Source organism: Jannaschia halovivens (assembly GCF_046452375.1).
Taxonomy (GTDB): domain Bacteria; phylum Pseudomonadota; class Alphaproteobacteria; order Rhodobacterales; family Rhodobacteraceae; genus Jannaschia; species Jannaschia halovivens.
In genome coordinates, this window is sequence record NZ_JBKFDJ010000001.1 from 1,878,900 (window position 1) to 2,323,094 (window position 444,195).

The window sequence follows — 444,195 nt, forward strand, 5'->3', positions numbered from 1 at the left end:
GGGTCCGTCGGCCCAGCGCACGCCGTCCGGCCCGTCGGTATAGGCCACCGCGCCCGGCAGCCGCGCTGCCGCATCCGCCAGCGCCCGATCGAGCGCGTCGATCCCGGTGAAGTCCCGCAGGCCCGGCGCGCTGAAGACGACATGCGACGCTTGCGCGGCCAGCGGCGCGGGCGTGTATTTCTCGCCGTCGAGCACGCCCGGTCGCCCCGCCGCCCGCGCGGCGGCAAGCACCGTCTCCGCCGCTTCGGGCCAACGGCAATCGGCGAGGACCGCGTCGAAATCCGGCAGGGGCGGCGGCTCGGTCGGCAGATGCGCACCGGGAAAGTTGACGATCATCCGTTCGCCCGACGCGTCCACCATCACCGACGACAGCGGCGTCCGCCCGCCCCGCGCCAGCATCGGCGTCACGCCCTGACCGTCCAGAAGCGCCGCCAGTTCGTCGCCTGCCCCGTCCTGACCCGCGCGCGACAGGAGCGTGACACGCGCACCCAGCCGGGCCGCACCCACCGCCGCGTTCGCAGCACAGCCGCCGCCGATCCGCTGGAAGCTGTGGGAGCGGTGCTTGCCCTCGCCCTCGGGCAGCGCGTCCATCCGGTGGACGTAATCCATCACGGCGATGCCGCAGACCAGAAGCCGCGTCATCGCGCCACGTCGCCGCCGGGGAAAAATCTTCGGGAAGATTTTTCCCCATTTTCTGCGGTGAGAAAATGACCGCGCATCAGTCGACCGGCAGTCCGCTGGGAACCGTGTCGGGTCGTCCCAGCCGCCCGTGCCGACTTGCCCCGCCCTCCAGCGCGCCGAGGAACGCGACCAGATCCGCAATGTCGCCGTCGCCGAGTTCGACCGGCACGATATCGACCCGCGCCGCCATCCGCGCCATCTCGCGGCGGTCGTCCCGGATCGCGAAATCGACCGCGGCCAGCCACGGGGCATCAGGCAGCTTGGCGAGGTCAGGTGTCCAGGCGGCCAGCGCGCCAAGCGGATCGGCGTGATGCCGGATGATCCCCTCGAGCGTCGGATATGCGCCGTTATGACCGTAAGGCGCGGTCAGTGTCACGTTGCGCAGGGACGGCGTGCGGAAGCGATAGGCGTCGTCCAGGTCGTCGGTCTCGGCCATGCGTCCGGTATCGCGCGGCAGGGGATCGAAGCGGCGGGTGCGACCGGGGCCGAAGGGCGGCAGTGCCAGCGCGTGAAAATCGTGATCGGTGAAGAGCGGCCCCGAATGGCACGACGCGCAATTCGCCGCTCCGAAGAACAGCGCACGGCCCCGCTCCTCGGCCGGGGCGAGCGGGGTGCCGTCGAGATAGGCGTCCCAGGGCGCATCCAGCGAGCGCCATTCCGAACCCATGAAGTCCGCCAGCGCGATCGCGATATGGGTGATCGTCACGTCCTCGGCGGCGGTCACGTCGTCGAAGGCGGCGATGAAGGCGTCGCCATAGGCCGGGATCGTGCGGACCCGCTTGGCGAGGATCGGCCAGCCGAGATCGATGCGGTCGCCGACGGCGCCCGTCACCTCGTTCTCGCCCACGTTGCCCGCCATCTCGAACTGCGCCGTCATCGGGAACAGCGCCTGCACCGCCAGAAGCGTCGGAAGGCCGTCGGGCAGCCATTCCTCGGCGGGCGTGTCGTAGCCGTTGTCATAGGCCTCCGAGAGCGAGACCCGCCCGTCATGGAAGAACCGCTCGAACTCGGTCGCGCCGACGTTCCAGAGTGCGGGCGCATGGCGCGGCACGCGCTTGCGGATCGCCGCGGCCCCCGCCCCTGCGGTGCGCTTCGGCCCCAGCCCCTCGCCCCCCTCGCCGATGCCCAGCGACAGCCCATCGCCCGAGAACGTCTCGTGGTGGTGGCATGTCCCGCAGGAGATGTTGCGGTTCCCCGACAGGATGGGGTCGTAGAACAGGAGCCGCCCGATCTCGGCCCGCGCGGGATCGAAGGGATGGAAGGTCACCTCTTCCGCCAGGGCGGGCGCCGCCGCTAGGGTCAGCGCGAGGAGAAGACGATGAACTGCCATGTCGCGATCTTGGCCACCCTGCTGGTGGTGTCCAGCCCCGCCCGCGCCGATATCGAGGACGCGCGCGACCTGATGGAGGCGGGCCGCTTCGCCGAGGCCCGCGCCGCGCTCTGGCCGGCCGCGCGGTCCGGCAACGCCGATGCCGAGGAGCTGATCGGCGTCATGTACGCGCTGGGCCTCGGGGTCGAGCGCGACCCGGTCCGCGCCTTCGACTGGTATCTCCGCTCGGCGATGAAGGGCCATCCCGGCGCGCAATCGGGCGTCGGCTGGTACTACGAGGTCGGCCTCGGCATGCCCGCGCCGGACCTCGTCCGCGCCTATCTGTGGTACGTGCTTTCGGCCATCGGCGGCGATCCCGATGCCGCCATCAGCCAAGAGGAGGTCGTCAAGAAGATGACCCCCGAGCAGATCGCCCACGCCCTCGTGCTGGTCGAGGATTACAAGGTCTGGATGTATCCGTTCCGGTGAGGGTGCGCCCGACCGCCTCCCACGGTCGGGCGCGCGGCCCCGGTCAGTCGAGCATGTCCGGGGCGTCCTGCGCCAGTTGGTTCCAGATGGTCTGGAAATGCAGCCAACCGATATAGTCCGAGCCGACATGCTCGCGCGAGTAGCGGGCCCGGTCCTCGGGGATGCGGATCGGGTCGATGCCGGTCGCCGCCAGCGCGAGCTGCTGCTGGCAGCACCGCTCCAGCGCGATGAACCAGAAGGCCGCCGAATCGATCGAGTGACGCGACGCCGTCAGCAGCCCGTGGTTCTGGTGCAGCGCCGCCTTTACGCCCTTGAACGCTACCGCCACGTCCGAACCCGCATGGTTCTCGACGGCGACCGCGCCCGCCTGGTCGCCGATCACCACGTGATCCTCGAAGAACGCACAGGCATCCTGCGTCACCGGGTCGATCGGGCGTCCCGTCGCGCACCACGCGGTGCCGTAGGTCGTGTGCGCGTGGCACATCGCGATGATGTCGGGATGCGCCTCGTGGACATTGGCATGGAGCACGAAGCCCGCGCGGTTCACCGCATGGGTGCCCTCGATCACCGTGCCCTCGTGATCGACGAGGATCAGGTTCGACATCTTCACCTTGTCGAAATGAACGCACATCGGGTTCGTCCAGTAGAGCTCCGGACGCTCGGGATCGCGGACGGTCAAATGGCCCGCGAAGCCGTAGTCGAAGCCCTCGGCGGCGAAGGCGCGGCAGGCGGCGACCAGACGTTCCTTGCGATGACGCCGCTCCTCGTCGACGCTGTCGAAATGGGGCTCGTAGGGAAATTCGAGGCCGGTCTGTTCCGGCTGGTAGATCGAGACGCGGTTGCCGAGGTCGAGCATCGTGGGTCCTCCGGGCGCGCGGGCGCCGCATGGGGTGACGGATTGGGTGGCCGGAGGATGCCGCGCGGCGCCGCGTCGCGCAACGCCGCGGCGGTGATGACACTTATGGTGCACGCGTGAAGGACGACCGACTCCTCCAGATGCGGGTCTTCGTGGCCGTGGTCGAAGCGGGGGGCTTCACCGCCGCCGCGCATCGGCTGGGCACCGGGCAACCCTTCGTCTCGCAATCGGTGCGGCGGCTGGAAGACCGGCTCGGGACGAAACTCCTGCATCGAACCACGCGTGAGGTCCGCCCCACGGACGAGGGCCTGCGCTACGCCGAAGGCGCGCGCGTGGCCCTCGACGCCGTCGAGCGGGCCGAGGGCGAGACCCGCGACGGCGCGGCGCGCATCGCAGGCACCCTGCGCGTCTCGGCCCCGCTGGCCTTCGGGCTCGACCGGATCGCGCCGCTCCTGCCCGGCTTCCTCGACAGCCACCCCGCGCTCGACCTGTCGCTGGTGCTGACCGATGATAGCGTCGACCTAGTGGCCGACGGGATCGACGTGGCCATCCGCATGGGTCGCCTGCCCGATAGCGGCCTGACGCTGCGCCGCCTCTGCGATCTGCGCCGCGTCGTGGTCGCGGCACCCGCCTTCCTGGCCCGCCACCCCGTGCCCGAAACGCCGCGCGACCTCGACGCGCTTCCGGTTCTCGCATGGGCGGGCGCGCGCGAGCACCTGAACGCCTGGCCCTTCTCGATCGACGGCGAGCGCTGGACGTTCCAGGCGCGCGGGCGGTTCCGCTCGAACGAGGGGCTGTCGCTGGTGCAGATGTGCGAGGCGGGGTTCGGGATCATGCGCTGCGCCGAGCATCTGGCACGTCCCGCCATTCGCGAGGGTCGCCTCGTCCCCCTGCTCGAAGCGTATACCGAGGCCGATGACGGCGCGGTCCACGCGGTCTTCCTGCCCGACCGCATGCTCCCCGCCCGTGTGCGCGCCTTCGTCGATCACATCGCCGCGGCCCTGCGCGCGCCGGACTGGTAGCGCTGGAGTCGAACCGAAACGGGGCGGCCCGAAAGCCGCCCCGGTCGTCACACCCGTCCGGGTGCGATCACTGCATGTCCATGTCGCGGCGGGCGCCGACACTTTCCTCGGCGGTCGCGATGGCCGCGCGGAAGTTGGCCAGCATCTCCTCGCCGCCGTCCACGTTCGACGCGAACCAGTCATAGACCGGCGCCGCGGCGTCCTGGAATGCCTGCTTCTCGTCGGGCGTCAGCACGTAGAGATCGCCACCCCCGGCCACGAACTCCTCGTAGGCCTGGATCGACTTGCGCTTCGGCGAGGCGAAGGTCGCCTGCTGCAGCGCCGAGAACCCGTCGACGATGACGCGCTTCATGGCGTCGTCCATCTCCTGGAACTTGGCGTTGTTCATCACCCAAATGGCGGCCATGTAGGCGTGCCCGTCCAGCGTGACGTATTGCAGGCCGGCATCGGGGAACTTCATGCCCATGATGTCGGTGATGCCGTTCTTCGAGCCTTCGACCACGCCCGTCTGGAACGAGGTGAAGAGCTCGGGCCACGGGATCGGCGTCGGCGAGGCACCCAGCGCGCGCACCAGCTCCTGCGGGAGGTCGGCGACCACGGTGCGGATCTTCAGGCCCTCCATGTCGGCGGGCGCGGCCACGCGGCGCTGCGTGTTGGCGAAGTTGCGCCAGCCGCCGGTGTTGCCCACGGTCATGATGCGGATCGCGTCACCGGAATCCTCCAGCGCCTTCGAGCGGAGCTGGCTGACGAGGTCGGTGTTCGTCAGCACCTCCTCGGCGATGCGGTCATCGGCCATCAGGTAGGGCAGGTCGAAGATCTGCACGTAGGGGAAGATGCCCGCGGCGCCACCCGAGGTGGTCACGAAGATGTCGATCGACCCGTCGGCCACGCCCTGCAGGCACTCGGCCCCGTTCGAGCAGAGCTGCGTGCCGATGAAGAGCTCGACCGTAATCGCGCCGTTGGACGCGTTCTCGACGTAGTTCTTGAAGACCACGAGCCCGTCGTAATCCTCGTCGTTCTCGTTCGAGTTCGCGGTGGCGCGGATGTTGATGGCGTGGCCGTCCGCCCAGGCCGCGACGCCTGGAAGCGTCACGAGCGCGGCCAGCGCACCGGCCTTCAGCATGGATGCGAATTTCATTTCTGTCCTCCCTGTCGGGGCCTCATGTGCGTGCCCCCGTTCTCTTGCCGGTCGCAGGCGATCCCTCCTCCCGGCATCGATCTCCGCCGCCGGGGCCGAGGGTCTCGGCGCCGATGACGGGCGATGGGGGCATCTGACGGGATGACGCGGCCTTAGTCCACCACCAGATTCGCAAAGCCGGGCGTCAGGGCGCGGGCGCGATCTCCAGCGTGACGGCGGCATACCAGTCGGCATAGGCACGGATTTCGGCGTCGGTCAGGTCGGCCGCGATGTCGGTCATGATCTCGTGAGTGCGCTTGCCCGTGCGGAACGCCTTCAGCTGGGTGTCAATGTAGATGTTCACCTCGCCCGCGAGGTTCGGCGCGTCGGGCACCAGCGACAGGCCGTCCGCGCCGTGACAGGCGACGCAATCCTCGGGCGCGTCCTCGGCCGCGACCCCCTCGGGCAGCGTCGCGGTGACCTCGTGGGCGGCGTACCACGCCGAGACATCCGCGATCTGCGTCTCCGACAGGCCGCGGGCGACGATGGACATCATCTCGTGCTCGCGCGTGCCGTCCTTGAATGCCGTGAGCTGCGCTTCGAGGTAGTCGAGCGGCTCGCCCCCGATATGGGGCGCGATGGGGATCTGCGCGTAGCCGTCGAGCCCGTGGCACGTCCGGCACATGTTCGCGACCTGCCTCCCGGCGGCGGGGTCGGCGGCGAAGGCGGGCGAGCCCCCGGCGAGCATGAGCCCGCCGAGAGCCAGAAGGCAAAGGTGCCTCATTCGGTCGAGGGCACGTGGGCGATGCGCCAGATCGCCCCGGCGAAGTCGTCCGAGACCAGCATCGAGCCGTCCCGCAGGAACGCGATGTCCATCGGCCGTCCGCGATACTCGCCCGTCGCCTCGTCGAGCCAGCCATCGGCGAAGACTTCGGCGCCCGCAGCGTTCCCTTCCTCGTCGAGCGCGGTGAACATCACCCGCGCGCCCACCGGCGTGGTGCGGTTCCACGACCCGTGCTGCGCCCAGAAGATGCCGCCCTGATACTGGTCGGGGAAGCTGTCACCTCGATAGAAGCTCATGCCCAGGTCGGCGGCATGGGCGGTCAGTTCCAGCTGCGGCTCGACGAAGGACACGCCCTCGGGACGCGGGACGCCCTGATATTCGGGGATCTCGACCCGGCTGTTCGTCCACGGGAAGCCGAAATGCTGACCGGCCTCGGTCTGGCGGTTCAACTCGCCCGGCGGGATGTCGTCCCCCATGCCGTCGACCTGGTTGTCGGTCCACCAGAGCTCGCCCGTCTCGGGGTTGAAGTCATGACCTACCGAATTGCGAACGCCGCGGGTATAGACCTCGCGGTCCGAGCCATCGGTATTCATCCGCACGATGCCGCCGATGCCGATCTCGTCGTACATCTCCAGCTTCTCGACCGGCTGCACGTTGAAGGGCTGGCCGAGCGAGACGTAGAGCTTGCCGTCCGGCCCGATGCGGCAGACGCGCGCGGTGTGGTTGAAGCTTTCCTCCTCGGGCGGGATCAGCTCGCCCTGGTCCACGACCACGCCGACCGCCGGGTCCGGGCCCTCGAAGAAGAACTCGGCCGCCGGGAATTGCAGGATGCGGTTGCGCTCGGCAATGTAGAGGAACCCGTCGGGCGAGAAGCACGGCCCGTTCGGGATGTCGAAGGTGATGGACGGCGCGAAGTCGAAGACCTGGTCGGCGACGCGGTTTCGGTCGCGGTCGACGATCGACCAGACCTTGTCCTTGCGCGTTCCCGCGAAGACCACCGTGCCCTGGGGTGCGACGGCCATCGAACGGGCGTCCGGCACGACCGCGTAGAGACTGACCTCGAACCCGTCCGGCACGTTGATGTGCTGGAGGATGTCGCGCAGCGCATCGGCCCGTTCGCCGTCCTGCGCGATCTCCGTATGGGTGGCCCCGGTGGCCTGCATGTTGCCGAGTTTCTCGAGGTTGGACTGGGCCAGCGCGGGGCCGGCCAGGATGGTCGTCGCGATCAGCGCGACGAGGATCTTCGCGGTAGTCATGAGTCTCTCTCCCTGTGAACCGGCCGCCCACCGCAGCCCTCCCAGACAAGGTGGAGACCGGACCCCCGATGATTTACGTGACGTAAACGTCTGTCAATCGCGCTGAAATCAAAGGCGCTTTGCCGCCGATGGTCAGAGGAAGCCGAAGAAGCGCGGCACCGCGAGCGAGATGGCGGGGATGTAGGTGATGAGGAAGATCACCAGAACCTCGACCGCGAGGAAGGGCAGGATGGCGCGCGCGATGGATTCCACCCGTTCGCCCGACACCGAGGACGCCACGAAGAGCACGAGCCCCATCGGCGGCGTCGCGAGGCCCACGGTCAGGTTCACCGACATGATGATCGCGAAATGCACCGGGTCGACGCCCAGATCGGTGAAGATGGGCCCGAGGATCGGGCCGAGGATGATGATCGCCGGGCCCGCATCGAGGAACATCCCGATGATGAACAGCAGAAGGTTGATCAGCAGCAGCAGGATCAGGGGGTTCTGCGACAGCGACAGGATGAAGTCGGCCAGCGCCTCGGGGGCGTGGCTCAGCGCGACGACCGTCTTGAACGCCATCGCCGCGCCCACCAGCAGCAGCACGACCGACGAGATCAGCGCCGCCTTGCCCAGCACGTCCGGCAGGTCGCGCCACGTCATTTCGCGCAGGATGAAGAGCGACACGATCACCGCGTAGCCAACGGCGACGGCGCTGGCCTCGGTCGGTGTGAACGCCCCGCCGAGGATGCCGCCCAGGATGATGACGGGGGTCAGGAGCGGGAAGAACGCCTTGAGCGACGCGCGCCCCTTCTCGGGCCATGTCGCTCGTCGCTTGAGGGCGGGCATCGCGGCGGGGTCGCGCCGCGCGATCAGGTTGGTGACCAGCATCAGGCCGATCCCGACCATCGCGCCGGGCACGATCCCCGCGAGGAACAGCGCTGCGACCGACTGTTCCATGACGTAGGCGTAGATGATCATGATCCCCGAGGGCGGGATGATCGGCCCGATTACTGACGAGGCGGCGGTCACGGCGGCGGCGAACTTGCGGGTATAGCCTTCCTTCTCCATCGCCGGGATCAGCATCGAGCCCAGCGCCGAAGTGTCGGCCACAGCCGAGCCTGATAGCCCCGCGAAGAGCATGGACGACAGGATGTTCACCTGCGCGAGACCGGCGCGGAAATGCCCGACCAGCGCCTGCGCGAACTCGACCAGGCGGAGCGTGATGCCGCCGCGGTTCATCATCTCGCCGGCGAGCATGAAGAACGGGATCGCCATCAGCGGGAAGCTGTCCATCCCGTTGTAGGTGTTGCGGTAGAGCAGGACGAGGTCCTTGGTGTCGCCGTTGAGCCAGAGCATCACGCCCGGCGCCGCGAGCAGCGCGAAGAACACCGGCAGCCCGACCATCAGGAGGAGCAGGAAGAGCGGCAGGAACCAGACGAGCATCTATTCCGCCCCCACCGTATCGGTCTCGGGAATGACGGGCAGGCGATCCGCCGCCCCGCCCAGCGCCGCGATCTGCCGCAGAATCAGCTCGACCATGACCGAGACCATCATCACGAGGCCCACGACCAGCGATGCCATCATCCAGCTGCGCGGCATCTTCTCCCAGCCCTCGCCGGTCGGGTAGTACAGCGCAGACGTCTTGAAGCGCCCCGAGAAGCCCGTGACCTCATCCCAGCCGATCTTGGCGGCCACGACGAGCACCAGAAGCGAGAGGAGCGACAGCACCAGCATCAGAAGGCCGCCGACCAGGCGCGGCAGCACGAGCTGGATCATGTCGATCGCCACGAACCCGCCCCGGCGCAGCGCCGTCGGCGCGACCACCATCAGCCACAACATGAGAAAGCGCGCCGCCTCTTCGGGCCAGGGGAGCGGGTTCGAGAGGATGTAGCGCCAGAAAACCTGGATCAGGATGAAGCCGACCATCAGCGCCATGCAGATTACGCCGACCCAGCGGCCCACGGCCAGCGCGCCCGCGTTGATGGTGCCCAGCGCCCTGACGGCTGCGACGATCCCTCCCATACGCCCTCCCCGGCGATGCGTGGGGCGATGAACGCAGCCAAGGCGTGTTCCGTCAACCGCGATGATCCCGAAACGACACTCCGCGGCAATCCCGGGATGCCGGGCGATCGGGGGTTGCTCCATCGGACCGCAGCAGTCAGACCGGGACAAAGTGTTAACAGATCGTTAATTTTTCCAGGGAAGCCGCCGGACATGTCGCTCAAGCATCTCGTCGCCGGGCTCGTCATCGCACTCACCGCCATCGGTCCCGCGACCGCGCAGGATTGGTCGGGGCGGACGATCGGCCTGCAACTGGGCCATGTGTCGGGGTCGCCCGCGCATACCCGCGTCATTCCCGCGGGTCGCCAGGGGCACGAGGTCTCGGCCGACGGGATCACCTTCGGTCTGTCCTACGGTCACACCTGGCAACGTGGCCGGTTGGTCTTCGGGATCGACGGTGATCTCGCCGTGTCGGATGCCGCGGGCCGCACGGTGCGCCGGGGCGGCGGGAACGCGCCCTGTGGCCGGGGACGCGGCGGCTGCGACCACGCGGTGAACGCGCTCGCCACGGTGCAGGGACGGCTCGGCTTCGCGCTCGAGAACGGCATCCTGCCCTACGTGACGGGCGGGCTTGCGGTGGCCGACGTGTCGGCGACGGCCAGCATCGGGCGCTGCGGCGCCACGCCCTGCACGGTCGACGGCATCGAGACGGGCTATACCGTCGGCTTCGGCATCGAGGTGCCGGTGCCCGACCGCTGGTCGCTCCGCTCCGAGGTGTCGCGCGTCGATCTCGGAACCGTGCGGTTCGACCGCTCGACCAACCCGGCGGGCAATCGGTTCATCGAGACGGACCTGAGCTACACCCACGTCTCGATCGGCTTCCACCGCCGCTTCTGAGCGCGGTCAGCGCAACCGCGCGCCGCTGCCCGCATCGAACAGCATCAGCCGCGCCGGATCGATCGAAAGCCCGACCCGGTCGCCCTCCGACGACCGCACGTCGCCGCGCTCCTCGACGATCAGCCGTTCGCCGTCGCTGGCCGTCAGATACGCGTAGCTGACGCCGCCCAGCGCCTCGGTCAGCTCCACGCCCAGCACGTCGCCGGGTCCGATCTCCAGATGCTCCGGCCGCAGGCCCACGACCACCTCCGTCCCGTCCGGCGGCAGCGCGACCGGCGGGGTCAGCGTCAGCCCGACGCTCGGCATCTCGACCGCGCCGCCCCGCACCGTGCCCGTCACGAAGTTCATCGAAGGCGAGCCGATGAACCCGGCCACGAAGCGGTTGTCGGGATCGCGATACAGCTCCAGCGGCGCACCCACCTGCTCGATCCGGCCGTCGCGCAGCACGACGATCTTGTCGGCCATGGTCATCGCCTCGACCTGGTCATGGGTGACGTAGATCATCGTCGCCCCGATCTCCTTGTGGAGCCGCGCGATCTCGACCCGCATCTCGACCCTGAGCTCGGCATCGAGGTTCGACAGCGGCTCGTCGAAGAGGAAGACCTCCGGCCCGCGCACGATGGCCCGCCCGATGGCGACGCGCTGCCGCTGACCACCGGACAGGGCAGCGGGCTTGCGCTTGAGATAGGGGTCGAGCTTCAGAACCCGGCTCGCCTCGCCGACCTTGGCGTCGATCTCGGATTTCGGGTGGCCGTTCATCTTCAGGCCGAACCCCATGTTCTCGCCCACCGTCATATGCGGGTAGAGCGCGTAGGTCTGGAACACCATCGCGACGCCGCGCTGCGCGGGATCCTCGCGGGTGACGTCGCGCGCGCCGATCTCGATCTTGCCGGCCGTCGTCTCCTCCAGCCCGGCGATCATCCGCAGGAGCGTGGACTTGCCGCAGCCCGACGGCCCGACGAAGACGCAGAACTCGCCCTCCTCGATCCCGAGATCCACGCCATGGATCACCTGCGTCTCGCCGTAGCGCTTGATCACGTCCGTCAGTTGCACGCCTGCCATGGGTCAGCCCTCCCTCTGATCGGGGAAGCGCCAGTCGCGCAGGGCCCCTGAAATCCGTTCGACCGCCGCGGCGAGCGCCGGGCGATGCGCCAAGAGGCGCGTCTTGTCCAACCCCTGGCCGGTCACCGACACCGCGCCCTGCACCCGCCCGCCCGGCGACAGGACCGGCATCGCGATGCAGGCGATGCCCGGCTCGTGCTCCTCGCGGTCGAAGGCATGGCCGGCGGCCCGGATGGCGGCCAGCTCGGCGCGCATCGCGTCGGCGTCGGTGATGGTCGAGGGCGTGAAGCGGTGCCAGGACTGGCGGTCCAGCGCAGCGGCCAGCTCCGGCTCGGGCAGATGCGCCAGCATCGCCTTGCCGACCCCCGTGCAATAGGCCGGTCCAACCTTGCCCGCCTCGGAATACATCGGCACGGCGCGGGCCGGGCCACGCTTGTCGAGATAGAGCACCTGCCCGCTGTCGAGCTGCGCCAAGTGCACCGTCTGCCCGATCTCGGCGGCCAGCGCCTCGAGATGCGGACGGGCGATCGGGGCGAGGTTCGATTGCGACCACGCCGCATGGGCCAGCCGCACCAGCCGCAGGCCCGGCGTGTAGGTCCCCGTCTCGGGATCGAGCGACAGCATCCCTTGGCTCACCAGCGTCTGGAGCAGGCGGTAGAGCGTGGCCTTCGGATGGGGCGACGTCTCGAGCAGCTCCGAGAACCGCACCGGCCGCCCGACCGACGCGACATGGTCGAGCACGCCCAGCGCCTTGCCCACAGTCCCGTCGCCGCTCTCATGTCGAATGTTCACGCGGCCTCCCCCGGTGGATGCTTGACAGGCTAGCCGGAACATCCGACAGTTTTCAACATAAGAAACCGCGTTTCACTATTTGGAACCGCGGGAGCTTCAAGGACAATGCGACCGCACAATCTGGGAGGATATCATGCGATCCATTCTGACGGCCCTGGCCGCCACCACCATGCTCACCGGGACCGCCTTCGCCGACGCCCACGCGCTGTCGGGCGACCTGCGGATCATCTCCGACATGTCCAACCCGGCGCCCCGCGCGGTGATGGAAGGCCTCGTCGCCGAGTTCGGCGAGATGCATCCCGATCTCAACATCGAGCTGGAGGTCATCGACCGCGAGGCCTGGAAGTCCCAGATCCGCAACGTGCTGTCGGCGAACCCGCCCGACGTCGTGAACTGGTACGCCGCCAACCGCATGATGCCCTACGTGAACGCGGGCCTCTTCGAGGACGTCTCCGACGTCTGGGGCGAGATCGAGGGCCTCGACAGCGTCAAGGGCGCGCTGACCATCGACGGCAAGCAATACGGCGTCCCCTACACCTACTACCAGTGGGGCGTGTATTACCGCGAAGACATCTTCAACGAGCTTGGCCTGACCGAGCCCACGACCTGGGAAGAAGAGCTCGCCAATTGCCAGGCGATCCTCGATTCGGGCCGCAAGTGCTATACGATCGGCACCAAGTTCCTGTGGACCGCCGGCGGCTGGTTCGACTACCTCAACATGCGGACCAACGGGTTCGACTTCCACATGCAGCTGGCCCAGGGCGAAATCCCGTGGACCGACGATCGCGTGCGCCAGACCTTCGCCAACTGGCGGCAGCTGATCGACATGGGCGCCTATATCGACGACCACCAGAACTACTCCTGGCAGGAGGCGCTGCCCCTGATGGTCAACGGCGAGGCCACGGCCTACCTGATGGGCAACTTCGCCGTCGCACCGATGCGCGAGGCGGGTCTGACGGACGACCAGATCGACTTCTACCAGTTCCCGGCGATCAACCCCGATGTCGAGATGGGCGAGGACGCTCCGACGGACACGTTCCACATCGCTTCGGGCGCCCAGAACAAGGAAGCCGCGCGCGAATTCCTGAAGTTCGTGGTCTCGGCCGACGTGCAGACGGACATCAACTCGGGCGCCAAGCTGGGCCAGCTTCCGGTCAATGCCGGGTCCAGCGTCGACGATGACGAGTTCCTGAACCAGGGCTTCGAGATGCTGTCCGAGAACGCCACCGGCGGCATCGCGCAGTTCTTCGACCGGGACTTCCCGGCCGAGATGGCCGCGCTTGGGATGGAGGGCCTGCAGGAATTCATGGTCTTCCCCGACAATCTCGAGGACATCCTCCAGCGCCTCGAGCAGGCCCGCGAGCGCATCTACGCCAACTGATCCGGTGCGGGGCGGAGGCATCCTCCGCCCCCGCCCAGATGACCCCGGCCATCCGCGGCCGGGGTCCGCCATCCCGACCCATCCGCATGGCCCCGCCATCCGAATGTGCCGGAACGGGAGACCGACCATGATCCGCATCGCGATCGTACTCGCCCTTCTCGCCAGCCCCGCCGCCGCGCAGACCGTGACCGGTGCCTGTACCGACGGCAGCATCTGGACGGGCAGCCCCGGCGATGCCGGGCTCGGGCCCTGCGAGAGCCCCGGCGAGGGGTTCTTCCGGCTCCGCTGCGACGCCGGGTCGGTCGTGATGAACGTCGAGAGCCCCTATCCCATCGCCGAGGACCAGCGCGGCACGGTCGATCTGACCGTGGACGGCACCGTCTGGCGTCTGGAAGGCGTCGGGCGCACCTTCGACCGGACCGACACGCGCGGCCTCGCCGCCGTCGCGGTGCCCACCGAGGCGCTCGACGCGCTGGCCGCGGGCAGCACCGCGCGGCTCGACATGCCGACCGAGACGCGACCCTTCCACCTGACCGGCTCGGGTGCGGCGCTCGCCGCGCTGCGCGACGCCTGCTGAGGAGCGATCATGTCCACCACCGCCCCCGCCGTTCCGCCGACCGACGCCCCGCCCCGCCGCGGCTGGTACGCGCGCAACCAGATCGCGGTGACCCCGTGGCTCTTCCTCTTGCCGGGCCTGCTGTTCTTCGCCGTCTACGTCATCCTGCCGATCTTCCAGTCCTTCCAGGTCAGCCTCTACCGCTGGGACGGCTTGGGCGAATTGTCCGAAACGGGCACCTTCATCGGTCTCGGCAACTACCGCGAACTCGCGACCGACCGGGCCTTCGACATCTCGCTCTGGAACAACTTCCGCTGGCTCCTGCTCTATCTGCTGGCCATCCCCATGGGCCTCGGGATCGCTCTCTTCCTCAACCAGACCGTGACCGGCATCCGGCTCTACAAGTCGCTCTTCTTCTTTCCCTTCGTCATCAGCCAGGTCGTCGTGGGCCTCGTCTTCTCGTGGTTCTACCTCCCGAAGGAGGGCCTGCTGAACGCGGCGCTGGCGCTCTTCGGGCTGGGGCCGATCAACATCCTGGGCGACCCCGACCTCGCCACCTACGGTATCATCGCGGCCGGTCTCTGGCCGCAGACGGCCTATTGCATGATCCTCTACCTGACGGGCCTGAACGCCGTGGACCCCGAGCAGGTCGAGGCCGCGCGGCTCGACGGCGCGAAGGGCTGGAAGATGCTCTGGTACGTCATCATCCCGCAACTCAAGCCCGCGACCTTCATCGCCTTCGTCGTCACGATCATCGGCGCGCTCAGATCCTTCGACCTGATCTCGATCATGACCAACGGCGGGCCGTTCGGTTCGACGCGGGTGCTGTCCTTCTACATGTTCGAGAAGGCGTTGGCCGAGTTCGGCTTCCGCATGGGCTACGGCGCGGCCATCGCGGTCGTCCTCTTCCTCATCATGCTCTGCTTCATCGCCTATTTCCTGTGGTCGATGTGGCGCGACGAAAGGTCCCCAAGATGAAGCCTCTTCTCGCCACATTGTCCGCGTTCCTAGTCGTGACGAGCGCCGCATTTCCACAAGTCGTGATCGACGAAGGCATTGAGCCGTCCGGTTGGTCCGAAGGACCGCGCCCGGTTGCGCTGAGGTGCGCCGGGCTGCTCGGCATTATTGCTAAGCAGGCAAGTTCCATGGAGGCGCTGAACGCTCAGATGATCCTCCTGCGCGAAGCGGTGCGTCTTTCCGATGGCGATCCACCCTTCGGAGACGTGGCGGCAGAGTCTGAAGAGTACGCCGAAGCCTATCTGGGCTTGCCGCAGACCGACGAGACCGGCGCGATGATCGCCTCGGACATGCAAAGCTGCACCACGCTCATTAGCGTAGTGCAAAAAGCGTCTGAATGACCCGCGCCGAGTTCGACGCCCTTTGCGCCCCGCATCCCGGCGCGGTCCTCTCCGGCCCCGGAGAGCTCGACGCCTGGAAGGTCGGCGGCAAGATGTTCGCCTGCTTCGGCCATGTCGACACCCGCGCCACCAACGACGACCACGTCGTGGTCCGCTGCGCCGATGCCGACATGGCGCGGATGCTGATCGAGACCGGGGCCGCCGGGAAGCCCGCCTATTTCCGCGGTGCCTGGGTCCGGCTGGACCTGCCCGGACTCGACCCGGACGAGGCCGCCCACCGCGTCGCCGTCAGCTACGACACCATCCGCGCGGGGCTGACGAAGAAGGCCCAGGCCGCCCTGCCCCTACGGGAGTCCGACTGATGTTCCCCACCCCCATCGCCAAGACCTCCCGCGCGTGGCAGCTCACCTACCAGTCGCTCCTGCCCGTGGCCCTCGTCGTGTGGCTCCTGCCGCTGATCGCGGTGATGCTGTTCTCGATCAAGCCGGACACCGATTTCACGACCGGCAACTACTGGGGCTGGCCCTCGTCCTTCGAAGGCTTCGCCAACTACGGCCGCGTCTTCTTCGAGAGCGACATGCCCCGCTATCTGCTGAACTCGGTGCTGATCACCGTCCCCACGGTCGTCGGCGTCCTGATCCTGTCCTGCATGACGGGCTTCGCGCTTGGCATCTACCGCTTCAAGGGCAACCTTCTGATCTTCTTCATGTTCATCGCGGGCAACTTCGTGCCCTTCCAGATCCTGATGGTCCCCGTCCGCGACCTGACGATCGACATGAACCTCTACGACACCAAGACGGGCCTCGTTCTCTTCCACATCGCCTTCCAGACCGGCTTCTGCACGCTCTTCATGCGCAACTTCATCCGCGCGCTGCCCTTCCCGCTGATCGAGGCGGCGCGGGTCGAAGGCGTCGCCGAATGGCGCATCTTCTGGTACGTCGTCATCCCGTTGATGAAGCCCGCCATGGCCGCGCTCGCCGTGTTGATCTTCACCTTCATCTGGAACGATTACTTCTGGGCCATCGTCCTGACCCAGGGTGCCGACAGCCAGCCGGTCACCGCGGGCATTACGTCCTTCAACGCCCAGTACCGTGCGGCCTATCACCTGATGAGCGCGGGCAGCATCGTTGCCGCGCTGCCCCCGGTGCTGATGTTCTTCCTGATGCAGCGTCACTTCATCGCGGGGCTGACCCTCGGCGCGGTCAAGTGACCTCGGCGCGATGAAGGACACCGCAACCGTGACGACGCGCACCTGGCGCCTCGACGACACCGCGCCCGGCACCGGCACGCGCCAGACCATGGTGCTCGCCGCCGAGCATGACCGCCTGCCGCAGGTGGTCTATTGGGGGGCGCCCCTGCCGCCCGAAGCCGATCTCGCGACGCTCGCCGCGGCCCACGCGATCGACGTGACCGGCGGGATGCTCGACGCCAATCCCGACCTGTCGCTCTGCCCCGAGGCGGTGCGCTCCTTTCCCGGCCAGCCCGGCCTCATCCTGCGCGGCGAGGACGGCACGCCGCTTCTGCCCAAGTTCCACTACGCCTCCGAGGACGGCAGCGACGGGCTCGCCCTCACCTACACGGATCCGGAGAACGGCCTCGCCCTCACCTTCCGCCTGACGCCCGACCCCTCGACCCGGATCGTCCAGCTCAAGACCATCCTCACCTCCGAGCGGCCCGTCCATCTCCACTGGCTCGCCGCGCCCGTGCTGCCCGCGCCGCAGCACTCCTCCGAGATGATCGACGTCGCCGGGCGCTGGACGGGCGAGTTCCAGCTCAACCGCACGCCCTGGTCCGCCGGCATCCGCTACCGCGAGAACCGGACCGGCCGCACCGGGCACGAACATTTCCCCGGCCTGATCGTCCCGGCCACCGGCGCCACGAACACGCAGGGCGAGGCCTGGGGCTTCCACTACGGCTGGTCCGGCGGACATCGCATGATCGCCGAAGAGCTGCCCGACGGACGCCGCCAGATCCAGTTCGGCCATGCCGCCCGGATGGAAACGAAGCCCGCCACCCGGTTCGAGAGCGCGACGCTCTACGTCACCTATTCGCCCTACGGCCTAAACGGCTGCGCCGTCGCCTTCCAGCGCCACGCCCGCGACCGCATCGTCACCTGGCCCGACGACGCCCGCTCCCGGCCGGTGCATTACAATTGCTGGGAGGCCGTCTATTTCGACCACAAGCTCCCGGTCCTGACCGATATCGCCAGCCGCGCCGCCGCCCTCGGGGCCGAGCGCTTCGTGCTCGACGACGGCTGGTTCGGCCAGCGCGACGACGACACCCGCTCGCTCTCGGACTGGACGGTGGACGCGCGCAAGTATCCCGACGGGCTGGGCCCGCTGATTTCGCATGTCCACGGGTTGGGTATGACATTCGGCATCTGGTTCGAACCCGAGATGATCAATCCCGACAGCGACATCCACCGCGCCCATCCCGATTGGGCGCTTGGCGGCGACGACCAGACGCTGGGCCGCCAGCAGAAGGCGCTGAACATGGCGCTGCCGGAGGTGCGGGACTTCATCTACGACCGGATGGCCGCGATCCTGTCGGCGCACGACATCGACTACGTCAAATGGGACCACAACCGCGTCCTGCCCATGCCCGACGCCGACCAGACCCGCGGCTCCTACGCGCTGATCGACCGGCTCCGCGCGGCCTTTCCGCAGGTCGAGATCGAGAGCTGCGCCTCCGGCGGCGGGCGCATCGATTTCGGCATCCTCAAGCGGACCCAGCGCGTCTGGCTCTCGGATTCGAACGACGCGCTCGAACGGCTTCGCATCCAGCATGACGCGGCGCTCTTCCTGCCGCTCGCCGTCACCGGCTCCCATGTCGGGCCGCGCCGGTGCCACACGTCGGGGCGTATCCTCGACATCTCGTTCCGCGCCTGGGTCGCGGCCCAGCGGCATATGGGGTTCGAGATGGACCCCCGCGAACTCGACGAGCACGAGGCGCGTGTCCTGACCGAGGTGACCGCCTGGTGGAAGGCGAACCGCGACTGGATGACGCTGGCCGACATCCACCGTCTCGACGCGCCCGACCCCGCGATCCTCGCCGAACAGCAGCAGCACCGGACCGGCGACCGCTTCGTCGTCTTCGCGGGGAAGGCGGCGACCTCGACCCAGATCGCGCCGCGCCCGCTGCGCCTGACCGCGCTCGAACCCGATGCCACCTACCAGATCGAGCTCATCAACCGCGCCTCTGCACCCGCCCTGTCGCGCGGCAACCCGATCCTCAAGGACGGCCCGATCGATGTTTCGGGCACTTGGCTCATGCATCACGGCATTACCCTGCCTTGGCATTTCCCCGAGACGATGTGGGTTCTGGAAGGGACGCGCCTGTGACCCGACCTTCAGCTCGCATTAAGGTTAACGCGACCGCCCCTTTCCTCTGGCCGGAAATACCTCGGGCGGGCGCCGCAGGCGCGGGGGCAGCGCCCCCTCCGGACGCGCAACGCAGCACGCCGGCGGCCCGGTCCGCGCCCATGACACCCACCCGACCGAGATTCCCCGTGGCGCGCCCACGACCCATCCGAGGCTCCCGATGACCGACATGCCCACCTATCCCGACCTCGACGGCGCCTCCGTCTTCATCACCGGCGGCGGCTCCGGCATCGGCGCGGGCCTGACCGAAGGCTTCCTGCGCCAAGGCGCGCGCGTCGCCTTCATCGGCCGTTCGGATGCCTCGGCCTTCGTGTCGGAGATGTCCGAGGCGACGGGCAACACGCCGCTCTTCATCCAGGGCGACATCACCGACATCGCCGGTCTGCGCGCCGCGATGGATCGGGCCGCGGAGGCCCACGGCCCCGTCACCCGTCTCGTCAACAATGCCGCCAACGATCAGCGCCATGACAGCCTCGATGTCGACGAGGACTTCTACCGCTGGTCCACCGACATCAACTTCAAGTCGTATTTCTTCGCCTGCCAGCACGCGGTCGCGGGGATGCGGGCGGGCGGATACGGCCACATCGTCAACTTCTCCTCGATCTCATACATGATGGGGAATGCGGGCTACGCGCTCTACACCGCGTCGAATGCCGCGATCACCGGCATGACCCGGTCGATGGCGCGCGAGTTCGGGCCCGACGGCATCCGCATCAACGCTCTCGCCCCCGGCTGGGTGCTGACCCGGAAGCAACTCGACAAATGGGCGACGCCGGACGGGCTCGCCGCCCATCTCGACCGCCAGTGCCTCAAGACCCATCTCGCGCCCGACGACATCGTGGCCCCGACGCTGTTCCTCTCCAGCACCGCCTCGCGGATGATGACCGGACAGCTCATGGCGGTCGATGGCGGCGTGGTCGTCACCGGATGACGGGCTGGATCGCCCTCGACTGGGGCACCACGGCCCTGCGCGCCACGCGGATGGACGGCACCGACCCGCAGGAGACGCGGCAGAACGAGGCGGGCATGGCCGGGCTCGCGGGGGACGCGTTCGAACCCGCGCTCCTCGATCTCGTGGGCGACTGGATCGACGATGCGCCGCTGGTGATCGCCTGCGGCATGGTCGGCTCGCGGCAGGGCTGGCACGAGGCGCCCTACGCCGCCGTTCCCTGCGCGCCGCTTGGTGCCGGGCTGGTCGAGGTGCCGACCGCCGATCCGCGCCTCCGCGTCCGCATCGTGCCCGGCCTGTCGCAGCAGAAGCCGCATCAGGACGTGATGCGCGGCGAGGAGACGCAGATCGCGGGCATCCTCGCGCACCTCCCCGAGTTCGACGGCATCGCCTGCCTGCCGGGCACCCATACAAAGTGGGCGCATCTGAGCGCGGGCGAGGTCGTCAGCTTCCGCACGATCATGACCGGCGAGGTCTTCGCCACCCTCGGCCGCGACACGATCCTGCGCCATTCGCTGGGTGGCGATGGCTGGTCAGAGGCGGCGTTTCTCGAGGCCGTGTCCGACGCGCTCTCGCGGCCCGAGACCCTGACCGCCCGCCTCTTCGAGCTGCGCGCCACCGACCTTCTCCACGGGCAGGATTCCACCACCGCCCGCTCGATCCTGTCGGGGCTCTTGATCGGGGCCGAACTGGCCGCCACCAAGCCGTGGTGGATGGGCCGCGACGTCGTCGTTACCGGCTCGGACACGACGACCCGCGCCTATGCCGCCGCCTTGCGCGCGCAGGGCCTCGACCCGACCATCCTCGCCGCCGACGCCATGACGTGGGCCGGTCTCGCCGCCGCCAGGAGCCTGCCATGATCCGACCGCTGATCGCCATCCTGCGCGGCCTGTCGCCCGACGATGCCGTGCCCGCCTGCGAGGCGCTGATCGCCGCCGGGATCACCGTGATCGAGGTGCCGCTGAACTCGCCCGAGCCGCTGCGCTCCATCGCCGCGATGGCCGGGGCCGCGGGCGAACGCGCGATCATCGGGGCGGGCACTGTCCTTTCGGCCTCCGAGGTCGAGGCCGTGGCCGAGGCGGGTGGCCGCCTGATCGTGTCGCCCAATGCCGATGCCGAAGTGATCGCCCGCACCCGCGAACTGGGCCTCGAAAGCTGGCCCGGTATCTTCACCCCGACCGAGGCCTTCGCCGCCATCAAAGCGGGCGCGACGGGGCTGAAGCTCTTTCCCGGCTCCATGGCAGGACCCGGCGGCCTCAAGGCGATGAAGGCGGTCCTGCCCTGCACGCACCCCGTCTATGCCGTCGGCGGTGCGGGCCCCGAGAACTTCGCCGCGTGGCTGGCGGCGGGGGCGGACGGCTTCGGCCTCGGCACGGCGCTCTACACGCCCGGCCTCGCCCCGGACGAGATCGCCGCCCGCGCCCGCCGCATCGTCGCGGCCTATGACGCGGCCACCGGCGCGGGACACGTGGTATGACCCAGGCCCGGATCTGGGACGACCGCGTCTGCGGCTTGGGCGAAGGCGCGCTCTGGCATCCCGGACGCGGCCAGCTCTTCTGGTTCGACATCCTCGCCGGCACGCTCCACAGCCGCGACGGCGACACCCAGCTCTCCTGGACGTTCCCCGAGCCGGTCAGCGCCGCGGGCTGGATCGACCGTGACACGCTGATGGTCGCGGGGGCCACGGGGTTCTGGCGTTTTGACATCCCTACGGGCGGGATCGCGCGCCTCGGCGATCTCGAAGCCGACCGGCCCGACACCCGCTCGAACGACGGGCGCGCGGACCCGGTCGGCGGCTTCTGGATCGGCACGATGGGGCTCGGGGCGGAGCCGGGCGCCGGTGCGATCTACCGCTATTTCCGGGGCGAGGTGCGCCGCATCGTGACCGATATCACCATCCCCAATGCGATCTGCTTCTCGCCCCATGGGGATTTCGCCTATTACGCCGACACGCGCGCGGAGATCATCTGGAAGCAGCGGATCGACCGCGCGGGCTGGCCCTCGGGCAAGCGCGAGGTCTTCGCGGACTTCTCGGGCGTCGGCCTCGCGCCCGACGGGGCGGTCTGCGACGCGGACGGCAATGTGTGGGTCGCGCAATGGGGGGCCTGGCGCGTCGCCTGCCACGGCCCCGACGGGCGCTTCCTGCAGGCGCTGGCCTGCGGTGCCGCGCATACCACCTGCCCGGCCTTCGGCGGCCCGGACCTCGCCACGATGTTCGTGACCTCCGCCACACAGGGCCTCAACGACGGCGCGCTCGACCATCAGCCGGGCGGCGGGCGCACCTGGGCCGCCGAGATGCCGGTGCGGGGTCTCGCCGAACACAAGGTCGTCCTGTGACGCGCACGCTGGGGACCTGCTGGTATCCCGAACACTGGCCCGAGGCGATGTGGGCTGGCGACGCCGCGCGCATGGCCGATCTCGGCCTGACCTGGGTCAGGATCGGCGAGTTCGCATGGTCGAAGCTGGAACCCCAGCCGGGGCGCTTCGACTGGGGCTGGCTCGACCGCGCCGTGGACATACTGACGGCGGCGGGCCTGCGGGTCGTGATGGGCACACCCTCGGCCACGCCACCGCGCTGGATGCTCGATCGCCATCCCGACATGCTCGCCGTCGATGCCGAAGGCCGCCCGCGCGGCTTCGGCTCCCGCCGCCATTACTGCTTCAGCCACGCAGGCTATCGCGAGGAGGCCGCGCGCATGGCCGGCCACATGGCCAAGCGCTACGGCGACCGGGTCGCGGCGTGGCAGACCGACAACGAGTACGGCTGCCACGACACCGTGCTCAGCTATTCCGACGCCGCGCGCGACGCGTTCCGCGACTGGCTGCGCCACCGCTACCAGACACCCGAGGCGCTGAACGCGGCCTGGGGCAACGTCTTCTGGTCGATGGACTACGCCGACTGGACCGAAATCGACCTGCCCCACCTCACCGTGACCGAGCCGAACCCGTCCCACGCCCTCGCCTTCCGGCGCTTCTCCAGCGACCAGGTGATCCGCTGGAACGCGGCACAGGTCGAGGCCATCCGGGCCCATTCCGATGCGCCGATCTCGCATAATTACATGGGCCGCGTGACCGAGTTCGACCACCACGCCCTCGGGCGCCAGATGGAGATCGCGACATGGGACAGCTACCCTCTGGGCTTCCTCCTGGACCGGGTGCCCGGCGGCGACCGCGCGGCCTATCTCCGGCAGGGCGATCCCGACTTCCAAGCGTTCCACCACGACCTCTATCGCGGCGTCTCGCCCCGCTGGTGGGTGATGGAGCAGCAGCCCGGCCCGGTGAACTGGGCGCCGTGGAACCCCGCGCCCCTGCCCGGCATGGTCCGGCTCTGGACGTGGGAGGCCTTCGCCCATGGCGCCGAATGCGTCAGCTGGTTCCGCTGGCGGCAATTCCCACATGCGCAGGAGCAGCAGCATGCGGGCCTTCGCCGACCCGATGACGGCCCCGGTCATGGCTGGGCCGAGGCCGAGCAGGTCGCCGCCGAACTGCACGACGCGCCGGACGTCTCGCCCGTGCAGGCCCCCGTCGCGCTGATCTTCGACTACGCCTCGCAATGGGCGTGGGAGGTACAGCCGCAGGGCGCGGGCTTCGACCATTTCGCGCTCGCCTTCGACCTCTACCGCGCGCTCCGGTCGCTGGGGCTCAGCATCGACATCCTGCCTCCGGATACCGCGAATCTCGACGGCTACGCGCTCGTGCTCGTGCCCGGGCTCCTCTCTCTGGCGGACCCGCTTCGCGCGGCCATCGGCGCCGCGCCGGGAGTTGTCCTCACCGGGCCGCGCACCGACCTGAAGACCCGCGATCTGGGCATCCCGCAGGCCCTCGGCCCCGACCTTCCCGGCCTCGATGCGACCAGCGTGATGGAGGAGACGTTTCCGCCCGACGCCGCCCGTCCGCTGAGGACCGGCGGCCACGCGACGCTTTGGCTGGAGCATCTCGAGACCGGGGCCGAAATCGTCGAAGCCACGGCCGACGGGACCCCCGCCCTGATCCGCGCCGGGAACCGCGCCCATTTCGCGACCTGGCCCGACCCGCTGGCCGCGCGCCGTATCCTGCGCGACCTGGCGCAGGACGCCGGGCTCGTGACGCACGACCTGCCCAAGGGCCTGCGCCTCCGCGACACGGGCACGGAACGCTTCGTGTTCAACTACGCCGCCGAGGCGCGGGCCTTCGACGGCGAGGACGTGCCTCCCGCGGGTGTCCTCAGGCGACCTCGCCCATCCTGAGCCCCAAATCGAGCATCCGGTTCGCGAAGCCCCATTCGTTGTCGTACCAGCCGAAGACCCGCATCAGCCCGCCCGTCGCGGCACGGGTCTCGGGCAGCGCCATGATCACGCTCTCGGCGCGGCCCCTCAGGTCCGAGCTGACCAGCGGCCCGGTCTCGGTCCCGATCACCCCGCCCGCCGCCGCAAGCGCGGCGTTCACGGCTTCCACATCCGTCTCCGTCGCGGGCAGGAACGTCAGGTCGACCGCCGAGACGCTTGCCACCGGCACGCGCACCGACTGGCACGGAACGCGCCCCGCCAGATGCGGCAGCACCTGGTCGACCAACCGCCCCGCGCTGGTCGTCGTCGGCACCATGGACAGCGCCGCCGCCCGGCTCCGTCCGAGGTCCGATCCGCCCCGCGCCATGTCCACGGTCGGCTGGCTGCCGGTGTAGCAGTGGATCGTCGTCATCGAGCCCGACGCCACGCCGAACGCCGCATCCAGCACCGCCAACAGGGGCGCCACGGCATTCGTCGTGCAGGACGCGTTCGAGACGATGCGATGGGCCGGGTCCAGCACCTCGTCATTCGCGCCCAGCACCACGGTCGCGTCCGCCACGTCGGACGGCCCCGACATCAGCACCTTTCCCGCCCCGGCCAGAAGCCCCCGCTCGACCTCGGCGCGGGTGCCGGCATGGCCCGTGCATTCCATCACCAGATCCACGCCCGAGAGCGTCAGCGTCCGAAGGTCGGGCGTCCGGTGGAACGGGATCGCGCGCCCGTCCACCACCAGCGCGTCCTCGGCGGTCTCGATCGTCCCCGGCCACGGGCCGAAGACGCTGTCGTAGCGGAAGAGATAGGCGCAGGCCTCCAGCGCGGCGATATCGTTGATCCCGACGATCTCGATCCCCGCGCCGGCCCCGCCCAGATGCGCGCGCAGGATCGACCGCCCGATCCGCCCGAACCCGTTGATGAACACCCGCATGGCACGCCTCCCGTCCCTTCATAGGAGAGCGACCGCGACACAGGTCAACGCCGAAGGCGTATCGCTACAATGCGCGTCTTTGCTCGGAAAACATGCCGTGGGTTTGGGGGCTGGCCCCCATCGCACCAAAGGGAATGCGGCGTCAGCCGTACCGCTTCGACGGTCAGACGTCCCACTCGTCATCGGCGCGGACCTCGCCGATGGCGGTCCAGTCGGCGCGGATGCGGGCGACGCGGGTGTCGCCCCAGGTGCGGAAGATCATGTCGAACGCCTCCTCGGTGACGTTGCCATGGGTCAGGTCGGCCCGCTGGTTGGTCCGCTCATCGATATCGAACATCGCCAGCGCGGTCAGGATGACGGGAATGGTCTTGAAGGGCTCGTCATACGCGATGCGGACCCGTGCCTCGCGCGGACCGCGACCCGTCCACATCTCGCCGCCATCCTCGAAATCCGAGAACATGACATGGCTGCCCTGCTGGACGCCGATGAGATGGTTGCGCAGCTTCCGCATGTCGGATCCGTACCCGTGGCCCCGTCTGATGCGGGGTCCGACGCCCAACCTATCCGAAAATCTGGCGAAAACAGGCCCCAAACGCGAAGGCTCCGGGAAAATCATCCCCGGAGCCCTCGGCGCCGTCCGCAGATCCCGCCGGGATCAGAGGTTGGGCTGGTTCGAATTGAGGCCGATCTCGCCGCCCATCGCGACCATGTCGGCCAGAAGCTTGACCGCCGCGTCGACCGCGTCGTCGCCCGCCTCGTCACGGGCGGTGCGCGCCTGGTCGACCCAGTCGTCGAAGGTCTCCTGCGTGACGTCGTCCACCGGCAGCGCCCGCTCGGCCAGGACGGTGACGCCCGAGCCGATCTCGGCGAAGCCGCCGGTGACCGCGAATTTCTGCGCGCCGCCGGGGGCCTCGACCGTCAGGATACCGGGCCGCAGGGTCGTGATGGTCGGCGCGTGGTCGGCCATCGCGGTCATGTCCCCGTCCGCGCCGGGGATGCGCACGGCATCGGCGTCGTCCATGGACGCCAGCCGCCGCTCGGGAGAGACGAGTTCGAACTGCATCAGGCCGCCTCGGCCGCCATCTTCTCGGCCTTGGCCTTCACCTCGTCGATGCCGCCGACCATGTAGAAGGCGCCTTCGGGCAGGTGATCGTACTCGCCAGCGACCACGGCCTTGAAGGACGCGACCGTCTCGGCCAGCGGAACCTGCTTGCCGTCGGCGCCGGTGAAGACCTTGGCCACGTCGAAGGGCTGGCTGAGGAAGCGCTGGATCTTCCGGGCGCGGGCCACGGTCAGCTTGTCCTCTTCCGAGAGCTCGTCCATCCCGAGGATCGCGATGATGTCCTGCAGCGACTTGTAGCGCTGGAGGATGCCCTGCACGTCACGCGCGACGGCGTAATGTTCCTCGCCGATGACGGCGGGGTCGAGCAGGCGCGAGGTCGAGTCGAGCGGGTCCACGGCCGGGTAGATGCCCAGCTCGGAGATGGCGCGCGACAGAACGGTCGTGGCGTCGAGGTGGGCAAACGACGTGGCGGGCGCGGGGTCGGTCAGGTCGTCGGCGGGCACGTAGACGGCCTGCACCGAGGTGATCGAGCCCTGCTTGGTCGAGGTGATCCGCTCCTGCATCTGGCCCATGTCGGTGGCCAGCGTCGGCTGGTAGCCCACGGCGGAGGGAATACGGCCCAAAAGCGCCGACACCTCGGAGCCCGCCTGCGTGAAGCGGAAGATGTTGTCGACGAAGAACAAAACGTCCGTGCCCGACTGGTCGCGGAACTGCTCGGCCAGCGTCAGGCCGGTCAGGGCCACGCGCATGCGCGCACCGGGAGGCTCGTTCATCTGGCCGTAGACCAGCGACACCTTCGACTGCGACAGGTCGTCGGGGACGATGACGCCGGATTCGATCATCTCGTGATAGAGGTCGTTGCCCTCGCGCGTCCGCTCGCCCACGCCGGCGAAGACCGAGAAGCCCGAGTGGACCTTGGCGATGTTGTTGATCAGCTCCATGATCAGGACCGTCTTGCCGACGCCCGCACCACCAAAGAGGCCGATCTTGCCGCCCTTGGCATAGGGCGCCAGCAGGTCGATGACCTTGATGCCGGTCTCGAGCACGGCGCTCTCGGTCGACTGGGCCTGGAACTCGGGCGCGTCGGCGTGGATCGAGCGATGCTCGTCGGCCTCGACGGGCGCGCCCTCGTCGACGGGCTCGCCCACGACGTTCAGGATGCGGCCCAGCGTGGCGTTGCCCACGGGGATTGTGATCGGGCCGCCCGTGTCCTTGACCTCCTGGCCGCGGACCAGACCCTCGGTGGCGTCCATCGCGATCGCGCGGACGGTATTCTCGCCGAGATGCTGGGCGACTTCGAGGACGAGGCGGTTGCCGTGGTTGTCCGTCTCGAGCGCGTTGAGGATCTCGGGCAGGGCATCGTCGAACTGAACGTCGACGACGGCGCCGATGACCTGGGTAATCTTGCCGACTGCGTTTGCCATGTCGTGTGTCTCCGGTTCGGTCAGAGCGCCTCGGCGCCCGAAATGATTTCGATCAGCTCGTTGGTGATGACGGCCTGCCGCGAGCGGTTGTACTCGATGGTCAGCTTGTCGATCATCTCGCCCGCGTTGCGGGTCGCGTTGTCCATCGCCGACATCCGCGCGCCCTGTTCGGAGGCCGCGTTCTCGAGCAGGGCCGAGAAGATCGCCGTCGCCACGCCGCGCGGCAGAAGGTCGGCGAGGATCGCCTCCTCGTTCGGCTCGTAGTCATAGAGCGATCCCGTCTCGGCATCCTCGGGGACGTCGAAGGGAATGACCTGCTGCGCGGTCGGATCCTGCGAGATCACCGAGTTGAACTTGGCGTAGAACAGCGTCGCCACGTCGAACTCGCCCGCGTCGAACCGCTTGAGCACGTCCGCCGCGATGCCCGCGGCATCGGCATACCCGATGCGCTTCACCTCGGTCAGGTCGATATGCCCGACATTGTACTGGCCGTATTCACGCTTGAGCGACTCGCGGCCCTTCTTGCCGACGGTCAGGATCTTGACGGTCTTGCCCGCGCCCAGAAGCTTCTGGGCATGGGCCTTCGCCAGCTTGGCGATATTCGCGTTGAAGCCACCGCAGAGCCCGCGCTCGGCGGTCAGCACGATCAGCAGATGCGTCTCGTCCGAGCCCGTCCCCGACAGAAGCTTCGGGGCCGTGTCGCTGTCGCCGGCACCGGCGGCCAGCGACGACAGCACCGCGTTGAACCGCTCCGTGTAGGGGCGGCTCGCCTCGGCGGCGTCCTGGGCACGACGGAGCTTGGCCGCCGCGACCATCTGCATGGCCTTGGTGATCTTGCGGGTCGACTTGACCGTCGCGATCCGGTTCTTGAGGTCCTTGAGATTGGGCATCGTCCGGCCTTACGCGAAGGTCTTGGCGTATGCGTCGATCTCGGCCTTCAGCTTGTCCTCGGCGTCGCCCTTGATCTTGGGGTCGTCCTTGGTGATCCAGTCGAGCACGTCCTTGCCCGCGCCGCGCATGTGGCTCAGCAGGCCCGCCTCCCAGCGGCCGACATCCTTGACCGGCACCTTGTCGAGGTAACCCTTGGTGCCCGCATAGATGACGGCCACGATCTCGGCATTGGTCAGCGGCGAATATTGCGGCTGCTTCATCAGCTCGGTCAGGCGCGCGCCGCGGGCCAGAAGCTGCTGCGTCGAGGCGTCGAGATCCGAGCCGAACTGCGCGAAGGCCGCCATCTCGCGATACTGCGCGAGCGAAAGCTTCACGGGACCGGCGACCGACTTCATCGAGTCCGTCTGGGCCGACGAGCCGACGCGCGACACCGAGAGGCCGGTGTTCACGGCGGGGCGGATGCCCTGGAAGAACAGCTCCGTCTCGAGGAAGATCTGGCCGTCGGTGATCGAGATCACGTTGGTCGGGATGAACGCCGACACGTCGCCGCCCTGCGTCTCGATGATCGGCAGCGCCGTCAGCGAGCCGTTCCCGGCCTCGTCGCCCAGCTTGCACGACCGCTCCAGCAGGCGCGAGTGGAGGTAGAACACGTCGCCCGGATAGGCTTCGCGGCCGGGCGGGCGGCGCAGCAGGAGCGACATCTGGCGGTAGGACACGGCCTGCTTCGAGAGGTCGTCGTAGACAATCAGCGCATGGCGGCCGTTGTCGCGGAAATACTCGGCCATCGCGGTCGCGGCGTAGGGCGCGAGGAACTGCATCGGCGCGGGCTCGGAGGCGGTCGCGGCGACGACGATGGAATAGTCGATGGCGCCCGATTCCTCGAGGCGCTTCACGAGCTGCGCCACGGTCGAGCGCTTCTGGCCGATCGCGACGTAGACGCAGTAGAGCTTCTTCGACTCATCGTCGCCGGCGGCCTTGTTGTAGCTCGCCTGGTTCAGGATCGCGTCGAGCGCCACGGCGGTCTTGCCGGTCTGGCGGTCGCCGATGATCAGCTCGCGCTGGCCACGGCCGATCGGGATCATGGCGTCGACGGACTTCAGGCCCGTGGCCATCGGCTCGTGAACGGATTTGCGCGGGATGATACCCGGCGCCTTGACGTCGGCCACGCGGCGCTCGGTGGCCTTGATCGGGCCCTTGCCGTCCAGCGGGTTGCCGAGGCCGTCCACGACACGGCCCAGCAGCGCGTCGCCCGCGGGCACGTCCACGATCGAGTTCGTGCGCTTGACGGTGTCGCCTTCCTTGATGTCCCGGTCCGAGCCGAAGATCACGACGCCCACGTTGTCGGCTTCGAGGTTCAGGGCCATGCCCTGGATGCCGCCCGGAAACTCGACCATCTCGCCGGCCTGGACGTTGTCGAGGCCGTAGACGCGCGCGATGCCGTCGCCGACCGACAGGACGCGACCGACCTCGGCGACCTCGGCCTCTTGGCCGAAGTTCTTGATCTGATCCTTCAGGATCGCGGAAATCTCGGCTGCCTGAATGGCCATCAGCGGACCTCTTTCATCGTATTCTGGAGTGCGTTGAGCTTCGCGCGGATCGAGGTGTCGATCATGCGCGAGCCGATCTTGACCACGAGACCGCCGATCAGCGCGTCGTCCACGGTCACATCTAGGTTGACGTCCTTGCCCGTCGACGCCTTGAGCGTCGAGGCGAGCTTGTCGGACTGGGCCTTCGACAGGGCCTTGGCCGTGCGGACCTCGGCGGTCACCTCGCCCTTTTCGTCCGACAGCATGTCCTTGAGGGCCTTGACCATCTGCGGCACCACGAAGAGCCGCCGCTTCGACGCCATCAGCGCCAGCACGTTCGAGACGGTGTCGGTCAGACCCATCTTCGCGGCGAGGGCGGCCAGCGCGTTGCCCTGATCGGTGCGCGAGACCACCGGCGAGGTTAGAACCTCGCGCAGCTCAGGCGAGGCCGCGATGGCATCGTCGAGGGCGGTGACATCCGACTCCAGCTTCTTGAGGTCGCCGGCATCGCGGCTGAGGTCGAAGACGGCTTGCGCGTAGCGCGCGGCAATCCCCATCGAGATCGAAGCTGGTTCGGACACGTCCACCCTTTCGATAATCGGTCGAACTGTCCCCGATCCCCCGGTGGCAGCCCATTTCAGATCGGTCCCGAGGGGTCCGATCACGATTTCGCGCTCCCTCTAGCAGAGGGGTTTGGCTGCTGCAACCAGCGTCCAGCATGCGGTTTCGTCGCAGCCAACACCCCTGCGCCGCAACCTCGGACACGCCGTCATGCCGCACTGCCGCATGGGCGATCGCGGCACCCAGCCCCGACCCGCGCGCAACCCGGAGAATCACGTTCGGGGTCGGGTTTCCCCCACTCTCCCGCCGCCGCGCCTGCCGCTAGGTCAGGGGGCAGCCCGGTCGATCACCGCCGGGCCCGCAGGCCACGCTGAAGGAGACCGGAATGCAGATAGAACTCGCCGGCGTGCCCGTCCTCCAACTGCTCGGCCTCGCCGGCGCCGCCTGCTACATCGTCAACTACACCCTCGTGACGTCCCGCTGGCTCAGCACCGATCGCGTCACCTATTTCGTCCTCAACCTCCTCGCCGCCGGGATGGTGATGGCCAGCCTCGGGCACGCCTTCAACATCGCCTCGCTGGTGATCCAGGTCTTCTTCATCGCCGTCAGCTTCGTCGGGATCGCCACACGGATGCGCCGATCCTGCCGTCGCCCCCGATCAGAGCCGTCGCAGGTAGGTCACCTTGTCGATCCCGTCGCCGTAATAGCCCGGTATGGTGGCGACGCGGTCGAACCTGAGGCTGGCATAGAGCGCCCGCGCGGCGGCCTGATCCTCGACCGACGCCGTGTCGATCAGGAGCATCCGGCCCCCGGCGGCACGGGCATGGGCCTCGGCCTCGGTCACGAGCGCGCGGCCGATCCCGGCGCGCTGCGCGGACGGATCTACCGCGAGGAACAAGAGGTTCCAGACCGCGTCGGACATCGCCTCGGGGGCCAGCATAGCGGCCCCGTGGCCGTCGCCATCTACGAAGAGGACGGTTCCGGCGGCCGTCTCGCGCAGGCTCTCGCCGAAGGCTGCGGCGTCGTCTGCGTCGAACAGGCCGGATCGGACGGCGATGTCGACGATCGTCGGGTGGTCCGCCGGTCGGGCGGTGCGGATCATGGTCATGGATTGGTGCTTTCGATCAGAACGGACGACCCCGCGGCATGCGCGGGGGGACTGCGGCGGCCCGCAGATCGAAACGCCGCCACTCTGGGCGCCGCCCCCGCCCCGGTCAACCCGTGCGACCGGCCGCCGTCGGCTCGGGCACGCCCTCGAGAACGCGCAGCGGGCGCCTGACCCGCTCGGCCAGGCCGGGCCGCGGACGCGCGGGCACCTGCTTGGACACTTCGAGGAAGATCACGCCGCCGCCGCCCGACCGGCTGAGCCGCTGGCCCATCCGCTCCACCACGCCGCCCGCGCGCAGCCAGAAATTGCTGGCCGAGGGCGGCGCGAAAAGGGCCGCCGCGTGGCGCTCCGGAACGAGGCCCGCTCGCTTGACCTGTGCCTCGAGCTGGCCCAGCGAATAGGGCCGCCCGAAGCCGAAGGGCGTCCGGTCCCGCCGCGCCCAGAGGCCCGAGCGGTTCGGCACGATGAAGACCGCGCGCCCGCCCGGCCCCAGCACGCGGGCGCATTCGTCCAGAAGGGCCGTCGGGTTCTCGGACGTATCCAGCCCGTGCAGCAGCACTAGCTTGTCCACCGCGCCCGTCTCGATCGGCCAGAGCGTCTCCTCGACCAGCACCGAGACGTTCTTCATACCCGCGGGCCAGTGCATCACCCCCTGCGGCGCGGGCATCAGCCCGATCACGCGCCGCGCATCCGCAAGATACGGCCGCAGCAGCGGCACCGCGAAGCCGAACCCCGCGACGGTCTGGCCCTTGGCCTCGGGCCAGAGCGCGGTCAGCCGGTCGCGCACGGCCTTCTGCGCCGCGCGGCCCAGCCGCGTGCGATAGTAGAACTGCCGCAGGTCCAGCACATCCAGATGCATCGGTTTCGCATTGCCCCGTCGTCGCGTCGCGCCATGCTTACCCCGACACCGGGAGAAAGCCATGACCATCCGCGATAGCCTGACCACGATCCCCTGCCTGTCGGACAATTACGCCTTCCTCTTCGAGAGCGGCGACCGCCGTGCCGTGGTCGACGTCCCCGAGGCGGGGCCGATCCTCGCGGCGCTGGACGGGCGGCCGCTGACGGACATCCTGCTGACGCATCACCACTGGGACCATGTCGACGGGGTGGCCGACCTCGTGGCGGCGACGGGGGCGAAGGTCTGGGGGGCGGCCGCCGACGCCCACCGCCTGCCGCCGCTCGATCACGCGCTCGCCCCCGGCGACGTGATCGAGATCGGCACCGCGCGCGCGGGCATCATCGACGTCTCGGGGCATACGATCGGACATATCGCGTTCCTCTTCGACGACGTGGCCTTCACCGGCGACAGCCTGATGGCCGCGGGCTGCGGACGCCTCTTCGAAGGTACGCCCGAGCAGATGCACGCGAGCCTCGCGCAATTCGCCGACCTTCCCGACGACATGCTGATCGCGTCGGGTCACGAGTACACGACCTCGAACCTCGCCTTCGCGCGCAGCCTTGAACCGGGCAACCCGGCGCTTATTTCTAGACAGACCGAGACGGAGCGACTGCGGTCGGAGGGTGAGCCTTCCGTCCCCTCCACACTCGGGCTTGAGCGTCACACCAACCCGTTCCTGCGTGCCCACGACCCCGCTCTGAAGGCCGCGACCGGAACCATCGAACAATCGGACACCGACACCTTTGCCGCCGCCCGGCGTGCGAAGGATGCCTTCTGATGCAACGTCCCCGCCGACAAATCGGTCACCTTCGGGTGAAACGAGGTCGCACCGGCCACGAAAAGGCTTGAAGCGAGGCGGGCGACAACCAAAACTTAAAGGAACGCGGTCTATACCCCCGTGGACCGCAGACAGGCTGAGGAGAACATCATGCCGTCGTTCTCGAATACCCTCGAGCAAGCCATCCATGCGGCTCTGGCCCAGGCCAATGCCCGGCGCCACGAACTCGCCACCCTCGAACATCTCCTGCTGGTCCTCATCGACGAGCCGGATGCCGCCCGCGTCATGCAGGCCTGCGGCGTCGACCTCGACGAGCTGCGACAGACGGTCGAAGCCTTCATCGAGGACGATCTCTCCACCCTCGTCACCGATGTCGAGGGCTCCGAAGCCGTGCCCACCGCCGCCTTCCAGCGCGTGATCCAGCGCGCCGCGATCCATGTCCAGTCCTCCGGCCGGACCGAGGTGACTGGCGCCAACGTCCTCGTCGCGATCTTCGCCGAGCGGGAATCGAATGCCGCCTATTTCCTGCAGGAGCAGGACATGACCCGCTACGACGCGGTCAACTTCATCGCCCACGGCGTCGCCAAGGACCCCGATTTCGGCGAGGCGCGTCCGCTGCAGGGTTCCGACGAGGAAGACGAGGGCTTCGGCGGCGGCGGCGAGGGTGGGCCCAACCCGTCCGAGAACCGCGAAAGCGCGCTGGCCAAGTACACGGTCGATCTCAACAAGAAGTCCTCGGACGGCGATATCGACCCGCTGATCGGGCGCGAGCACGAGGTCGAGCGGTCGATCCAGGTGCTCTGCCGCCGACGCAAGAACAACCCGCTCCTAGTGGGCGATCCGGGCGTCGGCAAGACCGCCATCGCCGAGGGCCTGGCCCTCAAGATCGTCAAGGGCGAGGTGCCCGAGGTTCTGTCGGGTGCCACGATCTATTCGCTCGACATGGGCGCGCTCCTGGCGGGCACGCGCTATCGCGGCGATTTCGAGGAACGCCTCAAGGCCGTCGTCACCGAGCTCGAGGAGCATCCCGACGCCGTCCTCTTCATCGACGAGATCCATACCGTGATCGGCGCCGGCGCCACGTCCGGCGGCGCGATGGACGCGTCCAACCTCCTCAAGCCCGCGCTTGCGGGCGGCAAGCTGCGGACCATGGGCTCCACAACCTACAAGGAGTTCCGGCAGCATTTCGAGAAGGACCGCGCCCTGTCGCGCCGGTTCCAGAAGATCGACGTCAACGAGCCGACGGTCGAGGACACCGTCAAGATCCTCAAGGGTCTCAAGTCGCGCTTCGAGGATCACCATTCGATCAAGTACACGGCCGATGCCATCAAGTCGGCGGTCGAGCTGTCGGCGCGCTACGTCAACGACCGCAAGCTGCCCGACAAGGCGATCGACGTGATCGACGAGGCGGGCGCGGCCCAGGCGCTGGTGACCGAGTCGAAGCGGCGCAAGACCATCGGCGTCAAGGAGATCGAGGCCGTCGTGGCCAAGATCGCCCGCATCCCGCCCAAGACCGTCTCGAAGGACGACCAGGAGGTGCTGCGCGACCTCGAAGGCTCGCTCAAGCGCGTCGTCTTCGGTCAGGACCCGGCGATCGAGGCGCTGGCCTCGGCCATCAAGCTGGCCCGCGCGGGTCTGCGCGAGCCCGAGAAGCCGATCGGCAACTACCTCTTCGCGGGGCCCACGGGCGTCGGCAAGACCGAGGTGGCCAAGCAGCTCGCCGATACGCTCGGCGTCGAGATGCTGCGCTTCGACATGTCGGAATACATGGAGAAGCACGCCGTCTCGCGCCTGATCGGTGCACCGCCGGGCTATGTCGGCTTCGACCAGGGCGGCCTTCTGACCGATGGCGTCGACCAGCACCCGCATTGCGTGCTGCTGCTCGACGAGATCGAGAAGGCCCATCCGGACGTGTTCAACATCCTCCTGCAGGTGATGGATCACGGCAGGCTGACCGACCATAACGGCCGGGCGGTGGACTTCCGGAACGTCGTCCTGATCATGACGTCGAACGCCGGCGCCTCGGATGCCGCGCGGGAGCCTCTGGGCTTCGGCCGCTCCAAGCGCGAGGGCGAGGACACCGCCGCCATCGAGCGGACGTTCACGCCCGAGTTCCGCAACCGCCTCGACGCGATCATCAGCTTCGGCGCCCTGCCGAAGGAGACGATCCTGCAGGTGGTCGAGAAGTTCGTCCTCCAGCTCGAGGCGCAGCTTCTGGATCGCGGCGTCACGATCGAGCTGACCCGTGCGGCGGCGGAATGGATCGCCGACAAGGGCTATGACGACAAGATGGGCGCCCGCCCGTTGGCCCGCGTCATCCAGGAGCATGTCAAGAAGCCGCTCGCCGAGGAGCTGCTCTTCGGCAAGCTCGCCAAGGGCGGCCTTGTGAAGGTCGGCATCAAGAACGGCGAACTCGATCTCCGGATCGAGGAGCCGGGCGCGCCGAAGATCGCCAACAAGAAGCCGCCGCTCCTGACGGCGGAGTGACCCGGCCCGACACATACGCCCCCGCCGCAGCGATGCGGCGGGGGCTTTTCGTGCGCGCAGTGGGGGCGTTGCGGGCGATCGCATGTCGGACCGCTCCTCCGTCGCCCACGCTGACCGAACGCGCCCGCCCCGATGACGCGATGTGCTTCGCAGGCCCATCGGCCCGCGTCGCGTATCCGCGCGAAAGCGCGGCGCTGTCCCACCTCGATCCGAGTTCTGCGCAGGAGCAGCCTCCCGACTGGCCGCTTGCGCGTCTGCATCCTCCGCTTCGCCCCGTGAGCGAGACGAGGGCGCAGGGCGACGATGCGAGGCCCCGCCCCCGCGCGCCAGTTCACGGCACTCCGACCCGCGGCAATCGCATAGTCCGGGACCTACGCGCGACGACATCCACCGCCGGATGGCGCGTCGCCGCCATCGCGCTCGCCGCGTTCGTGGCCCCGCCCGCCGCCGCGCAGGAGTTCCGGCTGGCCCTCCCGCTCGATTGCACGCTTGGCGAGACCTGCGACATCCAGCAATATGTCGACGCCGATCCCGGTCCCGGCGCGCGGGATTATACCGGGGGATTCCAGGCCTATGACGGCCATCAGGGCACCGATTTCCGCGTCCCCGATCTCGAGGCGATGGCGGCGGGCGTACCCATTCTCGCGCCCGCGCCGGGGACCGTCGCGGGCATCCGCAACACCGTTCCCGACGGCACCTTCCCCGAGGGGCAGGATTGCGGCAACGGCCTGCGGATCGACCATGGCGGCGGCTGGTCGACGCAGCTGTGCCACTTCGCGCAGGGCTCCGTCACCGTGACCCCCGGCGACCGCGTCCAGACCGGCGATGTCCTGGGCCGGATGGGCATGACCGGGCGCACCCAGTTCCCCCATGTCCACATCACCGTCCGGCGCGGCGACACCGTCGTCGATCCCTTCGTCGAGGGGCTCTGGTCCGATCCGCCCGACTACGCACCCGGCGGCCTGCTCTCGGCGGGGTTCTCGGACGCGATCCCGGAATTCGACGCGATCCGGGCCGGGACGGCCGATGCCGCCGAGCTGCCGGTGACCGCCCCCGCGCTGGTCCTCTGGGGACAGGTCTTCGGCGGACAGGCGGGCGATGTCGTCCGGCTGTCGATCACCGGCCCGGGCGGCCGCGACGTCTTCGCGACCGAGCAGGTGCTGGAGCGGACGCAGGCGCTTCTCTTCCGGGCGGGCGGACGACGGTTGCGCGAGGCGCGCTGGCGCGGCGGCGACTATGTCGGGCGGGTCGAGCTGGACCGGAACGGCACGGTGATCGACGCGATCGAGACGCGGATCGCGCTGCGCTAGCCCTGCGGCGCGTCGGTCTTCGGCGCCGGGATCTCGACCGGGGCCGCGGCCTCGACCCAGGCCTCCATCCCGCCATCCAGATGCGCGACCTCGAAGCCCATATCGGTGAGGGTCGCCGCGGCCAGCGCCGACCGCCAGCCCATCGCGCAATGCAGCACGTACGGCCCCGGCCCGGCGAACACCTCGCGGTGATAGGGCGAGGTCGGATCCCACCAGAATTCCAGCATCCCGCGCGGCGCGTGAACCGAGCCCGGGATGCGTCCCTTGGCCCGCTCGCGCACGTCGCGGATATCGACGATCACGGCCTCGGGCGTGGCCCGCAGCCGCGCCACGTCCCATTCCTCGATCTTCGTGCGGGCCTCGGCCACAAGCTGTTCGACGGTCTTCATGGGGACACGTTGACGCGGAGGCGGACCGGGTTCAAGCATCTCCGGCAACAGGGAGGATCGCCATGGACCGCATCGCATTGATCACCGGGGGCGCGCAGGGCATCGGCCGCGCCTGCGCCGAGGCGCTGGCCGAGGATGGCTGCCGCGTCGTGCTGGCCGACATCAAGGAGAGTGTCCACGACAGCGCGAAGGCCTTGGGCGGCACGGGCTATGTCTGCGACATGGGCGACCCGGCCGCGGTGGCGAAGCTCTTCGACGACATGGAGCGCGATGTCGGGCCGGCCTCGATCCTCGTGAACAATGCCGGCATCGCCATCGCGGGGGACTTCCTGACGATGTCCGAGGCCGATTTCCGCCGCGTCCTCGACGTCAACCTCGTGGGCGTATTCCTCGCCACCCAGCGCGCCGCGACCGCGATGATCGACAACGGGATCTCGGGCGCGGTGGTCAACATGTCCTCGATCAACGCACAGGTCGCGATCCCGGCCATCGCGGGATATTGTGCGTCGAAGGGCGGCGTGATGCAGCTGACCAAGGTGGCGTCGCTCGCGCTGGCCCCGCACGGCATCCGCGTCAATGCGGTGGGGCCGGGCAGCATCGATACCGAGATGATGGCTGCGGTGAACGCCGACCCCGCTGCCTTCGACCGCGCGATGTCGCGCACGCCCCTGAAGCGGCCCGGCACCGCGCGCGAGATCGGCGATGTCGTGGCGTTCCTCGCCTCCGACAAGGCCAGCTACGTAACGGGCGAAACCATCTATGTCGACGGCGGACGCCTCGGCCTCAACTACACGGTGTGACCATGTTGGAACGAAAGCATACGACCGACCGGATGAGCCAGATCGTGACCCATGGCGACACGATCTATCTGGCGGGGCAGGTGGGCGAAGGCGCCACCGTGACCGAACAGACCCGCGACATGTTGGCCAAGGTCGACGCCCTCCTGAAGGAGGCCGGGTCGAGCCGCGAGCACATGCTGCAGGCGATCATCTGGCTGGCCGACATGGCCGATTTCGCCGAGATGAACGCGGTCTGGGACGACTGGGTGCCGAAGGGCCATGCACCCGCCCGCGCCGCGGGCGAGGCCGCGCTGGCGACGCCGGATTTCCGGGTCGAGGTCATCGTCACGGCGGCCAAGGCCGGCTGGCGCTAGGGCTCAGCGCCCGTGCGGATGCGCGCGGGCGTAGGTCTCCATCAGGTGCGCGGCATCGACGCCCGTATAGGCCTGCGTGGTGCTGAGCGAGGCATGGCCCAGAAGCTCCTGGATGGTGCGCAGGTCGCCGCCGGCTTCGAGCAGGTGGGTCGCGAAGCTGTGCCGGAGCGCATGGGGCGTGGCGGTCGCGGGCAGGCCGAGCTGCATTCGCGCCCGCGCCATCACGCCCGACACGAGGCGCGGCGACAGCGGCCCGCCCCGCGCGCCCCGGAAGAGGGGTGATACGGCGTCGAGATCGTGGGGACAGGCGCGCCGGTAGGCCTCCACCGCCGTCCGCGCGGCCGGGAGCACGGGGACCAGCCGGTCCTTGCCGCCCTTGCCCCGGATGCGCAACATATCGGGCAGGGGCGCATCCGCGCCGGTGAGGCCCAACCCCTCCGAGATGCGCAGCCCGCAGCCGTAGAGCACCGTCACCACGGCCACGTCACGCGCGGCGATCCAGGGCGTCGCGTGCTGCAAGCCAACGGTTGCGATCAGGTCCTTAGCCGCGTCCTGCGGCAAGGGGCGCGGCAGCGGCGTCTTGAAGCGCGGCGCGCGGGTCGAGAGGATGGCGGTCGGGTCGAAGCCCTCGCGCTCGCAGAGCCAGCGGATGAAGGATTTCACTGCCGAGAGGCGTCGCGCCACGGACCGGGCGGCGGTGCCGCGCACCCGCTCGGACGCCATCCAGGCACGCATGTCGGTCGACCCCAGCCCAGCCACCTGCCCCAGACCCATCGGCCCACCCCGATGGCCCGCCTGGAACGCCATGAACTGCGCGACGTCCGCGCCGTAGGCCGTCAGCGTCGCGGGCGAGGCCCCGTCGAGGGCCCGCAGATGCGCCAGCCACGCGTCCAGCGCATCGCGCAAGGCGGGGCTGAGTTCGAGGCTCACCCGAGGTGGCGGCGCAGCACCCGCTCGAACGCGCCGGTGAAGAAGGCCAGAAGCTCGGTGCCCTGGTTGGCGCGGAACTGGTGCGGATCCTCGGCGCCCATCGCCAGCATCCCCGGCAGCCGCCCCTCACCGAGGTCGAGCTGCATCAGCGCCTCGGACCGGATCCATTCGGCGGCGTCACCGAAGACGCGGTCCGACGCCGTATCGCACTGCCGAAGGGTGATCTGGCGGACCGGGACTTCGCGCCCCTGGGTCACGTAGGTCGTCACGAAGCCGTCCTTGACCGGTGCGATGGCCGGATGCGGCGCGGCCTGCGGCTCGGCGCTCTCCAGCACGAGCGACACGCGGTCCACCCGCAGGATGTCCGCGAGATCCGCGGTCAGCAGGTCCAGCATCGCCGACAGGTCGTCGCAATCCAGAAGCCGCAGCACGCAGCGATGTATCTGGTTGGTGCCCGCGAGGTTCTCGTAGGCGGCGGCGATGACGCTGCGATGCGTATCCTCCAGCCGGTCGAGCCGCGTCTCCAGCCGGTCCATCGCGATGCCGCGCAGGTCGACGATGTTCTGACCCATCTGGCTTTCGTTGGCCGAGATGAGGGCGCGCATCAGGTCGCGGTCCTCAAGGATCATGTCGGGGTCGGTCAGCACGCGGTCACGCCAATCGTGACCGCTGCTCCGCGCGGTGTTGTCTGCCATCTGCCTCTCGCTCCGGTCTATGCCGATTGCGGTCTGGCTAGCACGGGTGTCCCGCCCCGGTCACGCGCCGCGACGGGCGCGGCGCGGATTTCTCCACAGGGTGTGGCGCGCGTCTTACAGGATCGACTGGCCGGTCTTGGCCCAGTCCGCGAGGAACGCGTCGAGTCCCTTGTCGGTCAGCACGTGGTTGGCCATCGCCTTGATGACGCCCGGCGGCGCGGTGGCCACGTCGGCGCCGATCAGCGCCGCGTCCTTCATGTGGTTCGCGCTGCGGATCGATGCGGCGAGGATCTGCGTCTTGAAATCGTAGTTGTCGTAGATCGTGCGGATATCCTGGATCAGGTCCATCCCGTCCATGTTGAGGTCGTCCAGCCGACCGATGAAGGGCGAGATGAACGTCGCCCCGGCCTTGGCCGCGATCAGCGCCTGGTTGGCGCTGAAGCACAGGGTGACGTTGACCTGCGTGCCCTCGTCCGAGAGCGTCTTGCAGGTCTTCAAGCCCGCCCAGGTCAGCGGAACCTTGACGCAGATATTCGGCGCGATCTTCGCGAGGTGGCGGCCCTCGGCGATCATGTCGTCATACTCGGTCGCGACGACTTCCGCCGAGACGGGGCCGTCGACCATATCGGCGATTTCCTTGGTGACCTCCTGGATGTCGCGCCCCGCCTTCATGATGAGCGACGGGTTTGTGGTCACGCCGTCGACCATGCCCAGATCGTTCAGCTCGCGGATGGAATCGATATCGGCGGTGTCGACGAAGAATTTCATGGTGGCCTCGGTTCAGGTGGGGTTTCGTGGGCGACATACCCCATTCGCCCCGGAGAGACCATCATGGACCCGACCCTCTGGCTGACCTTCGTCGCCGCCTCCGCCGCCCTGCTGGCCATTCCCGGCCCGACGATCCTTCTGGTGCTGAGCTATGCGCTCGCCCAGGGACGCCGGGTCGCGGTCGCCTCGGCGGCGGGCGTGGCACTGGGCGACCTGATCGCGATGACGGCCTCGCTGGCGGGGCTGGGCGCACTGGTTCTGGCGTCGGCGACACTGTTCACGGTGCTGAAATGGCTGGGCGCGGCCTATCTCGTGTGGATGGGGATCAAGCTCTGGCGCTCGGCGGGGACGGCCAGGCTCGGCGACGTGACGACCGGCACGGTGACCCCCCGCGCCGTGTTCGGCCACGCGGCGCTGGTGACCGCGCTCAACCCGAAATCCATCGTCTTCTTCATCGCCTTCGTGCCGCAATTCCTTCGCCCGGCCGAACCGCTGATCCCGCAATTCGCCATCCTGATCGCGACCTTCGTGACGCTCGCGACGCTGAACGCGCTGCTCTACGCGCTCCTGGCCGACCGGATGCGCGCAGGGCTCCGCCGCCCGGCCGTCCTGCGCGCGCTGACCCGCGCGGGCGGCGGCGCGCTGATCGCCATGGGCGCCGTCACCGCCCTGACCCGCCGCGCGGCCTGAGGCCTTTCACCGACCGTTAACCGCACAGGTCCAGAACCCCTCCCGTCGACACTTGGATACGACGGGTCCAATCCGCCCGCCGGCCAGACGCCGGGGCCTGACACGCCCCGGCCAGGATCGCGCGGGCCCTCAACCCGTGCGTATGACCCGTCCGCCCCAAGAGCGGGGCGCGGCGCTGGTTCTTCCTCCCCCAAGGCTCCGATCGGGGCCGCCCGAGTGTCCCGTCCCATGATCCATGGCCCCGCGACACGCGACGGGGCAGGCCGTGACGCCTCCGCCCCCACCCATCCCGGTGCGGGGCCCGGCGGCGTCGCCCTTCCATCCCCCGGCCGCAGCGCCGATATGGGGCCGATGGACCGCTTCCACCCCGCCGACACCCCCGTCGCCGTCCTGACGACGCAGCCGCTGGACCGCGCGCTCGACTACCGCGCCCCGGCGGGCGGTGTCACCGACGGCGCCTTCGTCGAGGTGCCGCTCGGCCCGCGCCGCGTCATGGGCGTCGTCTGGGGGCCGGCGCAGGGCGACTGGCCGGTCGAGAAGCTGCGCGCGATCGCCCGCGTGCTCGACGTGCCCGCCATGACGCCCGGCATGCGCGACTTCCTCGAACGCGCGGCGGCCTACACGCTGACGCCGATGGCCGCGATGCTGCGGTTGGCGCTGCGCATTCCGGGCCTCGGCGAGGCGCCGGGCAAGCGCACGTTCTACGGTCAGGGCACGGGCCAGCCGGACCGGATGACGGACGCGCGCGCCAAGGTTCTGGCCGTGCTCGATGAGCGCGCGGGGGACCTCTTCGGCGCGACCGAGCTGGCCGACCTCGCGGGCGTGTCCGCGGGCGTCGTCAAGGGGATGGTCGCATCCGGCGCAGTCCTCCAGACGACGCAGGCGCGCGACGGCGACTTCCCCCCGCTCGACCCCGCGCGGCCCGGCAAGCCGCTCGCCCCCGACCAGGCCGAGGCGGCGGACGCGCTCCGGGCCGACATGGCGCAGGGCGGCTACGGCACGACGCTCCTGAAGGGCGTGACCGGGTCGGGCAAGACCGAGGTCTATCTCGAGGCGGTGGCCGAATGCCTGGCGCGCGGGCGACAGGCGCTGGTGCTTCTGCCCGAAATCGCGCTGACGGCGGAGTTCCTGACGCGGGTCGAGGCGCGGTTCGGCGCGCGCCCCGCCGAATGGCATTCCGGCGTCACCCAAGCCGAACGCCGGCGCGCCTGGAAGAAGGTCGCCGAGGGGCAGGCCCGGCTGGTCGTCGGCGCGCGCTCGTCGCTCTTCCTGCCCTTCCGAGACCTCGGCCTCGTGATCGTCGACGAGGAACACGACACCTCCTACAAGCAGGAGGACGGCGTCCTCTATTCGGCCCGCGATATGGCCGTGCTGCGCGCGAGTTGCGAGGGCGCGCAGGTCGTCCTCGCCTCGGCCACGCCGTCGCTGGAAAGCTGGGCCAATGTCGAGAGCGGGAAGTATCGCCGCCTCGACCTCACCTCGCGCTTCGGCACCGCCGTGATGCCCGAGCTCGCCGCCATCGACATGCGCGACGAGACGCTGCCTGCCGGGCGCTGGATCTCGCCGAAACTGGCCGCCGAGATGCAGGCGCGGCTGGAGCGCAGCGAGCAGTCGCTCGTGTTCCTCAACCGCCGGGGCTACGCGCCGGTGACGCTCTGCCGGGCTTGCGGCCAGCAGGTCGCCTGCCACCAATGCGACGCGCGCATGGTCGAGCACCGCTTCCAGAAGCGCCTGATGTGCCACCAATGCGGCGAGACGGCACCGATGCCCGAGGCCTGCCCCTCCTGCGGGGTCGCGGGCAAGATGGCCGCCGTGGGCCCCGGCGTCGAGCGCATGGCCGAGGAGGTCGCGGGCCTCTTCCCCGAGGCGCGGGTCGCTGTCCTGTCCTCGGACCTCTTCGGTTCGGCCCGCAGCCTCAAGGCCCGCGTCGAGGAGATCGCGGCGGGCGGCGCGGACATCGTCGTCGGCACGCAGCTGGTCGCGAAGGGCCACAACTTTCCGAAGCTGACCCTCGTCGGCGTGATCGACGCCGATCTCGGGTTGCAGGGCTCGGACCTGCGCGCCGCCGAGCGGACGTTCCAGCTGATGCGGCAGGTCTCGGGTCGGGCGGGTCGCGCCGAGGCGCCGGGCGTCGCGCTGCTGCAGACCTACCAGACCGAGCACCCGGTCATCCGTGCCATCATCGCGGGCGACGAGGAGGCGTTCTGGGCCGAGGAGGCCGCCCAGCGCCGCGCCGCGGGCGTGCCGCCCTACGGGCGCATGGCGGGCATCGTGATCTCGGACCCCGACGCGCGCACGGCGTTTGACCTGGGCAATGCGCTGGCGCGACGGACCGATGCGCTGGAACTGATCGGGGCGGAGGTCTTCGGCCCCGCCCCCGCCCCCATCGCGCGCATCCGGGGCCGCCACCGCGTGCGGCTGCTGGTCAAGGCCCCGCGCCAGGCCCCGATCCAGGCGGCGCTGGCGCAATGGGTCGGATCGGTCGAGGTGCCGCGATCGTCCCGGCTGAGCATCGATATCGACCCGCAGAGCTTCCTCTGAGCCGGGCGCCGGGGGCGCTGCCCCCTGGACCCCCGGCATATTTGCGGAACATCGAACGGCGCGTGGCCTGCCGTTTCCGCCGGCCCGGGCGCCGCGGGATTGCCGCCCCCCGGCGCGGGGCCTAGAACGGCGCTGACCGATCCTGGAGACGCCGACCCGATGACCAGCGCACCGCAGCCCCAGCCGGGGATCATGGAGATCGAACTCTACCAGGGGGGCGCGTCGAAGGTCGCGGGCGTCGAGGACGTGCTGAAGCTCAGCTCGAACGAGAACCCCCATGGTGCTTCGCCCGCCGCGATGGAGGCCGCGCGCGACGCCGCCGGGGCGATGCATCTCTACCCGTCGACCGACCATGCCGGCTTGCGCGCCGCCATCGCCGAAATCCACGACCTCGATCCCGAGCGGATCATCTGCGGCGCGGGCTCTGACGAAATCATCCACATGCTCTGCCAGGCCTTCGTCGGACCCGGCGACGAGGTGCTGCACACCGAACACGGGTTCCTGATGTACCCGATCAGCGCGCGCGCCGCCGGGGCGACCCCCATCGCCGCGCCCGAGACCGACCGCACCGTCGACGTGGAAGCGCTGCTCGCGGCCGTCACCGACGCGACCCGGCTGGTCTTCATCGCCAACCCCGCCAACCCGACGGGCACGCTTCTGGGCGGACAGGCGGTGACGCGGCTGGCCGACGGGCTGCCCGAGGGCTGCCTTCTGGTGCTGGACGGAGCCTATGCGGAGTTTGCCGAGGAGGACGGGCTGGGCCTCGCACAGCGGCGCGACAACGTGTTCGTCACGCGGACCTTCTCCAAGATGTACGGCCTCGGCGGGATGCGCGTCGGCTGGGGCTTCGGTGCGCGCGCGGTGATCGACGTGCTCAACCGGATCCGGGGCCCGTTCAACCTCTCGAACGTGGCGCTGGCGGCGGCCGAGGCGGCGATGCGCGACCGGGCGTTCGTGGACGCATGCCGGGCCGACAACGCGGCCCAGCGCGGCCGCCTCGTAGCGGGGCTGCGCGATCTCGGGCTCGGCTGCGACGAGAGCCACGCGAATTTCGTGCTGGCGCGGTTTGCGGATCGCGATGCCGCCGAAGCCTGCGACGCGGCGCTGAAGGCCAGCGGCGTGATCGTGCGGCATCCGGTCGGCTACGGGCTGGGCGACTGCCTCAGGATCACGGTGGGCGACGCGGCGGGGGTGGACCGCGTGCTGGACGGGATCGCGGCATGGGTGGCGCGATGATCTACGAGCGGATCGCCCTGATCGGGCTGGGCCTCATCGCGGGGTCGATGGGACTGCGCATCAAGCGCGACGGGCTCGCGGGCGAAGTGGTCGGCCATGCCCGGACCGAAGCCACGCGTCAGACGGCGATGGCGCGTGGTCTGGTCGACCGGGTCTGCACCACGGCGGCCGAGGCGGTCGCGGGCGCCGATCTCGTCGTGCTCTGCGTGCCCGTGGGGGCGATGGCCGAGGTCGCGGCCGAGATCGGCCCGCATCTCGCCCCCGGGGCGACGGTCAGCGATGTCGGATCGGTCAAGCGCGCGGTGATCGAGGCCGTCGCACCGCACCTGCCCCAAGGCGTGCATTTCGTGCCCGCGCACCCGCTGGCGGGGACCGAGCATTCCGGCCCCGACTCGGGCTTTCCGCAGCTCTTCGAGAACCGCTGGTGCCTGCTGACCCCCGAGGACGCTGATCCGGACGCGGTCGACCGGCTGACCCGGCTCTGGCGCGCGCTCGGCAGCGACGTCGAGGCGCTGGACGTCGATCACCACGATCTCGCCGTCGCGGTCACCAGCCATGCGCCGCACCTGATCGCCTACACGATGGTCGGCGTGGCGGACGACCTGCGCCGCGTCACCGACGGCGAGGTCATCAAATATTCCGCAGGGGGCTTCCGCGACTTCACCCGCATCGCGGCGTCCGACCCGACGATGTGGCGCGACGTGTTCCTCAACAACCGCGAGGCGACGCTCGAGATCCTCGGGCGCTTCACCGAGGAGCTCTTCGCGCTGCAACGCGCCATCCGGACCGGGGACGGCGCGCTGCTCCACGACTACTTTACCCGCACCCGCGCGATCCGGCGCGGCATCATCGAGGCCGGGCAGGACACCGCCGCCCCCGACTTCGGACGCGGGCCGAAGGGAGATGACGCATGATCCGGTTCCTGGCCCTTCTTGCGATGACCGTGCCCGCGCTGGCCGAGCCGCGCCCCGTGCCCCGGCCCGCGCCCGAGATCGTCGTGATGTCGAGCCGCGGGGCCGTCGCCGTCGCCCCCGAGGTGCAGGCCCCCGATGCGTCGGTGCGGCCGGTGACGCGGCTGGACGACGCGGTGCGGGACGCGCGCGCGGGTGATGCGGCGCGGCGGATGGCGCTGCCGCTGGTCGACGTGGCGGGACTGGTCCGGCAGGCGTTCCGGCCGATCCAGCGCGACGACGAGCTGATCCTCGCCATGTCGCGCCAGCCGCGGCGCGAGAGTGCGGCCGGCGGCGGGATCTGCGGGCGCGGTTCGATCCAGGGCACCGCCATTCCGGCCGTGCCCGGCCCCGGCGCCTGCGGCATCCCGAACGCGGTGCGGATCACCTCGGTCTCGGGGCTGGCGCTGTCGCGGCCGACGCGAATGGATTGCGGCACGGCGCAGGCGCTGGACCAATGGGTCCGGGCGGGCGTGCTGCCCGAAGTGGGTCGAACGGGCGGCGGCGCGGTCGCGCTGCAGGTCGCGGCGGGCTATGCCTGCCGGACGCGGAACAACCAATCCGGCGCGAAGATCAGCGAGCATGGCCGGGGCCGCGCCATCGACATCAGCGCGATCCGTTTGGCCGATGGCAGCCAGATCAGCGTACTCGACCATTGGGGCGGCGGAGAGCGGGGGCGCATCCTCAGGGCGCTCTGGCGCGCGGCCTGTGGCCCCTTCGGAACGGTGCTGGGGCCGGAATCGGACCGCTTCCATCGCGACCATTTCCACTTCGACACCGCGCGGTATCGCAGCGGGTCCTACTGCCGCTAGCGCTCGGTCAGCTTCAGCTCGATTCGGCGGTTGCGGGCGCGCGCCTCGGGCGTCGGCGCGGGATCGACGGGGCGGAACTCGCCGAAGCCCGTCGCGGCCAGCCGGTCGGGCGGAACGCCCAGCTCGTCGGTCATGAAGCGCACCACCGAGAGCGCGCGGCCCTGGCTCAGCTCCCAGTTGTCGGCGTATTTCCCGAGGCCGGACAGGGGCACGTCATCGGTATGCCCGTCGACGCGAAGCACCCAGTCGATGCCCTCGGGGATCTGGTCGGCCACGTCGAGGATCACGCCCGCGACCTGCGCGATCTGGGCACGGCCCTCGGGCTGGAGCCCGACTTCGCCCGCGTCGAACAGGACCTCGGAGGAGAAGACGAAGCGGTCGCCCGCGATCTCGACGCCCTCGCGGTCGCCCAGCACGTCACGGAGCTGGCCGAAGAACTCCGACCGGAAGCGTTCGAGCTGGACGGCCTCCTCCTCCAGACGGCGGCGCTCGGCTTCTTCCAGATCGGCACGGGCGCGCTGTTCGGCAGCGGCACGGGCAAGGGCTGCGTTGAGCTGGTTGCCGAGACTGTCGAGCTGCACGCGCGCGGCCTCGTCGCTTTCGCGCGCGGCATCGAGCAGGCCCTGAAGCCCGCGAAGCTGGTTGTTCAGCTCGGAAATCTGCTGGTTCAGGAGGGCGACCTCACGCTGGGCGGCGATGCGGTCGGCATCGACTTCGGCCAGCGTCGTCTCGGCCTGGGCCAGAAGCCGATCCAGCCGTTCGCGCTCGGTCAGGGCCGCCTGCGCCTCGCCCTCGATCTCGGTACGCGCGGCGAGCGCGGCGGCGAGCCGGGCCTGCAGGTCGCGCTCGGACAGGGCGGTGGCCTCGCGGGCCTCCAACGCGGCAGCGAGGCGATCGGACAGGGCCGCGATCTGCGCCTCGGCGTCGGCGACATCCGCGCCCTCGGCCTCCAGCGCGGCTTCCAGTTCGGCGACCCGCGCCCGAAGATCGGCCTCGCTGCCCTCGACCGCGCCCAGCGTCGCCAGCGCGGCGGCCAGCCGGTCCTCGGAGCTCTCCGCGCGTGTTTCCTCGGTCGCGAGATCCGCGAGCGCCTGCGTCAGCCGGGCGGTCAGGTCGGCCCGCGCCGCATCCGCCGCCGCCAGCAGGGTCAGCGTCTCCTCGGCCTCGCGGCGCTCTTCTTCGAGGGCCAGCGTCATCGCGGTCAGCTCGGTATCGGCGTCCCGCAGCCGCTCCCGCAGCGCCTCCGCCGCAGCCGCCTCGGCCAGCCGCGCGCGCTCTTCCTCCGAGAGTTCCGCCTCGACCCCGGCAAGCCGTTCGCGCAAGGCCGCCGCGGCCGCCGCCTCGGCCAACCGGGCGGCCTCCTCGTCCGAGAGCGCTGCCGCCGTCGCGTCGAGATCGGCGCGCAGATCGGCGGCCTCGGCCTCCTGCGCGGTGAGATTGGCGAGCGTCTGGGCCAGCGTCGCCTCGCGCGTCTCGGCCTCGGCCCTCAGATCGGCCAGGAGCGCCTCGACCGCGTCGGTCTGGGCGGCGGCCAGCCGGGCCGCCTCGGCCTCGGCGTCGATCTCGTCGCGCGCCGCCGCCAACGCCAGTTGCAGCGCCTCGCGCTCGTCGATGATCCGCGCGACCTCGCCCTGGGTCGTCTCGAGCTGGGCGGCCAGCGCCGAACGCGCATCCTCGGTCTCGGACAGCGATCCGGCCAAGCGGTTCCGGTCGGCGATCAGCGACGCGACCTGCTCCTCGAAGCTGGTGACCCGCTGGGTCAGCTCGTCGCGTTGGGCGTTCAGCGTCGCGATGAGGACGGATTGGGCGTCGCGCTCGGCACCGAGATCGTCGAGCTGCCCCTCGAGATCGGTGGTGCGCTGCGTCTCGAGGCCCAGCGCCTCGGCCAGCGAGGCGACTTGCGCGCCCAGCGAGTCGAGCTCCTGATCCTGCACGTCGATCTGTTCGGAAAGGACGAACTGCACGATCATGAAGATCGAGAGCACGAACATCAGCACCAGCAGAAGCGCCGTCATCGCGTCCACGAAGCCGGGCCACACGTTGGCCGTGAAACGCTGACCCGAGCGGCGCGCGAGCGCCATGTCAGCCGTCCCCTTGGTCGGGTGGCGCATTCGCGGCCGCGACCTGCCGGTTGAGCTGCCGCAGCGTCCGCGTCAGCGCCCCGAGATCGCCACGCAGGTCGTCCACCGCGGCCTGACGCCCCTGCTGCAATTCCTCGAACACCTTCAGAAGCTGCACGTCGATCGAGCGGATGCGCATCCGGCTTTCGGCGTCGAGCCCGTCGCCGCCGCCCGACGAACCGCGCAGCACCTCGACGATATGCTCCTGCCCCTCGGCCACGCGGTTGAGTGCGGCGGACGTGCCGCCCCCGCTTTCGACGCGATTGGCCATCTGGGTCACCGCCTCGCTCAGCGACGCCATCTTGGCATCGGCCGCCAGCCGCCCGGCCTCGGCCTTGGCGAACATGTCCTGCAGGCTTTCCATCTGGTAGTTCATGTGGTCGAGCACGGCGGCCAGCGAATACTGATCGATCGTCTCCTCGCCCGAGTCGCCCACGAGGCCGACGCGGGTGATCGAGGAGAGCCAATCCTCCATCTCGCGGTAGAAGCGGTTCTGCCCGTGGCCCGCGAACAGCTCCAGCAGGCCCACCACGAGGCTTCCGGCGAGGCCCAGCAGCGACGAGGCGAAGGCCGTGCCCATGCCCGCGAGCTGCGATTCCAGCCCGCCGATCAGGCGCCCGAACACCGCGACGCCGCCCTCGCCATTGTCGGGATTGAGATTGCGGATCGTGTCGACCACCGCGGGCACGGTCGTCGCCAGCCCCCAGAACGTCCCGAGAAGCCCGAGGAAGATCAGCGTGTTGACGATGTAGCGCGTGATGTCCCGCGCCTCTTCCATCCGGGCGCCGACGCTGTCGAGGATGGAGCGTGACGACGTGGCCGAGACCTGGCTCCGGGCCGAGCGGGAGCGCAAGAGCGCCGCGAGCGGGGCCAGAAGGCCCGGCGGGCGGGCGATGTCGTGGCCGGGGCGGTCCTCGACGAAGCCCTCGATCCACGAGACGGATGAGAAGAGTTGCAGCACCTGCGCGAAGCAGGCGATCACGCCCAGGACGAAGACCGCGATGATCGTGCCGTTGAGCCACGGATTCGCGGCGAAGATCGGGGCGACTTGCGGGTAGGCGAGGAACACGCCGACACCCACGAGGACCAGAACGAACAGCATCTGGACGATCTGGCGGATCGGTTGCGAGAACTGCGTCTCGTGGGTGAGGTCTGCGCGTGCCATGGTCGCCCCTGGGACGCGCCTCGGCGCCCTGTAGTCGTTGACCCGGACGTTACGCGCGCCCCGGTCCTGCCACAAGCGCGGGCGGGCCCGGCGTCAGGCCGCGTCGCGGACCTGTTGCACGCGCGCGACCAACCGGTCGAGATCGGGATCGGCCATCCCCGCCTCGCGCAGGCCGTCGGCGGTGCGCATCAGGTATTCGTGGTTCGGGCCGCGGTCGCCGCGCGCCCGCGCGATGATCTCCGCCTGTTGGTCAAGGCTGAGGTCGGGGACGTATTGGCGATGCGCGGTGTCGACGACGTAGCCGATGGCATCGAGCGTGCCGCCTTCGGCCTGCCGGAGCGTGAGCGTCCGCTCGTGATAGGCCGAGGAGACCAGCTCGCGGGCGCGCAGGGCCTGAAGGGCGGGCACGGGATCGGCGGCGCGGAAGGCCATGCCCTCGCAGGTGCCGCCTTCATGCGGTTCGAGCGCCAGGACGAGGCCCGGCTCGTCCTCGGAGCCGCGATGGTGGATCGACCACATGCAGAAACGGCGGCGGAAGCCGTGCAGCGTGGCGCGCCGCGCCTCGGCGACTTCCATCTCGGGGTCGAAGATCAGCGAGCCATAGCCGAACACCCAGAGTTCATCGGACTTGGCCATCGTCGGTCCTTTCGCAGATCGCTCGGCCCCGATAGACGCATTCGGGGACGAGGGACAGGAGATAGCGATGGCCAAGTGGTTGACCATCCTCGCGATCGCAGCGGCGCTTCTGTGGTCGGGCTGGTGGGTCATGGGATCGCAGGCCGTGTCGCGCGGGGCCGAGGCCGGAATCGCGGCAGCGCGGGCCGCAGGCTGGCGGGTCGAGTACGACGATCTGTCGGTCTCGGGCTTTCCCAACCGCTTCGACACGACCGTCGACGCGCCCGAGATTCTTGCGCCGTCGGGTTGGGGCGTCACGGCGCCGTTCCTGCAGGTCTTCGCGCTGAGCTACCGGCCCAACGAGGTCATCGCCGTCGCGCCGGGGCAGTTGACCGTGGCGACGCCCGCGGGGCCGGTCGAGGTGACCTCGGACGACCTGCGCGCCTCGGCCACGGTGACGCCGTCGACCACGCCGGAACTGGAGCGCGCGACCGTCGTGGCCGAGGGCGTGACCGTCACCGCGCGGGCGGGCGGGCTGGCGCTGGCACGGGGTCAGCTGGCCAGCCGGGCGGTCGGTTCGCCGCTGCGGCACGACGTGGCGCTGTCGCTGTCCGATCTCGCGCCGGATCGCTTCGCGCTGTCGCTGATCGATCCCGAGGGGCGCCTGCCCGCCGCGATCGAAAGCGTCGAACTGGACGGCACGGTGGAGTTGGACCGCCCGCTCGCCGCCGGGGCCGAGCCGCGCCTGCGCGCGCTGGACCTGCGGCGGGGCGATTTGCGCTGGGGCGAGGTGGCGCTGGATTTCGCGGGACGGCTGGACGTGGATGGCGGCGGATTGCCGTCCGGCGTGCTGACGCTCGAGGCGGAGGGCTGGGATGTCCTGCTGGATCTCGCCGTGGGCGCGGGGGTGCTGCCCGCCGACCGCCTGCCTCTGGTGGCCGCCGTGCTAGGCGCGATGGCCGAGAACGGGCGGATCGCGGTCGAGCTTAGCCTGCGCGAAGGTGCGGCGTTCCTCGGCCCGATCCCGCTGGGGCCCCTGCCCCGCCTGCCCGCGCCGATGCTCTGACCGCGGCGCGCGGCCTAGACCGTGCCGCCGAGCGAGCCTTCGAGCGTCGCGAGCTCCTGCCCGCCGGCCATCATGTCCTGCAATTCCTCGGGCGTGATGTCGCCCTTCATCGCCGTCCCCAGCGTCTGGCCGCGATTGAGCACCGTGAAGCGGTCGCCCACGGCCATCGCGTGGCGAACGTTGTGGGTGATGAAGACGACCGCGATGCCCTTGCGGCGGACCTTGTCGATGGTGGCCAGCACGTTCGAGGTCTGGCGCACGCCGAGGGCGCTGGTCGGCTCGTCGAGGATCAGGACCTTGGCCCCGAAATGCACCGCGCGGGCGATGGCCACCGTCTGGCGCTCGCCCCCCGAAAGGGTGCCGACGGCCTGGTCGGGACCCCGCAGGTTGATGCCCATCTGGCCCATCTCCTCCATCGTCACGCGGTTGGCGTAATCGTGGTCGAAGAACGGCAGACCGGCGATGCGGCGCAACGGCTCGTTGCCCATGAAGAAGTTTCGGCTGACCGACATCAGCGGGATCATCGCGAGGTCCTGGTAGACGGTCGCGATGCCCGCGGCGATGGCGTCGCGCGGATCGGCAAAGGACATCGGACGCCCCTCGAATAGGATCTCGCCCGAGGTCGGCTTGTGGACGCCGGACATCGTCTTGATGAAGGTCGACTTGCCCGCGCCGTTGTCGCCCAGAAGGCAGTGGCATTCGCCGGGAAAGACATCGACGGAGACGCCGTTGAGCGCGATGACGCTGCCGAAATGCTTGGCGATCTCGCGCATTCTGACGATGGGCTCCATGCTCAGCGCTCCCCGGTGATGATGCGGCGGATATAGGTGTTCAGGATCACCGCCAGCAGCAGGATCACCCCGAGGAACACCCGGAAGAGCGAGGATTCGACGTTGGCGAAGAAGAGGCCCTGCTGGACGACCCCGAAGATCAGTGCGCCGAGTGCGGCCCCGATCACCGAGCCGTAGCCCCCGGTCAGGAGCGCGCCGCCGATGACGACGGCGATGATCGCCTCGAACTCCTTCAGGAGGCCGCGATCCGCGCCCGCCGAGCCGAATTCCATCACCTGGCAAACGGCGAAGACCGTGGCGCAGAAGGCGGTGAAAACGAACATCGTGATCTTGACGCGGTCCACGGGCACACCGGCATAACGCGCCGCCTGCGCGTCGCCGCCGGCAGCATAGATCCAGTTGCCGAAGCGCGTGCGCGTCAGGAGGATGTGACCGAAGACGATCAGCGCGATGGCCCAGACGATCAACATCGGGATGCCGTCGACCACGGGCTGGCCCGCGCGGTTGCCGCGGTCGAACACGGCGATGATGCCCGCGTCGCCCATCCACTGGAACAGGCCCTGGCCGATCTTGCCGCCGAAGAACGGGGCGAGCCAGTCGCCCTCGGCCGCCTCGCGGATGCCGCCGATGATGGTCTTCCGTTCGACGGTCTGGGGAATGAAGATCGTGAAGCCGCGCAGGATGAAGAGCGTGGCCAGCGTGACGATGAAGCTGGGCAGGCCCGTGCGCACGACGATGAAGCCGTTGAGCGCGCCGAAGGCCATGCAGATCGCGAAGGTGATGAGGATCGTCAGCCACATCGGGACGGCCAGCGTGACCCCGAAGATGGCCACCATCATGCCCGCGAAGCCGATCATCGAGCCGACGCTGAGGTCGAATTCGCCCGCGATCATCAGGAGGCAGGCGCCGACCGCGATGATCATGAACTGCGCCGAGACGGTGGACCAGTTCATGATCCCCTGGGCGTTGAACATGCCGCTGTCGGCGGCCAGCAGAAGGAAGAACACGAACACGGCGACCGTGCCGATGATGCCGCCCAGCTCGGGCCGGATCAGGGCGCGGCGCAGCGGCGAGATCTCCTTGACGCGTTCGTCGATCACCACCTGCGGCGTATCCGTCATGACCTTGTCCCCCCGGTCGGTCGTGGCGGGCCGGGCGCGAACGCCCGGCCCGGTTGTGTCAGCGGTACTCGCCCGCGAATTCCTCGACCTTGCCCAGCGCATCCGCCGTGACGAAGCCGGGGCCCGAGTTGATGTTGTTGCCCGGAAGCACGCCGTAGCGGTCGTAATTCGCCAGCACGACGACCGGCAGGTAGGCCTGCAGGAACGGCTGCTGGTCGATGCCCCAGTTGATCGTGCCATCCTTGATCGCGTTCACAATCTCGGTGCCCAGATCGAAGGTGCCGAAGTAGATGTCGCCATCGAGGCCCATCTCCTTGACCGCGAGGATCGTCGGGTCGGCGGAGGTCGGCCCGAGCGTCAGGATCGCGTCCGTTTCGGGATTGGCAGTCAGGTAGGCGGTGACGCGGTTCTTGATCTCGGCCGGGTCCTGCCCGCTGTCGATCATGCTGTCGCCCAGCTCGACCCCGAGGCCGTCGGCGAAGCCGCGGCAACGCTCGCCCACGACGGTGTTCGAGATGACGTGGTTGACGCAGACGAAGCTCTCGACGCCATCCGAGGCGGCGCGCTGACCGGCGGCGAGACCCGCGTCGTATTCCGGCTGGCCGACGAACATCAGGCCACCGACGTCGCGGACCTGCTCGGGCGTGCCGGAATTCATGATGATGACATCGATGCCCTGATCGACGGCGGCGCGGATCGGACCGGACAGCACGTCGAAATCGGCCAGCGTCGTGATGATGCCGTCGGGCTGGCTAGCGGCGGCCTGCTCGATGATGCGGGCCATGTCGGCCAGGTCGCCGGTGGGCGGGTTGCGATACTCGACCGTGACGTCGAGCTGATCGCCGGCCAGCGCGATGCCGTTCTTGATCGTGTTCCACCAGCTGTCGCTGTCGGGCGCATGGCTGACGAGGATATAGGTCAGGTCGTCACCGTGACCGTCCGCCTGGGCCATGAACGGCGCGGTCAGCGCCGTCGCGGCGAGCGCGAGCGTCTTGAAAATCTTCATGAGGTCCTCCCATTGGTCCGTGCGGGACGGACCGCCTGTCGCGGCCTCCTCCATCCCGTCACCATGGAAGAAAGCACGAATCGGCTAACCTTGCAACCGGTTGCAAGATTGGCGGGGTCCGATAGGATCGAAGGAAAGGAACGCCATGCCCGTCACCCTCAAGGACGTCGCCCTGCGCGCCGGTGTCAGCCGGTCCGCCGTCTCGCGCAGCTTCACGCCCGGCGCGTCGGTCAGCCCGGCCACCCGCGCCAAGGTCGAGGCGGCGGCCGCGGCCCTTGGATACGCGCCGTCGGCGCTGGCCTCCGCGCTGTCGACGGGCCGGACGAAGCTGATCGGCATCGTCGTGTCGAACTTCCACAACCCGATCTTTCTGGAGGTGTTCGACCGCTTTACGCGCGGCCTGCAGGATCGCGGGCTGCGTCCCCTGCTGGTCAACCTGACGGGTGAGACCGATCCCAAGGCGTCGCTTCGGATGCTGCGGCAATATTCGGTCGACGGGGTGATCGTCGCCAGCTCGACCCTGCCGCCGAGCTTCGCGCGCGCCTTCCGGGTCGCGGGCCTGCCGGTGGTGCACAGCTTCGGGCGCTGGACCAGCGCGCCCGACACCCATGTCGTCGGGATCGACAACGTCGAATGCGGGCGGATGGCGGCACGGACCTTGGCGGCGCGCGGCTACCGCCGGGTCGCCTTCCTCGGGGGGCCGGACAGCGCCACCTCGACCGAGGACCGGCTGCGCGGCTTTCTTGAAGGCATCGAGGGGTCGGCGATGATCGGCGTCACGACCAGCTTCGCGACGGAGTACACCTTCGAGGCAGGCCGCACCGAGATGCGCCGCCTGCTTGCCGAGGGCCCGCCCGCCGAGGCCTATTTCTGCGCCGACGACGTGCTCTCCATCGGCGCGCTGTCCGCGCTCGAGGATGCGGGGCTCGACGTGCCGGGCGACGTGGGCGTGATCGGCCTGAATGACATGGAAATCGCGGGCTGGGACAATATCGCGCTGACCACCATCCGGCAGCCGATGGGCGCGATCATCGACGCCTCGATCGAGCTGGCCATCGGGACGATCGACGACCCCGACCGCTTGCCGGAGGCGCGGCTGTTTCCGTGCCGCATCGTCGAGCGGGACACGCTGCGGCCCCTGCCCGAGGGCGACGACGCGCCGGGTTAGCGGAACATCGGCGGGCGCGCGTCGATCCAGGCCCCGTCCGCCTTGCCCGAGGCCGCGACCGCATGCACCGCCGCCATCGAGCGCAGCCCGTCCTCGGCGCGGGGATAGAGATCGGCGGCCGGGTCCATGGCGCGCCCGTCGCGGCGCGCGCGAATCGCTTCGGCGAGGTCGGAATAGATGTTCGCGAAGGCCAGCGGCATCCCTTCGGCGTGCCCCACCGTGACGCGGCTGGACCGGTCGGCCTCGGGCGAGAGCCCGCATTCGCCCCGCTCGATCACCTGCAAACGCTGACCCAGCGGCATGTAATAGAGCTGGTTTGGTTGCTCCTGCGCCCAGCGCAGGCCGCCGGTTTCGCCGAAGACCTGGATCGTGAGGCCGTGCTGGCGCCCGATGGCCACCGAGGAGGTCCAGAGCCGCCCGACCGCGCCGTCCGACATCCGGAAATTGACCATCGCGTCGTCTTCCAGGACCCGACCCGGCAACGCCGAGACGATATCGGCCGAGAGCCGCTCGACCTCCTGGCCGGTGACGAAGCTGGCCATGTGCATCGCGTGGATGCCGCAATCGGCGAACTGCGCGGACACGCCCGCCTGGGCCGGGTCGTAGCGCCAGCGGACGCGCGGGTTTTCGGCATCGGCGGCATCGGCGTGGTGGCCATGGGCGAACTCGGCCACGACGACGCGGGTGCGGCCCAGATCGCCGCGCGCGATCATCGCCCGCATGTGCCGCACGAGGCTGTAGCCGGTATAGCCGTAATTGACCGCGCAGATGCGCCCCGTCTCGCGGGCGAGGCCGACGATCGCCTCGCCCTCCTCGACGGTCATGGTCATCGGCTTTTCGCAGAGCACGTGGAAGCCGCCTTCGAGGAAGGCGCGCGTGATCTCGTAATGGGTGGCGTTGGGCGTGGCGACGGTGACGAGGTCGATGCGGTCGTCGCGCGCGGCCTCGCCTTCGAGCATCTCGCGCCAGTCGCCATAGGCCCGGTCGCCCAGACCCAGCCGACGGCCGTAGTCGCGCCCGGCCTCGGCCCGGTGGTCGAGCGCGCCCGCCACGAAGTCGAACGCCCCGTCGAGACCAGCGCCCAGACGGTGCGCCGGCCCGATCTGGCTGCCTTCGCCGCCGCCGATCATGCCCCAGTTCAGTCGCATGGCGTCCCCCTCAGAAGCCGATGGATTCGAGATAGGCGCGGTTGGCGCGCGCGTCCCCCAGCGTGTCGGGGTCGAGCGTCGGATCGCAATCCTGCTCGACCGTGCACCAGCCCGCGAAACCCGCGTCCAGCAGCACGCGCCGCACCGCTTCGAAATCGACGTCGCCGGTGCCCAGGTTGCAGAAGATGCCCTGCCCGCAGGCGTCGTAGAAGCCGGTCCGCTCGGCCACGGCACGGGCTTTCACCTCGGGGTCGATATCCTTGAAGTGCATGTAGGAGATGCGGCCGATATGCCGCTCCATGAAGGCGACGGGATCGTAGCCGGCATAGGAATGGTGGCCGGTGTCGAAGCAGATCTTGAGGATGTCCTCGGGCACCTCGTCGAGAAGGCGCTCCAGCTCGGGCTCGAAGTCGATGAAGCCCGCGGCGTGGGCGTGCATCCCGACGGTCAGCCCCGCATCCGTGCCCATGCGCGCGACCTCGGCGATGCGGTCGCGGAAGGCGGCCCATTCGGCGGCATCCATCTGCTCGGCTTCCGCGGCGCGGCCCGCGGTGGGCGCGCGGCGGGGCGAGATCGAGTCGATCAGCACGAGATGCGTGGCCCCGTGGGCGGTCAGCGCGGCGATGGTGCGCCGCGCGCCGTCGAGCACGTCGTCCCAGGCGGCGGGATCGTGGAAGGGCCGGAAAACGACGCCACCGATCAGCGACAGACCGTTCGCGGCGAGCCCGTCGGACAGTTCGGCCGGGTCCTCGGGCATGAATCCCACGGGGCCGAGTTCGATGCCCGTGTACCCGGCCTCGGCGCATTCGCGCAGCACGTGGCACCAGTCTGGGTTGCGCGGATCCCCCGCGAATTCGACGCCCCAGGAGCAGGGCGCGTTGCCGATGCGGATGGTCATGTGTCCCTCGTAAGCGTGATGCGGCGATGTTCGTCCGAAGAGGTCCAGGCGGCCTCGACCACCCGTTGCACATCGAGCCCGTCGCGGAAGGTGGGGAAACGGGACGCACCCACCTCGATCGCGGCGAGGAAGTCGCGCGCCTCGATGATGATCTGGTCCTGATAGCCGGTGCCGTGACCGGGGCCCTGGCAGAACGCGCCATAGGGCGGATGGGCCGGGCCGGTCAGGATCTTGGTGAAGCCGCGCCCCGCCTCGGGCCCCTCGGCGCGGTAGAGGTGGAGCGCGTTCTGATCCTCCTGATCGAAGCGGATCGACCCGGCCGTGCCGTGGATCTCGTAGGCGTATCCCATCTTGCGGCCGGTCGCGACGCGGCTGGAATGGAGATGGCCCATCGCGCCGTTCGCGAAGCGCAGGATCATCTGGGCCTGGTCGTCGTTCGTGACGTCCTCGGGGCCGTTCGGGCCGGGGCGGGTGGCGTGGACCGTCTCGATCTCGGCCAGCACGCTCTCGATCGGGCCCATCAGTGCCAGGGCGCAATTGATCGGATGCGCCGCGAGGTCGCCCATCGTGCCGTTGGCGCGGCCCCGCGTGCGCCAGTTGGCGGGCGTTTCGGGATCGGCGAGGAAATCCTCGGTATGCTCGCCCCGGAACCACGTGACGCGTCCGATGGCACCCGAGCGGACGAGGCGGATCGCCTCCTGCGTGGCGGGGGTGCGGACGTAGTTGAACCCGGTCATCGCGACGACGCCGGCGGACTCGGCGGCCTCGGTCATGGCGGCGGCGTCCTCGACCGTCTCGCCCAGAGGCTTTTCGCAGAAGACCGGCTTCCCACGCGCGATGGCGGCGAGCGCGACCTGCCGGTGCAGGGCTTGGGGTGCGGCGATGACGACGGCATTGACGCGGGGATCGTCCACCAGCATGCGCCAGTCGGAGGTCGCGCGCGCGAAGCCGTAGGCCGCGCGATACTGTTCGGCGCGCGCGTCGGTCGTGGCGCAGACCATTTCCAGCCGGGGGCGCAGGACCGTCTCGAACACCGCGCCGACGGCGGAATGGGCGACCGCATGAGCCTTTCCCATGTAGCCGCCGCCGACGATCCCGATGCCGATCTCGCGCATGTCCCCTCCGTCGTTCTTTGGTTGCAACCGGTTGCAAGATCGGTAGTCTGGGAGCCGGAGCCGTGCAAGTCATTTCGCACGGATGGGAGGACTGCCATGTCGACGATCCGCCTGACGGTGGCGCAGGCCATCCTGCGCTGGCTGGATGCGCAGTTCATCGAGATCGACGGCGTCGAAACACGCATCTGCGGCGGCGGGTTCGGCATCTTCGGTCACGGCAATGTCCCCTGTCTGGGCGAGGCGATCTATCCGCTGCGCGACACGCTCCCGCTCTACCGCGGACAGAACGAGATGGGCATGGGATTCGCCGCGGCGGGCTATGCCAAGTACCACCTGCGGCGGCGGTTCATGTATTGCACGGCATCCGCCGGGCCGGGGACGGCGAACCTTCTGACGGCGGCGGCACTGGCCCATGCGAACCGCCTGCCGATGCTGATGCTTTGCGGCGATACGTTCCTGACCCGACTGCCCGATCCGGTGCTGCAACAGCTTGAGCATTTCGGCGATCCGACGCTGGGCGTGAACGACGCGTTCAAGGCGGTCACCCGGTTCTGGGATCGCATCACCCATCCCGCGCAGGTCGTGCAATCGCTGCCCGCCGCGCTGGCCACGATGCTCGACCCCGCCGATTGCGGACCAGCATTCATCGGCCTGCCGCAGGACGTGCAGGGCTGGGCCTGGGACTACCCTGAGGAGTTCTTCACACGGCAAGTGCATCGCATTCGACGGCAAGCGCCCGACGCGGATGAGGTGGCCGATGCCGTGGCCCTGCTGCGGGCGGCCGAGCGACCGCTGATCGTCGCGGGCGGCGGCGTGCAGTATTCCGGTGCGGTCGAGGCGCTGACCGCCTTCGCCCATGACCACGGCATCCCGGTGGTCGAGACCATCGCCGGGCGTGCCAACCTCCTGGACGACGACGCGATGAACGCCGGGCCGGTGGGGGTGACGGGCTCCGATTCAGGGAACTGGGCCGCCGCGCGGGCCGACCTGGTCTTCGCGGTCGGCACCCGCCTGCAGGATTTCACGACCGGGTCCTGGACGGCCTTCGCGCCGGACGCCCGGCTCCTCCATCTCAATGTCGGGCGCCACGACGCGGCCAAACACCGGGCCGCGACCGTCGTGGGCGATGCGAAGCTGGGGCTTGCCGCGATTTCGGATGCGCTGGGCGATCACGCGGCGCCCGAGGGCTGGGTCGCGGACGTGCAGGCCGAGCGCGCACGCTGGAACGACACCCGGGCCGAGACGGTGCGCCCCGGCAACGGGCCCAGCAGCTACGCGCAGGCGATCGGGGTGGTGAACGGGTTGATGGCCCCGGAGGATCGCGTCGTGGCCGCTGCCGGGGGGCTGCCCGCCGAGGTGACCGCAAACTGGCGCACGCTGCGGCCCGGCAGCGTCGACGTCGAGTTCGGCTTCTCCTGCATGGGCTACGAGATCGCGGGCGGCTGGGGCGCGCGCATCGCGCAGGCCGAACGCGAGCCCGAGGCCGAGACCGTCGTGCTGACCGGCGACGGCTCGTACCTGATGCTGAACTCGGACCTCTATTCGGCGGTGCTGACCGAGAAGAAGCTGATCGTGCTGGTGCTCGACAATGGCGGCTTCGCGGTCATCAACAAGCTGCAGAGCAACACCGGGCAGGAGAGCTTCAACAACCTCATCGCGGACACGCCGACGGCGACCGCGCAGACCCGCGTCGATTTCGAGGCCCATGCCCGCGCGCTGGGCTGCCACGCGGAAACGGTGGATACGCCCGCCGCCCTGGGCGATGCCTTCGCCCGCGCCAAGGACCGGGCCGAGACCTCGGTGATCGTGATACAGGTCGATGCTTACGAGGGCTGGACGACCGGCGGGCACGCCTGGTGGGAGATCGGCACGCCCGAGGTGACGGAGACCCCATCGGTCCGCACGGCCCGCGAGACGGTCGAGGCCAGCCGCGCCCGCCAGCGGAAGGGGATCTGAGATGCTCAGCTTTCACGCCGCTGACGTGGATCCCGAGGCCATCGCGGCTGAGTTGCTCGATGGCGACGGCGCGGTGATGCTGAAGGGGCTGTTCACGCCGGACGAGATCGCCGAGGCGCGCCGGATCATCCTGGCGCATTCCGATGCCGAGGCCGCGAAGGTCACCCATTTCCAGGGCGCCGCCGGGGACCGGATGGACCTGCAACGGCGGGTCTGGAACCTCTTGGCGAAGGGGCCGGTCTTCTCGCGGATGGCGACGCATCCGGTGCTGATGACGATCCTGCGGCACTTCCTCGGGACCGGGTTCATCATGGGCTCCATCGCGGCCAACCGCATCCTGCCCGGCGGGCCGGGACAGGAGCCGCATGTCGACTACCCCTACTGGGATTTCCACGCGCCCGAGACGCATCCGACCCGGCTCAACGCAAGCTTTCCGATGAACGCGCAGGTGACCGTAGTGCTCGACCCGTTCACCGAGGAATCCGGCGCGACCGCCTATGTGCCGGGCACGCAGACGGCGCTGCGCTATCCCGGCCCCGAGGATGACTTTCACGGCCGCGCCGTGCGCATGATCGCCGAACCGGGGGACACGGTCCTGTTCTTCGGCGCGGCATGGCATTGCGCGATGCCCAACCGGTCGGATCATGAGCGCTGCGCGGTGCTGGTGAACTACCTGCCGAAATGGGTGAAGCCGCTGGAGGACATGCCGGGCGCCCTGCCCGCCGCATTCCTCGACGGCGCCTCGTCCGAACTGCGCCAGCTTCTGGGCTTCGACTATCCCTACCCGGACGTCCTCGATCGGGCCGACGCGGTCAACGCGGAAGGACGGGCATGAAGCTTTCGGGCACCGATTTCCTGATCGTCGGACGGGCCGGGATGGACTTCTATCCCGACCCGCCCGGCACCCGGACCGAGGAGGCCGGGCGCTTCGTTTCCTGCCTCGGCGGGTCGAGCGCCAATATCGGCGTGGCGCTGGTCCGGCAGGGCTGCAGCGCCGATCTCGTCACCTGCGTCAGCGACGACGCCATCGGACGGTTCGCGCTCAACCAGCTCGACCATTACGGCATCGGGCGCGCCCATGTCCGGTCGGTCGGCGGCGAGGCGCGCAACTCGCTTGCCGTGGTCGAGACGCGGGTCGAGGATCACCAGTCGGTCATCTACCGCAACGGCGCCGCCGATTTCGAGATGACGATCGCCGATGTCGAAGCCGCGACCTATGCGGGTCGCGCGGCGCTGGTGACCACGGGCACCGTCTTCGCCGCCGAGCCGTCGCGCGGGGCGGCGTTCCGGGCGTTCGAGCTGGCCCGGGCGGCGGGCATCCCGATCGTGTTCGACGTCGATTACCGCCCCTACTCGTGGCCCTCGCCCGAGGTCGCCTCCGAGGTGCTGACCCGCGCCTGCGAGATGGCGGATTGCATCGTGGGCAACGACGTGGAGTTCGGCTTCGTCGCGGGGGATTACGACCGCGGCCTCGACGCGGCCCGCCGCCTCGCCGCGGATCGGCTCGTGATCTACAAGATGGGCGAGCACGGCGCGCGGACCTTCCACGAAGGCCAGGAGATCCGCACCGGCATCTACCGCACCGAGGCGCTCAAGCCGACCGGTGCGGGCGACAGTTTCATGGGCGGCTTCCTCGCCGCGCTGGCCGCTGGGCGCGACCTGCGCGACGCGGTGCTGCGCGGCTCGGCCAGTGCCGCGATGGTCGTAGCCCGCGTCGGATGCGCCCCTGCCATGCCCACGACCGACGACCTCGAGGCCTTCATGGCCGACCACCCCGGACCCACGGAGTAAGGCCCATGCACATCCCGCCCCATGACAACGGCAACGCGCCCATCGTCGATGTCGACGACGCGACCGTCCCGCTGAACTACTTCAACATCGTCAAGCTGACCGAGGGGCAGAGCTTCGACTACCGCGTGCCCGGCTACGAGACCTGCATCGTGCCTGCCACCGGCACCGTCACGGTCGAGACCGGGGGCGAGACCTATGACGATATCGGCACCCGGCGGGTCGACGTGTTCGAGGGCGACCCCGAGGGCGTCTACGTGCCGACCGATACCGGCGCGCGGATCACCTGCCGCAGCGAGGCGGCGGAGGTCTTCGTCGCGGGGGCGAAATTCGCCGACACGCTCAAGCCCTTCGCGGTGCGCACGGCCGATCTCGACAAGGTCCAGTACGGCAGCGACGACACCAAGACCCATCGCCGCATCGCCCATATCCTCGGGGCGCAATATCACGACCGAGTTGGACGCCTTCTGGTCTCGGAGCTGTTCACCGTGGGTGCGGGCGGCTGGTCCGGCTTTCCGAGCCACAAGCACGACACCGACCGATCCGAGAACGGCGAGATGATCGAGACGCGCCACGACGAGACCTACAACTTCCGCTTCAAGCCGAAATACGGCTCGGGCGTTCAGATGCTCCAGCGCGAGGACAACAAGCCCGGCGACGCCTATCACATCATGGACGGGTCCACGATCTGCCTCGACCGGGGGTATCACCCCTGCGCCGTACTGCCCGGCTACGAGATGTACTATTTCACCATCCTCGGCGGGCTGAGCCAACGCTCGCTCAAGCAGTATTTCCAGCCGACCCATGCCGAGCAGCTGCACACCATCCCCGGCATCATGGACATGGTCGCCAAGTTCAAATGACGCGCGCGACGCTTTCAGAGGTGCTGATTCCGGCGCGAGCCGAAGGGCGGGCCGTGGCGGGTCTCGTCTGCCTCGGGTGGGAAGATGCGCGCGCCTACCGCGACGCGGCCCAGGCGTTGGGCGTGCCGGTGATCCTGCAGGCTGGACCGGGATGCCGCGCGCATACGCCGATCCCGGTGCTGGCGGCGATGTTCCGAACGCTGGCCGAAGACTGCGACGTGCCCGTGGTGGCGCATCTCGACCACGGCTATGCGGCGGATGAGTGTCGCGCGGCCATCGCGGCGGGTTTCACCTCGGTGATGTTCGACGGCTCGTCCCTGCCGCTGGACGAGAATATCACGCGGACCGCCGAAATCGCGGCGATGGCCCATGACGCGGGCATCTCTTGCGAAGGCGAGATCGGCTTCGTGGGCTATGCCGCGGGCGCCGAAAGCCGGGGCACCGATCCCGACGAGGCCGCGCGCTTCGCCGCCGAAACGGGCGTCGACGCCATGGCGGTGTCGGTCGGAAACCTGCACCTGCGGACCGAGGCGGGACCCGGTCTCGACGAGGATCGCATCGCGGCCATCGCGGCGGTGACTGACGTGCCGCTGGTGATCCATGGCGGATCGGGCGTGCCCCATGCCCAGCGCGCGCGGCTGGCCCGAGAGACGGCGATCTGCAAGTTCAACATCGGCACCGAGCTGCGGCAGAGCTTCGGCATGGCGCTGCGACAGGTGCTCGCCGACGACCCGCAGGCGTTCGACCGCGCCGCCATCCTGTCCGCCGTCGAGCCGTCACTGCGCGATGCGGCGACGGCGGCCCTGCGCTCCCTGGAGGCCCCATGCTGAACATCGCCCTTCTCGGCTGCGGCCGGATCGGACAGGTCCATGCCCGCTCGCTCGCGCGGATCGAGGGCGCGCGCGTCGCCGCCGTCTGCGATGCCCTCCCCGAGGCCGCCGCCGCCCTCGCCGCCGCGACGGGCGCCGAGGCGAGGGACCCGGACGCGATCTTCGGACGACCCGGCCTCGACGCCGTGGTAATCGGGACGCCGACGGATACGCATTTCGACCTGATCCACGCGGCCGCCGCCGCAGGGCTCGCCATCTTCTGCGAAAAGCCCGTCGATCTCGACGCCGCCCGCATCCGGGCCTGCGCCCGCGCCGTGGCCGACGCAGGCGTCCCGTTCCTGACGGCCTTTAACCGCCGCTTCGATCCGAGCTTCGCGGATCTGCGCGCACGGCTGCACGGGGGCGAGATCGGCGACCCAGAGATCGTCACCATCACCAGCCGCGATCCGTCGCCGCCGCCGCTGAGCTACATCGCGGGTTCGGGCGGGCTCTTCCGGGACATGATGATCCACGACCTCGACATGGCGCGGTGGCTTCTGGACGAGGAGCCCGTTCGCGTGCAGGCGACGGGTGCCGCCCTGATCGACCCGGAGATCGGCGCGGCCGGGGATGTCGACACGGCCGCGGTGATGCTGACCACGGCGTCGGGGCGGATCGCGCAGATCGGGTGCTCGCGCCGCGCGACCTACGGCTACGACCAGCGGATCGAGGTGCATGGCAGCCTCGGGATGCTGCGGGCGGGCAACCGACTGGAGACGACGGTCGAGGCCGCCGGTCCCGCGGGGTTCCGGCGCGCGCCGGCGCAGCATTTCTTCCTCGAGCGCTATGCCGACGGGTACCTTGCCGAGATGCGGGCTTTCGTCGACGCGCTTCGGACCGGCACGCCGCCGACGCCGTCGATCGCGGACGGGTTGCGGGCGCAGGTTCTGGCCGATGCCGCCGACACGGCCTGCCGCGAGGGGCGGGTCGTGGTCCTGGACGACGGTTGAGCGTCAGAGGCCCCAGGGCAGCACGAAGACCGCGCGTCGCGTGCCCGCGCAATCGGGCGGGTCGGCCCGGAGCGCCGCCATCTCGGCCCGGATGACGTCCGCTGCGCAATCCGCGGCATCCGGCGCGAGCGCGCCGCCCTGGTCGAGCGCGGCACCCGCCCCCAGCCGTTCGAGGTCGATCAGCACGGTCTTGCGCGTCCCGCCGGGCGACAGACGGATCAGCGCGGTCACCGCCTGCCCGGCACAGCGGCCCCGGCAGACGCGGGCGAGATCGGGGAGATGGCGGATGTTCCCGGGTCGGCGCAGGAGCACCGCTTCGACCAGCGCGGCATCGGGGATGTCGGCGCGGGGCAGGTCGGCCAGCCGGGCCGCGACCTCGGCCACGCCGTCGCCGCTGAGATGCAGGACGGCGGAGCGTGGGGCGGTGGCGAAAAGGGCGGCGGCCACGGCGACCGCGAGGAGGGCCACCGCGATCGCGCCCTTCGGGCCGGGACCCAGACGTCGCGGCGGAGGTCGCGACTCGGACGGCAGGCCCGGCGGGGCGGGCGTCATGCCGCGTCGGGCCGGGTGCAGGTGCGCGATGGCCGGGGCACGGGCACGCAGGCCCGCATATTTGGCGAGCATAGACGCGGGCGCGGGTCAGCCATCCACGCGGATACGCACGTTGGTCGGATCGTAGGGGCTGTCCTCGGTGACCTCGGCGTCCCACAGTTCGCGCTGCATCCGCACGTGCAGTTTCGTGCCGGGTTCGGCGAGGTCGGGGCGGACATAACCCATCCCGATCGACTTGCCGAATGCCACCGAATAACCGCCCGAAGTCAGGCGACCGATGCGGGTGCCGTCGGTCGTATAGAGCGCCTCGCGACCCCACGGGTCCGCGTCGGAGGGGCCGTCGATCAGCAGTGTGACGCATTTCGAGCGGATGCCGGTCTCCTCCATCGCGGCCTTGCCGTGAAACTCCTTCGAAAGGTCCACGAAGCGGTCGAGCCCGGCTTCCAGCGGCGTGGCGTCGCGGCCAAGTTCGGTGCCGAAGGCGCGATAGGACTTCTCCTGCCGGAGCCAGTTCTGGGCCCGGGCGCCGACGAGCGTGAGGCCATGGCCCTCGCCCGCCTCCATCAGCCGGTCGAAGAGGTAGTTCTGCATCTCCATCGGGTGATGCAGCTCCCACCCCAGCTCGCCGGTATAGGCGACGCGAATGGCGTTGACCGGGCACATCATCAGCTCGATCCGGCGGGCCGACAGCCACGGGAAGCGCTTGTTGGACAGGACGGTCTCGGGATCGGCGTCGCGCACGATCTTGTTCAGGATGGCCCGTGAATTCGGCCCCGCGATGGCGAAGACGCCGGACTGGCCGGTCACGTCGGTCAGGCTCATATGCCCGAATTCGTCCGTCTTGTCGGCGATGGCCTTGGCGAGGAAGTCGTGATCGTAAGCCTGCCACGCGCCCGCCGAGACGAGGTAATAGGCGTCCTCGGCGAGGCGCACGATGGTGTATTCGGTGCGCGTCGTGCCCGCCCCGGTCAGCGCGTAGGTCAGGTTGATGCGGCCCACCTTCGGCAGCTTGTTGGTGGTGAACCAGTCGAGGAAGGCCGTCGCCCCCGGTCCGCGCAGCATGTGCTTGGTGAAGGCGGTTGCGTCGATCAGGCCCGCCGTTTCGCGGAGCGCCGTCGCTTCGGCCTTGGCATGCTCCCACCACGCGCCGCGCCGGAAGCTGCGGGAGGTGAGGTCGAAATCCGCCTCGGCGCCCGGCTTGAAGTAATTCGGACGCTCCCACCCGTTGACGCAGCCGAACTGCGCGCCCGCGGCGTTCATGCGGTCGTAGCAGGGCGCGGTCTTCAGGGGACGCGCGGCGGGCCGCTCCTCGTCGGGATGGTGGAGGACGTAGACGTGGTCATAAGCCTCCTCGTTCTTCCGGCAGGCGTATTCGGTCGTGACCCAGTCGCCGAAGCGCTTGGGATCGAGGGAGGCCATGTCGATCTCGGCCTCGCCCTCGACCATCATCTGCGCGAGGTAGTGCCCGGTGCCGCCGGCCGCCGTGATCCCGAAGCTGAAGCCCTCGGCCAGCCACATGTTCCTGAGGCCCGGCGCGGGGCCGACCAGCGGGTTGCCGTCGGGCGTGTAGCAGATCGGGCCGTTGAAATCGTCCTTCAGACCCGCGGTCTCGGAGGTCGGGATGCGGTGGATGAAGGACATGTACTCCTCCTCGATCCGCTCGAGGTCGAGGGGGAAGAGATCGGCGCGGAAGCTGTCGGGCACGCCGTAGGGGAAGCGCGCGGGGGCATTCTGCTCGTAGGGTCCGAGGATCCAGCCGCCCCGCTCCTCGCGGACGTACCACTTGGCGTCGGCGTCGCGGATGACGGGGTGCTGTTCGTTGGTCTTGCGCCATTCGACCAGCGCGGGGTCGGGCTCGGTGACGATATACTGATGCTCGACCACGATGGCGGGGTTCTTGATGCCGAGGAGCCTGGCGGTGCGGGGCGCGTGGTTGCCGGTGGCGGTGACGACATGCTCGGCGGCGATCACCGCGGTCTCGTCCGAGGCGACGAGATTGCCGCCTTTCTCGACCATCTTGGTGACGGTCACGTCCCAATGGTCGCCGGCCCATTCGTAGCCGTCGACCTGCCAGCGACGTTCGATGGCGGCCCCATGCTGGCGCGCGCCCTTGGCCATGGCCATCGTGACGTCGGCCGGGTTGATGTAGCCGTCGGTCGGGTGAAGGATTGCGCCCTTCAGGTCGTCGGTGCGGATCAGGGGATAGCGTTCGGCGATCTGGGCGGGGGTCAGCCATTCATGCGGGATGCCCACGGTCTCGGCGGTCGCGGCATAGAGCGCGTACTCGTCCATCCGGTCGTCGGTCTGGGCCATCCGCAGGTTGCCCACCACCGAGAAGCCGGGGTTGAGGCCGGTCTCGGCCTCCAGCGTCTTATAGAACTTGACCGAGTAGTCGTGGATGTGGCTCGTCGCGTAGCCCATGTTGAAGAGCGGCAGGAGCCCGGCGGCGTGCCAGGTCGAGCCGGAGGTCAGCTCGTCCCGCTCCAGCAGCATGGTGTCCCAGCCGGCCTTCGCGAGGTGATACGCGATTCCCGTCCCGACCGCGCCGCCGCCGACGACGAGTGCTTTCACCTGGGTCTTCATGGCCGTGCCCTCCGCGAACCTGAGGCCCTTTCTGCCCGACCGGGCCGATGCCGGTCCATCGCGGGCGACCCAAGGCGACTTGATAACGACAGGGCGGCGACGGACGGGGTCGTCGCCGCGTGGTCGCACGGGGTGTGCCGGAGGGCGCGAGCTGCGGCGCGGCGCGGCTTTCCTACGGGCTGGAGGGCGATACGGCCGGGCCGCCCCCGCGAGCGACAGGCGTGGCATTCGGTTCGTCCGGACCATGCGCGCCGGGTGGATCGGGGCCGGTCGACGCGATTGCAAGGCGGGGGTGCGCCAGGATTATTCCTACGAATAGTCCTGGCGGTGGTTCGGACGTTCTCGGTCCCGGGCCGGAGGCGGGGCGGGCATCAAGGGCGAATGGCCGGAGGCGCAGCGCGGGAATGCGGCGGTTGGGAGCGGCGGCCTGCGACGTCGTAGGCGTTCAGAGCACGCCGATCTCGGCCAGCGCGACCGAGAGCTTCGGCGGCAGCGGCGTGTCGTCGCGGCGGGCAGGGTCGAGATCGACCGGCGCGTCCTCGGGGGCGAGATACCGCCAGCCCTGGAACGGGCGGCGGGCCGTGGGCGCGACGGGGATCAGGCCGGGCTTCAGGACGATGCCGCAGCGCGGGATGCCATCGGCGCGGCGCACCTCGTCGAGCCGCAGGATCGGCTGGCGGCAAAGCAGCACGCCCTTCACCACCCAGTAAATCGAACCGCCGTCCAGCAGTTCGGCCTCGCGCTTGGGCCACATCCGGGTGACGTGGCGCGGGTTGCCATCGGGCCCCTTGGCGCGCGCATTCGTCTGCCACTTGGTCAGTTCGGCCATGTCGTGGGTGCCGACGCTGAGCTTGATGAGGTTGATGGCCATTGGTGAGTCCCCCGAGACAGGGTATATCTAGACCCCCTGCCCCCGGGCGCAACCATCCCTAGACCGAGGCCTCAGCCCCATGTCCGCCTTCGCCGCCCCCATCGCCGAACAGATCTGGGACATGAAATACCGCCTGAAGGACGCGGACGGGATGCCGCTCGACGCCACGCTGGATGACACTTGGGACCGCATCGCGGGGGCCTTGGCGGCGCCCGAGACCGATCCGTCGGCGTGGACACCCAGCTTCCGCGCGGCGCTTCAGGACTTCCGCTTCCTGCCGGCGGGACGGATCGTCGCGGGCGCGGGCACGGACCGCAGCGTGACGCTCTTCAACTGCTTCGTGATGGGCACCATCGAGGACAGCATGTCGGGCATCTTCGCGGCGCTGCGCGAAGCCGCGCTGACGCTGCAACAGGGCGGCGGGATCGGCTACGATTTTTCGACCATCCGGCCGAAGGGCGCGGGCGTCCACGGCGTCGCGGCCGACGCGTCGGGGCCGCTGAGCTTCATGGATGTCTGGGACGCGATGTGCCGGACGATCATGTCGGCGGGATCGCGGCGGGGCGCGATGATGGCGACGCTGCGCTGCGACCACCCGGACGTGCTGGATTTCGTGGCGGCCAAGTCGGACCCGGCGCGGCTGCGGATGTTCAACCTCTCGGTCCTCGTGACCGACCCGTTCATGGAGGCGGTCGCCGCCGATGCGGACTGGCCGCTTGTCTTCGGCGGCGTGATCCACAAGACGCTCAGGGCGCGCGAGCTTTGGGACGCGATCATGCGCGCGACCTACGATTATGCCGAGCCGGGGGTGATCTTCATCGACCGGATCAATGCTGCGAACAACCTGAGCTATGTCGAGACCATCGCCGCGACGAACCCCTGCGGCGAGCAGCCCCTGCCGCCCTATGGCGCCTGCCTGCTGGGGTCGCTGAACCTCGCGCGGCTGGTCGAGGGGCCGTTCACCGACGCCGCCGCGATCCCGGACGGGGCACTGGACGAGCTGACGGCGACCGCTATCCGCATGATGGACAACGTGGTCGATGCGTCGCGCTTCCCGCTGGAGGCGCAGGCCGAGGAGGCGCGGGCCAAGCGCCGCATCGGGCTGGGCGTGACCGGGGTGGCCGACGCGCTGGCGATGTGCGGCCTGACCTACGGCAGGCCCGAGGCGGCGACGGCGATGGCCGGCTGGCTGGAGCGGATCGCGAACGCGTCCTACGCGACCTCGGCGCGGCTGGCCGAAGAGAAGGGCGCATTCCCGCTCTGTGACGTGGACGCGGTGATGGCCGCGCCGATGGTCGGACGGCTCTCGGCCGAAACGCAAGCGCTGGTCCGCGAACATGGGCTGCGCAACGCGCTCCTGACCTCGATCGCGCCGACGGGCACGATCAGCCTTCTGGCGGGGAACGTGTCTTCGGGCATCGAGCCGATCTTCGCGCAGGAATACACGCGCAAGGTGCTGCAACCGGACGGCAGCCGGACCGAGGAGGTCGTCCGCGATTACGCCGTGGCGCTCTGGCGCGAGCTGCGGGGCGATGCCCCCCTGCCCGACGCCTTCGTGACGGTCGCCGACCTGACGCCCGCCGATCACGTGCGGATGCAGGCCGCGGCACAGGACTGGATCGACAGTTCGATCTCGAAGACGATCAACGTCCCCGAGGATATCGGGTTCGAGAGCTTCAAGGACGTCTACCTCGAGGCGTGGCAGACGGGCTGCAAGGGCTGCACAACCTACCGGCCAAACGCCGTGACGGGGAGCGTGCTCAGCGCCGAGCCAAAGGCCGACATGCCGAGTGCGGGGGCCGAGGTCGTCCGTCTCTTCGACCCGCTCGACCGGCCCCAGCAGCTGACGGGCGAGACCTACAAGATCAAGTGGCCGGCCTCCGAGCACGCGCTCTACATCACGATCAACGATATCGAGCTGGACGGGCAGCGGCGGCCCTTCGAGATCTTCGTGAACTCGAAGAACATGGAGCATTTCGCGTGGACGGTCGCGCTGACGCGGATGATCTCGGCGGTGTTCCGGCGCGGCGGCGACGTGAGCTTCGTGGTCGAAGAGCTGAAGGCCGTGTTCGACCCGAGGGGCGGCGCATGGGTGCAGGGGAAATACGTCCCCTCGATCCTCGCGGCGATCGGCGGCGTGATCGAGCGGCACATGATCGCGACGGGGTTCCTGTCGGGCGAAGGGCTGGGTCTCAAGACCGACCCGGCCGACACGCGGACCGGCGGGCGGGCCGTCGGCGCAACCTGCCCCAATTGCGGCAGCCCCGACATCCACATGGCCGAGGGCTGCGCGACCTGCGGCAATTGCGGCTTCTCGAAATGCGGCTGACCTGAAACGGAACCGGCCGGAGCCCCCTGACGGGACCCCGGCCGGCACCAACCGGTGATGCGCTCACTCCTCCTTGAAGGCGCGCGCGATCTGGTCGGTGATCGGCTTGACGAGGTAGTTCGCCGCCGTCTGTTCCTCGGTCGCGACGTAGATCTCGACGGGCATGCCGGGCATCAGCTTGAGATCGCCCAGCTTCTCCATCTCGCCCGCGTCGAGATCGACATAGCCGATATAGCCCGGCTCGCCGGTGGCCGGATCGACCGTGGTCGCGGGCGAGACGTAGCGCACCTTGGCCGTGAGTTCGGGCGTGGTCCGGTGGTTGAAGGACGAGAAGCGCACGCGCGCGGCCTGATCGACATAGACCTGGTCGATGGCGGTCAGCGGCAGGCGCATCTCGATCTTGAGGTCGGCATTAGCGGGCACGATCGTGGCCAACACCTCGGCGGGCGTGATGACGCCGCCGATCGTGGTGACGCTCAGCTCGTTGATGCGTCCCGAGAGCGGCGCCCGGATATCGGTGCGCGACAGGCGATCCTCGACGGCGACGATGCGGTCGCGCAACTCGGAAACGCGGGTCTCGACCACGGCCAGCTCGCGCTGGGCCTCGGTCCGGGCCAGGTCGTCGACGGCAAGGATGCGCATTTCCATCTCGGAGATGCGCGAGCGCGAGCGGGCGATGTTGGCGGCCAGCTCGCCCAGCTTGCCGCGCAGCTGGACGCGGTCGCGGGCCGAGGCGTCAAGCCGCGGCGATTCCATCAGGCCGCGTGCGACGAGATCCTCGAGCCGGGCATGGCTCTCCTCGACGAGAAGGAGCTCATCCTCGAGCGCACCGCGCTGGGCGTGCAGACCCTCGATCTCCTCGTCGATCTGCACGATGCCGACTTCCATCTGCTGGCGCTGGTTGCTGCGGTTCTGGAGGTTGCCACGATGCAACCGAACCTCGCCCGCGACCAGCTCGGCCAGCGCAGGATCGGTCAGGAAGCGGTCGGGAAACACGATCTCCTCGAGGCCGTCGCGATCCGCGAGAAGCCGCGCGCGCCGGGCCATCGCCTCGTCGCGTTGCACCAGCAGGATCGAGAGCTCGGCGGCCGATTGCGCGTCGTCGAGCCGGAACATCACGTCCCCGGCCGCGATCTCGTCGCCCTCGCGCACGAGGATCTCCGAGACGATGCCGCCGTCGCGATGCTGGATCTGCTTGATCTCCTCGTCGACCTTGACGGTCCCCATGGAGATCACGGCCCCGGTCAGCTTGGCGGTCATCGCCCAGCCGCCGACGCCGCCGAACAAGCCGACGGCCAGGACCGCGCCCATGATGATGCGGCCGCGAAGCTTGTCGAATGCCGGACGCGGGGTGGCGATGCCGGACGGTGCTTTGTCGATATTCATGTCCATATCCTCCTACGGCGCCCGGTCAGACCTGATCCAGGTTGAGCGAATGCTCACCCTGAAGCGTCACGGTCAGGTCGGTCGTGTCGTCACGGTCGAAGTCGATCTCGATGACGGTGCGCCGGTAATCTTCGGTCAAGTCATGGCGGTAACGGATGTCGGGATCGGCATTGGTCATGCCGGCCGCGTAGGCGGCAAAGGCCCCTTCCGCGCCCTCGGTCATCTCGCCGTTGCGCACCAGGTAGGTGCCCCCCGGACCCGCGACCGAGATCACGTCGCCTTCGTCGAAATCCTCGATGTCGAAGGCCGAATGGACCCGGCCGACATGGTCGCCCGCCCGGAACTCGTAGCTGTCGTCGCCGCCATTGCCGCGCAGGGACGCGAAGCCCCCGTCGGCGATGAACCGGTCGTTCCCGGCACTGCCGACGAAGGCTTCGAAGCCCTCGAAGCTGTCCGCGCCGATCGACTGCCCTTCGGCCATGCGCGCCGCGAAGTCGAACGTGACCCCGGCGCTGGCGCCGGAATAGTCGAGCACATCGACGTCGTCGCCCCCGGCAAACACGTCGTCGGCGCCGTCATCGCTGGCGATGACGTGATCCGCACCGGACCCGCCCTGGACCTCGTCCGCATCGGCGCCGTCGATCAGGATGTCGTCGCCCTCGCCGCCCAGCAGCAGGTCGGACCCCGCCCCGCCGTCGAGCGAGTCGTTGCCTTCCTCGCCCTTCAGCCGGTCGTCGCCCTCATGGCCCAGCAGGACGTCGTCGCCCTCCTCGCCGTCGAGCAGGTCGTTGCCGCCGTCGCCCCAGAGGATGTCCTCGTCGTCGCCGCCGCGCAGGAAGTCGTTGCCCTCCCCGCCCTGAAGCCAGTCGGCCCCGGCCTGGCCCGAGAGCCAGTCGTCGCCCGCGCCGCCGATCACCTCGTCGGCACCGTCGCCGCCATCCAGCGAGTCGTCGCCGAGGCCGCCGTCCAGCGTGTCCGCGCCGAGGCCGCCGTCGAGCGTGTCGGCCCCCTCGTCGCCCGCGAGCATGTCGTCGCCCTCGCCGCCGAGCAGGTTGTCGTTGCCCGCGCCGCCGGACAGGTCGTCCTGTCCCGCGCCGCCGGTCAGTTCGTCATCGCCGGCATCGCCCGCGATGGTGTCGTCGCCATCGGCGCCCAGCAGCGTATCCGCGCCGTCGCCGCCCGAGATGGCATCGGCCCCGGCGCCGCCGTCGAGGCTGTCCGCCCCGGCATCGCCGTCCATCACGTCGTCCCCGGCACCGCCGGAGGCCACGTCATCACCCGAGCCCGCGCGCATCAGGTCGTTGCCCGCGCCGCCGTCCATCACGTCGTCGCCGGCCCCGCCGAGCATCAGGTCGACGCCGTCGTCGCCCGACATCACGTCGTTGCCGTCATCGCCTTCGAGACGGTCTTCGCCGGCACCGCCGGTCATCACGTCGTCGCCGGTGCCGCCCGAGAGCGCGTCCACCCCGGCGCCGCCGTCGAGCGCATCCGCGCCCGAGCCGCCCGACAGGATATCGTCGCCGTCGCCGCCATCGAGCTGGTCGTCGCCCGTGCCACCGAAGAGCTGATCGTCGCCCGCGTCGCCGTCGAGGACATCCGCCCCGACGCCGCCATCGAGCTCGTCGTCGCCGTCGCCGCCGGACATGCTGTCATTGCCTTCGCCACCGGCGAGCGCGTCGTCGCCCTCTTCGCCGAAGAGCAGGTCGTTGCCCCCGTCACCGGCCAGGACGTCGTTGTCTCCGCCCCCGACGAGGTAATCCGCCCCGGCACCGCCGGAGAGCTCGTCGGCCCCGGCATCGCCCTCGAGGCGGTCGTTGCCCGCATCGCCCGCAAGCCGGTCGTTGCCCGCACCACCGTAGAGCACGTCATTGCCCTCGCCGCCCGAAAGGTCGTCGAGACCCGCATCGCCCGACAACTGGTCGTTGCCCTCGCTTCCGAAGATGATGTCGTCATCGGCGCCGCCCGAGAGCATGTCGTTGCCCTCGCCGCCGTCTAGCATGTCGAAGCCGGTGCCGCCGGTGATGATGTCGTCGCCTTCGCCGCCCGACAGGATGTCGTCGCCGCTGCCGCCGTCGATCAGGTCGTCGCCGGCACCGCCTTCGATATCGTCGTCATCGGCCTCGCCATAGAGCGCGTCGTCGCCCTCCAGCCCGAGGATGGTGTCGTTGCCGGCACCGCCCGCGATGATGTCGTGGCCCGTGCCGCCGACGAGGTAGTCGTCGCCGTCGCCGCCGATGATGCGGTCGTCGCCGGCGCCGCCATAGACGACGTCGTTTCCGGCGAGCGCGACGATGTCGTCGTTGCCCTCGTGGCCGTCGATCCGGTCGATCCCGGCCGAGCCGCGCAGCAGCTCGCCCGAGGCGGTACCGTCGATCTCGTTGCGCAGGATGTCGAAGGTCGCGAATTGCGAGATGGCGTTGTAGCCGTCGCCGATCGAGTAATCGATCCGCACCTCGCCCAGGGTCTCGCCATCGGCGATGAAGACCCAGCCATCATCGGTCGCGCGCAGCTCGCCGCCCTCGACGCGGTCGATCACGACGACCATGCGGTCGCCTTCGGGATCGACGGTCTGGCCCAGGAGATGCGCCAGCCCGATCGCGAGCATCGCGCCGCTGCCGACATCGGCCAGCCGCACGGAGGTCAGGTTGCGGGGCGCGCGGTTCTGCACGCCGTCCGCGCCGCCATCCTCGTCCCCGTCCATGCCGTCGTCGAGCGACAGCTCGGACCGGAAGCCTTCGGGGATCTGCCAGCCGTCGCTGAAGGTGGCGCCATCGCTGGTCACCTGCATCGAGCGGAAGGGCGGCAGTTGCGAGTTCGCACCGAATTCGGTCTCGAAGCTCGGCAGGAAATCGTTCGACCGACCGGGCGCAAGCGCCCCGCCGAGCGGCCCGAAGATGAAGTCGGCGAGGGACGCGCCCTCCTCCGCTTCGGTCTCCTCGGGATCCTCCTCGGGGGTCTTTTGGTCGGCGGCGCCCGGCACGAGCCGTAGAGCGTGGGCGATTGGGGCGCCGCCGCCATTGCCGTCCTCCGCGGGCCCGACCGGTTCCGGGGTGACCGGCTGGGATTGGGCTGCGGAAGCAGGCAAGAACGATTTCAGGTAAAGGGCGAGCGAGATGAAGCCGAGGACGACGGCGCCGATTGGGCCGTTGCCGGTCTTCTCGGCCGGTCGCAGGGTGAGCGGGTCATCCTTGACGGGCGCCGGCCCGGTGGATTGCTTGTGCGCTTTGACATCGATCACGACTTGGCACCTCCCGCTGCTTTCTTGGCCACGAGACGGCGTGTCTCGGCGGCGACTTTAGGCGAGGACCCTTGGGCCCCCTTGGCCTTGGCCCCGGCCGCGGTGGTCGCGGCGGGCTGCATGTCCGGCGTGCCGGGCTGCGCATCGGGCGCGGCCTTGGGCGCCAGGATCTCTTCCTTCGGACCGAAGGCCGAGAGCTTGCCCTGCTGGACGATGCCCACGAGGTTGCAGGCCTGCAGCGCGCTGGGCCGGTGCGCGATCACGATCGCGATGCCGCCGCGGGCGCGGACGCCCTCGATGGCCTTGGTCAGCGCCTGCTCGCCCTCGGGGTCGAGGTTGGCGTTCGGCTCGTCAAGGACGACGAGGAACGGGTCGCCGTAGAGCGCGCGGGCAAGGCCGATGCGCTGTCGCTGGCCGCCCGAGATGGACGTGCCCATCGGCCCGAGCTCCGTGCGGTAGCCGTCGGGCAGGCGCACGATCATCTCGTGGACCGCGGCGGCCTGTGCAGCGGCGACGATGGCCGCGGCGTCGGGCTCCTCCTCGAGACGGGAGATGTTCTCCTCGACCGTGGCATCCAGAAGCGAGACGTCCTGCGGCAGGTAGCCGACATGGGCGCCGCGCTCCTCGTCGCTCCACTGCGCCAGCTCGGCGCCGTCGAGGCGGATCGCACCGCGCAGCGGCGGCCAGATCCCGACCAGCGCGCGGGCGAGGCTGGACTTGCCGCCGCCCGAGGGGCCGATGATGCCGACGGCGTCGCCGGCCCGGACCTCGCAGCTAACATCGCTGAGGATGACGCGGCCGGTGGCGGGGGCCGCGACGGTCACGCCCTCGAGCTTGAGGGTCATGGTGGGCTTGGGCAGCTGCATCGGCTGCGGCAGCGCGGCCATCACCTCGACGGTGTCGCGGACGCGGCCCCAAGCGCCGCGGGCGGCGACGATGTGCTTCCAGTTGCCGATCGCGAGGTCGATGGGCGCCATGGCCCGCGACGCGGCGATCGTGCTGGCGATGATGGCACCGGCCGACAGCTCGCCCATGATCGTCAGGAACGCGGCGAGGCCGAGCACCGCCGATTGCAGCAGCATCCGCAGGACGCGCGACAGGGCGCCGAAGCTGCCGGTGATGTCGCTGGTCTTGGTCTGCAGTTCGAGGTGACGCTCGTTGGCGCGGGTGAAGCGCTTCACCGCGCGGCCGACGAAGCCCATCGCCTTGAGAACTTCGGCGTTGCGGGCGTTCGAGTCGGCGATCTGGTTGCGCTCGACGGTCGAGTTCTGGGTGTCGGCGCTGAAGCGGCGGGTCAGAAGCTCGGTGATGACGGCCAGCGTCACGAGGACGAAGGCGCCCGCGATCGTCAGCGCGCCCAGCGTCGGATGCAGCATGTAGACGAAGGCGAGGAACAACGGCATCCACGGCAGGTCGAAGATGGCGACCGGCCCTTGCGAGCCCGCGAAGGTGCGCAGCGTATCGACGTCGCGCCCCCGCTCGAGTGCCTCGGAGGTGGAGTAGCCGAGGCGAGGCATGTCGACGACGACCTGGTGCGCCACCGGCGCCAGGCGGCGGTCGAGCCGCGCGCCGATCCGCACCAGCATCTGGGCGCGGATGATGTCGAAGAAACCCTGGAAGACGTAGAGCCCGATCGCGAGGGCCGAGAGGGCGACCAGCGTCGGAACGCTGCCGCTGACCAGGGCCCGGTCGTAGATCTGGAGCATGTAGAAGGAGCCGGTCAGCGCCAGGACGCTGATGACACCCGAAATGATGAAGAGAAATGCTGAAAGCCCTTTCAGACTTCCGACGACTTTCGCCGCTGCACCGCGAACTTTCTTGGACTTGCCAGCCATGTCGATCCCCCCGGATACGATACGCTTGAGAAAAATCCGGGCGGCCCGGAGGCCGCCCGGAGGCACTGGTTAATCAGAGCATGAAGTCATCCGACGACAGGTCATGCCGCCCCTTGATGTTGATCGAGAACTCCGACCCGTTGTCCCCTTCGAGGTTGCCCTGGACGACCGTGTAGTCGCCGTCCGCGCGCGTCTCGTGGGAGACCATGACCTCGCCGATGCCCGTGAAGGCATCCGAGACCAGGGCCAGGGTGCCATCCGACATCCCCGTCAGGTCGATCCGGTCGCCCGGCTCGAACCCGGTGATGATGTCACCGTCGGCATCCTCGGCCGAGAGGAAGCGGTAGGTGTCAGCACCCGCGCCGCCGTCCATCTCGTTGACGCCCTTGCCCGCGGTGACAACGTCGTCGCCCGAGCCGCCGAGGAAGTTCTCGACGTTCCAGAGGACATCGTTGCCCGAGTCCGCGCTCTGTGCGCTGCCCCGGCCGTTGGTGCCGGAGCCGAGATCGGCCGTGATGTTCGACATGATGGCCGACATATCCAGCGTGTCCGTGCCGGTCCCGCCTTCGATGGCGTCGCCGTAGTAGACATCGCTGCCGTCGCCGACGCTGGCGAGGAACATGTCGTCCCCCTCGCCGCCGACCACGAAGTCGTTGCCGGCCCCGGCGTCGATGAAGTCGTCGCCTTCGTCACCGAACATCCGGTCGTTGCCGGCATCACCGAACATCATGTCGTTCCCGGCGCCCGCGATCATGTTGTCGGAGCCTTCGCCGCCGAACATCATGTCGTTGCCGCCCAGACCGAGCATGTTGTCGCTGCCGTCGGTGCCGAACAGGGCCTCGCCGATCTCGGAGCCGACGATGGCGTCGCCGACCGCGGGCGACTGATCGTCGTTCCCGTCATCGTCGCCGTTGTCGTCGTCGTCGCCGTTATCGGCACCCCCGTCGTCACCGGCATCGTCTCCGTCGTTGGTGGAGTCGAAGATGGTGTTGTCGAGGCCCTCGATCCCGCTGTTGCGGTCCACGATCGAGGCGAAGGTCGTGTCCTCACCGAACTGCTGGTAGAAGTCGAAGTTGTCGAACTGATCGATGTAGTAGAACCGATCACCTTCCTGCAGACGGTCGAGCTGCTCGTGGATGACGACCCAGAATGTCTGACCGACCATGCCGCCGTTGACGTGCTTCTCGGCCAGGCCACCGACCCAGAGGTCGACGCGGTCGATGCCCTTGACGATCTTCGCACCGTTCTCGCCATCCAGGAGCGTGAGCCCCGGGTTGACCGCGACGAAGGCGTCGATCTCTTCCTGCGTGGACAGGACGAGGTCGGGATAGGCCTCCATCAGCTGCGCGATGACTTCGTTGCTCAGGCCGTTGCGGGCCTGGAAGTCACCCCAATCGGCATAGGGCGAGAGGTCACCGGCCAGGCCGACGGCTTCCGCGATATGGCGGTTGGTGGAGGCAGCCAGATCGGCGCGGACCTGGTTCAGCGTGCCGAGGCCGATGTCCCAGCCGCGGGCGACGTTGAAGGAGAACAGGTCGGCATTGACGCGGACGAGATCGTTCCGGACCGCATCGACGATGTTGAAGTCGACCTCCTCGGCCTCCTGCGTGGTGGCACCCTCGAGGATCGCCTTGGTTCCCAGCTGGGTGTAGCCCGGCTGCGGCACGTAGCCTTGCGGCAGCGGTCCGTTGAAGGCTTCGGCTTCGTTGGTCGGGTTCAGGAAGGCGTCGAAGAGCGACACCTGGATCGGATTTCCATCCGCTCCCATGACCTGGACCGTCTCGCTGATCATCGAGTGGCCGAAGCGGTAGACCGCAGCCGCGAACTCGTGGCTGATCCGGGCATCGACGGTGTCGTCGTAGCCTTCCCAGCCATGATCGCCCGTGCCGCCGTCCGGATCCCGCATCCCGCCAAGCAGCATGTCCGCGAAGTCCTCGTAGACGACCCGCTGGTACTCGGCGACGTTCAGCAGCTTGGCCGCCTGGAACACCTCCTCGGGGCTGCCTTCGAAGCCGGAGGCCACCAGGTTCTCGACGTGGAAGTTATGGTTCCGCGCCCAGATCGTGTGGACCGAGGTCAGAGCGACGTTCTCGTTGGCCCGTCCGTCACCGGCAATGCGGTGATCGAGCAGGTTGAGATACGGGTTGGTGTCGATCAGCAGCGCATGGGTGGAGCCCATGAAGTCCGATGCCATCGTCTTCACCATCTCGCCGTCGATGGCCCCGGTGGTCTCGTCGACCAGACCCGGGAACGCCTCGCGGAAGCTCTGCGCGCCGTTCGGCAGGGACGGATCGGTGAAGATCGTGTCCGCAGCCCAATGGTGCTCGATGAGATCGCGCAGCGTCGGGATCAGGTTGAACTCCGGATCCGACGGATCGGGCTCACCCGAGAGCAGCCGCATGCCGAGGCCTTGGTTCCCGTCGCTTTCGCGGAGGAACTGACCGACCAGCTCGTGGCTTCCGTAAGCCTGGTTCTGATCGACGAAGGGCGACGTCTTGTTGACGTGCTGCGGGTTGCCGTCCGCGTCGAACCCGACGACCTGGGCCCGGGTCAGATCGGCCGGGTTGTCCGAGGTCGGGCTACGCTCGGAGCCTTCGCCACCGATGGCGATGGTCCCGTTCGCGGAGTCCTTGGCGATGAACGTCAGGCCGTGGTCGAAGTACTGACCGAAGGCCGTGAACAGGGCGTTGGCGTTCTTGGCGCTGGTCGCCAGGTCCACCTCCTGATCACCGAGGACATTCGAGATCGTCCGCGGGTCCAGCCCGTCGAAGATCGGATTGACCTCGCGGTTCCCGGCGTCGTCGGCATCGCCGTAGCGCGCCTCGGTCAGCCGGATGAACGGCTCGTCGGCGGCCCCGAACTCGGGGTTGGCGACGTTGTTGCCCTCACCGCTCAGGGTGCGGATTCCGGCGGCATGTGCGCCGTCATCGCTGCCCTCGAAGGGCGCGAGCCCCTTGACCAGGTTGGACAGGCCGTCGAGATCGCGCTGGGTCAGGCCGAAGCTGCCATCCGCGACATCGTCGTCCCCGTTCTGCACGACGGTGTTCACGAAGCCCGGCATACCGGCCGGTGCGTGGAACATCACCGAGCCGTTGGGACCGGACACCGTGGTCATGCCGGACGCGTCGGTCGTGGTCGTGGTCGGCCCGCCGAGCGGCCCCACCTCGATCACGTCCTGCGGCCGCAGGGTGCCGACGATGGTGTCGTTGCCCCCTTCGCCCTTGAACACGATGCGGTGTGCGGAGTTCAGCCCCGTGATGTCCACCTCATCATCGCCGGTCGAGCCGTTGATGGTGATCGTGTTGAAGTTCAGGCTCGTCGCGGTGAAGTCGCCCAGGACGACGATGGTGTCGCCTCCGACGGCTCCGCCGCCCGCGGTGAGCGGGTTCGAGTTGACGATGATCTCCTCGATGGCGTCGATCTCGGCGATGACGTTCGCGTCGTTGATCGTACCGCGGGTGATCACGATCTCGGCGTCCGAGACGATGCCGAACCCGGCAGCCGCAGCGGAGGTCATGATCGTGAACTGCTCGGCCGTCGCGTCGCCCGTCAGGACGAACGTGTCGGTGTCGAGGCCGCCATCGATCAGATCGCGACCACCGGCACCGGCGGCAAAGTCGACGACGAGCGTGTCGTTGCCCGCGCCGCCATCGACCCGGTCGGTGCCGACGCCGCCCTCGAGAAGGTCGTCGCCGCCGTTGCCGGCCAGCCGGTTGTCCGCGGCGTCACCCAGGGCGATGTCGTCACCCTCGGTGCCGTCGAACCGCTCCTCGTCGAGCGTGGCCATCCAGTCGTCACCGACCGGCGCCGTCTCGGCGGATGCCACGGTCTGGAGAACACCCATCCCGTCGAGGAACGTGGCGACCGCGCGGAGCGGACGTCCGACCTGGATGCCATCCGTGTCCGGAGCCTCGTCATTCGGCGTGAAGGTCAGATTGGTCGCACCGGGGATATCGACCCAATCGACGCCGTCGAAGGACTGCCACTGGATGTCGATCGGCCCGTCGATCCCGGCGTCACCGCCCAGCATCGATGTATCGAGCGCGATGGCCTGGCCTTCGGTCGGGGTCATGTCGGTGAGGATCAGCGAACCGGTGATGTTCAGATCGCCGAAGGCGACATCGCCGTCGCGGAAGCGCAGGACTTCGACGTTGCGGATGATGTCCGACCCGTCGTCGATCAGCACATCCGTGGTGCCGAAGCCCGTGTGCTCCACCTGGACCGTGTTGTCGTCCAGATAGGTCAGCGTGTACTGGGTCCGATCGTCGTTGAAGATCGCCACGTCGACACTGTCCGTGTCGCCGCTGTCGATGATCTCGCGGACGATGTGCATCTGGCCCGGCGCGATGGTGCGCGACACCAGGAGCTCGAAGAGGCTCTGGCCGACCCAGGCCGCATCCACGCCGTCTTCGGCGGTGAACACGTGGGTCAGGGTATCGACCGTCGCGATCTCGTTGCCCTGCTCGTTGGCATCGGCGCCGTCACCCGTGATCCGGATGCGGACGTTCAGCCAGCGATCGCCATCGAGGATGTCGTCGCCCGCATTGCCCTGCATCACGTCGCTGCCGGCACCGCCGAGGAGGATGTTGCCTTCCTCCCAGAAGGTCTCGCCATCGGCGATGGACACGATGTCCGACAGGCCCGCGATGCGGTCGATGCCGGCCTGGTCCAGACCGTCACGCTCGAACACGCCTTCCGCCGCCGCACCGGGCTCGATTTCGGCCGGGTCGATGGTGTCGGGCGCCACGCGGTTGTCACCGATCAGCGTGTCGTTGTGATCCCAGCCCGAGAGCGCTTCGGTCTTGTCGAAGCGGTTGCGCAGGATGTCTTCCTGGTCGGTCGTGAAGATCTTGATCCGCATGTCGGCATAGCCGTCGACGGGCACACCTTTGAAGATCGCCCAGTCGAAGCCCCACATGCCCTCGTTGCGCATGACGCTTTCGCCCTGGACCATGATGTCGTCGCCGGATTCGGCGTCGAAATCATGCTCGTCCTCACCGGCGAACATCACGTCGTGACCGATGATCGAGGAGTTGAAGAACAGCTCCGAGTTATCACCGGCCGTGGTGTCGAAGCCGTTGCCGGCCTCCATCCAGTCGTCCCCCTCGTTGCCGAGCAGGAAGTCGGCACCGTCGCCGCCGAGGATGAAGTCGTCACCCGAACCGCCGAAGACTTCCGAGGCATCGGCCCCGAGGAAGACCACGTCCTTGCCCGAGCCGCCCATCAGGACGTCGAGGCCGTTGGAGGTCGCCATGATGTCGTCGCCGGCTTCACCTTTCAGGAAGTCGCCTTCGTCACCGGCATCGAGGATGATGTCGGAGCCGCCGCCGCCGAGGACCTGGTCCACGCCGAAGCCGGATTCGATGTAGTCGTCACCCGCATCGCCCCAGATGGCGTCGTCGCCATCCCCGGTGATGATGGTGTCGTTGTCGTTGGTGCCGCCGACCACGACGTGCTCGCCACCCGAGAAGCGGAGGTAGTTGGTCTCCACCTCGGTGGTGGTGGGATCGTCACGAACGACCTTGCCCATGCCGAGCGCCTCGAGGATCGGATCGTTGCCGGTCGGATCGTCGATCAGCTGGTTGGCCTGGTTCACCTCGAGGACGAAGTCGTAGAGGCCGAACGCATCCGCACCGATGTGGTGGCGCACGATGTCGTCGTCCGTGCCGCGGATGCCGTCGGCACCGGGGTCGCTGAGGTTCGTGTTGGCCAGGATCATCTTCGCGAAGGAGTTCTCCTCCAGCGCGTTGAGCAGGTTCTGACCCTGGGTCCGGGACAGGTAGTAGAACCGGTCGCCGAATTGCAGCGCCTCCATCTGCGCTTCGAAGATGGCGGTGAAGGTCGAACCCAGCATGCCGCCGAAGGGCATGGTGCGCTCGGCCAGGCCGCCGACCCAGAGGTCAATGTTGTTCAGACCGCTGGTCTCGGCGTCCTGAAGCAGGAAGGCATAGCGCTCTTCGTCGCTGACGGCACCGCCGCCCATGACGAGGTCGAACGCGGCATCGCGCTTGCCCTCGAGCGTATCGGCCGAGGTGATCGAGACATGCGTGCCGTAGGCGGCGATCAGGTTGATGATCGTCGTCGGCGTGGACAGGTTGTTGGCCAGCTCGACCCAGTTCTCATAGGGCTTCAGCCACGTGGACCCGGTCTGCGAATAGAGCTCGGCCCGTGCGTCGTTGAAGCTCGGGATGCCGGTGTCGCGACCGCGGGCGATGTTGATCGCCGGAAGGTCGAGCGGCAGGCCCAGGAGGTTGTTGCGCAGCGAGTCGACGACGAATTCGTCGATTTGGCTGCCGCGCTCGGTGGACATGCCGCGGACGATCGCCGCCGCCGCCTCGTCGGCGCTCATCGCGCCGTCGTTGTCGTAGGCCACCGGGTTCAGGAAGGCCGCGATCAGGCCCATGTCATCGGTGCTGAGCTCGCCCGTGGTCTCGTCGACCATGACGCGCGGCATCGCCTCCGTGAGCATCGAGTGACCGAAGCGGTACACGGTGTTCGCGAATTCGGCGAAGATGGCCGGGTTGATGTCGGTCACCGCGTTGAAGACGAACGGATCGATATTCGGGTGAATCTTGCGACCGAATTCCTCGAACACGAGGTGCTGGTACTGCATCTCGGTTGCGAAGCGGCTGGCCTGGAAGAGGCGCTCGCCATCCCACACCAGACCTTCAGGGCTGGTCGGAACCTCGGTGACGTCCTCGAGCAGCCACTCGTTGATGAAGTCGAGATCGCCGGTTTCCAGCACGGTCAGCTTCTGGGCATCGACCTGGCGGTTATGCTCGGAGTGGAAGACGTGGTGGACGGCGGTCAGGCCGATATTCTCGTTGCCGCGGCCGTCGCCGGTGATGAAGTGACGGTCCAGCAGCTCGTTGTCATAGGTGCCGGTCTCGCTCAGGCCGATCTCGCTGTCGCTATCGGCCGCCTTGATGCCACCGGTCATGCTGTCGAACGGATTGGCGGCGTGGGCGATGTCGTCGAGGAAGGCATGGCCGATGCGGATCGCGCCGGCGTCGAAGGTGTTGACCGGAGTGGTCAGGTTGCCTTCGACGGTCACGTCATCCGCAGTGTTCGGGATGCCGTCGGGGCCGAGGCCGACCACGATCTGCGGCAGGCCGTTGGGCCCGCGCACGAACTCGCCGTAGTCGTCGGTCCGCAGGAGCGGGATGTTCAGCACATCGCCGTCGGTGAGCTCGATGCCGAGCATGTCGCGGGCCTGCGCCTTCACTTCGGCCCAGGTGGCGAGACCGCCGTTGGCGCCGTCGAGCAGGTGCCCCGTGGCCACCGGATTCCCGCTGGTGTCGAACTCGTACTCGCGGGTGAAGACCTGGTGCGATGCGTGCGACGTGTAGGTCTGGTTCTGGTCGACGAAGGGCGTCGTGGTGTTCTGCCCTTCATGCGTGGTGTCGTCGGCCGTGCCCATGATGCCGTCGGCACCGGGTCCGTCGACCGGAGTCGAACGGGTGACGGCCATGAAGCGCAGGTGGTTCGGCAGATCGTCCGCCGTGCCCGCGATGCCGTCCTCGCCCAGGACGAGCGGATCGTCGGCCTGCAGCGGGATGAAGATCGTGCCGTTGTCGCCCTTGGTGATCAGGTCGAGGCCGTGATCGAAGAACTGGCCGAAGAAGGTCATCCAGGCGTTGAAAGGCGCCGAGATGCCATCATCGGGCGCGATGTTCGGCAGCGACTGGAGGTCTTCGTTGGTGATCTCGATCTGCGTGCCGCTGGTCGCGGTGAGACTGACATCGTCGATCAGGATCTGGCCACCGGAGATGCGCCCGATCTCCACGCGGATGGTCTCGCCGACATGGTCAGCGAGGTCTGCGCCGCTGGCGGAGATGCTGACGTCGCCCCAGGCCAAGTTGTCGAGAGCCGGCGTGGGTGTCTCGGAAATCACCGTCGTAGAGCCGTCATCCGCGACGGCAACCAGACGCACGAACCCGGTCGCCGCGGCACCGCCTTCGCGATCGCCGATCCGGAGATTCAGTTCATAGTTGGAGTTGGCAGTGATGACACCCGCATCCTGCGAGATGATGCCGCCGAACCCGACCCATGCCACGGCTTCGCCCGAGAACCCGGTCGAATCGGTATGCGTGGCGGCCGGATCCCAGACGCCCCCCCGTCCTTCGAGATCCCAGCCGATCGGCGCGGTCCGGGTGTAGGCACCGGACGCGGGGTTAAACACGCCGGGCGTGCCGGGCGTGAGATCGTCCAGCTCGAAGCCGGTGTTCAGCAGGCCGACATCGGCGGGCGGCGGGCCTTCGCCGGGACGGACCGGAATCGCATCTTCGCCGTACTTCTCGTGGAAGGCGGCGAGGGCGGCGTCGCTGGCGAACCAAGCTTCGACGGCGGCCGGATTGTCGGTGCTCAGCGAATTGACGAGGTTCGAGATGATGCGCGGATCGGCATCGGCGACGTTGCCGGAATGGCCGCCATTGACGAAGGGCGAGCCCGTCGGGGCGCCTTCGACGCCGTAATCGGTGTTGGTGACTTCAAGGCCCGAGCCGGGCGCGCCGAGCGGCATGACGTCGCCATCGGCCTCGTCGCGGAAATCGGCGCTCAGCATGCGCGGCATGGCCTGGTCGGCGGCGCCCCATTCCTCGCGGCCTTCCACGAGGTTGTTCAGCGTCCCGTCGACCGTGCGCAGGCCGTACGGCACCAGCGGATCGGAAATGGCGAGGACGGCACCCTCGGTGCCCTCGGGCACGACGTTGCCGTCGGCGTCGACATAGATTTCGGTCAGAGGCGTGCCAGCGGCGTGGGCCTCGGAAATTTTGATCTGACGCAGAACAAATGCCAGATCGGCGGCGTTGAGCTTAAGAGCCATGACAGACTTCTCCCTAGAAGATGGAAGAAGTGTCTCACCGCCCTAGGTTAACCGTTAGGTGCTTAGGACTCGTTAACCTCCTACCCGATGGGATCACCCATCCATGGTTCCTTCGTCGGGACGGGTATCAGACCAAGGTCCCGATTCGGTTTGGGCCTAGGTCGGGGTCGCGCGGGCCTTCAAATCCGGACTGCCTCGAAATCGCCTTGTTTCATTGGCAATTCGGGTGTTCGGTGCATCGAACGGCCGCAACGCCGTTCCGATGTCGTGATAGGTAAAGATCGCGGCCGAATTAGGGCCGCGGACAGGGTGAGCAGGGCTGTGATCGTTAACGAAGACGGTGCCATCGACCGATTCTCCCCCCCGTCCGAATCGTCTGGATTGCGCCTGCCGCGCCCGCTTCTCGTCTCCATCCTCACCGGTCTGATGGTCATGGGATCGATGCTCTGGCTGGGCCTCTTCATCACCAATTCCTACCGCGATCTTCAACTCCGGGCCTTGGCCGATGCGGGCGGCAACTACGTCGACGGGCTCCTCGCGCCGATGGTCGTGACCGCCGCCGGCGGAGGGGACGCCGCGACGGATCCCGCCGATCTCGGTGAACGCCTGACGGACCTGTCGCGATCCTTGCCCCAAGGCGAGACGCTGGGCGTCCTGCGCGTCTGGAGTCCGGACGGCCAACTGGTCTTCGGCAGCCTCGAGGGCGACACGGCCGGCACGCATGACGTCGACGAGATCGTCGAGGTGGCCGAGGGCGGCATCATGTGGGAGCTGGTGCTCGACGAGGAGGAGGCCGAAGGCGCGCCGATCGCGGCCCCCTTCCTCGAGATCTACGTCCCGATCCGCGACGAGGTCTCGGGTCGCACGATCGCCGTGGGCGAGGTTTACCGCGACGCCACGGCCCTCGTCCGCGAACGGCAGCGTGTCGAGGCGGCGGTCTGGGGTGGCATCGGGCTGGCGACGCTTGGTCTTCTCCTGGTGCTCGGGCTGACGGCCCGTCAGAGCGCGAAGCTCCGGGCGAACCTGGAGCGCGAACGGGTCGTGACCGCCCAGAACGCGCGGCTTCGGGCCGAAGCCGAGAACGCGCGCACCGAGGTGACGCTGGCCAACGAGATGGTGCTGAACGTCGTCGGGGCCGAGCTGCATGACGGACCGATCCAGACGCTCGCGCTCGGTGCCTTGCTGAGCGGGACCGATCAGCGGCCACTGCCGGACGGAACCAGCGCGCTGGGCCTGATCGGGTCCGCGCTGCGGCAGCTGCGCTCGATCTCGGACGGTCTGATCCTGCCGGAACTCGCGGACCTCACGGTGACGGAGATCGTCAAGATCGCCGCGCGGCGCCACCAGGATTCGACCGGACGCTCGGTCGCGCTGGACCTGAAGCTTCCGTCCGAGGCGCTCGACACGCCCCGCCGGACCTGCCTGTTCCGCGTCGTGCAGGAGGGGCTCCGCAACGCGCAGCGCCACGCTGATGGCGACGGTCAGGAGATCCGGTGCTGGACCGAGAACGACGCGATCCGCATCGTCATCCGCAACGACGTGGATCCGTCGCGCGTGCCGGCGAAATCGCCCGGCGGCGGTCTGGGCCTTCGGGGCATGCGCCGCCGGCTGGACGTATTCGGTGGAACGCTCGACTTCGACGTCGAGAACGGCCGCGCGACGCTGGACGCCACGCTGCCGCTCGGGGCGTCGCGCCGGTTCTGATCAGTTAAGGGCGGCGGCCCTCGGGGCCTCGACCTGCTGCTGCGGCAGCGATTGCGCGGCCAGCACCACCTCGAGGCGGTTCCGGACGTTCAGCTTCTGCATCAGGATCGACATGTAGTGCTTCACCGTCTTCTCGCTGATCTCCAGCGCGTCGGCGATTTCCTTGTTCGTCTGCCCCGTCAGCAGAAGCCGCAGGACCTGGTCCTCGCGCGGGCTGAACGCGATGCGCTTGTGCGTTTCCTTGCGACGGGCCTTTTCGCGCAGGCCGGTGACGACCTTCATCGCGAAGGAGGGCGTGATGTAATTCTCTCCCTTGTTCACCTGCCGGATCGCGTCGGTCAGATCATCGAGCGAGCTGCCCTTGAGCGCGAAGCCCGTGGCACCAGCCTCGAGGATTGCGATGGCCTTCTCGATGGAACAGGTGGCCGAGAAGGCGAGGATGCGGGTGTCCGGAAAATCGCGACCGGTCTTGGCGATCGCCTCGAGCACGTTTCCGGGCATGGAGAAATCGGCGACCAGGACATCGGGGTGATGGGCCTCCACGATGTCGTGAATCGCATCTGCGTCGCATCCCGTCCCGACGACTTTGAACTCGTCGTTCCCGGACATCAGGTGACACAGGCCCGACAGAAGGATCGGATGGTCGTCGATGAACGCTACGGTAATCATGAACCCAACCTCAGCACAGCGCGCCGAACACAAGGCGCAGGGAAAAATTCGCCCAAAAAACAAGGGCGTTACACGTCGTCAAAATCGCAAAACTCGGTCTGACCTTCATTTTAGTCGATGCCGTAGGCAAAGCAACGCTGATCGCTGACTCTGCGGCAACTCGTTGTATGCGTTGGTATTCAATGGCTTAGAGCGTAACCGTCTGAAATTTAAGCAGGCGGAACAGATTGTTCTCGGCGAGGAGGCGCCCAAAACCGCCGCTTCGATTAACGGATTGGTAACGATTTTTCGGAGCCGCGATTCGGCGATTCGTTCTCGTCCCGGCCGCAGTCCGGCTTCGGGTGCCCTGATTGGTTCCGATCCGGTGGCCTTCGCGGACCAACGACCTCTCCACGGACGCGTCTGCGCATCTTGCAGGCAGGATTCCTAACATGAATTCCGATATGTAGATGTGTCCGGACGACACATGTTGGCAGCCACGCCGTTCAGATCGCGGTGCTGTGGCGGCCGGTCGGTACGGGCTCGGCATCCATCGCGAGCGCGACCATACGGGCCAGGTGGAGCGCCTCGTCGCGGATGCGAAGGGCGCCCGTTCGGGTGCGGATCACCGCCTCGGGCCAGTGCAGAGCGGCGCGGGCGGTCAATTCGGCGACTGATCGCCGATCCGCGAAGGCCGCGGGGTCGACGGCGAAGTCGCAGAGCAGGCGTTCGATGACCTCCCCGACAAGGCGGTCGCGGGTGGTCAGCGCGTAGCCCCGCGCGACGGCGGGACGCCCACGCTGCACCCGCGCCTTCCAGTCGCCGGTGCGCGCCGCGTTCTGAAGATAGCCCTGCGGGAGCCGCGAGATAGAGGACGCGCCGAGCCCGATCAGGATCTCGGCCGTGTCGGTCGTGTAGCCCTGGAAATTGCGGCGAAGCGTCCCCGCACGGGCGGCGACGGCCATCGGATCGGCCGGCCGCGCGAAATGGTCGATCCCGACCGCCGCGTAGCCCGCCTCGCGCATCCGGTCGGCCGCCCGATGCGCCAGTCCGAGCCGGGCATGGGCATCGGGCAACGCGTCGGCCTCGATCATGACCTGCCGCTTCGAGGCCCAGGGGACATGCGCGTAGCCATAGAGCGCCACGCGATCCGGAATCAGCGACAGCGCCTGACCCAGCGTGCGGTCGATGGTCGCCGCGGTCTGGTGCGGCAGCCCGTAGAGAAGGTCGAGATTGATCGCCGAGATGCCCCGCGCCCGCAGGCCGTTCACGGCGGCGGCGGTCTGGGCGAAGCTTTGCGGGCGGCCGATGGCGGCCTGCACGGCGGGATCGAAATCCTGTACCCCGAGGCTCGCGCGCGTCAGGCCGGCCGCGGCCAGCGCGTCGAGGCGTGCGGCGTCGAGTTCGGTCGGGTCGACCTCGACCGAAACCTCGGCCCCGGGCGCGCGGGGAAAGCGTGCCTCGAGCATTTCGAAGAGACGCGCCATCGCCGCGGCGGGCAGTAGCGTCGGCGTGCCACCCCCGAGGTGGAGATGCGAGACTGTCACGTCTGGCGGCAGGGCATCGGCGATCAGCGCGATCTCATCTTCGAGTGCATCGAGATAGGAGAGGAGCGGGGCGGTGCTTCGCGTCCCCTGGGTGCGACAGGCGCAGAACCAGCAGAGGCGGCGGCAGAAGGGGATATGCACGTAGAGCGAGATCCGCGATCCGGGGGGCACGGCGCCGAGCCAGTCCACCGCCGCGTCGGCGCCGACCCCGTCATGGAAGCGCGTCGCCGGCGGATAGCTGGTATAGCGCGGGGCGCGGGCCTCGACCGCGCGGGCATCGAGCGTCTGGAGTGTCATGGCCTCGACTTGCCCGATGCGGCATGATGAAACCTTGATTTGCATCAACCTCCCCTTCAGGAGCCGGGACATGTCCAAGCTCGATCTGACACTCGCGACCGAAGGCTGCGCCGCCTGCCCGATCCGGCACCGCGCGGTCTGCGCGTCCTGCGAGGGCGAGGAGCTCGACCGGCTGGCGGCGATGAAATCCTACCGGTCGTGGCGCGCGGGCGAGACGATCGTGATGGAGGGCGAGGCGCTGTCCTTCGTCGGGTCGGTCGTGTCGGGCTGCGCGACGCTGACACGATCGCTGGAAGACGGCCGGATGCAGATGGTCGGCCTCCTGATGCCGTCGGATTTCGTGGGCCGTCCGGGGCGCGCGACCGCCCCCTACGAGGTGGTGGCCGCGACCGACGTGACGCTCTGCTGCTTCCGGCGGTCCGAGTTCGAGACGATGATCGACGACACGCCGCATGTGGCGAACCGCCTGCTGGAGATGTCGCTCGACGAGCTCGACGCCGCGCGCGATTGGATGCTGGTGCTGGGCCGCAAGACCGCGCGCGAGAAGGTCGCGACGCTTCTGGCGATCGTGCTGCGCCGCTCTGCGGTGTCCGGTGGGCCGCTCCGGGCCGAGCTGCCGCTGACCCGCGAGGCGATGGCGACTTATCTGGGCCTGACCATCGAGACCGTCAGCCGCCAGATGACTGCGCTCCGCAAGGCCGGGATCATCCGGCTGGAAGGCAAGCGCGGCGTCATCTGCGACGATCTCGCGGTGCTCCTGATGGAAGCCGGCGACGACGAGGATGGCATGAACCTCGCCTGAGGCGACATCGACGCGCGACCGCTTGACCTGAATCAAGGCCCCGCGCCCCGACCCACGTCTATCCCACCCTCGGACGGGCCCCCCTCATGGGCTCCGGAGGAAGGGAACGACCGGATGGACTACCTCAAGATCGGACTTCTCGGACTGGTGGCGCTGTTTGCCGCCATCGCCGCGAACTATGCCCATGACGCGGCCTACATGCTGCACGCGCTGATCATCATGGCCGTCGCCGTGGGCATGCTCATCTGGACGCTGCGCGGCATGGAAGAGGCGCCCCGCCCGGTCGAGGCCGAGCTGGGCTATATGGACGGACCGGTCCGCTTCGGGGTTCTGGCCACGTCCTTCTGGGGCGTCGTGGGGATGCTGGCAGGCGTGTTCATCGCCTTCCAGCTGGCCTTTCCGGCGCTGAACTTCGACTGGGGCCAGCCCTATACCAATTTCGGCCGCCTGCGCCCGCTGCACACCAGCGCGGTGATCTTCGCCTTCGGCGGCAACGCCCTGATCGCGACCTCGTTCTACATCGTCCAGCGGACGTCGGCCGCGCGGCTCTGGGGCGGGAACCTCGCGTGGTTCGTGTTCTGGGGCTACAACCTCTTCATCGTTCTGGCGGCGACCGGCTACCTCCTGGGGGCCACCCAGTCGAAGGAATACGCCGAGCCCGAATGGTACGTGGATATCTGGCTGACCATCGTCTGGGTCGCCTATCTCGCGGTGTTCCTCGGCACGATCATCAAGCGGAAGGAACGCCACATCTACGTGGCCAACTGGTTCTTCCTCGCCTTCATCGTGACCGTCGCGATGCTGCACATCGTCAACAACCTGAGCGTCCCGGTCAGCATCTTCGGCTCGAAGTCGGTGCAGGTCTTCTCGGGCGTACAGGACGCGATGACGCAGTGGTGGTACGGCCACAACGCGGTCGGCTTCTTCCTGACGGCGGGCTTCCTGGGGATGATGTACTACTTCGTCCCCAAGCAGGCGGGCCGCCCGGTCTACTCCTACAAGCTCTCGATCATCCACTTCTGGGCGTTGATCTTCCTCTACATCTGGGCGGGTCCGCACCACCTGCACTACACCGCGCTGCCCGACTGGGCCTCGACCCTGGGGATGGTGTTCTCGATCGTGCTCTGGATGCCCAGCTGGGGCGGCATGATCAACGGCCTGATGACGCTGGAAGGCGCCTGGGACAAGATCCGCACCGACCCGATCATCCGCATGATGGTGGCCAGCCTCGCCTTCTACGGCATGTCGACCTTTGAGGGTCCGATGATGTCGATCCGGGCGGTGAACTCGCTGTCGCATTACACCGACTGGACCATCGGGCACGTGCATTCGGGTGCGCTCGGCTGGAACGGCCTCATCACCTTCGCCGCGATCTACTTCCTCGTGCCGAAGCTCTGGGGCCGCGCGCGGATGCACTCGATGGCGGCGATCAACCTGCACTTCTGGCTCGCGACCGTGGGGATCGTCCTCTACGCGGCCTCGATGTGGGTCACCGGGATCATGGAGGGCCTGATGTGGCGCGAGGTCGATGCGAACGGCTTCCTCGTCAATGCTTTCGCCGACACCGTCGACGCCAAGTTCCCGATGTACGTGGTGCGGGCGCTGGGCGGGGTGCTCTACCTCTCGGGCGCGCTGGTGATGTCCTGGAACATGTGGATGACGATCCGGGCCCCCCGGACATCCGCAATCGCAACCCCGGCGGAGTGACCCGACATGAGCACCGATCCCAGAGACCCGAACTACGACCCCAAGGACGACCCGAAGGTGGTCACCGCCGCCGAGGGCGCGTCCGAAGGTAAGGTCCCCAACGAGCTTCCGCCCGAGACGGAGACGATCACCTTCCACCAGCGCTTCGAGCGGAACGCGACGCTTCTCCTGGTGGGCAGCCTCGTGGTGGTCGCCATCGGCGGCATCGTCGAGATCGCGCCGCTCTTCTGGTTGGAAAACACCATCGAGGAGGTCGAGGGGATGCGCCCCTACACCCCGCTGGAGTTGGCCGGGCGCGACATCTACATCCGCGAGGGCTGCTATGTCTGCCACTCCCAGATGATCCGTCCGATGCGCGACGAGGTGGAGCGCTACGGGCATTACTCGCTGGCCGCCGAGAGCATGTACGACCACCCGTTCCAATGGGGCTCCAAGCGGACGGGGCCGGACCTCGCACGCGTCGGCCTGCGCTACTCGGACGAATGGCATGTGGACCACCTGATGGACCCGCAATCGGTCGTCCCCGAAAGCATCATGCCGAAATACGCCTTCCTCGCCGACAGCCGGCTGGAGACCGGGCAGACGGAGGCACTGGTCGCGACCCACGCGCTGGTCGGCGTGCCCTATACCGACGAGATGATCGAGATGGCCGCCGCCGATATCCGCGTGCAGGCCGATCCCGATGCCGACTGGGACGGGCTTCTGGAGCGCTATCCCAGCGCCCAGGTCCGCAACTTCGACGGGCTGCCCGCGCTGACCGAGATGGATGCGCTCGTGGCCTACCTGCAGATGATGGGGACGCTGGTGGATTTCTCCACCTTCGAGCCCGACGCCAGCCGCTGAGGAGACGCGACATGGACCTCTATTCCCTCCTGCGCGAGATCGCCGACAGCTGGGGCCTTCTCGCCCTCTTCGCCTTCTTCGTGTTCTGCGCCGTCTGGGTGTTCCGCCCCGGCTCGCGCCCGATCCACGACGACGCGGCCCGGGTGCCGTTCCGCGAGACCGAGCCGATGGCCTGTCCGAACGCCTGTCCCGCCTGCACCTGCGCCCACATGACCGGGGATGCGAAATGAGCGACAAGAAAATCGACGACGCCACCGGGACCGAGACCACGGGTCACGTCTGGGACGGCATCGAGGAGTTGAACACGCCCCTGCCCCGCTGGTGGCTCTGGACCTTCTACGCGACCATAGTCTGGGGCGTGATCTACACGATCCTATTCCCGGCCTGGCCGCTGATCTCGGGCGCGACGGCAGGCGTTCTGGGCTATTCGACCCGCGCCGAGGTGGCCGCCGAGATCGACCGCGTCGCGCTGTCGAACGCGGATCTGACCGAGAGCCTCGTGGCGACCGACCTCGCCGTGCTCCCCGCCAACGAGGAGCTTCTGCGCTTCGCCGTCTCGGCGGGCGAGAGCGTCTTCGCCAACAACTGCTCGCAATGCCACGGGCGGGGGGCCGCGGGCGTGCAGGCGGCGGGCTATCCCAACCTGCTCGACGACGACTGGCTCTGGGGCGGCACGCTGGACGAGATCGCCTTCACGGTTCGCCACGGCATCCGCAACGAGACCGACCCGGATGCCCGCTGGTCCGAGATGCCCGCCTTCGGCGAGATCCTCGAGGATGGCGAGATCGCGGCGCTGACGGCCCATGTCCGGAACCTCGGGGGACTGGCAGAGGCCGATGCCGCCGGGGCCGAGCTCTATCTCGACAATTGCGCGTCCTGCCACGGCGACGCGGGCCTGGGCGACCGCGAGCTGGGCGCGCCCAACCTGACGGACGCGATCTGGCTCTATGGCGGCGACGCGGCGGCGGTCGAATACTCGATCCGCAACGCGCGCTTCGGCGTGATGCCGCCTTGGGCGGACCGGCTGGGCGAGGCACAGGTCCGCGCGGTCGCGGCCTATGTCCACGGCCTCGGCGGCGGCGAGGCCCAGATCGCCGAATGATCCCGATCCCGGCGCGCCGATCTACAAGGCGCGCGGGACCCGGTCCGGCTTGAGGGAGCCGGATCCGCGCCCCCGCCGTCCGCCACGGCGGGGGCGGTGTCTCTTCTGATCGATCGCCCGCCCCGCTTTCGAGGTCAGGTTGACATATCCGGCAGGGAGGCACACCGAGATGAAAGACCGCGGACTGATCGCGATCCTGGAGCGCAGCGCGGTCGTCCGGCTGGCCGATATCGCCTTGAAGCGGGCAATCTTCGCGGCGGTGGCCGTATGGGTCGCGGAGTTCGACGACCGTGCCGCCGCTCGCGAAGACGCGCGGCGCGAGCGCATCAAGTCCGCCTTCATGCTCCTCGCGCAGCAGACCTTTCTCCAGATCGGCGGCCCCATTCCCGCGCTCGCGCTTCAGGACCTCGCGGATGAGAGTATTTCCGTGCGCGGCCGCGAATTGACAGGTGGCATCTATGAGGACGTTACCCTCGACGGCACGGTGCTGTCCGAGGGCGAATTCTACGATCTGACCTCTGAGAACGCGTCCTTGAAATACGTCCGCTTCGACAATTCCGTCTTCGCGGAGACGGTCACGTTCCGGTCCGTCGATCTGACGGGCGCCTCGTTCGTGGGCGTCGATCTGGACGATGCGGTGTACGAGGATGTCACCGGCCTCCGGCCCAAGATGTTCGACGGCGCGAAAAAACGCGCCGACGCGATCTTTCCGGACCGGTTCGGTGCGTCCGCTATCGCGACATACCCCGTTCCCGGCCCAGATCAGACGGCGGCGAAGACCACGATCATGGCGAGTACGTAGATTAGGATGCCGCCGCCGATCAGCAGGTAGTGGAAGTTGCCCATCGCCTGCGCCTTCAGGATCGAGCGCATCTGGCCCAGCATCTCGGGCCAAGTGTAGCTGACGAAATCGCCTTGGGTGAACACCGCCTTGATGCGGCCCTCGTCATCGACCACGGGCAGGCGCCGGAAGCGCTCGTTCGACATGATCCGCAGCCAGTCGACCATGTCGTCCGTCTCGCGCGCGAGCCGGGGCTCGGCGGTCATGATCTCCGAAAGGGGCGTCGTCTTGGCGTCGAGGCCGCGCCCGACGATCTTGTTCATGATGTCGCGCTCGGTCACGACGCCGATCACCCGGTCGTCGGGGTCGGTCACAATGACGCAGCCGTAGTTCTTGTCGGACATCGCGGCCACGGCCTCGGACACCATGGCCTCGGGCGGGCGCGTCAGGGGGCGGGGCTTGGCGCGGTATTCCGCCCGATCCATCAAACGGTTACCGCCGCGCGTGTCATCCGCCATGATCGTCCCTCCTCGGGTTTATCTCCATTCACCTAAGGGGCGCGGGCGCGAGGTCAAAACACGGACCGTTGACCTGGATCAAGGCCGCCGGCCCGGCAGGTGGGGCATCAGCGGGCTGTCCCGCTTTCCCTCAAGGCGATCATGAGCAAGTCCACACCCCTCTTCGCGGCCCAGGTGCCGATCTTCCCCCGCAAGGTCGCGGGCACGTTCCGACGCCTGAAATGGGTCGTGATGCTGGTGACGCTGGGCGTCTACTACGTGACGCCCTGGATCCGCTGGGATCGCGGACCGAACCTGCCCGACCAGGCGGTGCTGGTCGATCTGGCGGGGCGGCGCTTCTACTTCTTCTGGATCGAGATCTGGCCGCACGAATTCTATTTCGTCGCGGGCCTTCTGATCATGGCGGGGCTGGGGCTCTTCCTCTTCACGTCGGCGCTGGGACGCGTCTGGTGCGGCTACACCTGCCCGCAGACCGTCTGGACCGACCTCTTCATCGCGACCGAACGCTGGATCGAGGGCGACCGCAACGCGCGCATCCGCCTCTGGAAGGGCAAGTGGGACGCGCGCAAATGGCGTCTGCGGCTGTCGAAATGGGTGGTGTGGGCCTTCATCGGGCTGGCGACGGGCGGGGCCTGGGTCTTCTACTTCGCCGATGCGCCGACGCTGGCGCGCGACCTCGTCACCGGGACGGCCCATCCGGTGGCCTATGCGACGATGGCCGTCCTGACCTTCACGACGGTCCTTCTGGGCGGCTTCGCGCGCGAGCAGGTCTGCATCTACATGTGCCCCTGGCCCCGCATCCAGGGCGCGATGATGGACGAGGGCACGCTGACCGTCGGCTATCGCGACTGGCGGGGCGAGCCGCGCGGCAAGAAGCACGAGAACCGGACCGGCGACTGCATCGATTGCATGGCCTGCGTGAATGTCTGCCCCATGGGCATCGACATCCGCGAGGGCCAGCAGATGGCCTGCATCACCTGCGCGCTGTGTATCGACGCCTGCGACGACGTGATGGACAAGATCGGCAAGCCGCGCGGCCTGATCGACTATCTCGCGCTGTCGGACCGCCCGCCCGAGACGCTGGCCGAGAGGCTGGCCGTGAACCCCATCGGAACGCAAGCCACCGGCGATGCCGTCACAACCGCCGCCCCCGGCGCGCCTGCCCCCGCGCCCCATGCCGCACCTGCACCGATCGTCACCCGCGCCGACATCAAGGGCTGGGCGCCGCAGCCGGTGTGGAAGCATATCCTGCGGCCCCGCACGATCCTCTACACGATCGCCTGGGCGGGAATCGGCATCGCGCTGGTCGTCGCGCTCTTCGTGCGTCCGGACATCGACATGACCGTCGCCGCCGTGCGCAACCCGACCTTCGTGACACTCTCGGACGGGACGATCCGCAACGCCTATGACGTGCGTCTGCGAAACAAGCACGGCGAGGACCGCGCCTTCCATCTGTCGCTCGCCTCCGACGACCTGCTCCGGATCGAGCTGGAGGGACGCGACGACCTCACCACCATCGTCCCCGCCAACGAGACCAAGCTGCAGCGGGTCTACGTCTCCGCCCGTCCCGACGATGCCGCCGCCCGGGCCGCGCGCACCGACCTGCGCTTCTGGGTCGAGGACCTCGTCTCGGCCGAACGGGCCTGGGGCGACACGCATTTCTTCGGACAAGGAGAGCTTCGATGACCGCGACACTGACGGGCCGGAAGGTCCTCGGCATCTTCGTTCTGGGCTTCGGCACGATCGTCGCCGCCAACATGACGCTGGCCGTGAACGCCGTCCGCACCTTCCCCGGCCTCGAGACGAAGAACAGCTATGTCGCGTCGCAACGTTTCGATGCCGACCGCGCCGCGCAGGAGGCGCTGGCCTGGACCGCCGCCGCGACGCTGACCGGGACCGAGGTCGTGCTCGACCTGCACGACGCGACCGGCGTGCCGGTGGCCGACGCGACGCTCACCGCGACGCTGGGCCGCGCGACCAACGTGTCGCAGGACGTCACGCCGCGCTTCGTCTTCGACGGAACGGTCTGGCGCGCGCCGGTCGACCTGCCGCCCGGCAACTGGGACCTGCGGCTGGCCGCGACCGCCGCCGACGGCACGCCCTATCGCCGCCGCCTGAAGCTGCGGGTCGCGCCATGACTGCGCTGGCCGACGGGCATCTCGCCGCGCCCGCCACCCCGCAGACCGTGATCCTGTCGGTTCCGGACATGCGATGCGCAGGCTGCATCGCGGGGGTCGAGGGCGCATTGACCGACCTGCCCGGTATCGACGCGGCCCGCGTCAACCTGGGCCAGAAGCAGGTGCGCGTCACGGGCGCGCGCGCCACGGCACCTCGCCTCATCGCCGCGCTGTCGGACGCGGGCTTCGCCGCCGCCGAGATGGACGATTCCGCCTTGACCCCTGCCGCCGATACCAAGGGTCGCGCCCTCATGATGCGGATCGGCGTCGCGGGCTTCGCGATGATGAACGTCATGATCCTCTCGGTCGCGGTGTGGTCGGGCGCGGGCGAGGCGACGCGCGACCTCTTCCACTGGATCAGCGCGGCCATCTCGTTGCCCGCGCTCGTCTATGCCGCTCGCCCCTTCGTTGCCTCGGCGGCCACGGCGCTGGCCGCCCGGCGGATGAACATGGACGTGCCCATCTCGCTGGCCATCATCCTCGCGGCGGGCGTGTCGCTGCACGAGACGTGGATCGGCGGGGCGGAGGCGTGGTTCGACGCAGCGCTGTCGCTGACCCTGTTCCTTCTGATCGGGCGCTATCTCGATCACCGGACGCGCCGCACCGCGCGCTCGGCCGCCGCGGCGCTGACCGCGCTGGAGGTGCCGCGCGCCACGCTGGACACCGGCGAGGTGGTGCGCACCGCCGACCTTCGAGTAGGCGACCGCGTCCGGGTCGCGGCGGGTGCGCGCATCCCCGTCGACGCGCGGGTCACCGAGGGCCGCGCCGATCTCGACCGCTCGCTCCTGACGGGGGAGAGCCTGCCCGTCCGCGCCACACCCGGCACCCTGGTGGCAGCGGGCGAGACGGTGCTCGACGGGCACCTGGTCCTGACGGCCACCGCCGTGGGTGAGGATACGGGCCTCCGCCGCATGGCCCGCGCCGTCGCCGTGGCCGAGGGCGCGCGGGGTGCCCATGTCGCGCTCGCCGACCGGGCCGCGAAGATCTATGCGCCGGCCGTCCACGGACTGGCCTTCGCGGGCTTCCTCGGCTGGGTGCTGGCGACAGGCGACGTGCACCGCGCGATCCTCGTGGCGGTCGCGACGCTCATCATCACCTGCCCCTGCGCGCTGGGCCTCGCCGTGCCCGCCGTTTCGGTGACCGCCGCGCGCCGCCTCTTCGAGGAGGGGCTGCTCCTGAAATCCGCGACCGCGCTCGAACGCTTGGCACAGGTCGATGCGATCGTCCTCGACAAGACGGGTACGCTGACCACGGGCACCGCCGAGCTGTCGCACCTGCCCCCGGAGGCCGCCGCCGTCGCGCGCGCGCTGGCGCTGGCCTCCGACCACCCGGTCGCGCGCGCCGTCGCCGCGGCCCTGCCCCACATAGCACCCGCCGCGCTGACCGATCTCGCCGAGGTGCCGGGCGACGGCGTCACCGCACGCTGGAACGGCACGCCCGTCAGATTGGGGCGCGGGGCGGCTGGGACGGTGCTGGAACTCTCGGGCGAGAGCTTCGACGTCACCCCGCGCGAAACCCTGCGCCCCGGCGCGGCCCGGCTGGTGGCGCGCGCGCAATCGGCGGGCCTGCCGGTAACGCTCCTCTCGGGGGACCGGACCGAGCCCGTGCGCGCCGTTGCCGCCGAGCTCGGGATCGCCGACTGGCACGCCCGCGCCACTGCCGAGGAAAAGCTCGATCTGCTGCGCGCCCGCGCCGCCGCCGGGCAGCGGGTGCTGATGGTGGGCGACGGTCTGAACGACGCGGGCGCGCTGGCTGTGGCCCATGTCTCGCTGGCCCCCGCCACCGCGCTGGATGCGGCGCGGGCAGCGTCGGACGTGGTCTTGCTGGGCGGCGATCTGGCGGCGGTGCCCGCGGCCCTCGAGCTGGCGCGGACGGCGCGACGCCGGATGCTCCAGAATTTCGCGCTCGCGGCGATCTACAATGCCGTCTCGATCCCGCTGGCGCTCTCGGGGCTGGCGACGCCGCTGATGGCGGCCATCGCGATGTCGTCCTCGTCGATCCTCGTCGTGCTCAACGCGCTCAGGCTGAAGGTGCGGTCGTGAACGTCCTCATCCTCCTGATCCCGGTGTCGCTGGCGTTGGGCGCGGGCGGGCTGGCGGCGTTTCTCTGGACGCTGCGGCATCGGCAATACGAGGATCTCGAGGGAGAGGCGGCGCGCATCCTGCTTCAGGACCGCGCGCCCGACGCCTCTTCGTCGCGGAGAAGCAGTCCCAGCGCCACGAGCGTCAGCGCCAGCCCCGCCAGCACGCCCGCGGGCGGCGGCGCGCGGCCCAGCGCCAATTCCCAGACCGTAACCCAGGCCGGCACGAGATAGGTGTAGGCCATCACCTTCGACGCCGGCAGCCGTAGCGACGCGTATTGCAGGAGCGTGAAGGTCGCGGCCGAGGCGAAGACCGCCGTGTAGCCGATCGCGATCCAGACGCGGGCGGGCAGCGCGCCCCAATCGGTGGCGGCGATCGCGCTGGACCCGGCGATCCCGATCAGGACCGCGCCCGCCACGAGCGTGCCGAAGGTGAAGACCAGCGCGCTCTCGCCGCGGTTCAGGCGGCGCACCAGCGGGGTGTAGATCGCGTGCGCGACGCAGCCCCAGAAATAGATCCATTCGCCGCGTCCGACCGCGAAGGCCCGGAGCGTCGCCCAGTCGGCGTCGAAGATCACCCAGAGCGCGCCCGCCGCCCCCAGCGCCAGGGCCGCGGCGATGCGCGGCGTCGTGATCTGGCGCAGCAGGAGCCAGCCGAACACGGCGGCGAGGATCGGGGTCAGCGTGAAGACGGCCGCCGCCGAGACCGGGGCGGCCGTCTTCAGACCCTCGAACATCAGCACGAAATAGAGACCGAAGACCCCGCCCAGGACCCCGTAGCGCCACGGCGCCGACAGGGCCGCGCGGGGCACGCCGCCCCGCGCCGCGACCGCGATCCCGATGATGCCGGCGGCCAGCGCGAAGCGGACGGCGTTGAGTGCGGCGGGCGCGATGTCGTTGGCTGCCGCCGCCCCCAGAGGAAACGACCCGGCGACCAGCGCCGAGAAGAGGAGCATCGCCGCGTGGCCGCGGCCCGCCTCGGTCACCGGGGGCTCAGATCTGCGGCCAGCGCGTCGCCCAGTCCTTGAGGAAGGCGAGGAAGGTCTGGACCTTGGCCGTGCGGTGGAGGTCCACGTGGGTCACGAGCCAGAGCTGGCTGTTCCACTCCTCGCGCGGGCCGAACACCATCTCGACATCGTTCTCGTTGGCCTCGGCCCAGAGCGTCGAGAAGCCGATCCCGAGCCCCGCCTTCACGGCAGGGCGCGTCGCGGTGATCTGGTTGACTTGGTAGCCGATATTCTCGGGCGGAATATGCTTCTTGAGCCACGCGAAGAACGGCGCACGCGGGACGTCGTCGGCCGAGCCGATGAAGATATGGTCGCCGGGCTCCTCGAGGCTCTCGGGCCGGCCGTGCCGGGCGATGTAGTCTTTGGACGCATAAAGCGCGAAGCCCTGGTGATAGAACTTCTGGACGACGTTGTCGGGCTGGTCGGGCGGGTTGCCCGCGCGGATCGCGACATGCGCCTCGCCGTATTCCAGCCGGAAAAGACGCTCGTCGGTCAGGAACTTGATGGTCAGCTCGGGATGCTCTTCGCGGAACGCGGCGAGCGCGGGCGACAAGAGCGGTGCGAGCACGGCCAGCGACGTGATGATCAGCTCGCCCGTCATCTCGTTGCCCCGCCCCGAGATGCGGTTGGCAAGCTGCGCGAGCTGGTCGTCGGTCGATTGCGCGACCTTCAGGAGGTCCTGACCCGCCTCGGTCGGGGTGTAGCCCCGCGCATGGCGCTGAAAGAGCTTCGCCCCCAGCTTGCCCTCGAGGCTGTCGACATGCCGGATCACCGTCGCATGATGCACGCCCAGCACCTGCGCCGCGCCCGACACCGTGCCCAGACGCGCCACCTGAAAGGCGGTCCGGACCTCGTCCCAATCGTTGAATGCCATCGCCGTCCTCCGGTTGGCCGAACTATCGCCGCGGCCATCGACCAAGGCAAGGTTCCCTGCACTCACGCACAGCCGATAGGCGACGGGCGCAAATTGCGTTCGACCGCGCAGGGATCATCTTGAGGCGAGACCCACCGTCCCGCCCTCGAACCCAAGGACCTCGATCATGACCATTCTCCGCATCGACGCCTCCGCCAAGCCCTCCGGATCCAACACCCACGCCATTCTCGATGCCATCGAGTCCCGCATCGGCCGCGCCGACATCCGCCGCGATCTCGGGGCCGAGGCGGTGCCGCAGATCGACGGCACCTGGGTGGCCTCGAACTTCACGCCCGCGGGCGAGCGGACCGACGTCCAGAAGGCCACGCTGGCGCTCTCGGACGAGCTGGTGGGCGAACTGATGGAGGCCGACACTCTGCTGATCGCGCTGCCGATCTACAACTTCACCGTGCCCGGCAGCCTCAAGGCCTGGATCGACCTCGTCTGCCGCGCGGGCGTGACGTTCAAATATACCGAGAGCGGGCCCGTCGGCCTCCTCGAAGGCAAACGCGCCATCGTGGCCGTGGCCTCCGGCGGCACTCCGGTCGGCTCGGAGATCGATTTCGCCACGCCCTACATGCGCCATGTCCTGAAGTTCATCGGCATCACCGATGTGACCTTCGTGGCCGCCGACCGCCTGAACATGAAGGACGGCGATGCGGTGAGCCTGGTCGAGGACCAGATCGCGGCGCTCGCCGCCTGACGCATTGCGGCGGTGCGGCGGAATTGCGCCGCACCGCCGCATCGGTCGGGAACACACCCTCCGGGGGTCCGCGTTCCACGGACACATCAACCCCAGAGGTGCCCCATGACCCCCGACATGACCCGAAACGCCGCCCTGATCGTCGCCAGCCAGGCCCGGATGGTGGAACTGACCAGCCGGTTCTGGTCCGAGATGGCGCTGGGCTGGCGCGCGCTCCTGCCCGCCGCGCCACAGATGAACCGACCCGCCTTTGACCCGTCCCGTGCCGAAGCCGGCGACCTCGACGCGGCGGACGCCGTGGCCCTGCGCCCGATCGACGGCACGCTGACGGCGGCCGACGATCTTGCGGCTCGGCCGGATCCCGTGGCTTTGGCGGCCAAGGACATCACGCCGCCCGCGGGCTGATCGGCGCCGCCCCGGCGGCGCGTTTCCGCCCTGAACGACCCGCCGGGGCGCGACAGTCCCGCCCCGGCGGCCTCAATGTTTCCCCAACCTTTCCCCGGTTTCGCACGACCCGCGCCACGCGCGCCGCGCAGCTTTCTTCGCGACCCCACCGCGAAGGAGAGGATCATGCGCCATATCTATACCGCCCGGCCCCGCCGCCGCCTGTTGGACCGTCTCGCCCTCTGGTCGGCCGTTGTGCTCGGCGCGACCGTGACCGTGGACCTGCTGGTCTACAAGGACATCGCCGGGTTCGACCGCGGCAGCATCGACAACGTCGTGCAGACCTCCGCCGCCGCCGACTGACGCCGCCCCCGCGGCTTGACAGCCGCGCCCCGCGCGCGTAGCCCGCGCCCCACATCCGGATGCTCCACGCCTCCGGTCCCGGCACCACGTTCGGGATCGCCCTCCGTCAGCGCGTCGCGCCCACGGGGGCGTTTGTGCATTCGCCTGCGGGTTCCCACATCGGGGTCACGCAACATGGGAAAGGGACGCGAGATGTTCGAGAGCCTGTCAGACCGCCTTGGCGGCGTCTTCGATCGCCTGACGAAGCAGGGCGCCCTGTCCGAGGACGACGTCCGCACCGCCATGCGCGAGGTTCGCGTCGCCCTGCTGGAGGCGGATGTCTCGCTCTCGGTGGCCCGCGACTTCGTCAAGCGCGTCACCCAGAAGGCCACCGGCGCCGCCGTCACCAAGTCGATCACGCCGGGCCAGCAGGTCATCAAGATTGTGCATGACGAGTTGCGCGCCGTCCTCGCGGGCGATGAGGGCATCCCGCCGCTCAAGATCGACAACCCGCCCGCGCCGATCCTGATGGTCGGCCTTCAGGGCTCGGGCAAGACGACGACGACGGGCAAGCTGGCCAAGCGCCTGAAGGATCGCGACGGCAAGCGGGTGCTGATGGCCTCGCTCGACGTGAACCGCCCGGCGGCGATGGAACAGCTCCAGATCCTCGGCGCGCAGATCGGGGTCGACACCCTGCCGATCGTCGCGGGTCAGAGCCCCGTCGACATCGCCAAGCGCGCCAAGACGCAGGCTTCGCTGGGCGGCTACGACGTCTACATGCTCGACACCGCGGGCCGGTTGCAGATCGACCAGGTGCTGATGGACGAGGTGGCGCAGGTTCATGCCGCCGTCTCCCCGCGCGAGACGCTTCTGGTGGTCGACGGCCTGACCGGCCAGGTCGCCGTCGAGGTGGCCGAGGAGTTCGACGCCAAGGTCGGCGTGACCGGCGTCGTGCTGACGCGGATGGATGGCGACGGGCGCGGCGGCGCGGCCCTTTCCATGCGCGCCGTGACCGGCAAGCCGATCCGCTTCGTCGGCCTGGGCGAGAAGATGGACGCGCTGGAGACCTTCGAGCCCGACCGCATCGCGGGCCGCATCCTCGGGATGGGCGACATCGTCGCGCTGGTCGAGAAGGCACAGGAGGTCGCGGACGTCGAGGCCCAGGAGCGCATGATGAAGCGCTTCCAGAAGGGTCTGTTCAACATGAACGACCTCAAGGGTCAGCTGATCCAGATGCAGAAGATGGGCGGCATGGAAGGGCTGATGGGCATGATGCCGGGGATGGGCAAGATGGCCAAGCAGATGGACAAGGCCGGATTGGACGACTCGATCCTCAAGCGCCAGATGGCCCTGATCGACTCGATGACCAAGAAGGAGCGCGCCAACCCCGCCCTCCTGCAGGCCAGCCGCAAGAAGCGGATCGCCAAGGGTGCGGGCCTCGAGGTCAGCGAACTGAACCAGCTTCTCAAGATGCATCGCCAGATGGCGGACATGATGAAGAAGATGGGCAAGGGCGGCATGCTCAAGAAGGCCATGGGCATGATGACCGGCAAGGGCGGCGGCATGCCCGATCCCAGCCAGATGGACCCCGCCGCGCTCGAGGCGGCGTCAAAGCAGCTCGGCCAGATGGGCGGCATGGGCCGGATGCCCGGCATGCCCGGTGGCGTGACCCTGCCCGCGGGCCTCGGGGGCATGAAGAAGAAGTGACCGGTCCCGCCTTCCATGACCTGAACGCCATCGCCCCGCTCGAGACCGAGCGGCTGGTGCTGCGCGTGCCCGTGGAAACCGACTGGCCCGCCCATCTCGCGTTCGGCCTGTCGGACCGGATGCGCTTCACCGGCGGTCCGACGGATCGTTGGGGGACGTGGCGCTCGTTCACGTCGATGCTCGGCCATTGGCTGCTGCGCGGCTACGGCTTCTGGCAGGTGCTGGAAAAGGGGACGGGCACGCGGGTCGGCAAGGCGGGCGTGCTCTTCCACGACGGCTGGCCCGAGCCGGAGCTGGCCTGGCACCTCTACGAGGGCGGCACGGGGAAGGGCTACGCGACCGAAGCTGGCCGCGCCGCGCGGGCGGATGCATGGACGCGGCTGGGCCTCGGCCCGCTGATGAGCCCGATCGACCCCGAGAACCACGCCTCGCGCGCGGTGGCCGAGCGGCTGGGCGCGCGCTTGGAACGCACCGGCGCCCTTCTGGGCGAGACGGCCGAGATCTGGCGCCATCCCGCTCCGGAGGCCGCCGCATGATTACCTGCACCGTCCGCCATGAGCTCGACCCCGATCAGCTCGAGGCCTTCGAGGTCTATGCGAAGTTCTGGCTCTGGAAGATCCCCGAGATGGGCGGCACCCATCACGGCTACCACATGCCGTTCGAGGGTCCGAACGACATCGCCTATTGCCACTTCTCCTTCCCGTCGCTGGCCGCCTACGAGGACTATCGCGACCTGATGCGCGCCGATCCCGAGTGCCAGCGCGCCTATGCCCATGCGCAGGCGACGAAGTGCATCCGCCGCTACGACCGCAGCTTCACGCGCCCCGTGATGGATGGCGCCTCGGCCGACGCGCTGGGACTGTGACCGACACGGTGCTGCATATCCCGACGCTCGTGACCGAGCGCCTGACGCTCCGTGCACCGCGCGCGGCGGACATGGACGCCTATGCCGCGTTTCGCGCCAGCGACCAGATGCGCCATCTCGGCGGCCCCGCCAGCCGCGCGGCCGCGTGGGAGCATCTTTCCGGGGTCGCGGGCCAGTGGCTCCTTCGCGGCTACGGGCGCTGGATCGTGACGATGACCGGCGACGACGCGCCGCTGGGCGTGGTCGGCATCTACCACCCCGAGGACTGGCCCGAACCCGAGATCGGCTGGTCCGTGACCGCCGCCGCCGAAGGTCGGGGCATCGCGCGCGAAGCGGCGCTGGCGACCCGTGGTTATGCCTACCGCGTGCTGGGCTGGCCCACGATCGCGAGCTTCATCGCCGCCGGGAACACCCGGTCCGAGGCCTTGGCGCAGCGGCTCGACTGCACCCCCGACGGCGTGTTCCCGCATGCGGAATACGGCGACATGACCATCTGGCGGCATCCCGCCCCGGAGGTCGCATCATGATCGCCCCCGTCACCATCCCCGTGGTGCCCGCCGCCGCCCGCACGGCTGCAGCGCTGGAGGCGGTCGTGCCCGTCCTGCGCACCCCCCGCACCGTCCTGCGCGCGCCGCGCCTAGGCGATTACGACGCGCTCCATTCGATCACCGGCAGCGCGCGGGGCGTCTTCGAGGGCGGGCCCTCGACCGAGGCCGAAAGCTGGGCCGATTTCTGTGGCATGACCGCGACCTGGCTGCTGCGCGGGCACGGCATGTGGACGGTCGAGACCCGCGCGGGCGCGGTTGCGGGCTTCGTGCTGATCGGGACCGAGCCGGGCGATGCCGAGCACGAGCTGGGTTGGCTGATGACCGATGCGTTCGAGGGCCGCGGCCTTGCGACCGAGGCCGCCATCGCCGCGCGCGATCACGCCTGGTCCGTCCTGCGCCTGCCCTCGCTCGTCAGCTACATCGCCCCGGGCAACACCCGGTCCGAAGCCGTCGCGCGCCGCCTCGGGGCCGCGCCCGACGGCACGATGCTGGACGGTCAGATCGATGTCTGGCGCCACCCCCGGCCCGAGGGCGCGGCATGATCCCGACGCTCTCCACCGAGCGGCTGACGCTGCGTGCGCCCGAGCTGGGCGACCACCCGGCCTGTGCCGCGTTCTATACGACCGAGCGGTCGCATATCGTCGGCGGCCCGCTCGACGAGGTCGGCGCGTGGAAGATCCTGACGAACGATGTGGGCCATTGGCATCTGCGCGGCTACGGCTGGTGGGCGGTCGATGCGTCCAAGGATGGCGGCGACGCCTGTGTCGGATCCTGCGGCTTCCACCTGCCCGCCGGGCGCCCGGACGTGGAACTTGGCTGGTCGCTCTATTCGGGCACCGGGCGGGGCTACGCCACCGAGGCCGCGCGCGCGGCGCTCGACTGGGCCCGCCGGACGGGCCATGCCGCCCGCTGGGGCCGCATCGTCAGCCATATCGACCGGGGTAACACGGCGTCGCAGCGCGTCGCCACGCGCCTCGGCGCAATCGATACCGGAGAGCCCGCGGCCCACGACACGGCCTGCACGATCTGGGAGCATGCGACATGAGCGCCGACATCCCCGTGCTGACCACCCGTCGACTCGAACTCCGCGCGCCCGAGCCGCAGGACTACCCCGACTTCAAGGCGACCTTCTCGTCCTACCGGTCGCGCTTCATGGGCGGCCCGCTCAATCCCTACGAGGCATGGATGCTCTATGCCGCCGAGATCGGCCATTGGCAGATCCGCGGCTTCGGCATGTGGATGATCCACGCGCGGGACGATGACCGCACCCTCGGGATGGCGGGCGGATGGCAGCCCGCCGGCTGGCCCGAGCGCGAACTGGCCTGGATCATCTGGCCGCAGGCGTCGGGCAACGGCTTCGCGCTGGAGGCGACGGATGCGGTCCGCCGCCATCTCTACGGCGCGGGCTGGACCGGCGCGGTCAGCTATGTCGACCCGAAGAACCTCGACTCGATCCGGCTCTGCGAGCGACTGGGCGCGCGGCGCGCCGACGACGCGACCACGATCGACGGCAACGATGTCGTCTATCGCCACCCCGCGCCCTCGGCCCTTGCGGACACGCGCCTCTCCTGGGCGATCGCCCGCGAGATCGAGCATTACGCCGATCCGCGCCTGACCCCCGAGGGGATGCCCGTTGACTGATCGCCCCACCCCCGAGGAGGCCCCGATGACCGATGCCGCCACCCGCGCCGCCGCCCTTCTGGGCGAGCATCGCGCCTCGATCGACCGCCTCGACGCGGTCCTCGTCTACACGCTCGCCGAACGCTTCGCCCACACCCAGGCGGTGGGGCGGCTCAAGGCCGAACACGATTTGCCCCCGTCCGACCCGGACCGGGAGGCCACCCAGATCGCCAGGCTCGAAGCCATGGCGGTGGAGGCCGGGCTCGACCCCGGCTTCGCCAAGAAATTCCTCGGGTTCATCATCGAGGAAGTCATCCGACATCATCGGCAACATCAATCCTAAGACACTGACCAAAGGACCAAACCCATGGCCATGAAGATCCGACTCGCCCGCGGCGGCTCCAAGAAGCGCCCGCATTACTCCATCGTCGCCGCCGACAGCCGCATGGCCCGCGACGGCCGCTTCATCGAGAAGCTGGGCACCTACAACCCGCTCCTGCCCAAGGACAGCGAGGAGCGCGTGAAGATGAACATGGAGCGCGTGCAGTACTGGCTCGGCGAGGGCGCTCAGCCGACCGATCGCGTCGCCCGCTTCCTCGAGGCCGCCGACGTGCAGCCCAAGAAGGTCCGCGCCAACATGAAGAAGGCCGAGCCCGGCAAGAAGGCCGTCGAGCGCGCCAAGGAAAAGGGCGAGAAGGCCGCCGCCGCGGTCGCCGCCGCCGCCGAAGCCGCCGCCTCGACGGCCGCCGAAGCCGCTGACACCGCGACCGACGCGGCCGCCGACGCCGCCGGGACCGCGACCGATGTGGCCGCCGCCGCCGCCGGTGCCGTGGCCGGGGCCGCCGCGTCGGCCGTCGAAGCCGTCGTCGATGCCGCGGCCGATGCCGTCGAGGCCGTGACCGGCAACGACGACGACAAGAAGACCGACGAGTGATCGTCACCCCGGGGGCGGCGTCATTGCCGCCCCCGGATCGCGCCGCCACCGGATCGAAGGTCGCCACCATGAAGGATCACGTCTGCCTCGGGGCCGTCATGGGCAGCTATGGCGTGCGCGGCGAGGTCCGCCTCAAGAGTTTCTGCGCCGACCCTTCGGCGGTCGGCGATTACGGCCTGCTCGTCTCGGATGGCGGCACCGCCTATGCCGTCACCGTGCTGCGCCCGATCAAGGGCGGCTACGCCGTCCGCCTGTCGGGCGTCCCCCACAAGGAGGCCGCGGACGCACTCAAGGGCCAACGCCTCTGGGCTCCGCGCGACGCGCTGCCCGCCCTCCCCGATGACGAGTTCTACCATTCCGACCTGATCGGCCTCGTGGCCGTCGACACCGGCGGCGCCGATCTCGGACGGGTCCACGCGGTCCACGACCACGGCGCGGGCGACCTGCTGGAGGTACGTCCCGCCGGGGGCGCGTCGGTGCTCGTGCCCTTCACGCAGGCGATCGTGCCGACCGTCAATCTCAGGGCGCGGCGGATCGTCATCGACCCGCCGTCGGGTCTCTTCGACGACGGCGCGGATGACGCGCCACCCGAATGACCGATCCCGCCCGCTCCCACGGCTCGAAGTCGATCCGCGCCTCGGCCGCGCCCCGCGACCTGATGGGCCCCGCGCCCCGACCCGGCGCCTGGGCCGCGTCGGTCGCCACGCTGTTCCCCGAAGCATTCCCCGGCGTGCTCGGCCATTCGCTCACGGGCACGGCGCTGAAGGACGGGCTCTGGTCGCTCGACGTGACCGACCTGCGCCGCTTCGGCGAGGGGCGGCACCGCAAGGTCGACGACCGGCCCGCGGGCGGGGGCGCGGGGCTGGTGCTGCGCGCGGATATCGTCGGCGCGGCGCTGGAGGCCGCGCGCGGGCCGGGGCCGATGATCTATCTCAGCCCGCGGGGCCGCCCCTTCGACCAGGCCCGCGCCCGCGCGCTCGCCGCCGGGCCGGGCGTCACGCTTCTCTGCGGCCGGTTCGAGGGCGTCGATCAGCGGGTGCTCGACGAATACGAGATGGAGGAGGTCAGCCTCGGCGATTTCGTCCTGACCGGCGGCGAGATCGCGGCGCAGGCCCTGCTCGACGCCACGATCCGCCTTTTGCCGGGCGTCATCGGCAACCAGGCCTCGACCGAGGAGGAGAGCTTCTCCGACGGGCTTCTGGAACACCCGCACTTCACCAAGCCCGCCGAGTGGCAGGGCCGCACGATCCCGGAGGTTCTGACTTCCGGCGACCACGCCAAGGTCGCGGCCTGGCGGCGCGTCCAGTCCGAGGCCCTGACCCGCTCAAGGCGTCCCGATCTCTGGGCGCGATACCTGGACACCAAACGTTAACCACCGCGCCCCGTTTCGATGTTCCGCAAATATGCCGGGGTCCGGGGCAGCGCCCCGGCGCTCGCCACTTGCGCCGCGCCGCCGCGCGATATACGACGCCGCATCACGTATCGCCCCGGTCTGCCGGGACGCTCTGCGTGACCGCAAAGAACAGCCGTCCGGAGCCAACCGGACAGGACATCATCCGGGGGCAAACCTCGTCGCAACCATAGGAGGGTCCGATGGACCTGATCGCTCAGATCGAGGCGGAGCATATCGCCGCGCTCGATAAGACCATTCCCGATTTCAAGGCTGGCGATACCATTCGCGTCGGCTTCAAGGTGACCGAGGGCACGCGCACGCGGGTCCAGAACTACGAAGGCGTCTGCATCAGCCGCAAGAACGGCTCGGGCATCGCCGGCGCGTTCACGGTCCGCAAGATCAGCTTCGGCGAAGGCGTCGAGCGGGTCTTCCCGCTGCATTCCACGAATATCGATTCGATCGAGGTCGTGCGCCGGGGCCGCGTTCGCCGCTCCAAGCTGTATTACCTGCGGTCGCGCCGCGGCAAGTCGGCCCGGATCGCCGAACAGACCAACTACCGTGCCCCGAAGGCCAAGGAGACCGTGTGATGAAAAAGGATCTGCACCCCGAATACCACACGATCAACGTCAAGCTGGTCGACGGCACCGTGGTCGAGATGCGCTCGACCTGGGGCGAGGAGGGCTCGCAGCTTTCGCTCGACATCGACCCCTCGGTGCACCCGGCCTGGACCGGCGGCACCTCGCGGCTGATGGACACCGGTGGCCGCGTGTCGAAGTTCAAGAACAAGTATGCCGGCCTCGGCTTCTGAGCCACGCCGCATCGGACGACGCGAACGCCGCCCCCCCGGGGCGGCGTTCTGCGTTTGGAGCCCGACGTGCCGCGGTTCGACGGAAATAAGGGTTAACGCGCGCGGGGACGCTTAACCTTCCGCCAGCCGCGCCCTATGGTCCCGACGGGAACGTGTGGGGGCACGACAATGGCGCATATCATCGTCTTCGGGAACGAGAAGGGCGGGTCGGGCAAGTCCACGACCTGCATGCACACCGCGACGGCGCTCGCCCGGTCCGGCGCGCGGGTGGGCACGCTCGATCTCGACCTGCGCCAGCAGACCTTCACGCGCTATCTCGAGAACCGGCTGGAATACGGCAAACGGCACGGCGTCGAGCTGCCGACACCGATGGTGTCGGGCCTGCCGAAGGTGGATCGCGATGCCCTCCGCGAGGGCGAGAATCCGTTCGACAAATCCCTCAGCCTCGCCGTGGCCGAGCTGGAGAAGACCTGCGATTTCATCGTGATCGACTGCCCCGGCTCGCATACGCGGCTGAGCCAGGTGGCGCACAGTCTCGCCGATACGCTGGTCACGCCGCTCAATGACAGTTTCGTCGATTTCGACCTTCTGGCAAAGATCGACCCGGATTCGGGAAAGATCCTCGGGCCGTCGGTCTATTCCGAGATGGTGTGGCACGCACGGCAGCTTCGGGCGAAGGCGGGGCTTCAGCCGATCGACTGGATCGTGCTGCGCAACCGTCTCGGCGCGCAGGAGATGCACAACAAGCGCAAGATGGGCCAGGCGCTGGAAGATCTGTCGAAGCGGATCGGCTTCCGCGTGGCCCCCGGCTTCACCGAGCGGGTGATCTTCCGCGAGTTGTTCCCGCGCGGCATGACGCTGCTCGACCTCAAGGATATCGGGATCGCCAACCTGAACCTGTCGAACGTCGCCGCCCGGCAGGAGCTGCGCGACCTGATCAAGGCGCTGAACCTGCCATCGGTCGAATTGGCGTTCTGAGGGCCCGCGCCCTCAGTAGTAGCGCAGCGCCTTCGTCTTCCCCCGGAAGATCCAGTAGGCGAGGATCGTGTAGGCGAAGATCGTCGGCATCACGACCGCCGCCCCGATCAGGATAATCGCCAGCGCGTCCGGCGACGACGCCGCCTCCCAGATCGTGAGCTGTTCGGGCACCACGTAGGGATAGAAGCTGTAGGCCAACCCGAGGAAAGCCAGCGTGAAGAGCGCCAGCGCGGTCACGAAGGGCACCCAGGCCCAGCGGTCATTCTCGCCCGGCAGGTGGTGGAAGGACCGCCAGAGCAGCCACAGCCCCGCCAGCGACAGGATCGGCAGCGGCGAGAGATAGAGCATCGACGGCAGCGAGAACCACTTCTCCCAGATGCGGTCCGACACGAGCGGCGACGCGAGCGAGATCGCCCCGATGCCGACGACGAGGCCCCAGATGCAGTTCTTGGCCCAGCGGATCGCGTTGACCTGCAACTCGGCCTCGCCCTTGAGGATGAGCCAGGTCGCGCCGATGAACGCATATCCAACGGTCAGCGCCAGCGCGCAGAGCGTCGCGAAGAGGACCGTCCCCCAGGTCAGGTCGAGGCCCATGACGTAGAGGCCCAGCATGAAGCCCTGCGCCAGCGTCGCCATCAGCGAGCCTGTGAAGAAGAGCGCGTTCCAGAGGCCCTTGTACTTGGCGCGGGCCTTCACGCGAAACTCGAAGCTGACACCCCGGAGGATCAGCCCGACCAGCAGGATGAAGACCGGCAGGTAGAGCGTCGTCAGGATCAGACCATGCGCCGCCGGGAAGGCCACGAGGAGGAGGCCGACGGCGAGAACGAGCCAAGTCTCGTTGGCGTCCCAGAAGGGTCCGATCGAGGCGACCATCATGTCCTTCTGCGCGTCGTCATCGGCCAGCGGCGTCAGGATGCCGACGCCGAGGTCGTAGCCGTCGAGAACGACGTAGAGCAGGATCGAGAACCCCATCAGGCCCGCGAAGACGAAGGGCAGCCAGATGTCGGGCGCGTATCCGAAAAGCTCCATTCCCGTCACTCCGCCGGGGCCATGCCGCGATCCTCGCGGGTGATGGCGTCCACGACCGCCTCGCCCGAGGCGGGGGTCATGGATTCCAGCGGCTCGTCATGGGCGGCCTTGACCGCGAGATAGGCGATCACGCCGACATAGGCGAAGAGGAGCGCCGCGTAGATCACGAGGTAGCCGATCAGGGTCGAAAGGACCATTCCGGCGGGCACCTGGGCCACCGCCTCGGCCGTCGTCATGACCCCGTTTACCAACCAGGGCTGGCGACCCATCTCGGTCGTGTACCAGCCGGCCAGCGTCGCGACCCAGCCCGAGAAGGCCATCGGGACCAGCGCCCAGAGAAGCGGCTTCGGCAGATGCCGGACGAGGAAGCGGCGATCCGTCCCGGTCTCGGCGCAGGGCTTCCGCCGCCAGAGGAACGCGAGCGAGCCCCAAGAGATCAGGAGCATCGCCATGCCGGTTCCGACCATCGTTCGGAACGACCAGAAGACCTTGTCGACTGGCGGGTGCAGGATGGTCCCGTCCTCGGTCACGAATTCGTCCAGCGCGGGAATCGCGCCATCGGCCGAATGGGTCAGGATGATCGACGCCATATTCGGGATCGCGATCTCGAAATCGTTCGAGCGCGTCTCCTCGTTCGGGAAACCGAACAGGATCAGCGGCGTGTTCCCGTCAGTGTCGGACCAGTTGCCCTCCATCGCCGCGACCTTGGCGGGCTGGTATTCCATGGTGTTGAGACCGTGCAGGTCGCCCGTGAAGATCTGGATCGGGATCAGCAGCGCGCCGAAGGTGATGCCGACCCGGATCTGGGTGCGCACCGTCTCCTTCCGGTCGCCGCGGATGTAGCGGAAGGCCGCGACGCCCGCGATCACGAAGGCCACCGTCAAACCGCTCGCCAGCAGCATATGAGCCAGCCGGTAGGGCATGGACGGGTTGAAGACGATCGCCCACCAGTCGGTCGCGTGCGCCACGCCGTCGATCATCTCGAAGCCCTGCGGCGTGTGCATCCACGAGTTCAGGACGATGATCCAGAAGGTCGACATCGTGGTGCCGAACGCCACGAGGAAGGTCGCCAGCGTATGCAGCCAGCCCGGCACGCGGGAGAAGCCGAAGAGCATGATCCCGATGAACACCGCCTCAAGGAAGAAGGCGGTCATCACCTCGTAAGCCAGAAGCGGCCCGGCGATGTTGCCGACCTTTTCCATGAAGCCCGGCCAGTTGGTGCCGAACTGGAACGACATCGTGATGCCCGAGACGACGCCCATCGCGAAGCTGAGCGCGAAGACCTTCACCCAGAAGCGGTAAGCCTCCATCCACTTGAGGTCGCCGGTCCACTGGAAGCGCAGCTTAAAGAACAGAAGGAACCAGCCCAGCGCGATTGTGATCGTCGGGAACAGGATGTGGAACGAGATATTGGCCGCAAACTGGATGCGGCTGAGGATGAGGGTGTCCATCATGCCGTCTTCCTCCGGAAGGGGTTGAGATTCGGTGCACGTTCGAGAAGTCCGCCCAACCGGCGGCCCATCGTCATGAGCTGGACGAGGCGTTCCGTCTCCATGCGGTCCATCTCGTCGTGGAAGGTGGTCATCATCTCGATCAACTCGCGCAGTTCGGCGATCCGCGCCTCGGCGTAAGGGTCGCCCTGCGGCCCCGCCATCTCGAGCTCGCGCAGCTTGGTCAGGGTGGGGTCGATCTCGCGCTTGCGACGCTGCGCCACGAGGGTGCGCACGATCTCCCAGAGATCGTCGGGCGTGGTGAAGTAATCGCGGCGGTCGCCCTGAACATGACGCAGGCGCACGAGGTCCCAGGCCTGCAACTCCTTGAGACCCATCGACACGTTCGACCGACTGACGCCAAGCCCATCGGTGATCTGCTCGGCATTGAGCGGGGTCTCGGAGATGAAGAGGAGCGCGTAGATCTGGCCGACCGTGCGGGCGATGCCCCACCGGCTGCCCATTTCGCCGAAATGCAGGATGAAGTCGCGCTGGAGCGGTGTCAGGGCCATGAGATCGCCGTTTCAGAAATTTCTGAAATGCATGTAAACCGCGCTCCGACGGCGGCTAGGGGGTGTGACAATCTATCCCCGACGGGCCGGATCCCCCATCCGCCGCTCTAGTCGCCGCAATCCTAGCGACAGCAGGATCGTCATGGTCAGGTAGAGCAGGGCGACGATGTTATACGTCTCGAAATACCGAAAGTTCCCCGCCGCCGTCAGTTTGCCGAGCTGGGCGATGTCCATGACACCGACCACGCTGACGAGCGAAGAATCCTTGACCATGGCGACGAAGTCGTTGCCCAGCGGCGGCAGGATCGTGCGGATCGCCTGCGGCATGACGATGTGGCGGAACCGGTGCCAGCGCTTGAGGCCCAGCGCCTTGGCCGCCTCGATCTGGCCGGGATCAATGGATTGCAGACCGGCGCGGAAGACCTCGGCGATGAAGGCGGAATAGGCGATCACGAGGGCGAGGACCGCCCGCCAGAGCAGCGGGAAGTCGCGGGTACGCGCCTCGGGCAGGCCGATCCAGTTCCAGAACGCGACGAGGCCGGGTGCGAGTACGAAGGCCACGTAGAGCAGCAGCACGAGGATCGGGATGCCGCGCACGATCTCGACGTAGAAGCGCGCGACCTGCCGGACGATCACGCTGCCCGAGAGCGACATGAGCGCGAGGCCGAGGCCCACGAGCGAGGCGGCCGTGAAGCCGGTCACGGTGACGAGGATCGTGATCCAGACACCCCTCCGCAGGGTCGACAGCACCTGTCGCGTGCCGTCGTCGGTCAGGACCATGACGTAGGCCGTCCCGAGAAGGACGGCCACGGCCAGGAGCCACCACGGAAACTCGCGGTCGGGATCGGAGCGCGGGGTCAAACTCTTGCTTAAGAGTTTGATCGAGCGTCCTCGGCGAAAACGCTCATCCCCCGATCTGGTACTCGACGAACCATTTCTGGTTCAGCGCTTCGATCGTGCCGTCGGCGGCCATGTCGGCGATGGCGGCGTTCATCGCCTCGACGAGCTCCGAACCCTTGGGGAAGATGAAGCCGAAATCCTCGGTCCCGAGCGCTTCGCCCACGATCTTGAGCCCGCCATCGGACGCGTTCACATAGCCCTGCGCGGCCGTCGAGTCGGACAGCGCGAGGTCGACGTCCCCCGCCCGGAGCGCCTGCACACCCGCCCCGAAGGTCTCGAAGAGTTTGATGCGCGGATTCGCCTCGTCCCCGTCGAGCACGTCGTAGACGGTGACGTAGAACGGCGTGGTGCCCGGCTGAGCCGCGGCCAGCAGGTCGTCATCGGCGGCGAAGCCCGCGGCGTCCGTGAAGCGGTCCTCGTCGCCGCGCACGATCATCTTCATCTCGGAGGTCATGTACTTGTCCGAGAAATCGACCATCTCCATCCGGTCCTCGCGGATGGTGATGCCCGTCATGCCCATGTCCATCTGGCCCTCGGAGACGGCGGGGATCATCGCGTCCCAGCTGATCTTGACGTAGTCGGGGGTGATGTTGATGCGCTCGGCGATCTCGGCCATCGCGTCGTATTCCCAGCCGATCGCGTCCCCGCTTGCGGGGTCCTTGAACTGGAGTGGCGGATAGGCGTCCTCGGTGGCGATGGTGACCGTGCGACCGCCCAGATCGGGCAGGTGGCCATCGGCGAAGGCGGGGGCCGCGAGCAGCGTCGCGGCCATGAGGGCGAGGGTTTTCATCTGGGGGATCCTCCTGTTGACCCGAAGGATCATGGCGGAACCCCGGCGGGGCGCAAGGGCGTCAGATATCGCCGCAGACCGGACAATCGGCGCGGCGCTGCACGGTGATGCGCCGTGCCTCGGAATCGAGCCCGTCCCAGATGAGCATCGCCCCCCGGAGCGTCGTCCCGGCCCCCGTGATCTCCTTGATCGCCTCAAGCGCCATCATCGAGCCCACCACGCCGGGCAGCGCGCCGATCACGCCCGCCTCGGCGCAGGATGGGGCAAGCCCGGCGGCAGGGGCCTCGCGGAAGAGGCACGCCATGCAGGGCGCGCCGCCCGCCGGGTCGTATATCGTGAGCTGCCCCTCCCACTGCGTGATCGCGCCCGCGACGACCGCGCGCCCCGTGGCGACGGCGGCGGCATTGACCACGGCGCGGGTCTCGAAGCTGTCGGTGCCGTCGACGATCAGGTCGTACTCCTCGAAGAGTTCGGGGGCGATCTCGGGGGTGAGGCGACGGTTGTAGGTCCGGATTTCGATATGCGGGTTCAGTGCCGCGACCGCGTCCCGCGCCGAGGCGACCTTGGGCATCCCGAGGCGCTCGTCGGCATGGACGATCTGGCGCTGCAAGTTCGACAGGTCGACCGCATCGTCGTCGATCACGCCGATCCGGCCGACCCCCGCCGCCCCGAGATAGAGAAGGACCGGCGCGCCGAGCCCCCCTGCCCCGACGACCAGGACCTTTGCGTCCTTCAGCCGCCGCTGCCCCGGCCCGCCGACCTCGCGCAGGGCGATATGGCGGGCGTAGCGGGTGAGTTCGGTCTCGGAAAAGGCGCCGGGCGCCGCCGGCGAGCCCTCGCGCGCGGCCTCGACGGCCTCGGCGCGGGCACGAACGCGACCCAGCCCCGCGCGGTAGACGAGGATCGCGGCGACGAGGCCACCGAGCACGAGCCATTGCCCCGGCCCACCGCCCAGCTGCACCCGGATCGGGTGCCCCTCCGGCAATGCGAACATCGCGAAAAGCACCGCGACATAGAGCAGCCCGATCATGTAGAGCCGCGCCTGAACCGGGGTCTTCAGCCACATGCCCAGCGCCCAGAGAGCGGCGGCAATGATGAGGACGAGCGTCATCGCCCGGTCGAGCCGAACCCGCCGGTACCCCGCGCCGTCAGCCCAAGCTCCTCGACCTCGACCCAGTTGGCCCGGACCACCGGCGCGATCACCGCCTGCGCGATCCGCATCCCGTGGGTGACCTCGAACGGCTCGGAGCCGTGATTGATCAGGATCACGCCGAGCGGGCCGCGATAGTCCGCGTCGATGGTGCCGGGACTGTTGAGCAGCGTGATCCCGTGCCTCAGGGCCAGACCCGAGCGCGGCCGAAGCTGCATCTCGTAGCCCAGCGGAAGCGCCACGCGCAGGCCCGTCGCGATCAGGGCCCGGCCTCCGGGCGGCAGGGTAATCGCTTCGCCGCCGGTATCGGCGTGGAGATCGGCGCCCGCCGCGCCCTGCGTGGCATAGGTCGGAAGCGGCAGGTCGGGATCGCCATCCGGATCGCGGGTGACGTCGACGGAAAGCGGCGTCATGCGAGGGCCTCGGCGATGCGCTGCGCCAGCCGCCGCGCGGTTTCGGTCTTCGACAGGCGGGGCCACGGCTCGACCCCGGCCTCGGTGATCAGGGTCACGGCGTTCTCGGTGCCGCCCATGATGCCGGTTGCGGGCGAGACGTCGTTGGCCACGATCCAGTCGCATCCCTTCCGCGCGCGCTTGGCCGTCGCGTGGGTCACGACATCGCCCGCCGCGTCGCCCGTCTCGGCGGCGAAGCCCACGACGAGCGCGGGGCGCCGGTCGCCTTTCGACACGGTGGCGAGGATATCGGGGTTCTCGGCGAATTCGAGGACCGGCAGGCCCTTGCCATCCTTCTTCATCTTCGCGGCGCTCGCGTTCTCGACCCGCCAATCGGCGACCGCGGCGGCCATGATCGCCACATCGGCGGGCAGCGCGGCCTCGACGGCGTAGCGCATCTCCTCGGCGGTCTGGACGCGGATCACGTCGACCCCGTCCGGCGGGGCGACATCGGCGGGGCCGGTGACGAAGCTGACCCGCCCCCCAAGATCGCGGAGCGCCGCCGCGATCGCGGTGCCCTGCGCGCCCGATGAGCGGTTGGCGATGTAGCGCACGGGGTCGATGGGCTCGTGGGTCGGGCCGGAGGTCACGAGGACGTGGCGCCCGGCCAACGGTCCATCGGCGAAATGTGCCTCGATCGCGGCCAGCACGTCCGGGATCTCGGCCAACCGACCGGGGCCGAACTCGCCGCAGGCCATGGGCCCCTCGTCCGGCCCGACCACCTTGATCCCGTCTCCCCGAAGGGTCGCGAGATTGCGCTGCGTGGCGGGATGCTCCCACATGCGCACGTTCATCGCGGGCACGATCATCACCGGCTTGTCCGTCGCCATCAGCAGTGTCGTCGCGAGGTCGTCGGCCAGCCCCGCGGCCATCCGGCCCATCAGGTTGGCCGTGGCCGGGCAGACGACCACGAGATCGGCGGCCCGGCTGAGCTCGATATGGCCCATCTCGGCCTCGTCGGTCAGGTCGAAGAGATCGCGGTACACCTTCGACGCCGCCAGGGCGCTGGCCGAAAGCGGGGTGACGAATTCCTCGGCGGCTCGGGTCAGGACAGGGGTCACGGTGGCGCCCCGCTCGCGCAGGCGGCGGATGAGGTCGAGCGATTTGAAGGCCGCGATGCCGCCCCCGATCACCAGCAGGATTCGTCTGTCGGTCAGCATGGACGGGCCACCTCCTGCCGAAGGTCTAGGCCAGCGGCGGCGTCAGCGGAAGGCGTCGCAGGGATCGGGCCGCTCGGGGGCGGGCGCGTCGAAGACGACGTCGCCGCCGGGCGGGACGCGTCCGTCCTCGCCCTGCACGACCACCGTGATGGCAAGATCGGGCCGGACGCGCGCGATAGCGGCGGGCACGCCCCAGTCGCGGCGTGCGTGGCCATTGCCGGTGATCAGGACGACCGGCGCACCATGGGCGTCGAGCGCGGCGAGCGTGCGTGCAGCGAACTGCGCATCGATGGCGCGCTGGCGGTCGACGAATTGCGGCAAGAGGTGCGCGGGCAGCGCGTCGCAATGGACGGCGGCCTGCAATGCCTCGCGTTCGGCCTGCTGTTCGTCGGGCAGCGGCGCCCCAAGGTCATATTCGGAGAGGTCGCCGGGCGCCCCCGCCGCTCCGATGATTGCCGCATCGGACGCGGCCATGATCGGGGCGTAGAACGCGATGTCGGGCCAGCCGCTCTCGGCCCAGTCGAGCATTGGTCCCAGCGTCTCGGCGGTGCGGGGGGTGTCTGGGCCGATGCGGTCGGCCTGTTCGTCGCTCAATTGCTCGAAAATCACGGCCTTGGGTGCGAGCAGGGCTACGAACTCGGCCTGACGGCGGTGATGCTCGGGATTGCCGTGGATTTCGCCGATCACGTAGATCGTCGCATCCGGCAGGTCGGCGGCAGAGACCGCGCCGGTCCAGAGGATCAGCGCGGCGGCGATGGCAGGAGCTGGGTTCAAACGAGGAAGCCCAGAACCTCGCGAGACTGCTTCTCGAGCGACTTGCGCATCTTGGCGAAGGCCGCCGCCTCGAGCTGACGCACCCGCTCCTTCGAAAGCGACAGCTCGTTGCCGAGGCTCTCCAGCGTGCGGGGGTCTTCGCGCAGCTTGCGCTCGCGGACGATGAAGCGCTCGCGGTCGTTCAGCGCCGAGAGCGCGGACAGCAGCCATTCGCGCAGCATCGCGGTGTCGTGCTTCAACTCGACGTTCTGATCGGCCTGGTCGGCATCGTCCTCGAGCGTGTCGATCCACTCGCGCCCGTCCTCGTCCGAGGATTGCGTTGCGTTGAGGCTGAAATCCGAGCCCGAGAGCCGGCCTTCCATCATCTCGACGTCATGCAGCGGCACGCCGACTTCCTTCGAGATCGCCTCGCGCATCGTCTGGCGGTCGAGGATCACGCCGTCGGCCAGCGCCTCGCGCTCCAGCCTGGCCTGAACGCGGCGCAGGTTGAAGAAGAGCGACTTCTGGCTGCTGGTCGAACCGGTGCGGACCATCGACCAGTTGCGCATCACGTAGTCCTGGATCGACGCCTTGATCCACCAGACCGCGTAGGTCGAGAACCGGACGCCGCGATCGGGATCGAACTTCTCGGCCGCCTTCATCAGGCCCAGCCCGGCCTCCTGGATGAGGTCGTTCATCGGGGCGCCGTAGCGCTTGAACTTGGCGGCCATCGAAATCGCGAGGCGCATGTAGGCGGTGATCAGGCGGTGGAGGCTTTCCTCGCAGCGGTCGTCGCGCCAGGCGTAGGCGAGGCGCAGCTCGGTCTCGGCGTCGAGTAATTCAGCCTTCATGGCCTTGCGGGACAGAGAGGTGTCGCGATTGAAATCCAGTGCCATGTCTTGCCCCCCGAGGGTCGATGCGATGGTGAGGCTGGTCAGGCCACCGAAAGATCGTTCAGATGGGGAAGACTCCCCCGCGCGGAAAAGTTCCGAAGAAATGTCCCTCAATTGCAAGTTGACTCTCGTGCTCGGCCATGCCGCCTCGGGAAAGAGCCGGTTCGCGGAAAAGCATGCAATAGCATACGGCTACGTGCGGACCTATGTCGCGACGGCCCGTATCCTCGATAAAGAGATGCAATCCAAGGTTGTAGCGCACCGCGCCGACCGGGGCGCGGACTGGGCGCTGGTGGAATGCGACCGCGATCTGGCGCGGGTATGTTCACAAGCCCGTGATCGCGAGGTCTGGCTGATCGATTGCGCCACGATGTGGCTGACGAACCTGATGATGGACGAGGCCGAGTGGCGCCAGGCTGCCGAGGCGTGGATCGCGGCGATGGCGGCGTCGCCGGGCCGCTTCGTGGTCGTCTCGAACGATGTCGGCGGCGGAGTGACACCGGACAACGCGCTGGCCCGGCGCTTCCAGAGGGAGCAAGGCGCACTCAACCAGATGCTGGCCGAGGCGGCCGACGGCGTGGCGCTGGTGACCGCGGGCTTGCCGCAATGGCTGAAGTGACGCGGCTCTGGCTCGTCCGGCACGGGCCGACCCACGCCAAGCGGATGATCGGCTGGACCGATCTGCCCGCCGACCTGACGGACACGGCTGCGCTCGACCGGCTGCGCGCGGTGCTGCCGGAGGCACCCGTCATCAGCAGCGACCTCGTCCGTGCCACCGCCACGGCAGATGCCATCGCCGAGGCGCGACCGCGCCTGCCGCATGACCCCGATCTGCGCGAGTTCCACTACGGCGCGTGGGAGGACCAGGCCTTCGACGAAATCGACAGTCCCGCGCTCCGCCGCTATTTCGACGAACCCGGCCCGCATCGCGCGCCCGGCGGCGAGAGCTGGAACGACGTGGCGGCCCGGGTCGGGCGCGCGTTGGCCCGCCACGCACAGGGCCCGGATCTGATCGTCGTCGCCCATATGGGCGTGATCCTGACCCAATGGGCGCGAGCGACGGGGTTGAAGCCGTTCGACGCCTTGGCGCAGAAGATCGACAACCTCAGCCTGACCCGCATCGACCTGCACCAAGGCGCGATGGTGCCGGTCTCCGCCAACCGACTCTGACCCGCGAAGGACGTCCGCCATGACCCACCAGATTCTGATCGGCGACCGCGCCTATTCATCCTGGAGCCTGCGCGGCTGGCTCCTGTTCCACGCGTTCGGCCTGCCGGTCGAGGAGCACCGCACGCAGATGTATTCGGATGACTTCGCGCGCGACCTCGAAGCCTGGGCCCCGGCGCGGACGGTGCCGACGGTGCGCACACCCGAGGGGGGCATCCTGTCCGACAGCCTCGCCATCGCCGAGTATCTTGCCGAAACCTACCCCGAGGCCGGCCACTGGCCCCGCGAGGCGAAGGCCCGCGCGCTCGCCCGCTCGATCGCCGCCGAGATGCATTCGGGCTTCACCGCGCTGCGCGGCGCCTGCCCGATGAACCTGCGCGTGAAATGGGAGGGGTTCGAGGCGAGCGAGGCGGTCGCGGCGGATCTCGCGCGGCTCTCCCGGCTCTGGACGCTGGCGCGCGGGATGGCGGGCGATGGCCCGTGGCTCTTCGGGGCCTATGGCGCGGTCGACGCCTTCATGGCGCCCGTGGCGATGCGCATCGCGGGCTACGGCCTCGCCACCGACGACGTGATGGCGCCATATATCGACGCGCATCTGAACCACCTGCCGCTCCGGCGCTGGCGGGCGATGGGCGAGGCGCGGAACCGCACGCTCCACGAATACGACATGGACCTCGCGACCGGCCGCTTCCCGATGCCCCGCCCGATCGCGGCCGAAGCGGTCGCGATCGGCCCTTCGGTCAACGCGACCTGTCCCTATTCCGGCCTGCCGGTGACGGATTTCCTGAAGGTGGACGGGCGCATCTGGGGGTTCTGCAATACGTTCTGCCGGGACAAGACGATACACGACCCCGAGGCCTGGCCGGCCTTCATGGCCCTTATCGACGGACCGGCCTGAGGGCCTGCACGGCGGGCGGCATTAACCCTATCCTAACCCTGTGCGAGCGACATACGGGGTGACAGGGAAGGGCTCCGCATGCTGGCACATACCACGACGGTGGCGTTCGAGGGTCTCGAAGCCCGCGCCGTGGACGTGCAATGCGCGGTTTCGCCCGGCCTGCCCGGCTTCTCGATCGTCGGCCTGCCCGACAAGGCGGTGTCCGAGGCGCGCGACCGCATCCGCACCGCGCTGGCCGAGCAGGGCATCGCGCTTCCATCGAAGAAGGTCACGGTTAACCTCTCGCCCGCCGATCTGCCGAAAGAGGGCGCGCATTTCGACCTTCCGATCGCGCTGTCGCTGCTGGCGGCGCTGGAGTTGGTGCCGTCCGAGGCCGTCTCCCGCGCGGTCAGCATCGGCGAGATGTCCCTCGACGGCAGCCTCGTCGCGGTTGCGGGGGCCTTGCCCGCGGCGGTGACGGCGGGATCGCTCGACGCGGACCTCCTTTGCCCCGAAGCCTGCGGCCCCGAAGCGGCGTGGGTCGGGGCGACGCCGGTCTATGCGGCCCGCTCGATCAAGGCGCTGATCGACCACCTGACGGGCAACGCCCCGCTCGACCGGGCCGCGAAGGGTCGCCTGCCCGACCCGGTCGCCGGGCCCTGCCTGCGGGACGTGCGGGGGCAGGAGCGCGCCAAGCGCGCCCTCGAGATCGCGGCGGCCGGTCGCCACCATCTCTTCATGTCCGGGCCCCCCGGCGCGGGGAAGTCCATGCTGGCCGCGCGGCTGCCGGGCCTCCTGCCACCGCTCTCGGCGATGGAATCGCTCGAGACCTCGATGATTCATTCGCTCGCCGGCACGCTGGACGAGGGCGGCATCCTGCAGGCGCGCCCCTTTCAGGAACCGCACCATACCGCGTCGAAGGCGGCCATCGTCGGCGGCGGCAAGCGCGCGGGGCCAGGGCAGATCAGCCTCGCCCATAACGGCGTGCTCTTCATGGACGAGTTCCCGGAGTTCCAGCGCGAGGTGCTCGAATCCCTCCGCCAGCCCATCGAGACGGGCGAGGTGACGATCGCACGCGCCAATGCCCATGTTCGCTATCCCTGCCGCTTCCTTCTGGTGGCCGCCGCCAATCCCTGCCGCTGCGGGATGCTGTTCGATGCCGATGCCGCCTGTTCGCGCGCGCCGGTCTGCGGCGAGGACTACATGAAGAAGATCTCCGGGCCCCTGATGGATCGGTTCGACCTGCGCCTCGAAGTGCCCGCGGTCGAGATCGCGGACCTGGCCCTGCCGCAATCGGGCGACGGCTCGGCCGAGGTGGCGACCCGCGTGGCTGCCGCCCGCGCCATCCAGGCGGCGCGCTTCGCGGACGATCCGGCGGTGACCGTGAATGCAGACGTCGCGGCGGACGCGCTGGCCGAGGTGGCGACGCCGGATGCGGACGGGCAGGATATGCTCCGGAAGGCCGCCGACCGGTTCCGCCTCTCGGCGCGAGGCTATCACCGGGTGCTCAAGGTCGCGCGCACCGTCGCCGATCTCGACGCCAGCGACGTCGTCCGCCGCCCCCACGTGGCCGAGGCGCTGTCCTACCGGTTGGTGACGCAGCCCTAGGCGCGACGGCGCTCGATCGCGTCCCAGATCAGGGCGGCGGCATCGGTACCGTCGAAACGGCGCAGCTCCTGCAGGCCGGTGGGCGAGGTGATGTTGATCTCGGTCAGCCAGTCGCCGATCACGTCGATCCCGACGAAGATCTGGCCCGCCTCGCGCAGGCGCGGGCCGATCGCGGCACAGATTTCACGGTCGCGCGCGGTCAGGTCGACCTTCTCGGGGCGGCCGCCGACATGCATGTTCGACCGGGTCTCGCCCGCGGCGGGGACGCGGTTGATCGCGCCCACCGGCTCGCCATCAACGAGGATCACCCGCTTGTCGCCCTTCGAGACGGCGGGCAGGAACTTCTGCATGATCAGCGGCTCGCGGTTGATCGCGCTGAACATCTCGTGGAGCGAGTTGAGGTTGCGGTCTTCGGGCGTCAGGCGGAACACGCCCGCGCCGCCATTGCCGTAAAGGGGCTTGAGGACGACGTCGTCATGTCTGGCCTTGAAGTCCTTCAGCGTGTCGAGGTCGCGCGCGATGGCGGTGGGCGGTGTGAGATCGGGGAAGTCGAGCACCATCAGCTTCTCGGGCCAGCCCCGCACCCAGGTCGGGTCGTTGACCACGAGCGTGTCGGGGTGGATGCGGTCGAGGAGATGGGTGGTCGTGATGTAGGACATGTCAAAGGGCGGGTCCTGCCGCAGCCAGATGACGTCCATCTCGGCGAGGTCGAGCGTCTCGAGCGGGCCGAGATCGACATGGTTCCCGACCTCGCGGCGCAGCGTCATGGCCTGCCCCTTGGCGACGATGCGGCCTTCGACATAGGCGAGGCGCTCGGGCGTGTAGTAATGGATCTCGTGTCCGCGCGCCTGCGCGGCAATCGCCAGCTCGAACGAGCTGTCGGCGTCGATGTTCACCTCTTCGATCGGGTCCATCTGGAAGGCGACGCGAAGCGGTGCGGCGGACGGGGTATCGGACATCGGGGCCTCCAGCCTGGCATGTCCGTTCTAGATGGCGCAGCCGCGACGGGGAGGCAACGTGCCCCGCGCGGGGGCGCCCCTGCGCAAGCGCGCAGTCGGGCATTCAGCCGGTATAGAGCGCGTTCTCGATGATCTCGATGCGGCCGGTGGCATCCACCAGGGCGACATCGAAGCGGACGCAGCTGTTCAGCCCGTCGGGAAGCTCGGCCATGTATTCACCCGCGCAGTCGAACATGCGCTTCGTCTGGCGCGCGGTGATGCGCTGGGCCGCGGCGGCGTGGGTGTCGCTCTTCTTGACCTCGACGAAGACCGTCTCCTCGCCGTCGGAGACGATCACGTCGATCTCGCCGCCCTGGCCGCGCCAGCGCTTGGCCAGCACGGGGCAACCGGCACGAGCATAGAGCCGGGCCACGCCGTCTTCCGCCGCGAGGCCGGCATGGTAGGAGATCGATCCGCTCATCCGTCGTCCTTCATTCGAAGCGCCAGGTCGTAGATCAGTTTACGCGACACACCGGTCCGTTCGGAAACGTCTTTTACAGCCGATTTTACCGATCCGCCCTCCATCGCCGCCGCCAGCGCCGCGCGCAGCGAGGCCTCGTCGGCCTCGGCGGGGGCGGCGCGGTCGATCACGACGACGATCTCGCCGCGCGGGGTCTCGGTCGCGTAGGCCTCCGAGAGCGCGACGAGATCAGCCGTCCGCACCTCCTCGAACTTCTTCGTCAACTCCCGACAGATCGCGGCGCGGCGGGGCCCGAGGGTCGCGGCAGCGTCCCGCAGGAACGCCGCGAGCCGCTTGGGCGACTCGTAGAGGACCAGCGTGGCCTGCACGTGGCCCAGCTCGGCCAGGGCCGCCTTCCGCGCCGCGGATTTCGGCGGCAGGAAGCCCCCGAAGAGGAACCGGTCGGTCGGCAGGCCCGCGACGCAGAGTGCGGCCAGAATCGCGCTGGCCCCCGGTGCGGCGCGCACCGCGATGCCCGCCTCGCGCGCCTCGACCCCCAACTGGAACCCCGGATCGGCCACCAGCGGCGTGCCCGCCTCGGACATGTAGGCGACCGACTTGCCGTCCCGCAGCGCCGCCATCAGCCGAGGCCGCGCGGCGGGGCCGTTGTGATCGTGATAGGGCAGCAGCGGCCGATCCCCGAGGGCGATGCCGTGGATCTCCATCAGGCGGCGGAGCGAGCGCGTGTCCTCGGCCGCCAGCACGTCCGCCCCGCCCAGAAGATCGAGCGCCCGCAGCGTGATGTCGCGCGCCGCCCCGATGGGCACTGCCACGAGGTGGAGCCCCGGTTCGATCGTGCCGCTTCCCGCCATTTCGCTCCCTCGCCCCATTCGTCGTTTACGCGCCCCGGAGCGCGCACTAGCTTGACCGCGAACAAGATATGCCCGGACACGGGCGAGTTCCGGGGAGCACACCACAATGTCCATCACGTCCGTCCGATCGCTATGGGTCTCACTGGCAGGGCGCGCGCGCAAGGCGGCGGGGCTCGCCCTCCTGTCCGGCGCACTCGCCGCCTGTAACGTCGCGCTGCCCGGCGGCGGCTCGGGCGGGGCCGGGGTCAGCGGCTCCGGCGCGACCGAAGTGGCGCTCCTGGTGCCTTACGGCTCCAGCCGGGGCACCGATGCGGGCGTCGCACGCAGCCTCGAGAACGCGGCCCGGCTAGCGGCTGCGGATCTGGGCGCGGGCGCGGTCAACCTGACGGTCTATCCGACGCAGGGCACCCCCGGCGGCGCAGCCGGCGCAGCGTCGCAGGCCGTCGCCGCGGGCGCGCAGGTGATCCTCGGCCCGCTTTATGCGGACAACGCTGCGGCCGCCGGGGTCGCGGCGGCGGGCTCGAACGTGCCGGTGCTGAGCTTCTCGAACAACACGTCGATCGCGGGCGGCAATGTCTGGGTCCTCGGCAACACCTTCGAGAACACGGCCGAGCGCCTGCTGACCTATGCCGCGCGGCAGGGTCGCAACCGCGTGCTGGTCACCCATAACGACCAGACCGCCGGCCAGATCGCGCAGGCCGCTATCGTGCGCGCCGCCCAGGGATCGGGCGCGCAGGTGACCGGATCGGTCGCCTACGACCTCAGCCAGCAGGGCATCGTCTCGGCCGTCCCGACCATCGCGGCACAGGCGCGGGCCACGAACTCCAACGCGGTCTTCCTGACGGGCAACACGTCCGGCGACCTGCCGGTGATGGCGCAGCTCCTGACAGAGGCCGGGATCGGCGGCGAGGAGTTCCGCTTCCTCGGGCTGACCCGCTGGGACATCCCCGCCGAGGCGGTCCAGCTTCCGGGCCTTCAGGGCGGCTATTTCGCACTGCCCGACCCCGCGCCGGGCCAGCAATTCGCCGCCCGCTACGCCGCGGCCAATGGCGACAACCCGCATCCGCTGGCCGGCCTCGCCTATGACGGGATGGCCGCAATCGGCGCCATCGCGCGCAACGGCGGCACGGTGGGGCGCTCGACGCTGACGAACCGCGCTGGCTTCGCGGGCACGAACGGGGTATTCCGCCTGCGCGCAGACGGCACGATCCAGCGTGCGCTGGCCGTCGCGCAGATCGTGAACCGTCAGATACAGGTGGTCAGCCCTGCCCCCAACAGCCTCGCCGGTTCGTAACGCACCGGCCGCCCTCGACCTCGCCCTGCCCCCCGCCCCCGCCGCGCCCCTGATCGCGGCGGAGGCGGAGATCTTCGATGAGCGCGCCGTCGCGGAGGCACTGGCGGCGGCGGCGATCTCGGAAGATCCGCGTCGCGAGACGGTGGCGATCCTCGGGGCCGCGCAGGAGTGGGGCCGTGCGGCCATCGCGGCGGGCTTCGCCGACGACCCGACCCGCGCGCGCCGCGTCACCCACTCCTACGCCTTCCTGACCGACCGCCTGGTGCAATGCGTCTGGGCCATGGCCACGGGCGTCCTCCATCCCTGCCCTACCCCGACCGAGGGCGAGCGGTTCGCCGTGCTCGGCGTCGGCGGCTATGGCCGGGGCGAGATGGCGCCCTTCTCGGACGTGGACCTCCTGTTCCTGACGCCGTGGAAGGTCACGCCCTGGGTGGAGAGCGTCGTGGAATCGATGCTCTACATGCTCTGGGACCTGAAGCTGAAGGTCGGGCATTCGACGCGCACGGTGAAGGATTGCATCCGGCTGGGGCGCGAGGATTTCACCATCCGCACCGCGCTTCTGGAACAGCGGCCCATCTGCGGCGACGCGGATCTCGCGGGCGAGTTGCAGGGGCGGCTCTGGTCCGATCTCTTCGCGGACACGGCCCCCGAATTCATCGAGGCCAAGCTGGCCGAACGCGCCGAGCGGCACCGCAAGCAGGGTGGCCAGCGCTACATCCTCGAGCCGAACGTCAAGGAGGCGAAGGGCGGCCTGCGCGATCTCCAGACGCTCTACTGGATCGCCAAGTATCGCTACCACGTCGACACCACGGCAGCGCTCGTCGATCTGGGTGTCTTCACCGCCGAGGAGTTCGCCGCCTTCGAGGCGGCCGAGCGATTCCTATGGTGCGTGCGCTGCCACCTGCACCTGATCGCGGGGCGCGGCGCCGACATCCTGTCCTTCGACATGCAGGTCGATGTTGCCGCGCGCATGGGCTATTCCGACCATGCCGGACGACGCGCAGTCGAGCACTTCATGCAGGCTTATTTCCGCCACGCCACCCGCGTGGGCGAGCTGACGCGGATCGTCCTCGTCGCACTCGAAGCCGACAACGTGAAATCCGAGCCGGGGCTCCTCGCGCTCTTCAAGCGCCGCCGCCGGGTCCGCGCACCCTATGTCGAGCGGCAGGGCCGGCTCGACGTGGCCGACGAGGCGGCCTTCCTCGGGACCAAGCTGAACCTCCTGGGCATCTTCGAGGAGGCGCTGCGCACCGCGCTCCTCCTGCATCCGCACGCGATGCGCCTCTTGGCGGCGAACCGGCACCTGATCGATCAGCAGATGCGCGAGGACCCGGAGGCGGCGAAGCTGTTCCTCGGGCTCCTCCTCAAGCACGGCAATCCCGAACGCGCGCTGCGGCGGATGAACGAGCTGGAGATCCTCTCGGCCTTCATCCCCGAATTTGCGCCCATCGTCGCGATGATGCAGTTCAACATGTATCACAGCTACACGGTCGACGAGCACACGATCCAGGTGATCTCGAACCTTGCGCAGATCGAGCGGGGCGAGCGGATCGAGAGCCTGCCGCTCTGCTCGGGCATCCTCGAGAAGGGCGTGAACCGGCGCGTGCTCTACGTTGCTCTCCTCCTCCATGACATTGGCAAGGGACGGCCCGAGGATCACTCGATCCTCGGCGCGCGGATCGCCCGCACGGTCGCACCCCGGCTGGGGTTGAAGCCGAAGGAATGCGAAACGGTCGAATGGCTGGTGCGCCACCATCTCCTGATGAGCGACATGAGCCAGAAGCGCGACATCTCGGACCCGCGCACCGTCCGCGACTTCGCCAAGGCGGTGAAGACCCGCGAGCGGTTGGACCTGCTTACGGTGGTGACGGTCTGCGACATCCGTGGCGTGGGCCCGAACGTCTGGAACAACTGGAAGGCGCAGATGATCCGCGCGCTTCACCGGGCGACGGCGGCGGCGCTGGAGAACGGGCTCGAGGACGTCAACCGCGAGACGCGCGAGGCCAAGGCCAAGTCCCTCTTCCGCGCGGCGCTGCCCGACTGGCCCGAGGCCGACAAGCGCGCCGAGATCGGACGCCATTACGGCCCCTATTGGCAGGGTATCCCGACGGCGGCGCAGGTGCGCTTCGCCACGCTCCTGCGCGACCTGCCCGACGGCGAGGTCCGGGTCGAGCTGGAGGCCGACGAGGAGCGTGACGCGACCCGCGTCCTGATGGCCTGCCAGGACCATCCCGGCATCTTCTCGCGCCTGGCCGGCGCGCTCAGCCTCGTGGGCGCGAATATCGTGGACGCGCGGACCTACACCTCGAAGGACGGCTTCGCGACCAGCGTGTTCTGGCTCCAGGACGGCGACGGTCATCCCTACGAGCCGTCGCGCCTGCCGCGCCTGCGCGCCATGATCGAGAAGATCCTCAAGGGCGAAGTTGCCACCCGCGCCGCCCTCGAAGGCCGCGAGATCAAGAAGCGCGAGCGCAAGTTCCAGGTGAAGACCAACATCGATTTCGACAACGAAGGCTCGGAGATCTACACGATCATCGAAGTCGACACCCGCGACCGCCCCGGCCTCCTCTACGACCTGACGCAGGTACTGGCGCAGTCCAACATCACCATCGCCCAAGCTGTCATCGCCACCTACGGCGCGCAGGTCGTGGACGCGTTCTACGTCAAGGACCTGTTCGGGCTGAAGCTCTGGTCGAAGGACAAGCAGGCCGCGCTCGAGAAGAAGCTGAGGGCCGCCATCGACCGCGCGGCGGAGCGGGCGGGGGCGTGAGGGGGATGGCGACCCTCGGGTTGCGCCTCCGCTCTCACTACTCGTCGTAGAGGCGATTCTTCTCGTTGTTTTGGGTCAGTCGCTCGATCTCCTCCAGGGGTGTTTCGAGCGATCCGTGGGCCTTCAAAGCAAATCCGTAGGTCGGCAGGCCGTCGGTCGACACGGCCTTCTCCGGCTCCCATAGCCCGGATCGGATCACGGCCTTGCCGCAATGATAGAAGGCTTCCGCCACATGGACGATGACCACGAAGTCCGGGACCTTCCCCTCGACGGCCAGTTGGGATCGAAGGTCTTCATCCCGGACGATCTGCGCGGTCCCGTTCACGCGGACCACTTCCCGTCGATTGGGCACCATGAACATCAGGCCGATATGTCCGGTTTCCAGGATGTTGAGAAAACTGTCGAAGCGGTGATTGCCGGGCCGGTCCGGGATGGCCAGCGTCTGGCGGTCGAGCACCTTCACGAATCCCGCCGGGTCGCCCTTCGGGGACACGTCGACAGCCCCGTCGGCGGAGACCGTTGCCATCGTCAGGAACGGAGATCGCTCGATCCAGACGCGGACGTTGTCGTCGACGTGGTCGATGACCTTGTGGACCTGCCGCTCGAAGGTTCCCGGAATGACGGTCCGGATCTCGGATTCCGAGGTGACGATATGCTTGGGTTCATACATGGCTTCCGGCCTTCCTGATGACAGACAGTTCGGCGACACCTGCCCCAGTGTAGGAGCAACCTCGCGGCCCTGTCCAACTGCCGGACCGGCGAGAGGGAGACCCGGGGATGCCAGAACCGCCCATCTAATTGTGCCTTCGCCCTATTTTCGATCCGTCCAGACGGATGCGTCGGTGCCATAGAAGCCGGTACAGCCTATGGAAGCCTCGGCCATCTCCGGTCCCAACGGAGACGGAATGTATCAGCGCCCTGTCCCCCCAAGTCGCCACCCGATAGACCGCTTGCAATGCATCGCCGCCAAGGACCCCGCCCATGGCCCCCCGCCTGATCAAAGGCTTCCTCACCGTCGGGGGCTGGACCCTGCTCAGCCGCGTGCTGGGCTTCGTGCGGGATATCCTGATCGCGCGGTTCCTTGGGACGGGCGCGGTGGCGGAGGCGTTCTTCGTGGCGTTCAGCCTGCCGAACATGTTCCGTCGCTTCTTCGCTGAGGGGGCGTTCAACATGGCGTTCGTGCCGCTCTACGCCAAGAAGCTGGAGGCCGACGGGGAGGAGGCCGACGCTTTCGCGCGGGACGCGGTGGCGGGGATGGTGGTGATCCTGACACTGTTCTCGGTCGCGGGGATCGTCTTCATGCCGGCGCTCGTGCTCGCCATGGCGAGCGGGTTCGCGGACGATTTGCGCTTCGAGCTCGCCGTGACCTATGGACGGATCGCGTTTCCCTATATCCTGTTGATCTCGCTCGCGGCGCTGGTGTCAGGGGTGCTCAATTCCTCGGGGCGCTTTCTGGCGGCCGCGGCGGCGCCCGCGCTTCTGAACGTCGTCTTCGTTGCCGCCCTGGCGGTGACATGGTTCGCGCCGCACCTCTTGCCGCCGCTAGCCTCGCCCATCCCCGAGCTTTTGCCGGGACGGTCGCTGATCTGGGCGGTGCCGCTGGGCGGGGCGGTGCAACTGGGCCTCGTCTGGTGGGCGGCGGCGCGGGCCGGGCACCGGCTGCTGCCGCGCCGCCTGCCGCGCCTGACGCCCGACCTGAAGCGCCTTCTGATCATCGCGGCCCCCGCCGCGCTGGCGGGCGGCGTGGTGCAGGTGAACCTTCTGGTGGGGCGGCAGGTGGCCAGTTATTTCGAGGGCGCGGTGGCGTGGCTGAACTACGCGGACCGCCTCTACCAGCTGCCGCTGGGCGTGGTCGGCATCGCGATCGGCGTGGTCCTTTTACCGGATCTCAGCCGCCGGGTGCGCGCCGCGGACACCGACGGCCAGCGCGCCGCCTACAGCCGCGCCTTCGAGTTCTCGTGGCTTCTGACGATCCCGTCCGCCGTCGCCCTCCTCGTGGTGCCGCTGCCGCTGGTCTCGGTCCTGTTCGAGCGGGGCGCGTTCGGGTCTGACGACACGGCGGCGACGGCGGTCGCGCTGATGATCTACGCGCTGGGCCTGCCGGCTTTCGTGCTCCAGAAGGTGCTGCAACCGCTCTATTTCGCGCGCGAGGACACGCGGCGGCCGCTCAACTACGCGGTGGCCTCGCTGATCGTGAACGCGGTCGTGGCGATCGGGCTGGCGCCGGTGATCGGCTTCGCCGCTGCCGCCTTCGGCACGACGCTCGCCGCCTGGGCGATGGTGGCTCTGCTTTGGCGTGGAGCGCGCGACATGGGCGAAGTGGCACGGCTGGACGCCCGCGCGCGAACGCGGGCCTGGCGCATCCCGCTGGCGGCGGTGGCGATGGGCGTGGTGCTCTGGGTCACGATGGTGGTGCTGGGACCGATGTTCGGCACGGCGTGGCGCGCCTTGGCGCTGGCCGTGCTGGTGGGGATCGGGATGCTGTCCTATTTCGGCTTCGCGCAGGCCTTCGGCGCGGTGAAGCTGTCGGAACTGCGCGGCGCGCTGCGCCGTCAGCGGTGACGCATCCGGTCCCGGAGCGTCGCCATGCCGCCGGGAAAGAGCAGGATCGCCAGCCCGTAGCCCGCCGCCGCCCCGGCCATGTCGGCGATCCAGTCCGGCAGCCATGCGAAGCCCGCGCCCGAGGCCAGACCGAAGATCGGCTGGATCGCCAGAAGGAAGCCGATCAGGAGGAACGCCTTCGACGGGTCGGCGGGCGTCAGGCCCCGCTGGGTCAGGTAGGTGAAGGCGCCGATCAGGCCGTAGGCGCCGGGATAGCCGCCAAAGAGCGGTGCATTCGCGTCGAAGAGGACGACATAGGCGAGCCCGCCCGCGATGGCCGAACCGAAGAACAGCGCCGCCACGCGCCAGCCGCGGTAGAAGGGCGAGATCACGTTGCCCAACGCCAGCACGAACACCACGACGAAGGCCGCATGGGTGAAGCCGCCATGGATCAACGGATAGGCGAGCCAGCGCAGGAGCTCGGCCGGCAGGATCGTCCCGTTCTCCCACATCCATTGCCAGACGGCATCGGCGACGCCCCAATCCCGGATCGCGTCGAGCCGCCAGCCGACCGCTTCGCGCCCGCCGACGAGGCCCAGCGTGCCGAGCTGGAACAGGATCTCGATCCCGGCGATGACGACGGCGATGGCCGTGACCACCGGGGGCAGCGCGTGGAACGGGTTCTGGTTGCGCGGATCGTGGGGCGCTGACATGGGCGTGGGCCTCGCGTTGACGGGCGTCGGCCCGGTGGCTAAGCGATGCCGCACCGCAACGCCAGTCCGACGGAGGCCCCGATGGCCCAGTTCACTCCCCGCGTCTTCTCCGGCATCCAGCCCTCGGGCGGGCTGACGCTGGGCAACTACCTGGGTGCGATCACGAAATTCGTCGATTGGCAGGCGCGCGGCACGCACGAGACGGTCTATTGCATGGTCGATCTCCACGCCATCACCGTGCCGCAGGACCCGGCCGCGCTGCGCCACAACACGCGCGAGCTTTGCGCGGGGTTCCTCGCGTCGGGCATCGATCCCGAGCGATCCATCCTCATCAACCAAAGCCAGGTGCCCGAGCATGCGCAGCTCGGCTGGATCTTCAGCTGCGTCGCCCGGATGGGCTGGATGGAGCGGATGACCCAGTGGAAGGACAAGGCCGGCGCCAATGCCGAGCGCGCGTCGCTGGGCCTCTTCGGCTATCCCGCGCTGATGGCGGCGGACATCCTGATTTACCACGCGACCCACGTGCCCGTGGGGGACGACCAGAAGCAGCATCTGGAGCTGACGCGCGACATCGCGGCCAAGTTCAACCATGACTACGGGGTCGAGTTCTTCCCGATGACCGAGCCCGTGATCGAGGGGGCGGCGACGCGGGTCATGAGCCTCAAGGACGGCACCAAGAAGATGTCCAAGTCCGATCCGGTGGACGCGAGCCGCATCAACCTGACCGACGACGCCGACGCGATCGCGAAGAAGTTCAAGAAGGCCAAGACCGATCCCGACCCGTTGCCGGGCGACGTGGACGGGCTGGCAGGACGGCCCGATGTGGCGAACCTTCTGAACATCTACGCGGCGCTCGACGGGCGGTCGGTGGACGAGGTGCTGGCCGAGAAGGCGGGCGGACAGCTTGGGTATTTCAAGGCGGATCTGGCCGATCTGGCGGTGGCGAAGCTGTCCCCGATCTCGACCGAGATGGCGCGGCTGATGGACGACACCGCCGAGATCGACCGCATCCTCGCGCGCGGGGCCGAGCGGGCACGCGAAATCACGGTCCCGATCCTCGAGCGGACCTACGAGATCGTGGGCATGGTGCGCTGATCCGGCGGCTGTCGGTCGCGCTGGGGGGCCTTGGCGCCGTTCTGCTTGCTGCCGGGTTCGCGGGCGACCTGCACCGGGCGGGGGATGCGATGGGACTTCTGCGGCCCGTGGCAATCGTGCTCTGCCTGCTGGGGCTGGCGGCCGGGCCGTGGCCCTTGCGCCTGGCCTTCGGGGCTGTGGCGCTGGCCGGGGCGGCGACGATCCTGGCGCACCTCATGACGCAGGCGCCGGGTGGTGACCTGCGCATCTACTCGAAGAACGTATGGTTCCTGAACGAGGAGATCGACGCGCTGGCCGCCGACATCCTCGCGGCCGAGGTCGACGCGGTGTTCCTGCAGGAGGTGTCGGCCGACCAAGCGGGGCTGCCGGAGGCGCTGGCCGCCGCGTTCCCGCACCAGCACCGCTGCCAGCCGTCGCGCTGGAGCGGGATCGTCGTCGCCTCGAAGTATCCGTTCGACGGCACGCCGCGCTGTTCGGAGGCGCGCGGGGTGGCCGCGGCCCCGATCCGGATCGGCGGCCAACGGATCTGGCTGGCCGCGATCCACCTGCCTTGGCCCTGGCCCCATGACAGCGCGGCCAACGATGCGGCGGCACTGGACCTGCTCGGGTCGCTGGACGGGCCGGTCGTGCTGGGCGGCGACTTCAACATCTTTCCGTGGACCGGGCGCGTGGCGCGGATCGCAGACCTGACGGACACGCGGGTGGCGGGGCCGATGCGGGCGACGTTCTCGCTTCTCGGCCTGCCCCTGCCGATCGACATCGTGCTCGCCCCCGGCGGCGGCAGCGTCGCGGCACGGCCCTGGCTGGGATCGGACCATCGCGGCATCGTGGCGGACGTGGCGCTCGCCCCGGATCGCTAGGCGCGCCAGCTGGGCGGCATCGCGGCGATCATCCCGGCGATGTTCTCGGAGCAGTAGCGCAGGAAGGCGGCGGTGTGGGGCGCGGCCTCGGCTTCGCGGGTCCAGACCAGCCAATGGGTCTCGTGGATGCCCGGCTCGGTGAAACAGAAGGTCAGGCCCGGCTCCCGGTCGCCGACCGCGACGGGAAGAAGGCCCGGTCCCTCGCCTTCGAGGAGAAGACCCAGCATCACCTCGACCGAGGTGACGCTGAAATGGCCGCAGGCCCCATCGAGCCGGGACTGCGCGCGGGTGATCGCCGCGACGCGCCTGGCGACCTCGGGGGTGTAGACGACGACGTGATGCCCGGCGAGGTCGCCGAACCCCTGCGGGACGCCGTTCCGGGCGATCCAGGCGTCGGAGGCGTAGAAGGCCCAGGGATGGTCGATGATCTTGCGGGCGATCAGGCTGTCGCCTTCGAGGCGCTGGCCGCTGCGGACTGCGATATCGGCCTCGCCCGCTTCGAGCGAGACGACGGTTTCGGTGGTGTCGATGTCGAACCGGATGCCCGGATGACCGTCCTGAAAGCCACGCAGAAGGCCCGCGATGTGCCGGGGCACGCCGGTCGTGGTGGTGATGCGGATCGTGCCGCTGAGGCTGCGCTGGCGTTCGGCGGCGCGGGCGGCGATCGCGGCGGCGCTGGCCTCCATCGCTTCCGCGTCGGACATGAGCGCGCGCGCATTGGCCGTGGGACGCGCGCCTTGCGGGCCGGGTTCGAACAGCGTCAGCCCCGTCGCCCGTTCGAGCCGCGCGATCCGACGGCTGACAGTCGTCTGGTTGGTGGCGAGCGCGCGCGCCGCCGCGGCGGCGGAGCCGTGCCGCATGACGGCGAGGAAGCTGCGGATGTCGGACCAGTCGAACATGGGTGTCATGTAGGCGATGCGCCGCGCGAATACCCCCTGCGTTTTCGCAGATCAGGTCGGCGGGATGCGCAATTCCGCAGAGCGAGGCGCGTGACTAGCTCGTGGGAAGGCCCGGAGAACCGGGCGCTTGCCCAGGAGATAGAACAATGACCCGCATCGCCACACTCGCCCTCACCGCCGCCCTTCTGTTGGGCGCCCCCGCCAGCGCCATGGGCGTTCCGCTCGGCGACCTGACGCCCCGGCTGGACTTCCCCGAGCCCGTGACCGTGCCGCTGTCGACGAAGGGGGCGGCCGCGCAGGCCGATTGACGTCTAGAGCGTCATGTGACGCGCCCGCGCCCCGCGTTCGATCGCGGCGGCGTGGAGCGGGTCGATATCGAACTCGTAGCGGATCTCGCGCAGGAGCTGCAGCTCGGATTGCAGGAGGCTGCCATCGGCGGCGGCGACGTCGCAGGCCAGCGCATAGGCCGTCTCGCCATGGGTCATCGGCAGCGCCTCGCGCACGAGACCGAAGATCGCGTCGAGCCCGTCCTCCTCCTCGAGCAGGTCGAAGACGGTCTGGGCGATCGTTTCGAGCCGGTCCTCGTCGTAGCCCGCGAAGATCGGCAGGTGGTTCACGACCGATTGGATCGTCAGCAGTTCGGACGTGCGGATCGTCGCGTCGGAGGCCGACACGGTAATCATCACGGCAATGAGCGCGTCCTGCGCGGAGAAGCTGGCATCGGTCATGGGGGGGATTTATTGACGGCGCAGGTGGGCCGCAATAGGGGTGCGGCCTTCTAGCAGAGGACACCCCCATGAGCACGCTGCGCGACGCCGCACTGACATCGAAGGCCTGGCCGTTCGAGGAGGCGCGCAAGCTCTTGAAACGGGTCGAGGGCGCGGGCAAGGACCACGTCCTGTTCGAGACGGGCTACGGCCCGTCGGGCCTGCCGCATATCGGAACCTTCGGCGAGGTGGCGCGCACGACGATGGTGCGGCGCGCCTTCGAGGTGATCTCGGACATTCCGACGCGGCTGGTGTGCTTTTCGGACGATCTCGACGGGATGCGGAAGGTGCCGGGCAACGTGCCGGGCGCGGACGCGTTGGCCGAACACCTCCAAAAGCCCCTGACCTCCGTGCCCGATCCGTTCGGCACGCATGAGAGCTTCGGGCATCACAACAACGCGATGCTGCGCCGGTTCCTCGACACGTTCGGGTTCGAGTACGAGTTCATCTCGGCGACGGAATTCTACGGCTCCGGTCGGTTCGACGAAGTGCTGCGGCGCGCGGCCGAGCGCTATGACGACGTGATGGCGATCATGCTGAAATCGTTGCGCGACGAGCGGCGCGAGACCTATTCGATCTTCCTGCCGATCCACCCCGAGACGGGACGGGTCCTCTATGTGCCGATGAAGCATGTGGACGCGGCCGCGGGGACGGTGACGTTCGACGATCCCGATGGGCGGGAATGGACGCTGCCGGTGACAGGCGGACATGTGAAGCTGCAATGGAAGCCGGATTTCGGGGCGCGCTGGGCCGCGTTGGGCGTCGATTTCGAAATGTATGGCAAAGACCATTCGACCAACACGCCGATCTATGACGGCATCTGCCGGGTGTTGGGCGGTCGGGCGCCGGAGCATTTCACCTACGAGCTGTTCCTCGACGCCGAGGGGCACAAGATCTCGAAATCCTCGGGCAACGGCATCTCGATCGACGAGTGGCTGACCTATGCGGCGACCGAGAGCCTGTCGTATTTCATGTATCAGAAGCCGAAGACCGCCAAGCGGATGCATTTCGACGTGATCCCGAAGGCGCTGGACGAATATCACCAGCAGTTGCGCGCCTATCCCGATCAGGATGCGAAGGGGCAGGCGAACAATCCCGTCTTCCATATCCACGGGGGCGACGTGCCGGCCTCGGACATGGTGGTGCCGTTCTCCATGCTCTTGAACATCGCGAGCGTGTCGGGGGCGGAAAGCAAGGATGTGTTATGGGGGTTCATCAATCGTTATGCCCCCGATGCCTCGCCCGACGCCAATCCGCAGATGGACGCGGCCGCCGCGGGGGCCGTTCGATATTACAACGATTTCGTTAAGCCGGTTAAGGTTTACCGTTTGCCCACAGAAGCCGAGCGCGAGGCGCTGGAGGCGCTGCGCGACGGGTTGCGGAGCTGGAACGGCGAGGCCAGCGACGAGGCGTTGCAAGGCCTGGTCTACGATATCGGGCGCGCGCGGTTCGACCCGATGCGCAATTGGTTCAAGGCGCTCTACCAAGTGCTGCTGGGCGCCGATCAGGGGCCGCGCTTCGGCGGGTTCATCGCACTCTTCGGGGTGGCCGAGACGGCGGACCTGATCGACCGGGCGCTGGCGGGCGAGCTGGCCGGGGTGGCCGCGGGGTAACACCCGCCCTAGGTTCTTCGCGGAACGGAGGGCGTGTCGATGAAACGGTATATCCTTGCAGCGATGCTGGCGGCGGCCGGGGCCGCACAGGCGGACGAGGGCGCGATCCGCGGCGTGATCGGCGCGCAGATCGACGCCTTCCGGGCCGACGACTTCGCGGGGGCGTTCGACTACGCCGCGCCCAACATCAAGGGCATCTTCGGGACGCCGGACCGGTTCGGCGCGATGGTGCGGCAGGGTTACCCGATGGTCTGGCGCCCGGCCGAGGTCGAGTATCTCTCGGCCGAGGAGCGGGGCGCCACTTGGCAGCAGGACGTGCTGGTGACCGACGGGGCCGGACGACTGCACACGCTGATCTACACGATGGTCGAGACGCCCGAGGGCTGGCGGATCGCGGGCGTCGAGCTGGTCACGCAAGGCCAGATCGGGGTCTGACCCGCCCCTGCCGCGCCCGTTAACCGACCGTTAGGGGCTCGGGCTCAGCTTTTCGGATATCGGCGGGAATCGTCCCGCCTTCCAGATTTCGAGGACCGCCCGGCTGCAGGCCGCCTGGGCGGTCCTTTTCGTTTGCGACGGCTTGCGGAGGCGACAGGCATGAACAAGGCGATCACCGACGGACTGGTGCTCTCACCCCCGGCATTCGGGCCCGACCTGACGGTCTGGTCGCGGCAGGATGGCCTGCCCGGATCGGACAGCTACGCGTCTTCGGGGAACGTGGTTTTCGTGCCAGCGGATCAGGATTTCGGCGGCTGCCTCGAGATGCAGAAGACCGAAACCACCCAGACGCTGCGCTGGATGGGGGCCACGCCGATCGTGCCGGGGTGCTACCTCCGGGTGACGCTGCGGGTGAAGGCGATCGCGGGGAACCTTCCGACGGTGCGGGTCGCGGCGACGCCGGTCCTGTCGAACGGCGCGGTGGCCACCGGCGTCGCGACGACCGGCCCCGCCGTGACGCTGGGCGCCTATGGCCGCGTCGAGGAGATCACGGCCATCATCGGCACCGGCGCGCGGGGCGGCGTCGACATGGCGTGGTCGAGCGCGGTGGCGCATGCCCATGTCGGGCTCGACCTGACGGGATCGTCGGGCGGGATCGTCCGTATCGAGGACATCGTCGTCGAGGACGTCACGGGCGCCTTCCTGCGCAGCATGATGGACTGGGTCGATGTCAGGGATTTCGGCGCGGTCGGTGATGGCGTGGCCGACGACACGGCGGCCTTCGCGGCCGCCGACGCCGCCGCAGAGGGCGGCGCGGTCCTGGTATCCGAAGGGGTCTATCGCCTGACGGATCATGTCACGTTCGACGCGCCGGTCCGATTCGTGGGTCGGATCGAGATGCCCGTCGACAAGCGCCTGAGCCTGATCCAGAACTTCGAGCTCAACAGCTATATCGACGCGTTCGGCGACGAGGAGACGGGCTTCAAGAAGGCCATCCAGGCGCTGTTCAACTTCACCGATCACGACGTGCTGGACATGATGGGGCGGCGGGTCGAGCTGACCGCGCCGCTCGACGTGCAGGCGGCGGTCAACGACAAGACGACCTATGCCAACCAGCGCGCGATCAAGAACGGGCAGGTGCAGATCGCGGACGGGCCGGCCTTCGACACGGATGTCGTGACGCAGGCCTGCGACTTCGACACGGGCGACACGCGGCTTCTGTCCAACGTGACCAACGTGGCGAATATCGCGGTCGGATCGCTGGTGACGGCGCCGACCGGGGTGGGCCGCGAGGTCTATGTCGCGGCCCGCGACATCCCCAACCAGACGCTGACGCTGAGCGCGCCGCTCTACGGGGCGCCTCCGCAACAGACCTACACGTTCGAGCGGTTCAAGTATGCGCTGGATTTCTCGGGGTTCGCGAACCTTCAGCGCTTCGTCCTCGAGGATATCGAGATCCTGATGGCGGGGAAGGCTTCGGGCATCCTGCTCCCGGCGAACGGGCTGATCTTCCACGTGAAGGACTGTTTCTTCACCGGCCCGAAGGATCGCGGCCTGACGAGCCACGCCACCGGCTGCCAGGGGATGCTGATCGACCGGTGCCAGTTCCTGTCGGTCGAGAATCAGGTCGACGTGCCCGACCGCAAGACGATCGGCTTCAACGTCAACAAGAACGACACCAAGATCCGCAACAACCGCGCCAACAAGTTCCGGCATTTCGCGGTGATCTCGGGCTCGGGGCACATCATCACGGGCAATCATTTCTTCCAGGGCGACAACACCACGCTGGGCCAGCGAACGGCCGGAATGGTGCTGGCCGAGGCGCAGTCGAAAACGGTCTTCGTCGGCAACTATGTCGACAATTGCTATCTGGAATGGACCAACGAGCATGACGGCGCGCCGGCCTTCAATTCGGAGCTGAGCTTCGGGGGCCTGCAGATCATCGGCAACATCATGTTCTCGTCCAACGTGCCGCGAAGCTATGCGTCGATCCACATCAAGCCCTACGGGCCGGGACATTTCATCAATGGCCTCACGATCACGGGCAACAACTTCAAGACGATCAAGGGGCAGGCGCTGGACCGGGCCGAGTATGTCGACGACAGCTTCGCGCCGCTCGACACGTCGCGGTTCACCGACGTGAACGTGCATTCCAACACGTTCCACGCCGTCCAGATGCAGTTCCAGAACCCGATCACCGTGCCGCTGGTCGAGAACACGGCGCAAACGACATGGGAGGTGGACCTGGCCGACTACCTGCCCTTCGGGGGCGAGGCGCGGGTCGTGTCGGCGATCTGCCCCGAGGGACGCATCCGCGACGTGGGCAACGGGACCGTTTGGACCATGCCCTACGGCTTCGCGGGGTTCGGGACGACGGGGCAATCGGTTCGGGTCAACTGGTCCGAGCCCGCGCGGGGCAAGGTCTTCGTCACCGCCCGCTGCGACGCGCCGACCTGATCGCGCGCGCCGCCGAAAGGGGCGCGGCGAGCGCCTCGCGCAGGATGGAGCGCGCCGTTCCCAGGGGCGGCGCGGTCGCCCGCGGCCCGGAGGTCGCGACGCGGCGGCCCATCAGCCGGGCGATCAGCGCCGCGCGCGGCAGGTGCCAGCGGTTCGATACCAGAAGGATGCGGGCATCGGCGGGGGCCAGCGCGAGGGCGTTGACGATGTTCTGGTGGGTCGTGCGGGAGGTCCGCTCGATCCGGATGGCCGCGTCGGGCACGCCCAGCGCGCGCAGCCGGTGGGCCGCGACCTCGCCTTCGGGCGGGCCGTGCGCGCCGGTGCCGCCCGTGGTGCAGAGCAGGTCGGCGTGCCCTTCGCGATGCAACATCGCCGCGTGGGCGCAGCGCAGATCGAGCGTGGGCGAGGGTGTGCCGTCGGGGCGGACGGCGGCCCCGAGGACGATGGCGAAGACGGTCACGGCAGGTCTGACGGCGCGAGGCGGCTGGCGCGGCCGAACCCACCGTTCAGGAGCGCGTCGGACGGCTCGAGGACCATCAGCCGAAAATCAGTGAAATCGTAGTAGAGCCTGGCCTTCGGGCGCGCGGCGAGCCACGTCTCGCGCCATGCGGCCTTGTCCCGCGCATCGACCGTGCCGCGAACCGTCAGGCGCGGATGGGTCAGCGGGTCGCCCTTCTCGTCCGGCTCGCCCAGAAGAATCGCGGCCTTCGGGTCCTGCGAGAGCGCCCGCGCATGGTCCGAAAGATCCGAGACCAGCAGACCCATCCCCTCGCCCGCCAGCCACAGACAGCCCACCCGCGTCACCAGCGGTGCCCCGTCCAGCGAGGTGGCGAGCGCGCCGTGGCTCGTCCCCACGAGGCGCGCCGCGAGGGCGCGGATCTCGGGATCGGGCGGGTGATGGGTCTCGGGCATGGGTCGTTCTCCCCCGCGCGGTGTCGCGGCTCAAGCCTCGGCTGGACGCTGGGCGGAGGCGGCCCTACCCTCCGCCCGGTCCGGGGGAGGCGCGCGATGGCATTCGGCAGCAATATCAGAACATGGTTCGACGGCACCTGGCACGATGGCGACGTGCCGATCATGCGGGCCGCGGATCACGGCATGTGGCAGGGATCGAGCGTGTTCGACGGGGCGCGGCGCTTCGAGGGCGTCACACCCGATCTCGACCGCCACTGCGCCCGCGTGAACCGCTCGGCCAAGGCGCTGATGCTGACGCCGACGATGACGCCCGAGCGGATGGTCGAGCTGGTCCACGAGGGGCTGGAGGGCTTCGAGCCGGACGCGGCGATCTACATTAGACCGATGTATTGGGGCATCCATGGCAGCGAGCTGGGCCTCGTGCCGTCGGGCGAGGAAACGGGCTTCGCGATCTGCCTCGAGGAGGTGCCGATGTTCGCGCCCGACAAGTCGACGACGCTGACGACGACGCGCTTTCGACGGCCGGTGCAGGAAGACAATGTCTGCGATGCCAAAGCCGGCTGTCTCTATCCCAACAACGCGCGCATGCTGGCCGAGGCGCAGGCCAAGGGGTTCGGCAACGCGCTGGTGGCCGACGCGATGGGCAACGTGGCCGAAAGCGCGACATCCAACGTCTTCATGGTCAAGGATGGCGAGGTCTTCACCCCGATCGCCAACGGCACCTTTCTGTCGGGCATCACGCGGGCGCGGCATATATCGAACCTCGCGCGGGACGGGCAGGCCGTGCACGAGACGGTGCTGACCTTCGACGATTTCCGCGATGCCGACGAGGTGTTCCTGTCGGGGAACCTGACCAAGGTGACGCCGGTGACCGGGTTCGACGACCGCACCTACCAGGTAGGGCCGGTGACGCGGCGGGTGCGCGACATGTATTGGGATTGGGCGCTTTCGGCCTGAGAAAAGCTGTGTTGCGCGGGACGATATGCTAGCGTGATCCGCAACGGGCCGCGTCAGACGGCCTTCGCGGAGGCGCGGGCATGGCAGTTCTATTCTCGGTGATCCGGGGTTTCGCGGGCGTGGCTCCCTTTGCGGCGACCTGCGCGGTGGCGCTCTGGGCGCTGTCGACCAACCCGCTCTCGGCCCCTCTGATCGAGCGTACGGGCGAGGATCTCGTCCTGTCGCTGGAGCGGTCGGTTCGGATCGCGGCGACGGAGGACTGGGTCGCGACGTCGCTGGAGGCGGCGGTGGCGGACGGGGATGCAGAACGGGCGGAGATGCTGCTGGGTCTGGCGGACGATCTCGGACATGACGTGGACCGTGCGCCCGCCGCGGCGTTGATCGCTGAGGCGGAGGGATGGACGGCCAGCGCGTCTGCCTGCGTCGCTTGCATGGCGGATGCCATGTCTTGCCCGTCCGTCGCGATGCTCGGCGCCTGCGCGGTGCCCTTCGAGATGTCGCCCCTGGGAGATGTGAACGCGCTTCGTCGGCAGGCGATGAACTGGGCCACGGATGCCGAGGTGGATGAGGTCGAGGCAGGCCTCGCGGCGCTTGGGCTGGCGGCAACGGCGGGCATCCTCGTGTCCGGCGGCAGCAGCGTGACGGTGAAGGCGGGGGCCAGCCTGTTGCGGCTCGGGCGGCGGATCGGCGCGGTCACGCCCGAGCTTGCGCGGATGCTGCGCGTCCCGGTGCAGTGGGACGGGGTTCCGGGCGTCGTGACGGGCCGAATCGGGATCGGCGAGATCACGGACACCGCCAAGCTGGCGGGCCTCGGCGCGGTGGCGAGCGACCTGCAACGCGTGCGCCGCGCGACCTCGACCGGCGAGGCGCTGCGCCTGACCCGGCTGATCGACGGCCCGGAGGATGCGCGCCATGTCGCCCGCATCGCCGAGGCCATGGGGCCGCGCACGACCCGCACCTTCGCCGTCCTCGGCAAGTCGCGCACGCTGCGGGCCGGGATGCGCGTCAGCCGGATGGCGGTCGCGGCGATGGTGGCCGTCTGGCTGGCCGTGCTGCAACTGGCGCTGGTGGTCGCGACCCGCGTCGGCACGGCGTCCATGCGCGCAGGCCTGCGCCTCTTCAGCCCGCCCCCGCCCCGCCGCGAACCGGTTCTGTCGCGCACCGCCTGAGCGCTTGCCAGACCGGTGCGCCAGCGCCATGCTGTGCGCTGCCGAAACCACGCCCGAGGCCCCAGATGCGCAAGTTCCTCGTCGTCCTAGACGACAGCCGCGAATGCCTGAACGCCATGCGCTTCGCCTCGCTCCGGGCCGAGCACACGCGCGCCGGCGTCGAGGTGCTGTCGGTGATCCCACCCGACGAGTTCAACCACTGGATCGGGGTCGGCGACATCATGCGCGAGGAGGCCCGCGAGCGCATCGTGGCGCATTTCGAGGTCTTTGCGAAATGGATGCGAGACAAGCACGGGCTGGAGCCGCATTTGGTGATCCGCGAGGGCGAGCCGGTGGACGAGATCCTGGCCCAGGTGCGCGAGGATCCCGAGATCGGCGTGCTGGTGCTGGGCGCCGCCGTCGAGGGCAAGGGGCCAGGCCCGCTGGTCACCGCGCTGACCAAGTCCGCAGGCGCGCTGCCGGTGCCGATGACAATCGTTCCGGGCAACCTCACGAAGGAGCAGCTCGAGGGTATCGCCTGAGACTGCGCGCTGGACGGACGCCCCTTCACCACTAGCCTATTGGGTTCAACCGCTTGCCGGAGACCCGCACCATGTTTCGCTTTGCCCTCGCCCTCATCCTGACATTGACGCTGGCGGGGGCTGCGGCGGCGCAGCAGGCGATCCGCATCAACGGGCCGTTCGATCCGGGTCGGCTGACCTCGTCGGAGAAGCGGCTGGTGCAGGCCGCGCTGGCCCATGCGGGCACCTATGACGCGCTTCTGGACGGTGCATGGGGTCGCGGCAGCCAGGGGGCGCTCGATCAATATGTCCGCGAGACGACGGGCAGCCGGACGCCGACATGGCGGGACGTTCGCAGCCTGATGCGCGGGTTCGAGGCCGAGCGGCAGGGGAGCGGCTGGGTGCCGGTCTGGCATCCCGACTGGCAGGTCTACCACCTGCGGCCCGACGGCATCCTCCAGGTCCAGAACGTCGGCGCGGACACGCGCTACTACACGCCCGATGCGTCGTTCCTTCTGATCGCGCAGCCGACGAACCGGCGGCCCGACGACCTGCATGCGACCTTCCTCGCCGATGCGCGGACCGATCGCGATCCCTACACGCTGCGGACAGATTCGCGGATGATAACGGCCGCACAGCTCCGCGGCGGGCGTCACACCTACCTGCGCTCGGACCGGCAGGACGGGCGCTGGATGACCCACACGCTGGTGGCAGACGATGCCAACCAGGCGCGGCTGCAGCTCGTCGCGGCCAGCTTCGCGCGCCGCAACATGGGCGATATCGCACCGGGCACGGGCGGCGTGATCGCGGCGCTGCTCGGCGGGTCGGGCCCCGCCCGTCCCGAGCCGGACCGTCCCGCGACGGACGATGGTCGCGGTGACGTGTCGCTGGAGGATGCGCTTGAAGGCGCGCTGATCGGGGCGATCACGGGGCTTCTCAACCGCGACCGCGACGACCGCGCGCCGGTCGCCACGCCTGTACCCGCCCCCCTGCCCGATCCCGATCGCGGCCGGCGCATCGCCACGGGGACCTTCGTGAACACGACCGACATCGTCACGACGACCCGGCTCGACCGGGTCTGTGACGGCGTTCGTATCGCGGGGGGTGCTGCGCTTGTGCGCGTAGATGTCGACCGGGACGCGGGCGTCGCGGTCTATGCCGCGCCGGGGCGCAGCGATGGCTGGGTTCCGCTCGACGACGGCACGCCGCGCCGGGGCGACGGGCTGGCCCTCCTGACCCGTGTGGGACGCGATGGCGACGCGCGCACGACGCGGGGCCGCATTCTGCGAGAGATCACGGGTGACGGGATCTTCCTCGTCGAGGCTGCTCCCGAGGCGCGGGGTGCTGCCGGCGCGCCAGTCCTGTCGTCGGAGGGCACGCTCGTGGGGCTCTGGCTCGAGGATCGCGCGGGCGACGGCTTGGGCGAGACGGTCACGCCCGACCGGCTGGCCCGCGCGCTGGACGGAATGGGCGTGCCGTTCCGCCGCGGCGGCGACCGGCGCGGCATCGGCGCGGATGCGCGATCCGCCGTCGTGGCGCTGCGCTGCGACCGCCGCTGAGTGCAGTTTAGAACGGTTCCAAAACCTTGACCCCCGGCGGCCGAAGGCGCACATAGAAGACCGACCCCGGAGGTGCCCCCCATGTTCATTCAGACCGAGACGACCCCGAACCCCGCGACGCTGAAGTTCCTGCCCGGCCAGACGGTGCTCGATACCGGCACGGCCGATTTTCCCGATTCCGCCAGTGCCGCGCCCAGCCCGCTCGCGACGCGCCTGTTCGCAATCGAGGGCGTCACGGGCGTGTTCCTCGGCCATGATTTCGTGACGGTCACCAAGAATGACGGCACCCAGTGGGATCACGTGAAGCCCGCGATCCTCGGCGGCATCATGGAGCATTTCCAGTCGGGCGCGCCCGTCATGGAAGGCGAGACGCAGGCCGCCCACGGCGCCAATCACGACGAGGCCGACAGCGCCGTTGTCGGCCAGATCACCGAACTTCTGGACACACGCGTCCGTCCGGCCGTGGCGCAGGATGGCGGCGACATCACGTTCCACGGCTACGAGCGGGGCGTCGTCTATCTCCAGATGAAGGGCGCCTGCGCGGGCTGCCCCTCCTCGACGATGACGCTGAAGATGGGGATCGAGAACCTCCTGCGGCACTACATCCCCGAAGTCCTCGAAGTCCGGCCCGTCGGGGTCTGACCCTTGGCCGATCCGGTCGTCACGGGGCGCTGCTATTGCGGCGCCTCGCGTCTTTCGGCGGATGCCGCGGCGCTGACTGTCGCCTGGTGTCATTGCTGCGACTGCCGCCGCTGGACCGGTGCGCCGCAGCCCGCCTTCGCCGCCTTCGCGCCCGAGACGCTGCACTTGGCTCCGGATACGCTCCGGCCGTTCGAGGCGGTCGCCGGTGTCGCGCGCTGGACCTGCCCGACCTGCGGCTCGCCGCTGGCGGCGCGGTTCGACTATCTGCCGGGCCAGGTCTGGGTCCCGCTCGGGGTGCTCGACCAAGCCGAGACCCTCGTGCCCGCCTCCCATTCCCATGCCGACGCCGCCCTCCCGTGGCTGCATCTCGACGACGGGTTGCCCCGCTCGGGGGGTAGTGGCCGGGATCGGTTGAACGCCGAGTTGGATCCCGATGGCTGAGCGCCTGATCCTCGCCTTCGACACCTCCGGTCCCCATTGCGCCGCAGCACTCCTCCGGGGGGGCGAGGTCGTCGCCGCGCGCGAAGAGCCGATGACACGCGGACAGGCGGAACGGCTGATGCCGATCCTCGAAGCGCTGCTCTCCGAGGGGCGAACGGCCTGGGCCGACCTCGACGCGATCGGCGTCGGGGTCGGGCCGGGCAACTTCACCGGCACGCGCATCGCGGTCGCCGCCGCGCGGGGGCTGGCGCTGGGGCTGGGCATCCCGGCCGAGGGCGTCGGTACGGTCGAGGCGCTGGCCGCCGGGCGCAACGTCACAGTCTGCCTGCCGGCGCCGCGCGGCCAGGTGCATCTGGGCTGGCGCGACACGATCCGGACGGTCGAGCCGGGCACGCCGTGGCCCGACGGATGGCCCGCGACGCCGACCGGACCGGCGGCGGGCGTGGCGGCGCCGGGGGTCGAACCCGCCGCATCGGAGCCGGTGGCCGTCGCCATCTCGCGCATCGCCGCCGCCCGCGCCGCTCCCGGACGCGCGCGCCCCGCGCCGATCTACCTGCGGCCTGCGGATGCCGCGCCGCCCTCCGATCCGCCACCGGTCGTCATCTGAGGCTGGGCCGACGCGCCCGTGCCGCTATAGTCCTTCCCGGAAGGGGAGACCGGCCCCATGAAAATCGACCGAATGGCCGCGCTGCACGCGGCCTGCTTCCACGGACCTGCACGATGGTCGGACGCGGCGTTTGCCGCGGCCGTCAGCGATCCGCTCTGCTTCGTACTGGCCGAGAAGGAGACGGGGTTCCTGCTGGGCCGGACGGTGGCCGAGGAGGCGGAGCTTCTGACGCTTGCGGTCGACCCGGATCACCGGCGCGCCGGGCTCGGCCAGTCGCTGCTGGCCCGGTTCGAAGACACGGCCCGCACGCGCGGCGCCTACGCCGCCTTCCTCGAGGTCGCGGCGGACAACGCCGCCGCCCGCGCGCTCTATGACGGGGCTGGCTGGCACCTCGCCGGTCAGCGAACCGGCTATTATGGAGGCGTCGACGCCCTGACGCTCCGCAAGACCCTCTGACGGGGGGTCAACGGGCGAATCCGGTTGATCTTCGCGCCCCCCTGCGGCCTTATCCCTTGCATCAAACGCGGCGCGGGGGTCTGCCACGACCATGAACCCGCGCCCACCAACGGGAGCGATACATGACCTTCACCAAGCAACTGATGGGCGCCGCGGCGACCCTCGCCCTGACCGCCGGCATGGGCTTCGCCCAGGATGCCGAGCCGGGCCTGATCATCGACCTGGGCGGCAAGTTCGACAAGTCGTTCAACGAGAGCGCGTTCAACGGCGCCCAGCGCTGGGTCGAGGAGACGGGCGGCGAGTATGCCGAGACGGAGCTCGCCAACGAAGCGCAGCGCGAGCAGACCATGCGCCGCATGGCCGAGCGGGGCGCGAACCCGGTCGTCGTCCTCGGCTTCGCCAACGCCTCGACGCTGGAAGTGGTCGCCCCCGACTACCCGGAGACCGACTTCGTGATCGTGGACATGGTCGTCGACCAGCCCAACGTGAAGTCGATCGTCTTCTCCGAGCACGAGGGCAGCTACCTCGTCGGCATGATGGCCGCGATGGCCTCCGAGACGGGCACCGTGTCCTTCGTCGGCGGCATGGACGTTCCGCTCATCTCCAAGTTCGCCTGCGGCTATGCCCAGGGCGCCAAGGCGGTGAACCCGGACATGAACGTCATCGTCAACATGACCGGCACGACGCCCAGCGCATGGAACGACCCGGTGAAGGGTGCCGAGCTGACGCGCAGCCAGATCAGCCAGGGCTCTGACGTGGTCTTCGCGGCCGCGGGCGGCACCGGGATCGGCGTCCTGCAAGCCGCTGCGGACGAAGGCATCAAGGCGATCGGCGTCGACTCGAACCAGAACTACCTGCACCCGGGCTCGATCCTGACCTCGATGGTCAAACGCGTGGACAACGCCGTCTATGACAGCTTCACCCAGGCCGCCGCGGGCGAGCTGGAAGCGGGTATTTCGGTCATGGGCCTCGGGAACGAGGGCGTCGGCTACGCCATGGACGAGAACAACGCCGATCTCGTGACCGCCGAGATGCAGGCCGCCGTGGACGAGGCCAAGGCCCAGATCATCGCGGGCGACATCATGGTCCACGACTACCTGTCGGATAACAGCTGCCCGGCCTTCTGAGCGCCGAACGGCAGGATGATCCCGGACGGGGCCCCCGCGGCCCCGTCCCCACCCTGACGACCCTGTGCCGCATGACCGGCCTACTGGAGCGTGCATGACCCCGCAGACCCAGTCCCAGAGCCAGACGTACGAGCCGCCCCTCGCGATCGAGCTGCGCGGCATCTCGAAGGCATTCGGTCCCGTGCAGGCCAACAAGGACATCTCAATCCAGGTCAAGCGCGGCTCGATTCACGGAATCATCGGCGAAAACGGCGCGGGAAAATCGACGCTGATGTCGATCCTCTACGGCTTCTACAAGGCGGATGCGGGCGAGGTCTTCATCGGCGGCAAGAAGACCGAGATCCCCGACAGCCAGGCCGCGATCGACGCGGGCATCGGCATGGTCTTCCAGCATTTCAAACTGGTCGAGAACTTCACCGTGCTCGAGAACGTCATCCTCGGCGCCGAGGATGGCGGCCTTCTGAAGCCGTCGCTGGCCAAAGCGCGCAAGCTTCTCAAGCAGCTCGCCGACGATTACGAGATGGATGTCGACCCCGACGCCATCATCGAGGAGCTGGGCGTGGGCCAGCAGCAGCGCGTCGAGATCCTGAAGGCGCTCTACCGCGAGGCGGACATCCTGATCCTCGACGAGCCGACCGGCGTGCTGACCCCCGCCGAGGCCGACCACCTCTTCCGCATCCTCAAGGGGCTGCGCGACGAGGGGAAGACGATCATCCTGATCACCCACAAGCTGCGCGAGATCATGGAGGTGACGGACACCGTCAGCGTGATGCGGCGCGGCGAGATGACCGCCACCGTCAAGACCGCCGAGACCTCGCCCGAGGCGCTGGCCGAGCTGATGGTGGGGCGGAAGGTCCTGCTCCGCGTCGACAAGGCGCCCGCGACGCCGGGCGAGGTCGTGCTCGAGGTCGAGGGCCTGCGCGTGGTCGATGCCCTGGGCGTCGAGCGGCTGCGCGGCATCGACCTGCAACTGCGGCGCGGCGAGGTGCTGGGCATCGCGGGCGTTGCGGGCAACGGCCAGTCGGAACTGCTCGAGGTTCTGGGCGGCTACGCTAACGGCACCGGCACGATCCGCATGAACGGCCAGGTGCTCGACATCACCGGCAACGCGTCGGACGCGCGCACCCGGCGCGATCGCGGCATCGCCCATGTCCCCGAGGACCGCCAGCGCGAGGGTCTCATCATGGATTACCGCGCCTGGGAGAACGTGGGCTTCGGCTATCAGCACGACCCGCGTTTCAGCGGCGGCATGTTCATGGACAACGCCGCCATGCGCGCCGACTGCGAGGAGAAGATGGAGCGGTTCGACGTCCGCCCGCCGGACCCAACGCTGGCGGCCAAGAACTTCTCGGGCGGCAACCAGCAGAAGATCGTCCTCGCCCGCGAAATCGAACGGAACCCCGACCTCCTCCTGATCGGCCAGCCCACGCGCGGCGTCGATATCGGGGCCATCGAGTTCATCCACCAACAGATCATCGCGCTGCGTGACCAGGGCAAGGCGATCCTTCTGGTCTCGGTCGAGCTCGACGAGATCATGGCGCTCTCGGACCGCATCGCGGTGATGTTCGACGGCCGCATCATGGGCGAGCGCCTGCCGTCGGAGACCGACCAGGGCGAGCTGGGCCTCCTAATGGCGGGCATGGAAGGACGCGCGGCATGAACGACACGCTTCCCAAGTGGGTCGACATCCTGTTGATCCCGCTGATCAACCTCCTCCTGGCGCTGATCGTGTCGGGCCTCGTGGTGGCGCTGATCGGGAAGGACCCGTTCGAGGCGCTCTACATCCTCGTGAACGGCTCCGTCGGGTCGGCCTATGGCTGGGGCTACACGCTCTTCTACACGACGAATTTCATCTTCACCGGCCTCGGCGTCGCGGTCGCGTTCCATGCGCGGCTCTTCAATATCGGTGGCGAGGGGCAAGCGGCGCTGGGCGGACTCGGGACGGCGCTTGTCCTGCTGGCTGTGCCGTGGCCGCACTGGACGATCGGGCTCGTGGCGGCCTGCATCGGCGCGGCGGTGTTCGGCGCGGCATGGGCCGCGATCCCGGCCTATCTGCAGGCCAAGCGCGGCAGCCACATCGTCATCACGACGATCATGTTCAACTTCATCGCCTCGGCGCTGATGGTCTACCTTCTGTCGAACGTCCTCCTCGTGCCTGGCGCGGGCGGCTCGCCCGAGACGGCGCGCTTCGCCGAGGCGGTGCGCCTGCCCAACGCCTATGACGTGGCGCCGTGGCTGGGCTTCTCGCGCTCGACCCCGCTCAATGTCAGCTTCTTCCTCGCCATCGCGGCCTGCGTGTTCGTCTGGGCGCTGATCTGGCGGACGCGACTGGGCTACGAGATCCGGGCCTTCGGCCATTCGGAGCCGGCGGCGGTCTATGCGGGCATCTCGCCCGTGCGGATCACGATGATCGCCATGCTGATCTCGGGCGGGCTAATCGGGCTGATGGCGATCAACTCGGTCATGGGCGAGGCCGAGCGCCTCGTGATCGACCCGGTGCAGGGCGCGGGCTTCGTGGGCATTGCGGTGGCGCTGATGGGCCGATCGCACCCGGCGGGCGTGTTCATCGCGGCCCTTCTCTTCGGGGCGCTCTACCAGGGCGGCGGCGAGCTGACCTTCGAGATGAACGGCATGACGCGCGAGATCATCCTCGTGATCCAGGCGCTGGTGATCCTGTTCACCGGCGCGCTCGATAACATGGTCCGCCTGCCGATGGAGCGCATGTTCCACGCCGCGCGCCGCAGCCCCGAGCCCCCCGCCCCGACCACCCCCCTGGAGGCGGGCGGGCATCCCGAACGCGGGAAGGCCGAACCATGAGCTTCCTCGAACTGATCCAGATCCTCGACTCGTCGCTCCGCCTCGCGACGCCGCTGCTCTTGGCATGTCTGGCCGGCCTCTTTTCCGAGCGGGCGGGCATCTTCGACATCGGGCTCGAGGGCAAGATGCTGGCCTCGGCCTTCATGTCCGCCGCCTTCGCCTACTACACCGGCAACGTCTGGATGGGCCTTCTGGCGGGCATCGCGGCGTCGATGGTGCTGTCGCTGATCCACGGGCTGGCCTCGATCACGTTCCGGGGCAACCAGCTCATCTCGGGGGTGGCGATCAACTTCCTCGCCTCGGGCCTCACGGTCGTGATCGGCGAGGCGTGGTTCGCGCTGGGCGGGCGCACGCCACAGCTCGAAGGCGCGGCCCGCTTCCGCGAAATCACGCTGCCCTTCGCCGACGCGGTCCGCGACGTGCCGATCCTCGGGCCTCTCTATTCCGAACTCCTCTCGGGGCATTCGGCGCTGGTCTATGTCGCCCTCCTGATCGTGCCGCTGACCTGGTGGGTGCTCTTCCGCACCCGCTTCGGCCTGCGCCTGCGCGCGGTGGGCGAGAACCCGGCGGCGGTCGACACGGCGGGCGTCAGCGTGGTCGGTCTGCGCTATGCCGCGGTGATGATCTGCGGCGTGCTCTGCGGCATCGCTGGCGCGTATCTGGCGACCGCGCTTTCGGCCGGGTTCGTCAAGGAGATGTCGGCGGGCCGCGGCTTCATCGCGCTGGCCGCGCTGATCTTCGCCAAATGGCGGCCGTGGTACGCGCTCTGGGCGTGCCTCCTCTTCGGCTTCCTCCAGACGCTGGGCTTCCGGGGCGACCTGATCGAGGGCATCGTCGGCATCGACATTCCCTCGGCCCTCTTGGACGCGATCCCCTACATCCTGACGGTGGTGATCCTTGCAGGCTTCGTCGGCCGCGCGATCCCGCCGCGCGCCGGAGGTGAGCCCTATGTCAAGGAACGCTGACCTCCTCGCGCTCATCCGCGACTGCGCCGGATCGGAGGCGCCGCGCTACGGGCTGATCCTCGGCTCGGGCCTGGGGCATCTCGCGGACCGAGTCGAGGGCGTAGCTATCGACTATGCCGACCTGCCGGGCTTTCCCCATGCGGGCGTCAGCGGGCACAATCCGAAGCTGGTGATCGGCCGGCTCGGCGGCACCCGCGTCGCCGTGTTCGGCGGGCGGTCGCATTATTACGAGAGCGGGCGCGCCGACGCGATGCGCGTGCCCCTGGAGGTGCTCGCCGATCTGGGCGCCGAGGGCGTGATCGCTACCAACGCCGCCGGAAGCCTGCGCACCGACATGCCGACCGGATCCCTGATGCTCCTGTCGGACCATATAAACTTCTCGGGGCTGAACCCGTTGATCGGTGAGCCGACGGATGCGCGCTTCGTGCCGATGGGCGACGCGCACGACCCGGCCTTGCGTGCGGGTTTGCGCGACGCGGCCGCCGCCGAGGATGTCGAACTGCACGATGGCGTCTACGCCTGGTATTCCGGCCCCTCCTTCGAGACCCCGGCCGAAATCTGCGCGATTCGGACATTGGGTGCGGACGCGGTGGGCATGTCGACGGTGCCCGAGGTGATCCTGGCGCGGTTCCTTGGGCTGAAGGCGGCGGCCATCTCCACGATCACCAATATGGCGGCGGGTCTCTCGGACGAGGCGATCAGCCACGACCACACCAAGGCCATGGCGCCGCTCGGGGCCGCGAAGCTCGAAAAGGTGCTGACGCGGTTCCTGGCCTGACCGGCTGTTAGGGCGCGCGGGGACCGCGCGACGGCGATACGCGCGCGCTCCAGACCCGGCGTTACGCGGCCTCCGCGATCCTCCGGGCGATACGCTCGGCCATCATGATGACCGGCGCGTTGGTGTTGCCGCCGACGATCGTCGGCATCAGCGAGGCGTCGACCACGCGCAACCCCCCGACCCCCGCGACGCGCCCGTCGCCATCGGTCACGTCGCCCATCGCCGCGGTGCCGACCGGGTGATAGATCGATTCCGCCCGCGTGCGGATCTCGGTCTCCCACCCGGCATCGGTGTCGGGCGGATCGGACGGGCGGTGCCATCCGACGCGGATGTCGTCGAAGGCGGGTTGCGACAGGATCGTCGTGGCCATCCGCGCGCCCGCCACCAATACGGCGAGGTCGCGCTCGTCCGAGAGGTAGTTCGGGTCGATCACGGGTTTCGCCGCCGGATCGGCCGAGGCGAGCCGCAGCCGCCCGCGCGAGCGTGGATAGAGCGCGCAGGCATGGAGCGAGACACCCGTCCGGCCCCAGTTCCGGGTTTGGCCGTGGTTCTCGCCCAGCGCAGGGAGGAAGTGGAACTGGATGTCCGGCTTCTCCAATCCTTCGCGCGAGCGGGCGAACCCGTTCCCCTCGGCGAGATTCGACGCCAGGAGGCCGGTGCGGCCGCGCAGCCAGTCATAAGGCGCGCGCAGCGCCTGCCCCAGCGTGCCGGGCGCGTAACCGATCGCGCTGCCCGGCCGGGTCAGCAGCATGCAGGTGATATCGAGATGGTCCTGGAGGTTGCCGCCCACCCCCGGCGCATCGTGGACGAGGCCGATGCCATGCTCGGCCAGGTCCGCCGCGGGGCCGATCCCCGAGAGCATCAGGAGCTGCGGCGAGCCGATCGCGCCGGCCGACAGGATCACCTCGCACCGGGCCTCGAAGGTGTCCGAGCCGGTCTCGACCGCGACGGCGCGGTGGCCGTCGAACCCCACGCGCCGGACCTGTTGGCCCGTGCGGATGGTGAGGTTCGGCCGCGCGCGCACCGCGTCCGGCAGGTAGGCGCGCGCCGCCGAGCAGCGCAGGCCGCGATGGGTCGTCGTGTCGAAGCGCCCGACGCCGTCGCGCACAGGTGCTACGAAATCCTCGACCCGCGCATGCCCGGCCTGTTCGCCCGCCTCAAGGTATCGCCGCGTGGCGGGATGCGACCAATCCGGGCGGGTCACCCGCAGCGGCCCGGAATCGCCGTGCCATTGCGAGATGCCTTCGGAATGGGTTTCGGATGCCTTGAAGAGGTGCAGCGCCTCGGCCCCGGACCAGCCCTGTCCCCAATCGTCGTAGTCGCTCAGATCGCCGCGCGCGTAGCACATCGCGTTGATCCCCGACGAGCCGCCCAGCACCCGGCCCCGCGGCCAGCGAAGGCGGCGATTGTCGAGACCTGGCTGTGGCACGGTCGCGAAGTCCCAATCGGCGACCTTGTGGCCCAGCGCCTCGGCCAGGCCGGCGGGCAGATGGAGCAGCGGGTTGCGCGCCTCGCCCCCCGCTTCGAGCAGGAGCACCGAGACCGCCGGATCCTCCGAAAGCCGCGCGGCCATCACGCACCCGGCCGATCCGCCGCCCACGATCACGTAATCCACCTGCATGCCCGCACCTCCTGCGGTCACCGTCCTCCCGGAGCGCATCGAGGGCAAGGCGAACCCGGCCTCCGGTCCCGGTCGCGCTCCGCAATGCCGGTCACGATCCGTGTCGAAGCCTTGCGATCCGGACGCACCGCGTGAGCGCGCGGCCTGCGGGGGTTTGATATCGGGCGACGCTGCGCCTATGGAAGCGCATACATCCGGGAGCCGCCCGTGCAGATCTACCTCCCCATCGCCGAAGTGTCGGTCAACGCCTTCCTGCTTCTGGGGCTGGGCGGGATGGTCGGTGTTCTCTCGGGGATGTTCGGGGTGGGCGGCGGATTCCTGATGACGCCGCTTCTCTTCATGGTCGGCATCCCGCCCGCCGTCGCGGTCGCGACCGAAGCCAATATCATCGTCGCCTCCAGTTTCTCGGGCGTGCTGGCGCATGTGCGCCGCAAGACGGTCGATTTCCGAATGGGCACCGTTCTGCTGATCGGCGGCCTCGTGGGGGCGGCCATCGGTGTGCAGGTCTTCGCGATCTTGCGCGAGCAGGGTCAGGTCGATCTGCTGGTTAAGCTCTGCTACGTCGTGTTCCTCGGCGTCATCGGCGGGCTGATGTTCATCGAGAGCCTGAACGCCATCCGCAAGGCGCGCGCCAAGGGCCCGGCGCCCCGGACCGTGCGCCGCCAGCGCGGCTGGATCCACGCGCTGCCTCTGAAGATGAAGTTCCGCACCAGCGGTCTCTATATCTCGGTGCTGCCGCCCCTGCTCGTCGGGCTCTTCGTCGGCGTCCTGGCCGCGATCATGGGCGTCGGCGGCGGGTTCATCATGGTGCCCGCGATGATCTACCTGCTGGGCATGCCCACCAAGGTCGTGGTCGGCACCTCGCTCTTCCAGATCATCTTCGTCACGGGCTTCGCCACCCTCCTGCACGCGACGACGAACTACACCGTCGACATGGTCCTCGCCGTGCTGCTGCTGGTCGGCGGCGTGGTCGGGGCGCAGGTAGGCACGCGCATCGGCACCAAGCTCAAGGCCGAGCAGTTGCGCATCCTCCTGGCCGGAATGGTCCTTCTGGTCTGTGCCAAGCTGGCCGCCGACCTCCTGATCCAACCGGCGGAACTCTTCTCCGTGGGCGCGGAGTCGGGGCATTGATCCGCGCGCTGCTCCTCCTCTTGGCGCTCGCCGCGCCCGCGGCGGCCGAGGAGGTGGTCGCCGCCCTGAGCCAGGACCGCGTGTCGATCTCGACCTCGTTCGACGGCTCGGAGATCCTCGTCTTCGGGGCGGTCAAGCGCGAGGCCCCCGTGCCCGACGGTGGACCACTCGGGGTCATCGTGACTATCGCGGGGCCGGACGAAGCCGTCATCGTGCGCCGCAAGGACCGGCGCTTCGGCATCTGGATCAATGTCGAGGGCATCGATGTCGAGCGTGCGCCGAGCTTCTACGCGGTCGCCTCGTCGCTGCCGCTGGCGACCTCGCTGTCGGAGACCGAGGACCTGCGTTGGAGCATCTCGCCCCGCCGCAAGCTCCGCGCGGTCGGCGCGACCGACATGGCGGGGGATACGCCCGCCTTTCTCGAAGCCCTGCTGCGCGTGCGGCAGGATGCCGAACTCTACGCGGTGAAGGAGGAGACGGTGGCCCTGCGCGACGAGACGCTGTTCTCGGCCGAGATTGCGCTGCCCTCGGACCTGACCGAAGGCAATTACGACACCCGCATCTTCCTGACGCGGGACGGGGCGGTGATCGACGACTACGCGACCTCGATCTTCGTCCAGAAGGTCGGTCTGGAGCGGATGATCTACAACCTCGCCCACGAGCAGCCGCTGATCTACGGGCTTCTGTCGCTCTTCATCGCGATCTCGGCGGGCTGGCTCGCCTCGACCGTGTTCCGCTACATCCTGCCCTAGCCCCGGCCCACATAGGGCATGGCATTGGCCATGATCGTCATGGTCAGGACGTTCGCCTCGGGCGGCAGGCTCGCCATGTGGAAGACCGCGCGGGCTGCGTCGGCCACGTCCATCGTCGCCACGCCGTCCTGTCCCGCCGCGCGCTGGGCATGGTCCAGCGCCTCGACCATGGGGGTCCGAGCATTGCCGATATCGATCTGGCCGCAGGCGATCCCGAGGGACCGCCCGTCGAGCGAAAGCTGTTTCGTGAGACCCGTGATCGCATGCTTGGTGACGGTGTAGCTGACCGCGCCCTCGCGCGGGACGTGGGCCGAGATCGAGCCGTTGTTGACGATTCTTCCGCCACCCTGCGCGCGCATCACCTGGAAGGCGGCGCGCGCCATCAGGAACATGCCGGTCAGGTTGACCGCGACGGCGCGGTCCCAGTCATCCAGCGGCACCTTGTCGATGGGCGCGGCCGGCACGAAGAGCCCCGCGTTGTTGAAGAGCACGTCGAGCCGGCCCGCGCGCTCGGCGAACATGTCGGTCACGCGGTCGCAGGCCGCGGGGTCGGTGACGTCGCCTGGCAGGACGTGGGCGTTCGGATGGTCGGCGGCCACCTCGGCCAGCGCATCGGCGCGGCGCGCCATGAGGCCGGCGGTCCAGCCCGCGTCGAGAAAGGTCCGCGCGGTCGCGGCGCCGATGCCCGACGACGCGCCGGTGATGAGGATGGTGCGGGTCATTCCTGGGTCTCCTGTTCGAGCGTCAACGGGGCGGGTTCGACCTTGAGGTCGGCGGTGTCGAGCGGCTGCTGCGGCAGGGCCAGCGCGTATCGCTTGACCCAGATGAGTTGCGTCGCCGCGCGGGTGATCGCGACGTAGGCGAGGCGCTTCCAGAGATGCTGGCCCGCCTCGATCCGGCCTGCGCGGGACGCGGCATAGAGATCGGGGGCGAAGACCTGCACGCGGTCCCATTGCGAGCCTTGGGCCTTATGTATCGTGACCGCGGCACCGTGCAGGAAGGCCGCGCCCATGCGGGCCGCGAAGGGGAGGAACGGCTCCTCCTCGTCGGGATGCTCGATCTTGACGATGCTGCTGACGCTGATCTCGGGCTCGGGCGCGCCGACGACGTGCAGCTTGGAGAATCCGGGCTTCCGTCCGGGTCCCAGATAGACGACCTGCGCGCCCTTGATGAGGCCCCGCGCCTCGAGGTCGATGCGCCGCTTGCGATGCTTCAGCGGCAGCTCCAACCCGTCGCAGATCAAGGGCTCGCCCGGCAGCATCTGGGTGTCGTCGGCCCCATGCGCGCCGCGAAACGCACGGATCAGGCGGATGCGCGTCGCGTTGCGCCAGACGAGCACGGGCGAGCGGGCCATCAGGTCGCTGTCGACCCGGCCGGCGACCTGGATGCGGTCGTCGGTAGCGGCGGCGTCCTCGATCATCTGCTCGAAGCTGTGGAAGTCGAGGTCGGGATCGCCGAGTGCGTGGGCGAGGTCGAGGATCGGGTTGTCCGCCGCCTGACGGTGGACGCGGTCGAGATGCTTGAGATCGTCGCCCGAAAAGCGGTCGAACACCATCCGGCCCGACTGGTTCACGGGGGCCAACTGGGCGGGATCGCCGAAGAGGACGAGGGTCGGGAAGATCTCTTTCAGGTCCTCGAACTGCTTGTCGTCAAGCATCGAGGATTCGTCGACGAAGCCCACGTCGAGCGGGCTGTCGCGGCGCTTCCAGCCGGTGATGAAGTCGCTGCCCCGGAGTCCTGCCGCGGCCAGCGCGCCGGGGACGGAGGACGTTTCGTCATAGACGCGCTTGGCGCGGTCGAGCGCCTCGTCGGTCAGGCCCTCGACCGTGGGGCGGGAGCCGCCCTCGGCCAGCCATTCGGCGATCTTCTCGTATTCGGGATCGTAGACCGGGGTGTAGAGGATGCGGTGGATCGTGGTGGCGGGCACGCCTCGGGTCCTGAGCACGCTCGCGGCCTTGTTGGTCGGGGCCAGCACGGCGAGGGTGCGGCGATCCTTGCGCTTGCGCTCGTAATCGCCCGAGACGAGGTCCAGCCCCGCCTCGCGCAGGCCCTTGACCATTTCCGCCAGAAGCAGCGTCTTGCCCGACCCGGCCTTGCCGGTGATCGCGATGATGCGGCTGTCGTCGTCTTCGCGCGGGGCGGCGAACTCGCCGATGTCGATGCCGCTGTCGGACAGGATTTCGGCGATGCGGTCCCAGGCCTCGGCCTGATCGGGGGAAAGCGTCGTGGTTGGGGGCGTCGTCATCGCTCCCTTGTGGCGGGTTCAGGCCCCGGACGAAAGGCCGACCGGCAAGGGCAGGTCTCCGAATGCGTCCTCGAACCAACCGCGCGAGATGCGGGCCGTAATGCCCGTCGCGGCGCAGAGCGCATCGTGCAGCTCGGCGTCGAAGGTCCAGAGCCCGGCCGCGATTCCGTCCCGGGGACGGCTCAGAAGCTCCGGCTCCCACCCGAGGCGGCGATAGACGCGGGTCATCTTCGCGTCGAACACCCCCAGTGCATGGGTCAGGCCGAAGCCGAGGCCAAGCTCGCTCGCCCCCAGAAGCAATTCGCGCGCCACGCCCGGCGCGGCATCGGGGGCGAGGCAGAACCGCGTGCATTCCCAGATCCGGCCCGAGCGGAGCGGGCCGCCCTCGACCAGGTGCGGGAAGACATCGGCCAGCATGTGCGGCCCTGTGGTGGGCAGAAACCGCATCGAGCCCGCATGGGCGCCCCGCGCATCCTCGGCCACGACATAGAGCGGGTCCATCCCGTCATAGGAATCCGTCTCCCAGCCCAGGGGGTCGACCTGCACCTCCCAGCCCATGCGGTCGCGGAACTGGACGGTGCGGTCGCGAAACATGTCGGCGGCCAGCTCGGCATGGCGGGGCAGGTCTGCGGCGTAGATGTAGCGGATCATCGGGCGTCCCTCCAGTCTGTGTGACGGAAGGGGCTGAGGCCGCGCAGGTTGACGAAAGGTTACCGCGCGCTGGCGAAGATTTCGTGCAACGGGGCGTGTTCGGCCCGAGGGCCGATCAGAGGTTGATCAGCCCGCGCGACAGGGCGTTGGCCACCGCATGGGTCGTGTTGATCGCGCCGAGCTTGTGGCGCGCGCTCTCGATATAGACGCGGAGCGTGTTCTCGGAGATCGACAGCCGCTCGGCGGCCTGCGCCCGGCTGCGACCGGCCGCCAGAAGCGTCAGCGTATCCGCCTCGCGCCGCGAGAGCGACGGCGCGGGCGTCTGTGGCGCGTCGCCGTCGAGCACGAGGGCTCGCTCGTTGACGTAATGCGCGGCCAAGAGCAGGTCATCGAGATGGGCCCGCGTGAACCGGCCCCAGCTGTCATCCCCGACCTTGTGGTTGACGGTGAAGAGCGCGAACTGTCCCGACGGCCCCCGGATCGGCAGGCTGAAGCCCTGGTTCCCAAGCCCGTGGCCGATGCCCTCGGCCAGAAGCGCGCGGGCCGGACGCCCCGACCAGTCGAGCCGCTTCCAGTCGACGGGCGTGAACCGCCGGAAGCAGGCCAGCACGACCGGATCGACGGTCTGGAAGTTCTGTTCGACATAGGCGGTGACCCAATCCGGCTCGTAGGTGAGTGCGGCCCATTGGGCGCCGCCCGATTTGACCGAATGATAGACGAGATGTTCGACATCGTAGGCGTCGCGCAAATCGAAGACGGCATCCTGCAGATCGTTCAGATCGCGACAATCACCCAGCCGCTTCAGCACGTCGTCCAGCTTTCGTGCCATCCGGCCTCGCCTCTTCCGCGGGGGGATCCTGCACGAGCTCGACCGATGCGGTGACGATGGCCTCGTCCAGCTGTGAGGCCAGTTCGGGCAACCGATTGGCATCCGCGAACCCCTTCAGGTCGCCCAGCACTTCGATGATCCACTTCTTCGACATCCGAACGTTCCTTCCCAAGGGGTTAACGAAAGCTTAAGCAATTCTACCGTGGAGCCGATCGGGCGAGATATTCGCGGTTTCTCCCTCCCCATCTCCGGTGAGTGTCGCGCTCGGAACACCCTGACGCAGCGGAAGGTCTGGAACGAAAATGGAACGACCCCGGACGGATCCGGGGTCGTTCATCGCTGCGAATCGTGGGGCCGAAGATCGCGTCAGGCGGCAGGTCCGGCCTCGACCACGTCCTCGAGCGTGCGCAGCCCCGTGCGGGGGGCCTGGACGAGGACGGACATGTTGCCCGGCTTGTGCTCGTTGCGGCGCATCTTCATGTGCGCCTCGGGCAGGTCGGCCCAGTCGAAGCATTCCGACATGCAGGGATCGAGACGCCGCTCCACCATCAGGTTGTTGGCGGCACTCGCCTGCTTGAGATGGGCGAAGTGGCTGCCCTGCAGACGCTTCTGGTGCATCCACATGTAGCGGACGTCGAAGGTCAGGTTGAACCCGGTCGTGCCCGCGCAGATGACGACCATGCCGCCCTTCTTGCACACGAAGGTCGAGACCGGGAACGTCGCCTCGCCGGGATGCTCGAAGACCATGTCGACATTGTTGCCCTTGCCTGTGATCTCCCAGATGGCCTTGCCGAACTTTCGGGTCTCGGCGAACCAGGTCGCATATTCGTCCGAGCCGACCTTGGGCAGCTGGCCCCAGCAGTCGAAATCGTTGCGGTTGATGACGCCCTTGGCCCCCAGCCCCATCACGAAGTCGCGCTTGGATTCGTCCGAGATGACGCCGATCGCGTTGGCGCCCGCCGTGTTGATGAGCTGGATCGCGTAGGAGCCGAGGCCGCCCGACGCACCCCAGACCAGCACGTTCTGGCCGGGCTTGAGGTCGTGCGGCTCGTGCCCGAAGAGCATCCGGTAGGCGGTGGCCAGCGTGAGCGTGTAGCAGGCCGCCTCTTCCCAGGTCAGGTGCTTGGGGCGCGGCATCAGCTGCTGGGCCTGCACGTTGGTGAATTGCGCAAACGAGCCGTCGGGCGTCTCGTAGCCCCAGATGCGCTGGCTGGGCGAGTACATCGGGTCGCCGCCGTTGCAGTGTTCGTCGTCGCCGTCGTCCTGGTTGCAGTGGATCACGACCTCGTCGCCGACCTTCCAGCGCTTCACCTTGTCGCCCACCGCCCAGATGATGCCCGACGCGTCGGAGCCCGCGATGTGGTAGGGCTGGCCGTGGCCGTCGAACGGGCTGATCGGCTGACCGAGCGAGGCCCAGACGCCGTTATAGTTCACGCCCGCCGCCATCACGAGGACGAGGACCTCGTGGCTGTCGAGGGTGGGAACGTCGACGACCTCCTGCTGCATGGCGGTCTCGGGCTCGCCGTGACGCTCGCGACGGATCGCCCAAGCATACATCTGCTTCGGCACATGACCCATCGGGGGCATCTCGCCCATCTCGTAGAGATCCTTCACCGCCGCCTCGTAGGTCGGGGTCTGCGTATCGAGGGCCATGGCCATGTCTCCGTCCTTGCCGCGTTGCGGAATCGTCGTGCTGCGTTGCAACATGACTATCAAGACGGCGGTAACATTAAAACCCCGAAAGTATTGTTAGCGTAATTTTCTTGCTAAAGAAGTTTCTGCGCAGGCAGCGTGCGGGCGTAGAAGGCGAAGACCTCGTCCCAGCTGGGCTGGGGTTGGATGACATCGCCGTCGATCCGAAGCGCCCCGCGCACCTCGAGCATGCGCAGCGCCACGAGCGAGACCTCGGATGCGTCCCGGCTGGCGTGATGCAGCGGATGGCCGGCGGCCCGGAGCGTCTCTGCCCGCGCGTCGAGATGGGCTGCGATCTCGGGGAGCGTGCGATGCCCTTCGGTCAGCGCCTCAGATACCAAAGCCAGCGGCAGGACGGGCAGCCGCGCCTCGATACGGTCGAGGAGCGTCGCCGCCAGCGCCCCCGTCGGGTCGTCATGCCCCTGCCAGAGAAATTCATGCAGCGACACGGGCTGCCCGAAGCTGACGGCGGCATACCCGAACCGGGTGAACCGTCGCGTCACGCGCAGCTGCAAATGCCGCCAGAGATAGCGCGCCACCGTCCACCAGCGCAGCCGGAACGCGTGCTCGCCCTTCGACCCCGCGGCGATCAGCACGCGGTCCTCCAGCACCCGCTCGTAGTTCAACGCAACGGGAATGAAGACGATGTCGCGGGCATCCTCGGGGTCGTGATCGGTTACGAGATACGAGAGGATGCCGAGCTTCGGCGCCTGCAGCGCCCCGTCGCGCGACAGGCGGCCTTCGGGGAATACGGCCTGCGTGATGCCCTTCTCGGTCGCGATCTGGACGTAGCGCGCCAGCACACGTCGATAGAGCGGATTAAGATCGCGGCGGCGCACGAAATAGCCACCCAGCGCCCGGATCAATGGCCGGAGCGGCCAGCGGCGGGCCCACTCGCCGACGGCATAGGCCAGGGCCGTCTGCCGCGCCGCGAGCCAGGTGACGAGGACGTAATCCATGTTCGAGCGGTGGTTCAGGACGTAGATGACGGTGGCATCGGACGGGATATCCGCCAGCGCCTCGGCCTCGCCCGTCACGCGGACACGGTAGAGGCTACGCGACAGCCAGCGAGAGAGGCGCATCGCGATCGAAAAGTAGAGCGTGGCCGAGAAGCCGGGCACGATCTCGCGGGCGTAGCGGCGCGCGGTCTCGAAGGCGACTTCCTCGGGAATGCGATGGGTGCGGGCGTGATCGATGATGGCCTGCGCGACCGCCGGGTCGTGCGTCAGGCGGTTGATGGTGTCCATTCGGCGCGCCAGCTTGAAGGGCTCGATCGGGCGCGTCAGCCGGGTGTTGAGCCGCGCCACCAGCCGTTCCGCGCGCTTGCGGAAGAACCAGCGCACCGACGGAAAGAGGAAGTTCGACGCGAACGTGACGGCGGCGAAGGCGCAGAGCAGCAGAAGCGCCCAGAGCGGGATTTCGACGATCCGGGTCATCGGCGGCGGGGCGGGGCGCGGCGCGGGTCCATGGTTCGAGAATATGGCCCGGTCTGGGGCGAGGCTGGCAAGCGCCAAGGTCCCCACCCGGCCCAATCGCCTGCCATCTGTGGCGGAGCGGCGGGCGGCTACGCCGCGCCGCGGCGAATTGACACTTGCGCGATCTGTCCGATAAATTGGCTTTCGAGCAATTTTGTTACCGAAGGCTTCGCCATGTCGCAGAAAGACCGCCCCTGGCTCTTCCGGACCTATGCCGGCCATTCCACCGCTTCGAAGTCCAACGCGCTCTACCGTGCGAATCTCGCCAAGGGGCAGACCGGCCTCTCGGTGGCGTTCGATCTGCCGACGCAGACCGGCTACGACAGCGACCACGTGCTGGCGCGCGGCGAAGTCGGCAAGGTGGGCGTTCCGGTCAGCCATCTCGGCGACATGCGGACGTTGTTCGAGGACATTCCGCTCGAGGAGATGAACACCTCGATGACAATCAACGCGACGGCGCCTTGGCTGCTCGCGCTCTATGTGGCGGTGGCCGAGGAACAGGGCGCGGACGTCGCGAAGCTTCAGGGGACGGTCCAGAACGATCTCGTGAAGGAATACCTGTCGCGCGGCACCTACGTCCTGCCGCCCCGCCCCTCGATGGGGTTGATCGCGGACGTGGCCGAATACTGCTACTCCGAGATTCCGAAATGGAACCCGATGAATGTCTGCTCCTACCACCTCCAGGAGGCCGGTGCGACGCCCGAGCAGGAATTGGCATTCGCGTTGGCGACGGCGACCGCCGTGCTCGACGAATTGCGCGGCCGCGTGCCCGAGGCGGAGCTTCCGCGCCTCGTCGGCCGGATCTCGTTCTTCGTCAATGCGGGCATCCGGTTCGTCACCGAAATGTGCAAGATGCGCGCCTTCGTCGAATTGTGGGACGAGATCTGCCGCGTTCGCTACGGCGTCGAGGACGCGAAGTTTCGCCGGTTCCGATATGGCGTGCAGGTCAATTCGCTGGGGCTGACCGAACAGCAACCCGAGAACAACGTCTACCGCATCCTTCTCGAAATGCTGGCCGTCACGCTGTCGAAGAATGCGCGCGCCCGCGCGGTCCAATTGCCCGCCTGGAACGAAGCGCTGGGGTTGCCGCGCCCGTGGGACCAGCAATGGTCGCTGCGGATGCAGCAGGTCCTCGCCTATGAAACGGATCTTCTGGAATACGGGGATCTCTTCGACGGCTCGCCCGTGGTCGCGGCCAAGGTCGAGACGTTGAAGGACGGCGCGCGCGCGGAATTGGCGCGGATCGACGAGATGGGCGGCGCCGTCGACGCGATCGAATACATGAAGGGCCGGTTGGTCGAATCCAATTCCGACCGGTTGGGCGGCATTGAGCGGGGCGAGACCACCGTCGTCGGCGTCAACGCCTGGACCGAGGGCGAGCCGTCGCCGCTGGTGGGCGAGGATGGCGGCATCATGGTGGTCGATCCGGGTGTGGAGGCCGATCAGATCGCGCGGCTGGATGCGTGGCGCACTGTCCGCGACGGCGCGGCGGTCGAGACCGCGCTGGACGCGCTCCGGCAGGCGGCGAAGGCGGGCGAGAACGTGATGCCGCCGTCGATCGCGGCCGCCAAGGCAGGCGTCACGACCGGCGAATGGGCGGGTGTGATGCGCGCGGTCCATGGCGAGTATCGTGGCCCGACCGGGGTGGCGACCGGCGTATCGAACCGGACCGAGGGGCTCGACGATCTGAGGGCGGCCGTGGATGCCGTGTCCGACCGGCTGGGCCGCCGCCTGACCTTCCTGATGGGCAAGCCCGGATTGGACGGCCATTCCAACGGTGCCGAGCAGATCGCCGTCCGCGCGCGCGATTGCGGAATGGCGATCCATTACGAGGGCATTCGCCTGACCCCCGAGGCGATCGTTTCCGCCGTGACGGAAAACGACGCGCATGTGGTGGGACTTTCGATCCTGTCCGGCTCGCATATCCCGCTGGTCGAAGATCTCATGGACCGATTGCGCGCGGCCGGATTGGGCCATGTTCCCGTGATCGTCGGCGGCATTATCCCCGATGAGGATGCCGACAGATTGCGGGCGATGGGCGTGGCCGCGGTCTATACGCCCAAGGATTTCGAATTGAACCGGATCATGGGCGATATCGTCGAACTTGCCGATCCGGGCGGGATTGCAGCAGAATAACCTTGCGGTAATTGAAGAACAATCCTATTGCGCATGAATAATGTCGCACATGGGGAGTGATTGCATTGGCGAAGCTGGACAAGATGAGCAAAGACGAATTGGCGAAAGAGCGCGCGGAAACGGAAGCGCGCCTTCGCGAACTGCAAAAGGCGGAGGCCGAATTCGACGGGCGTCGCCTGAAGGAACTGAAGGCCGAGATCGAGAAGATGCTGGCCGCCGAAGGCTTCACGATGGCCGATCTCTTTGCGGGTCGTGCGCCGAAGAAGTCCGGCGGAGGTGCGAAAGCGCCCGCCAAGTACCGCCATCCCGAGAACGCGTCGAAGACGTGGTCCGGTCGCGGGCGTCAGCCGCAGTGGTTCAAGGATCATATCGGCGGCGGCGGCAAGGCCGAGGACCTCTCGGTCTAGACCGCGCCGACGTTCCGGTGGATCAAGGGGATGGCCTGCTGCGGGCCGTCCCCTTTTTATGTCCGGAGAGCACCATGACCCCTCACATCCGCGCCGAACCCGGCCAGATCGCCGAGACCGTCCTGATGCCGGGCGATCCGCTGCGCGCGAAATGGGCGGCCGAGGCGTTCCTCGAAGGCCCCGAACTGGTGAACGACGTGCGCGGAATGCTGGGGTTCACGGGCACGTGGCGGGGCAATCGGGTGACGATCCATGGATCGGGCATGGGGATGCCGTCGCTGTCGATCTACGCCAACGAATTGATCACGCAGTACGGGGCGAAGACGCTGATCCGGATGGGGTCCTGCGGCGCGATGCAGGCAGATGTCGCGGTCCGGGACGTGATCCTGGCGCAGACCGCGAGCAGCCTCTCGACCCCGTCGCGCGGCATCCTCCGGGAGTTGAACTTCGCACCCTGCGCCGATTGGGGCCTGTTGCGCGCCGCCGAAGCGGCGGCTCAGGCCAAGGACAGCCGCGTGCATGTCGGCGGGATCTATTCGTCGGACGTGTTCTACGATGAACGGCCCGATCTCAACGAGCAGATGACCCGGCACGGCATCCTCGCCGTCGAGATGGAGGCGGCCGAACTCTACATCCTCGCCGCGCGGCACGGGTGCCGTGCACTGGCCGTGCTGACGGTGAGCGACCATCTCCTGACCCATGAGGCGCTGCCGGCCTCGGACCGGCAGCAGACCTTCGGGGACATGGTCGAGATCGCGCTCGAGGCTGCCTTTGTCTGACCGACGCGGGTGGCGGCCCACCCCGCTTCAGATGACCAGCGTATCGAGCGGCGGGAAGCCGTTGAAGCCCATCGACGAGTAGGTCGAGGTGTACGCGCCGCAATGGCGGATCGTCACCTTGTCACCGGCCTTCAGCCCGACGGGCAGCTGGACGGGGCGCTTTTCATAGAGGACGTCGGCGCTGTCGCAGGACGGGCCGGCGAGGACGCAGGGGCCGGTCGGCTGGCCGTCGCGCGCGGTGACGATCTGGTAGCGGATCGCCTCGCCCTCGGTCTCGGCCAGGCCCGAGAAGCGGCCGATGTCGAGATAGACCCAGCGGTGCAGGTCGTCCTCGGACTTCTTGGACACCAGCAGGACCTCCGCGGCGATGGCGCCGCATTCGGCCACGAGGCCACGGCCCGGCTCGGCCATGATCTGCGGCACGTCGCCGAAGCGGGCCTCGATCAGGTCGATGACCGCAGCCGCATAGGCGGTCGGGTGTTGGATCGACTCGCCGTAGAAGGCCGGGAAGCCGCCGCCGATATTCAGAAGCTGCAGGTCGAAGCCTGCGCCCTGCGCCTCGTGCCAGATGGCCGCGACCTGATCGAGCGTGCCGGTCCACATCCGTGCCTCGCGCGTCTGCGAACCGACATGGAAGCTGAGACCGAAGGGCACGAGGGCCAGATCGCGGGCAAGGCCGAGCAGCGAAAGCACCTTGTCGCGAGCGCAGCCGAACTTGCGCGAAAGCGGCCAGTCGGCCTCGGAATTGTCGACGATGACGCGGATATAGACGCGGGCACCGGGGGCGTTCTCGGCGATCTTGACCAGCTCTTCCTCGGCGTCGGCGGCAAAGAGCGTGATCCCGGCCTGGTGCGCGAAGCGGATGTCCGAGGCCTTCTTGATCGTGTTGCCGAAGGACACGTGGGCGGGATCGGCGCCCTGCGACAGCACGAGCTCGATTTCGCCGCGCGAGGCCGCGTCGAAGCCCGAGCCGAGCCCGACGAGCCGCTCGACGATGGCGACATGCGGGTTCGCCTTCACGGCGTAATGGATGTGGGCCCGGCCGAGGCCGGCCGAGAGGGCGTGGAACTGACGCTCGACCGCGTCGACGTCGATGACCAGCGTCGGGTGCGCGAACTCGTGGGCGGCGATGTAGGATTCAACGCGCGAGGGCGCAACGAGATCGGGACGGCCGAAGCCGGTTACTGCGTTCATGGTCATCTCCAATAGACCCGGCCATCCCGAACGTTCGGTGCAGACCGCTCACTTCCAAGGGAGACGTTACCGTCGCTACGTAACCGTGCTTTTCAGCCGTGCCAGAGGCGCGTGCGTTGGCGTCTATGCGCGGGCAGATGGGGCCGTTCGCGGATTCGGTCAAGGCGGAAAATCGCGCGGAATCGCGGGATTGGAACGATGGGGCCCCGAGCGTGTTGTTTTGGCGACAACCCGCAACCGGAGATCGCCATGACCACCTCGCTGAAACTGCTGACCGCCCTGCCCCTGATCGCGCTTCTGTCCGCCTGCGTGGGCGCAAATGACCGCGTCGATACGCTGAGCGAGATCGAGGCCAACAACGACACCGACATCGTCGGCGACGGCATGGTCATCGGAAGCTGATCCAAGACCCGACCGAAATTCCGCAAGACGAACGGGCCTCCGCCATGCGGGGGCCCGTTTCGCGTTCAGGCCGCGCCGCGGGGCGGGCGGTCGTTGGCGCGGACGAAGTCGATCCCCGAAAGAATGTCTTCGAAGGCGGGGCGCCCGAACGGGACCGATTGCTGCCAATGCGCGCCGACCGTTCCGTCCGCCAGAACCCAGGTGAGCGCCGGCTCGGAGAAGCGGGGCGGTTCCTTCTCGACGACACGGTCCGAGACCCAAAGGCCCCACTCGCGGGCCGTGGCTTCGGTCATGCCATGAGCGATATCGATGCCGCCCACCGCCCAGTCCGCTGCGACCGCCCGGGCCCGATCTTCCGGGTCCATCGACACGGCGAGCACGGTCAAGCCCCGCTCGGCAAAGGCGGGAAGATGCGCCACGAGGTCTTCGAGCTGCTTGCGGCAGGCGGGGCAATGGAGCCCCCGGAAGAAGACGACGAACGCTTCGCCCCGGATGGCCGACAGGTCCATGTCCGGCCCGTCGAGGCGGTGTGCGACCAGCGCGGGGGCGGGCGTTCCGGGCTTCGGCATGTCGACCCTCAGATCTGACGCTCGACCATCATCTTCTTGATGTTCGCGATGGCCTTTGCGGGGTTCAGCCCCTTCGGGCACGTCTTGGCGCAGTTCATGATCGTGTGACAGCGGTAGAGCTTGAACGGGTCTTCGAGGTCGTCCAGCCGCTCGCCCGTCGCCTCGTCGCGGCTGTCGATGATCCAGCGATAGGCATGGAGAAGCGCGGCGGGTCCGAGGTAGCGGTCCCCGTTCCACCAGTAGCTCGGGCAGGCCGTCGAGCAGGACGCGCACATGATGCATTCGTAAAGACCGTCGAGCTTCTCGCGGTCCTCGATCGACTGGCGCCATTCCTTGGCGGGGGTGTTCGACTTCGTTTCCAGCCACGGCATGACCGAGGCGTGTTGGGCGTAGAAATGCGTCAGGTCGGGGATCAGGTCCTTGATGACCGGCATGTGAGGCAGCGGATAGATCTTCACGTCGCCCTTCACGTCGTCGATGCCCCAGGTGCAGGCGAGCGTGTTCACCCCGTCGATATTCATCGCGCAGGACCCACAAATCCCCTCGCGGCAGGAGCGGCGGAAGGTCAGGGTCGGGTCGATCTCGTTCTTGATCTTGATCAGCGCGTCCAGGATCATCGGCCCGCAGGTGTCGAGATCGACCCAGTAGGTGTCGAGCCGCGGGTTCCTCCCGTCCTCGGGGTTCCAGCGATAGATCTGGAACTTGCGCAGGTTGCTCGCGCCCTCGGGCTTCGGCCACGTCTGGCCAACGGTGATCTTCGAGTTCTTCGGCAGCGTGAATTGGACCATGGGTCGGTTCCTCTCAGAGGGTGTTCAGCAGCACGGGCAGACCCTCGGTCGCCAGGCATTGGATGGTGTCGGGACGGCGCGCGATGTCGAGAACGATACGCGTGGCGCCCGCGTCGTCGCGGGTCGCGGCGGAGGTGGCGAGCGTGACGATCTCGTCGCCGCTCGCGTTGTCGATGATGCAGTTCGTGGCGGGCTCCAGCGGGATGCCCGGAAAGCGCTCGGCCACGATGGGATTGACGACCGACTTGGCCGCCGCACGGCTGACCTCGGTGCCGACACCCGTGTTGCAGGCGGCCAGCGCGACGATCAGAAGAAGGGGTTCAAGCCGCATCGCGCAACTCCTCGAGCCAAGCCGTGGGATGGGTTTCGTAACCGAGCGTGACGAGGTCGGACCCGTGCGCCTCGGCGTAGATCTCGGCCACCGCGCGCGGCAGGCGGGTGCGCCATTGGGCGATCTTGCCCGACGCGACATGGGCGCCGACGCGATCGCCGCGCGCCGCCTCGTCGGCAAGACCGCCGAACAGGCTGCGGTTCCAGAAGATGCGGCAACCCTGGTCGACCTCGGGTTCGGGCAGGCCCAAATCGCGCAAATGCTCGCGAAAGGCACGGCAGTCGGTGTCCTGCATCAGGTCCTCGTAGCGAACCTCGATCGTATTGGGCCGGTCGTAGGTCCAGGCGGTCATCTCGGCGACGGTCTGTGCATGTTTCTCGCGCATCTCGAAGAGCAGCCGCTCTTCCTCGGACGGCAGGGCGTTCAGGTGGGCCTGATACGTGCGGCCGCCGAGATCGTCGCGCGGCTCGTGCAGGAACTGTTCGCCTTCGGGCGGGGCGTGGAGGTGATAGCGCATGCCCGACAGAAGAACGTCGCGCGGGTCGCGGATCATGTGCAGGATACGCGCATCGGGCCGGTCGAGCAGGATATCGGGGAAGAGCGAGGACCACTGAAACAGGAACACCCGCTCGGCCTCGGGCACCTTCTTCAGACCCTGGTTCGGATAGACGACATGATGCGCCACCCCGAGCTGGTTCGCCAACCGCCGGAACACGCCCCTGAGCCAAAGCGTCCCGGTCTTGTGATGGGTGCCGATGCAATAGAGGCGGGGCGCGATCAGGTCGGTCACTGGCTGGCCCGCTCGGAAGTGCAGGCCAGAAGGCCCTCGATCTCGGCGTTGGACATGGACGCGCCCGGATCGTTGATCATGTCGGGGCGTCCGATCGCGTTCAGGCAGGAGGCGAGGCCCGGCGTCACCGCGCGGTCGGCATCGACGAAATCCGCCGCGCCGGGGCCGTTCCGGGCAAAGCCGCCCGCGCCGCCGATACAGGCCGACAAGAGCAGGACGAGGGGCAGAGCGCGGATCACGATCCCGTTCCCAGCGTCACGCCGACGACGGTCGGCTCGGGGCGTCCGGCCATGCGGCGGTCCATGCATTCGGCCAGGACCGCCCGCTCCGAGCGGGGATCGAAGACCCGGCTCGTGACGACCAGCTCACCATCGGCCAGGCCCCCGCCCGAGCCGACGCCGACGCCCACGCTGCCGGCGATCCCGTCGGCCAGCCGCGCCTCGGATCGGCATTCGCGCAACGCCCGCTCGCGGGTCATCGGGACCGGCGCGCAGGCCGTGACCACGACTGTCAGCAGAAGCAAAAAGCGGATCATCGCGGCACCGCCTCGCAGACGTCCAGCCGGGCGAGATCCGCCGCCGAGCGCGTCACGATAGTGCCGTCCCGAACGGTGACGCCCTGTTCGCGCGCGCAGTCGAGATACGCCGCGCGCCGCGCCTCGGGACCCGTGGGCATGCAGGCCACGAGCACCAGCGGCAGCGCCGCGCCAAGCCAGCGGAGGCTCCGGCCCAGGGTCGCGCCGCGCGTCACCGTCCCGTCAGCTCCGCCGCCGGATGCAGGCCTCGAGCGCGACCTGCTCCTCGGGCGTCAGCTCGACCGAGGCGCCTTCGGTCACCCGGTCGGGCAGCACCGGCTTGCCGATCTCGGCGAGGCACGCATTCACCACGAGGCGCACACCGTCATCCACAGCGACGGCGGGACCGGACGGGGCCGGCTGGCAGGCCATGAGGGCGAGCGGGGCGAGGAGGAGGAGAAGGCGCATCAGTACACTCGTGCTTTCGGGGCGATTTTCTTAAGGTCGATGCCGCCGTCATTGTGCGACGTCAGCGGGTTCATATGGACGCCGCGGTAGCCGAGATCCGACGTCGCTGCGTCCCCCTGGAACCAGACGAGGCTGTGCTTGCGCCAGTTCTCGTCGTCACGGTCGGGGAAATCCTCGTGGGCGTGGGCGCCGCGGCTTTCCTTCCGGGCCTCCGCCGCGACGACAGTCGCAACGGCATTGGGCATCAGGTTGGCCAGCTCCAGCGTCTCCATCAGGTCGGAGTTCCAGATCAGCGTGTTATCGGTGACGGCCACATCCGGCAGCTTGCCCGCGATGTCCTCCATCTTCTCCTTGCCCTGCGCGAGGGTTTCGGACGTCCGGAAGACGGCCGCGTCCTCCTGCATGGTCTTCTGCATCTCGAGCCGCAGCTCGGCGGTGCCGACCTGGCCGCGCGCGTGGCGCAGCCCGTCGAACCGCGCCAGCGCCATCTCGACCGAGCGCATGTTGGGGCTGGGCACGGCGCTTTCGGTATCGACCACCTCGCCCGCGCGGATCGCGGCGGCGCGTCCGAAGACCACGAGGTCGATCAGGCTGTTCGACCCAAGGCGGTTCGCTCCGTGAACGCTGGCACAGCCCGCCTCGCCCACGGCCATCAGGCCGGGCGCGACACGGTCGGGCGCGTCGGTCGTCGGGGCGAGCACCTCGCCCCAGTAGTTCGTCGGGATGCCGCCCATGTTGTAGTGCACCGTCGGCAGGACGGGGATCGGCTCCTTGGTGACGTCGACGCCCGCGAAGATGCGCGCGCTCTCGGAGATGCCGGGCAGGCGCAGGTGCAGCGTCTCGGGCGGCAGATGGCTGAGGTTCAGGTGGATGTGGTCGCCGTCCTTGCCGACGCCACGCCCCTCGCGGATCTCCATCGTCATGCAGCGCGAGACCACGTCGCGCGAGGCGAGGTCCTTGTAGGTGGGCGCATAGCGCTCCATGAACCGCTCGCCCTCGGAATTTGTGAGGTATCCGCCCTCGCCGCGCGCGCCTTCGGTGATGAGGCAGCCGGCGCCGTAGATGCCGGTGGGGTGGAACTGCACGAACTCCATGTCCTGAAGCGGCAGGCCCGCGCGCGCGACCATGCCCCCGCCGTCGCCGGTGCAGGTATGGGCCGATGTCGCCGAGAAATAGGCGCGGCCATAGCCGCCGGTCGCCAGCACGGTCATCTTCGCCGAGAAGAGGTGCAGCGTGCCATCGTCCAGCTTCCAGCAGAGTACGCCCTGGCACTCGCCATCGTCCGACATAATCAGGTCGATCGCGAAGTATTCGATAAAAAACTCGGCCTTCTGCTTGAGGCTCTGCCCGTACAACGTATGCAGGATCGCGTGGCCGGTGCGGTCGGCGGCCGCGCACGTCCGCTGCACGGGCGGACCTTCCCCGTATTCGGTCGTGTGGCCGCCGAAGGGCCGCTGGTAGATCTTGCCCTCTTCCGTGCGCGAGAAGGGAACGCCGTAATGCTCCAGCTCGTAGACGGCCTTGGGCGCCTCGCGGGCGAGGTATTCCATCGCGTCCGTGTCGCCCAGCCAGTCCGACCCCTTGACGGTGTCGTACATGTGCCACTGCCAGCTGTCGGGGCCCATGTTCCCCAGGGACGCCGCGATGCCGCCCTGGGCCGCGACCGTGTGCGAGCGGGTCGGGAAGACTTTCGTGATACAGGCGGTGCGCAGGCCCTGCTCGGCCATCCCGAGGGTCGCGCGCAGGCCCGCGCCGCCGGCACCGACCACGACGACGTCGTATTCGTGGGTCTCGTATTCGTAGGCAGCCATGTCGGTCTCCTTAGAGGGCGAGGCGGATCAGGGCATAAACGCCGATCAACGCCGCGCCGTAGCTGAGGCAGGTGGTCGCAACGATCGCGACCTTGCGGGCGGTGCCCGGCACGTAGTCCTCGATCAGGACCTGCACGCCCTTGGCGAAGTGGATCCAGCCCACGACCAGGGTCATCAGCGCGACGAGGGCCGGGAACGGGCGGGAGTAATAGGCGACGACCTCGGGCCAAGGTTCGCCCAGCGCGGCGCCGAAGGTGAAGACGAAGAGCGGCACGAGGATCACGAGTGCCGCCGAGAGGACGGTCTGGTGCCAGTGGTGCGTCGTGCCCGATCCGGCGGAGCCGAGGCCGGAGACGCGCTTGCGGTCAGTCAGGTAAGCCATGCGCGTGCCTCAGAGGATCAGGATGGTGAGAAGGGTCAGCAGGAGCGACCCGGCGATCACGGCCCAGCCGAGCTTCTCCGCGGTCTCGACTTCGAGGCCGTAGCCCTGATCCCAGATCAGGTGCCGGATGCCCGCCAGCGTGTGGTACCAGAGCGCCCAGATCGACCCGAGGAACACGAGCTTGCCGAACCACGAGGTCAGCACCGCATCCGCGGTCGCGAAGGCGTCCGGGCCCGCGGCGGCGGCCACGAACCACCAGGTGATCAGAAGGCCCCCGACGACGAGTGCATTGCCCGTGATCCTCGTCAGGATCGAGGTCATCGACGTCAGCTGCGGCCGATAGACCTGCAGATGCGGGGAGAGCGGGCGGTTGCCGCGGTTCACGTCGGCCATGCGACGCTCCTTCCTGGTCGTTATTCGGTCGTCGTCGGTGACGGTTCTAGCGATCTGCGCGCCAGTGTCACGGGGTTGCGGGGTCGCAGGGGCCGGAATCGCGCCGCAGCAGCACTCCGTGATCACGTCAATATGGCCTGTGATCACGGATGATGCGGAACCGGCCCGGCAGGGCGGCGTTTTGCTCGTCGAATAACGAATGGAGCAGGCGGATGTCGAAATCTCGCGATGAAATCTGGGACGAGTGGGGCGACCTCGTGAACATGGCACCGGCCGAGATCGAAAACTGGCTCGAGACCGACGAGTCGAAATCGGTCGGCGCCGATAGCGGGGACGGCACGTCGAAGGGTCGCAAGTCCGGCCAGCGCATCGTCGAGATCAAGCGGACCAACAAGGACGACCTGTCCGATGACGACTGGGATCACATGGGCAAGGTCGTCGGCTACATCAAACGCCACGGCGCGCAGGTACCGGACGATCCCGAGGGCTCGGATTGGGCCTATTCCCTGAAGAACTGGGGGCACGATCCGTTCGGCGAGAATGGGGTGGCCAAGGGCTAGTGCGCCCCGCCCTCAAGCGTGTCGATCAGCTCAGTGCAGATCACGATCCGCTCGGCCTCGCCGTAGTAGAAGGCATTCGGTTCGCCGCAATCCTCGACCTCGACCGGAACCGGGCGGGGCAGCGCGATGCGGCGGTTCACACGCTTGATGTCGCGCGACAGGGCGCCCAGCCGGTGACTGCCGCGCCCGAGACGCAGGCTGTCGGCGCGCGCGCCCGGCGCGGGGGCCAGATCGTCGAGCACCGGCGCCCAAGCCGCATCCATGTCGGCGGCATCGGACCGGCATCGCTCGGCCTCGTCGGGCGGCATTCCCAGCGCCCGCGCCAGATCGCCCCGCTGCACCGGCTTGCCGCCGTAGAACAGGCAGATCGCCCGCGCGAGACGCTGGCCCGAGGGCATGTACTGCGCCCAGTTGTCGAACAGCTCGGTCGCGGCTTCGGCGCGGTACCGCTCGGTCGTGTCGGTCACGATCTGCGCCATCTCGGCCTCGGAATGGAGACGCAGCGCCAGCGCCAGCGCGAAGGCATCCGCAGCCGTCTCCTCGACGCCGTAGACCGGCAGCTCGAGCTGGTCGAACACCGCGTGCCCGACCTCGTGGTAGAGCGTCATCCGCAGCTCGCTCCGCATCGGATCGGCAAGCGCCGGGGCCGCGAGCGCCAAGAGCAGAAACGCCAGACCCCTCACGCCGGCATCAACGCCCAGTAATCGAGATCCAGCAGGACATCCGGGACATACTTGCCATCCTCGCCGCGCAGCGCGAACGCCGCGCCCCGCGTCGCGACCAGACGAAGACGCAGCGCCGCGATACCGGGTGCGACCTCGGCCCGGTCCAGAACCTCGGACCACGCGCGCACCGTATCGCCCGCGAAGCACGGGTTCGCATGAGCGCCGGAATTGATCGCCACGATCATCTGCGCATTCGCCAGCCCGTTGAACGACAGCGCACGCGCCAGGCTGATGACATGTCCGCCATAGATCAGGCGCTTGCCGTCCTCGCGGTGGGTGGCGTCGAAATGGACCTTGGCGGTGTTCTGCCAGAGCCGGGTGGCCAGCATGTGCTCGGCTTCCTCGATCGTGGTGCCGTCGACATGGTCGATCCGCTCGCCGATCTCGTAGTCGGACGCGCGATGCCGCTCGCCCGCGAGGTCGAAATCATAGGCGTCGAAGGTCAGGTCCGCGGGGATCACCAACGAATCCGCGGGCACGTGATCGGCCAGTTCGGGAATGGCGGTCTCGGGCGCCGGGGCGTCTTGGTCCCGCTTGCGCACGATGACCCAGCGCACGTAGCGGAGGACCGCCTCGCCGTTCTGGTCGAAGCCGGTCGTGCGCACCCAGACGACGCCGGACCGCCCGTTCGAGTTCTGCTTGAGGCCGATGACCTTACTCTCGGAGCGCAGCGTATCGCCGGTCCAGACGGGCTTCAGGAACCGCCCTTCGGCATAGCCGAGATTGGCGACGGCATTGAGCGAGATGTCCGGGACGGTCTTGCCGAACACCGTGTGGAAGACCAGCAGGTCGTCCAGCGGCGCGCCATCCAGCCCGCAATCGATCGCGAAGGCGTCCGAGGAATGAAGCGCGAAGCGCTGCGGGTAGAGCGCGTGGTAGAGCGCGCGCTCGCCTTCGGCCAAGGTGCGGGGCACGGCGTGGCGGATGACCTCGCCCAGCCGGTAGTCCTCGAAGAAGCGGCCCGGATTGGTCTTGGTCATTGCTGTCCCAGTTTCATGTCGGGGCCGTATTCGGCGTCGATATCCTTCGTGACGGCCTGCGCGCAGCGCATCACACCCGACGTCGGATCGGCCGCATAGGCCGGCGCGCCATGCAGGACCCAGCCCTGCGCCAACGCGGCGCTGACCTTGTGGCAGAATGCCGAATCATCCTCGCCCGTCAGCAGGCGATAGAGCGTCGCCATCAGCCCATGCCCGTGGGCGACGGCCCGATCCAGCCATGGATGAAGTAGACGACGACATAGAGGACAAGCGCCGCGATGACGGCCGTGACCTCCTTCTTGACCGGAACGGGATGGGCCGGGGTTGCGGTCGGAGCGACGCGGTTGAGCATTACGATCGTGCCCAGCGCCCAGAGGAGCAGCCCGCCGAAGAGCAGGATCGACGCGACCTGCCCGTTCACCAGAAGGTGGGCCACCGCCCAGACCGAAAAGCCCACGAGCTGCGGGTGGACGACGACGCGGGCGACGCGGGTCTTCGCGCCGGACGTGGCGAAGAGATAGAACGCGACCAGCACGAGGAGGTTGTTGGCCGGGTAGGTCCAGGCCCCGAGCGACCAGACCGGATCGAATGGCGCCCAGCGATAGCCGAAGATCATCAGGAGCAGCGAAATCACGATCAGGCCGGTCACGAGACCCTTGCCCGGCTCGCCCATCGCGGCGCGGCGCTCGGGCGCGATGCGCTTGAAGACATGCGCCCCCGTCCAGAGGGCAAGGCCCAGTACGATCAGCAGGTATCCCATCGGCTCAGCCCTCCAGCGCGGCGATCGCGTCCAGCTTTGCCAGCGTCCGGCGGGCGGTGTCCACATGTAGGTTCTCGACGATGCGCCCGTCGAGGACGGCGACCCCCTGCCCTTCGGCCATGGCGGCGTCGAAGGCGGCGATCTGGCAGCGGGCGAGATCGGCCTCGGCTTCGGTCGGTGCGAAGGCGGCATTGGCGACGGCGACCTGCGCGGGATGTATCAGTGTCTTGCCGTCCATCCCGAAGGCGCGGCCCTGCTCGCATTCGGCCCGGAGCCCGTCCTCGTCCTTGAAGGCATTGTAGACACCGTCGATGCAGGGAATGCCCGCCGCCCGCGCCGCCAGGACGCAGGTCTGGAGCGCGGTGACGAGCGGTGCGCGATCGGCCGCATCGCGCGACCCGATATCCTTGGCGAGATCGTTCGTCCCGAGGACGAGGCCATCGGCCGCCCGCGCGATGGCCGCCGCGTCGAGGATGCCCGCAGGCGATTCCATCATCGCCCAGATGGCCGTGCCGTCCGGAAGCGCACGGGCGGCGGCGGCGATGTCATCCGGATGTCCGACTTTGGGCAGCAGCACCGCGTCGGGCGCCATCGTCGCGGCAGAGGCGAGGTCGTCACCGCCCCATGGCGTATCGGCCCCGTTGACCCGCACGATCCGGTAGCGGGGACCGTATCCGCCGGTCGCCAGCGCGGCGGCGAGCGTATCGCGCGCGGCGATCTTCTCGTCCGGGGCGACCGCGTCCTCGAGGTCGAAGATGATCGCGTCGACGGCGAGGGTCCGGGCCTTCTCCAACGCACGCGGCTTCGAGCCGGGGATATAGAGGACGGAACGGAACGGGCGGTCTGTCGCGATCATGGCGGTCTCCTGCAATCGCCGGCTGTGGACCACGATGCGCAACGATTGGCAAGTTCACACCACCGTGACGCAGCATCCTTACCCATGCGTCCGCTGCTCTGCGGCGCGTACGCGTGCGCGGTCATTAATCCTTTCTTGAGACGTCGCGCACATCCTTCACGGCATCGAAGTCGGATTCGGGCCCAGTGCCCGGCCCCATGAACCCGAGGACCCGCGATGACCGGCGTCCTCTTTGAGGTCGGTCACCGCCTGGAAAGGACGCGCCATGACCAAGACCCAGATCCTGAACGCCTTCTTCGCTACGCTCGCGGCCGTGGCGCTCACGCTCCTGACCCTGCCGGCGCAGGCCGCCGGGCCCGCCTGCGCGCCCCGCGGCGCGTTGGTCGAACGCCTGTCGTCCCAGTTTGGCGAGACGCGCCGCGGCATCGGTCTCGGGACGCAGGGGCGTATCGTCGAGATCTTCGCCTCCGAAGCGACAGGCAGCTGGACGATCGTCGTCACGCTGCCCGACGGACGGGCCTGCCTGATGGCCTCGGGCCTGAACTGGGAAGACCGTATGGACGACCTCGCGCATCTCGCCGACGCACAGGCCTGAACCGCCGATCGCCATCGCGCTGGCGGGCGCCTCGACGGTCCGCCCGGCAGCCACCCCATGCCGCAGTGCGGCGCAGCGGGGCTTGCCACCGCCCTGCCCGATCCGATACGCCACCCCGGACTCAAACTTCGACATATCGGAGACGGACATGGCTCGACCCAAGATCGCCCTCATCGGCGCCGGACAGATTGGCGGCACGCTGGCGCATCTCGCCGCCATCAAGGAACTCGGGGACGTCGTCCTCTTCGACATCTCGGACGGCGTGCCCCAGGGCAAGGCGCTCGATATCGCGGAGTCGGGCCCGGTCGAGGGCTTCGACGTCGCGTTGAAGGGCACGACCGACTATGCCGATATCGCGGGCGCTGACGTCTGCATCGTCACCGCCGGGGTGCCCCGGAAGCCGGGCATGTCGCGCGACGACCTGCTGGGCATCAACCTCAAGGTCATGAAGGCGGTGGGCGAGGGCATCCGCGACAACGCCCCCGACGCCTTCGTCATCTGCATCACCAATCCGCTGGATGCGATGGTCTGGGCGCTGCGCGAATTCTCGGGCCTGCCGCACGAGAAGGTCGTCGGCATGGCTGGCGTCCTCGACAGCGCGCGCTATCGTCATTTCCTCTCGGAGGAGTTCGGCGTCTCGATGCGCGACGTCACGGCCTTCGTCCTCGGCGGCCACGGCGACACGATGGTCCCGCTGGTCCGCTACTCCACCGTCGGCGGCATCCCCCTTCCGGACCTCGTCGAGATGGGCTGGACCACGCAGGAGAACATGGACGCCATTGTCCAGCGCACCCGTGACGGCGGTGCCGAGATTGTCGGCCTTCTGAAGACCGGCTCGGCCTTCTACGCCCCGGCAACCAGTGCCATCGAGATGGCCGAGGCCTATCTCAAGGATCAGAAGCGTCTCCTGCCCGCTGCGGCTTGGGTCGACGGCGCGCTGGGGCTCAACGGCATGTATGTCGGAGTGCCGACCGTGATCGGCGCCGGCGGCATCGAACGGATCGTGGACATCAAGCTCAACCGCGACGAACAGGCAATGTTCGACAAGTCGGTCGATGCGGTGAAGGGCCTGGTGGAAGCCTGCAAGGGGATCGACGGCTCGCTCGCCTGATCCCATCGGGTCATGCTATTGTAGGCTCCGCCCCACCGGGCGGGGCCTTTTTCTTGGCTGCCCGAATCATGCGCTGACGCCGCGTCGTCGCGATCGTGATCACGCCTCGCCAAACCGTGATCACATATCGTCGGTTTCTCGCCGAGCGGCTCGACCTCGGCGGGTTTGCTGTTTATCCCCGCCGTCCCCCATGTCATGGCCGAATGCGACCCATTCACGACCGCCGAAGGGACGCGACGCATGAACATCCACGAGTATCAGGCCAAGGCGCTCCTGCGCGATTACGGCGCCCCGGTCAGCGACGGCGTCGCCGTCACCAAGGCTGCCGACGCCAAGAACGCCGCCGGTCAGCTCGACGGGCCGCTCTGGGTGGTCAAGGCGCAGATCCATGCGGGCGGCCGCGGCAAGGGCTCGTTCAAGGAGGCCGAGGCCGGCGACAAGGGCGGCGTGCGGCTGGCCAAGTCGGTCGAGGAGGCCGCGGATCACGCCCGCGCCATGCTGGGCAACACGCTGGTCACGCACCAGACCGGCCCGGCGGGCAAGCAGGTCAACCGCATCTATATCGAGGACGGTTCCGAGATCGCGCGCGAGCTGTATCTCGCCCTTCTTGTCGACCGCGCCACGAGCCGCATCGGCTTCGTCTGCTCGACCGAGGGCGGCATGGACATCGAGGAGGTCGCCGCTTCGACACCCGAGAAGATCCTGAACTTCACGGTCGATCCGGCCACCGGCTACCAGCCGTTCCATGGTCGCCGTGTCGCCTTCGCGCTGGGCCTCGAGGGCGCGCAGATCAAGCAATGCGTCGCGCTGATGGGCAAGCTCTATGCCGCCTTCACCGAGAAGGACATGGAGATGCTGGAGATCAACCCGCTGATCGTGACCGACATGGGCGACCTCAAGGTGCTGGACGCCAAGGTCGGCTTCGACGGCAACGCCGTCTATCGCCACAAGGACATCGCGGAGCTGCGCGACGAGACGGAAGAGGACCCGAAGGAACTCGCCGCCTCCAAATACGACCTCAACTACATCGCGCTCGATGGCGAGATCGGCTGCATGGTGAACGGCGCGGGTCTCGCGATGGCGACGATGGACATCATCAAGCTCTATGGCGCGGAGCCCGCGAACTTCCTCGACGTGGGCGGCGGCGCCACCAAGGAGAAGGTGACCGAGGCGTTCAAGATCATCACCTCCGACCCGCAGGTGAAGGGCATCCTCGTCAACATCTTCGGCGGCATCATGCGCTGCGACGTCATCGCCGAGGGCGTGGTCGCCGCGGTCAAGGAAGTCGGCCTCAAGGTTCCGCTCGTCGTCCGGCTGGAGGGCACCAACGTCCAGAAGGGCAAGGACATCATCAACAATTCCGGCCTCGACGTGATCGCCGCCGACGACCTAAAGGACGGCGCCCAGAAGATCGTGAAGGCGGTGAAGGGGTGAGACGCGCATCGGCGGAGCCCCGGCGTCTTCACCGGGAACGCCCCACCTCTCGCGGCGTCGTTCCGATGCTCGCCGCGGCCAGCCTTCTGACCGTCGCGGCCTGCGCCAACGAGAACGGGGCCATTCCGTTCGACAGCGACACGTGGTCGCTCCAGACCGATGCGCGGGGCAATCCCTATCCCGCGACGCGGAACGGAGCGGGGCCTGTCCCGTTTGGGGTGTCCGACTGAGATCATGGGACGCAGCGCAGCATATGGACATCGCGCGGCGACCGCCCCTCGGAGCGGCGCTCGGCTCGTCATCGCCGTCTTCGCGATCTGGGCGACCGGGGGGCCCGCAAGCGCCAACCCGATCCGGTCGGATGCGCTCGAGGCCTTTGCCGCGCATTGCTTCAGTCCGGATCTGACCGCCGCGCGCGCGGCGCAAGTCATCGAGCCGGCCGGTGCGCGGGTTGCGTTCTATGACCTCGCCCCGTTCTCCGCGGCAACGCCCTCGCCTGCGGCGGGCGCGGTCACGCCGGGGACCGATCGACGCTGCGAGGTGGCCTTCGATGGGGAGTATGGCGCCGACGCGGCAGAGGTCGCGGCCGCCGCGCTCGACGCGGAAGGCATCCGTACCGAGGCCCCCGTGCCCGACAGCCATCCCGCCGTCCCCGGCACCACGCTTCTGGGCGCGCGCTACCTGAACCCGTCGCGCATTGCCGTCGTACACACGGGCACGCGGCCCGGTCCGAACGGGCCAGAGACCTTCCTCAGCGTCGAGCGCCTGACGCCCGAGGCCAGCGCCGAGGCCGCCCGATGATCCGCGCCGCAACCCTCGTCGCCGCCGCGCTCGCGCTCGCCGCTTGCCAGCCGGTCTCGCAGACCGGCTTCAGCAAGGGCGCCGCCGAGATCGCGGGCCAGCGGATGGCGTTCACGGTCGAGGCCGTGTGCCTCAACAACCGCACCCGCGCGGGCCAGACGCGGGCCGCACGCGCACTCGATTTCCCCTTCGTCCAACGCGAGGATGGCGGCACCGTCTATTCAAATCCCGGCACGCTGACCTTCCTTCGGATCGGGCCCGTGGCGCAGCAATCCATCACCAATCGCGACGGTGAGCGGATCGACGTCCCCGGCGGCAGCGGCTGTTCGGTGGGCTCGCCCGCCGTGGGCCTGCGGCAGTCGAATGCGATCGCGGGGCAGATCCTCGCGCCGCGACTGGTGGACGGGTCGGGCACGCTCGACGGGCCGCTGGGTGCGGGGCTCAATCCCGCGGGCGGCGCCGGCTTCTTCTTCGAGGGGCTGACCGTGACCACGCCGCTGGCCCGCACCACCCTGACCGATCCCGCGACGGGCGAGGCGCGCGCCTTCGACCATCCCGTCATTCTCATCGTGCACAACTGACAGACTTCAAAAGACCGGAGACGACATGGCCATTCTCGTAGACGAACAGACCAAGGTGATCTGCCAGGGCTTCACCGGCTCGCAGGGCACCTTCCATTCCGAGCAGGCCATCGCCTACGGCACCAAGATGGTCGGTGGCGTCACCCCCGGAAAGGGCGGCCAGACGCATCTGGACCTGCCCGTCTTCGACAGCTGCCACGAGGCGGTCGCCAAGACCGGCGCCAATGCATCCGTCATCTACGTCCCGCCGCCCTTCGCCGCGGATTCGATCCTCGAAGCGATCGACGCCGAGATCCCGCTGGTGGTCTGCATCACCGAAGGTATCCCGGTGCTCGACATGATGAAGGTCAAGCGCGCCCTCGACGGCTCGAAGACGCGGCTGATCGGGCCGAACTGTCCCGGCGTGATCACGCCCGACGCCTGCAAGATCGGCATCATGCCCGGCCATATCCACAAGCGCGGCTCCGTCGGCGTCGTGTCCCGTTCGGGGACGCTCACCTACGAGGCCGTCAAGCAGACCGCCGATATGGGGCTGGGCCAGTCCACCGCCGTCGGCATCGGCGGCGACCCGATCAAGGGGACCGAGCATATCGACGTGCTGGAGATGTTCCTCGGCGATGACGAGACGCAGTCGATCATCATGATCGGCGAGATCGGCGGCACAGCCGAGGAGGAGGCCGCGGAGTTCCTGGCCTCCGAGCGCAAGAAGGGCCGCTGGAAGCCCACCGCCGGGTTCATCGCCGGGCGCACGGCGCCTCCGGGCCGCCGGATGGGCCATGCCGGCGCCATCGTCGCGGGCGGTAAGGGCGACGCGGACTCGAAGATCGAGGCGATGAAGGCGGCGGGGATCGTCGTCGCCGACAGCCCCGCCACGCTGGGCGAGGCCGTGAAGGAGGCGATCGACGCCGGGTGAGACGTGCGGCCAGGGTCGGAGATGTTCCGGCCCCCGGCGCGCCCGACAGGAGGAGCATGTGATGACGACACGAATGATCGGGGTTCTGCTCGCGGCGACCGTCTTCACGGCCCCTGCCGCCGCGCAGACGGCGCCCGAAGCCTGCCTCGCGGACGAGCGCGACTTCGACGTGCTGCTCGCCTCGCTGGAGGCCGAGGGCTGGATGCCGCTCGACCCCGGCACCACGCTGCCCGAGGACGCGGTCGAACGGCTCGCGCTCGCGCGGACGATCTTCTACGCCTCCACCGACCGGGGCGGATCGACCCTGACCGAGATCATGGACCTGCAACGCCGGACGGTGCCGGGTCTCGCGCGGCGGGTCGACACCGACCTCGCACGCCAGCGCGTCCTAACCCGCGGCGACGCGGCGATGACCTTCAACTGGGGGATGCCGCAGCAGGGCCGACTCGACATCGTCGAGGTCATCTGCCGCATCGCCACCCCCGAGGGCGCGACCGCCACCGGCACCGAAGAGGGGTTCGGCCCTTCCACCTTCGAGACCCTCGCCGAGGAACCCTTGCGCCGCGCGATGATCATCGCGCTGGAGCCCGACCTGATATCGGACCTGACGACCGACAGGTCGACCGTGTCCATCGTAGAGACCGTATCCGTCATCAACCCGGAATATGATCAATGACCGACCAGTCCCCCAATGACGTCTTCCGCTCCACGTCCTTCATGCAGGGGCACAACGCGGAATATCTCGAGCAGATGTATGCCCGCTACGCCTCGGATCCGGGCGCCGTGGACGAGACGTGGAAGCAGTTCTTCGCCGCGCTCGAAGATGATGCGGGCGCGGTTAAGGCCGAGGCGGAGGGCCCGTCCTGGGCGCGCGCCGACTGGCCGCCGCTGCCCTCGGGCGAGCTGACGGCGGCGCTGACCGGCGAATGGCCCGCCGATCCCAAGGAGGCACAGGCGGCCGGCGACAAGATCCGCGCCAAGGCCGAGGCGACGGACGCGACCGTCAGCGACGACCAGATCAAGCGCGCCGTGCTCGACAGCATCCGCGCGCTGATGATCATCCGGGCCTACCGGATCCGGGGGCACCTGGCCGCCGATCTGGACCCGCTGGGCATGCGCGCGGAGACGCCGCATCCCGAGCTCGATCCGGCCTCCTACGGCTTCACCGAGGCCGACATGGACCGGCCGATCTTCATCGACAACGTGCTCGGCCTCGAGGTCGCGACGCTAGCCGAGATCGTCGCCATCCTGAAGCGGACCTATTGCGGCACATTCGCGCTCCAATACATGCACATCTCCGATCCCGAGCAGTCCTCCTGGTTGAAGGAGCGGATCGAGGGCCTGGGCAAGGAAATCGAGTTCACCCAGAACGGGCGGCGCGCGATCCTCAACAAGCTGGTCGAGGCCGAGGGCTTCGAGAAATACCTGCACGTCAAGTACATGGGCACCAAGCGCTTCGGCCTCGACGGCGGCGAGGCGCTGATCCCAGCGATGGAGCAGATCATCAAGCGCGGCGGCCAGCTGGGTCTGTCGGACATCGTCATCGGAATGCCCCATCGGGGGCGCCTCAGCGTCCTCGCGAACGTGATGGAGAAGCCCTACAAGGCGATCTTCAACGAATTCCAGGGCGGCAGCTTCAAGCCCGAGGACGTCGATGGCTCGGGCGACGTGAAATACCACCTCGGCGCGTCCTCGGACCGCGAATTCGACGGCAACGAGGTGCATATCTCGCTGACCGCGAACCCGTCGCATCTCGAAGCCGTGAACCCCGTCGTCCTCGGCAAGGTGCGGGCCAAGCAGGACCAGCTGGGCGACAGCGACCGCACCAAGGTGACGGGGCTTCTTCTGCATGGCGACGCGGCCTTCGCGGGCCAGGGCGTCGTGGCCGAATGCTTCGCGCTCTCTGGCGTGCGGGGTCACAAGACCGGCGGCACGATCCATATCGTCGTCAACAACCAGATCGGGTTCACCACCGCCCCGCATTTCTCGCGGTCCTCGCCCTATCCCACCGACAACGCGCTGGTGGTCGAGGCGCCGATCTTCCACGTCAACGGCGACGATCCCGAAGCGGTCGTCCACGCCGCCCGCGTGGCCATCGAGTTCCGCCAGAAGTTCGGCAAGGACGTCGTGCTCGACATCTTCTGCTACCGCCGCTTCGGCCATAACGAGGGGGACGAACCGATGTTCACCAACCCCCTGATGTACAAGCAGATCAAGCAGCAGAAGACGACGCTGACGCTCTATACCGAGCGACTGGTCCGCGACGGGCTGATCCCCGAGGGCGAGATCGAGGACATGAAGGCCGCGTTCCAGGACCGCATGGCCGAGGAGTTCGAGGCCGGGAAGGACTACAAGCCCAACAAGGCCGACTGGCTGGACGGGCGCTGGTCCCATCTCGACCGCCGCAAGGAGGACGATTACGTCCGCGGCCAGACCGCCATCCCCGAGGAGACGCTGGCCGAGGTCGGGCGCGCGCTGACGACGGCGCCGGACGACTTCCCGCTGCACAAGACGATCGGGCGGCTGCTCGAGGCGAAGTCGAAGATGTTCGACAGCGGCGCGGGCTTCGACTGGGCGACCGCCGAGGCGCTGGCCTTCGGATCGCTTCTGACCGAGGGTTACAAGGTCCGGCTCGCCGGGCAGGATTCGACGCGCGGCACGTTCAGCCAGCGCCATTCCGGCCTCGTCAACCAGGCGACGGAGGAGCGCTACTACCCGCTCAACCATATCCGCGAGGGGCAGGCCCAATACGAGGTGATCGACAGCGCCTTGTCGGAATACGCCGTCCTGGGCTTCGAATATGGCTACAGCCTCGCCGAGCCCAACGCCCTGACCATGTGGGAGGCGCAGTTCGGCGACTTCGCCAACGGTGCGCAGATCATGTTCGACCAGTTCATTTCGTCGGGCGAGTCGAAGTGGCTGCGGATGTCGGGGCTCGTCTGCCTCCTGCCCCACGGGTTCGAGGGTCAGGGCCCCGAGCACTCCTCGGCGCGGCTCGAGCGCTTCCTGCAGATGTGCGGTTCCGACAACTGGATCGTCGCCAATTGCACGACGCCCGCCAACTATTTCCACATCCTGCGCCGCCAGCTGCATCGCGACTTCCGCAAGCCGCTGATCCTGATGACGCCCAAATCCCTTTTGCGTCACAAGCTGGCCGTGTCGAAGACCGAGGAATTCACCACCGGTTCGAGCTTCCACCGCGTGCTCTGGGACGACGCGCAATACGGCAATTCGGACACCGAGCTCGTGCCCGACGACGAGATCAAGCGCGTCGTCATCTGCTCGGGCAAGGTCTATTTCGACCTGCTGGAGGAGCGGGACGCGCGCGGCATTACCGATGTCTACATCCTGCGGCTGGAGCAGTTCTATCCGTTCCCCGCGCTCTCGATGGTCAACGAGCTCAGCCGGTTCAAGGGCGCCGAGTTCGTCTGGTGCCAGGAGGAGCCGAAGAACCAAGGCGGCTGGACCTTCGTGGACCCGAACATCGAATGGGTGCTGACCCGCATCGGCGCCAGCCACACGCGGCCCCGCTATGTCGGGCGCGCCGCCTCCGCTTCGCCCGCGACGGGCCTCGCGAGCCAACACAAGTCACAACAAGCCGCGCTCGTCGACGAAGCGCTGAGCATGGAAGGTTAAGCGCATGACGATCGACGTGAAGGTCCCCACCCTGGGCGAATCCGTGACCGAGGCCACGGTGGCCACGTGGTTCAAGAAGCCCGGCGATGCCGTCGCCACCGACGAGATGCTCTGCGAGCTGGAGACCGACAAGGTCACCGTCGAAGTGCCCTCGCCCGCGACCGGCACGCTGGGTGAGATCGTCGCCGCCGAGGGCGAGACCGTGGGTGTCGACGCGCTTCTGGCGACCATCTCCGAAGGCGCGGGCGCGCCCGCCTCCGACGAGGCCCCGGCCGCCGTGGCCGAGCCGGGTTCCTCCGACGACGCCCCGGCCGAGGCGTCCGGTGACGCGGGTGGCGACGCCGTCGACGTCATGGTCCCCGCGCTAGGCGAGAGCGTGACCGAGGCGACGGTGGCGACCTGGTTCAAGGCCGCGGGCGACGCGGTCGCGCAGGATGAGATGCTGTGCGAGCTCGAGACCGACAAGGTTTCGGTCGAGGTGCCCGCCCCCGCCGCGGGCACCCTGGGCGAGATCGTCGCCAAGGAGGGAGAGACCGTCGCCGCCGGCGGCAAGCTCGCCGTGATCCAGGCCGGGGCCGGCGGTGCCCCCGCCTCCGCCCCGAAGGCAGCCGAGGCGCCCGCCGGGGTCGGTGGGGACAGCGGCGGGCCGAAGGGCGACGTCGAGGATGCGCCCTCGGCCAAGAAGCTGATGGCAGAGAAGGGCCTCTCCTCCGGCGACGTGAAGGGCTCGGGCCGCGACGGTCGCGTGATGAAAGAAGACGTCCTCCGCGCCGCCGCCGCGACGGCCCCCGCGCCCGCCGCCCCGGCGCAGGCCCCCCGCGCCCCGGTCTCCGCCGACCAGGCCGACCGCGAGGAGCGGGTCAAGATGACCCGCCTGCGCCAGACCATCGCCAAGCGCCTGAAGGACAGCCAGAACACCGCCGCGATGCTGACGACCTATAACGAGGTCGACATGGGCGCGGTCATGGACCTGCGATCGGAATACAAGGACCTCTTCCAGAAGAAACACGGCGTGAAGCTCGGCTTCATGTCCTTCTTCACCAAGGCCTGCGTCCACGCCCTGAACGAGGTGCCCGAGGTCAATGCCGAGATCGACGGCACCGACGTCGTCTATCACCGCTACGTCAACATGGGCATCGCCGCGGGCACGCCGCAGGGCCTCGTCGTGCCGGTCATCCGCGACGCCGACGCAATGTCCTTCGCCGAGATCGAGAAGGCCATCGCCGAGAAGGGCGCCGCCGCCCGCGACGGCAAGCTCTCGATGGCCGACATGCAGGGCGGCACGTTCACCATCTCGAATGGCGGCGTCTACGGCTCGCTGATGTCCTCGCCGATCCTCAACCCGCCGCAATCGGGTATCCTCGGGATGCACAAGATCCAGGACCGGCCCATGGTCGTCGGCGGAGAAATCGTGATCCGCCCGATGATGTACCTCGCGCTCAGCTACGATCACCGCATCGTGGACGGGAAAGGGGCGGTCACGTTCCTCGTGCGGGTGAAGGAAGCGCTGGAGGATCCGCGGCGGCTCCTGATGGATTTGTGAGGAAGCGCCGACCGCTCATATGATGCGGCCGTCATCCCGACTATCGTTCAGGGAATGACGGCCCCCTCGTACTGTTCATCTGAATCTGCCGAGATCCATGACCCCCACCACCCGCGCCATCGCCTTCTGGCTCCTCCGCGTCGGCCTCGCCGTCCTCCTCGTGATCGGCCTACAGGCGTGGCGCGGGCCGGACCCGATGCTGTGGTATCTCGTGGCGGGCTACGCGCTGATCTCGGCGTTTACGACCTACATGATCGTCCGGTCGCGCAAGTGACCCCCGAACTCACCGCCCTCGCCCTCGCGATCTTGCTGCAGGCCGTGCAGTTCGTCCTGATGGCCGTCCCCGCCAATCTCGAGCTCGGGCCGGGCAAGACCACCTCCGCCCGCGACCGCTCGAAGATCGGCGGCTCGCTCGAGGACGCGCTCTCGGATCGGACCGCGCGGCTTTACCGGGCGATGAACAACCATTTCGAAGGGCTGATCCTCTTCACCGCCGCTGTCACTCTCGTCACGCTCTCGGGCCAAGCCACCGGCTTCACCACCGCCTGCGCGTGGATCTACCTCGTCGCGCGCGTGCTCTACGTGCCCGCCTATGCCTTCGGGTGGCGGCCCTGGCGGTCCTACATCTGGTTCGTGGGGTTCACGGCGACGCTCGCGATGGTTATCTCGACTCTCATCTGACCCCTTCGATGTTCGCGAAATATGCCGGGGGGTGCGGGGGGCTGGCCCCCTGCCGGCCGGCAAGAGGAAACGACCCATGGCCCAATATGACGTCATCATCATCGGCTCCGGCCCCGGCGGCTATGTTTGCGCCATCCGCTGCGCGCAACTGGGCCTGAAGACCGCCGTCGTCGAGGGGCGCGAGACGCTGGGCGGGACCTGCCTGAACGTCGGCTGCATCCCGTCAAAGGCGCTGCTCCATGCCAGCCACCAGCTCCACGAGGCCGAGCACAACTTCGCCAAGATGGGTCTCAAGGGCAAAAGCCCCTCGGTCGACTGGACGCAGATGCTGAGCTACAAGCAGGACGTCATCGACCAGAACACCAAGGGCATCGAGTTCCTCTTCAAGAAGAACAAGATCGACTGGCTGAAGGGCTGGGGCTCGATCCTCGCCGCAGGACAGGTGAAGGTTGGCGACGACGTTCACGAGGCCAAGCACATCATCATCGCGTCGGGCTCCGACAGCGCGGCGGTGCCCGGCGCCGATGTCACTGTCGACGAAAAGGTCGTGGTCACCTCGACCGGCGCGCTCGAGCTGTCGAGCATCCCCAAGGAGATGGTCGTGATCGGCGGTGGCGTCATCGGGCTGGAGCTGGGCTCGGTCTATGCCCGGCTGGGCAGCGCCGTGACGGTGGTCGAGTATCTCGATGCCATCACCCCCGGTCAGGATGCCGAGGTCGCCAAGCAGTTCCAGCGCCTTCTCCAGAAGCAGGGGCTCAAGTTCATCACCGGCGCCGCCGTGTCCAAGGTGACGACGAAGGGCAGCAAGGCGGACGTGACCTACACCCTCCGCAAGGACGAGAGCGAGCACACGCTCAAGGCCGATTGCGTCCTCGTGGCGACGGGGCGCAAGCCCCATACCGAGGGGCTGGGCCTCGACGCGCTTGGCGTCAAGCTGACCGGACGCGGCCAGATCGCGGTCGATGACCATTACAAGACGAGTGTCGAGGGCATCTATGCGATCGGCGACGTGATCGAGGGGCCGATGCTGGCCCACAAGGCCGAGGACGAGGGCATGGCCATCGCCGAGATCCTCGCCGGGCAGGCTGGGCACGTGAACTACGAGGTCATCCCCGGCGTGATCTACACGCACCCCGAGGTCGCCAGCGTCGGCCTGACGGAAGAACAGCTCAAATCCGAGGGCCGCGCCTACAAGGTCGGCAAGTTCGCCTTCATGGGCAACGGGCGCGCCAAGGCGAATTTCGCGGGTGACGGCTTCGTCAAGATGCTGGCGGACAAGGAGACGGACCGCATCCTCGGCTGCCACGTGATCGGGCCGATGGCCGGCGACCTGATCCACGAGGTCTGCGTGGCGATGGAGTTCGGCGCGGCGGCCGAGGATCTGGCCCGCACCTGCCACGCCCACCCGACCTATTCCGAGGCCATGCGCGAAGCGGCACTGGCCTGCGGCGACGGCGCGATCCACGCCTGAGGCGGCCGCGCCGCGCGTTCTCTCGCGCCGGACCGCGTCCGAGTCGGAGCCCTTGTCGGAGCGATGCGGCTCTGTGGATCGCCATCGACGGGACACGGCAACTGCGGCGGTCAGGAGTGACGCCGCGCGCCCCAACCGGTCGCAAGGTGCTGTTATCGCGCCACAGACGAGGCACTATTTCTCATATTCAAACAATGCCTTGAGGGTTGCGGCACCGTGCGGCGGCTGCGTCGAAAAAGACCCCCCTTCCGCCATCATCCATATCGACCGGGCCGCAGTAATGCCGCCTTCCTCCGTCAGGTTATACGGACCTTCACTCCGGACGACTTGCACCAGTGACCCGATTTACCCGCCTCCTCCGCGCCGTCGCGCCAACCGCCTTCGGGTCGGCCGTTGCCGCATCGGGCGCCCTCGCCGATCCGATCGCGACGCAACCGGCATTCGGCACGTTTCCGACCGAGCTTCTGGACGGGTTCGACCCGGGCCTGCTGCTGCCCTGGATCGCGGGCTGCATTGTCGTCGCCGCGACAGCCGTGATGATCGGGAACCGGTTGCGGCGGCGACGCCGCGCCATGCGCCAGGAGATCCTCGGTCTCGGAAGCGGGCCGCGGTTCCGCGCCGTCGACGCGATCTGCCATGCGGTCTGGAAGGGCCGGAAGATCGAGGGCGAGCGTCTCAAGCGCGCCCTCGAGATCGCGCGCGCCACGACGGATATGGACTACACGCGCGACCATATCCGCGAGGCGGCCACCCGCGCCGATCGCGTCCACCTGCCGCTGAGCTTCCGCTGGATGCGCGAGGGGCTGACCGATGCCGAGAAGATGGTGATCTTCAACGCGACGCTCTCGGTCCTTCTGGCCGATGCGCCGCTGACCCATGCCGACCGCGCCTTCCTCGGCCGCCTCACCCGCGGCCTCGGCCTAAAGCGCCGCCACCTCCGAAGCCTGGGTCAACTGCTGCCGGGGTGATAGATGTCGGGCCTGGCGATCCGCCCTTCATCGGCCCTGCTCATTCGACAAAACCCCGCAAAGACGCCCTTCAACGTGCGCGGCCGGACTGTCATGATGGTCGCCATTCGTTCGGATCGAGGCGCTCATGGTCGTGGAAACGTTTCCTTCCCTCGGCAGAGGTCGTCGCATCGCAGCGTTCGTCCGCCGCAATCGCGGCAACGTGCTCTCGGCCGGAACCCGGATCGCGACCGCGCGCCTGATGTCGCGGCCGTGGACGCGTTCGATCCTCCGGCGCGCCATGCCGTCCCGGCATCCCGATCGGTGGGCCTTCGCCACGGGCTGCTACAATTCGGGCACGACGATCATCGCGCGGATCCTCGCCGCGCATCCCGGCATCTCCGCCCTGCCGATCGAAGGGGTGAACCTGACGGATGCGTTTCCCGATCTCGAAGCGGGCGGATGGCAGCGGATGTGGCACCGGAACGACACCATCGCCGCGGCCTTCTCGCCCGACCCGGCCGAACTGGCCCGGATGGCCATCCGCGACTGGTCCCCCTGGTGCGCGCCCGGCACGACCGTGATGCTGGAGAAATCGATCGTCCACACGCGCTGGATGCCGCTTCTGGATCAGGCCTTCCCCGATGCGCGCTTCATCTTCATCCTGCGTCACGGCCTCTGCGCTTGCGAAGGCATCCTTCGTCGGGCGCGTCCCTCCGGCGCGGCGGCCGCCGTGTTGGGTGCTGAGATCTACGCCCCGGAAGACGCTGCGCGCCAATGGATCGCATCGAGTGCGCCCCTCCTCGGACGCGCGCCCGCACCGTCGGGGATGCTGCTCGTCCGGTATGAGGCATTCGTGGCCGATCCCGTGCGCGAATTGCGCCGGATCCTCGATCACCTCGACTTGGATGCAAGCGTCGTCGGGATGACGGCATCCGGCCTCGTCCGCATGGGCGAGCTTGAATTCGAGGTCGTGGACCAGAACCCCGCCAGCTTGGGCCGGCTGACCCAAGATACGCGCCACCGGCTCGAGACGGAGTTGTCGACGGCGCTTGCGGCCCTCGGATATGACGGCTCCGCATCATGAGCCGCGTCACTATCACACTTGATTTCGAATGCGGCTGGGGGGCGATCGGCGACGGCATGTGGCGCACCCGCGAGGCGGCTGGCGTCTATGACCGGATGCGCGACGACATCCCCCGGTTCGTCGACACGCTCGGTCGCCTCGGGCTCGAACTCACATGGGCCTGCGTCGGTGCCATGATCTCGGACCCCGCGGAAATCCGCATCGATCACCTTGGCGGACGATTCGCGACACAGGCCCGCCGATTTCTCGACGAGGCGCGTCCGACGTCACGGGATGGACGCGACCTTCTGGCCGTCGTGCGCGCATGTCGACATCCGCAATCCTTCGGAAGCCACACCTACACTCATGTCCTTCTGGACGATGCGGACCAGAGCCGCGACGGGATCGCTCGCGAACTGGAGCGGGCCCGCGCCGCCAACGATGCGACAGGGATCGCGGCGAACCTCCTGGTGTTTCCCCGGAACCGCGCGGCTCATCTCGACCTCGTTGCGGCATCAGGCTTCCATCGCGTCCGCCTCGCTCCCGATCCACCGACCGGCGGGATCGGGGTCATCGCCGCGGCAATGCCCGGTCTTCTTGGTCGTGGAGCCCGCTCCGTCTTCGCTCGGCCTTCCGCCGCACGACGCTACGCTCATCCCGCTGGCCCCGAGGCCGAGACGGGCACGGACCTGCTGGACTGGGGCGCGCGGCCCGCGATCGGCAAACGCGCCGCGACGCGGCGGCGCATTCGGCGCGCGCTCGAGACCGCAAAATCGGGTCACCCGATCCACTTATGGTTGCACCCGTTCAACCTCAGCGAAACCGTTGGCCTTTTGGCCGAGACGACCGAATTTCTCGAACGCATTGCACAGTTGCGAGACCGCGGAGAGATCATCGTGGAAGGCTTCGCATGACTTCCGACCCGCATCTTAAACGGCCACGGATGCGCGGTTGGCATTTTGCGAATGCGGCACTCAGACAGATCGTGCTTCGAGGTGCCACCCGCCCCTTCGCCGACAACATCATATTGAACGAGTATCCCAAGAGCGGTGGCTCTTGGATTGGTCAGATGCTCGCGGCGGCCGTCGGCTTGCCGTTTCCCCGGCGAAGGCTACCGTTGATGCGGTCCTGCATGATGCAGTGTCATGTCCTGAATCCGGCTGGCCTTCGCAACGTGGTGGTCGTCTGGCGCGATGGCCGCGACGTGATGGTCTCTTACTACTATCACCTCGTGGTAGGACATCCCGGGTCTTCACCTTCGATCCTCAGGCGCACACGAGCTAGGCTCGGCATCCGGGATCCCCTCGACATCGAAGCGAACCTTCCGCGATTTGTAGAGAGGATGCTGACCGAGCCCCTTAGCCCAAGGTTCACATGGCCTGAGTTTGTCGAAAGGTGGCACGGGCGGCCCGATGTCGTGTCGACAAGCTATGAAGCCATGCTGCGCGATACGCCCGGCGAGCTGGCTCGTGTCGTCGAAGCACGGACAGGAGAGCTTCCGTCGTCCGCATTGATCTCCCGAGTAGTCGAGGAGTTCACTTTCGTAAGGCAGTCAGGTCGACTCCCAGGAGAGGAGGATGCGACGAGTTTTCTGCGCAAGGGAGTTGTGGGCGACTGGCACAATCATTTCGACGCTCCGACCACAGCCATCTTCATGCGCCATGCAGCAAGCGCCCTTAGCAAGCTCGGGTACGACGCATGAGCGAATACGCCATATCGATCGCGATCCTCGGCGTCTTGCCGTCGCTGATCCTCTTCGGGATGGCGGCGATCGAGGGAACGCGCGGGCGAGGGCCATCGCCCATGCGGGTGATGGCATGGACCTTCATGCTCGGCTACGCCCTCAAGAGCCTATACCTCGCCTACGCGGTCGATCGGGACGCCCCGTTCACCACCGACTGGTTGTCCCGGGACATCATCGACCTCGGACAACTGGCGACGCTCCTGTTCGTCGGGACCTTCGTCGCGGGGTATATCTTGTCCACGCTCTACTTCGAGGGCAGGCCGCCACGCGTTCCCAGGCCGAAGCCCGTTCGGATGGACATGACGGGCATCTACTGGGGCGTCTTCGCCCTGTCTTGCGGGCTGATGATCATCTTCTTCGTCAAGATGGACTTCATCGACCAGCTCGTGAATCTCAGGTTCGCCGCGGCCAAGCAGTTCATCCAGGAAGAAACCGGCGTGGCCAGTTCGCTCGGATTCCTGACCGTGGGCGCTGACATCCTGTTGATCTTCTTCGCCTACCGTCTCGCCAACGCGCCGATGCCCCGGCTTTGGGACATCCACCTCCTCGCGCTCTACTTCTCGAGCCTCTGCTTCATGCTCTCCAGTCGCCGATCCGGTGTCCTGATCATCATGATCCTGCTTGTCCTCGTGGTCGCAGCCGCGCGTGCCCGCTCGGTCCCAGCGAACAAGCCTCGCCGTTGGAGCCGATGGGCCCGGGGCGCCATCGGGGCCGGGTTCGCCTTCCTCCTTCTGGCATTCGTCGGCCAGGTCAGAACCGATGGCGAGACCGCGGCGCGGGACATCGACATCGTCCGCGCCGTCGAGACGACGGCGGGCCATATCTTCGAGGGCGCCTATTTCCTCGATCCGGCGAAGGTCTCGGTCATCATCTCCGAGACGCGACGACGCGGAGACTACCTACTGGGCAGCAGTATCGGCGCGGTGATCTTCACGCCGATCCCACGCGTCATCTGGCCGGAGAAGCCCGTGATCCGGATCGGTCCCTATGTCGGGCAGGAGCTTCTGGGCTACAACAACAGGTCCGGTGCTCCACCCGGCGCGGTCGGCGAGCTCTACATGAATTTCGGATGGGGCGGCATCGTCGCGGGCGGTCTGATCTTCGGCCTCCTGCTCGGCCATGGCTGGGCGCGGTTCCGGGCTTCCGACGCAACATCCCAGCCCATCGTTCGATATGTCCTGACAGTCATGTTCGTCCTGTTCTGCCTGAACGTGGATTTCGGCTTCGCGATCCTGACCCTCATCAAATATGTCGCGGCCGCCTCGATCGCCTCCGCCTATTGGCGACACCGACGCACCGCGCCTGCGCCCGGCAGGTCTGCAATCAACCCGCGGCGGCACCGCGTTCCGCTCGCGCAATAGGCATTGCGCGGCGCGGCTCCGCGCGACCTCAGGCTCAATCGCCCGAGGTGCCCCGAGGCCGGGCGGGGATGCCCGTCATCGTCGCGCCCGGTTCGACATTCGTCGTGACCACCGCACCGGCCCCAAGCACCGCCGCGGCACCGATCTGCACGCCTGGCAAGATCCGAACCCCCATCCCCACGTGGATGTCGCGGTCGAGAACGACCTCGGCCCGTATCGCCGCGCCCCCAACCGGCGATTGCCCGTCCGACGTCGGCCCGTTCGTGATGGAGTAGATCACGACGCCGCTCGACAACGCGCACCCGTCCCCGATCACGATTCCGCCTGAGGCGGCCAATACGGAATTGTGCGAGATGTGACAGCCGCGGCCGATCCGGCAATGCCCCTCCCGCCCAATGGCGATCACGACCCCGTGGCGGATCGAGGAACCGTCGCCGATCTCGAGGCGCGCGGGATGATCGACGACGACGTGGCGACCGATCCGCCTGGCGCGCCAACCGTATCGCAGGTTGAGGAACGTCGCGCGCGCACGTTCCTCGACCGCCATGCCGCGCCAGCCGCCACCGAGCGACACGATCCAGCCCGCACCCCGGGATACGATCTCTATGAGCGGACCGGGCAGGATCGCCCCACGCAGGTTTCGAAAAAGTGCCATGCCCCGCGCCTCCCTCAGGCCTTGTCCGCGAACCCGGCTCGCGCAGCAGGGTGCATCATCGCTACCATCAAGGCCATCGCGACCGGGAGGTAGATCCACTGCGCTGATCCCGGGAGCCACAGGCACATTACGGCGAGCGCCGCCGCCGCCACGAGTGGCGCGACCGCGATGCCCCACAAGCGCCCCGCCGTGCCCCCAAGCCGCCGGGCCACGGCACGGGGCAGGACCCAGAGATGCACGACGAGGTGAATGACCGAAAAGGCCGAGCCGATCACCACGATGGCCATGCCGAGCGGGGGTTGCCAGATTAAGACGGTCCCAAGGATGCCGGCGTTCAACAGCGCACCGCGAAAGAGGGCGGGCGCGTAGTCACCGACCGCCCCGCGCCCGTTCAGGAGCTTCATCCACGGCTCCGAGACGGCCCGCGCATAGGCCCCGACGATGAGCAGCCGGACAGCCCATGCGATCAGTTCGACCCGGACGCTGCCCTCGGTGAGCGCGGGTCCGAGCCAGAGCCGCAACAGCGGTTCGGCGAGAAGCCAGAGCCCGACCAACGGAAAGGCCGCGAAGACGGCTTGCAGATAGGTGCTCTGCCGCAGGAGCCGCGATGCCTCTGCTTCTTCGCGCATCCGCGAGATCGACGCGTCGAGCCCGATCACGAGCCCCATCGTCGCCTGCCGGGCGTAGGCCATCATCAGGAACGCCATCCCGAGCGCCAGCGTGCCGGCCGGGCCATATGCGAAGGTCACCGCCAGCGTGCCAAGCCTGAGATGTAGAAGGAATCCGACGACGATCAGGAGGTTGTATCCGACGAGATTCCGCAGGAGCGCGAGGTCCGGTTGCCCCGGCCCGACGGAATTGGACTCCCGATGCCTTGGATCGGTTCTGCGCCCGGCAAGGACGACCAGCGCCTGGACGGCGCAATAGAGGATCGTGGCCCCGGCGTAGAAGGCGACCAGACCGGTATTCGGGCCGGTATCGGTCACGAGCCAGACCGTGAGGAGAATGGCTGCCAGCTCGGCCAGTCGCTCGGCTGTCAGGGCGACGTTGAACGCGATCACCCGCCCCGACACGAGAAGACCATAGAGCGCGGGCGTCGCGAGGCTGGAGGCGACCAATTGTATCGCCGCGCAGGCCAGCGCGATGCGCAGCGGCCCGGACGCGATCTCGCCCAGGCCGGATCCGGCGAATATCGTGAAGACGGCAAAGCCCAGCCCGCCGATCAGCGCCGCCAGAACGGCCGCCCGCCGAACCGTCGCGACGGCGTCGGCCGCGCGCGTCGGCGGGCCGGCCCAACTGGCGCCGAGAATGGGAACGGCCGATTCCTGAAGGACGATCTTGCCGATCTGCGCGAAGCCGGTGATCGCGACGATCAGCAGATAGGCGGCAAGCATACCCGCGTCGATCCCCCCGATCAGGCGGATGATCAGGAGCCCCGACGCGAAGGTGACGGCGAGGCGCCCGTAATTCGAGAGGATCCGCGCCCGCTCGGATGCCGGGGCGGGCCCCATCACGACAGGCCCTCGATCAGGCGTGCCGCGATTCTGTCGGCGCAGCTTCGCGCGTCGAACGTCCGGGCCCATAGCCGACCCGCCTCGACCTCCGCCGCCCGTCTCGGGGCATCATCGAGCGCAACGAGCCGGGCCACGAGCCCGTCGATATCGCCATCGCGCGCAAGGGGCACCGAGGGGCCGACGCTTTCCCGCATGGCGGCGACGTCGAATCCCGCAACGGCGCATCCCGCCGCCATCGCCTCGACCGCGACCATGAAGAAGGATTCGAGGGCGGACGGCGCCAGCATGGCCCAGGACAGGGCCAGCATCTCCTCCAGCGCGGCGGGCGAGACGTAGCCGGTCCAGCGAATGGCCGGATCGGTCTCGATCGCCGCGCGCAGGCCTTCGGGCAAGGATGCTCGGATGTCGGCGGCATTCCCGACCAGATCGAGCGTCGCATGCGGGCGTCCCGCGTCGCGGTATCGTCGAAACGCCTCGATCCCCAACGCGTTTCGCTTGTGTCGCGCACCCGATGTCACTGTAATGAGGCGACCGGGAACCGGTTCGACAGGGGGCCGCGTGGGAAGGTCGACGCCGATAGGGTAGACCTCGCCGACTTCCGCGCTGCCTGCAACGTCGGCCGCCCGATCGTGCAGATAGCGGGACTCGAAAAGGTTGAGCCGCGACCGCGTCATGGCCCGGACCGCTGCGCGCCGCTGGGCGAATGCACGCAGGGCTCCAACGGCCCGAACTCGCTCGGACCACGGAATGAACGGGATCAGGTTCATGTGGAAGGTGGCCTGCGGCAGATCCGTCGGCGTGTGGTAGTTCAGGCTGAGGACCGCATCCGCTCCGACATCCGCCAAGAGGTCGGGCAACTTGGTCGCGCGAAAGATCTGGCTGCGGAGGATCCCTGCGGCCCGAGGGTGAACGAGGCGTGCGCCCGCCTGCGCCGCCCCTTTCCCCGGCAGGGTCCGCGACGTGACGACCGTGACCTTCGCGCCGCGTCGTTCGAGCGCGCCTGCGATCCGGTCCATCACGACGACGCCGCCGCCCTGCGCGAGGTTCAGCGCGTCTATCGCGATATGCATGCTCATCGCGACGCCTGGATGCGCGCCATCAGGTCCACCCAGGCGTCGAGCGCGCACCGACGCGCCCTCTCGGCATCCGGTCGCGCCTGCACCGCCGCCTGGGCACGGGCCAAAGCTTCGGGCGCAGTCAGCGCCGCGAAGGCTGTCGCAATGTCCTCGGGGTCCCGTGATAGGGCCACGCGTCCGAACCCCCTGCCTTCGATATCCGAGGCCAGGGCGCATTCGGGATCGGCCAGCACCAGCACGGGCAGACCGAGTCCGAGATAGGTTTCTGTTTTAGACGGGTAGGCGACCGCCTCAATCCCGCTTCGAAGTGACACGAGACCGATATCGGCACCGGCGATGATCGGTTCGGCCTCGGCATAGGGCCGCCGGTCGAGGAACCGGATGCGTGGATGATCCCCGAACCGCGCCCGCAGGTTGGCGCGCAGGGCCCCGTCGCCCATCAGCACGACGTCCCAGTCCGGGGATCGATCGAGGGCCAGCGACAGCCCGTCCAGAAGGGCGGGAAGATCCTGGAACCGCCCCAGGTTACCCGCGAAGATGGCCCGCCGGCGTCCTCTTTCGGGCGGCACGGGCGCATGACCGGACGGGGCGTCGAGCGTGAAGTTGTTCAGAATGGTGATGTCGGGGATGGACGCGTCGCGCGACCGTATCGTCTGCGCCATATCATCGGACAGGGTCACGATCACGTCGCTGCGCTTCAGCGTGCGGATGTCCCGCGCCCGGAGCATGTCGTAAACCGGCGACCGACCGATCAACCCGCCCCCGATCCGGCTGGCCTCGGGATGAACGTCCTGCACGTGGTAGACGAAGGCGGCGCCGACCCGGCGCGCCGCCGCCGAGGCCGTGGCGGCGGCGATCACAGGCGGGAAGCTGGACGCCGTTACGACATCCGGGCGGAGATCCTCGATCTCCCGGCGAATGGCGCGGCAATAGGAGTATGCGTTTGATGCCCGCACCCAGGCCGCACGCGACCCTTCCGCCCGGACGGCGACCCGATGTACCGAGATGCCACCGACCCGCTCGCGCGTCGGTGCCTCCGGCGCATCGTCAGTATAGGACGGAATCGACGTCAGGACGTGGACATCGTGCCCCGCCGCCGACAGGGCTTCGGCGATGGCCTTGAGCATCCAACCGTAGGGCGGGCTGTCGGGCCAGAAGTAGCGGTGGGTGAGGAGGATCTTCATCCCGCCGACAGAAGATCGCTGACGCGGCCGATCACCTCGTCCTGCTCGGAGCGGGTCAGGTCGCTGCCCGACGGCAGGCAGAGGCCCCGCGAGAAGAGATCCTCGTCCATGCCCCGCCCGACATAGCGGGCGCCCGCGAAGAGCGGCTGCAGATGCATCGGCTTCCAGAGCGGGCGCGCCTCGATCCCGTGATCGGCGAGCGTGCGGCGCACAAGTTCGCGGTCGGCGCCACCCTCGGGCAGCGCAAGCGCCGTCAACCAGTGCGTCGAGCGATGGCCGTCCGGCTCGGGCATCATCCGGACCCCGAGGGGCGTCAGGGCGTCCGCATAGCGCGCGAAGATGGCCCGCCGGGCGGCGACGCGCGCGTCGAGCACGTCGAGCTGGCCGAGCCCGATGGCCGCGCAGACATTCGACAGCCGGTAATTGTAGCCATAGGTCGAATGCTCGTAATGCGGCGCGGGATCGCGGGCCTGCGTGGCAAGGAATCGCGCCCAGTCCGCCCAATCCGCGTGCCGCGTCACGAGCATCCCGCCCCCGGACGTGGTAATGATCTTGTTGCCGTTGAAGCTGAGGATCGCGGCGTCGCCGCCGGTGCCCGCCGGACGACCCCCGATCGTCGCGCCGAGGCTTTCGGCACTGTCCACCACCACGCGCACGCCATGCTGCGCGGCGAGGGTCTCGATCGCGGCGAGATCTACCGATTGGCCGTAGAGGTCCGTCGGAACGATGGCCTTCGGGAGGGCTCCAGCCCGCGCCGCATCGCGCAGCGCCGTCTCGAGGAGGTCCGTGTCGATCGTCCAGCTTGCCGGTGAGAGATCGAAGAAGACGGGCGTCGCACCTTCGTAAAGGACCGGGAAGACGCCGCCCGCGAAATTCATCGACGTCGTCCAGACGTCGTCGCCGCGCGTCACACCGGCGACCCTGAGCGCGAGATGCAGCGCCGCCGATCCAGACGACAGTCCGACGCAGTGCACGCCATGTCCCAGCCGCGCGGCGATCGCTGCTTCGAACGCTTCAAGCTGCGGCCCGGCAGGCGCGATGAAATTGGCATCGAAGGCCGCCTGGATATGGGCGAGTTCTGTGCCGCCCATATGCGGCCTAGACAGCAGGATCCTCATGCCGCGTCGCCTCCGCCATGTAGCGCCGCGTGGACCGAGGCGATCTCCGCTTCCGCCTCGGGGGACAACGGCAACGGATCGCGGGGTTTGCCCCGGCGTATCCCGTCGGCTGCGACGTCGATCTCATCGGGGGACGGCGTCCGGCCGAGCATCTGGGCGATCTCGGCCAGGACGGTCGCGGGGTCCGCGACCATGCGCTCATAGGTGATCGTGATCCGGCGGTCGGGCGCGATCTTGGCCAGGGCCGTCGAGGCCGAGACGACGCAACTGCCCCATTGCCGGGCGCAGAGGACATCGAGCGGCACCCCCGGGTCGGCCCGGAACCCGTCCGGCCGGGGCCCCCACATCGCCATGCGTGGCGCAGATCCGGACCGGAGCGCCCGGCGGTTCTTCAAAGAGCGGGCCGCATAGACGGGGAGATCCGCGACCGGCACGTAGAGGAGCTTTCGCAGGTAGTAGCCGAGGGCGGGAAGTTCGAACTCCCCGCGCCAGCGCTTCATCGCCGAGGGGACGACCGCGCAGCCGTCGCGCAGGATATGCACGAAGCGCGCTTCCGGCAGGATCGCGTCGACGAAGGGCACCCGGAGCGTGTTCGCGCAGGTCTTCTCGACCAGCACGTCCGGGCGACCCTGGCGCCGCCACGCGGCCCAAAAGGCGCCCCGGATATAGGACCGGATCTCGACCGTCGCGCGCTCCGGCGGCAGGGCGTCGGACGGATGGTGCAGGTTCCCGTGTCGCCAGATCGCGTTGATCTCGTCGCAGGGCCAGGTGCCGAACCCGTGCAATCGGGTCAGCATGTCCCGCAATGCGTTCGTGCCCGATCGGGCGGCGCCGATGATGACGAGGGGCTGGAACGGGAGTGGCTCGTCCGTCATGGCCGAAGCGTCCTGACGATGTAGCGGATATCCTCCGCGAGGCTCCAATCGTCGAGATAGGCGAGGTTGATCCGCACCTTGTCGGGCCAGATCGTCCGATCGTTGAAGGCCACCGGATCGGCCTGCGACGCAAGCAACGCCTCCTCGTCGCGGTATTTCAAGGTCGCCGGGCCGGTGATCCCCGGTCGAAGCGACATGACCCGTCGCGCCTCCCCTTCCAGACGGTCGAGATAGCCGGGCACGTCGGGGCGCGGTCCCACGAACGACATCTCGCCGCGCAGGATGTTCCAGAGCTGCGGTAGCTCGTCGAGCTTCCAGCGCCGCAGGAACGTCCCCGTCGGCGTGATCCGCGGATCGTCGGCCGTCGTGATCGTCGGTCCGTCCGAGGACCGCATCGTCCTGATCTTGATGACCTCGAACGGTTGCCCGAACTGCCCGATCCGCGTCTGGCGGAAGAAGCCGCTCGCGCCCGTGTCCCGTCGTGCGACGGCCCAGCAGACCGCAATCACCGGCCAGAGCACCGCCAGTCCGAGCCCTGCGCCGGCTAGATCGAACGCACGCTTCTGGAGGCGTTCGCCATCGGTCACCGGATCCCGTCCCACCCGTTCGAGAGGCGGGCCGTCCCGAGGATCAGCTGGAGCACCCGCTCGGAGGTGTTGGTCACGGTGTAGTCCACCGGCACCTCGCGGGAGCGACCCGCGGCCTCCCGTTCGGCGGCGAGGGCGACGGCGACGTCCACGGCCTCGGGGACCGTCGCGGGATCGAGGCCGGTGACCGCGATGCAGCCCGCGTCCATCGCTTCGGGCCGCTCGATCGCATCGCGCGGCGTGACGGCCGGAAAGCCGAGGATTGCCGACTCCTCGGCGATCGTCCCGCTGTCAGAGATGGCACAGAACGCCTGCATCTGGAGGGCGTTGTAGTCGTGAAAGCCGAACGGTTCCATCCAGCGGATCCGGGCGTCGGCCTCGTGGCCCAACTCGTCCAGTCGCGCACGGGTCCGCGGATGGGTCGAGACAACGACCGGCATGTCGTGCCGGGCGGCCAAAGACCCGAGGATCGAGACGAGCGCACGAAGCCGCTCGGGGCTGTCGACATTCTCCTCGCGATGCAGCGAGACGATAAAGTAGCCGCGTCGCGTCAGGCCGAGCCGCGCCACCACGTCGGAGGCGTCGATCTTCGGGCGCGCGTGGTCCAGCACCTCGCGCATGGGCGATCCGGTCAGGTAGATGCGCCGATGGTGGATGCCTTCGGACAGAAGATGCCGCCGTGCGTGTTCCGTGTAGACGAGGTTGAAATCCGCGACATGATCCACGAGGCGGCGGTTCGTCTCCTCCGGGACGTTGCGGTCGAAGGACCGGTTGCCCGCCTCCATGTGATAGACTGGCACCTTCATGCGCCGGGCCATGATGGCGGCGATGGCGCTGTTGGTGTCCCCGAGGATCAGCACGGCGTCCGGCGCTTCGGTGGCGATGACACCCTCGGTCTTCGTCAGGATCGCGCCCAGCGTCTCGCCGAGCGTGCCGCCGCCAACTCCGAGCCAGTGATCCGGCTGCCGCAGATCAAGATCGTCGAAGAAGACTTCGCTCAGGCGCGGATCCCAGTTCTGGCCGGTATGCACGAGCACATGGTCCAGATGCGTATCCAGACGCGTCATCACCCGGCTCAACCGGATAATCTCGGGTCGGGTGCCCAGGATGGTCATTACCTTGAGGGTCATGTCACGAGAACCTTGTCGGCGTAGGTATCGGGTGCGGTCGGGTCGAAGAGGTCGTGGGTCCAGAACAGGGTCAGGAGCGGGTCCGTGCCGACATTCTCGATAGAGTGGGTCCAGAGCGTGGGCATGTCCACGGCCGCGGGCGCGGCCCCGGTGACGCGGTAGGTGTGCACCTCCGTGCCAAGCGCCGGCCGCATCCGGATATCGGCCTCGCCTTCGAGCACGAGGAACCGCTCGATTTTGCCGAGATGGAAATGGTCGCCACGCGTCACGCCCGGGGCCGTCGTCGACAGGAAGGTCTGGCCCCCGCCGCCGCCCTTCACCGCCTCGAAGAGCATGCCGCGCGCATCCGTGTTGCGCGCCAGGGGCCGGGGCCAGCCGTCGGGATAGGTAGCGGCCCGGTAGCTGTTGAAGAGGTCGCGATCGAACGGATCGGAAAGGTCGGGATAGGTGTTCGCGGTGTAGAGCCGATGGAACCGGTGCAACCACTCCCAGAGGTCGGGCACCGTCATCGACCTGCCCTCGGGCTCGATCCGACGCGGTGCGGCGGAGATGACGGCGTCGATCGCGATTTCCGCGGCCGCCCCGGCATGGAGAAGCTGAACCCTGCCATCCGGGTCGAGATCGGGCGTCTCACCCGCCAGAAGCTTGGCGATCAGGGTCGCGGTGACGTTGTTGTAGAAGGGGCGCGCGCCCTCGCCGAAGATATGCGGCAGGCGCAGGTCCGTCATCGCGCCGATCCCGGCGATGATCTCGACCGCCGCCGCCTTGGAACGTCCGTAGGGAGTCGCCGTCCCGGCATGGATGGAATTCGCGTAGACGACATGGGGCGTCGATCCGGCATTGCGGCAGGTCTCGGCCAAGCGGCGCGCGATCGCGGGATTGCCCGCTTCGACCGCGTCGTCCGGGCCGCGATTGACGCCCGCGAAGTGCAGCACCGCATCCGCGTCGGTCACGGCCTCCCGCAGCGTGGCGTCGTCCTGGAACCCGGCGCGATCCAGCGCGACGGTTCGATAGGGCGGCGCGTCGCCGCGAAACCGCGCCGCGCAGTTGGCCGCGTGCAACCGGACCGCCGCGTGGTGGCCGATCAAGCCACCGGCACCCGTGACGACGATCTTCATCGCGCCCCCACCTCGGTGAGGGCCGCTTCGATCTCGGGAAGGGACAGCAGAAGACGCTCGATCCCGGCGACATCCAGGCGTTCGGTGTTGTGGGAATGATAGTCCTCGGCCCCGCGACCGGCGGGATCGCCTTCCGAGAGGTAGGGCGCATAGTTCAAATCGCGCTCGTCCATGGAGATGCGGAAATAGTCGCCCATATCCTCCGACTTGGCGAGTTCCAGCCCCGTGGCCAGCGTCTCGTAGAGCTTCTCGGCATGCCGCCAGCCGATCGCCTCGACCGGATGGTCCGGCACCTCGAACAGGTTGGTAAGCGCCGTGACGAGGTCCGCGATGGTCGCAGCGGGCGCCTTCTTGACGAAGAGATCCCCCTGCCGCGCGTTCTCGAATGCATGGTGTACGAGGGCCACGCTATCGCGCAGCGGCATCAGGAACCGCGTCATCGACGGCTCGGTTACCGTGATCGCTCGTCCCTCGCGAATCTGGCGCACGAACAGCGGAATTACCGAGCCACGCGAATACATCACGTTGCCGTAGCGCACTGCCGAGATGACGGTCGGCCCGCCATCGCCGACCTCACGGGCGCGCGCGACGGCGAACTTCTCCATCATCGCCTTCGACAGACCCATCGCGTTGACGGGCAGGACCGCCTTGTCCGTCGACAGGCACACGACCGCGCGGACCTCGGCCGCGATGGCAGATGCGAGGACGTTCTCTGAGCCGAGTATGTTCGTCCGCACGGCTTCCAGCGGGAAGAATTCGCAGGACGGCACCTGCTTGAGGGCCGCGGCGTGGAACACCGCGTCGACGCCCTTCATGGCGCGGTCGACCGTGCTCCGGTCGCGGACATCGCCGATATGGAAGCGCACCCGCGCGTCGCGCAGCTCGTTGCGGAGCGCGTCCTGCTTTTCCTCGTCCCGGCTGAGAACCCTGATCTCGTGCACGCCGCGGTCGAGCAGATCGCGCAGCATGGTGCGTCCGAATGACCCCGTCCCGCCCGTAATGAGGACGGTTTCGTGCGTGAGGCCCATGGGCACGGTTTCCTCTCGGCAGAGCCATCGATTCGGCCCTGCCGACTATGGCAATCTCACCCCGTGAAGACCACCCGGACCCTGCCGCGCCGTGTCAGTCGATCTCGGTCAGGCTACGCCCCGCGGGGGCCAGTCCGATCGTCCCGAGCGCATGGTCCGCGACCGGCACCTTCAGGTCGATGCTGCCGTCGGCAGTGCGCTGCCCCGCGGCCAGCGGCTCGGGCGCGAACGAGAGGCCCGCGAAACGAACCCCATGCTGCGCGCCCGTGTCGGCATAGGTGCTGTAGCCGCCGGCCCGGTTCGAGAAATTGGGCAGCCACATCGCCTGGGCCGCGGCCGTGCCCGGCGCGAAGTTCATCGCGGCGTTCCGCCCCGAGCGATCCGTGCCGCCGATATATCCCGTCGCGCGATACCAGGTGTCGTCCTGGAGCGGGACAAACCCCTCGCTGGCCACGTATTTGTAGGTGCCGCCGCTGTCGGTATTGGCCAGCCGCGTGCCCGCGGGCCAGATGCCGCTCACGTCGTCGGGATTTGCCAGACTGGCGGGCAGCGGCGCCTTCAGCGTGATCGTGTTGGCCACCTTGTCCACCCCTGTCAGGTCGAACAGGTCCGCAAGGTAGATGCGGCTGTAGTCGGAATAGAGAAACCCGCCCGAGTTCCGATAGCCGAAGAAGATGATTCCGCGCCGGTTCGCCGTCTGCACCGTTTCGTTCCAGCCGCTGGCGTCCACGAGCGAGACGACGGTGTCGCCCGGGGCCAGGGGCGCTGCAAGCTCGGTCAGGCTGTCCACGCCGCCATGACGGAACCGCATGTGGTGCAGCGGGGTGATCTGGAGGCCGTCGATATCCTTAAGGATGAGACCGATCAGCTGCTGGTGACGGCTCTCGTTGGGATGGGCGGACCAGTCGCCCGCGATGCCCTTCTGATGGATGGCGCAACTCATCCGGTAGGTCGCGGAGGGGTCGACGGGGAAGGATTCGGTGCTCGTGACGACCCCCGGGTAATAGCCGCGATAGAGGTTCGATCCCGCCATGCCGGGCGTCAGGGCCGTGTCGAAGGTGAATTCGTCCGGGTAGTTGTAGCCGTTGCGCAGAAGGCCGGTGCCGTTCGTCACGAGGTCGAGACCCCGCGACGCCACATAAGCCGCCGTGATCGGTGCGCCGGTCCCGAAGGCGGGATCGGCGAGGCCGTCGATGCCCGCCGGGAAGCGCGCGCGCCCGGTTGCGGCTTCCAGCACCATCGCCTCGGTCCAGTTCGCGCCGTCGGCACTCGTCTTGATGTGCAGATCGTCATCGCCCGCCGTCCCGATCTCGACCCGACCCGACCATCCCGTCTGGAAGAGAAGAGACGCCGTATCACCACCCGTGGCCTTGTTCAGCTTGACCTGCGTGCCCGCGCCCGCATGGGTGACGAGCACCGCTTCCGACGCGACCGCCAGCCGGTTCGTGTCGTCGGCGCCGATGCCGATGCCGATCTGGTCGACCGTCTGGGGCATGCCGCTGGCCTGATCCCAGCCCGATCCGGTCCAGACCCGGAGCAGAGCCGCCGCACGGTCCCAGGCCAGCCAACCCTCCGCCGGAACGTGGAACGCCCAAGCCCCGTCCGTCCGCACGGCGATCGCGCCATCCTGGCCCGCGAAGGCCTCCGTCGCACCGGGCGCCACGATCCAGCGGTCGCCTTCGTCCGGCGTCGGATCGGGGGTCGCCGCGACGCCCTCGACCGAGAGCTGCACGATCGCATCCAGCGCCCGCAGCGCCTCGTTGTGGGTGACGTGCTTCTGCGCCTGGTTGGGCTGGATATAGGGCAGCGCCAGAAGGCGCGAGCGTTCGGATGACTGGGTCATTGATCCCTCCTGTGACGAAGGCAGGACTCGGATGGAGCAATTAACGAAAGGTTGCCGCGCCCCGCCCCGATAGGGCATTGCGGCCCGGACCCCGGCCAGAGGCGCCCCCATGTCCCGCATCCTGATCACCGGCACGGCCGGCTTCATCGGCTTCCACCTCGCCCGGCTGCTGCTGTCGCAGGGGCACGAGGTGCGGGGGTATGACGGCATGACCGATTACTATGACGTCGCGCTCAAGCGGCGGCGGCATGCCATGCTGCTCCAGTCCGAACGCTTCGCCGCGACCGAGAGGATGCTGGAAGACCAGGCCGCGCTCGACGCCGCGATCGACGACTTCGCGCCCGAAATCATCGTGCATCTCGCGGGTCAGGCGGGCGTCCGCTACAGCCTCGAGGCCCCCCGCGCCTATATCGACGCCAACGTCGTCGGCACCTTCAACGTCATGGAGGCCGCGCGACGCCACGCGGTCACCCACCTCCTCATGGCGTCAACGTCGTCGGTCTACGGCGCGAATACCGACATGCCATTCCACGAGGACCAGAAGGCCGACACGCCGTTGACAATCTATGCGGCGACCAAGAAGGCATCCGAAGCGATGGGCCACGCCTGGGCCCATATCCACGACCTGCCGATCACCATGTTCCGGTTCTTCACCGTCTACGGGCCGTGGGGCCGCCCCGACATGGCGCCGATCAAGTTCGCCGAGGCCATCACCGCGGGCCGGCCCATCGACATCTACAACGGCGGCGAAATGTGGCGGGACTTCACCTATGTCGAAGACCTCGTCCGCGCCATCGCGCTCCTGATCGACGCGGCCCCCGTTCGCCCGGCGGACGGCATCGTGCCCGAGGGCGACAGCCTGTCGCCGGTCGCCCCCTACCGCGTCGTCAACATCGGCAACTCGGACAAGGTGCACCTGATGGATTTCATCGCGGCCCTCGAAGACGCGTTGGGCACGAAAGCCATCCGCAACATGATGCCGATGCAGACCGGTGACGTGCTCGCGACCTGGGCCGATGCCACCCTTCTGAACCGCCTGACCGGCTATACCCCCGAGACCGACTACCGCGAGGGCACGCGCCGCTTCGCCGACTGGTTCCGGGAGTGGAAGGGCCTCTAGCCCGCGAGCAGGCGCAATCCCTGGGTGACATCCGCCCGCACCGCCAGCCGCAGCCCCGGTTCATCTCCCGCGCGCAGCGCGGCGACGATCATCCGGTGGTTCTTGGGCAATTCAGTCCGGTTCAGCCGCCCGTAGAGCGCGCGCATCGTTGGCCCCATCTGCAACCAGACCGTTTCGACCATGGCCAGCATCGCGGGCGCCTGGGCCCGCAGATAGAGCGTCCGGTGGAATTCGAGGTTGGTCCGAATGTAGCCTGACGCGTCGTGCTTGGCGATCTGCTCGGCGATGGCGGTGTTGATCGCCTCCATCCGGTCGACCAACGCCAGATGCGCGCGCGGCAGCGCCCGGATCGCCAGCTCCGGCTCGAGGAGAGAGCGCAGGGCGGCCAGTTCCTCGATCCGGTCGTTCGACAGGGCAGGTGTCGCGATCCGCCCGCTGGCCGAAAGCGACAGCGCCCCCTCGGCCACCAACCGCCGCAGCGCCTCGCGGACCGGGGTCATGGACAGTCCGTAATCCTTGCCGATCCCGCGCAGCGTCAGCGCCTGCCCCGGCGGCAGTTCGCCATGCATGATCCGCGTCCGCAGGCTGCGATACAGGCGGTCATGGGCGGCTCCGGCACCATCGGGAAGCGGGTTCAGCAGCATGGCGCGACTGTTCCCCGCCCGCGCCCCAAACGCAACGGCTCAGGCGAAGTCCACCGCATGGAGCTCCGTTCCGCGGGTCCGGAGCCACGCCCGGCGCGGCTGCCAGTCGGGCATCAGCCCTTCGACCTGCGCCCAGAATCGCGGCGAGTGATCCATGTGGACCAGATGCGCCACCTCATGCGCCGCGACGTAATCCAGCACCTCGGACGGCGCCATGATCAGCCGCCACGAGAACATCAAATCGCCCCGCGACGTGCACGACCCCCAGCGCGAGCGCGTGTCCCGCAGCGTGATCCGACCCGGCACGCGCCCGAGGGCCGCGGCGTGGCGATCGACCGCCTCGACCAGATGGGTGCGTGCCATCTCGCGCAGCAGGACCTTCACGCGTGCCCCGGCCCGCTCATCGTCGGGCACGGCGATGGCGTCGCCGACATACCGCGCCGCGCGGCCCGGCCCCGCGATCACCGGCCGCTCGACGCCCATCAGCGGGACAGTTCCGCCGACCCGCACCGGCCGCATAGCGGGCACAGCCGCGACCTGTCGCGCGATCCATCCTGCCTGTGCGGCGATGAACGCCCGCGCCTCGTCGATCGCGACGCCCTTCGGCAGCGTCAATGCAACCACCCCGTCCGAGCGCCCGACCCGCAGCGTCATCCGCCGCGCCCGCACCGACGGGCGCAGCACGACCGACAGGCCGGGCGTGCCAGGCACGGGAAGATGGTCTTGCGCTGGGCTGGGCATAATGCCTCCGACCGGGGGCTTGCCACACCTGATCGGCTGTGGCATCCGGCCCCAATTCCCGACACCCGGGACCGTTCCCGGACGATATGAAGGATGCGACATGCCCAAGGAAGAATGGGGCGTCAAGCGGGTCTGCCCGACCACCGGCAAGCGCTTCTACGACCTCAACCGCGACCCCGTCGTCAGCCCCTACACGGGCGAAGTCGTCAACGTGGAAACCGGCACGAAGACGCGCGTCCTCGTGGCCGACAAGGATGACGTCGACGCCAAGAAGGCCAAGGACGACGAGGATCTGCTGCTCGACGACGACGATGTCGAAGACGAGGAGGACGCCGAATCCACCGACGACGCCGTTCTGGAAGACGATGACGACGATGACGACACCGTCTCGCTGGATGAACTTGCGGTCGGAGACGACGGCGACGACGACGATTGATCGGGGGGCGGCGCGCGGGGTTTTTCCGCTTGCGCCGCTTCCGGGCCTGCCTTAGATCGCAGGCCGGTTAGGGGCCTTAGCTCAGTTGGTAGAGCGCCTGCATGGCATGCAGGAGGTCAGCGGTTCGACCCCGCTAGGCTCCACCATCCCCTTATCCCACAGGTTCCGATGCGCCCCTGGATCGAACGCGCCCGTGCCGATGCGCCTGATGGCGACACGCTGCGCCTGATGCAGCGCGGCGACGAGTTCTCGATCCGGATCGCGGGCGGCAACGAGTTGATGAACTCGCGGCTTGGCGGCTCGGAGGAGGCGCTGGCCCGGCTGGCGCTGGACCGGCTCGACGCGCCCGCACCCCGCGTCCTGATCGGCGGCCTCGGGATGGGCTTCACCCTGCGCGAAGCGCAGGGCCGCCTCGGCCCCGATGCCCGCATCACCGTCGCCGAGATCGTGCCAGACCTCGCGGATTGGGCGCGCGGCGACATGGCGGCGGTGTTCGACGGCTGCCTCGACGATCCCCGCGTGACGCTCGATCTGCGCGACGTCCGACAGGCGATCGCGGAGGGCGGCTGGGACGCGATCCTGCTCGATGTCGACAATGGCCCGGACGGGGTGACCCGACCGGGCAATGACGCGCTCTATTCCGAGACCGGACTCCGGGCGGCCCGCGCGGCCCTTGCGCCCGGCGGCGTGCTCGCGGTCTGGTCGGCCCATCCCGCGCCCGCCTTCACGCACCGCATGGAAACCGCCGGGTTCGACACCGCGACCGAAACCGTTCGCGCGGGCCGAGGGCGGCGCGGACCCAAGCACGTCGTCTGGATCGGGCGCCGCTAGGCGCGCAGGCCCAGCATCGCGCGGGCCTCAGCCGGGGTCGCAACCGGGCGTCCGTGCCGCGCGCAGACCTCCGCCGCCCGCGCCACCAGCGCCGCGTTCGACGGCGCGAGCGTCGCGCCGTCCAGCCGGATGTTATCCTCAAGCCCGGTCCGCAGATGCCCGCCAGCCGCCGCCGCCCAGTCGTTCAGCTCAATCTGGTGCCGCCCGATCCCCGCGGCGCACCATTCGCTGCCGGGGAGAAGTCGCTCGACGGTGCGGACGTAGAAGTCGAACGTCTCGCGGTCGGCGGGCATCGCGTTCTTCACGCCCATGACGAATTGCACATAGGCTGGCGCGGCCAGCCGCCCATCGGCCTGCATCTTCGCCGCCTGATGGATATGGCTCAGATCGAAGCACTCGATCTCAGGCTTAGTGTCATAGGTCTGCATCTCGGCGGCGAGCCAGTCTACGAGGTCGGGCGGGTTCTCATAGACGCGGCTGGGGAAATTGTTCGACCCGACCGACAGGCTTGCCATGTCGGGGCGCAGCGGCAGCATCCCGCCCCGCGCGCGGCCCGCCCCCGACCGCCCCCCGGTCGAAAGCTGCACGATCATGCCCGGACACTCCGCCTCGATCCCCGCCTTCAACGCCGCGAAGCGCTTGGCATCTGAGGTCGGCGTGCCGTCATCCTCGCGGACATGGGCGTGGCAGATGCTGGCCCCGGCCTCGTAGGCGGCCCGCGTGCTCGCGACCTGCTCGGCCACGGTGATCGGGACAGCGGGGTTGTCGCGCTTCTGCGGCACGGAGCCGGTGATCGCGACGCAGATGATAGCGGGTTTCGTCATGGTGCGGGCGTGCCTCCGGTCAGGACCTGCGCCATCTTCGGCGCGTCGATATTGCCGCCGCAGAGGATGACCGCGACATCGCGCCCCTGCATCGCGGCGCGCTCCTGCATCAGACCGGCGAGCGGCGCGGCCCCTGCGCCCTCGGCGGCGTGATGGGTGGCACTCCAGTAGAGGCGGATCGCCTCGGCCACGGCGTCGTCCGACACCGCGAGGATGCGCGCGGCCCCGTCGCGGTAGATGTCGAACGCGGCTTCAACCGGCATCCGCACGGCCATCCCGTCGGCGAAGGTCGCGGCCGAGTTCGTGGCGATCATCTCGCCCGCCTCGACCGACAGCTTGGCCGTCTGGGCGTTCTCGGAGACCACGCCGACGATCTCGGTGCGGTGCCCCAGCGCGTCGCGCGCCGCGATGCAGCCGCAGATGCCCGAGCCGCAGCCGATCGGGACATAGAGCGTCTCGATCTCGGGATGCGCGCCCAGAAGCTCCCAGGCATAGGTCGCCACGCCGCGTACCAGCTCCCGGTGGAAGGGCGGCACCGGAAACAGGCCCTCGGTCTCGGCGGCCGCCATCGCCGCCTCGCGGGCGACGTCGAAATCGGCGCCGTGGACTCGCAGCTCCGCGCCCCAGGCTTCCATCGCGGCGTTCTTCTCCGGTGAATTGCCCTCGGGCACGTAGACCACGGCGCGCAGCCCCGCGGTGATCGCCGCCCGTGCCTGGCTCTGGCCGTGATTGCCGCGCGTCGCGGTGACGATGCCAGGGCTCTCGGGATGGGTGCGGCGCAGCCAGTCGATCAGCGTCACGCCGCCGCGCACCTTGAACGCGCCGGTCGGGTTGGCGTTCTCGTGCTTGACCACGACCCGTGCACCCGTCGCCCGGTCCAGAAGCGGCCAGCGAAGCTGCGGGCTGGGTGGTACCGTACGATGCACGAGCGCGGCTGCGGCCTCTAGGTCCTCGGCCGTGAACATGGTGACCTCCTTCGATGGGGCGGAACGATCCAGGCGGGTCCGGGGGCGCTTCCCCCCGGCGTCAGAGCAAGAACAACGTGATCGCCGGGAAGGCGACGAGGATCGCGACCCGCACGAGGTCCGACCCGACGAAATAGATCACCGCCCGGTAGGTCGCCAGCATCGGCGTTGCCCGGTCCATCGCGTTGATGACGAAGAGGTTCATCCCCACCGGCGGCGTGATCAACCCGACCTCGACCACGATCAGCACGAGGATGCCGAACCAGATCGCGACATGCTCGGCCGACATCCCGAAATCCAGCGCCGAGATCACCGGGAAGAAGATCGGAATCGTCAGGAGGATCATCGAGAGCGAATCCATCAGGCACCCGAAGATCAGGTAGAAGACGAGGATCACGATCAGGACCGTCACCGGTGCGTAGCCTTGGGTCACCACCCATTCCGACATCTCCTGCGGCACCTGCGTCAGCGCGAGGAAGCCGTTGTAGAAACCCGCGCCCAGCACGATGAAGAAGATCATCGCGGTCGATTTCGCGGTGACGGTGAAGCTCTCCATCAGGGTTCGCCCGGTCAGCCCGCCATTGAGAAGCGCGATCAGCCCCGTGCCCAGCGCACCCACCGCCGCGCCTTCGGTCGGGGTGAAGATGCCGCCATAGATACCGCCGACGACCGCGACGAACACCACCAGCACAGGCCAGACGGCGGCCAGTTGCCGGAACCGCTGGCGCATCGGGATCGCGTCGCGGGTGCCCGCCGCCTCGGGGTTCAGCCGCACGTAGATCGAGATCGCGATGACATAGCCCAGCGCCGCGATGAGGCCGGGGATAAAGGCCGCAAGGAAGAGCTTCGCGATATTCTGCTCGGTCAGGATCGCGTAGATCACCAGCACGACCGAGGGCGGGATCAGGATGCCCAGCGTGCCGCCCGCCGCCAGCGTCGCGGTCGAGAATCCGCCGTCATAGCCGTAGCGCTTCAGCTCCGGCAGAGCGACGCGTCCCATGGTTGCCGCCGTCGCCAGGCTCGAGCCGCAGATCGCGCCGAAGCCCGCGCAGGCCCCGATCGCCGCCATCGCGACCCCGCCCCGCCGATGCCCGAGAAAGCCCTCCGCCGCGCGGAAGAGTGCTTGGGACATGCCGCCCAGCGTCGCGAAATGCCCCATCAGAAGGAACATCGGCACGATCGAGAGCGAGTAGGAAGAGAAGGTCGAATAGGTCTCGTTCTTCAGTCGCGACAGCGCGACGATGTTGCCGCCCGTCACGAAATAGAGTCCGACAAGACCGACGAGGAACATCGCGAGCCCGATCGGCACCCGCAGGAAGATCAAGATCAGGAGGGCCGGGAAGCTGGCCAGTCCGATCTCGAGATCGGTCAATGCTCCGCCCCCTCGGGCCGCAGGATTTCCGCGCCGGTGACCAGTTCGGCCACCCGGACGGCGGCGACGTAAGCCTGCGCCAGTGCGGCGATCACCGCGCCCGACAGCGCCGCCGCATAGGCCCACCAGATCGGGAACTGGATGAGGAAGGTCGTTTCACCGTAGCGCATCTTGGCCTCGGTCCCGAGCCAGAGTTGCACCGCGATCAGCACCAGAACGGCCGCGAAGACCAGCGCCCAGAGCGCCGAGAGGACGCGGTTCGTCGCCCGTCCCAGCGCGTTGGTGAAGATGTCCACCGACGCGTGGCCGCCGGTGATCTGGGTAATGGGCAGGAAGGCAAAGATGACGAAGGCCATCCCCGCCTCGATCAGTTCGAAATCGCCGTTGATCGGCCCGATCCCCAGCAACAGGAGCCATTCGGCCGCGGCCACGCCCTCGAACATGTCGGCGTTCAGCACGCCGTTGAGGAACCGTCCGAAGATCGACAGGCAGGTCATGATGATGAGGCCCGACAGGACCAGCCCGCCGAGGATCGCCATGATCCGGGCCAGCGCCTCGATGATCTTCCGCAGCATGTCCGACCCCCGTCAATCGGCGGGGGCCGTGCCTGGTCGGACACGGCCCCCGTCTGTCACGCGCGACGCTAGCGTCAGCCCTCGTATTCGTCCATCAGTTGACGCGCCTCGTCGATCAGGGCCTGACCGTCGATACCCTTCTCCTCCATCTCCGCAAGCCAGGCCTCGTAGACGGGCTGCGCGGCCTCGCGCCAGGCGGCGGCATCGGCTTCGGAGACGGTGACGATGTTGTTGCCCGCATCGACCGCGATTTGGCGCGACGGGATGTCGGCATCCGACTGCGTGCCACCCGCGAAGACCGAGAACTCCAGCCCGGAATTGTCGTCGATCACCTGCTTGAGATCGTCGGGAAGACCCTCGTAGCGCGCCTTGTTCATCGCCAGGACGAAGGTCACGTTATAGAGGTGGTTGCCCTCGAACTCGGTGTGGTTCTGGACCAGCTCGGGGATCTTCAGCGCGGGCGTCACCTCCCACGGGATCGTCGTGCCGTCGATCACCCCCTTCGACAGCGCCTCGGGAATGGCGGGAACGGGCATGCCGACCGGCGTGGCGCCCAGCGTCTCAATCAGCGTGTTCACCTGCCGCGTGGCGCCGCGGATCTTGACGCCCTGCATGTCGTCGGGTGTCACGATCGGATCGGCCGAATGGATCATGCCGGGGCCGTGAATCCACGTGCCGAGGATGTGCACGTCGGCGAAATCCTCCTGCATGTGCGTCTCGTACATCTGCCAGTAGGCGGCCGAGCCCGCGCGCGCGTTGTTGACCATGAACGGCAGCTCGAACACCTCGGTGCGCGGGAAACGCCCCGGCGTATAGCCCACGACGGTCCAGACCACGTCAGCCACGCCATCGATCGCCTGGTCCAGAAGCTGCGGCGGCGAGCCGCCAAGCTGCATCGACGGATAGCGCTCGACCTCGATCCGGCCGCCCGAGGCCTCCTCGACGTTGTCGGCCCAGACGTCGAGGATCAGCTTCGGCACATTGGCCTGCGCCGGCAGGAACTGGTGCAGCTTCAGCGTCACCTCCTGCGCGGCGGCGGGCAGCGCGGTCAGCGCCAGCGCGGTGGCGCCCAGAAGGCCGGTGATCGTACGGCGGGTCAGCATGGTGTCATCCTCCCTGATGAACGAATGCGGGTCGCGCCTCTGACGGGCGCGGCGTCCGCGGGCGAGCAGACCACAAGGCGGGGGCGGATGCCAAGCGAGAAACGTTACAGCTGCAACGAGTTTCGTCGCTCAGCGTTTCCCTTCGCGGAGCCACGCCCAGATCGACAGGCCCGTGGCCAGCAGGAGGAACAGCCACGCGGGCACGAGCGACAGGATACGAACATCCGCCGTCAGATAGGCCTCGCGCGGGGTCCAGCCGAGCCAGCCGCGGCCAACCGCGGTGCGCCCTTCGCGAACGGGGCGCAGGTCCGGGGCGCCCGCCTCGACGATGGCCGTTCCGCCATTCGTCGCCGCGGTCGCGTCGGCCAGCAGGGCATCCGTCGCGATGGTCTCGACGAATTCGCGCGGGGCTGCCGGACCGATGCCGATCACGGTCTCGCGGTCCCCTTCGGCCAGTCGCCAGAGCCCCTGCGCCGTCGCATCGACGGTGCCCACGAACCGGCCCGGCCCCTGCTCCTCGAGGGTCAGCGAGGTCTCGGTCCCGTCGGGCGCGGTCACCGTCACCGCACCAGGCGCATCGCCCAGCGTGCGTCGAGTGACCGTGATCTCCTGGCCCAGCGCGGTCGCCGACAGCGTTTCCTCCTCCAACTCCGGCTCCTGCATCAGCCAGTGGGCGAGGCGACGCAGCAGCTCAGCCTGCGGCCCGCCCCCCTCGTAACCGCGATCCCAGAGCCAGACCTGATCCGACCCCAGAAGCGCCACGCGCCCGGCCTTGACCCGGTCGAGCACCAGAAGCGGCTCCTCGTCGACGCCCTGCATGACGATCTGCGCCTCGGCGTTCGCCTGCACCTGGATCTGGCGGAACCAGCGGCCCCAAGCCGCGCCGTCGGTGCCGAACCCCGTCGGCAGATCGCCGGTCACCGGATGCTTGGCGCCGGTCTCGCTGATGGCGGGCGTGAACGGTTGATCGAGCACGATGGCCGTCGGGGCCGCGGGCAGGATGGGCGCCAGCGGCGAGCGATAGATGCTGTCGGCGGAGGCGAAATCCGGCCCCGCCGCGACGAGCAGAGCGCCGCCGTCTTCGACATACTGGCGTACGTTGTCGAGATAGATCGCCGGCAGGATGCCGCGTCGCTGGTAGCGGTCGAAGATAATCAGGTCGAACTCGTCGATCTTGTCGAAGAAGAGCTCACGTGTCGGAAAGGCAATCAGGCTCAGCTCTGTCACGGGCACGCCATCTTGCTTGCCCGGCGGCCGCAGGATCGTGAAATGCACCAGATCGACCGCGCTGTCGGCCTTCAGAAGGTTGCGCCAGGTGCGCTGGCCGGGATGCGGCTCGCCCGAGACCAGAAGCACGCGCAGCCGGTCGCGCACGCCGTTGATCTGGACGACGGCGGCATTGTTGCGCGTCGTCAGCTCCCCCTCGGCCTCTGGGACGCGGAACTCGATCACGTTGCGGCCCCCATGCGGAAGCCGGACGGGCAGTTGCAGGTCCTCGCCCACGGGAATGCGGTACGCCTGCGGTTGGCCCCCGTCGATCGCCAGCTCGATATCGGCATCGGTGCCGATTTCGGCAGGCACGTCGCCCTGATCCTCGATGCGAAGGGTGATCGTGAACTCCTCGTCGAGGATCGCGAAGGCCGGCGCGTTCGACACGATCAACCGCCGATCCCAATCGCCTGTGCGACCCGTCCGGAGAAGGTGCAGCGGCGCCGGAAGGGCCGGGGCGAGATCGGCGTCGTGGATCTGCCCGTCCGAGATGACGATGGCGCCCGCGACCCGGTCGCGCGGCACCTCGGCCAGCATCTCCGACAGCGTAGTCATGGCTTCTGTGCCCGCGTCGCCCTCGCCATCGCCCACGCGGGCCACGCGGGTGTCCAGCCCATCCGCCTCGGCCTCCTGCAGAAGATCCGCCAGCGCGGCCTCGGATTGCTCGGCGCGGTCCGACAACCGCTGGCTGGCGCTGTCGTCAACGACGACCAACAGGATGTCCGACAGCGGCTCGCGCTCCTCGGTCTGGAGGCTCGGATCCAGAAGCGCCACGGCAAGAACGCCGACGCCCAGCGCCCGGAGCCACCAGCCCGGCAGGCGGCGCCATGCGGCCAGCAGGCAGATGGCGAGCGCGACACCCGCCAACAGCGCGATCGCCCAGAGCGGCAGCATCGGATCGAAGAGGATATCGCGCGCCATGGCCCTCAGTTCCCCAGCCGGTCGAGCAAAGCTGGCACATGCACCTGGTCGGATTTGTAGTTCCCCGAGAGCACATGCATCACAAGGTTCACGCCGAACCGATACGCGATCTCGCGCTGCTGCTCGCCCGCGAAACCCCGCCCCACGGGTAGAAGCGCGTTGCCCCGGCTGTCCACCGCCCAAGCGGCCGCCCAGTCGTTCCCGCCGATCACCACCGGCGTCACCCCGTCATTGAGGTCGCGGAACGGCATTCCCGGCACGGCCTCGGTCGGGGGCGAGGCCTCGACCCAGAGGTCCGGCGAATTGTAGCGCCCCGGCACGTCCTGCAGCAGGTAGAAGCTCCGCGTCATGACGTGATCCAGCGGCAGCGGCTCGAGCGGCGGGATGTCCAGCGGTGCGGCGAGGTCGCGCAGCCGCTGGCTCGTCGGCGAAGACGATCCGAAGCCGCCGATATCGGCATCGCGCGTGTCGAAGAGGATCATACCGCCGCCGCGCAGATAGCGGTTCAGCTTGGCATAGGCCTCGTCCGAGGGGCGCGGTTGATCGACCACGACCGGCCAGTAAAGGAGCGGGTAGAAGGCAAGTTCATCCGCCTCCAGATCGACGCCGCGCGGCAGAGACGGCTCGACCGAGGTGCGCGCCGTCAACACCGCCGACAGACCCGTCAGCCCCGCCAACGCCACCTCGTCGACCGCGCGGTCGCCGGTGACCACATGGGCCAGCGCCACCTCGTTGGGAATCGGCGCGTCCTGCGCCTGGGCCTCGGGGGCGATCATCGTCGCCAGCACGACAACCGCCGCCGTCGTGGCGCCGCGCCGCAGGCGCCCGCCGAGCCAGAGTGACGCCAGCGCGTCGACGGTCAGAAGCCCGAGGGCCAGCGCCAGGAGCCACGGCATCAGGTCCGTCTCGGCTATACGGTCCAGCCCTTCGACCACCGTTCCGGCCGGGTAACTCGCCGGAGCGAGCGTGGCGTCGGGGCCCAGCACATTGACCGCGAGGCTCTGTCCCGGCCCTTCATAGAGCCCCGGCGGCAGATCGGCGGAGGGTAACGGCTCGACCAGCGCCTCGCCGCCGATGCCGGCCATCGCGCCCGCGTCGCGCGCCGTACCGAAGCCATCAAGAACCACCCGCGGCACCCATGTCGTGCCTTCGAGGTCCTCGGCCGCGGGGCGCGCGGGCCGGGTCGAAACGGCGAGCCGTTCCAGCATCTGCACGAACAGGCCCGACAGCGGCAGGCTCGACCACTCCGCGTTGGCGGTCACGTGGAACAGCACGACCTGTCCCTGCCCCAGCGGTTTGCGCGTCACCAACGGCGTGCCGTCCTGTAGGGCGGCGATGGCGCGGTCGGCCAGCGTCGGGTCGGGCTGGGCCACGACCTGGCTGGTTACGGCGACCTCCTCGGGGATGGTCAGGCCGAAGAAGGGCGAGCCCTCGTCGAAGGGACGCAGCGTCTTCGGCTCGCCCCAACTGAGCGTGCCCCCGATGCTCCGGCCGCCGGCCCTCAGGCGCACCGGCAGAAGCGGGTCCTCGGTTTCCCGCGCGAGGTCCGAGGCGGCGAGCGTCGGACCGGCGAAGCGCAACAGCAGCCCGCCTGCCTCGACCCATTCGGTGACCTGCACCGTCTCGGCGGGCGAAAGGCGCGCCACGTCGGCGAGTATCAGGACATCGGGCGCGGCGGGCAGGATCGTCTCCAGCTCGCCCTCGATGAGGTCGGCGGTCGGCGCGAGCGCATTGCGCAGGTAGTAGAGCGGCGACAGGAGATCCTGCGCTTCGTCGCCCGCTGACGTCAGAAGGGCCACCTCGCGCCGCGCGAGGCTGTCGTCCGTCAGGGTGACGGCCCCCGCGCTCCGCTCGCCCGCGATCTCGAAGCGCTGCACCCGGTTGCGCAACTCCGGCGGCAGGTTCAGCTCCAGCACGGCGCTTGTCTCGGCCGCCTCGAAGGCTATTGATGCGACGGCCAGCTCGACCAGCGCGCCCGAGGGTCCGGGTCCGATTGCGCGAATGTCGAGGCTGCGCGCACCACTCGCCCGCGCCCGCAGCGCGGTCAGCTCGATCGTGCCATCGGCGTAGCGCGCGGGCGTCAGGCCCAGCACCGGTCGCCCGCCCTCGATCACACGCGCCGCGACGGCGTCGCGCCCCGGACGATCCAACCCATCCGAGAACAAGACGACCTCCGCGCCCCCAAAATCGAGATCGCGGAGCCCCGCGTAGTCCGGCGCCCACGGACGGGGCTGGATCTGGGGCAAACGCTCGACCCAGGCGGACGCGGCCTGCATCGCGAGCGCGTCGGGCAGCGGATCGGTCAGAGGCAGGACGGTCGCGACACGCCCGGCGCGCGCCGCATCCCGAAGCAGCGTCTCGAGCTTGGCCATGCGGGCGGGCCAGTCGCGTGCGCTGGCCCAGCTCGCATCCATCAGCACCACCAGCGGCCCGGTGCCCGTCCCCGCCGCGCGCGGGTTCAGCACCGGCCCCGCAAAGCCCACGATCACCGCCGCCAGCGCCAGCATCCGCAGGAGGAGAAGCCACCAGGGCGTCGTCGCGGTCTGGCTCTCGTCGTCGCGCAACCCCAGCAGCAGGACGATGCCCGGAAAGCGGCGCCGGATCGGCGCGGGCGGCACGGCGCGCAACAGCCACCACAGGATCGGCAGCGCGATCAGTGCCAGAAGGAGCAGCGGCGCGGTGAAGGCGAGCGCGCTCATGCCGCGCGTCCATGGGCGGCATGCAGCGCCAGGAGCGCGGGGCCGGGGGCGGCGTCGGTGCGGTGGATCTGGAACCGCCAACCCGTGCGCGCGCAGAGGTCGCTGAGCTCGGCCCGGCGCGCCGCCAGCCGGGCGAGGTAGTCGTCGCGCAGCTGCCCGGCCTTCAGCGTCTCGAAGCGGATGGCACCCGACATGCTCTCGAAGACGGTGCGCCCGTCATAGGGAAACGCCTCCTCCTCGGGATCGAGGATCTGGACGAGCGATCCTTTGACGCCGCGATCCGCCGCCGCGGTCAGCGCACGGGTGAGCGGGTCGGGATCGCCGAGGAAATCCGACAGGAAGACCGCCCGCGCGCCCATCGGCATGACTTGCGGCCGGGGCGCGCCGTAATCGGGCGCCTCGCCGCCCTCCATCAGCGCATCGGCGATCCGCAAAAGCTGCGTCTTGCCGCCCCGCGGCGGCTCGGGCCGGGCGGCGAGGCCCGCCCGCTCGCCCGCGCGGATCGCCAGCACCGCCAGCGCCAGCGCCAGCGTCTGCGCCCGGCGCAGCTTCGATGGGCGGTCACCGGCGGCGAAGCGCATCGAGGCCGCGTCGTCGACCCAGAGCATCAGCGTTTGCGCGGCCTGCCATTCGGTTTCGCGGATGAAGGGCGCATCGCCGCGCGCCGACTGCCGCCAGTCGATCCGCCGGCGCGGGTCGCCCGGCTGGGCGGGGCGGAACTGCCAGAAGGCATCGCCCGGTCCAGCCCGCTTGCGCCCATGCTCGCCCATGAGGACTGTCGAGGCCAACCGTTCCGCCGACATCAGAAGCGCCGGCAGCCCGCCGGCCACCGCCTCGGAGCGGGCACGGAGGGTGCCGGGCGTATGAAGGGCGTCGCTCAAGCCGCCCGCGACGCGACCGACGTGACGCGATCGGCCACTTCGTCGATGATCTGGGCCAGCGATACGTTCTCGGCGCGCGCCGCGAAGCTCAGCGCCATGCGGTGCGACAGGACCGGCTGCGCCAGCCGGGCAACGTCCCCGGCGTCAGGTGCCAGCCGCCCATCCAGAAGGGCCTGCGCCCGGGCCAGCAGCATCAACGCCTGCGCCGCGCGCGGGCCTGGACCCCAGCTGACATGGCGGCGCACCGACTCGGGCGCGTCCTCGGCGTCGGGACGACAGGCCCGCACGAGGTCGAGGATCATGTCCACGACGCTGTCACCGACCGGCATCCGCCGCACGACATCCTGCGCAGCGATCAGGCTGGCGCCATCGAAGACCCGGCTCGCCTCGGCCTCGGCGGCGCCGGTCGTGGCCAGCACGATGGCCCGCTCGGTCTCCCGGTCGGGATAGGCGACGTCGATCTTGACGAGGAATCGGTCGAGCTGTGCCTCGGGGAGCGGGTAGGTCCCCTCCTGCTCGATCGGGTTCTGGGTCGCGAGGACATGGAACGGTGCCGGAAGCCGTCGCGTCTCGCCCGCGACGGTGACCTCGCGCTCCTGCATCGCCTGAAGCAGGGCCGATTGCGTGCGCGGCGATGCGCGGTTGATCTCGTCCGCCATCAGGAGCTGCGCGAAGATCGGCCCCTCGACATAGCGGAAGGCGCGGCTGCCGTCGGGTGCGGTCTCGAGGATCTCGGAGCCGAGGATGTCCGAGGGCATCAGGTCGGGCGTGAACTGGATCCGGCTGCCGTCGAGGCCCATCACCGTCGAGAGCGTCTCGACCAGGCGAGTCTTGCCCAGGCCGGGCAGACCCATCAACAGCGCATGTCCACCCGACAGCATCGCCGCCAGCGCCAGGTCCACCACGCGGTCCTGTCCGATGATCCGCGTGGCCACCGCCGCGCGGGCCTCGCCCAGCCGCTCGCCCAGCGCCTCGATCTCGTGAAGAAGCTCGTCCGCCATTGCCTCGCCCTCGCCCAGATTATGTATTGCGCATAAGGTATGGCTGACGGAGCGGGGGGCAAAGGGCAATGGCGCAACAACAAGACGTGAAGGGGTCGGCGGATTCGCTGCTGCAGGCCGCGCGGCGTCAGAAGGGCCCGCCGCCGGTGCATCTCTGGAACCCGCCCTATTGCGGCGAAATCGACATCGTCATCAAGCGCGACGGCACCTGGATCCACGAGGGTACGCCCATCGGACGGCCCGGCCTGGTGCGGCTATTCGCCTCGATCCTGAAGTTCGAGGACGGCCGCCATTTCCTCGTGACCCCGGTCGAGAAGGTCGGGCTGACGGTCGAGGACGCGCCGTTCGTGGCCGTCGATTTCGAGCGCGACGGCGAGGCCATCGTGTTCGAGACCAACGTGGGCGACGTCGTGCGCGCCGGGCCCGATCACCCGATCCGCGTCGATCTGGCCGAGGACGGCGAGCCGTCCCCCTATGTCGAGGTACGCGCCGGGCTCGAGGCCTTGATCGATCGGAAGTCGTTCTATCGCCTCGTCGAGATCGGCGAGGAGGAGGGCGACCAGTTCGGCCTCCGCTCGGACGGCGTGTTCTTCCCCGTCGCCCCGGTCGCGCAACTGCGCTGACCCCGCTGTGCGCCTGCGCGAGTGGCCGGCCGCCGGACCGCTTGCGATGACGCCGCATCCCCACCGGAGTCCCGCCATGATCCCCGCCCGCTACGCCCATCTCCTCTTCTCGCTGATCCTTTCCGGGCTGATGTCGCTTCTCGTGTCCGGCATCGCCACCTTCCGCGCGACCGGCCTGCTGGACGGGTTCGCCGGGCTCTGGCTCGGCGCATGGCTGTCATCGTGGATCGTGGCGTTTCCCGCGGTTCTGGTGGTCGCGCCGCTGGCCCGCCGCATTGTCGCGCGCCTGACGATCCCGTCACATAACTGACAGCACGCTGTCAGTAGAGGGGTGCGATGGTCTAGGCTCAGAAACAGGAGCCGACCCATGACACATGCACCCGCCTTTCCCATCGTCTGGACCGAGATCCCCGTCACCGACATGGACGCGGCCCGCCGCTTCTACGAGCCGGTTTTCGGCTGGGAGATGACCCTCAACACCGAGGGCCCGAACGACATGCTCGTTTTCCCTCATGACGAGAAATCCGGCGTCGCGGGCCATCTCTATCCGGGCACGCCCGCCAAGGGTGGCAGCACGACGCATTTCGTGATCCCCGGCAAGCTGGAGGACGCGATCTCGCGGGTTTGGGATGCCGGTGGCACCGTTCTCGAGATCCCGCCGATCGAGATGCCCTTCGGCCGCTTCGCCTACGCGCTCGACCCCGATGGCAACTCCATCGGGCTATTCGAGCCGGCCAGCAAGGCCGCCTGATGCGCCGGGCCGACCGCCTCCTGCGGATCATCGACATCCTCAGGGGCGGGCGGCTCGTGACCTCCGCCGAACTCGCCGCGACGCTCGAAGTGTCGCAGCGGACGGTGTATCGCGACGTCGCGCATCTCATCGGCAACCGCGTTCCCATCGAGGGCGAGGCGGGCGTCGGCTACGTCATGCGGGCAGGCTACGACCTGCCGCCGATCATGTTCTCGGCCGACGAGGTCGTGGCCTTGGTCGGTGGCATCCGCCTCATCCGCGCCTGGGGCGGGACGCGCATGTCGAAATCCGCCGAATCCGCGCTCGACAAGATCGCCGCCGTGTTGCCCGAGCCTGCGGCGGCGCGGGCGGGCGCGGTCCACATCCACGCGTTCCGGCCCGACCACCTCGATGCGGAGCTGACGGGGCTGATCGACCGGATCGAGGCCGCGACCGCCGCAAGCCTGCGCCTGTCGCTCGACTATCGCGACGAGGCGGGCGCCCGGACGCGGCGCGAGGTGCGGCCGCTGGGTCTCTGGTTCTGGGGACAGGTGTGGACGCTGGTCGCCTGGTGCGAGTTGCGAGCCGACTTCCGAATGTTCCGCGTCGATCGCATCGCCGCGATGACCGAGGGGCCGCGCTACGAGATGGAGGCCGACAAGACCATCGAAGCCTTCCGGAAGCGTCACTTCTGCTGACGCTTCAGCTCGCCGTGCCGCGGGGCGGGTAGCCCTTCTCGGCGATGAAGCCCAGGCGCTCGGCCAACACCTCGAGGTCGGGGCGCAGGAACGGCGTCGAGGAGGTTTCCGCCGCCCAGAGCGATCCGTCCGGCTTCACGAGGAACAGCCCCGGCTCCGAGAAGAGCTCGGGCTCGGCATCGGTGCGCGCTGACGACAGGAAGAGGCCCCAGGCCTCGGCCTGTTCGCGGGTCATGCCGTGTGCCATCGGGATCGGATCGAGCTCCCATTTCTCATGCGCCTGGCGCGCGCGCTCCTCGGTATCCATCGAGACGTTGACCACCTCGACGCCCTTCTCGAGGAATTCGTCGTAGAGACCGCGCAGCCCCTGCAGAAACGTCTTGCAGATCGGGCAATGGAGCCCGCGATAGACGATGATCATCGACATCAGCTCGGGCGATTGCGCCGAGAGGTCCCAGCGACCCCCGATAATCAACGGCAGCGAGAGGGACGGCGCAAGCTGGCCGGGGATCGGTGTGGTGGGCATGGAAATCTCCGGGGAGGGTCGGGCGCGGGATCAACCGCGCGCCCGGGCACGAGGTTCCGCCTCAGCGGCGAAAGGGCGACGGGCGCAGGCCATCCCGTGCCGACGCGACGACATCGGCCACGCGCTTGGCGCGCGTCGGCGCGGTCTTCGCCGTCTTGATCCACTCGAGCGTGCCGCGTCGCACGCTCCGGGGCCAGTCGTCCCACACGGCACGCAGGTCGCCCAGCGCAGCGTCCAGATCGTCGGGCACGATCCCCGCCTCGACATCGTCGAGAAACGTCCACATCCCGTTCGCCTGTGCGGCCGAGATCGCCGCCTCGCCCGCCGGTGTCATCGCCCCCGACGCACGCGCCTCGGCGACCAGCCGCTTGTTCACAGCCGACCATGCCGAGCCGGGTCGCCGCGGGGCGACGCGATGTGCCGAGCGGTCGTCATCGACCCGCCGCACCACAGCGTCGACCCAGCCCCAGCAGAGCAACTCCGCCACCGCCTCGCCCCAGGGCAGGTGGTCGGGGTGATGCGCCTTGAACGTCGCGAGCCAGATCGAGTCCGTCTGTCCATGATACTCGGCCAACCACGCGCGCAGCTCGGCGCGGGATGCGACGGTCACCATCTCCGCCTCGCTCACAGCGCCCGCCATTCACCGGGAGCCAGCCCCGCGACGTCATGCGGCCCGATCGACCATCGGACCAGCCGCAGGACCGGCAGGCCGACATGGGCACACATCCGGCGCACCTGCCTGTTGCGCCCCTCGGTGATCGTCAGCCGCAGCCACGCGTCGGGCACCGTCTTGCGCAACCGCACCGGCGGATCGCGCGACCAGAGGCCGGGCGTCGCAACCGCCTCGACATCCGCAGGCCGGGTCGGCCCGTCCTTGAGCGCCACACCCGCCCGCAGCGCCCCGAGTTGCCCGTCGTCGGGCTTACCCTCGACCAGTGCAAGGTACGTTTTGGGCAGCTTATGCTTCGGGTCCGCAATCCGCGCCTGCGCCCGACCGTCATCGGTCAGCAGCAGCAACCCTTCGCTGTCGCGATCCAGCCGTCCTGCGGCATAGACGCCCTTCGGCAGGCCGAACCGCGACAGGCCGGGCCAGCGCCCCTCGTCTGTGAACTGACTAAGAGTGTTCATGGGTTTGTTGAACGCGATCAGCATGGGCGGTTCGCCATCATCCGCCCGCGCCCCGGATATGGCGCAGAAGCCGCTCGGCCACGGCCCTTGCCCCACGCACCGAGGGGTGGATCATGTCCCAGTCGTGATAAGCCCGGCTGCCAGAGGGGACGAGATCGGCATTGCTCAGAAACGTGACACCCGGGCGCGCAGCGGCCATGCGCGCCAGCCGCGCCTCGTACTCGGCGCCCTCGTCGGCGCAATGCTCGATCGGCGAGCCACGACCGGGGCTGCGCAGGTATCCGGGGATGACGATCCGCGCGCCCGCATCCCGCAGCCGCGTGACCAGGTCTGGGACCACGCCACGCGCCCCATCCGGCGAGATTAGCGCCGCCATCCGCGCATCGCAGGCCGCACAGGCACAGCCGAGCAGGAAATCGTTGCCGCCGCCGTTCAGCACGACCCAGTCATAAGGGCCGCCCCGCGCCTGCCGTGGGATGTTCAGCCCCATCCGTCCGGTGATCGGCAGCCGGTAGATCATCCGCGCCGACACCGTCGCGCGATTCGTCACTCGGGCTCCGAGCTCGGCGCTCAGGATGTCGCCCACCGAGCGGCCCGTGTTGCGATGCGCTGCAAGGAAGCTGTCGCCCATCACGAGGACGCGCGGACCGTCGGCAAAGGCCGGACTGGCCAGCAAAAGCAGGAGGAGAAGTCGCCACATGTAGCCAGCCTAACCAATCCGGCGACGGCCTGTCCTCAATGCGCTTCGGCCCAGTTCGGCCCCTGCCCCGCATCGACCGTCAAGAGCACCGACAGGTCTACGACCGGGTGGTGCGCGCCCTCCATCACATCGCGGGCGCGGTCGATCAGGACGTCGACGTCGTCCTCGGCCACCTCGAACAGAAGTTCGTCATGGACCTGCAGCAGCATCGTCGCGTCGAGGTCGGCGATCGCCTCGTCCATCCGAACCATCGCCCGCCGGATCACGTCCGCCGCCGTGCCCTGGATCGGCGCGTTGATCGCCGCCCGCTTGGCGAAGCCCGCGCCGGGGCCCTTGGCATTGATCTCGGGCGTGTGGATGCGGCGGCCGAACAGCGTCTCGACGCGATTGTGTTCCTTCGCGAACTTCACCGTATCGTCCATGTAGTCGCGGATGCCGGGGAATCGCTCGAAATAGGTGTCGATAAAGGCCTGCGCCTCCTCGCGGGGGATGCGCAGGTTGCGTGCGAGCCCGAAGCCGCTGATGCCGTAGATGACGCCGAAGTTGATCGCCTTGGCCTGCCTGCGCACGTCCGGGGTCATGTCCTCCAGCGCCACGCCGAACATCTGGCTGGCGGTGATCGCGTGGATGTCCTGACCTTCGCGGAACGCCGCCTTCAGGGCGTCGATGCCGGCGATATGCGCGAGGATGCGCAGTTCGATCTGGCTGTAGTCCAGCGACACGATCACCCGACCCTCGGGCGCCACGAACGCCTCGCGGATGCGGCGGCCCTCCTCGGTGCGGACGGGGATATTCTGAAGGTTCGGATCGGTCGAGGCGAGGCGCCCGGTATTCGCCCCCGCGATGGAATAGGACGTGTGGACCCGGCCCGTCTCGGGGTTGATGTGGTCCTGAAGCGCGTCGGTATAGGTCGATTTCAGCTTCGACATCTGACGCCAGTCGAGGATCAGGCGGGGCAGTTCGTGCTCGGTCGCGAGATCTTCCAGAATGTCGGCGCCGGTCGAATAGGCCCCCGTCTTCCCCTTCTTGCCGCCCGGCAGGCCCAATTCGTCGAACAGGATCTCGCCCAGCTGCTTGGGGCTGCCGACGTTGAAGGGGCGCCCGGCCTTGGCGTGAATGTCCTCCTCCAGCCCCGCCATCTTCTGGGCGAACGCGCCCGACATCCGGCTCAGGACGTCGCGGTCGACCTTGATGCCCGCCATCTCCATCCGCGCCAGCACCGGCACCAGCGGTCGCTCCAGGGTCTCGTAGACCTGCGTCACCCGCGCGGCGTGTAGCCGGGGCTTCAGAAGACGGTGCAGGCGCAACGTGACATCCGCGTCCTCGGCGGCATAGGGCGCGGCACGGTCGATCTCGACCCGATCGAAGGTGACCGCGGACTTGCCGATGCCGATCAGCTCCTTGATGGGAATCGGCTGGTGGTTGAGATAGCGGTCGGACAGCGTATCCATCCCGTGCCCGTGCAGGCCCGCATGCTGCGCGTAGGACAGGAGCATCGTGTCGTCGATGGGCGCGACCTCGATGCCCAGGCGCGCGAAGATCTTGAAGTCGTACTTCATGTTCTGGCCGACCTTGAGGATCGCAGGGTCCTCCAGCATCGGCTTCAGCATCCCGAGCGCGCGGGCCATGTCCATCTGCCCCTCGGCCATCGCGTCGGCATCGAACAGGTCGCCGCCGCCCGTGCGGTGGGCCAGCGGGATATAGCAGGCCACGCCCGGCGCCGTCGCCAGCGACACGCCCACAAGCTCGGCCCGCATCTCGTCGAGCGAGGTCGTCTCGGTGTCCACGGCGACGGTCCCGGCCTCGGCGATCCGGTCGAGCCAGACCTGCAGCGCGGCCTCGTCGCGTACGACCTCGTAGGCGTCGGGGTCGATGGGGGGATCGTCGGGCAGGTCAGGCACGTCCGCCGGCACGACCTCGACCACGGCGGGCGGCTCGCGGTCGAAGCGGTCGGCAATCTTGCGGGTCAGGGTGCGGAATTCCATCCGGTTGAGGAAGTCCAGCAGCATGTCCGGGTCGGCGTCGCGGATCTCCAGATCGTCCAGCCCGAAGGTGATAGGCGTCTCGCAATCGAGTTGCACCAGCCGCTTCGACAGCTCGATCTGCGCACGATGCGCGATCAGTGTCTCGCGGCGCTTGGGCTGCTTGATCTCCTCGGCCCGGTCCAAAAGCTCCTCGAGCGAGCCGTATTCCTCGATCAGCTGCGACGCCGTCTTGATGCCGATCCCCGGCGCGCCCGGCACGTTGTCGACCGAATCCCCGGCCAGCGCCTGCACGTCGACCACGCGGTCGGGATCGACGCCGAACTTCTGGCGCACGCCGTCCACGTCGATGCGGATGTTCTTCATCGGGTCCAGCATCTCGACCCCGTCGCCGACGAGCTGCATCAGGTCCTTGTCCGAACTGACGATGGTCACCCGCCCGCCCGCGTCCCGCGCCATGCACGAGCAGGTGGCGATGATGTCGTCCGCCTCCCAGCCCTCCATCTCCTCGCAGGCGATGTTGAACGCCGCCGTCGCCTCACGGGTGAGCGGGATCTGCGGCCTCAGGTCCTCGGGCATCTCGGAGCGGTTGGCCTTGTACTGGTCGTACATGTCGTTGCGGAAGGTGATCGACCCCTTGTCGAAGATCACCGCCACGTGGGTCGCCGCGTCCGGCCCGGAATTGTCCTGTACGTAACGGTCGAGCATGTTGCAGAACCCCGCGACCGCCCCGATGGGCAGGCCGTCGGACTTGCGTGTCAGCGGCGGCAGCGCGTGGAACGCCCGGAAGATGAAGGCGGAGCCGTCGATCAGGTGCAGGTGGTGTCCCTTGCCGAATGCCATGCGCGCGCCCCTTCCGATGGTCACCGCCCTGATGCCACGATCCTCGGGGGCGCACCACAGGGTCGGCGCGCCGTCATGCCACCGGCGGCGCGACCGTCACCGTCGCCGCGACCGGCGCATGGTCCGACACCTCCCAGTAACGCAGCACCGGGTCGCCGCCGAAATCGCGCACGATCTCGCCCTCGGACACCCATCCGGGCGGCGCGTTGCGGGTATAGAGAATGTGATCGATCCAGACGCGGTGATACGTCCCGTCGAAGATCGGGTCGGCGAAGCTGGTGGTCGAAAGCTCCTCGAAGTTCAACCGGTCGCGGTCGTCCGCATCCAGCCGGTCGAAGATCGCGTTTCCGAGTGCCAGGTCCGGCTTCCAGACCGTGCCCATCAGCGTCTCGATCCCCGACGCCTTCAGGCGCATCTCGGAGGTGTCGAAGCCGGGTCCGTCATTGATGTCGCCGCAGACGATCAGCGGGATCGCGGCCGTCTCCGCCGCACGCAGGTAGGGATCGAGAAACGCTTCGCGCAGGCGGCGGCATTGGGCCAGCAGCCGCTCGCGGTTGGCATCCGCCATCGCCCACCAGCGCGACCATTCATAGGCCGAGAAGATGCCCTTCGACTTGAGGTGAAGGCCCATGACGCGACAGGCGGCCCCGTCCGCGAAGGTCAGTTCGGCATAGGCGGGGCGGCGCTCGAAGCGATACCATTCGGGCACCTTGTCGGCGCCGGTGTCGTGAAAGAAAGGCTCGGATGCCGCATGGACGGCGCCCGAGCCCGGGTCCATCGCATCGAAGACCCGCATCGGCGGGTCCGCGAAGGTGCCGCGATCGGTGCGGACCGCGAGGCCGACGCATTGCGCCGACGAAAAGACGTCGGCCCGGCCCGGCCCGTTGGGCGAGAGCGAGCGCTGGGCGAAACACGTCCATGTGCCGGGCGCCAGCTCGTCAAACAGAAGTTGCAACTCAGCGGTGGCGTTCGGGCCCTCGACGACCACCACGAGATCGGCGTCCAGCGCGGCGAGACCTTGCACCAGCCCGGCCTTCCGTTCGCCGACGGTGACCCTCGACCGACTGTCGGGCGTCGCGTCGTCGGGCTTGAACCGGCCGTCATCGCCGCCCGTGAATAGGCGGTTGAGCCACTCCATGTTCCAGACCGCCATCCGCATCGTGCCCATGTCGCATCCTCCGCGCTGCGGCGACGTCTATAGCACGGATCGGTTCGGGTTTCGTGACGGCGCCTCGGCTCAGAGCGCGGCGGTCGGGCCGGGGATCATCGACGTCGCGGCGAGGTGCCACATGATCGCGACGAAATAGACGACTGATGCGACGACGACGAAGCCGTGCCAGATCGTGTTGTGGAATCGCATCCGCTCCATCAGGAGGAACGGCGTCCCCAGCGAATAGAGTACGCCGCCCGCGACCATCAGCGCGAAGACGGGCCAGGATGTCGCGGCGATGACCTCGCCCCCGGCGAAGAGCACGCCCCACCCCATCGCAAGGCCGATCGCCACGCTCACCGCGCTCGATCGGCGGCGGCGCAGGAAGACCGAAGCCGTGGCGACCACGGCCGCCGTCCACATCATCGCAAGGAAGGTCGATCCCGTTCCCGACAGAAGGGCGAAGGGTGTCACAGTGCCCGCGATCTTGAGATAGATCGCCGACATGTCCAGCCGGCGCAGCCGGTCCGTCCAGTCGTCATGCGCGACATGGTTGTAGGCCAGCGATGCGCTGAGCATCGCGATCAGCGTCGCGCCGTAGATCGAGACCGCCGCGATCCCCGCAAGGTCGCCCCGCCAGACGGCGGCCAGCGTAATCAGCACGGGTACCGCAGCCAGCGCGAGGACGAGACCCGTGAGATGGACGAGGGCATCGGTGAACCGCTCGGCGCGGTCGTAGGCGCGCTCCCCCTCCGGAGCGGAGGCGCCGACCGTGAGGGAGGGGCGCAAAGGATAAGCCATGGGAATCATTCTAGCACGATTTTCTTAACCGTCCCGTCACCAGAGCGTTTCCGTTGCGTGATGACCGGCCCGACGCCGGGATCGGCGCGGGCCGCCGGTCACTGCCGCGCCGTTCGCCATGGCCGCCGCGCGCGCTCCCGAGACGTCTTGCGAGGACCGCAATGCCCGGCATCGCCCTCATGCCTTCGATGGTCCCAACGGCCTGTCGTCGCGGCTCTGCGGCGGCTGGATGCACGCGCGTCGCCCCGGTCCCGGGACGGCGCGTCGCGAGGGTCGGCCCTGCGAGGGTCGTGCCGGGTCATCCGGCCAGCTGTGTCCGGTCGAACCGGTGCGCCCCGACGAGGTTCGACTGCGACAGGACCAGCGTGGCCGCGCTGGACCGCTCGGGCGCGGGGCGTGGCGTGTCCTGCAGGGTGGCGCGGGCGTCCAACGCCCCGAGAAGCGCCACGACGACGTTCATCCCGACCATCGTCAAGAGGATGAGGCCGAAATAGATCGTCGGCAGCGTCGTCGCGGGCACCGCAAAGTTGAGCTGCGAAAACGCGCCCAGCGCGACCGGCGCGTACCACGACACCACCGAGATCGCGCCCGAGCACAGGAATACCGTTCCGGCGCAGCGGCGAGACGTCCGCGAAGAGCTTCTTGCCGATCTGCGCCCGGACATGCGGCAGAATGATCGTGTGGATGAACATCCCGTTGACGCTCAGGATCGCCACCACCACGAGCTTGGCGTAAACCTTGGGATTGGCCAGCAGCTCTGGAGCGAACAGCGCGTAGTGCAGCACGAACCCGATCCCCGTGATCCAGAGGACCTTCAGCCCGATATCGACGGTTTTCGTGGCGAATTCGAAGACGCCGAAGACCTCGGAATTCACCTCGCGCCGCACGAAAAAGCGCAGGAGCAGAAGATCGAGCACCGTCGCGCCGCCCAGTCCGACGGCCAGCGCAATGAAGTGGAAGAATCGAAGGCCCGTCTTCGCACTACCCGCGGGATCTGCTGCGAACAGATTGACGAAATTGGTGAGTTCCATGGGTCGATCTCTCTACGAGAACGTCAGTGCGCGTCTGTAACCGGCACCGTGATCTGATGTTGGGGGTAATGGGCAGGAGATCGTTGCAGCGTCGCCGCCGAACCCGGTTCAGCGGCGTCCTCAGTCCAAGGCGATCGGGATCGCAGGTCGGTCGGGACCCGGGCGCGCATCGGCGCTCCACCATCGGGTCCATTCATTAATACCAGGTCCATTGTGTCACTCGTCGATTGCGACCGACGCTCTCTTGCGCCGTCCCGTCGATCTGGCATGGCGGGATCCAGGGCAGAAGCAGGGCGCTCAACCGTAAGCAGAAACTTGCTCCGGATGCGGATCGTACGGTCGGAAATCGCCGAGCGGGTTTCCGCGCCTGTCCTGCGACAGTTTGCAGCACGTTGTTAACGTTTGGAATCTTGGCGCGCGGCAAGTTTCCGCGCGCGGGCCGGATGGCGCATGCCCCCGCATCCGCCTCGGATCGGCATCCTGCGACGACCCCGACGTCTCGGCGAATTTCCACCGTCGGCGCGCCCCGGTCAGCGGAGTTTCCGATCATTCCCGGCGCGCCGATCCGGGCGCATCGAAAGGTCGACCTTGGAAATCGGAGGGGGTCAGGGGCGACGAGCCGCCGTACGACCCGTCAGTGCCCGTCGCCGTCCAGCACGAATCGCTTGTCGCAATAGCCGCATTCGACATGCCCGATGGCCGGATCGATGGTCAGCCAGACCCGCGGATGCCCGAGCGCACCCTCGCCGCCGTCACAGGCAACACGCAGGACCGAGACCGTCTCGACCTCGGGCGGGGGCAGATCGTGCGGGCCGGAAGGGGAGCGCGGGGTGCCGGTCGTCATGGTCGGGGCCTCGGGTTGTCGCGTGGGGGCCGCCCCGCTAGGTGAGGCGCTGTCCCGGCTTATGCGACAGCCGCCGGGTCGCGTGCAACCGCGCCCGGAGGCCCCATGTCGAACGCGATCGAGATCGAAGGCCTGCGGAAGGTCTATGCCGGTGACGGCCGCATGCCCGAGAAGCAGGCGCTGAAGGGTCTCGACCTGACGATCCCAACCGGGTCGATCTTCGGCCTGCTGGGTCCGAACGGCGCGGGCAAGTCGACGACCATCAACATCATGGCCGGGCTCGTCCGCAAGACCGCCGGGCGCGTCCGCATCTGGGGCTTCGACCAAGACCGGAACCCGCGCCAGTCGCGTGCCGCCATCGGTGTGATGCCGCAGGAGCTGAACCTCGATCCGTTCTTCACGCCGGAGGGCGCGCTCGAGGTGCAGGCCGGGCTCTATGGCGTGCCCAGGCGCGACCGGCGCACGGCCGAGATCCTCGACCTCGTGGGGCTGGCCGACAAGGCCGACGCCTATGCGCGCACGCTCTCGGGCGGGATGCGGCGGCGCCTGCTGCTGGCCAAGGCCCTCGTTCACCACCCGCAGATCCTCGTCCTCGACGAGCCGACGGCGGGCGTCGATATCGAGCTGCGCCAGATGCTCTGGCGGAATGTCCGCCGTCTCAACGAGGAGCGCGGCATGACGATCATCCTGACCACCCACTACCTCGAGGAAGCGCAGGAGATGTGCGACGAGATCGCCATCATCGCCGATGGCGAACTGGTGATCCGCGACAAGACCGCCGCCTTGCTCGACCGGCTCGACGGGAAGACCATGGTCATCGTCCCCGAAAGCCCGGTGGAGACCATCGCTTTGCCCGAGGGTGTCGAGCTCGACCACCGGCCCGACGGCGCGCTGGCGCTGACCTACAACCGGGGCCGCGTGTCCGCCGAACAGCTTCTCTCCGCCGTTCACGCCGCGGGCATCACGATCCGCGACGTCCGTACCGAGGAGGCGGATCTCGAGGACGTCTTCGTGTCGCTGACCCACAAGGACTGAGCGGCCTTTACCTTCCGTTAGGACCCGCGATGTCACCATCGGGTCATGGCCTTCGACCCGACCCTCGGCACCGCGCTCGCCACATGGCTCCTCGTCTCGCTCGGGATCGTCGCGCTGGCCTTTCCCCTGCGCACGGGGCTCCTCTTGCGAACGACCCGCAGGCGCGCAGGCTACCCGCGCCGCAGCAGATCTTGCGCGGCCAGCACCGCCCCGCCCGTGATCAGCGCGCAGGCCGCGCCCAGGACCCAGCTCGCGTCGGCCAGTCCGGCCGCCACCAAAACCAGCGTCGAGAGCAGCGGCGCGGCGTAGCTCGCTGCCCCCAGCACGGCCAGATCGCCGCGCTTGCACCCGATATCCCAGAGAAAGAACGCCGCCCCGAGCGGGCCCAGCCCCAGCCCCGCGATCGCGAGCCAGCCGCCCGCATCCGGCCAGACCCAGGCTTCCAGCGCCAAATGGGCCAGCGCCGACAGGACCGCAGCCGCCACGCAGAAGCCGCCCACGATCTCGGTCGGCACCTCGGCCACCCGCCGCGACAGCACCGAATAGCCCGACCAGACGAACGCCGCCGCAAGCGCCACACCATGACCGGCGGAGGGCGCGAAGACCTCGAATCGCCCGCCCGACACCACAAGGACCGCCCCCGCCAGCCCAAGAAGCGCACCCGCGATGTGGAACCACCGCAGCCGCTGCACAGTCGCCGACATCAGAACGATGAGGAGTGGCCAGAGATAGGCGATGAGACTCGCCTCGACCGGCGGCGCCATCCGGAGGCTCAGGACGTAGAGCAGGTGGTAGCCGAAGAGCCCTCCGACCCCGAGCGCCCAGACCCGCCACGGCTGGCGCCATGTCCGCCACGCGCGGGGCCGCAGCAGAAGGGATGCGCCGCCGCCGATTGCGAAGCACAGTGCCAGAAGCTGGAGGGGCGGAATCCCCTGCGCCTGCGTCGTGAGAAGCGCCAGAACCGCCCAGAGCAGCACCGCACCGAAACCCAGAGCTGTCGCAATACCGCGCGTCATGCCGCATCCATCCTCGCTTGCCGGGCTTTTCGCAAGATGCCAGCGTCGCACGGCAAGGGGGATGAGCCATGGCCGAACGGATCGTCATCGTGGGCGGAGCCATCATGGGCGCGTCGTTGGCGTGGTGGCTGACCGAGTTGGGCCATCCGCCGGGCGATGTCACCGTGGTCGAACGCGACCCCAGCTACGCGGCCTGCGGCACGGCCTTCACCAACTCCTGCATCCGGCAGCAATTCGGCAATCCGCTCAATATCGCGGTCAGCCAGTTCGGCGTCGCGTATCTCAAGGCGTTCCGCACCCATATGGGCGACGACCGCGTGCCGCCGGTGCATCTCCATCCCTTCGGGTATCTCTACCTGGCCGGTGATGCGGCCGAGGTCGCCCGGCTGACGGCGGCCCATGCCGTGCAGGTCGCCGCCGGTGCGGGCACACGGCTCATGTCTCCCGATGCGATGGCGGCCGAATGGCCGTTCTACGATCTGGACGGCATCCGCCTTGGGTCGCACGGCACGCGGGACGAGGGTTATTTTGACGGCACCACCATGTTCGACTGGTGGCGCCGCATCTCGCGCGAGAGGGGCGTGCGATGGATCGACGGCACCGTCACAGAGATCGACACGGCGGGCGGTGCGGTGCGCGGCGTGACGCTGGCCGACGGGACGGCCCTGGCGGCCGATATCGTGGTGAACGCGGCGGGCACGCGCGGGGCGGAGGTCGCGCGGCTGGCGGGCCTCGACCTGCCGGTGGAGCCGCGCAAGCGCTACACTTGGGTGTTCGAGGCCGAGACGCCGCTCCCGACGGACCTGCCGCTGACCATCGATCCGTCGGGTGTCCACTGCCGCACCGACGGTGCGCTCTACATGGCCGGGGCCACGCCTGCCCACGACCCCGCCGTCGATCCCGACGATTTCACCGGCGACTGGTCGATCTGGGAGGACCGCGTCTGGCCCGCCCTCGCCGCGCGCATCCCCGCGTTCGAGCGTCTTCGCATCCGCCGCTCCTGGGTCGGGCATTACGATCTCAACGTGTTCGACGCGAACGCCATCCTCGGGCCGCATCCCGAGCTTCCGGGCTTTCACATCATGAATGGCTTCTCCGGCCACGGGCTGCAGCAATCGCCGGCCATGGGTCGCGGGCTGGCCGAGCGGATCATGCATGGTCGCTACGTCACGCTCGACCTGTCCCCCTTCGCACCCGACCGCGTGCTCGCGGGGCAACCCTTCGCGGAAGCGGCGATCATCTGACCCGGCAATTCCCCGCCGCCGCCGCAATCGCGTCCGAATCGACGATTAACCATCGATTCATGAAAAAGCTCCGCCCCCTTCTCGCCGCTGCCGTGGTCGCGCTGGTCGCGCTACCCGCGCAGGCCGCGCCGCTGGTGACGTATCAGCACGACTACAACACCACCTTTTCGGAAAGCGCGACGACGACCTTCTCGCAGGTCTTCGACTGGAGCGTGATCTCGCATTACGACATCCAGTCGCTGACCTTCGACCTGACCTTTGCGGATACCGGGCCCTCGCTGATCGGGGGCGGCCTGCTCGGCCCGCTCGTGCCGCTGGAGCTCTGGCGCGCGAACCTGAATGGCGGCAGCGTGCCCTGGGCGGTGAACAGCATCTCGCGGCTTCTCGAGGATTCGCTCGGCGTGATCTCGGTCACCTTCGACGCGACGAACAACGCCGACGTCTTCGCCGACGCGCTGGGGGCCTCGGCCCTGACCTTCAGCCTCACCGAGGGCGGACTCGACATCAACGACTTCCAGCTTCTCAGCGCCTCGCTGACCCTGGATGGCACGGTCGTGCCGCTGCCCGCGCCGTTCTGGCTGCTGGGCGCAGGCCTCCTCGGCCTGACCGCCGCGCGTCGGCGCCGCCACTCCACCTGATCGCGCCGATCCACCACCGCACCGCCCCGCGCGCCCCGGCGACGCATGTACGCGCGTGCGTGACCACGTCATTGAACCCTGCGGCCCCATCATCGCGAAACGAACGCCCGATTTCCGCCGAATTGTGTGGCTACACCGTCCCCATGGGACGCCTACGATCCTTCGCCCTCGCCGGAGCCCTCGCGCTTCTGCCAAGCCTCGCACCCGCTGCGGTGCTGGGCGTCTACACGCATGACTACGGGATCGGTCAGTACGATCCCCAGGGCGACGACGTGCTCGGCGCCGATTTCGTCGAGGTCACCGAGAATATCGCCAATCCGTTCTTCGACAGCTTCGACTTCTCCGATCTGGCCGGGGCCACGATCGACAGCATCTCGCTGGCGATCGACTTCGCGAATGCCGGTCCGAATTCGATCGATTTCGGGATCTTCACCATCGACACCGAGATCTGGGAGCTGGTGATCGGGGGCGCGGACGACACCAGCCTCGCCGACGATCTGGTGACCACGATGTCGGACGATGTCGCGCCGCTGACCGTCGCGCTGACCGCGAGTTCCGGGCCAGCGGCGGCGGATGTCTTCTCGAACGCCGTCGCCGATCTCGGGCTGTCCTTCTGGTTCCAGGAGCCGGCGCTCTTCGTGACGGACAGCTTCCAACTCGCCTCGGCCACGCTGACCGTCTCCGGGGTCTCGGCCGTTCCGCTGCCCGCGCCCTTCGCGCTGCTGCTGGCCGCGCTCGGTGGGCTCGTCCTCGTCAGACGTAGCGGTTCCAGACGTTCTCCAGCCGCTCCTGCCGACCCGAACGCGGCGCCGGGTTGATCCCCTCGGCCTCGACCCGCGCGGCGATCGCGCCCAGGTCCGACGACAACAGGTCCGATCCGTCCCAGCCGGCATAGCGCGCATCCCGCGCCGCCTCCAACTCGCCCGACGCCAGCAGCGCCGCCGCCGCCTTCAGTCCGCGCGCGCAGACATCCATCGCACCCACATGGGCCGCGATCAGGTCCACGGGATCGAGCGATTGCCGCCGCAGCTTGGCATCGAAATTCGTACCTCCCGTGGTGAAGCCCCCGGCGCGCAGCACCTCGTAATAGGCGCGCGCGACTTCCGGGACATTGTCGGGGAATTGATCCGTGTCCCAGCCGGACTGGTAGTCGTTCCGGTTCATGTCGATCGACCCGAGAATGCCCAGCGACGCGGCAAGCGCCAGCTCGTGCTCGAACGAATGCCCCGCGAGAATCGCGTGACCCTGCTCGATGTTGACCTTCACCTCGCCCTCGAGCCCGTACTCCCTGAGGAAGCCGTAGACCGTCGCGACGTCGTAATCGTATTGATGCTTGGTCGGCTCCTGCGGCTTCGGTTCGATCAGGATCGTCCCGTCAAAGCCGATCTTCCGGGCGTATTCGACGACCATCGACAGGAAGCGCCCCGCCTGCTCTCGCTCGCGGGTCAGGTCCGTGTTGAGCAGCGTCTCGTAGCCCTCGCGCCCGCCCCAGAGCACGTAGTTCTCGCCGCCGAGCTTCTGCGTCGCGTCGATGCAGGTCTTTACCGTCGCCGCGGCGAAGGCGAACACATCCGGGTCCGGGTTCGTCGCCGCCCCGGCCATATAACGGCGATGCGAGAAGAGGTTCGCCGTCCCCCAGAGAAGCTTCGGACCGCCCGCCTCCATCCGCATCCCGATAAGGTCGGTGATCTCGTCCAGCCGCGAGGTGTTCTCGGCGAAATCCGCGCCCTCGGGCCGGATATCCGCATCGTGGAAACAGAAATACGGCTGACCCAGGATCGCGAACATCTCGAAGGCGGCGTCGGCCTTCATCTTCGCGGCCTCCATGGTGTCGCCCGCGACGTCCGCGAACCACGGCCGCTCGAAGGTCTGGCCGCCGAACGGGTCGCCGCCGGGCCAAGCGAAGGAATGCCACCATGCGACCGCGAAGCGCAGATGATCCTCCAGCCGCTTGCCCATCACCATCTCGTCGGCGTCGTAGTGGCGGAAGCTCAGGTCGTCTGTGGCGTTCGGGTCGAAGCGGACGGGCGCAATACCTTCGAAGAAATCGGTCATAGGGTCCTCGTGGGGGCGTAGGCGGCTTTGAAACGGGCGTGGCCGTCGGCGAAGGCGGCGGTCAGGGCGGGGTCCGGTGCGACCGTGCGCGCGATGGCGGGCGTAGCGGCGACCGAAGCATCCGCCCCGTCCGCCATCATCGCAAGGCGGCAGGCACCGAGCGCCGCGCCGAACGCGCCGTCGCCCGGCACCTCGAGCGGCAGGTCGAGGATCGTCGCGATCATCCGCAGCCAGTGGTCCGATGCGGCCCCGCCCCCCACGGCCAGCAACCGGTCCACAGGCGTGCCTGTCACGCGTAGCGCATCGAGACTGTCGCGGAGCGCGTAGCCCACGCCCGCCATCACCGCGCGCCCGAGGGCTGCGGCATCCGTCGCGTGCTCGATCCCCGTAAGCGTCCCGCGAATGGCGGCGTCGTTATGCGGCGTCCGCTCGCCGCCGAGATAGGGCAGGAACAGCGTCCGGTCGGGTGCTTTCAGCGTGCCGGCGGTCAATTCGGCCGCGCGCCGCCCGGTCAGCCGCGCCGCCCATTCGAGGCTGTCCGTCGCCGACAGGATCACGCCCATCTGGTGCCAGGTGTCGGGGACCGCGTGACAGAAGCTGTGGACCACGCTCGCGGGATCGGGGGCATAGCGGGCCGTCGATACGAAGAGGACACCCGACGTCCCCAGCGACACGAAGCCCTGACCCGGCGCGACCGCGCCCGTGCCGACCGCGGCAGCGGCGTTGTCGCCCGCGCCGCCCGCGACAGGCACGCCCGCGGGCAGGCCGGTCGCCGCCGCGCAGGCGGCCGAGACGCGGCCCGCGATGCCCGTGCCCTCGGTCGCGGCCGGCATATGCGCGCGGCTCAGCCCCGAGCGCGCCAACAGGTCGTCCGACCAGTCCCGCGCGCCGACATCCAGCCACGCTGTGCCCGACGCGTCCGACATGTCGGTCCAGGCCTCACCCGTCAGCCAGAGCCGCAGGTAATCCTTCGGCAATAGCACGAGGTCGGCCGCGGCGAAGACCTCCGGCTCGTGCCGCCGGACCCATTCGACCTTGGGCGCGGTGAATCCGGGAAAGACGATATTGCCGGTGACCCGGCGAGCCTCGGCATCGTCCATCCCTTCCGCCTCGGTCGCGGCCCGCGTGTCGTTCCAGAGAAGACAGGGCCGCAGCGCTCGGCCTTCCGCGCCGACCAACGTCGCGCCATGCATGTGCCCCGAAAGCCCGATGGCGCGCACGCCGGAAAGATCGCCCAGCTCGGCCAGCACCGTGCGGCAGGCGGCGATCCAGCTGTCGGGGTGCTGCTCCGACCAACCGGGATGCGGGCGCTCGACCGTCAGGGGTGCGGTTGCCTCGCCGACGACCCGCTGCGCCTCGTCGATCAGAAGCGCCTTCAGCGACGACGTCCCGAGATCCAGTCCAAGATACATCAGGCCGCCTCCGCCCGCCATGTGCCGACTATGGGGAGGTTCGCAAGGGCGACCGGCGGCTTCGCCCTCACGCCGCCTCGCGCTTGGGGTTCTTCCCAAGGATGATCATGCTGAGGATGTCGTCCTCGGTCACGTCCTCGACCCGCTCGGTGCCGACCATCTGGCCGTTCTTCATCACCGAGACCCGATCGCAGAGCTCCATCATCTCGCGCGTGTCGTGGGAAATCAGGAAGATGCCGAGCCCTTGCGTCTTCAACTCCTGGATCAGGTCCGCGACCATCTTGGTCTCGTGCACGCCCAGCGCCGCCGTCGGCTCGTCCATGATGAGAATGCGAGCGTTGAAATAGACCGCGCGCGCGATGGCCACCGATTGCCGCTGGCCGCCCGAAAGCGCCGAGACCGGCTCGCCGATCTTGCGGAAGTTCGGGTTGAGCCGCGCCATGATCTTGCGTGTCTCCGCCTCCATCCGTGCGTCGTCCACGAGGCCCAGCGCCGTCGTCAGCTCGCGCCCGAGAAAGAGGTTTGCGGGCGCGTCCAGGTTGTCGGCCAGCGCCAGCGTCTGGTAGATCGTCTCGATGTTGTAGCGCCGCGCGTCGGCGGGCGACCGGATATCGGCCTCCTCGCCATCGATGCGGATCGTGCCCGAGTCGCGCTGATACGCACCCGAGAGGCATTTGATCAGCGTCGACTTGCCCGCGCCGTTATGCCCCAGCAGACCCACCACCTCGCCCGCATGCAGGTCGAGCGACACGTCGTCGACGGCCTGCACGCCGCCGAAGGCGATCGAGATGTTCTGAAGTTGAACCAGCGGTGTCGTCATCAGTCCCGTGCCCCCGTGCGCTTGCGATACCAGATGTCCAGAAGGACCGCCGCGACCAGCACGCCGCCGACGACGATGTTCTGCAAGGGCGCGTCGACGCCCACCATCGCCATGCCCGATTGCAGCGACTGCATGATCAGCGCGCCGATGATCGCGCCGTAGATCGTGCCCACCCCGCCCTTGAGCGCGGTGCCCCCGATCACGGCGGCGGCGATGACCCGCAATTCGTCGAGGATGCCGATATCGTTCGAGTGGTTCGTCAGGCGGGCCGACGCGACCAGCGCGGCCAGCGCGCAGAGCACGCCCATCAGCGCGAAGACCTTCACGGTCAGCATCCGCGTGTCGATGCCCGACAGCTCGGCCGCGTCGGGGTTGCCGCCGGTGGCGAAGATGTAGCGGCCGAACCGCGTCTTCTTGGCGATGACGGTCATCACGATGGCCACCGCGATCAGCAGCAGGACCGAGATCGGTACGCCGTAGCCTTCGACATAGCCCTCGGGCATGGTCAGCCCCTCAGCCTCGAACCGGCGCTCGAGGACGCGCGACGGCACGGTATAGCCGTTCAGGAGGGCGACGAACCCGAGGATCGCGGCGGCGATGATGGCGGCAACCACGCCCTCGGCCCAGAGAGGCTTGACCGGCGCGTCATGGGCGATCTTGCCGCGCCGCGCCGACCAAAGACCCCAAAGCGCGGCGGCGACCGCGATTAGGCCGACGATCCACGACCATGTCGTGCCCAGCGTGCCGTTGATGCCCCCGAAGAGCTGGAACGTCTCGTCGAGCGGGCCGATGGTCTGGCCGTTCGTCAGGTACCACGCGACGTTACGCCAGATCAGCAGTCCGCCCAGCGTGACGATGAAGGCCGGGATCGTCAGGTATCCGATCAGCCAGCCGTGGAACGCGCCGATCGCGGCCCCTGCGACCAGGCCCATGACGATCGCGATCGGGGCGGTCGCCGGCGAGCCGAGGCCGAAGCCCAGCATGTCGGGGACGATCATCGTCTGCGTCATCGCCATCACCGCCGAGCAGGTCGCGAGGACCGAGCCCACCGAGAGGTCGATGTGGCGCATGACGATGATGAAGACCATGCCGGTCGCCATGATGGCGACGGAGACGGTCTGGATCGTCAGGTTGAAGAGGTTGCGCGGCGTCACGAAGCGGCCATCGGACGCGAAGTGGAAGGCCAGCGCGATGAGGACGAAGGCGCCGATCATGCCCAGAAGGCGCGTGTCGAGTTCGAGCGCCGCAAGGCCGGTGCGGCGCGGCGCGCTCGGCGGCGCGGAGGTGGCGTCGGTCATCAGATCTCTCCCCAATAGACATTTTCTCGGCGAAGAAAATGACCGACGTCTTCGCCGAAGACGTCGCGTGGCGGCCCGCCCGCGGGGGCAGACCGCCGATCTTTGGTCAATTGCAGGGCGCGGGGCCGTTCTCGACGCCCTGGCAGAGCGCTTCGACGGTGATCCAGCCCGCATCGGTGACCGTGGACAGGTTGTCGGCGGTGACCGGGATCGGCTCGAGGAAGATCGCGGTCATCTCGGTGCCGGCGGGCGAGGTCCAGGACTGCGCGCCCTCGACGTCGGCCATCTCCGTGCCACCGGCCAGGGCGACGGCGATCTCGCCGGCCGCACGACCCAGGTCGCGGGCGTCTTTCCAGACCGACACCGTCTGCGTGCCCGACGCGACGCGGTTCAGCGCGGCATGGTCGCCGTCCTGACCCGAGACGGGGATGCCGTCGAGGCCCTGCGCCGTTAGCGCGGCCACGGCGCCACCGGCGGTGCCGTCGTTCGAGGCGACGACCGCGTCCACGGCGTTGTCCTGCGCGGTCAGGATCTGCTCCATGTTGCGCTGGGCGTTCGCGGGGAGCCAGCCATCGGTATAGGCCTCGGCGACGATGGTGATCTCACCGGCGTCGATCGCCTCCTGCAGGACCTCCTGCTGACCACCACGCAGGAAGTCCGCGTTCGGGTCGGTGGGCGAGCCCTTGATCATCACGTAGTTGCCCGAGGGCTGGGCCTCGAGCACGGCACGGGCCTGCATGCGACCGACCTCGACGTTGTCGAAGGTCAGGTAGAACGCGGCCGGGTCCTCGATGAGGCGGTCATAGGCGACGACCGGAATGCCCTCGTTGCCGGCGGCGGTGACGGCCGGGCCGATGGCCTGCGCGTCCTGCGCGAGGATGATCAGCGCGTCGGCGCCCTGAGCGATCAGGCTCTCGACGTCCGAGAGCTGCTTGGACGCGGACGACTGGGCGTCGGCCGAGATATAGCTGGCGCCAGCTTCTTCGAGGGCGGCGCGGATCGCGGCTTCGTCCGTCTTCCAGCGCTCTTCCTGGAAGTTCGACCAGGACACGCCCACGACGGGCGCGTGACCATCGGCGAAGGCGGCGTGGGTCAGCGTTGCGGTGGCGAGCGCGGTCGCCGTCAGAAACTTCTTCATGTAATCCTCCCGTTGGATCGCCCTCCGCGGCCGGGGCCGGGGAGCGAATGTCGCGACCATTCCGCATATTAATTCGATTGTCAAAATTAATTTGACCCCGAACGGAAAGAATCGTTCAATCCGACCCCATGGCGGACGCATGATGCCGCGGACGACGGGGGGCCTGACCCTCCAGGGAAGGTTTTATGTTCCGAGGTCGAATAAATGGGGCTTGACGCACCGAACGGCTTGTCCGGCACGGCCGCGACTCACCTGGCCGACGGTCCACGGCCCGGTTGCGGCCCGCTGCGGGGGTCGCACGCGGCAGGCTCGCTACCGCCCCTGCGCCAGCGCATCTACGAGGCCGTCCGCTCCGCCGGCCAGATCAGCCGCGCCGCCCTCGCCAAAGAACTGGAGGTGTCGCCCGGCTCGGTGACGCCACTGGTTTCGGACCTCCTTGCCGCCAATCTCCTGCGCGAACCCGAGGGCGACGATATCCACCATTCGGGGCGTGGCCGCCCGCCGGTGACGCTGGAGGTCGAGCCGTCGCGCGGTGTCGTCATGGGCCTCAAGGTCTCGGATCACGAACATTCAGCGATGCTGGTCGATCTGGCGGGTCAGCCCGTCGCGCAAGCGACCGTGCCGCGCGGCCCCGGCCGCAGCGTGGCGGGGATGCTGGACGAGGTTGCGGCGCTGATGGCGACCGTGCTCGAAGGCCATGACCCGGCGCGCCTGCTGGGCGCGGGGCTCGGACTGCCCGGTATGGTGGACCATGCCAGCGGGATCATGCGCTGGTCCCCGATCCTCGGCGGTCGCGATGTCGATCTCGCCGGCCTTGCCGCCGACCGCCTCGGCGTCCCGGTGACGGTCGACAACGACGCGAACCTCCTGACCATGGCGGAGCTATGGTTCGGACGCGGGCGCGAGCTGTCGGATTTCGCGGTCGTCACCATCGAATACGGCGTCGGCCTCGGCCTCGTGGTCGATCACGCGCCCTATCGCGGCGCCCACGGGCACGGGATGGAGCTTGGCCACACCAAGGTTCAGATCGACGGCGCGCTCTGCCGCTGCGGCCAGCGCGGCTGCCTCGAAGCCTATGTCGCCGATTTCGCCCTGGTGCGCGAGGCGGCGGTGGCGATCGACGGGGACCTGCCGCCGCGGGGCGAAGTGCTCGAGGTCCTCTTCGCGCAGGCCAAGGGCGGCAACGAGGCGGCGCGCGCGATCTTCGACCGGGCCGGCAAATACCTCGCCCTCGGGCTCGCCAACGTCGCGAACCTCTTCGATCCGCGGCGCATCATCCTGTCGGGCAGCCGGATGCGCTACGATTACCTCTACGCCGAGGAGATGCTGGCCGAGGTGGCCGGGCTGACCCTCAACGACCCGCCGCCGATCGAGGTGAACGCGTGGGACGACCTGGTCTGGGCGCGGGGGGCGGCCGCGATGGCGCTGGCCGACGCGACCCCGCGCCTCCTGACATGAGGGCACTGCTGATTGCGGCCCTCGCCGCCGGGCCCGCCGCAGCCGATCCGATCTTCGAGCGCGTCCCTGCCCCCGATCACGTCTATGCCGGCGGCTGGGAGCATTTCGTCGGCGGCGGCGTGGCCGTGTTCGATTGCGACGGCGACGCGCGACCGGAGATCGTGGCCGCCGGCGGCACCAATCCGATGACGCTGCTGCGTGTCGAGGGTGCGGGCTACGCGGTCGCGCCCTTCCCCGAGATCAGCGGGGCCACCGGGGTGTATGCACTGGATCTCGACGCGGACGGGGCGCTGGACCTCGTGATCCTGCGCGTCGGCCCGAACGCGACGCTGCGTGGCGACGGCGGCTGCGGCTTCACGCCCCACGACTTCGGCATTACCGACGGTGGCAATGCTTGGACCACTGCGTTCTCGGCCACGTGGGAGACTGGTCAGGACCGCCCGACGCTGGCCTTCGGCAACTATGTCGACCGCGCCGATCCCGAAGGGCCGTTCGGCGCCTGCGACACGAACATCCTGCTGCGCCCCGCCGCCGACGGCTGGGCGGAGACCGTACTCGATCCCGGCTTCTGCGCGCTGTCCGTCCTCTTCTCGGACGAGGATCGCGATGGCGCGCCGACCCTGCGCCTCTCGAACGACCGGCATTACTACCTCCGGGACGGGTCCGAACAGATGTGGCACCTGGACGAGGCGCGCTTCCTCGGCCCCGAGGACGGGTTCGCCGCCCCGTCGATCTGGGGCATGGGCATTGCCTCCCGCGATATCAACGGCGACGGACGACCGGACCTGATGCTGACCTCGATGGGCGACCAACTGACGATGCTGTCGACGCCCGAGGGGCACGCGATGGCCCCGTTCGAGATCGGCACCTTCGCGCAGCGGCCGCATACCGGAGACGACGGGCGGCCCTCGACCGGCTGGCACGCGGAATGGGGCGACGTGGACAACGACGGCGACGCGGACCTCTTCATCGCCAAGGGCAATGTCGACCAGATGCCAGGCATGGCGATGGAAGACCCGAACAACCTCCTCCTGAACGAGGGCGCCGCGTTCCGCGAAGTGGCCTCAACGGCGGGCATCGCGACGACAGACCGGGCGCGGGGCGCCGCACTCGCCGATCTGGACGGCGACGGGCGGTTGGACCTCGTGGTGGTCAATCGCCGCGCGCCGCTGGAGATCTGGCGGAATGTCTCGGCGGCCGGCGGGGCGGTCTCCGTCACGTTGCGACAGCCTGGCGGCAATCTTGACGCCATCGGCGCCTGGGTCGAGCTGCGGACGGACGCCGGCCTCCAGCTTCAGGAGAACACGCTGGGCGGCGGGCACGCGGGGGGCGCGGTCGGGCCGCTGCATTTCGGGCTCGGGGCTGCGGGCGGGGCGGACCTCCGCGTCACCTGGCCCGACGGCGCGGTGGGCGAATGGACGGCGGTCGCACCGGGGCGCGTCACGATCGAACGCTGATCCTGCGGGAGAGGCCGGGGGCCAGCCCCCGGACCCCCGAGGTATTTATCGCCAGAGGATCCCTAGTCCCGATCCAGGTTAAGGCCCGACGGCACCGTCGCGGGAATGCCGCTTCGGTCGAAGGCATCTGGGTCGCGCAAGGTTTCTAGGAAGGCCATCAGCGCGGTCACCTCCTCCTCGGCAAGCACCCGGTCCGTGCCTCTGATCGCGGCGGCGATCGCGGCCGTCTCCGCCGGGTCGTCCATGATCCGCCAATCCTCGAACGGCCCGTCGCTCAACACGGCATCGCGGGGCGCATCGGCCAAGGCTGCGCGCGGCGCGGCATGGTCGCGCAGGAACGAGCGCAAGTTGGCATACGCGCCCGCATGGCCCCAGGGTCCCGTCTCGGTCACGTTGCGCAGGGACGGCGTGCGGAAGGCGAAGCGATCCGCAGCATCGCCTGTCACGCGAAAGCGCCCGTCGTCGCGCGCATGCGTCTCGAACCGCGCGGCCTTGCCCGGCCCGAGCTGCGGCTGGCCCATGGCATGGAACCCGTGATCGGTCTGGAACGGCCCGGAATGACATGCCGCACATCCCGCCGACCCGTAGAAGAGCTCGATGCCCTCCAGCGCTGTCTGGTTGAGATCGCCCTCGCCGCGCAGCCACGCGTCGAAGGGCGAGGTGTCCGAGCGCCACTCGGCCTCGACGAATTGCGCGATGGCATCCGAGATGGCGGTGAAGGTGATGTCCCGACCCGGCATCGCGTCCTCGAACATCTCGGCATAAGCGGGGATGTCACGCACGCGCCCGGCCAGACGGTCCCACGCGCCGTCCGGCCCGGTGATGATGCCTTGTCGGACGGCGCGACTGATCTCGTTCTCTGAGTAGTGGCCCGCCATCTCGTCGGCCGAAAGCACCGGGAACATGGTCTGGGCCGACAGGAGCGTGGCGAACCCCGCCTCCATCTCGTCGCCCATCGGGGTGCGCAGCCCGTCGGCCAGCGCCTCGATCCGGCCGTCGTGGAAGAGCGTGTCGAATTCATGCGCCCCTAGGTTCCAGAGACCCGGTGCGTTGCGGGGGATGCGCTGTTCGGGCGGGTTTTCCGGGTCCATGACCCGCTCCGGGCCGAGGCCGAGGCCGCCCTCGCCCAGGCCCAGCGACAGGCCATCGCCCGTGCCGAAGGCGGGGTGGTGGCAGGTGCCGCAGGAGATGTTGCGATTGCCCGACAGGATCGGATCCCAGAAGAGCAGCCGCCCCAGCGCCACGACCTCCGGGTCGGTCGCACGGTAATCGGCATCGGTCACCGGCGCCGGGAACTCCATCGCGGCGACGGGCAAGGCGAAGAGGAAAAGGAAGACGCGAAGCATGTGCGTATCAGAACCACGTCCGCGCGCGATGCAGAAGGGGCCACGACGTCGCGTCGGCGCCGATGCGCCCGACCGACGCGGCCCCTATCTTTCTGCGGCGCGGCGTAGTATCGCGCGCGCAATCCGACATTCGAGGCATTCCCATGGACCTTCGCAACATTGCGATCATCGCGCACGTCGACCACGGCAAGACCACGCTGGTGGACGAGCTCCTGAAGCAGTCCGGCACCTACCGGGCGAACGAGGCCACGACCGAACGGGCGATGGACTCAAACGACCTAGAGCGCGAGCGGGGGATCACGATCCTCGCCAAGGCGACCTCCGTCGAATGGAAGGGCACGCGCATCAACATCGTCGACACGCCCGGCCACGCCGATTTCGGCGGCGAGGTCGAGCGGATCCTGTCGATGGTCGACGGCGTCGTCCTGCTGGTGGACGCGGCCGAGGGCCCGATGCCCCAGACGAAGTTCGTGACGTCCAAGGCGCTGGCGCTGGGTCTGCGACCCATCGTCGTGCTCAACAAGGTCGACAAGCCCGATGCCGAGCCCGACCGCGCACTGGACGAATGCTTCGACCTCTTCGCCAATCTCGGGGCCGATGACGACCAGCTCGACTTCCCGGCCATGTATGCCTCCGGCCGTTCCGGCTGGGCGGATATGGAACTCGACGGCCCGCGCGAGAATCTCGACGCGCTCTTCGATCTGATCGTCGACCACGTTCCGGCACCGAAGCAGGTCGCCGACCGCGAGAAGCCGTTCCGCATGTTGGCCACTACGCTGGGCGCCGACCCGTTCATCGGCCGCATCCTGACGGGCCGGGTTGAATCGGGCACGCTGAAGGCCGGTCAGACGCTGCACGCCCTCAGCCGCGAGGGCCAGAAGATCGAAACCTTCCGAGCGACGAAGATCCTCGCGTTCCGCGGGCTGTCGCAACAGGCGATCGACGTGGCCGAGGCGGGCGACATCGTGACCATCGCGGGCATGGCCAAGGCGACCGTCGCCGACACGCTGGCCGATCCGTCCATCGACGTACCCCTGCCTGCGCAGCCCATCGACCCGCCCACCATCACCGTCACCTTCGGCATCAACGACAGCCCGCTTGCGGGACGTGACGGCAAAAAGGTGCAGTCCCGCGTCATCCGCGACCGGCTGCTGCGCGAAGCCGAGACCAACGTGGCCATTAAGATCACCGACACGCCCGGCGGCGAGGCCTTCGAAGTCGCGGGTCGCGGCGAACTCCAGATGGGCGTGCTGATCGAGAACATGCGCCGCGAGGGATTCGAGCTGTCGATCTCGCGCCCGCAGGTGCTGTTCCGCGAAGAGGGCGGCCAGCGGTTGGAGCCGGTCGAGGAAGTCACCATCGACGTCGACGACGAGTATTCCGGCGCGGTCATCGAGAAGATCACCGGTGTCCGAAAGGGCGAGCTGGCCGAGATGAAGCCCGCAGGCGCAGGCAAGACGCGGATCATCGCGCATGTCCCGTCGCGGGGCCTGATCGGCTACCACGGTGAATTCCTGACCGACACGCGCGGCACCGGCGTCATGAACCGCGTGTTCCACGAATGGGCGCCTTACAAGGGGGCCATTCCGGGCCGTCGTGCGGGTGTCCTGATCTCGATGGAGGACGGGGTCTCGGTGGCCTACGCGCTCTGGAAGCTGGAAGATCGCGGCAAGTTCTTCATCGGCGCGCAGGAGCAGGTCTACCAGGGCATGATCCTCGGCGAGCACAGCCGCGAGAACGATCTCGAGATCAATCCCCTCAAGGGCAAGCAGCTGACCAACGTGCGTGCATCGGGCACGGACGAGGCCGTGCGCCTGACGACGCCGGTCAAGATGTCGCTCGAGCAGGCCATTGCCTATATCGACAACGACGAACTGGTCGAAGTGACGCCGAACGCCATCCGTCTGCGCAAGCGCTTCCTCGACCCCCATGAGCGCAAGCGCCAGGCCCGCGCCGCGGGGTAACGCGCGCCCGGACGAACGCGGCTCGCGCAAGCGGGTCGCCGGACCAAGTGCCAGACCAAGCGTCGGTCCGATCGCAGGTCGGTGATCGCTCCGGTGGGGCGATCCCGTCGCGAACGGGCTTAGCGCGGGCGGGGACATAGATCCGGTGGGACGCGGCGAGGACCGATTGCGACCCGCCCCGTAGGTGGCTCTCCGCCCAATCGGCCTGCTCGCGCAACCCACTCTGGCACGGCCCGGCCCCGTCGCATCTCCTGACGCCGGAACGGAGCGCGTCATGATCGACTTGTCCTACCTGACCGATATCGGGCCTGCCCGACGGGCCGTCTTCGAAGCCGCGGCGCGTCGCTGGGACGATGTGGTCGACACCGCCTTCGAACCGCTCCGCATCGCCGGGCGCACCGTCAGCCAGATCCGCATCGACATCACGATCGAGCCGCTCGACGGCAGCGGCGGCGTGCTGGGACAGGCGGGACCGACGATCCTGCGACCCGGCAGCGAGTTGCCCGCCATCGGCGTAATGCAATTCGATACGGCCGATGCCGACGCGCTCGACCGCGAGGGCCGCCTCGCCGACGTCATCCTGCACGAGATGGCGCATGTGCTGGGCTTCGGCACCCTCTGGGCGCGGCGCGGCCTTCTGACCGGAGCGGGTACGGCGGACCCGCGCTTTTCGGGGCCGGCCGCGATGCGGGAATGGGCCCTGCTCGGCCCGGAGGGCGGGACCGGCGTGCCGGTGGCCAATACCGGCGGGCCGGGCACGCGCGAAGGCCATTGGCGCGAACTCGTATTCGGTGACGAGCTTCTGACCGGGTTTCTTTCGGGCGCAGACCGGCCGCTCAGCCGTCTCTCCATCGCGGCGTTCGAGGATTTGGGCTATGCCGTGGACTATGCGAAAGCCGACCCGTTCGTGCTCCCCGACTTCCGCGCGCTGGCTCTCATGGGCGTGACCGAGGCGGTGCGGGTCTGCGACCTCTGCCGTATGGGCCGGACCGACCCGGTGGTGGCACCCGGCTGACCGCCCCCCGTTGACTTGCCGCGCCGCGCGGCTTCCACTCCGCCCCGATTGCACGGGAGGAAACCGAATGACCGTCACACGTCGCCAGACCCTTGCCCTGATGGGCGCCACCGCCGCCGCTTCGCTGGCGGCACCCGCCATCGCGCAGGGTACCAAGCTGAAGATCGGCGCGCTGCGCTTCACGTCCCATTCGCCGAGTTTCATCGCGCTCGAGAAAGGTCTCTTCGCGGAGGCCGGTCTCGACGTCGAGCTGGAGTTCTTCCAGGCCGCGCAGCCCATGGCCGTGGCCATCGCGAGCGGCGATGTCGACTACGCGATGACGGCCATGTCGGGTGGCCTCGTGAACCTGGCCGAGAAGGGCGCGATCAAAGTGATCGGTGGCGGCCTTTCCGAAGAACAGGGCATCGACGGCCAGAAGATCCTCGCCTCGGATGCGGCGTTCCAAGCCGGTCTGACCTCGCCCGCCGCACTGGGCGGAAAGCGCTTCGGCATGACGACCGCCGGATCGAGCTTTCACTACATGGGCTCGAAGATTGCGGCGGCCGAGGGCGTCGAGATGGAGTTCGTGCCGCTCCAGAAGGTCGGCGCCATCATCGGTGCCCTCAAGACCGGCCAGATCGACGCCTGGTCCATCGTGCCCCACATCGCCAAACCCATCGCGGGCGGCCCGGAGGTCCACATGATCGGCAACGTCGCCGACTACCTGCCCGACTACCAGGTCACGACCGTCTTCACCTCGACCGCGAACGCCGCCGACCGCGCCCAGACCGAGGCGTTCCTTTCGGCCTTCGGGGCGGGCGTGACCGACTACAATTCGACCATGATCGACCGCGCGGGCGGCGATGCCGGCGTCGATGCGATGGTCGATCTGATCCACAAGTACGTCTACACCGACCGCGAACGCGAGAAGGCCGCGCCCTCGATCATCAACGGCACGATGCGCATCAACGAGGGTGCGGCGCTCAACGTCGCGTCGATCCGCGATCAGCTCGAATGGTTCCAGTCCGAGGATCTCGTGGATGCGGGCATCTCGCTCGATCAGATCATCGACGCCACCTATGTCGAAACGATCGGCAGCTGATGGACCTTCGGGTCGAGGGGCTGTCGCATCGCTATGGCGACACGGTGGTGCTGGACGATGTCACGCTGGACATTCCCGCGGGGCGCATCGTCTGCATCGTCGGCCCCTCGGGCTGCGGGAAATCGACGCTCCTGCGGCTGATCGGCGGGTTGGAGCGCCCCGAGGCGGGGGCGGTACACCAGATCGGCGCACCGCGCGCGACCTCTCTGAACCCGCTGACATTCGTGTTTCAGGATTTCGCCCTCCTGCCGTGGCGCAGCGCCGCGGGGAACGTGTCGCTCGTGCTCGAGGATCATGGTGGGATCGACCGGGACGGCATCGTCGCCGACGTGCTGGAGCGCACGCGCCTGTCCGAATTTCGGGACGCCCTGCCCCGCCAGCTCTCGGGCGGAATGAAGCAGCGCGTCGCCATCGCGCGCGCGCTCGCCGTGTCGCCAGAGGTCATGCTGATGGACGAACCCCTGTCCGCGCTCGACGCGCAGACACGCGAGCTTCTGATGGATGACCTGATCGACCTGTGGCACCGGGAGCGCTTCACGGCCGTCTACGTGACGCACAACCTCGCCGAGGCGGTCCGGCTGGGCCACCGCGTCGTCGTCCTCTCGCGCCGCCCGGGCCGCATTCGCGAGGTGGTCGAGATCGACACGCCGCTCGCCGAACGGGGCGCGATGGAGGATGTCCAGCGGCATCTCTGGGACCTGATGCGCGATGAGGCACGCGCCGCCGATGCGGAGTTGATCGATGCCTGAGCGCGCCCCGCGATCGCCCGTCACGCCATGAGTTCGGTCCCCGACCCCCGTCCGCGCGCTGACACGCCGGCTGCCCCCCGGACGGTTCCGTTCCGGGGCGGCGGCTTCCGGCCCGTCTCGAACCGCTGGGCGGGTCTGATGGTGTTCGTCCTCCTCATCGCCTTCATCGAGCTGGCCCTGCGGCAAGGGTGGATCAGCCGGCTGACGCTGCCGCTGCCGTCCGAGGTGTTGGACACGTTTCGCCAGTTGCACGAGACCGGGCTACTCTATCGCCATCTCGGCCCCAGCCTGTCGCGCTTCGTGGTGGGCGGGGCGCTGGGCGCGCTGGCCGGGATCGGGGTCGGTACGCTGATCGGTCTCTTCGGGCTGGTGCGGGCGGGGCTCGTGCCTTTGGTGGCCGCGATCTTCCCGATCCCGAAGATCGCGCTCCTGCCGCTCTTCGTGATCTGGTTCGGCATCGGCGAAGGCTCGAAATACGCGCTGATCGCCTTCGGAACCTTCACGCCCATGGTCGTCGCGACCTATGGCGCGGTCGACAACGTCGATCGCACGCTGATCCGGATGGGTCAGTCCTTCGGCCTCTCGTGGTGGTCGATCGTGCGAAAGATCGTGCTGCCGGGCGCGATGCCGGGCATCCTCTCAGGCCTGCGCATCGGGCTGGCCATCGCGATCATCCTTCTGGTCGCGGCCGAGATGCTGGGCGCGCAATACGGCATCGGCGCCTACATCCTCGAGGCCGGGTCGCTCTACGATCTCGAACGTCTCTTCGCGGGCGTCGTGATCCTGTCGGTGCTGGGGGTGCTGACAAGCGGGGCCATCGGCCTCGTGGAGCGGCGCGTGCTGCGCTGGCGGAGCTGAGGACGGTGGCGGGCCCTGAAGGATTCGAACCCTCGACCTGCCGATTAGAAGTCGGCTGCTCTATCCAGCTGAGCTAAGGGCCCCTCGTGCCACGCATGCCACCCGACCCGCCGCCGGGCAAGGGCATCAGCGCGCGTCCTCGGTCGGCCCCCAGGTCCGCGTGTGCACCACCTTCGTGCGGTTCGAGAGATGCGCGAATTCCGGCACCTCCTTGAGGGCTGCGATCTTGGCGCGATGCGCCTCGACGCAATGGGCGTGCAGCCGCGCCAGTTCCTCGTCTTCCAGCAGTCTCGCGATCTCGGCCCGCACGGGCTCGATCCAGCGGGCGATGGCGTGGTTCTCGACCTCGTTGTGGTCGTAGCGCCGCCAGTAGGTCATCGACGCGGCCTTGTCGGGATGGTTCGCGTTGCCCCGCGCCGCCTGCACGAGGAAGCTGTCGGCCGAGCGCAGCGCGTAATGGTTCAGCTGCGCGAGGTCGTGGTTCACCATCGGCCCCTGCAGCACCTTAATCTCGGTCGTGCGGTTCTCCATCGGCACCGGATCACCGCCCGCATTGACCCAATCGACCTCGGCCGCCCGGTCCGCGTCGAAGCGTGGCGAATGATTCGACAGCCGCGCCATACCCGCCTGTCGCGAGGTCAGCGTCTTGATCCCGCGCCGCGACGGCCGCCCCTCGTCGGGCACCTCCAGCGCCTGGCACCGGACGAAGCGCTCGATCTGCAACCGCTCGTCGAAGGACCGCGCGCCGCCCGACCCGAAGGCGAGCTGGTTGACCGAGATCACCTCCGCCTCGGGCAACGCCGCGAGGAGCGCGGCCAGCGTCCCGTCGCCGGTATTGATGCAGAGAAACTCGTCCACATCGAAGCTGAACACCCAATCCGCCGTCTTCAGGCGGCCCATCAGGTTCGCGTATTCGATCACCGCCCAGTGATGGCGCCCGTGGTCCAGCATCATCGACGGGTTGGGCAGGTGCCGCAGGTAGCCCAGCACGTCCAGCCGATCGAGCAGCAGGTCGCTGCCGTCGGTGCAGTCGTTCGTGAACACGATCGGATCGTTGAAGCCGATCAGGCGGTGATAGGCGAGCCATTCGAGGATGAACGGCCCTTCGTCCTTCATCGGTGTGATCGACGTGATCCTCATGCCAGCTCCAGCCGGAAAAACGCGCTGGCCGGATCGTCTCGATAGCCCGGCAGCACGCCACACGGCCCGTAGCCCAAGCCGCGGTAGAGCGCCCGCGCGGCATCGTAGCCCGGCAACGCCTCGGACCCGGTCTCCAGCACCAGCGCGCGGTGCCCGGCCGCCCGCGCCGCCTCATGCAGATGGGCCATTAGACGGCGGGCCAACCCCCGACCGCGATAGGCAGCGGCCACGTGGACCGACTTCACCTCGGCCACGCCGTCTCCAAGGTCGCAGAGCGCCCCGATCGCCGCCACCGCGTCCCCGTCCGCCAGGGCCCACATCGTCACCTCCGGCGCCGACAGCGCCGCGACCCCGAAGGTGTAGTCATTGGTCTCGGGCGCGGCCTCGGCCCCGTGGGCCTGCTGCGCCGCGATCAGCGCGCGGACCCCCGGCTCGGTCGCTTCGGCGCGGCGCAGGCGCAGCGGGTCGCTCAATGCGTCCAGGCGCCTCGGCGGTTGGTGGCGAAGTTCTCGCCATAGCCACCCGCCCGCAGGTTCGCCTTACGCGCCTGCGACCGCAGCACGACGTAGTCGACCCCCCGGTCACGCGCATAGTCCTCGGCCTCGGCCTGGCTCTCGAAGCTCAGCTTGATCTGGCTCTGCGTGTCGCTCGACCCGGTCCAGCCCGTCAGCGGATCGACCTCGCGCGGGGTCTCGGGGACGAATTCCAGCACCCAGTCGCGGGTCTTGGCCGTGCCCGAGGACATGGCCGTCTTGGCCGGCTTGTAGATACGCGCGCGCATGGGTCTCTCCGGGTCGGTCGGTTCCCGCGTGCATATCGGGCCGGGGGCCGTCCGCGCAAGGCCTGCGCGATGGCGGCAGCGCGTCCGCAGCCCCGCGCCCGCACCTTGAACCCGACGCGAAAGGGCGCACATCCTGAGGCAACCCCGACACGCGCCGAAGACAGGTCCCGCCATGGCCCACAACAACGACAACCGCCCCAAGGGCGAGATCCTGACCCTGCCGCCGCGCGAGGACGTGACCGGCCATCTGCCGATGATGCAGCGCCCCGCCGCCGCGCGCCCCAAGCTTGAAGGCGGCAAGCGTCTGCGCATGGCCACCGACTTCAAGCCCGCCGGCGATCAGCCCACCGCCATCGCCGAGCTGGCGCAGGGCGTGGACGAGGGCGAGCGCGATCAGGTGCTGCTGGGCGTGACGGGTTCGGGCAAGACCTTCACCATGGCCAAGGTCATCGAGGAGACACAGCGCCCGGCGATCATCCTCGCGCCCAACAAGACGCTCGCCGCCCAGCTCTACGGCGAGTTCAAGGGCTTCTTTCCGGACAACGCCGTCGAGTATTTCGTCAGCTACTACGACTACTACCAGCCCGAGGCCTACGTGCCCCGGTCGGACACCTTCATCGAGAAGGAATCCCAGATCAACGAGCAGATCGACCGGATGCGCCACTCGGCGACCCGCGCCCTGCTGGAGCGCGACGACGTCATCATCGTCGCCTCCGTCTCCTGCATCTACGGTATCGGCTCGGTCGAGACCTACGGCGCCATGACGCAGGACCTGCTGACCGGACACGAATACGACCAGCGCACGGTGATGGCCGATCTCGTCGCCCAGCAATATCGCCGCAACGACGCCGCCTTCGCGCGCGGCGCCTTCCGCGTACGCGGCGACAGCGTCGAGATCTGGCCCGCCCACCTGGAGGACCGCGCCTGGCGGCTGTCGTTCTTCGGCGAGGAGCTGGAGAGCATCGTCGAGTTCGATCCCCTGACCGGGGCCAAGACCGGCGACATGGACAAGATCCGCATCTACGCCAACAGCCACTACGTCACGCCGCGCCCGACGATGCAGCAGGCGATCAAGGGCATCAAGTCCGAGCTCCAGATCCGCCTCGACCAGCTCGTGGGTGAGGGCAAGCTGCTCGAAGCCCAGCGCCTCGAGCAGCGCACCAAGTTCGACCTCGAGATGCTGGAGGCCACGGGCGTCTGCAACGGGATCGAGAACTACTCGCGCTATCTCACCGGCCGTGCCCCCGGCGAGCCACCCCCCACGCTCTTCGAGTACATCCCCGACAACGCCATCGTCTTCGCCGATGAAAGTCACGTCTCGGTCCCGCAGATCGGCGGCATGTACAAGGGCGATTTCCGCCGCAAGATGACGCTGGCCGAACACGGGTTCCGCCTGCCCAGTTGCATGGACAATCGCCCCCTCAAGTTCGAGGAATGGGACGCGATGCGCCCCCAGTCCGTCTTCGTCTCGGCCACGCCGCAGACCTGGGAGCTGGAGCAGACCGGCGGTGTCTTCACCGAACAGGTGATCCGTCCCACCGGCCTTCTCGATCCGCCGGTCGAGATCCGCCCGGTCGAGATGCAGGTCGACGACCTCTTGGACGAGATCCGGAAGGTGACGCAGGACGGCTTCCGCACGCTGGTCACAACGCTGACCAAGCGCATGGCCGAGGACCTGACCGAATACCTGCACGAGCAGGGCATCAAGGTCCGCTACATGCACAGCGACATCGACACGATCGAGCGGATCGAGATCCTGCGCGACCTGCGCCTCGGCGCCTTCGACGTGCTGATCGGGATCAACCTGCTGCGCGAGGGGCTCGACATCCCGGAATGCGGCCTCGTGGCCATCCTCGACGCCGACAAGGAGGGGTTCCTGCGCTCCGAGACATCGCTGGTGCAGACCATCGGCCGCGCCGCGCGCAACGCCGAGGGCCGCGTCATCATGTATGCCGACCGCATCACCGGCTCGATGGAGCGCGCCATCGGCGAGACCAACCGCCGCCGCGCCAAGCAGGAGGCCTACAACCTCGAGCACGGCATCACCCCCGAGACCGTCAAGAAGAATGTCGAGGACGTGCTCGCCGGGCTCTACCAAGGCGACGTCGACATGAGCCGCGTGACGGCCAAGGTCGAGAAGCCGCTGGCCGGCGCGAACCTGCAGGCCCATCTCGACGGCCTGCGCGCCTCGATGCGCAAGGCGGCCGAGAACCTCGAATTCGAGGAAGCGGCGCGGCTACGCGACGAGGTCAAACGGCTTGAGGCCGTGGACCTGGTGGTCTCCGATGACCCGCTGGCGCGGCAATCGGCGGTGGCGCAGGCGGTCGAGGACGCGCGCAAGGCCGAGGGTCGCAGCACGGCGGGACGGCCCGGACAGCGTGGTGGCAACGTGAAGCGGCGCAAGAAGCGCTAGCTCATCGTCGCAGAGGGATCGCTTGCGTTAACACTCGCTTAACCGTTTCTGCATCTGTTGGGCGCGATGCGCGTGCTCGTCCTTCTGTTCCTCTGCTTCGTGCCCGAATTCGCGCTCGCCGGTCCGTGGCCACGGGACCAGGGGCAGGTCTACGCGCTGTTCGGTCACCAGGGCGGGCATAATGGGTGGTCCGGCCTCTATCTCGAATATGGCGGGCCCCGGCGCCTGACCTTCGGGCTCGAGATCGGGGGGCATCTCGGTGGATCGTCCACACCGGGTGTGCCCGGCTTTTCGGACCGGCTGACCGACGGGCGCATCCGCACCTTCGTCCGTGCGCCCGTCCCGCTGCCCGGTCAGGACGGAACGGGGCCATTCGCGCGCTGGCTGGCGGCGGTCGAACTCAGTCTCGGGCGCGATCTGCGCGACGACGGTCGCAAGGTCGAGCGGCTCGGTCTCGGGGCCTCGATCGGGCGCGATATCTCGACGCGCTACGGCGACGGCTGGATGGCATTCGACCTTCTCGTCTCGGGCGGCTCGGGGGTGGAGACGCGGATGAATTACGGGGCCGTGGCCGGGATCAGGCCGACCGACAGGATCACCGTCGAGCTGGGTCTCTTCGGCGAAAGCGATGGCGACGCGAACGTTCAGGTCGCCCCGACGATCCAGTACGATCTCGGTCGCATCGGGCAAGCCCGGCTGGGCCTGAGCTTCGATCCGGACAAGGATACCGCGCTCGTCCTCGGCTGGTCGCGGACGTTCTGACGCGCCCGCTCGCCCCGCGCACCGGCAGAATCCGGCCAGCATCGATGCCGCCCGCAGCCGCGCTTGCCAGACCCAACACACCCCGCCAGCCTGCCCTTGCGTAAGCCACGCGCGACCCTGGCCCGACCGGCGTCGCCACACATCATTCGAGGAGATTTCGATGGCCTGTCGGACCGCCAAAGCCAAACGCGCCGCCACCGCGACGAAGGAGGCCACCAAGGCCGTCGACGACCTCGAACAGATGATCAAGGGACAGGAAGCGGCCAAGAAGAAGGACTTCTTCGCCCGGATCGCGGACGATCTCGAGCAGACCGGCGCCTCGGATGCCGAGCAGATCGAATACAACATGGACATCAAGACCGAGTATTCGAGCGAGTTCAGCCTCGATGCCGTCGCCGACGCCGTCTCCAAGACGATCCACGCGGCCGCCGCGACATTGAAAGCGCAGGAAATGCCCAGCCCGGCAACCTCGGCCGAGGCGCTGGAGGCCTATTCCGACGTCGTGGTCAGCGTGGCCGAGGCCGCGCGCTCGTCCTCCGAGACCGCGACCAGCATCTCGTATTCGATGAACCGCATCGGGCGCGGCCTCTTCGCCTTCCTCTACGCGACCTCGGCCAAGGCATCCGACAAGGAGACGTTCGGCGAGGAGGCGATCACGGCGACCGCGATCTTCTACCGCATTATGCGCAGCGGCGAGGATGCCAAGCGGCAGGAACGGTTCGACACCGTGCTGCTCTATGTCGACGCGCTGCATAAGGCCAAGGTGATGCAGGTCGCCCTACTCGACGATCTCGGGAATGGCACCTACGACCCCGACGAATACATCGCCAAGGACGCCCAGATGCAGAAGGTCGTCGACCTCTGGCAGAAGCGGGTGGACGAGGCGAAGCTCGACCGCGCGGATGGTCCGGTGATGATGGGCGCGGGGCCCGGTGGCCCCATGGGCACAGGCGGTCCCGATCTCGAGGCGGCGGCCAAGCGCGCGCTGTCGAAGATCTCGGCGGGCGACGACCGCCTGAAGGCCATCGTCGAGCGCTCCGAGGCGCGGCTGGCCGCTGGGCATTTTCGTTAAGCACGGCGCAGCGCCGGGCCTAGTCCGGCGTCCGATCCTCTTCGACGGTCACGTCCCCATCCCCCTCGACCGTCACATCGACCTCGAGTTCCGGCCGGATCAGCCGGATCACCTCGGACGCCCAGTCGCCGATGATGGGGATGAAGTTGATCTGGCTCAGTGACCAGACGAGCACCGACAGCACGACCGTCGCGCCGAGAACGCCGCCAAGGCCGAAGGCGATGCCCCGGTAAAGCTGGAACATGATCAGCTTCGGGACGGAATTGTGGATCTGCAGCCAGCGGTGCCGGTTCAACCGGGCCACCTCGCGCCGCAGGGCCGCGACCTCTTCGTTCAGCTCATCGCGTTCCATCGGACTGTTCCTATCACGATCGCCGCCGCTCACAACACGCCCCTGAGCGCCTGATACGCCGCCGCGGTCGCCGCGTTGGCGAGGTTCAGCGACCGGATATGGGGCGACCGCATCGGCAGGTGGACGACCCGCTGTCCGGCCAGGATCTCGGGCGGCAGGCCCACGGTCTCCTGTCCGAAGACGAGGTGGACGTCCTCCGGGTAGGACGCGTCGTAAAACGACGTCGGCCCGAACTCCTCGAAGCAGACGATCGCCTCGGGCCGGGGCGCGCGCCGCTTCAGGAAGTCGCCCCAATCGTCGTATTCTTCCAGCCGGACGTGCTTCCAGTAGTCCAGCCCCGCTCGGCGCACGTTCCGGTCGGTGATCTCGAACCCGTAGGGCCGGATCAGGCAGAGATCGAGATCGAGCGCCACGCAGGTCCGCCCGACGCTGCCGGTGTTTCCGGCGATCTCGGGGCGGTGCAGGACGATGGCGGGCCTCACTGGTGGACCAGCGCCCAGCGTTCGATGAGGTCGAATTGCAGACTGCGCGCGGTGCGTCCCCAGCTTCGGCCGCCCTGCGGCCGTTCGCGCTCGGCCACCGAGAGGCGGTTTCGCCGGTCGGTGTCGGCCACGAAGGTCGCGAAGGCCAGCGACCGCCCCGACCGCGCGTCGAAATACCCCGCGAGGCCCGAGACGAAGTTCAGCGTGCCGGTCTTGGCCTGCACCGGTATGGTGACGTCGCCGTCGATGGTCAGTGTCTTCATCAGCGGACGCAGCCGAGCTTCGGCCCCCGAGGCCGTCAGCGCCTTGGCCATGTCCGAGGCCGAGATCCGCGTGGTGCCGTTGAGGCCGGAATGGTCGTCGAAATCGGGGCGTCGCGCGCCGGTCCGCCCCGAGAGCCAGTTCGACATGACCGCTCCGGACGCATCGAGCGAGCGCGGCACCGTGCCCCGGCGGACGGTCGAGGTCAGACCGAGAAGCTCGGCCGTGAGATTGTTCGAGAAGCGCAGCATGGCCCGCGCCACGCGGTCGAGCGGTGCGCTCACCTCCTGCGCGAGGGTCGTGCCCTGCGGCGCGGTGCCCGTCCGCGCCGCCGCACCCACGGCGATCCCGTTGGCGCGCAGCATGGTCCGCATCACGTCGCCGGCATAGAGCGCGGGGTTACGGACCGGCAGCCACCGGCTACCCGAACTGCCCAGCTGGCCGCGCGCCACGGTCCAAGCGTCGATATCGCCGCTGCGGTCGTAGGTGTAGACCGGCAGCGACCGGTCCGCGATGCGCATCCGCGAGGTCGAGACGGCGGGACGGAAGCGTTCGGTCCGCCCGTCCATCGTCGTCTCGTAGCCATTGCCGCCGCGGCGCCACTGGAAATGCACGCGATTGAAGTTGAGATTGATGCCGCCGACGGCCGGGTTGTAGCCGACATGGTCCGGCTGGGCGCGGTCGATCCGCTCGAACCGCGGGAGCGCGCCATCATAGACCAAGAGCCGCCCCGATACCTCGCGCAACCCGGCGGATGCGGCTTGCGCGGCAAGGTTGTTCAACCCGTCGCTGTCGAGCGAGGGATCGCCCCCGCCGACGAGCACGAGGTCGCCGTTCAGCCGTCCGCCCGAGATCGGTCCCGTCGCGACCAGCCGCGTCTGGAAGCGGTACTCGGCCCCCAGCGTTTCGAGCGCGTAGAGCGCGGTGACGGATTTCAGGACCGAGGCCGGTGGCAGCGCGCGGAGCGGGTTGTAAGTCTCGAGAACCTCGCCCGTGCGCGCGTCCGAGACGACGAATCCGACCTTCCCGCCGAGCCCTGCCTCCTCGACCATCCGGCTGGCCGCGGGGGCCGCGCGCGACAGGGCGTCGGCGGGCTTGAGATCCGGGCGGGCCGAGCGTTCGGGCGCGTTCGCGCAGGCCGGCAGGGCCGCCGTCGTCAGCGCCCCGGTCAGGAAAGAACGTCGCCGCATCAATGTCATCCTTTGTACCCGCGGCCACGATGCCCGCCCCGATGGCGGAAGGGAAGCCCGGTTTGGCTGGGCGCGACCGCCACCGGATGCTAGCGCGGGCCATGGACCGGACAACGATCGGATCGGTGGCGCTGATGTTCGTCGCCATGTCGCTCATCCCCTTGGGCGACAGCGCGGGCAAGCTCCTGACGACGGCGCACGGGGCGTCGCCCTTCTTCGTGGCGTTCTCGCGCTTCGCGGTGGGGGCCGCGATGGTCGCGGTGATCCTCGGGGGGCGCGTCGATTGGGGCCTCTACCGCAACTGGCGGGTCTGGTTCCGGGCCTTTCTCATCGCGGCCGGGATCGCCTGCATCCTGAACGCGCTCCGGACCGAGGATATCGCCACCGTCTTCGGCGCGTTCTTCGTCGGCCCGATCTTCAGCTACGTCCTGTCGGTCTGGCTTCTGGGCGAGCGTGTGCGCCCGCTGCAATCGGTCCTTCTGGCCGTGGGGTTCTGCGGCGTCCTCCTGGTGGTGCGGCCGGGCTTCGGCATGACGCCCGGCCTCGGGTTCGCGGTCGCGGCAGGGCTGTTCTACGGGGCGTTCCTGACGGCGTCGAAATGGCTGGCCGAGATCGCGCCGCCCCGCCAGTTGATGCTGACCCAGACGCTTCTGGGCACCGTGATGCTGGCCCCGCTCGGCCTTGTGGAGCTTCCCGAGGCGACGGCGGCGGTCACCGGCCTCGTCCTCGTCTCGGGGTTGGCCTCGGCCACGGGAAACCTGCTCCTCGTGCTGGCCTATCGCCGGTCCAGCGCGACGATGCTGGCGCCGTTCGTGTACTTCCAGCTCATTTCGGCCACGGCGCTGGGTTGGCTCGTCTTCGGGACCTGGCCCGATCCGCTGGCGCTGGCGGGGCTGGTCATCCTCGTGGCGGCCGGGTTCGGGACGCTGGCGCTCCGCCGCTAGGACCAGTCGCCGCCCGCGCGGATCGCGGTCGAGGAGGCGGCGTGCATCGGCATGTTGACGAAGGCCCAGGCCGGAGGGTCGCGATACGCGAGGCCATAGGCCGACGCGGGCGGAACCTTGAAGCGGCGGAAGATCTGCGCGGCGGGCGAGGTCCGCGCCGAGATCCGTTCGCCCGGTCGCGCAAGCACGCCGACGGGCACGCGCCCGAGGATACCGCGCCAATCCTCCCAGAGGTGGAACTGCGCGAGGTTGTCCGCGCCCATCAGCCAGACGAAACGTACCCCCGGATAGCGGCCCTGCAGCCGGGCGATCGTCGCGGCGGTGTGGCGCGTCCCGATATGCCGCTCGATATCGGTGACCACGACCCGTGGGTGCCGCATCAATGCGCGCGCCCGCACCATCCGCTTCTCCAGAGGTGCGGGGCCACGCGCCTTGAGCGGATTGCCCGGCGACACCAGCCACCAGACGCGATCCAGCCCGAAGCGGCGGAGCGCTTCGCGCGTGATGTGGACGTGGCCCGCATGGGCCGGATCGAACGACCCGCCAAGCAGGCCCACCGCCTGCCCCGGCACAGCAGGCGGAAACCCCTGGCGCATCCGCCACGCTTCCCGCGCGCGGGGCGCGGGCGCAAGCCGCGATTGTGCCGGGGCGGATCGCCGGGCTAGCCTGCGGGGCGGAGGTGTCCGCCATGTCCGACCTCGTCAAGACGATCCTGACGGCGCTCCGGAACTACATCCCGGCCCTGCTCGCGGTGATCTCGGACCCGCGTGTTGCGATCCCCGAGCGGGTCGGATCGCGGGACGACGCGCTCGATGCGGCGCTCGCCTTCTTCGGCATCACGCTGGCGCTGTCGCTCCTCCTTCAGTTGCCGCTTCTTGGTCCAGCCGACGATCCGGTCGCCGTCTTCGGAAGTCTCCTGGTCGTCCGGATGCTGATGTTCGCGGTCTTCACCGCCTGCGTCGTCCTCGCGTTTCGCGCGCTCGGCGGGCGCGGCGGATTCGTCCCGACACTCTGCATCTCGCTTTACGTCAACGCGCCCGCCTACCTGGTGCAGGTCGTCACCGCGTTGATGTCGCGAGGCCTCGCGGCGCGGTCCGAGGTCATCGACCTGGCCGATCTACAGAACCCCGAGACGCGGCCCGTCGCCTCGGCCGCCCTCGCCGCCGCCGACCCGACGACCGCGACCCTCCTCGTGGCCACGGGATTTCTCGGGATCGGCATCGTCGTGGCGTGGTTCTTCTATTGCTGGCCGATCTACCGCGCCGAGCACCGCGTGTCGCGGGCGCGGAGCGGCGTGGCCTATGCCGTCGCCTTCGCGGCTTACCTCCTGTCGCTCTGGCTGGGCGCAAACCTGATGCGCGGCCTGCATGGCGCCGCGCTGCCCGCGATCGTTTGACGCCGCCCCGTCCGGATTGAACCCCGCCGCGTCCCGACATATGCGGGACCCGACCCTGCGACGGAGCAAGACGATGGCAGCCAATCAATACGTCTATCACATGGACGGGGTGTCCAAGACCTATGGCGGCGGCAAGAAGGTGTTCGAGAACATCCGCCTGTCGTTCCTGCCCGGCGTGAAGATCGGCGTCGTCGGCGTCAACGGCACCGGCAAGTCGACCCTGATGAAGATCATGGCCGGCCAAGACCCCGATTTTACCGGCGAAGCCTGGGCCGCCGAAGGCGCGCGCGTCGGCTATCTGCCGCAGGAGCCCGCGCTCGACGAAGCGTTGACAGTCCGCGAGAACGTCATGCTGGGCGTCGCCGAGAAGAGGGCCGTGCTCGACCGGTACAACGATCTCGCGATGAACTACTCGGACGAGACCGCCGAGGAGATGGCCAAGCTCCAGGACGAGATCGACAGCGCCAACCTCTGGGATCTCGACAGCCAGATCGACGTCGCGATGGAGGCCCTGCGGTGCCCGCCGGACGACGCGATGCCCGCGAACCTCTCGGGCGGCGAACGGCGGCGCGTGGCGCTCTGCAAGCTCCTCTTGGAAGCGCCCGACATGCTTCTGCTGGACGAGCCGACCAACCACCTCGACGCCGAGACGATCGCCTGGCTCCAGCGGCACCTGATCGACTACAAGGGCACCTGCCTGATCGTGACCCACGACCGGTATTTCCTCGACGACATCACGGGCTGGATCCTCGAGCTCGATCGCGGGCGGGGGATTCCGTACGAGGGCAACTACTCGGCCTGGCTCGAACAGAAGGCCAAGCGGCTGGAGCGCGAGGCGAAGGAGGACAAGTCCCGCCAGAAGACGCTGGAGCGCGAGCTGGAGTGGATCCGCGCCGGCGCCAAGGCCCGGCAGGCCAAGTCCAAGGCCCGGATCAACGCCTACGAGGAGATGGCGGGCCAGTCCGAGCGCGAGCGTGTGGGCCGCGCGCAGATCGTCATCCCGAACGGGCCGCGCCTCGGCTCGAAGGTGATCGAGGTCGAGAACCTCTCGAAGGCCTATGGCGACCGGCTCCTGATCGACGATCTATCCTTCGCGTTGCCGCCCGGCGGCATCGTCGGCGTGATCGGGCCCAACGGCGCGGGCAAGTCGACGCTCTTCCGGATGCTGACCGGCCAGGAACAGCCTGACAGCGGCACGGTCGAATACGGCGACACCGTCAAGCTGAGCTATGTCGACCAGTCGCGCGACGATCTCGAGCCCGGCCAGACGGTGTGGGAAGCGATCTCGGGCGGGGCCGAGCTCATCAAGCTCGGCGATGCGGAGGTGAACTCCCGCGCCTATTGCGGATCGTTCAACTTCAAGGGCGGCGACCAGCAGAAGAAGGTCGGCCTCCTCTCGGGCGGCGAGCGCAACCGCGTCCACATGGCGCGCCTCCTGAAGGAGGGCGGCAATGTCCTGCTGCTGGACGAGCCGACCAACGACCTCGACGTCGAGACGCTGCGCGCGCTGGAAGACGCGATCGCCGATTTCGCGGGCTGCGCGGTGGTGATCAGCCACGACCGGTTCTTCCTCGACCGGCTCTGCACCCATATCCTCGCCTTCGAGGGTGGTAGTCATGTCGAGTGGTTCGAGGGCAACTTCGAGGCCTACGAGGAAGACAAGGCGCGCCGTCTCGGCCCTGACGCGCTGGAGCCGACGCGGGTGAAGTACAAGAAATTCACGCGCTGACGGTATCGACCCCCTGCGCCTCGATCTCGCGCAGGGCCCGGTGCACGGCCCGGATGCGGCCGCCGGACAACTGCCGAAGCTTGGCGGCCTGTTCGAGCGGCGGACGCCCCGCCATCGCCGAGGCGATGACGGCGGGATGCTCGCGCGCGAAGCCGGACGGGTCGGTGGTCGTCTCGATCAGGCGCCGTACCGCGCTTCGGCCCAGAAGAGGCGAAGGGATCGACGGATCGGCCATCGCGCGGTCCGGGATCGGCATCGGCGCCGACAGATTCAGCCGCGGCCTCGCCACAGGTCCGCAATCGACCCGAGGCTCGGGGCTGAGCGTGAGCGGCAGGATGTTCTGAAAGAGGCGCGTCCGGGACGGTGCGACTGCGGCGCGTTCCGCGCCCGGCTTCCGCGATACTCGCAAGCGGGCACCGGGGCCCGGGGCCACGACCGGGTGTCGGCCGGCCCTCGCCCCCTCGACCGACGCGACGAGGGCCCGCGCGAAGTCGCGCAGATGGGCCGGGGGGCGCGCCGTCCGGTCGGGCGAATCGAGCATTGCCAGCAACGCGCGGGCTTTGTCGGCATCGGTCGTCTCGGCGGGCGACGGGCACGCGGTCTTCGGGTTCGGATCGGACATGGGACCTCCTAGAGATAACTACGGACGAGCGCGCCGGACACGAGGGTCCAGCCGTCGACCACCACGAAGAACGCGAGCTTGAAGGGCAGCGAGACGATCGCCGGCGGCACCATCATCATGCCCATCGACATCAGGACGGCGGCCGCGACCATGTCGATGATCAGGAACGGCATGAACACGAGAAAGCCGATCTGGAAGGCCCGGCTCACCTCCGACAGAAGGAAGCTCGGGACGAGGACGGCCAGCGTCTCGGGGTCGCTCTCGGGGCGCAGCCCGGCAAGATGCGCCAGCGTATCGGGGTCGACGCGGGCCAGCATGAAGGCGCGGAACGGCGCGATCGCCTCGGTGAACGCGACGCCCGGCTCCATCTCGCCGCGCGAGAGCGGGCCGATGCCGGCCTCCCATGCGGCGGTCGCGACCGGCTCCATCACGAAATAGGTCAGGAACATCGCAAGGCTGACGATCAGCATGTTCGGCGGCGAGGCCTGGAGGCCCATCGCCTGCCGCATGATCGACAGGACGGTGACGATGAACGGAAAGCAGGTGACCGTGATCGCGATTCCCGGCGCGAGGCTCAGCACCGTCAGAAGGGCGATCAGCTGGATCGAGCGCAACGTCAGGGTATCTTCACCCAGCGCCAGCGCGACGTCCTGCGCGGCGGCCGGGCCGCCGAAAGCGATGGCACCGGACAGGACCAGCGCCAGCCCGAGGATGCGGCTCATCCGGATTCGTCCGTCCGCGCCACCTCGGTCAGGCGCACGGCCAGTCGGCCCGCCTGGTCGCCCTCCATCTCCTGCAACTCGCCCCGGCCGATCAGACGGTCGCCGGCGAAGAGTTCCACCGGGTCGCCGATGGCCCGGTCGAGCGTGAGGACCGCATCGCGTTCCAGCGACAGCAACTCGGTCACGGTCGGGTGCGCCCGACCCACGGAGATGGTGATCTCGACGGGGACGCGCCCCAGCGCCGATGGATTGTCGGGGGATGCGTCAGCCATGGGCGGCCTCCTCTGGCATGGTGTCGATGGGGTGGGTCGCGCGTCCGGGCACGAGCCCGTCGAGGAATATGTCGAGCGCGGCGTCGAGATCGGAGAGAACCGCTTCGAGGTCGACCCGCCGCTCCTGCCCGTCCCATCGGATCATCGCCTGCGACAGGGCCAATGCAGGCTCCGGCCGGACGGTCACGCGATCGGAAAGCTCGGCCTGCTCGACCAGGCGGGTCAGCGGCGGTTCTTCCTCTGGGGCCACCAAGAGGACTGGCCGCGCGTCGCCATCGGCCATCACCTGGACCAGCTCCTGCACGAGGATCGGAAGAAAAGCGGATTGCGCGGCCCGCGGCAGGAACGTGTCGAAGATATCCCGCATCGCGGGTTCCAGCATCGCCACGAGCCCATCGATCGCCGCCGCCCGACTTTCAGTCAGACGGGTCAACGTCTCCTGCAGCCGGGCCCCGAGAAGGCCGTTCTCCTCGTCGAGGCGGGCGACCGCATCGTCCCATCCGGCGGCATAGCCCTCGTCGAACGGACCCGGCGCCGCCTGAGCCAATGGCGATGCCTGGACCGCCGCGCTTCCGAAATCCTCGAGCGCGAACGCGGTCATTTCGCCTCCTCCGGGCTCTCGTCCATCCAGCCGCGCAGAACCTCGAGCGTCTCGTCGCGGCGTTCGGTAATCAGGGTGCGGAGGCGGTCGACCGGATCATCCGCGTCGCCGCTCTCCGTGTCGGCCGGCAGGAGCGTGCCTTCCGTTGGCGTGGGTGCATCGGGCGGCTCGGGCGGTGCCAGCGACGCGGGGCTCGGACGGCCGATTTCCTCGGGGGCAATGGCCGTGGCGCCATCATCGGGCACGGCGGCCGGCAAGGCGGGGTTGGCAGGCGGCGGCGCGAGCGCGCGCGTCATCAGCGGGCGCACCACGAAGGCGAGCAAGCCGAGCGTGACCAGCGCAAGGAGCGCGGCGATCGAGATCCGCCGAACATCCCCCCCGCTCAGCCATGGCAGCGATAATCCGAGCGGGGCCTCGGGCACGGCCGCGATGTCGAATTCCATGCTGCGGACGGTCACGACATCACCGCGATCGGCGCGAAACCCGACGGCCGACTGCACGAGGTCCCGGATGACCTCCAGCTCGGCCTCGCTGCGTTCGGACCATTCGGCCGCGCCATCCGCGTTCGCCGCCCGGAGCCCATCGACCATGACCGCGACGGTGACCCGCTCGATCGCGCCCGGTGCGCGCTCGATCTGTCGCTCGGTGGCGGAAAAGTCGTAATTCACCCGCTCGCGCGTCTCCGCGTTCGAGCTTTCGGACTGCCCCCCCTCCTGCGCGGCATCGCCGTCGGGCAGGTTGCTCGCGACGGTCACGCCGGCCCCGGCGGCGGCGCGGTCGCTGGCGCTGCGTTCCTCCGTATCCGTGCTGACGACGACGCGGCTTTCGGGATCGAGCACGCGCTCGGTGATCAACTCGCGATCCTGGGTCGTCTCAATCGCCAGTTCGACGACGAAGCGATCGGGCCCGACACGGGCGGCCAACAGGTTCTCGACCGCCGCCCGCATCTCGATCGCGCGGGTCTCGCGTCGTTCGGCCTCGGGGTCGATCGCCCCGCCTCCGAGGACGCGCCCGCTGGCCGCATCGATCACTGTCACGTCTTCGGCGGCGAGGTTCCGAACCGCGCCGGACACGAGCGACTGGACCGCATGCGCCAGGGACGCATCCACTGTGCCCGAGACCATCTGGAGCGTCACGGAGGCCGTGGCACTGCGGTCGCGCGCAAACGGAGAACTGTCGGCCGTCGCCAGGTGGACGCGGGCCGAGCGAACGCCCGGAGACGCGAGGATCGTGCGCGTCAACTCGCCCTCGCGGGCCCGCCAATAGGCCGCGTCGAACATCTGCGAGGTCGTGCCGAACCCCGTCAGCCCGTCGAGCAGTTCATACCCGCTCCCGTCCATGCGCGGCAGGCCGTCGCCCGCCAACTGCATGCGAAGCCCGTCGCGCATTCTGTCCTCGACGAAGATCGACGATCCCCGCACCTCGTAGGCCGCACCTCTCGCCTCGAGTCCGGCGATCACCTCGGACGCGGCGGCCGGTTCGAGCCCGGCATATAACAGTTCCATTCCCGGTGCGGTCGCGAGCCGGGTCAGACCGAAGACCATCGCGAAGGTCAGAACGGTTGCACCGGCCAGAATCACCAGGCGTCGCTTGTCCTGTCGACCCCACAGGGCGGTCATGTTGTCCAAGGCGCATCCTCCGGCAGGCGACCACCCGTTCTGGGGATCGAGGTGGAGGATTCCGCAATTCCTTTAACATTCGGTTAGCTCCCGATGGGCTAGGACGGAAGGTGAACGAACGAGGAGCAGGTCATGGCAGACGACGCGGATGACGGGGCGAAAACGGCCCGCAAGGGCGGGGCTCTCAAGTGGATCGCGGTGCTGCTGCTGGGCCTCGGGCTGGGCGCGGGTGGCTTCTATGTCATGTTCACCGGCGCCGCCGACGACATCCTTGCAAGGACGGTCGATCCGGAACCCGATACGGCTGCCTCGGCCGGCCTGACCTTCCTCGAGCTCGAGCCGATCATCGTATCGATCGGCGGGCCCGGATCGATCCGGAACCTGAGGTTCCGCGCCGCACTGCAGATCGCGCCGGATGCCGATTCGCTCGCCCGCTCGCTGCAACCACGGATGATGGATATCGCCACGACTTATCTGCGCGCCGTCCCGATGGAGATGCTGGAGGAGCCGACCTCCCTGATCCGCATACGGGCGCAACTGCTCCGCCGGTTCCAGATGCTGACCGGCCCGGACACGGTCGAAGACCTTCTCGTCTCCGAGTTCGTGATGACCTGACCATGCTAGATCTTCTTCCCGACATCCTCCTTCTGGCTGCCACGATCGGGCTCGCCGGGTATTGCCATCATCTCTCACGGCGTCTCCGGGCGTTCGATGCCGCCGATTCGGCGCGTGTCTCTACGCTCGACGAGTGGTCGCGACAGGCCGACGCGGCCAAGACCACGCTGGAAGGGGCCACGCGAACGGCGCGCGAGCTCGAACTGCGGCTCGGCTCTCTCGTGGCGTCCGCCGATGACCGTATCGGGCGCATGGAAATGCTCCTCAGCAGCCTCGACGACATCGAGCTGGACCGCCACCGCCGCGAAGCCGACGAGGTCGCGACATCCGAGGTCATCCCGGGGTTCCGGGCGATACGGCATGCAGCCGGGAGCGAAGTATGATGTCGGGTGGTGCAACGACCGTGCTGAAACGCGTGTCGCTGACGCTCCTGATCGGTGTGCTCGCGATATCCTTCGTCACGCGCATCGTGTCGGCGGGACTTGCCGTTCTGCCTGATGACGGCCCGGACGAACATGCCGTCACGCAGGGGCTCCTTTGCCCGCCTTCGACGGAGGTTCGGGAGCTGCTCGACCGCCTCGCCGAACGCGGTGCGGATATCGACGCACGGGAGGCCGCGGTCGCCTTGCGCGAACAGGACGTAGCCGTCGCGCTGGACGAGGTCGTCGCCATGCTCGATGACCTTGCGACCGCCGAAGCGCGGCTAGCGGCGCGGATGCAGCAATCGTCCGAAGCCTCGGCCGAGGATGTCGCGCGCCTCGTCTCGGTCTACGAGGGCATGAAGCCCAAGGACGCTGCGATTCTGTTCGAGGCGATGGCCCCCGATTTCGCCGCCGGGTTCCTCGCCCGCATGCGCCCGGCCTCGGCCTCGGCGATCTTTACCAGTCTCGCGCCCGATACCGCCTATGCCCTCAGCGTGATCATGGCCGGTCGAAACGCCAACGCAGCGACGGAGGGCCGGGAATGATCGGTATCGTCGGCATTGCCTGTGTGTTCATCATGGTCTTCGGCGGCTACATGCTGGCCGGCGGCAAGCTCGACATCATCCTCAAGGCGCTTCCGTTCGAGATGATCATCATCGGCGGCGCGGCCATCGGCGCGTTTCTCGTGGGCAACAGCCTGGGCGAGGTCAAACATACGATCAAGGACATCGGCAAGATCTTCAAAGGCCCCCGCTGGCGACCCGATGACTACCGCGATCTCCTCTGCCTCCTGTTCGAACTGGTGCGCCTCGGGCGGCAGGATCCCATGGCCCTCGAAGAGCATATCGAAGCACCGGAATCGTCGTCGATCTTCGGCGAGTATCCACGCATCACGGTCGACCGCGAAGCCGTCGCGATGATCTGCGACACGCTTCGATCGATGTCCATGAACTACGACGACCCCCATCAGGTCGAGGAGGTGCTGAGCGCCCGGATCGAGGAGAACCAACACCACGCCCTCCATTCCAGCCACGCACTTCAATCCATGGCCGACTCGCTGCCGGCGCTGGGGATCGTCGCGGCCGTCCTCGGGGTGATCAAGACGATGGGCTCGATCGACCAACCGCCGGAGGTCCTCGGCAAGCTGATCGGCGCGGCGTTGGTCGGCACGTTTCTCGGGGTCTTTCTCGCCTATGGGATCGTGGGCCCCTTCTCCGTACGTCTCAAGAACGTCAGCGAGCAGGACGGACATTTCTACCGTCTCATTCAGGAGGTGCTGGTGGCGAACCTCCACAACCACGCAACGAACATGTGCATCGAGGTCGGGCGCCAATCAACGCCGACGCCGCTGCGCCCCAGTTTCGCGGACCTCGAGGACGCTCTCAAAAGCCGAAAGGCGGCCTGATGCTCCGGGCGGTGTGCACGGCCTTGGCGATGGTCTTCGCCTCGGAGGTCTCGGCGCAGATCGTCGTCCGGGGCGGTGAACATGGAGCGTTTTCGCGACTGGCTTTCGCCGCACCGAGCGATGCGACATGGGCCGTAGCTGGCGTCGCGCCCGGCCCGGTCACGATCCGGTTCCAGGGGCTCGACGGCACGCTCGACGGCGGCGCGATCTTCGACCGCATCCCGAGAACCCGCCTTCAGGCCGCAACGGCCGAAGCGCAGACGCTCCGCCTCGAAATACCGTGCCGCTGCGACATCCGGATCGCGCATGTCCCAAGCGGTCACGTCGCCTTGGATATCGCCCATCGCATCGATGGCGGGTCGCAATCCGATCCGGGGCCAGCGTCCCAAATGGCCGCTGCGACGATGCCGTCCTTCCTCATGCTTCCCGACCAGCGCCTTCGAATCCGTTCGCCCCTGTCGGACTTGCTCCTGTCCGGGCCGCGGGTCACGCTGCGACACCCCGACCGCCATCCCAAGTCGGACCAGTCGCCGCTCGCCTTGCGTGTCGCTACGCCACAATTCGTTGTGCGATCCAACTCCCGTCCCGCGATTTTTCCGACGCCCGACCTGACCGCATCATCGCCCGAGGAGGACGCCTGTGTGGTCGAGGGCCGGTTCGCGGACATCCTGAACGCGGATCCCGAGGCGTCATGGGCGGCCGTGTCACGCGGGCGGCGCACGCTACTCGATGCGAAGGGCGCATATGCGACAGGGCGCCTGCACGACATGGCGCGCGCATACGCAGCGATGGGAATGGGTCAGGAGGCGCTCCAGGTCCTGGACCTCGCCAAAGAGGACGAGCCCGCGATCCGAATGGCCGGCAGCGTGCTCGACGACCTTCCCGTCGCGGTCCCAGACGCCCTGTCGCGCTGCGGACCGGCATCGATGCTCGTCGTGCTTCTGTCGGGACCGGACGACCTCCAACGCGCGGTGGCGGACGCGGACGGGTTGGCGCTCTTCATCGCAGGCCTGCCGCCGTCGCGCTGGGCCGATCTGGCGCCGCGCGTCACCCGCATCCTCGCCGATGCCAATCAGGACGACCTGCTGGTCGCCCTCCCAGCGGCCGGGCCCGGTACTACCCTTGCGGGCTCGGGACCCGAGATCGGTGCCGGGACAGGGTATGCGGCGATGACATCGATCATCACGACGTTCCGCGAGGCCGCAGACTCAGGTACGACCGTCTCGATGGCGCAGATCGAGAATGCGCTGGCCCTCCGGCTGTCGTTCCCTCCGGGTGCTGCGACGCGGGAGTTCGACCGGGCCATCGCGGATGCGCTCCTCCGAGACGATCGCGTGGCCGATGCCACCCGGCTTCTGGACGGCTCTTCCATGACGGCGGACGAGCTTCTGGCGATTGCCGTTCCCCTGCTCGACGACGGGCCGCTTCTGGACATCGGTACGCGCCTTCGGGCGCGGCTCACGACCAGCCATCCGGCATTCCGCGCGCTGTCGGAGGTCCACCGCCGACATGGTCTCGGCGACCTGGATCGGCGCATCGCGCGTGCAGATACCCGCGATCCGCGGCCGCGATCGATCGAAGCGGCGGAACGGGTCGGGTCCGATGCCTGGATCCAGCGCCGGTTCGTGCCGCTTGCCACGGTTCCGGACGGCGGTGTCAGATCCGAATTGGCGCGCCTCGTCGTCGAGCGGAACGCCGCGCCCGGCGACGGTGATGGCGACCTATCCCGTGCGCGCTCCGTTACGGACCGAAGTTCACGGCTCCGCGCGGTGATCGCCGAACTTGCCGCTTCTCCCCCGTCCACGATTACGGTGGATTAACCTTCCTTCGCTATGGATCCGAGGACCTTCCCAGGATCGGACCGGATGCGAGCGATTTTCCAACCCACCGTTCTGATGGCCGTCGCGCTGATGTCCGTCATACTCATGATGATCCTACCGATGCCGTCATGGGTGCTCGATGCCGGGCTTTCGGTCAGCTTCGCGCTCGCGATCCTGATCTTCACGACGACCCTGTTCATTCAGCGGCCCCTCGACTTTTCGGCCTTTCCGACGATCCTGCTGGCGTCGCTGATGTTGCGCCTGTCGCTCAATGTGTCCTCGACGAAGCTCATCATCGGGCAAGGGCATACCGGGACCGACGCGGCCGGACACGTGATCGAAGGCTTCGCGAGCTTCGTGATGGGCGGCTCCATCGCCCTCGGGCTGGTGGTGTTCGGCGTTCTCCTGATCGTGAACTTCATGGTCATCACCAAGGGTGCCACGCGGATGGCGGAAGTCGGCGCGCGGTTCGCGCTCGACGGGATGCCCGGCAAGCAGCTCGCCATCGACAGCGACATGTCGGCCGGCGCGATCGACCACGAGGAGGCCAAGCGCCGGCGCGAGGTCGAACTGGCCGAAACGACATTCTTCGGCTCGCTCGACGGGGCGTCGAAATTCGTGAAGGGCGATGCGGTCGCCGGGCTCCTGATCACGATCCTCAACCTGGTGGTCGGACTCTCGGCGGGCATGCTTGCGCATGGCATGCCGTTCGGGCAGGCCGTCGAGACCTACGCGATCCTGACGGTCGGGGACGGGCTGGTGAACCAGATCCCGGCGGTCATCATCTCGATCGCGTCCGGTCTTCTGCTGGCGCGCGGCGGCGGCACCGGCACCGTCGATGTCGAGATCGTCGCGCAGATCGGCCGCCACCCCGCGGCCCTTGGCACGGTGGCCGTCATCATGGCGGTCTTCGCCTTCGTTCCGGGCATGCCGTTCGTGCCGTTCTTCTTCGGCGCTGCGGCGTTGGCCGGGGCCGCTTACTGGCGGCAGCGCAAACTCTCCCAAGTCAACGACGAGCCGGAGGATTTGGATGCCCCCGAGCCGCGCCGCGAGATGGGTGACGTCCTCTCGCTCGACGACATACGGGTCGAGTTCGCGACCGACCTCGTGGACCTCGCGCTCGATCCGTCGAACGGGCTGGAAAGCAGGATGTCCGGCCTGCGCGATCATATCGCCGAGAAGTTCGGAATCATCCTGCCGGAGATCCGGTTGACCGACGACCAGGGGCTTCCAGCGGGAACCTATGTCATCCGGATCCAGGGGGTCGAGATGGCGCGCGATCGGCTGGAGCGCGACCACATTCTTCTGCTCATGGGGTCGGGGACCCCGGCACAGATGCCCGGCCGCGCCGTCAAGGAACCGGTCTATGGCGCGCCCGCCCGGTGGATCCCGAAAGGCGAAGCCGAGACCCTTTTGGGCGAGACGCTGGTGACGCCCGGAGAGGTGCTCGCCACGCATCTGCTCGAAGTGATCAAGAGCAATTTTCCGCAATTGCTGGGGCTGCGCGGACTGCAAAACCTGCTCGACGCCTTTACCCGCGTGTCATCCGCCGAACGCTCCGACGCGAACCGCCGCATGCTCGACGACCTGATCCCGTCGAAGGTGACGCCGGAGACCCTGCTCGCCGTTCTGCGGATGCTGCTGGCCGAGCGGATCTCGGTTCGCAACCTGCCCGTGATCCTGGAGGCGTTGGCCGAGCGGCGCGACGGGCCGCCGTCGGTCGAGGACCTGACCGAGCACGTCCGGCAGCGGCTGGCCGAACAGATCACGGCCGAGCTGCGCCGCGACGATGGCAGCCTTCCCCTGATCCAGCTCGCGCCCGCCTGGGAAGAGACCTTCACGCGCCACCAGATCGACGGGCCCGGCGTCAGCCGCGAGATCGCGTTGCCCGGCCCGGATTTCCAGAAGCTGGCGCAGGGGCTGGCGGAAGCGATCGCGGGCGTGGCCGAAGCGGGTCACCATGCCGCGGTCGTGACCTCGGCGCGGCGCCGCCGGTTCGTCCACACGGTCCTGTCGGCGCGCGGCCTGACGAACCCCGTGATCTCGTACGAAGAGATCGGGGCCCGCGCGACGCCAGCGATCCTCGGGTCGGTCGCAGCGTGATCGAAGCACTCCTGGCGCTTCAAGATGCGGCTCTGCCCATCGCGATGGCCTCCTTCACGGTGTTCCTGCGGATCGGCGCACTGATGCTCGTCGTGCCGGGGCTGGGCGATCGCTTGATCCCGACCCGGGTCCGCCTCGTCACGGCCTTCGCCCTGACGGCGGCAGTGGCCCCCGCCGTCGACCTTCAAGCCGAGATCGGACCCCGTCTGATCGTCGCCGAAACGGTCACGGGCCTGGCACTGGGGGCCGTGCTCCGCTTCGTGGCGCAGGCCCTTTCGATGGCTGGGGTGATGGCCGCCCAACTGACATCGCTCGCCCAGCTTTTCGGCACGGTCGAGCCGTCCTCGGCCATCGGTAACGTCCTAAATCTGGCCGGGCTCTGCCTGATCATGGCCAGCGGCCTTCCCCTGATGGTCGTCGAAATGTTGATCCGGAGCTACGACATCCTGCCGCTCGGCGGACATCTCGACGGCAGCGACGCGGCCCGGTGGGGCATAGCCCGCGTGGCGCAAGCCTTCGCCCTCGCGATCGCGATGGCCGCGCCGTTCGCACTCGCCGCGCTGATCTATAACGCGGCGATGGGGGTCATCAATCGCGCGATGCCGCAGCTGATGGTCGCCTTGGTCGGTGCGCCCGCGATCACCGGGGCCAGCGGGGTGCTCCTGCTGCTGTCGGCGCCGCTTCTTCTGGCGATCTGGAAAGCCGCAATGGTCGCGGTGCTGGCCGACCCGATCACGGGCGGCGCGCCATGAGCCAGGAGGACGGCGCCGATCGCAGCCACGAGGCGACACCGCAAAAGCTCATGGATGCGCGCAAGAAAGGCGAGTTGGTCAAATCGCAGGATGTCGCGGTCGCGGCATCCTATGCCGGGATGCTGCTCTGCCTCGCATTCGCGGCGCCGGCGATTTCAGGCCGTCTAACCGATCTCGGCGGCGCACTAATCCAGAACGCCGACCTGATCGCCGAAGCGACGACCGGTGGCGGTGACGTTGCGGGCGGGCGCATCTTCGCGGAAGCGATGACGTTGACCGGCTTTCTGATCGCGCCAGCCGCGCTTCTGGTGGTGGTCGGGCTGCTGGCACAACAGGCGATCGTGGTCGCGCCGTCCAAGCTCGCGCCGAAGCTGCAGCGTGTCTCGATCCTGGCGAACGCGAAGAACAAATTTGGCCCCAGCGGCCTGTTCGAATTCCTGAAATCCGCGGTCAAGATGGCTGTCTACGGGGGCTTGATGGCGTGGTTCCTGTTGGGTGAGGCGGACCGGATCGTGGCCGCGGCCGCACTCGAGCCGCGCTTCCTTGGCCACGCCCTTGGCGATATCCTCTTCGATTTCGGCCTCGCCGTCGTGCTCGTCTCGGGCAGCATCGCGGCCATCGACTACGGGTGGCAGCGGCACAGCCATCTCGTGAAGAACCGCATGACCCGCCAGGAGGTGCTCGACGAGACGAAGCAATCCGAGGGCGATCCGCATCTGCGCGCCCGGCGCCGCCAGCGCGCCCAGGAGATCGCGACGAACCGCATGTTGCGCGACATCCCCGAGGCGACGGTCGTCATCGTCAATCCGACGCATTTCGCGGTCGCGCTGAAGTGGTCCCCGCTCGATCCGTCGCCGCCCATCTGCGTCGCCAAGGGGGTGGACCTCGTGGCAGCCCGCATCCGGGAGGTCGCGGGCGAGGCCGATATCCCGATCTTCAGCGATCCGCCGACCGCGCGCGCGCTCCATGCCGGTGTCGAAATCGGGGCCCCGATCGACCGCGCCCACTTTGCCGCCGTCGCGACCGCGATCCGCTTTGCCCGCGAGCTGACGGAAAGGGCACGCCGATGACGCCCAAGGAACGCGCCGCGCTGACAGAACTGGCCCGGCTTCGGCGCACGAGGACCTCCGCGCGTCTGGCGGGGATCCAGGCCCAGATCAACGTGCTGGAGGACCGTCGGGGCGCCCTAGCGCGGGTCGCCACCGCGCCGCCGGACAGCATCGACGAGGCCATCATGCAAGATCGCTGGCATCGCTGGCGCCAGCAGGAACTGGCGCGGCTGGTGACCGAGATCGCGCGACTGCAGGCCCGGGCCCAACCCCTTCGGGAAGTTCACGCAAGAAACGTCGCCCGCGTCGGCGTGGCGGAACGGCTTCCGATCCGGCAACGGCGCGGCGCGCCGGGCTGATCCGGCTCAGCCGTCCTGGCGCGCCATGGATATGACGAGGATGCGGGCCTGATCGTCGCCCAATCGCTGGACGACCACCTCATTCAGTCGCGTCCGCAACCGATTGAGCGCGATGGCATCAGTGAAATCGCCATCGAACCCGCCAAGGCTGCCATAGCGGAACAGCGCCTCGGTCAGGCCGTCGCGCAGCACCGGTTCCTGCAACAGGATCGTGTCGCGGCTGACATGCACGGCCTCGATCCCGAGGGTCAGCACGACATGCCCCCACACCCGCCCGTCACGCAGGACCGGCACGATGAAGCTGTCGCGCAGCGTCACCACACGTTCGTCCTGCGGAACGGGCGACCGGATCGGCGTCGCCGGCGCTGCTTCCTCGTCCTCGGGGCGCAGGACGAACCCGGCCGCCGCACCGCCGGCCAGTGCCACGAGGATCACGATCAGCGGGAGGAGCTTGCCCAGCATCAGAACGGCAGCACGATATCGGCGAGCTGCTGGCCATAGCGCGGCTGCTGGACGTCGGTGATCTGACCGCGCCCGCCATAAGAAATGCGCGCGGCCGCGATCTTGTCATAGGTGATCTCGTTCTGTCGCGTGATATCCTCGGGACGCACGAAACCGGTCACCAGCATCTCGCGCAGTTCGAAATTGACCCGCACCTCCTGGCGTCCTTCGATCCGGAGGGCACCGCTCGGCATGACGTCGACGACGGTCGCGGCGATGCGGAGCGTCAACCGCTCATTGCGCCGCACGCCGCCGCTGCCCGACGACCGGCTCTGGGAGTTTGTCTCGACCGCCGAACCCAGCGTCGCGCCCTCGGGGAGACGCGGGTCGATGCTCTGCGGCAGGCCGAAGAACTCGGGGATCGCCAAACGTTCCGAGCCGCTGCGCGAGCGGTTCGAGGTGTTGTCGAACTCGGCCTGCTCGTCGATCTCGACGACGACCGTCATGATGTCGCCCCTTTGCCCCGCGCGCCGGTCTCCGAGCAGCGATTTCGGCCCCGCCGTCCAGAGCGAGGCGCGCTCCAGGACGGTGGGCGGTACGGTCACCGCGGGCGCCAGCGCGGCCATCGCCACATGCTCCCGGCCATCGGACGGTGGCGTCAGTTCGGGGGCCTGCCCGATGGCGCCGATCCGGGCGCAGCCGGCCAGAAGGATGAGCGTGAGAAGACCGATTGTTCGATACATGGCGGACGCTCCTGGCGTTCAGTTGATGGCGACGGTGCCGTCGGCTGAAGCGACGCCCGTGACGGTCGTGCGGGATGACAGGTTCATCACCCGGATCGGTTCGCCCGCACCGGCGCGGCCCAGCGCTCGCCCCTCGGACAGGATGGTCAGACCGCTTCGCCGGAAGACCAGCGTGACCAGGGCGTTGCGCGCGATGACGGTCGGAGCGCCGACGTCGCGGATGCGGATGGGCCGGCCGGGATAGAGGTTCACGCGCGCCTCCAGCCCGACGATGTCGCGCGGGTCGCTGAAGCCGTCGGCGCTCGTACCGTCGCCGAAGGCCAGGTCGGCCGCCGCGATCGGCGTGCCCGCCCGGATCGGCTTGACGACCATGACCGTCTGCGCGGCGGCCATCGTCACCGGCAGGCCGAGCGTCAGGATCGCGGCGAAGAGGCCGACGCGCGCCGTCATCGGATCTGCGTCGTCGCGCCGAGCATCTGGTCGGCGGCGGTGATGACCTTGGCGTTCATCTCGTAGCCGCGCTGCGCTTCGATCAGGTCGGTGATTTCGCGCACGGCATCGACCGAACTGTCCTCGAGATATCCCTGCCGAAAGAAGCCGAGGCCGTCTTCGCCCGGAAAGCCGACCAGCGGCGCGCCCGACGCGCCCGTTTCGGCATAGAGATTCGAGCCCAGCGCCTCGAGACCCTTTTCGTTGGCGAAGTTCACGAGGCTGAGCTGCCCGAGATTCTCGGGTTCGACCCGGTCGATGAAATGGGCATAGATTTCGCCCTCGGGATTGATCGTGATCGAGCGGGTGTCGTCGGGGATCGTCACGTCCGGCACCACCGGGTGCCCGTCCGACGTCACAAGCTGTCCCTCGCCAGTCCGCTTGAGCGCACCGTCGCGCGTATAGGCCGAGGCGCCGGAGGGCAGCGTGACCTCGATATAGCCGCGACCCTCGATCGCGACGTCGAGATCGCCGCCCGTCGCCCCCAGCCCGCCTTGCGCGACCTCCATGCTGACGGCCGCCGCGCGGACGCCGAGGCCCAGCTGGACGCCGGTCGGCACCACCGCCCCGGTCGAAGCCGAGATCGACCCGGCGCGCGTGATCTGCTGGTATTGCAGGTCCGCGAACTCGGCGCGGCGGGCGTTGTAGCCCGTGGTGTTCATGTTCGCGAGGTTGTTCGAGATGACCTCGACCCGCATCTGCTGGGCGCTCATTCCCGTGGCGGCAATGCTCAATGCACGCATGTTCGTCTCCTCATCTGTCCATCAGCTGCATGATCGAGCGCATGCGCTGATCCTCGCGATCCATGAATCCCTGTCCCATTTCGTAGGCGTTCTGCACGGCGATCATCCGGGCGATCTGCATCACCGGCGAGACGTTGGACGCCTCGAGGAAACCCTGCTGGACCGACGGCGCCTCGACCGCGACGTAGCCGTCCGCGACGAAGGTCGTGCCCGCGCCGCGTCGCATCGCGTCGGGCGTGTCGGGGCGCACCACGCCGATCTGCGCCAGCGGCGCGCCGTCGGCTGAAAGCGTGCCGTCGCGGCCGACATGGATGTCCGATGTCCCCGGCGGCACGAAGACCGGCGCGCCGCCCGCATCGAGGACTGGGTGTCCCTCGGGCGTGACGATGCCGCCATCGGCGGCCGCGACGAACGCGCCCGCGCGGGTCAGGTGCGGCGTGCCCCCGACATCGACGAGGAAATAGCCATCTCCCTCGATCGCGAGGTCCAGTGCCCCGCCGGTGCCTTCCAGCGCGCCCTGCTCGCGGCGGACATGGCGTCCGTCGGCCAGCGCGAAGGACACGGACGGCCCCCCGTCCGGCGTCTTCGTGACATGCTCGGAGAACACCAGGCCCTCGGCCCGGAACCCCGTCGTTGCGGCGTTCGCGATGTTCTGCGCGATAACGTCCATCTCGCGGAGCAGCCCGACCTGGCGGCCAAGCGTGGTATAGATGCCATCGGCCATCAGAACCCCTCGATGATCGGCAGGAGCGTGTCGTGGAAATACCGGCCGAGCGTCAGGCTCATGAAGCTCATCGAGACCCAGAAGACGCCGAGGATCGCCGCCATCTTCGGCACGAAGGTCAGCGTCATTTCCTGCACCGAGGTCAGTGCTTGGAAGAGGCCGATCGCCAGCCCGACGACCAGTGCCACGCCGAGCAGCGGCGCCGAGATCAGGACCGAGATCCAGAGCCCTTGCCGGAGCGTGTCGAAGAACAGAAGTTCGGACATGGTCAGACCGGCATCCGCAGGATTTCCTGATAGGCCTCGACCACCCGGTCGCGGATCGTGACCACGGTGTCCACGGCCAGCTTGCTCTCGGCCATCGCGGTCACGAGCATGTGGGGGTCTGCACCGGTCGTCATCGCCGCCTCGGCCTGCGCTTCGGCCTCGCGGAGCGCATCGGCGAAGCCGTCGATGGCACGCTGTGCCGCCGCAGCATTTGACGTCGGTCCGGGGTCGGTCCGGCCGGCTACGGCCAGACCCGTAAGGGTCGCGTTCAGGTCCATTCTGGGCCTCCATCTCGCTATGTTCGGGGCGTTATCGCTTGAGGATGTCCATGAGGCTGGTCGACATGCGCCGGACCTGTTCGAACATCTTGAGATTGGCCTCGTAACTGCGCTGCGCCTCGCGGGCATCCGCCAGCTCGGTCACGATCTCGACGTTCGAGCCGTCGTAGAACCCGTCCTCGCCCGCCATCGGGTGGGACGGATCGTGCACCCGTCGCGGCTCCGTCCGGTCGAGCCTCACGTCACCGGGCGCCACCATCCCCGAGCGGCGACCGTCCTGCACCATTTCGACGAAGTCGATGACCTTGCGGCGATAGCCGGGGGTATCCGCGTTCGCCACGTTCTCGGAGATGTGGCGCAGGCGCTGGCCCTGGCTGCGCATCCCGGAGGACAGGACCCTGAGGGCGTCTGAGAATTCGGCCATCTCGCCTACCTCCGCCCGAGCGACGCGCGCATGATGTCGAGCGCCGTCCGGTAGACCGTGACCGCCCGATTATGCGCGCGCCCGGCATCGATGCCGCGCAGGATCTGATCCTCCAGATCGACGGTGTTGCCATTCGGGTCGGCCGGGACATCCGTCGTTTCGAAGCTTCGGATGCCGGTGGGGCCATCCCCCAGATGGGCCGGGCGCGTCCGGCGGAGGGGCATGTCGCCCGCATTCGGTGCGAAGACCGCCACGTCGCGCGCCCGGAACCCCGGCGTGTCGGCGTTCGCGACATTCACCGAAAGGGTCGCCTGCCGCGTGGCCGCGTGGCGGGCGGCATCGGCGGCCAGGCGCATGATACTCGGCATCTCGTTCACGGGGTTCATCCTCCGTCATCCGTGAAACGAAGCCTTAAGGGAGATTCCTTTAGAAACCGTTGCATGGACCAACAACTCACCACACCCGACCCCTTCGCGACCCTGCGCGCGCGCCTGCCGGGCATCCGCCCGACCCATGATGTCGGCCGCGTGCGGCGGATTGAGCCGACCGGCCTCGAGGTCGAAGGGCTGTCGGACCGCGTCGGGCTGGGAGACGAGCTTCTGTTCGACGACGGGGCCGGTGCGACCGACCGCGCCGAGGTCGTGCGAATCGCCGAAGGCGCGCTGTGGGCCACGCCGCTGGGGCGGGTCGACGGGCTCGGCATTGGGCACGCGGTCCGCGCGGGCGGGCGGCCCTCGATCGCGCCGACGCGGCAGTGGTTGGGCCGGGTGATCGACCCGGTCGGGCGCCCGCTCGACGGCCGCCCCCTCGGCAGCGGCAAGTCGATCGGACTCTTGGCGCAACCGCCATCGGCCACCGATCGCCGCGGCATGGCGGACCGATTGACCACGGGACTCACCGTGCTCGATACGATGTTACCCATCGCGGGCGGCCAGCGGGTCGGTCTCTTCTCCGGGTCCGGCGTGGGCAAGTCGACCATCCTCGGTCAGCTCGCGCGCGGGATGGATGCGGATGTCTGCGTTCTGGCGCTCGTCGGTGAGCGCGGGCGAGAGGTTGCGGACTTCGTGCGTCGCGTGCTCGGTCCGGACGGGATGGCGCGGACCGTGGTCGTTGCCGCGACCTCTGACATGTCGGCGGGCCTGCGCCGCCGTTGTGCGGTAACGGCGATGGCCGTAGCCGAGCGATTTCGCGATGACGGTCATCACGTTCTCTACCTCTGCGACAGCGTCACGCGCCTCGCCGAAGCGCATCGCGAGGTCGCCGTTGCGGCGGATGAGCCGGCCAGTCTGCGCGGCTTTCCCGCCAGCCTTACGCCGTTTCTCGCCGCGCTCTGCGAACGTGCGGGGCCGGGCATCGCCGGACAGGGCGACATCACGGCCGTCCTCTCGGTTCTCGTCGCGGGCTCGGACATGGACGAGCCGATCGCCGATATCCTCAGGGGCCAGCTCGACGGCCATGTCGTCCTGTCGCGAGACATCGCCGAAGCCGGACGGTTTCCCGCCGTGGACATCCTGCGGTCCGTGTCGCGGAGCCTGCCCGGCGCGGCCAGCCCGTCCGAGAACGCCATCATCGCAGAAGTCCGTCGGGTGCTGTCTGTCGAGGACCGGACGGCGCTGATGGTCAGCTCGGGGCTCTACGAACGGGGTTCCGACCCCGAGATCGACCGGGCGATCGCGGTCGTGCCCCGACTGAACGAACTGTTCTCCGAAGCCGGGTCGACCAACACGCAGGACGCTTTCCGCCAGCTGGCCGGAACGCTGGGCCTGACGTGGGAGGGCGGGGATTGAATCGCCGTGCTCGGGCCTGTTCCAACGATCGCGATACTCGCGGCGACGGCCCGTGAGCAGCGGATACCATGCAGGTGAGCCGCACCGGGGATGCAGACGCGGGTCGGTCGCCGAGGGGATGGGTGTCGGCAGAGCGGCCTTGCTAGAAGCCCCGCAACAGCACGAGCGCCGGTGACGTGACCTGCGTGGCGCCGTCCGACAGACTGGCCAACGTGGTGAAGCGATCCAGTACCTCGGCGAGCAGCGGTTCGGCCCCGAGACGCGAGAGATCGGATGTCCCGAAAATCGCCTCGGCCCGGTCGATGAACTCGGTGATCTGACGGTCGATCGGCAGAGTTCCGATCGAGGCCGGAAGCCCGAGCGCTACCTCCATCACCTCGCGAATCGGTGGTGTGCCCATCAGCGTGAACCACTTGGTCCGGGACGATCCCGCGCCGCCCGCAAGATCGGCCAGTTCGCGCGATGCGTTCAAGGCAAGGCGCATGTCCGGCGCCACGTCTCCGACCGCCACCTCGAAGATCCGCTCGCGGTAGAGGGCTTCGATCCTGTCCGAAAAGCCCGGAAGCTGCGAGTTCGGTGTAGGGAAATCACCGAACCCGAAGGCACGTGCCATGGTGCGATATCGCCGGTCGGTCAGCTTGTTGGCCAGCGCATCCTCCTGAATCGTGCCCTCGGCCAACACCCGACGGATGAGGGCACGGCTGCCGATCTCGTCCGACAGGCCGAACGCGCCAAGGGCCACGCGCAGCAGCCGGTAGTCGGAGACCAGTTCCTCCGCCGACTGGACGTCGCCGATCCGCGCGCGGAAGTAGTCGAGATCGCGGGCGATGGCAGGCGACTGGTCGTGGATTTCGCGCTGGCGGGGCATCGATTGCTGGAGCGCGCGCCAACCGGCCAGTCCGGTCCCGATGACCGCCGGCTGAAACGTCACGCCGCGGTCGACGCCAGGATCTGCGCCTCCCGGTCCTTGAGATCGCCGAGGCGGCGGAGCGCCTGGTAGTCCTGCCCTTGCGAGAGGTACGTCGATATCCGGTCGATCAAAGCGCGATCGCCCGGCTCGACGAAGGCATGACGCAGGGGGACGAGCGCGCGCAGCGCGTCGGTTCGCATCTGCTCGATATCGCATTCGCCGACGAGCATGATCTGCACGAGGTTGGCGAGCCGCGCGACGGGCGTCACGGCCTGCGCGGGATCGACGGCGTCACGCAGGCGGAGAAGTTGGGTATCCGGCGTAAGGAGGCGCAGGCGCGCGCCGCGACCTGCGTTCTCGATCACCGCCCCGTTGACGACGATCCGGTCGCCGCTGGGCAGCTTGAGCATCAGGCCCGCCATGTCAGCGGGCCCCAGCGGTCAGGCCGTTGGCCATACGCTGATTGATCTCGATCAGGGGCGACACGCTGCCTTCGCCACGCAGAAGGGCGGTGGTCGTGCGATCCACGAACCCCGCAAGACCGAGCAGCGCGGCACGGAGATCCTCCGGCAGGGCGTTGGTGTCGTCTGCACAGGCCGATGCCGCCGCCCGCCAGAGTCGGCGATTGTCGTGGAGCGCGCGGGCGCGGGCCGGGCCGGCCGTGATCGGGTCGGCGTCGAAGGCACTCCTCAGGTGCCGCGTGACGCGCGCGAAGACCAGTGCCTCCGCCCGTCCGGGATCGGTCAATTCGGTGGCCAGCGTCGCGTAGGCCATGTTCGCCGTCTGGGGGTATCCCATCGGTTGATCTCACTTTCTGCGAGGGCCGCGGAGCGGCGGCCGTTCGGCGCGATGCGCCGGTCATCGGAAGGGTTCGCCGCCCCAACGATCCGGGACGGCGAGGGGCGTTCGTCAGCGGAAGAGCGACAGGATCGACTGCGGCGCCTGGTTCGCGATCGAAAGCGACTGGATCGCCAGCTGCTGCTGGACCTGCAGTGCCTGCAGGCGGGCCGAGGCCTCCTCCATGTTCGCGTCCACCAGGCTGCCGATGCCGGACTTCAGCGAGTCGCTCAGCTTACCGATGAAGTCCGACTGCGTCTCGATCCGCGACTGGACCGACCCGAAGGAGGCGGCGGCGTCGATCGAGGTCTGGATCATGCCCTCGATCTGGCTGAGCGCGGTAGCGGCGCCGGCTTCGGTAGAGACGTCCATCGTCTCGAGTTGGGCCAGACCGCCGGTCCCGCGCTCCTGCGTCAGCGTCACACCGATGCCTGCGGCGCTGGTCTCGTTCGTGACGGTCAGGTTGGCAGTCGCGAGCGTCAGCGTGAAGTCGGTATCGCTGATACCCGCTTCAAGCAGGCCATTTTTCAGGCCCGCGAAGATCGCCGACTGGTCGTCGCCGGCACGCACGACATAGCTGCCTTCGACATCGCCGATCTTCAGCCGCATCACGTCGCCTTCGACGACACCGGCCAGATTCGTGTCGTCGACGCCCGCATCGCTGCGCTTGAGCGCGACGGTGCCGTCGGCCGCACCCGCGGCGGTCAGGAACGCCGCACCGAGCGTCACGACGACGTCGTCATCGGTGCCGCCGTTCTCGGTCAGGATGGTCGCATCCGCCGCAGCCGCGGTCAGCGCATCGCCTGCCGTCGTCGACAGGTTGTTGGCGTCCACGCCGATATTAGAGATCGCCACGCCGCTGGACGACCTGTCGAGCGACGACAGGATGTCCACGCCGGTATTGCCGTCCGCATTGAAGCCGTCGGTATCTCCGTTCACGAGGTTCAGGCCGTTGAACTGCGCCGCGCCCACGACCGACTTGATCTGGCCGATGATGGCCTGAACCTCCTGGTCGAGCTTGCCGCGATCGACGTTCTCGCCCTGCGCGCCGACGATCTTGTCCTTCATCGACGTCAGGAGGTCGGTCACGGTCTCTGACGCATTCCGGGCAACGGCCACGGTGGATTCGCCCAGCGCAAGGCTGGCCGAGACTGCCTTGAAGCCCTGCACGTCGGATTCCATGACCTTCGAGATCGCCCAGACGGCGGCGTTGTCCTTGGCCGAGGCCACCGACTTGCCGGTCGAGATCTCGGCCTGGGTCATATTCAGGTTCTTGTTCACGGATTGCAGGGTCTGGAGGGCGACCATGGCGCCGTTATTGGTCAGAATGCTGGACATTTCAGTTCCTTTGGGGTGCGCCCGCTTCGCGGGCAAATGACCCACGGAATGTGGGCGGATCGAACATTCTGTCCCTGGATGCGATCCGTTCGGACCGCGCCGTTTCGCCGTTCTGGGCCCGGTCTTGCTAGCCGCCCGGCCGCTAACGAGCCCTTAATGAAACCGGGGCAATTCTGAGACCTTCGTCTCGCATTCGATCCAAATCCGGGCTGTGCGCGACGGCCCCGACGACCCTTGCACGCCTCCCCGGTCCGATGGACAAGCGGGCATGACCACGCGCACCCGCCTCAGCGCCGATATCGGCGGTACCTTCACCGATGTGGTGCTGGCGCATGACGGCGCGCTGCATTCGACCAAGGTGCTGACGACCTACGATGCACCCGAGCGGGCCATCCTCGACGGGATGGATACGGTCTGCGCGAAGGCCGGCATCGCACCTGCGGCAATCGAACAGGTCCTGCATGGAACGACGCTGGCCACGAACGCCCTGATCGAACGGCGGGGTGCGAATACCGTGCTCGTGACGACCGAGGGCTTTCGCGACGTCATCGAGATGCGGACCGAGAGCCGGTTCGAGCAATACGACCTGAACATCGTCCTGCCGGAACCGCTGTTGACGCGCGACCGGCGGCTGACGGTGCGCGAGCGCATGGATGCCGACGGCGCGCCGCTGATCGCGCTGGAGGAGGAGGCGATCGTCGCGACGCTCGCCGCGCTGCACGACGCCGCCCCCTTCGACAGCGTCGCGATCGCCCTGATCCATGCCTATGCGAACCCCGCGCACGAACGGATGCTGCGCGACGCCATCGCGGACGCCTTCCCCGAGGCCGCGATCTCGATCTCGTCGGAGGTCAGTCCGCAGATGCGCGAATACGAGCGCTTCAACACGACGGTCGCCAACGCCTATATCAAACCGCTGATGAAATCGTATCTCGACCGGCTGGGCGGGGCGATGGAGGCACAAGGCGTGACGGCGCCGATCTTCATGATCCATTCCGGCGGCGGGCTGATGTCGCTGGGCGATGCGGCGGAGTTCCCGGTCCGGCTGGTCGAATCCGGGCCTGCCGGGGGCGCGGTATTCGCCGCTGATCTGGCGCGACGGCACGGGCTCGACCGGGTGCTCTCCTTCGACATGGGCGGCACGACGGCCAAGATCTGCCTCATCCGGGACGCCACGCCCAAGACCGCGCGGGTCTTCGAGGTCGCGCGCAGCGCGCGCTTTGCCAAGGGGTCGGGGATGCCGATCTCGATCCCGGTGATCGACATGGTCGAGATCGGGGCCGGTGGCGGATCGCTCGCGTGGCGGGATGCGATGGGTCAGGTTCGGGTCGGCCCGGAAAGCGCCGGGTCCGAGCCGGGGCCGGCCTGCTACGGACGTGGCGGCGACCGGCCGGCGGTCACGGATGCGGACCTCGTGCTGGGCAAGCTCGACCCGGAGAACTTTGCCGGCGGCGCCTTCGTTCTCGATCCCGCAGCCAGCGTGGCCGCGCTCGAACGGCTGGAGATGACCGCCCCCGACGCGGCGCATGCCACTGCCGAGATCGTCGACGAGACCATGGCCAATGCCGCCCGCGTCCATGCGGTCGAAAATGGCGAGGTCCTGTCGGGCTACACGATGATCGCCTTCGGCGGCGCGGCGCCCCTCCACGCGGCGCGCCTGTGCGAGAAACTGGGGATCGACCGCTGCCTCGTGCCGGTCGGGGCGGGCGTCGGCTCGGCCATCGGGTTCCTGCACGCGCCGGTCTCGTTCGAGGCGACGCGCACGGTCTTCATGTCGCTCGACGCCTATAGCGAAGACACGGCCCGCCGCCTGATCGATCTTCTGGCCGAGGAGGCCGAGACTTTCGTGCGGACCTGCGCGCCGGAGGGAGCGCTGCAGAGGTTGGTCAAGGCTCACATGCGCTATCGCGGCCAAGGCTGGGAGATCCCAGTGGACCTCGACGACGATCTTTCGGCCGCCACCGTCACGGCCCGGTTCGAGGCGGCCTACGAGACGCTTTTCGGGCGGACGGTGTCCGGCATGACGCCCGAGATCACCGTCTGGTCCGTCACCGCCTTTCAGCCCGCGCCCGCTTCGGACCCCGTCCAAGGCGCGTCCGATACAGGTTCAGCCAAGGCTTCGGCCCATCGCGATGTCTTCGATCCGGCCAGCGGCACCACGGTATCGGCCGGACTTCTGGCGCGTTCGGATCTCGACCCCGGCATGTCCGCCGCTGGCCCCGCGCTCGTCACCGAGCGCGAGACCACCGTCGTCGTCCCGACAAGCCGTCATCTCCGCGTCCTCGGCGATGGCACGCTCGACCTTCACGTCCCGGAGGCGACATGACCGACATCGCACACCAGGTGATGTGGACGCGCCTCATCTCCATCGTGGAGGAGCAGGCGCAGGCCCTGATCCGTACCGCTTTCTCGACCTCCGTGCGCGAGGCGGGGGATCTCTCGGCGGGCGTCTACGACGCGGCCGGCCGGATGCTGGCGCAGGCGGTCACGGGCACGCCCGGCCACGTCAACGCGATGGCCGATGCGGTCCCTCATTTCATCGACGCGATCCCCGAGATGATCGAAGGCGACGTCTACCTGACCAACGATCCCTGGAAGGGCACCGGGCATCTCCACGACATCACCGTCGTCACACCCGTCTTTCACCACGGCACCCATGTCGGCTTCTTCGCCTGCACGGCCCACGTCACCGACATCGGCGGGCGGGGCTTCGGGGCCGACGGCAACTCCGTCTTCGAGGAAGGGCTCTACCTTCCGATATGTCACTTCGCCCGCGCCGGAGTGGTCGAGGAGACGCTGGTTCGCATCCTCGCCGCCAACTCGCGCGAGCCCGAGCAGCTGGTGGGCGACGTCCACGCGCTGGCCACCTGCAACGAGATCGGACGCCGACGCCTGACCGACATGCTGGACGAGTTCGCGATCGCCGATCTATCGGAGGTGGCGGATTTCATCATCGACCGCTCCCGCAGCGCGACCGAGGCCGCCATCGCCGCGTTGCCGAACGGGTCGGCCCGCGCGGAGATGCGGATCGACGGCTTCACCGCACCGGTCGACATCGCGGTCGCCGTCACGATCGCCGACACCACGGTCAGCTGCGATTTCGACGGCACAAGCGGTCTCGACCCCAAGGGCATCAACGTGCCGCTGGTCTATACCAAGGCCTATGCCTGCTACGCGCTCAAGGTCGCCATCGCGCCGGATATTCCCAACAACACGGGCTCGCTGGCGCCGTTCCGCACGACCGCGCCCCAGGGCAGCATCGTCAACGCGCCGCCGCCTGCACCCGTGGCGCTGCGGCACGTCATCGGTCACATGATCCCCGACGCGGTGTTCGGAGCGCTCGACCAGCTCCTGCCGGGCACCGTTCCGGCCGAAGGTGCGGGTGCGCTCTGCAATTTCATGATGTCCGTCGTGCCCACCGGCCCGGACGGGCGGCGCGCCGAAATCCTGTCGTTCAATTCGGGCGGTGCGGGCGCGCGACCCGGCCTCGACGGGCTGAACGCGACGGCCTTTCCGTCCGGCGTGATGACCATGCCCGTCGAGGCCGTCGAACAAGCCGGTCCCGTCATCTTCTGGCGCAAGGAGCTGCGGGCAGATTCCGGGGGCGCGGGGCGGATGCGCGGCGGGCTGGGGCAGGTCATGGAGATCGAGGCCCGGCCTGGCCACCGCTTCGACCTGTCGGCGATGTTCGACCGGCTGCACCACCCGGCGCGAGGCCGCGCGGGTGGCGGTGACGGCGCACCGACCGCGATCCTGACGCAGGACGGCACGTCGCTGGCCGGCAAGGGGCGCCAATCGCTGGCCGAGGGCACGCGCGTGACGCTGCGCTTTCCCGGCGGCGGCGGATACGGCCCGCCCGCCGAGCGCGACCCCGAGGCCGTCGCGCGCGACCTCCGCCTGGGCTACGTTACCTCCGACACGGTGGCCCGCGACGACGAAGGCTAGGAAAAGGCCGCCCCGCCCCGCTCGACCACGCTTTCCATCACCGGGTAGGTCCGCGTCTCGCGCACCCCCGGCAGGGCCAGCAAGGCATTCGACAGGAACGCGCGATACGCCTCAATATCCGTGTGGCGCGTCTTCAGGAGATAGTCGAACCCGCCCGCGACCATGTGGCATTCCTCGACCGCCTCGACTTCGCGCACGGCGGCGGCGAACTCCTCGAAGATGTCGGCACTGGTCCGGTCAAGCTTGATCTCGCAGAACGCGGTCAACCCGAGGCCCAGCGCGCGCGGCGACAGGATCGCGCGGTATCCGGTGATCACGCCGTCGCGCTGCAACCGACGCATCCGCTCGGCCACCGCATTGGCCGAAAGGCCGACCGCTTCTGACAGCGTCGTCACCGCTATTCGACCATCCCGCTGCAAGGCCGCGATGATCCGGCGATCGGTTCGGTCGATCTGCGACATGGCTGCGAATTCCTCGGTACTTTCGTATGTGACCGCGAATACCATTCGTTGGTGTCGCGCGCCAAGGCCGAGTTTGGTGAGACGCCCCGGCCCCCGCTCCGGTATATGCGGAACACACCGGAACCGGAGTTACGCCCCATGTCCCTCGCCTTTGCCCCCGCCGACGAGACGTTGCTGCCCGCCCTCCTGCCCTTCGCGGACGTCCCGCCCGCGACACGCAAGATGGCCGAGGGCCTGATCGCCAAGGTCCGCAACGCCCAGACCCGGATCGGCGGGTTGGAGGACTTCCTGCGCGACTACGATCTCTCGACGCGGGAAGGGTTGGCGCTGATGGCGATGGCCGAGGCCCTGCTCCGCGTGCCCGACAGCAAGACGCAGGACCGCCTGATCGCCGACAAGATCGGGGCGGGCGACTGGGACGGGCACGGCGCGTCCGAGGCGTGGCTCGTCTCGGCGGCGACCTGGGGCATGGGGCTGTCGAACCGCCTGCTCCGGCCTGGCGACACCGTCCCCGGCGTGCTGACCCAGATGACGCGCCGCATCGGCGGCCCCGCCGTACGGCAAGGCGTCCGTCAGGCGATGCGCTTCATGGGCCACCAATTCGTCCTCGGCGAGACCATCGAGGATGCCATCGATCGCGCCGCCAAGCGGGAGGCGAAGGGCGGGCTCTACTCCTACGACATGCTGGGCGAAGGCGCGCGGACCTGGGTCGACGCGCGCCGCTTTGCCAGATCCTATGCCGACGCGATCGACGCCATCGGGCGGCGCGCGGGCAATCACGCGCTGCCGAACCGGCCCGGCATCTCGGTCAAGCTCTCGGCGCTGCATCCGCATTACACGCCCCGCAACCGCGACGCCGTGCTGGCCGAGCTGGTGCCGGTGCTGGTCGACCTCGCCGCCAAGGCGAAATCCTTCGATCTAAACTTCACCGTCGATGCCGAAGAGCAGGACCGGTTGGAGATGTCGCTCGACGTCATCGAAGCGGCCTTCGCCGACGACCGGCTTCGCGACTGGCAGGGCTTCGGCCTCGCCATCCAGGCCTACGGCAAGCGCGCGCTGCCGGTGATCGAACGGATCGGGACGCTCGCGAAACGCCATGGCCAGGCGATGATGGTCCGGCTGGTCAAGGGCGCCTACTGGGACACCGAGGTCAAGCACGCGCAGGTCGAGGGGCATGACGACTACCCGGTCTTCACCCGCAAGGCGCTGACCGACCTGAATTATCTTGCCTGTGCACAGGCCATGCTCGACCTGCGGCCGCATCTCTACCCGCAATTCGCGACGCATAACGCGCTCAGCATCGCGCATATCATCCGCATGGCGGGTGAGGCGCGAGGCTACGAGTTCCAGCGTCTGCATGGCATGGGCGAGGCGTTGCACGACGCCACCGCCGCCATCAGCGGCGTGCCCTGCCGGATCTACGCCCCCGTGGGCGGGCATCGCGACCTCCTGGCCTATCTCGTCCGCCGCCTTCTCGAGAACGGGGCCTCGACCTCCTTCGTGGCGCAGGCCGCCGACAAGGCGGTGCCCGTGGCCGAGGTGCTGGCGCAGCCGAGCGACCTGAAGACCCAGCCGCGCCACCCGAACATCCCGCGCCCCGCGGCGATCTTCGCACCCCGCGCCAACTCGACCGGGATCGAATGGGGCGAGCGGGCCGCGCTCGACGCGCTCGTGTCAGAGATGCGCGCCGCGCCCTCGGTGCCCGCGCCGAAGACAATCACCGCCGACGCCGCCTTCACCCGCGCCGCCGCCGCCTTTCCTGCCTGGCGCGATACGCCCGCAGCCGACCGCAGCGCAGCACTCCGCCGCGCGGCCGACGCGCTCGAGGCCAATCGCGCGGGCCTGATGGCGACCCTGTCGCGCGAGGCGGGCAAGACGCTGGATGATGGCATCGCCGAGATCCGAGAGGCGGTCGACTTCCTGCGCTACTACGCCGACGAGGCCGAGGCGCTCTGCCAGCCCCGCATCTTGCCCGGCCCCACGGGCGAACGAAACGCATGGTCCGTGCGGGGCCGCGGTGTCTTCCTGACCATCGCGCCCTGGAACTTCCCGCTGGCGATCTTCCTCGGGCAGACGGCCGCCGCGCTGGCCGCGGGCAATGCGGTCGTCGCCAAGCCCGCGCACCAGACGCCCCGGATCGCGGCGCAGGCCGTGCGCCTCCTCCACGAGGCCGGCATCCCGGAAGACGTGCTGATCCTCGCGCCCGGCGGCACCGATCTCGGCCGCGACCTCGTGGCCGACCCGCGCGTGGCGGGCGTGGCCTTCACCGGCTCGACGGCGACGGCCAAGGCGATCAACCGCGCGCTGGCCGAAAAGGACGGACCCATCGTGCCGCTGATCGCCGAAACCGGCGGCATCAACGCCATGATCGCCGACGCGACCGCGCTGCCCGAGCAGGTGGCCGACGATGTGGTGATGTCGGCCTTCCGCTCGGCCGGGCAACGCTGCTCGGCCTGCCGCATCCTCTACCTGCAATCCGACGTGGCAGACCGGATGCTCGAGATGATCGAGGGGGCCGCCGCGACGCTACGCACGGGCGACCCGATGGACCCCGCGACCGATATCGGGCCGGTCATCGACGCCGACGCGCTGGCCCGCCTCGAGGCGCATGTCGCGTGCCATGCGCCGCGCTGGCAGGGCGACGTGCCGGACGGCCTCTACATGCCGCCGACGATCATCGAGCTGGGCATGGGCGAGACCCTCGACCGCGAGGTCTTCGGTCCTGTCCTGCACGTCAAGCGCTACGCGGCGGGCAAGCTCGACGCCGTGTTGGACGAGATCGACGCGACGGGCTACGGCCTGACCTTTGGGCTGCATTCGCGGATCGACGCGACCATCGCCCGGGTCACCGCCCGGATCGGCGCGGGCAACGTCTACGTCAACCGCAACCAGATCGGCGCCATCGTCGGCAGCCAGCCCTTTGGCGGGCGGGGCATGTCGGGCACCGGGCCGAAGGCGGGCGGGCCGCTCTACCTGCAGCGCTTCGTCGAGGAGCGGGTGGTGTCCACCGACACGACCGCCGCGGGCGGCAACGCGTCGCTGATGGCGATGGAGGCGCGGTGAGGCGGCCGTCGTGCGGGCTCGGCTTGCGCGATACGACCGCGATGCGGTCCGCGCATCGCCGGGCCGCCCCCCGGCCCGGCGATCCCGTCGACGTCTTCACCCCGCTCGGGCGTCGTCCTGACCTCGCGACCATAAAGCGCCCCGCTCGGATCCAGCATCGCCGCGCCGCGGCCCGCCGATGCGCTGCTGTCTGCTCCTGGTGATCGCGTGACTTGGCGATCCATGCCGCACATCTCGACACAGATCGCGATGGCGAGCCCGTGTCACACCCCCAGCAACCGATCAGCCGTCGCCGCGTCCAGCGAGTCCAGCCCGCCCGTCCAGACGTCGCGCCCGCGTTCGAGCACGACGGCGCGGTCGGCCACGTCGCGGAGTTCGGCCAGCGACTTGTCGACGATCAGGATGGCGAGGCCCGTCTCGGATTTCAGCCGCCGGATCGCCGCCCGGATCTCGGCGCGCACGAGCGGGGCCAGCCCCTCGGTCGCTTCGTCGAGGATCAGGAGGCGCGGGTTCGTCGCCAGCGCGCGCCCGATCGCCAGCATCTGCTGCTCGCCCCCCGAAAGCGTGCCCGCGACCTGTCCCATCCGGTCGCCCAGCCGTGGAAACAGACCGCGGATCGCCGCGACATCCCACGGGCCGGGCCGGGCCGCCGCGGCGAGGTTCTCGGCCACGGTCAGCGGCGCGAAGCAACGCCGTCCCTCGGGCACGAGGCCGATGCCCAGCCGGGCCGCGCGATGCGATGGCAGGGTCGCGAGGTCGGTGCCGTCGAACACCATCGTTCCACCGGAGGGCATCATCCGACAGATCGCCCGGATCGTCGTCGTCTTGCCCATCCCGTTGCGGCCCATCAGCGCCACGACCTCGCCCGCGCCCACCTCGAGCGTCACGCCCGAAAGCGCCTGCGCCCCGCCATAGCCGGCGGTCAGGTCGCGGACGGACAGGAGCGTCATGCGTCGGCCCCGAGATAGGCATCGCGCACGGCCCGGTCGGCGCGCACCTCCGCAACGGTCCCGGTGGCGATGACGGCCCCCTCGACCATGACGGATACCCGGTCGGCCAGCGCGAAGACCGCATCCATATCGTGCTCGACCAAGAGGATCGGCGCCTCGGCCCGGAGCCCGTCGAGCAACGTCGTCAGGCGACGCGTCCCCTCGCCGCCCAGACCTGCCATCGGTTCGTCCATGACGAAGGCGCGGGGGCCTTGCGCCAGCGCCATCGCGACCTCGAGCTGCCGCCGCTGGCCATGCGAGATGTCCGAGACGCGGGCGTCGGGGCGGTCGAGTCCCACGCGCGCCAAGGCCGCCTCGGCCCTATCACGGAGGACGGCGTCCCCGCGGACCGCCCGCCAGAGCGATGGCCTTGTTCCGCGCATCGCGGCGAGGAGGACGTTCTCGCGCACGCTGTCCTCGCTTGCGAGTGCCGAGACTTGGAACGTCCGCGCGATCCCGGCGCGGGCGCGCGCCTCGACCGACCACGCGGTCACGTCCGCGCCGTCCAGACGCACCGTCCCGCCATCCGGCGCGATCTGGCCGCAGAGCTGCGCGATGAGGGTGGACTTGCCCGCGCCGTTCGGGCCGATCACGGCGTGGATCTCGCCGGGGCGCAGGTCGAGCGACACATCCCGACTCGCCACCAGCGCCCCGAACCGCTTGGTCAGGCCGCGGGCTTCGAGCACCGGCTCAACCATGGGAGCGCCGCGTCAGGCCACCGACGATGCCGCCCCGCGCAAAGAGGACAACGGCCAGCAGGAGGAGGCCGAGGAAGACCTGCCAATAGTCGGAGACGCCGCCCAGCCAATGCTCCAGCGCCACGAAGAGCGCGGCCCCCGCCACCGGCCCGCAAAGCCGCGCGACGCCACCGAGAATGACCAGCACGATCAATTCGCCCGACATCTGCCACGCGAACATCGTCGGCGACACGAAGCGGTTGAGATCGGCGAAGAGCGCGCCCGCGAGGCCTGTGATCGCCCCGGAGATCACGAAGGCCGTCAGCCGCAGGCGCATCGGGTCGAGCCCGGCCGCCCGCACGCGCGCCTCGGATTGCCGTGCGGCGCCCAGCGCGAGGCCGAAGCCCGACGCGGTCAGCCGTGCGACGAGCCAGAGCGCGAGGAGCAGGACCGCGAGGCAAAGGCCGAAGAACTGGATCGGATCGAGCGTGTTCAGCCTGGGAAACCCGTTGCGAACGTAGATCGAGAGCCCGTCCTCGCCCCCGTATGCCGGCCAGGAGATCGCGAAATAGTAGAACATCTGGCCGAAGGCCAAGGTGATCATGATGAAATACACGCCCGAGGTCCGCAGCGTGACGAGGCCGATCAGCCAGGCGGCGACGGCCGAGACCGCCATCGCAACCAGCCAGATCACCGGCATGGAAGTGCTGCCCTCGAAGAGCACGGGCCAGGTCAGGATCGGGTCGTAGCTCTGGGCGTGGCTGGCGAGGATGCCCATCGCGTAGCCGCCGATTCCGAAGAAGACCGCGTGCCCGAGACTGACCAGCCCGCCGAGGCCCAGCGCGAGGTTCAGGCCGACCGCCGCGAGCGCCAGGATCGCGACCCGCGTGGCCAACGTGACGGTGAAGATCTCGCCCGTGGCCCAGGCGATCCCGGCGACCGCCGCCAGCCCGCCGAGTAGGGCCACGTTCAGCACGCGCTCCGATATCATCCGAAGAGACCCTTCGGCCGCCAGAACAGGACCGCTGCCATCAGCGCGTAGACCGCCATCGACGCGACGGCCGACCCCGCCGACGCCGCCGCCGATCCGTCCATCACGAGCCGGAACGCGGCGGGCAGGAGCACGCCCCCCAGCGTGTCCGTCAACCCGACCAGCAGCGCGCCGACCAGCGCCCCTTCGATCGAGCCGATCCCGCCGATCACAATCACCACAAAGGCGAGGATCAGGACCGGCTCGCCCATGCCGACCTGCACCGACTGGATCGCGCCGACCAGTGCCCCGGCCAAGCCGGCGAGCGCCGCGCCCAGCGCGAAGACCAGCGTGTAGAGCTTGCCGATATCGACGCCGAGGGCGGCGATCATCTCTCGATCGGCCTCGCCCGCGCGAATGCGGATGCCCAGCCGGGTGCGCCGGATCAGCCAGAAGAGCGCGCCCGCGACCGCGAGGCCCACGGCAATCAGGAACAGCCGGTAGCGCGGATAGTCGATCCCGCCCGGCAGGCGGATCGGTCCCGACAGCCATGCAGGCGTATCGAGATAGAGCGGGAAGGATCCAAAGGCCCAGCGCGTGCCCTCGGAGAAGATGAGGATGAGCGCAAAGGTCGCCAGCACCTGATCCAGATGATCGCGGTCGTAGAGCCTGCGGATGACGACGAGCTCCACGATTGCCCCTGCCGCCGCGGCCGCCGCGAGCGCCGCCGCGAGCCCCAGCAGGAACGACCCCGTGGCATCCGCGACCAGCGCGGCCGCGAAGGCCCCCACCATGTAGAGCGACCCATGGGCGAGGTTGATCAGGCCCATCACCCCGAAGACCAGCGTCAGGCCGGCCGCCATCAGGAACAACATAACGCCCAGTTGCAGGCCGTTGAGGACCTGCTCGACCAGAAGGATCGCGCTCATGACAGGCGTGCGGTCAGAAGCCGGAGGCCGAAGCCCGCGAAGGCCAGTGCCGAGAGGGCCGCGATGCCGCGATAGGCCCGCCGATAGGCAGCCATCGGCCCGGCGCGCGAGAAGAGCAGCGCGTAGCCGAGAAAGACCGCCGCGCTCTGGGCGCCGACGGCGGCGACGACGATGCCCAGGGCCGCGGGCGATTGCCCGGGCGTCAGGATCACCGCGTAGAGCGCGCCGAAGAAGAAGATCGCCTTCGGGTTGGTCAGGTGTAGGAGCAGTCCCTTCCGGAATGACCCCCGCGCGGTGGCCGCAACCGGTGGCGGTCCACCCCGCCACGCCGCGCGCGCGGATTTGAAGGCCAGCCAGAAGAGATAGCCCGCCCCGGCGATGCGGATTGCCTCGACCGCCCAGCCGTGGCGCAGCATCAAAGCGGCGAGGCCCGCGGCCGCCGCGACCGACCAGATCAGCGAACCGGTGAGGACGCCCGTCGCCAGCCGCAGCCCGGCGCGGGCGCCCTGCCCCATCGACGTCGCCGCGATGGCCAGGGTCGCGGGACCGGGCGAAGCCGATGCGATCAGTGCAACGCCGAGGATCATCGGCAGGCTCGTCAAGATATCCACGAATGCCCCCTCGGGCCGTTGGACGGGGCCGCGGCCCCGCCCGGTCGCATCGTCAGAACTGGCACTCGGCCGCGTAGACGTCGCCGTGATCCTCGAGGGCCACGCCGGTGATGCGGTTGGTCAGCACGTCGCCCTCGCGCACCACCTCGCGGACATAGATGTCCTGAATCGGGTGGTGGTTCGAGTTGAAGGCGAAGTCGCCGCGCGTGCTGTCGAAATCGGCCATCTCGAGGGCGGCGCGGAACGCGTCGGGATCGTCGATGCTGGCCATGTCCATCGCCGAGATCAGGAGCTTGCCCGTGTCGTAGCCCTGACTGGCATAGAGCGACGGCAGGCGTCCGTACTCGGCCTGGAACGCCTCGACGAAGGCGACGTTGGCCGCGTTGTCGAGATCCTTCGACCATTGCGAGGTGTTCGCCACGCCCAGCGCCGCGTCGCCCACGGCCTGCAGGATACCCTGGTCGAAGCTGAACGCGGGGCCGACGACCGGCAGGTCGATGCCGCTATCGGCATATTGCTTCAGGAAGCTGATCCCCATGCCGCCCGGCAGGAAGAAGAACACCGAATCCGCGCCCGAAGCCCGGATCTGCGCCAGCTCGGAGGCGTAGTCCGCCTGTCCAAGCTCGGTGAAGAGCTCGCCCGCAAGCTCGCCCTCGTAGAAGCGCTTGAAGCCCGTTAGCGCGTCCTGTCCGGCGGGGTAGTTGGGCGCGAGGATGAACGTGTTGGCGTAGCCCGCGGAATTGGCGTGCGCCCCCGCCGCCTCGTGCAGGTTGTCGTTCTGCCACGCGACGTTGAAGTAATTCTCGTGGCAGCCCCGCCCGGCGAGCGCCGACGGCCCCGCATTGGGCGACAGGTAGAACTTGCCCTGCGCCACCGCGCCCGGCACCACCGCCATCGCGAGGTTCGACCAGATGATTCCGGTCAGCACGTCGACCTCCTCGGACTGGATCATCTTGTCCGAAAGCTGCACCGCGATATCCGGCTTGCGCTGATCGTCCTCGATCACGACCTCGATTTCCTTGCGATCCTTCACGGCCAGCATGAACCCGTCTCGCACGTCGATCCCGAGGCCGGCGCCGCCGCCCGACAGCGTGGTGATCATGCCGACCTTCACCGTGTTGTGCCCTTCGGCGATCGCGCCGCCCGCGATCAGTGCCGCGAGTGCCGCGGTCAGTATCGTCTTCATGGTCCCTGTCCCCTGTCGTGTCGTCCGGTCAGAACGTGTTGAATGTGATCGTCGTGAAGGTCCGCTCGATTCCGTCGATATCCAGCAGGTTGTCGTTGATGAACCGCCCCGTATCCTCTCCCTCAGGAATGTAGAGCTTCATCAACAGGTCGAACTCGCCGCTGGTGGAGTAGAGCTCCGAGTGAATCTCCTTGAGAACGATCGCGTCCGCCACGGCAAAGGTAGCGCCCGGTCGGCACCGGATCTGGACGAAGACGCAATTCATGGACGACCCTCCCTGTCGGCGGTGATGACACCACCTCGGGCGCGCGATGGAAAGCGTTTCATGTGCGGGCGTATTTGTCTTCGTAGCGGATGATGTCGTCCTCACCGAGATAGCTGCCGGTCTGGACCTCGATCAGGACCATGTCGACCTTGCCCGGATTCTCCAGCCGGTGGACCGCGCCGAGCGGGATGTAGACCGACTGGTTCTCGCCCAGAAGCCGCACGTCGTCGTCGACGGTGACCCGCGCTGTGCCCTCGACGACGATCCAATGCTCGGACCGGTGGTGATGGCTCTGGAGGCTGAGCGAGGCACCCGGCTTCACCACGATGCGCTTCACCTGGAAGCGGTCGCCCTGCACGAGGCTCTCGTACCAGCCCCAGGGCCGGTAATCGACGGGATGCTGCGCGGCCTGCGGCAGACCCTCGGCCTTCAGCGCATCGACGGCCAGCTTCACGTCCTGCGCGCGTCCCCGGTCGGCGATCAGGACTGCGTCGCCCATCGACACCGCGACGATATTCGTCAGACCCACGCCCACCAGGACCTGGCCCTTGCGCTCGGCCCGCAGGAGGCTGCCTTCGCAATCGATCGCGGTGACGGCGCCGTGGGTCACCATGTCCGCACCATCCGCTCGCCAGATCGCCTGCCAGTCGCCGAGATCGGACCACGCGCCATCGAACGGCACGACCGAGAGTGCGTCGGACTTCTCCATCACGGCGTGGTCGATCGAGATGTCGCGCGCCCGCGCCCAGGCCGCTGGGTCGAGGCGCAGGAACCCCAGATCCGTTTGGGCCCCGGCCACGGCGGCGGCCACGGGATCGGACAGATCGGCGCAATGCACGTCGAAGGTGGCGATCATCGTGTCGGCGCGAAAGAGGAAGATGCCCGCGTTCCACAGATACGTTCCCACCGCCAGCATCTCGGCGGCGCGGTCGGCATCGGGTTTTTCGACGAAGCCGAGCAGCGTTTGCGCCCCCGACGCCCCCGTCCCGTCGAGCTCGAGATATCCATAGCCGGTCTCGGGCCGATCGGGCCGGATGCCAAAGGTGACGATGCGCCCGGCGCGCGCCGCGTCCAGCCCCTCGGCCACGGCGGCCCGGAACGCGGCGGCATCGGGGATCGCGTGATCCGACGGCAGGACCAGCATCACGGCCGCGGGATCGTCCCGCGCCAGAAGCCGGGCGGCGGCGAGGATCGCGGGGGCGGTGTTGCGCGGCGCGGGCTCGATCACGATGGCCTGTGGCGTGGTGTCGATCTCGTCGAGCTGCTCCTTGACCACGAAGCGGTAGTCGTCGGCGGTCACGACGAGCGGTGCAGCATAGCCTTCGGCGGCCACCCGCTGCACCGAGGACTGGAACAGGGTCTCGCCGCCCAGAAGATCGGCAAACTGCTTCGGCCGCGACTTGCGCGACAGCGGCCAGAGCCGCGTGCCCGAGCCGCCGCAGAGGATGACGGGATGGATCATGGCCATTGCACCCCGCGACGGTTCAGCGAGATGGAATAGAGGCTGGTCGTGCCGGTGATGTAGAGAACGTGCTTCGAGCGGCCGCCGAAGCAGACGTTCGACACGGTCTCGGGCACGAGGATCTTGCCCATCAGGTCGCCGCCGGGCGACAGGCACCAGACGCCATCCCCGGCCGACGACCAGATATTGCCGTCCTCATCCAGCCGCAGCCCGTCGGTGAAGCCGATATCGACCTCGAAGAAGTCGCGGCCCGCCAGGACGCCGGGCCCCGTCTCGTAGACGCGCAGGTGTTTGCGGTCGTCGGTGAAGATGCGACCCGTATCGGCGACGTAGAGCAGGCTCTCGTCGGGTGAGAACGCGAGGCCGTTGGGACATTGCAGATCGTCGACCTTCACCTCGATTCCGCCGTCGGGGTCGACGCGGTAGACACGGCAGGGCAGCTCCTGCTCGGCGCGGGCGCCCTCGTAATCCATGGCGATGCCGTAATGCGGATCGCTGAACCAGATCGCGCCGTCCGAGGCCACGATCACGTCATTGGGCGAGTTGAGCCGGTGGCCCTCGAACCCGTCGGCGATCACGGTGATCGTGCCGTCGGGCTCGGTCCGCGTGACGCGGCGCGCGCCATGCTCGCAGCTGATCAGCCGCCCCTGCCGGTCGCGGGTGTGGCCGTTCGCGAAGTTCGACGGCGCCCGATAGGTGCTGATCCCCCTCTCGGGCGACCAGCGCAGGATGCGGTTGTCGGGGATGTCACTGAACAGCAGGCAATCGGCATCGCCGAACCAGACCGGCCCTTCCGTCCACGAAAATCCCGTGGCCAGCCGTTTGAGCGGCGCGTTGCCCAGGACGAAGCTGTCGAAGCGGCGGTCGTGGCTTGTCGCCCAGTCCATGGCGGTGTCCTCCTGTCGCGGTCGTCGGCGCATCTTGCAGGGGGCGGGAGCGAGGGGCCAGCCCCTCGCGCTCCCCGAGGTATTTCGGGCCAGAGGAAAAGGGGCGTCAGGCCGCGGTTTCGAGCCGGACCTGCCCCGCGTGGTGACAGGCGACGCGGCCCTCACCGAAGGGCTGGAGCCGGGGCCGCTCGGCCGAGCAGATCTCGGTGGCGAGCGGACAGCGGGGGTGGAAGGCGCAGCCCTTGGGCGGGTCGATCGGGTCGGGGATTTCGCCCTCGGGCGGCTCCACCTCGCGACCGAAGGCGTCGAGCTTCGGGGCCGCGTCGATCAGCATCGCGGTGTAGGGATGCGCGGGCCGGGTGAAGAGATCGCCGGGCGCTGCCTCCTCGACCAGGCGGCCGAGATAGAGCACGCCGATCGTGTCGGCCATGTGCCGCACGACAGTCAGGTCGTGGCTGATGAAGAGGTAGGTCAGGCCGTGCTCGTCCTTGAGATCGGACATGAGGTTCAAGACCTGCGCCTGTACCGACACGTCCAGCGCCGAGGTCGGCTCGTCGCAGACGATCAACTTCGGCTCGGAGGCGAGCGCGCGGGCGACGCAGATCCGCTGGCGCTGGCCCCCCGAGAACTGATGCGGATACTTGGCCGCATCCTCGGCGGCGAGACCCACCTGCTCCAGCAGCCGCTCGGCCAGCCCGTTCACGTCACCGCCCCGCGAGGCGACCGGCTCGGCGATGATATCGCGCACCCGCCAGCGGGGGTTCAGGGACGCGAAGGGATCCTGGAAGATCATCTGGATGTCGGTCCGGATGCGATCGATCACGTCCGGATCGCGCTCGGCAAAGAGATCAATGCCCTCGATCTCGACATGGCCCTCGGTCGGTCGCAGGAGGCCCACGACCATCTTGCCGATGGTCGACTTGCCTGACCCGCTCTCGCCCACCAGCGCGTAAGTCGTGCGTTCGGGAATGTCGAAATCGACGTCCGACACCGCGGTCAGCATCCGCTTGGGCAGCCGCTCGATCAGGCGGTTCAGCCATGGCTTCGAAACGTCGAACACGCGGGTCAGGCCGTGTACCTTCACGAGGCTCATGCCGCGTCCTCCGCCGCGTCGATCGGGAACCAGCAGGCGGCGCGCGCATCCGCCTCGCCGACGCGCGGGCGCGGATCGTGGCGACAGCGGTCCTGCGCGCGCGGGCAGCGGGGCGAGAAGGCGCAGCCGTCGGGCAGCGCGTTCAGCCGGGGCATGGCGCCGGGGATCTGCCGCAGCCGCGCCTGCCCCGCGCTGGCGGCGGGCGTCGAGGCCATCAGGCCGTCGGTATAGGGATGGCGCGGATGGCCGACGATCTGGCTGACGGGGCCGATCTCGGCCAGGCGGCCCGCATACATGACCGCCACGCGATCCGCCGTCTCGGCGATGACGCCCATGTCGTGGGTGACCAGCATCGCGGCCATTCCGCGCTCGCGGCAGAGGCGTTTCAGAAGTGCCGTGATCTGGGCCTGCACGGAGACATCGAGCGCCGTCGTCGGCTCGTCCGCGATCAGGAGGGTCGGCTCGGCACAGAGCGCCAGCGCGATCACGACCCGCTGGCGCATCCCGCCCGAGAACTCGTGCGGATACGCGTCCATCCGGTCCTTGGCAGCGGGGATACCCACCTCGTCGAGGCCGCGCACCGCGCGCGCGAGCGCCTCGGACGCGCTCATGTTGAGATGGCGCAGGATCGTTTCGGTCAGCTGCTCGCCCACGGTCAGGAGCGGGTTGAGCGAGGTCAGCGGGTCCTGGAACACCATCCCAATCCGCTTGCCCCGGATGCGGCGCATCTGGGCCAGGCTCAGGTGGTCGATCCGCTCGCCCTCGAGCAGAACCTCTCCGCCGGAGATATGCGCTGGGCTGTCGAGAAGGCCGATCACCGCGTTGCCGGTCATCGACTTGCCCGCGCCGGATTCGCCCACCACGCCCAGGATCTCGCCCGCGTCGATCGTCCAGGAGACGTCATCGACGGGTCTCAACGTGCCGTGGCGCGTGGGAATGTCGACGGTCAGCCCGTCGAGGGTCAGGACGGGGATGGTCATCGCAGCCTCGGGTTCAGCGCGTCGCGCAGCCAGTCGCCCAGCAGGTTCACCGAGAGCGCGAGAGCGAGGAGGGTGACGGCGGGGAAGAAGAGGATCCACCATTCGCCGGAGAAGAGGAAATCCTGGCCGATGCGGATCAGGGTGCCCAGCGACGGCTGCGTCGGCGGTGCGCCGACGCCGAGGAAGCTGAGCGTGGCTTCCGCGATGATGGCCAGCGCCAACGAGATCGTCGCGATCACGAGGACCGGCGACAGGACGTTGGGCAGGATGTGGCGGAACATGATCGCGCCGGGCTTGCGGCCGATCAGGCGCGCGGCCTGGACATATTCCTTGTTCTTCTCGACCAGCGTGGCGCCGCGGACGACCCGGGCGAACTGCACCCAGTCCGACAGGCCGATGGCGAGGATCAGTACCCAGATCGCCATCTGGTCGCGATGCTCGATCGGGATCAGGCCGCGCGCGATCCCGAAGATCAGGAGTGCGACGAGGATCGACGGGAAGGTGAGCTGCACGTCGGCCACGCGCATGATAACGCTGTCGACCCAGCCGCCGACATAGCCCGCCAGAAGGCCCAGACCGATCCCGAGGACCATCGCGAAGAGCACCGCCATCGCGCCCACGAAGAGCGAGATGCGCATGCCGTAGAGGATGGTCGAGAAGACGTCGCGCCCCTGGTCATCGGTTCCGAGCCAAAAGCTTTCGCCCGTGAAGGCGTTGTCGGCGCCCGGCGGCGTGAAGCCGTTCATCAGGTTGAGCGAAGACGGGTCGAACGGGTTGGTCGTGGCGACCAGCGGCGCGAAGATCGCGGAAAGCACGAGGATCGCGGTCACCAGTGCGGCCACCATCGCCACCGGCGAGCGGCGGAACGAATAGGCGATGTCACTGTCCCAGATGCTTTTCCAGCGTGACGGGCGGACCTGCTCGGCGGCCTCCAACCGGCCCTCGGGCTTGGGGCCCTGACGGGTCGCGTCGGTGACGTCGCTCATGCGTGCCTCCCGTCGATGCGCAGTCGCGGATCGACCCAGACATAGAGGATGTCGACCAGAAGGTTGATCATCACGAACATCACCGAGATCAGCATCAGGTACGCGGCCATCACCGGGATGTCGACGAACTGCACCGCGTTGATGAAGAGAAGACCGACGCCCGGCCACTGGAACACCGTCTCGGTGATGATCGCGAAGGCGATGATCGCGCCGAGTTGCAGGCCGGTCACCGTGATGACGGGCACCAGCGTGTTCTTGAGGGCATGGCGGAAATTGACAGACCGGGCCGAGAGGCCACGGGCACGCGCGAAGCGGATATAGTCCTGTCGCAGCACCTCGAGCATCTCGGACCGGACCAGCCGCATGATGAGCGTCATCTGGTAGAGACCCAGCGTGATCGACGGCAGGATCAGCGATTTGAGGCCGCTTTCGGTCAGGAGGCCCGTCGTCCACCAGCCGAGGTCGACCACCTCGCCGCGTCCGAAGGTGGGCAGCCACCTGAGCTGCACGCCGAACACGTAGATCAGCAGGATGCCGATCAGGAAGGTCGGCAGCGAGACCCCGATGAGCGAGGTCGACATGACGATATTGGCGCCCCATCCATCGCGACGGATCGCCGTGAAGACGCCCAGCGCGATCCCCAGCCCGATGGCGAGGATGCCCGACACGGCGGCCAGCTCCAGCGTGGCGGGCGCGCGTTCGGCGATGATTTCGGCCACGGGGCGGGCCTGCCGGTAGCTGATCCCGAAATCGCCCTGCAGCGCGCGGCCGAGGAAGCTTGCGTATTGCACGAGGAACGGATCGTTCAGGCCCAGTGCCTCGCGCAGCCGCTCCACGTCCTGCACCGTGCGTTCCTGTCCCAGAAGGCTCTCGATCGGATCGCCGACGAAGCGGAACATCGAGAACGCGACCAGACCCACGGCCAGAAGGACGATGAAGGACTGGATCACGCGGCGGATGATGTAGGCGAGCATGCAACCGGTGTCGCGCCGGGGGACCGGGCGGTCAAGGCCGCATGAACGTCAACCGGGAAGGAGCGGGGGCCACGGGGGCCCCCGCCCGACGTCATTCCGCGACTGTGATCCAGCGCAGATTCACGAAGTTGTCGGGCCGTTGCACGACGTCGACGCCATCCGCGACGCCCCAGATCAGGGGCTGCACGTAGAGCGGCACATAAGCCGCCTCGTCGAGCTGGATCTGCGCCACCTCGTCGAGCATCGCCTGACGCGCGGTGTCGTCGATCTCGGACTGGATCATCGGCAGAAGCTCATCGATGCGGGCGTTCGAGAAGCCGCCGAAGTTCCACGACCCGAGCCGGGCTTCCTCGTTCGGGGTCGCCAGAAGGAAGCGGATCGGATGCTCGGCGTCGAAGGTGCCGGGCGACCAGCCGAGGAGATACATGTCGTGATCATCCTCGCGCAGCGTCGTCCAGTAATTCGCGACCGGCATCGTCTCGAAGAGCGGCGAGAGGCCGACCTGCGCAAGCATCGAATTGATCGCCGTGCAGACCGCCTCGTCGTTGAGATAGCGGTCGTTGGTGCATTTCAGCGAGAAGGCGAAGCCGTCGGCATAGCCCGCCTCGGCCAGCAGTTCGCGGGCGCGGTCGGGATCGTATTCGGGCCGCTCCAGCCCCTCGGTGTAGCCGCGCATCCCCGCCCCGACGAGTTGCGCCACAGGCTCGGCCGAGCCGCGCATCACGGTCTGCAGGATCGCGGGTACGTTGATCGCATGGGCCACGGCCTGCCGGACGCGCGCATCGGTGAAGGGATTGCCCTCGCCGCCCGCGATCAGACCCTCGGCATCGTGCGGAAAGCCCAGCATGATGACGCGGGCCTCGATGCCCCGGATCACCTCGACGCCCTCGGCGCTCTCGACGCGGGCCGCGTCCTGCACCGGGACCGGCTCGATCAGGTCGAGTTCGCCCGACAGGAGGGCCGCCACGGCGGTCGCCGAGTTCTGGACCGGCTGGAACGTCGCGCGGGTGACGTTGCCGCGATCGTCGTCCCACCAGCCGTCATATGCCTCGAGGACCGTCCGAAGGCCCGGCTGGCGATCGGCGAGCATGTAGGGGCCGGTGCCGTTCGTCGCCGTGGTGGCGAAATTGCCCTGCTCGATATTGGGGCGGTCGGCGCCGTTCTCGGCGGCCCATCCGCTGTCGAGCATCATCCAGTTGGCGATGCTGTCGGGAAAGATCGGGTTCGGCGCGGCGGTCATGATCTCGACCGCGAAGTCGCCATCGGCGCGCACCTCGGTGACGCCCGCGAACCAGCTCGACGTGTCGGATTGCTCGGACGACGCCCGCTCGTAGCTGAAGATGACGTCCTCGGCGGTGAAGTCCTGCCCGCCATGGAAGGTCACGCCCTCGCGCAGGGTGAACCGCCAGCCTTCGCCGTCTCCGATCGGCTCCCACGCGGTGGCGAGCGCAGGTTCGATCGACATGTCGCGACCCCGCCGGACAAGGCCCTCGTAGACGTTGCCGAGAAGGCTGAAGACCGGGGCGGAATTGCCCGCGTTCGGGTCCAGCGTGTTGGGATCGGTGGTCGAGGCGTAGCGCAGCTCGGCGGCACCGGCGGGCAGGGCCGCGGCCAGGAGCGCGGCGGTCAGGATCGGTTTCATCTGGGGTCCCCCGTGGATCGTATCCCCGGAAGGTGGCACAACCTCCGGTGGCGTCAAATCACTTCCCCTCGCGCGGCGGGTTTGCGATGCCTCGGGGATGGCCGCCCTGCCCCGCATCGACAACCGCACCGCGCGCGCGATCTTCCTCGACCGGCACGGGCTGGCCGAGGCGCCGTCGGGTCCGGGCCGTGGCGCAGACCTGCAATCGGTGATCTCGGATCTGGGCTTCGTGCAGCTCGACAGCGTGCAGACGGTCGCCCGCGCGCATCACATGATCCTGCATGCCCGCCGGCCCGCCTACCGGCCGCGCAACCTGCACCTGCTGCATGACCGCGACCGCGCCGTGTTCGAGCACTGGACCCACGATGCCAGCATGATCGACATGGCGCGCTTCCCGCATTGGCGGCTGAAATTCGCCCGCTACGAGGCACGGCTGGCCGAGCAATGGGCCGCGCGCGGACGAGACGCGGCGGCCAAGGTCGACGACGTCCTGCGACATATCCGCGACGAGGGGCCCTGCTGCTCCGCCGATCTCGCCCCCGAGGAGCCGCGCGCTTCGGGGGGATGGTGGGACTGGCATCCCTCGAAGATCGCGCTAGAATATCTTTGGCGGACGGGGGCGCTCTCGGTGACGCGGCGGGACGCGTTTCGCAAGGTCTATGACCTGACCGAGAACGTGATACCGGCCGAGCGGCTGGCCGTCCGACACGACACCGAGGCGACGATTAACTGGGCCTGCGGCGCGGCGCTCGACCGTCTGGGGTTCGCCACGCATGGCGAACTCGCGGCGTTCTGGGACCTGATAACGCCTGCGGAGGCGAAGGAATGGGTGGCGGGCGCGCGGGTGCGAGGCGAGGTGGTGGAGGCCGAGATCGAATGCGTCGACGGACGCTGGCGGAAGAGCATCCTGCGACCGTCCCTGCTCAGCGCTCCCGTCCCCGACGTGACGAACCGACTCCGCATCCTGTCGCCCTTCGATCCCGCCCTCCGCGACCGCAAACGGGCCGAGCGGCTCTTCGGCTTCTCCTACCGGATCGAAATCTTCGTGCCCGAGGCGCAGCGGACCTACGGCTACTACGTCTTTCCCATCCTCGAGGGCGACCGCCTGGTTGGCCGGATCGATGCCAAGGTCGACCGCGACGCGGATCGTCTGCATGTCCGCGCGGTCTGGCCCGAGACCGGCATACGGTTTGGGGTCGGGCGGACGGCCCGGCTCGAGACGGCGCTGGAGCGGACGGCGCGTCTCGCGGGCGTGACGGAAACCACCTTCGCGACGGGATGGCTGCGACCGCCCGGCTAGATTGTCCGACGACGAAAAAAGGGGCCCCGCGGGGCCCCTTTCAATCACTGGTCGATCCGCGGATCAGTTCACGCTGAAATGCTTGAACTTCGGGTCGTCCTCCGGCGAGACCTCGGTGCCGACCGCATCGGTCATGCCCCAGTTCAGCACTTGGTGGTGGATCGGCAGGTACAGCGTCTCGTCCTGGATCGTGGACCAGATCTCGGCAACGGTCGCGTTGCGGGCGTCGAGATCGGTCTCGGAGGCCAGCGACACGATCTTGGCGTCGAGATCGGCATTCGAGAACCCGGTCGCGTTCCACGATCCGCGCTCACCGTCCTTGGTGTGGGCGAGGAAGTTGAAGATGTACTCCGAATCGTAGGTCGGAACACCCCAGCCCAGCATGTAGAAGTCGGTGGTGCCGTTCTGGATCAGCGGGAAGTGCTGCGCCTTCGACTGGGCGTTCAGGTTCACCGTAATGCCGATCTGGCCCAGCATGCCGACGGCCGCCTGACAGATCGCCTCGTCGTTGACGTAGCGATCGTTCGGGCAGTCGAGCTGGATCGAGAAGCCGTCGCCGTAACCGGCCTCGGCCAGAAGCGCCTGGGCCGCCGCGACGTCACCCTCGGGCAGGGCGTCGAGCGCCTCGGTCCAGCCGTTGACGAAGGGCGGCATGATGACGCCCGTCGGCTCGGACTGGCCGCGCATCACGACCTGCTGGATCGCGCCGCGATTGATCGCCATGTTCATGGCCTGGCGGACGCGGACATCGGCCAGCGGGTTCGCCCCCTCGACGCTGTCGTTTTCCAGATCCTCGGCCCCGGAATTCATCCCGAAGAAGATCGTCCGGTTCTGCGGCGTCGTCTTCACGGTCAGGTTGTCGGTGCCCGACACCCGCTCGAGGTCCTGCACGGGCACGTCCTGGATAAAGTCCACCTCACCCGAGAGCAGCGCGGCGACGCGGGTCGCGGCGTTCTGGATCGGCGTGTACTCGATCCGGTCGTAGCCCATCGGGAACTCGCCCGCGCCCCAGTAGTCGGGATTGGCCTCCATCACGGTCAGGACATCCGGCTCGCGCGAGACGAGGGTGTAGGGCCCCGTGCCGTTGAGGTTCGTCGCGGCATAGGTCGTCTCGCCGCTGGCGATGTCCTGCACCGCGGTAACGCCGTTCGCCTCGGTCCAGTCCTTGTCCATGATGAACAGGTTGGTGAAGTTGTTTGGCAGGATCGGGTTCGGCCCGTCGGTCACGAACTCGACGGTGTGGTCGTCGACCGCGCGGACTTCGACGATGGAGGTCAGAAGCTCCTTCATCGCACTCGTCTCGGTCTTGGCGCGCTCGAAGCTGAAGACGACATCCTCGGCCGTGAAATCGGCGCCGTCGTGGAATTTGACGCCCTGGCGCAGGTTGAAGACCCAGACGTTCGGGTCGCCCTCTTTCGGGGCCCAGTCGGTGGCGAGCGCGGGCTCGAACGCGCCGGTCTGGTCGCGGATGATCAGCGGCTCGTACATCTGGTGGGCCAGCGTGTGGGTCGGCCCCTCGTTCTGGGCGTGGGGGTCGAGCGTCAGGCTGTCGCCGGCGCGCGCCCAGCGCAGCGTTTCGGCATTGGCGGCGCCGGCCAGCATGGCAAGCGTGAGGATCGCAGTCGTAGTGCGAAGCATCGTGGTCTCCCGGTTGGTTGCATCCCCTTGGCGGGGCTTGATGGCGCGGATCGGATCATTCTTCGCGACCATGCGCAAGGCGATCACTCGCCGGCTTCGGGGGGCCTCCGGCGGGCATTGCCCGGATGGATCGCATCGGGTCCCCAGATCGCGGCATAGGTGTCGATCACCATGCCGCGCTTCTGGAACAGCCAGAACAGCGTCCCCATCAGCCCCCACCAAAGCGGCAGAACGATCCACATCCAGTGCGGCGCGTTGGTCTGCCAGAGCCCGGTCAGAACCGCCCCCATCGACAGGATCAGCGCGGCATAGCCCGAGACCTTGTGCATCGCTTCGAACGCGAGACGACGCGGGGTCATGTCGTAGTGGTCGCCCCGCATCGAACCCCTCGGATCGCCCGGTCCGCCACGCGAACCCCGGAACGCCCCGGACGCGCCCTGCATGATCCCGAGCCACAGGACCGCCCAGCCGAGCGACCGGTGCAGCCACGACGTCGCGGTCAGCGAGGACGTCACCTCGGGCCGCGTCAGGATCAGCCACATGCCGACCACCGTCAGGATCAGCGCGCCGATCTGCGCCGTCAGATGCGCGCGCCACCAGGCCCGGTTGTCGACCACCTCGGGGTAGCGCTGGCGCGGCAGGACCTTGAAGAAGCGCGCCGCGATCACGCCCACGGGCACGAGGATGCCCCAGGCGATCACCATGACGCGGGCATGGTACTTGACCGCGACGCTCAGGTCATGGGCCCGGCCCGGGTCGATCGGAGTGAAGAGCCAGTCGATCACGGGGCAGCCCCCGCCGATCCTCCGTCCCGCATGGCGGTGCCGACGGGCAGCCCGTGAAGGGCGCAACTCGTGGTCCGGGGTCTCGTCCATCTGGCGCTCGAACGGCCCCCCGAACCGTTCGACGGCCGCACCGGACCGCGCCTGCCGGCGGCCCGGGGCTCCGCCCGTTCGGCGCTCGAACGGTCCACTGGACCGTTCGCCGGCTGTGCCGGATCGCGCCTGCCTGCGGCCCGGGGCTCCGCCCGTTCGGCGCTCGACCGGTCCACTGGACCGTTCGCCGGCTGTGCCGGATCGCGCCTCACCCCTTCACCGCGCCGGCGGTCATGCCGGTGATGATCTGGCGCGAGGCGACCAGCGTGAAGATGATCGGCGGCACGGCGAGAAGCGTGCCGGTGGCCATAATGACGCCCCAGTCGATGTCGTACTCGGTCAGGCTGTTGACGATGGTCACCGGCACCGTCCGAGTCGAGCGATCGGCCAGCGCATTGGCCAGCAGGAACTCGTTCCACGCGATGCGGAAGGTGAAGATCGCCGCGGCCGCCAGCCCCGGCTTGATGAGCGGCAGCACCACGAGGAAGAACGTGCGGAACGGTCCCGCGCCGTCCATCCGCGCCGCTTCTTCCAGCTGGATCGGCACCTGCACGATGAAGCTCTGCAGAATCCAGATCACGAAGGGCAGGTTCATCGCCACGTAGATCAGAACGATCCCCGCGATCGTGCCGTCGATGCCGAACTGGAACGTCCAGATGCCGAAGACCGGCACCAGCAGCACCGCCGGTGGCACCATCCGCACCATCAGCGTCGTCAGCGACGTCACCTGCCGCCCCATGAAGCGGAACCGCACCAGCGCATAGGCCGCCATGCAGCCGAGGATCAGCGTCAGCGCCGTCGAGACCAGCGAGATGATGAGCGAATTGCCCAGTGCCCGCCCGAAGGTCCGGTCGCAGCGGCGGATGTGTTCGGGCTCGTAGGGCAGCCAGTGGCAGAGTGCCGTCTCGTAATTCTGGATCGTCGGCGTGAAGAGGAACGACGCCGTCGGCGATGTAATTTCGACGTTCAGCTTGAACGAGTTCGCCACCATCAGGACAATCGGCCCGAGCGCCATGAAAATGAGGGCGACCAGCAGCGCGTAGAAGGCGGGGTTCGGACGGGCGGTCATGTCACCTCGACCTCGCGGGCCTGCGCCAGCCGGGCGGCGCGCGCCTCGGTCAGCTTGGTGTAGCCGAACATCACGATCGTCAGGATCAGCAGGAGGATCAGCAGCAGGTTCGACATCGCGGCGGCATAGCCCAGCTCGCGGAACTCCGAGGCGGTGCGCGAGATGCGCAGCGCCAGGATCTCGGTCGAGAGGCCCGGACCCCCGTTGGTCATCACGAGGATCACCTCGAGCACCTTGAAGGCGTCGATCAGGCGCAGGAGCGCGGTCACGATCAGCACCGGCAGCATCAAGGGCAGCTTGATGTGCCAGATCAGCTGCCAGCCGGACGCGCCATCGATGCGCGCGGCTTCCATCGCCGATTTCGGCATCGATTGCAGCGCGGCGAGCGAAAGGATAAAGATGAAGGGCGTCCACTGCCAGACATCGGCGATGACGATGGACGCGAAGGCCCAATTGCCATCCGACAGCCAGGGCGCCGAGGACAGGCCCATCCCGTCGAGCCACTTGTTGAAGGTGCCGACGGTGGGGTGGTACATGTAGCGCCAAACGAGGCCGACGACGATGGGCGCGATCATCATCGGCAGGATGAACACCGTCCGCAGGATCGTCATCCCCCGAAGCTCCCGGTCCAGCAGGAGCGCCAGTCCCACCCCCAGCACCATTTCGACCGATACGACGATGGCGGCGAACTTGATCGTCACCCAGAAGCTCTCTCGGAAGGCCGCGTCGCCCAGCAGGTTGACGTAGTTCCTGACACCGACCCATTCGGCCTCGCCGATCCGCTGGGACGGGTTCCAGTCGAGGAACGAGGCGTAGATCATGTAGCCGATCGGGTAGAGCAGCGCGATGCCCATCACCGCCACCGCAGGGGCGAGAAAGAGGTAAGGCGTCAATCGGTTGGCGTTGGCTAGCATGGTCTCGCTGGGCTCCGTCGGGACGCGGGCGTCCCCTCTTCCTCTGGCCGGAAATACCTCCGCCGGAGGCTGCGGCGGGCGGGGGCTCGATGCCCCCGTCCGCCGCCATCCGGGCGCGCCGTCAGGGACGGCGCGCCAGGGTCCTCACTCCTTGTCGGCCCAGGTGTAGTACCCGGCTTCTTCCATCGTGGCCCGCGCCCGCTCGGCGACGCCGTCCAGCGCCTCCTGCGGGTCGAGCCCCTCGGTCAGGACCTGGCTCATGGTCGTGCCGATATCGGCATTGATGCCGCCCCAGACGGGGATAATCGGACGCCAGTCGGGATCGGCATACTTGAGCGCCTCACCGAAGGTCTCCGAATAGGGGAACGCGGCCTGCACCTCGGGGTCGGCATAGGTCGAGAAGCGGGACGGGTTACCGCCCTGCATCGCCACCAGCTTGTCGCCGTGCTTCGACGTCAGCCACTGCAGCAGGAGGAACGCGGCCTCCTTGTTCTGCGCGTTCTTGGGGATACCGATGCCGAAGCCGCCGGTCTGCGACGCCCGCTGGACGCCCATCGGGTGGAGCGCGTAGCCGACCTTGCCTGCGACGGTGGACTGGCTGGGGTCCTCGAACCCGGCCGCGAAGGCGATCGAATCGAGGAACATCGCGGCCTGTCCCTGGCGGAAGGCAGCGGCGGCCTCGGAGGGCCCGAAGGTGGTGCCGCCCTCGGGGCCGCAATCCACGATGGTTTTCAGCGCGTTGGCGGCCTGGAGCCCCGCCTCGTCGTTGATCCGCGGCTCCCAGTTGTCGTCGAAGACCCGGCCGCCAAGCGGCGCGAGGTGCAGAAGGAACGCGTGGCTCGCCTGGTGGCCGGAGGCCGCGCGGGACGCCATGCCGCCGACGCCGGGCTCCAGCTCGGGGATCTGGCAGGCCAGCTCGAGCAGTTCGTCATAGGTCTCGGGCGCCTCGAGCCCGTGCTTCTCGAAGATCTCCGTGTTGTAGGCCAGCACGGAGGTCTCGGAGCCGAAGGGCACGCCGAAGGCCGAACCCAGCTGCCCGGGCAGGTAGCCCTTCTCGCCGCCGGCCACGCCGATATTCTGGACGTAGCCGTTGATGAGGTCGGCCTGGTCGTAGGTCGGATCGGCCAGCGCGGGGTTCATGAAATAGCGCGCCAGGTTCTCGAGCTGGTCGGCATAGACGTAGTCGCCCTTCGAGAAGACGACGTAGGAAATCAGGTCGTAATCGCCCTCGTCCTTGGTCAGCTCCAGCGTCTGGCGCTCGCGCATCTTCAGGTATTGCAGCTGGTCGACCTCGACCTCGATGCCGGTCTCCTCAGTGAACTGGTCCAGCACCTCGATCGCCGCGTCGTAATGCGGGTGGGCGGGGAAGTTCACGACCAGCGTCGTGCCTGCATAGGGCTCATAGGGGTTGGCGTTGGCCGCCCCCGCGATGGCGACGGCGATGGCCGTGCCGGTCAGTTTCCACTTCGTGAACATCGATGTTCCTCCCTTGGTGGCGTGGGTCAGATCCTTGCGCCTGATCCCTTGTCGAACAGCATGATTTCGGATGTGCGCACCCCGAAGCGCCGGGACTGGCCGGTCGGGATACGGTCGGCGCTGGCGATCTCGGCCAGCACTTCGGCGGGGCCACAGCGGGTCACGAGGACCGATTGCGCCCCGAGATACTCGGACACGATGACGCGCAGCTCGATATCGGCGCCGCCCTCGAGGACGATAGAAGACGGGCGGATGCCGACCTCGACCTCGCGGGTGGCGGCCGCGCGCGCGCGGGCGGCGAGTTCGCCGTCGAGCGGCAGGTCGAAGCCCTCGCCCCGGATCCGGTCGCCGGTGATCTGGCCTGCGAGGAAGTTCATCGAGGGCGAGCCGATGAAGCCCGCGACGAAGCGGTTCACCGGGTTCGCGAACAGCTCCTCGGCGGTGCCCTGCTGCTGGATCTCGCCCGCGTTCATCACGACGATGCGGTCACCCAGCGTCATGGCCTCGACCTGGTCGTGGGTGACGTAGACCATGTTCTTGTCGATCGTGTCGCGCATCTCGGCCAGCTCCGTCCGCATCTTGGCGCGCAGCTTGGCGTCGAGGTTCGACAATGGCTCGTCAAAGAGGAACGTGCCCGCATCGCGCACCAGCGCGCGCCCCATGGCGACACGCTGGCGCTGGCCGCCCGACAGCTCGGCGGGCTTGCGGTCGAGAAGATGCGCGATGTTCAGCATTTCGGCCACGCGCCCGACCTCGGCATCGATCGTCGCCTTCGGCTGGCGCGCAAGCCGCAGCGCGAAGGACATGTTTCGCGCGATGTTCATGTGCGGGTAGAGCGCGTAATCCTGGAACACCATCGCGATGTCCCGCTCCTTCGGCTCCAGCGATCCGATGGGACGGTCGTCGAAATAGATCTCGCCACCCGACAACGTCTCGAGCCCTGCCAGAAGGCGCAGCGTCGTCGACTTTCCGCAGCCCGACGGCCCTACAAGGACGGTGAATTCGCCATCGTCCAGCACGAGATCGAGCGGCGGCAGCACGCGCGTGCGCCCGAAGGACTTCTCGACCTGGTCGAACGTGATACGCGGCAACGCGGCCTCCCCTCCGGCTGTGCCTCGCCATCCTTCCCACTGGACGGCCCGCTGGGAAGGTGCCACGTTCCCCATGGACGTTAACGTTAACGTAGCGGGGCGCAAGCGCCTGTCAGGATTGGGCTTTGCGCAAGCGTAAGAGCGGAGGTGCCGCCGATATCCGCGCCGTGGCCGAGGCGGCGGGCGTGTCGCTGATGACGGTCAGCCGGGCGATGCGCGGGGTCGATGGCGTATCGGCGGCGACGCGGCAGCGGATCGTCCGCCTGGCGCAGGAGATGGGGTACTTCCCGAACTCGGCGGCGCGGGCGCTGGCGGTGACGAACTCCACGCTGGTTGGCATCTCGCTGCCCACGCTTCTGAACGACGTCTTCGCGGACGTCCTCTCCGGGATGCGCCGCACCTTCGAGCGGGCCGGGTACTCGTCGGTGATGGACACCAGCGACTACGATCTCGACCGCGAGCTGTCCTGGGCCGAGCGCACGCTCGCCTGGCGCCCCGCCGCGCTGATCCTGACGGGGGTGCATCACGCACCGGCGCTGCGCACGCGCCTTCTGGCCGGCCGCACCCCGGTGCTGGAAATCTGGGACGTGACCGACGACCCGATCGACATCTGCGTCGGCATCGACCACCTGCAGGCGGGACTCGTGCTGGCGCGGCACGTCGCCGCGCTGGGCTATCGCAGGCCCGTCTATGTCGGCGCCCCCGAAGGTGTCGATCCCCGCGCCGACCAGCGTTTCGCAGGCATCGTGCGGGCCTTCCGCGATGTCGGCGCGGGTGCGGTCCGGCGGGTCGCCGTGACCGGGGGCAACAGCTTCGTGGCGGGGGCCGAGGGCTTTGGCCGGATTGACCGCAGCGACGCGCCGGACGTGGTGTTCTTCCTGACCGATAACATGGCGTTTGGTGGCCTCATGGCGGCCGAGGCGGCGGGTCTCGACGTTCCGGGCACCACTGGCATCGTCGGGTTCAACGGGCTCGACCTGACGACCGTGATGCCGCGGCCGATCACGACGCTGAAGACGCCCCGTCGCCAGATCGGCGAAATCGGGGCGCAGAACCTCTTGGCGCGGCTGAACGGGCTGACCCCGGATCCGGTCATGCGCCTCGACTGCGTGCTGCGACCTGGGGCGACAACACGGGCACAGTAACGTTACATGAATTCCTGCCTCCCCTAGAATGCGTAACATGTTTCTTGCCGCAGGGGGTCGGATGAGATATATCCCGCCTACCGCCACCCCCGAGGAGTTCCGATGGACGCGTTCATCTGCGACGGCATCCGCACCCCGATCGGGCGCTTCGGCGGCGCCCTCGCCGGGATGCGCGCCGACGACCTCGCGGCGCAGCCGATCCGCGCGTTGATGGCGCGGCACCCGTCGCTGGATGGGGCGGAGATCGACGAGGTCATCCTCGGCGCGGCGAACCAGGCGGGCGAGGACAACCGCAACGTCGCGCGCATGGCGGCGCTTCTGGCCGGTCTGCCCGAGAGCGTGCCCGGCATCACGCTCAACCGGCTCTGCGCCAGCGGGCTGGACGCGGTGGGTTTCGCGGCGCGGGGCATCAGGGCGAGCGACTACGACCTTTGCATCGCGGGCGGGTCCGAGAGCATGACCCGCGCGCCCTTCGTCACGGCCAAGGCCGACGGGGCCTGGTCGCGCAAGGTCGAGACCTACGACACCACCATCGGCTGGCGCTTCCCGAATTCGGCGATGCAAAAGGCCCACGGGACGGACTCGATGCCCGAGACGGCCGATAACGTCGCCGCCGAGCACGGTATCAGCCGCGCGGACCAAGACGCCTTCGCCGCCCGCTCGCAGGCCCGCTGGGCCACCGCCCAGGACGCGGGGATCTTCGCCGATGAGATCGCGCCCGTCGTCCTGCCCCAGCGGCGCGGCGATCCGGTCGTCTTCGACACCGACGAGCATCCGCGCCCCGGAACGGATGAGGCGAAGCTCGCGACGCTTCGCGGCGTGAACGGCCCCGACCTGAGCGTGACGGCGGGCAACGCCTCGGGCGTCAATGACGGGGCCGCCGCCTTGTTGATCGCCTCGGGCAAGGCGGCGGAGGCGCACGGGCTCGCCCCGATGGCGCGCGTCGTGACGATGGCGTCGGCCGGCGTGGCACCCCGCGTCATGGGGATCGGCCCGGTCCCCGCGACCGAGAAGGCGCTGGCCCGCGCGAGCCTCACGATCCGCGACATGGACGTGATCGAACTCAACGAGGCCTTCGCCGCGCAGGCGCTGGCCGTGACGCGGGCGTTGGGGCTGGCCGATGACGACGCGCGCGTGAACGCGTATGGCGGCGCCATCGCGCTGGGCCATCCGCTCGGCATGTCGGGCGCGCGCCTTGCGCTGACGGCGGCGCGGCACCTGCAACGCATCGACGGGCGCTACGCGCTCGTGACGATGTGCGTCGGCGTCGGACAGGGCGCCGCGATGATCTTGGAAAGGACCTGACGATGTATGCCCAGATGGTGACCTCCGAAGCGACTGCCGACGACCCCGAAAAGCTCGCCGCGTTCCAGGCGCGGATCGACCGAGGCGAGAAGATCGAGCCGAAGGACTGGATGCCCGAGGGCTATCGCAAGACCCTGATCCGGCAGGTCGGCCAGCACGCCCATTCCGAGATCGTGGGCCAGCTGCCCGAGGGCAACTGGATTACCCGCGCGCCGACGCTGGAGCGGAAGGCGATCCTCTTGGCCAAGGTACAGGACGAGGCGGGGCACGGGCTCTATCTCTATTGCGCCGCCGAGACGCTGGGCGTCAGCCGCGACGAGCTGACGGAGATGCTGCTGGATGGCCGCATGAAGTATTCGTCGATCTTCAACTACCCGACACTCAGCTGGGCCGACATGGGCGCGGTCGGGTGGCTGGTCGACGGGGCGGCGATCATGAACCAGGTGCCGCTGCAGCGGACCAGCTACGGCCCCTATTCCCGCGCCATGATCCGCATCTGCAAGGAGGAGTCCTTCCACCAGCGGCAGGGCTTCGACATCATGGCGAAGATGGCCCGCGGCACCGAGGCGCAGCGCCGGATGGCGCAGGATGCGCTCGACCGCTTCTGGTATCCGGCGTTGATGATGTTCGGGCCGTCCGACAAGGACAGCGTGCACTCCGCGCAGTCCATGGCGTGGCGCATCAAGATGAACACCAATGACGAGCTTCGGCAGAAATTTGTCGACCAGACCGTGCCGCAGGCCGAGTGGCTGGGCCTGACGGTGCCCGATCCCGATCTCGCGTGGAACGAGGAGACGGGGCACTACGATTTCACCGAGCCCGACTGGTCCGAGTTTTACGACGTCCTGAAGGGCAACGGCCCCTGCAACACCGAGCGGCTCGAGGCCCGGAACAAGGCCTGGGACGACGGCGCCTGGGTGCGCGAGGGGCTGATGGCGCATGCAGAGAAGCGGCGTGCCGCGAAGGTGGCGGCGGAATGAACCTCGCGCAGCTCAATGTCGGCTATGCCCGCTACGCGCTGGACGACGACCGGATCGCGCCCTTCATGGACAATCTCGACCGGATCAACGCGCTCGCCGAACGCAGCCCCGGCTTCGTCTGGCGAATGCAGTCAGACGGCGGCAACGCGACCGATATCTCGGTGCCCGATGACCCGGACATGATCTCGAACCTGTCAGTCTGGACCGACGTCGAAAGCCTCGGGGCTTACGTCTTCAACACGGTTCACGCCCGGTTCTACGACCGCGGAACTGACTGGTTCGAGACGATGACGAAGCCGCATTTCGTGATGTGGCACGTCCCGGATGGTCATCGTCCCAGTTTGGTCGAGGCGATGGACCGGCTGGCCCATCTGCGCGTGCACGGGTCGACCGATCACGCCTTCGGCTGGGACCATGTCGACATGGCGGCCTTCCGGCGCTGCGCCCACGGCGCGGAGGCGGACGCATGAGCAATCACGCGACCCAGCCCTATCCGGGCACCGAGACGCCCGAGGGCCGTGCCCGGCGCGAATGGCCGCTCTGGGAGGTGTTCATCCGGGGCCAGCACGGGATGAGCCACCGGCATGTCGGCTCGCTCCACGCCGCCGATGCGGAGATGGCGATGCATCACGCGCGCGACGTCTACACCCGCCGTCAGGAAGGCGTCAGCATCTGGGTCGTCCCCTCGGCCGCGATCACGGCCTCGAACCCCTCGAAGAAGGGCCCGATGTTCGACCCCGCCGAGGACAAGACCTACCGCCACCCGACCTTCTTCGACATTCCCGACGACGTGGGGGCGATGTGAGCACGGCGCGCGTCACGTTCCTGCTGCGGATGGGGGACAACGCCCTCGTCCTCGGGCATCGCCTGTCGGAATGGTGCGGCACGGCGCCGGCGCTCGAGGAGGATATCGCGCTGGCGAACACCGCGCTCGACCTGATCGGGCAGGCGCGGATGTGGCTGGCGCGCGCGGGCGTGGTCGAGGGGGCGGATCGCTCCGAGGACGATCTGGCGATGCTGCGCGACGCCTGGGATTTCCGGAACCTCCTGCTCGTCGAACAGCCGAACCACGATTTCGGGCATACAATCATGCGCTCCTTTCTCTTCGATCACTGGCACCTCGCGCAGCTTCGTGCGCTGGCCGGATCGCGCGACGCGGCCGTGGCCGCCATCGCGGCGAAGGCGGTCAAGGAAGGCGCCTACCACGCCGAGCGGACCGCCGGACTGGTCGTGGGCCTCGGCGACGGCACCGAGGAGAGCCGCGCGCGGATGCAGGCGGCACTCGACCGGCTGTGGCCCTTCACGGGCGAGATGTTCGCGGATGACGAGGTCGACGCGGCCATGGCGGAGGCCGGGATCGCCCCCCTGCCCTCTTCGCTGCGCGCGGGATGGGACGCGGCGATCGGCGACGTCCTCGCCGACGCCACCCTGACCCGTCCCGAGGACGGTTTCGCCCATGCCGGCGGGCGAACCGGCGCGCGGCATTCCGAACACCTGGGCCACATGTTGACCCAGATGCAGTGGCTCCAGCGCGCCTATCCGGGGGCCTCGTGGTAACCCCGCGCCCCAGACCCGCCCCCGTGCCCGGCAGCATGGCCGGGGCGGCGACCGGGCCGGGCAGTCCGACGCCCCGTAGCGATGCCGAACTCTGGGCGCTTCTGACGGGCATCCCGGACCCCGAAATCCCGGTCCTCTCGATCACCGATCTCGGCATCGTCCGCGGCGCCGCGCTCGACGGAGACCACGCGCGCGTCGAGATCACGCCAACCTATTCCGGCTGCCCGGCCACCAGCGCCATCACGCTCGCCATCGATATGACACTGCGCGGCGCGGGACTGGAGCCGGACCTGCGGATCCGCCTGGACCCGCCCTGGACGACCGACTGGATGACCGACACCGGCCGCGAGAAGCTGCGCCGCTACGGCATCGCACCCCCCTCGCCCGCGGGCGGCCCCAATGCCTGTCCGCGCTGCGGCAGCGGGGACGTCACCCGGATCAGCCAGTTCGGCTCGACCCCCTGCAAGGCGCAGTGGCGCTGCGACGGGTGCTTTGAGCCCTTCGACTACTTCAAGTGCATCTGATGGCCCGTTTCCACGACCTCACCGTGACCGATATCCGCAAGACGATCCGCGACGCGGTGGTCGTCACGTTGGACGCGCCCGACGGCTTCGACTGGACCCAGGGCCAGTACCTGACCTTCCGGCGCGACTTCGACGGCACCGAGCTTCGGCGCAGCTATTCGATCTGCGCCGCTCCCGGCGAGCCGCTGCAGGTCGGGATCAAGCGGGTCGAGGGCGGGGCGTTCTCGGGATGGGCCAATACCGAGCTGGCCGTCGGCGACACGGTGCAGGCGATGCCGCCGATGGGGCGGTTCCACGCGGCCATCGCGCCCGATGCCGAGCGGCATTACCTCCTGTTCGCTGGTGGGTCGGGGATCACACCGATCCTGTCGATCCTGCGGACCGTGCTGGACCGCGAGCCGGGGTCGCGGGCGACGTTGATCTACGCCAACCGCGCCGTGAACACGATCATGTTCCGCGACGAGCTCGACGACCTGAAGTCGCGCTATCTCACGCGACTCGCGGTGGTCCACATCCTCGAACAGGACGCGCAGGAGATCGACCTCTTCACCGGGCGGGTGGACGGCGAGAAATGCGCCGCGCTCTTCCGGCAGTGGGTGGCCATCGACACCGTCGATCTCGCCTTCATCTGCGGACCCGAACCGATGATGCTGGCCATCGCGGCGGCGCTGAAGGATCACGGTCTGCCCGAGGACGCGATCCGCTTCGAACTCTTCGCCAGCGGTCAGCCGGGGCGCGTGGCCCAGCGCCCGAGGGCCGACGTGGCGGCCAAGCCCACCCAAGTCGCGATCACCCTCGAAGGGGCGACCGAGACGATCAGCATGGACCGCGACCAGACGATCCTCGAAGCCGCGCTCGCCGCGGGGATCGATGCGCCCTTCGCCTGCAAGGCGGGCGTCTGTTCGACCTGCATGTGCCGCGTTACGGAAGGCGAGGTCGAGATGGTGCAGAACCACGCGCTCGAGGATTACGAGGTCGAGGGCGGCTATGTCCTCTCGTGCCAATCCTACCCGCTGAGCGATCGGATCGCGCTGGAGTATTATACCGGGCACTAGGCCCCGATCGCGCCGACCCCGCCGCGCGCGATGTCTGCCACCGTTTTGGCATAGGCGATCCGGGCCGCGCGGTCGGCCCTCGGCGACCAGAGATAGAACCAGTTCACCATGCCGAACACGCTCATGGTCGCGTCCCGCAGCGCGCCACGATCGAGGCACGGTGCCTGCGCGGCGAGGACACCCGATAGGTGCGCGACCATGTCGCGCTGATATCCCCGCAGTATCGCGGCCTGGGCAGGTGTCACGAGCGTCATCGCCTCGGTCTGGATGCGGTGTTCGTCGTCGCGCCCCTCATAGGCCAGAAGAAGGTCGGTCAGCAGCGCGCGCAGCGGGTCGGGGCCGGTCAGGTCGACCGCGGCAAAGCGGTCGCGCAGGTCCGACAGATGCGCGTCGAGAAGGTCGAAGAGAAGGCCGTCCTTGCCCGCGTGGTAATGATAGAGGTTCGCCTTCGAGATCCCGCATTCCGCGGCGATCCCCGCCATCGAGGCGCGCGCGAAGCCGTCGCGGGCGAAGACGCGGGCGGCGGCCTTCAGGATCGCGCGGCGCTTGTCGTCGTGGTCGCGGGCGACGGAGCGCCCCATCAGGCGTTCCGGTTGTCGACGACGCGGCGGGCCTTGCCCTGGCTGCGTTCGACCCCGCCGGGGTCCAAGACGACCACCGCGCAGGAGATGCCGACCATGTCCTTGATCCCGCGGGTCAGCGCGGCGGCGCAGGCCTCGGCATCGCCGCCGGGCGCGCATTCGACGTGGACGCGCATGGCGTCCATCGCGCCTTCGCGCAGAAGCTCGATCTGGAAATATGGGGCGAGGCCGGGTACCGCGAGCACCCGCTCCTCGATCTGGGTCGGAAAGACGTTGACGCCGCGCAGGATGATCATGTCGTCGCTGCGCCCCGTGATCTTGGCCATCCGCCGGTGCGTCCGCGCCGTGCCGGGCATCAGCGTCGTTAGGTCGCGCGTGCGGTACCGTATGACGGGCATCCCCTCCTTCGTGAGCGTGGTGAAGACCAGCTCGCCCTCGGACCCGTCGGGGAGGACCTCGCCTGTCGCGGGGTCGATGATCTCGGGCAGGAAGTGATCTTCCCAGATATGCAGCCCGTCCTTCGTGTCGACGCATTCCTGAGCGACACCGGGGCCCATCACCTCCGACAGGCCGTAGATATCGACCGCGTCCATGTCGAAGGCCGCCTCGATCTGGGCGCGCATGGCGGGGGTCCAGGGCTCGGCCCCGAAGATGCCGATCTCGATGGGGCAGGCCCTTGGGTCGAGACCCTGCCGGTGATATTCCTCGAGGAGGTTCAGCATGTAGCTGGGCGTCACCATGATCGCGCGGGGGCGGAAGTCCTCGATCAACTGGACCTGCCGCGCGCTCTGGCCGCCGGACATGGGGATGACCGTCGCCCCCAGCTTCTCGATCCCGTAATGCGCGCCCAGCCCGCCGGTGAAGAGGCCGTAGCCGTAGGCATTGTGGACGATGTCGCCCGCGCGCACGCCGGCCGCGCGCAGGCACCGGGCGACAAGGTTGCCCCACGTCTCGATATCCTGGGCGGTATAGCCGACGACCGTGGGCTTGCCGGTGGTACCCGAGGACGCGTGGATGCGGGCGATGCGTTCGCGCGGGACGGCGAACATCTCGAAGGGATAGGCCCGGCGCAGGTCGTCCTTCACGGTGAACGGAAAGCGCGCAAGGTCGGCCAGCGTCGTCAGATCGTCCGGGTGCACCCCCGCCGCGTCGAAGGCCGCGCGGTAGTGGGGGACATGGCCGTAGGCATGGGCCAGCGTGGCGCGCAGGCGGTCGAGTTGCAGCGCCTCGATCTCGGCACGGGGGGCGGTCTCGATCGGGTCGAGGGGGGTCATGTCGTCTCCTCAAAGAGCTGGCCGGGGATCGCGCGGGACATGCCTCGGAACTCGGCGATGTTCGTCCCGTCCGCCCGCGTCACGGTCACGTCGTAAAGGCCCGAGCGCCCATTGAGCGACACCTCGCGCGCGGTCGCGGTCAGCACGTCCCCGGCACGGCCGGGCGCCAGGAAGCTGACCTGTGCCGCCTGTGCGACCGTGGCCTGGTTGCGCGAATTGCAGGCGAAGGCGAAGGCGCTGTCGGCGAGGCTGAAGATCACCCCGCCATGGCAGGTGCCGTGGCCGTTGCAATGATGCGGCGCCACCGTCAGGCGCAGCGTCGCGGTGCCTTCGGATACAGCCACGCGCTCCATTCCGAACCAGGCGGAAGCGGCGTCATCCGCCCACATGGTGTCTGCCGCGCGCGCGGCGCGGTCCTCGGCGGTCATCTCGGCCATGATCCCTCCCCCATGCCGCGGAGGTTGCACATAACCGACCGATCGGTCAACGATAGACGCGAGCCATCCGGGGAGGATCGTCATGTCGCTGCAACGGGTCGAGAGCTTCGCCGCCGGTCGTTGGATCGGTCCCGGCGCGGACGCGCGCACCATCGCGGATGCGGCGACGGGTGCACCCATCGCGCTGGCGGGGGACGGCGCGGTGGATGTGCAGACCTTGCTGGACCACGCCCGCGATGTCGGCGGCCCCGCGCTGCGCGAGATGACGTTCCACGACCGCGCCCGCATCCTCAAGGCGCTGGCCCAGCACCTCACGGCCCACAAGGACGCGCTCTACGAGGTCAGCTATGCGACCGGGGCCACGCGGAAGGACCATGTCTTCGACATCGATGGCGGGATCGGCACGACATTTGTCTTCGCCTCGAAGGGTCGGCGCGAGATGCCGGACCAGAAGGTCTATCTCGACGGCGGACCCGAACAGCTCAGCCGTGACGGCAGCTTCATCGGCCAGCATGTCTGCGTGCCCCTGCGTGGCGCGGCGATCCAGATCAACGCCTACAACTTTCCCGTCTGGGGGATGCTCGAGAAGTTCGCGCCCGCCTTCCTCGCGGGGATGCCCTCCATCGTGAAGCCGGCGACCGCGACCTGCTACGTGACCGAGTCGGCGGTGCGGATCATGCTCGACTCGGGCCTTCTGCCCGAGGGCACGCTCCAGATGGTCGCGGGGGGCCTCGGCGACATGCTTGACCGGCTGGGTCCCCAGGATGTCGTGGGCTTCACCGGCTCGGCGGCGACGGCGGCCAAGCTGCGCGGCAACCGCAATCTCCTCGACCGGGGCGTGCGGTTCACGGCCGAACAGGACAGTCTCAACGCCTCGATCCTCGGGCCCGATGCCGTTCCGGGCACACCGGAATTTGACCTCTTCGTGACCGAGGCCGTGCGCGAGATGACGACCAAGGCGGGCCAGAAATGCACCGCGATCCGCCGGATCATCGCCCCCGAAACGCAGATCGACGCCTTGACCGAGGCCCTGCGCGCCAAGCTCGACCGCGTCATCGTGGGCGACCCGCGCGACGAGGCCACCCGGATGGGCGCGCTGGTCTCCGAAGAGCAGAAGACCGACGTGCTGGACTGCGTCGCGGCACTGGGGGGCGAGACGCGTCGCGTGACCGGCCCGGACGAGGACCGGCCCGGCGGCTTGCTGGCGCCGATCCTGCTCCGCTGCGACGACCCCGATGGCGCCCGCGCCGTCCATGCGCGCGAGGCGTTCGGCCCCGTCTCGACCGTGATGCCCTGCCGGGACTTGGATCATGCCATCGCGCTGGCGAACCGGGGCCAAGGCAGTCTCGTGGCGTCGGTCATCACGCACGATCCGGCGGTCGCACGGCGGGCGATGCTGGGCATGGCGGCGTGGCACGGGCGGATCTATTTCAACGACCGCGACAGCATGGACCAGAGCACCGGCCACGGCGCGCCGATGCCGCACATGGTGCATGGCGGGCCGGGCCGCGCCGGTGGCGGCGAGGAGTTGGGCGGCATCCGCGGCGTGATGCATTTCATGCAACGCACCGCCGTGCAGGGCAGTCCGACGCATATCGCTGCCATCGCGGGCCGCCACTTCGCCGGTGCGCGCACCCATGACGGCCCCGCGCACCCGTTCCGACGCAGCTTCGACGCGCTCGAAATCGGCGAGACGCTCGAGACCGGTCCGCGCACCGTCACCTCGGACGACATCGCCCATTTCGCCGCCTTCACGGGCGATACCTTCTATGCCCATATGGATGACGCAGCCGCGGCCCGGAACCCGTTCTTCCCGGGTCGTGTGGCGCATGGATACCTGCTGCTCTCCTTTGCGGCGGGCCTCTTCGTCGATCCCGACGAAGGCCCCGTGCTGGCCAATACCGGCCTCGACGCGCTGCGTTTCCAGAAGCCCGTCGTGCCGGGTACCGCGATCCGGGTGACCCTGACGGTCAAGGCCAAGACGCCCCGCACCGACGACTACGGCGAAGTTCGCTGGGACGTGACCGTGACCGACGATGCGGGGGACACCGTGGCGACCTACGACCTTCTGACGATGGTGGCGCGGGGCGGGGCGACCGCCTAGACCGGGGGCATGTCCGACCTCGACCGCATCGTCCAGATCCTGACCGCCGGTCAGAGCCCACGCGTCTGGTCCGTCCTCGTGACCGTGTTCGGCGATCTGGCTCCGACAGGCGTCGACCGGATCAGCGGCGCACTCCTGCGCAGGATCGGGGCCGAGATCGGCTTTCGTCCCGAAGCCGTGCGCGTGGCGCTGCACCGGCTCCGGAAGGAAGGCTGGATCGAGAGCCACCGCTCCGGTCGGACGACCGATTACGGGCTAACGGCGCGCGGCGCGGCCGAGACGCGGGCGGCGGCGCCGTCGATCTATCGCCCCGCGGTGCCGGATGCGGGCTATCTCGTGCTCGACGAGGACGGGGCCGTGCCGGACACACTCTGGGTGACGCCGCAGATGGGGCTTTCGGCCCGCCCGACGGGTCATGCGATCCACCTCGACCGCCCCCCGCCCGAATGGATGCGGCGCGCGACCGTGTCGCCAGACCTCATGGCCGAGACCACGCGCGTGGCACAGGCCTTTGCGGCGCTCGCGGAGCAGACGCTGCCGCCGCTCGATCCGCTGGGCGTGGCGGTCGTTCGCGTGCTGATCGTGCATGACTGGCGGCGGATCGCGCTGCGGGCCACGGGCCTGCCCGACGCATTCCATCCCGATGGCTGGGCGGGGGCCACCGCCCGCGAGGGCGCGACGGCCCTGCTCGATCGCCTGCCCCGACCGCCCCTGCCCGCGCTCGAGGCAGCGGTTCAGGCGAACGCGATCTGAGCCTTCATCGCCTGGCTGCGGTCGCCCGCCACCTCGAACGCGGCCAGCGCATCGTCGAGCGGCAGCGTGTGGGTGATGAGCGGAGCCACGTCGATCAGCCCCTTCCGCATCAGGCTGACGCCGGTGTGGAACTCCTCGTGGAAGCGGAAGCTGCCCCGAAGCGACAGTTCCTTCGCCGTCAGAACTTGCATCGGCACGTTCATGTCCCCGCCGAGGCCCAGCTGCACCAGCGTCCCGCCGGGTCGCAGCACAGCGATGGCACCGGCCAGCGCGGGCCCCGCGCCAGAGCATTCGAACGCCACGTCCATCGTGCCCTTTCCTTCGGCGAACGGCGCGAGTGCGTCCCGATCCTCGGCCATATTCAGCACCTCGTCGGCCCCGGCCGCCCGCGCCATCTCCAGCGGGAAGGCGGCGAGGTCGGTCGCCACGATCCGGTCCGCCCCGGCGCGCCGCGCGGCCAGGATCGTCAGCAGGCCGATCGGCCCGCAGCCCGTCACCAGGACCGAGCGCCCGACCAGCCCTCCGGCCTGCCGCACCGCGTGCAGGCAGACGGCCAGCGGCTCGGCCATCGCCGCCTCGCCGGGGCTGAGATCGCCTGCGGGCGCGCATTGCGCGGCCTCGGCGATCAGGGTCTGGCGGAATGCGCCCTGGATATGCGGGAACGGCATGGCCGAGCCGTAGAACCGCATCTTCAGGCAATGGTTGGGTTGGCCCCGCAGGCAATACGCGCACGCACCGCAAGGCCGCGACGGCGACACCGCGACCAGGTCGCCGACCGCGAGATCGACGCCCTCGCCCATCGATTCGACATGGCCCGAGACCTCATGGCCGAGGATCATCGGCTCGCGCAGGCGGATCGTGTCGCCGATGCCGCCATGGTTGAAGTAATGCAGGTCCGAGCCGCAGACGCCCCCCGCCGCCATCGCAATGCGCACCTGACCCGGACCGGGGTCGCCGGGATCGGCCCGATCCTCGATGCGCAGGTCGCGGGCGGCGTGGATGACGATGGCGCGCATGGGGCCTCCGGTTGACTTGTCGCGGATGACGATCACACAAACAGGTCCGGCCGCGACCGTCGAGGCCCTTGGAGATATGCCCATGAGCACCGACCTCTTCGACCTGACCGGCACGCGCGCCCTCGTGACGGGATCGAGCCAGGGGATCGGGCTGGCGCTGGCCCGCGGCATGGCGGCGGCGGGCGCGGCGATCGTGCTGAACGGACGTGACACGGGCAAGCTCGACGCCGCCGCCGCGACGCTCCGCGAGACCGGGGCGACGGTCGACACGCTGCCGTTCGATGCGACCGACCACGACGCGGTCCGCACGGCCATCGACGGGTTCGAGGCCGGAACCGGCCCCATCGACATCCTGGTCAACAACGCTGGGATGCAGCACCGCACCGCGCTGGAGGACTTCCCGGCGAATGCGTTCGAGCGCCTGCTCCAGACCAATATCGCCAGCGTCTTCCACGTCGGACAGGCCGTCGCGCGGCACATGATCGGGCGCGGCGCGGGCAAGATCATCAACATCGCGTCGGTCCAGACCGCCCTCGCCCGGCCCGGCATCGCGCCCTACACCGCGACCAAGGGTGCCGTCGGCAACCTGACGAAGGGCATGGCGACCGACTGGGCGCAGCACGGGCTGCAATGCAACGCGTTGGCCCCCGGCTATTTCGAGACCCCGCTGAACCAAGCCCTCGTGGACGACCCGGAGTTCACCGCATGGCTGTCGAAGCGCACGCCCGCCGGGCGCTGGGGCCGCGTCGAGGAGCTGGTCGGCGCCTGCATCTTCCTCGCCTCGGACGCGTCCAGCTTCGTCAACGGGACGACGCTCTACGTTGATGGCGGGATCACGGCGTCGCTCTAGGCCCGACCGTGTAGGAGAGGGCCGCGAGCCCTTCGATCTCGGCCTCCACCCGGTCGCCGGGGACCAATGCGCCCACACCCGCAGGCGTCCCGGTCATGATCAGGTCGCCCGCCGACACCGCCATCGAGCGCGACAGGAAGGCGATCGTCTCGGCCACGGGCCAGATCATCTCCGACAGGTCGCCCGACTGCCGCAGGTCGCCATTCACCGAGAGCCGGATCGCGCCCCGGGTCAGCGACGGCACCCACGCCATCGGCATCAGCGGCGCCAGCGGCGCGGAGGCGTCGAAGGCCTTGCCCCAATCCCACGGCCGTCGCGCGTCCTTGGCCTCCTGCTGGCGGTCGCGGCGGGTCAGGTCGATGCCGACCGTCGCACCCCAGATGCAGCCGAGCGCCGCCTCGGGCGATAGGTCCGTGCCGCCGGAGCCAAGCGCAACCACCAGCTCGACCTCGTGATGCAGGTCGGACGTATCCGGCGGATAGGATATCACGCCTGTCGCGGTGACGGCCGCATCCGCGGGCTTGGTGAAGAAGAAAGGCGGCTCGCGGTCCGGGTCGCGCCCCATCTCGCGCGCATGGGCGGCATAGTTGCGCCCGACGCAGAAGATGCGGCGCAGCGGAAACCGCGCGTCGGTGTCGGCGACGGCGATGGCGGGGCGGATCGGCGCGGGGATGACGTAGTTCATTAACCTTCTTCCTACACGATGCCCGCATGGAAGCCGACCGCATGATGCGACCGGCCGAACCTCCGGGAGAGTTTGCCGATGAGCCTGATCGTGGATGCACCGCGCCGGAAACGCCTGCGGGTGCCGGCCGTGGCCGGCCTGCCGTGGCAGATCTTCCTGCGCTATGCCGGCGCGCATATGACGATGCATCTCGACGGCTTTCCCGTCGTCGGCCCGGACGACCGCATTGTCGGCTTCGTCGACAGGATTCGCTATGCCGGACATCGCATCCATGTCGACGGCTGGGCCCGCGCGCGCGAGGTGGTACTGGCATCGCCCGATGCGTCGCGCGCGGTCGTGCCGTCGATCCCCCGGCCCGACGTGACGGCCGAACTGGGCCTCGATCCGGGGGCAGCACCCGGCTGGTCGGTTTCGATGCCATGGACGCCGCAGGACCACGCGCTCCGCATCACCTGTGCGGACGGTACCGCGCTCGACATCCCCCTTCCGGCCTTTACCGAAGATGACCGCCGGGCCGCGCTCCGCGACACCGCCTGGCCCTTCGTCAAGGCCGCGACCCGCGCCACGCCCGCCGCACTCCGCTGGGTCGCCCGGCGCGACATCGCGGCCCGGAGCCGGGTGCGCGATCTGCTCGGGCTCGGACCCGCGCAGATCGACACCAGCCGCATCGACCCCGGGATCCTCCGCCCGGCGCCGCCGGACCCGGCAAGCACGCGCCCGATCTGCATCGTCCTGCCGGTCTACAATGCCTTCGACCTCCTGCAGGAGGCGCTGGACCGGGTGCTGCGCCACACCGACCTGCCCTGGCATCTCGTGGCGATCGAGGATTGCTCACCCGACGACCGGGTGCGGCCCTGGCTGCGGACGTGGGCGGCGGCACGCCCCGACGGGCAGGTTACCCTACTCGAGAACGCGTCCAACCTGGGCTTCATCGGATCGGTCAATCGCGGCCTCGCCGTCGCCGGGGCGCGGGGCGAAGACGTCGTGCTCCTCAACTCGGACGCGCTCGTGCCCGACGGTTGGGCCAGCCGCCTCGTGGCCCCGCTCCATGATCCCCGCGTCGCGACCGTCACGCCGATGTCGAACGATGCCGAAATCTTCACCCAGCCCCGCCTTTGTGTTCGCCACGATATCACGCCGGGCGCGGCAGATGCGATCGACGCGCGCGCACGCACGCTCTCCGCGCCCGTGCCGGTCGAGGCGCCCACCGGTGTCGGGTTCTGCATGGCGATGTCGCGCCGATTCCTCGACAGGATTCCGCGCCTCGATACGGCCTTCGGGCGCGGCTATGGCGAGGAGGTCGACTGGTGCCAGAGGGCCCGTGCATTGGGCGGCCGTCATGTCGCCCAGTCCCGGCTTTTCGTCGAGCATCGCGGCGGCCAGTCCTTCGGCGACGAGAAGCTGGCGATGATCGCACGCGCCGGACGGCTGATCACCGCGCGCTACCCGCGCTACGACGCCGAGGTGCAGGCCTTCATCGCGCGCGACCCGCTCGCAACTACGCGCCTGGCCCTCGGGATCGCCGAGCTCGGGGCCGACCCGCGCCCGGTGACGATCTACCTGGCCCACGCGATGGGCGGCGGCGCCGAGACCGTGCAGCGCGGGCTGATTGCCGAGGACGTGACCCGGCGGGGCGGCGCGCTGGTGCTGCGGGTGGGCGGCGCGGCCCGCTGGCGGCTCGAACTCCACGGATCGGACGGGATGGCCGCCGGCGAGACCGACCTGTTCGACGATATCGAGGCCCTGCTGTCCCCGCTCGGGAACCGCCACGTAATCTATGGCTGCGGCGTCGGCGAACGCGACCCCGTCGCGCTGCCGGATCGCCTGATCGATCTGGCCGATGGCGGGCGGCTGACCGTCCTGATGAACGACTATTTCCCGCTCGGCCCGTCGTTCAACCTCATGGATGGCGACGGCGTGTTCCGGGGCGTGCCCGAGGCCACATCGACCGATCCCGCCCATCTCTATCGCGGGTCCGACGGTGTCGTGGTCTCCCTGCACGAATGGCGCGCGCGGTGGGGTCGACTGATGGCGCATGCCGCCGAGATCCGGGTCTTCTCGCCTTCGGGCCGGGACATTGTCGCCGCCGCCTACCCCGTGGCTGCGGCACGGATCACGATCCGACCGCACGCCCTGCCGCACCCGATCCCGCGCCTGCCCGCGCCCGAGGGCCCGCCGGTCATCGGCGTGCTCGGCAATATCGACCCGGTGAAGGGCGCGCGCGTTCTGTCACAGCTGAGCGAGGCAATCGCCGGACGCGGCGGCGCGCGGCTGGTCCTTCTGGGGAACATCGCGCCGGGGCACGCGCTCGCCGGCGATGCCACCGTCCACGGCACCTACGCGATCGAGGATCTGCCCGACCTCGTGGCGCGCTATGGCATCGACCGGTGGCTGATCCCGTCGATCTGTCCCGAGACCTTCTCCTTCACCACCCACGAGGCGCTCGCCACCGGCCTGCCGGTCCATGCCTTCGCACTGGGCGCGCAGGGCGAGGCCGTCCGGAACGCGACCGAGCTGGGCGCTCCGGGCGGCCTCCTCGATCTGGACGCGACGCCGGAGGCGTGGCTCGACGCGATGCTCTAGCGGTTCAGAAGGACACGGTGGTAGCGGCGCAGGAACAGAAGGCCAGTCACCGTCAGTCCCATGCCCAGCCCGACCACGTAGGCCACCGAGACGTACTCGCCGGCATAGTTGAAGTAGAACGCCCGCCGCATCACGCCGACGGCGTGGATCAGCGGGTTCCACCAGAGCCAGTCGTCATAGGGCGCGGGCACGTCGTCGAAGACGAAGAGCACGCCGGACAGAAGAAAGAGGGGACGCGTTGCGATGCTCCAGACACGTTGCCAGACTGGAAGCAGCGTGAAAAGCAGGCAGTTCACCACGCCGACGCCCAGCGCGCAGACCGCCACCATCGCGAGCGCAAGCACGATCAGCCCCAGATCGGGTGCGGTGCGCGTGTCGAACGCCCACAGGATCCCCGCGAGGACGATGGCCGCGACCATCACCTGCGTCGCGAGGTTCAGCGCGAACCGCGCGATGATGGCGTCGGCGAAGGTCACGCTTGGATAGGCGAGCAGCGCCTTCGAGAAGGTCAGCGCCGCGGCCGTCTTTCCCGCAAGATCGGTGAACATCAGGAAGGGGATGACGCCCGTGGCATAGAAGATCGGGAAATTGGTGCCGAGGCGCGGCGCCTGGAACGCCAGCGCGAAGAGCCCCGTCAGCACGGCGATCGCGGCGACGGGTTCGATCACCGCCCAGAGATAGCCGCCGGGCGAGCGCCCGTAGCTCGTCGTCATCTCGCGCAGGATCAGCGCGCCGATGGTCCGGGCGCTGCCCCATCGACGCCCGCCGCCAAGGTCCCGCAGGGCGGGAGGGGAGACCGGTTCTGCCATCGTCGAGCTATGGCATACGAAGCCTTAACGATTGGTGAGGCATGGTCGGATCATGACGATGTCCCGCCCCGAGGCCGCCCGACCGCCCGCCGCGATGCCCGCCCCGGCGGGGCCGCGGCAGGTCGTGGCGATGCCGGCCGCGGGGGCGTTACGGCCCGTGCCGCAGCCGCCCCGGCCCGTCGCCCCGCCCGCCCCGCTGGCGCGCAGGCGGGGGCGTCATATCGCCGTCTTCCTCAGCTTTCTCGCCCTCGTCGTCGCGCCGACGGCCCTGTCCGCGTGGTACCTGCACGCGCGCGCCGCCGATCAATACGCCTCGACCGTCGCCTTCTCGGTCCGGGCCGAGGATGCGCCGTCGGCGGTGCAGCTGCTTGGCGGCATCACCGAGATCGGCGGCTCGGGCAGCGCGGATGCCGACATCCTCTACGAATACATCGCGTCCCAGCGAATCGTCGCCGAGATCGACGCGGCGCTCGACCTCCGCGCGATCTGGTCGCGCCCCGCGAACGATCCGATCTTCGCCTATGACGCGCCCGGCACGATCGAGGATCTCGTGGACCATTGGGGCCGCATGGTGCGCACCTCCTACGACGCGGGCACCGGCCTGATCGAAGTGCGCACGCTGGCCTTCACGCCGGCCGATGCGACGTCCATCGCCACGGCGATCCACGCGCGGGGCACCGATCTCGTCAACGCGCTGTCGGATACGGCGCAGGCCGATGCGATCCGGCTGGCGCGGGTCGAACTGGACGGGGCGGTCGAAGCGCTCAAGGATGCCCGCGCCGCCGTCACCGCCTTCCGCAACCGCAACCGACTGGTGGATCCGGGCGCCGAGGCCGGAACGCAGACCGCCCTCATCGGCGAGTTGGAGGGCCGGCTCGCCGCCGCACTGATCGAACAGGACCTCCTGAGCCAGCGCACCCGCGCGGGCGATCCGAGGCTGGCCCAGGCCGAGTTGACGGTCGAGGTCATCCGTTCCCGCATCGCTGCCGAGCGCGGCAAGATGGGCACCGGCGACGGCGCGGCGCTGGCCGATGTCGTCGGCGAATACGAGCGGTTGCAGGTCGATCGCCGCTTCGCCGAAAACAGCTACACTGCAGCACTCGCCGCCCACGCGGCCGCCCGCGCCGAGGCACGGGCCCAGAACCGCTACCTCGCCGCCCATGTCGAACCGACGGTCCCCGAGGCGGCGCGCTTTCCCAGACGGGGGATGATTGCCGCGATGGTCGGGCTCTTCGCCTTTCTCGGCTGGGCCACCATCGTTCTCGTCGTCTACGCGCTCCGCGACCGGCGATGATCCGGCTCGACGCGTTGCAGAAGCGGTTCCGCACCGGGCCGACCGAAAAGATCGTCGCCCGCGACATGACAGCGACCTTTCCCACCGGGCGGTCCGTCGCCCTTCTGGGGCGCAATGGTGCGGGGAAGTCGACGCTTCTCCAGATGATCGCGGGCACGCTCCTCCCCGATGCGGGTCGCATCCGCGCGACCGGCACGATCAGCTGGCCGGTGGGGTTCGCGGGCGCGTTCCACCCCGACCTGACGGGCGCACAGAACGCCCGCTTCATCGCCCGGATCTACGGTGTGGACAGTTCGGCCATGGTCGCCTTCGTGGCCGACTTCGCCGAGCTCGGGGCCCATCTCCACCAGCCGGTCCGGACCTACTCGGCGGGGATGCGCTCACGACTCGCCTTCGGGGCGTCGATGGCGGTGCCCTTCGACACCTATCTCGTGGACGAGGTCACGTCGGTCGGCGACGCGGCGTTCCGCCGCCGCTCGTCCGAGGTCCTGTCGGCCCGAATGGAGAACGCGTCGGCCATCGTCGTCAGCCACGCGATGCCGTTGATCCGGCAGATCTGCGACGCGGGCGCCGTGCTCGAGGACGGGCGCCTGACCTGGTTCGACGATCTCGAGGAGGCGATCGCGGCCCACGAGGCGAACCTTGCCCCCGCCTAGCGGGCCGGGTCGTCCAGCACCTCGCCCAGAAGGGCCATCAGGTCGCGCATCCGGATGTTCGGGCGCGGCGTGTCGTCCCGAACCGAAACGATGTCGGGCGTATAAGGGTTGTCCTGCCCCACCCGCGCGAAGAGGGCGGCATTCTCGGCCTCGAACAGGGCGACGATGCGGCGGCGATCCTCGAGGCTCATGTAATAGGGCGGGTATCCCGCGAAGGTGTGATGCGCGACCACCAGCAGGTTGCGCTGCGCCTCGGTCGAGAACTTCAGGGCCTTGGCCAGCCGCATCGCCTCGACGCCCGCGCCGGGCAGGCTTGCATTGGCAGACCCCGCGGGCAGGTCCAGATCCTTCGGCAAGCCGAGACAGCGCAGCATCTGCGGGACCGCGGGACCGTCCTCGTAGCGCAGGACCGTGACCCGGTCGGCCCCGAACACGTCGAGCCAGCCGCCGAGACAGCGCCCCGCGGAAATGTCGCCATCCAGCGTTTCGGGCCTGTCGAGAAAGGCCGACACCATGCGGCCGAACCCGTTGCCCGGTTGCTTGGCCTTCTGGTTGTAGATCGACAGGAACATCGTGTCGGGCCGCCGGACGGTGGCAATGACATGCACGTCATGCGCGGCAAGACCGTCGCGCAACCGCACGATCCGGTCGGGCGTGAGCGCAAAGAACTCCTCGGACGAGATCACCGCCACCGCGACCCCGTCCAGCACCGCCTCGAGCTCGGCCAGCTCGGCGTCGAAATCGGGGACATCGCCCAGCACGCTGTCGGCCATCTTCTTGAGCGCGAAGGCGATGCGGTGCTGCGCGTGATGATACCAGCAAGCCCGCGGGTAGGCGACGCCGTGGCGCGCCAGCGTGGCACGGCCCGCGTCGAACGCCCCCTGAAGGGCGGTCGTGCCGGTCTTGTGCGCGCCGATATGGAGGTAGAGCTTTGCCATCTCCACCATGTCGCACTCGATAGGTTAACGAACGGTTAGAACGCCGCGACGTCGTAGCTCAGACCGGCGGTCGAGGTGATCCCTTCCAAAGTCAGGCTGTCGAAATCGTGGAACGACAGGAGCAGGTCGCCCCCGACGACCTCGGCCTTGGCGTCGAATGCGGCCTGGTCCGGGCGTTGGCCGTTCCAGAGCGCCGCATCGAACAGCAGCCGATCAACGGTGGGGTCGAAATCGACGATGCGGTCGTGGCCCGCGTCGTAGCGGAAGGTGTCGGCTCCACCGCCGCCCAGCAGAAGGTCGCCACCGGCATCGCCCGACAGCGTGTCGTCGCCGAACCCGCCATAGAGCTCGTCGGCCCAGGTGCCACCGTGCAGAAGATCGTTGCCGCCGCCGCCATAGAGCTGGTCGCGCCCGTCGTCGCCCCAGATGCTGTCATGGCCCATGCCGCCGGACAGGCCGTCATCGCCATGCCCGCCGCGCATTGCGTCATTGCCGTCATCGCCGAACATCATGTCGTTCCAGCCGCCGCCGTCGAGATCGTCGTCGCCGTCCCCGCCCTCCAGCCGGTCACGCTGTTCTCCGCCCTCGATGGTATCGTTGCCCGCGCCGCCCAGCAGCCTGTCGAATCCGTCCCCGCCCAGGAGGAGGTCGTCGCCGTCACCGCCCTCGAGCTTGTCGTCGCCCGTGGCGCCGTCCAGCGTGTCGCGACCCGCGCCGCCATAAAGCATGTCCGACCAGGTATCACCGAAAAGGAGGTCGTCGCCGGCATCGCCATGCATGACGTCCTGACCTTCGCCGCCCAGAAGCGTGTCGTTCCCCACCCCTCCGAAGAGCTGGTCCGTGCCGTCGCCGCCGCTGAGGTAATCGTCGCCCCCGTCGCCGTGCAGGATGTCGGACCAGCTTCCCCCGACGATCCGGTCCTGGCCCGCACCGCCCCAGATCTGGTCCGCGCCCACGCCGCCGTCGATCGTGTCGTCGCCGTCGCCGCCATAGATCCGGTCGTAGCCCTCGCCCCCGGTGATGACATCGTGGCCGAGGCCGCCGTCCATCGTGTCGTTGCCCTGTCCGCCATCCAGCGTGTCGTCACCCGCGTCGCCCGCCAGGCTGTCCGACCAGTCGCCGCCGAAGATGCGATCCGCGCCGTCGCCCCCGGAAATCGTGTCGGTGTTCAAACCGCCATCCAGGAGATCGTCGCCCGCGCCGCCGAACATCACGTCGTTGCCGTCATCCCCGCGCAGCGTGTCGTTCCCCGCATCGCCGTAGAGCGTGTCGGCCCAGCTGCCGCCCGACAGGCTGTCGTCACCGTTGCCACCCCGGAGTTCGTCCTGACCGGCACCGCCCGCCAGCGCATCGCTGCCATCGGATCCGACGAGCGTATCGAACCCGTCGCCGCCCGAGATCGCGTCGTTCTCGGCTGTGCCGAGAATACTGTCATTGCCCGTCGTCCCCGACAGGTCGCGCACCGCCGTCTCGTAATGCGACAGCGGCAGGTCGATGGCGGCGCGCAGATCGTCGACCTCGAGACCCGCGCCGTCATGCGAGCGGATGACCAGCACCTCGTCGCCATAGGTGATCGTCGCCCCGACCGAGTTGCGCTGCAGGTCGAGTTGATCGGTGCCCCGGAGGTTCGTCCAGGCCGAAAGATCGAGGCGGTCGGTCGCGATATTGAAGCCGGTCACCGTATCCGGCTGATCGTCGGCGGTCAGCACGAAGATGTCGGCGCCCGTGCCGCCCACGAGGGTGCCCGAGCCGTCGCCGTCCTGCAGGACACGGGGCAGCGTCGCGAGATCGACGGAGAAGCGGGTGATCCCGGCCTCGGTGGTGCTGCTGACATAGATCTCGATCGCGCCGTTCTGGACGGACGCGGCGATGGTCCCGACATTCTGCAGCGTCGTGTCGAGCTGGTCGGCCACCTGCGCCAGATGCAGGAGCCGTCCGTCCGGCAGGAGTTCCAGCAGCGACACGCCGTCATCGGACCCGCCCGCGATCACGAAGGCCCGGCCGTCGGCTTCGACCGTTTCGATGGCGGCGACGCCTTCGAAGCGCGTCTCGCGCCCGTCGAGCACGTGATCGGTCACGGCGAGCCGGCCATCCGCGCCGACCTCCATCACCGAGAGCGAGTTGCTGCCCGCCGCGCCGATCACGACATAAGCGGTGCCGCCCACCGTCGTCGTCGCGAGTGCCGAGAGGCCGTTGACCGGCAGCTCGCCCGCGCCGATCCCCGCCACGTCACCCGCCGCAAGCCCGCCCGCGGCATCGACGGTGAAGCTGCCGACGGTGTTGCCATCGCGCGAGATGGCGAGGATCACGGTTGCGCCGCCGACCTCCACCTGCGCCATGGCCGGGATGTCGATGCCCTCGGTCTGGAAGGTCGCCGTCCGGGTCATCGCGCCCGCCGCATCCATCTGCCAGCCCTGGAGCGTTCCCGACGCATCCGCCGTCAGGAGGGTTGCGCCGCTGGTCGTGGACACGAAAGCCATCGCGGTGAAGGCATCCCCGCCGGTCCCCGTGGCGCCGTCGATCTGCGACAGGCGGCCGATCTGGTCGAGGATATGGCCGTCGAGGCCGGGCATCGCGCGCGAGAAGGCGACCATCACGTCGTTGCCGTCGATGGTGATCGCCTCCAGCTGGACGGTATGGGACAGCCCGTAGCCCGAATCGAGCCGGGCCGATCGGACCGCCATCCCGCCATCGAGGTCCCAGGTCGATCGCCCGCCCCCCACGGTCGTCACGACGTAGAGCCGGTCCACCCCGCCCACGGAGTGGATGTCCATGTCGGTGATGTTGCGGATCAGCGAGACGTCGCCGCGGGTGTAGGTCTCGATATGGTCGATGCTGGTCATGATGCGTGTGCCCCGTGCTGGTCGATGCAGCCGGGATCGCGCGCCGGGATGGTGAGGATTTGTTAGGGCGGAGGCGGCATCATGCCCCTGACCGCGGATTTTACGCCAATTCGTCACGAGGAGCGCAGCATCGCCCGACCGCCCCCCGACGTCCTAATCGTCATGGCCACGCGCGACGGCGCGGCCCACCTTCCCGCGCAACTGGCCAGTCTCGCGGCCCAGTCCCACAAGGGCTGGCGGCTCTGGGTGGGGGATGACGGGTCGCGCGACGACACGCGCGCGATCCTCGACGACTTCGCGGATCGGATGGGTGGCACGGACCGTGTCAATGTCGTCGAGGGGGCGCATTGTGGCGCATCTGGCAACTTCCTGACGCAACTCTGCCATGCTTCGCTTCCGCTCGGGCCGCGGACGCATGTGGCGCTCTGCGATCAGGACGACGTCTGGTATCCGTCGAAACTGATCCGCGCGATCGAAGGGTTGAATGGCACGCGTGGCCCCGCGATCTACGGGGCGGGATGGCGCGTCGTCGATGCCGATGGGCGCGCGACGGGTGGCCCCGTCCGGCGCGCTGCCGCGACCGACCTGCCGTCTCTCATGGCGCAGAACGCGGTCTCGGGGCATACCGCGATGCTGAACCCGGCGCTGGTGGCGGCCCTGCGCGCGGGACCGTGCCCCCGGCGCGACGTGCCGTTCCACGACTGGTGGCTGGCGCAGTTCACGCGGGCCATCGGCGGAGAGATCCGGATCGACCGCCGCGCCGTGCTCGACTACCGGCAGCACGATTCCAACGTCCTCGGCGCGCCGGGCGGGCTTGCAGCTGGTGCGACCCGGCTGCGCCGCCTTGTCGACGGGACGTTCGGGCGCTGGCTCGCCGCGAACTGCGCGGCTCTCCTGGATCGCGACGCGCAGCTGACGCCCCAGGCGCGCCACCTGATCGAGCGTGTGCGCGCGGACCCGACGGCCGCGACCCTGCGCCGCCTCGGCATCCGTCGCCGCTCCGGCCTCGAGACGGCCGCGCTGCGTCTGGCGGCACGGGCGGGACGGCTCGGGATCTACGCGGGCGCGCCCTCGAAGAACGGCGTCCAGGCCGCCAGCACCGCGTCGGGGCATTCTTCGGCCAGATAATGGCCCCCGGCGATGGCCTGGCCCGTCACGTCCGACGCCCGCCGTCGCCAGAGGGCGAGGCAATCGAAATGCCGCTCGATCGCGCCGTCCCTCCCCCACAGCGCCAGGAGCGGCATCGGCAATTTCCCCTGCTCGGCATCGTCATGGGCGATGTCGATACCCCAGGCGGCGCGGTAATCCTCGCAACTGGCATGGATCGTCGCGGGATCGCGGAAGGCGTCGAGATATTCCTTGAGCGCGGGCCGGACAAACGGCGTGGCCCCCGCCGACCCGGTGCAGCACTTCCGGACCCAGTATGCGTCGGGATCGTGCCCGATCAGCGTCTCGGGGAAGGGCGCGGGTTGGATCAGCCAGTACCAATGCCAATAGGTCGCCGCGAAGGCACTGTCGCCCGTCGCGTACATCTCGCGCGTCGGCGCGATGTCGAGCGTCGCCAGCGCCCGGACGCGACCCGGATGATCGGCCGCTAGACGATGCGTGACCCGCGCGCCCCGGTCATGCGCACCCACAAGGAACCGATCATGCCCCAGCGCATCCATCAGCCCCAGCAGGTCGCCCGCCATCGCGCGCTTGGAATAGGGCGCGTGGTCGGCATCGGTCGGCGGCTTGGCCGAGCGGCCATAGCCCCGGAGATCGGCGCAGATCACGGTATGCGTCCGTGCGAGGACCGGCGCGATCCGGTGCCACATCGCCGACGTCTGGGGGTAGCCGTGCAGCAGCAGGATCGGCGGACCGGACCCGCCGATCCGGCAGAAGACATGGCCGTCGCCGACCGGGATCACCCGTGCGTCGAACCCGTCGAAGAACCCCGGTGCATCTGCGGCGGCGGCGAGGATGGCGGCGGGATCGGGCATGGACATCGGGCGGCTCCTGGCGGGCAGGATGACACGGGGATGCGACGATCACGAGAGGGTATCCCGTTGGTCGGGCAGAGAGGATTCGAACCTCCGACCCCCTGCTCCCGAAGCAGGTGCGCTACCAGGCTGCGCCACTGCCCGACCGTTGGGCGACGGACGCGATGCGTCCGACAGGGGCGGCAGATACGGCGCGGCCCGCGCCGTGGCAAGGGCTAATCCCGTGTCGCGGTGGCGGGCGGCGGCACGGCATGGGCATCGCGCTCGGCACGCGTGAGCATCGGACCGATCCGCAGGTTCGTTCCCGTCTCGGCCCGCGACCGCGTCCGCAGCACCGGCGTCGTCGCCGAGTTGCCGCGCCCCTCGCGGAACACGATGAAGAGGCCCGATGCGATGATCACCGACGCCCCGATCGCGGTGCCTCCGTCGATCGTCTCGCCGAAGAAGAGCCAGCCATAGAGCGCGGCCCAGATGATCTGCGAGTACTGCATCGGCGCCACGAGCACGGCATCGGCGCGCCGATAGGCCTGGATCATCATCAGGCTGGCGATGAAGGCGCCCGCCGCCACGAGGACCCAGAGCCCGAGATCCTCGACCGGCATCGGGCGGTAGACCAGCGGCATCAATGCGCCCATGACGACGAAGTTGGCCACCATCGGATAGAGCATCAGAACCGCCGCCCGCTCCTCCCGGCCGATCTTGCGGACGATGACCGAGGCCAGCGAGCTGAAGAACGCGCCGGTCAATGCCGCCGCATGACCGATCCCCAGCTCGACCGAGCCCGGACGCAGCACGATCATGACACCGATCAGGCCGACGATGACGGCCGCCCAGCGCATCAGACGCACCTTCTCGCCCAGGACCGGGATCGAGAGGATCGTGATGATCAGCGGCGACGCGAAGATGATGGCGTAGGTCTGCGCCAAGGGCAGCACCGTGAACGCGTAGAAGATCGTCATGCCCGTGATGACCGCCGACACCGTCCGGAGCGCGGTCCACCATGGATGGCGCGGCTTCAGGTTGCCCTCGAAATCGTCGCGGAGCAGCATCACCACCGCCAGCGGGAAGCTGAAAAGCACGCTGAAGAACACGATCTGGAAGACCGCGTAACCGTTTCCGCCCAGAAGCTTGATCGCCACGTCATGCGCCGAGAATAGCGCGAAAGCGCCCAGCGCCATCATAATGCCGGGAAGCGGAGAGGCCTTGTCGCCCATGGGGAGTTCCTTCGATTGGATCCGCGCCCCCCTCCCAAGGGTCGCGGTGGGTCGGGACGGGCGCGTCCGGCCCGGGGGCCGGCGCGCCCGTCCGGATCAGGCGGCGTCGAGCGCCGCGAGGATGGCATCGCCCATCTGGGTCGTCGAGACGGGCGTGCCGCCATCGGGGCCCATCAGATCGGCCGTGCGCACACCGTCGGCCAGCACCTGCTGGACCGCGCCTTCCAGAAGGTCGGCATGCGCGCCCTCGTCGAACGAATAACGCAGCGCCATCGCGAAGCTGAGGATGCAGGCGATCGGATTGGCCTTGCCCTGCCCGGCGATGTCCGGGGCCGAGCCGTGCACCGGCTCGTAGAGGGCCTTGGGCCGCCCGTTCGCCATCGGAAGCCCCAGTGAGGCCGAGGGCAGCATGCCCAGCGAGCCCGTCAGCATCGCGGCCAGGTCCGACAATAGGTCGCCGAACAGGTTGTCGGTCACGATCACGTCGAACTGCTTGGGCCATCGCGTCAGCTGCATCGCGCCCGCATCGGCATACATGTGGCTGAGCTCGACCTCGGGATATTCCGCGTCGTGGATTTCCTGGACGACGTCGCGCCAGAGGATGCCCGATTCCATCACGTTGGCCTTCTCCATCGAGCAGACCTTGTTCGACCGCTTCTTCGCCAGTTCGAAGGCCGAGCGGGCGACGCGCGCGATCTCGGACTCGGTGTAACGTTGGGTGTTGATGCCGACCCGCTCGTTGCCTTCCTTGTGGATGCCGCGCGGCTCGCCGAAATAAACGCCCGAGGTCAGCTCGCGAATGATCATGATGTCGAGGCCCGCGACGACCTCCTTCTTCAGCGACGAAAAGTCGGCCAGCGCGTCGAAGCACTGCGCCGGGCGCAGGTTCGAAAACAGGTCCATCTCCTTGCGCAGGCGCAACAGTCCCCGCTCGGGCTTCACGCTGAAGTCGAGGTCGTCGTATTTCGGGCCGCCCACGGCGCCCAGCAGAACGGCATCGACCTCCTGCGCCTTGGCCATCGTGTCGTCGTGGAGCGGCGTGCCGTGCTTGTCGTAGGCGCAGCCGCCGACCAGATCCTCGGACACCTCGAAGGACAGACCGCGCTTGGCCTCGAACCAGTCGATGACGCGCCGGACCTCGGCCATGACCTCGGGGCCGATGCCGTCGCCCGGCAGGATCAGAAGGGAATTGGTCATCGCGTGCAGGCCTCTCGTTGGGATCGGCACGGGCGTAGTCGCCCCCTTCCGAAGGGTCAAGGAAGTGCGATGTCGACCCAGACCAGCCGCCCGGTGCCCGCGGCGGCCACCGTGTCGGCGAAGGAATCCTCCGGCGCGGGCCAGAGGACGCCCGAGGCCCGGATGTCGAGCGATGCGCCGGGCAGGACGTAGTCGACGCGGAGCGGGCCCGGTCCCTCCCAGGCGACGGTATCCAGCTCGGGATCGCCAGCATGCCCGGCCCCGCCGCCGCCCGCGCCGCGCGGGACGGGATCCTGCAGGGCCGGATGGTCGAGCAATGCGCGCATCGCGGCGCGGGGGCCGTCGCCATCCACGGGATCGACATTGCCGCGCCCCAGCACGACCGGGTGCGGCGCCGCCCCGGCCAGCTCGGCCACGAAGGCCAGCTCATCCGCCGTTCGCTTGCCGTTGCGATCCTCGGGGCCGTCGAATACCGGCGTTCCCGCCGACAGGGTGATCAGCGTGAGGTCACCCAGCTCGACCACCCATTGCGCCGTCGTCGCCAGCGGTACGACCGCATGCGCCGCCTCGGGCAGGACGGCAACCGCGTCCGAGCGCGCCGACCAGAGTGTGCCGGAATGGTCGGTGATCCGACCGAAGGGCCGATCCGACAGGAGCGTCAGGCCGCTGTCGCCCGTGAAGCGGCCATAGCCCAAGGCATCCCGCGCCCGGTCATCGGTGCCGTCACCGTCGATGTCGATCCCCGACGGGATGCCGGAATTCGGTTTCAGGGCAACGCGATGCGGATAATCGAGCCCGTGCTCGGCCAAACGGTCGGTCAGCGCGGCAAGCCCCGCACCATCGAGGTCCCAGTCGATGTCGAGAAGCAGGACGACGTTCGGCGCGGCTTGCGCGATAACATCGAGCGCGGCCTCGGCCTGCGGATCGCGCGCAGCCGCGAGATCGCGCAGCATCAGGCCCGGCCCACGGCGGCCGAGGCCCGAATGGAAGGTCGCGATGCGCAGGGTCTCGGCCACGGCGGTGCCCCCGAGCAGCACCGCGAGGGTCGCCGCGATCAGGCCGGCAGGAAGGCGGGGTCGCCCGCGCCGGTTTCGGCGAAACGGCTGCGCTTCTTCGAGATCATCAGGGCCAGCCGCCGCATGGCGATTCCGCGCAGGAACAGCGAGGCGGGAAGGAAGGCCCATAGCGACATCATCCAGACCGTCAGAAGGTGGTTGTCCAGCATCGAGACCCCGTAGGAATTCGCGATGAAGACGGCCAGCGGCGGCGTGATGTATGGCAGCAGAACCCCTAACAGGATGTTAACGGCCCCGTCGCGCTTGAGGCGGACCACCACGTCCGCGCCCGCCGTGGGATCGAAGGTGGGAAGGTTGATCCAGACGTTGAAGCTGCCGGTGGGCGAGGGCCAGCCGCGCACCCGGATCAGGATCGCGAAGACCGTCAGCGCGACCAGCGACACCAGGTAGGCGAGGCCCGCCGCCGACCGGATCAGCGTGGCCTCGGACAGGGTGGTGCCATCGGGGAGGAGCCACATCAGAAGCCGGATCGGGCTGAATGCGAAATCCATCGACTCGCCCAGAAGGATGCCGATGGCGTGGAACAGCCGCGACAGGGTCGTGGGATCGGCCTGTCCGGCGCACATGATCGAGGTCAGCAGGAGCGTCATCGCCAACATGGCGAAGCGGACGCGGTTGAACGGGGGGGCGGCGCGGAATTCGATCAGCCCCGGATAGGTCGAGCCGTATTCGACGATCACGAAGACCGCCGCGAAGATCGCGATCAGAACCGTGGCGTCCGTGACCTGGGGATCCGCCTGAGGCAGCAGCAGCGATGGAGCAAGGACCATCATCACGACGAGCACCGCACGGATGCACGCACCTGGTAGCTGCGAAATCACTGCCCAATCGATCCTTAATGGACGGGTCCGGTACGTGCCGAACCCTTGTTCCAAGATCACACCCTTATGATGGGTGACTGCCTCATTCTCGCCTCAACCGTGCCTTGTTTAAGTTCACCTCGCAACCGCCTGACGGGGAACGGAAAGACTTGGGCAAATCTGTGTGTCCCGTTGGCATCATTCCGCCGACAGCGTACCGGCAATCGTTCAAGAACAACGGCTTACGGATCGACGTTCAGGCAGTCCGGTCAGACCCAGGGACGCTCCTGCGTCATGCGCGCCTCGAACGCGGCGATCGATGGCGCCTTCTCCTGCGTCAGGCCGATATCGTCCAACCCGTTGAGGAGGCAGTGCTTCTTGAAGGCGTCCACCTCGAACGCGTAGGTCGTGCCGTCGGCGCCGGTGACGGTCTGCGACTCGAGGTCGACGGTGAGGCGGGCGTTAGCGCCATTCTCGGCGTCCTTCATCAGCGCGTCGACCTGCTCCTGCGGGAGCACGACGGGCAGGATGCCGTTCTTGAAGCAGTTGTTGTAGAAGATGTCGGCGAAGCTGGGCGCGATCACGGCGCGTATGCCGAAATCCAGCAGCGCCCAGGGTGCATGCTCGCGCGAGGAGCCGCAGCCGAAATTGTCGCCCGCCACGATGATCTCCGCGTCCCGGTAGGCCGGCTTGTTGAGCACGAAGTTCTCGTTCTCGCTGCCGTCGTCGTTGTAACGCATCTCGTCGAAGAGGTTCACGCCGAGGCCCGAGCGCTTGATCGTCTTCAGGAACTGCTTGGGGATGATCATGTCGGTGTCGATGTTGATCAGCGGCAGCGGCGCGGCGATGCCGGTCAGGGTCTCGAACTTGTCCATCATGTCCTCCGTGGCGATGCGACCGGCTTTACGCCTCCGGCACGGCGAAGGTCAACGCGGCCCAGAGCGTCAGCCAAACGGGATCTGTCTCGGCGTCGGGCTCGAGCGGCAGGACGGCGACCGAATCGAGGAGGTAGTCGTGCCCGGCCTTCATCGGCAGCACGGCCCGCCCCTCGGCATCGGCGGTATGAAGCGTGATCGCGATCCCGCCATCGGGCGCCCGCTCGAACATCTCGACCTGCGCGCCCGGCCGGGGCGCACCCTCGAACAGCACCTGCACGGGAAGGCCGCCCGAAAGGTCGTCGGTATAGGGATTCACGCCGGCCACGATCTCGGTGCGAAGGCCCACGGCCCGGTCCGATCCGGCCCCGTCGCCCACGGCCACCAGCGATTTGGCGAACCGGCGATAGGCCTCCCGGAACCCCTCGCGCGGCAGGCCGCGGGCGTCGTGCTCGGCCAGAAGCGGCGTGAAGGCCTTGTGCTCGGCGAAGGCCACGAACTTCTCCCACTCCGAATAGACCAGCGACATGTCCGCCGTCTCGTGTACCAGGATCAGAAGGCCTTCGGGCGCCATGTCGAGCTGCACGGCCGGGTTGTCGCCGATCCGCGCGGGCACGGGGCTGACCTCTTCGCCCGAGATCATGTCGAACCGCGCCGAGCGGTTGGGGATGAAGCTGAGCGTCGAGCCCGCGAAATCCTCGCCGTTGTGGAAACGGGCGGTCACCGGGTCGCCGGGGGCCACCGCGAACTCCAGCGGTTCGATCCAGAACTCATGCGCTTGAAGCGGGGTGCAAAGGATGAACAATGCCGCGAAGGCAACCAAGGGGCGGATGGGCATGACGAATCTCCTGGCGATGGGGCACAGGGTGGCCCTGGCCGTCCTGCTGTCAATGATCGCGGCTTTCACGGTTGCGGCACATGAGGTCGAGCCGTCCTTCGCCGAGGTCGAGATCGCGGGCGACGTCGCCACGATAACCCTCCGGACGTCCGTCGAGCCCTTGATCGCGGGTATGGACCTCGGCGCGCTGGACGACACCAACGAATCGCCCCTGTCGGACCTGCATGACGAATTGCGCGCCCTGCCGCCCGAGGCCCTGGGCGCGGCTCTCTCAGACGCGTGGGGACAGATCGACGACCGGATCACGGTGTCGGTCAACGGCACGGACCTGCCCCTGACCCTGGCCGAAACCGAGATCCCGCCCGTCGGCGACCCCGAACTGCGCCGCGACAGCGTCTTGACCCTCACCGCGGACCTGCCACGGGGCGACGCGCCGGTCGTCTTCGGCTTCGACGCCGCCCTCGGGAGCGTGATCGTGCGGCAGACCGGGGACGAGGCCAGCTACGAGGCGATCCTGACCAATGGCAGCCTGTCGGACCCCCTGCCCCGAACGGGGGTGGCCGAAATTCCGGTTTGGGAGAGCTTCCTGCGCAACGTCGTCGTGGGGTTCGAGCACATCATCCCGGCGGGACTCGACCACATCCTCTTCGTGCTGGGCCTCTTCTTCTACGCGCTCGCGTGGCGACCGCTGCTCTGGCAGGTGACGTCCTTCACGGTCGCGCACACCGTCACGCTGGCATTGGCGGTGCTGGGCGTCGTCACCATCCCGCCGTCACAGATGTGGGCGGTCGAGGCGGTGATCGCGGCCTCGATCGTCTGGGTCGCCGTCGAGAACATATGGGCCGGGGGCCGGCGGACGATCACGTGGGGCCGGATTGCCGTGGTCTTCGGGTTCGGTCTCCTGCACGGGCTGGGCTTCGCGTCGGTCTTCGCCGAGGCCGGGATGGCGCCCGCGACGCTGGTCGCCTCGCTGATCGCATTCAATATCGGCGTCGAGATCGGGCAGCTTACCGTGATCGCGATCGCCTTCCTGCTGGTCGGCGCGTGGTTCGGCGGCAAGCCGTGGTATCGCCGGGTGATCGCGGTGCCGGGGTCGATCGTCATCGCGGCGATCGGTCTATACTGGGTGCTGAACCGTATCGGCGTTCTCGGAGATGTCCCCTACCTGACCTGAGCGGGCGGCGCGGGACCGTTAGCCGCCCAGAAGCGCCAGCAGCGCGCGTTCCGCCTGTCGCAAACCAGTCGGCGTGTCCGGCGCGCTGACGTCACGCCACGTCTCGGACAGCGCGATGACCTGCGGATGGACGTAGCTGTTGCGCGCGATCGTCGGCGTGTTGTGCAGCATCTCGGCCGCAGCTTCCGACATCGCCTTGATGGTGACGCCTTCGCCCGTCGCCTGCGCCACCGCGAGGGCGGCGACCGAGCCGTTCCACGTCCGGAAGGTCTTGGCCGTCGCGGTGTCGAGGCCCGCGGCATCGCGCAGCCAATCGTTGACCTGATCGGCATGGACCTCGCGCCGTTCGGTGCCGTCGATCCATTCGAAGACCGGTGCGCCCGGCAGGTCGTCCAGCGCATGAAGCGCGCGGTTCAGCGTCCGGTCGCCGATCTGTCGGCGCACCCGCTTGCCGCCCTTGGCGCGCCAGTCCAGCCGCACGCCACGATCCGTCATCGTCAGGTTGCGCGACCGGAGCGTCGTCGCCCCCTCGGTCCCGTTCTCGGTCCGGTAGATGTCCGTGCCGATACGGATCGAGGTGCGGTCGATCAGGCGCAGCACGGCGGCGATGGCGAAGTCCCGCTCGCCCGCCTCGCCGCCCAGCGCATCCGCGACGCGACGGCGGAGACGCGGCAGGGCCTCACCGAAGGCAGGAAGCTCGTCGAACTTGGCGGCTGCGCGCATCTCGGACCAGTGGGGATGGTAGCGATACTGCTTGCGCGCGCGGTCGTCATATCCGGTCGCCTGCAGGTGGCCCCGCTTGCGCGGGCTGATCCAGACGTCGGAATAGGCCGGGGGCACGGCGAGCGCCTCGATCCGCTTGCGCTCCCCATTGTCGTCGATGGTCGTCCCGTCGGGCGCGCGATAGCTCCAGCCCCTGCCCGCGCGACGCCGGGAAATTCCGGGCCGGTCGTCGGGATAGTAGATGAGATCGGGGTGTTGCATCCCGCCCAACGCAGGACGGGCCCGCCCGGTTGCACGCCTCCCATCGCCATGACACCCTGCGCCATGACACCCGAGACCCTCCCGACCTGGCCCGAGGCGGCCGCCGATCTGATCGCCGTCGCCGCCGGGCGGCAGCATGCCGACACCGTCGTCACGGGCGGTCGCGTCGTGAGTGTCCATACCCGCGAGATCCTCGACTGGCAGGTCGCCATCGCGCGCGGCCGCTTCGCCTATGTCGGCCCGGATGCGAGCCATTGCATCGGTCCCGAGACCGAGGTGATCGACGCGGGCGGGCGCTACGTGATCCCCGGTCTGTGCGACGCGCATATGCACGTCGAATCCGGGATGCTGACGCCGGCCGAGTTCGCCGCCGCCGTGATCCCCCATGGCACCACCGCCATGTTCACCGATCCGCACGAGATCGCCAATGTTCTAGGTCTGCGCGGCGTGCGGCTGATGCACGACGAGGCGCGGATGCAGCCGTGCTCGATGTTCGTGCAGATGCCCTCCTGCGCGCCCTCGGCCCCGGGGCTCGAGACGACGGGCCACGAGATCGGGCCCGAGGACGTGGCCGAGGCGATGACATGGCCCGGCATCGTCGGGCTGGGCGAGATGATGAATTTCCCCGGCGTGGCCCAAGGCGACCCGAAGATGCTGGCCGAAATGGCGGCGACCGCGGCAGCGGGCAAGACCATCGGCGGGCACTACGCCTCGCCCGATCTCGGCCCCGCCTTCCACGCCTATGCCGCGGGCGGCCCCGCCGACGACCACGAGGGCACCTGCGAGGCCGATGCCATCGCCCGCGTCCGTCAGGGGATGCGCTCGATGATGCGGCTGGGCAGCGCCTGGTACGACGTCGAGACGCAGATCACCGCCGTCACCGAGAAAGGCCTCGATCCGCGTAATTTTATCCTCTGCACCGACGATTGCATGGCCGCGACGCTGGTGAATGACGGGCATATGGACCGCGTGCTGCGCCATACGATCGCATGCGGCTGCGACGCCCTGGTGGCGCTTCAGATGTGCACGATTAACACCGCGACGCATTTCGGACTTGAGCGCGAGCTGGGGTCGATCACGCCGGGGCGCCGGGCGGACCTGATCCTGACCCCGGACCTGATCGATCTGCCGATCGAGCATGTGATCGCGCTTGGACAGACGGTCGCGAAGGACGGTGTCCTGATCGCCGAATGCCCCCATCTCGACTGGCCCGACGACGCGCGGTCCACGGTGAACATGAAGCGCGACCTGACGGCGGAGGATTTCGCGATCCCCGCGCCCGCGGGCGCGAACGAGGTGACTGCCCGCGTGATCGGCGTGGTCGAGAACCAGGCCCCGACCAAGGCGCTGACCCGAACCGTCCCGGTGGTGGACGGGGCCCTCGCGCCCGAGGGCGACACCTGCCGCATCGCGCTGGTCGAGCGGCACCGCGCGACGGGCGGCATGACCAACGCGCTCGTGTCGGGCTTCGGATATGCGGGCCGCATGGCGATGGCGTCGACCGTGGCCCATGACAGCCACCACATGATCGTCGTCGGCACCGACCCCGACGAGATGGCGCGGGCGGCCAACCGTCTGGCCGAGGTGGGCGGCGGCGTGACGCTATTTGCCGACGGCACCGAGCGCGCGCTGGTCGAACTGCCGATCGCGGGCCTGATGTCGGACCGCCCCGCCGCCGAAGTGGCCGCCAGCGCCGACGCGCTGATGCAAGCCATGCGCGACGCGGGTTGCACCCTGAACAACGCCTACATGCAGCATTCGCTGCTCGCACTCGTCGTCATCCCCGAGCTTCGGATCAGCGATCTGGGCCTCGTGGATGTCACGCAATTTCAACTGACCGACCTTATCGAGACCGCATGAACGACCTGACCCGAATCTGTACCCCCGACGACCGCGCGCATCGCGAATTCAGCGATGCCGCCGCCGCCGTCGCCCGTCTGCGCGACCTCTACGACGAAGCGACGCAGTACCTGCGGGAGATGTTCCAGAAGGCGGTGTCCGAGGGCATGCCCGACTGCCGCTACCGTGCCTATTACCCCGAGATCCGCATCGTCACGACCAGCTTCGGCCGCACCGACAGCCGCCTGTCCTTCGGGCATGTCGCCGAGCCGGGGCGCTATGCGGCGACGATCACCCGGCCCGACCTCTTCGCGCATTACCTGACGCAGCAGATCGACCTTCTGATGACCTCCCATGACGTGCCCGTCTCGGTCGGGTGGTCGGAGACGGCGATCCCGATCCACTTCGCGGTGCTCAACGATTCCGAGGTGAACGTCCCGCAGGACGGCGTGCTGCCCTTCCTGATGCGCGACGTCTTCGACGTGCCCGACCTCGAGACGACGAACGACTCCATCGTGAACGGCACCGGCTTCACCTTCGACGACGGCGCCCGCCCGCTCGCGCCGTTCACCGCCCAGAGGGTCGATTATTCGCTGGCGCGGCTGGCCCATTACACCGCGACCGCACCCGAGGACTTCCAGAACCACGTCCTTTTCACCAACTACCAATTCTATGTAGACGAGTTCCTCGCCTACGGGCGCAAGGCGCTGCGCGACCCCGCCTCGGGCTATACCGAGCTGGTCGGCCCGATGGGCCAGCGGATCACGGCCGCCGATCCCGACGCGCCGATGGTCGATCCGCCGAAGATGCCGCAGATGCCGACCTATCACCTGACGCGCGAGGGGCAGGCGGGCATTTCACTGGTCAATATCGGCGTCGGGCCGTCCAACGCGAAGACCGCAACCGACCATATCGCGGTGCTGCGCCCCCATGTCTGGCTGATGGTCGGGCATTGCGCGGGGCTGCGGAACAGCCAGTCGCTCGGCGATTTCGTGCTGGCGCATGCCTATCTGCGCGAAGATCACGTCCTTGATGACGACCTGCCGGTCTGGGTGCCGATCCCGGCGCTGGCCGAGGTGCAGGTCGCGCTCGAGGACGCCGTGGCCGAGGTGACGCAGCTCGAGGGATACGACCTCAAGCGGCTGATGCGAACAGGTACGGTGGCCACGATCGACAACCGCAACTGGGAGCTGCGCGAGCAGGCGGGCCCCGTCCAGCGACTCAGCCAGTCGCGGGCCGTTGCGCTCGACATGGAAAGTGCCACGATCGCGGCCAACGGTTTTCGTTTCCGCGTCCCCTACGGTACGCTTCTTTGCGTCTCGGACAAGCCGCTCCATGGCGAGCTGAAGCTGCCGGGCATGGCGTCGGCCTTCTACAAGACGCAGGTCAGCCGTCACCTCCTGATCGGGATTCGCGCGATGGAGGCGCTCCGCGAGATGCCGCTGGCCCGCCTGCACAGCCGAAAGCTGCGCTCCTTCGAGGAAACCGCCTTCCTCTAAGGCGGAAAACCCCTGTTTTGCAGGAGATCGGACCACACACGTTCTTGTGACGGGGTGCGCGGGAGGGTTATGGTCCCCCCACAACAACGCCCACCTGGGAAATAGGGAGAGCCTCAAGATGGCAACCAAACCGATGACCAAGACGCAGCTCGTCGCTGCGCTCGCCGAGAAGATGGACACCGACAAGAAGACCGCCTCCGGTGCTCTTGACGCCATCACCGGCATCATCACCGACGAGGTCTCGAACGGCGGCGCGGTCACCCTTCCCGGCGTGGGCAAGATCATGTGCCGCGAGCGTCCCGAGCGGATGGTCCGCAACCCCGCCACGGGCGAGCAGTTCAAGAAGGACGCCGACAAGGTCGTGAAGATGACGATCGCCAAGGCGCTCAAGGATTCCGTGAACGCCTGATCCGGGCCGGGCCCTGCCGCCCGACACGACACGCATCACCAGGGGGTCGCCCACGGGCGGCCCCTTTTGCGTCCGAAGGCACCTCACATCTTGTCGGCCCCGCGCGAATGCGGTCTGACGCGGGGCATGGACCTTCGCGCCCTTCTCTACGGCCTCGCCTTCGCGCTGATGTGGTCCTCGGCCTTCACCTCGGCGCGGATCATCGTGGCCGAGGCGCCACCGCTCCTGTCGCTGTCGCTGCGCTTCGCGATCTCGGGCGTCCTCGGGATCGCGCTGGCCTACCTCATGGGCCAGCGGATGCGCCTGACGGCGGCGCAATGGCGCGCGGTGGTGATCTTCGGCATCTGCCAGAACGCGCTCTATCTCGGGCTCAATTTCGTCGCGATGCAATGGATCGAGGCGTCGCTGGCCGCCATCATCGCCTCGGCGCTGCCGCTCCTCGTGGCGCTGGCAAACTGGGTGATCTTTCGCGAAGGAACCCGCCTTCTGGGCGTCATGGGCCTCCTCGGGGGCACGTTCGGCGTCGTCCTGATCATGGGCACGCGCCTTCAGGGCGGCGCCGACCTCACGGGCATCGCGCTCTGCGTCCTCGGCGTGGTCGCACTGACGGTCGCCACCCTATCGGTCCGGGGCGCCTCGGGCGGTGGCAACCTGATGATGGTCGTCGGTCTCCAGATGATCGTGGGCTCGCTGGCGCTCCTACCCGTGGGCCTCGCGCTCGAGACGTGGGACGTGACGTGGTCTCCCGTTCTGGTCGCCGCCTTCGCCTACACGACGCTGGTCCCCGGCCTCGCGGCGACGTTCATCTGGTTCCTCCTCGTCGCGCGCATCGGGGCCACACCCGCCGCGACCTTCCACTTTCTCAACCCGTTCTTCGGCGTGGTCATCGCTTGGTCGCTTCTGTCCGAGCAGCTCGGACCCCTCGACATCGTCGGCGTCCTGATCGTGACCTTCGGCATCCTCGCGGTGCAACTCAGCCGCCTGCGCCGGGCCTAGCGGCAGAGCAATCCCGGCCCGTCATCCACGATCGACGCGATCCGCAGCTTTTGCGCCGGGGTCAGCGCCTCGTCGCGGACCCGGCTGAACCCCGTCCACGCCGCCTCGCCCGCCGCGTTGGCGCTCGACTTCGAGCCGAGACGCGGGCGCATGAAGTCCACCGCCTGGCGACAGGCCGAGTGCAGCCGCCGTTTCGTCGCCCGCGAGAGGTTCGCGATCCAGGCATCGGTGTCGATCTCCACCGCGCAGCCGTCTTCGGCTGCAAGCGCAAGACCGCGCGCCGCGTCTTTCGATGCCCCCAAGGCCCATTCGGTCGGAAGGCCCAACTGCAGATAGGCAAGCGCTCGGTTGTGGCTGGCGAAGGGGCCGTCGGGATTGGGAATCGTCCAGAGATGCACCATGGCCAGCCGGTCGCGCGCGACGCCATCGGGGCCGACGAATTCAGGTGCCACGAACCGCGCCGCCGCCCAACGGAGAAGCGGCCGGTCGAGCGTGACGTTCGCGGTGAACCGCGCGACGTCGTGGACGTGCCAGACATCGCGCGCGCCCGCGAAGCCGGCAGGCAGCATCTCGCCCGCCGCCAGCCGGTAGTTATAGGCCGCGCCGACCAGCACCTCCCGCCCGCCGATCTTGGCGTAAAGCAGGTTGCTCGGCCGAGCCGGGTCGAGCGGCTGGCCGTTCACGAGGTCGGCCCGCGTGGGCAGGAAGTAGTGCTGCCCCATCAACGACGCGGGCCCGCCGAAGCGCTTCCACCCGGCGCGGCGCGCATCGCCGAGGTCGGCATAGATCTGCGCCGCGGCCCGCCCGCGGTCGATCTCGGAGGCCCGGACCGGCGCCGGCAGAAGGATCAGGGCAGCTAGAAGAAGAAAGACGACACGCATGGAAGATCTCCGACAGCGATTGCATCGCCGAATGATCGCATGCGCCTGATGTTATTCAAAAGCGGGGGGCGGAACTCAGCCGATCCGGCCGCCCGCATCGCCCACCTGACCGCGGTGCAGAAGCAGATGGTCGAGCAGGACACAGGCCATCATCGCCTCGGCCACGGGCACCGCCCGGATGCCGACGCAGGGGTCGTGCCGGCCCTTGGTGACGATGATCGTGTCCTCGCCGGACTTCGTGATCGTCCGCCTCTCCGACAGGATCGACGAGGTCGGCTTGACGGCGAATCGGACGACGACGTCCTGCCCGGTGCTGATTCCGCCGAGGACGCCGCCCGCATGGTTCGAGCTGTAGGCCGGTCCGTCCGGCCCCATGGAAATCTCGTCGGCATTGTCGCGCCCGGTCAAGCGCGCGGCCTGCATCCCCTCGCCGATCTCGACGCCCTTCACGGCGTTGATCGACATCATCGCCGCCGCGAGATCGGTGTCGAGCTTGCCGTAGACCGGTGCCCCGAGACCCGCGGGCATGCCCCGCGCGACGCATTCGATGATCGCACCGACCGAATTGTGGTCGTCCTTTCGCAGCCAGTCGAGATGGTCGGCCATCTCCGCCGCGGCCACCGGATCGGGACACCAGAAATCGTTGCGCGCGATCTCGTCCCAGTCGAACCGCGCGCGGTCGATATCGACCGGCCCCATCGCCGTCATATAGCTGGTGACCCGAAGGTCGGGCGCCAGCGCCGCCAGCGCCGCACGCGCAACGCCACCAGCGGCGACCCGCGCCGCCGTCTCGCGCGCGCTGCTGCGCCCGCCGCCGCGATAATCGCGCACGCCGTATTTCTGCCAGTAGGTGATGTCGGCGTGGCCCGGCCGGAACTTCTCGGCGATCTCGCCGTAATCCTTTGACCGCTGGTCGGTGTTGCGGATCATCAGCTGGATCGGCGTCCCCGTGCTGACGCCTTCGAACACCCCCGAGAGGATCTCGACGGCATCCGCCTCTCTTCGCTGCGTGGTGTGCTTCGACTGGCCGGGCTTGCGCGCATCCATCCAGACCTGGAGCTCCTCGGCCCGCACGGCCACGCCCGGCGGGCAGCCGTCGACCGTGGCCCCAAGCGCGGGGCCATGGCTCTCGCCCCAGGTCGTGACGCGGAACAGGTGGCCGAAGGTGTTCAGGGACATGGGTGCTCTCCTCGGGTCGGGGGTCTAGCCAGCGCACCCCGACCGGGCAAGGCGAGACTGTGCGGCCGACGCGCGCCGACGCCGCCGGGGGTCCGGGGGGCGTCCCCCGGCCTTGCCGTCAATCGACGCGACGGACCATGAGCTGCGTGCCCTCCTTGCGCGTCTCCAGCCGCTTGATCTCGCCCACGAGGTCCGAGAGCTTCCGCTTGCCGTAGGTCCGCGTGTCGAAATCGGGCAGGGCGGCGACGATCTGCGAGCCGATCGCACCCAGCGCGTACCAGTCGTCGTCCTGGTCCATCCGCTCCATCGCCTTGAGGATCAGCGGCAGCGCATCCTGAGCCTTGCGCTTCGACGGCTTCCGGCCGCCATCCTGCTCGGGGACGTCGTCGACGAGGTTCTCGATCAGGATGAAGCGGTTGCAGACGTTGCGCAGGCTCTCGGGCGCCTTGCCCTCGCCGATGCCGATCACGTCGAGCCCCTCTTCGCGAATGCGGGAGGCGAGCCGGGTGAAGTCGCTGTCCGACGACACCAGCACGAACCCGTCGAACCGGCCGCCATGCAGGATGTCCATCGCATCGATCACCAGCCCGATATCAGAGGCGTTCTTGCCTTTGGTGTTCGCCGTCTCCTGATGCGCGACGAGGCCCAGCTCCAGCACCTTGTCGGACCAGCCGCGCAACTGGCCGCTCGACCAGTCGCCATAGACGCGCCGCAGCCCCGGCTCGCCCAGTCCCGCGATCTCCTTCATCACGGCCGAGGCGTATTTGGCGGGAATGTTGTCGGCGTCGATCAGGACGGCATAGAGCGGGCGGTCGCGCGAAGGCATGTGGAATTCCTTGTGTCGGACGGACGGGTATCGGGCGGTCGGGACCGGGCCCCGTCGTCCGGTCACCTAGCCCGGGTCGGGCGGATCAGTACACCACGACGCTGCGGATGCTCTCGCCCGCATGCATCAGGTCGAAGCCCTTGTTGATATCAGACAGGGGCATCGTGTGGGTGATCATCGGGTCGATCTCGATCTTTCCGTCCATGTACCAGTCGACGATCTTCGGCACGTCCGTCCGGCCGCGTGCCCCGCCGAACGCCGTGCCGCGCCAGACACGGCCCGTGACAAGCTGGAAGGGCCGGGTCGAGATCTCGGCCCCCGCGGGCGCGACGCCGATGATGACGCTCTCGCCCCAACCCTTATGCGCCGATTCCAGCGCGGTGCGCATGACCTGCACGTTGCCCGTCGCGTCGAAGGTGTAGTCCGCGCCGCCGCCGGTCAGCTCGACCAGATGCGCCACGAGATCGCCTTCGATGTCCTTGGGGTTCACGAAATCGGTCATCCCGAAGCGCTCGGCCATCGGCTTCTTGTCGGCATTGAGGTCGACGCCGACGATCTGGTCGGCGCCCGCCAGTCGCAAGCCCTGGATTACGTTCAGGCCGATGCCGCCCAGGCCGAAGACGATGGCCGTCGAGCCGATCTCGACCTTGGCGGTGTTGATGACGGCGCCGATGCCGGTGGTGACGCCGCAGCCGATATAGCAGATCTTGTCGAAGGGCGCGTCCTCGCGAACCTTGGCCAGCGCGATCTCGGGCAGCACGGTGTGATTGGCGAAGGTCGAGCAGCCCATGTAGTGCAGGATCGGATCGCCATCGAGCGTCGAGAAACGCGAGGTGCCGTCGGGCATCAGGCCTTGGCCTTGCGTCGCGCGCACGCGCTGGCAGAGATTGGTCTTCGGGTTCAGGCAGTATTCGCAAGTCCGGCATTCCGGCGTGTAGAGCGGGATGACGTGATCGCCCTTCCTGAGCGAGGTGACGCCGGGGCCGACATCGACCACCACGCCCGCGCCCTCATGGCCCAGGATCGCCGGGAACAGCCCCTCGGGATCGGCACCGGACAGGGTGAATTCGTCGGTATGGCAGATGCCGGTCGCCTTGATCTCGACCAGCACCTCGCCCTCGCGGGGGCCGTCCAGATTGACGTCCATGATCTCGAGCGGCTGGCCCGCGGCGATGGCGACGGCGGCTTTCGTGCGCATTGGAATTCCCCTCCGTGATCTCGACGGCTAGCCTTGGACAGGCCGGGCAGGGATTGCAACGACGGAGGTGGCGATGCGGTGGATGGCGATGGCACTGGTGCTGCTGGCGGGATGCCGGGACGAATCGGACACCTGCGGGCTGGATCGGTTCGAGGGCCTGATCGGGCGCAACATCGACAGCGCGGCCATCGGCGCGCATGTCGATCACCGCGTCATCGGCCCCGACACCGCGGTGACGATGGACTACCTGGCCGAGCGGCTGAACGTCCGCGTCGATGCGGATGGCGTCATCACCGGGCTCGATTGCGGCTGAACGCGCGGCGGCGTCAGGCAGCCACGGGCCCGCCCACCGCGACCATCTCGAGATGCAGCGCCGCGAGATCGGCGTCGCGTCCCGCCGCGAGGGCGGCCATGACGCGACCGTCCTTGATGTAGCGCGCAAGGAACGGGCCCGACGGGTCGCCGTCGACGCGGATCTCGTCCCATTCGGTCGCGTGACCGACATAACGGTATTGCCGCGCCAGCGCCGTCCAGAAGAATGGGATGTCGGTCTCGGACGCATGGCCGCGGATTGCGCGGGCGGCGGCACGACCGTGCTGCTGGGCGACGCGCCAATGCTCGATCCGGGCGGGGCCGAAGGGCGTCGGGACACGGGCGCAATCGCCCGCGACGCGAACGCCGTCGAGGCCGGGCACCGACAGGTCGGCCGCGACCGCAACGCCGCCGTCGCGCTCGGTCGGCAGGCCGTCGATCCCGTGGGTCGCGGGCCGGACGCCGGTGGCGAGGATCACTAGATCGGCCGGAACCGCGTCGCCGCCCTCAATGCGCACACCCTCGACCTGGCCGTCGCCATCGAAGCCCGCGACCGATGCGCCGGTGACGAACCGGACGCCCGCTTCCTCATGCTCGGTCCGGATCGCCCGGCCCACCCGGTCGCCGAGCACGCGGGCCAGCGGCACCTCCTCGCGCAGGATCACCGTCACCTCGAGTCCGCGCTTGGCCAGCGAAAGCGCGCCTTCCATGCCGATGAAGCCGCCGCCGACCAGCACGGCGCGGCGGGCCGACCCGGCGGCCTCGGCGATGGCGGTGGCGTGATCGGCGTCGCGCAGGGTGTGGATGCCGCCAAGGTCGATGCCCGGCAGGTCGGGCACGTTGGGCGTCCCGCCCGGCGCCACGAGAAGGTGGTCGAAGGCGTGGATGCCGCCCCCCTCCAGCGTGACGCGGCCCGGCGCGATGGCGCTGATCGTGCCAGGGATCAGGACGATATCCCGCGCGGCGAGCGCCGCCGCATCCGTCAGCGTCAGGTCGGTCGCGGCCTTGGCACCGGTGAGCACCGCCTTCGACAGCATCGTGCGGTCATAGGGCGCGCGCGCCTCGGGCGAGATCATCGCGATCGCGCCCTCGAACCCGTCCTCGCGCAGCCCATGGGCGCAAGCTTCGGCGGCGGCCCCCGCGCCCGCGATGACGACGCGGGTCGGATCGACGCCCTTCGTGGCGTGATCGGGTGCGGCATGGGGCGCGGCGTCGTCGGGCAGCGTGACGGTCACCGTCTCGCCGTCGACGGTCGCGTCGTAGCGGCTCAGGTCGCCATGGCCCGGTGGCTGCGTCTGACGACCGGTCCGGGCCGAGAAACAGGCGTGGTGGAACGCGCAGATCATCGTGCCGTCCCGCACGACACCTTTCTTCAGCGGGAGGTTCAGATGCGGGCAGAGATGGCCAAGCGCCGTGACCTCGCGCCCGTCGCGGATCAGGATGACCGGCGCGTCGCCCGGCTGATGCGGGACGCCTTCGGGAATATCGGACAGGGCGAGCGTGAGGATGGGCATGGCGGGATCTCCTGTTGTGAGATGAGGATAGGACCGTGCCGCTCCGGGGAAAGTAGCCGACCCGGAACGACGCGCGACGCGGCCGCTTGCAATCCCCGCGCGGCTCGCCTATCTGCCCCTCAACAGCGGCGCCCTCGGGCACCACCGATCGTCACAGCGGGCCGCACGGCCCGCTTTTTTGTTTCAGGACACCGAATGTCTGATCTCATCGCCAAGACCGCGCTGGACAAGCGCCTGGCCGACATCGTGGCCCCCGTCATCGAGGACATGGGGTACGAGTTGGTGCGCCTGCGCCTGATGTCCGGCAAGACCGCCACGCTCCAGGTGATGGCCGACCTTCCCGAGGGCGGGATCGAGGTCGATGCGCTTGCCGAGATCTCGACCGCGCTCTCGGCTGTGCTGGATGTCGAGGATCCGATCGTGGATGAGTACACGCTCGAGGTGTCGAGCCCCGGCATCGACCGCCCACTGACGCGGCTGAAGGATTTCGAGACCTGGAACGGCTACGAGGCGCGGATCGAGACGACCGAGCTGATCGACGGCCAGCGCCGCTTCAAGGGCGTGCTTCAAGGCACCGAGGCGGGCGAGGTTCTGATCGAGATCGAACAGGGTGGCGAGCACCCAGTGATCGGACTGCAATTCGACTGGCTCTCGGACGCCAAGCTGATCCTGACGGACGAGCTGATCCGCGAGGTCCTGAACGCCCGCAAGGACAAGGGCCAGATCGACGAGACCCAATTCGACGAAGTCACCACATTGATGGACGGCGAGGAAGACTGACATGGCAATCACATCCGCGAACCAGCTTGAGCTCCTGCAGATCGCAGACGCGGTCGCGCGCGAGAAGATGATCGACCCCGGCCTCGTGGTCGAGGCGATGGAGGAGAGCCTCGCCCGCGCCGCCAAGAGCCGCTACGGCGCCGACATGGACGTGCAGGTCTCGATCGACCGCAAGACCGGTCAGGCGACCTTCACCCGCGTCCGCACCGTGGTCGAGGACGACCTTCTGGAGAACGAGAAGGCCGAGATGACCGGCGAGATGGCCGGCCAGACGATCAAGGCGCAGGGCGACGACCTGTTCGTCGGGCGTAAGACGATCCCGATCTACGGTGAAGAGGGCAAGCAGATCGACTCGAAGGTCGTGAACGCCTTCCACCTGCGCAAGCCGACCCAGGCCGACGCGGTGATGATCGAAGGGCTCGACCAGTCGATCCAGCCGGGCCTCGGCGACGTGCTGATCGACCAGATCCCGCCCGTCGACATGGGCCGGATCGCCGCGCAATCGGCCAAGCAGGTGATCCTGCAGAAGGTCCGCGAAGCCGAGCGCGATCGCCAGTTCGAGGAATTCAAGGACCGCGCCGGCCAGATCATCAACGGCCTCGTCAAGCGCGAGGAATACGGCAACATCATCGTCGACGTGGGCGCGGGCGAAGCCGTGCTGCGCCGCAACGACAAGATCGGCCGCGAAAGCTACCGCCCCGGCGACCGCATCCGCGTCTACATCAAGGATGTCCGCCGCGAGCAGCGCGGGCCGCAGATCTTCCTGTCGCGCACCGCGCCCGAATTCATGGAAGAGCTCTTCAAGATGGAAGTGCCGGAGATCTATGACGGCGTCATCGAGATCAAGGCCTGCGCCCGCGATCCGGGGAGCCGCGCCAAGATCGCGGTCATCTCCTACGACAGCTCGATCGACCCGGTCGGCGCCTGCGTCGGTATGCGCGGCAGCCGTGTGCAGGCCGTCGTCAACGAGCTCCAGGGCGAGAAGATCGACATCATCCCGTGGACGGACGACGCCGCGACGTTCCTCGTGAACGCGCTCCAGCCGGCCGAGGTGACCAAGGTCGTCATCGACGAGGAGGCCGAGCGCATCGAAGTCGTCGTCCCCGAGGAGCAGCTGTCGCTCGCCATCGGTCGGCGCGGCCAGAACGTGCGCCTCGCGTCGCAACTGACCGGGCTCGATATCGACATCCTGACCGAGGAAGAGGAATCGAAGCGCCGCCAGGCCGAGTTCGAGGAGCGCACTAAGCTCTTCATGGACACGCTCGATCTCGACGAGTTCTTCGCCCAGCTCCTGGTCTCCGAAGGCTTCACCAACCTCGAGGAGGTGGCTTACGTCGAGGTCGACGAGCTCCTGGTGATCGACGGCGTCGACGAGGACACGGCCAACGAGCTCCAGGCCCGTGCCCGCGATTATCTCGAAGCCCAGAACGCCAAGGCGCTGGCCGCCGCGCGCGAGGCTGGCCTGCAGGATGATCTGGCCGGGTTCGAGGGGCTGACGCCGCAGATGCTCGAGGCGCTGACCAAGGACGGCGTTACCACCTTGGAGGAGTTCGCGACTTGCGCCGACTGGGAACTGGCCGGCGGCTACACGATCGAGAACGGTGAGCGCGTCAAGGATGACGGCCTGCTCGAGCCCTTCGACGTCTCGCTCGAGGAAGCGCAGGACATGATCATGACCGCGCGCGTCATGCTGGGCTGGGTCACGCCCGAAGAGGTCGTCGGCACCTCCGACGAAGACGATGGCGACACCCTCACCGAGGAGGCCGGGGCGTGATCGCCCCGGATCGTCTTGAGCCGAGGTGGCAAAACGAAAGATCGCAGTGAGCCGGAGCGCCGCTGCATCGTAACCGGCGAGACCGGCCCCAAGGCGGGGCTGGTCCGATTCGTGATTGGTCCCGACGACACGATCTATCCCGACGTCGCGGGCAAGCTGCCGGGACGCGGGATCTACGTGTCCTCGGCGCGTGACCCCTTGGAAAAAGCAGTTGCCAAGCGCATGTTCTCGAAAGGGGCGAAGCGGCAGGTGACCGTCCCCGAGGGACTGATCGAGACGGTCGAGGCCGCGCTTCTCAAGCGGCTGCAGGACGGCATCGCCATCGCGCGCAAGGCCAGCCGGGCCGTCGCGGGCTACGAGAAGGTGAAGTCCATGCTCATGGCCGAGCAGGCGCAGGTCCTGTTGCAGGCCGCCGACGGATCGGAGCGGGGCAAGGGCAAGTTGAGCACGCCGGAAGGGGGCCGCTGGATCGGATTCCTGACGGCAGACGAACTGGGTCAGGCGTTCGGCCGCGACCGCGTCATCCATGCCAGCGTGGCCGCTGGCACCTTGGCGCAACGTATTGTAGAGGATGCCGCAAGGCTCCAGGGCATCAGAAATGTGAACGACGGCAAACCGGCTGTCGAGAAGGATACTGGGAACGCATGAGCGATTCAGACGGCAAGAAACCCCTCGGATTGTCCGGTGGCGCGCGTAGCGGCACGGTGAAGCAGAGCTTCGCCCGCGGACGGACGAACAACGTGGTCGTGGAGACCAAGCGCAAGCGCGTGAACGTGCCCAAGCCCGGTGCGCAGTCGGCGGCTGCCGTGAACGCGCAGGGCGGCAAGCAGGCCTCGACCACCAATGCCGAGATGGACCGCCGCCTGAAGGCGCTGCAGGCCGCCAAGGCCCGCGAAGCCGAGGATGCTGAGCGCCGCGCCCGCGAGGAACAGGAAGCCAAGGACGCCCGTGACCGGCGCCGTGCCGAGATCGAGGAGAAGGAGCGCGCCGAGAAGGAGCGCGAGGAGCTTCTCAAGCAGAAGGCCGAAGAGGACGAGCGCCGTCAGCGCGAGGCCCGCGAAGGCCGCGAGAAGCCTGCCGAACCGGCCGCCGCGGCCCCGCCCGCCGACAAGCCGGACCGGTCGCGTAATCTCGGGCCCGATGCCCGTCCCGGCGGCAACGACGCGCGGCGCAAGCGCGACGACGATGGCGGCAAGCCGAAGGGCGACGGCGAGCGTCGCGGCGGCAAGCTGACCGTGAACCAGGCCCTGCGTGGCGGCGAGGGCGGGCGGCAGCGGTCGCTGGCCTCGATGCGCCGCAAGCAGGAGCGCCAGCGGCGCGGTGGCGGCGACAGCGGCCCGCAGGAAAAGGTGACGCGCACCGTCCAGCTTCCCGAGACGATCGTCGTCTCGGAGCTGGCGAACCGCATGACCGAGCGTGTCGCGGCCGTCGTGAAAGCGCTGATGCAGAACGGCATGATGGTCACGCAGAACCAGGTGATCGACGCCGACACGGCCGAGTTGATCATCGAGGAGTTCGGCCACAAGGTGCAGCGCGTCAGCGAGGCCGATGTCGAGCAGGCCATCGAGGTCGAGGAGGACCGGGACGAGGACCTGAAGGACCGCGCGCCCGTCATCACGATCATGGGCCATGTCGACCACGGCAAGACGTCGCTTCTGGACGCGATCCGCAACGCCAAGGTCGTCGCGGGCGAGGCCGGTGGCATCACCCAGCATATCGGCGCCTACCAGGTTACCCAGAACGACAGCGTGCTGACCTTCCTCGATACGCCGGGCCACGCGGCCTTCACCTCGATGCGGGCCCGTGGCGCGCAGGTGACGGATATCGTGGTGCTCGTCGTGGCCGCGGATGACGCGGTCATGCCGCAGACGATCGAGGCCATCAATCACGCCAAGGCGGCGGGTGTCCCGATGATCGTCGCGATCAACAAGATCGACCTGCCGGCCGCCGATGCCAACCGCGTGCGGACCGAACTTCTCCAGCACGAGGTGATCGTCGAGGAGATGTCGGGCGACGTGCAGGATGTCGAGGTGTCGGCCGCGACCGGCAAGGGTCTCGACCAGCTGCTCGAAGCCATCGCGCTGCAGGCGGAGATCCTCGAGCTCAAGGCCAATCCCGACCGCGCCGCCCAAGGTGCCGTGATCGAGGCACAGCTCGACGTGGGCCGTGGCCCCGTCGCGACCGTCCTCGTGCAGAACGGCACGCTCAAGCGCGGCGACATCTTCGTCGTGGGCGAACAGTGGGGTAAGGTGCGCGCGCTGGTCGACGACCGGGGCGAGCGCGTCAACGAGGCGGGGCCGTCGGTGCCCGTCGAGGTGCTGGGTCTCAACGGAACGCCCGAGGCGGGCGACGTCTTGAACGTCGTCAAGACCGAGGCCGAAGCCCGTGAGATCGCCGAGTACCGCGAGCAGGCCGCCAAGGACAAGCGCGCCGCCGCCGGAGCCGCCACGACCCTCGACCAGCTTCTCGCCAACGCGAAGGCTGATGAAAGCGTGTCCGAGCTGCCGATCCTGATGAAGGCGGACGTGCAGGGTTCGGCCGAGGCGATCATCCAGGCGATGGAGAAGATCGGCAACGACGAGGTGCGCGTCCGCGTGCTGCATTCGGGTGTCGGTGCCATCACGGAATCGGACATCACGCTGGCCGAAGCTTCGGGCGCGCCGGTGATCGGCTTCAACGTCCGGGCCAACGCGCCCGCGCGGGCGGCCGCGAACCAGAAGGGCGTCGAGATCCGCTACTACTCGGTGATCTACGACCTCGTGGACGACGTGAAGGCGGCGGCCTCGGGCCTGCTCTCGGCCGAGGTGCGCGAGAACTTCATCGGCTACGCCGAGATCCGCGAGACGTTCCGTGTCACCGGCGTCGGCAACGTGGCCGGTTGCCTCGTGACCGAAGGCGTGGCGCGCCGCTCGGCGGGCGTTCGCCTGCTGCGGGACAACACGGTGATCCACGAAGGCACCCTGAAGACCCTCAAGCGCTTCAAGGACGAAGTGAAGGAGGTCCAGTCGGGCCAGGAATGCGGCATGGCGTTCGAGAATTACGACGACATCCGCAAGGGCGATGTCATCGAGATCTTCGAGCGCGAGGAGGTCGAGCGCTCGCTTACCTGATCCGCGACGATACCAAACATTGCGACGGGCGCCCCATCATCGGGCGCCCGTTTGCGTATCAGGACGTCTGTCGCGGCGGGCGGGCGCTGAAGATCGGGTGGACCTTGCCGGATTTCGCGGGCTTCGCGGGTGCGGTGGGCGCCTCTGGTTTGGTTGCCGAAAGCTTGGCGCCCCTGGGCGCGATGCCCAGCGACGGCGGCACCGGCGGCACGTCGTCGAGCGGTTCGGGTTCACGCGCGACCGCTTCGGGCATGGGCCGCGACGGGGCCTTCTCGGCAGCCGCGCGCAGGGCAAGGCGGGCGTCCGGGGCATGGCGCGCGCGGTCGCGGGTCAGTTGGGCCACCTCGCGCATGGCTTCGGATCCGTCCATCGTCGCGCGGGTCAGGGCGGCGACGCAAATTGCGATCAGCCCCAGCAGCATCAGCCCAAAGCCCGGCAATCCCGCGGCGACCCGGTCGAGCACCGTCGGCCCGCCCGTCATCGACACCCAGCCCGCGACGCCGATCCCGCCGATCGCGGCCAGCCAGCCCAGTTTTTCGAGGATCGAGGCGATGGCGCGGCCACCGCGGTATCGGGAATCGTCGGACATGGGGCGCGACCTCCTGTCCGTTACAATGCCCGTGGTCAGGCCTCGGTTGCCAACGAAAAGGGCCGTCCCCGAAAGGACGGCCCGAATTCCGCCGATGCGCGCGTCAGGTCATTCGGCCGGCGTGGTGCGCCGCGCCTTCACCGGCGCCCAGATGCGCTTGTTGGTGAGGTAGAGCAGCACCGACAGCACCGCGAGCATGATGATCGCGACGATGCCCATCTGCTTGCGCGCGGCGAGCTTGGGCTCGGCCGTCCACATCAGGAAGGCGGCGACGTCGGTCGCGATCGCTTCCATGTCCGTGGGCGCGCCGTCGTCGAACTCCACGTCGTCGCCGTAAAGCACCGGCGCCATCGAGATCCAGCCGCCGGGGAAGGCGAGGTTCTCGTAGAGGACGGTGCCCGCCTCCTCCTTCTCCTCGCCGGTATACCCGGTCAGGAGCGAGGCGATGTATTCCGGGCCGCCCATGCCCTGGACAATCTGATTGATCCCGAGGTTGTAGGGCCCCGAGAAGCCGGCGCGGGCCTTGGCCATCAGCGACAGATCGGGCGCGCCGACCGCGTTGTTGGCCGGGAACTTGTCGGGATAGCTGGCCGCCCGGAAATCGCCTTCGCCGCCATTCAGCGACGGATCGAAGATCTCGTAGAGCTCGGCATAGGCCGTCGCCTGCTCGCGCGAATAGCCGAGGCCGTGATCTGCCGCGAGGTCGCGGAAGGCGACGTATTGCAGGCCGTGGCAGGCCGAGCAGACCTCGGTATAGACCTTCAGCCCGCGCTGGAGCTGGTTCTGGTCGTAAGTGCCGAACGGTCCCTCGAACGGGAAGTCGAAATCCGTGACCTCGCCCGCGCCGCCGGCCGCCAGGGCCGCCGAGGTGGAGATCGCCAGGGCCGCGAAGGCCTTCGTGAGGATGTTCATTTATCCCTCTCCTTATTCGGCCGGGCTGGCGGCTTTTTCGCCGGGCAGGCGCTGGCCGGTTCCCGGTCCACCGTCGCTGTCGGGCCCGTAATGCGCCGCGAAATCTTCCTCGATGGTCGCGGGACGCGGCAGTGGCTTCTCGATGACGCCCAGGAGCGGCAGGATCACCAGGAAATAGGCGAACCAGTAGGCCGAGGCGACGAGCGAGAGCGAGGCCCACGGCTCCTCGGCGGGCATGGAGCCCAGCCACATCAGGACGAAGAAGTCGAACACCAGAAGCCAGAACCACCACTTGAACATCGGGCGGTAGCGGCCGGAGCGGACCGACGACGTGTCGAGCCACGGCGCGAAGGCCATGATCGCGATCGCGCCGAACATCGCCAGCACCCCGAAGAACGCCGCGTCGATGATGCCGCCGGAGATCCAGCTGAAGAACATCACGATCCAGACGTCGGAGGTGAAGGCCCGCAGGATCGCGTAGAACGGCAGGAAGTACCATTCGGGCACGATGTGGGCGGGCGTCGCAAGCGGGTTCGCCTCGATGTAGTTGTCGGGATGGCCGAGATAGTTCGGCATGAACCCGACGATCGCGAAGAACACCAGGAGGATCACCGCCAGCGCGAAGAGGTCCTTGATGACGAAATAGGGCCAGAACGGCAGCGTGTCCGCCTTGGCTTCGGCCTTCGAGGTACGACGCACTTCGACACCGGTCGGGTTGTTGTTGCCGGTCGTGTGGAACGACCAGATCTTCACGATCGAGAGGCCGAGGATCAGGAACGGCATCAGGTAGTGCAGCGAGAAGAACCGGTTCAACGTCGCGTTGCCGACCGCCGGTCCGCCCAGAAGCCAGGTCTGGAGGGACTCGCCGATGAACGGGATCGCACCGAATAGGCCGGTGATGACCGTGGCGCCCCAGAAGGACATCTGGCCCCAGGGCAGCACGTAGCCCATGAACGCGGTGCCCATCATCAGCAGGTAGATGATGATCCCGAGGATCCACGTGATCTCGCGCGGGGCCTTATAGGAGCCGTAATAGAGATTGCGGAAGATGTGGGCATAGACCGCCACGAAGAACAGCGAGGCGCCGTTCTGGTGGATGTAGCGCATGGCCCAGCCGCCGCGAACGTCGCGCATGATGTGTTCGACCGAGGAGAAGGCGAAATCGACATGCGGCGTGTAGTGCATGACGAGGATGATGCCGGTCACGATCTGCAGGACCAGCGTGAAGGTCAGCACGATCCCCCAGATCCACATCCAGTTCAGGTTCTTGGGCGTGGGGATCATCAGCGTGTTGTAGAGCAGCCCGAGAATGGGGAGCCGCTTCTCGATCCACTTCTCGCCCTGCGTTGTCGGGACGTAGTCATCGTGGGGAATACCAGCCATCTGTGTCGCTCCCTCAGCCCAGTCGGATCGTTGTATCGTCAAGGAATTCCACCGGCGGCACCGGCAGGTTGCGCGGCGCGGGGCCGCGACGGATGCGTCCGGCGCTGTCGTAATGCGAGCCGTGGCAGGGGCAGAACCAGCCGCCGAAATCGCCCGCGCCATCGCCCAGCGGGACACAGCCGAGATGGGTGCAGACGCCCATCTGGACCAGCCATTCGCCCGACTCGCCGGTCGCCCGGTTCTCGTCGGTGGCGGGAGCATCGCCGTCGATATTCGCGTTGTTGGCCAAGGGATCGGGCAGGTCCGAGATCTCGACGCCGCGCGCCAGCTCGATCTCCTCGGGGGTGCGGCGGCGGATGAAGACCGGCTTACCCAGCCAGAGCGCCGTCATCTGCGAGCCGGGCTCGAGGATGGAGACGTCGACATCGATGGAGGACAGCGCCTCGACATCGGCCGACGGGTTCATCTGGTTGACGAGGGGCCAGACCGCGAAGCCCGTGGCCACGGCGCCCATGCCGGCCGTCGCGTAGTAGAGGAAGTCGCGGCGGGTTCCCGCGTGATCGTCGGCGTGTGACACTCGGCCATCTCCCGTCTCAGGGTCCCGTCGGACCGTCTCTCGTTCGAATGCGTCCGCGAACGGGCCAATGGCCGCCGGAACACCCCGCGCCTCTTAGCGCAGGCAGAACAGGAAACGCCAGCGGACATTCGGGCGCAGGGGCCGCCTAGAGTTCGCGGGTCATGTCCTGATGCGGGATGCCCGCGTCGTCATAGGTAGGGCCGTGCGCGGCAAAGCCCAGCGCCTCGTAGAAGCCGGTCACCTGCGACTGCGCGCCGAGGATGGCGCGCACGTAGCCTTCGGCCTGGAGATCCTCGAGGACGTCGCGCATCAGGATGGCCCCGAGGCCGGTGCCCCGTGCGCGCGGCAGGACCGCGACGCGCTGGATCTTGGCGGTGCGCGGTCCCTCCTCGGGCGTCACGTCCATGACGCGGAGCGTGGCGACGGGACCTTCGGCATCGGTGGCCAGCCAGTGGATGCAGTCGGGATCGAGGCCGTCGACCTCGTCGGCGAGGCTGACGCCCTGTTCGTCGATGAAGACGGCCGCCCGGATGGCGAGCGCGGCGCCCAGGTCGTCGGTCCGGTTGATGATGACCGGTCGCCGGGTCACGCCGGTCGCGTGGCCTGCATCGCGTCGCGGTCTGCGAAGCGGGCCTCCCATGCAGCGAGGGTGTCGCGGCCGGCGCGCCAGTTGCGGTCGCCATGGCGCAGGTCGAGATAGCCCAGCGCGCAGGCGGTCGCGATCTGCGCCATGTTCAGCGGCCCCTCGAGAAGCGGCATCGACCGCGCCTCCATCGCGTCGAGCGAGCGCGCGATCTTGGTCCATTGCGCGTCGAACCAGTCGGGCCAGTGCAACGCCTCGGGCCGCAGACGCTTCTCGTAGGTGATGCCGACGGCGGCCTCCATCACGGCATGGGCATTGGCCTCGAGCGACAAAACCTCCCAGAGACGGCTCTCGGGATAGAGGTTCGCACCGGCCTTCTGGTCGAGGAACCGGCAGATCACCCGGCTGTCGTAGATCGCGGGGCCGTCCTCGCGCACGAGCGCCGGGATCTTGCCCGACGGGTTCGCCGCGTTCAGATCGGCATCGCCGCCCATCGGGTTCGCGGTCACGTCCCGGATGTCCACATCGTTCTGCCCCGTCTCGAGGATCAGGACGCGACACGCCCGGACGAAGGGCGACGCGGGAGAGGAGAGGAGCTGCATTCGTGTTATCCTTCGGTTCGCATCATCCGGGCCAGTTCGGGCAGGTCCGAGCCGATCTCGGCGGTTTCGATCGCGTCGGCCGCGCGCAGGCGGACATCGTCGGGCTTATTCTGCGAAAGTTTCCACGTCGCGGCGATGCTGTCCACGTCCATCCGCAGGGGCACGATCTGGCGCATCATCCGCTCGAGCACCTCGGGCGTCATCTTGTCGGCCGTCCACGGCATCTCGGGATTGGTGCGCATCTCGTAGGGTTCGGATTGCGCATCCAGCGTCGCGCGCATCTCGCCCGGGTCGAGCCGCCGCAGGGGACCACGCAGATGGACCGCGACGTAGTTCCAGGTCGGGACCTGGTCGTCGATCCCGTACCAGTTGGGCGAGACGTAGCCATCCGGCCCCGTGACCGCGATCACCGCGGGCAATCCGTCGCCCAGTGCCCGCAGGATCGGGTTCGAGCGGACGAGGTGAAGCAGGACGTGGGAGGCATCCCCCGAGAGGTGCACCGGGATATGCGACAGGAGCGGGCCGTCGGCGGCGTTCACGGCCAGCGTGCCGAAGGCGCGGTCGCGGATCAGATCCAGCGTGCGGGCATCCGCATCGCTGCGAAAGGTGAGATTCGGGTGCATGAGCGGGGCCTCCTTTCGGGTCGCGGCGGACCTTGCCGTGCGACGGGGACGGGCGCAATCTGCGGCGATGGTGCCCGTCCCCCTGCCCCGCGCCGACCGCCAGGGGTCGGCCATCGCCCTGCGGCTGGCGGCGGCGGCCTTCGCGACGGGGCTGGGCTTTTGCGTCCACGGCGCAGCGACCCACGCCGAAACGGGCCAGATCGTGTTTCTGCGGGCCGGGCTGTCGCTGCCGCCGCTCTTCCTCTGGGCATGGCTCAGCGCGCCACCGCGCGACTGGCGCCCGCGGGCTCCGAGGAAGCACCTCGTGCGCGGGCTGGCGGGCGGGCTCGCGATGTTTCTGAACTTCTACGCGCTGGGGCAGCTTCCCGTGACCCATGCGCAGGCGCTATCGTATCTCGCGCCCGTGCTCAGCATTCCGGCGGCCGTGATCCTCCTGGGCGAGCGTCTGACGGTGCGCACGGTGCTGGCCGTGTCGCTGGGTTTCGCGGGGATGATGGCGATGCTCTACACCTCCGTCGCGCGCCCCGACTGGGGCTGGATGGAGCTTACGGGCATGGCCGCCGGGATCGCCAGCGCGGGGGTCATGGCATTGGTCCGGGTCCATATCCGCGCGATGACGGCGACCGAGACGACGATCTCCATCGCGCTCAGCTTCGCGGCGATCGGCACGGTGATCGGGTTCGCGGCGATGCTTGTGACGGGCTGGGTGCCGATGACGCCCGTCCTCTGGGCGTGGCTGGGGGGTGCCGGACTTCTCGGGGCGGCGACGCATATTACCGCGACCGAGGCCGTGGCGCGCGCGCCCGTCTCGACACTGGCACCGTTCGACTATGCGGGATTGGTCTTCGCCGTCATCCTCGATTTCGCGATCTTCGCCCATCTGCCGGGGCCCTGGGGCTGGCTCGGGATCGGGTTGATCGCTGCCGCCGGGCTGGTCACCGCGCTGGGTGGCCGCCCCGACGGCAGCGGGTTCCGCCTGCGTTAGGGCAGAAGGACAGTGTCGATGACGTGGATCACGCCGTTGGATGCGAAGACGTCGGGCGTCGTGACGGTCGCGCCGCCGACCTGAACGCCGCCGCCGGTGCCGTTCACGCGCAGCGACTGCCCGTTGACTGTCGGCAGGCTGCCATGCGCGCCGAGCAGGGACGAGGCCGGGTAGTTGTTCGGGGCCACGTGGTAGGTGAGGATCGAGCGGAGCGTATCCACGTTCTCGGGGAGCAGCAGGTTCTCGACCGTGCCCGCGGGCAGCGCCGCGAAGGCCGCATCGGTGGGCGCGAAGACCGTGAAAGGTCCCGGACCCTTCAGCGTGTCCACGAGGCCCGCGGCCGTCAGCGCGGCGGCCAGCGTGTTGAAGTCGCCCGCGGCGACGGCGGTGTCGACGATATCGGCGCGGCCGACATCGGCAGTCACGCAGCCCGTCAGCACGGCGGCGGAGGCGAGGCCCGCCCCGAGGGTCAGCACGCGGCGGCGGTTCATGGTGTGGATCATTTGGTCTCTCCCGGTTGCAGGATGCCCTTGGGGCACCGATTGATCGGGACATGGCGCGTATGGTCGTGGCGTCGAACCCGGCGGCGGCAAGCCGCGCACACATCGGATCACGGCTGCGTGATCGCCCCTCATTCGAGGCAGGCTCAGGCGGCGCGCAGGCGTCCCTCAGCGACGGCGGCGATCCGGGTGGGGACGATCCGGCCCACGGGGCGGTCGGTATCGAAGACGACCTCGGCGAAATGCGGCGTCCGGCCCATGCGCGGGCTCTCCATCAGCACGGCGTGGTCGCGACCCACCTGCGCGGCCAGGTGACGGGCCACGGCAGCCTCGCCCGCGGCCCGAAGGCGCGCGGCCCGGTCCTTGATGAGGCGTCCGTCGACGGCGGGCATCCGGGCGGCGGGTGTGCCCGCGCGGGCGGAGTAGGGAAAGACGTGGAGCCAGGTCAGGTCGCAGGCCTCGACCAGATCCAGCGAGTCCGCGAACTGCTCCTCGGTTTCGGTCGGGAACCCGGCGATGATGTCGGCCCCGAAGGTCATGTCGGGGCGCAGACGCCGGGCCGCCTCGCAGAAGCGGATCGCGTCGTCGCGCAGGTGCCGCCGCTTCATCCGCTTCAGGATCAAATCCGAGCCATGCTGCAGCGACAGGTGCAGATGCGGCATCAGCCGCGGCTCCTCGGCGATGAGCCGCATCAGCGCGTCGTCCACCTCGATGCTGTCGATGCTCGAGATGCGCAGGCGCGGAACGGTCGTCAGCCGCAGGATGCGTGCCACCAGGTCGCCCAGCCGCGGTTGCCCCGGCAGGTCCGCGCCCCAGGATGTCAGGTCCACGCCGGTCAGCACGACTTCCTCGTAGCCGCGATCGGTCAGCCGCGCGATCTGGTCCACGACGACGCCCGCGGGCACCGAGCGCGAATTGCCGCGACCGTAGGGGATGATGCAGAACGTGCAGCGGTGGTCGCAGCCGTTCTGCATCTGAACATAGGCGCGGCTGCGCGTGCCGAACCCGTCGATCAGGTGGCCGGCCGTTTCGGTCACGGACATGATGTCGTCGACCAGAACCGGTTCGGTGTCGCCTGTCGCGAGGTCCGCCCATGTGGACGGCTGCATCTTCTCGGTATTGCCGACGACGTGGTCGACCTCGGGCATGGCGGCGAAGCTTGCCGGATCCGTCTGCGCGGCACAGCCGGTGACGATCAGGCGCGCATCCGGGTTCTCGCGGCGCAGCTTGCGGATGTCCTGGCGGCCCTTCCGGACCGCCTCGGCGGTGACGGCGCAGGTGTTGACGATGACCGCGCCCGTCAGACCCGCCTGCCCGGCCAGTTCGCGCATGGCCTCGGCCTCGTAGGCGTTCAACCGGCAGCCGTGATTCGACAGGATCGGCGCGGGGCCTCGGAGGTCGTCAGCCATGCCAGACCCCGTCGAAGACATGCGCCGTCGGCCCGGTCATCCAGACGCCGTCCGCGCGCCAGTCGACCATCAGCGTGCCGCCGTCGAGATCGATGCGGACCGCGCGCCCCGTCAGGCCACGGCGCGCGGCCGCGACGGCCACCGCGCAGGAGGAGGAGCCGGAGGCCAGCGTAACGCCGACGCCCCGCTCCCACACCCGCATCCGCAGATGGTCGGGGCCGAGAAGATGCGCCAGTTGCACGTTGGTCCCCTCGGGAAAGAGGGGATGATGCTCGTGGGCGGAGCCGAAGGCGGCGAGGTCCACCGCCTCGGCATCGTCGACGAAGAAGGTGCAATGCGGGTTGCCCATGCCGGTCGCGACCGGGTCGCCATCGATCGGCAGGTGAAGCGTGTCGACGTCGCGCGCCAGCGGCACGTCGCGCCAATCGAGAAGGGGTGCGCCCATGTTGACCGACACGCCGTCCGGCGTCGCGCGGGCCTCGAGGCGGCCCCGCTCGGTCCGCAGCGTCATCGTATCGAGCCCGCGCAACGCAAGCTCATGCGCGGCGATGCAGCGGGTGGCGTTGCCGCAGGCCCCGGCCGTGCTGCCATCGGCGTTCCAGAAGGTCAGCGCGACATCGGCATCCGTCCCATCGCCGATCAACGCGAGCTGGTCGAACCCCACGCCGCGATGGCGGTCGCCCATGGCGCGCGCGAGGTCGGCGTCGACCGCATGGCCGTCGCGTCCGTCGATCACGACGAAGTCGTTGCCGAGCCCGTGCATCTTCATGAAGGGCAGGCCGGAGGGGCGCATGTCGGTCATCCGCGCGCCCTTACCACCCCGTCGGATACATTGGAAACACCTGCTTGACGCCTCCCCGACCCGGCTTTAGGTGCCGGGGCCGGAGAGGGCCGGTAGCTCAGCTGGTAGAGCAACTGACTTTTAATCAGTAGGTCCCGAGTTCGAACCTCGGCCGGCTCACCACTCCACCCCGGACATCGACGTCACGTGCAGGCTTCGGCGCCCAGAAGACCCGCGAATCCCGTCGCGGGGACGCAGTCCGGCTCGGGCGGGGTCGTAATCAGTCGGCCATTCGCGTCGATCGGCGGCATCTGCGCCTCGCCCGCGTCGTAGCGCTGCCAGAGGCCGCCGCGCAGGCCCGTCTCCTGCAAGAGACCCTGACGCTTGGCCTCGTAGTAGAAGCCGCGGGCATACCATTGCACCGCCGTCGCCTCGTCCCCACCCGACAGCATCCACGCGCCCCGCATGTAGCGCAGCGAGTACTTAAGGCCGGTATCGGCATCGAGAAGCTGGCTGGGATTGCCCTGCATCCCCATGTTGCGCGCGGTCGCGGGCAGGATCTGCATGATGCCGTAATAGGGCCCGCTGCGGGCTGCGGGGCGATAGTCGCTTTCGCGCTGGACGATCCGGTGCACGAGGCTGCGCGGCAAGTCGTAGTGATCCGCCCACTTGTTGACGAGCACGCGGATCTCGGGCGTCTCGCCGGGATAGAGCGCGGGCGCGGGCGGGGCGACCGGCTCGGGCTCGGGCGTGCTGACGCAGGCTGCAAGGGTCACGAGGAGGGCAACGAGAAGGAAACGCATGGCAGGACTTCGAGGCGGTTGATGACGCCGCCGGTCCTAGCGGCAGGCGCCGGGCTTCGGGAGTCCCGATTGCCGGTATCGGCGGCGGCTTGCCAGTATGGCTTGCCCCCGCCCCGGTCCTGCGGCACCCCGGCGGGATGGAGCAATTCCTGTATCGCATTCAAGCCGGAGCGCTGCGCGCGCTGCTGGCGACCGTGTCGGTGCTGCCCTTGAAGTGGCGGCGGGCGGTGGTCGGCGGCGTGACGGCGATGGCGGTGCGGCTGATCCCGACGCTGCGGCGGCGCGCGGCCGAGAACATCGCCCTGATCCATCCCGAGATGCCCGCGCCCGACCAGCGGTCCCTGACCGTGCGGGCGGCCCGCAATCTCGGGCGGACGCTGACGGGGATCTGGTTCAACGACGACCTCGCCGCCGAAGTCGCGGGGATCCGGGCGGAGGGGCCTGGACTGGACGTGCTCCGGGCGGCCGAAGTGGATGGTCGGGGCGCGGTGATCGTCTCGGGTCATTTCGGCCAGTGGGAGGCGATCCGCCACGTCCTCAAGCGCGAGGGGTTGGAGACGGGCGCGCTCTACCGCCCGAACAACAACCCCTATTACGAGCCGATCTTCCGCGCCGGGATCGAGCGAGGCGGCGCGCCGATCATCCCGAAGGGCGCGCCGGGAATGCGAGTGCTGCTGCGCCATCTGAAGGGGGGCGGCCGCGTGGCGCTTCTACCCGATCAATACGTCACCGATGGCATCTGGCTGCCCTTCCTGGGCGAGCCCGCGATGACCTCGCCCGTCGCGGCGGAACTCGCGCTGCGCTACGGCGTGCCGCTGGTTCCGGCCTTTGCCCCTTGGGAGAACGGCGAACTCCGCGTGGTCATCGAGGCGCCGATCCCGCCAACGGACGCCGCGACCATGATGCGGGCGTTCAACGACCGGCTCGGGTCGTGGGTGAGGCGCCACCCGTCGCAATGGCACTGGTTGCACCAGCGCTGGAAATACTACCCCTTCAACGAAGAGGGCCGGGACGCGGCCCGGGAGTAGGCGGCATGTTCCTGAGCATCTTCGACATCTTCAAACCGGGCATCGGGCCGTCCTCGTCGCACACGATGGGGCCCATGGTCGCCGCCGCACGGTTCCTCGCGGCGCTGCGCGGCGGGGCCGAGCCCGAGCCCGGCGCCGGTCCCCCCGCCCGGCTGGAGGCGGTGCTGCACGGCTCGCTCGCCTGGACGGGCAAGGGTCACGCCACCGACCGCGCCGTCCTACTGGGCCTTCTCGGCTTCGACCCCGCGACGGTCGACATGGACGCGGCCGAGGCGGCCCTGGACAACCTGCGCCGGACCGGACGTGTCGCCCCCGAGGGACTGCCCGAGATGACGCTCGACCCCGAGGCGGGCGTGGTCTTCGATTTCGGCCCGCCCCTGCCCGGTCACGCCAACGGCCTGATCCTCCGCGCCTTCGACGAACGCGACAACCTGCGGCTGGAGGAGACGTATTATTCCGTCGGTGGCGGGTTCGTCGTCACCGCCCGCGAACTGAGCGAGCCGGGCGATCTCCATGCCGAGAAGGAGGCGGCAGGCTATCCCTATCCGTTCGGCTCCGCTGTCGAAATGCTGGAGATGGCGACCGCCTCGGGTCAGAGCATCGCGAAGATGAAATGGGCCAACGAGTCGGTGCTGACCCCCGAGGCGCAGCTCGGTGCGCGGCTCGACGGGATCTGGTCGGCGATGGATGGCTGCATCGACCGGGGTCTCGGGGTCGGTGGCATCCTGCCGGGCGGGCTGAACGTCAAGCGGCGGGCGCGTGCGATCCATGCACAGCTCCTGGACGAGTCCGGTCTGAACCTCGCGCAGCCACACGTCGTTAACGACTGGCTCTCGGTCTACGCGATGGCCGTGAACGAGGAAAACGCGGCCGGCGGGCGGGTCGTCACCTCGCCCACCAACGGCGCCGCCGGGGTCGTGCCCGCCGTGATCCGCTACTATCGCGACCACTGCGTCGGCGCGACGCCCGAGGGCATCCGGACCTTCCTTCTGACGGCGGCGGCGATCGGCGGACTCATCAAGCACAACGCGTCGATCTCGGGCGCGGAAGTCGGCTGCCAGGGCGAGGTCGGATCGGCCTCGGCGATGGCGGCGGCGGGGATATGCGCGGCGCTGGGGGGCACGCCCGCGCAGGTCGAGAACGCCGCCGAGATCGCGCTGGAGCATCATCTCGGCATGACCTGCGACCCTGCGGCGGGCCTCGTGCAGGTGCCTTGCATCGAGCGCAACGGGCTGGGCGCGATCAAGGCCGTCTCGGCCGCCTCGCTGAGCCTGCGCGGGGACGGCACCCATTTCATGCCGCTGGACAATTGCATCGAGGCGATGCGCCAGACCGGCATCGACATGAGCGAGAAGTACAAGGAGACGAGCCAGGGCGGGCTGGCGGTCAACCTGCCGGAATGCTGACAGCGCCGGGGGCCGGGCGCCGGACCGAAACCAAAGCCGGGGGGCCAGCCCCCCGGACCCCCCGGCATACTTGAGGAGCAAAGAGAGGCGCATCAGCCTGCGGTGGCGCGTTCCTCGCGGTCCTTCAGTTCGTCCCAGAGCGCGCGGTAGCGCGGTTCGGCCATCAGCGTCTCGAACTGTTCGCGGTGCCATTCGATCCCGAGACGGTGGAGGCGGCGCAGGCGGCGATCGCCGGCCAAGGCCGCCATCTCCTCCGCGAAGCCCGTCACACCCGCCACGAGGCTCTGGTCCCGACCGCCATTGAGGTTCCATTTGTCCCAGTATTCGAGACCCAGATCCTCGTTGATGTGGTTGGCGCGCCCGCGGTTCTTCTTGAGGATATAGGCCTCGAGCGAGCGGAGCGGGTAGTGGTGCATATAGGCCGTCTCGTCGCAGCCGCTCCACTTGATCGACCACGTCTTCGAGGGGTTCATCTTCTCGCTGATGTCTTCGCCCGAGGGGGATTTCCAGACCAGCTTGTCCTGCCAGTCGGGCGCGACGCGGGGCCGGTGCAGGCCGATATGGTACATCGCCTCGTAGCGGCGGAACATCGTCTTGACGTCGCGCTTGCGGCGGCCGCCCCGGCCGGGCGCCTTCTCGCAGGTGGTGAACTGGGCGGTGATCGGCGCGTCGCGGAACGCCTCGATCCCGCCATTGCCGAAGATCTTCCACGGGAAGCTGACCACGTCCGTCTCGGGACCGAGCTCGGCCAGGAGGCCCTGGATTGTGCCGTCGGCGGTGCGGACATTGATGAACTCGTCGACATCCGCGATCAGGATCCACGTCGCCTTGTGGCGGAGCACATGGTCCCGCGCCCATTTGAGCGCCGACTTGTGCGGGCCGCGCGACAGGACCGTGTTCACCACGTGCCGGAGGCCGCCCAACTCCTCGATCCGGTCGAGGATGGGATCGGTCGTGTCCTCGCAATCATTGGTGTAGACGAGGAAGTCCGTGAACCCGATGGCCCGGTGATGCGCCACCCATTCGAGGATGTAGGGCGCCTCGTTCTTCATCGTCGAGATGACGAGGAACCGCTCGTCGGTGGGGCGCGGCGCCAGCGACACCGCCTCGGGCAGGACGATCGCCCAATACTGCCCCTTCTGGTGCAGCTCGGCCCCGGGCAGGCGTTCCATCAGGTCGCCCACCGCCTCGCGTACCGGCCGCCCGAGCTCGCCCGCCCAGTGCCAGCCGCCGCCCGCGATGGTGCCCCCGGCGCGGACGACCCGGCAGGCGGCCTCCAGATCGGAAAGGATCACGTCGTACTGCTTGTTGCCGTCGAGCCAGAGCCAGTCGAACACCCCGTCCCGCATCGCCGCCAGCGCCTCGGTCGAGGTCTCGCGCCGGATGGTCGCGTCGGGATGGGCGGCGCGGACCTGCGCCAGCTGGTCGTCCCGCTCGGATTGCGAGGCGGTGTAGTTCAGCGGCCGGGCGTCCTGTTCGGCGTCCTTGGCCCAAGGGTCGATCAGCGTCAGCGCGGCGGGCTGCGCGATCCGGACCAGCTCGGCGGTGTGGCGTCCGTCATGGGTTCCGATCTCGGCCCCGCGTCCGCCGACGGGCAGGTGCCCCATCGCGTCGAGCCCGTTCTGGCGCACCGCGCCGCGCCCCGTCACGACGCGTCCTTCGGCGCCATGTCGAAGCGCGGATCGTCGGCAGGAATGAAGAGCACATCCGAAAACCGCGGCGCGCGCGTCAGCCCGCTGAGGAAGCTGTGCACCTCGAAACCATGATCGGCCATGAAGGCGATCACCTCCGAGAAGCGATAGCCGCCGTCGAACCGTTTCTTGATCGAGGTCTCGGCGATGACGAACTCGCAGCGCTTCAGCGTCTCGGTGGCCCCGCGCAGCACCTCCAGCTCGTGACCCTCGGTGTCGATCTTGAGGCCGAACGGCCCCTCCAGATCGGCGGTCAGACTGTCGAGCGTGACCACCTCCACCTCGCGCGAGGTGACGTTGTCATCCGCATCCATGCGCGTGCCGACGGTGGACCGCGCCAAGCGGCCCGGCTCGACATCCATCCGAAAGCTGCCCGGCGCGGCTCCCAGCGCAACGACATGAAAGTCGTAGTCGAGCTTCGGCCAGAGCTTGGCCACGCTCTCGCGGCTCTCCTCCAGCGGATCGACCAGCACGAACCTGCGATCCGGCCACGCCTCGTAAAGGAACGGCGTCCCGTTCAGGACCCCCACGTCGATGATGGTGCGGGCTTCGAAGCCGTAGCGCCGCATGTAGCGCGGCGTCATCTTATCAGGCATCGCCATCTGCCGTCGTTCCCTCTGCTCGCGCCGGTCTCTGCCGGACTGGGCCGGACGATAGCTTACGACCCGGTCTCCGTCGAGCCGGGCAGCGGGCGCATCGTGTCGCCCGGAAGGAAGGTCGGCACGAGCTCGACGCGGCGGTCCTCGCCGTCGAACTGATGGGTGCCCGCGACGATCCGGGCGGCGACGCGCCCCGCCTCGCGGCGACGGCTGTCGACGGTGGCCAGCCGACGCGGCAACCCACCCAGAAGATCGAAGGCGTTGAACCCCGCAAGGCCCAGATCGCCGCCGACATCGTGGCCCCGCTCCAGCGCGTAGAGCATCCCGCCCGCACCCGTCAGGTCGTTCGTGTAGAACAGGAAATCGAGATCCGGCGTCCGATCCAGCATCGCCGCCGTCATCTCGCGACCCTTGGCGAAACCGGAAAAGCCGTCATAGGCCATCTGGTCGGCCACCGCGATGCCCGCCTCCGACAGCGCGCGCTCCAGCCCCTCGATCCGCTTCCGGGCGCGATGGTCGCCATGCATCTTCGTGCCCAACACGCCGACACGGGCGTAACCGCGCGCCGCGATCTCGGTGCCGACCTGATAGCCCGCGCGCCAGTGGCTGATCCCAACGGCGGCATCGACGGGCTCGCCGTCGACATCCATCACCTCGACCACCGGAACGCCGGCATTGGCTAGCATCGCACGCGACGCCTCGGTATGCTCCAGCCCGGCGATCACGACCCCCGTGGGCCGCCAAGACAGCATCTCGAAGAGGACGCGCTCCTCTTTCTCGGGATCGTAGCCGGTGGCGCCGACGACCGGCTGCAGGCCGGTGCCCTCCAGAGCCTCCTCGACCCCGGCGAGCATCTCGGGAAAGACGAGGTTCGACAGGCTGGGCACGATCACCGCGACGAGGTTCACCCGGCTCGACGCCAGCGCGCCCGCGATCTTGTTGGGCACGTAGCCCAGACGCTTTGCCGTCTCGATGACCTTCTCGCGGGTCTTGGCGCTGACGTCGCCGCGATTGCGCAGCACGCGGCTGACGGTCATCTCGCTGACGCCGGACGCCTCGGACACGTCGCGGAGCGTCAGGTGCTGGTGGCGGGTGTTCCTGCGGGACAAATCGGGCTCCGGTCCGGGCGCGTCTGGCCCCCGTGTAGCCCGCCCGCCCATCGGTGGACAAGCGCGCGCCGCGAGCGCTATCAGCAGGGCGGGGTCCCGTGGCTCAACTGGATAGAGCAGCCCCCTCCTAAGGGGCAGGTTGCAGGTTCGAATCCTGCCGGGATCGCGCCACCTTCGACCGGGACGGGCGATGGCTGCTGGAACCGCGCATTCGGGATGGGCCGGGCCATGTTCTGACTGCCTCAAGCCCCGCGCTTGCCTGTGCGAAATGGCCGCCCGATTGCGTCGGCGACTTTCCCCCGCTGCCCAATCCGATTCCGTCGACGCCCCGATCTGCCGCTTATTTCCGCATCTCGCTGCAATGCGGCATCGCGGCGGCGCCCGGTGCTTGGACCGGACGATCCTCCGACATCAGCGTGCGGACGCCAACAACCGGAGTGTCTGCCATGTCCAAACCCATCCTGATCGCCGCGGCCCTTGCGCTGCCCGCCCTGCCCGCCCTCGCACAGGACTGTCCGGTCAAGGTCGGCGTCCTCCACTCGCTCTCGGGGACGATGGCGATTTCGGAGACCACGCTGAAGGATACCGTCGAGATGCTGGTGGACCAGCAGAATGAGGCGGGCGGCCTCCTGGGTTGCGAGATCGAGGCCGTCGTCGTCGATCCGGCCTCCGACTGGCCGCTCTTCGCCGAGAAGGCGCGCGAGCTGCTGACCGTCGAGGAGGTCGACGTGATCTTCGGATCCTGGACCTCCGTCAGCCGGAAATCCGCCCTCCCCGTACTCGAGGAGCTGAACGGGCTGATGTTCTATCCCGTGCAATACGAAGGCGAGGAAAGCTCGAAGAACGTCTTCTACACCGGCGCCGCGCCCAACCAGCAGGCGATCCCCGCGGTCGACTACTTTCTCGATGAGCTGGGCGTGGAGCGGTTCGCGCTTCTGGGCACCGACTACGTCTATCCGCGCACGACCAACAACATCCTCGAAGCCTACCTGAAATCGAAGGGCGTGGCCGACGAGGACATCTTCGTCAACTACACCCCGTTCGGTCACTCGGACTGGGCGACCATCGTCGGCGACGTGGTCGAGATGTCGGAGGACGGCCGCCAGGTCGGCGTGATTTCGACCATCAACGGCGACGCCAATATCGGCTTCTACAAGGAGCTGGCCGCCTCCGAGGTCTCGGCCGACGACATCCCCGTCGTGGCCTTCTCGGTGGGTGAGGAGGAGCTCAGCGGCCTCGACACGACCGACCTCGTCGGCCACCTTGCCGCCTGGAATTACTTCCAGTCCGCCGAGAGCGACGCCAACGAGGAATTCGTGGCCGCGTGGAAGGCTCGCATGGGCGACGACCGCGTGACCAACGACCCGATGGAGGCGCATTACATCGGCTTCAACATGTGGGTGAACGCGGTCGAGGCGGCGGGCACCACGGATGTCGATGCGGTGCGTGATGCGATGTACGGGCAGGAATTCCCGAACCTCACGGGCGGCACGGCGGTCATGCTGCCGAACCACCATCTCGCGAAGCCGGTCCTGATCGGCGAGATCACCGAGGACGGCCAGTTCGACATCATCTCGCAGACCACCGAGGTCGAGGGCGATGCCTGGACCGATCACCTGCCGGAATCGGCGGTGCTGACCTCGGATTGGCCGGGCCTCGGCTGCGGCATGTTCAACACCGAGACCGAGACCTGCGTGCAGATCCAGTCCAACTATTGACCGGATCGGGGCGGCCCGTCTGCGGCCGCCCCCCACGACCACGAACCGGCGGGCGGGGCGACCGCGCCATCCGGCATTTCCGGCGGGGCGACCCGCCCGACGGGGGATCCTGCTCCATGCGCCTTCTGCTCGCCTTCGCGATGATCCTCGCCGTGGCGGTCCCCGTATCGGCACAGCAAGGGCCGATCCAGACCCTTCTCCAGACCCATGCCGACGACATCGCCGAACCCTCGCGCCGGACGATCCAGCCGGTGCTCGACGATCTCGCGGCGTCGGGTTTGCCGGGCATGACGGCGTTCCTCGAAGGCTGGGCCGATCGCGGCATCGTCCAGCGGGAGGCGGACGGTCTCTTCTTCTTCGGCGACCGCGACGGGGATGCCTACGCGCTCCGCTCGGTCGAGGATGGCAGCGATGCGGGCGAGATCGGGCGGCGCGACGGGTCGCAGTTGCGGCCCAATGCGGGCGTCCGCCGCCTCATCGCGACCAGCCTCGTGCAGTTCCAGCTCAGCGATCCCGATCCGGATCGCCGCCGTGCCGCGCTCGACGCGCTCGGGCGCAACCCGACCCCCGACCTGCTGGCCCCGCTCCGCGCTTCCATCGAGGGCGAGGAGAACCGCGCGATCCGCGCCCGGAAGGAGGCACTGGACCGGCTCATCACCATCCGCTTCGGCACCGATCCCGCGCTGAGGCTCGAGGCAATCGACTGGATGGCGAACCAAGTCTCGATCGAGGCACGCGCGGCGCTTAACGCCGTCCTGACGACCAAAACGATCGTCGGCGCGCCGGAAGCCGGGGCCAACGTGGCGCGCATCCTCGAACTCGGCACCGATATGGACGAAGCGGGCGCGCTCTCGCGTCTGGCCCAAGAGGACATCGTGCCCGACGGCGTCTCCCGCGCCGATCGTGACGCTGCGCTGATCGCGGCGATCGACGGGGACGCGGTCGCGGGCCTCCCCGTGGCGCGGCTCGACACCGAGGCCGCGCGCTGGATGGCATATGACCGGCTGGTCGAGGCGGGCACCGCGCCCGCGCGCCCCGCCCCCGACGCCGCAACGGCCCTGATCGCCGACAACCCCATCGTCGAGATCTACGACGAACCCGATCCGGCCATCACCGATGCCGCCCGCGCCGCCCTGGCCGAGGTCGAGGCCCGCGTCGGGCGCGCGCAGGCCGCCGATCTGGGCCTCGACGCGCTGAGCCTCGCCTCGATCTACTTCCTCGCGGCGATCGGTCTCGCCATCACCTTCGGCGTCATGGGCGTCATCAACATGGCCCATGGCGAGTTCATCATGATCGGCGCCTATACCGGCTATGTCGTCCAGCAATTCGTACCGGACTATACCGCGTCGCTCGTCGTCGCCCTGCCGCTGGCCTTCGTCGTCGCAGGCGCGGCGGGCGTGGCGCTGGAGCGGCTGGTGATCCGCCACCTCGCGCATCGCCCGCTCGAGACGCTGCTCGCGACCTTCGGCATCTCGGTGGCACTCCAGCAGGTCTTCAAGAACATCTTCGGCACGCAGGCCGTGCCCCTTACCTCACCCGACTGGCTGGCGGGCGCCTGGGTGCTCAACGACGTGGTCGGCATCTCCTATATCCGCATCGCGATCTTCGTCATCGCGCTGGTGTTCCTCGCCCTCCTCGTCTGGATCCTGCGGCGCACACGCCTCGGGCTCGAGGTCCGCGCGGTCACCCAAAACCCCGGCATGGCCGCGTCGCTCGGGATCGACCCCGACCGGGTCGGCATGGCGACCTTCGCGCTTGGCTCGGGGATCGCGGGCGTGGCGGGCGTGGCCATCGGCCTCTTCGGGCAGGTCACCTCCGAGATGGGGACCGCCTACATCGTCCAGTCCTTCATGACGGTCGTCGTGGGCGGCGTCGGCTCGGTCTTCGGCACGCTGGCGGGCGCGGGACTGATCGGCGGGCTGCAGAAGGGGATCGAGTGGCTGAACCCGTCGAACACGCTGGCCGCACAGACCTACATGATCCTGTTCATCATCCTCTTCATCCAGGTCCGTCCGCGCGGCATCGTCGACCAGAAGGGGAGGTTCGTGCAGTGACCGACGCGACCGCCTCCGGCGCGCCGACCGCCGCCAGCCCCGCGCGCCGCCCTTTGATCCTGCGCGCGGACGTCATGATCGTCCTCGCGGCGCTCGCGCTCCTGACCGTCGCGGTGACGCTGATGGCCTCGGCCGGGCTCGTCTCGACCTCCTTCGTCAAGCTGCTGGGCAAGACACTCTGCCTCTGCCTTGCCGCACTCGCCTTCGACCTGGTGTGGGGCTATACCGGAATCCTCAGCCTCGGCCATTTCGCGTTCTTCGGGATCGGCGGTTACGCCATCGGCATGTGGCTGATGTGGGACCGCACCGAGGGGATCGTCGCCGAGACCCTCTCCCGCGCGCCCCTGCCCCCCACAGCGCTCGAACTCGAAGAGGCCATCGGCACCCAGATCTTCGGCGTCGTCGGCTCGTCCGAGATCCCGTGGCTCTGGGCCTTCGCGTCCTCGCTGCCGCTGCAACTGGCCTTCGCGGTGCTGGTCCCAGGCCTCCTGGCGCTGGTCTTCGGCTGGCTGGCGTTCCGCAGCCGGGTCGCGGGCGTCTACCTCTCGATCCTGACGCAGGCGGGTACGCTGGCCCTGTCGCTCTGGCTCTTCCAGAACGACAGCGGGCTCCGTGGCAATAACGGCCTCTCCGGGTTACAGAACATTCCAGGCCTCACGGACCTGCCCCAGCGCGTCATCTCGCTCTGGTTCCTCTGGGCCTCGGCGCTGGCGCTGGGGCTCGGCTACCTCCTCGCGGTCTGGGTCGTCTCGGGGCGGTTCGGGTCTGTCCTGCGCGGCATCCGTGACGACGAAGCGCGGGTGCGCTTCCTCGGCTACGAGGTCGAGCACTACAAGCTCGCCATCTTCACCGGCACGGCGATGGTCACGGGGCTAGCGGGGGCGCTCTACTATCCGCAGGCGGGCATCGTGAACCCGGCCGAGATCGCGCCCATCGCGTCGATCTACCTCGCCGTCTGGGTCGCCATCGGCGGGCGCGGACGGCTCTATGGCGCGGTGATCGGGGCGGCGGTCGTGTCGCTGGCCTCGTCTTGGTTCACCGGCGGCGGCGCACCCGATATCGACCTCGGGTTCTACGAGATCCGCTGGACCGACTGGTGGCTCGTGCTGCTGGGCCTCAGCTTCGTGCTCGTCACGCTCTTCGCGCCCAAGGGCCTCGGCGGGCTGGTCGATCTCTGGACGGATCGCCGCGCCGCGCGCGCGCGCCAGGGCGATTTCGGACCGGATGTCGGGTCGCGACGGGCCGAGGAGGAACAGCCATGAGCGCACTTCTCGAGGTGTCCGGCGTCACCAAGAGCTTCGAAGGCTTCAAGGCCATCGACAATCTCTCCTTCTCGGTGGGCGAGCCGGAACTCCGCGCCATCATCGGCCCGAACGGCGCAGGCAAGACGACCTTCATGGACCTCGTGACCGGCAAAACCCGGCCCGACTCGGGCTCCATCCGCTACGGCGAACTGTCACGCGACCTGACCCGCATGTCCGAGGCACGCATCGCCCGCGCGGGCATCGGGCGGAAATTCCAGAAGCCCACCGTCTTCGAGGACCAGACCGTCGCCGAGAACCTCGCCATGGCGCTCGCCGCGCCACGCGCACCCTTCACCGTCCTGACCCGCCGCCCGCCGATGGGCGAACGCACCGCCGAGATCGCGGACCGCGTCGGGCTGGCCGCGCGACTGGACGACCGCGCCGCGATCCTGTCCCACGGCCAGAAGCAATGGCTCGAGATCGGGATGCTGCTGGCGCAGGAGCCACGGCTGCTGCTGGTGGACGAACCGGCCGCAGGGATGACCGCCGCCGAGCGCGAGCGGACGACCGCCATGCTGAAGGAGGCCGCGAAGACCCGTGCGGTCGTCGTCATCGAGCATGACATGGAGTTCGTGCGCCGTCTCGATTGCCGGGTGACGGTCCTTCACGAAGGGCGCGCGCTGGCCGAGGGATCGCTCGACCATGTCTGCGCCGACAGCCGCGTCATTGACGTCTACCTCGGACGCCCCGAGGCCGCCGGTGCTTGAGGCACACGGCATCACTCTCGACTATGGCGGCAGTCGCATCCTCCACGGTATCGACCTCGTGGCCGAGACCGGACGCATCACCTGCGTCATGGGGCTGAACGGCACCGGTAAGACCTCGCTCCTGAAGGCCATCGCCGGGCGGCATCCGGCGGGCGGAACCGTTACGCTGGACGGCACGCCACTGCCGCCGGGGGCCCGCGACCGGGCGCGCGCGGGCATCGCCTACGTTCCGCAGGGGCGCGAGATCTTCCCCCAGCTCACCGTGGCCGAGAACCTCGCCACCGCCTTTGCCTGCCTGCCTAAGACCGAGCGCCGCGTGGATGACGAGATCTACGACCTGTTTCCGGTTCTCAAGGAGATGCGGGGGCGTCGCGGCGGCGACCTCTCGGGTGGGCAGCAACAGCAACTCGCCATTGCGCGGGCACTGGTAACGCGGCCTCGCGTCCTGCTGCTCGACGAACCGACCGAGGGCATCCAGCCCAATATCATCGCCCAGATCGGGCGCGTGGTCGCAGGGCTGAGGGATCGAGGCGACATGGCGATCGTGCTGGTCGAGCAGCGGTTCGACTTCGCGTGGGGGCTGGCCGACCGGATCGTCGCGCTCCGGCGCGGCACGGTCCTGCGCGACGAGGCGCGCGCAGTGGCCTCGCGGGAGGAGGTGCTGGCCGACGTCTCGGTCTGACGCGGCCCCTCAGCCCGGCACCGGTCCCAGCGTGCCCCGCAGCACCACCGTCGCCTCCAGCTCGACCGAGGGTCCGTCGATCGTACGCGCCCCCACCATGTCAACCAGCAGCCCCGCCGCCCGGCGCCCCATCTCTCGGTGGGGAACGTGGACCGTGGTCAGCGGCGGATCGGCCACGGTGGCCAGATCGATATCGTCGAAGCCGGTGATGGACACGTCGCGCGGCACCGACAGACCGCGCAGCCGCGCCGCGCGCATCGCACCCACGGCCAGCACGTCGTTGCCGCACATCACGGCCGTCGGAGGGTCCGCGTGGTTCATCAGCGCGTCGAAGGCCACGCCGCCTTCGGCAACGCCGTAGATCGTCTCGATACACATTTCGGGCGCCAGGGGCGCGCCCGCCGCCGCCAGCATCCGCCGGATGCCGGCCAGACGGTCGCGCGCCCGGTCGTTGCCCACGGTATCGGCCGAGATCACGCCGATACGGCGATGCCCTTCGTCCAGGACGGCACGGGCCAGCCGCGCCATCGCGGCGGCGTTGTCGAAGCCGATCGCGGGCAGCCGGCCGGGACCCGGATCATGGGCCCATGCAACCAGCGCGGGAATGCCCCGCGCCGCCAGCACCTCGGTCACGGCCGGGTCGCGGTGGTGGCCGATCAACAGAAGACCGTCTGTCCCCCGCGCCGCCAGCGTCCGGATCTGCTCGGCCTCGAGCGCCTCGCGGTAGGAGGAGGATGCCACCAGGAGGGTGTAGCCCCGGGCGTCGAGTTCCTCCTGGAACGCCTGCAGGCCACGCGCGAAGATCGCGTTCTCCATGGTGGGAATCACCGCGCCGATCATGCCCGACCGCCGTGCGGCCAGCGCGCGGGCCGCCGTGTTGGGCGCGTAGCCCAGCGCGGCCACCGCATCGAGCACCCGCGCCCGCGTGCCTGGCGACACCCGGTCCGGCGAGTTCAGGCAACGCGAGACCGTCGCGGCCGACACGCCGGCGTGCAGGGCGACATCCGCCAGCTTGGCCGGGCGATCGGCATTCATGCGCACGATTCTGAAAACACGAGATTCCTCCGCCCGCATGTTCGCCCGGGCCGCACCAAATAGCCACCGATTGATGAAAGCGCTTGCACGAATCTCATGAAAGCGCTTTCATCAGGGCGACCGACCGGTCACCACCGACGCTTGGGAGGGCTTCGGAATGGCACTCATCATCGCAGCGATTTTCCTCGCGGCCTTTGTGACCAACGTGGTCATGGGCTCGGTCGCGGGGGACGCACCCTTGGGCAACGTGGCCGAAATGCTGCTGCTGCTGACCGCGGCCGTGGCGTTCACCGTCGCGATCCTGCGGCGCGAGGCAGATGCCAAGGCCAAGGTGCGACCGGACGACGACTGACGACCCAACCATCCACCAGGGAGGAACGAGATGGACATCAAACGCGACGAGCTGGCCTCCGCCGAGCGCCGCAATTTTCTCAAGCTGACGGGGACCGGTGCGTTCACCGCCGCGATGGTCGCGGGGGGCGCGGGCCTTCTGTGGTCCGACGCCGCCGTGGCCCAGACCCAGAACGAGGAGCGCGAGCGCGAAGCCGCCGCCGAACACACCATGACGATCGCGACGGCCTATGTGCTCGGCGCGTCGCGCAGCTATCCGATCATGCAGCTCGACCTCAAGGAGAACATCCAGAACTCCACCGGCGGCAAGGTCTACGTCAAGCTGGCCCCCGGCGGTCAGCTCGGGGCGGGCGGCGCGCTGGTCCAGGCCGTGCAGGGCGGCACCATCCAGGCCGCGCAGCACTCGATCTCGAACTTCGCGCCCTTCGCGCCGATCACCGACCTGATCAACATGCCGTATCTCTGCGGCTCCAATCAGCGGTTCACCAACCTCGTGCATTCTGATGTCTGGGCGCAGGAAGTGAACCCCAAGGTCGAGGAAGCCGGTTTCAAGCCGCTCTTCTACGTCAATATCGACCCACGGGTGGTCGCGGTCCGCGCCGGTGGCGCCGGTCCCGTGCTGACGCCGGGCGACCTTTCGGGCGTGAAGTTCCGCGTGCCCGGCTCGGAGATGCTGCAGCAGTACTACCGCATGGTCGGCGCCAACCCGACGCCGGTGGCTTGGGGCGAGACGCCCTCGGCGATCAAGCAGGGCGTGGCCGATGCGCTCGATCCCTCGGTCGGCGCCCTTTACGTGTTCGGCTTCAAGGACATCCTGAGCCACGTCACCTTCACGCAGGCCGTGCCGGACAGTCAGGTCTATTCGTGCAACCTCGAGTGGTTCAACTCGATGCCCGCGGACGTACAGGACGGGATCATGGAGGCCTCGGAGTTCTCGCGGCACCAGAACCTCGCCAAGGTCCCCTCGGCCCGCGCCTATGCCATGGCCGAGCTGATGAAGGCCAACGTGGAGTTCCACAGCCTCAGCGACGATCAGCTGGCCGAATGGCAGGATGCCGGCGGCTACCAGAACGCCGACTGGGACAGCTTCAAGATGGAGCTGGCCGGGTCGATGGACACCTTCGCCAAACTCGAGGAAGCCGCCGGAACCCAGGGCCGCTACTACGTGCACGACGCCTGATCGGCGCCACCTCGCACCTGACGCGCGGCCCCCGATTCGGGGCCGCGCACCCCCACCCCACTGCCCGAAGGACGCGCCATGCGACCGATCATTCAGGCCCTCGACACGAACGCCGAACGCTGGGCGCTTCTGGTCTTCTACGTGATGCTCGTCGGCACGATGTTCATCGAGGTCGTCCGCCGCGAGGTCTTCTCCTACTCCTCGATCTGGGGCGAGGAGATCGTCCGCTACAGCTTCATCTATCTCGCCTGGATCGGGGCCGCTGCCGCCGTCCGCGAACGCGGCCATATCCGCATCGATGTGCTGATGAACTATGTCAGCCCGCGCGTGAAGGCGGCGCTCTACATCCTCGGTGACCTCGTAATGTTCTTCGTCGCGGCCATCGCCTTCTACTGGTCTCTGGAGACGGCGCTCGTCTCGGCCAAGTTCGGCTCGGTGACCCACGGCCTGCGCATCAGCCAGGTCTGGTTCCTGATGGCGGTCCCCATCGGGTTCGGCCTGATGATGTTTCGCCTGATCCAATCCTTCCTGCGCGATGTGCGCGACCTTCGGGACGGCCGCGCCGTCTACGAGGGTGACAAGCTCTTCGACTGAGGGGACGCGAGATGCTCTGGAACCAGCTTCAGGAACAGACGGTCATCCTCGGATGGGACTTCTACATCCCGGTGATTCTCTTCGTGCTCCTCGTCGCCCTCGCCGTGCCCGTCTGGGCCGCCATCGGCGTCGCCGCCATCTCGATGCTCATGCTGTCGGGCGCCCTGCCGCTCAGCCTCGTGGGCGAGAGCCTGTTTCACGGGATCGACCATTTCGCCCTGACCGCCGTGCCCCTCTTCATCCTGACGGGCGACGTGCTCGTGCGGACCGGCCTCAGCCGCAAGTTCCTCGACGTGGCCGAGGCGCTGACCTGTTGGGCCAAGGGCGGCTTCGGCTCGGCCACCGTCCTCGTCTGCGGCATGTTCGCCGCCATCTCGGGCTCGGACGCCGCGGGTGCGGCCGCTGTCGGCCGGATGACGATCGACCGCCTGGTCGAGAGCGGCTACCCCCGCCCCTATGCCTGCGCCCTCGTCGCCGCCGGTGCCTGTACTGGCATCCTGATTCCGCCCTCGATCGCCTATATCATCATCGGTCTCGTGCTCGGCATCTCGGCCTCGACGCTGTTTCTCGCGGCCCTCATCCCTGGTCTCTGTATCCTCGTGTCGATCCTCGTGACCAACATCGTCATGAACCGTCTCAACCTCTGGGAGGGCGGCGGCATCATGACCACGGGCGAATGGGCCGCCAATCTGGGCCGTGCGCTCAAGTCCGGCTGGTATGCCTTCATCGTGCCCGGCATCATCTTCTACGGCATCTTCTCGGGTCGCCTGACCCCGACCGAAGCGGGCGCCGTGGCCGTCGTCGTGACGATCCTCATGGGCTTCGGCCTGCGCACGCTGAAGCTCTCGGATTTCCCGGCGATGCTGGTCTCCTCGGCCAAGGTCAACGGCGTCATCCTCCCCATCATCGCCTTCTCCCTGCCCTTGGCGCAGGCGCTCGCGATCATGGGCGTGCCGCAGGGCTTCGTGACCGCCGTCACCTCGCTGACCGAGGACCCGACGCTCCTGATCCTGTTGATGGTCGGCATCCTGATCGCCGCCGGCTGCGTGATGGAGACGACCCCGAACATCGTCATCCTCGCGCCGATCCTGAAGCCGCTGGCCGACAATATCGGAATGAACGAGATCCAGTTCTGCATCATGATGATCACCGCGCTGGGCGTCGGTTTCATCACGCCGCCCCTGGGCCTCAACCTCTTCGTGGTGTCCGGGATCACGGGCGAGTCGATCCTCAAGATCGCATGGCGCGCCATTCCCTTCGTGTTCTTCATGTTGATCGTGACGCTTCTGATCGCGCTCTATCCTCCGATCTCCACGGCACTCCTGCCCGACATCTACAAGTGAGGTCCGACATGCCCATCGAATATCTCAAGAAGGCTACCCTCACCGCGACCTCGGACGCGTCCGACGTGCACGAGACGGTGAAGGGCATCCTCGACGCGATCGAGGCGGGCGGCGACGCCGTCGCCATGGACTTCGCCGCCAAGTTCGACCGCTACGACGGCAACGTTCTCCTCACCGCCGAGGAAATCGACGCGGCCATCGCGCAGGTCCCCGAGAAGCTGAAGGCCGACATCCGCTTCGCCCATGCCAACGTGAAGAAATTCGCCGAGGCGCAGAAGGCGACTGTCAGCGATGTCGAGGTCGAGATCATCCCCGGCCTGGTCGCGGGCCAGAAGGCGATCCCGGTCGATGCCGCGGGCTGCTACGTGCCCGGCGGCCGCTACAGCCATATTGCCTCGGCCGTCATGACGGTCACCACCGCCAAGGTTGCGGGCTGCAACCACATCGCCGTCGCCTCGCCGCCCCGCCCCGGCATCGGCATCGCCCCCGCCATCGTCTACGCCGCGCATATCTGCGGCGCCGACAAGATCCTCGCCATGGGCGGCGTCCAGGGCGTGGCGGCGATGACCTTCGGGTTGTTCGGCCTGCCCAAGGCCAACATCCTCGTCGGGCCCGGCAACCAGTTCGTCGCCGAGGCAAAGCGCATCCTCTTCGGACGCGTCGGCATCGATATGATCGCCGGCCCGACCGACAGCCTCGTGCTCGCCGACAAGGACGCCGATCCGATGATCGCGGCCACCGATCTCGTGAGCCAGGCCGAGCACGGTTACAACTCGCCCGTCTGGCTGGTGACAGACGACCGCGCCATGGCCGACCGCGTGATGGAGCTGGTGCCCCAGCTGATCGACGATCTGCCAGAGCTGAACCGCGACAATGCCCGCGCCGCCTGGCGCGACTATGCCGAGGTCATCCTCTGCGCCGACCGCGAGGAGATGGCCGCCACCTCGGATGCCTACGCGCCCGAGCACCTGACCGTCCTCTGCGAGGATCTCGACTGGTGGCTGGATCGCCTCACCTGCTACGGCTCGCTCTTCCTAGGCGAAGAGACGACGGTCAGCTTCGGCGACAAGGCGTCGGGCACGAACCACGTGCTGCCGACCTCGCGTGCGGCGACCTATACGGGCGGCCTCTCGGTCCACAAGTACATGAAGATCGTCACCTGGCAGCGCTCCACCCGCGAGGCGGCCCGCGACGTCGCCATCGCCACAGCCCGGATCTCGCGGCTGGAGGGGATGGAGGGCCATGCGCGCGCCGCAGACATCCGGCTCGCCAAGTTCTTCCCGGGCGAGAATTTCGACCTCAGCCCCAGCGGCTGAGATGGTGCCCGCCCCCGAGCTTTCGGGCCATGTCGCCCTCGTCACCGGTGCCTCGTCCGGTCTCGGGCGTCGCGCCGCGCTGACGCTGGCGCGCGCCGGCGCCCGCGTCGTCGCCGTCGCCCGCCGGGCCGAGGCGCTGGACGCGCTGGTGGCCGACGGCCCCGACCGCGCTATTGCCCCCCTGCCCTGGGACCTGACCGATCGCGCGGCGCTGCCCGACCTCGCGCGGGCGGCGGCCACCCCGTTCGGCGCACCCGACATCGCGGTCCACGCGGCCGGTCTTAACCCCCGGCAGGCCGCGGACGACGTCACCCCCGAGGCGTGGGACGCGACGCTCGACCTCAATCTCGCCGTGCCGTTCTTTCTCAGCCAGGCGCTCGTCCCCGCAATGCGCAGCAAGGGTTGGGGTCGAATCGTCACCTTCGCCTCGCTCCAGTCGACGCGCGCCTTTCCCGCCGGGCTTGCCTACGGCGCATCGAAGGGCGGCGTGGCCCAGCTTACCCGCGCGATGGCCGAAGCCTGGTCAAAGGACGGCATCACCGCCAACGCCATCGGCCCCGGCTTCTTCGAGACCGAACTGACCGCCGCCGTCTTCGCCGACCCTGACCGCGCCGCGCGCAACGCGGCCCAGACCTGCATCGGCCGCAACGGCCGCCCCGAGGACATGGACGGGCCGCTCCTGTTCCTGTGTTCCGATGCCTGTGCTTACGTGACCGGACAGGTCCTCATGGTCGATGGCGGCTTCACCGCGAAATAGGAGTTGCCATGAAGGCTCTCGTCCAGACCGCGCCCGAGGCGCTCGAACTCCGCGACGTGCCGAACCCGCTGGTCCCGCCCGGACACCATCTCGTGCGGATCGCACGTTCGGGCATCTGCGGCTCGGACATGCACGCCTATCTCGGCCATGACGCGCGGCGGCCCACCCCCTTGATCCTCGGACACGAGGCCGCTGGCACGATCGAGGGCGGTCCCCGCGCGGGCGAGCGTGTCACGATCAATCCGCTTGTCACCTGCGGCACCTGTTCCGCCTGCCGGGCGGGCCGCGACAACCTCTGCGCGACGCGCCAGATCATCTCGATGCCGCCCCGCGAGGGTGCCTTCGCCGAAGCCGTCGCGATGCCCGACGCCAACCTCGTCCCCATCCTGGACGACACCGCCTTCGCGCAGGCGGCACTCGCCGAGCCCATCGCATGCGGCTGGCACACCGTTCGCCTTGCGCGCAGCGCGCTGGACGGCCCCGCCACGACCGCGCTGGTCATCGGGGGCGGCGCCATCGGGCTGGGGGCCGCGTTGTCGCTTGCCGCACAGGGCGTCGAGACGGTGACCATCCTCGAGCCCAACGCCGCCCGCCGCGCCACGCTCGAGACGACGTGCCGCCAGACCGCCATCGCGCCTGACGACCTCGATCCGGGCGCGCAGTTCGACCTCGTCATCGACGGCGTCGGCTATGCCGCCACGCGCGCGACGGCCTCGGCCCATGCGCGCCCCGGCGGCGTGATCGGCCATATCGGACTGGGCGAGGCCGAAGGCGGGCTCGATATCCGGCGCATGACGCTGCAGGAGATCACCTTCATCGGTACCTATACCTACACCGCCGCCGATTTCCGCGAGACCGTCGCGGCCATCACCGACGGCCGCCTCGGACCGCTCGACTGGACCGAGACGCGACCCCTGTCCGAGGGGGCGCAGGCCTTCGCGGACATCCGTGCCGGGGCCGTCGCCGCCCCGAAGGTCCTTCTGGTGCCCTGACGGGAAGGGATGCTAGCCCTCGGGTCGGAGACGACGGGGCCACGCAGCATGTTCGAGATGACCTTCGCCCTTGGGGCAATCGCCGCCCTGCTCGCGATTCCGGTCGGGCTCGTCATACTCGCCGTGCGCTCCGTCCGACAGGGACGCCGCATCGCGACACTCGAGGCCGCGCTCGCCGCGCTTGACCGACCTGCGGATCCCACACGCCGACCGATCGCCGCGCCGACCGCACCCGAAGCGACCGTCGCGGCGCCGAACCCATGGACCACGCCCCCGCCCCCCGAGCCCGTCCCGGCCGAGGCCTCTACGCCTTCTCCTTCGCCCGAGCCGCCCCAACCCCAGCCGCCCGGTGTCCTGGCCCGCGGTGCGGCCTGGCTTGCGGCGAACTGGTTCCTTGCGGCTGCCGCGGCATCCCTCGCTCTCGCGGGCATCTTCCTCGTGCAATACGGGGCCGAGCGGGGCGTCTTCCCACCCGTCGTGCGCGTCGGCACGGCGCTGGCCTTCGCGGCGGCCCTGATCATCGCGGGCGAGGTGGTCCGGCGGCGCTACGGCGACGCACCCGAATCCGGCGCGACCCTGACGCTCGGCATCCCGTCGGTGCTGTCGGGGGCTGGCATCGTGACCGCCAACGGCGCGGTTCTTGGCGCGATCCATCTCTACGGACTGATCGGGCCGCTGGCGGGTCTGGCCGCCATCGTGGCGATCTCGCTCCTATCGGTCGTCCTCGGCTGGTTCCACGGCCCCGTACTCGTCGCGACCGGTCTGATCGGCGGCGCGCTCTCGCCCTTCGTGGTCGGCGGTGGTGGCGAAGATCTGTCGCTTCTCCACGGCTACTATGCCGCGCTGGCCCTGCTCGGGCTCGCCATCGACGCCGTCCGCCGCTGGCCGGGCCGCTGGGTGTCCTGGCTGGCGCTCGGCGCAGGTCTCGGCGGTTCGATCCTGGTCCACGCAGCCGACCCGGACAGCGCGCCGGCGCACGCGGTCGCCATTGGCGTGATCACGCTTCTCGCGCTCACCTTCCCCGCCGGACGCAGCGTTCCGGCCCATCCCGGTCGGATGGTGACCGAATGGCTCACCCGTCGCCGGATGCCCGAACCGTCGACCCTCATGGCGGCGGCCACGATCGCGATCGGATCGTTGGTCGCCTATGGCCTCGCCCGCCAGGATGTCCTTCTCGGTGCGGGCCTTGCTGCGGCTCTATTCCTAGCGATCTCGCTATTTGCCCGCCATGCCCGTGCCCTTCAGGACCAAGCCCTTCCGCCGGTCGCGGCGCTCCTGGCGATGGCGCCACTCGCTTGGGCGCGCACCCCCGAACCTCTCGAGCCGAACGTCGTGCCCGAGGGTCTGCCCGAGGGCGCCTTCGTCATCCTCGCGCTTCTGGCCGTCAGCGCGCTTGTTTCGGTCGTGGCCTTCCTGCGCAGCCGAGACCCCGCTCCCACCTGGAGCACGCCCTGGGCGCTTGGGGCCGTGATCACGTTCCCCGCGATGGGCCTTCTGCTACATGTTACTGCAAACGCGCCCGCGATCCTCGGCGCCTACCCTTGGGCGCTGATCGCGATGGCGGCGGCAGCAGCCTTGACCGGTGCCGCAGCGCTCTGGGCGCGGGCCGGGGCGCGGCGCTCGGCGGCCATTGCGGGCCTCATGGCGACGACGCTGATCGGCTATGGTCTTGGATGGCTAATCGGTGACACCGCCCTGACCGTGGCGGTCGCGGGCCTGGCCTTCGGCGCGGCGTGGCTGGCACGCCGCCTGTCGCTGCCCGAACTCGGCTGGTTCGTCATCCTCGCCGCGCCATTCGTGACATGGCGCTTGGCGGCAAATCCGGGCCTCGTCTGGCACATTGAGACCGGACCGATCCTCGAAGTCTCCGCCGCGATGGCCTTGCCCGCGATCCTCTTCTGGCTCGCGCGGGGTCAGCTGACAGGCCTGCGGCGCCCAGCATCCGCCGCCGCCGACGTGGCCGAGATGGCCGCGCTCGGGGTGGCCGGGTTCACGCTGACGGCGTGGCTGATTCGCGGCATGGAGGCGCTCGATATCGATACCGGCCACGCAACGGCGGGCCTCATCGCGACGATCTGGTTCGTGCTGGCGGCGTCGCAACTCGAACTCGTGCGGCGGCGCAGCGGCCTCAGACGGCCCCGTCTCGCGGTTGCGGCGCTGTTCGGCGTCCTGGGCCTCGGCGCGCTCGTGATCGGTGCGACGCTCATCTCACCGCTCGTGGGCTTCTTCGGCCAGCCGGTCGCGGGCCCTCCCGTGTTCAACACGCTGATCCCCGCCTATCTCGTTCCGGCTGTGGCCCTTCTTGCGATGGGACGGCGGTTCGGAAGTCGCATCCTGACGGGCGCGGGCCTCGCGACGGCGGCCTATTGGGGCATCCTCGCCATCCGCCACGCGATCCGGGGCGCGAGCGAGATGTCGATCGACGACGGAATCGCCTCGTCCGAGATGGTCGTCTACACCGTGGCGCTGATCGTGCTGGGGGCGGTGCTCTTCTGGCAGGGACTGGCTCGGGGTGCCCCGACGCTGCGCCGCGCGGGCACATTGGTGCTGGGTGCGACGGTGGCGAAGGTCTTCCTCGTGGACGCAGCAGCGCTGGGCGGGCTTTTCCGGGTGACGGCGTTCCTTGCACTCGGCCTCGCGCTGATCGGGCTGACTTGGGTGGACCGTTGGGCCAGCGCACGGGCCGCTGCCGTGCGCGGCGATGATTCGACCGACGACGGATGAGCGGCGGTTCGGTTGACCACCCGGTCAAAACTTTCCTAATGTAAAGTTCGACACGGCGCGCGCTGCGTTTTTTTCCGCTCACTTCCGCGGACCGGTCGACCGATCCACGCATTGGACCCCGCGTATGCCGCCGGAAAAAATCCCGAACATGGAAGCCTTTGCCCGCGTCAGTGGGATCTCGCGGCCGACGATCTCGAAATATTTCCACGACCCGGACAGCGTGCGAAAATCCACGCGCGCGAAAATCGAGCAAGCGCTCGAGACCTACGATTACAGCCCCAACATCTACGCCATCAACCAGAACCGCCGCCTGACCAAAACCGTCGGCATCGTCGTGCCCTATCTCGCCGACCCGTTCTTTGCCGAGATGGCGCGCAATATCGAACGGCGCTGCATCGACGGCGGCTTCTCTCCGCTGCTCTTCAGCTCCCACGGCGATGCGCAGCTCGAGGTCGAGATTCTCGACAGTCTGCGGTCGCTGAAGCCCGCGGGCGTCCTGCTCGCGCCGCTGGGCCGGATCACCGACCGGACCGCCGCCGAGCGGTTTTGCACGGATGTGCCCACCGTCCTTTTCGACAGCAATATCGAAGGCTTGGGCGAGGCGTTCGTCGGTTCCGACAATTACAGCTTCGTCAACCAGAGCGTCGACTACCTCGTGGCGACCGGCGAGGCGCCCTGCTTCTTCGAGATGGCGCATCCGGCAAACCCGAATGCCAACAAGCGCAGGCTGGCCTACCTGGCCGCGATGGAGCGGCATGGGCTGGAGCCGCATCTCGTTCGCGTCGAGGGCACCGGCTGGGGGTTCGAGCAAATCGGCTACGAGGCCGGAATGGCGGCCATCGCCGATCGGTCGCTGCCGTCCAGCACCATCCTGTGCAGCAACGATCGGCTTGCGATCGGGCTTCTGTCGGCCTGCTACGAATCCGGGCTGAAGGTCGGGCGGGGCACGGGTTGCGCATTGCGGATCGCGTCCCATGACGACCACCCGTTCTCGCGGTATACCAGCCCCGCCCTGACGACGGTGGCCCATGATTACGAGGCCGTTTCGAACCGCAGCGTCGAGGCCCTGTTCGAGCTGATCGCGAGTGGCGGACGCTTCGCGGCCCGGACCGAATCCCTCTTCGCGGCGCGCCTTATCTTACGGCACTCCGCCTGACGAAACTTCCCGATGTAAACTTTACGCGGGTAAAGAATTTTCGTTGACAGGTCTCGGGACGGCTGGGTACCCTTGCCTCCGAGGGCGCAGACGTTCGCCCCGAACCAGACGTCCAGGGAGGACACCAATGACCATCAAGTACGCGCTTACCGGCGCGTCGGCCCTTGCGCTCGTCGCGGGGTCGGCCTTCGCCGACGGCCATGCCACCACGCTGACCATCGCCACCGTGAACAACGGCGACATGATCCGCATGCAGGGCTACACCGACGATTTCACCGAGAAGACAGGACACAGCGTCGAGTGGGTCACGCTCGAGGAGAACGTGCTGCGCCAGCGCGTAACCACCGACATCACGACCAAGGGCGGCGCCTTCGACCTGATGACGATCGGCATGTACGAAGCGCCGATCTGGGGCGCCAACGGCTGGCTGATCCCGCTCGACGACCTGTCGGACGAGTACAATGTCGGCGACATCCTGCCTGCGATGGCCGGTGGCCTGTCGCATGACGGCACGCTCTATGCCGCGCCGTTCTACGGCGAGTCCTCGATGGTGATGTATCGCACCGACCTGATGGAGGCCGCCGGCCTCGAGATGCCGGACGCGCCGACCTGGGAGTTCATTCGCGAGGCCGCGGCCGCGATGACCGACCGCGATGCCGAGATCAACGGCATCTGCCTGCGCGGCAAGGCCGGCTGGGGCGAGGGCGGTGCCTTCATCACGGCGATGTCCAACTCGTTCGGCGCCCGCTGGTTCGACGAGGAGTGGAACGCACAGTTCGACACCGAGGCTTGGGCCAACACCCTGAACTTCTACAAGGGCATGATGGACGAGTCCGGTCCCGCCGGTTACGCGACCAACGGCTTCAACGAGAACCTGAACCTGTTCCAGCAGGGCAAGTGCGGCATGTGGATCGACGCGACCGTCGCGGCGTCCTTCGTGACCAATCCCGACGATTCGACCGTCGCGGATTCGGTCGGCTTCGCGCTGGCGCCGGACAACGGCCTCGGCAAGCGGTCGAACTGGCTCTGGGCCTGGGCGCTGGGCATCCCGGCGGGCACGCAGAAGGAAGCTGCCGCCAAGGAGTTCATCGAATGGGCCACCGGCACGGCCTATATCGAGATGGTCGCCGCCAATGAGGGTTGGGCCAACGTGCCGCCGGGCGCGCGCCAGTCGCTCTACGACAACCCCGAGTACCAGGCCGTGCCCTTCGCGCAGATGACGCTCGACTCCATCCTGTCGGCCGACCCGAACGACTCCACGGTCGACCCGTCGCCCTATGTCGGCATCCAGTTCGCCGCGATCCCCGAATTCGCCGGAATCGCGACGCAGGTCAGCCAGGAGTTCTCGGCGGCCTATGCCGGTCAGCAGACCATCGAGGAAGCCCTCGAGAAGGCGCAGGCGATCACCACCGAAGAGATGGAAGCCGCGGGCTACTGATCTCGACCCCGAGGGGCGGCCCCGTGCCGCCCCTCGGACGCGCCCCTCACCGGCGCGACACCCGCCGGCCACCGCGCCGCCATCACAGTCCGCCGGGATCGCGCCCCGACGCGCCACCCCACGGAGGAGACCGACATGGCCACAGCACATTCCAGATCCGCCGCCCGCCTGATGATGGCCCCCGCGGTCACGTTGCTGCTGGGCTGGATGCTCGTGCCGCTCTGCATGACGCTCTACTTTTCCTTCGCCGACTATCGTCCGCTCCGCGGCGTATTCGAGCCGTGGATCGGCTTCGACAACTACGTCCGCTTCGTCAGCTCCTCGGCCTTTCTCGACTCGGTCGGCACGACGCTGATCCTCGTGGGGGCGGTGCTCGCGATCACGGTGACGCTGGGCGTCCTGCTCGCCATGCTCCTGAACGAGGAGATCTTCGGACAGGGGATCGTCCGCATCCTCGTCATCTCGCCCTTCTTCATCATGCCGACCGTGTCCGCGCTGGTATGGAAGAACATGATGATGGACCCGACCAACGGTGTCCTCAGCCATGTCTGGCGCTTCTTCGGCGCCACGCCGCACGACTTCCTGTCGCAATCGCCGCTCCTGTCGCTGATCCTGATCCTGTCGTGGCAGTGGCTGCCCTTCGCGACGCTGATCCTGCTGACCGCGATCCAGTCGCTGGATTCCGAGCAGCTCGAGGCCGCCGAGATGGACGGCGCGCCGCCGCTTGCCCGGTTCTGGTTCCTGATTCTGCCGCATCTGGGCCGGGCCATCACCATCGTGATCCTGATCCAGACCATCTTCCTGCTGGCCGTCTTCGCCGAGATCTTCGTCACCACCGGCGGCGCCTTCGGCACCCGGACGCTGTCCTATCTCGTGTTCCAGCGCGTCCTCGAGAGCCAGAACGTCGGCCTCGGCTCCGCGGGCGGCATCTTCGCCGTCATCCTCGCCAACATCGTCGCGATCTTCCTGATGCGGATCGTCGGCAAGAACCTCGACTGAGGAGACATCGACATGGCCCGCGCCGTCACGCCCCGCCGCAAGGCGATCGTCTCCCTCCTCGCATGGGGGATCGGTCTGCTGCTGTTCTTCCCGATCCTCTGGACGATCCTGACCAGCTTCAAGACCGAGGCCGAGGCCATCGCTTCGCCGCCGAGCTTCGTCGGCTTTGATTGGACGCTGGAGAATTACGAGGTCGTGCAGGAGCGGTCCGACTACATGAAGTTCCTCTGGAACAGCATTATCATCGCGGGAGGCTCGACCGTTCTCGGCGTGCTGATCGCGGTGCCCGCGGCGTGGTCGATGGCGTTCGTGCCGTCGAAGCGCACCAAGGACATCCTGCTCTGGATGCTCTCGACCAAGATGCTGCCCGCGATCGGCGTGCTCTACCCGATCTACCTGATCTGCATCGAGTTCGGCATCCTCGACAGCCGCCTCGCCCTCGTCGTGATCCTGATGCTCATCAACCTGCCGATCATCGTCTGGATGCTCTACACCTACTTCCGCGAGATACCGGCCGAGATCCTCGAGGCCGCGCGGATGGACGGGGCGGGCCTCAAGTCCGAGATCCTCTACGTGCTGACGCCGATGGCGGTGCCGGGCATCGCCTCGACGCTGCTCCTGAACTTCATCCTCGCGTGGAACGAGGCGTTCTGGACGCTGAACCTGACGGCCGCGAACGCCGCGCCGCTGACCGCCTTCATCGCCAGCTATTCGTCGCCCGAGGGCCTGTTCTTCGCCAAGCTCTCGGCCGCGTCGACCATGGCCATCGCGCCGATCCTCATCATGGGCTGGTTCAGCCAGAAGCAACTCGTCCGGGGTCTCACCTTCGGCGCCGTCAAGTAAGGAGACCGATATGGGTCGCATCACATTGCAGGGCGTCGCGAAAAGCTTCGGCGACGTCGAGGTCATCCCGCCCCTCAACCTCGAGATCGAGGATGGCGAGTTCGTCGTCTTCGTCGGGCCATCGGGTTGCGGCAAGTCCACGCTGCTGCGCCTGATCGCCGGGCTCGAGGACGTCACCGGCGGGGATATCGAGATCGACGGGCGCAATGTCTCGACGGTCCCGCCCGCCAAGCGCGGCCTCGCGATGGTGTTCCAGTCCTACGCGCTCTACCCGCACATGTCGGTGCGCAAGAATATCGCCTTCCCGATGCGCATGGCCAAGATGGACCAGGCCGAGCAGGACAAGCGCGTCGCCCACGCGGCCAATATTCTGAACCTCACCGACTATCTCGACCGCCGCCCCGGCCAGCTGTCGGGCGGCCAGCGCCAGCGGGTCGCCATCGGCCGCGCAATCGTGCGGGAGCCGGCGGCCTTCCTCTTCGACGAGCCGCTCTCGAACCTCGACGCCGCCCTTCGCCACGGGATGCGGGTCGAGATCGGCGAGCTGCACAAGTCGCTGGCCACGACGATGATCTACGTCACCCACGACCAGATCGAGGCCATGACCATGGCCGACAAGATCGTCGTGTTGCGCGCCGGGCATATCGAACAGGTCGGCTCGCCGCTGGAGCTCTACCGCACGCCGCGCAACCTCTTCGTCGCGGGCTTCATCGGCTCGCCGACCATGAACCTCTTCGAGGGGCCAGAAGCCGCCAGGCACGGCGCCCATACGATCGGCGTTCGCCCCGAGCACCTGATGCCTTCGGCCACCGGCTCGGACGGATCGTGGCGCGGGCGGGTCGGCCTGTCGGAACATCTGGGGTCGGACACGTTCCTCCATGTCCACGACACGGGTCTGGCCGAGACGATCACCGTCCGCGCGGGCGGCGAGATCGACCTGCGGCACGGCGATACGGTCTATCTCACGCCCGAGGCCGACAAGATTCATCGCTTCGACGCGCAAGGCCTGCGGCTGGCATGAAGCTCGACGGACGATCCGCCCTGATCACGGGTGCGGCGCGCGGCATCGGTCGGGGCTTCGCGATGGCCTATGCCGCCGAGGGTGCGACCGTGGCCGTCGCCGATATCGACCGCGCAGCCGCCGAGGCTACGGCGACCGAGATCGGCCACGGCGCCTATGCCGTCGAGTTCGACGTGAGCGACCAGCGGAGCATCGATGCGGCGATCACCACGGTCGTGGACCGCGCGGGGAAGCTCGACATCCTCGTTAACAACGCTGCCCTCTTCGATGCCTCCGAGACCGTGGACATCACGCGCGCGACCTATGACCGGCTCTACGCGGTGAACGTGGCGGGCACGCTCTTCACCCTGCAGGCCGCCGCGCGCCGGATGATCGCGCAAGGACATGGCGGCAAGATCATCAACATGGCCAGCCAGGCAGGCCGCCGGGGTGAGCCGCTGGTCCTGGTCTATTGCTCGACCAAGGCCGCGGTGATCTCGATGACGCAGTCGGCGGGGCTCGACCTCATCCGCCACGGCATCAACGTCAACGCGATCGCGCCCGGCGTCGTCGACGGCGAACACTGGGCGCATGTCGACGCGACCTTCGCGCGGCTCGAAGGCAAGCGTCCCGGCCAGAAGAAGGCCGAGGTCGAGGCGGGGGTGCCCGCGGGCCGCTTCGCCGTCCCCTCCGATCTCGCCCCGATGGCGGTGTTCCTCGCCTCCGCCGACAGCGACTACGTCGTCTCGCAATGCTTCAACGTGGACGGTGGCCAGTGGATGAGCTGACGCGGCTGTCGAACGCGACCCTAGGCGATCTGCCGGCGGACGTGTCCGTCCCGACCTATGATCGGGCTGGGTTGACGGCGGGCATCGTCCATATCGGGCTCGGCAATTTCCACCGGGCGCATCAGGCGTGGTATCTGCATCGGCTGATGCAGGACGGGCTGGCCCATGACTGGGCCATCGTCGGCGCGGGCGTGCGCCCCGCCGATGCGGCCATGCGCGAACGCCTTCTGGCGCAGGACGGCCTGACGACGCTGATCGAGCTGTCGCCCGAGGGCGTCTCGGCCGAAGTGATCGGCCCGATGACCGAGTTCGTCGAAATCGCCGACGGCCACGGCCCCCTGATCGCCCGCATGGCCGAGCCCGATATCCGCATCGTGTCGCTGACGGTGACCGAAGGTGGATATTTCATCGACGCCGCAACCAAGGGCTTCGACGCGGATCACCCGGATATCCGGCACGACGCCGCCCATCCGGCCACACCCCGCACCGCATTCGGCGCCATGATCGAGGCATTGCGCCGTCGCCGCGATGCCGGCCACGGGCCGTTCACCTGCCAGTCCTGCGACAACCTTCAGGGCAATGGCGATATCCTGCGCCAGACGGTCGTGTCCCTGGCGCGTCGCTCGGACCCCGAACTCGCGGACTGGATCGACGCGCACGCGACCTTCCCCAACGCGATGGTCGATTCGATCGCCCCGGCGACGGGCCCGGCCGAGCTGGCACTTGTGCGCGACCTCGGGATCGCGGATGCCGCGCCGGTGACCCACGAGAACTTCCGCCAATGGGTCATCGAGGATGATTTCTGCGCAGGGCGTCCGCCATGGGACCGCGCGGGCGCGACCTTCTCGTCGGATGTGCACGCCTACGAGGCGATGAAGATCCGCCTGCTGAATGCGGGCCACCAGGTGATCGCCGATCCGGGCGAGCTCCTGGGGATCGAGACCATCGCGGGCTGCATGGCGCATCCGGCCATCGCCGCGCTCTTCCACAAGGTCGAGCTCGAGGAAATCGTGCCCCATGTCGCGCCCGTGCCCGGCATGACGCCCGAAGCCTATGTCGATCTGGTGGCGGCCCGGTTCTCGAACGCGCGGATCGTGGACACCGTGCGCCGCGTCGCCTTCGACGGCGCGTCGCGACATACGGGGTTCCTGCATCCGGTGATCCGCGACGCGCTGGCGGCCGGGACGTCGGTCGAGGGGCTGGCGCTGGTCGAGGCGCTCTGGGCGCGAATGTGCGAGGGCACGCGCGAGGACGGCAGCGAAATCGCGCCCAACGACCCGATCTGGGACCGCTTGCAGCCGGTCGCCGCCGTCGCGCGCGAGCGGCCGCAGGCCTGGCTCGAGCAGGAGGCGCTCTACGGTGATCTGGGCGAGCAGCCGCGCTTTGCGGATGCCTTCGCGGGCTGGCTTCGGATGATCTGGAACGACGGCACCGAAGCGGCGTTGGCCGCGTATCTGCGCAGCTAGGCGGGCCCGTCCGGTCAGGCCACGGCAAGGCCCGCATTCGTGTTCAGCATGAACTGCGAGAAGATCGGCGCGCTTGCCGCCCCCAGCGCGCGTGCGTTCGGCCCGATATTGCCCGGCTCGATTCGCGGCGGGATCAGACCGCGCACATCCTGGTTGGCCAGATAGCGGCGCACCCGTTCCACGAGGTCCTGCCGGATCTCGGCGGGGAAGGCCCCGTCGATCAGGATCGCCTCGAAATCGATGACGGCGCAGATCGAGAGGCTCGCCCGCGCCAGCTCCTGCGCGACCCGCCCCAGCCAGGGATCGACATGCCGTTCCAGCCCCGACCAGTCGAGCGGCTGCCGCCAGAGCAGGTCCGGGTCGAGATCGGATTCGCGCAGCCGCCGTTCCAGCACGTGGATCGACGCCATGTCCGCAAGCTGCATCGCCTCGCCATTGGGGCCGACGCTGCGGATCGAGCCCAGCGCACCCGCATTGCCCTGTCGCCCCTCGTAGACCGAGTGGTTGAGCACGACGCCGCCGCCCACGAAGGCGCCGATGAAGATGTAGGCATAGTCCCGGAACTCGCGCCCGCGGCCATAGACCTGCTCGGCCTGACAGGCGGCGGTCGCATCGTTGAGGACGATCACCGACAGCCCCGTCAGCGCCTCGACCTGCGCGCGCAGATCGACCGTATGCCACGCCCCAAACACGTCCTCGGGACCGTTCGTCGCGTGGGTCGGGCGGTTCCAGAGCTCGAAGGGTGCGGCGACGCCAATCCCGCAGAGACAGCTTCGCTGCACCGGGTCGAGCGTCGCCGCAATCTCCTCGATCGAACGCGCGAGGAATGCGAAGACCGTCTCGGGAATCGGACGCGCATAGGTCAGACGCCGTTCGGCGCGAATCACGCCGGTGAGGTCCATCAGAACGAGATCCGCCGAGCGACGGCCGATCTTGAGCCCCCAGGACAGCGCCCCATCGGGCCGCACGAGCATCGGCATCGACGGCTTGCCGACCTTGCCGCGCATCGGCTCACCCCGTTCGATCACGCCTTCGGATTCGAGACGCCGCAGAATGACCGAAACGGTCGGCGGCGAGAGCCCCGCGCGCCGCGCCAATTCGCTCGCCGGAAGGCCCCCGTGGCGTTGCAGAAGCGACAGCAGCAGCCGTTCATTATGCGCCCGCACACCCTTCTGGCTCAGCCCGGCGCTGATCTGCGTCACCACGCGGGCGCCGAAGAGGGGATCGATGTCGGATGGGTCGCTCATGGCCCTCTCTCGCACTCCGGGCGTCAGCGCAGCATGGCACACGCCGATTAATAAGGAAAGTAAACTAATTTATTGACAGCGATCGCCGCCGTCTGTCAGGCACGGGGACATCGTCCCGGCGCACCGGGTCGGATCATCGAGGTCGCCGGGGCAGTACCGGAGGCCCAGCTTCTGGGAGGAAGAATATGAAAGCGCTTCTCGCCGGCACCACGATCGCCGCCACTCTGACCGCAGGCCTCGCCGCCGCGGATGGCCACGCCGTCTCCGCCTGCCTCATCACCAAGACCGACACCAACCCGTTCTTCGTCAAGATGCGCGAAGGCGCGCTGGCGAAGGCCGAGGAGCTGGGCATCACCCTGTCCACCTATGCCGGTCAGGTCGATGGCGACCACGAAACGCAGGTGCAGGCCATCGAGACCTGCATCCTCGACGGCGCCAAGGGCATCCTGATCACCGCGTCGGACACCTCTTCCATCGTGCCCGCCGTCCAGCAGGCCCGCGACGCCGGTCTTCTGGTCATCGCGCTGGATACCCCGCTCGAGCCGATCGACGCCGCCGACATGACCTTCGCCACCGATAACTTCCTGGCCGGCGAACTGATCGGCCAATGGGCCGCCGCGACGCTGGGCGACGATGCCGAGAGCGCCAAGATCGCCATGCTCGACCTCGCCGTCAGCCAGCCGACCGTGGGCGTGCTGCGCGACCAGGGCTTCCTGCAGGGCTTCGGCATCGACCTGGCCGATCCGAACGTCAACGGCGACGAGGACGATCCCCGCATCGTCGGCAATGACGTCACCGCCGGCAACGAGGAAGGCGGCCGCCGCGCCATGGAGAACCTCCTGGCCGTCGATCCCGAGATCAACGTCGTCTACACCATCAACGAGCCCGCCGCTGCCGGCGCCTACGAGGCGCTGAAGTCGATCGGCCGCGAGAACGACGTCCTGATCGTGTCTGTCGATGGCGGTTGCCCCGGCGTCCAGAACATCGCCGATGGCGTGATCGGGGCGACGTCGCAGCAATACCCGCTGCTGATGGCCTCCAAGGGCATCGAGGCCATCGCGGCATGGGCCGCCGACGGCACGAAGCCCGAGGCGACCGACGGCAAGGACTTCTTCGACACGGGCGTGGCGCTCGTGACCGATCAGCCCGCCGACGGCGTGACGTCGATCAGCGTCGAAGAGGGCGCGGAGCTCTGCTGGGGTTGATCCCGGCGAAACTCTGATAGGATGGATGCGGGCCCCTCGGCGGGCCCGCATCGCGACGGAGGGGACCCCGACATGACCGACCGCGACGACTACGAGGGCGCGACCCGCGCCGCCGACGCCCGCGTGGCGCAATTCGACGACCACGCCTCGGGCTTCGTCGGTCGCTTCCACCACGCGCTGCACACGACACCCGCTCTGGTGCCGCTCATCGTGCTCCTGGCGGCCATCGTGACCTTCGGACTTCTGCTCGGGTCCAAGTTCTTCAGCCCCTTCGCCCTGACGCTGATCCTGCAGCAGGTGCAGATTGTCGGCATCGTCGCCGCCGCGCAGAGCCTCGTGATCCTGACCGCGGGCATCGACCTCAGCGTCGGCGCCATCGCGGTCATCTCCTCGGTCGTGATGGGGCAGTTCACCTTCCGCTACGGCCTGCCCGCCGAAGTCTCGATCGTCTGCGGCCTCGCGGTCGGCACGTTGATCGGCGCGGTGAACGGCATCCTCGTCGCGGTCGTCCGCCTGCCGCCCTTCATCGTGACGCTGGGCATGTGGCAGATCGTTCTGGCCGCCAACTTCCTCTATTCCGCCAACGAGACCATCCGCAGCCAGGATATCTCGAACGACGCCCCCGTGCTGCAACTGCTGGGCTGGAAATTCCAGATCGGCGGCGCGGTCTTCACCGTGGGCGTCGTCGTGATGATCGCGCTCGTCTTCATCCTCGCCTACGTGCTGCGTCACACGGCATGGGGCCGCCACGTCTACGCGGTGGGCGACGACCCGGACGCGGCCGAGCTTTCGGGCGTCGCGGTCAAGCGGACCCTCATCAGCGTCTACGCCACCGCGGGCTTCATCTGCGCCATCGCCGGCTGGGCCCTGATCGGACGCATCGGTTCGGTCTCGCCGACCTCGGGGCAGCTTCTCAACATCGAGAGCATCACCGCCGTGGTGATCGGTGGGATCAGCCTCTTCGGCGGGCGCGGCTCGATCCTCGGCACGCTTTTCGGCGCGCTGATCGTCGGCGTCTTCACCCTTGGGCTGCGCCTGATGGGGGCCGACGCGCAGTGGACTTACCTCTTGATCGGCGTGCTCATCATCGCGGCCGTCGCGGTGGATCAGTGGATCAGGAAGGTGGCGGCATGACTTCGCACAGGACACTCGCATCGCCCGACCGCCGCGACGGGACAGCAGAGCTGCCCGGGGACCAGTGGATCAGAAAGGTGGCGGCATGACCACGACACCCATTCTCGCGGCCTCGGGCCTGACCAAGCGCTACGGGCGGGTCACCGCGCTGGACCGTTGCGATTTCGAGCTGATGCCGGGCGAGATCCTCGCCGTGATCGGCGACAATGGCGCGGGCAAGTCGACACTGATCAAGGCGCTCTCGGGGGCGGTCGTCGCCGACGAGGGCACTGTCCAGCTCGACGGGCGCGACGTCCGCTTCTCCTCGCCCATCGAGGCGCGGGAGGCGGGGATCGAGACGGTCTACCAGACCCTCGCCATGTCGCCCGCCCTGTCGATTGCCGACAACATGTTCATGGGCCGCGAGTTGCGCCGCCCGGGCATTGCGGGCTCGGTCTTCCGAATGCTCGACCGGCCCCGGATGGAGGAGCAGGCGCGCAACAAGCTCAACGACCTGGGCCTGATGACGATCCAGAACATCAACCAGGCGGTCGAGACGCTCTCCGGTGGCCAGCGCCAGGGCGTCGCCGTGGCACGCGCGGCGGCCTTCGGATCGAAGGTCATCATCCTCGACGAGCCGACGGCCGCACTGGGCGTCAAGGAATCGCGCCGCGTCCTCGACCTGATCCAGGACGTCCGCGCCCGTGGCATCCCGATCATCCTGATCTCGCACAACATGCCCCATGTCTTCGAGGTCGCGGACCGCATCCATGTCCACCGGCTCGGCCGCCGCCTTGCCGTCATCGACCCCAAGGACTACACCATGTCCGACGCGGTGGCCTTCATGACGGGCGCCAAGGACGCGCCGGTCGCCGCGTGACGCTCGATCCGATCCTCGACCGGTTGGCCGATCTTCGGGACGATCGCCTGCTCGTGGCCCTCGTTGGGCCGCCGGCCTCGGGCAAATCGACCCTGGCCGAGGCGCTGGTCGCACGGCTGGGCGATGCAGCCCTTCTGCCGATGGACGGCTTCCATCTCGACGACCGCATCCTGACCCCGCGCGGCGACCGGTCCCGGAAAGGCGCGCCCCATACCTTCGATGTCGGCGGGCTGTCCCGCGTGCTGGACGGCCTGAGGGCAGGCGAGGACGTCTATCACCCGGTCTTCGACCGCAGTCGCGAGATCGCCATCGCGGGGGCGGGCCATATCCCCGCCGCGATCCGCACCGTGGTCGTGGAAGGCAACTGGCTCCTCCTCGACGAGCCGGGCTGGCGCAATCTCGGGCCATGGGACCTGACCGTACGGCTGGACGTCCCCGACGAGGTGCTGCGCGCGCGACTGGCCGAGCGCTGGGCGAGCCTTCCGCCCGCCGAGGCTGCCGCGAAGATCGATGGCAACGACCTGCCCAATGCCGCGCGCGTCCGCGACGGATCGCGTCCGGCGGACGTGATCATCGGGGTCTAGCGGAACGGGTCGCGGTGGTGCCGCGCCCGGTAGCGGCGCGGCGTCGTGTCGTAGGCGCGCTGGAACAGGCGGTAGAAATAGCTCGTATTGGCAAAGCCGCAGGCCCGCGCGACATGCTCGATCGCCGTGTCCTCGCTGCGCAGCAGATGCGCCGCATGATCGACGCGGATGCGGTTCACGAACTCGGTCGGGGTGATGCCCAGCACCTCGCGACAGGTGCGGCAGACATGCTCGTGGCTGCGGCCCGCGGCGGCGATAAACCCGGCGGCCCCGGCGCGAAACACCGCGGGCGCCTGCGCCGCCATGCAGGCGCGTGCGAACCAGGCGGGCCCGTCGCGGACGGCGTGGCTCTGGTCGGACGCGACGCGGTTCACCAGCGTCAGCAGGAATTCCTCGATCCGCGCCAGCGACCGGTCGGTCACCTGAAGTTGCCCCGCGACGGTCAGTGCCCGCTCGAACCGCGCGGGATCGAGGAGATGCGCCTCGGGCAGGGCCGCGCCGCTGTCGAAGAACCGCCCCGCGACGGTGTCGGCATAGCGCCCGGCCAGATGCGCCGCCGTCTCGGAGCGGAACATGACGTTGACGATCCGGCACCCGACGCGCCGGTCGGCCCGGAACGCATGGGCGTCCCCCGGCCGCACGAAGGCCAGGTGCCCTTCGCCCAGCACCTGCGTGACGCCGTTCACCCAATGCTCGGTATGTCCCTCGGTAATCAGGAAGACCTCGTGGAAGTCGTGGTCATGCGCGCGCGCGGGCCAGCGCCGCGCCAAGCCCTTGCGGGCGAAGTGAAACGCCTCGCCCGCGGGAATATAGCTGGAGATACGGAAGGTCTCGATCTGCATGAGGCAAGACAGGGTAAGGATTTTCCCATTCTGCCCACGAAATATCAAACCTGTCCAAAAAAATATCAACCGAAGGCGCAGCGCCCCGGCCCCGGCGCCCCTAACGTCGAAAGCCAGCATGGAGGGATGGGATGCTGGCCACCGATCTTGATCTCGGGTTTCGACCCGTGCGGACCGACGCGCCTCTGCGCCTCACGCAAGCACAGATCGACGCGTATAATCGCGACGGGTTCGTGCAGCCCTTCGACGTCTTCGACGCCACCGAGATCGCCGCGATCCGGGGCTATGTCGACGGGCTGATGGCCGATATGGGCGAGGCGGGGGCCTACGGCATCAACTGCTACCAGGCGCGGCTGTCGGGACTTTACGACATCGCGACCGATCCGCGGATCCTCGACCTCGTGCAGGATGTCATCGGCCCCGACATCCTCTGCTGGGCAAGCGCCATCCTGTCGAAGCGGCCCCATGATCCGAAGGCCGTGCCGTGGCACCAGGATGCGAGCTTCTGGTCGCTGAGCCCGGCGCGCACCGTCACGGTCTGGCTGGCCATCGACGATGCCGATGCCGAGAATTCCGCAATGCGCTTCATTCCGGGCACCCATGACCGCGGCGCGCTGTCGGTACAGGCGACCGGGGGCGAAGCGGTCTTCCACAAGGAAACGGCGGATGCCGACGCGCTGGGCGCGCCCTTCGACAACGTGCTGGCCGCCGGGCAGGTCTCGCTCCATGCCGATATGCTGGTACACGGCTCGCAGCCCAACCACTCGGACCGCCGCCGCTGCGGCCTGACGCTGCGCTATTGCCCGCCCGAGGTCCGCATCACCGACACCGCCTGGGCGCGGGGGGTCGAGGCGATCCTCGGACGGGGCGACGCGGGCGACTGGCCCGTCCATCCCCGCCCCGCGGGCGACGACATCACCGCCACCGCCAGCCCCCACGTGGTGGGGAACAACTGATGCGCGTGACGTGGTTCGGCCAGGCCGCGATGCTGTTCGAAGGGGCCGAACGGTCGGTGATGACCGATCCCTTCACGCCCGACGTGCTGGGCTATCCGGCGATCACCGAGACCGCCGATATCGTCCTGACCTCGTCGGATGACGACGACGCGCATTGCCGCTCGGACCTGATCGCGGGCGACCCGGTGACCTGCAACACGCTCGATATCGCGGGCGACGGGCAAGGCGAGGCGGAGGTCGGCGGCCTGCGCGTCCGGGCCATCGCCGCCGAGGAATGGGAGCACCATCCGCGCGGCACGGCCAACCAGAACGCGATGTACCGCTTCGCGCTCGACGGGATCGAGATCGCGCATATGGGCGATGTGGGCAACGCGCTGGACGAGGACCAGATCGCCTTCTTCGAAGGGGTCGACGTGCTCTGCGCGCTGACCGGGGGCCCGCCGACGATCAGGCTGCCGGACCTGATGCACATGATCCACCGGGTGCGGCCGAAGCTCGTCATCCCGATCCACTTCCGCACGCTCGCCTACCGACCCGCGAACATCCAGTGGCTTCAGGATTTCCTCGATCATTTCAACGAGGACGACATCGACTTCGCCTTCGGCCCGCACGCCGATCTTGCGGCGGACGACCTGCCGGACCGCACCCGCGTGCTGGTCCTCGATCACCTCAGATAAGCACCACCAAGGGAGAGACACATGACCATCCGACATCTCATCACGGGGACCGCCGCGCTGGCGCTGCTCGCCGGCACGGCCTTCGCGCAGGACGCAAGCCGCGAGGAAACCGTGATCTTCGACCTCGACCGCACGATCACCGATCCGGCCAACTTCAACTGGCTGACCGACGGGACGGGCGTCCGCCGCATGCATGGCGGCCATCAGGTCATGTGGGAGCCGATGTTCATCCTCAACTACGGCACGGGCGAGTTGGACCCCTGGCTGGCCACCGGCTTCGAGGCCAATGACGACAGCACCGAGTTCACCATTTCGCTCCGCGAGGGCGTCGAGTGGTCCGACGGCGAGGCCTTCGATGCCGACGACGTCGTCTTCAGCGTCGAGATGGCGCTCCAGAACGAGGAGATCACCGCGCGCGAGGCGGCGACCCTGCGCGGTCAGGTCGCCAGCATCGAGAAAGTCGACGCCCAGACGGTGCGCATCGCGCTCCAGGCGCCGAACCCGCGCTTCATGGTCGAGAATTTCGGCATCCGCATCTTCGGCTCGTTCCTCATCATGCCCGAGCATGTCTGGGCCGGCGAAGACCCCGCGACCTTCACCTTCCCCGAGCCGATCGGCACCGGGCCCTATACCTTCACCAGTGCCGCGACGAACCGCGCCATCTGGGACCGCAACGACGATTGGTGGGGTGCCAAGACCGGCTTCATGGACCTGCCCGCGCCCCGTCGCGTCGTATTCCTCGAAACCGGTGGCGAGGAGAGCCGGGCGCAGCTGATCGCGTCGAACCAGCTCGACGCGGCCCAGAATGTCACCATCGGCACCTTCGAGGCCATCCAGGCCCAGAACCCCGAGGTGATCGCCTGGCACGAGGGCTATCCCTACGCGGCCGCCGATCCCTGCGCGCGCCAGCTCGAAATCAATACCACGGTCGCGCCCTGGGACAGCGCCGCGATGCGTCGCGCGGTGGCCCATATCATCGACCGCAACCAGATCGTGAACGTGGCCTACGAAGGCACGACCGAGGCCTCGCGCACGATGTTCGCGCAATACGGCTCGATGGCGCCCTTCATCGATGCCATCGCCGAGGCGGGCTACGACCTCCCGGCGAGCGCCGATGCCGAAGCCGGGCAGGCCCTGATCGAGGGCGAGGGCTGGACCCGCGACGGCGACTACTACCAGAAGGACGGGGAGACGCTCGCCGTCGAGATCCACGTCAACTCGGCCTCGACCGAGTACACGCGGACGATCGACGTCATCGTCGAGCAGCTTCAGCGGGCGGGGATCGACGCCCGCGCCGTGCCGGTCGAGAACGGCGTCTTCTGGGGCGAGGTCCTGCCCTTCGGCGCCTACGAGATGAGCTATAGCTGGCTCAGCTGCGGATCGGTGAACGAGCCCTGGGCCTCGATGGGCCGCTACACGACCGGCGACGTGGTCCCGGTGGGCGAGCGCTCGCCCGGCTTCAACAACACCTCGCGCTGGAGCGGCGAAGCGGCCGAGGCCTATTCGGCGATCATGGACGACATCGAGGGCCGCGCGCTGGGCGACCCCGAGATCCCCGCGCTGGTGGCCGAGGCCTACCAGTATCTCGACGCCGAGATGCCCTTCGTGCCGCTGGTTCAGGCCGCCAAGCTGATCCCGTTCAACACGACTTATTGGGAGGGCTGGCCGACGGCGGACAACTACTACAACCACCCGTTCTTCTGGTGGAACCACGCCCACCAGATCATCCACAACCTCGAAGCCGCCGAGTAGGCGCCGCCGATACCGACGGACGGGGCGCCCCGGCGGCCCGTCCCCACCCCGGAGGGACCAGACATGCTCGGCATTCCGCGCGACTACCTCGTCAATCGCCTGATCACGCTCGTGCTGACCGTGGTGATCGCCGCGACGATCATCTGGATCATCCCCCGTCTCTCGCCGGTCGACCCCGCCGAGATCGCACTGGGCCGCATGGCCTCGGGCGCGGGCTCGGTCGCCAATGCCGACGAGATCCTGGCCCAGCTGCGCGCCAATATGGGCATCGATCAGCCGCTGCTCGTGCAATACCTCAAGTTCCTCGGCGGTGCGCTGACCTTCGATTTCGGTATCTCGACCGCCGCCTTCCCGACGCCCGTCTCGTCCCTGATCCTGACCGCCCTGCCCTGGACGCTCGGCCTGATGATCCTGTCGCTGATCGTGACCTTCGTGATCGGCAACCTTCTGGGCGCGCTGATGGTCTGGGACCGGTCGCCCAAGCTCGTGCGCGTGGCGATCCCGGCAGCGATGGTCTTCACCTCGATTCCGCCGATCCTCTCGGGCCTGCTCCTGATGTGGATCTTCGCGGCCAAGCTCCAATGGTTCCCGCTGACGGGCGCCTATGGCCTGATGGTCGAGCCGGGCTGGGACTGGGCCTTCGTCCAATCGGTCCTGCATCACGGCATCTTGCCGGCCCTCTCGATCGTGATCGTGACCTTCGGGTTCTGGGCGCTGGGGATGCGCGGCCTGATGATCACCGTGCAGGGCGAGGATTACGTCAAGCTGGCCGAGGCCAAGGGCCTGCGTCCGCGCTACATTCTCTATCGCTACATGATCCGCAACGCGATCCTGCCGCAGATCACCGCCTTCGCGCTGAAGATCGGCCTCCTGATCGCGGGGCAGGTGCTGGTCGAACGCATCTTCGCCTATAACGGGATGGGCAAGCTGCTCTACGATGCGATCCTCAACCAAGACTTCCCCGTCATCCAGGGCGTCAGCTTCGTCATCATCCTGATGACCGCGATCAGCGTGTTCCTCGTGGACCTGCTCTACCCGTTCATCGACCCCCGCATCCGGCATGAGAGCGCTTGAGATGATGCGAAGACATCATCTCAAGCCGTGCGCAGGGACACATCGCCCCGCGATGTGTCAGCGGCACCCGTTCGCCATCCCGGGCGCCTCCCGCAGCCCAATGATGCGAAGACATCATCTCAAGCCGTGCGCAGGGACATATCGCCCCGCGATGTGTCGGCGGCACCCGGTCGCCATTCCGGGCGCAGAGCGACCGCGCCGAATGTCCCCCACCCCCGATACGCCGAACCCATCCTCCGGAGGCCAGCCATGACCAGCTACTCCACCGACGACGACACCGCACAGGCCGAGAGTCACCTGCCGCTCACCCGCGCCGAGAAACGGCAGGCGCGGCGCATCCGGCGGTTCGACAACCCGTGGCTGAACCCCAAGCTGATCTGGGGCGCGGTCCTGCTACTGGGGATCGTGGCGCTGGGCCTGATCGGACGGCTGCTCTGGGATCTCGACCTTGTCTTCACCGGCTCCGCCCCGCTCAAGCTGCCGCCCGTCGGGTTCGAGAACCTGCGCGGCCAGCCGGGTGTCGGCGCCTATCCCCTGGGCACCGACGGCGCCGGGCGCGACATGCTGGCGATGATCGTCGTCGGCGCGCCGAACACGCTCTTCGTCGGCCTCCTCGCCAGCCTCATCGGCATGAGCGCGGGTATTATGCTGGGCTTCTCGGCGGGCTTCATCGGCGGCCGCGTCGACGACACGATCCGGGTCCTGGCCGACGTGATGATCACCATCCCGCCCCTCCTGATCCTCGTGGTGTTCCAGACCTCCTACGGCGATGTCAGCCTGACGATGATGGCGCTGCTGATCGCGGGCTTCGTCTGGCAGTCGCCGACCCGCCTGATCCGCGCGCAGGTCCTGTCGATGAAGCAGTCGGGCTACGTCCAGATGGCGCAGCTCTCGGGCGCCTCGACGCCGCATATCATGTTCCGCGAGATGCTGCCCAATCTCGTGCCCTATCTCTTCGGGTCGTTCATCGCGAGCGTCACCACCTCGATCGTGACGGCCGTCGGCCTCGAGGTGCTGGGCCTCGGTCCCCAGCGCATCCCGACGCTCGGGCGCACCATCTACGAGGCGATCAACGCGGGCGCGCTGATCCAGAATCTCTGGTGGTGGTGGGGCATCCCCACGATCCTGCTGGCGGTGATCTTCATCGGCCTCCTCCTGATCAATCTCGGCCTCGACGAGGTCTCGAACCCCCGCCTGAGGAAGCTGAGCTGATGGATGACGCGACCCTCGACAAACCGGTCCTGATCCTGCGCGACCTCTCGATCGAATTCCCGACACCCAAGGGCATCGTCCAGGCGGTCAAGGCGCTCGACCTGACGATCCACAAGGGCCGCCGCGTCGGCTTCATCGGCGAAAGTGGGTCGGGCAAGACCACGACCGCGCTTGCCGTGATGCAGATGCTGGCCGAGCCGGGGCGCGTGTCGTCCGGCACGATCGACCTTGCGGGCACGGACATCCTGTCACTCTCCGAAGAAGAGATGCGCCGCACGCGGCTCGACCGGATCGCCTATATCCCGCAGGGCGCGATGAATTCGCTGAATCCCGTGATGCGGGTCGAGCCGCAGATGTGGGACGCCATCATCGCGCATGAGGGAAACATCCCGCGCGCCGATCTCAGGGCCCGCTCGGACGCGGCGCTGACCTCCGTGGGCCTGCCCGCCCATACCGGGCGACTCTACCCGCACGAACTCTCGGGCGGCATGAAGCAGCGGGTCTGCATCGCGCTCGGGATCATTCTCAACCCGGACCTCATCATCGCGGACGAACCGACCTCGGCGCTCGATGTCGTCACCCAGCGGCAGGTGATGCAGACGCTGAATGCCATCCAGGCGCAGATCGGATCGGGTCTGATCTTGATCGGGCACGACATGGGGCTGATGGCGCAATCGGTCGACGAGCTTGCGGTGCTGAAGGACGGCGAACTGGTCGAGCACGGCACCGTCCGCCAGATCATCGAGGCCCCGAAGCATCCCTACACGCAGGACCTCATCTCCTCGGTGCCGCTGGTCGGCGGCGAGAGCTTCCTCAACCCCGAGCGCGGCGCCCCCGCGCCCCGCCGCGACAGTCCCGAACCGCTCCTGCGCTTCGAGGATGTCTCCAAGCGCTACGGCGCGGTCACGGCGCTGCAGCCGATGTCCTTCGCGCTCGAGGGCGACACGCCGCAGATCATCTCGATCGTGGGCCAGTCCGGCTCCGGCAAGTCGACGATGGGGTCGATCATGCTGGGCTTCAATCCGCCCTCGGACGGGCGCGTCCTCTTCGAGGGGCGCGACGTCTACGGCATGGGCGCCGCCGAGCGCCTCGGGTTCCGCAAGAACGTCCAGGCGGTGTTCCAGGACCCCTATGCCTGCTTCAATCCGTTCTACCGCGTCAGCCACGCGCTGCGCTTCCCGTTCAAGCGCTTCGGCCTGGCCAAGTCCGAGGCGCATACGAGGCAGGCCATGGAGGACGCCTGCGGGGCGGTCGGCCTTGACCCCGACCTCGTCCTGCCGCGCTATCCGCACCAGCTTTCGGGTGGTCAGCGCCAGCGTCTGATCGTCGCCCGCGCCCTGATGCTCAGCCCCAAGCTCCTGATCGCGGACGAGCCCGTCTCGATGGTCGATGCCTCGCTCCGCGCTTCGATCCTGTCGAATATCTACGACCTGAAGGACAAGCACGGCATCTCGATCCTCTACATCACCCACGATCTGGCGACGGCCTATCACGTCAGCGATTACGTCATGGTCCTCTTCAAGGGGCACGTGGTCGAGGCGGGACCGCCCCGGCAGGTGATCGGCGACCCGCAGCACCCCTATACGCGGCTTCTGATCGACTCGATCCCCTGGCCCGATCTCGACCGCGCCTGGGGCGGCGGCGGCATCGGATGGGATCCGTCGGCGGACGAAGCCGAGGCGGCGCGCACCGCCGCGGTCCATCGCGGGACCGTGCCCGGATTCGACCTGTCACCCGCCTGACCCCATGCCCGAACGTCACCACGCCTGGCGCTTCACCCGCGAGAAGATCGCGACCCGGCTCAAGCTGATCGAACCGATGATCCATCGTCGGCATCTCGCGCTGCCGTCGCTGCGCCTGATGCCGCTGGCCGGACCGATGATCAACGCGCCGATCTGCGCCGACCCGACCGGCTGGCCCGAGATCGAGCCGGGCACCTATTGGGGCGGGGCCGATCTCGACTTTGTGCTGAAGACGTCCTTCACCGTCCCGCCGGACTGGGCGCCGGAACACCTCGCGCTGCATCTGCCGCTGGGGCTCTCGGGCGACATCTTCAACCACCCCGAGGCGCTGCTGCATATCGACAGGACGCCCATCGGGTCCGCCGACCGCTATCACCACACCGTCCCGCTGGAGGGCGGGCTGGCCGATGGCGCGCCCCATGTCGTCTCGCTCCACGGCTGGACGGGGCTGGCCGGATGGCCGCCGGACCCCGAGGCCCGCGCCAAGCTGATGATGGGCACGCCCGCGCTGGTGCAGCGCTGCCCCGCCACGCTCGACTTCCACCGGCTGGCCGAGACGGCGCTCGACGTGGCGACCACCCTGCCCCGCGACGACGCCACCGCGCGGGGCCTGCTGGATGCGCTCGACGCCGCGTTCCTCGTGCTCGACACCCGCGACCCGATGGGCGCACGGTTCTACGCCTCGGTCCCGGAAGCCATGCGCTGCCTCAAAGCCGGGATCGCCGCCGCCGGTCCGCCCCGCGACGAGGTGCTGCACGGCATCGGCCACGCGCATATGGACATCGCCTATCTCTGGACCGTCGATCAGATCCGTCTGAAGAACGCGCGGACCTATTCGAATGTCCTGCGCCTGATGGAGGCGGACCCGGATTACCGCTTCTCGCATTCCCAGCCCGCCCTCTACGAGATGACGCGGCAGGACTATCCCGAGATGTTCGACGCGATCCGCGCCCGCGTCGCCGAGGGCCGCTGGGAGGTGATGGGCGGCATGTGGGTCGAGCCCGACCTGAACCTGCCCGGCCCCGAAGCGCTGGTACGCCAACTCACCCTTGGCCGCGCGTGGTTCGCCGAGATGTTCGGCGACGTGGAGACGCCCGTGCTCTGGCTGCCCGACACGTTCGGCTTTCCGGGACAGATCCCGCAGTTGATGCGGCAGGCGGGGCTCGACTGGTTCGTCACCAACAAGCTCAACTGGAACCAGATTAACCGCGTCCCGTTCTCGACCCATCACTGGGAGGGGATCGATGGCAGCCGGGTGCTGGCCCACATCCTGACGACGCCGCGCCCGGTCCAGTACCTGCCCTTCCCGACGAACTACAAATCCGACCTCAGCGCAGCCGAGGTACTCGGCACCGTCACCCACGCCCAGGGTCCGGCCACGACCGGCTTGCCGATCTGCTACGGTTACGGCGACGGCGGCGGCGGCCCGACCGAAACGCTGCTGGAGAAGGCCCGCATCATGGGCGGAATGCCGGGCATGCCGCGGCTGCGCATGTCGACCGTGCGCGACGCGCTGGGCGCGCTGGCCGACACGCCCGACCTTCCGGTCTGGCGCGGCGAGCATTACATGGAAGGTCATCGCGGCACCTTCACCTCGCAGGCCTGGATCAAGCGGGCCAACCGCTTCGCCGAGCGCGCCCTGCACGAGGCCGAGGCGCTGTCGGCGATGGCCGGTCTCGCGCCCGATCTGACCGAGGCGTGGCGCCTCCTCTGCCTCAACCAGTTTCACGACATCCTCACGGGCACCTCCATCGGCGCCGTGTTCGACGATGCCCGTCGCGACTACGCCCGCCTGTCCGAGATGACCGAAACCGCGGCCGCGGATGCCGCCGCGCGACTGGCGGGCGCCGTGCCGCATGTTCTCAATACCTGCCCGACCACTGGGCCGCGCGTGGCCCTCCTCCCCGTCGGCGAGACGGGTCAGGCGGTCGAGGGCGGCACGCTCCGGCTGCTGCCCGATCTGCCCGCCTATTCCGTCACGGCCCCGCCGGAGACCGCCGCGTCAGGCGCGTCCGCCGCGATCGCGCGGGACGGCGCGACCCACATCCTCGCCAACGCCCATGTCGAGGTCACCGTCGCCGAGACCGGGCAGCTCCTCTCCGTCATCGACCGCGCAACCGGCCGCGAAATCCTGACGGACATGCCCGCGAACCGCCTTCTGGCCTTCGAGGATCGCCCGATCTGCTGGGACGCCTGGGACATCGACCCGCATTACGAAGACCGCTGCGAGACGATCGCCGCCCCCGCCAGCTGCGAGATCGTCGAGGTCGGGCCGGTACGCGTCGCCCTCCGCATTGCCCATCGCTGGCGCGACAGCACCATCATCCAGACGATCCGCGTCACCGCCGGATCGGCGCGGATCGATTTCGACACGCAGGTCGATTGGCACGAGCGCCACATCCTCCTGAAGGCGGCCTTCCCCGTCGCGCTCGAGGCGGATACCGCGCTCTACGACATCCAATGGGGCACGATCGCCCGCGCAACCTCCCGCGTGTCCGCCTTCGACGCCGCCCGGTTCGAGGTGCCGGCCCAGAAATGGGCGCAGCTGTCCGACGGGTCGCAGGCCGTCGCCCTCCTGAACGACTGCAAGTACGGGCACGACACCCAGGGCTCGACCATGCGGCTGACGCTGATCAAGTCGGCGACGTCGCCCGATCCGCAAGCAGACCAAGGGGCGCATCGCTTCACCTACGCGCTGATGCCGTTTGCCGCCGACCGGCAGGACCTGCTCGACCACGCGGCCTACGATCTGAACACGCCGCTCCGGGTCGTTCCCGCGGGTGGCACGGCGCCGCCGGGCGTCGCGATCCGCTCCGACACGCCGGGGGTGATCGTGGAAACCCTGAAGCCCGCCTTCGACGGCGATGGCTGGACGCTGCGCCTCTTCGAACGGCTGGGGCACGAGACGGAGGCGCGGATCACGCTCGATCGCCCCGCGCGATCCATCCAGCCGACCGATCTGCATGAAACGCCCACGGGCAGGCCGTTGCCATCGGGCGCCGTCATTGATCTGCCCCTCGGACCGTTCGAGATCGCAACCCTGCGGCTTCGGTTCTAGCCCGTCCCCCGCGCCTGCGCATCGGCGTCGAGGCTGTCCCACCACTCCGCATACGCGGTGTTCCAGGGCGCACGCCGGGTAACGTCTGGCGCGCCATCCGCCCACCAGACCGGCCCCCGCTCGCCCAGCCGGACTTTGGCATCCTGCACCCGCGCTCGCGCGGCCCGCTTCGCATCGGGCCCGTCGGCATCGCGGACTGCGCGGCGCGCCGCCATCAGGTCGCGCACGGCCGTCTGCCGCACGTCCTCGGGCAGGGACGGATCGGTCTTGCGCCAGAGGCGCGCCTTGGCCACGAAATAGCGGCCGTCCGGGGTCTCGGGATAGTTCGGCATGACAGGGCAGATAGCCCTCACATCATGCGGATCACCTTCGGATCGAGCGCCAGCACATAACCCTGCCGCGTGATGTTCCGAATCAAGAGGTGGGTCACGATCTGGTTGCCCAGCGCGTCGCGCAGCCGCTTGATGCGCGTGGCACCCGCCGCCTCCTCGCAATCGCTTTCGGGTTTGCCCGAGATCATCGCCTCGATCTGCGCGCCGGTCAGCATGTCGCCGTCCAGCCGCGCCTCGGCCAGCACGCTCAGCGTCTCCATCGCCGCATCGGTCAGCTTCAGTTCGATATCGTTGAGCATGACCGCATTCTCGGCCCGCGCCAGCACCAGCGACGTCACCTGGATGCCCGACCGCTCGATCTCGCCCATCCGGCGGTTCAGCGTCACGATGGCCAGGAGCAGCACGACGCACGCGATCAGAAGCGCGGTCGCGAAGACCAACAGCACGAAAATGACGGTCCGATAGCTGGCCAGCACCTCGCCGAAGGCCGTGCCCGATTGGGCCAGAACCTCCAGGAGGCCGATCTCGGCGCGGGTTGTCAGGTCGGCTTCGACGAACAGGCGCTCGACGCGCATGTTGAAGGCGTTGCCGTCGGGCAGCGTCGCGAACAGGAAGATCGCCGCCGCCGCCAGGATGACGACGATCGCGGCGATGCCCAGACCGACGACCTTGGCCGAGGCCGCACGCGTCTCAGTAACGGAGGAAGTATTCGCCGGCACTCTCTTCCCTTTCCTCGAGCCCGTCTGGGCCGAACACGGACGTCACCTCGAGCAATTGCCAACCGTCGCCCAGGCGGGCGGCGATGACCTCGGAGGCGGAGCCGATATCGCATCGGTCATCCGGCAGTTCGACCACACCGTAATGCAGGCGCAAGGGGTCGTCCTGCTTTGCCTTGTAATCGGCATAGCACGCCGCCCAGCCCGGAGAGGCAAGGGCGACCGTGAGGATCAGGGGTAGTGCAGGGTTCATGCCTCCCTGATGGGGGATTGCGGCGCCGCAATCAATATCGGAGGCGATTCAGGGCGCGGCTATCCCATGACACCGCGCCGTTATTGAGGGACCCGGCCGACCTGGGCGACGGACGGGGTGTCCGATCCCGAACCCCCGACCGCGAAGGAGCCCTGCCCATGATCCGCATTCTGACCGCCGCGATCCTGTCCGCCGCCATCGCCCTGCCCGCCACCACCGCTCCCGCCCGCGCCGATGCCGAGGACGTGGCCAAGGTGCTGGGCGGTCTTGCCGCGCTCTACATCCTCAAGGAGGCCGTCGAGCGAAACCGCGAACGCCGCGCCGCGCCCGTCGCCCGCGCGCCCGTCCACCAGCCGGAATATTACAGCCACCGGCATTCCGGGCTCGGAGCCCACAGCCATCGCACCGGCACCGATCACACCCGCGCCCACCCCCATCGCGACCGGCCCCGGCACGATCGCCGCAACGTCCGCGTCCTGCCCGAGCAGTGCTACGTGACGCTGCGCACCGATCGGGGCCTCGTCTCGGGCTACGGCGCGCGCTGCATGCAGAACGCCGTCGCACGGCCCGGCGCGCTGCCGCCGCAATGCATTCGACAGCTGCGGACCGACCGGGGTCCGCGCAACATCTACGGCCCGCGCTGCCTGGCGCGGGACGGCTGGTCTCCCCGCACCGCAAGGCGTTGACGCGCATGCGTTGACGTCACGCCGGGAGAGGGGGCAGGGTCGGCCGCGTGTCGATCCTGTCCCCGCAATCCATCAACGAGCAGGCCGCGCGTGACCGGGGCGCGCGCGTCGTCGTCGGACTCGACGAGGTCGGGCGCGGGCCCTGGGCCGGTCCGGTCGTGGCATGCGCCGCGCGGCTGATCGGACCGCCCCCCGAGGGGCTGGACGATTCGAAGAAGCTGACCGCCCGGCGCCGCGAGGCCCTCGCCCCCCAACTCGAAGCCTGCTGCGAGATCGGCTACGGCGAGGCGAGCGTCGCCGAGATCGACACGCTCAACATCCGCGCGGCCACACACCTCGCCATGGCGCGCGCCGTCGCGGCCCTCCGCACGCCGCCCGACCACCTGCTGATCGACGGAAACGACCGGCCCGGCTGGGTCGATTGTCCCCATACGCTCATCATAGGCGGCGACGGGCTCTCACCGTCCATCGCGGCGGCCTCGGTTCTGGCGAAAATAAGGCGGGATCGGGGCATGGCGGCGCTGGCGCAACAGCATCCGGGCTATGGCTGGGAGCGGAACGCCGGATACGGCACGCGGCAACACCAGGACGGCCTCGCCCGACACGGCGTGACACAACATCATCGGCGCAGCTTCGCGCCCATACGCAAGATGTTGTGTCAGTAGCCCTGCCCCGATCTTGCCGCATTCCACTTGTGGACCAATGATCCACAGCCCGCCATCGTAGCCTCACACCAACAAGGCGACCCCGATCAACGAGGGCGCCACACGAGGCGACAGACATGGCAAGACCCACCCCGGAAGCGTCCGCGCTTCCGCTCGATACCATCTTGTCCGGCGATTGCGTGGCGGCGATGGACGCCCTGCCGGCGGACAGCGTGGACCTGATCTTCGCGGATCCCCCCTACAATCTGCAGCTCAAGGGCGACCTGTACCGGCCCGACAACTCGACCGTCGATGCCGTGGACGACGCGTGGGACCAGTTCGACAGCTTCGCCGCCTATGACGCCTTCACCCGCGACTGGCTGCGGGCCGCGCGCCGCGTGCTGAAGCCGGACGGCGCGATCTGGGTGATCGGCAGCTATCACAACGTCTTCCGCGTCGGCGCCGCGATCCAGGATGCGGGCTACTGGCTCCTGAACGACGTGGTCTGGCGCAAGTCGAACCCGATGCCCAATTTCCGCGGCAAGCGGCTGACCAACGCGCATGAGACGCTGATCTGGGCGTCGAAGGCCGAGGGGTCGAAATACACCTTCAACTACGAGGCAATGAAGGCGCTGAACGAGGGCATCCAGATGCGCTCGGACTGGACCTTCCCGATCTGTACCGGCCACGAGCGCCTGAAGAACGCGCGCGGCGAGAAAGCCCATCCGACGCAGAAGCCCGAGGCGCTGTTGCACCGCGTGCTGGTGGCGACGACCAATCCCGGCGACGTCGTGCTCGACCCGTTCTTCGGTTCGGGGACCACGGGCGCCGTGGCCAAGATGCTCGGGCGCCGCTGGATCGGGATCGAGCGCGAGGCCGAGTATCGCGACATCGCCGAGGCACGGATCGCCGATGCCCGCCCTTACGAGAAGGCGGCCATCGAAACCACGACCTCGAAGCGAAGCGCGCCGCGTGTGCCCTTCGGTACCCTGGTCGAGCGTGGAATGCTGCGGCCGGGCGAGGAGCTTCTGTCCGGCAATGGACGCCACCGCGCCAAGGTGCGGGCCGACGGAACGCTTTCCGGCGAAGGCATCAAGGGATCGATCCACCAGGTCGGCGCCGCATACGAGAACGCGCCCTCCTGCAACGGCTGGACCTATTGGCACTTCAAGCGCGAGGGCAAGCGCGTCTGCATCGACACGCTGCGCCAGCAGATCCGGGACGAGATGGGCGACGCGCTGAACTGATCCCCCGACGACTTACCGCCTGCGCCCGCTGTCCAATGTCCGGCGGGCGCACCTTGACCCCCGTGCCCCTGTGGCATGGGGGTTCTTTTTAGTCCGCCGCTTCCGTCAAAAGGCAGAGCGCCCCCGATAACCCCTCGCGGTGCGCGACGGCCAGGCCCGCCGCCCCCGACGGCGTCGTCCCGTGGCCCATGCCCGCCGCCAGCTCGACCGCGGCACGGGATTCGGCCTCGGTCAGCGTGGCGTAGCGCACGTCGCAGCGGGCCAGGATCTCGACGGCCAGCATCGAGGGCGCCTTGCAATCGAGCCGCCCCATGATGCTGACATCCCCCGCGACGGTGACGGGCCTCTCCACGGCTGCGCTGGCCGCAAGGCAGGCCGCGCGGTCGGGCTCCACCACGACGATCTCGGGCTGGACCGGCCAGTCGGCGCGGATCGTCTCGGCCAGTGCCGCCGCCATCCCCCCGACCCCCGCCTGAAGGTAGACGCGGTCGGGCCAGGCCCGCATCTCGGCCGCGATCTCGCGGGCGATCACGGTGTACCCCTCCATCACGAGGCGCGGCGGCTCGGTGTAGCCGGGCCACGACCCGTCGGCGAGATGGGTCGCGCCCGTCGCTTCGGCATCGGCGTTGTCCGCGGCGACGCTCTCTTCGTAGGTCTCGCCGGACCGCACGACCTCGGCGCCCCGCGCCTGCAACCTCAGGGCGAATCGGTCGGGCACCTGCGCGCTCAGATGGACGCGCGCGCGCGCCCCGAACAGCCGGGCCCCCGCCGCAACCGCCAGACCGTGGTTTCCTGCGCTGGCACAGACGAACGCGCGACCCCGTCCGGCCCGCCCGTCGGCCAGCGTCTCGGGGGTGCCGCCCAGAAGGCGGGCGACGGCATAGACCCCGCCCAACGCCTTGAACGCCCCAAGGCCCATCCGTTCAGATTCGAGCTTCAGCCAGAGATCGCCGTGGCGCATCAGGGGCGTCGCCGCGTGGATCGGACAGTGTCGGAGAAGGACGAGGGCGCGATCGGGTTCGAGCAGGCGGATCATAGCCCAGCATGGTCGAATGCGCGTCCGTCGCCCAAGAAAAAAGAGCGCCCCCGGAGGGACGCCCTTTTCTTGAAACCTACGAAAGGCTCCGTCGTCGTTCGGATCAGTCCGAAGCGGCGGCGGCGGCCAGCAGGATCAGCGCCAGGATCGGAACAACGATGCCAGCGGACGAGGACGAGGTGTCCTCGACGATGACAACGGGCTCGACCGGAGCGGGCGCGATGTTGCCTGCGAAGGCGGTGGTGGCGGCGCCGGTCAGAACGGCGGCGAGAGCGAGTTTCTTCATAGTATCCTCCAAGATACGCCATCGGTGAGGCGACAGTTGCCACACCATATGGCACCCAAGACTGTACCTCGTGCAAGTTCGTTAAACAGTTACGCGGGGCCAATGCAACGGGAAGTAAAGTGAATTCCTGTGTCCTCCCGGCAAGCTACGTCAAATAAGCAACACCTGTGTTCCGACCCGCGTCATCGCGAAAACCTCGGCGATGTGCTCATTGTAGAGACCGATGCAACCGGAGGACGAACGCCGCCCGATCTTGCGCGTGTCGTGGGTCCCGTGAATCCGGTAGTAGGTCCAGCCCAGATAGAGCGCATGCGTGCCCAGCGGATTGTTCGGACCCGGCCCGACGACGGCGGGCCATTCGGGGTTGCGACGGCGCATGTTCGGGGTCGGGCGCCAGGTCGGCCCCACCACCTTCTGGACGACACGGGTCCGCCCCCGGCGGGTCAGCTGCTCGCTGGACGGAACCGACGACGGATAAAGGTGATATCCGCCATTCTCCTGCCACATATGCAGGGCGCGGCTTTCGATATCGACGAGAATCGCCCCGTTGCGCAGGTTCGAGAAGAACGGCCGCCAATCATGGGAGCGAAAGCTCGCAGTGTTGTGCCGCGTCGTGCCCGAGAGCGCGCTGCGGGTCTGCACCGTGTCCGGCAGGGTCTGCGACAGGGCCGGGGCGGCCAGTCCGGCGGTGGCGGCACTCGCGGTCAACAGCAGGGCGCGGCGGTTCAGCTTGCGCATCGGTCTCTCCTTCATCTGGTCGCGCGCGGTCGCGCGGGAATGGCGATCCTGCTCCAGAGGCTAGGGCGCGGCCGGGTCGCGATCAAATCAAACCACGCACGAATCGGGGAATTCCCGCGCATTCCGCCTCTCGCGGCATTTGCCTTGGCATCCGCTCCGCTATAGTCCCGTCGAAATCGCGAAAGACCGACGGGAACCCGACCATGAATCGCCGCACCGCCCTGATCCTGCTCTCCGGCACCGCCTTGGCCGCCTGCGCGCCGCCGCCGCCCAGCGTGGGACCGGACGGGAAGCCGCTGCCGAAGCTCTATCGCATCTCCTCGGCCGACGGGCGCCGCATCCCGTTCCGCGTGCTCGATTCGGTCAACGCGCTGCGCCAGGGGGCCGGGGCCGCGCCGCTGGCACTCAATTCCGAGCTCTCGGCGGCCGCCGCGACGCATTCCCGCGACATGTCGCTCCAGAACCGGCCGTGGCATTTCGGCTCCGACGGCTCCAGCCCGATCGACCGCGCGCGGCGCGTCGGCTATTCGGGGCGCCTTCTGGGCGAAGCCATCTCGGAGACCTACGAATCCGAATTGGAGACCGTCGCCGCCTGGATGCAGGAGGCCGGCCCCCGCCGCGTCATCCTCGACGCCAACGCGCGCCAGATGGGCTTCGCCTACTACCAGGAAAACAACGGCAAGATCTGGTACACCCTGACGACAGGCACCTGACGCGCCGAACGCCCCTCAGGGAAAGATGTCGATCGGCGTGCCGTTCTGCACCATCGCGTAGATCTTCTTCATCTCGCGATTCTTCACGGCGATGCAGCCCGCGGTCCAGTCGTTCGACCGGCCGCGCCGCTTGTCGCCCCAGCCATGGATGAAGATGTCGCCGCCGGGCTTCAGGCCGCGGCTCGATGCGAACTCCCGGTCTTCCTCGTTGGGATAGTCGATCCCGATCGAAAGATAGAACGAGCTGTCGGGATTGCGCCGGTCGATCATGTAACGCCCCTCGGGCGTGCGCCCGTCGCCCTCGAACTGCTTTGGGCCCGCGGCGGTGAAACCCAACTGGATGTCGAACGCCTCCAGCACTTGGTCGTGATGGAAGAGGTACATCTTCCGGTTCGTCTTCTGCACCTCGACCCGCGTGACCTGCGGCCCGCGATAGGTGATGAACTTGCTACAGGCCGCGAGCGGGGCCGACGCGATCAGCGCCAGCGCCAGGCGGCGCGAAAATACGGTCATGTCTGCCTGCGACGTGTCGTTGCACTGTTCTTGGCGCGAACCTACCGCAACTCCGCCGCGCGCGAAACGGGGTGCGGCATCATTCCGCGTCGGCGAGCAATGCCGCCAGTCCGGTGCGGTAATCGGGATACAGGAGCTGCACGCCCAGCGCGTCCTTGATCCGGTCGTTTCGCACCTTCTTCGATTCGGCATAGAAGCTGCGCGCCATCGGCGACATCTCGGCGGTCGCGAAATCCTCGGCCGGGGGGACCGGCAGGCCCAGAAGCTCCGCCGCATGGGCGATCACATCTTCGGGCGGCGCCGGGTCGTCGTCGCAGAGGTTGTAGACCGCTCCGGGGTCGGGCCGCGCGATGCTGGCCGCCAGAACCTGCGCGATGTCGTCGCGATGGATACGGCTGAAGACCTGTCCGGGTTTGACGATCCGCCGAGCCGTGCCCGCGCGCACCTTGGCAAACGGTCCGCGCCCCGGTCCGTAGATGCCCGCCAGGCGGAACACGCGGGTCGCCGGACAAATCGCGCGCCAGGCCGCTTCGGCGGCGACGCGCATCCGGCCCCGTTCGGTCGTGGGCGAGAGCGGTGTCGTCTCATCCACCCAAGCCCCAAAATGGTCGCCATACACGCCAGTCGTCGATAGGTATCCGACCCAATCCATGCGTTCCAAATGCGGCTCTAACGCGGGCGAATAGGCCTCCAGTACCGGATCGCCGGCCGATGTCGGCGCCACCGATGTCAGCACGTGGGTCACATCTGTGATCACATCATCGAGCGGCGCGCCGAAGATCAGCGGCTCGACACCTTCGGCGCGAAAGGCATCCGCTTTTTCCGCCGTCCGGGTTGTTCCTATGATCCGCCAGCCTTCGGCCAGAAGATGCGGCGTCAACGCCCGCGCGGAATACCCGTGCCCGAAGCTCAGGAGCGTCTTCACGAGAGCCGCTCCACCGCCCAGCGGGCCGCATCGGCGACAGCCGCGTCGCGATCCTCGATCAGACCCTGTATAACGGGTTTGAGCCGTTGTTGCTGGCTGTTTCCGATCGCGTAGCAGACATTCCGCACCATCCGGTCCCGCCCGATCCGCTTGATCGGCGACCCCGAGAATCGCGCCCGAAACCCGGCGTCGTCCAGCGTGGCCAATTCGTCGAGCGGCGGCGCGCGATGCGGCCCGTGATAGCGCAGGTCCGACGCCGCGACGGCGAACTTGTTCCAGGGGCAGACCGCAAGGCAATCGTCGCAGCCATAGATCCGGTTTCCCATCTTCCCCCTCAACTCCTCGTCCACCGGGCCGCGATGCTCGATCGTCAGGTAGGAAATGCAGCGCCGTGCATCGAGCTGAAATGGCGCCGGGAACGCATCGGTCGGGCAGATATCCAGACAGGCCCGGCAGGATCCGCAATGCTCCTCCTCCGGCGCGTCGGGCTCCAGCTCGAGCGTGGTGAAGATCGCGCCGAGAAAGACCCAGTTGCCGAAGTCGCGGCTCAGGAGGTTGGTGTGCTTGCCCTGCCAACCCAGCCCCGCGGCCTGCGCCAGCGGCTTCTCCATCACCGGGGCGGTATCGACGAAGACCTTCACAGCGCAATCCGTCTCGGCGACCATCCAGCGGGCGACGCGCTTGAGGCCCTTCTTGACGATATCGTGGTAGTCACGCCCTTGGGCATAGACGCTGATTGCCCCGTGTTCGAGACGATTCAAGTCACCAAGAGGGTCGTGGTCGGGCGCGTAGGACTGGGCCAGCATCACGACCGACCGCGCCTCGGGCCAGAGGGCAGACGCATCGCCGCGCCAGGCGGTCCGCTCGGCCATCCAATGCATCTGTCCGTGATGTCCGCCATCCAGAAACGCGGCCAGTCGCGCGCCGGCCTCAGGCACGGCATCGGGGCGCGTCACGCCGAAGGACACGAAGCCCGCATCCCGGATCTCGTCTCCAAGCCGCGCGCGGAAGGTCAGAAGTCCAAGTCCGCGTAATGCGCCGCCGGCCGGAACCCGGGCACGACATCGGCCAGGATCGAGCGGAAGGCGGGACGCGATTTCACCTTGGCGTACCAGTCGCGCACGCCCTCATTCCGGTTCCAGTCGACGTCCGAGCTGTAGTCGAGACAGCTCAGATGCGCCGCGGCCGCGAAGTCGGCGAGGCTCATGTCAGGTCCGGCAAGCCACCGGTTCCGATCCAGCAGCCAACCCATGTAATCGAGATGGAAGCGGATCGCCTTGACCCCGTTCTTGACGTTCGCGCCATCGGGATAGCCCGCGCGGGTCAGCTTCTTGTTGATCCGCTCGTAGACCAGCTTCGACGTCACCTCGTGGTGGAACTTGTCGTCGAACCAAGCGACCAGCCGCCGGATCTCGGCCCGCTGCGCTGCATCGCCGGGGAGGAGGCTCGGGCCGGGCACGGTTTCCTCGAGGTATTCGCAGATCGCGCCGCTATCGCTCAGCGTGGCGCCGTCGATCCGCAGCACGGGGACCTTCCCGGCGGCATTGCGGCGCAGGAACTCGGACGACGCCTCCCAGTAGCGCTCCTCGATCAGCTCGACCTCCAGCTTCTTTTCGGCCAGGACGAGGCGGACCTTCCGGCAGAAAGGCGACAGGGCGAAGTGATAGAGCTGGATCATGGCACCCGGATACAGGGGCCGCCGGGACGGCTCAATCCTCGAAACAGGCGGCGCGGCCATCGGCGCGGATGGTTGCCGCTCCGTCCGCGACCCGACGGGCCTTCCGCTGCATCGCCGCCGATGGCCGCGCGGCACTCCGGTCCTTGGGATTGGGTAGGATCGCGGCGATCCGCGCGGCCTGCGCGGGAGTCAGGTCGGCCGCATCGACGCCGAACCAATGCCGGGCCGCGGCCTGTGCGCCGAATACGCCCTCACCCATCTCGGCCACGTTGAGATAGACCTCGACGATCCGCCGCTTGGGCCAGAGCGTCTCCATCACGGGTGTGATCACGGCCTCGGCGGCCTTTCGCACCCATGACCGCCCCTGCCAGAGAAAGGCGTTCTTCACGACCTGTTGGCTGATGGTCGAGGCGCCGCGATTGGCCCCGGCCTCGATGGCGCTACGGATGGCGTTGACGTCGAACCCCCAGTGACCACAGAAGTTCGCGTCTTCTGCGGCGACCACCGATCGGGCGAGCGACGGGGCGATCGCATCGAGGTCCCGCCAGTCGCGCGACACGGCGCCCAGGCGCCGTTCCTCGGACCAGATGTAAGGCGTCGTCGGCGGGTCGATCCAGCGATAGGCCAACATCCAGACCAGCAGGAGCACCGCGACCGCGGCGACGCCCCGCAGGAGCCAGCCGATGACCCGCCGCACCGCCGCCCCGAGCCGGGTCCGGATCGTCGGTTTCGCCTTGCGGGCACGGCTTGATCGGGAGGTTTTCTTCGCCACGACCCCTCCAACCGCGTCGCCGGGCGCCGGTCAAGGAAAACCCCGCCCGCGACATCGCGGACGGGGTGAGGACATGAAACGGAATACGTCTCTATTCCGCGGGAATCGCGCCGACTTCCTCGGTCAGCGGGGCGGGAAGATGGATCAGCATCTCCTTGGGACAGATCTGCAGGAAGTGCAGCTTCTCGGTCTCCCAGTCTTGCAAGATCGCCCCGGCCTTGCGCGAGCCGGTCTCGGCACGGTGCCGTTCGATGAGACCGCGTAGCTCAGCCTCCCAATGATCGACGGTGACGGGGCAAGTCACGAGCGTTTCGGGGTTCATCAGGCTCGGGGCGACGCCGTCGGGGTCGTAGAGATACGCCATCCCGCCGGTCATGCCGGCGCCGAAATTGGCGCCGATCTCGCCCAGGATGACGGCCACCCCTCCGGTCATGTACTCGCAACCGTTCGAGCCGCAGCCCTCGATCACGACCTTCGCGCCGGAGTTGCGCACCGCGAACCGCTCGCCCGCCCGGCCCGCGGCGAAAAGGTATCCGTCCGTCGCGCCATAAAGCACCGTGTTTCCGATGATGACGTTGGCGTCCGCTTTGAGCGGCGAGGCCATCGGCGGGCGCACCACGACCGTGCCGCCGGAGAGGCCCTTGCCGACATAGTCGTTGGCGTCGCCCGAGACCTCGATCTTCATGCCGGGGGCCAGGAATGCGCCGAGCGATTGACCCGCCGAGCCCTGAAGCTTGACGTGGAGGTGGTCGGGCTGGAGCCCGTTCCGCATCCCGAACTTCGACACGATATGGCTCGAGGTGCGCGTGCCGACCGTGCGGAGCGTGTTTTGCACCGCGTAGGACAGCTGCATCTTCTCGCCATCGTCGAGGAAGCGCTGCGCGTCCTGCACGATCTGCGCGTCGAGCGTATCCAGCACCGTGTTGCGCGGCTTGGCGCGATCGTACTCGATCCGGTCCGCGCCATCGACGGTGATAAGGAGCGGGTTCAGGTCGAGATCGTCCAGATGTGCGGAGCCGCGCGAGACCTGCGTCAGAAGGTCCGCGCGCCCGATCACGTCGTCGAGCGACCGCGCCCCGATCTCGGCCAGGATTTCGCGCACCTCCTGGGCGTAGAAGGTGATGAGGTTCACGACCTTGTCGGCGGTGCCGGTGAACTTGGCCCGAAGCTCGGGGTTCTGGGTGCAGACGCCGACGGGACAGGTGTTCGACTGGCACTGGCGCACCATGATGCAGCCCATCGCGATCAGCGCGGCGGTGCCGATGCCGTATTCCTCGGCCCCCATCATCGCGGCCATGACGATGTCGCGCCCCGTGCGCAGCCCGCCATCGGTGCGCAGCGTCACGCGGGATCGCAGGTTGTTCATCGCCAGCACCTGATGCGCTTCGGTCAGGCCCATCTCCCACGGAAGGCCCGCATATTTGATGCTGGTCGCGGGGCTGGCCCCGGTGCCGCCGTTGTGGCCGGAGATCAGGATGACGTCGGCCTTCGCCTTGGCGACCCCGGCCGCGATCGTGCCCACGCCCGAGGACGCAACCAGCTTCACCGTCACCTTTGCCCGCGGGTTGATCTGCTTGAGGTCGTAGATCAGCTGCGCGAGGTCCTCGATCGAATAGATGTCGTGATGCGGCGGCGGAGAGATCAGCGTGACGCCCTTGGTGGAGTGCCGTAGCCGCGCGATCAGGTCGGTGACCTTCATGCCCGGAAGCTGACCGCCCTCGCCGGGCTTGGCGCCCTGTGCGACCTTGATCTCGAGCTCCTCGCAATGGTTCAGGTACTCGGCGGTGACGCCGAAGCGTCCCGATGCCACCTGCTTGATCTTGGCAGACGGGTTGTCCCCATTGGGCTCGGGGACGAAATGCGCTGGATCCTCGCCGCCCTCGCCCGAATCCGATTTCGCGCCGATCCGGTTCATCGCCACATTGAGAAGCTTGTGTGCCTCTGGCGAGAGCGCGCCAAGCGACATGCCCGGCGTCACGAAGCGCTTGCGGATCGAGGTGATGCTCTCGACCTCCTCGATTGGGATCGACTTCCCCATCGGCTTGATCGCCAGCAGGTCGCGCAGATGGATCGGCGGGTTGGCCTGCATCGCGCCCGAGAACTGCTTCCACAGCTCGAAGGACCCCCGGTCGCAGGCCGCCTGCAGCATGTGCATCGTCTGCGCTTCCCAAGCGTGCTTCTCGCCCGAACGCCGCGCCTTGTAGAAGCCGCCGATGGGCAGGACGTTGGACGTGCCCTGCCAGCCCTGCGCGTGGACCTGCTCGGCCTTCCGCTGGAGGCCGGTCGTCCCGATCCCGGAAATCCGGCTCAGCATGCCGGGGAAATACTCCGCCACCATCGCACGGCTGAGGCCGACCGCCTCGAAGTTGAGACCGCCCCGGTAAGAGGAGATGACGGAAATCCCCATCTTCGCCATGATCTTCAGGAGGCCCGCGTCGATCGCCGCGCGATACCGCGCGACCGCCTCGTCCAGCGAGCAATCCAGAAGCCCGCGTGAAATGCGATCGGCCAAGCTGTCCTGCGCGAGATAGGCGTTCACCGTCGTCGCGCCGCAGCCGATCAGCACCGCGAAGTAATGCGGGTCGATGCACTCCGCCGAGCGCACGTTGATCGAGCAGAACGTCCGCAGCCCCTTCCGCGTCAGCCAGGAATGCACCGCGCTGGTGGCCAGGATCATCGGCATCGCGACCTTGTCGTCGCCCTGGAACCGGTCGGTCAGGACGATATGGCCCGCACCCGACCGGACGGCATCCTCGGCCTCGGCCCGGATCCGCTCCAGCCCGTCGCGCAGCGCGTTGGCCGCGCCACCGGCGGGGAAGGTGCAATCGATGGTGGTGACGGAGTCCTCGAAATGCTCGAACATCGCCTGGAACTGGGCGTTGCCGACAAAGGGACTGTCGAGGACGAGGATCTCGGTCTGGCTGCTGTCCTGATCCAGCACGTTCTTGAGATTGCCGAACCGCGTCTTGAGGCTCATCACGCGGAACTCGCGCAGACTGTCGATCGGCGGATTCGTGACCTGGCTGAAGCTCTGACGGAAGAAATGGCTAAGCGGGCGGTACTTCTCGGACAGGACCGCCGAGGGCGTATCGTCGCCCATGGAGGCCAGCGTCTCCTTGCCGTCCTCGGCCATGGGCGCGAGGATCTGCTCCAACTCCTCGACCGAATACCCGGCCGCGACCTGCCGCGTGCGCAGCTCGGCGCCGTCATGGATCGCCGTCTCGCTGACGCCCTTGGTCACTTCCTCGAGGTCGGTGATCTTCTCGACCCATTCGCCGAAGGGCAGCGTCGCGGCCAGTTCGTCCTTCAGCTCCTGATCGTGGAAGAGCTTGCCGGTCGTCATGTCGACCGCGATCATCTGGCCGGGGCCCAGCGCGCCCTTCTCGATCACCTTGGATTCGTCGACCGGCACCATGCCCGTCTCGGATCCCGCGATCAGGAGGCCGTCGCCCGACACGGTATAGCGCATCGGCCGCAGCCCGTTGCGATCCAAGCCTGCGCAGACCCAGCGCCCGTCGGTCATGGCCAGCGCGGCGGGACCGTCCCACGGCTCCATCACCGAGTTGCAGTAGGAATACATGTCGCGCCACGCCTGCGGCAGCTCGACCGCCTGTTGCGACCAGCTCTCGGGGACCAGCATCGTCTTGGCCATCGGCGCATTGCGGCCCGCGCGCACCAGCACCTCGAACACCGAATCGAGCGCGGCACTGTCGCTGGCACCCTGCGGCACGATCGGCTTGATGTCGCCCGCATGATCCCCGAACGCGCCACCGGCCATCCGGATCTCGTGGGACTTCATCCAATTGACGTTGCCCTTGAGCGTGTTGATCTCGCCGTTATGGGCGAGCATCCGGAAGGGCTGCGCCAGCCACCATTGCGGGAACGTGTTCGTCGAATAGCGCTGGTGATAGATCGCGAAGGCGCTCTCGAACCGCTCGTCCTTGAGGTCGGGATAGAACTCGGCCACCTGCTCGGCCAGCATCATGCCCTTGTAAATGATCGACCGGCAGCTCAGCGACGCGAGGTAGAGCCCGCCGATCTGCGACGCGATGGCGGCCTTCTCGATTCGCCGCCGGATGACATAGAGCTCGCGCTCGAACGTTTCCTCGTCCACGCCCTTGGCGTTCGAGATCAGGATCTGCTCGATCTCGGGCCGGGTGGCGTTGGCCTTCTCGCCCAGCACCTCGATATTCACCGGAACATGCCGCCAGCCGTAGATGTAGTGCCCCATCCGCAGCACTTCGGTCTCGACGATCGTGCGGCAGGTTTCCTGCGCGCCGAAATCGTTGCGCGGCAGGAAGACCTGGCCGACGGCCAGCGCCTCGTCGCGGACGGTGTGACCCGTGCGCGCAACCTGCTCGCCGAAGAATTTGAACGGAATCTGGACGTGGATGCCCGCGCCGTCGCCGGTCTTGCCGTCGGCATCGACCGCGCCCCGGTGCCAGATGGCCTTCAGCG

At 68.6% G+C, this 444,195-nt stretch carries 435 protein-coding genes, 5 tRNA genes and 4 pseudogenes (2 of these 444 running past the window's edge); 219 read left to right on the top strand and 225 right to left on the bottom strand.

From position 1 onward, the window contains the following. Positions 1-642 carry the 5' portion of a PfkB family carbohydrate kinase gene (locus ACK8OR_RS09565; protein ID WP_410189171.1) on the bottom strand. It extends 201 nt beyond the left edge of the window, so the window shows 642 of its 843 coding nt (coding positions 1-642); the start codon lies at positions 640-642; its stop codon lies beyond the left edge, outside the window. A gap of 76 nt (positions 643-718) precedes the next feature. Further along, positions 719-2,011, bottom strand: coding sequence for a cytochrome-c peroxidase (locus ACK8OR_RS09570; protein WP_410189172.1), 1,293 nt, complete (start codon positions 2,009-2,011; stop codon positions 719-721). On the opposite strand from ACK8OR_RS09570, the gene ACK8OR_RS09575 reads away from it, so the two are divergent. Further along, positions 2,000-2,479 carry a tetratricopeptide repeat protein gene (locus ACK8OR_RS09575; RefSeq protein WP_410189173.1) on the top strand — a complete coding sequence of 160 codons (480 nt, stop codon included), beginning with the start codon at positions 2,000-2,002 and terminating at the stop codon, positions 2,477-2,479. The genes ACK8OR_RS09570 and ACK8OR_RS09575 overlap by 12 nt on opposite strands. A gap of 43 nt (positions 2,480-2,522) precedes the next feature. On the opposite strand, the gene ACK8OR_RS09580 is transcribed toward ACK8OR_RS09575, so the two are convergent. Continuing rightward, a complete protein-coding gene (locus ACK8OR_RS09580) occupies positions 2,523-3,335 on the bottom strand; it encodes a class II aldolase/adducin family protein (protein ID WP_410189174.1) in 813 nt (270 codons plus the stop codon). 116 nt (positions 3,336-3,451) lie between these two features. Here ACK8OR_RS09580 and ACK8OR_RS09585 point away from each other — a divergent pair, with 116 nt between their 5' ends. Next, positions 3,452-4,357: a LysR family transcriptional regulator gene (locus ACK8OR_RS09585; RefSeq protein ID WP_410189175.1), complete on the top strand. Its 906-nt coding sequence runs from the start codon at positions 3,452-3,454 to the stop codon at positions 4,355-4,357. Positions 4,358-4,424: 67 nt separating this feature from the next. Here ACK8OR_RS09585 and ACK8OR_RS09590 read toward each other — a convergent pair whose 3' ends face one another. The 5 genes from ACK8OR_RS09590 to ACK8OR_RS09610 form a co-directional block, all read right to left on the bottom strand. Further along, on the bottom strand, positions 4,425-5,495 hold the full coding sequence (locus ACK8OR_RS09590) for a TRAP transporter substrate-binding protein (RefSeq protein ID WP_298436172.1): 1,071 nt from the start codon (positions 5,493-5,495) through the stop codon (positions 4,425-4,427). A 184-nt stretch (positions 5,496-5,679) separates the two neighbouring features. Then, positions 5,680-6,258 carry a c-type cytochrome gene (locus ACK8OR_RS09595; RefSeq protein WP_410189176.1) on the bottom strand — a complete coding sequence of 193 codons (579 nt, stop codon included), beginning with the start codon at positions 6,256-6,258 and terminating at the stop codon, positions 5,680-5,682. Then, entirely contained in the window at positions 6,255-7,514 is a 1,260-nt protein-coding gene (locus tag ACK8OR_RS09600; protein WP_410189177.1) for a PQQ-dependent sugar dehydrogenase, read from the bottom strand. Before ACK8OR_RS09600 ends, ACK8OR_RS09595 begins: the two co-directional genes overlap by 4 nt. A 132-nt stretch (positions 7,515-7,646) precedes the next feature. Continuing rightward, a complete protein-coding gene (locus ACK8OR_RS09605; protein ID WP_410189178.1) occupies positions 7,647-8,939 on the bottom strand; it encodes a TRAP transporter large permease in 1,293 nt (430 codons plus the stop codon). Continuing rightward, the gene (locus tag ACK8OR_RS09610; RefSeq protein ID WP_410189179.1) at positions 8,940-9,518 is read right to left on the bottom strand and encodes a TRAP transporter small permease; all 579 of its coding nucleotides are present in this window, start codon (positions 9,516-9,518) and stop codon (positions 8,940-8,942) included. It abuts the gene before it with no gap. A 192-nt stretch (positions 9,519-9,710) separates the two neighbouring features. On the opposite strand from ACK8OR_RS09610, the gene ACK8OR_RS09615 reads away from it, so the two are divergent. Beyond that, positions 9,711-10,394: an outer membrane protein gene (locus tag ACK8OR_RS09615; protein WP_410189180.1), complete on the top strand. Its 684-nt coding sequence runs from the start codon at positions 9,711-9,713 to the stop codon at positions 10,392-10,394. Between the two features lie 6 nt (positions 10,395-10,400). On the opposite strand, the gene ACK8OR_RS09620 is transcribed toward ACK8OR_RS09615, so the two are convergent. After that, complete coding sequence (locus ACK8OR_RS09620; RefSeq protein WP_410189181.1) at positions 10,401-11,456, bottom strand: ABC transporter ATP-binding protein; 1,056 nt, start codon at positions 11,454-11,456, stop codon at positions 10,401-10,403. Between the two features lie 3 nt (positions 11,457-11,459). Further along, complete coding sequence (locus ACK8OR_RS09625; protein WP_410189182.1) at positions 11,460-12,290, bottom strand: IclR family transcriptional regulator; 831 nt, start codon at positions 12,288-12,290, stop codon at positions 11,460-11,462. A gap of 91 nt (positions 12,291-12,381) precedes the next feature. Between ACK8OR_RS09625 and ACK8OR_RS09630 the strand changes: the two genes are divergently transcribed. From ACK8OR_RS09630 to ACK8OR_RS09685, 12 genes are all read left to right on the top strand, one after another. After that, positions 12,382-13,629, top strand: a complete 1,248-nt coding sequence (locus tag ACK8OR_RS09630) for an ABC transporter substrate-binding protein (RefSeq protein ID WP_410189183.1) — start codon at positions 12,382-12,384, stop codon at positions 13,627-13,629. A 127-nt stretch (positions 13,630-13,756) separates the two neighbouring features. After that, positions 13,757-14,206 carry a hypothetical protein gene (locus ACK8OR_RS09635; RefSeq protein ID WP_410189184.1) on the top strand — a complete coding sequence of 150 codons (450 nt, stop codon included), beginning with the start codon at positions 13,757-13,759 and terminating at the stop codon, positions 14,204-14,206. 9 nt (positions 14,207-14,215) lie between these two features. Next, entirely contained in the window at positions 14,216-15,163 is a 948-nt protein-coding gene (locus tag ACK8OR_RS09640; RefSeq protein WP_410189185.1) for a carbohydrate ABC transporter permease, read from the top strand. Next, positions 15,160-15,543 carry a hypothetical protein gene (locus ACK8OR_RS09645; RefSeq protein ID WP_410189186.1) on the top strand — a complete coding sequence of 128 codons (384 nt, stop codon included), beginning with the start codon at positions 15,160-15,162 and terminating at the stop codon, positions 15,541-15,543. The genes ACK8OR_RS09640 and ACK8OR_RS09645 overlap by 4 nt, the downstream gene beginning before the upstream one ends. Next, entirely contained in the window at positions 15,540-15,905 is a 366-nt protein-coding gene (locus ACK8OR_RS09650; protein WP_410189187.1) for an MmcQ/YjbR family DNA-binding protein, read from the top strand. Before ACK8OR_RS09645 ends, ACK8OR_RS09650 begins: the two co-directional genes overlap by 4 nt. After that, positions 15,905-16,753: a carbohydrate ABC transporter permease gene (locus ACK8OR_RS09655; RefSeq protein ID WP_410189188.1), complete on the top strand. Its 849-nt coding sequence runs from the start codon at positions 15,905-15,907 to the stop codon at positions 16,751-16,753. Before ACK8OR_RS09650 ends, ACK8OR_RS09655 begins: the two co-directional genes overlap by 1 nt. Before the next feature lie 10 nt (positions 16,754-16,763). Beyond that, positions 16,764-18,884 carry an alpha-galactosidase gene (locus ACK8OR_RS09660; protein WP_410189189.1) on the top strand — a complete coding sequence of 707 codons (2,121 nt, stop codon included), beginning with the start codon at positions 16,764-16,766 and terminating at the stop codon, positions 18,882-18,884. 199 nt (positions 18,885-19,083) lie between these two features. Then, positions 19,084-19,854, top strand: a complete 771-nt coding sequence (locus tag ACK8OR_RS09665) for an SDR family NAD(P)-dependent oxidoreductase (RefSeq protein ID WP_410189190.1) — start codon at positions 19,084-19,086, stop codon at positions 19,852-19,854. Beyond that, complete coding sequence (locus ACK8OR_RS09670) at positions 19,851-20,732, top strand: 2-dehydro-3-deoxygalactonokinase (protein WP_410189191.1); 882 nt, start codon at positions 19,851-19,853, stop codon at positions 20,730-20,732. Before ACK8OR_RS09665 ends, ACK8OR_RS09670 begins: the two co-directional genes overlap by 4 nt. Further along, positions 20,729-21,349 carry a 2-dehydro-3-deoxy-6-phosphogalactonate aldolase gene (locus ACK8OR_RS09675; RefSeq protein ID WP_410189192.1) on the top strand — a complete coding sequence of 207 codons (621 nt, stop codon included), beginning with the start codon at positions 20,729-20,731 and terminating at the stop codon, positions 21,347-21,349. Before ACK8OR_RS09670 ends, ACK8OR_RS09675 begins: the two co-directional genes overlap by 4 nt. Next, positions 21,346-22,209 carry an SMP-30/gluconolactonase/LRE family protein gene (locus ACK8OR_RS09680; RefSeq protein WP_410189193.1) on the top strand — a complete coding sequence of 288 codons (864 nt, stop codon included), beginning with the start codon at positions 21,346-21,348 and terminating at the stop codon, positions 22,207-22,209. The genes ACK8OR_RS09675 and ACK8OR_RS09680 overlap by 4 nt, the downstream gene beginning before the upstream one ends. Further along, entirely contained in the window at positions 22,206-24,098 is a 1,893-nt protein-coding gene (locus ACK8OR_RS09685; protein ID WP_410189194.1) for a beta-galactosidase, read from the top strand. Before ACK8OR_RS09680 ends, ACK8OR_RS09685 begins: the two co-directional genes overlap by 4 nt. On the opposite strand, the gene ACK8OR_RS09690 is transcribed toward ACK8OR_RS09685, so the two are convergent. The 7 genes from ACK8OR_RS09690 to ACK8OR_RS09720 all read right to left on the bottom strand — a co-directional run bounded on the left by ACK8OR_RS09690 (position 24,076) and on the right by ACK8OR_RS09720 (position 30,547). Further along, a complete protein-coding gene (locus ACK8OR_RS09690; protein ID WP_410189195.1) occupies positions 24,076-25,062 on the bottom strand; it encodes a type I glyceraldehyde-3-phosphate dehydrogenase in 987 nt (328 codons plus the stop codon). The genes ACK8OR_RS09685 and ACK8OR_RS09690 overlap by 23 nt on opposite strands. Positions 25,063-25,225: 163 nt before the next feature. Next, entirely contained in the window at positions 25,226-25,573 is a 348-nt protein-coding gene (locus tag ACK8OR_RS09695) for an H-type lectin domain-containing protein (protein ID WP_410189196.1), read from the bottom strand. A 144-nt stretch (positions 25,574-25,717) separates the two neighbouring features. Beyond that, positions 25,718-26,125: a F0F1 ATP synthase subunit epsilon gene (locus ACK8OR_RS09700; RefSeq protein WP_298436230.1), complete on the bottom strand. Its 408-nt coding sequence runs from the start codon at positions 26,123-26,125 to the stop codon at positions 25,718-25,720. Beyond that, positions 26,125-27,549 (bottom strand): F0F1 ATP synthase subunit beta, encoded by a 1,425-nt coding sequence (atpD, locus tag ACK8OR_RS09705; RefSeq protein WP_410189197.1) that lies wholly within the window; start codon positions 27,547-27,549, stop codon positions 26,125-26,127. The genes ACK8OR_RS09700 and atpD overlap by 1 nt, the downstream gene beginning before the upstream one ends. A 20-nt stretch (positions 27,550-27,569) precedes the next feature. Then, entirely contained in the window at positions 27,570-28,439 is an 870-nt protein-coding gene (locus tag ACK8OR_RS09710; RefSeq protein WP_410189198.1) for a F0F1 ATP synthase subunit gamma, read from the bottom strand. Positions 28,440-28,448: 9 nt separating this feature from the next. Then, positions 28,449-29,987 carry a F0F1 ATP synthase subunit alpha gene (atpA, locus tag ACK8OR_RS09715; protein ID WP_410189199.1) on the bottom strand — a complete coding sequence of 513 codons (1,539 nt, stop codon included), beginning with the start codon at positions 29,985-29,987 and terminating at the stop codon, positions 28,449-28,451. Next, a complete protein-coding gene (locus tag ACK8OR_RS09720) occupies positions 29,987-30,547 on the bottom strand; it encodes a F0F1 ATP synthase subunit delta (protein WP_410189200.1) in 561 nt (186 codons plus the stop codon). The genes atpA and ACK8OR_RS09720 overlap by 1 nt, the downstream gene beginning before the upstream one ends. Positions 30,548-30,912: 365 nt before the next feature. Here ACK8OR_RS09720 and ACK8OR_RS09725 point away from each other — a divergent pair. Then, a pseudogene (locus tag ACK8OR_RS09725) lies at positions 30,913-31,140 on the top strand (CBU_0592 family membrane protein); the annotation flags it as partial. A gap of 45 nt (positions 31,141-31,185) precedes the next feature. Here ACK8OR_RS09725 and ACK8OR_RS09730 read toward each other — a convergent pair. Both ACK8OR_RS09730 and ACK8OR_RS09735 read right to left on the bottom strand, forming a co-directional pair. Further along, positions 31,186-31,635 carry a GNAT family N-acetyltransferase gene (locus ACK8OR_RS09730; protein ID WP_410189201.1) on the bottom strand — a complete coding sequence of 150 codons (450 nt, stop codon included), beginning with the start codon at positions 31,633-31,635 and terminating at the stop codon, positions 31,186-31,188. Between the two features lie 106 nt (positions 31,636-31,741). Further along, positions 31,742-32,494 carry a class I SAM-dependent methyltransferase gene (locus tag ACK8OR_RS09735; protein ID WP_410189202.1) on the bottom strand — a complete coding sequence of 251 codons (753 nt, stop codon included), beginning with the start codon at positions 32,492-32,494 and terminating at the stop codon, positions 31,742-31,744. 61 nt (positions 32,495-32,555) lie between these two features. Here ACK8OR_RS09735 and gloB point away from each other — a divergent pair, with 61 nt between their 5' ends. The 3 genes from gloB to ACK8OR_RS09750 all read left to right on the top strand — a co-directional run bounded on the left by gloB (position 32,556) and on the right by ACK8OR_RS09750 (position 37,108). After that, on the top strand, positions 32,556-33,311 hold the full coding sequence (gene gloB / locus ACK8OR_RS09740; RefSeq protein WP_410189203.1) for a hydroxyacylglutathione hydrolase: 756 nt from the start codon (positions 32,556-32,558) through the stop codon (positions 33,309-33,311). Positions 33,312-33,461: 150 nt separating this feature from the next. Then, complete coding sequence (gene clpA, locus ACK8OR_RS09745) at positions 33,462-35,798, top strand: ATP-dependent Clp protease ATP-binding subunit ClpA (protein ID WP_410189204.1); 2,337 nt, start codon at positions 33,462-33,464, stop codon at positions 35,796-35,798. 275 nt (positions 35,799-36,073) lie between these two features. Next, positions 36,074-37,108: a M23 family metallopeptidase gene (locus ACK8OR_RS09750; RefSeq protein WP_410189205.1), complete on the top strand. Its 1,035-nt coding sequence runs from the start codon at positions 36,074-36,076 to the stop codon at positions 37,106-37,108. On the opposite strand, the gene ACK8OR_RS09755 is transcribed toward ACK8OR_RS09750, so the two are convergent. Continuing rightward, positions 37,105-37,497 (bottom strand): rhodanese-like domain-containing protein, encoded by a 393-nt coding sequence (locus ACK8OR_RS09755; protein ID WP_410189206.1) that lies wholly within the window; start codon positions 37,495-37,497, stop codon positions 37,105-37,107. The two genes, ACK8OR_RS09750 and ACK8OR_RS09755, sit on opposite strands and share 4 nt — an antisense overlap. A 62-nt stretch (positions 37,498-37,559) precedes the next feature. On the opposite strand from ACK8OR_RS09755, the gene ACK8OR_RS09760 reads away from it, so the two are divergent. Both ACK8OR_RS09760 and ACK8OR_RS09765 read left to right on the top strand, forming a co-directional pair. Continuing rightward, complete coding sequence (locus ACK8OR_RS09760; protein WP_410189207.1) at positions 37,560-38,297, top strand: SDR family NAD(P)-dependent oxidoreductase; 738 nt, start codon at positions 37,560-37,562, stop codon at positions 38,295-38,297. A gap of 2 nt (positions 38,298-38,299) precedes the next feature. After that, a complete protein-coding gene (locus ACK8OR_RS09765; protein WP_410189208.1) occupies positions 38,300-38,650 on the top strand; it encodes a RidA family protein in 351 nt (116 codons plus the stop codon). 3 nt (positions 38,651-38,653) lie between these two features. Here the strand turns inward: ACK8OR_RS09765 and ACK8OR_RS09770 are convergent, their stop codons facing one another. The 3 genes from ACK8OR_RS09770 to fsa form a co-directional block, all read right to left on the bottom strand. Next, the gene (locus tag ACK8OR_RS09770; protein ID WP_410189209.1) at positions 38,654-39,580 is read right to left on the bottom strand and encodes a tyrosine recombinase XerC; all 927 of its coding nucleotides are present in this window, start codon (positions 39,578-39,580) and stop codon (positions 38,654-38,656) included. After that, entirely contained in the window at positions 39,577-40,275 is a 699-nt protein-coding gene (locus ACK8OR_RS09775) for a DUF484 family protein (protein WP_410189210.1), read from the bottom strand. Before ACK8OR_RS09775 ends, ACK8OR_RS09770 begins: the two co-directional genes overlap by 4 nt. Positions 40,276-40,389: 114 nt before the next feature. Next, positions 40,390-41,043 carry a fructose-6-phosphate aldolase gene (gene fsa / locus ACK8OR_RS09780; protein WP_410189211.1) on the bottom strand — a complete coding sequence of 218 codons (654 nt, stop codon included), beginning with the start codon at positions 41,041-41,043 and terminating at the stop codon, positions 40,390-40,392. Between the two features lie 63 nt (positions 41,044-41,106). On the opposite strand from fsa, the gene ACK8OR_RS09785 reads away from it, so the two are divergent. The 5 genes from ACK8OR_RS09785 (at position 41,107) to ACK8OR_RS09805 (ending at position 47,272) form a co-directional block, all read left to right on the top strand. Next, the gene (locus ACK8OR_RS09785; RefSeq protein ID WP_410189212.1) at positions 41,107-41,733 is read left to right on the top strand and encodes a LysE family translocator; all 627 of its coding nucleotides are present in this window, start codon (positions 41,107-41,109) and stop codon (positions 41,731-41,733) included. A gap of 351 nt (positions 41,734-42,084) precedes the next feature. Beyond that, on the top strand, positions 42,085-44,274 hold the full coding sequence (locus tag ACK8OR_RS09790) for a primosomal protein N' (protein ID WP_410189213.1): 2,190 nt from the start codon (positions 42,085-42,087) through the stop codon (positions 44,272-44,274). Positions 44,275-44,433: 159 nt separating this feature from the next. Beyond that, complete coding sequence (gene hisC / locus ACK8OR_RS09795) at positions 44,434-45,510, top strand: histidinol-phosphate transaminase (protein ID WP_410189214.1); 1,077 nt, start codon at positions 44,434-44,436, stop codon at positions 45,508-45,510. After that, positions 45,495-46,424 (top strand): prephenate/arogenate dehydrogenase family protein, encoded by a 930-nt coding sequence (locus tag ACK8OR_RS09800; protein ID WP_410189215.1) that lies wholly within the window; start codon positions 45,495-45,497, stop codon positions 46,422-46,424. Before hisC ends, ACK8OR_RS09800 begins: the two co-directional genes overlap by 16 nt. Next, positions 46,421-47,272 carry an extensin-like domain-containing protein gene (locus ACK8OR_RS09805; RefSeq protein ID WP_410189216.1) on the top strand — a complete coding sequence of 284 codons (852 nt, stop codon included), beginning with the start codon at positions 46,421-46,423 and terminating at the stop codon, positions 47,270-47,272. The genes ACK8OR_RS09800 and ACK8OR_RS09805 overlap by 4 nt, the downstream gene beginning before the upstream one ends. Here ACK8OR_RS09805 and ACK8OR_RS09810 read toward each other — a convergent pair. From ACK8OR_RS09810 to ACK8OR_RS09820, 3 genes are all read right to left on the bottom strand, one after another. Then, the gene (locus ACK8OR_RS09810; protein WP_410189217.1) at positions 47,269-49,353 is read right to left on the bottom strand and encodes a peptidoglycan -binding protein; all 2,085 of its coding nucleotides are present in this window, start codon (positions 49,351-49,353) and stop codon (positions 47,269-47,271) included. The two genes, ACK8OR_RS09805 and ACK8OR_RS09810, sit on opposite strands and share 4 nt — an antisense overlap. A gap of 1 nt (position 49,354) precedes the next feature. Further along, entirely contained in the window at positions 49,355-50,557 is a 1,203-nt protein-coding gene (locus ACK8OR_RS09815) for a biopolymer transporter ExbB (RefSeq protein ID WP_410189218.1), read from the bottom strand. A gap of 93 nt (positions 50,558-50,650) precedes the next feature. Then, positions 50,651-51,193, bottom strand: coding sequence for a gamma-glutamylcyclotransferase (locus ACK8OR_RS09820; protein WP_410189219.1), 543 nt, complete (start codon positions 51,191-51,193; stop codon positions 50,651-50,653). 67 nt (positions 51,194-51,260) lie between these two features. On the opposite strand from ACK8OR_RS09820, the gene ACK8OR_RS09825 reads away from it, so the two are divergent. After that, positions 51,261-52,238 carry a DUF2125 domain-containing protein gene (locus ACK8OR_RS09825; protein WP_410189220.1) on the top strand — a complete coding sequence of 326 codons (978 nt, stop codon included), beginning with the start codon at positions 51,261-51,263 and terminating at the stop codon, positions 52,236-52,238. 14 nt (positions 52,239-52,252) lie between these two features. Here the strand turns inward: ACK8OR_RS09825 and ACK8OR_RS09830 are convergent, their stop codons facing one another. Genes ACK8OR_RS09830 through ACK8OR_RS09840 form a run of 3 tightly spaced genes read right to left on the bottom strand, consistent with a single transcriptional unit; the run spans position 52,253 to position 55,156 of the window. Continuing rightward, positions 52,253-53,029, bottom strand: a complete 777-nt coding sequence (locus ACK8OR_RS09830; protein ID WP_410189221.1) for an ATP-binding cassette domain-containing protein — start codon at positions 53,027-53,029, stop codon at positions 52,253-52,255. A gap of 2 nt (positions 53,030-53,031) precedes the next feature. Then, the gene (locus ACK8OR_RS09835; protein ID WP_410189222.1) at positions 53,032-54,150 is read right to left on the bottom strand and encodes an ABC transporter permease; all 1,119 of its coding nucleotides are present in this window, start codon (positions 54,148-54,150) and stop codon (positions 53,032-53,034) included. A gap of 58 nt (positions 54,151-54,208) precedes the next feature. Further along, a complete protein-coding gene (locus tag ACK8OR_RS09840) occupies positions 54,209-55,156 on the bottom strand; it encodes a sugar ABC transporter substrate-binding protein (protein ID WP_410189223.1) in 948 nt (315 codons plus the stop codon). Between the two features lie 145 nt (positions 55,157-55,301). Between ACK8OR_RS09840 and ACK8OR_RS09845 the strand changes: the two genes are divergently transcribed. After that, positions 55,302-56,324: a LacI family DNA-binding transcriptional regulator gene (locus tag ACK8OR_RS09845; protein WP_410189224.1), complete on the top strand. Its 1,023-nt coding sequence runs from the start codon at positions 55,302-55,304 to the stop codon at positions 56,322-56,324. Here ACK8OR_RS09845 and ACK8OR_RS09850 read toward each other — a convergent pair. From ACK8OR_RS09850 to ACK8OR_RS09860, 3 genes are read right to left on the bottom strand one after another with little or no spacing between them, the layout of a single operon-like run. Further along, the gene (locus ACK8OR_RS09850) at positions 56,321-57,472 is read right to left on the bottom strand and encodes a Gfo/Idh/MocA family protein (protein ID WP_410189225.1); all 1,152 of its coding nucleotides are present in this window, start codon (positions 57,470-57,472) and stop codon (positions 56,321-56,323) included. The two genes, ACK8OR_RS09845 and ACK8OR_RS09850, sit on opposite strands and share 4 nt — an antisense overlap. Positions 57,473-57,482: 10 nt before the next feature. Beyond that, positions 57,483-58,370, bottom strand: a complete 888-nt coding sequence (locus ACK8OR_RS09855; RefSeq protein ID WP_410189226.1) for a sugar phosphate isomerase/epimerase family protein — start codon at positions 58,368-58,370, stop codon at positions 57,483-57,485. Continuing rightward, the gene (locus ACK8OR_RS09860) at positions 58,367-59,485 is read right to left on the bottom strand and encodes a Gfo/Idh/MocA family protein (RefSeq protein ID WP_410189227.1); all 1,119 of its coding nucleotides are present in this window, start codon (positions 59,483-59,485) and stop codon (positions 58,367-58,369) included. The genes ACK8OR_RS09855 and ACK8OR_RS09860 overlap by 4 nt, the downstream gene beginning before the upstream one ends. Before the next feature lie 96 nt (positions 59,486-59,581). Between ACK8OR_RS09860 and iolD the strand changes: the two genes are divergently transcribed. Genes iolD through iolG form a run of 6 tightly spaced genes read left to right on the top strand, consistent with a single transcriptional unit; the run spans position 59,582 to position 65,911 of the window. Continuing rightward, the gene (iolD, locus tag ACK8OR_RS09865; protein ID WP_410189228.1) at positions 59,582-61,441 is read left to right on the top strand and encodes a 3D-(3,5/4)-trihydroxycyclohexane-1,2-dione acylhydrolase (decyclizing); all 1,860 of its coding nucleotides are present in this window, start codon (positions 59,582-59,584) and stop codon (positions 61,439-61,441) included. A gap of 1 nt (position 61,442) precedes the next feature. Continuing rightward, entirely contained in the window at positions 61,443-62,276 is an 834-nt protein-coding gene (locus ACK8OR_RS09870; protein ID WP_410189229.1) for a phytanoyl-CoA dioxygenase family protein, read from the top strand. Further along, positions 62,273-63,232: a 5-dehydro-2-deoxygluconokinase gene (gene iolC / locus ACK8OR_RS09875; RefSeq protein ID WP_410189230.1), complete on the top strand. Its 960-nt coding sequence runs from the start codon at positions 62,273-62,275 to the stop codon at positions 63,230-63,232. Before ACK8OR_RS09870 ends, iolC begins: the two co-directional genes overlap by 4 nt. A 5-nt stretch (positions 63,233-63,237) precedes the next feature. Then, positions 63,238-64,092, top strand: a complete 855-nt coding sequence (locus ACK8OR_RS09880; protein WP_410189231.1) for a 5-deoxy-glucuronate isomerase — start codon at positions 63,238-63,240, stop codon at positions 64,090-64,092. Continuing rightward, on the top strand, positions 64,089-64,922 hold the full coding sequence (locus tag ACK8OR_RS09885; protein WP_410189232.1) for a class II fructose-bisphosphate aldolase: 834 nt from the start codon (positions 64,089-64,091) through the stop codon (positions 64,920-64,922). Before ACK8OR_RS09880 ends, ACK8OR_RS09885 begins: the two co-directional genes overlap by 4 nt. After that, complete coding sequence (iolG, locus tag ACK8OR_RS09890; protein WP_410189233.1) at positions 64,916-65,911, top strand: inositol 2-dehydrogenase; 996 nt, start codon at positions 64,916-64,918, stop codon at positions 65,909-65,911. Before ACK8OR_RS09885 ends, iolG begins: the two co-directional genes overlap by 7 nt. 3 nt (positions 65,912-65,914) lie before the next feature. Here the strand turns inward: iolG and ACK8OR_RS09895 are convergent, their stop codons facing one another. The 3 genes from ACK8OR_RS09895 to ACK8OR_RS09905 all read right to left on the bottom strand — a co-directional run bounded on the left by ACK8OR_RS09895 (position 65,915) and on the right by ACK8OR_RS09905 (position 69,917). After that, entirely contained in the window at positions 65,915-66,535 is a 621-nt protein-coding gene (locus ACK8OR_RS09895) for a hypothetical protein (RefSeq protein ID WP_410189234.1), read from the bottom strand. A 15-nt stretch (positions 66,536-66,550) separates the two neighbouring features. Beyond that, positions 66,551-69,046: a GcvT family protein gene (locus ACK8OR_RS09900; RefSeq protein ID WP_410189235.1), complete on the bottom strand. Its 2,496-nt coding sequence runs from the start codon at positions 69,044-69,046 to the stop codon at positions 66,551-66,553. Between the two features lie 445 nt (positions 69,047-69,491). After that, positions 69,492-69,917, bottom strand: coding sequence for a DUF1489 family protein (locus ACK8OR_RS09905; RefSeq protein WP_410189236.1), 426 nt, complete (start codon positions 69,915-69,917; stop codon positions 69,492-69,494). Positions 69,918-69,996: 79 nt separating this feature from the next. Between ACK8OR_RS09905 and ACK8OR_RS09910 the strand changes: the two genes are divergently transcribed. Further along, positions 69,997-72,246 (top strand): adenosylcobalamin-dependent ribonucleoside-diphosphate reductase, encoded by a 2,250-nt coding sequence (locus ACK8OR_RS09910; protein ID WP_410189237.1) that lies wholly within the window; start codon positions 69,997-69,999, stop codon positions 72,244-72,246. 63 nt (positions 72,247-72,309) lie between these two features. On the opposite strand, the gene ACK8OR_RS09915 is transcribed toward ACK8OR_RS09910, so the two are convergent. From ACK8OR_RS09915 to ACK8OR_RS09930, 4 genes are all read right to left on the bottom strand, one after another. Then, complete coding sequence (locus tag ACK8OR_RS09915) at positions 72,310-73,632, bottom strand: HlyD family type I secretion periplasmic adaptor subunit (protein WP_410189238.1); 1,323 nt, start codon at positions 73,630-73,632, stop codon at positions 72,310-72,312. A 25-nt stretch (positions 73,633-73,657) separates the two neighbouring features. Continuing rightward, positions 73,658-76,870: a calcium-binding protein gene (locus tag ACK8OR_RS09920; protein WP_410189239.1), complete on the bottom strand. Its 3,213-nt coding sequence runs from the start codon at positions 76,868-76,870 to the stop codon at positions 73,658-73,660. Further along, complete coding sequence (locus ACK8OR_RS09925; RefSeq protein ID WP_410189240.1) at positions 76,867-78,705, bottom strand: type I secretion system permease/ATPase; 1,839 nt, start codon at positions 78,703-78,705, stop codon at positions 76,867-76,869. The genes ACK8OR_RS09920 and ACK8OR_RS09925 overlap by 4 nt, the downstream gene beginning before the upstream one ends. A gap of 73 nt (positions 78,706-78,778) precedes the next feature. Continuing rightward, positions 78,779-87,529 carry a peroxidase family protein gene (locus ACK8OR_RS09930; RefSeq protein ID WP_410189241.1) on the bottom strand — a complete coding sequence of 2,917 codons (8,751 nt, stop codon included), beginning with the start codon at positions 87,527-87,529 and terminating at the stop codon, positions 78,779-78,781. A gap of 381 nt (positions 87,530-87,910) precedes the next feature. On the opposite strand from ACK8OR_RS09930, the gene ACK8OR_RS09935 reads away from it, so the two are divergent. Next, positions 87,911-89,233: a hypothetical protein gene (locus ACK8OR_RS09935; RefSeq protein WP_410189242.1), complete on the top strand. Its 1,323-nt coding sequence runs from the start codon at positions 87,911-87,913 to the stop codon at positions 89,231-89,233. Here ACK8OR_RS09935 and ACK8OR_RS09940 read toward each other — a convergent pair whose 3' ends face one another. Further along, positions 89,234-89,902: a LuxR C-terminal-related transcriptional regulator gene (locus tag ACK8OR_RS09940; RefSeq protein ID WP_298436367.1), complete on the bottom strand. Its 669-nt coding sequence runs from the start codon at positions 89,900-89,902 to the stop codon at positions 89,234-89,236. 485 nt (positions 89,903-90,387) lie between these two features. Then, complete coding sequence (gene hemN, locus ACK8OR_RS09945) at positions 90,388-91,725, bottom strand: oxygen-independent coproporphyrinogen III oxidase (protein WP_410189243.1); 1,338 nt, start codon at positions 91,723-91,725, stop codon at positions 90,388-90,390. Positions 91,726-91,795: 70 nt separating this feature from the next. Here hemN and fnrL point away from each other — a divergent pair, with 70 nt between their 5' ends. From fnrL to ACK8OR_RS09975, 6 genes are all read left to right on the top strand, one after another. After that, entirely contained in the window at positions 91,796-92,527 is a 732-nt protein-coding gene (gene fnrL / locus ACK8OR_RS09950) for a transcriptional regulator FnrL (RefSeq protein WP_410189244.1), read from the top strand. A gap of 114 nt (positions 92,528-92,641) precedes the next feature. Next, on the top strand, positions 92,642-94,234 hold the full coding sequence (gene ccoN, locus ACK8OR_RS09955; protein ID WP_410189245.1) for a cytochrome-c oxidase, cbb3-type subunit I: 1,593 nt from the start codon (positions 92,642-92,644) through the stop codon (positions 94,232-94,234). Positions 94,235-94,240: 6 nt separating this feature from the next. Beyond that, positions 94,241-95,077: a cytochrome-c oxidase, cbb3-type subunit II gene (gene ccoO / locus ACK8OR_RS09960; protein ID WP_410189246.1), complete on the top strand. Its 837-nt coding sequence runs from the start codon at positions 94,241-94,243 to the stop codon at positions 95,075-95,077. Between the two features lie 11 nt (positions 95,078-95,088). Continuing rightward, positions 95,089-95,307 (top strand): cbb3-type cytochrome c oxidase subunit 3, encoded by a 219-nt coding sequence (locus ACK8OR_RS09965; RefSeq protein WP_410189247.1) that lies wholly within the window; start codon positions 95,089-95,091, stop codon positions 95,305-95,307. After that, positions 95,304-96,179, top strand: coding sequence for a cytochrome-c oxidase, cbb3-type subunit III (gene ccoP / locus ACK8OR_RS09970; protein WP_410189248.1), 876 nt, complete (start codon positions 95,304-95,306; stop codon positions 96,177-96,179). Before ACK8OR_RS09965 ends, ccoP begins: the two co-directional genes overlap by 4 nt. A 169-nt stretch (positions 96,180-96,348) precedes the next feature. Further along, positions 96,349-96,981: a hypothetical protein gene (locus ACK8OR_RS09975; RefSeq protein ID WP_410189249.1), complete on the top strand. Its 633-nt coding sequence runs from the start codon at positions 96,349-96,351 to the stop codon at positions 96,979-96,981. On the opposite strand, the gene ACK8OR_RS09980 is transcribed toward ACK8OR_RS09975, so the two are convergent. After that, positions 96,942-97,478 carry a CBS domain-containing protein gene (locus ACK8OR_RS09980; RefSeq protein WP_410189250.1) on the bottom strand — a complete coding sequence of 179 codons (537 nt, stop codon included), beginning with the start codon at positions 97,476-97,478 and terminating at the stop codon, positions 96,942-96,944. The two genes, ACK8OR_RS09975 and ACK8OR_RS09980, sit on opposite strands and share 40 nt — an antisense overlap. 141 nt (positions 97,479-97,619) lie before the next feature. Between ACK8OR_RS09980 and ccoG the strand changes: the two genes are divergently transcribed. The 4 genes and pseudogenes from ccoG to ccoS form a co-directional block, all read left to right on the top strand. After that, positions 97,620-99,164, top strand: coding sequence for a cytochrome c oxidase accessory protein CcoG (ccoG, locus tag ACK8OR_RS09985; RefSeq protein WP_410189251.1), 1,545 nt, complete (start codon positions 97,620-97,622; stop codon positions 99,162-99,164). After that, a complete protein-coding gene (locus tag ACK8OR_RS09990; RefSeq protein WP_410189252.1) occupies positions 99,161-99,616 on the top strand; it encodes a FixH family protein in 456 nt (151 codons plus the stop codon). Before ccoG ends, ACK8OR_RS09990 begins: the two co-directional genes overlap by 4 nt. Beyond that, positions 99,613-101,697 carry a heavy metal translocating P-type ATPase gene (locus tag ACK8OR_RS09995; RefSeq protein WP_410189253.1) on the top strand — a complete coding sequence of 695 codons (2,085 nt, stop codon included), beginning with the start codon at positions 99,613-99,615 and terminating at the stop codon, positions 101,695-101,697. The genes ACK8OR_RS09990 and ACK8OR_RS09995 overlap by 4 nt, the downstream gene beginning before the upstream one ends. Beyond that, positions 101,694-101,828: pseudogene (gene ccoS, locus ACK8OR_RS10000) on the top strand (cbb3-type cytochrome oxidase assembly protein CcoS); the annotation flags it as partial. The gene ACK8OR_RS09995 and the pseudogene ccoS, both read left to right, overlap by 4 nt. Here the strand turns inward: ccoS and ACK8OR_RS10005 are convergent. After that, the gene (locus tag ACK8OR_RS10005) at positions 101,822-102,721 is read right to left on the bottom strand and encodes a DMT family transporter (RefSeq protein WP_410189254.1); all 900 of its coding nucleotides are present in this window, start codon (positions 102,719-102,721) and stop codon (positions 101,822-101,824) included. The pseudogene ccoS and the gene ACK8OR_RS10005 overlap by 7 nt on opposite strands. Positions 102,722-102,728: 7 nt before the next feature. Continuing rightward, positions 102,729-103,616, bottom strand: a complete 888-nt coding sequence (locus ACK8OR_RS10010; RefSeq protein WP_410189255.1) for a LysR family transcriptional regulator — start codon at positions 103,614-103,616, stop codon at positions 102,729-102,731. Between the two features lie 166 nt (positions 103,617-103,782). On the opposite strand from ACK8OR_RS10010, the gene ACK8OR_RS10015 reads away from it, so the two are divergent. The 17 genes and pseudogenes from ACK8OR_RS10015 to ACK8OR_RS10095 all read left to right on the top strand — a co-directional run bounded on the left by ACK8OR_RS10015 (position 103,783) and on the right by ACK8OR_RS10095 (position 113,937). Further along, complete coding sequence (locus ACK8OR_RS10015) at positions 103,783-104,358, top strand: FMN-dependent NADH-azoreductase (protein ID WP_410189256.1); 576 nt, start codon at positions 103,783-103,785, stop codon at positions 104,356-104,358. Positions 104,359-104,463: 105 nt separating this feature from the next. Next, complete coding sequence (locus ACK8OR_RS10020) at positions 104,464-104,763, top strand: hypothetical protein (protein ID WP_410189257.1); 300 nt, start codon at positions 104,464-104,466, stop codon at positions 104,761-104,763. Between the two features lie 165 nt (positions 104,764-104,928). Further along, positions 104,929-105,105, top strand: coding sequence for a hypothetical protein (locus ACK8OR_RS10025; protein ID WP_410189258.1), 177 nt, complete (start codon positions 104,929-104,931; stop codon positions 105,103-105,105). A 192-nt stretch (positions 105,106-105,297) separates the two neighbouring features. Beyond that, the gene (ffh, locus tag ACK8OR_RS10030) at positions 105,298-106,791 is read left to right on the top strand and encodes a signal recognition particle protein (RefSeq protein WP_410189888.1); all 1,494 of its coding nucleotides are present in this window, start codon (positions 105,298-105,300) and stop codon (positions 106,789-106,791) included. Next, positions 106,788-107,327 carry a GNAT family N-acetyltransferase gene (locus ACK8OR_RS10035; RefSeq protein ID WP_410189259.1) on the top strand — a complete coding sequence of 180 codons (540 nt, stop codon included), beginning with the start codon at positions 106,788-106,790 and terminating at the stop codon, positions 107,325-107,327. The genes ffh and ACK8OR_RS10035 overlap by 4 nt, the downstream gene beginning before the upstream one ends. After that, positions 107,324-107,656 (top strand): NIPSNAP family protein, encoded by a 333-nt coding sequence (locus tag ACK8OR_RS10040; RefSeq protein WP_410189260.1) that lies wholly within the window; start codon positions 107,324-107,326, stop codon positions 107,654-107,656. Before ACK8OR_RS10035 ends, ACK8OR_RS10040 begins: the two co-directional genes overlap by 4 nt. Beyond that, positions 107,653-108,183 (top strand): GNAT family N-acetyltransferase, encoded by a 531-nt coding sequence (locus tag ACK8OR_RS10045; protein WP_410189261.1) that lies wholly within the window; start codon positions 107,653-107,655, stop codon positions 108,181-108,183. Before ACK8OR_RS10040 ends, ACK8OR_RS10045 begins: the two co-directional genes overlap by 4 nt. Next, entirely contained in the window at positions 108,180-108,746 is a 567-nt protein-coding gene (locus ACK8OR_RS10050; RefSeq protein ID WP_410189262.1) for a GNAT family N-acetyltransferase, read from the top strand. Before ACK8OR_RS10045 ends, ACK8OR_RS10050 begins: the two co-directional genes overlap by 4 nt. After that, the gene (locus ACK8OR_RS10055; RefSeq protein WP_410189263.1) at positions 108,743-109,249 is read left to right on the top strand and encodes a GNAT family N-acetyltransferase; all 507 of its coding nucleotides are present in this window, start codon (positions 108,743-108,745) and stop codon (positions 109,247-109,249) included. Before ACK8OR_RS10050 ends, ACK8OR_RS10055 begins: the two co-directional genes overlap by 4 nt. Continuing rightward, positions 109,246-109,845 carry a GNAT family N-acetyltransferase gene (locus tag ACK8OR_RS10060; protein WP_410189264.1) on the top strand — a complete coding sequence of 200 codons (600 nt, stop codon included), beginning with the start codon at positions 109,246-109,248 and terminating at the stop codon, positions 109,843-109,845. The genes ACK8OR_RS10055 and ACK8OR_RS10060 overlap by 4 nt, the downstream gene beginning before the upstream one ends. 25 nt (positions 109,846-109,870) lie before the next feature. Further along, positions 109,871-110,167 (top strand): chorismate mutase, encoded by a 297-nt coding sequence (locus tag ACK8OR_RS10065; RefSeq protein WP_410189265.1) that lies wholly within the window; start codon positions 109,871-109,873, stop codon positions 110,165-110,167. A 24-nt stretch (positions 110,168-110,191) separates the two neighbouring features. After that, a pseudogene (gene rpsP, locus ACK8OR_RS10070) lies at positions 110,192-110,578 on the top strand (30S ribosomal protein S16); the annotation flags it as partial. 248 nt (positions 110,579-110,826) lie between these two features. Beyond that, entirely contained in the window at positions 110,827-111,354 is a 528-nt protein-coding gene (gene rimM, locus ACK8OR_RS10075) for a ribosome maturation factor RimM (protein ID WP_410189266.1), read from the top strand. Continuing rightward, positions 111,351-112,130 carry a tRNA (guanosine(37)-N1)-methyltransferase TrmD gene (trmD, locus tag ACK8OR_RS10080; protein WP_410189267.1) on the top strand — a complete coding sequence of 260 codons (780 nt, stop codon included), beginning with the start codon at positions 111,351-111,353 and terminating at the stop codon, positions 112,128-112,130. Before rimM ends, trmD begins: the two co-directional genes overlap by 4 nt. Positions 112,131-112,351: 221 nt before the next feature. Next, entirely contained in the window at positions 112,352-112,738 is a 387-nt protein-coding gene (rplS, locus tag ACK8OR_RS10085; protein WP_298436444.1) for a 50S ribosomal protein L19, read from the top strand. Then, a complete protein-coding gene (gene rpmE / locus ACK8OR_RS10090; RefSeq protein ID WP_298436447.1) occupies positions 112,738-112,959 on the top strand; it encodes a 50S ribosomal protein L31 in 222 nt (73 codons plus the stop codon). Before rplS ends, rpmE begins: the two co-directional genes overlap by 1 nt. Before the next feature lie 168 nt (positions 112,960-113,127). After that, complete coding sequence (locus ACK8OR_RS10095; protein WP_410189268.1) at positions 113,128-113,937, top strand: division plane positioning ATPase MipZ; 810 nt, start codon at positions 113,128-113,130, stop codon at positions 113,935-113,937. A 12-nt stretch (positions 113,938-113,949) separates the two neighbouring features. Here ACK8OR_RS10095 and ACK8OR_RS10100 read toward each other — a convergent pair whose 3' ends face one another. The 10 genes from ACK8OR_RS10100 to ACK8OR_RS10145 all read right to left on the bottom strand — a co-directional run bounded on the left by ACK8OR_RS10100 (position 113,950) and on the right by ACK8OR_RS10145 (position 123,069). Beyond that, the gene (locus ACK8OR_RS10100) at positions 113,950-114,966 is read right to left on the bottom strand and encodes a cytochrome d ubiquinol oxidase subunit II (protein ID WP_410189269.1); all 1,017 of its coding nucleotides are present in this window, start codon (positions 114,964-114,966) and stop codon (positions 113,950-113,952) included. 5 nt (positions 114,967-114,971) lie between these two features. Beyond that, positions 114,972-116,420 (bottom strand): cytochrome ubiquinol oxidase subunit I, encoded by a 1,449-nt coding sequence (locus ACK8OR_RS10105; protein ID WP_410189270.1) that lies wholly within the window; start codon positions 116,418-116,420, stop codon positions 114,972-114,974. Next, entirely contained in the window at positions 116,417-116,968 is a 552-nt protein-coding gene (locus tag ACK8OR_RS10110; RefSeq protein WP_410189271.1) for a GbsR/MarR family transcriptional regulator, read from the bottom strand. The genes ACK8OR_RS10105 and ACK8OR_RS10110 overlap by 4 nt, the downstream gene beginning before the upstream one ends. A gap of 72 nt (positions 116,969-117,040) precedes the next feature. Then, positions 117,041-117,829: an amino acid ABC transporter permease gene (locus tag ACK8OR_RS10115; RefSeq protein ID WP_410189272.1), complete on the bottom strand. Its 789-nt coding sequence runs from the start codon at positions 117,827-117,829 to the stop codon at positions 117,041-117,043. Between the two features lie 43 nt (positions 117,830-117,872). After that, positions 117,873-118,658 carry a transporter substrate-binding domain-containing protein gene (locus ACK8OR_RS10120; RefSeq protein ID WP_410189273.1) on the bottom strand — a complete coding sequence of 262 codons (786 nt, stop codon included), beginning with the start codon at positions 118,656-118,658 and terminating at the stop codon, positions 117,873-117,875. A gap of 61 nt (positions 118,659-118,719) precedes the next feature. Continuing rightward, the gene (locus ACK8OR_RS10125; RefSeq protein ID WP_410189274.1) at positions 118,720-119,769 is read right to left on the bottom strand and encodes a HesA/MoeB/ThiF family protein; all 1,050 of its coding nucleotides are present in this window, start codon (positions 119,767-119,769) and stop codon (positions 118,720-118,722) included. Continuing rightward, positions 119,766-120,221 carry a dUTP diphosphatase gene (gene dut / locus ACK8OR_RS10130; RefSeq protein ID WP_410189275.1) on the bottom strand — a complete coding sequence of 152 codons (456 nt, stop codon included), beginning with the start codon at positions 120,219-120,221 and terminating at the stop codon, positions 119,766-119,768. Before dut ends, ACK8OR_RS10125 begins: the two co-directional genes overlap by 4 nt. Then, positions 120,218-121,420: a bifunctional phosphopantothenoylcysteine decarboxylase/phosphopantothenate--cysteine ligase CoaBC gene (gene coaBC, locus ACK8OR_RS10135; protein ID WP_410189276.1), complete on the bottom strand. Its 1,203-nt coding sequence runs from the start codon at positions 121,418-121,420 to the stop codon at positions 120,218-120,220. The genes dut and coaBC overlap by 4 nt, the downstream gene beginning before the upstream one ends. Positions 121,421-121,462: 42 nt before the next feature. Continuing rightward, positions 121,463-122,194 carry a ChaN family lipoprotein gene (locus ACK8OR_RS10140; protein WP_410189277.1) on the bottom strand — a complete coding sequence of 244 codons (732 nt, stop codon included), beginning with the start codon at positions 122,192-122,194 and terminating at the stop codon, positions 121,463-121,465. Next, on the bottom strand, positions 122,191-123,069 hold the full coding sequence (locus ACK8OR_RS10145; protein WP_298436477.1) for an RNA polymerase factor sigma-32: 879 nt from the start codon (positions 123,067-123,069) through the stop codon (positions 122,191-122,193). Before ACK8OR_RS10145 ends, ACK8OR_RS10140 begins: the two co-directional genes overlap by 4 nt. Before the next feature lie 100 nt (positions 123,070-123,169). Here ACK8OR_RS10145 and cobU point away from each other — a divergent pair, with 100 nt between their 5' ends. The 4 genes from cobU to ACK8OR_RS10165 all read left to right on the top strand — a co-directional run bounded on the left by cobU (position 123,170) and on the right by ACK8OR_RS10165 (position 126,718). Continuing rightward, the gene (gene cobU / locus ACK8OR_RS10150; RefSeq protein WP_410189278.1) at positions 123,170-123,685 is read left to right on the top strand and encodes a bifunctional adenosylcobinamide kinase/adenosylcobinamide-phosphate guanylyltransferase; all 516 of its coding nucleotides are present in this window, start codon (positions 123,170-123,172) and stop codon (positions 123,683-123,685) included. Then, positions 123,673-124,236 (top strand): histidine phosphatase family protein, encoded by a 564-nt coding sequence (locus ACK8OR_RS10155; RefSeq protein WP_410189279.1) that lies wholly within the window; start codon positions 123,673-123,675, stop codon positions 124,234-124,236. Before cobU ends, ACK8OR_RS10155 begins: the two co-directional genes overlap by 13 nt. 19 nt (positions 124,237-124,255) lie before the next feature. Continuing rightward, entirely contained in the window at positions 124,256-125,131 is an 876-nt protein-coding gene (locus ACK8OR_RS10160) for a glutathione S-transferase (protein ID WP_410189280.1), read from the top strand. A 78-nt stretch (positions 125,132-125,209) separates the two neighbouring features. Further along, entirely contained in the window at positions 125,210-126,718 is a 1,509-nt protein-coding gene (locus tag ACK8OR_RS10165) for a YifB family Mg chelatase-like AAA ATPase (RefSeq protein WP_410189281.1), read from the top strand. Here the strand turns inward: ACK8OR_RS10165 and gshB are convergent. The 3 genes from gshB to rsmI all read right to left on the bottom strand — a co-directional run bounded on the left by gshB (position 126,715) and on the right by rsmI (position 128,988). Beyond that, positions 126,715-127,677 (bottom strand): glutathione synthase, encoded by a 963-nt coding sequence (gene gshB, locus ACK8OR_RS10170; protein WP_410189282.1) that lies wholly within the window; start codon positions 127,675-127,677, stop codon positions 126,715-126,717. The two genes, ACK8OR_RS10165 and gshB, sit on opposite strands and share 4 nt — an antisense overlap. Positions 127,678-127,780: 103 nt before the next feature. Further along, the gene (locus tag ACK8OR_RS10175; RefSeq protein WP_410189283.1) at positions 127,781-128,137 is read right to left on the bottom strand and encodes a YraN family protein; all 357 of its coding nucleotides are present in this window, start codon (positions 128,135-128,137) and stop codon (positions 127,781-127,783) included. Continuing rightward, on the bottom strand, positions 128,134-128,988 hold the full coding sequence (gene rsmI / locus ACK8OR_RS10180) for a 16S rRNA (cytidine(1402)-2'-O)-methyltransferase (protein WP_410189284.1): 855 nt from the start codon (positions 128,986-128,988) through the stop codon (positions 128,134-128,136). Before rsmI ends, ACK8OR_RS10175 begins: the two co-directional genes overlap by 4 nt. A gap of 106 nt (positions 128,989-129,094) precedes the next feature. Between rsmI and ACK8OR_RS10185 the strand changes: the two genes are divergently transcribed. Then, the gene (locus ACK8OR_RS10185) at positions 129,095-130,282 is read left to right on the top strand and encodes a penicillin-binding protein activator (RefSeq protein ID WP_410189285.1); all 1,188 of its coding nucleotides are present in this window, start codon (positions 129,095-129,097) and stop codon (positions 130,280-130,282) included. Between the two features lie 25 nt (positions 130,283-130,307). Beyond that, positions 130,308-133,052 carry a [protein-PII] uridylyltransferase gene (locus ACK8OR_RS10190; protein WP_410189889.1) on the top strand — a complete coding sequence of 915 codons (2,745 nt, stop codon included), beginning with the start codon at positions 130,308-130,310 and terminating at the stop codon, positions 133,050-133,052. 37 nt (positions 133,053-133,089) lie between these two features. On the opposite strand, the gene ACK8OR_RS10195 is transcribed toward ACK8OR_RS10190, so the two are convergent. After that, entirely contained in the window at positions 133,090-133,722 is a 633-nt protein-coding gene (locus ACK8OR_RS10195; RefSeq protein ID WP_410189286.1) for a pyridoxamine 5'-phosphate oxidase family protein, read from the bottom strand. 311 nt (positions 133,723-134,033) lie between these two features. On the opposite strand from ACK8OR_RS10195, the gene murJ reads away from it, so the two are divergent. Further along, positions 134,034-135,614: a murein biosynthesis integral membrane protein MurJ gene (gene murJ, locus ACK8OR_RS10200; RefSeq protein WP_410189287.1), complete on the top strand. Its 1,581-nt coding sequence runs from the start codon at positions 134,034-134,036 to the stop codon at positions 135,612-135,614. Here the strand turns inward: murJ and ACK8OR_RS10205 are convergent. Then, complete coding sequence (locus ACK8OR_RS10205) at positions 135,605-136,306, bottom strand: rhomboid family intramembrane serine protease (RefSeq protein ID WP_410189288.1); 702 nt, start codon at positions 136,304-136,306, stop codon at positions 135,605-135,607. The two genes, murJ and ACK8OR_RS10205, sit on opposite strands and share 10 nt — an antisense overlap. An 81-nt stretch (positions 136,307-136,387) precedes the next feature. Between ACK8OR_RS10205 and trpS the strand changes: the two genes are divergently transcribed. Both trpS and ACK8OR_RS10215 read left to right on the top strand, forming a co-directional pair. Continuing rightward, entirely contained in the window at positions 136,388-137,401 is a 1,014-nt protein-coding gene (gene trpS / locus ACK8OR_RS10210; RefSeq protein WP_410189289.1) for a tryptophan--tRNA ligase, read from the top strand. A gap of 89 nt (positions 137,402-137,490) precedes the next feature. Next, positions 137,491-138,261 (top strand): endonuclease/exonuclease/phosphatase family protein, encoded by a 771-nt coding sequence (locus ACK8OR_RS10215; RefSeq protein WP_410189290.1) that lies wholly within the window; start codon positions 137,491-137,493, stop codon positions 138,259-138,261. Here the strand turns inward: ACK8OR_RS10215 and ACK8OR_RS10220 are convergent. Further along, the gene (locus ACK8OR_RS10220) at positions 138,258-139,169 is read right to left on the bottom strand and encodes a LysR family transcriptional regulator (protein WP_410189291.1); all 912 of its coding nucleotides are present in this window, start codon (positions 139,167-139,169) and stop codon (positions 138,258-138,260) included. The genes ACK8OR_RS10215 and ACK8OR_RS10220 overlap by 4 nt on opposite strands. A 137-nt stretch (positions 139,170-139,306) precedes the next feature. Here ACK8OR_RS10220 and ACK8OR_RS10225 point away from each other — a divergent pair, with 137 nt between their 5' ends. Continuing rightward, on the top strand, positions 139,307-139,468 hold the full coding sequence (locus tag ACK8OR_RS10225; protein ID WP_410189292.1) for a hypothetical protein: 162 nt from the start codon (positions 139,307-139,309) through the stop codon (positions 139,466-139,468). A gap of 3 nt (positions 139,469-139,471) precedes the next feature. Here ACK8OR_RS10225 and ACK8OR_RS10230 read toward each other — a convergent pair whose 3' ends face one another. Next, a complete protein-coding gene (locus ACK8OR_RS10230) occupies positions 139,472-139,888 on the bottom strand; it encodes a tellurite resistance TerB family protein (RefSeq protein ID WP_298436522.1) in 417 nt (138 codons plus the stop codon). 68 nt (positions 139,889-139,956) lie between these two features. Between ACK8OR_RS10230 and ACK8OR_RS10235 the strand changes: the two genes are divergently transcribed. The 3 genes from ACK8OR_RS10235 to ACK8OR_RS10245 all read left to right on the top strand — a co-directional run bounded on the left by ACK8OR_RS10235 (position 139,957) and on the right by ACK8OR_RS10245 (position 144,432). Beyond that, the gene (locus ACK8OR_RS10235; RefSeq protein ID WP_410189293.1) at positions 139,957-141,540 is read left to right on the top strand and encodes a lysine--tRNA ligase; all 1,584 of its coding nucleotides are present in this window, start codon (positions 139,957-139,959) and stop codon (positions 141,538-141,540) included. Positions 141,541-141,579: 39 nt separating this feature from the next. Further along, positions 141,580-141,975: a DUF4864 domain-containing protein gene (locus ACK8OR_RS10240; RefSeq protein WP_410189294.1), complete on the top strand. Its 396-nt coding sequence runs from the start codon at positions 141,580-141,582 to the stop codon at positions 141,973-141,975. Between the two features lie 159 nt (positions 141,976-142,134). Continuing rightward, positions 142,135-144,432, top strand: a complete 2,298-nt coding sequence (locus tag ACK8OR_RS10245) for a glycosyl hydrolase family 28-related protein (protein WP_410189295.1) — start codon at positions 142,135-142,137, stop codon at positions 144,430-144,432. On the opposite strand, the gene ACK8OR_RS10250 is transcribed toward ACK8OR_RS10245, so the two are convergent. Further along, complete coding sequence (locus ACK8OR_RS10250) at positions 144,404-144,892, bottom strand: YdcF family protein (RefSeq protein ID WP_410189296.1); 489 nt, start codon at positions 144,890-144,892, stop codon at positions 144,404-144,406. The two genes, ACK8OR_RS10245 and ACK8OR_RS10250, sit on opposite strands and share 29 nt — an antisense overlap. After that, the gene (locus ACK8OR_RS10255) at positions 144,889-145,344 is read right to left on the bottom strand and encodes a pyridoxamine 5'-phosphate oxidase family protein (protein WP_410189297.1); all 456 of its coding nucleotides are present in this window, start codon (positions 145,342-145,344) and stop codon (positions 144,889-144,891) included. Before ACK8OR_RS10255 ends, ACK8OR_RS10250 begins: the two co-directional genes overlap by 4 nt. 96 nt (positions 145,345-145,440) lie before the next feature. Between ACK8OR_RS10255 and ACK8OR_RS10260 the strand changes: the two genes are divergently transcribed. The 13 genes from ACK8OR_RS10260 (at position 145,441) to ACK8OR_RS10320 (ending at position 157,362) form a co-directional block, all read left to right on the top strand. After that, the gene (locus ACK8OR_RS10260) at positions 145,441-146,301 is read left to right on the top strand and encodes a branched-chain amino acid aminotransferase (protein WP_410189298.1); all 861 of its coding nucleotides are present in this window, start codon (positions 145,441-145,443) and stop codon (positions 146,299-146,301) included. Between the two features lie 80 nt (positions 146,302-146,381). Continuing rightward, the gene (locus ACK8OR_RS10265) at positions 146,382-147,470 is read left to right on the top strand and encodes a hypothetical protein (RefSeq protein WP_410189299.1); all 1,089 of its coding nucleotides are present in this window, start codon (positions 146,382-146,384) and stop codon (positions 147,468-147,470) included. Between the two features lie 65 nt (positions 147,471-147,535). Beyond that, positions 147,536-147,991, top strand: coding sequence for a universal stress protein (locus ACK8OR_RS10270; protein WP_410189300.1), 456 nt, complete (start codon positions 147,536-147,538; stop codon positions 147,989-147,991). A 71-nt stretch (positions 147,992-148,062) separates the two neighbouring features. After that, positions 148,063-149,529 (top strand): serine protease family protein, encoded by a 1,467-nt coding sequence (locus ACK8OR_RS10275; RefSeq protein ID WP_410189301.1) that lies wholly within the window; start codon positions 148,063-148,065, stop codon positions 149,527-149,529. An 81-nt stretch (positions 149,530-149,610) separates the two neighbouring features. Continuing rightward, entirely contained in the window at positions 149,611-150,171 is a 561-nt protein-coding gene (locus ACK8OR_RS10280; protein WP_410189302.1) for a NifU family protein, read from the top strand. 3 nt (positions 150,172-150,174) lie between these two features. Further along, a complete protein-coding gene (locus tag ACK8OR_RS10285) occupies positions 150,175-150,612 on the top strand; it encodes a GFA family protein (RefSeq protein ID WP_410189303.1) in 438 nt (145 codons plus the stop codon). Next, positions 150,605-151,219 carry a tRNA (adenosine(37)-N6)-threonylcarbamoyltransferase complex dimerization subunit type 1 TsaB gene (tsaB, locus tag ACK8OR_RS10290; protein WP_410189304.1) on the top strand — a complete coding sequence of 205 codons (615 nt, stop codon included), beginning with the start codon at positions 150,605-150,607 and terminating at the stop codon, positions 151,217-151,219. The genes ACK8OR_RS10285 and tsaB overlap by 8 nt, the downstream gene beginning before the upstream one ends. Before the next feature lie 57 nt (positions 151,220-151,276). Then, positions 151,277-151,675 carry a GNAT family N-acetyltransferase gene (locus ACK8OR_RS10295; RefSeq protein WP_410189305.1) on the top strand — a complete coding sequence of 133 codons (399 nt, stop codon included), beginning with the start codon at positions 151,277-151,279 and terminating at the stop codon, positions 151,673-151,675. Positions 151,676-151,797: 122 nt separating this feature from the next. After that, complete coding sequence (locus ACK8OR_RS10300; RefSeq protein ID WP_410189306.1) at positions 151,798-152,802, top strand: BMP family lipoprotein; 1,005 nt, start codon at positions 151,798-151,800, stop codon at positions 152,800-152,802. Between the two features lie 94 nt (positions 152,803-152,896). Continuing rightward, positions 152,897-154,462 (top strand): ABC transporter ATP-binding protein, encoded by a 1,566-nt coding sequence (locus tag ACK8OR_RS10305; RefSeq protein WP_410189307.1) that lies wholly within the window; start codon positions 152,897-152,899, stop codon positions 154,460-154,462. Beyond that, entirely contained in the window at positions 154,459-155,619 is a 1,161-nt protein-coding gene (locus ACK8OR_RS10310; RefSeq protein WP_410189308.1) for an ABC transporter permease, read from the top strand. Before ACK8OR_RS10305 ends, ACK8OR_RS10310 begins: the two co-directional genes overlap by 4 nt. Next, positions 155,616-156,584, top strand: coding sequence for an ABC transporter permease (locus ACK8OR_RS10315; protein ID WP_410189309.1), 969 nt, complete (start codon positions 155,616-155,618; stop codon positions 156,582-156,584). The genes ACK8OR_RS10310 and ACK8OR_RS10315 overlap by 4 nt, the downstream gene beginning before the upstream one ends. Beyond that, the gene (locus tag ACK8OR_RS10320; protein ID WP_410189310.1) at positions 156,568-157,362 is read left to right on the top strand and encodes a purine-nucleoside phosphorylase; all 795 of its coding nucleotides are present in this window, start codon (positions 156,568-156,570) and stop codon (positions 157,360-157,362) included. The genes ACK8OR_RS10315 and ACK8OR_RS10320 overlap by 17 nt, the downstream gene beginning before the upstream one ends. 61 nt (positions 157,363-157,423) lie before the next feature. Here ACK8OR_RS10320 and ACK8OR_RS10325 read toward each other — a convergent pair whose 3' ends face one another. Further along, entirely contained in the window at positions 157,424-158,983 is a 1,560-nt protein-coding gene (locus ACK8OR_RS10325; RefSeq protein WP_410189311.1) for a GMC family oxidoreductase, read from the bottom strand. A gap of 207 nt (positions 158,984-159,190) precedes the next feature. On the opposite strand from ACK8OR_RS10325, the gene ACK8OR_RS10330 reads away from it, so the two are divergent. Both ACK8OR_RS10330 and ACK8OR_RS10335 read left to right on the top strand, forming a co-directional pair. Continuing rightward, positions 159,191-160,114: a sulfite exporter TauE/SafE family protein gene (locus ACK8OR_RS10330; protein ID WP_410189312.1), complete on the top strand. Its 924-nt coding sequence runs from the start codon at positions 159,191-159,193 to the stop codon at positions 160,112-160,114. Continuing rightward, positions 160,111-160,866, top strand: a complete 756-nt coding sequence (locus tag ACK8OR_RS10335) for a TIGR02186 family protein (RefSeq protein ID WP_410189313.1) — start codon at positions 160,111-160,113, stop codon at positions 160,864-160,866. The genes ACK8OR_RS10330 and ACK8OR_RS10335 overlap by 4 nt, the downstream gene beginning before the upstream one ends. Here the strand turns inward: ACK8OR_RS10335 and ACK8OR_RS10340 are convergent. From ACK8OR_RS10340 to ACK8OR_RS10370, 7 genes are all read right to left on the bottom strand, one after another. Continuing rightward, positions 160,863-161,588 carry an SDR family oxidoreductase gene (locus ACK8OR_RS10340; RefSeq protein WP_410189314.1) on the bottom strand — a complete coding sequence of 242 codons (726 nt, stop codon included), beginning with the start codon at positions 161,586-161,588 and terminating at the stop codon, positions 160,863-160,865. The two genes, ACK8OR_RS10335 and ACK8OR_RS10340, sit on opposite strands and share 4 nt — an antisense overlap. Further along, a complete protein-coding gene (locus ACK8OR_RS10345) occupies positions 161,585-163,111 on the bottom strand; it encodes an ATP-dependent DNA helicase (RefSeq protein WP_410189315.1) in 1,527 nt (508 codons plus the stop codon). The genes ACK8OR_RS10340 and ACK8OR_RS10345 overlap by 4 nt, the downstream gene beginning before the upstream one ends. Positions 163,112-163,129: 18 nt before the next feature. Continuing rightward, a complete protein-coding gene (locus tag ACK8OR_RS10350) occupies positions 163,130-163,762 on the bottom strand; it encodes an acyl-homoserine-lactone synthase (RefSeq protein ID WP_410189316.1) in 633 nt (210 codons plus the stop codon). A 115-nt stretch (positions 163,763-163,877) separates the two neighbouring features. Then, the gene (locus tag ACK8OR_RS10355; RefSeq protein WP_410189317.1) at positions 163,878-164,591 is read right to left on the bottom strand and encodes a helix-turn-helix transcriptional regulator; all 714 of its coding nucleotides are present in this window, start codon (positions 164,589-164,591) and stop codon (positions 163,878-163,880) included. Next, positions 164,551-164,745, bottom strand: a complete 195-nt coding sequence (locus ACK8OR_RS10360; protein WP_410189318.1) for a hypothetical protein — start codon at positions 164,743-164,745, stop codon at positions 164,551-164,553. Before ACK8OR_RS10360 ends, ACK8OR_RS10355 begins: the two co-directional genes overlap by 41 nt. A 212-nt stretch (positions 164,746-164,957) precedes the next feature. Further along, the gene (gene ccrA, locus ACK8OR_RS10365; RefSeq protein ID WP_410189319.1) at positions 164,958-166,244 is read right to left on the bottom strand and encodes a crotonyl-CoA carboxylase/reductase; all 1,287 of its coding nucleotides are present in this window, start codon (positions 166,242-166,244) and stop codon (positions 164,958-164,960) included. A gap of 113 nt (positions 166,245-166,357) precedes the next feature. Then, positions 166,358-167,719, bottom strand: coding sequence for a 1-acyl-sn-glycerol-3-phosphate acyltransferase (locus ACK8OR_RS10370; protein ID WP_410189320.1), 1,362 nt, complete (start codon positions 167,717-167,719; stop codon positions 166,358-166,360). A 213-nt stretch (positions 167,720-167,932) separates the two neighbouring features. Between ACK8OR_RS10370 and ACK8OR_RS10375 the strand changes: the two genes are divergently transcribed. The 3 genes from ACK8OR_RS10375 (at position 167,933) to deoD (ending at position 171,080) form a co-directional block, all read left to right on the top strand. Further along, entirely contained in the window at positions 167,933-169,894 is a 1,962-nt protein-coding gene (locus ACK8OR_RS10375; protein ID WP_410189321.1) for a methylmalonyl-CoA mutase family protein, read from the top strand. Between the two features lie 83 nt (positions 169,895-169,977). Then, positions 169,978-170,301: an H-NS histone family protein gene (locus tag ACK8OR_RS10380; RefSeq protein WP_410189322.1), complete on the top strand. Its 324-nt coding sequence runs from the start codon at positions 169,978-169,980 to the stop codon at positions 170,299-170,301. A 74-nt stretch (positions 170,302-170,375) separates the two neighbouring features. Continuing rightward, on the top strand, positions 170,376-171,080 hold the full coding sequence (gene deoD, locus ACK8OR_RS10385; RefSeq protein ID WP_410189323.1) for a purine-nucleoside phosphorylase: 705 nt from the start codon (positions 170,376-170,378) through the stop codon (positions 171,078-171,080). A gap of 27 nt (positions 171,081-171,107) precedes the next feature. Here the strand turns inward: deoD and ACK8OR_RS10390 are convergent, their stop codons facing one another. Next, positions 171,108-172,274 (bottom strand): type III PLP-dependent enzyme, encoded by a 1,167-nt coding sequence (locus tag ACK8OR_RS10390; protein ID WP_410189324.1) that lies wholly within the window; start codon positions 172,272-172,274, stop codon positions 171,108-171,110. A gap of 249 nt (positions 172,275-172,523) precedes the next feature. Here ACK8OR_RS10390 and ACK8OR_RS10395 point away from each other — a divergent pair, with 249 nt between their 5' ends. Beyond that, on the top strand, positions 172,524-172,676 hold the full coding sequence (locus ACK8OR_RS10395) for a hypothetical protein (protein ID WP_298436617.1): 153 nt from the start codon (positions 172,524-172,526) through the stop codon (positions 172,674-172,676). Between the two features lie 65 nt (positions 172,677-172,741). Here the strand turns inward: ACK8OR_RS10395 and ACK8OR_RS10400 are convergent, their stop codons facing one another. Genes ACK8OR_RS10400 through sdhC form a run of 11 tightly spaced genes read right to left on the bottom strand, consistent with a single transcriptional unit; the run spans position 172,742 to position 178,722 of the window. Next, positions 172,742-173,245, bottom strand: a complete 504-nt coding sequence (locus ACK8OR_RS10400; RefSeq protein WP_410189325.1) for a peroxiredoxin family protein — start codon at positions 173,243-173,245, stop codon at positions 172,742-172,744. Between the two features lie 8 nt (positions 173,246-173,253). Beyond that, entirely contained in the window at positions 173,254-174,033 is a 780-nt protein-coding gene (locus ACK8OR_RS10405; RefSeq protein WP_410189326.1) for a succinate dehydrogenase iron-sulfur subunit, read from the bottom strand. Positions 174,034-174,046: 13 nt separating this feature from the next. Then, positions 174,047-174,364, bottom strand: coding sequence for a hypothetical protein (locus tag ACK8OR_RS10410; protein WP_410189327.1), 318 nt, complete (start codon positions 174,362-174,364; stop codon positions 174,047-174,049). Beyond that, entirely contained in the window at positions 174,354-175,154 is an 801-nt protein-coding gene (locus tag ACK8OR_RS10415) for a sulfotransferase domain-containing protein (protein WP_410189328.1), read from the bottom strand. The genes ACK8OR_RS10410 and ACK8OR_RS10415 overlap by 11 nt, the downstream gene beginning before the upstream one ends. Continuing rightward, the gene (locus tag ACK8OR_RS10420; RefSeq protein ID WP_410189329.1) at positions 175,151-175,393 is read right to left on the bottom strand and encodes a hypothetical protein; all 243 of its coding nucleotides are present in this window, start codon (positions 175,391-175,393) and stop codon (positions 175,151-175,153) included. Before ACK8OR_RS10420 ends, ACK8OR_RS10415 begins: the two co-directional genes overlap by 4 nt. Next, positions 175,390-175,689, bottom strand: coding sequence for a hypothetical protein (locus ACK8OR_RS10425; RefSeq protein WP_410189330.1), 300 nt, complete (start codon positions 175,687-175,689; stop codon positions 175,390-175,392). The genes ACK8OR_RS10420 and ACK8OR_RS10425 overlap by 4 nt, the downstream gene beginning before the upstream one ends. Further along, on the bottom strand, positions 175,686-175,904 hold the full coding sequence (locus tag ACK8OR_RS10430) for a hypothetical protein (protein WP_410189331.1): 219 nt from the start codon (positions 175,902-175,904) through the stop codon (positions 175,686-175,688). Before ACK8OR_RS10430 ends, ACK8OR_RS10425 begins: the two co-directional genes overlap by 4 nt. 7 nt (positions 175,905-175,911) lie before the next feature. Next, the gene (locus ACK8OR_RS10435) at positions 175,912-176,136 is read right to left on the bottom strand and encodes a hypothetical protein (RefSeq protein ID WP_410189332.1); all 225 of its coding nucleotides are present in this window, start codon (positions 176,134-176,136) and stop codon (positions 175,912-175,914) included. Beyond that, complete coding sequence (gene sdhA, locus ACK8OR_RS10440; RefSeq protein WP_410189333.1) at positions 176,136-177,947, bottom strand: succinate dehydrogenase flavoprotein subunit; 1,812 nt, start codon at positions 177,945-177,947, stop codon at positions 176,136-176,138. The genes ACK8OR_RS10435 and sdhA overlap by 1 nt, the downstream gene beginning before the upstream one ends. A gap of 10 nt (positions 177,948-177,957) precedes the next feature. Further along, complete coding sequence (locus ACK8OR_RS10445) at positions 177,958-178,329, bottom strand: succinate dehydrogenase, hydrophobic membrane anchor protein (RefSeq protein ID WP_410189334.1); 372 nt, start codon at positions 178,327-178,329, stop codon at positions 177,958-177,960. A 9-nt stretch (positions 178,330-178,338) separates the two neighbouring features. Further along, positions 178,339-178,722, bottom strand: coding sequence for a succinate dehydrogenase, cytochrome b556 subunit (gene sdhC / locus ACK8OR_RS10450; RefSeq protein ID WP_410189335.1), 384 nt, complete (start codon positions 178,720-178,722; stop codon positions 178,339-178,341). 212 nt (positions 178,723-178,934) lie between these two features. On the opposite strand from sdhC, the gene ACK8OR_RS10455 reads away from it, so the two are divergent. Next, positions 178,935-179,282 (top strand): DUF3140 domain-containing protein, encoded by a 348-nt coding sequence (locus tag ACK8OR_RS10455; protein WP_410189336.1) that lies wholly within the window; start codon positions 178,935-178,937, stop codon positions 179,280-179,282. Here ACK8OR_RS10455 and ACK8OR_RS10460 read toward each other — a convergent pair. From ACK8OR_RS10460 to ACK8OR_RS10480, 5 genes are read right to left on the bottom strand one after another with little or no spacing between them, the layout of a single operon-like run. After that, the gene (locus ACK8OR_RS10460; protein WP_410189337.1) at positions 179,279-179,965 is read right to left on the bottom strand and encodes a DUF4344 domain-containing metallopeptidase; all 687 of its coding nucleotides are present in this window, start codon (positions 179,963-179,965) and stop codon (positions 179,279-179,281) included. The two genes, ACK8OR_RS10455 and ACK8OR_RS10460, sit on opposite strands and share 4 nt — an antisense overlap. Then, a complete protein-coding gene (locus ACK8OR_RS10465; RefSeq protein ID WP_410189338.1) occupies positions 179,962-180,987 on the bottom strand; it encodes a MaoC family dehydratase in 1,026 nt (341 codons plus the stop codon). The genes ACK8OR_RS10460 and ACK8OR_RS10465 overlap by 4 nt, the downstream gene beginning before the upstream one ends. Continuing rightward, positions 180,984-181,190: a DUF1737 domain-containing protein gene (locus ACK8OR_RS10470; protein WP_410189339.1), complete on the bottom strand. Its 207-nt coding sequence runs from the start codon at positions 181,188-181,190 to the stop codon at positions 180,984-180,986. The genes ACK8OR_RS10465 and ACK8OR_RS10470 overlap by 4 nt, the downstream gene beginning before the upstream one ends. Further along, the gene (locus ACK8OR_RS10475; protein ID WP_410189340.1) at positions 181,190-181,747 is read right to left on the bottom strand and encodes an NnrU family protein; all 558 of its coding nucleotides are present in this window, start codon (positions 181,745-181,747) and stop codon (positions 181,190-181,192) included. Before ACK8OR_RS10475 ends, ACK8OR_RS10470 begins: the two co-directional genes overlap by 1 nt. Positions 181,748-181,751: 4 nt before the next feature. Beyond that, positions 181,752-182,603 carry an HpcH/HpaI aldolase/citrate lyase family protein gene (locus ACK8OR_RS10480; protein WP_410189341.1) on the bottom strand — a complete coding sequence of 284 codons (852 nt, stop codon included), beginning with the start codon at positions 182,601-182,603 and terminating at the stop codon, positions 181,752-181,754. Between the two features lie 265 nt (positions 182,604-182,868). On the opposite strand from ACK8OR_RS10480, the gene ACK8OR_RS10485 reads away from it, so the two are divergent. The 18 genes from ACK8OR_RS10485 (at position 182,869) to ACK8OR_RS10570 (ending at position 200,487) form a co-directional block, all read left to right on the top strand. Further along, positions 182,869-183,198 (top strand): hypothetical protein, encoded by a 330-nt coding sequence (locus tag ACK8OR_RS10485; protein WP_410189342.1) that lies wholly within the window; start codon positions 182,869-182,871, stop codon positions 183,196-183,198. A gap of 148 nt (positions 183,199-183,346) precedes the next feature. Further along, complete coding sequence (gene mdh / locus ACK8OR_RS10490) at positions 183,347-184,309, top strand: malate dehydrogenase (RefSeq protein WP_298436676.1); 963 nt, start codon at positions 183,347-183,349, stop codon at positions 184,307-184,309. A gap of 240 nt (positions 184,310-184,549) precedes the next feature. Then, the gene (sucC, locus tag ACK8OR_RS10495; protein ID WP_410189343.1) at positions 184,550-185,743 is read left to right on the top strand and encodes an ADP-forming succinate--CoA ligase subunit beta; all 1,194 of its coding nucleotides are present in this window, start codon (positions 184,550-184,552) and stop codon (positions 185,741-185,743) included. A 65-nt stretch (positions 185,744-185,808) separates the two neighbouring features. Beyond that, complete coding sequence (locus ACK8OR_RS10500; RefSeq protein WP_410189344.1) at positions 185,809-185,973, top strand: hypothetical protein; 165 nt, start codon at positions 185,809-185,811, stop codon at positions 185,971-185,973. Between the two features lie 4 nt (positions 185,974-185,977). Continuing rightward, positions 185,978-186,544, top strand: coding sequence for a succinyl-CoA synthetase subunit beta (locus ACK8OR_RS10505; RefSeq protein ID WP_410189345.1), 567 nt, complete (start codon positions 185,978-185,980; stop codon positions 186,542-186,544). Beyond that, positions 186,541-187,125, top strand: coding sequence for a hypothetical protein (locus tag ACK8OR_RS10510; protein ID WP_410189346.1), 585 nt, complete (start codon positions 186,541-186,543; stop codon positions 187,123-187,125). Before ACK8OR_RS10505 ends, ACK8OR_RS10510 begins: the two co-directional genes overlap by 4 nt. 25 nt (positions 187,126-187,150) lie before the next feature. Beyond that, positions 187,151-188,038: a succinate--CoA ligase subunit alpha gene (gene sucD, locus ACK8OR_RS10515; RefSeq protein WP_410189347.1), complete on the top strand. Its 888-nt coding sequence runs from the start codon at positions 187,151-187,153 to the stop codon at positions 188,036-188,038. A gap of 61 nt (positions 188,039-188,099) precedes the next feature. Then, positions 188,100-188,714, top strand: coding sequence for a hypothetical protein (locus tag ACK8OR_RS10520; protein WP_410189348.1), 615 nt, complete (start codon positions 188,100-188,102; stop codon positions 188,712-188,714). Beyond that, positions 188,711-191,674, top strand: a complete 2,964-nt coding sequence (locus tag ACK8OR_RS10525) for a 2-oxoglutarate dehydrogenase E1 component (protein WP_410189349.1) — start codon at positions 188,711-188,713, stop codon at positions 191,672-191,674. Before ACK8OR_RS10520 ends, ACK8OR_RS10525 begins: the two co-directional genes overlap by 4 nt. A gap of 4 nt (positions 191,675-191,678) precedes the next feature. Beyond that, positions 191,679-193,217, top strand: coding sequence for a 2-oxoglutarate dehydrogenase complex dihydrolipoyllysine-residue succinyltransferase (gene odhB, locus ACK8OR_RS10530; RefSeq protein ID WP_410189350.1), 1,539 nt, complete (start codon positions 191,679-191,681; stop codon positions 193,215-193,217). 97 nt (positions 193,218-193,314) lie between these two features. Then, a complete protein-coding gene (locus ACK8OR_RS10535) occupies positions 193,315-193,491 on the top strand; it encodes a hypothetical protein (RefSeq protein ID WP_298436707.1) in 177 nt (58 codons plus the stop codon). After that, positions 193,488-193,898, top strand: coding sequence for an MAPEG family protein (locus tag ACK8OR_RS10540; protein ID WP_410189351.1), 411 nt, complete (start codon positions 193,488-193,490; stop codon positions 193,896-193,898). Before ACK8OR_RS10535 ends, ACK8OR_RS10540 begins: the two co-directional genes overlap by 4 nt. A gap of 76 nt (positions 193,899-193,974) precedes the next feature. Then, positions 193,975-195,369, top strand: a complete 1,395-nt coding sequence (lpdA, locus tag ACK8OR_RS10545; RefSeq protein WP_410189352.1) for a dihydrolipoyl dehydrogenase — start codon at positions 193,975-193,977, stop codon at positions 195,367-195,369. Positions 195,370-195,704: 335 nt separating this feature from the next. Continuing rightward, positions 195,705-196,337, top strand: coding sequence for a hypothetical protein (locus ACK8OR_RS10550; RefSeq protein ID WP_410189353.1), 633 nt, complete (start codon positions 195,705-195,707; stop codon positions 196,335-196,337). 133 nt (positions 196,338-196,470) lie between these two features. Beyond that, entirely contained in the window at positions 196,471-197,403 is a 933-nt protein-coding gene (locus ACK8OR_RS10555) for a sulfotransferase family protein (protein WP_410189354.1), read from the top strand. Then, entirely contained in the window at positions 197,400-198,296 is an 897-nt protein-coding gene (locus tag ACK8OR_RS10560) for a polysaccharide deacetylase family protein (protein WP_410189355.1), read from the top strand. The genes ACK8OR_RS10555 and ACK8OR_RS10560 overlap by 4 nt, the downstream gene beginning before the upstream one ends. Beyond that, positions 198,293-199,084: a sulfotransferase domain-containing protein gene (locus tag ACK8OR_RS10565; protein ID WP_410189356.1), complete on the top strand. Its 792-nt coding sequence runs from the start codon at positions 198,293-198,295 to the stop codon at positions 199,082-199,084. Before ACK8OR_RS10560 ends, ACK8OR_RS10565 begins: the two co-directional genes overlap by 4 nt. Beyond that, complete coding sequence (locus tag ACK8OR_RS10570) at positions 199,081-200,487, top strand: hypothetical protein (protein WP_410189357.1); 1,407 nt, start codon at positions 199,081-199,083, stop codon at positions 200,485-200,487. The genes ACK8OR_RS10565 and ACK8OR_RS10570 overlap by 4 nt, the downstream gene beginning before the upstream one ends. A 34-nt stretch (positions 200,488-200,521) precedes the next feature. Here ACK8OR_RS10570 and ACK8OR_RS10575 read toward each other — a convergent pair whose 3' ends face one another. The 11 genes from ACK8OR_RS10575 to ACK8OR_RS10625 form a co-directional block, all read right to left on the bottom strand. Next, positions 200,522-201,142: an acyltransferase gene (locus ACK8OR_RS10575; protein ID WP_410189358.1), complete on the bottom strand. Its 621-nt coding sequence runs from the start codon at positions 201,140-201,142 to the stop codon at positions 200,522-200,524. 14 nt (positions 201,143-201,156) lie between these two features. Next, on the bottom strand, positions 201,157-202,656 hold the full coding sequence (locus ACK8OR_RS10580; protein ID WP_410189359.1) for a hypothetical protein: 1,500 nt from the start codon (positions 202,654-202,656) through the stop codon (positions 201,157-201,159). Further along, entirely contained in the window at positions 202,653-203,732 is a 1,080-nt protein-coding gene (locus tag ACK8OR_RS10585) for a glycosyltransferase family 4 protein (RefSeq protein WP_410189360.1), read from the bottom strand. The genes ACK8OR_RS10580 and ACK8OR_RS10585 overlap by 4 nt, the downstream gene beginning before the upstream one ends. Next, a complete protein-coding gene (locus tag ACK8OR_RS10590) occupies positions 203,729-204,916 on the bottom strand; it encodes a glycosyltransferase family 4 protein (protein ID WP_410189361.1) in 1,188 nt (395 codons plus the stop codon). The genes ACK8OR_RS10585 and ACK8OR_RS10590 overlap by 4 nt, the downstream gene beginning before the upstream one ends. Beyond that, positions 204,913-206,034 (bottom strand): DegT/DnrJ/EryC1/StrS family aminotransferase, encoded by a 1,122-nt coding sequence (locus tag ACK8OR_RS10595; RefSeq protein ID WP_410189362.1) that lies wholly within the window; start codon positions 206,032-206,034, stop codon positions 204,913-204,915. Before ACK8OR_RS10595 ends, ACK8OR_RS10590 begins: the two co-directional genes overlap by 4 nt. Further along, positions 206,031-206,909 (bottom strand): sulfotransferase family protein, encoded by an 879-nt coding sequence (locus ACK8OR_RS10600; RefSeq protein ID WP_410189363.1) that lies wholly within the window; start codon positions 206,907-206,909, stop codon positions 206,031-206,033. Before ACK8OR_RS10600 ends, ACK8OR_RS10595 begins: the two co-directional genes overlap by 4 nt. After that, positions 206,906-207,496, bottom strand: a complete 591-nt coding sequence (locus ACK8OR_RS10605; protein WP_410189364.1) for a sugar transferase — start codon at positions 207,494-207,496, stop codon at positions 206,906-206,908. Before ACK8OR_RS10605 ends, ACK8OR_RS10600 begins: the two co-directional genes overlap by 4 nt. Continuing rightward, positions 207,493-208,626, bottom strand: coding sequence for a non-hydrolyzing UDP-N-acetylglucosamine 2-epimerase (gene wecB / locus ACK8OR_RS10610; RefSeq protein WP_410189365.1), 1,134 nt, complete (start codon positions 208,624-208,626; stop codon positions 207,493-207,495). The genes ACK8OR_RS10605 and wecB overlap by 4 nt, the downstream gene beginning before the upstream one ends. Continuing rightward, the gene (locus ACK8OR_RS10615) at positions 208,623-209,744 is read right to left on the bottom strand and encodes a polysaccharide biosynthesis C-terminal domain-containing protein (RefSeq protein WP_410189366.1); all 1,122 of its coding nucleotides are present in this window, start codon (positions 209,742-209,744) and stop codon (positions 208,623-208,625) included. Before ACK8OR_RS10615 ends, wecB begins: the two co-directional genes overlap by 4 nt. Then, positions 209,741-210,772 carry an SDR family NAD(P)-dependent oxidoreductase gene (locus ACK8OR_RS10620; RefSeq protein ID WP_410189367.1) on the bottom strand — a complete coding sequence of 344 codons (1,032 nt, stop codon included), beginning with the start codon at positions 210,770-210,772 and terminating at the stop codon, positions 209,741-209,743. Before ACK8OR_RS10620 ends, ACK8OR_RS10615 begins: the two co-directional genes overlap by 4 nt. Positions 210,773-210,866: 94 nt before the next feature. Further along, positions 210,867-212,615 (bottom strand): DUF2793 domain-containing protein, encoded by a 1,749-nt coding sequence (locus ACK8OR_RS10625; protein WP_410189368.1) that lies wholly within the window; start codon positions 212,613-212,615, stop codon positions 210,867-210,869. A gap of 109 nt (positions 212,616-212,724) precedes the next feature. Here ACK8OR_RS10625 and ACK8OR_RS10630 point away from each other — a divergent pair, with 109 nt between their 5' ends. Then, positions 212,725-213,735, top strand: a complete 1,011-nt coding sequence (locus ACK8OR_RS10630) for an NAD-dependent epimerase/dehydratase family protein (protein ID WP_410189369.1) — start codon at positions 212,725-212,727, stop codon at positions 213,733-213,735. On the opposite strand, the gene ACK8OR_RS10635 is transcribed toward ACK8OR_RS10630, so the two are convergent. Together ACK8OR_RS10635 and ACK8OR_RS10640 are read right to left on the bottom strand one after the other, a co-directional pair. Then, complete coding sequence (locus tag ACK8OR_RS10635; RefSeq protein ID WP_298436766.1) at positions 213,732-214,379, bottom strand: GntR family transcriptional regulator; 648 nt, start codon at positions 214,377-214,379, stop codon at positions 213,732-213,734. The two genes, ACK8OR_RS10630 and ACK8OR_RS10635, sit on opposite strands and share 4 nt — an antisense overlap. 39 nt (positions 214,380-214,418) lie before the next feature. Beyond that, positions 214,419-215,120 carry a M48 family metallopeptidase gene (locus tag ACK8OR_RS10640; RefSeq protein ID WP_410189370.1) on the bottom strand — a complete coding sequence of 234 codons (702 nt, stop codon included), beginning with the start codon at positions 215,118-215,120 and terminating at the stop codon, positions 214,419-214,421. A 100-nt stretch (positions 215,121-215,220) separates the two neighbouring features. Here ACK8OR_RS10640 and ACK8OR_RS10645 point away from each other — a divergent pair, with 100 nt between their 5' ends. The 3 genes from ACK8OR_RS10645 (at position 215,221) to ACK8OR_RS10655 (ending at position 216,387) form a co-directional block, all read left to right on the top strand. After that, on the top strand, positions 215,221-215,556 hold the full coding sequence (locus ACK8OR_RS10645; RefSeq protein ID WP_410189371.1) for a TIGR02300 family protein: 336 nt from the start codon (positions 215,221-215,223) through the stop codon (positions 215,554-215,556). Positions 215,557-215,626: 70 nt separating this feature from the next. Beyond that, positions 215,627-215,702, top strand: a tRNA-Ala gene (locus ACK8OR_RS10650). A 22-nt stretch (positions 215,703-215,724) separates the two neighbouring features. Then, positions 215,725-216,387: a spermidine synthase family protein gene (locus tag ACK8OR_RS10655; RefSeq protein WP_410189372.1), complete on the top strand. Its 663-nt coding sequence runs from the start codon at positions 215,725-215,727 to the stop codon at positions 216,385-216,387. Here ACK8OR_RS10655 and ACK8OR_RS10660 read toward each other — a convergent pair. The 9 genes from ACK8OR_RS10660 to ACK8OR_RS10700 form a co-directional block, all read right to left on the bottom strand. Then, complete coding sequence (locus ACK8OR_RS10660) at positions 216,384-217,211, bottom strand: beta-keto acid cleavage family enzyme (protein ID WP_410189373.1); 828 nt, start codon at positions 217,209-217,211, stop codon at positions 216,384-216,386. The genes ACK8OR_RS10655 and ACK8OR_RS10660 overlap by 4 nt on opposite strands. Next, positions 217,208-218,176: a threonine dehydratase gene (locus ACK8OR_RS10665; RefSeq protein WP_410189374.1), complete on the bottom strand. Its 969-nt coding sequence runs from the start codon at positions 218,174-218,176 to the stop codon at positions 217,208-217,210. The genes ACK8OR_RS10660 and ACK8OR_RS10665 overlap by 4 nt, the downstream gene beginning before the upstream one ends. Before the next feature lie 61 nt (positions 218,177-218,237). Beyond that, complete coding sequence (locus tag ACK8OR_RS10670) at positions 218,238-219,548, bottom strand: TRAP transporter large permease (protein WP_410189375.1); 1,311 nt, start codon at positions 219,546-219,548, stop codon at positions 218,238-218,240. Beyond that, on the bottom strand, positions 219,545-220,123 hold the full coding sequence (locus ACK8OR_RS10675) for a TRAP transporter small permease (protein ID WP_410189376.1): 579 nt from the start codon (positions 220,121-220,123) through the stop codon (positions 219,545-219,547). Before ACK8OR_RS10675 ends, ACK8OR_RS10670 begins: the two co-directional genes overlap by 4 nt. A gap of 74 nt (positions 220,124-220,197) precedes the next feature. Beyond that, positions 220,198-221,226 carry a TRAP transporter substrate-binding protein gene (locus tag ACK8OR_RS10680; RefSeq protein WP_410189377.1) on the bottom strand — a complete coding sequence of 343 codons (1,029 nt, stop codon included), beginning with the start codon at positions 221,224-221,226 and terminating at the stop codon, positions 220,198-220,200. Between the two features lie 129 nt (positions 221,227-221,355). Beyond that, positions 221,356-223,416 carry a hypothetical protein gene (locus tag ACK8OR_RS10685; protein ID WP_410189378.1) on the bottom strand — a complete coding sequence of 687 codons (2,061 nt, stop codon included), beginning with the start codon at positions 223,414-223,416 and terminating at the stop codon, positions 221,356-221,358. A 5-nt stretch (positions 223,417-223,421) separates the two neighbouring features. Further along, entirely contained in the window at positions 223,422-226,115 is a 2,694-nt protein-coding gene (locus ACK8OR_RS10690) for a DUF4159 domain-containing protein (RefSeq protein WP_410189379.1), read from the bottom strand. After that, positions 226,112-226,996: a DUF58 domain-containing protein gene (locus ACK8OR_RS10695; RefSeq protein ID WP_410189380.1), complete on the bottom strand. Its 885-nt coding sequence runs from the start codon at positions 226,994-226,996 to the stop codon at positions 226,112-226,114. Before ACK8OR_RS10695 ends, ACK8OR_RS10690 begins: the two co-directional genes overlap by 4 nt. Beyond that, positions 226,993-227,997 (bottom strand): AAA family ATPase, encoded by a 1,005-nt coding sequence (locus ACK8OR_RS10700; RefSeq protein ID WP_410189381.1) that lies wholly within the window; start codon positions 227,995-227,997, stop codon positions 226,993-226,995. Before ACK8OR_RS10700 ends, ACK8OR_RS10695 begins: the two co-directional genes overlap by 4 nt. A gap of 68 nt (positions 227,998-228,065) precedes the next feature. On the opposite strand from ACK8OR_RS10700, the gene ACK8OR_RS10705 reads away from it, so the two are divergent. From ACK8OR_RS10705 to ACK8OR_RS10720, 4 genes are all read left to right on the top strand, one after another. Next, positions 228,066-228,620, top strand: coding sequence for a DUF1285 domain-containing protein (locus ACK8OR_RS10705; RefSeq protein ID WP_410189382.1), 555 nt, complete (start codon positions 228,066-228,068; stop codon positions 228,618-228,620). A gap of 76 nt (positions 228,621-228,696) precedes the next feature. Then, the gene (locus ACK8OR_RS10710; RefSeq protein ID WP_410189383.1) at positions 228,697-228,930 is read left to right on the top strand and encodes a DUF2798 domain-containing protein; all 234 of its coding nucleotides are present in this window, start codon (positions 228,697-228,699) and stop codon (positions 228,928-228,930) included. A 57-nt stretch (positions 228,931-228,987) separates the two neighbouring features. Continuing rightward, the gene (locus ACK8OR_RS10715) at positions 228,988-229,371 is read left to right on the top strand and encodes a VOC family protein (protein WP_410189384.1); all 384 of its coding nucleotides are present in this window, start codon (positions 228,988-228,990) and stop codon (positions 229,369-229,371) included. Continuing rightward, on the top strand, positions 229,371-230,048 hold the full coding sequence (locus tag ACK8OR_RS10720; RefSeq protein WP_410189385.1) for a helix-turn-helix transcriptional regulator: 678 nt from the start codon (positions 229,371-229,373) through the stop codon (positions 230,046-230,048). The genes ACK8OR_RS10715 and ACK8OR_RS10720 overlap by 1 nt, the downstream gene beginning before the upstream one ends. Before the next feature lie 4 nt (positions 230,049-230,052). Here ACK8OR_RS10720 and ACK8OR_RS10725 read toward each other — a convergent pair whose 3' ends face one another. The 8 genes from ACK8OR_RS10725 to ACK8OR_RS10760 all read right to left on the bottom strand — a co-directional run bounded on the left by ACK8OR_RS10725 (position 230,053) and on the right by ACK8OR_RS10760 (position 237,698). After that, positions 230,053-230,574: a peroxiredoxin family protein gene (locus tag ACK8OR_RS10725; protein WP_410189386.1), complete on the bottom strand. Its 522-nt coding sequence runs from the start codon at positions 230,572-230,574 to the stop codon at positions 230,053-230,055. Between the two features lie 61 nt (positions 230,575-230,635). After that, entirely contained in the window at positions 230,636-231,187 is a 552-nt protein-coding gene (locus ACK8OR_RS10730) for a YdeI/OmpD-associated family protein (RefSeq protein WP_410189387.1), read from the bottom strand. Between the two features lie 11 nt (positions 231,188-231,198). Next, positions 231,199-231,726 carry a pseudouridine synthase gene (locus tag ACK8OR_RS10735; protein WP_410189388.1) on the bottom strand — a complete coding sequence of 176 codons (528 nt, stop codon included), beginning with the start codon at positions 231,724-231,726 and terminating at the stop codon, positions 231,199-231,201. A gap of 13 nt (positions 231,727-231,739) precedes the next feature. Beyond that, positions 231,740-232,402 (bottom strand): SGNH/GDSL hydrolase family protein, encoded by a 663-nt coding sequence (locus ACK8OR_RS10740; RefSeq protein WP_410189389.1) that lies wholly within the window; start codon positions 232,400-232,402, stop codon positions 231,740-231,742. A 35-nt stretch (positions 232,403-232,437) separates the two neighbouring features. After that, positions 232,438-235,227: a DNA polymerase I gene (polA, locus tag ACK8OR_RS10745; protein WP_410189390.1), complete on the bottom strand. Its 2,790-nt coding sequence runs from the start codon at positions 235,225-235,227 to the stop codon at positions 232,438-232,440. 73 nt (positions 235,228-235,300) lie between these two features. Further along, complete coding sequence (locus ACK8OR_RS10750) at positions 235,301-236,395, bottom strand: endonuclease/exonuclease/phosphatase family protein (protein ID WP_410189391.1); 1,095 nt, start codon at positions 236,393-236,395, stop codon at positions 235,301-235,303. Between the two features lie 69 nt (positions 236,396-236,464). Beyond that, a complete protein-coding gene (gene trhA / locus ACK8OR_RS10755; protein ID WP_410189392.1) occupies positions 236,465-237,178 on the bottom strand; it encodes a PAQR family membrane homeostasis protein TrhA in 714 nt (237 codons plus the stop codon). 298 nt (positions 237,179-237,476) lie between these two features. Further along, positions 237,477-237,698, bottom strand: a complete 222-nt coding sequence (locus tag ACK8OR_RS10760) for a hypothetical protein (RefSeq protein WP_410189393.1) — start codon at positions 237,696-237,698, stop codon at positions 237,477-237,479. A 7-nt stretch (positions 237,699-237,705) separates the two neighbouring features. On the opposite strand from ACK8OR_RS10760, the gene ACK8OR_RS10765 reads away from it, so the two are divergent. After that, the gene (locus tag ACK8OR_RS10765) at positions 237,706-238,266 is read left to right on the top strand and encodes a hypothetical protein (RefSeq protein ID WP_410189394.1); all 561 of its coding nucleotides are present in this window, start codon (positions 237,706-237,708) and stop codon (positions 238,264-238,266) included. Positions 238,267-238,843: 577 nt separating this feature from the next. Here ACK8OR_RS10765 and ACK8OR_RS10770 read toward each other — a convergent pair. Then, a complete protein-coding gene (locus tag ACK8OR_RS10770) occupies positions 238,844-239,053 on the bottom strand; it encodes a zinc-finger domain-containing protein (protein WP_298436947.1) in 210 nt (69 codons plus the stop codon). 105 nt (positions 239,054-239,158) lie between these two features. Here ACK8OR_RS10770 and ACK8OR_RS10775 point away from each other — a divergent pair, with 105 nt between their 5' ends. Next, complete coding sequence (locus ACK8OR_RS10775; RefSeq protein ID WP_410189395.1) at positions 239,159-240,088, top strand: ABC transporter ATP-binding protein; 930 nt, start codon at positions 239,159-239,161, stop codon at positions 240,086-240,088. 170 nt (positions 240,089-240,258) lie between these two features. Here ACK8OR_RS10775 and yddG read toward each other — a convergent pair whose 3' ends face one another. Next, the gene (yddG, locus tag ACK8OR_RS10780; protein ID WP_410189396.1) at positions 240,259-241,104 is read right to left on the bottom strand and encodes an aromatic amino acid exporter YddG; all 846 of its coding nucleotides are present in this window, start codon (positions 241,102-241,104) and stop codon (positions 240,259-240,261) included. Between the two features lie 68 nt (positions 241,105-241,172). Between yddG and ACK8OR_RS10785 the strand changes: the two genes are divergently transcribed. From ACK8OR_RS10785 to ACK8OR_RS10795, 3 genes are all read left to right on the top strand, one after another. Continuing rightward, a complete protein-coding gene (locus tag ACK8OR_RS10785; protein WP_410189397.1) occupies positions 241,173-242,348 on the top strand; it encodes an NAD(P)/FAD-dependent oxidoreductase in 1,176 nt (391 codons plus the stop codon). Positions 242,349-242,407: 59 nt separating this feature from the next. Then, positions 242,408-242,986 carry a VPLPA-CTERM sorting domain-containing protein gene (locus ACK8OR_RS10790; RefSeq protein WP_410189398.1) on the top strand — a complete coding sequence of 193 codons (579 nt, stop codon included), beginning with the start codon at positions 242,408-242,410 and terminating at the stop codon, positions 242,984-242,986. Between the two features lie 143 nt (positions 242,987-243,129). Further along, positions 243,130-243,804: a hypothetical protein gene (locus ACK8OR_RS10795; protein ID WP_410189399.1), complete on the top strand. Its 675-nt coding sequence runs from the start codon at positions 243,130-243,132 to the stop codon at positions 243,802-243,804. On the opposite strand, the gene xylA is transcribed toward ACK8OR_RS10795, so the two are convergent. The 5 genes from xylA to xylF all read right to left on the bottom strand — a co-directional run bounded on the left by xylA (position 243,740) and on the right by xylF (position 249,709). Next, positions 243,740-245,041 carry a xylose isomerase gene (gene xylA / locus ACK8OR_RS10800; RefSeq protein ID WP_410189400.1) on the bottom strand — a complete coding sequence of 434 codons (1,302 nt, stop codon included), beginning with the start codon at positions 245,039-245,041 and terminating at the stop codon, positions 243,740-243,742. The genes ACK8OR_RS10795 and xylA overlap by 65 nt on opposite strands. Next, complete coding sequence (xylB, locus tag ACK8OR_RS10805; RefSeq protein WP_410189401.1) at positions 245,038-246,453, bottom strand: xylulokinase; 1,416 nt, start codon at positions 246,451-246,453, stop codon at positions 245,038-245,040. Before xylB ends, xylA begins: the two co-directional genes overlap by 4 nt. A gap of 67 nt (positions 246,454-246,520) precedes the next feature. Beyond that, positions 246,521-247,273 carry an ATP-binding cassette domain-containing protein gene (locus ACK8OR_RS10810; protein ID WP_410189402.1) on the bottom strand — a complete coding sequence of 251 codons (753 nt, stop codon included), beginning with the start codon at positions 247,271-247,273 and terminating at the stop codon, positions 246,521-246,523. Then, complete coding sequence (locus tag ACK8OR_RS10815) at positions 247,273-248,571, bottom strand: sugar ABC transporter permease (RefSeq protein ID WP_410189403.1); 1,299 nt, start codon at positions 248,569-248,571, stop codon at positions 247,273-247,275. The genes ACK8OR_RS10810 and ACK8OR_RS10815 overlap by 1 nt, the downstream gene beginning before the upstream one ends. A 106-nt stretch (positions 248,572-248,677) precedes the next feature. Next, positions 248,678-249,709: a D-xylose ABC transporter substrate-binding protein gene (gene xylF, locus ACK8OR_RS10820; RefSeq protein ID WP_410189404.1), complete on the bottom strand. Its 1,032-nt coding sequence runs from the start codon at positions 249,707-249,709 to the stop codon at positions 248,678-248,680. A 204-nt stretch (positions 249,710-249,913) separates the two neighbouring features. On the opposite strand from xylF, the gene ACK8OR_RS10825 reads away from it, so the two are divergent. Together ACK8OR_RS10825 and ACK8OR_RS10830 are read left to right on the top strand one after the other, a co-directional pair. After that, positions 249,914-251,167 (top strand): ROK family protein, encoded by a 1,254-nt coding sequence (locus tag ACK8OR_RS10825; protein ID WP_410189405.1) that lies wholly within the window; start codon positions 249,914-249,916, stop codon positions 251,165-251,167. Further along, the gene (locus ACK8OR_RS10830) at positions 251,164-252,624 is read left to right on the top strand and encodes a CRTAC1 family protein (protein WP_410189406.1); all 1,461 of its coding nucleotides are present in this window, start codon (positions 251,164-251,166) and stop codon (positions 252,622-252,624) included. The genes ACK8OR_RS10825 and ACK8OR_RS10830 overlap by 4 nt, the downstream gene beginning before the upstream one ends. Positions 252,625-252,686: 62 nt before the next feature. Here the strand turns inward: ACK8OR_RS10830 and ACK8OR_RS10835 are convergent, their stop codons facing one another. Then, positions 252,687-253,970, bottom strand: a complete 1,284-nt coding sequence (locus tag ACK8OR_RS10835; protein ID WP_410189407.1) for a cytochrome-c peroxidase — start codon at positions 253,968-253,970, stop codon at positions 252,687-252,689. A gap of 143 nt (positions 253,971-254,113) precedes the next feature. On the opposite strand from ACK8OR_RS10835, the gene typA reads away from it, so the two are divergent. The 5 genes from typA to ACK8OR_RS10860 all read left to right on the top strand — a co-directional run bounded on the left by typA (position 254,114) and on the right by ACK8OR_RS10860 (position 259,637). Then, complete coding sequence (gene typA, locus ACK8OR_RS10840; RefSeq protein WP_410189408.1) at positions 254,114-255,934, top strand: translational GTPase TypA; 1,821 nt, start codon at positions 254,114-254,116, stop codon at positions 255,932-255,934. A gap of 274 nt (positions 255,935-256,208) precedes the next feature. Next, the gene (locus tag ACK8OR_RS10845) at positions 256,209-256,949 is read left to right on the top strand and encodes a leishmanolysin-related zinc metalloendopeptidase (RefSeq protein ID WP_410189409.1); all 741 of its coding nucleotides are present in this window, start codon (positions 256,209-256,211) and stop codon (positions 256,947-256,949) included. Between the two features lie 67 nt (positions 256,950-257,016). After that, positions 257,017-258,030 (top strand): ABC transporter substrate-binding protein, encoded by a 1,014-nt coding sequence (locus ACK8OR_RS10850; protein WP_410189410.1) that lies wholly within the window; start codon positions 257,017-257,019, stop codon positions 258,028-258,030. Then, the gene (locus tag ACK8OR_RS10855; protein WP_410189411.1) at positions 258,030-258,779 is read left to right on the top strand and encodes an ABC transporter ATP-binding protein; all 750 of its coding nucleotides are present in this window, start codon (positions 258,030-258,032) and stop codon (positions 258,777-258,779) included. The genes ACK8OR_RS10850 and ACK8OR_RS10855 overlap by 1 nt, the downstream gene beginning before the upstream one ends. 27 nt (positions 258,780-258,806) lie before the next feature. Continuing rightward, complete coding sequence (locus tag ACK8OR_RS10860) at positions 258,807-259,637, top strand: ABC transporter permease (protein ID WP_410189412.1); 831 nt, start codon at positions 258,807-258,809, stop codon at positions 259,635-259,637. Positions 259,638-259,643: 6 nt separating this feature from the next. Here the strand turns inward: ACK8OR_RS10860 and ACK8OR_RS10865 are convergent. The 4 genes from ACK8OR_RS10865 to ACK8OR_RS10880 all read right to left on the bottom strand — a co-directional run bounded on the left by ACK8OR_RS10865 (position 259,644) and on the right by ACK8OR_RS10880 (position 261,558). Then, positions 259,644-259,720, bottom strand: a tRNA-Arg gene (locus ACK8OR_RS10865). A gap of 43 nt (positions 259,721-259,763) precedes the next feature. Continuing rightward, on the bottom strand, positions 259,764-260,777 hold the full coding sequence (locus tag ACK8OR_RS10870; RefSeq protein WP_410189413.1) for a glycosyltransferase family 2 protein: 1,014 nt from the start codon (positions 260,775-260,777) through the stop codon (positions 259,764-259,766). Beyond that, a complete protein-coding gene (locus ACK8OR_RS10875; RefSeq protein ID WP_410189414.1) occupies positions 260,774-261,250 on the bottom strand; it encodes a GNAT family N-acetyltransferase in 477 nt (158 codons plus the stop codon). Before ACK8OR_RS10875 ends, ACK8OR_RS10870 begins: the two co-directional genes overlap by 4 nt. After that, a complete protein-coding gene (locus ACK8OR_RS10880; protein WP_410189415.1) occupies positions 261,247-261,558 on the bottom strand; it encodes an ETC complex I subunit in 312 nt (103 codons plus the stop codon). The genes ACK8OR_RS10875 and ACK8OR_RS10880 overlap by 4 nt, the downstream gene beginning before the upstream one ends. Positions 261,559-261,811: 253 nt before the next feature. On the opposite strand from ACK8OR_RS10880, the gene uvrB reads away from it, so the two are divergent. From uvrB to ACK8OR_RS10895, 3 genes are all read left to right on the top strand, one after another. After that, positions 261,812-263,971 (top strand): excinuclease ABC subunit UvrB, encoded by a 2,160-nt coding sequence (gene uvrB / locus ACK8OR_RS10885; protein ID WP_410189890.1) that lies wholly within the window; start codon positions 261,812-261,814, stop codon positions 263,969-263,971. A gap of 66 nt (positions 263,972-264,037) precedes the next feature. After that, positions 264,038-264,733 (top strand): hypothetical protein, encoded by a 696-nt coding sequence (locus ACK8OR_RS10890; protein ID WP_410189416.1) that lies wholly within the window; start codon positions 264,038-264,040, stop codon positions 264,731-264,733. Between the two features lie 160 nt (positions 264,734-264,893). Beyond that, on the top strand, positions 264,894-265,805 hold the full coding sequence (locus ACK8OR_RS10895; RefSeq protein ID WP_410189417.1) for a hypothetical protein: 912 nt from the start codon (positions 264,894-264,896) through the stop codon (positions 265,803-265,805). A 19-nt stretch (positions 265,806-265,824) separates the two neighbouring features. On the opposite strand, the gene ACK8OR_RS10900 is transcribed toward ACK8OR_RS10895, so the two are convergent. Genes ACK8OR_RS10900 through dacB form a run of 3 tightly spaced genes read right to left on the bottom strand, consistent with a single transcriptional unit; the run spans position 265,825 to position 268,090 of the window. Beyond that, positions 265,825-266,157: a DUF5665 domain-containing protein gene (locus ACK8OR_RS10900; protein ID WP_410189418.1), complete on the bottom strand. Its 333-nt coding sequence runs from the start codon at positions 266,155-266,157 to the stop codon at positions 265,825-265,827. 29 nt (positions 266,158-266,186) lie between these two features. Next, positions 266,187-266,639: a TrmH family RNA methyltransferase gene (locus tag ACK8OR_RS10905; RefSeq protein ID WP_298437023.1), complete on the bottom strand. Its 453-nt coding sequence runs from the start codon at positions 266,637-266,639 to the stop codon at positions 266,187-266,189. After that, positions 266,636-268,090, bottom strand: a complete 1,455-nt coding sequence (dacB, locus tag ACK8OR_RS10910) for a D-alanyl-D-alanine carboxypeptidase/D-alanyl-D-alanine endopeptidase (RefSeq protein ID WP_410189419.1) — start codon at positions 268,088-268,090, stop codon at positions 266,636-266,638. Before dacB ends, ACK8OR_RS10905 begins: the two co-directional genes overlap by 4 nt. Positions 268,091-268,191: 101 nt before the next feature. On the opposite strand from dacB, the gene ACK8OR_RS10915 reads away from it, so the two are divergent. Beyond that, positions 268,192-269,034: a DMT family transporter gene (locus tag ACK8OR_RS10915; protein WP_410189420.1), complete on the top strand. Its 843-nt coding sequence runs from the start codon at positions 268,192-268,194 to the stop codon at positions 269,032-269,034. On the opposite strand, the gene ACK8OR_RS10920 is transcribed toward ACK8OR_RS10915, so the two are convergent. After that, positions 269,031-269,630: a nicotinate-nucleotide adenylyltransferase gene (locus ACK8OR_RS10920; RefSeq protein WP_410189421.1), complete on the bottom strand. Its 600-nt coding sequence runs from the start codon at positions 269,628-269,630 to the stop codon at positions 269,031-269,033. The genes ACK8OR_RS10915 and ACK8OR_RS10920 overlap by 4 nt on opposite strands. 92 nt (positions 269,631-269,722) lie before the next feature. Here ACK8OR_RS10920 and ACK8OR_RS10925 point away from each other — a divergent pair, with 92 nt between their 5' ends. Together ACK8OR_RS10925 and ettA are read left to right on the top strand one after the other, a co-directional pair. Next, positions 269,723-270,430, top strand: coding sequence for a YIP1 family protein (locus tag ACK8OR_RS10925; protein ID WP_410189422.1), 708 nt, complete (start codon positions 269,723-269,725; stop codon positions 270,428-270,430). Between the two features lie 73 nt (positions 270,431-270,503). Further along, a complete protein-coding gene (gene ettA / locus ACK8OR_RS10930; RefSeq protein ID WP_410189423.1) occupies positions 270,504-272,159 on the top strand; it encodes an energy-dependent translational throttle protein EttA in 1,656 nt (551 codons plus the stop codon). Here ettA and ACK8OR_RS10935 read toward each other — a convergent pair. The 5 genes from ACK8OR_RS10935 to fliF are packed head-to-tail and all read right to left on the bottom strand — an operon-like array spanning position 272,149 to position 275,995. Further along, positions 272,149-272,781 carry a hypothetical protein gene (locus ACK8OR_RS10935; protein ID WP_410189424.1) on the bottom strand — a complete coding sequence of 211 codons (633 nt, stop codon included), beginning with the start codon at positions 272,779-272,781 and terminating at the stop codon, positions 272,149-272,151. The two genes, ettA and ACK8OR_RS10935, sit on opposite strands and share 11 nt — an antisense overlap. A gap of 8 nt (positions 272,782-272,789) precedes the next feature. Then, complete coding sequence (gene fliP / locus ACK8OR_RS10940) at positions 272,790-273,503, bottom strand: flagellar type III secretion system pore protein FliP (protein ID WP_410189425.1); 714 nt, start codon at positions 273,501-273,503, stop codon at positions 272,790-272,792. Beyond that, on the bottom strand, positions 273,500-273,775 hold the full coding sequence (locus ACK8OR_RS10945) for a FliM/FliN family flagellar motor switch protein (RefSeq protein ID WP_410189426.1): 276 nt from the start codon (positions 273,773-273,775) through the stop codon (positions 273,500-273,502). Before ACK8OR_RS10945 ends, fliP begins: the two co-directional genes overlap by 4 nt. Beyond that, a complete protein-coding gene (locus tag ACK8OR_RS10950; RefSeq protein WP_410189427.1) occupies positions 273,768-274,376 on the bottom strand; it encodes a FliH/SctL family protein in 609 nt (202 codons plus the stop codon). The genes ACK8OR_RS10945 and ACK8OR_RS10950 overlap by 8 nt, the downstream gene beginning before the upstream one ends. After that, positions 274,373-275,995, bottom strand: coding sequence for a flagellar basal-body MS-ring/collar protein FliF (gene fliF / locus ACK8OR_RS10955; RefSeq protein WP_410189891.1), 1,623 nt, complete (start codon positions 275,993-275,995; stop codon positions 274,373-274,375). Before fliF ends, ACK8OR_RS10950 begins: the two co-directional genes overlap by 4 nt. Before the next feature lie 132 nt (positions 275,996-276,127). On the opposite strand from fliF, the gene ACK8OR_RS10960 reads away from it, so the two are divergent. From ACK8OR_RS10960 to ACK8OR_RS11000, 9 genes are read left to right on the top strand one after another with little or no spacing between them, the layout of a single operon-like run. Continuing rightward, the gene (locus tag ACK8OR_RS10960) at positions 276,128-276,610 is read left to right on the top strand and encodes a flagellar basal body-associated FliL family protein (RefSeq protein ID WP_410189428.1); all 483 of its coding nucleotides are present in this window, start codon (positions 276,128-276,130) and stop codon (positions 276,608-276,610) included. Between the two features lie 2 nt (positions 276,611-276,612). Further along, positions 276,613-276,993, top strand: coding sequence for a hypothetical protein (locus tag ACK8OR_RS10965; protein WP_410189429.1), 381 nt, complete (start codon positions 276,613-276,615; stop codon positions 276,991-276,993). Continuing rightward, positions 276,993-277,577 carry a MotE family protein gene (locus ACK8OR_RS10970; protein ID WP_410189430.1) on the top strand — a complete coding sequence of 195 codons (585 nt, stop codon included), beginning with the start codon at positions 276,993-276,995 and terminating at the stop codon, positions 277,575-277,577. Before ACK8OR_RS10965 ends, ACK8OR_RS10970 begins: the two co-directional genes overlap by 1 nt. Next, on the top strand, positions 277,574-278,437 hold the full coding sequence (gene motA / locus ACK8OR_RS10975; RefSeq protein WP_410189431.1) for a flagellar motor stator protein MotA: 864 nt from the start codon (positions 277,574-277,576) through the stop codon (positions 278,435-278,437). Before ACK8OR_RS10970 ends, motA begins: the two co-directional genes overlap by 4 nt. Then, positions 278,437-280,257 carry a hypothetical protein gene (locus tag ACK8OR_RS10980; protein WP_410189432.1) on the top strand — a complete coding sequence of 607 codons (1,821 nt, stop codon included), beginning with the start codon at positions 278,437-278,439 and terminating at the stop codon, positions 280,255-280,257. The genes motA and ACK8OR_RS10980 overlap by 1 nt, the downstream gene beginning before the upstream one ends. Before the next feature lie 45 nt (positions 280,258-280,302). Continuing rightward, positions 280,303-282,360 carry a flagellar biosynthesis protein FlhA gene (locus ACK8OR_RS10985; protein ID WP_410189433.1) on the top strand — a complete coding sequence of 686 codons (2,058 nt, stop codon included), beginning with the start codon at positions 280,303-280,305 and terminating at the stop codon, positions 282,358-282,360. Continuing rightward, positions 282,357-283,112 carry a flagellar biosynthetic protein FliR gene (locus ACK8OR_RS10990; RefSeq protein ID WP_410189434.1) on the top strand — a complete coding sequence of 252 codons (756 nt, stop codon included), beginning with the start codon at positions 282,357-282,359 and terminating at the stop codon, positions 283,110-283,112. Before ACK8OR_RS10985 ends, ACK8OR_RS10990 begins: the two co-directional genes overlap by 4 nt. Next, the gene (locus tag ACK8OR_RS10995) at positions 283,109-284,182 is read left to right on the top strand and encodes an EscU/YscU/HrcU family type III secretion system export apparatus switch protein (RefSeq protein WP_410189435.1); all 1,074 of its coding nucleotides are present in this window, start codon (positions 283,109-283,111) and stop codon (positions 284,180-284,182) included. The genes ACK8OR_RS10990 and ACK8OR_RS10995 overlap by 4 nt, the downstream gene beginning before the upstream one ends. Beyond that, entirely contained in the window at positions 284,179-284,520 is a 342-nt protein-coding gene (locus ACK8OR_RS11000) for a hypothetical protein (protein WP_410189436.1), read from the top strand. Before ACK8OR_RS10995 ends, ACK8OR_RS11000 begins: the two co-directional genes overlap by 4 nt. Before the next feature lie 6 nt (positions 284,521-284,526). On the opposite strand, the gene ACK8OR_RS11005 is transcribed toward ACK8OR_RS11000, so the two are convergent. The 9 genes from ACK8OR_RS11005 to ACK8OR_RS11045 are packed head-to-tail and all read right to left on the bottom strand — an operon-like array spanning position 284,527 to position 289,014. Further along, on the bottom strand, positions 284,527-284,982 hold the full coding sequence (locus ACK8OR_RS11005; protein ID WP_410189437.1) for a hypothetical protein: 456 nt from the start codon (positions 284,980-284,982) through the stop codon (positions 284,527-284,529). Next, the gene (flgH, locus tag ACK8OR_RS11010; protein ID WP_410189438.1) at positions 284,982-285,704 is read right to left on the bottom strand and encodes a flagellar basal body L-ring protein FlgH; all 723 of its coding nucleotides are present in this window, start codon (positions 285,702-285,704) and stop codon (positions 284,982-284,984) included. Before flgH ends, ACK8OR_RS11005 begins: the two co-directional genes overlap by 1 nt. A gap of 18 nt (positions 285,705-285,722) precedes the next feature. Then, positions 285,723-286,154, bottom strand: coding sequence for a flagellar basal body P-ring formation chaperone FlgA (flgA, locus tag ACK8OR_RS11015; protein ID WP_410189439.1), 432 nt, complete (start codon positions 286,152-286,154; stop codon positions 285,723-285,725). Next, positions 286,151-286,936 carry a flagellar basal-body rod protein FlgG gene (gene flgG, locus ACK8OR_RS11020; protein WP_410189440.1) on the bottom strand — a complete coding sequence of 262 codons (786 nt, stop codon included), beginning with the start codon at positions 286,934-286,936 and terminating at the stop codon, positions 286,151-286,153. Before flgG ends, flgA begins: the two co-directional genes overlap by 4 nt. Positions 286,937-286,946: 10 nt before the next feature. Then, positions 286,947-287,660, bottom strand: a complete 714-nt coding sequence (locus ACK8OR_RS11025) for a flagellar hook-basal body complex protein (RefSeq protein ID WP_410189441.1) — start codon at positions 287,658-287,660, stop codon at positions 286,947-286,949. Continuing rightward, on the bottom strand, positions 287,660-287,926 hold the full coding sequence (locus ACK8OR_RS11030; RefSeq protein WP_298437095.1) for a flagellar biosynthetic protein FliQ: 267 nt from the start codon (positions 287,924-287,926) through the stop codon (positions 287,660-287,662). The genes ACK8OR_RS11025 and ACK8OR_RS11030 overlap by 1 nt, the downstream gene beginning before the upstream one ends. Before the next feature lie 2 nt (positions 287,927-287,928). Further along, positions 287,929-288,204: a flagellar hook-basal body complex protein FliE gene (gene fliE, locus ACK8OR_RS11035; protein WP_410189442.1), complete on the bottom strand. Its 276-nt coding sequence runs from the start codon at positions 288,202-288,204 to the stop codon at positions 287,929-287,931. 31 nt (positions 288,205-288,235) lie between these two features. Next, entirely contained in the window at positions 288,236-288,628 is a 393-nt protein-coding gene (flgC, locus tag ACK8OR_RS11040; protein ID WP_298437101.1) for a flagellar basal body rod protein FlgC, read from the bottom strand. 5 nt (positions 288,629-288,633) lie between these two features. Next, complete coding sequence (locus ACK8OR_RS11045; RefSeq protein ID WP_410189443.1) at positions 288,634-289,014, bottom strand: flagellar basal body protein; 381 nt, start codon at positions 289,012-289,014, stop codon at positions 288,634-288,636. A 54-nt stretch (positions 289,015-289,068) separates the two neighbouring features. Between ACK8OR_RS11045 and ACK8OR_RS11050 the strand changes: the two genes are divergently transcribed. Continuing rightward, complete coding sequence (locus ACK8OR_RS11050; protein WP_410189444.1) at positions 289,069-290,415, top strand: FliI/YscN family ATPase; 1,347 nt, start codon at positions 289,069-289,071, stop codon at positions 290,413-290,415. 142 nt (positions 290,416-290,557) lie between these two features. On the opposite strand, the gene ACK8OR_RS11055 is transcribed toward ACK8OR_RS11050, so the two are convergent. The 4 genes from ACK8OR_RS11055 to ACK8OR_RS11070 form a co-directional block, all read right to left on the bottom strand. Continuing rightward, complete coding sequence (locus ACK8OR_RS11055; RefSeq protein ID WP_410189445.1) at positions 290,558-291,346, bottom strand: DUF1217 domain-containing protein; 789 nt, start codon at positions 291,344-291,346, stop codon at positions 290,558-290,560. Beyond that, the gene (locus ACK8OR_RS11060; RefSeq protein ID WP_410189446.1) at positions 291,343-291,747 is read right to left on the bottom strand and encodes a flagellar biosynthesis repressor FlbT; all 405 of its coding nucleotides are present in this window, start codon (positions 291,745-291,747) and stop codon (positions 291,343-291,345) included. The genes ACK8OR_RS11055 and ACK8OR_RS11060 overlap by 4 nt, the downstream gene beginning before the upstream one ends. Before the next feature lies 1 nt (position 291,748). Next, the gene (flaF, locus tag ACK8OR_RS11065) at positions 291,749-292,123 is read right to left on the bottom strand and encodes a flagellar biosynthesis regulator FlaF (protein ID WP_410189447.1); all 375 of its coding nucleotides are present in this window, start codon (positions 292,121-292,123) and stop codon (positions 291,749-291,751) included. A 111-nt stretch (positions 292,124-292,234) separates the two neighbouring features. After that, on the bottom strand, positions 292,235-293,500 hold the full coding sequence (locus tag ACK8OR_RS11070) for a flagellin N-terminal helical domain-containing protein (protein ID WP_410189448.1): 1,266 nt from the start codon (positions 293,498-293,500) through the stop codon (positions 292,235-292,237). A 268-nt stretch (positions 293,501-293,768) separates the two neighbouring features. On the opposite strand from ACK8OR_RS11070, the gene ACK8OR_RS11075 reads away from it, so the two are divergent. Further along, on the top strand, positions 293,769-295,826 hold the full coding sequence (locus ACK8OR_RS11075) for a hydantoinase/oxoprolinase family protein (RefSeq protein ID WP_410189449.1): 2,058 nt from the start codon (positions 293,769-293,771) through the stop codon (positions 295,824-295,826). Beyond that, positions 295,823-297,445, top strand: coding sequence for a hydantoinase B/oxoprolinase family protein (locus ACK8OR_RS11080; protein WP_410189450.1), 1,623 nt, complete (start codon positions 295,823-295,825; stop codon positions 297,443-297,445). Before ACK8OR_RS11075 ends, ACK8OR_RS11080 begins: the two co-directional genes overlap by 4 nt. On the opposite strand, the gene ACK8OR_RS11085 is transcribed toward ACK8OR_RS11080, so the two are convergent. After that, on the bottom strand, positions 297,442-297,906 hold the full coding sequence (locus ACK8OR_RS11085) for an Lrp/AsnC ligand binding domain-containing protein (protein ID WP_410189451.1): 465 nt from the start codon (positions 297,904-297,906) through the stop codon (positions 297,442-297,444). The two genes, ACK8OR_RS11080 and ACK8OR_RS11085, sit on opposite strands and share 4 nt — an antisense overlap. A gap of 138 nt (positions 297,907-298,044) precedes the next feature. Between ACK8OR_RS11085 and ACK8OR_RS11090 the strand changes: the two genes are divergently transcribed. Beyond that, positions 298,045-300,969 carry an L-glutamate gamma-semialdehyde dehydrogenase gene (locus ACK8OR_RS11090; protein WP_410189452.1) on the top strand — a complete coding sequence of 975 codons (2,925 nt, stop codon included), beginning with the start codon at positions 298,045-298,047 and terminating at the stop codon, positions 300,967-300,969. A gap of 263 nt (positions 300,970-301,232) precedes the next feature. Here ACK8OR_RS11090 and ACK8OR_RS11095 read toward each other — a convergent pair whose 3' ends face one another. The 15 genes and pseudogenes from ACK8OR_RS11095 to ACK8OR_RS11165 form a co-directional block, all read right to left on the bottom strand. After that, positions 301,233-301,919 (bottom strand): ABC transporter ATP-binding protein, encoded by a 687-nt coding sequence (locus ACK8OR_RS11095; protein ID WP_410189453.1) that lies wholly within the window; start codon positions 301,917-301,919, stop codon positions 301,233-301,235. Next, on the bottom strand, positions 301,916-302,152 hold the full coding sequence (locus ACK8OR_RS11100) for an ABC transporter ATP-binding protein C-terminal domain-containing protein (RefSeq protein ID WP_410189892.1): 237 nt from the start codon (positions 302,150-302,152) through the stop codon (positions 301,916-301,918). Before ACK8OR_RS11100 ends, ACK8OR_RS11095 begins: the two co-directional genes overlap by 4 nt. Continuing rightward, a pseudogene (locus ACK8OR_RS11105) lies at positions 302,147-302,584 on the bottom strand (ATP-binding cassette domain-containing protein); the annotation flags it as partial. The gene ACK8OR_RS11100 and the pseudogene ACK8OR_RS11105, both read right to left, overlap by 6 nt. 64 nt (positions 302,585-302,648) lie before the next feature. Beyond that, positions 302,649-303,626, bottom strand: a complete 978-nt coding sequence (locus ACK8OR_RS11110; protein WP_410189454.1) for a branched-chain amino acid ABC transporter permease — start codon at positions 303,624-303,626, stop codon at positions 302,649-302,651. Beyond that, positions 303,623-304,534 carry a branched-chain amino acid ABC transporter permease gene (locus ACK8OR_RS11115; RefSeq protein ID WP_410189455.1) on the bottom strand — a complete coding sequence of 304 codons (912 nt, stop codon included), beginning with the start codon at positions 304,532-304,534 and terminating at the stop codon, positions 303,623-303,625. The genes ACK8OR_RS11110 and ACK8OR_RS11115 overlap by 4 nt, the downstream gene beginning before the upstream one ends. After that, the gene (locus ACK8OR_RS11120; protein WP_410189456.1) at positions 304,531-305,145 is read right to left on the bottom strand and encodes a LysE family translocator; all 615 of its coding nucleotides are present in this window, start codon (positions 305,143-305,145) and stop codon (positions 304,531-304,533) included. The genes ACK8OR_RS11115 and ACK8OR_RS11120 overlap by 4 nt, the downstream gene beginning before the upstream one ends. A gap of 52 nt (positions 305,146-305,197) precedes the next feature. Continuing rightward, positions 305,198-306,331 carry an ABC transporter substrate-binding protein gene (locus ACK8OR_RS11125; protein WP_410189457.1) on the bottom strand — a complete coding sequence of 378 codons (1,134 nt, stop codon included), beginning with the start codon at positions 306,329-306,331 and terminating at the stop codon, positions 305,198-305,200. A gap of 28 nt (positions 306,332-306,359) precedes the next feature. After that, a complete protein-coding gene (locus ACK8OR_RS11130) occupies positions 306,360-306,596 on the bottom strand; it encodes an Lrp/AsnC ligand binding domain-containing protein (RefSeq protein ID WP_410189458.1) in 237 nt (78 codons plus the stop codon). Between the two features lie 58 nt (positions 306,597-306,654). Next, complete coding sequence (locus ACK8OR_RS11135) at positions 306,655-308,058, bottom strand: mannose-1-phosphate guanylyltransferase/mannose-6-phosphate isomerase (RefSeq protein ID WP_410189459.1); 1,404 nt, start codon at positions 308,056-308,058, stop codon at positions 306,655-306,657. Then, complete coding sequence (locus ACK8OR_RS11140; RefSeq protein WP_410189460.1) at positions 308,055-308,945, bottom strand: SMP-30/gluconolactonase/LRE family protein; 891 nt, start codon at positions 308,943-308,945, stop codon at positions 308,055-308,057. The genes ACK8OR_RS11135 and ACK8OR_RS11140 overlap by 4 nt, the downstream gene beginning before the upstream one ends. 106 nt (positions 308,946-309,051) lie before the next feature. Next, entirely contained in the window at positions 309,052-310,038 is a 987-nt protein-coding gene (locus ACK8OR_RS11145; protein WP_410189461.1) for an ABC transporter ATP-binding protein, read from the bottom strand. Then, positions 310,035-311,018 carry an ABC transporter ATP-binding protein gene (locus tag ACK8OR_RS11150; RefSeq protein ID WP_410189462.1) on the bottom strand — a complete coding sequence of 328 codons (984 nt, stop codon included), beginning with the start codon at positions 311,016-311,018 and terminating at the stop codon, positions 310,035-310,037. The genes ACK8OR_RS11145 and ACK8OR_RS11150 overlap by 4 nt, the downstream gene beginning before the upstream one ends. Beyond that, positions 311,015-312,004, bottom strand: a complete 990-nt coding sequence (locus ACK8OR_RS11155; protein WP_410189463.1) for an ABC transporter permease — start codon at positions 312,002-312,004, stop codon at positions 311,015-311,017. The genes ACK8OR_RS11150 and ACK8OR_RS11155 overlap by 4 nt, the downstream gene beginning before the upstream one ends. Next, positions 312,001-312,978, bottom strand: a complete 978-nt coding sequence (locus tag ACK8OR_RS11160; RefSeq protein ID WP_410189464.1) for an ABC transporter permease — start codon at positions 312,976-312,978, stop codon at positions 312,001-312,003. The genes ACK8OR_RS11155 and ACK8OR_RS11160 overlap by 4 nt, the downstream gene beginning before the upstream one ends. A 91-nt stretch (positions 312,979-313,069) precedes the next feature. Next, the gene (locus tag ACK8OR_RS11165) at positions 313,070-314,620 is read right to left on the bottom strand and encodes an ABC transporter substrate-binding protein (RefSeq protein ID WP_410189465.1); all 1,551 of its coding nucleotides are present in this window, start codon (positions 314,618-314,620) and stop codon (positions 313,070-313,072) included. 97 nt (positions 314,621-314,717) lie between these two features. On the opposite strand from ACK8OR_RS11165, the gene ACK8OR_RS11170 reads away from it, so the two are divergent. Continuing rightward, entirely contained in the window at positions 314,718-315,920 is a 1,203-nt protein-coding gene (locus ACK8OR_RS11170; RefSeq protein WP_410189466.1) for a winged helix-turn-helix domain-containing protein, read from the top strand. A gap of 63 nt (positions 315,921-315,983) precedes the next feature. Here the strand turns inward: ACK8OR_RS11170 and ACK8OR_RS11175 are convergent, their stop codons facing one another. The 6 genes from ACK8OR_RS11175 to ACK8OR_RS11200 all read right to left on the bottom strand — a co-directional run bounded on the left by ACK8OR_RS11175 (position 315,984) and on the right by ACK8OR_RS11200 (position 322,983). Continuing rightward, positions 315,984-317,558, bottom strand: coding sequence for an ABC transporter substrate-binding protein (locus tag ACK8OR_RS11175; protein ID WP_410189467.1), 1,575 nt, complete (start codon positions 317,556-317,558; stop codon positions 315,984-315,986). Positions 317,559-317,641: 83 nt separating this feature from the next. Then, positions 317,642-318,433 carry a cytochrome b561 domain-containing protein gene (locus ACK8OR_RS11180; protein ID WP_410189468.1) on the bottom strand — a complete coding sequence of 264 codons (792 nt, stop codon included), beginning with the start codon at positions 318,431-318,433 and terminating at the stop codon, positions 317,642-317,644. 208 nt (positions 318,434-318,641) lie between these two features. Then, positions 318,642-319,502: a carbohydrate ABC transporter permease gene (locus tag ACK8OR_RS11185; RefSeq protein ID WP_410189469.1), complete on the bottom strand. Its 861-nt coding sequence runs from the start codon at positions 319,500-319,502 to the stop codon at positions 318,642-318,644. Beyond that, positions 319,499-320,416 carry a carbohydrate ABC transporter permease gene (locus tag ACK8OR_RS11190; protein ID WP_410189470.1) on the bottom strand — a complete coding sequence of 306 codons (918 nt, stop codon included), beginning with the start codon at positions 320,414-320,416 and terminating at the stop codon, positions 319,499-319,501. The genes ACK8OR_RS11185 and ACK8OR_RS11190 overlap by 4 nt, the downstream gene beginning before the upstream one ends. Positions 320,417-320,560: 144 nt before the next feature. Then, the gene (locus ACK8OR_RS11195) at positions 320,561-321,892 is read right to left on the bottom strand and encodes an extracellular solute-binding protein (protein ID WP_410189471.1); all 1,332 of its coding nucleotides are present in this window, start codon (positions 321,890-321,892) and stop codon (positions 320,561-320,563) included. 26 nt (positions 321,893-321,918) lie between these two features. After that, on the bottom strand, positions 321,919-322,983 hold the full coding sequence (locus ACK8OR_RS11200; protein WP_410189472.1) for an ABC transporter ATP-binding protein: 1,065 nt from the start codon (positions 322,981-322,983) through the stop codon (positions 321,919-321,921). Positions 322,984-323,108: 125 nt separating this feature from the next. On the opposite strand from ACK8OR_RS11200, the gene ACK8OR_RS11205 reads away from it, so the two are divergent. From ACK8OR_RS11205 to ACK8OR_RS11240, 8 genes are all read left to right on the top strand, one after another. Next, positions 323,109-324,128 carry a LacI family DNA-binding transcriptional regulator gene (locus tag ACK8OR_RS11205; RefSeq protein WP_410189473.1) on the top strand — a complete coding sequence of 340 codons (1,020 nt, stop codon included), beginning with the start codon at positions 323,109-323,111 and terminating at the stop codon, positions 324,126-324,128. Between the two features lie 102 nt (positions 324,129-324,230). Continuing rightward, positions 324,231-325,433 (top strand): 3-oxoadipyl-CoA thiolase, encoded by a 1,203-nt coding sequence (gene pcaF / locus ACK8OR_RS11210; RefSeq protein WP_410189474.1) that lies wholly within the window; start codon positions 324,231-324,233, stop codon positions 325,431-325,433. Between the two features lie 2 nt (positions 325,434-325,435). After that, positions 325,436-326,413 carry a 1,2-phenylacetyl-CoA epoxidase subunit PaaA gene (paaA, locus tag ACK8OR_RS11215; RefSeq protein ID WP_410189475.1) on the top strand — a complete coding sequence of 326 codons (978 nt, stop codon included), beginning with the start codon at positions 325,436-325,438 and terminating at the stop codon, positions 326,411-326,413. Further along, positions 326,410-326,883, top strand: coding sequence for a DUF3291 domain-containing protein (locus ACK8OR_RS11220; protein ID WP_410189476.1), 474 nt, complete (start codon positions 326,410-326,412; stop codon positions 326,881-326,883). The genes paaA and ACK8OR_RS11220 overlap by 4 nt, the downstream gene beginning before the upstream one ends. After that, complete coding sequence (gene paaB, locus ACK8OR_RS11225; RefSeq protein ID WP_410189477.1) at positions 326,880-327,218, top strand: 1,2-phenylacetyl-CoA epoxidase subunit PaaB; 339 nt, start codon at positions 326,880-326,882, stop codon at positions 327,216-327,218. The genes ACK8OR_RS11220 and paaB overlap by 4 nt, the downstream gene beginning before the upstream one ends. Continuing rightward, complete coding sequence (paaC, locus tag ACK8OR_RS11230) at positions 327,215-327,970, top strand: 1,2-phenylacetyl-CoA epoxidase subunit PaaC (RefSeq protein ID WP_410189478.1); 756 nt, start codon at positions 327,215-327,217, stop codon at positions 327,968-327,970. The genes paaB and paaC overlap by 4 nt, the downstream gene beginning before the upstream one ends. Before the next feature lie 35 nt (positions 327,971-328,005). Continuing rightward, a complete protein-coding gene (gene paaD, locus ACK8OR_RS11235) occupies positions 328,006-328,494 on the top strand; it encodes a 1,2-phenylacetyl-CoA epoxidase subunit PaaD (protein WP_410189893.1) in 489 nt (162 codons plus the stop codon). After that, positions 328,494-329,549 (top strand): 2Fe-2S iron-sulfur cluster-binding protein, encoded by a 1,056-nt coding sequence (locus tag ACK8OR_RS11240; protein WP_410189479.1) that lies wholly within the window; start codon positions 328,494-328,496, stop codon positions 329,547-329,549. Before paaD ends, ACK8OR_RS11240 begins: the two co-directional genes overlap by 1 nt. Here the strand turns inward: ACK8OR_RS11240 and ACK8OR_RS11245 are convergent. From ACK8OR_RS11245 to paaI, 3 genes are read right to left on the bottom strand one after another with little or no spacing between them, the layout of a single operon-like run. Beyond that, positions 329,546-330,130 (bottom strand): TetR/AcrR family transcriptional regulator, encoded by a 585-nt coding sequence (locus ACK8OR_RS11245; protein ID WP_410189480.1) that lies wholly within the window; start codon positions 330,128-330,130, stop codon positions 329,546-329,548. The genes ACK8OR_RS11240 and ACK8OR_RS11245 overlap by 4 nt on opposite strands. Beyond that, on the bottom strand, positions 330,130-331,404 hold the full coding sequence (paaK, locus tag ACK8OR_RS11250; RefSeq protein ID WP_410189481.1) for a phenylacetate--CoA ligase PaaK: 1,275 nt from the start codon (positions 331,402-331,404) through the stop codon (positions 330,130-330,132). Before paaK ends, ACK8OR_RS11245 begins: the two co-directional genes overlap by 1 nt. Continuing rightward, a complete protein-coding gene (gene paaI / locus ACK8OR_RS11255; RefSeq protein ID WP_410189894.1) occupies positions 331,401-331,832 on the bottom strand; it encodes a hydroxyphenylacetyl-CoA thioesterase PaaI in 432 nt (143 codons plus the stop codon). The genes paaK and paaI overlap by 4 nt, the downstream gene beginning before the upstream one ends. A 91-nt stretch (positions 331,833-331,923) precedes the next feature. Between paaI and paaZ the strand changes: the two genes are divergently transcribed. Then, entirely contained in the window at positions 331,924-333,945 is a 2,022-nt protein-coding gene (paaZ, locus tag ACK8OR_RS11260) for a phenylacetic acid degradation bifunctional protein PaaZ (protein ID WP_410189482.1), read from the top strand. Between the two features lie 9 nt (positions 333,946-333,954). Continuing rightward, on the top strand, positions 333,955-334,698 hold the full coding sequence (locus tag ACK8OR_RS11265) for a PaaX family transcriptional regulator C-terminal domain-containing protein (RefSeq protein ID WP_410189483.1): 744 nt from the start codon (positions 333,955-333,957) through the stop codon (positions 334,696-334,698). Here the strand turns inward: ACK8OR_RS11265 and ACK8OR_RS11270 are convergent. Next, on the bottom strand, positions 334,680-335,714 hold the full coding sequence (locus ACK8OR_RS11270) for an L-idonate 5-dehydrogenase (protein WP_410189484.1): 1,035 nt from the start codon (positions 335,712-335,714) through the stop codon (positions 334,680-334,682). The genes ACK8OR_RS11265 and ACK8OR_RS11270 overlap by 19 nt on opposite strands. 82 nt (positions 335,715-335,796) lie before the next feature. Between ACK8OR_RS11270 and ACK8OR_RS11275 the strand changes: the two genes are divergently transcribed. Beyond that, positions 335,797-336,564: an SDR family oxidoreductase gene (locus ACK8OR_RS11275; protein WP_410189485.1), complete on the top strand. Its 768-nt coding sequence runs from the start codon at positions 335,797-335,799 to the stop codon at positions 336,562-336,564. Here ACK8OR_RS11275 and ACK8OR_RS11280 read toward each other — a convergent pair. Beyond that, on the bottom strand, positions 336,548-337,249 hold the full coding sequence (locus tag ACK8OR_RS11280; protein WP_410189486.1) for a fumarylacetoacetate hydrolase family protein: 702 nt from the start codon (positions 337,247-337,249) through the stop codon (positions 336,548-336,550). The two genes, ACK8OR_RS11275 and ACK8OR_RS11280, sit on opposite strands and share 17 nt — an antisense overlap. 78 nt (positions 337,250-337,327) lie before the next feature. Between ACK8OR_RS11280 and ACK8OR_RS11285 the strand changes: the two genes are divergently transcribed. Further along, the gene (locus ACK8OR_RS11285) at positions 337,328-339,832 is read left to right on the top strand and encodes a glycosyltransferase (protein ID WP_410189487.1); all 2,505 of its coding nucleotides are present in this window, start codon (positions 337,328-337,330) and stop codon (positions 339,830-339,832) included. On the opposite strand, the gene ACK8OR_RS11290 is transcribed toward ACK8OR_RS11285, so the two are convergent. Beyond that, on the bottom strand, positions 339,829-340,641 hold the full coding sequence (locus ACK8OR_RS11290) for an ABC transporter permease (protein ID WP_410189488.1): 813 nt from the start codon (positions 340,639-340,641) through the stop codon (positions 339,829-339,831). The two genes, ACK8OR_RS11285 and ACK8OR_RS11290, sit on opposite strands and share 4 nt — an antisense overlap. A gap of 52 nt (positions 340,642-340,693) precedes the next feature. Between ACK8OR_RS11290 and ACK8OR_RS11295 the strand changes: the two genes are divergently transcribed. Both ACK8OR_RS11295 and ACK8OR_RS11300 read left to right on the top strand, forming a co-directional pair. Beyond that, entirely contained in the window at positions 340,694-341,935 is a 1,242-nt protein-coding gene (locus ACK8OR_RS11295) for a capsule biosynthesis protein (protein ID WP_410189489.1), read from the top strand. After that, a complete protein-coding gene (locus tag ACK8OR_RS11300; protein ID WP_410189490.1) occupies positions 341,932-342,591 on the top strand; it encodes an ABC transporter ATP-binding protein in 660 nt (219 codons plus the stop codon). Before ACK8OR_RS11295 ends, ACK8OR_RS11300 begins: the two co-directional genes overlap by 4 nt. Here ACK8OR_RS11300 and ACK8OR_RS11305 read toward each other — a convergent pair. Together ACK8OR_RS11305 and ACK8OR_RS11310 are read right to left on the bottom strand one after the other, a co-directional pair. Next, positions 342,588-343,538, bottom strand: coding sequence for a hypothetical protein (locus ACK8OR_RS11305; RefSeq protein ID WP_410189491.1), 951 nt, complete (start codon positions 343,536-343,538; stop codon positions 342,588-342,590). The two genes, ACK8OR_RS11300 and ACK8OR_RS11305, sit on opposite strands and share 4 nt — an antisense overlap. Positions 343,539-343,564: 26 nt before the next feature. Continuing rightward, on the bottom strand, positions 343,565-346,372 hold the full coding sequence (locus tag ACK8OR_RS11310; protein ID WP_410189492.1) for a calcium-binding protein: 2,808 nt from the start codon (positions 346,370-346,372) through the stop codon (positions 343,565-343,567). Positions 346,373-346,453: 81 nt separating this feature from the next. Here ACK8OR_RS11310 and ACK8OR_RS11315 point away from each other — a divergent pair, with 81 nt between their 5' ends. Next, a complete protein-coding gene (locus tag ACK8OR_RS11315) occupies positions 346,454-347,500 on the top strand; it encodes a glycosyltransferase (RefSeq protein ID WP_410189493.1) in 1,047 nt (348 codons plus the stop codon). Here the strand turns inward: ACK8OR_RS11315 and ACK8OR_RS11320 are convergent. The 8 genes from ACK8OR_RS11320 to ACK8OR_RS11355 all read right to left on the bottom strand — a co-directional run bounded on the left by ACK8OR_RS11320 (position 347,428) and on the right by ACK8OR_RS11355 (position 354,354). After that, complete coding sequence (locus tag ACK8OR_RS11320; RefSeq protein ID WP_410189494.1) at positions 347,428-348,360, bottom strand: alpha/beta fold hydrolase; 933 nt, start codon at positions 348,358-348,360, stop codon at positions 347,428-347,430. The two genes, ACK8OR_RS11315 and ACK8OR_RS11320, sit on opposite strands and share 73 nt — an antisense overlap. A gap of 61 nt (positions 348,361-348,421) precedes the next feature. Further along, positions 348,422-348,498: transfer RNA gene (locus ACK8OR_RS11325), tRNA-Pro, on the bottom strand. Positions 348,499-348,569: 71 nt separating this feature from the next. Beyond that, complete coding sequence (locus tag ACK8OR_RS11330; protein WP_410189495.1) at positions 348,570-349,568, bottom strand: DMT family transporter; 999 nt, start codon at positions 349,566-349,568, stop codon at positions 348,570-348,572. Between the two features lie 96 nt (positions 349,569-349,664). Beyond that, positions 349,665-350,765 (bottom strand): 3-isopropylmalate dehydrogenase, encoded by a 1,101-nt coding sequence (gene leuB, locus ACK8OR_RS11335; RefSeq protein WP_410189496.1) that lies wholly within the window; start codon positions 350,763-350,765, stop codon positions 349,665-349,667. Positions 350,766-350,821: 56 nt separating this feature from the next. Beyond that, a complete protein-coding gene (locus ACK8OR_RS11340; RefSeq protein ID WP_410189497.1) occupies positions 350,822-351,781 on the bottom strand; it encodes an endonuclease/exonuclease/phosphatase family protein in 960 nt (319 codons plus the stop codon). 38 nt (positions 351,782-351,819) lie between these two features. Then, positions 351,820-352,614, bottom strand: a complete 795-nt coding sequence (locus ACK8OR_RS11345; RefSeq protein WP_410189498.1) for a hypothetical protein — start codon at positions 352,612-352,614, stop codon at positions 351,820-351,822. A gap of 296 nt (positions 352,615-352,910) precedes the next feature. Beyond that, positions 352,911-353,516, bottom strand: a complete 606-nt coding sequence (gene leuD, locus ACK8OR_RS11350) for a 3-isopropylmalate dehydratase small subunit (RefSeq protein WP_410189895.1) — start codon at positions 353,514-353,516, stop codon at positions 352,911-352,913. 28 nt (positions 353,517-353,544) lie between these two features. Beyond that, positions 353,545-354,354 carry a DUF4198 domain-containing protein gene (locus tag ACK8OR_RS11355; protein WP_410189499.1) on the bottom strand — a complete coding sequence of 270 codons (810 nt, stop codon included), beginning with the start codon at positions 354,352-354,354 and terminating at the stop codon, positions 353,545-353,547. Here ACK8OR_RS11355 and ACK8OR_RS11360 point away from each other — a divergent pair. After that, positions 354,353-355,528: a HupE/UreJ family protein gene (locus ACK8OR_RS11360; protein ID WP_410189500.1), complete on the top strand. Its 1,176-nt coding sequence runs from the start codon at positions 354,353-354,355 to the stop codon at positions 355,526-355,528. The genes ACK8OR_RS11355 and ACK8OR_RS11360 overlap by 2 nt on opposite strands. Before the next feature lie 18 nt (positions 355,529-355,546). On the opposite strand, the gene ACK8OR_RS11365 is transcribed toward ACK8OR_RS11360, so the two are convergent. Next, entirely contained in the window at positions 355,547-356,512 is a 966-nt protein-coding gene (locus ACK8OR_RS11365) for a DNA topoisomerase IB (RefSeq protein WP_410189501.1), read from the bottom strand. Between the two features lie 63 nt (positions 356,513-356,575). Here ACK8OR_RS11365 and ACK8OR_RS11370 point away from each other — a divergent pair, with 63 nt between their 5' ends. The 4 genes from ACK8OR_RS11370 (at position 356,576) to ACK8OR_RS11385 (ending at position 361,255) form a co-directional block, all read left to right on the top strand. After that, positions 356,576-358,372, top strand: a complete 1,797-nt coding sequence (locus tag ACK8OR_RS11370; protein WP_410189502.1) for an adenine deaminase — start codon at positions 356,576-356,578, stop codon at positions 358,370-358,372. Then, a complete protein-coding gene (locus ACK8OR_RS11375) occupies positions 358,369-359,850 on the top strand; it encodes an AMP nucleosidase (protein ID WP_410189503.1) in 1,482 nt (493 codons plus the stop codon). The genes ACK8OR_RS11370 and ACK8OR_RS11375 overlap by 4 nt, the downstream gene beginning before the upstream one ends. Before the next feature lie 118 nt (positions 359,851-359,968). Next, entirely contained in the window at positions 359,969-360,259 is a 291-nt protein-coding gene (locus ACK8OR_RS11380; protein WP_410189504.1) for an HU family DNA-binding protein, read from the top strand. Positions 360,260-360,385: 126 nt separating this feature from the next. After that, positions 360,386-361,255 carry a DMT family transporter gene (locus ACK8OR_RS11385; protein ID WP_410189505.1) on the top strand — a complete coding sequence of 290 codons (870 nt, stop codon included), beginning with the start codon at positions 360,386-360,388 and terminating at the stop codon, positions 361,253-361,255. Here ACK8OR_RS11385 and ACK8OR_RS11390 read toward each other — a convergent pair. From ACK8OR_RS11390 to ACK8OR_RS11405, 4 genes are all read right to left on the bottom strand, one after another. After that, a complete protein-coding gene (locus ACK8OR_RS11390) occupies positions 361,252-362,136 on the bottom strand; it encodes a hypothetical protein (RefSeq protein WP_410189506.1) in 885 nt (294 codons plus the stop codon). The genes ACK8OR_RS11385 and ACK8OR_RS11390 overlap by 4 nt on opposite strands. A gap of 75 nt (positions 362,137-362,211) precedes the next feature. Further along, positions 362,212-363,315 (bottom strand): chorismate synthase, encoded by a 1,104-nt coding sequence (gene aroC, locus ACK8OR_RS11395; protein ID WP_410189507.1) that lies wholly within the window; start codon positions 363,313-363,315, stop codon positions 362,212-362,214. A 118-nt stretch (positions 363,316-363,433) separates the two neighbouring features. Continuing rightward, positions 363,434-364,141: an NYN domain-containing protein gene (locus ACK8OR_RS11400; protein ID WP_410189508.1), complete on the bottom strand. Its 708-nt coding sequence runs from the start codon at positions 364,139-364,141 to the stop codon at positions 363,434-363,436. A gap of 85 nt (positions 364,142-364,226) precedes the next feature. Then, entirely contained in the window at positions 364,227-365,339 is a 1,113-nt protein-coding gene (locus ACK8OR_RS11405) for an S-(hydroxymethyl)glutathione dehydrogenase/class III alcohol dehydrogenase (RefSeq protein ID WP_410189509.1), read from the bottom strand. Positions 365,340-365,412: 73 nt separating this feature from the next. Here ACK8OR_RS11405 and ACK8OR_RS11410 point away from each other — a divergent pair, with 73 nt between their 5' ends. Further along, positions 365,413-365,652 carry an I78 family peptidase inhibitor gene (locus tag ACK8OR_RS11410; RefSeq protein WP_410189510.1) on the top strand — a complete coding sequence of 80 codons (240 nt, stop codon included), beginning with the start codon at positions 365,413-365,415 and terminating at the stop codon, positions 365,650-365,652. A gap of 13 nt (positions 365,653-365,665) precedes the next feature. Here ACK8OR_RS11410 and ACK8OR_RS11415 read toward each other — a convergent pair whose 3' ends face one another. Beyond that, the gene (locus ACK8OR_RS11415; RefSeq protein WP_410189511.1) at positions 365,666-367,165 is read right to left on the bottom strand and encodes an FAD-dependent oxidoreductase; all 1,500 of its coding nucleotides are present in this window, start codon (positions 367,163-367,165) and stop codon (positions 365,666-365,668) included. Between the two features lie 195 nt (positions 367,166-367,360). Between ACK8OR_RS11415 and rimP the strand changes: the two genes are divergently transcribed. From rimP to infB, 4 genes are read left to right on the top strand one after another with little or no spacing between them, the layout of a single operon-like run. Beyond that, entirely contained in the window at positions 367,361-367,945 is a 585-nt protein-coding gene (rimP, locus tag ACK8OR_RS11420; RefSeq protein ID WP_410189512.1) for a ribosome maturation factor RimP, read from the top strand. Position 367,946: 1 nt separating this feature from the next. Then, positions 367,947-369,719, top strand: a complete 1,773-nt coding sequence (nusA, locus tag ACK8OR_RS11425; protein ID WP_410189513.1) for a transcription termination factor NusA — start codon at positions 367,947-367,949, stop codon at positions 369,717-369,719. A 15-nt stretch (positions 369,720-369,734) separates the two neighbouring features. Next, positions 369,735-370,367 (top strand): RNA-binding protein, encoded by a 633-nt coding sequence (locus ACK8OR_RS11430; protein WP_410189514.1) that lies wholly within the window; start codon positions 369,735-369,737, stop codon positions 370,365-370,367. Beyond that, positions 370,364-372,829 carry a translation initiation factor IF-2 gene (gene infB / locus ACK8OR_RS11435; RefSeq protein ID WP_410189515.1) on the top strand — a complete coding sequence of 822 codons (2,466 nt, stop codon included), beginning with the start codon at positions 370,364-370,366 and terminating at the stop codon, positions 372,827-372,829. The genes ACK8OR_RS11430 and infB overlap by 4 nt, the downstream gene beginning before the upstream one ends. 58 nt (positions 372,830-372,887) lie before the next feature. Here the strand turns inward: infB and ACK8OR_RS11440 are convergent, their stop codons facing one another. From ACK8OR_RS11440 to ACK8OR_RS11470, 7 genes are all read right to left on the bottom strand, one after another. Further along, positions 372,888-373,418, bottom strand: coding sequence for a hypothetical protein (locus ACK8OR_RS11440; protein ID WP_410189516.1), 531 nt, complete (start codon positions 373,416-373,418; stop codon positions 372,888-372,890). A gap of 108 nt (positions 373,419-373,526) precedes the next feature. Further along, entirely contained in the window at positions 373,527-374,330 is an 804-nt protein-coding gene (locus ACK8OR_RS11445) for a cytochrome c1 (RefSeq protein ID WP_410189517.1), read from the bottom strand. A gap of 12 nt (positions 374,331-374,342) precedes the next feature. Then, positions 374,343-375,713, bottom strand: a complete 1,371-nt coding sequence (locus tag ACK8OR_RS11450) for a cytochrome b (protein ID WP_410189518.1) — start codon at positions 375,711-375,713, stop codon at positions 374,343-374,345. A 13-nt stretch (positions 375,714-375,726) separates the two neighbouring features. After that, complete coding sequence (petA, locus tag ACK8OR_RS11455) at positions 375,727-376,290, bottom strand: ubiquinol-cytochrome c reductase iron-sulfur subunit (protein ID WP_410189519.1); 564 nt, start codon at positions 376,288-376,290, stop codon at positions 375,727-375,729. Between the two features lie 145 nt (positions 376,291-376,435). Then, the gene (locus ACK8OR_RS11460; protein ID WP_410189520.1) at positions 376,436-376,879 is read right to left on the bottom strand and encodes a GNAT family N-acetyltransferase; all 444 of its coding nucleotides are present in this window, start codon (positions 376,877-376,879) and stop codon (positions 376,436-376,438) included. Further along, on the bottom strand, positions 376,876-377,475 hold the full coding sequence (locus ACK8OR_RS11465) for a glutathione S-transferase (protein WP_410189521.1): 600 nt from the start codon (positions 377,473-377,475) through the stop codon (positions 376,876-376,878). Before ACK8OR_RS11465 ends, ACK8OR_RS11460 begins: the two co-directional genes overlap by 4 nt. Positions 377,476-377,480: 5 nt before the next feature. After that, the gene (locus tag ACK8OR_RS11470; RefSeq protein WP_410189522.1) at positions 377,481-378,098 is read right to left on the bottom strand and encodes an FMN-binding negative transcriptional regulator; all 618 of its coding nucleotides are present in this window, start codon (positions 378,096-378,098) and stop codon (positions 377,481-377,483) included. On the opposite strand from ACK8OR_RS11470, the gene ACK8OR_RS11475 reads away from it, so the two are divergent. Then, positions 378,097-379,083: a DMT family transporter gene (locus tag ACK8OR_RS11475; RefSeq protein WP_410189523.1), complete on the top strand. Its 987-nt coding sequence runs from the start codon at positions 378,097-378,099 to the stop codon at positions 379,081-379,083. The genes ACK8OR_RS11470 and ACK8OR_RS11475 overlap by 2 nt on opposite strands. Here the strand turns inward: ACK8OR_RS11475 and ACK8OR_RS11480 are convergent. The 3 genes from ACK8OR_RS11480 to dapF form a co-directional block, all read right to left on the bottom strand. Further along, on the bottom strand, positions 379,080-379,586 hold the full coding sequence (locus ACK8OR_RS11480; RefSeq protein ID WP_410189524.1) for a fasciclin domain-containing protein: 507 nt from the start codon (positions 379,584-379,586) through the stop codon (positions 379,080-379,082). The two genes, ACK8OR_RS11475 and ACK8OR_RS11480, sit on opposite strands and share 4 nt — an antisense overlap. 143 nt (positions 379,587-379,729) lie before the next feature. Further along, positions 379,730-380,992 carry a tRNA (N(6)-L-threonylcarbamoyladenosine(37)-C(2))-methylthiotransferase MtaB gene (gene mtaB / locus ACK8OR_RS11485; RefSeq protein WP_410189525.1) on the bottom strand — a complete coding sequence of 421 codons (1,263 nt, stop codon included), beginning with the start codon at positions 380,990-380,992 and terminating at the stop codon, positions 379,730-379,732. Further along, on the bottom strand, positions 380,985-381,794 hold the full coding sequence (gene dapF / locus ACK8OR_RS11490) for a diaminopimelate epimerase (protein WP_410189526.1): 810 nt from the start codon (positions 381,792-381,794) through the stop codon (positions 380,985-380,987). The genes mtaB and dapF overlap by 8 nt, the downstream gene beginning before the upstream one ends. 86 nt (positions 381,795-381,880) lie before the next feature. Here dapF and ACK8OR_RS11495 point away from each other — a divergent pair. Continuing rightward, positions 381,881-381,956: transfer RNA gene (locus ACK8OR_RS11495), tRNA-Lys, on the top strand. A gap of 20 nt (positions 381,957-381,976) precedes the next feature. On the opposite strand, the gene ACK8OR_RS11500 is transcribed toward ACK8OR_RS11495, so the two are convergent. Beyond that, positions 381,977-382,576: a transglycosylase SLT domain-containing protein gene (locus ACK8OR_RS11500; protein ID WP_410189527.1), complete on the bottom strand. Its 600-nt coding sequence runs from the start codon at positions 382,574-382,576 to the stop codon at positions 381,977-381,979. Positions 382,577-382,713: 137 nt separating this feature from the next. Here ACK8OR_RS11500 and ACK8OR_RS11505 point away from each other — a divergent pair, with 137 nt between their 5' ends. Together ACK8OR_RS11505 and ACK8OR_RS11510 are read left to right on the top strand one after the other, a co-directional pair. Next, on the top strand, positions 382,714-383,604 hold the full coding sequence (locus ACK8OR_RS11505) for a lysophospholipid acyltransferase family protein (RefSeq protein WP_410189528.1): 891 nt from the start codon (positions 382,714-382,716) through the stop codon (positions 383,602-383,604). 5 nt (positions 383,605-383,609) lie between these two features. Beyond that, the gene (locus ACK8OR_RS11510; protein ID WP_410189529.1) at positions 383,610-385,010 is read left to right on the top strand and encodes an L-serine ammonia-lyase; all 1,401 of its coding nucleotides are present in this window, start codon (positions 383,610-383,612) and stop codon (positions 385,008-385,010) included. Positions 385,011-385,102: 92 nt separating this feature from the next. Here ACK8OR_RS11510 and ACK8OR_RS11515 read toward each other — a convergent pair whose 3' ends face one another. The 3 genes from ACK8OR_RS11515 to ACK8OR_RS11525 all read right to left on the bottom strand — a co-directional run bounded on the left by ACK8OR_RS11515 (position 385,103) and on the right by ACK8OR_RS11525 (position 388,409). Continuing rightward, on the bottom strand, positions 385,103-386,659 hold the full coding sequence (locus ACK8OR_RS11515) for a glycosyltransferase family 2 protein (protein ID WP_410189530.1): 1,557 nt from the start codon (positions 386,657-386,659) through the stop codon (positions 385,103-385,105). Further along, positions 386,656-387,297, bottom strand: coding sequence for an FkbM family methyltransferase (locus ACK8OR_RS11520; protein ID WP_410189531.1), 642 nt, complete (start codon positions 387,295-387,297; stop codon positions 386,656-386,658). Before ACK8OR_RS11520 ends, ACK8OR_RS11515 begins: the two co-directional genes overlap by 4 nt. Positions 387,298-387,359: 62 nt before the next feature. After that, positions 387,360-388,409 (bottom strand): LacI family DNA-binding transcriptional regulator, encoded by a 1,050-nt coding sequence (locus ACK8OR_RS11525; RefSeq protein ID WP_410189532.1) that lies wholly within the window; start codon positions 388,407-388,409, stop codon positions 387,360-387,362. Positions 388,410-388,501: 92 nt separating this feature from the next. Here ACK8OR_RS11525 and ACK8OR_RS11530 point away from each other — a divergent pair. The 6 genes from ACK8OR_RS11530 to urtE all read left to right on the top strand — a co-directional run bounded on the left by ACK8OR_RS11530 (position 388,502) and on the right by urtE (position 394,874). After that, positions 388,502-388,575: transfer RNA gene (locus tag ACK8OR_RS11530), tRNA-Arg, on the top strand. Positions 388,576-388,855: 280 nt separating this feature from the next. Beyond that, positions 388,856-390,127 carry an urea ABC transporter substrate-binding protein gene (urtA, locus tag ACK8OR_RS11535; RefSeq protein ID WP_410189533.1) on the top strand — a complete coding sequence of 424 codons (1,272 nt, stop codon included), beginning with the start codon at positions 388,856-388,858 and terminating at the stop codon, positions 390,125-390,127. Positions 390,128-390,243: 116 nt separating this feature from the next. Then, the gene (gene urtB, locus ACK8OR_RS11540; RefSeq protein WP_410189534.1) at positions 390,244-392,181 is read left to right on the top strand and encodes an urea ABC transporter permease subunit UrtB; all 1,938 of its coding nucleotides are present in this window, start codon (positions 390,244-390,246) and stop codon (positions 392,179-392,181) included. A 74-nt stretch (positions 392,182-392,255) separates the two neighbouring features. Beyond that, positions 392,256-393,443 (top strand): urea ABC transporter permease subunit UrtC, encoded by a 1,188-nt coding sequence (urtC, locus tag ACK8OR_RS11545; protein WP_410189896.1) that lies wholly within the window; start codon positions 392,256-392,258, stop codon positions 393,441-393,443. Then, a complete protein-coding gene (urtD, locus tag ACK8OR_RS11550) occupies positions 393,440-394,192 on the top strand; it encodes an urea ABC transporter ATP-binding protein UrtD (protein ID WP_410189535.1) in 753 nt (250 codons plus the stop codon). Before urtC ends, urtD begins: the two co-directional genes overlap by 4 nt. Further along, the gene (urtE, locus tag ACK8OR_RS11555; RefSeq protein WP_410189536.1) at positions 394,185-394,874 is read left to right on the top strand and encodes an urea ABC transporter ATP-binding subunit UrtE; all 690 of its coding nucleotides are present in this window, start codon (positions 394,185-394,187) and stop codon (positions 394,872-394,874) included. The genes urtD and urtE overlap by 8 nt, the downstream gene beginning before the upstream one ends. A gap of 9 nt (positions 394,875-394,883) precedes the next feature. On the opposite strand, the gene ACK8OR_RS11560 is transcribed toward urtE, so the two are convergent. After that, a complete protein-coding gene (locus tag ACK8OR_RS11560) occupies positions 394,884-395,909 on the bottom strand; it encodes a LacI family DNA-binding transcriptional regulator (protein ID WP_410189537.1) in 1,026 nt (341 codons plus the stop codon). A gap of 157 nt (positions 395,910-396,066) precedes the next feature. Between ACK8OR_RS11560 and ACK8OR_RS11565 the strand changes: the two genes are divergently transcribed. The 15 genes from ACK8OR_RS11565 to ACK8OR_RS11635 all read left to right on the top strand — a co-directional run bounded on the left by ACK8OR_RS11565 (position 396,067) and on the right by ACK8OR_RS11635 (position 412,856). After that, positions 396,067-396,261, top strand: coding sequence for a hypothetical protein (locus tag ACK8OR_RS11565; RefSeq protein ID WP_410189538.1), 195 nt, complete (start codon positions 396,067-396,069; stop codon positions 396,259-396,261). Positions 396,262-396,291: 30 nt separating this feature from the next. Then, entirely contained in the window at positions 396,292-397,440 is a 1,149-nt protein-coding gene (locus ACK8OR_RS11570; protein ID WP_410189539.1) for a TRAP transporter substrate-binding protein, read from the top strand. Between the two features lie 78 nt (positions 397,441-397,518). Continuing rightward, a complete protein-coding gene (locus ACK8OR_RS11575; RefSeq protein ID WP_410189540.1) occupies positions 397,519-398,034 on the top strand; it encodes a TRAP transporter small permease in 516 nt (171 codons plus the stop codon). 11 nt (positions 398,035-398,045) lie between these two features. Then, on the top strand, positions 398,046-399,377 hold the full coding sequence (locus ACK8OR_RS11580; RefSeq protein WP_410189541.1) for a TRAP transporter large permease: 1,332 nt from the start codon (positions 398,046-398,048) through the stop codon (positions 399,375-399,377). 8 nt (positions 399,378-399,385) lie between these two features. Continuing rightward, positions 399,386-400,693: a histidinol dehydrogenase gene (gene hisD / locus ACK8OR_RS11585; RefSeq protein ID WP_410189542.1), complete on the top strand. Its 1,308-nt coding sequence runs from the start codon at positions 399,386-399,388 to the stop codon at positions 400,691-400,693. Position 400,694: 1 nt separating this feature from the next. Beyond that, positions 400,695-401,450 carry an SDR family NAD(P)-dependent oxidoreductase gene (locus ACK8OR_RS11590; RefSeq protein ID WP_410189543.1) on the top strand — a complete coding sequence of 252 codons (756 nt, stop codon included), beginning with the start codon at positions 400,695-400,697 and terminating at the stop codon, positions 401,448-401,450. An 8-nt stretch (positions 401,451-401,458) separates the two neighbouring features. Then, positions 401,459-402,442, top strand: coding sequence for a zinc-dependent alcohol dehydrogenase (locus ACK8OR_RS11595; protein WP_410189544.1), 984 nt, complete (start codon positions 401,459-401,461; stop codon positions 402,440-402,442). Between the two features lie 48 nt (positions 402,443-402,490). Next, positions 402,491-405,166, top strand: coding sequence for a DUF2339 domain-containing protein (locus ACK8OR_RS11600; protein WP_410189545.1), 2,676 nt, complete (start codon positions 402,491-402,493; stop codon positions 405,164-405,166). Between the two features lie 124 nt (positions 405,167-405,290). After that, on the top strand, positions 405,291-406,322 hold the full coding sequence (locus tag ACK8OR_RS11605; RefSeq protein WP_410189546.1) for a LacI family DNA-binding transcriptional regulator: 1,032 nt from the start codon (positions 405,291-405,293) through the stop codon (positions 406,320-406,322). A gap of 127 nt (positions 406,323-406,449) precedes the next feature. Next, positions 406,450-407,760, top strand: coding sequence for an ABC transporter substrate-binding protein (locus ACK8OR_RS11610; RefSeq protein ID WP_410189547.1), 1,311 nt, complete (start codon positions 406,450-406,452; stop codon positions 407,758-407,760). A gap of 135 nt (positions 407,761-407,895) precedes the next feature. Continuing rightward, the gene (locus ACK8OR_RS11615; RefSeq protein WP_410189548.1) at positions 407,896-408,759 is read left to right on the top strand and encodes a carbohydrate ABC transporter permease; all 864 of its coding nucleotides are present in this window, start codon (positions 407,896-407,898) and stop codon (positions 408,757-408,759) included. Positions 408,760-408,771: 12 nt separating this feature from the next. Then, the gene (locus ACK8OR_RS11620; protein ID WP_410189549.1) at positions 408,772-409,602 is read left to right on the top strand and encodes a carbohydrate ABC transporter permease; all 831 of its coding nucleotides are present in this window, start codon (positions 408,772-408,774) and stop codon (positions 409,600-409,602) included. Positions 409,603-409,612: 10 nt separating this feature from the next. Beyond that, positions 409,613-410,623, top strand: a complete 1,011-nt coding sequence (locus tag ACK8OR_RS11625; RefSeq protein ID WP_410189550.1) for an ABC transporter ATP-binding protein — start codon at positions 409,613-409,615, stop codon at positions 410,621-410,623. After that, a complete protein-coding gene (locus tag ACK8OR_RS11630) occupies positions 410,620-411,390 on the top strand; it encodes an L-iditol 2-dehydrogenase (RefSeq protein WP_410189551.1) in 771 nt (256 codons plus the stop codon). The genes ACK8OR_RS11625 and ACK8OR_RS11630 overlap by 4 nt, the downstream gene beginning before the upstream one ends. Further along, positions 411,378-412,856, top strand: a complete 1,479-nt coding sequence (locus ACK8OR_RS11635) for a mannitol dehydrogenase family protein (RefSeq protein WP_410189552.1) — start codon at positions 411,378-411,380, stop codon at positions 412,854-412,856. The genes ACK8OR_RS11630 and ACK8OR_RS11635 overlap by 13 nt, the downstream gene beginning before the upstream one ends. A 14-nt stretch (positions 412,857-412,870) precedes the next feature. Here the strand turns inward: ACK8OR_RS11635 and ACK8OR_RS11640 are convergent, their stop codons facing one another. After that, the gene (locus tag ACK8OR_RS11640) at positions 412,871-414,103 is read right to left on the bottom strand and encodes an ROK family transcriptional regulator (RefSeq protein WP_410189553.1); all 1,233 of its coding nucleotides are present in this window, start codon (positions 414,101-414,103) and stop codon (positions 412,871-412,873) included. A 185-nt stretch (positions 414,104-414,288) separates the two neighbouring features. Between ACK8OR_RS11640 and ACK8OR_RS11645 the strand changes: the two genes are divergently transcribed. The 4 genes from ACK8OR_RS11645 (at position 414,289) to ACK8OR_RS11660 (ending at position 417,885) form a co-directional block, all read left to right on the top strand. After that, positions 414,289-415,308, top strand: a complete 1,020-nt coding sequence (locus tag ACK8OR_RS11645; RefSeq protein WP_410189554.1) for a sugar ABC transporter substrate-binding protein — start codon at positions 414,289-414,291, stop codon at positions 415,306-415,308. 72 nt (positions 415,309-415,380) lie between these two features. Next, positions 415,381-416,442 carry an ABC transporter permease gene (locus tag ACK8OR_RS11650; RefSeq protein WP_410189555.1) on the top strand — a complete coding sequence of 354 codons (1,062 nt, stop codon included), beginning with the start codon at positions 415,381-415,383 and terminating at the stop codon, positions 416,440-416,442. 85 nt (positions 416,443-416,527) lie between these two features. Beyond that, complete coding sequence (locus tag ACK8OR_RS11655) at positions 416,528-417,301, top strand: ATP-binding cassette domain-containing protein (protein WP_410189556.1); 774 nt, start codon at positions 416,528-416,530, stop codon at positions 417,299-417,301. Beyond that, positions 417,298-417,885 (top strand): AAA family ATPase, encoded by a 588-nt coding sequence (locus ACK8OR_RS11660; RefSeq protein WP_410189557.1) that lies wholly within the window; start codon positions 417,298-417,300, stop codon positions 417,883-417,885. The genes ACK8OR_RS11655 and ACK8OR_RS11660 overlap by 4 nt, the downstream gene beginning before the upstream one ends. Here ACK8OR_RS11660 and ACK8OR_RS11665 read toward each other — a convergent pair. Next, positions 417,882-418,727, bottom strand: coding sequence for a helix-turn-helix transcriptional regulator (locus ACK8OR_RS11665; protein WP_410189558.1), 846 nt, complete (start codon positions 418,725-418,727; stop codon positions 417,882-417,884). The two genes, ACK8OR_RS11660 and ACK8OR_RS11665, sit on opposite strands and share 4 nt — an antisense overlap. A 131-nt stretch (positions 418,728-418,858) precedes the next feature. Between ACK8OR_RS11665 and ACK8OR_RS11670 the strand changes: the two genes are divergently transcribed. From ACK8OR_RS11670 to ACK8OR_RS11700, 7 genes are all read left to right on the top strand, one after another. Then, positions 418,859-419,683 (top strand): phytanoyl-CoA dioxygenase family protein, encoded by an 825-nt coding sequence (locus ACK8OR_RS11670; RefSeq protein WP_410189559.1) that lies wholly within the window; start codon positions 418,859-418,861, stop codon positions 419,681-419,683. Beyond that, positions 419,683-420,360 carry an MBL fold metallo-hydrolase gene (locus tag ACK8OR_RS11675; RefSeq protein ID WP_410189560.1) on the top strand — a complete coding sequence of 226 codons (678 nt, stop codon included), beginning with the start codon at positions 419,683-419,685 and terminating at the stop codon, positions 420,358-420,360. Before ACK8OR_RS11670 ends, ACK8OR_RS11675 begins: the two co-directional genes overlap by 1 nt. 21 nt (positions 420,361-420,381) lie before the next feature. Further along, positions 420,382-422,112 carry an ABC transporter substrate-binding protein gene (locus ACK8OR_RS11680; RefSeq protein ID WP_410189561.1) on the top strand — a complete coding sequence of 577 codons (1,731 nt, stop codon included), beginning with the start codon at positions 420,382-420,384 and terminating at the stop codon, positions 422,110-422,112. A 63-nt stretch (positions 422,113-422,175) separates the two neighbouring features. Further along, complete coding sequence (locus tag ACK8OR_RS11685; protein WP_410189562.1) at positions 422,176-423,186, top strand: ABC transporter permease; 1,011 nt, start codon at positions 422,176-422,178, stop codon at positions 423,184-423,186. A 249-nt stretch (positions 423,187-423,435) separates the two neighbouring features. Further along, on the top strand, positions 423,436-424,398 hold the full coding sequence (locus ACK8OR_RS11690) for an ABC transporter permease (RefSeq protein WP_410189563.1): 963 nt from the start codon (positions 423,436-423,438) through the stop codon (positions 424,396-424,398). Continuing rightward, the gene (locus tag ACK8OR_RS11695) at positions 424,398-426,140 is read left to right on the top strand and encodes an ABC transporter ATP-binding protein (RefSeq protein ID WP_410189564.1); all 1,743 of its coding nucleotides are present in this window, start codon (positions 424,398-424,400) and stop codon (positions 426,138-426,140) included. The genes ACK8OR_RS11690 and ACK8OR_RS11695 overlap by 1 nt, the downstream gene beginning before the upstream one ends. 4 nt (positions 426,141-426,144) lie before the next feature. Beyond that, the gene (locus ACK8OR_RS11700) at positions 426,145-429,198 is read left to right on the top strand and encodes an alpha-mannosidase (RefSeq protein ID WP_410189565.1); all 3,054 of its coding nucleotides are present in this window, start codon (positions 426,145-426,147) and stop codon (positions 429,196-429,198) included. On the opposite strand, the gene ACK8OR_RS11705 is transcribed toward ACK8OR_RS11700, so the two are convergent. The 3 genes from ACK8OR_RS11705 to ACK8OR_RS11715 are packed head-to-tail and all read right to left on the bottom strand — an operon-like array spanning position 429,195 to position 430,499. Continuing rightward, positions 429,195-429,530, bottom strand: coding sequence for a hypothetical protein (locus ACK8OR_RS11705; RefSeq protein ID WP_410189566.1), 336 nt, complete (start codon positions 429,528-429,530; stop codon positions 429,195-429,197). The two genes, ACK8OR_RS11700 and ACK8OR_RS11705, sit on opposite strands and share 4 nt — an antisense overlap. Positions 429,531-429,547: 17 nt before the next feature. After that, positions 429,548-430,249: a winged helix-turn-helix domain-containing protein gene (locus tag ACK8OR_RS11710; protein WP_410189567.1), complete on the bottom strand. Its 702-nt coding sequence runs from the start codon at positions 430,247-430,249 to the stop codon at positions 429,548-429,550. Then, on the bottom strand, positions 430,221-430,499 hold the full coding sequence (locus tag ACK8OR_RS11715; RefSeq protein WP_410189568.1) for a hypothetical protein: 279 nt from the start codon (positions 430,497-430,499) through the stop codon (positions 430,221-430,223). Before ACK8OR_RS11715 ends, ACK8OR_RS11710 begins: the two co-directional genes overlap by 29 nt. A gap of 158 nt (positions 430,500-430,657) precedes the next feature. Between ACK8OR_RS11715 and ACK8OR_RS11720 the strand changes: the two genes are divergently transcribed. The 3 genes from ACK8OR_RS11720 (at position 430,658) to ACK8OR_RS11730 (ending at position 433,076) form a co-directional block, all read left to right on the top strand. Continuing rightward, positions 430,658-431,185 (top strand): hypothetical protein, encoded by a 528-nt coding sequence (locus ACK8OR_RS11720; protein WP_410189569.1) that lies wholly within the window; start codon positions 430,658-430,660, stop codon positions 431,183-431,185. A gap of 47 nt (positions 431,186-431,232) precedes the next feature. Then, positions 431,233-431,850 carry a ribonuclease HII gene (locus tag ACK8OR_RS11725; RefSeq protein WP_410189570.1) on the top strand — a complete coding sequence of 206 codons (618 nt, stop codon included), beginning with the start codon at positions 431,233-431,235 and terminating at the stop codon, positions 431,848-431,850. A gap of 116 nt (positions 431,851-431,966) precedes the next feature. Next, entirely contained in the window at positions 431,967-433,076 is a 1,110-nt protein-coding gene (locus ACK8OR_RS11730) for a site-specific DNA-methyltransferase (protein WP_410189571.1), read from the top strand. Positions 433,077-433,164: 88 nt separating this feature from the next. Here the strand turns inward: ACK8OR_RS11730 and ACK8OR_RS11735 are convergent, their stop codons facing one another. From ACK8OR_RS11735 to ACK8OR_RS11745, 3 genes are all read right to left on the bottom strand, one after another. Continuing rightward, positions 433,165-434,112: a pyridoxal-phosphate dependent enzyme gene (locus ACK8OR_RS11735; protein WP_410189572.1), complete on the bottom strand. Its 948-nt coding sequence runs from the start codon at positions 434,110-434,112 to the stop codon at positions 433,165-433,167. Between the two features lie 103 nt (positions 434,113-434,215). Then, positions 434,216-434,398: a hypothetical protein gene (locus ACK8OR_RS11740; protein WP_298437500.1), complete on the bottom strand. Its 183-nt coding sequence runs from the start codon at positions 434,396-434,398 to the stop codon at positions 434,216-434,218. A gap of 150 nt (positions 434,399-434,548) precedes the next feature. Beyond that, on the bottom strand, positions 434,549-435,151 hold the full coding sequence (locus tag ACK8OR_RS11745) for a L,D-transpeptidase (RefSeq protein ID WP_410189573.1): 603 nt from the start codon (positions 435,149-435,151) through the stop codon (positions 434,549-434,551). A gap of 188 nt (positions 435,152-435,339) precedes the next feature. Between ACK8OR_RS11745 and dalA the strand changes: the two genes are divergently transcribed. Beyond that, the gene (gene dalA, locus ACK8OR_RS11750; protein WP_298437505.1) at positions 435,340-435,849 is read left to right on the top strand and encodes a divisome-associated lipoprotein DalA; all 510 of its coding nucleotides are present in this window, start codon (positions 435,340-435,342) and stop codon (positions 435,847-435,849) included. Between the two features lie 15 nt (positions 435,850-435,864). Here the strand turns inward: dalA and ACK8OR_RS11755 are convergent, their stop codons facing one another. The 6 genes from ACK8OR_RS11755 to gltB all read right to left on the bottom strand — a co-directional run. Then, on the bottom strand, positions 435,865-436,362 hold the full coding sequence (locus ACK8OR_RS11755) for a L,D-transpeptidase family protein (protein ID WP_410189574.1): 498 nt from the start codon (positions 436,360-436,362) through the stop codon (positions 435,865-435,867). A 79-nt stretch (positions 436,363-436,441) separates the two neighbouring features. Next, positions 436,442-437,287 carry an SDR family oxidoreductase gene (locus ACK8OR_RS11760; RefSeq protein WP_410189575.1) on the bottom strand — a complete coding sequence of 282 codons (846 nt, stop codon included), beginning with the start codon at positions 437,285-437,287 and terminating at the stop codon, positions 436,442-436,444. Beyond that, positions 437,284-438,303, bottom strand: a complete 1,020-nt coding sequence (gene queG, locus ACK8OR_RS11765) for a tRNA epoxyqueuosine(34) reductase QueG (protein ID WP_410189897.1) — start codon at positions 438,301-438,303, stop codon at positions 437,284-437,286. Before queG ends, ACK8OR_RS11760 begins: the two co-directional genes overlap by 4 nt. Beyond that, positions 438,300-438,965 carry an FtsZ-binding protein FzlA gene (gene fzlA, locus ACK8OR_RS11770; RefSeq protein ID WP_410189576.1) on the bottom strand — a complete coding sequence of 222 codons (666 nt, stop codon included), beginning with the start codon at positions 438,963-438,965 and terminating at the stop codon, positions 438,300-438,302. Before fzlA ends, queG begins: the two co-directional genes overlap by 4 nt. Positions 438,966-438,996: 31 nt before the next feature. Continuing rightward, positions 438,997-439,737: a monofunctional biosynthetic peptidoglycan transglycosylase gene (gene mtgA, locus ACK8OR_RS11775; RefSeq protein WP_410189577.1), complete on the bottom strand. Its 741-nt coding sequence runs from the start codon at positions 439,735-439,737 to the stop codon at positions 438,997-438,999. A 91-nt stretch (positions 439,738-439,828) separates the two neighbouring features. Then, a protein-coding gene (gene gltB, locus ACK8OR_RS11780; RefSeq protein WP_410189578.1) for a glutamate synthase large subunit crosses the window boundary here: on the bottom strand, positions 439,829-444,195 show its 3' portion. 169 nt of this gene lie beyond the right edge of the window; only the last 4,367 of its 4,536 coding nucleotides appear in the window; its start codon lies off the right edge, out of view; the stop codon is at positions 439,829-439,831.

Coding starts and splice junctions, on each gene's coding strand:
- ACK8OR_RS10770 (WP_298436947.1), bottom strand. CDS start 239,053: ATGACGACCGGCACCCCGCGCTCCCCTTCCGGCCCGCACGATCTGCCC.
- ACK8OR_RS11110 (WP_410189454.1), bottom strand. CDS start 303,626: ATGATATCGGAGCGCGTGCTGAACGTGGCCCTACTCGGCGGGCTGGCG.
- ACK8OR_RS09775 (WP_410189210.1), bottom strand. CDS start 40,275: ATGGCAGACAACACCGCGCGGAGCAGCGGTCACGATTGGCGTGACCGC.
- ACK8OR_RS10260 (WP_410189298.1), top strand. CDS start 145,441: ATGGCATTCGGCAGCAATATCAGAACATGGTTCGACGGCACCTGGCAC.
- ACK8OR_RS10105 (WP_410189270.1), bottom strand. CDS start 116,420: ATGATGGACACCCTCATCCTCAGCCGCATCCAGTTTGCGGCCAATATC.
- paaI (WP_410189894.1), bottom strand. CDS start 331,832: ATGACCGCCGAGGACCGCGCCGCGCGCGCGGCAGACACCATGTGGGCG.
- ACK8OR_RS09805 (WP_410189216.1), top strand. CDS start 46,421: ATGATCCGGTTCCTGGCCCTTCTTGCGATGACCGTGCCCGCGCTGGCC.
- ACK8OR_RS11740 (WP_298437500.1), bottom strand. CDS start 434,398: ATGAAGAAACTCGCTCTCGCCGCCGTTCTGACCGGCGCCGCCACCACC.
- ACK8OR_RS11570 (WP_410189539.1), top strand. CDS start 396,292: ATGGACATCAAACGCGACGAGCTGGCCTCCGCCGAGCGCCGCAATTTT.
- ACK8OR_RS10710 (WP_410189383.1), top strand. CDS start 228,697: ATGATCCCCGCCCGCTACGCCCATCTCCTCTTCTCGCTGATCCTTTCC.
- hemN (WP_410189243.1), bottom strand. CDS start 91,725: ATGACACTCCAGACGCTCGATGCCCGCGCGGTCGAGGCCCGCGCCCCG.
- ACK8OR_RS10725 (WP_410189386.1), bottom strand. CDS start 230,574: ATGCCCACCACACCGATCCCCGGCCAGCTTGCGCCGTCCCTCTCGCTG.
- ACK8OR_RS11755 (WP_410189574.1), bottom strand. CDS start 436,362: ATGACCGTATTTTCGCGCCGCCTGGCGCTGGCGCTGATCGCGTCGGCC.
- ACK8OR_RS10535 (WP_298436707.1), top strand. CDS start 193,315: ATGACCCCCACCACCCGCGCCATCGCCTTCTGGCTCCTCCGCGTCGGC.
- ACK8OR_RS11580 (WP_410189541.1), top strand. CDS start 398,046: ATGCTCTGGAACCAGCTTCAGGAACAGACGGTCATCCTCGGATGGGAC.
- infB (WP_410189515.1), top strand. CDS start 370,364: ATGAGCGATTCAGACGGCAAGAAACCCCTCGGATTGTCCGGTGGCGCG.
- urtC (WP_410189896.1), top strand. CDS start 392,256: ATGATCGTCCTCGCGGCGCTCGCGCTCCTGACCGTCGCGGTGACGCTG.
- atpD (WP_410189197.1), bottom strand. CDS start 27,549: ATGGCAAACGCAGTCGGCAAGATTACCCAGGTCATCGGCGCCGTCGTC.
- ACK8OR_RS09615 (WP_410189180.1), top strand. CDS start 9,711: ATGTCGCTCAAGCATCTCGTCGCCGGGCTCGTCATCGCACTCACCGCC.
- ACK8OR_RS10615 (WP_410189366.1), bottom strand. CDS start 209,744: ATGAAGATCGTCGTCACGGGTGCCGGTGGCTTGATCGGCCACCACGCG.
- ACK8OR_RS09990 (WP_410189252.1), top strand. CDS start 99,161: ATGACCGCGACACTGACGGGCCGGAAGGTCCTCGGCATCTTCGTTCTG.
- ACK8OR_RS09710 (WP_410189198.1), bottom strand. CDS start 28,439: ATGCCCAATCTCAAGGACCTCAAGAACCGGATCGCGACGGTCAAGTCG.
- ACK8OR_RS11085 (WP_410189451.1), bottom strand. CDS start 297,906: ATGTCGCAGATCGACCGAACCGATCGCCGGATCATCGCGGCCTTGCAG.
- ACK8OR_RS11145 (WP_410189461.1), bottom strand. CDS start 310,038: ATGAGCCTCGTGAAGGTACACGGCCTGACCCGCGTGTTCGACGTTTCG.
- ACK8OR_RS11715 (WP_410189568.1), bottom strand. CDS start 430,499: ATGAACCCTGCACTACCCCTGATCCTCACGGTCGCCCTTGCCTCTCCG.
- ACK8OR_RS10920 (WP_410189421.1), bottom strand. CDS start 269,630: ATGCGCCAGGGGTTTCCGCCTGCTGTGCCGGGGCAGGCGGTGGGCCTG.
- ACK8OR_RS10945 (WP_410189426.1), bottom strand. CDS start 273,775: ATGGCTGACGCATCCCCCGACAATCCATCGGCGCTGGGGCGCGTCCCC.
- ACK8OR_RS09905 (WP_410189236.1), bottom strand. CDS start 69,917: ATGGCCATCAACCTCATCAAGCTCAGCGTCGGCACCCACGACATGGCC.
- ACK8OR_RS11130 (WP_410189458.1), bottom strand. CDS start 306,596: ATGAATTGCGTCTTCGTCCAGATCCGGTGCCGACCGGGCGCTACCTTT.
- ACK8OR_RS10355 (WP_410189317.1), bottom strand. CDS start 164,591: ATGGCACGAAAGCTGGACGACGTGCTGAAGCGGCTGGGTGATTGTCGC.
- ACK8OR_RS11370 (WP_410189502.1), top strand. CDS start 356,576: ATGACACCCGAGACCCTCCCGACCTGGCCCGAGGCGGCCGCCGATCTG.
- ACK8OR_RS09815 (WP_410189218.1), bottom strand. CDS start 50,557: ATGGCACGCGCAGACCTCACCCACGAGACGCAGTTCTCGCAACCGATC.
- ACK8OR_RS10390 (WP_410189324.1), bottom strand. CDS start 172,274: ATGAACGCAGTAACCGGCTTCGGCCGTCCCGATCTCGTTGCGCCCTCG.
- ACK8OR_RS10860 (WP_410189412.1), top strand. CDS start 258,807: ATGAGTTCGGTCCCCGACCCCCGTCCGCGCGCTGACACGCCGGCTGCC.
- ACK8OR_RS10160 (WP_410189280.1), top strand. CDS start 124,256: ATGACCCACCAGATTCTGATCGGCGACCGCGCCTATTCATCCTGGAGC.
- ACK8OR_RS11240 (WP_410189479.1), top strand. CDS start 328,494: ATGGCCCGTTTCCACGACCTCACCGTGACCGATATCCGCAAGACGATC.
- ACK8OR_RS11315 (WP_410189493.1), top strand. CDS start 346,454: ATGCCCCTGACCGCGGATTTTACGCCAATTCGTCACGAGGAGCGCAGC.
- ACK8OR_RS10625 (WP_410189368.1), bottom strand. CDS start 212,615: ATGACCCAGTCATCCGAACGCTCGCGCCTTCTGGCGCTGCCCTATATC.
- ACK8OR_RS10665 (WP_410189374.1), bottom strand. CDS start 218,176: ATGTTCACGGCCGAGGACCTAGAGGCCGCAGCCGCGCTCGTGCATCGT.
- flgH (WP_410189438.1), bottom strand. CDS start 285,704: ATGTATCGAACAATCGGTCTTCTCACGCTCATCCTTCTGGCCGGCTGC.
- ACK8OR_RS10010 (WP_410189255.1), bottom strand. CDS start 103,616: ATGGCATTCAACGATTGGGACGAGGTCCGGACCGCCTTTCAGGTGGCG.
- ACK8OR_RS10185 (WP_410189285.1), top strand. CDS start 129,095: ATGTCCATCACGTCCGTCCGATCGCTATGGGTCTCACTGGCAGGGCGC.
- ACK8OR_RS10125 (WP_410189274.1), bottom strand. CDS start 119,769: ATGACGCTCGTCCTCATCATTGCCGCCGCTCTCTGGGCGCTGGGCATG.
- leuD (WP_410189895.1), bottom strand. CDS start 353,516: ATGGACAAGTTCGAGACCCTGACCGGCATCGCCGCGCCGCTGCCGCTG.
- hisC (WP_410189214.1), top strand. CDS start 44,434: ATGACCAGCGCACCGCAGCCCCAGCCGGGGATCATGGAGATCGAACTC.
- ACK8OR_RS10590 (WP_410189361.1), bottom strand. CDS start 204,916: ATGAAGATCCTCCTCACCCACCGCTACTTCTGGCCCGACAGCCCGCCC.
- rplS (WP_298436444.1), top strand. CDS start 112,352: ATGGACCTGATCGCTCAGATCGAGGCGGAGCATATCGCCGCGCTCGAT.
- ACK8OR_RS11075 (WP_410189449.1), top strand. CDS start 293,769: ATGACCACGCGCACCCGCCTCAGCGCCGATATCGGCGGTACCTTCACC.
- ACK8OR_RS09660 (WP_410189189.1), top strand. CDS start 16,764: ATGAAGGACACCGCAACCGTGACGACGCGCACCTGGCGCCTCGACGAC.
- ACK8OR_RS10500 (WP_410189344.1), top strand. CDS start 185,809: ATGCTCGCCGCGGCCAGCCTTCTGACCGTCGCGGCCTGCGCCAACGAG.
- ACK8OR_RS09695 (WP_410189196.1), bottom strand. CDS start 25,573: ATGCGGAAGCTGCGCAACCATCTCATCGGCGTCCAGCAGGGCAGCCAT.
- ACK8OR_RS10310 (WP_410189308.1), top strand. CDS start 154,459: ATGAACGACACGCTTCCCAAGTGGGTCGACATCCTGTTGATCCCGCTG.
- ccoP (WP_410189248.1), top strand. CDS start 95,304: ATGAGCGACAAGAAAATCGACGACGCCACCGGGACCGAGACCACGGGT.
- ACK8OR_RS10205 (WP_410189288.1), bottom strand. CDS start 136,306: ATGTCAGCGCCCCACGATCCGCGCAACCAGAACCCGTTCCACGCGCTG.
- ACK8OR_RS11705 (WP_410189566.1), bottom strand. CDS start 429,530: ATGCCGAACTATCCCGAGACCCCGGACGGCCGCTATTTCGTGGCCAAG.
- ACK8OR_RS10785 (WP_410189397.1), top strand. CDS start 241,173: ATGGCCGAACGGATCGTCATCGTGGGCGGAGCCATCATGGGCGCGTCG.
- rpmE (WP_298436447.1), top strand. CDS start 112,738: ATGAAAAAGGATCTGCACCCCGAATACCACACGATCAACGTCAAGCTG.
- ACK8OR_RS10465 (WP_410189338.1), bottom strand. CDS start 180,987: ATGACCAAGACCAATCCGGGCCGCTTCTTCGAGGACTACCGGCTGGGC.
- ACK8OR_RS11330 (WP_410189495.1), bottom strand. CDS start 349,568: ATGGGCGACAAGGCCTCTCCGCTTCCCGGCATTATGATGGCGCTGGGC.
- ACK8OR_RS10640 (WP_410189370.1), bottom strand. CDS start 215,120: ATGCCCAGCCCAGCGCAAGACCATCTTCCCGTGCCTGGCACGCCCGGC.
- ACK8OR_RS09620 (WP_410189181.1), bottom strand. CDS start 11,456: ATGGCAGGCGTGCAACTGACGGACGTGATCAAGCGCTACGGCGAGACG.
- ACK8OR_RS11385 (WP_410189505.1), top strand. CDS start 360,386: ATGGACCTTCGCGCCCTTCTCTACGGCCTCGCCTTCGCGCTGATGTGG.
- ACK8OR_RS10595 (WP_410189362.1), bottom strand. CDS start 206,034: ATGAGGATCCTGCTGTCTAGGCCGCATATGGGCGGCACAGAACTCGCC.
- ACK8OR_RS10950 (WP_410189427.1), bottom strand. CDS start 274,376: ATGACCGCGTTCGCGCTCGAGGATTTCGGAAGCGCGGCGGTCCAGGCA.
- iolG (WP_410189233.1), top strand. CDS start 64,916: ATGCTGAACATCGCCCTTCTCGGCTGCGGCCGGATCGGACAGGTCCAT.
- paaB (WP_410189477.1), top strand. CDS start 326,880: ATGAGCAATCACGCGACCCAGCCCTATCCGGGCACCGAGACGCCCGAG.
- ACK8OR_RS10225 (WP_410189292.1), top strand. CDS start 139,307: ATGACCCGCATCGCCACACTCGCCCTCACCGCCGCCCTTCTGTTGGGC.
- ccoN (WP_410189245.1), top strand. CDS start 92,642: ATGGACTACCTCAAGATCGGACTTCTCGGACTGGTGGCGCTGTTTGCC.
- ACK8OR_RS10345 (WP_410189315.1), bottom strand. CDS start 163,111: ATGACGACGCCCCCAACCACGACGCTTTCCCCCGATCAGGCCGAGGCC.
- ACK8OR_RS09675 (WP_410189192.1), top strand. CDS start 20,729: ATGATCCGACCGCTGATCGCCATCCTGCGCGGCCTGTCGCCCGACGAT.
- ACK8OR_RS11510 (WP_410189529.1), top strand. CDS start 383,610: ATGTTCCTGAGCATCTTCGACATCTTCAAACCGGGCATCGGGCCGTCC.
- ACK8OR_RS10240 (WP_410189294.1), top strand. CDS start 141,580: ATGAAACGGTATATCCTTGCAGCGATGCTGGCGGCGGCCGGGGCCGCA.
- ACK8OR_RS11730 (WP_410189571.1), top strand. CDS start 431,967: ATGGCAAGACCCACCCCGGAAGCGTCCGCGCTTCCGCTCGATACCATC.
- ACK8OR_RS11720 (WP_410189569.1), top strand. CDS start 430,658: ATGATCCGCATTCTGACCGCCGCGATCCTGTCCGCCGCCATCGCCCTG.
- ACK8OR_RS11475 (WP_410189523.1), top strand. CDS start 378,097: ATGAGCGGGGCCTCCTTTCGGGTCGCGGCGGACCTTGCCGTGCGACGG.
- trhA (WP_410189392.1), bottom strand. CDS start 237,178: ATGGCTTATCCTTTGCGCCCCTCCCTCACGGTCGGCGCCTCCGCTCCG.
- ACK8OR_RS11655 (WP_410189556.1), top strand. CDS start 416,528: ATGACCACGACACCCATTCTCGCGGCCTCGGGCCTGACCAAGCGCTAC.
- ACK8OR_RS10325 (WP_410189311.1), bottom strand. CDS start 158,983: ATGCAGGTGGATTACGTGATCGTGGGCGGCGGATCGGCCGGGTGCGTG.
- ccoO (WP_410189246.1), top strand. CDS start 94,241: ATGAGCACCGATCCCAGAGACCCGAACTACGACCCCAAGGACGACCCG.
- ACK8OR_RS10295 (WP_410189305.1), top strand. CDS start 151,277: ATGAAAATCGACCGAATGGCCGCGCTGCACGCGGCCTGCTTCCACGGA.
- ACK8OR_RS10055 (WP_410189263.1), top strand. CDS start 108,743: ATGATCCCGACGCTCTCCACCGAGCGGCTGACGCTGCGTGCGCCCGAG.
- ACK8OR_RS10620 (WP_410189367.1), bottom strand. CDS start 210,772: ATGGGCCTCACGCACGAAACCGTCCTCATTACGGGCGGGACGGGGTCA.
- ACK8OR_RS10520 (WP_410189348.1), top strand. CDS start 188,100: ATGACGACACGAATGATCGGGGTTCTGCTCGCGGCGACCGTCTTCACG.
- ACK8OR_RS10235 (WP_410189293.1), top strand. CDS start 139,957: ATGAGCACGCTGCGCGACGCCGCACTGACATCGAAGGCCTGGCCGTTC.
- ACK8OR_RS09810 (WP_410189217.1), bottom strand. CDS start 49,353: ATGGCGCTCGCGCGCCGCTCGGGTCAGCGTTTCACGGCCAACGTGTGG.
- ACK8OR_RS10630 (WP_410189369.1), top strand. CDS start 212,725: ATGTCCCGCATCCTGATCACCGGCACGGCCGGCTTCATCGGCTTCCAC.
- ACK8OR_RS10350 (WP_410189316.1), bottom strand. CDS start 163,762: ATGATCCGCTACATCTACGCCGCAGACCTGCCCCGCCATGCCGAGCTG.
- ACK8OR_RS09580 (WP_410189174.1), bottom strand. CDS start 3,335: ATGCTCGACCTCGGCAACCGCGTCTCGATCTACCAGCCGGAACAGACC.
- sdhC (WP_410189335.1), bottom strand. CDS start 178,722: ATGGCCGACGTGAACCGCGGCAACCGCCCGCTCTCCCCGCATCTGCAG.
- flgC (WP_298437101.1), bottom strand. CDS start 288,628: ATGGCCGAATTCTCAGACGCCCTCAGGGTCCTGTCCTCCGGGATGCGC.
- ACK8OR_RS09980 (WP_410189250.1), bottom strand. CDS start 97,478: ATGGCGGATGACACGCGCGGCGGTAACCGTTTGATGGATCGGGCGGAA.
- ACK8OR_RS10835 (WP_410189407.1), bottom strand. CDS start 253,970: ATGCTTCGCGTCTTCCTTTTCCTCTTCGCCTTGCCCGTCGCCGCGATG.
- ACK8OR_RS10020 (WP_410189257.1), top strand. CDS start 104,464: ATGACCCCCGACATGACCCGAAACGCCGCCCTGATCGTCGCCAGCCAG.
- ACK8OR_RS11310 (WP_410189492.1), bottom strand. CDS start 346,372: ATGACCAGCATCGACCATATCGAGACCTACACCCGCGGCGACGTCTCG.
- ACK8OR_RS11415 (WP_410189511.1), bottom strand. CDS start 367,165: ATGCCCATCCTCACGCTCGCCCTGTCCGATATTCCCGAAGGCGTCCCG.
- ACK8OR_RS10455 (WP_410189336.1), top strand. CDS start 178,935: ATGTCGAAATCTCGCGATGAAATCTGGGACGAGTGGGGCGACCTCGTG.
- ACK8OR_RS11290 (WP_410189488.1), bottom strand. CDS start 340,641: ATGGCAGAACCGGTCTCCCCTCCCGCCCTGCGGGACCTTGGCGGCGGG.
- ACK8OR_RS11630 (WP_410189551.1), top strand. CDS start 410,620: ATGAAGCTCGACGGACGATCCGCCCTGATCACGGGTGCGGCGCGCGGC.
- ACK8OR_RS10265 (WP_410189299.1), top strand. CDS start 146,382: ATGGCAGTTCTATTCTCGGTGATCCGGGGTTTCGCGGGCGTGGCTCCC.
- ACK8OR_RS10280 (WP_410189302.1), top strand. CDS start 149,611: ATGTTCATTCAGACCGAGACGACCCCGAACCCCGCGACGCTGAAGTTC.
- ACK8OR_RS11220 (WP_410189476.1), top strand. CDS start 326,410: ATGAACCTCGCGCAGCTCAATGTCGGCTATGCCCGCTACGCGCTGGAC.
- atpA (WP_410189199.1), bottom strand. CDS start 29,987: ATGGCCATTCAGGCAGCCGAGATTTCCGCGATCCTGAAGGATCAGATC.
- dacB (WP_410189419.1), bottom strand. CDS start 268,090: ATGCGGCGACGTTCTTTCCTGACCGGGGCGCTGACGACGGCGGCCCTG.
- ACK8OR_RS10715 (WP_410189384.1), top strand. CDS start 228,988: ATGACACATGCACCCGCCTTTCCCATCGTCTGGACCGAGATCCCCGTC.
- ACK8OR_RS10015 (WP_410189256.1), top strand. CDS start 103,783: ATGACCATTCTCCGCATCGACGCCTCCGCCAAGCCCTCCGGATCCAAC.
- ACK8OR_RS10995 (WP_410189435.1), top strand. CDS start 283,109: ATGAGCCAGGAGGACGGCGCCGATCGCAGCCACGAGGCGACACCGCAA.
- ACK8OR_RS09610 (WP_410189179.1), bottom strand. CDS start 9,518: ATGGGAGGGATCGTCGCAGCCGTCAGGGCGCTGGGCACCATCAACGCG.
- ACK8OR_RS10925 (WP_410189422.1), top strand. CDS start 269,723: ATGTCCGACCTCGTCAAGACGATCCTGACGGCGCTCCGGAACTACATC.
- ACK8OR_RS10635 (WP_298436766.1), bottom strand. CDS start 214,379: ATGCTGCTGAACCCGCTTCCCGATGGTGCCGGAGCCGCCCATGACCGC.
- ACK8OR_RS11180 (WP_410189468.1), bottom strand. CDS start 318,433: ATGGACGAGACCCCGGACCACGAGTTGCGCCCTTCACGGGCTGCCCGT.
- ACK8OR_RS09640 (WP_410189185.1), top strand. CDS start 14,216: ATGTCCACCACCGCCCCCGCCGTTCCGCCGACCGACGCCCCGCCCCGC.
- ACK8OR_RS10935 (WP_410189424.1), bottom strand. CDS start 272,781: ATGTCCGATCCGAACCCGAAGACCGCGTGCCCGTCGCCCGCCGAGACG.
- ACK8OR_RS10060 (WP_410189264.1), top strand. CDS start 109,246: ATGAGCGCCGACATCCCCGTGCTGACCACCCGTCGACTCGAACTCCGC.
- ACK8OR_RS11170 (WP_410189466.1), top strand. CDS start 314,718: ATGGCCGCCCTGCCCCGCATCGACAACCGCACCGCGCGCGCGATCTTC.
- ACK8OR_RS11410 (WP_410189510.1), top strand. CDS start 365,413: ATGCGGTGGATGGCGATGGCACTGGTGCTGCTGGCGGGATGCCGGGAC.
- ACK8OR_RS11400 (WP_410189508.1), bottom strand. CDS start 364,141: ATGCCTTCGCGCGACCGCCCGCTCTATGCCGTCCTGATCGACGCCGAC.
- ACK8OR_RS11520 (WP_410189531.1), bottom strand. CDS start 387,297: ATGCCTGATAAGATGACGCCGCGCTACATGCGGCGCTACGGCTTCGAA.
- ACK8OR_RS11295 (WP_410189489.1), top strand. CDS start 340,694: ATGACGATGTCCCGCCCCGAGGCCGCCCGACCGCCCGCCGCGATGCCC.
- ACK8OR_RS11300 (WP_410189490.1), top strand. CDS start 341,932: ATGATCCGGCTCGACGCGTTGCAGAAGCGGTTCCGCACCGGGCCGACC.
- fliP (WP_410189425.1), bottom strand. CDS start 273,503: ATGAGCCGCATCCTCGGGCTGGCGCTGGTCCTGTCCGGTGCCATCGCT.
- ACK8OR_RS10775 (WP_410189395.1), top strand. CDS start 239,159: ATGTCGAACGCGATCGAGATCGAAGGCCTGCGGAAGGTCTATGCCGGT.
- gshB (WP_410189282.1), bottom strand. CDS start 127,677: ATGTCCGATACCCCGTCCGCCGCACCGCTTCGCGTCGCCTTCCAGATG.
- ACK8OR_RS11650 (WP_410189555.1), top strand. CDS start 415,381: ATGACCGACCGCGACGACTACGAGGGCGCGACCCGCGCCGCCGACGCC.
- ACK8OR_RS11645 (WP_410189554.1), top strand. CDS start 414,289: ATGAAAGCGCTTCTCGCCGGCACCACGATCGCCGCCACTCTGACCGCA.
- ACK8OR_RS10480 (WP_410189341.1), bottom strand. CDS start 182,603: ATGATCGCGACAGACCGCCCGTTCCGTTCCGTCCTCTATATCCCCGGC.
- ACK8OR_RS10740 (WP_410189389.1), bottom strand. CDS start 232,402: ATGTGGCGACTTCTCCTCCTGCTTTTGCTGGCCAGTCCGGCCTTTGCC.
- nusA (WP_410189513.1), top strand. CDS start 367,947: ATGGCAATCACATCCGCGAACCAGCTTGAGCTCCTGCAGATCGCAGAC.
- ACK8OR_RS11060 (WP_410189446.1), bottom strand. CDS start 291,747: ATGGCGGGCCTGATGCTCAAGCTGCCCAGCGGCGACCGGATCGTCGTC.
- ACK8OR_RS10810 (WP_410189402.1), bottom strand. CDS start 247,273: ATGACGACACCGCTGGTTCAACTTCAGAACATCTCGATCGCCTTCGGC.
- ACK8OR_RS10565 (WP_410189356.1), top strand. CDS start 198,293: ATGACTTCCGACCCGCATCTTAAACGGCCACGGATGCGCGGTTGGCAT.
- ACK8OR_RS11320 (WP_410189494.1), bottom strand. CDS start 348,360: ATGTCCATGCCCGATCCCGCCGCCATCCTCGCCGCCGCCGCAGATGCA.
- ACK8OR_RS11450 (WP_410189518.1), bottom strand. CDS start 375,713: ATGGCTGGTATTCCCCACGATGACTACGTCCCGACAACGCAGGGCGAG.
- dut (WP_410189275.1), bottom strand. CDS start 120,221: ATGACGCCGCTTTCCGTCGACGTCACCCGCGATCCGGATGGCGATCCC.
- ACK8OR_RS09590 (WP_298436172.1), bottom strand. CDS start 5,495: ATGAAATTCGCATCCATGCTGAAGGCCGGTGCGCTGGCCGCGCTCGTG.
- ACK8OR_RS10405 (WP_410189326.1), bottom strand. CDS start 174,033: ATGGTCCAATTCACGCTGCCGAAGAACTCGAAGATCACCGTTGGCCAG.
- ACK8OR_RS09930 (WP_410189241.1), bottom strand. CDS start 87,529: ATGGCTCTTAAGCTCAACGCCGCCGATCTGGCATTTGTTCTGCGTCAG.
- odhB (WP_410189350.1), top strand. CDS start 191,679: ATGACGATCGACGTGAAGGTCCCCACCCTGGGCGAATCCGTGACCGAG.
- ACK8OR_RS10360 (WP_410189318.1), bottom strand. CDS start 164,745: ATGTCGAAGAAGTGGATCATCGAAGTGCTGGGCGACCTGAAGGGGTTC.
- ACK8OR_RS11285 (WP_410189487.1), top strand. CDS start 337,328: ATGAGCCTGATCGTGGATGCACCGCGCCGGAAACGCCTGCGGGTGCCG.
- ACK8OR_RS10680 (WP_410189377.1), bottom strand. CDS start 221,226: ATGCTGACCCGCCGTACGATCACCGGCCTTCTGGGCGCCACCGCGCTG.
- ACK8OR_RS10245 (WP_410189295.1), top strand. CDS start 142,135: ATGAACAAGGCGATCACCGACGGACTGGTGCTCTCACCCCCGGCATTC.
- ACK8OR_RS10255 (WP_410189297.1), bottom strand. CDS start 145,344: ATGCCCGAGACCCATCACCCGCCCGATCCCGAGATCCGCGCCCTCGCG.
- flgA (WP_410189439.1), bottom strand. CDS start 286,154: ATGACGGCGCGCGTCGGCCTCTTCGCCGCGATCCTGACGCTCGGCCTG.
- ACK8OR_RS10880 (WP_410189415.1), bottom strand. CDS start 261,558: ATGCGCGCGCGTATCTACAAGCCGGCCAAGACGGCCATGTCCTCGGGC.
- ACK8OR_RS09670 (WP_410189191.1), top strand. CDS start 19,851: ATGACGGGCTGGATCGCCCTCGACTGGGGCACCACGGCCCTGCGCGCC.
- leuB (WP_410189496.1), bottom strand. CDS start 350,765: ATGACCAATTCCCTTCTGATCCTGCCGGGCGACGGCATCGGCCCCGAG.
- ACK8OR_RS11625 (WP_410189550.1), top strand. CDS start 409,613: ATGGGTCGCATCACATTGCAGGGCGTCGCGAAAAGCTTCGGCGACGTC.
- ACK8OR_RS11500 (WP_410189527.1), bottom strand. CDS start 382,576: ATGCGTTTCCTTCTCGTTGCCCTCCTCGTGACCCTTGCAGCCTGCGTC.
- ACK8OR_RS10600 (WP_410189363.1), bottom strand. CDS start 206,909: ATGACGGACGAGCCACTCCCGTTCCAGCCCCTCGTCATCATCGGCGCC.
- ACK8OR_RS11095 (WP_410189453.1), bottom strand. CDS start 301,919: ATGACGCTCCTGTCCGTCCGCGACCTGACCGCCGGCTATGGCGGGGCG.
- ACK8OR_RS09830 (WP_410189221.1), bottom strand. CDS start 53,029: ATGGAGCCCATCGTCAGAATGCGCGAGATCGCCAAGCATTTCGGCAGC.
- hisD (WP_410189542.1), top strand. CDS start 399,386: ATGCCCATCGAATATCTCAAGAAGGCTACCCTCACCGCGACCTCGGAC.
- ACK8OR_RS09655 (WP_410189188.1), top strand. CDS start 15,905: ATGTTCCCCACCCCCATCGCCAAGACCTCCCGCGCGTGGCAGCTCACC.
- ACK8OR_RS11745 (WP_410189573.1), bottom strand. CDS start 435,151: ATGAAGGAGAGACCGATGCGCAAGCTGAACCGCCGCGCCCTGCTGTTG.
- dalA (WP_298437505.1), top strand. CDS start 435,340: ATGAATCGCCGCACCGCCCTGATCCTGCTCTCCGGCACCGCCTTGGCC.
- ACK8OR_RS09760 (WP_410189207.1), top strand. CDS start 37,560: ATGGACCGCATCGCATTGATCACCGGGGGCGCGCAGGGCATCGGCCGC.
- ACK8OR_RS11595 (WP_410189544.1), top strand. CDS start 401,459: ATGAAGGCTCTCGTCCAGACCGCGCCCGAGGCGCTCGAACTCCGCGAC.
- cobU (WP_410189278.1), top strand. CDS start 123,170: ATGTCCCTCAATTGCAAGTTGACTCTCGTGCTCGGCCATGCCGCCTCG.
- fsa (WP_410189211.1), bottom strand. CDS start 41,043: ATGAAATTCTTCGTCGACACCGCCGATATCGATTCCATCCGCGAGCTG.
- ACK8OR_RS10720 (WP_410189385.1), top strand. CDS start 229,371: ATGCGCCGGGCCGACCGCCTCCTGCGGATCATCGACATCCTCAGGGGC.
- ACK8OR_RS09575 (WP_410189173.1), top strand. CDS start 2,000: ATGAACTGCCATGTCGCGATCTTGGCCACCCTGCTGGTGGTGTCCAGC.
- ACK8OR_RS11080 (WP_410189450.1), top strand. CDS start 295,823: ATGACCGACATCGCACACCAGGTGATGTGGACGCGCCTCATCTCCATC.
- ACK8OR_RS10155 (WP_410189279.1), top strand. CDS start 123,673: ATGGCTGAAGTGACGCGGCTCTGGCTCGTCCGGCACGGGCCGACCCAC.
- ACK8OR_RS10900 (WP_410189418.1), bottom strand. CDS start 266,157: ATGGAACGCGATGAGCTGAACGAAGAGGTCGCGGCCCTGCGGCGCGAG.
- ffh (WP_410189888.1), top strand. CDS start 105,298: ATGTTCGAGAGCCTGTCAGACCGCCTTGGCGGCGTCTTCGATCGCCTG.
- ACK8OR_RS11050 (WP_410189444.1), top strand. CDS start 289,069: ATGGACCAACAACTCACCACACCCGACCCCTTCGCGACCCTGCGCGCG.
- ACK8OR_RS11505 (WP_410189528.1), top strand. CDS start 382,714: ATGGAGCAATTCCTGTATCGCATTCAAGCCGGAGCGCTGCGCGCGCTG.
- ACK8OR_RS11665 (WP_410189558.1), bottom strand. CDS start 418,727: ATGCAGATCGAGACCTTCCGTATCTCCAGCTATATTCCCGCGGGCGAG.
- gloB (WP_410189203.1), top strand. CDS start 32,556: ATGACCATCCGCGATAGCCTGACCACGATCCCCTGCCTGTCGGACAAT.
- ACK8OR_RS10320 (WP_410189310.1), top strand. CDS start 156,568: ATGTCAAGGAACGCTGACCTCCTCGCGCTCATCCGCGACTGCGCCGGA.
- fliE (WP_410189442.1), bottom strand. CDS start 288,204: ATGGACCTGAACGCGACCCTTACGGGTCTGGCCGTAGCCGGCCGGACC.
- ACK8OR_RS09925 (WP_410189240.1), bottom strand. CDS start 78,705: ATGGCTGGCAAGTCCAAGAAAGTTCGCGGTGCAGCGGCGAAAGTCGTC.
- ACK8OR_RS09785 (WP_410189212.1), top strand. CDS start 41,107: ATGGACCCGACCCTCTGGCTGACCTTCGTCGCCGCCTCCGCCGCCCTG.
- ACK8OR_RS10730 (WP_410189387.1), bottom strand. CDS start 231,187: ATGGTGACCGTCGCATCCCGCGCCGAGCTGCGCGCGTGGTTGGCCGAG.
- trpS (WP_410189289.1), top strand. CDS start 136,388: ATGGCCCAGTTCACTCCCCGCGTCTTCTCCGGCATCCAGCCCTCGGGC.
- coaBC (WP_410189276.1), bottom strand. CDS start 121,420: ATGCTGACCGACAGACGAATCCTGCTGGTGATCGGGGGCGGCATCGCG.
- ACK8OR_RS10110 (WP_410189271.1), bottom strand. CDS start 116,968: ATGGCCCTGACACCGCTCCAGCGCGACTTCATCCTGCATTTCGGCGAA.
- ACK8OR_RS10690 (WP_410189379.1), bottom strand. CDS start 226,115: ATGAGCGCGCTCGCCTTCACCGCGCCGCTGCTCCTTCTGGCACTGATC.
- clpA (WP_410189204.1), top strand. CDS start 33,462: ATGCCGTCGTTCTCGAATACCCTCGAGCAAGCCATCCATGCGGCTCTG.
- ACK8OR_RS11575 (WP_410189540.1), top strand. CDS start 397,519: ATGCGACCGATCATTCAGGCCCTCGACACGAACGCCGAACGCTGGGCG.
- ACK8OR_RS10575 (WP_410189358.1), bottom strand. CDS start 201,142: ATGGCACTTTTTCGAAACCTGCGTGGGGCGATCCTGCCCGGTCCGCTC.
- ACK8OR_RS11690 (WP_410189563.1), top strand. CDS start 423,436: ATGACCAGCTACTCCACCGACGACGACACCGCACAGGCCGAGAGTCAC.
- iolD (WP_410189228.1), top strand. CDS start 59,582: ATGTCGACGATCCGCCTGACGGTGGCGCAGGCCATCCTGCGCTGGCTG.
- ACK8OR_RS10845 (WP_410189409.1), top strand. CDS start 256,209: ATGATCGACTTGTCCTACCTGACCGATATCGGGCCTGCCCGACGGGCC.
- ACK8OR_RS10425 (WP_410189330.1), bottom strand. CDS start 175,689: ATGATCCGCTTTTTGCTTCTGCTGACAGTCGTGGTCACGGCCTGCGCG.
- ACK8OR_RS11565 (WP_410189538.1), top strand. CDS start 396,067: ATGGCACTCATCATCGCAGCGATTTTCCTCGCGGCCTTTGTGACCAAC.
- ACK8OR_RS09845 (WP_410189224.1), top strand. CDS start 55,302: ATGCCCGTCACCCTCAAGGACGTCGCCCTGCGCGCCGGTGTCAGCCGG.
- ACK8OR_RS10395 (WP_298436617.1), top strand. CDS start 172,524: ATGACCACCTCGCTGAAACTGCTGACCGCCCTGCCCCTGATCGCGCTT.
- ACK8OR_RS10270 (WP_410189300.1), top strand. CDS start 147,536: ATGCGCAAGTTCCTCGTCGTCCTAGACGACAGCCGCGAATGCCTGAAC.
- ACK8OR_RS11360 (WP_410189500.1), top strand. CDS start 354,353: ATGACGAATCTCCTGGCGATGGGGCACAGGGTGGCCCTGGCCGTCCTG.
- tsaB (WP_410189304.1), top strand. CDS start 150,605: ATGGCTGAGCGCCTGATCCTCGCCTTCGACACCTCCGGTCCCCATTGC.
- ACK8OR_RS10305 (WP_410189307.1), top strand. CDS start 152,897: ATGACCCCGCAGACCCAGTCCCAGAGCCAGACGTACGAGCCGCCCCTC.
- ACK8OR_RS10315 (WP_410189309.1), top strand. CDS start 155,616: ATGAGCTTCCTCGAACTGATCCAGATCCTCGACTCGTCGCTCCGCCTC.
- ACK8OR_RS09730 (WP_410189201.1), bottom strand. CDS start 31,635: ATGACCATGATCCGCACCGCCCGACCGGCGGACCACCCGACGATCGTC.
- ACK8OR_RS10960 (WP_410189428.1), top strand. CDS start 276,128: ATGGCAGACGACGCGGATGACGGGGCGAAAACGGCCCGCAAGGGCGGG.
- ACK8OR_RS11305 (WP_410189491.1), bottom strand. CDS start 343,538: ATGGTGGAGATGGCAAAGCTCTACCTCCATATCGGCGCGCACAAGACC.
- ACK8OR_RS11005 (WP_410189437.1), bottom strand. CDS start 284,982: ATGCTGGGCAAGCTCCTCCCGCTGATCGTGATCCTCGTGGCACTGGCC.
- deoD (WP_410189323.1), top strand. CDS start 170,376: ATGACCCCTCACATCCGCGCCGAACCCGGCCAGATCGCCGAGACCGTC.
- rsmI (WP_410189284.1), bottom strand. CDS start 128,988: ATGGCGGGAAGCGGCACGATCGAACCGGGGCTCCACCTCGTGGCAGTG.
- ACK8OR_RS11270 (WP_410189484.1), bottom strand. CDS start 335,714: ATGCGCGCCATCGTCATCCACGCCGCCCGCGACCTGCGCATCGAGGAT.
- wecB (WP_410189365.1), bottom strand. CDS start 208,626: ATGACCCTCAAGGTAATGACCATCCTGGGCACCCGACCCGAGATTATC.
- ACK8OR_RS10985 (WP_410189433.1), top strand. CDS start 280,303: ATGCGAGCGATTTTCCAACCCACCGTTCTGATGGCCGTCGCGCTGATG.
- ACK8OR_RS10220 (WP_410189291.1), bottom strand. CDS start 139,169: ATGACACCCATGTTCGACTGGTCCGACATCCGCAGCTTCCTCGCCGTC.
- polA (WP_410189390.1), bottom strand. CDS start 235,227: ATGGCATTCGGCAAGGGACACCACCTGCACCTGATCGACGGCTCCGCC.
- ACK8OR_RS11115 (WP_410189455.1), bottom strand. CDS start 304,534: ATGAGCGCGATCCTTCTGGTCGAGCAGGTCCTCAACGGCCTGCAACTG.
- ACK8OR_RS09975 (WP_410189249.1), top strand. CDS start 96,349: ATGAAAGACCGCGGACTGATCGCGATCCTGGAGCGCAGCGCGGTCGTC.
- ACK8OR_RS09570 (WP_410189172.1), bottom strand. CDS start 2,011: ATGGCAGTTCATCGTCTTCTCCTCGCGCTGACCCTAGCGGCGGCGCCC.
- ACK8OR_RS10510 (WP_410189346.1), top strand. CDS start 186,541: ATGATCCGCGCCGCAACCCTCGTCGCCGCCGCGCTCGCGCTCGCCGCT.
- ACK8OR_RS09625 (WP_410189182.1), bottom strand. CDS start 12,290: ATGTTCCGGCTAGCCTGTCAAGCATCCACCGGGGGAGGCCGCGTGAAC.
- ACK8OR_RS10585 (WP_410189360.1), bottom strand. CDS start 203,732: ATGAGCATGCATATCGCGATAGACGCGCTGAACCTCGCGCAGGGCGGC.
- ACK8OR_RS09940 (WP_298436367.1), bottom strand. CDS start 89,902: ATGATTACCGTAGCGTTCATCGACGACCATCCGATCCTTCTGTCGGGC.
- ACK8OR_RS09860 (WP_410189227.1), bottom strand. CDS start 59,485: ATGCGCGAGATCGGCATCGGGATCGTCGGCGGCGGCTACATGGGAAAG.
- xylA (WP_410189400.1), bottom strand. CDS start 245,041: ATGACCGATTTCTTCGAAGGTATTGCGCCCGTCCGCTTCGACCCGAAC.
- ACK8OR_RS09850 (WP_410189225.1), bottom strand. CDS start 57,472: ATGCGACTGAACTGGGGCATGATCGGCGGCGGCGAAGGCAGCCAGATC.
- ACK8OR_RS10965 (WP_410189429.1), top strand. CDS start 276,613: ATGCTAGATCTTCTTCCCGACATCCTCCTTCTGGCTGCCACGATCGGG.
- ACK8OR_RS09790 (WP_410189213.1), top strand. CDS start 42,085: ATGGACCGCTTCCACCCCGCCGACACCCCCGTCGCCGTCCTGACGACG.
- ACK8OR_RS09735 (WP_410189202.1), bottom strand. CDS start 32,494: ATGCATCTGGATGTGCTGGACCTGCGGCAGTTCTACTATCGCACGCGG.
- ACK8OR_RS09635 (WP_410189184.1), top strand. CDS start 13,757: ATGATCCGCATCGCGATCGTACTCGCCCTTCTCGCCAGCCCCGCCGCC.
- aroC (WP_410189507.1), bottom strand. CDS start 363,315: ATGTCCCTGAACACCTTCGGCCACCTGTTCCGCGTCACGACCTGGGGC.
- ACK8OR_RS10525 (WP_410189349.1), top strand. CDS start 188,711: ATGACCGACCAGTCCCCCAATGACGTCTTCCGCTCCACGTCCTTCATG.
- ACK8OR_RS11185 (WP_410189469.1), bottom strand. CDS start 319,502: ATGACCGCCCGTCCGAACCCCGCCTTCTACGCGCTGCTGGTCGCCCTC.
- ACK8OR_RS11610 (WP_410189547.1), top strand. CDS start 406,450: ATGACCATCAAGTACGCGCTTACCGGCGCGTCGGCCCTTGCGCTCGTC.
- ACK8OR_RS10655 (WP_410189372.1), top strand. CDS start 215,725: ATGCGCCCCTGGATCGAACGCGCCCGTGCCGATGCGCCTGATGGCGAC.
- ACK8OR_RS11100 (WP_410189892.1), bottom strand. CDS start 302,152: ATGGACGAACCGATGGCAGGTCTGGGCGGCGAGGGGACGCGTCGCCTG.
- ccoG (WP_410189251.1), top strand. CDS start 97,620: ATGAGCAAGTCCACACCCCTCTTCGCGGCCCAGGTGCCGATCTTCCCC.
- ACK8OR_RS09645 (WP_410189186.1), top strand. CDS start 15,160: ATGAAGCCTCTTCTCGCCACATTGTCCGCGTTCCTAGTCGTGACGAGC.
- ACK8OR_RS11700 (WP_410189565.1), top strand. CDS start 426,145: ATGCCCGAACGTCACCACGCCTGGCGCTTCACCCGCGAGAAGATCGCG.
- ACK8OR_RS10560 (WP_410189355.1), top strand. CDS start 197,400: ATGAGCCGCGTCACTATCACACTTGATTTCGAATGCGGCTGGGGGGCG.
- rimP (WP_410189512.1), top strand. CDS start 367,361: ATGTCTGATCTCATCGCCAAGACCGCGCTGGACAAGCGCCTGGCCGAC.
- ACK8OR_RS11445 (WP_410189517.1), bottom strand. CDS start 374,330: ATGAACATCCTCACGAAGGCCTTCGCGGCCCTGGCGATCTCCACCTCG.
- ACK8OR_RS11000 (WP_410189436.1), top strand. CDS start 284,179: ATGACGCCCAAGGAACGCGCCGCGCTGACAGAACTGGCCCGGCTTCGG.
- ACK8OR_RS10660 (WP_410189373.1), bottom strand. CDS start 217,211: ATGACGAAACCCGCTATCATCTGCGTCGCGATCACCGGCTCCGTGCCG.
- dapF (WP_410189526.1), bottom strand. CDS start 381,794: ATGACCGACATGCGCCCCTCCGGCCTGCCCTTCATGAAGATGCACGGG.
- ACK8OR_RS10890 (WP_410189416.1), top strand. CDS start 264,038: ATGCGCGTGCTCGTCCTTCTGTTCCTCTGCTTCGTGCCCGAATTCGCG.
- paaZ (WP_410189482.1), top strand. CDS start 331,924: ATGTCGCTGCAACGGGTCGAGAGCTTCGCCGCCGGTCGTTGGATCGGT.
- ettA (WP_410189423.1), top strand. CDS start 270,504: ATGGCAGCCAATCAATACGTCTATCACATGGACGGGGTGTCCAAGACC.
- ACK8OR_RS11670 (WP_410189559.1), top strand. CDS start 418,859: ATGCTGGCCACCGATCTTGATCTCGGGTTTCGACCCGTGCGGACCGAC.
- ACK8OR_RS11265 (WP_410189483.1), top strand. CDS start 333,955: ATGTCCGACCTCGACCGCATCGTCCAGATCCTGACCGCCGGTCAGAGC.
- ACK8OR_RS09965 (WP_410189247.1), top strand. CDS start 95,089: ATGGACCTCTATTCCCTCCTGCGCGAGATCGCCGACAGCTGGGGCCTT.
- ACK8OR_RS10970 (WP_410189430.1), top strand. CDS start 276,993: ATGTCGGGTGGTGCAACGACCGTGCTGAAACGCGTGTCGCTGACGCTC.
- ccrA (WP_410189319.1), bottom strand. CDS start 166,244: ATGGCCCTCGATACGCAGACCCCGACCTACGAGGCGGCGGTGAAGGAT.
- ACK8OR_RS11160 (WP_410189464.1), bottom strand. CDS start 312,978: ATGCTCGCCTACATCATCCGCCGCGTGATCCAGTCCTTCATCGTCCTT.
- ACK8OR_RS10145 (WP_298436477.1), bottom strand. CDS start 123,069: ATGGCACTGGATTTCAATCGCGACACCTCTCTGTCCCGCAAGGCCATG.
- ACK8OR_RS11560 (WP_410189537.1), bottom strand. CDS start 395,909: ATGAATGCCGATCGCCCGGCCAAGCTGGCGGATGTCGCCCTGCACGCC.
- ACK8OR_RS09765 (WP_410189208.1), top strand. CDS start 38,300: ATGTTGGAACGAAAGCATACGACCGACCGGATGAGCCAGATCGTGACC.
- ACK8OR_RS09895 (WP_410189234.1), bottom strand. CDS start 66,535: ATGCTCGCCAAATATGCGGGCCTGCGTGCCCGTGCCCCGGCCATCGCG.
- ACK8OR_RS11195 (WP_410189471.1), bottom strand. CDS start 321,892: ATGTTCACGAAGTGGAAACTGACCGGCACGGCCATCGCCGTCGCCATC.
- xylF (WP_410189404.1), bottom strand. CDS start 249,709: ATGAAGAAGTTTCTGACGGCGACCGCGCTCGCCACCGCAACGCTGACC.
- sdhA (WP_410189333.1), bottom strand. CDS start 177,947: ATGGCTGCCTACGAATACGAGACCCACGAATACGACGTCGTCGTGGTC.
- ACK8OR_RS09595 (WP_410189176.1), bottom strand. CDS start 6,258: ATGAGGCACCTTTGCCTTCTGGCTCTCGGCGGGCTCATGCTCGCCGGG.
- sucD (WP_410189347.1), top strand. CDS start 187,151: ATGGCCATTCTCGTAGACGAACAGACCAAGGTGATCTGCCAGGGCTTC.
- mdh (WP_298436676.1), top strand. CDS start 183,347: ATGGCTCGACCCAAGATCGCCCTCATCGGCGCCGGACAGATTGGCGGC.
- ACK8OR_RS10675 (WP_410189376.1), bottom strand. CDS start 220,123: ATGCTGCGGAAGATCATCGAGGCGCTGGCCCGGATCATGGCGATCCTC.
- ACK8OR_RS11405 (WP_410189509.1), bottom strand. CDS start 365,339: ATGCGCACGAAAGCCGCCGTCGCCATCGCCGCGGGCCAGCCGCTCGAG.
- fliF (WP_410189891.1), bottom strand. CDS start 275,995: ATGACCGCCCTGTGGGGTCGACAGGACAAGCGACGCCTGGTGATTCTG.
- ACK8OR_RS10025 (WP_410189258.1), top strand. CDS start 104,929: ATGCGCCATATCTATACCGCCCGGCCCCGCCGCCGCCTGTTGGACCGT.
- ACK8OR_RS10855 (WP_410189411.1), top strand. CDS start 258,030: ATGGACCTTCGGGTCGAGGGGCTGTCGCATCGCTATGGCGACACGGTG.
- ACK8OR_RS10195 (WP_410189286.1), bottom strand. CDS start 133,722: ATGTATGAACCCAAGCATATCGTCACCTCGGAATCCGAGATCCGGACC.
- ACK8OR_RS09630 (WP_410189183.1), top strand. CDS start 12,382: ATGCGATCCATTCTGACGGCCCTGGCCGCCACCACCATGCTCACCGGG.
- ACK8OR_RS10825 (WP_410189405.1), top strand. CDS start 249,914: ATGGGGCTTGACGCACCGAACGGCTTGTCCGGCACGGCCGCGACTCAC.
- ACK8OR_RS09835 (WP_410189222.1), bottom strand. CDS start 54,150: ATGACGGATACGCCGCAGGTGGTGATCGACGAACGCGTCAAGGAGATC.
- ACK8OR_RS11380 (WP_410189504.1), top strand. CDS start 359,969: ATGGCAACCAAACCGATGACCAAGACGCAGCTCGTCGCTGCGCTCGCC.
- ACK8OR_RS10505 (WP_410189345.1), top strand. CDS start 185,978: ATGGGACGCAGCGCAGCATATGGACATCGCGCGGCGACCGCCCCTCGG.
- ACK8OR_RS10980 (WP_410189432.1), top strand. CDS start 278,437: ATGCTCCGGGCGGTGTGCACGGCCTTGGCGATGGTCTTCGCCTCGGAG.
- ACK8OR_RS09855 (WP_410189226.1), bottom strand. CDS start 58,370: ATGACCATCCGCATCGGCAACGCGCCCTGCTCCTGGGGCGTCGAATTC.
- ACK8OR_RS11190 (WP_410189470.1), bottom strand. CDS start 320,416: ATGCTAGCCAACGCCAACCGATTGACGCCTTACCTCTTTCTCGCCCCT.
- mtaB (WP_410189525.1), bottom strand. CDS start 380,992: ATGGCTGACGACCTCCGAGGCCCCGCGCCGATCCTGTCGAATCACGGC.
- ACK8OR_RS11280 (WP_410189486.1), bottom strand. CDS start 337,249: ATGAACTACGTCATCCCCGCGCCGATCCGCCCCGCCATCGCCGTCGCC.
- ACK8OR_RS11440 (WP_410189516.1), bottom strand. CDS start 373,418: ATGTCCGACGATTCCCGATACCGCGGTGGCCGCGCCATCGCCTCGATC.
- ACK8OR_RS10165 (WP_410189281.1), top strand. CDS start 125,210: ATGCTGGCACATACCACGACGGTGGCGTTCGAGGGTCTCGAAGCCCGC.
- ACK8OR_RS11150 (WP_410189462.1), bottom strand. CDS start 311,018: ATGACCATCCCCGTCCTGACCCTCGACGGGCTGACCGTCGACATTCCC.
- ACK8OR_RS09800 (WP_410189215.1), top strand. CDS start 45,495: ATGGGTGGCGCGATGATCTACGAGCGGATCGCCCTGATCGGGCTGGGC.
- ACK8OR_RS11680 (WP_410189561.1), top strand. CDS start 420,382: ATGACCATCCGACATCTCATCACGGGGACCGCCGCGCTGGCGCTGCTC.
- ACK8OR_RS11605 (WP_410189546.1), top strand. CDS start 405,291: ATGCCGCCGGAAAAAATCCCGAACATGGAAGCCTTTGCCCGCGTCAGT.
- ACK8OR_RS10370 (WP_410189320.1), bottom strand. CDS start 167,719: ATGACCCGGATCGTCGAAATCCCGCTCTGGGCGCTTCTGCTGCTCTGC.
- sucC (WP_410189343.1), top strand. CDS start 184,550: ATGAACATCCACGAGTATCAGGCCAAGGCGCTCCTGCGCGATTACGGC.
- murJ (WP_410189287.1), top strand. CDS start 134,034: ATGGCCCCCCGCCTGATCAAAGGCTTCCTCACCGTCGGGGGCTGGACC.
- ACK8OR_RS10895 (WP_410189417.1), top strand. CDS start 264,894: ATGGCCTGTCGGACCGCCAAAGCCAAACGCGCCGCCACCGCGACGAAG.
- ACK8OR_RS10435 (WP_410189332.1), bottom strand. CDS start 176,136: ATGCGCCTTCTCCTCCTCCTCGCCCCGCTCGCCCTCATGGCCTGCCAG.
- ACK8OR_RS11640 (WP_410189553.1), bottom strand. CDS start 414,103: ATGAGCGACCCATCCGACATCGATCCCCTCTTCGGCGCCCGCGTGGTG.
- ACK8OR_RS11675 (WP_410189560.1), top strand. CDS start 419,683: ATGCGCGTGACGTGGTTCGGCCAGGCCGCGATGCTGTTCGAAGGGGCC.
- ACK8OR_RS11135 (WP_410189459.1), bottom strand. CDS start 308,058: ATGATCCATCCCGTCATCCTCTGCGGCGGCTCGGGCACGCGGCTCTGG.
- ACK8OR_RS10570 (WP_410189357.1), top strand. CDS start 199,081: ATGAGCGAATACGCCATATCGATCGCGATCCTCGGCGTCTTGCCGTCG.
- ACK8OR_RS09910 (WP_410189237.1), top strand. CDS start 69,997: ATGTCCGCCTTCGCCGCCCCCATCGCCGAACAGATCTGGGACATGAAA.
- ACK8OR_RS11175 (WP_410189467.1), bottom strand. CDS start 317,558: ATGCTTCGCACTACGACTGCGATCCTCACGCTTGCCATGCTGGCCGGC.
- ACK8OR_RS10815 (WP_410189403.1), bottom strand. CDS start 248,571: ATGACCGACGCCACCTCCGCGCCGCCGAGCGCGCCGCGCCGCACCGGC.
- ACK8OR_RS10700 (WP_410189381.1), bottom strand. CDS start 227,997: ATGGCGGACGAGCTTCTTCACGAGATCGAGGCGCTGGGCGAGCGGCTG.
- ACK8OR_RS10410 (WP_410189327.1), bottom strand. CDS start 174,364: ATGCGGCTTGAACCCCTTCTTCTGATCGTCGCGCTGGCCGCCTGCAAC.
- ACK8OR_RS11735 (WP_410189572.1), bottom strand. CDS start 434,112: ATGATCCGCCTGCTCGAACCCGATCGCGCCCTCGTCCTTCTCCGACAC.
- ACK8OR_RS11155 (WP_410189463.1), bottom strand. CDS start 312,004: ATGAGCGACGTCACCGACGCGACCCGTCAGGGCCCCAAGCCCGAGGGC.
- ACK8OR_RS11695 (WP_410189564.1), top strand. CDS start 424,398: ATGGATGACGCGACCCTCGACAAACCGGTCCTGATCCTGCGCGACCTC.
- ACK8OR_RS11125 (WP_410189457.1), bottom strand. CDS start 306,331: ATGAAGACGATACTGACCGCGGCACTCGCGGCACTGATCGCGGGCGGC.
- ACK8OR_RS11140 (WP_410189460.1), bottom strand. CDS start 308,945: ATGGACTGGGCGACAAGCCACGACCGCCGCTTCGACAGCTTCGTCCTG.
- iolC (WP_410189230.1), top strand. CDS start 62,273: ATGAAGCTTTCGGGCACCGATTTCCTGATCGTCGGACGGGCCGGGATG.
- ACK8OR_RS10065 (WP_410189265.1), top strand. CDS start 109,871: ATGACCGATGCCGCCACCCGCGCCGCCGCCCTTCTGGGCGAGCATCGC.
- ACK8OR_RS10215 (WP_410189290.1), top strand. CDS start 137,491: ATGGGACTTCTGCGGCCCGTGGCAATCGTGCTCTGCCTGCTGGGGCTG.
- urtB (WP_410189534.1), top strand. CDS start 390,244: ATGCGCCTTCTGCTCGCCTTCGCGATGATCCTCGCCGTGGCGGTCCCC.
- ACK8OR_RS09690 (WP_410189195.1), bottom strand. CDS start 25,062: ATGCGGGTGTTCATCAACGGGTTCGGGCGGATCGGGCGGTCGATCCTG.
- ACK8OR_RS09700 (WP_298436230.1), bottom strand. CDS start 26,125: ATGCAGTTCGAACTCGTCTCTCCCGAGCGGCGGCTGGCGTCCATGGAC.
- ACK8OR_RS10120 (WP_410189273.1), bottom strand. CDS start 118,658: ATGAAAACCCTCGCCCTCATGGCCGCGACGCTGCTCGCGGCCCCCGCC.
- ACK8OR_RS09600 (WP_410189177.1), bottom strand. CDS start 7,514: ATGACTACCGCGAAGATCCTCGTCGCGCTGATCGCGACGACCATCCTG.
- ACK8OR_RS10790 (WP_410189398.1), top strand. CDS start 242,408: ATGAAAAAGCTCCGCCCCCTTCTCGCCGCTGCCGTGGTCGCGCTGGTC.
- urtD (WP_410189535.1), top strand. CDS start 393,440: ATGAGCGCACTTCTCGAGGTGTCCGGCGTCACCAAGAGCTTCGAAGGC.
- yddG (WP_410189396.1), bottom strand. CDS start 241,104: ATGACGCGCGGTATTGCGACAGCTCTGGGTTTCGGTGCGGTGCTGCTC.
- ACK8OR_RS10705 (WP_410189382.1), top strand. CDS start 228,066: ATGGCGCAACAACAAGACGTGAAGGGGTCGGCGGATTCGCTGCTGCAG.
- ACK8OR_RS10915 (WP_410189420.1), top strand. CDS start 268,192: ATGGACCGGACAACGATCGGATCGGTGGCGCTGATGTTCGTCGCCATG.
- ACK8OR_RS10230 (WP_298436522.1), bottom strand. CDS start 139,888: ATGACCGATGCCAGCTTCTCCGCGCAGGACGCGCTCATTGCCGTGATG.
- ACK8OR_RS11375 (WP_410189503.1), top strand. CDS start 358,369: ATGAACGACCTGACCCGAATCTGTACCCCCGACGACCGCGCGCATCGC.
- ACK8OR_RS09605 (WP_410189178.1), bottom strand. CDS start 8,939: ATGCTCGTCTGGTTCCTGCCGCTCTTCCTGCTCCTCCTGATGGTCGGG.
- ACK8OR_RS11245 (WP_410189480.1), bottom strand. CDS start 330,130: ATGGGGCGCTCCGTCGCCCGCGACCACGACGACAAGCGCCGCGCGATC.
- ACK8OR_RS10100 (WP_410189269.1), bottom strand. CDS start 114,966: ATGGAGCTTTTCGGATACGCGCCCGACATCTGGCTGCCCTTCGTCTTC.
- ACK8OR_RS09840 (WP_410189223.1), bottom strand. CDS start 55,156: ATGAAGATTTTCAAGACGCTCGCGCTCGCCGCGACGGCGCTGACCGCG.
- ACK8OR_RS10275 (WP_410189301.1), top strand. CDS start 148,063: ATGTTTCGCTTTGCCCTCGCCCTCATCCTGACATTGACGCTGGCGGGG.
- rimM (WP_410189266.1), top strand. CDS start 110,827: ATGAAGGATCACGTCTGCCTCGGGGCCGTCATGGGCAGCTATGGCGTG.
- paaD (WP_410189893.1), top strand. CDS start 328,006: ATGGCCGGGGCGGCGACCGGGCCGGGCAGTCCGACGCCCCGTAGCGAT.
- ACK8OR_RS09755 (WP_410189206.1), bottom strand. CDS start 37,497: ATGAAGACCGTCGAACAGCTTGTGGCCGAGGCCCGCACGAAGATCGAG.
- ACK8OR_RS11165 (WP_410189465.1), bottom strand. CDS start 314,620: ATGAAACCGATCCTGACCGCCGCGCTCCTGGCCGCGGCCCTGCCCGCC.
- trmD (WP_410189267.1), top strand. CDS start 111,351: ATGACCGATCCCGCCCGCTCCCACGGCTCGAAGTCGATCCGCGCCTCG.
- ACK8OR_RS11045 (WP_410189443.1), bottom strand. CDS start 289,014: ATGAACCCCGTGAACGAGATGCCGAGTATCATGCGCCTGGCCGCCGAT.
- ACK8OR_RS11090 (WP_410189452.1), top strand. CDS start 298,045: ATGTCCCTCGCCTTTGCCCCCGCCGACGAGACGTTGCTGCCCGCCCTC.
- ACK8OR_RS09915 (WP_410189238.1), bottom strand. CDS start 73,632: ATGAATATCGACAAAGCACCGTCCGGCATCGCCACCCCGCGTCCGGCA.
- ACK8OR_RS10445 (WP_410189334.1), bottom strand. CDS start 178,329: ATGGCTTACCTGACTGACCGCAAGCGCGTCTCCGGCCTCGGCTCCGCC.
- ACK8OR_RS11465 (WP_410189521.1), bottom strand. CDS start 377,475: ATGCAGCTCCTCTCCTCTCCCGCGTCGCCCTTCGTCCGGGCGTGTCGC.
- ACK8OR_RS10850 (WP_410189410.1), top strand. CDS start 257,017: ATGACCGTCACACGTCGCCAGACCCTTGCCCTGATGGGCGCCACCGCC.
- ACK8OR_RS11275 (WP_410189485.1), top strand. CDS start 335,797: ATGAGCACCGACCTCTTCGACCTGACCGGCACGCGCGCCCTCGTGACG.
- fnrL (WP_410189244.1), top strand. CDS start 91,796: ATGTCCAAGCTCGATCTGACACTCGCGACCGAAGGCTGCGCCGCCTGC.
- fzlA (WP_410189576.1), bottom strand. CDS start 438,965: ATGATCCAGCTCTATCACTTCGCCCTGTCGCCTTTCTGCCGGAAGGTC.
- ACK8OR_RS11025 (WP_410189441.1), bottom strand. CDS start 287,660: ATGGCCGATGGCATCTATACCACGCTTGGCCGCCAGGTCGGGCTGCTC.
- ACK8OR_RS10300 (WP_410189306.1), top strand. CDS start 151,798: ATGACCTTCACCAAGCAACTGATGGGCGCCGCGGCGACCCTCGCCCTG.
- ACK8OR_RS10095 (WP_410189268.1), top strand. CDS start 113,128: ATGGCGCATATCATCGTCTTCGGGAACGAGAAGGGCGGGTCGGGCAAG.
- ACK8OR_RS10380 (WP_410189322.1), top strand. CDS start 169,978: ATGAGCAAAGACGAATTGGCGAAAGAGCGCGCGGAAACGGAAGCGCGC.
- ACK8OR_RS10340 (WP_410189314.1), bottom strand. CDS start 161,588: ATGACCCGCACCATCCTCATCACCGGCGCGTCGTCGGGCATCGGCGCC.
- paaA (WP_410189475.1), top strand. CDS start 325,436: ATGTATGCCCAGATGGTGACCTCCGAAGCGACTGCCGACGACCCCGAA.
- ACK8OR_RS10870 (WP_410189413.1), bottom strand. CDS start 260,777: ATGAGGATCACGTCGATCACACCGATGAAGGACGAAGGGCCGTTCATC.
- ACK8OR_RS09820 (WP_410189219.1), bottom strand. CDS start 51,193: ATGGCCAAGTCCGATGAACTCTGGGTGTTCGGCTATGGCTCGCTGATC.
- ACK8OR_RS10470 (WP_410189339.1), bottom strand. CDS start 181,190: ATGGCGACGCTCTATCGCCTGCTGACGGGCGAGGATGATTCGGCATTC.
- ACK8OR_RS09870 (WP_410189229.1), top strand. CDS start 61,443: ATGCTCAGCTTTCACGCCGCTGACGTGGATCCCGAGGCCATCGCGGCT.
- ACK8OR_RS11345 (WP_410189498.1), bottom strand. CDS start 352,614: ATGATGGTCCTTGCTCCATCGCTGCTGCTGCCTCAGGCGGATCCCCAG.
- ACK8OR_RS10750 (WP_410189391.1), bottom strand. CDS start 236,395: ATGGGCACGATGCGGATGGCGGTCTGGAACATGGAGTGGCTCAACCGC.
- flaF (WP_410189447.1), bottom strand. CDS start 292,123: ATGGGATACCCCCAGACGGCGAACATGGCCTACGCGACGCTGGCCACC.
- ACK8OR_RS11365 (WP_410189501.1), bottom strand. CDS start 356,512: ATGCAACACCCCGATCTCATCTACTATCCCGACGACCGGCCCGGAATT.
- ACK8OR_RS10735 (WP_410189388.1), bottom strand. CDS start 231,726: ATGCTGATCGCGTTCAACAAACCCATGAACACTCTTAGTCAGTTCACA.
- ACK8OR_RS10475 (WP_410189340.1), bottom strand. CDS start 181,747: ATGGGATACCTGCTGATCGTACTGGGCCTTGCCCTCTGGACGGGGGCG.
- ACK8OR_RS10175 (WP_410189283.1), bottom strand. CDS start 128,137: ATGAGCGGATCGATCTCCTACCATGCCGGCCTCGCGGCGGAAGACGGC.
- ACK8OR_RS10795 (WP_410189399.1), top strand. CDS start 243,130: ATGGGACGCCTACGATCCTTCGCCCTCGCCGGAGCCCTCGCGCTTCTG.
- ACK8OR_RS11590 (WP_410189543.1), top strand. CDS start 400,695: ATGGTGCCCGCCCCCGAGCTTTCGGGCCATGTCGCCCTCGTCACCGGT.
- lpdA (WP_410189352.1), top strand. CDS start 193,975: ATGGCCCAATATGACGTCATCATCATCGGCTCCGGCCCCGGCGGCTAT.
- ACK8OR_RS11390 (WP_410189506.1), bottom strand. CDS start 362,136: ATGCGTGTCGTCTTTCTTCTTCTAGCTGCCCTGATCCTTCTGCCGGCG.
- ACK8OR_RS11615 (WP_410189548.1), top strand. CDS start 407,896: ATGGCCACAGCACATTCCAGATCCGCCGCCCGCCTGATGATGGCCCCC.
- ACK8OR_RS11685 (WP_410189562.1), top strand. CDS start 422,176: ATGCTCGGCATTCCGCGCGACTACCTCGTCAATCGCCTGATCACGCTC.
- ACK8OR_RS10830 (WP_410189406.1), top strand. CDS start 251,164: ATGAGGGCACTGCTGATTGCGGCCCTCGCCGCCGGGCCCGCCGCAGCC.
- ACK8OR_RS10050 (WP_410189262.1), top strand. CDS start 108,180: ATGATCGCCCCCGTCACCATCCCCGTGGTGCCCGCCGCCGCCCGCACG.
- ACK8OR_RS10645 (WP_410189371.1), top strand. CDS start 215,221: ATGCCCAAGGAAGAATGGGGCGTCAAGCGGGTCTGCCCGACCACCGGC.
- urtA (WP_410189533.1), top strand. CDS start 388,856: ATGTCCAAACCCATCCTGATCGCCGCGGCCCTTGCGCTGCCCGCCCTG.
- ACK8OR_RS11600 (WP_410189545.1), top strand. CDS start 402,491: ATGTTCGAGATGACCTTCGCCCTTGGGGCAATCGCCGCCCTGCTCGCG.
- uvrB (WP_410189890.1), top strand. CDS start 261,812: ATGATGCAGCGCCCCGCCGCCGCGCGCCCCAAGCTTGAAGGCGGCAAG.
- ACK8OR_RS10400 (WP_410189325.1), bottom strand. CDS start 173,245: ATGCCGAAGCCCGGAACGCCCGCCCCCGCGCTGGTCGCACACCGCCTC.
- ACK8OR_RS10685 (WP_410189378.1), bottom strand. CDS start 223,416: ATGGCGCGCGATATCCTCTTCGATCCGATGCTGCCGCTCTGGGCGATC.
- ACK8OR_RS09650 (WP_410189187.1), top strand. CDS start 15,540: ATGACCCGCGCCGAGTTCGACGCCCTTTGCGCCCCGCATCCCGGCGCG.
- ACK8OR_RS09995 (WP_410189253.1), top strand. CDS start 99,613: ATGACTGCGCTGGCCGACGGGCATCTCGCCGCGCCCGCCACCCCGCAG.
- pcaF (WP_410189474.1), top strand. CDS start 324,231: ATGGACGCGTTCATCTGCGACGGCATCCGCACCCCGATCGGGCGCTTC.
- ACK8OR_RS11480 (WP_410189524.1), bottom strand. CDS start 379,586: ATGATCCACACCATGAACCGCCGCCGCGTGCTGACCCTCGGGGCGGGC.
- paaK (WP_410189481.1), bottom strand. CDS start 331,404: ATGACCCCCCTCGACCCGATCGAGACCGCCCCCCGTGCCGAGATCGAG.
- ACK8OR_RS09900 (WP_410189235.1), bottom strand. CDS start 69,046: ATGAAGACCCAGGTGAAAGCACTCGTCGTCGGCGGCGGCGCGGTCGGG.
- ACK8OR_RS11470 (WP_410189522.1), bottom strand. CDS start 378,098: ATGCACCCGAATCTCACCTTTCGCAGCGATGCGGATGCCCGCACGCTG.
- xylB (WP_410189401.1), bottom strand. CDS start 246,453: ATGTATCTTGGACTGGATCTCGGGACGTCGTCGCTGAAGGCGCTTCTG.
- ACK8OR_RS09825 (WP_410189220.1), top strand. CDS start 51,261: ATGGCCAAGTGGTTGACCATCCTCGCGATCGCAGCGGCGCTTCTGTGG.
- ACK8OR_RS10375 (WP_410189321.1), top strand. CDS start 167,933: ATGTCGCAGAAAGACCGCCCCTGGCTCTTCCGGACCTATGCCGGCCAT.
- motA (WP_410189431.1), top strand. CDS start 277,574: ATGATCGGTATCGTCGGCATTGCCTGTGTGTTCATCATGGTCTTCGGC.
- ACK8OR_RS09665 (WP_410189190.1), top strand. CDS start 19,084: ATGACCGACATGCCCACCTATCCCGACCTCGACGGCGCCTCCGTCTTC.
- ACK8OR_RS09880 (WP_410189231.1), top strand. CDS start 63,238: ATGCACATCCCGCCCCATGACAACGGCAACGCGCCCATCGTCGATGTC.
- ACK8OR_RS09680 (WP_410189193.1), top strand. CDS start 21,346: ATGACCCAGGCCCGGATCTGGGACGACCGCGTCTGCGGCTTGGGCGAA.
- ACK8OR_RS09885 (WP_410189232.1), top strand. CDS start 64,089: ATGACGCGCGCGACGCTTTCAGAGGTGCTGATTCCGGCGCGAGCCGAA.
- flgG (WP_410189440.1), bottom strand. CDS start 286,936: ATGCGTGCATTGAGCATTGCCGCCACGGGAATGAGCGCCCAGCAGATG.
- typA (WP_410189408.1), top strand. CDS start 254,114: ATGGACCTTCGCAACATTGCGATCATCGCGCACGTCGACCACGGCAAG.
- ACK8OR_RS10485 (WP_410189342.1), top strand. CDS start 182,869: ATGACCAAGACCCAGATCCTGAACGCCTTCTTCGCTACGCTCGCGGCC.
- ACK8OR_RS10040 (WP_410189260.1), top strand. CDS start 107,324: ATGATTACCTGCACCGTCCGCCATGAGCTCGACCCCGATCAGCTCGAG.
- ACK8OR_RS11070 (WP_410189448.1), bottom strand. CDS start 293,500: ATGTCCAGCATTCTGACCAATAACGGCGCCATGGTCGCCCTCCAGACC.
- ACK8OR_RS11355 (WP_410189499.1), bottom strand. CDS start 354,354: ATGCCCATCCGCCCCTTGGTTGCCTTCGCGGCATTGTTCATCCTTTGC.
- ACK8OR_RS11620 (WP_410189549.1), top strand. CDS start 408,772: ATGGCCCGCGCCGTCACGCCCCGCCGCAAGGCGATCGTCTCCCTCCTC.
- ACK8OR_RS11030 (WP_298437095.1), bottom strand. CDS start 287,926: ATGTCCGAACTTCTGTTCTTCGACACGCTCCGGCAAGGGCTCTGGATC.